The following is a 461,373-nucleotide window of genomic DNA, read 5'->3' as shown; positions in this document are numbered from 1 at the left end:
GCCGTGGGTGGCCGCGTGGACGCCGGGATCGGCCACGGTGGACGACGTACGGCGGCGTATCCCGCGAGCCTGACCGCGGGTCGCGGGTCCATCAGTCAAGATCTTCTCCATGTCTCTGGCCGAGGATCTCGACACGTCCACGCTCATCCCCCGGCAGCGGGCCATCCTGACCGTGATCCGGGACTGGGCGGTCCGGTACGGCTACCCGCCGTCCACCCGGGAGATCGGCGACGCGGTCGGTCTGTCGCCGTCGACGGTCAGCCGGCATCTGCGGGTGCTCGAGGAGCGGGACTTCCTGCGCCGCGGCCGGGCGGTGACCCGGCCGATGGACATCCGGATGTTCCTGGAACCGCAGGAGCGCCGCAGCGACCCGGCCACGGTCGGGGTGCCGTTGGTCGGCGCGATCGCCGCGGGCACCCCGATCCTCGCGGAGGAGAACCCGGAGGAGACGCTGACCCTGCCCCGCGACCTGGTCGGCCGGGGCGAGCTGTTCTGCCTGCGCGTGCAGGGCGACTCGATGGTCGACGCGGCAATCTGCGACGGCGACATCGTGGTGGTACGCCAGCAGCCCGAGGTCTACAACGGGGACATCGTCGCCGCCATGATCGACGACGAGGCCACCGTCAAGGTCTACCGGCGCCGCAGCGGCCACGTGCTGCTGGAGCCGCGCAATCCGGCGTACGAGCCGATCGACGGCGACCGGGCCGTGGTGCTGGGTCGTGTGGTGTCCATCCTGCGCCGGATGTGAGCGGCCTGGACCACTAAGTTACTTCGCAGTAACCTACCTCTGTCACCCGAACCCGAGGAGCTTGCTGTGCCCAGTCTCGACCGCCACAACGACGTGTTTGTCCTCAACCTCGGGGACGGCGAGAACCGCTTTCACCCCGACTGGATCGCCGACGTGCACACGGCGCTCGACAAGGTCGAGGCAGCCGGCGACCCACGCGCCCTGGTCACCACCGCGACCGGCAAGTTCTTCTCCAACGGCCTCGACCTGGAATGGCTCGGCACCAACGCCGACAAGTTCGGAGAGTACGCAGTCAGCGTGCACGAGCTCTTCGCCCGGTTCCTCGCCCTGCCGGTGATCACCGTGGCGGCGCTGCAGGGGCACACGTACGCAGCGGGGGCAATGCTGTCGCTGGCCCACGACTTCCGGGTGATGCGGGCCGACCGCGGCTACTGGTGCCTGCCCGAGGCCGACATCGACATCCCGTTCACCCGCGGCATGACCGCACTGATCCAGGCCAAGCTCACGCCGCAGGCTGCGACCCTGGCGATGGCGACCGCACACCGTTACGGCGGCGCGGATGCTGCCGCCGCGGGCATCGTGGACCGGGCGGTCGCCGAGGACGAGGTGCAGCCGACCGCGCTCGGGCTGGCCGAGTCACTCGCCGGCAAGTCAGGTCCCACCCTCAGCGTCATCAAGACCCGAATGTACGCGGCCGCCCTCGCCACGCTGCGCGACACGGAGAACCCGCTGACCTGACCGCGACACCCCCGACCACGTCACATTGCAGTCGTATTGAAACGCCGTTAGGCTGTTAGCAATACGACTGCAACGTAACGGGGTGGCGCGATGGCCGGCAAGAGTTCGCTGCTGAAGCGCGCGGCCAGCATGGAAGCCGCGATGTGGCGCAGCCTCTTCCACTGGGCGCGCCGCAAGCCGGTGACCCTCGCCCCGGACGAGGAGGCCTTCGGCTACCTGGGCGTCGTCAAGCCGATCCTCGGGGTCTTCCTCGTCCTGTCGGTGGTCGAGATCCCCGTCCTCGACCTGATCATCAAGCACGTGGTGCCCTGGACGCCGGCCCGGTGGATCATGCTCGCGATCAGCATCTGGGGCCTGCTGTGGATGCTCGGCCTGCTAGCGAGCCTCAAGCTCAACCCGCACGTGGTCGGCAACGCCGGCATCCGGGTTCGCAACGGCGCCGGCCCCGACTTTGTCCTGCCGTGGCACGACGTCGCATCGGTCAGCAAGGGCTACCGCACGATGCCGTCCAGCAAAGGCGTGCAGTTCGAGGACGACCAGGGCCGCCGGGTCCTGCACATCGTGGTCGGGGCGCAGACCAGCGTCGACGTCCGGCTCCGCCAACCGCTGACCCTCACGCTGCCGACGGGCGAGTCCGAGCCGGTCGAGGAAGTGCGGCTCTACGCCGACGATCCCGACGCGTTCGTCCGCAAAGCCCGCGGCCTGGTGCCGGCCGTGACCGACGCCAGCGAAGGCTAGGCCCCGGCCCTAGACATGGTGAAGCCCGGGGAATGGCCATCCCCGGGCCTCGCGATACCACCGAATTGCACACACCAGCACGTTTAAGAGCGTGGATCATTCTGATGACATCGGGTTTTGCCTTTAAACTACCGCCGCTCGAAGCGCGGCGGGCCGGACTTGAACCGGCATCCGCTGTCCTGGTCCCGCTCGGTCGATCTGGTGATCGGTGGTGAATGCTGACATTGGAGCGAGAATCTGAGATTCATACCGGCTGCCTCTGCCCGTTGGGCTACCCCCGCGCGGTGGTACGGGGGGCGGGACTCGAACCCGCACTGTCACCGGTGGTTCAGTTTCAGCCTCAGCTGTCAGCTTTGCGCCGGTCGCCCGGCGCACCCCCGCGCTCCCACGGGGGAATCAGTGACGACTACCCGAAGAGGTAGTCGAAGACGGCCGCGCCGACCCGCTGGTCGGTGGCCTCGGTGTTGTTGGCCTCCTCGCGGGCGAACTTTACCGCGGTCTGCAGCGCCGACACGCGATCGAGGATCTCGTTGACCCGCTTGGCAGGCAGGGCACCGGAGAACTTCACGGTCGTCCAGTAGCCGACGGTGATGTCCTCGTAATACACCTCGACCTGGGCGGGGTGCTTCTCGGTGGCCTCGGCCTTCACGTGATTGCGCGGCACTTTCTTGGTGCGGTTCGTCCGCACCGGCTCGGTGCGCCAGCTGTCGGTCGAGTCGTCGCGCAGCCACGACTCGGCGGCGTCGAGCACCGGCAGCTTCTTCACGAAGGTGTGCAGGTCGACGAGCTGCTTCTCCAGGAACAGCAGATACGTCACCGGCACCTGAGCGGCGATGGTCCGACCATCGACCACCACGTCGGCGCGAGCCACGCAGTTCGTCCAGTCCTTGGTCGCCGTCACGTCGAACAGTCGGGTCAGCGTGCCGGAGATGTCGCGCAGGATGTCCTCGGCCTTGATCTGCACCCGGGTCGACTCGGCGGGCAGCTGCTCGCCTTCCTCGTCCTTCGGCTGGTAGGTCCGGGAGATGCCGGCGAGGGGGCCGGTCTTCTGCACGGCGTGGTGGGCGTCGCTCAACTCAGCGAACGCCTTGCTCTTGACGCCCTTCTCCACGGCGATGATCTGGTTCAGCTTCGGCACGGTGTCCCCTTTCAGCCGAGGAAAGGTAACACCTGCCGATCATGAAGCCGAGCGCTTTTCACCCGACCCGCGGCAGGTCAGGTGTTGTTCTTGACCGCGATGTCGATGGCCCGGTGCAGGTCGGCGCGGCGAATGGTGATCAGTTCGTCCGCGTCGTTGTCGAGGTAGTCCTCGACCAGTTCCCGGATCACCTCGTTGGGGCTGATCCCGCGACTCTGTGCCAGCGTGACCAGGCGTTCCGTCGTTTCGTATGACATGGAGACCGCATGCACGACCCCACCGGGCCGGGGCCGGTTGTCCCGGTGCGCGGTGGACCAGTCCCGGTCGTTCAGGGACGCCGCTGCGTCCTCGAATCTACTCATCAGTCCCCCTTGATCCGGGCTATCGCCTCGACCTCCTCGACGTCGAGGTACCGGGCCGAGACGACGATGTAGACGTCGTCGCTGTCCTCGATGAGCGCCACGACGAGCCAGTCTCCCTTGCGGTCCTGACCCGCGATCTGCAGGGCTGGCTCGGTGTGCCGACGTACCACCCCGTGAGCGTGCAACACCTCCATCACCGACAACGGGCTCATCCGTGCGGTGAGCAGGTTGTCGTAGGTTTCGTCCGTGAATATGTAGGCCTCGTACGGAGCCGGCTCAGCAGCATCATCGAACAGCTGCGACACCTCCGATCCGCTAGTGACGAGGTTCGGACACCTGGACGCCCACCCTAGGGAATTTGTGTTACGGAAGGTAAGCCAAAAATGACATTACGTCGCACGTTCGGGGGTAACCCCACCACTATGACGGCTCCGAACGATGACGATCTCCGCACCATCGCCGAACCCGGCGGCCCCGACCCGGACAGCGCGGGCGACCTCTCCTACGACGAAATTCATGAGGAGGACGAGCGCCGCGACGTGCCGGCCGAGAAAAATTCCCCGGAACCGCCCGCGGAGCGATGAGTACGGTGCAGCTCGCCGGTCTGACCCGGTAGACATCCGGATCACCTCGAGCAAAGGACCGCACCATGGCTCTCATCGACACCGCACCCGCACCCCTGTCCCGCGGACTGCACCGCACGCTCTGGGTGCTCCAGGCGTTCCTGGGCGTCTTCATGATCGTGGCCTCGGCCGGTCCCAAACTGGTGGGCGAGGCGACCGCGGTGCAGATCTTCGAGGACATGGGCGCAGCCCCGTGGTTCCGCTACTTCATCGGCCTGGTCGAACTGGCCGGCGGCATCGGCCTGCTCGTGCCCCGTCTCGCCGGCCCGGCCGCGGTGGGACTCGCGCTGCTCATGATCGGCGCGGCGATCACCCAGGCATTCATCCTGCACGGCGGCGCACTCGTGCTCACCCCCGTGATCCTCTTCGCCCTCTTCGTCTTCATCGCCTGGGGTCGCCGCGCTTCGCTCACCCCGCTCATCCGCCGCTGAAGTAGCCAGCCCCTTGCCATCGTTCGCTGGCTCAGCGAGCAGGAAAGCCAGGCCGTGGTCCGCGAGCACTTCTTCCGACCACGCTCCGCCGCCTCGGTGTCAGATCCAGCCGTGGCGGCGAGCGGTCCGGGCTGCTTCGTGACGGTTGGCAGCGCCGGTCTTGGTCACCGCCGAGGAGAGGTAGTTGCGGACCGTACCCGGCGACAGGGCGGCGCGCCGGGCGATCTCGTCGACCGGGGCGCCCTCGGCGGCCAGCGCCAGGACGTCGGACTCGCGCGGGGTCAGCGGGCTGTCCCCGGCGGCGATCGCCTCGGCAGCGAGCTGCGGGTCGACGTACCGGCCGCCGCCGTGCACGGTCCGGATGACCTGGGCCAGCACCTCCGCGGAGACGGTTTTGGGCAGAAAGCCGCGGGCCGAAGCCGCCAGGGCGCGTTTGAGCTGGCCGGGACGTCCGTGACTGGTCAGGATCACCGAGCGACAGTCCGGCAGGTCGGCCTGCAGGGTCCGGGCCACGTCGACCCCGTCCGGCTCGGGCATCTGCAGGTCGAGGACCGCCACCTCCGGGCGCAGCGCCCGCGCCGCAGCGAGGGCCTCCGCGCCGGTCGAAGCCTGGGCGATCACGTCGAGATCGTCCTCCAACGACAGCAAGGCCGCAAGGGCCGCACGGATCAAGTGCTCGTCGTCGGCGAGCAGCACCCGGATCACGGCTCACCCTCCCCCACCGGCACCTCGACGGTCAGGCGAAACAGTCCCGGGTCGCCACGCTCAGCGGCCGTGGTGCCACCGACGCCCGCGATGCGTTCGGCCAGCCCGATCAGGCCGCTGCCGAACCGTACCCGATCGGTCGGGGCCGGAGGAGGAACGCCGTCATTCTCCATGATCAAGGCGATGCGGTCGCCGGTGCGGCGCAGGGTGACCGTGCACGTTCGCGCCTCGCTGTGCCGCAACACGTTGGTCGTTGCTTCGCGGACCACCCAGCCCAATGCACCCTGGGTGTCGTCGGGCAGGCCGCCGCTGGCGCCGTCGACCCGGCAATCGATACCGGCAGCGGCGAGCAGCGAGCGGGCTCCGGCCAACTCGGTGCCGAGGTCCGCCTGGCGGTAGCCCCGAACCACCGCCCGGACGTCAGCCAGGGATTCCTCGGCTATCCGGCGTACTTCCAGCATCTCGGCGGCGGCTTCGGCCCGGCCGCGCTGGGCGAGCCGCGCGGCCAACTCCGACTTCAAGGCCACGACGGACAGTGCGCGACCGACGATGTCGTGCATGTCGCGGGCGAAGCGCAGCCGCTCCTCGGCTACCGCGAGTCGTGCCTCCACCTGCCGGGCGCGTTCGAGTTCCGCAACGAGGCGGGTGATCCACGCAGACATCCGGAAGGCCGCGGCCACCGCGCCGTACAGCGCCGCCGACGCCAGCGCGACGGTGGTCGCCGTGGTCGGCTCGGCACCCTCAATTTTCTGTACGGCGAAGCGCAATCCCCCAGCCCCCACCACCGCCCCGAAGGTCACGCCAAGCGGCACCGCCGGCGCCAGCGCGGCAAGAAACGCGGTGGACAGGACCAAGGTGAGCAGCGAGGCGGGACCGTCGAGGGCGCCGGGCGGCGGCTCGGGATACGTGATGACTACGGCGGCGACCCCGGCCGCGGTCAAGGCAGCGCCCACTGCGATCCCGCGAACCGGCCGCGGACCGCTGCCACCGTAATAATCGAGGGCTGCCCGCAGCAGCAGGACGCACCCGGCAGCGTGGGTGGTCGTGAGGGCGACCAGCGCGGCGACGCCCAGCCGGTCCACCTGCGGTTCCGGGGCAACGAGGAGGCCCACGAACACCGGCAACAGCGCAAAGATCGCATACAGGTTGACCCGAATGAACAGGTCGACCCGCTGGGCCTTACCGCGTCGGCGCCACCAACCGGTCATCACCGAGGACACCTCACCGGACTCAAGGGATCTTCACGCACAGCGCCGTCTCACCGAACGAGTGGGTCCGCCACCGCGCGGTATCGGCAAGATACCGGGTCGCCCGCGGATCGGGGCCGAGGATGAGGTTGCCGGCGACGACCACGCCGCCGGGGCGCAGCAGCCGGTGGAACTCCCGCAGGACCGCGACCGTGGGCGTGAATCCGTCGAAGAACGCCAGGTCGTATCCCGCCGTGTCCAGTGCGGGCAGGATGGTCTCGGCCGCGCCGTGCCGGACGATGACCCGCCCGGCCAGGCCGCGGGCAGCGATCTGGGCGCGGGCGATGCGGACGTGCTCGTCGGCCAGCTCGATGGTCTCGACGGTTGCCGCGGGGACCGCCCGGGCCATCGACATGGCGGTGTAGCCCAGCGCCGTGCCAACTTCGATGATGCGGCGGGCGTCGACCGCGGCGGCAAGGGTGGCGGGGAGCGAGCCTTCGCCGTAGGCGACCGCGCCGCAGCGATGGGTCCGCCGGTGCCGCCGGGTCAGCACCTGCACGTCGCGCAGATCGTCCGGGACCTCGAGCGGATTGGTGACGGCGGCGATCGCGGCCACCGCCACACCGCGCAGCCTGTTCATGCGTGTCATGGCCGTAAAGTGCCACTTGAATCGTGCTTCAAGTCAAGGAGCAGCGCGTGGACTACCTGCTCGACATCGGTGAGCTGGCCGGGATCACCGGGGTGGCCCCGTCGGCGCTGCGTTACTACGAGCGGGTCGGCCTGCTGGAGCCGGCGGGGCGGCACGGCATCCGCCGCACTTACCGGCCGGACGCCGTCGACCGGGTCGCCCTGATCCGCAGTGCTCAGGTCACCGGCTTCTCGCTGGCCGAGGTGCGGGAGCTGGTGCAGGGCGAGCCCCAGCTGATCCGGTCGCGCCTCACCCACAAAATCATGGAGATCGACCGCCACATCGCCGAGCTGATGAGCGCCCGCGACCGGCTCGGCCATGCCCTGAACTGCGAGCACCCGGCGCTGCTCGACTGCCCCACCTTCCGCGCCGGGCTGCGCGAGGTGCTCCCCGGCTCTCACGGGAACACCATTTCCGGATAACGCGGCGACGGCCCGGACACCAGCTTGCGGGGGCCGTCGCGCAGGTGGGCGTCCAGAAAGGCGCTCAGGTACGCCCGTTGCACCGCAACCGAGCGCGGGCCGTCAATCGTGCCGATGCCGGGAGTCAGCTGCTCGCGGGGAATGCCGAGGATCTTCGCGGCCTGCGGGTCGAGCACCTGGGCGTCGGTGAAGGATGCATGTCCGGAGCCGGCCAGCTCCAGGTTGAGCCGCCCGCCGCGCAGCTTCGGCCATACCGCCGCCCAGCTCGGGTCGGTGTGCCGGTCGTGACCGGTGGAGCCGAGCAGCAGCACCGGCCGGTTCAGCCCACTGGCGAGCACGGGACCGAAGAGGGCGCCGTCGAGGTTCACGCCAGCCCGGATCCGCCGGTCGGCCCGCATCGCCGCCAGCGTCGCGGCACCGCCGAGGGAATGGCCGACCATCGCGACCCTGGACAGCGACAGCGCGCCGCGCAGACCGACCGGCACCTCGCGCCCGGCGGCGTCAGGATTGCGGCCGGCGTTCAGCGCGGTGAGCCGGTCGAGCACGAACCGGGCGTCGGCGGCGCGGACGGCGACGGCTCGGGTCGCCACCGGGTCCGCCGGGTCGTCGAAGTTCGGCGGCTCCATCGTGTGCGGCACGACCCGGCCGCCCGGGAACTCCACGCCCACCGCGTCGTACGGGTGATCGATGGTGGCGACGACGTACCCGCGGCTGACCAGCTCCTCGACGAGAGCGGTGGCTTCGCCGCGGTGGCCGCCGAAGCCGTGCGAGTACAGGACGACCGGGCGGGTGCCGCCACGCCGGTCGACCGGGGCACCGGAATGGCCGTGCGTGACGGGTGGGCGGATCCGCGGATCGGCGAAGGCTTCCGCGGCGAGTTGCGGTGACAGCCAAGGCGCCCGCGGGTAGCCGCCGGTGTGCGCCGCCGGATACCAGAGCTGGACCATGAGCTCGCGGGGCCGGCGGGCCGGGTCGTACGGATCGCGGCGGGCCGAGTCCACGAGGTGCAGCGCCACGGTGCCGATCTGGTGCGCGCCGCCCGGCGGTGGGAGAACGAGTCGGGGCGCGCCCGCCGAGGCGGACGCGCCCCGACTGGGAACGCTGTGCGAAACGGTGGCGGCACCGGCCTGGGCGGCGACGGCGACCGCCGCAGCGGTGGTCACGAAGGCTAGGCACGCGCCGCGGAGTGCGCGTCTGCGAGTGAGAGTCATGCCCTCCAGACTTCGGCACTGCCGGGCGGCCCGGCAGTGCCGTCGCTCACCGGTCCAGGTGCGAAACGCACCGATGAGCGCTGACAAATGTCATACCTGCGCGCGGGAACCCACCGCCGGTGACAGGTCAGCGGGCGGCCGCGGCGGCCATCGGTGCCGGGAAGAAGCCCGCGACCGGCGGCAGCTGCTTCCCGCTCGCGGTAACAGCCTCGGCGGATACCAGCGGGTTCGTGCGCAGGAACGGCTGCATCTTGGAGCGGCACACCGTGCCGGCGGCGGGCAGGGTGCCCTTCAGCAGGTAGGCGTCCATCGCCTTGGTGACGCAGGTCGAGGTGCCGTACGCGGTGTGGCCCCAGTTGTCGCTGGTCAGCAGCCGGCTCTTCGGGAGCAGGCGGGAGGACGACACGGCCTCGCGGTAGTTGGTGGCCGGGTCCCAGTAGTTGCCGACGAACAGCACCGGCGCGCTGGTGGTCTTGGTGAACGGACCCATGTACGCGTCCTCGTCCCGCACAGTCCAGGTGTCCTCGGCACAGGTGGAGCTGCTCCAGCCCCAGGCCCGACCGAAGTACGGCGCCCGGCGATCCGCGGCGGCGGTCAAAGCCGGCCACGAGGCGGCGTCGGCCGGGTGCCGCGCGTCGGTGCACATGACGCCGGAGAACGCCTCCATCGAGTTGTTGTACGGGAAGTCCCGAGCCGGGGTCCGGAGCCGCTCGAACCGCTCGAGCAGGGCCGCGGCGGCCACCGTCCGTTCCTTTGTGGAAGCCTTGCCGGACTGGATCAACGCCACGTCGGCAGCGATGTAGGTGACCATGTCCCCGGCGTATGGCGTGTAGAGGCTGCCCAGGATGTAGCCGATGAAGTCGGCGTAGGTGAGCCGCATGACCTTGCCGTCGTCGTCCCTGCCGAGCACCAGCGGCGCCGCGCGCAGCTTGCGGGCGATCGCGTCGAAGCGCTTGACCGGGTCGCCGGCGGAGAAGACGCAACCGCTGGCTCCGGCCCGGTCGCAGCGCTGCAGCAGCTTCTGCAGCGCGTTGTAGGCGCCGTCCGCGGAGCGGAGCCGGTCGTCGAGCAGCTGGTTCTGCGTCTGCGGGGTGCCGGTCCAGGACACCGGGTTGATCACGCCGTCGAGGGCGAGGGCACGCACCCGGTCCGGGAACATGTTGGCGTAGTACTGGCCGAGCGCTGTGCCGTAGCTGAAGCCGAGGAAGGTGAGCTTGCTGTCGCCGACCGCGCGGCGCAGGACGTCCATGTCGCGGGCGACCTCGGCGGTGGACATCGCCCCGGCCAGAGCCGCGCCGGTGGTGGAGCAGCCCTTGGCAATCGTCTGCACGCCCTTGATGTAGGTGCTCTCCTGGGCGGCCCCGAGCGGGAACTGCATCTGCATCTTCGCCATGACCAGCGTCTGCGCCCGGGTGGACGGGAAACAGGTCAGGTTCTCGCTGAAGCCGATGCCGCGCGGGTCCATGCCCACGACATCGAACCGGTCGAGCACGCTGTCGCTGAGGTAGCTCGACGCCGCCGCGGCCATCTCGGTGCCGGAACCGCCGGGACCACCCGGGTTGACGAAGAGCGTGCCGATCCGGCTGGCGGGCTTACGCGCCTTCACCTTGGCCAGGGCGATCTGGACCGTCGGGCCCGTCGGGTCGTCGTAGTCCAGGGGCAGGTCGACGGTGGCGCACTGCACGGCCGAGCCGACGCAGTTGTACCAGGCGAGGTTCGGCGCCGGAACGCTGTCGACCCGGGCCGCTTCCTGCACGGACGTCACATCGCTGGCCGCTGCGGCCGCGGGAGCCGACGCGGCGGGTGCGGCGAGAACGCCGGGGGCCGGCGCGACAAGCGTCCCGGTGATCATCAGGGCAGCCAGCCCCGGCACCGTCAGACGACTGGTGAACGACATCTCTTGCGCCTCCTGGCGGCTCGGCCCCACGGTGGTTCCTCGGCTGTCCATCGGCACCGGGCCGTGGCACTTGACGATCCGCAGACCCGGCGGGGCCGGAACTTTCCGGGCCCGCCGGACGACTGCTGGACCGGACCCGAGGAGGACCCGATGACCGAAAGCCGGGGTACGGCCGGCACAGCAGTGGCAACAGCGGCGATGGCCGCTTCCATGCTCGTTCTGTACGCGGCAAGCGCCCTCGCCCCCCTGCTCGCCGCCGACCTGCACCTGGACCGGGCGGCCGTCGGCCTGCTGATCACCACAACGTTCGCGGTGGCGGCCGCGGTCTCGCTGGTCGCCGGGCACCTCGTGGACCGGACCGGACCGCGCCGGGCGCTGCTGGTGCTCGGCGCGACGGTCGCTGCGGCCCTGATCGCGGCCTCCTTCGCGGACGCGTACGCCGGGCTGGTGGTTGCTCTTGCGGTCGCGGGCGTGGCGCAGGCGCTGGCGAATCCGGCGACCAACGTCTTGATCGCGGGGGTGGTGCCGGCGCCGCGACGCGGCACGGCGATCGGGGTGAAGCAGTCCGGGGTGCAGCTTGCCGCGTTCGCCGCCGGCGCCGGCCTGCCGATGCTCGGCGCCGCGGTGGGCTGGCAGGCGGCGCTGCGCTGGGCGGCGTTGGTGCCGTTGGTGCTGCTGGTGGCGGTGGTGTGGCTGGTGCCGCGAGACACGCCCGCGCCGAGCGGCGGCTCCTGGTGGCGGTGGTCCCGGCCGTCGCCGTGGTTGGCCCGGCTGATGGGCTACTCGCTGCTGCTGGGTACGGGCCTGTCCGCCGTGAACACCTACCTGCCGCTCTACGCCGTGCAGGGGTTGGGCCTGGGTGCCGGAGCAGCCGGGGCGGTGCTGGCGGTCTTCGGCGTGTCGGGTCTGCTCGCACGGGTCGGCTGGACCCGGTACGCCGACCGCATGCCCGACGTGACCGTGGCGCTGCGCTGGCTGTCTCTCGCCGCGGCCGGTTTCGCGGTGCTGGTGTGCCTGGCCGCGCCGGTCTGGCCGCACCTGATCTGGCTCGGCGCACTGGGCATCGGCGGCTCCGCCACGGCGGCCAACGCGGTGTCCATGCTCGCGGTGGTCCGCCGGGGCGGCGCGACCGGGCACGCCTCCGGGCTGGTCTCCCTGGGCTTCTTCGGTGGTTTCGTGATCGGCCCGGCGCTGTTCGGACTGCTCGCCGATGCCGGCGGCTACGGCCCGGCGTGGCTCACGGTCGCGGTGATCTTCGCCGCCGCGGCGGGCGTGGGTCTGCTGGTGACCGAGCGTCGGTCGGTCACCACATGAGGCCGGCAGCCTGGGACGCCTTGCTCGCGCGCACATCAGCGATCGAAGCCGCGGTGGGTGACCGGTTCCCGCTGTATGCCGATCCGGAGACCGGCGAGTGGACAACGACCCGGCGGGGTTCCTGGGCCGGCGGATTCTGGACCGGCCTGCTCCGGCTGCGCGCCGCGGCCACCGGGCAGTCCCGGCACGTCGCCGCCGCCCGACAATGGACCGCGCGGTTGAGCGACCGGCTCCTGGACGACACCGACACCCGGGCCATGACGTTCTGGTACGGCACCCGGTGGGGCGCGGACGAGATCGCCGAGGCAGGTGCGCAGGCGCTGGCCGCGTCGGCGTCGGCGTCGGGGGTCATTGCGGTCGGGTCGACGTACCACCCGGCCGACCCGGGGCGGGTCTCGATCGACACGCTCGCTGCCGTTGTCGCCCTGCTCGATCACACCGGCCGGGCCGGCCTTGCCGCCCGGCACGCCGCAGCGCTGGCCGGGTTGCTGGTGAACGAGCGGGGTGCCGTGGTGCCGCACACCGGGGCCGGAGCGGATCCAGGCTGGTCCCGGGGGCACGCTTGGGGCCTGCTCGGATTCGCAGTCGCCGCCGACCGGCTCGACAGGCAGGTCGCCGCAGGACACTCCGGTGTGCCGTTTCGGGAGGTGGCCGAGCGGGTCGCCGGGCGGTGGCTGAGCCGGCACGGGCACGGGGTGCCGCTCGCCACCTCGGACGGCAGCGGACCAGTGGACACCTCGGCCGCGATGATCGCCGCCGCGGGGTTGTGGACGCTGGGCGAGCGGGACGTTGCCGAGTCCATGCTCGACACCGTGACGGCACGGTATCTGCGGCCGGACGGGGTCCTGGCCGGCGGATGCTACGACCGGGCGTGCGCGCACGAGCTGATCTGGGGCACCTACTTCCTCGCCGCGCTGACCGGCGTCAGGAGAGGGCTGCTGCCGGCGGGCTGGTGAGCAGGCGGCGGGCCACCGCGGAAATGTGGGTTTCGTCGGGTCCGTCGAGGATCCGGGCGGCCCGGGCCGTGCGGTGCAGCATGGCGAGTGGGGTGTCGTCGGTGAGGCCTTCGGCGCCGTACACCTGGATCGCCCGGTCGACGATCGCATCGAAGGCACGGGCGGTCACCACCTTCGCCGTGGCTACGGCGTTCTTGACGTCGGCACCCGTGCCGAGCGCGGTGACCGCGGCGCGGGTGAGGGCGCCGGCTGCAGCCAGCTCAGCGTGGCTGTCGAAGACGTAGCCGTGCAACAGTTCGCGGCTGGCCAGCGGCTGACCGCGGACGATCCTGGTGCGCAGCCGGTCCCGCATCAGGTCGAAAGCCCGCTGGGCCTGGCCCAGCCAGCGCAGGCAGCGCAGCGTCCGACCCAGGGCGAGCCGCTCCCCCGCGATGGCGAGCCCCGCGCCGGCTGCGCCGAGGAGGTGGTCGGCGGGCACCCGGACACCGTCGAGCTGGAGTTCGTACTGTCCGCCCGCGCCGAGCACCGGAATCTCCCGGACGATCCGGAGCGACTCGGCGGGCACCACGATCAGCGAGACTCCGCCGTCGTCGGTGCGGCAGGCCACGGTGGTGAAGGCGGCGAGGGCGGCCCGGCTGGTGAACCATTTGCGACCAGTCAGGACGTACGCGTCCCCGGCGCGGACGGCGGTCGTGGCGAGTGTGGCCGGGTCGGATCCCGCCTGGCCGGGTTCGGTCATGGCGAAACTGGGCGGGGCAGCCCCGGCGACCATCGGGCGCAGGAAACGGTCGCGGACGGTGGAGCTGCCGTACGCGTCCAGCATCGTCGCGTCCAGCAGGAGATCCGAGCCGGTCACGGCAGGTCCGGCGTCGCTGTGTCCTTCGACGACGGCCAGTTCGGCGTACTCGGCCAGCGGGAGGCCCTGACCGCCGAGCGCGACCGGCAGGGGCAGCGCCCACAAGCCGGCGGCCCGGGCCGCGTCCTGGGCCTGGCGCAGTGCTGCCGCGTCCCCGGCGATCAGGGCTTTCTCCACGGGCAACACCCGCTCGCGAAGGAATACCCGCATCCGATCGGCGACGGCGTCCATGGTGGATCTCCTTTCGTCGGCAATCCGTGGGAACCGTAGCGGGTGGTTGCCCGACCTCTTGAACGTGGACACGAACCAGGGCATGGGGGCCACGGCCGAGGTCGGTGCGTTCGACGAGGTGAGCGGGCAGGCGACATACGGACTGATGGCAGTGCACGGGCGCGCTTCCGGGCGCCCGCAGCGCATTGGTGTCGACTATCTGACCGCAGCGGTGCGGATCGTCGCGGCTCAGGGCGAGCGGGCGGCAGAGCTGTCCCGGCTGCGCGGCCAACCGGTCGATCGGGTCACTGTGGATCCGGCGGCCGTCGCGCTGCTGACCGTCTCGCAGTATCTGGCCGCCGCGACCGCGGAGGACGCTGAGCACGTCGAGCCGGGTGGACGCCGCGACGGGACGCCGCCGCCGTTCTGCACGATCGACGGCGTCCGGGTTGAGCTGGAGACCCTGGATCCGCAGCCCTGGTGGTCGTTGTGGACCGCGCTGCGGGTGCCGGGCCGACCGGTCGACATCGGGTGGCGGGCGTTCGTCTCCCGATATGCGACCGCGGCAGCGCCCCTGCCCGCCGAGCTCCACGAGGCCGTCGCGGCGGTGACGTTCGCCGAGCTGAGCGAGGCGGCCGCCGCTGCGGGAGTCGCGGTGCAGCCCGTACGCACACACGCCGAGCGGCTGTCCGATCCGGATCTCGCTGCCGAACCGTGGAGCCTCAGCCTCACCAACGACATGGTCAGCCCACTCGAACCCGCACATCCCGGCGGTCTGCCACTGGCGGGCATGATCGTGGTGGAGGCCGGTCGGCGGGTGCAGGGGCCCCTCGCCGCGCACCTGCTGGGTCACCTCGGTGCCCGGGTGGTGCGGATCGAGCCGGTCGGCGGTGATCCGCTACGGGGCATGCCGCCGATGGTCGGCGACTGCTCGGCCCGGTTCCGCGCGCTCAACCGAGGCAAACATGTCGTCGAGGTCGACCTGCGCAGCGCCGCCGGTCAGGACACCGTTCGCGAACTGGCCGCGGTAGCGGATGTTTTCCTGCATAACTGGGCGCCCGGCAAGGCAGCCGCATTCGGCCTCGACAGCACCGACCTTGCCAAGATCAACCCCCGTCTGGTGTACGCGTACGCGTCCGGCTGGGGTGACTTCCGCGGCCCCGACGCGCCGCCCGGCACCGACTTCACCGTCCAGGCGTACGCCGGGCTGGGCGAGCACCTGCGCCCGGCCGGTTCGCCCGCGGCCGGGTCGTTGATGACGCTGCTCGACGTGCTCGGCGGGCTGGTCGCCGCCGACGGAGTCCTGGCCGCACTGGTCGCCCGGCACACCGACGGGCGCGGACGGCGCATGGACAGCAGCCTGTTGACGGCAGCCGGCGTCCTGCAGGGTCCGCGCTGGCGAGGCGAGCAACAGGCCCGACCGCTGTGGGGTCCGCTCGAGACGCCGCTGGCTACCCGCGACGGGTACGTGGTGGCGGCGCGCACGTCGGCAGCCTGCCTCGATCCCGCACTGCCGGTTGCCCTCGCCGACGCGACCACCGAGGAGGCGCTCCGCGTGCTGCGCGCCGACGGGGTGCCCGCTGTCCGCGTCTGCACCGACCTGGCCGAGCTGTCCACCAGTCCCGCCGTCCGTCCGCTCCTCGACCGGGACGGCTGTGCCCTCGTCCGCGCTCCCTGGAGGTTCCTGCCATGACGGTCCTCGCCACCCACGACCTCGTCCCCGCCACGCTGCGCCGCTGGTGGGCACAGGCCGGCCACTACCCGGGTGAGGGGCTGTACGCGTTGTTCGCGCGGCACGCCCACACCCACCCGGACCGGACGGCGGTCATCGACGACGACGGCGAGATCAGCTACGCCGACCTGGACGACCTGGCCCGGCGACTCGCCACCGGTCTGCGGGACCGCGGGCTGCGAGCCGGTGAGGTCATCGCCACCCAGCTTCCCAACGGGCGGCAGGCCGTGGCGGTGGACCTGGCGGCGGCCGCGCTCGGGGCGGTCGTGCTGCCGTACCCGGTGGGACGGGGTCGCCGCGACACCCTCGCGCTGCTCAGCCGTTCCCGGGCGGCCTTCGCGGTGGTGCCGATCAAGGCGGGCGATGTCGCGTACGCCGATCAGCTCGACGGTCTGCGCGATCAGCTGCCGCACCTGCGTACGGTCATCGTGGCGGGCGGAAACGGCCCGGCCGCGCTCGAAACGCTGGCCGCCGCCCAGCCCGCGGTGGAGCTGCCCGAGGTGGACCCGGCCGGGCCGGCGCGGATCCTGGTCTCGTCCGGCTCCGAGGCCGCGCCGAAGATGATCGTCTACTCGCACGACGCGCTGGCCGGCGGGCGCGGCACCTTCATCGGGCAGCTGCACCCCGGCGACCGGCCGATGCGCAACCTGTTCCTCGTGCCGCTCGCGTCCTCCTTCGGGTCCTCGGGGACCGCGGTCACCCTGGCCCGGCACGGCGGGACGCTGATCGTGACCGCCAAGTTCGACCCTGGCCGGGCACTCGACCTGATCGACCGACACGGCCCCCACCTCGTCTTCGGCGTCCCGACCATGTACGCGATGATGCTCGACCACCCCCGACTGCCCGGCACGGACACCACGGCCCTGCACGCCGTGGTCGCCGGCGGCTCCCGCATCGACCCGGCAACCGTCGCCGCGGTCCGCGACCGATTCGGCTGTGCGGTCATCAACTGCTACGGCTCCGCCGACGGTGTCAACTGCACCACCGATCCCGCCGAACCGCCCCGGGACATCCACGACGCGGTCGGCCGCCCCAACAGCGCAGTGGCCGCCATCCGCATCGTCGGCGACGACGGCCACGACGTCCCCGCCGGCGACGTCGGCGAGATCTGGGGGCTCGGCCCCATGAGTCCACTGTGCTACGTCGACCCGGAATTCGACGGCCGCTACCGTACGGACGGCGGCTGGGCGCGGACCGGCGACCTCGGCCGGATCGACGAGCACGGCTACCTGCACGTGGTGGGCCGGCGCAACGAGATCGTCATCCGCGGCGGACGCAACCTGTCCCCCGTCGAAGTGGAGCTGCTCCTCGCCCAGCATCCTGCGGTCCGCCAGGTCGCCTGCGTGGGCGTCCCCGACCGGCTCATGGGCGAGCGCATGGGCGCCTGCATAGCCGTACGCGACGGCGTCGAGCCACCCACCCTGACCGCACTGACCGGCTACCTGCGCGAGGAACACGGCCTCGAATCGGCGAAGCTGCCCGAACGGCTCGCGGTGCTCGGCGAACTGCCCCTCACCGCCGCCGGGAAGCTCGACAAGCGGTGGCTCCGCGAGCACCTCGAGCAGGCCGCCACGTGACCGGCGCTGCCGTCCATTTCCGCGGTGTCACCTGCCGCTACGGCCGGCGTACCGCGGTGGCGGACGTGGATCTCGCGGTGGCACCCGGCGAGCGGGTCGCGCTGACGGGCGCCAACGGCTCGGGCAAGACCACGCTGCTGCGTACCGCGTTGGGCCTGCAACCCGTGGCCTGCGGTGCCGTCACCGTCGACGGCACCGCGGCCAGCACCGCGACGCAGTGGGCGGAACGTCGCCGCCAGATCGCCTGGATGCCGCAGCGGCTCACGCCGGGCCGGTTCCCGCTGCTGGCGGGCGAACTGCTGCACAGCGGCGGACACCCGGAAGCAGCCGACGACGCGGCCGACCGGCTCGGCGTCAGCGGACTGCGCCAACGGCCGCTGCACACGCTCTCCGGCGGCCAACTGCAACGGGTGTTCCTGGCCCGCGCGCTCGGTGCCGTGGCGGCCGGAGCGACCGCTCTGTTCGCGGACGAGCCGACCGCGGCCCTGGACTTCGCCGGCCAGGAACAGGTAGCGACCATGCTCGCCGCCCTGCCCGTCACCGTCGTCGTGGTGTCCCACGACCGCGCCATGACCAGTGCGTGTGACCGGGTCGCCGAGATGGCCGCCGGCCGACTGCGGGTGATCTGAACACCGTGGACCTCTTCCTCGACCTGCTCCACCTGCCCGCCGTGCAGCGTTCCGCGATCGGGCTCGGCATCGCCGCCGTCGGGCTGCCCATCGTCGGCGTCTTCATCATCGGACTCGACATCATCGCCGTCCGATTCGCGATCATGCATGTCGCGCTGCTCGGCATCGCCGTCGGTCTGCTCACCGGACTCGACCCGACACTGTGCGGACTGGTGGCCTGCGCGCTCGCCGGAGCCGGCGTCACGCCGCTGGCCCGCCGCCCCACCGGGCTCTCCGGCGCCATGGGACTCCTCATGACCTTCGCGATCGCGGGCGCGCTGCTCGTGCTCTCCGCCTCCGGCGTCAACGCCACCGGCGCATTCGAGTTGCTGTGGGGCTCGATCCTCGCCACCCGTACGGTCGACCTCGTCGTGCTGGGTGTGCTGACGGTGGCCGTACACCTGCTGTTCTGGCGCTATCGGCGACAGCTCGTCCTGCTGCTGTTCGACCGCGAGCTGGCGCTGTGCTCCGGCGTCGCGGCCGGGCCGCTCATGCTGGCGCTGCTCGTCGTGGTGGCGGTGGCGATCGGCGCCTCCATCAGCCTCACCGGCGCGTTACTGGTCGACGCGCTCACCATCCTGCCCGCGCTCGCCGCCCGCAACCTGGGTCGCTCGCTGACCTCGATGGTGGCCTGGGCGGTCGGCTTCGGCGTCGTCGGCAACCTCGCCGGCTTCGCCACCGCACTGGTCCTCGACCAGCCACCCGGACCCGTCCTCGTGCTCACGGCCGGGGTCCTCACCCTGCTCACCTATCTCATTCCCGAAGGAGCTCTTGATGCGATCAATCCGAACAGCCGCGCTGAGCGCGCTAGCCATGACGCTGTTGGCCGCGACCGGGTGCAGCAGCACTGACACACCAAGCCCGACCGCGGCCGCCGCGGGCGGGCCGAAAATCGTCGCCTCGACCAGCTGGGTGGGCGCGCTCGCCAAAGCAGCGGGCACCACCGACATCACCGTCATCGCCCCCGCGAACGTGCAGCACCCGCCGGACTACGACCCCAAGCCCAGCGACCTCGCCGCGGTGGCCGGAGCAGGCTACGTCCTGTACGCCGAGTTCGACGGCTTCGCCCCCAAGCTCAAGGAGGCCGCGGGCGGCAAAGGCAAACTGACCCCGGTCGAGCTGGAGAACACACCGGGCAAGATCCGCGCCGAAGTGACCCGGCTGGCCGCCCTGTTCGGCACCCAGGCGGCCGCCACCACGTGGCTGACCGCCTTCGACACCGAATACGCCAAACTGGCCAGCGACGTCAAAGCCGCCCTGCCCCAGCCGGCACCGACCGCGGTGTCGCACGCCTTCCTCGGCTACTGGGCCGACTTCGCGGGCGTCAAGGTCACCGGCGTGTACGGCCCCCAGCCGGTCAGCGCCGGACAACTCGCCGAGCTCACCGGCAAGAAGCCCGGCCTCGTCCTCGCTAACGCCCACCTGCCCGGCGTCAACCCGGACATCTCCGGCGCCACCCGCGTCGACCTCATCAACTACCCGAAGCAGGATCTCGACCTGCTCAGCGTCTTCCGCGCCAACGCCACCACGTTCACCACAGCGCTGCGGCACTAAAAACACCAACTCGCGGGAACCAACCGGCGGTGCCGGGCGACCAACGCTGCAGTCCTCATCATCGACTCGCACCGGAGCGCGCCCATGACCACCACCGCCGCACCCTCGTCCGCACCGCCGGTCGAGCAACGCAGGCCCCGCACCACCGGTGGCTTCAGCGCACTGCTGCTGCGCCTGCACTTCTACGCCGGGATCCTGGTCGCGCCGTTCCTCCTGGTGGCGGCGCTGACCGGGCTCGCGTACGTATTCGCGCCGCAGGTCGAACGCATCATCTACGCCGACGAACTGGTCGTGGCGAACCCCGGCGACCAGACCGTTCCCGTCGCCCAGCAAATCGCAGCCGCCCGCGCCACCCACCCCCAGGGCGCCCTGCTGTCGCTGCGTCCCGGCGAGGGGGAAGCCACCACGCAAATCGACTTCTCCTCCCCCGAACTGGACGAGGAGCACCAGCACACCGTGTACGTGGACCCGTACACCGGCACGGCCACCGGCCAGCTGACCACCTGGTTCGCCACCACCCCGTTCACCACCTGGCTCGACGACCTGCACCGCAACCTGCACCTCGGCGACACCGGCCGGCACTACTCGGAGCTCGCCGCAAGCTGGCTCTGGGTCATCACCCTCGGCGGCCTGATCCTGTGGTGGCAGCGGCAGCGCGGCAAGCGCACCGCCCGCCGGATGCTGACCCCCGACCTGTCCGCCAAGAAGGGCGTCCGCCGGACCCGAGGCTGGCACGCCGCCACCGGCGTCTGGCTCACCATCGGCCTGCTCGTCCTGTCGGCAACCGGCCTCACCTGGTCCCGGTACGCCGGCGAAAACTTCGGCCTGGCCGTCGACGCCCTGAAGGGCAGCCGCCCCTCCGTGTCCACAACCATCGGCGGCCCCGCCGAACCGGCCACCGGCGGCCACCACGGCGGCGCCACCACCCCAGCCGAAGGCGACGGCGTAGACCCGGCCGTCGTCGACTCGGTGCTGAAAGTGGCCCGCGACAACGGCATCAGCGGCCCGGTGGCTATCACCGTGCCCGAGGACGCCGCGACCGCCTGGACCGTGCAGCAAAATCGCGCCCAATGGCCCGTCGCCCGGGACAACATCGCGGTCGACGCCGCCACCGGCACAGTCGTCGACCAGGTGAAGTTCGCCGACTGGCCGGTCATGGCCAAGCTCACCCAGTGGGGCATCTACGCCCACATGGGCAGCCTATTCGGCCTCACCAACCAGATCCTGCTCGCCGCGCTCGCCATCGGACTCATCTGCGTCATCGTCTGGGGCTACCGCATGTGGTGGCAGCGTCGCCCCACCCGCGCCGACCGGCGCGCCCTGGTCGGTGCCCCGCCCGCTCGCGGCGCCTGGCAGGGTCTGCCCGCCTGGGGCATCGCGGTCGGGGTTCCGGTGGTGTTCGCCGTCGGGTGGGCGTTGCCGCTGTTCGGGATTCCGCTCGCAGCCTTCCTGCTCTTCGACGCGGTGATCGGTGCGATCCGCAGTCGGCGCAAGGATGAGGCGGTGCCGGTTTCTCCCGCTCCTGCGGGAGGTTAGCGAGGAGCGCTGGGCTCATAACCCAGAGGTCGCAGGTTCAAATCCTGTCCCCGCTACTAGCAAAACCGCAGGTCAGAGGCCCGGCGCCCGCAAGGGTGACGGGCCTTTGTGGACTTCGTGGTCGCCTGGTGGTAGCAGACGGAAAATCGGCCATGGTGTGACCCAGTGCATTCCAGCGAACTCCATCGAATTGCGCGCTTTGGCGGCAGATCAAGTCCGGTATAATCCGCCCCTCGCAGGGCTCGCCCGCCACCCCGGGCTCCGAGAGCCAAGCAGGTAGGCCCTCGCCGAACCACCGCAACCAGGAGCGAGTGCGGGCGACCCATCCTCACATTCGATGGTTGTGATCGAACTGCACGACATGACGACGCAGCGTTTGCCGGATGTGTGACCGGACGTGGTTCTGAAACCGTGCGTTGGGCATGACCTGGAATTCGTACGGATGGTCAAGGTCGCTGAGGCACTGGTTGGCCCTTCGCGGAGAAGGAATTGGTGATGAACAGGCTTGCCATTTTCGGGAACTGGTCCCGTACACCGAGGTAGTTCACGGCCTCGTCCTTCGGCAGCGGACTCACGTAGTATTTGCATTCGATGCTGAAGACGCATCCGCTTGCTGTCGGCAACTTGTTCTTGTCGCGGCCGTCCTGCGCCATATGGGTATCGATGACGAGCACATCAAATTCACATTCGAAGGTTCTGCCCTTGACGGTGACCCGTATGTGGACCTCCAGCGGGCGTGCTTGGCCGAAGCGCAGCACGGCATGGGTGAACGGGCTTCGTGAATGCAGAACGCGCCCGGGGCGTCGCGAAAAACGAGATTTTTGACTTCCTGACACCAGCGATTCTCGTAGGTGACGTCCGCACCAGACTCGGCGGCGGCAGCGATCACCTGCGCGAATCCATATCCCTCGTACACACGATCGGCTCGATCCGCGTGGGTAAACGGGGTTCTGACCTGAGGCAGAAGTACGGCAAGCTCAGCAAGGAGTTCATCCAGCCGGTTGGTCATCGAGCACCTCCGCGCGAAGAGCGACCAGGATTTCCACCACCCGCTGTCTCGCGATCCGATCATCATCCGGGTCTGCTCTAACGCCAGGGTCGCGGGGTCGGTCTCGTCTCCGGCGCTGACGCCCAGCACCACAGAATTCGGCGGTGGTACACGGCCTTGCCACCCGCGGCCGAGAACATCGAGCGTCTCAGCGGCAAGATCCGGAAGATCACGGTAGACCGCCAGCATCGCATCGAGCAGCAGGAGCGTGCGTTCCTCCGGCTTGTAAGGCCGCTGATGAATATCCAGTTCAGGACGGCCGCGCTTGGGCTGCTCATAGCTGAAGCCGAAGCGCGTGCCACCGCGCTCGCGGTAAGCGCTGCTACCGGGATTGACGGACGCAGTGAACCCCTCCGCGATTGCTGCGTCTACTTGCGGGAGTAGTCACGCTATGTCCTGCTCCCCGCACATTCGGCGTAGCACCTCGTCAAGGCTGTCCAGTTCCCTCCGCTCGCACCTGTAAGCCTTTCGCCCCGTCCGCCTCGCCGAGCTCCTCCAACTGCCATTGCGAGACTTGCCGGCGCGTTCACGATAGTCGATGGGACAGTGAAGCCGGGCCGCCCTATGAGACCATCGACCGACCATGTCCTCAACCTCTACACCTACGGACGGCAGATCCGTAGCTACCGCCTTGTGCTGGCTCATTACGGTAGCGCCCACGGTGATCGCTGTCGTGATCATTGTCTGGTCCGGACGTACCCGGCGGCGTCGCCGCCAGGCACTAGCGGCGATGGCATGGCAGAACTTGATGGCGGCCACCGCGGCGCATCCCGGCGCCTATCTGTGTTTCGTCGAACGCGTCTACCAGCGTGCGCGTCGCGGCACCAAGGCAGTCATCGTGTGGGCAGGCACGGACCTGCGCCAAGACACCTGGTTCTGGCACTTCAACCCTGCTGCAGGCGCCACGCTGCTGGTGTACGGCAGCGCCGGGTACGGTCCCCACAACCACAACCCCGCCGTCTTCTACGTCGACGTCGGAGGCGTGCTCGCCGGCGCCCCGCCCGGCGCCCAGCAGGCATGGCTTCGCACCCAGCAGGCTGCAACTCGGCGGTAGATCAAGCAGGCTGCCTGTCGAGCCTGTGGCGGCCTTAAAGGCGTTTACGGGGCCTGCAAGATCCGGAAGGAGCTGCGTCGCCAGGGCATCGAGGTGACCCGGAGCACAGTCGAGCGGCTGATGCGCGCCGCCGGGCTGCAGGGACTGCTGCGTGACAAGTCACCGCGCACAGCCCGCTCGGCTGCCGAGACCGACCGGGGTCGCAACCGGGTCAACGTGACTTCGCCGCGGCGGGCCACGGTGTCCATGCACGCTGCAGGCGCGCGTCATCTGATCAACGCGAAAGCCCGCCTATCCCCAGGATAGTGAGGGCGGTGTCCAACTTGCTGGGTCCCTTGCCGAGGGCGTCGGGCGCTGGGTCGTTCTTGCCCGCGATGAGGGCTATCGTCTCGTCCATCTTGGCGACGACATCCGGTCGGTGTGCGTCTTTTGCCACCTCTCTCAGGTGCAGCGCAAGCTTCAGCAGTGCCGCGGTTCGCTCTTGGTCCATGCCTTCGAAGGTACCATTTACTCAGTAAGTAGTCTCTGGGTAAGGTGTGGGCATGCAGAGGAACGCTGTGCGATGGGGCCTTCTGGCCTTGTTCAGCGATGGTCCAAAGTACGGCTATCAGCTGAGGACCGAGTTCGACGTCCGCACGGGGGGAACCTGGGCACTCAACGTGGGCCAGATTTACGCCACCCTCGATCGGTTACACCGTGACGGGTTGGTCGAGGCTGTCGGTGAGAACAGCAGCGGGCGTACGGTATACGCGATCACCGCTCAGGGAAAGGCCGAACTTGCCCAGTGGTTCGAGGCGCCGGTGCCCCCTGCGGAACGGCAGCGCAGCGAACTCGCCATCAAGCTGATCATCGCGGTGAGCACGCCGCAGGTCGACGTTGCAGCCATCATCCAGCGTCAGCGTGCAGCCTCGATGGAGTTGATTCGCGACTACACCAGACTGCGCCGCAATGCTGACAAGACCACAGACATGGCCTGGTTGCTGATGCTCGACCACATGGTCTTCTCGGTGGAGAGCGACATGCGATGGCTGGACCATGTAGAAGCCAGCGTGCTGCGCGACGGGCGCAAGCAACGGCTCGTCACCACAACGAGCCAGCCGGCCAACGAGGAAGTCTCCGTCGATCAGCGAGAAGCTGCTACGACAGGTACGGAGGTCGCATGAGCGCGCCGATCCTGAAGTTTGTCGGCGTCAGCCGCGTGTACCACTCCGGCGACGAGGACGTACGCGCATTGGACGAGGTCAGCTTCCATGTGGACGCTGGTGAACTTGTGGCCGTCATGGGCCCTTCGGGTTCTGGAAAGTCGACCCTTCTCGCCCTCGCAGGCGGCCTTGACGTGCCGACTTCCGGGTCGATCACCGTAGGCGGTACCGAAGTGACGACGCTGGCCCCCACCAGTCTCGCTCAACTGCGACGCGACCGGATCGGCTACGTCTTCCAAGACTTCAACTTGATCAGCGAGTTGACCGCCGCGGAGAACGTGGCGCTGCCGCGGGAACTGGCCGGAGTACGCCCTCGCGCAGCCCGGCGGGAGGCGATAGCGGCGCTGGCCGAAGTCGGAGTTGATCATCTGGCCCACCGCTTCCCCGAGCAAATGTCCGGCGGTCAGCAGCAGCGGATCGCGATCGCTCGCGCCCTCGTCGGCGAGCGGCACCTAGTGCTTGCCGACGAGCCGACCGGCGCCCTGGACTCCCAAACCGGCGAGGCCGTCATGGAGGTGCTGCGTGCTCGCGTTGACGCTGGAGCTGCAGGCGTCCTGGTCACGCACGAACCACGCTACGCTGGATGGGCAGACCGCACGATTTTCCTTCGGGACGGTCGGGTTGTCGAAGGGACGACCAGCCCGGTACCCCTCGAGCAGTTGCTCCGAGGTCACTCGTGAGCAGTGTGAAGGTGGGTTTCGTCGGCTCCTGGCGGGTCGCCATGCGTATTGCCCGCAGAGCGGCCTGGCGTCATAAGGCCAGCAGCGCCTTCGTCCTGCTCATGCTGTTTCTGCCGGCGTATGCGGGCACCATCCTGGTCGCCTCCTGGGCGAATCTTAGTGGCACCGCAACTCAGCAGGCCCAGTTCTCCCTGGGCTCCGCAGACTTCTCTGTCTCGACCGAGAATCCGGAGGCAGTCACTAGCACGCTGCCTTCGGGTGCTCGTGTTGCGGTCATCGCGAGTGGTGAGACGGTCCTGAAAACCGGGCAGGGCCTGGCCGTCTACCCCTACGAGTCCACCGATGCCGGGGACCCGGTGAACGACGGTCGATACGTCCTGCGCGCCGGCCGGATTCCTGCGGCTGCTGGCGAGGTGGCGTTCACCAGCGCCATGGCCGACGCTTCGGGCATCCGCCTGCACGACGTCGTCGAGGTCGGAATCCCGCTGCGGCGGGTCACCGTAGTGGGCCTTCTCGACGTGAGCAGGTCGCTGCGCGCCAAGGAGATCGTCGCCTCGGTGCCGACGCCGCTGTCAGGGGCCGCCGGCCGCCGCTTACTCATCGATCTTCCGGCGGACGGTGCCGGCTGGTCTCCGCCGCGATCTCCCGGCATCTCCTCCATCGACCGCAGAGATCTCGCCCCCACTACGGGAGAGATGGCTGTCCAAGCGGCTGCGTTGTCCATCATTGCCAGCTTCGCCGGTGCACAGATCATCGCGCTGACAGGCGCGGCGTTCATGGCCACAGCTCGCCGCCAGCAACGCCAGCTCCGGATGGTCTCTGCCGTCGGCGCCACAGCGCGACAGGTACAGCGCATGGTATTGGCCAGCGGCATATTACTGAGCACCCTCGCCGCCGCCAGCGGGGTCTTGCTGGGATTGGCCACCTTCCTTGCCGCCGGACCTGCCATCGAGATGGCCGCCGATCACCCTTTGATCGATGTATCGGTCCCACCGTGGCCTATTGCGGCAGTGGCCGCAGTCGTAATCTCGATTGGACTCGCCGCCGCGTACTTGCCAGCCCGTAGCGTTGGCCGGCAGCGAGCACCCCGCTCGCATCTGGGGAACTCCCGGACACGGTGGGGTAGCGAGACGTTGCTGTTGGTATGCGGCTTGGCCGCCCTGACGGTAGGAACGGCTGCGGTTCTCTACTCAGCCAACCCGGATGGACGTTTTGAACTTATCTCCGGAGGAGCCATAGCGCTGCTGGTGGGGCTGATAGGTATCACGCCTGCGCTGATGAAGCATGGGGGCTCGCTATTGGCCCGTCATCTCACCCTCTCCAGCCGTCTTGCGGTACGCCACGCGGCGCGTCACTACCTTCGCAGCGCGTCGGCGGTTGCGGCGGTGACAGCCGCGGTCGCCGGCAGCGTCGCACTCACGCTGGTCGCTGGCGCCGAAGAAGAGGGTGCACCCGCCCCGCTTGCGGGACGTCCGGGTTTGGTCTTTGTGCCGCCGGCCGCCGCGCAAGTGCTTCAGGCGGATGGCATAGGCCGACTTGCTGCCATGCTGCCGACACGCCACGTCGTCGAGCTGAACGAGGTCGAACGGTCTCGGGCCGGCTCCATGGTGGCTGTGGAGGCTTCACCCGCCTTCCCTTCAGCAGCCGACGCGAACCTCGTCGCGGCAGCTATGCAACGGCGGATAGCCGTGGGAGGTGCTGAGATGATTAGCGCGGTGGCGGGCCGGGACCCGCGCCCCCGGGAACTTGAGACATTACGCAACGGGGGTGTCATCGCCTTCAACGACACCTTAGTGACGGGTGAGCACTTGGAACTCGCCGGTGACGCCGGAAAGCGTGTGGTTCTACCCGCCATCGTAGCGAGGAGAGGCAGTTACTACACCGACTTGCCAGGCCTGCTGATGGCAGCGGAGACGGCACAGCGGCTCGGCTTCACCACTTCCCGGCAGGGAATACTGGTCGACACGACTAGGCCACCGACTGAAGCGGAACTGTTCCAGGCACAGAGCCTCTTGTTGCAGCACCAGTTGCGAAAGGCAGATACCTCCGGCACGCCGATCGTGTTGACGACCTATACCGGCGCGCCTGCCTCGTTGGCACGTACCAGCGCAATGTTCTACGTTCTGGTCGCGGTCAGTGCGGTAGTCACCATGACCGCCAGCCTTGTCGCGGTGGGGTTGTCCTCCGCCGAGATGCGAGGAGACCTGTGGACCATGCGGGCTGTCGGGGCGACATCGCGGGTTAGTAGGCGTATCGGGGCCGCGCAAGCTGCGCTGATCGTTGGTGTAGGGGCACCGTTGGGCTTGCTGGCCGGAATTGGGCCCGCCGCCGGATACGTCGCCTACAACGTGACGCTGTCCTGGCGGACACCATGGCTCATGCTTGCTCTGGTGCTTCTCGTGCCGGTCGTCTCGGCAAGCATCGTTGCCACGATGGTCAACCGTACTGTTCAACCGCTTGCCCGTCAGGCACATTCCTGAGCTTTTGGCAGGAACAGGGTGTTGGCAGGCCGCTGGTGGTGAGGAATCCGAAGGCGACGTGGGGTGGGGTGGTACTGCATCTGTTTGAGGCGGTTCTTGGCGATGCGGAGTAGGTCGTCATTGCAAGGGGCGAGGCTGACCATGGCGCGTTGGAGGCTGGACCGCATGTTCTCGACAGAGTTGAGTTCAGGGGCGTAGCCGGAGATCCGGTAGACGCACAGACACGGCCGTGCGGCGATCGGAGCGCGCATCTTGGCGGACCTGTGCGCGGGCAGACAGCCCCAGGCAGCACGATTGGCGCGCCGAGGTGCTGACGGGGGCCGTGTCGAGCAGAGCGGCGAAGTGCTCTTCGCCCGAAGCTTTCCGGCTCGCCTTTACGGCCTCGGTGGACCATGGTGCGGCAAATGCTGCGCGGCAGGTGTCCGGCGTGGTGAGCGACGATCCCGGCGAGGGAAGGTCCGCGGCCGGCGACTTTCACGATCCGGGTGGCACCTCGCCGAACCCAGGTGGGGGCTGGGGCTGGTCTCGACCGTGATGCCGGGCTCGTCGGTGAAGCAGATCCACGCGCCCGACTGCGCGCGCCTTCTACCGCCGGCCACTGATACCGCTTGAAGTGTTCGATGGCCTGTTCGGTGCGTTCGGCGGCGCGGGAGAACGGTTGCTGCGGGGCCGCCCCGGTCACGCCGCAACCGGTCCGGCCGGCGGTTCCGAACCGCGGCACGTCACCCACTGGATCACGACCGGCGCGCAGCACCTGGTCCCGACCGGAGCACCCACCTCACCGACCTCCTCGCCAGATGTTCCGAACTGCAGGCCGTCGCCGACCAAGTCCGCGACTTCGCCGAGCTCGTGAACAAGCGCCGCGGCGACCACCTGCCCGACTGGATGTAGTGCGTCCAGGCAGACAGCTTGCCCGCCCGGCACTCGCTGGTCACCGGTCTACGCCGCGACCTGGACGCGGCCACCGCCCGCCTGACCCTTCTCTGGACTTCCGGCTCTCTCGAAGGCGCTGTCAACGGCGTCAAAATTGTGAAACGGTCTATGCGAGGTCGCGAAAGCTTCGATCTGCTACTCCATCGCATCCTGCTGAACGCCTGACGCCCCAGGTCACAAGATCGCCGCGAGAACCAAATTCCGTGAGCGCCGACAACCGATCATAGGCACCGTCGCACCCATCTCGAGCCTGAGGCCAATATGGAAAGACTGTGCGAACGCGCACAACGACGCAGGGTTGCCCTCGACCTGGCCCGGCCGGAGGCAACCCTGCGTCCCTAGAATCGCCGACTATCCAGCCGTGTATAGGTATGCATCGATCTTCGTAGTCGGTCGTGCGGTTGTCCAGTCGAAGGCAACCCTGGTGCCATTCGGGCACGCAACGGCGAGGTCGACTCTGGATTCGCCGTTGCCAGCGAAGGCCTTGACGCGGGCGCACTGCCCGTCGGAGTCCGTGTCTTCCACCCAGCCCTTGATGCGCATCCGGCCGTCGGCCGTGCAGCTCAACGACCAGGCGGCCTTCGCGTCCCGAATCTCCGGCGCGAAGCTCTGGCCACAGACACCGCGGACCCCAGAACCCGGTACGGAGAAGCCGGAGTCGCTGCTCGGAGCAGCGGCTGCCGGGCTAGCTGCGACAAATAGTGCGGCGGCACTGAATGCCAGTGTCGCGCTTGAGATAAGCGCGCTTGTTCTCGACATGTTTCTCCCCGTTCTTTCAGCGTTTGGCCTCAGGCCGAGAACGTCTCTAGTTGACAGCCAGATAGGCATTGATGTACGTGGCGGGGCCATTGGTTCGCCAGTCGAAGTTGGTCACGGTGCCCTGCGGACACGCTTTCCGCAAAGCCATGTTCTCGCCGTTGCTGGCGTACGCCCAGACCCCGGCGCACTTGCCATCCGCGGTGTCGTCCCGCACCCAGCCGATGATGCGCATCCGGCCGTCTGGGGTGCAGTGAATGCTCCAAGCTGCCTTGCCACCCCCGACCACCGGGTTCTTCACGTCGCCGCATACCCCGCGAACCTGAACCCTTTCCGTGGCGGCGACGGAATTCCCAGTTGTAGCGGCGGCCACAGGGCCGGCGGTTGTAAACAATGCAGCGGTGCCGAGAGTTCCCAACGCCGCCGAGATGAGTACCGCGGTTTTACGCATAGCTTCCCCGTTCCTTCCAACGCCTCGATAGGCGTAATGGTTGGCATTCACCCGAATGTTGTAGCTTCAGGGTGTCTTACTGGACTGGAGCAGCAGCATTTTCCGAGAAACGTTGCCCGAACCACTTGCCCGGCCCGCAGCGAATAGGAATTGGAGTCTGTTTCTCCATGCCTTGTCGGCACCGGGTACCGCGTCACGCGGTGTAGAGGTAGGCGTTGATAATCCCGGTAGCGCCGGTGGTCTTCCAATCGAAGTTCGTGGTGACGCCCTTCGGACACGCCTTGGCGGTAGGCATCGTTTCGTTGTTACCGGCGACCGCCTTGACGAAGGCGCACTTTCCGTCAGCCTTGTAGTCGTGAACCCAGCCGGTGATGCGAATCCGGCCCTGCGGGTCGCAACTCAGGTTCCACGCCGCCGAACCGCCGCTGGCGCTCGGATTGAAGACATCGCCACACGTGCCACGGACATGGACCCCTTGGCTGGAGGCCACCACAGAGGACGCCAAGGTGCCGCGCTGCGAGGCGGCAGCTGGGCCAGCCGAAATCGACAGTGCAGTGGCGCTGATCGTCAGTGCCGCACCTGACATGAGCGCTGCAGTTCTACGCATCTCTTACTCCCCGTTATTCTCCCGCCCGACCGAGCGGATGGTCACATGCCGCTCCTACCAACCATCTGGAGAGCGCCTCATCGAGGATAATCTATGTTGCGCGATAGTCAATGCTCGTCGTTTTTCTACTTCGCAAGCGGGTCACCGGCGCGCGGCCCGGACCCACGGCATCATCGACGCGCTGAGCAGCGCGGACGTGATGACCTTCGCCGACAAGGCATATCAAGGCGCCGGTGGCACCGTCCGCACGCCGTTCAAACGACATCGGTACCGGCCGAGGTTGTCACGTCGGCAGAAGGCCGTGAACAGATCTCATGCCCGCGTCCGCGCCCGCGGTGAACGCGCCGTCGCCACCCTCAAGACCTGGAAGGTCCTGACCAAGCTGCGCTGCAGCCCGTCCCGGACGACCGCGATCGTGCAGGCCATCCTCGTGCTACACCAGGTCGAGAGCCCGATCCACTGAGGATGAAAAAGGCTCAGTATCGACAAGTCACGAATTGAGTGCCCCCTCCGCGGCGCCACCGAGATTCAAGAACTAGCGCCCGAGGCCTCCCTGGAACTCCTTCTCGTTCCGGCATTCGGCGCCCCCAAGCCCAACGAACTGTGGGTCCGATGGCGCGGGCACCCCGAGGGAAAGCCCGTCCGGATGCCCTGACCGCCCAGCCTCCAGGCCCGTCCAAAGCCGTCTCCGGAAGACCCCTAGGTAACTATGACGCAGGTCTCTCCATCGACGCCGATGAGAAAACTGTGGTCGCCGTGTGGTCTCAGACCCCCACCACGAGGCGGTCCGGTACGGCATGAAGCATCACGAGAGAACAGCTCTGAGCTGCCAAAACTCCATCGGACAGCGAGCAATGTGAACCCTGCTCTGGACTCATAACCCAGAGGTCGCAGGTTCACATCCCGCCTCCGCGACAAAGTTGGTTCAGGTCAGAAGCCCGGCCCCGCTTGGGTCCGGGCTTCTTGATCTCCCGGTGCGCTCAGGAAGTTGACCATGATCGCTACCGTGGCGCGCCCGCCCTTCGTTCTGCTGTGCAAGGAGTCGCGCCGTCATGCCCGCAACACCTGAAAGACAGCCGAGCCGACTGGCAGTATTGGACGGCCTACGGCTGGTAGCCGCATTGATGGTGGTGGCGTGCCACTACGTGTGGGAGTCGTTCGACGGCGTGCATCCGCCGCAGTACACCTTGCCGACTGCGACCCGCATCGGGTTCTACGGCCTCCTGGGCGTCGAGCTGTTCTTCCTGATCAGCGGCTTTGTGATCTGCATGAGCAGCTGGGGCCGCGGACTCGGGGACTTCGTCATCTCCCGGATCAGCCGGTTGTTCCCGGCGTTCTGGTTCGCGGTCGTCGCCACCACCGCCGTGATCACGCTGACCGGCGTGCCGTCGGGCACCTCCGAGACGCACAAGCCCGGTTTCGTCGACGTACTGGTCAACCTGACGATGCTGAACCAGCCGAGCAAGGTCCCCTCGGTCGACGCGGTGTATTGGACGCTCTTCAGCGAACTCCGGTTCTACCTGCTCTTCGCGGTCGCCGTCGTCTGGGCGGGTGTCACCTACCGTCGGGCGATCTACTTCTGCCTCGGCTGGCTCGTGGTCACCGTGCTCTCCCCAGTGCTCGGTAGCCAGCTGATCGATCTCATCGCGAATCCCCGGTTCGCGCCGTACTTCATCGCCGGCATCGCAATGTTCCTGATGCATCGCTTCGGCCCCAACCTCGTGTTGTGGGGCATCGTTGCCCTGTCGTGGGTGTTGAGCATGAACGGCCTGAGTGCCCGCCTCGAGAGCCACCACGTCGACTTCCCCGTGTCGGTATGGCCGGCCCGGGTGATCGTGACCGGCGCATTCGCCGTCATCCTGGTGGTGGCGCTCGGCTACACAGACCGGATCCGGTGGAAGTGGCTGACCGTCGCCGGCGCCCTGACCTACCCGCTGTACCTGTTGCACCAGCGAATCGGCACGAGCATCCTGCGCAACGGCTACGACGCAGGTTTCGCGTTGTGGTGGCTGATCCCCGCGACGGCTGTTGCCATGATGGTGGCGGCGTACCTCGTCCACCGCTTCGTCGAGCGTCCGCTCAGCCGACGGTTGCGAGACGGCCTGCGAAGCGCGCTCGCCGACATCCGTCGGGCCTCGGCACGCGATACGGCCCGGACCGACACGCACGCACCCGGTTCGCCAGGGCTTCCCCATCCGCGTACGCCCGCGGAGGACAGTGTCGCCGATGAGGTCCATCATTCTGCACAGACCACGTCAAGGGTGCGCTTGCCCAACTAAGAGCAATTGCGCCTTTGCTAGTGCTGCTGGCGTTGGCCGGATTCAAGGTCTGAGCGGCACCTACGTTAGGCTCGCGGCGTGTTTGCCCGTTGCTCCATTAAGCCAGCTCGTTGACTTTGCGTTCGTACTGGCAGGGCACCCTGCCGCCGATCCGCGAGTCACGGCTTGACTGGATCACGGTTGACTACGCGGTGCTGATGTGGGTGCGGCAGGGCCACCTCAACGTGCAGACCGAGGACGAGGTGCTGGTCGCCGAGGCCGGTCAGGCGGTGTGGGTCGCGCCGGAGGTGCGCCACTGCGTGGTCCTCGCAGCGGGGTCGGTGGCGCTTCCCATCAGTTTCGAGGCGGACGTGCTGCCGCTGACCGAGTCGTGCGTCGTGACGGTGCCACCCGGCTGGGAAGACTGGCTGGCCTACCGCACAGCGATCGAGTTCGGCTTCACCACCGGGGTGCGGCCCGACAGCCGCCGCATGCTCGACCTGCTGGCCGATGTTCAAACGGGCCGGGCCGGGAAGGCGCCGAGACTGCCGCCGCTGCCCCGGTCGCCGGGTGCCCGGCTGGTCGTGCAGAGCTTGCTGCGGAATCCCGCTTCGCGGTCGACGTCGGCGGAGTTGGCGACCGTGGCGATGACGAGTGCGCGCACCTTGCAACGACAGCTGAAGAATGAGACGGGGCACAGTCTCGCACAATGGCGCATCGCGGTGCGGATCGATGCGGCCGCGGCGTTGCTGGCTCTGGGGCGCGACATCGGTTGGACGGCTCATCATGTGGGCTATGCGAGCGTGAGCAGCTTCGCGCACGCTTTCGCCGAGCGGATGGGAACGAGCCCAGGACGGTACGCGGCCATGCGCGGCGCGGCGGCGAAGGAGGAGAGGCTGCCGACCGCGCGGGTGCGGTACCCCGAGGCGGAGCCACCCCGCACGCCGGAGCTGGCGCCTTTGACGTGGACCTCGACGTTCCAGGGGGCCCTGTATGAGAACCTCCTGTGGGTGTACCGCGGGTCGGTGATCGTTGAGGTCTCCGGAACCTCGTGGCATCTCGAGGCTGGCGACGTGCTGTGGCCTCGCCCCGGAATCACGCATCGGATGGCGATTGCGCAGGGAGCGATCGTGCTGCCCTTGGGCTGGCGACTGGCCGACCGGCCGGCGCCGGTGGGGCCGCCGACGGTGGTGCGGATGCCGGCCGACGCCGAGGCGTTCCTGTTGCACCAGGTGGTCGCCAACCACGACCTGTTGCACCCGCAGGGCCACGACAAGCAGGAGATCCTCGAGCTGCTGCATTCACCGCCAGCAGTGCCCGAAAGGCTGCCCGAGGCGGTGGAGACCGTGATGTCGGCCGTGATTCGGAATCCCGCGGACCGGCGCACGCTGGCGGATTGGGGGGTGACGCTCGGGATCGAGGACGCACGACTGCGGCGCTCTTTCGCACGCGCCGTCGGTGAGTCGTTCCTGAGCTGGCGGGCGAATGTGCGGATGTGCGAGGCCCGACTGCTGATCTGGGAGGAGCATCCACCGTCGGTGGTGGCCCGCCGGCTCGGGTACCGGCATTTGTCAACCTTCACCAAAGCCTTCGTGGCCGTGCATGGCATGTCCCCCCGGGAGTGGCTGCGCCGGGCAACGGGTTAAGGGTCAGGCGCCGCGGAGGATGGCCTCGACGGCGGGGAAGTCGCCGAGGCCGGCCTGCACCTCGTACGCCGATTCCAGCGCAGCCCGCACCGGGTCGGCGTCCAGGGCGAAGAAGAGCGCATGGGCGGCCCGCGCCCGGGCGAAGGTGACGTCGTATTCCGCTTCGTCGCCGTCGCCTTCCTCCGCCGCTTCTTGGGCGTCCCAGGCGATCTCGTCCAGTTCGTCCACCAGGCCTTGGAGGTCGGCGCGGATGGCTGTGTCTCCCCACGGGCCGGCGTCGAGCTGGGTCAGGCCGGCGGTCAGCCGGGGGTCGGCTACCGGTGCCTGGTCGAGGCCGTGTCGGACGATGGCAGCGGTGAGTCGGCGGAGGCGTGCTGGGTCGTAGCGGGCTACGTCGCGGGCGAGCTGTTCGTCGACCGTGGTCATCCGTCCCAGGTCCATCAGCGTTTCCGTTCGGCTCGTGGTGGGGGTGCCCGTTTGGGTTTGGGTGGCGCTTTGACCGGTGAGGCGGGTCGTGCTCCGGCTGCCTCGATCGCCGGGGCGCACCGGCCTCGGCAGATGGGCCGGCCGGCCGCCACCCACTCCGGCGTGATGCCATTCTCGCGCATGTGGGTCAGCACGTTCTCCTCGGCATGGCCGGTGCCCTTGGCCATCTCCTCGCCTCGTTTGAGCTTCACGCCGGGCCGCAGGTAGCCGTTCTTCTCGCTGGTGCCGACGACCTTGCGGGTCTTGCCGGCGGCGTCTTTGCCGACGCCGTACGCCATCGTGATGCGGCCTCGGGAGTTTTCTGGCACCGACTTCTGCAGGTCGGCCGCTCGCTTGGCGACTGCTTTTTGGGTACGCAGGGTGGGCGGTCCGGTCATCCGCATCGCTGGTGCCGGGGCAGCGGCGGGTGCGGCGGATGCTGGCGGGGTCACCTGGGGTGCGCCGTGGGTGCTTTCGCCGCCGCCGGAGAAGTCGTCGGATTCCCTCAGCAGCGCGCGGCCCATGGTCCAGACGGCGGCGCCGATGTCGGTGACTGCTTCGGCGGCAACCGCGGCGGAGGCGAGAGTCACCGGAGCCGCGACGGCAGCGCCGGGGCCGGTCGTGGCGGTGGCACCGGCGCCGGCGATCGTGCCGGCGCCGCCGCCGATGAGTTGGCAGACGGCTTGGCAGAACTCGCCGGCTCCGCGGAAGAACTCGAAGGTGCGGCTGGGGGCGTAGGCCGAGAGGACCGGGGTGGCGAACGCACCGCCGGGAGCGGCGCCCTGGGTGACCCCGACCATGAAGCCGGCGACCGCGTGCCCGACTTCCGAGTCGCGTACCGCCGCTCGGGCTGACTGGAGTTTGCCGTAGGTGATCCAGTCCCGGCCGTCGGGATCCACGTAGGACAGTGGGTTGTTCGCGGCGTAGGCGTAGGGCTGGTTGGCGTCGGCTGCGCCCATGACCGGCCCTTCGCCAGTGCCGGAGGCGCTCGCGGTCATGATGCGGCCGAGGAGGCTTTCCTGCGGGGCGGTGCTGCCGTCGCTGACGTCGGTGAGCACCGGGTCCGGGGACAGGAAACGGCCGAGCACGGGGTCGTACAGTCGGCCGCCCGTGTCGATCAGGCCGAGGTCGGTGTCCTGCTGGTGGCCGGTGAAGCCACGTTCGCCGGTCTTGGCCCGGTCCGGCTCGGCGTTTTCCCCGTACGCGGAAAAGGTCTGGGTGTGTTTCTTGGCGCCTGCGGTCGTGGTGTAGTCGAGGGCTGAGCCGAGCCGGTCCGGGTGTTCATACGTGGTGGTGCTGGTGGCGATCCGGTTGTCGAATTCGTCGCGGACCACCTGTGCGACGGTGTGACCGCCGGCTTGGACGTAGTAGCGGTGTTCAGCCCGGTTCGAGTTCGGGGCGGCGCGGCGTTCGTAGCGGTCGGCGACGTACGTGGTGACCTCGGTCGGGGTGCGGCGCACGACCCGCTGCTCGCCGGCGTTGTAGTCGAAGCTGGTCTTGACCTTGGTGCCGTTGACCGTGCTGGTGGCGGTGGCGGGGAGGTTCGCCGGAGTCCAGGACAGCTCGGTGGCGCCGCCGGGCACGTCCGGGCCTTGGCGGGTGGTCTGGTTGCCGGCGGCGTCGTAGCCGTACGTGTTGGCGCCCGCTTTGACCACCGCGTGTGGTGTGCCGTAGCCGTAGTCGCCGACGCCGGACTGGTTGACGGTGTTGCCGGCCCGGTCGTAGGTGAACGCCTCGACGGTGTCGCCCGGGGTGGCCGGGTTGTTGCCGAGCAGTTTCTGCGCCCGGTCGACCCGGTTCATGGCGTCGTAGTGGTACGCCCGGGACCGGTCCGGCCGCACGGTGTCCCGCACATGCTGGACGTTGCCGGCCGCGTCGTAGCCGTACGTCAGGCTCTGCACCGGGCTGTTCGTCCCGGCCGCCGCCGTCAGTGCGTTGATGCGCCCGCTGCGCGGCTGGTATCCGGTGCTCGCGACAACGCCGTTGCCGAGTGTGGCCGAGCCGATCCGATAGCCCTGGCTGTGTGTGGTGAACGTCCAGTACGGCGCTTTCGTCTCGCTGTCGCGCACGGCGGTCAGGTGGCCGGAGCTGTCGTACGCGTGCTCCACGCCGAAGCCCTTGCCGGCGGCCGTCGGATAGTCGATGCGGCTGGTGCGGCCGTACTGGTCGTAGCCGAAGGCGATGCGGTAGCCGACGCCGTCGATGGTTTCCTCGGTGCTGGCGAGCAGTCCGCGGTTCGGGCCGCTGGTCGGCACCGGCTCGTAGGCCAGCGTCGTTTTGTGGCCCTGAGCGCTGACGGCGGCGACGAGCCGGCCGACAGCGTTGGGGCCGGGGCCGTCGTAGGTCCAGCTCGCCGTGCCGCGCGGGTCCTGCCGGACGATGTTCCGGCCGAGCCGGTCGTAGGTGTACTGCGACGCGAAGCCGCGCGGGTCGGTGTGCGTCCGCAGCTGCCCGAACGCGGTCCAGGCGTAGCCGTGCCGGCCGGTGCCGGCGGATTCGACGACGCTGTTCCGGCCGAGTTTGTCGGTGTCGAAGGTGGTGGCCGCGCCGTCCGGGCCGGTGACCCGGCGGACCAGGTTGAAGGCGGCGTATTCGACCTGGGTGGCCGCGCCGTCCGGGGACACCGAGGCGGCGACGGCCTCGGTGTGGTCATCGAGCTGGGTGGTGGTCCGGCCGAGCGGGTCGGTGACGGCGGTCGCGGTGGTGGCGGCGGCGCGGACCGGGTCGGCCAGGGCGGCCCAGCCCGGCGCCTGGTCGGGCCAGCCGTAGCGGAGAGTGGTGACCGCCTTGCCGCCGGGTGCGTCGTCGTCCGGGCGTTCCTCGGTGATCAGCCGACCGAGGGCGTCGTAGTCGTAGCGGCTGCTGCCCTGACTGCCGTCCCCGACCAGGTGCGGCCGGGCGACGGTCAACGGGCGGTCCGCCCAGTCGAAAGTGGACTCGGTGACGACGGTCGTGCCGGCGTACCCGTCTTCGCGGGTTTCGATCGCGCGGCCCAACGCGTCCTGCAGTTCGACGCTGCGCGCGCCGCCGGCGATCTGGGTGTCGGTGCGCAGCCGGGCGCGTTCGTTTCCGGTGGTGTCGGTGTCCGCTCGGGCATACGTGGTGACCGTGTCGCCGATCGGGCCGCTTTCTCGCCGCACCCGGCCGAAGCCGTCGTAGGCGGACCGGTGGACGATGCCGTTCGGGTCGACCTCCACGAGGGAGCGGCCCAGCGCGGTGTCGGTGAGCAGCCCGATGGCGTGCCCTTCCGGGTTGACCAACCGGATCGGGAACAGACCGCGGGTGTCGTATGTGGTCCGGGAGGAGCGCGGCGCCTCACCCGGCGCCGACAGGGTCTGCGCGGTGACGTTGCCGTACTCATCGTGCTCGTTGGTCTCCACCAGCGTGTACGCGGCCTCGTCCGGCTCGCGGGTGGTAGTCCAGCCCAGCCCGCGGTCAGCCGTGTGCGTGTAGGCGGTGGTCCGCGTCGCCGTATGCCCCTGCCTCGTGTGGGTGTCGGTCTGGCGCAGCGGCAACGAGTTCAGCCACTGGCCGCGGCGGGCGGCGCTGGTGTCGTAGGTGGTCTGGGTGACCGTGCGCTCGACCACGGTGCCAGCGGCATTGCGCACCAGGGTGTCGGTGCCGGTGACGTTGCCGACGTTGTCGAAGGTGCTGGACGTTTCGGTGCTGGTGACGGTCCGCTCGGTGTTGGTTTGCTGGGTCCGCATCAGTTCGCGGTCGGTGCCGCTGTCCTGGACGACGAACGGCACTCCCGCAGCCGACAGCCGGACCGCGTGGCTGATCGGACCGGCCGCCAGCACCCGGTGCACGGTTTCCGCGGTGCCGAGGCCGTGGGCGATGGGTGCCGACCGGGTCTCGGAGCTGATCAGCCGGCCCGCGTACGGATACCAGTTCCGGATGCTCGACCCGGCCACCTGGTCCAGGTACGTGGAGTTGTCGTAGTTCTGGGTGACCGTTTCGATGAGGTCGCTGTTGAGATCGCCGTACGAGGTGGTGATGCGGCGGGCGAAGCCGAGGTTGCCACGGCCGTACCAGCCGGCGCGGTTGTCCTCGTAGCGGAAGGTCTGCCAACTGATCCGGCGCTGCCGCTCGGTGGGCACGATGTCGCCGTCGTCGCGTTCGGCGGCCCGGACCATGACGCTGGAGACGAGCGGTCCCATCCGGTTCGAGCACGAGCTCTGCGCGGCGCGACAGGTGAAGGTGCGGCGGTAGACCGGCTGCTGGTCGCCGTCGCGGGCCGCATAGTCGAACAGCACGCTTTCGCCGAGCCCGTCACGCGCGGTGACGAGCAGGTTGGTGGTGGCGTGGGCACCCCAGCGGAAGGTGAGCCGGCCGGCCGGGTTGCCGTAGCGGTCTTTCAACCCGGCGACGTACGTAGCCAGGACCAGGTCGCTGCTGCCGTCACCGTCGACGTCGGCGCGGATCGGCTGGGCGTGCTCGTTGAGGTTCCAGGTGCCGAGCAGTTCGGGCCGGAGGCTGGAGCGGTCCTGCACCCGGTGCAGCACCCACTTGAGGGCGGCGGCCTGCCGGGGGTCACCGACCGGCACCAGCACGTCGGTGCGACCGTCGTTGTCGTAGTCGACGAACTGGGCGCGGGCGAACCCGTACGCGCTGACCCGGTACCAGTTCCACGCCGCATCACCGAGCAGGATCGGCGAGTCGGCGCCGAAGCCCTTGCCGGTGTTGGTGTGCAGCCGGACCGGGTTCTGCTGGTCGCCGTCGTAGCGGACGATGTCGTCCAACCCGTCGCCGTTGACGTCGGCGACCCTCAGCTGCCACTTGCGGGCGTAGGTGGTGACGTTGACGGCACCGCCGTCGTCGCTCGGATCGTCGTTCATGACGTTGCCGGTCCAGTACGGCGCCGAGTCGTACACGTCCTCGCCGGTGGGGGCGATGGTGGAGAGGCGCTCGGCGAAGCGCAGGCCGGTGTCGACCCAGCGCGCCCCGGCGGGGTCCAGCGACAGTGCCTTCCAGGTCTGGGTCCACACCCAGGTGGTGTTGTCGGGCCGGTCGGTGTACTCCCAGCTGCGCTTGAGAACGTTCGCTACGCCGTCGCCGTCGGAGTCGAGGAACAGCGGCGCTTCACACGGCTCTGCGCCGCGACCGCCCTGGATGCTGCGCAGGGGGGAGTCGCCGAGATGCCCGTAGTTCGGCAGGGTGCGCCCAGCCGCGAAACCCTGCCGCGGCCCGAGGTTGAGGTGCAGCAACAGCTGCGCGTTGCGGCAGACCAGCAGGTCGGCGAGGGAGTCGCCGTTGAGGTCGGACAGCCAGAACGGGTACGCCGGTTCGGTCGCGGACAGCACCGGGATGCGTTCGGTCGTGAAGCCCTGCCCGGTCGACACCAGTACCGTGCCGTGGGTGTTCACCCCACACGTGCTGACCAGGTCGTCGCGGCCGTCGCCGTTGTAGTCGAGCACCGCGTCCTGGCTGATGCACCAGAACGGGTCGCCGAGATACTGCTGCGAACCCAGATCAAGATCGATGATCGAGTACGGGGCAGAGCGGTTTCCGCTGGCGATAGCGAGCTGATATTCCCAATCGCCGTCGCAGTGGGTCATCGCCGCCCAGCAGGTGTATTTCTTGCGCGGCACCGGATAGATCAGGTCGTCGCGGCCATCGCCGTTGGCGTCCAACACGATCGTGCGCCCGGCCGTGTCGCTGCCCAGCCCGTTGCCGAAGAGGTACGGCACGTCGGGGCCATTCGTCGGCCCGGTCGGGAAACCCTCGGCGGTGTGGTAGGTGAACGTGGTGGGCGGCTTGCACACCTCGCCGCCCGCGTCGTCGACGCACTCGTCCAGCCGTGCGAGCCGGCTGACGTCCGTACGGTTCGCGTAGCTGACCTTCCAGCGGCGAACCACGGCGCCGTTCACGACGGTCTCGACCCGGCTCAGCCGCCGCCATTCGAGGTCCCGCATGCCGCGCGAGAAGGCGGACCAGCCGTCCTGTCGGTTCTCGTAGGTGAACTTGACCGCCCGGTCGTGGGCCTGCACGGCGCCGGACGGTGAGCGGTGGCCGCCGTAGCGCACCTCGGTCGGGGCGTAGCGGGTGCAGGTCGGCGGCTGCGGCGTGGTGGGTGGCGTGCAGGCGCGGCCGTAGACGGTCTCCAGGTAGTTGCCGCTGCGGTCCTGCTCTTCCTTGACCGCCCACCGGCGGCGCAGCCCGTCCACGCTGGTCACCGCGTCGGTGGCGAAGCCGTAGCGCAGGATCCGGCCGTCGCGCGTCCGTACCTCGAAGCCCTGCGGTCCGGCCGCCTCGTTGCCAGGTCGGCTGGCGACGATCCGGGTGAACGTGTCGACCTCGGTGCGGTACTCCGAGCCGTCCGCGCCGTAGCTGCCGCTGGTGCTCACGAGCAGTTTGCCGTCCAGGCAGAACCCGTCCGGCCGGCCCGCGGGGTCGTCGATCGGGCGGGCGTAACCGCCGGACTGCGCGGCGCTCAGCGGGCAGCGTTCGATCACCGAGAAGCCGGAAAGGCTCCAGCCCTCGCCCAGCAATCCGTCCTTGGTGCCCGACGACGCCGACAGCGTGAGTTCGGGAGCGAGCCCGTTGAGTCCGGGCGGCACCTCGATGCCGACCGCGTACACGGACTGGCCGGCGTCCGTGACGGCGTGGGTGGCTTCGATCGCCCCCGCCGGGGCCGTCGACTCGCGCGGCAGCGGGTCGCTGACGACGGCGGGCTCGGCTACCGGCCGGGCGGTCGCCCGTTCGGCCTGTGCACGTGCGACCGCCGCCGGCACGGCCGACGCGGCCGGGGGCGCGGCGGCCACGGCCGGTCCGGTCGTGACCGCCGCCGACGCGGCCACCAGGATCGCCTGCAGCCCGAGCGCGCACCAACGCCGCGCTCCGCCCCCGTTGCCTGCTCGGCCATTTCGACCCCTGCCCATGACACCGCCCCTGTCGCACCCGTGCCGGTCGCCGACGACGATGACGTGCGAAAGCCCGGCGCCCTATGGCGAGAAGTAGGTATTGCGGGGCGGCTTCAGAACGGCTTCAGGCGGACCTCAGCCGCGCCAAGGGACTCGTCGGCAAGGTGTGACGCTCCTGATCCACCTGAGGAGTCCCATGAAGAAACTATTGGCCCGCCTACCGGTCGCCCTGTGCGTCACGGTGGCCGTCGTGGCGCCGATCGCCACGACGGCGGCGGCGGTCGTCGTGACCCCGTCGGCGCCCCGCGCCGGCAAGCTCGTGCAGGTCGGCCCGATCGCCGAGCACGGCTTCCCGGCCTGGTACCGCGACAGCAACAATGTGCGGCTCGAGGCGTGTACGACGCTCGAGGACCCGCTGTGCTCCACGCTGCCGGACGAGGTGCCGAACCCCGACCTGCCCGTGTCGTACCCGGACAACTTCCCGGGTGAGTTCTTCTACCAGCTCGCCGGCGCGGACATGACGCTGACGAACGGTGTTCGAGCGACGATCGGCATGGACCTGGAAGGTGCCTGGGCCGCCGAAGAGGTGCGCGAGGGCGACCAGATGGTGTTCGGCCGGGTCCGGATCCGGTTCGACGCCCCTGAGGGTGAGCGCTACCGGATCACCCACCCGTACGGCATCGACGACATCGTCGCCGGCGACAAGGGCGTCAACATGACCGAGGACATCGGCACGGGTGCCGGTGCGTTCGGGCAGGCACTCACCTCGCGGATCGGCCCGTTCCTGAAGTGGGACCCGGCGGTTGCCCCGGCCGCGCCGGCCGGTTACATCGGTGACCCGGGTACGGACCACCGGGTGGTGGGCAGCCCGTACAACACGAACTTCGTGCGGATCGAGCGGCTGAACCCGACCACCGGCGCGGTGCAGGCGCAGGTCGGCTTCACCGACTTGTTCAGCGTCCAGGGCAAGTACGCCACCAACTCGGGCGTCGACCTGGACCAGGCCACCTACACCGTGGGACCGGACGGCCGGGGCGTCATCGAGGTCTTCGCGACCAGCGAGCCGGGCCAGATCATCGAGGTCGTCGGCAACGACACCCTCGGCTACCGCGGAGCCCGCCTGCGCGGCGCGAACGGCCGCTACTACGGCCGGTTCCCGGTGACCCGCGCGCCGGCCGCCGGCACGCAGGTCGAGGTGGTCAACTCCAGCGACCAGCCGGCGATGCACAAGAAGCGCACCGTGGTCGACGTCGTCCGGATCGACAGCGTCGCCTACAACGCCGATGCGCAGACGCTGAGTGTCACCGCGTCGTCCAGCGACAAGGCGGGTAACCCGGCGCTGACCGTGACCGGCTTCGGTGCGCTCGGTGCCCCGTTCACCGGTGTGGTGGCGCCACCCGCGACGATCACCGTCACCTCGGCCGCCGGCGGCACGAGCACGGCGCCGCTGATCGGTTCCGGTCAGGTCTTCGCGCCGGCCGCACCGGTCGCCGCGGCGGTCGCCGACACCCCGGCGATCATCGGGCAGACGGTGAAGCTGGACGGCCGGACCACCACCGGCGAGGTCGACACGTACGCGTGGACCCAGGTTTCCGGCCCCGCCGTGACCTTGACCAACCCGAGCAGCGCGCTGGCGACGTTCGTGCCTACCGCTCAGGGCGTGTACCGGTTCACGCTGGCCGTCCGGGGTCCGGGTGGCACCGCCGTCCCGGTGACCGTGACGGTGAACGTGACCGCCTCGACCGGGCCGCGGGCCGACGCCGGCCCCGACCAGACGGCGGTGCGTGGCCGTACGGTGGTGCTCGATGGCAGCCGCTCGACGGTGTCCGAGTCGTACTCGTGGCGGCAGGTGTCCGGCCCGGCGGTGACGCTGACCGGCGCGACCACGGCCCGGCCGACGTTCCTCTACACCGCGCAGGCGATGCCCGCCACGCCGGGCCCGAACGCGGCGTTCGTCTTCGACAACAGCCCGGTGGTGCTGGAGCTGACCGTCCGCAACCCGGCCGGCATCTCCATCGACCAGGTCGTTGTCCGGCCGATGGCGGAGACGCTGGGCGGCAGCGCGGTGCGCTACCGCACCGGCAACAACGAGTGGCGGATCTCCGGCACGACCAGCCTGACCGTGGGCCAGCGGGTGACGGTGGTGCTCGGCAGCACCCTCACCGGGCGGGTCATCGGCACGCCGGCGACGGTGGACGCGGCCGGCGCGTGGAGCCTGCGGGTGACCGGGCCGGTGCCCGGCACGATCCGCACCGTCAGCATCGTCACCTCGACCGGCGCGCAGCAGCTCGCCGTGCCGGTGAACGTGACGAACTGACTCCCACGATCGGTCACGGCTGAGCCGTGAGCACAGCGGCGGCGGTCTCCTGCACCTAGGAGGCCGCCGCCAACTGGTTGCGCAGGTGGGCGCTGGAGGCGTACGAGACCTGCTCGGCGATGGCGTCGCGGATCATCGTGCTGCGGTGCTGCACAGCGCCGTCCAAACCTTCGCTGAGCAGGTGGGCGTGCACCAGGCTGTCGATGCAGCTCAGCAGTTCCGGCACGGTCCGGCCGGTGAGCGGGACCAGGTCGATGGTGCCCAGCGGGCCGAGGACCGCGCAGGACCGCAGCACTTCCCAGGCCAGGTCGGGCATCCAGCGGGTGCGCTCGCGGGCGATCTGCATGGCGACGGCGTACGCGATCTCCTGCGGCCGCGACGCCACCGCGACCAGGGCCGGGATGCCCGCGCTGCGCTCGGCCACGGTGTCGTCGCCCAGCGGTTCCAGCTCGACGGCGGTCAGCGGGGACAGCCGCAGCACCACCGGCGTGCTCAGGTTGGCGAGCGGGCGCCCGACGAGCTGCGACGGATAGCAGTAGGTCAGCACGATGCGCAGGCCGGGGCAGTGCCGGCTGAGCCAGGCCAACTCGGCGACGCTGGTGGCGTCGAGGTCGGCGGCGTCGTCCACGCCCAGGAAGGCCGGCTCCGGACCGGCGAACAGCACGGAGATCAGTTCCAGCTCGTCGCTGCGCAGGGGCCGGTCGGCGGCGGCGTCCAGGATGGACAGCACGTCAGGGCCGGCGCCGAGTTCGATCAGCGCCGCGCGCAGCCAGGACAGCCGCAGCACTCCGGCGGACGAGCCGCCGTGACCCACCCCGGTGCGACCCGGCGCGTGTCGGCCGAGCTCGGCCAGGAAGGCCGACTTGCCGGCGCCCACCGGCCCCACAACGTGCACGACCCGCGGTGCGTCCGGCCCGAACATGATGCTGAGCTGGGTGGCCCGGCCGAGGAACCGCTCCTGGGGTACGACGACCGGCGTTCCCGGAAGCACGACGACCCGCTCGATGCGCTCGGGCTCCGCCGCGGCGACGGCCGCGTGCCGGCTGGCCAGCACCTCCCGTTGCAGCCGGACGATCCCGGCGGACGGCGCCACACCCAGCTCCTCGTCGAGGACGCGGCGGCAGCGGTCGAAGATCCGGAGCGCCTCGTCCGGCCGGTCCATGGCGGCAGCCGCCGACATCGCCGCCTCGTACCCGCATTCCAGGTACGGGCTCAGCTCGATCGCGTCCAGGGCCAGGCGCAGCGACCGTGCGGGATCCTCCGGCTGGGCCGCCTTCGCGAGGGCCAGCAGCGAATTGACAGCGGCGAACTGCACCTCGGCGCGGGCGGCCTCGGCCCAGTCGGCGTACGGGTCTTCGGGGAACGGCAGCTGGCGGGCCAGGTCGAGGATGCCGGCGTGTGCGGCGAGCCGCTCCGGGCCGTCGGTGGGCAGGGCGTCCAGGCCGCGGATCCCGGCGCGCAGGTCGGCCAGGTCCAGGGCGGCGCGGCCGGTGTCGAACAGGTAGCCACCGCTGCGGGTCACGATGAACCACGACGCGGCGTTGCCGGCGGGCTGCAGGCGGCGGCGGATCACCGACACGTAGTGCTCGAGGGCGGCCACGTGGTTGCCGGGCAGCTTGACGCCCCAGACCGCGTCGGCGAGGGCGTCCTTCGACTGGATCCGGTCGTGGCGGGCGGCGAGCACGCCGAGCACCTGCCGGGCCCGGCGCGGCAGCTCTCCGGCGGGCAGGGCGACACCGTCGCCGTCGGCCACCGCCAGTTGTCCGAGCACGCTGACGCGCATCGCCACCTCCTTCGGGTGGCACAGATCGGCAACGGACGCCGGACCTGAACGTTTCCTGGTGTCCCGGGTCACTCCCTGAGCGAAACCTGAGGCGACCGGAGTCGATGCGCCCGCGACTCCAGGTTTTCCAACGGCGCACCTCAGCCGCCGTTCCTAGGGTCTGCGGTCACCTGCAAGTCTCCCCCCTGGAGTTCGGATGTCTCACGGAAACCTGAGCCGGCGCGGTCTGCTCAAGGGCGCGCTGGCCGCTGGCGGTGGCGGCCTGATCGTCGCGACCGCGGGCGGCTCGGTGGTCGCCAAGTCGAGCAAGCTCGCGGCTAAGAACACCCCCGTCCCGTTCACGACCATGTTCCGGCGTCCCCCGGTGCTGATGCCGTTCGAGCAGGGTGTCGACGCGCAGGGTCCGTTCCACCGCTACCGGCTGACCCAGTGCTTCGGCCAGGCGAGCATCGTGCCGGGGCTGATGACGTCGATCGCCGGCTACAACGGCATCTTCCCCGGCCCGACCATCAAGGTGCCGCAGGGCACCCGCAGCGAGGTCCGGATCGCGAACAAGCTGACCGTGAACCCGTTGCACCGGCAGAAGTTCAGCACCGTGACGCACCTGCACGGCTCGGCGTCGCTGCCGCAGTACGACGGCTACGCGAACGACCACACCGACCCGGGTTGCTGCAAGGCGTACAAGTACCCGAACTGGCAGCAGGCGCGGACGCTCTGGTACCACGACCACAACCACCGCACCACGGCGCAGAACGTGTTCATGGGCCTCGCGGGCATGTACCACCTGAGCGACAAGTACGAGCGCGCGCAGCTCCCGCAGGGCGAGTACGACGTACCCCTGGTGGTCAGCGACCTCGCGTTCAAGGCGGACGGCTCGGTGGCCTTCGACGGCGAGGACCACGAGGGCTTCATGGGCGACGTGATCCTGGTGAACGGCGTGCCGTGGCCGAAGATGCGGGTGAAGCCGCGCGTCTACCGGTTCCGCGTGCTGGTGGCGAGCATCTCCCGCTCGTACCGGTTCACGCTGAGCACCGGCGACCCGATGTACGTGGTGGCGACCGACGGCGGCATGACCCCGAAGGTGAACGGCGTCCCGTCGTTCCGGCAGGCGCCCGCCGAGCGGTACGAGATCCTCATCGACTTCCGGAAGTACAAGGCCGGCCAGAAGATCGAGCTGCGCAACCTCAGCAACAAGAACAACTCGGATTTCAAGAACACCGACAAGGTCATGCAGTTCGAGGTCGTCGCCGACTCCGGTGCGCCGGACCCGTACGTGATCCCGAAGACCCTGGATCTGGGCCCGCAGCCGTTCGCGAACCGCGGGGCGATCGACGTCAACAAGCTGAAGCCGTCGATGGCGACCGCGCGGCGGTCGATGCGGCTGGAACGCAAGCACGGCCTGTGGACCATCAACGGGGAGACCTGGGACGACGTCGAGAAGACCAAGTTCCAGCGGGTCTTCGCCAACCCCAAGCCGTACGGCATCGAGATCTGGGACCTGGTCAACGAGTCGGGCGGCTGGTTCCACCCGCTGCACATCCACCTGATCGACGGCCAGATCATCGGCCGCAACACCACGCCGGACCGCAAGGCCCACGCGTGGGAGGGCGGCGGCAAGGACGTCTTCTACCTCGGCGAGAACGAGACGGTCAGTGTGCTCATGCAGTTCACCACCGGTGACGGCAACGTCGGTGGCCGCTACATGGTGCACTGCCACAACCTCATCCACGAGGACAACGACATGATGATCCAGTTCGCGGTCGGTGGGATCAACGACAACGACCCGGTGACCTCGGACGCCGCGGTCACCGACACCGAAACCGAGCAGCCCGTCGTGTACGGCCCGAGCTACCCGCTGGGCACCTGATGGCGGCCGCGGGCTTCGTGCGTACCAAATTGCGGCGCAGTGTCGCCGTAGCGTTGGTGCTGATCTGCGCGGCACTCGCGCTGCGGGCAGGCGGCTGGTTCGGCACGTCGGCGGAGGCGTTCGAGCCGACCAGCGTGGTGCACGGCGACGCCGGTGACGAGGTCGCCACGACCACCTTCGACGGGGCGATGGTGCGCAAGCGCGCGGCCATCGCGATCCACCCGGCGAAGGGCGCGGATCGGGCGCAGATCGCCAAGGAGCTGAAGGAGTCGGCGCGGGCCAACGGCTTCGGCACCCTCTCCGAGGCCACATTTGCCGTGTTCAGCGCGCAGATGATGGAGTATCTGGTGCCGGAGATGACCTTCGTGCTGCCCGAGGGCGCCCTGGCCCGGGACGCCGAGGTGTTCATGCGTGACCACCAGCCCAGCTCGGTGGCGTTCTACCTGGTCGAGTCGGTGCTCGTGCACGACATCACGTTCGGGGTGTTGCCGGCCGCCGGTGTGCTGCCCGCCGAGGTGCGGGCCGCCGCCGACAGTGAGGGCATCCTGGCTGACGCGCTGAACCGCTACGACGTCGACGTGCAGCGCACCGGGCTGACCGTGCGCTACTTCGGGGCGATCCTCAGCGACAGCCGGATCCAGGCGGTCCGCGAGGCGCTGGGCCGGGCCGCGCAGGTGGACGCCGAGCGGGTGGCGGTGTCGGCGAACCTGCCGGGGCCGGGCGTGGACCTGTCGAACGGCGTACCGAATCTGGCGGACGCACCGCCGAGCCACCACGGCGGCTGAGGCCGTTTTGCACCTACCTGAAGGCCGTCCCCGGAACCGGGGGCGGCCTTCAGCTCGTCCTCAGGCCGACCACACCGCCTCAGCCCAAGATGTGGCAATCGCTCGGAATTCTCCCCTGACTCCCCCGGAGAACGCCTCATGAAGCTCCCCCTCGGGCTCGCCATCGGCGGCCTGCTCGCCACCACCCTGATCGCCACGCCGGCCACAGCCGCGCCGGCCGGTCAGGGCTTCACGGTCACCCCGGCCGACCTGGCCTACATCCTCAAGCAGATCAAGATCGCCGAGGCGCACGCCGCCTCGACCACCAGCGAGACCGGCCCCTGCGGCACGCTGCTGGGCACCGGCCCGAACCAGATCGCCAGCCCGCTCGTCTCGATGGGCCTGCGCACGGTCGACGGCTCCTGCAACAACCTCGTCGCCGGGCAGGAGAAGCACGGCGCCGCCGACCAGCTCTTCCCCCGGATCGGCGGGAAGGACTTCAAGGCGGCCGAGAACGCCCCCGCCGGCCTCTTCGGCCCCGGCAGCCCCGCGTTCCCCACCACCTACGCGGACAAGAGCAACGGCAACACGGTCGTCGACTCGCAGCCGCGCGTGATCAGCAACCTGATCGTCGACCAGACCGAGGCCAACCCGGCCGCCGTCGCCGCGGCGGGTAACCCGGTCCGTAGCCAGTCCGGCGGCGGCAGGACGCCGGCCAAGGACGGCGACACCACGCTGTTCATCCCCAACGTCACCACCGACATCGGCCTGAGCGCGCCGTACAACTCGTGGTTCACGCTCTTCGGTCAGTTCTTCGACCACGGCATCGACCAGACGGTCAAGGGCGGCGGCACCGTCGTGGTCCCGCTGCGCGCCGACGACCCGCTGATCGCCGGCAACGACCGCATTCCGGGTACGGCCGACGACCCCAAGCCGGGCGACGCGCGCTACGTGCCCCCGTCGATGCGGTTCATGGCGCTGACTCGGGCCGCCAACCAGCCCGGCCCGGACGGCAAGCTCGGCACCGCCGACGACGTCCAGGATGCCAAGAACACCGACACGCCGTTCGTCGACCTGTCCCAGACCTACACCTCGCACGCCGCGCACCAGGTCTTCCTGCGCGAGTACGCGGACGACTCGATCGGCCGCCCGGTCGCCACCGGCCGGCTGCTCTCCAACGCGGCCGGCGGCCTTCCCACCTGGGCGGACACCAAGAAGCAGGCCCGCGAGCAGCTCGGCCTCGCGCTCACCGACGCCGACGTGCTCAACGTGCCGTCGATCCTCACCGACGCGTACGGCAAGTTCGTCCCGGGTCCGGCCCGCGGCCTGCCGCAGTACGTGACGGCGACCGGCCTGGTCGAGGGCGACCGCGCCAACCCGGTGGCCGTGCCCGCGAACACGCTGCACTTCGACACCCCGTTCGTCACGGACATCGCGCACCACGCCGACCCGACCCCGGTGGACGCCGACCACAACCCGGCCACCCCGAAGGTCGCGCCCCGCGCCGACGACGACACCACCGCCTCCGCGGACTTCAGCAAGCAGCCCGCCGGCACGTACGACGACGAGATGCTGGCCGCGCACTACGTGGCCGGTGACGGCCGGGCCAACGAGAACATCGGCCTCACCGCCGTGCACCAGATCTTCCACTCGGAGCACGAGCGGCTGGTCGGCGACATCGAGCGGGTCCTCACCGAGGACGGCGGCCCGGCCCTGGCCGAGTGGAAGTTCGGCGACGACTTCAACGGCGAGCGCATCTTCCAGGCGGCCCGCTTCATCAACGAGATGGAGTACCAGCACCTGGTGTTCGAGGAGTTCGCCCGCAAGATCCAGCCGGCGATCAACCCGTTCCAGCCGTTCGCCTTCACCCAGGGCGAGATCAACCCCGCCGTGTACGCCGAGTTCGCGCACTCGGTCTACCGCTTCGGCCACTCGATGCTGACCGAGAGCATCTCCCGCAAAAACGACGACGGCTCCGACACCTCGATGTCGCTGCTGGACGGCTTCCTGAACCCGCCCGCGTACACCGCCAACGGGACGATGTCCCCGGAGCAGGCCGCCGGCTCGATCGTCATGGGCATGTCGGACCAGGTCGGCAACGAGCTCGACGAGTTCATGACCGACACGCTGCGCGACAACCTGCTCGGCCTGCCGATGGACCTCGCCGCGGTGAACATCGCCCGGGGTCGGTCCGAGGGTGTGCCGGCGCTGAACAAGCTGCGCCGGGTCCTGCACGACAAGACGAACGACGGGCGGCTGGCGCCGTACACGAGCTGGGTGGACTTCGGCGAGAACCTGAAGCACCCGGAGTCGCTGATCAACTTCGTGGCCGCGTACGGAAAGCACTCCTCGATCAAGGCCGCGACCACCGTGGCGGCGAAGCGGGCCGCGGCTCGTGCGATCGTCGACCCGCAGCCCGGCGACGTGGTCCCGGCCGACGCCGCCGCGTTCATGAACGCGATCGGCAGCTGGACCGCGGCAACGTCCGGCCTGGACGACGTCGACCTGTGGGTCGGCGGCCTGGCCGAGACCACCCAGCCGTTCGGCGGCCTGCTCGGCAGCACCTTCGACTTCGTGTTCGAGAGCCAGCTGACCAGCCTGCAGAACGGTGACCGGCTCTACTACCTGGCCCGCACGGTCGGCATGAACCTGCGCGCCCAGCTCGAAGGCAACTCGTTCGCCGAGCTGATCATGCGCAACACCACCGCGCACACCCTCAAGGCGGACGTGTTCGCCACCGCCGACTGCAAGTTCCAGCTCGACAACCTGGCCGGCACCCCGGCCGGCTTCGAGGCCGCGGGCAACCGGGTCACCGACGACCCGGGCACCGACTGCGACGAGCAGGCGCTGCTGATCCGCATGCCGGACGGCACGATCAAGTACAAGGCCCGCAACACCGTGGACGCGCCCGGCATCAACGGCCAGTCCGTCTACAACGGCACCGAGAACCGCGACCGCGTCGTCGCCGGCAACGACAACGACACCCTGTGGGGCAACGAGGGCGACGACGTCCTCGAAGGCGGCGCCGGCAACGACCACATCCTCGGCGGTGAGGGCGACGACATCATCACCGACCTCAGCGGCGACGACATGCCCAAGGGCGGCGACGGCAACGACGCCATCGACGGCGGCCCCGGCCTGGACATCGTCAACGGCGGCACCGGTAAGGACTTCCTGAACGGCGGCGCCAACGCCAACGACACCTTCGGCAACGAGGGCGACGACTTCATCATCGCCGGCGACGGCGAGGACGCGGCGTGGGGCGACTCCGGCAACGACTGGATGGAGGGCGGCAACTCCCCCGACCTGCTGCAGGGCGACAGCGGCAACCTGTTCTTCCTCGACGACTCCAACAAGCCCGGCCACGACGTCTTCCTCGGCCAGGGCGGCGACGACGACTACGACATGGAGGGCGGCGACGACATCGGCGTCCAGGGCCCCGGCATCGAGAAGAACGCGGGCGGCTCCGGTTACGACTGGTCCATCGCGTCCAGCCCCGACCAGGGCGGCGACGACCAGCCGATGGACGCCGACCTGGACCTGCCGCTCAACCCGCTCGACGTGCTCACCGTCGGCGTCCGCGACCGCTACAACGAGGTCGAGGCGCTGTCCGGCGGCAAGCACAACGACACCCTGCGCGGCGACGACGTCACCCCGTCCACGGTGGGCGGCGACGGCGGCGGCTTCCTCGGCTGCGACGCCCTGGACGCTGCGGGCATCGCCCGGATCAAGGGCCTCGAGCAGATCGTCACGCACCTGCCGACCCCGGCCTCCGCGGTCAGCAACCAGAGCGGCCGCCCCTGTGACCTCTCCGGCAACGTGTGGGGCGAGGGCAACATCCTGCTCGGTGGTGAAGGCGACGACACCATCGAGGGCCGCCTCGGCGACGACATCATCGACGGCGACCGCTACCTCAACGTCCGGCTCAGCGTCCGCGACGCCGACGGCATCCAGATCCGCTCGGCCCGCAGCATGACCGAGCTCCAGGCCGACGTCTTCGCCGGCAAGATCAACCCCAAGGACATCGTCACCGTACGGGAGGTCCTCACGTCGCCCACCAAGGGCAACGACACCGCGGTCTTCGCCGGCACCCGCAGCCAGTACGCCGTCGACCCGTTCGGCGACGCCCTGATCGTTTCCGGCCCGGACGGCACCGACATCCTGCGCAACATCGAGAAGCTGGCCTTCGCCGACGAGACGGTCGAGGTCACCGCCCCGGTCGCCTTCGCGGGCATCACGGCCTTCGGCGGCGACGCCCAGGCCACCGTCCTGTGGACCCTGCCCGAAGAGACCGCCGGCGACCGGATCACCAGCTTCACGTTGGAGCGCAACGACGGCCCGAACACCGTCACCACCGAGCTCACCGACACCGCGGCCCGCAGCCTGGTCGTCACCGGCCTCACCAACGGCACGGCGATCACCTTCCGGATCCGCGCCAACACGGTGGACGGCCCGGGCAGCTGGACCGCCTGGTCCAACCCGGTCACCCCCGCCCCGGCGACTCCCGGCGACGACGACGAGCCCGAAGAGCCCGGCGACGACGACGAGACCGAAACGCCGACCGACCCGACCGACCCCACGAACCCCACGAACCCGACCGACCCGACCACGCCGACCAACCCCACGAACCCGACCACACCCACCAACCCGACGAACCCCACCAACCCGACCACGCCGGTCACCCCGACCGCTCCGGGCGCCCCGGTCATCGGCACCGCGACCGCGGGCAACGGCACCGCTCTGGTCCGCTGGACGGCGCCGACCTTCACCGGCGGCAGCGAGGTCTACGGTTACGAGGTCCAGGCCCTGGACGACGAAACCGGCACCGTGCTCGGCGTGGACGTCGCGGCACCGGACGCCACCGAGCTGACCTTCACAGACCTGGTCACCACCGGCGTCTACTCCTTCCGGGTCCGCGCGGTGAACGCGGCGGGAGCGAGCGCCTTCTCGGCCATCTCGAACGCCATCGTCCCGAACGTGACCGGCCCGGCGAACCCTGGCACGCCCGGCAACCCCGGCACGCCCGGCAACCCTGGAACGCCCGGCAACCCTGGCACGCCCGGCAACCCGAGCAACCCTGGCACGCCCGGCAACCCGAGCAACCCGGGAACGCCGAACAACCCGACCGACCCCGGCACGCCGGGAACGCCCGGTAACCCCGGAACGCCGAGTAACCCCGGCACCCCTGGCACGCCCGGAACGCCCGGAACCGGCACGCCTGGCACTCCGGACGCGGGTAGCCCCGGAGCGTCACGCACCGCGCCCGGCAAGCCGGTGCTCGGGCGGGCCACCGCCGGCAAGGGCCTGGTCGTTGTCCGCTGGACCGCGCCGGCATCTAACGGCGGCATGCCGATCACCCGCTACGAGGTGCAGGTCCTCGACGCGAACGGCAAGCCGGTGGGCAGCGTCCGCAAGGCGTCCGCTACCGCCTCGGTGCTTGCGGTGTCTGGCCTCGCCAACGGCAAGGCGTACCGCTTCCGGGTCCGCGCAGTGAACGAGATCGGCACCGGTGCACTGTCCTCCGCCTCGGCGAAGGTCACGCCCCGGACCGTGCCCAGCGCCCTGAAGAGCCTCACCGGCACTTCCGGCCCGGCCCGCGGCACGCTGACCGCCACCCTGAAGTGGACGGCCCCGGCCTCGACAGGCGGCGCGACGGTTACCGCGTACCGGATCACCCGCCAGCGGCTCAACGCCAACGGCACCCGGCGCGGCGCCCCGATCGTGATGACGGTGTCTGGCACGGCCCGCTCGTTCACCTTCACCGCCGCCGGCGTTCCGGCGGGCACCCGGTACCGCAGCACGGTCCAGGCCGTGAACGTGGCCGGGGCGGGCAAGGGCCGCGAGGTCACGGTCCAGGTCCGCTAACCCCGCACCCGCAATACCTCGGGCGGCGCTGCCACGGCAGCGCCGCCCGATCCGTTTTTCCGGCGAGACCATCCGCGCCGTTGGATCATCGGCTGCGACGGCATCAACAGCCAGGTACGCGCCGACGCCGGCATCATCCACCGCGGCGCCACCTACCGGCAGCGTTACGTCCTCGGCGACCTCCGCGCCGACCGACCCCATCCGCCCCTACGCCCTGTCCACGCCGCGAGGGCTACAACAACGGTCAGCACCGGTCCCAGGCCATGCTCGACGCCGGCGTACGCCGCGTCCTCGTCGAGCGATAGGCGCGGGCATCAGGTGCCAGGCCGATTGCCGCCAGGCGCGGAGTCGGAGTCGCTGTGGGGGCGGCGCCAGGTGGAGGCCATGGCTCGCGCTTGTCCTCGGCCCGCGACACGCAGCCAGGCATTCGCGCGCACCCGCACCGCGGGTCTAGTCGTGGAGCAGGTGGTCGAACTCGCGGTTGCGGGCGCCGTCGAGGAAGGCGTCCCACTCTTCGGTGGTGAATCGCAGGATGGGGCCGGCGCCGGCGTCCTTGGTGTCGCGGACCTCGATCATGCCGTTGTGGCGGCGGGATTCGACGCAGCTCCCGCCGTTACCGCCGCTCTTCCTGGCCTTGATCCACGGGGTGGTCGTGCTCATGGTGCGTACTCTCCGATCGGCGTGGACTGCTGATGGATCAGCTGGAAGATCCGGCGGTACTCGTCGAGCTCGGCCGGCTTCTCGAGGTAGCGCGCTCCGACCTGGGTTTCCAGGTAGGCGACGGCGGGGTCTTCGTCGTCGGGGAAGTCGAGGATCCGGAATGCGCCGGTCATGGCGGCGTGGGCGCCCGCGGCGAACGGCAGTACCCGGATCTCGACCTGGGGGCGCTGGGAAAGCTCGCGCAGGTGGGCGATCTGGGCGTCGAGGACTTCTCGGCCGCCGACGAGGCGGGTCAGGACGTTCTCGCCGAGCACGATGGTGAGCTGCGGTGCCGGGCTGCGGTCGAAGAGGCGGCCCTGTCGCTCGAGGCGGAGCTTGACGTGCCGGGCGATGGTGTCGTCGTCGTCCTGGGGCTGGGCGGCGCGGTAGACCGCGTGGGCGTACTCGGCGGTCTGGAGTTCGCCGGGGATGATGCCGTCCTCGAAGGTGCGGATCGCCGAGGCGGCTTCCTCGAGGTCGAAGTAGAGCTGGAACCAGTCGGGGACGACGTCGGCGTAGTCCTCCCACCAGCCCTGTTTGTTGGTGTTCTCGGCCATCTTCGACAGCTGCGCAGTCTCTTCCGGCGTAGCGCCGTAGAGGGCACAGAGCGCCCACACGTCGGGGATCTTGACCGGGACCTGGCCGCTCTCGATCCGCCACACCTTCGAGCGAGACGCGATCTTCCGCTTCTCGACGTCGATCCCGGCCATGCCGGCCGCTTCGCGCAGCCGCCCGAGCTTGCGTCCCAGCTGCCGCCGGACCATCGATGTCGGTGTCACCTCGACCATCGCACCTCCCTGGTCAGTGTTTCACGACGCAACATCGCCGCGCATGGAGCGTATCGGCGCCTTGTCGCACGGCGCCGCTAGCGCGCAGAGAAATTTCTACGTGAAATGTTGCACGGTGCGATGCGCGCTGCAATGCTGGCTGTCAGTGGCGGCGAGACTGCACAAGGTGATCATCAAGTTCTTGCGCTCCCAGCCTCTCTTCTTGTCGCGTGTAGACCAGATCAGGCGGTGTTGGTTATGCCGATCGATGTCCTCGTTCTCTCCGAATCCCGAGATCGGTCCCCCGCGCAGCGCGGGCTACCGCCCGGCGCCGCGGTGTGGGTCGAGCGCGGTGAAGGCCGCCGGCCCGCAATCGTGCTGCTGGCGAACGCGCGAGCGGCGACGGTCCGGTACCGGCCCACGGCGGGGCGGGGCACCGTAGTCGACACGGTGCTCACCGAGCGGATCAGCGTGCGGCGCGAGGCCGACATGGTGGACGACGCGACGGGGAGCATCCGTGATGTCCGCCGGGCTAGCTGACATCGACGCCGTGCAGCACCGGCCGGTCCGCCGGTGGCTGCGGCGGCGCTGTGTCTGCGGGCTGCGCTGGCCTTGTCTGGACCGGCGGCCTCCTGCACCGGCACTTACCTCTCCCTCGCCCGAGGTTCCGCAGTGGGCGAGGGGGCGTACCGAGGTGCTCCCGCAACGCGGCTGGATCAACGAGCAGACCCCGGCGCAGGCCTGGCGCGGCAACGGTGGCCGCGGGCGCGACGACCGGCAGCGTCCGCCCGGCCGCTGAGGGCAGGGCGGTTCAACAACGAAACCAGCGGGGGCGGCGCGGGCCGCACTCGCAAGAGACGCGGGCCGGAAAGGTCCGCGTGTGGGAGGTGAATCTTGTCGGTCGACGGTGAGGTCGTCTTGGCCCGGGTGGGCGAGGTGACGGTGGCGGTCCGCTCGGCGGTGCCGCTGGTGCGCGACACGATGGCCCAGTTCTACCCGCGCGCTGCCGCGGGTGACCCGCAGTGGACGGTGAGCGCGCAGGCCGGCGTCGCCCCGAAGGGGGTGCCGCTGACCCGCTTCGGCGTCGGCATCCAGGTCGACGCGCCGGGCCGGGAGGTGCGGCTGTGGTCGTGCTCGGCGCTGAACCTTGCGGTGACCACCCGCAAAGTGGTCCGGGAGGTGTTCCTGGACGCATGCGAGCGGGCCGGGTACACGATGGTGCACGCCTCGGCGATCTACACCGATGAGCAGGTGGTGATGTTCGCCGCGGACAAGCGGGGCGGCAAGACCACCCTCGCGTTGCGAGCGGTGTTGGAGCACGACTGGCGGTGGCTGTCCAACGACCACTTGATCCTGCTGCCCGGCGCTGACGGCGGGCTGGTCGCAACGTCGCTGCCGACGCCGATCCCGGTCAAGGCGGGCACCCTGGTCGACCTGTGGGAGAAGCTGCCAACCCCGTGGGACGCCAACGGCTTCGACATCGAGGCGTGGCGGCGGATCCCTAGGCAGCGCCGGTACGCGGCCGACGACGCGGGGTACTTCACGTTCGCGCAGCTCGAGCAGCCCAATCCGGTCATGGTGCCGCTGGCCGGCAAGCGGGTCTCGGTGGTCTTCCCGCGCTACGCCGCCCCGAACGTCCGGCACGGCCTGACCGCGATGGGCCCGGTGGACACCGCCGCGGAGCTGGCCGGTCACCTTCGGACGGACTGGCTCACCGACGACTTGTCCCGTGAGCGGCATCTGCCGTTCGAGCACCGCGACCCGGCCGCCTTCGCCCTCGAAGGGGTCCGGCTCACCGACCTACTCACGCGCCTAGCCGGGGGCGGCTGGCACTACGAGCACCGCGGTGATCCCGGCCCGCTGCTCAACGTCCTGGCCGGGGCGGCCCGGTGACCGCCCGGCCGGCGGTGAGCAGCGTGATCACCACATTCCACCGGCCAGACGGGCTCCGACGCGCGTTGACCAGCGTCTGCGCGCAGCCGGTCGACGGCCACGAGGTGATTGTGGTCAACGACGCCGGCCCGGACGTCAGCGCGATCGTCGCCGCCGCGGCCCGGCCGGTGCGGCTGATCACCCTGCCCGAGAACCGGGGTCTCGCGGTCGCCCGCAAGGTCGGTGTCGCGGCGGCGCGCGGCGAGTTCGTGGCGTTCCTCGACGACGATGATGTGTGGTTGCCGACGCATCTGCCGACCGCCCTGGACGCGTTGGGCACCAGCAGCGTGGACGCGGTCTACACGACGTGTCTGGTGGCGCACGAACTGGCCGAGCCGGGCCGTGAGGTGCGCTCGCGGTACCGGTTCGCGGTGCCGTTCGACGCGCAGCTGCTGGCGGTTACCAACCTGACCCCGGTCATCTCGGTGGTGGCCCGCCGGTTCGACGCTGGCGATCCGATGCTGCACCCGCATGGGGCGATCCAGGAGGACTGGGCGATGTGGCTCGGCCTGGTCCGCGGCCGCGGCTGGCGCCTGCAGCACGTCGACGTGCCGACGGCGGTGTACCACCGGGTCCCGTCCGCGACGTCGATGACCGGCGCCGCCGCGGCCACGACGGCGGGGATTCGCCGGTTCGCCGCCGGGCACCGACGGTTGCATCAGCGGTGGCCGGTCCACCCGTCCAGCCCCGCCGGGCGCGGCCGGTGGATGCCGCACCGCATGTACGACCTGGTCCACGCCCGACACGCGGCCGGGTTGCCGGTGGATCCGTGTTACTACGAGCGGTGCCTGCCGGTCATCGCCGCCGCCCTCGCCGGCCAGTTGAACCGGGAAGACGCGGAAACGGCGCTGGCCGCCGCGGTGGCACCCGATATCCCCGGCCCGCGCACGCCCGACAGTGTTTCCGCTACTTCAGAGGAGGTCTCTTCATGACGGTGGTCCAGACCTGGCACGCCCGCGCCGGTGCATGCCTGCCCGGGGTGCGGCTCGACGACGCGCCGCTGCACCGCACCGACAAGGCGGTGCTGCTCAGCGGCGTCCTCGACGACCTGCAGGTCGTGGTGAAACTGCTCGTCGACGACGACCCGTTCTGGCGGGCGAAGTTCACCGCAGAGATCGCCACCTACCGGGCGTTCGACACCGCGCCGCCGCCGGTGGCCGTGCCGCGGCTGATCGCCGCCGAACCCGCCGCCGGGGTCCTGGCCGTGACCCGCCTCCCGGGCCGGCCGGTGGCCGCCGACCGGTACCCGACAGAGCTCGACCCGGCCGCCGTGCAGGTCATGCTCGACGCAGCCGGGGCGCTGCAATCATGGACCGCCCCCGACCGGCTGTACCCGGCCGTGTGGGACTACCCGTACCGGTTCGCCCGCTACCGCACCGAGTACGGGCTGCTCGACGACCGCGACGAGGCCGCGCTGACCGCGCTCGCCGCAGCGGCCGGGCCGATGCGGCTGGCCCACGGCGACCTGCTGCCCACCAACGTCCTCCGCGGCCCCGACGGGGTGCTGTACGGGGTTTTGGACTGGGAGTTCACCGGCCGGTACCTGCCCGGCCTGGACGCGGCCCTGCTCTGGCTCATCCTCGGCCGCCTGCCCGGCGTACGCCCCGCTATCGAGCAGCTCGCCGGCAGCGACCCGGCGCAACTGGCGGGGTTCTGGACCAACGTTGCCACCCTCGCCGTGCGGGAACTGCGCACGCACGGCGAGCTGGAAGACGGGCCGCTGCGCACCGACCGGCTGCCCTACCTCGAGCAGACGTGGGACAGCGTGCGGGCCCGGGTGCACGAGCTGGCCGGGGTGCGGTGATGCGGATAGCCCTGGTCCACCGGGACCTGCACCAGATCACCCGCGGCGGTATCTGCACCCTCTACCGCGACCTTGCCGAGCACCTCGTGCAGGCCGGTAACGAGGTCGTGCTGCTCACCCAGGACACCCCGCATCCCGTCTCAGGGCCGGGACTCACGGTGGTGACATTGCCGCGCACCGAGGACATGAGCGTCCACCGAGCCGCGGTCGCCCGCGCCATCGACCTGTTCGCCCCGGACGTGGCCGAGTGCTCCACCTGGCAAGCCGAACTGCTCACTTACGCACAGCAGCAGCCGTCGCGGCGAGTGCCGGTGCTGGTCCGCGGGGACCTGTCCGCGCACACCATGGGCGCGGACCAGTTGGCCGCCGACGAGCGCCGGATCTGCGGCCGCGCTGACGCGGTCGTGGCGGTCAGCGAGTTCGCCGCCGACGACCTGGCCGCCGCCTACCGCATCGCCCGCCCGACGGTGATCGCCAACGGCGTCGACCGGACCCGGTTCACCCCGCACGGGCACACCCGGCCCGGCTCCGGCTGGCAGGTCCAGCTCGGCCGGTCCGGCACGGTCACCGCCCGCCGCCCGCTCACCGAAGCGCTCGACGATCCGCAGTGGGCGCGCTTCTTCGCGGCCGGCGCCGAGCGGCTGCCGCTGCTGGTGTGGGTCGGCAAGTTCACCGAGATGAAGGGCTTCGACCGGCTGTCCCGGATCGCGGCGCGGCTAGCCGGGCAGGCCCGGCTGATGATCGTTCTCGGCCACGGCCAGGTCCACTACCCGGTCGACCTGCCCGACGACGTCCTTGTCTGTCAGGACCTCGACCCCAGTGACGTGCCGGCGGTGTACCGGGCCGCGGACTACCTGCTGTCGACCTCGCGGTGGGAGGGCTACGGCCTGGCCATCGCCGAAGCCCTGGCCTGCGGCACCCCGGCCCTGCTGCCCGCCGACCTTGGTGTCGCCGCCGAGCTGCTCACCCCCGGCGTCACCGGCCAGGTCTGGGCCGACGAGGCCGCGCTGCTGGACCTCCTCGACACGCGGCCCCCACTGACCGGCGGGCTGCCCGCGCGATACACCTGGCAGGCCAACGCGCGCGCCACCCTCGCCATCTACCAGGCGCTGCTCGACAAGGTGTCGACATCGAGGGTGGACCGGTGAGGGTGCTACTGGCCGGGCCGGACCACCCGCAGGGCAGCCTGCCGCCCTACCTCGACCTGTTCGCCGCCGAACTGCGCCGCCTCGGCACCACCGTCGACCGCCTCGGTGCCCCCGGCGTTCCCTACGACCCCGTCCGTGGTGACTTCCTCACCGCCGCGGAGCTCGTCGCCGTGGCCGACGCCCTCGCCACCCGCATCGACCCGGCCAGCTATGACCTGATCAGTCTGCATTTCGGCAACCTTGAGATCGAGCAGCTGCTCGTCGCGCGGTGGCACCATCACGGCGCTGCGCTGCCCCCGGTGGTGGTGCACGTGCACGCCCTGGACCCCACCCTGGTCGCCGTGCACCGACCCGACGCCGCCCTGCGCGTCGCGGTCGACGCCACGCTCGTCACCGCGGGCGGGCTGGTCTACTTCGGCCGGTACGCCCAGCAGGCGCTCGCCGTCCGGCTGCCCGCCGTCGCCGCCCGGCCCGCCCGGGTGGCGCCTCTGCCGACCACGATTACGGCCGGCACCCGCCCTGCCGCCGGGCCGGCGCTGGCCGCCGCGCTCACCGACCCGCGGCCTGGCACCACCGTGCTCAGCCTCTGTGGATATGCCGCCCCGTGGAAGAGCGCCGCGGATCTGATCGCTGCCCTCGCGCGAACCGAGGCCCGGCTGCGGGTCGTGCTGGCCGGCCCGTTCTGGGACGACCCCTGCCAGGCCGGCATCGATCTGCGCCCCGCCGTCGGCCAGCCAATGCCGTTGGGCGTCGACGCGCAGCTGGTCGTCGTCGCCGACTACCTGGACGCGCCGGAGCGGGCCGCGCTCGTCGCGGGCAGCGCCGCCGGAGTGTTCCCGTACCGGCCGCAGCACACCTTTCAGGGCTCCGGCGCGATCGCCGACTACCTCGCCTACGGGCGGCCGGTCATCGCCGCCGATGTCGCGAACATGGCCGAACTCACCGCCGACGCCGGCGTCATCGTGGCGCCCGGCGACCCGGCCGCGCTCGCGGCAGCTCTTGATCGGTACGCCACCGACCCCGGCCACCGGGCCACGCTGCGGACCGCCGCTGGGAACCGAGCGCACCAGTTCACCCCCGCCGGGCACGCCGCCGCGTGCTTGGCCTTCTACCAGCACGTCAGGAGTGCACAGTGCCGCCGACTGAGTTGACCATCGCCCGGCACGGGCAAGCCTGGTGCAACCAGGACCAGCGGATCGCCGGCCCGGCGACCTGCCGCGGCCTCACCCCCACAGGCCGGCACCAAGCCGCACGGCTCGCCGCCCGCATCAGCGCCGAGCACCAGCGCCAGCCGTACGCCGCCCTCTACGCCAGCCCGCTGCCGCGCACCCGGCAGACCGCTGACACCGTCGCCGTCGCAGCCGGCCTGCCAGTCACCGTCGTCGACGACCTGCGCGAACCTGACTACGGCACCGCCGACGGTGCCCGGTGGGCCGACGTCGTCGCCGCGTTCGGCGCCGCCCCCGCCCTGAACCCGGACCGGCCGATTGCCGACGGCGGCGAAACGTGGCTGCAGCACCAGCAACGCGTCCACACCGCCCTGCTCCGCCTCGTCGCCCAGCACACCGGGCAGCGCATCCTTGTCGTCGCGCACGGCGAAACCGTCACCGCCGCCCACCACTGGTTCTGCCATGTCGACGCCCTGCCGGTCGGCTTCGCCGCCGACCAGACCGCCCTCACCACCTGGCGCCAGCAGCCCATCTCCTGGCTACGCCCCCACGACGGCCAGCAATGGGCACTGATCCGGCACAACGACACCACCCACCTCGCCGCCGGCCATGACGGCTGAACCCCGCCCCGGCGACCCGCTGGCCGGGCGCCGCATCGTCGTCACCGGCGCGCACGGCGCCATCGGCAGCCACCTCGTCCGCCGCCTGATCGCCTCGTCCGCCGACGTGCTCTGCCTCGACACCGCTCCGCCCACGACCTCCCGGTTGGCGAGCCCACACCTGAGCACTGTGCGCTGCGACATCCGCTCCCGGGCGCTGCCGGCGACCATCGCCGCCCACCAACCGGACGTCGTCGTCCACCTCGCCGCCCAGGTCGGCATCCCCGTATCGGTGACCCAGCCGGGCTACGACGCCGACGTCAACATCCGCGGCACCATCGCCGTCGCCGAAGCCACCGCCGCCGCCGGCGCCCGACTGGTCTTCGCCGCCACCTGCGCCATCTACGGCCACCCCGACCGGCTACCCGTCACCGAAACGGCACCGCTGGCACCGATCAGCCCGTACGGCCTGAGCAAAGCCGCCGCGGTGCAGTACCTCGACTGGTTCGCCGCCCACCACCGGCTGCCCGTCACCAGCCTGATCCTCGGCAACGTCTACGGCGCCGGAACGCCGAACGCCGTCGTCGACCGGCTTGTCGCCGCGGCGGCGGCGGGTACCCCGAGCGTGCTGCACGGCGACGGCAACGCAACCCGCGACTTCGTCCACATCGACGACGTCACCGAGGCATTCGCCGCCGCCTGCCTTGCCCCGGCTGCCGGGCGGGTCAACATCGGTAGCGGCACCGAAACCCGCATCCGCGACGTACATCGCCTCATCGCTTGTCGGATCCCGCACATGGTGCCCGCTCTGCGCAGCCCGGCCAGGCCTGGCGACATCCCCCGGATGCACCTAGACGTTGTCCGGGCCGCCGACGCCCTCGGCTGGCGTGCGCGCACCGGACTCGCCTCCGCAGTGGCGGCACTTGCCTATGACGCGGCGCGCATGCGGGCGGGTGGCGCAGACACGGCTCCATCTCGCCGGAGCCCTGCGGCCTGAACGCCTTGTTAGGAGGCTGGGGCGAGGCACTGAGGCAGGGAGATCTTGTCGGTTGCAGTGAAGGGGCGGTGACGGCGGGCAGGGTGTTCGGCCGGTCCATGTAGCCATGCCGCCGGATCGGTCCGGGGGCGAGGCAGCAGCCCGACCAGTGCTGCGGCACAGACCGGCTTCGGCAGCTCTGACCCGAGGTCGCGGGCGACGAATCCGCTGCCGCGGTCCAGGACCACGCTCCGGCCGACCGGCTCGCCGAGATCCTCAGTAGAGATTTGCTGCCAGTCGGGGCCGCTCAGGGTGCGCTCGGCCACGTCGACGGTGAAGCTGACCGCCATCAGCTCGGAGTCGTCGTCCACGCTCTGGTCTGCAGCCACAGCGGGGGCGCGGCCTCGCGCGGGAAGTACTGCGTACCGAAGGTTGAGGTTTGTTGATGTCTTCTCAAGGATGAAGGAATGACTGTTCCCCGCCCTCCCGCGCCCTGGTTGATCCGACCCGCGAAACTGCCGGCCACCACGCCTCCGCCGCTGACCGGTGACTGGGCGGCGACCGACACCCGGCTCGACGACGTCGAGCTGCTGCCCGTTGGCGGCATCGGGCCCGAAGACGTCGCGGTCGCTGCGGACGGCAGCATCTACACGGGTACGGAAGACGGCGGCATTTGGCGCTTCGCGCCCGGCAAGACAACCCCGGGCCTGCTCTGCACGACGGGTGGGCGGCCGCTCGGCATCGAAATCGATCCGCGGGACGGCGCACTCGTGGTCTGCGACGCCTACCGCGGGCTGCTGCGGGTCACCGCCGACGGCACGATCTCGGATCTCACCCGGCGAGCCGGCGGCAGCCGCATCCTGGTCTGCAACAACGCGGCGGTGGCACGCGACGGAGTCGTCTACTTCACCGACAGCTCCAACCGGTTCCCGATCTCGCACTGGCGGCGGGACCTGCTGGAGCACCAGCCCAACGGGAGGATCTGCGCCTACGACCCGGGCACCGGGAAAACCGAGGTGGTCGCCACCGGGTTCCACTTCCCCAACGGGGTGGCACTCACCCCCGACGAGGACGCGTTGCTGTTCTGCGAAACGGTCACCCACCGACTGATGCGGCTGTCGCTCCCGGACGGCAAAGTACGAGAGCTCCGCGACCTGCCCGCGTACCCGGACAACATGTCCCCAGTGGGCGACGGGACCTACTGGGTGGCGCTCGCCAGCCCACGGGTCGCCCTCGCCGAGCGGTTACTGCCACACCCTGCGGTGCGGCGGATTGCGGCCGTTCTGCCGGCGCGGCTGCAGCCCCAGCCAGTGCCGTACACGCTTGCCGCGCTGGTCGATGGAGAAGGCGCCATTGTGCGTACGCTGCACGGCCCGGCCGGGCGTTACGTGATGGCGACCGGGGTGCGGCAACACGGCGACACGCTGTGGCTGGGCAGTCTGACCGAGCGCGCGATCGCCCGTACGTCATTGTCGTGACGGTCATTGTTATGTCATTTTTCACCGTTCACAGGTCGCCCCAAGAAATGCAACAAATCGTTTCTTGGAATGACTCAATGGGCGCCTAGGCTCGTCGACGGCCCGAGCCACACGAAGGCCGGGCGATCAGGTCCGCACAACGGACCACCCTAGGAGGAAAAAAGCAATGAACGCATTCACGCGCGGCGCCCTCACCCTGCTCGCCACCTGTGCCACCGGCGCCGGCATCCTCGCCGCGACCGCCGGCCCCGCCGCCGCGGCCCGCGTCCCGTCCCAGCTGGCCCTCACGGTGGCCGCCCAGGACGGCACCGACGTCAGCATGGCGCTGCTCACCTGCCAGCCGGCCGGCGGAGCCCACCCCCGAGCCGCCGCTGCCTGCGCCACCGTCGCCAGCGTCAACGGCCGCATCGCCTCGCTCGATGTGGACCCCAACGGCGCCTGCACCCGCGAATACCAGCCGGTCACCGCAAGCGCTGTCGGCATCTGGGAGGGCCGCCCGGTCCGCTACACGGAAACCTTCTCCAACCGCTGCGAAATGCTGCGCGAGACGGGCCCGCTCTTCGACTTCTGATGCGCCGCACCAGCCCAGCTCACCCCTTCCCGACGGGTGAGCTGGGCTGGCGGCTCATCCGCTCCCGCAACACGCAAACCAGGTCACGGCCCACGCAGTCGAGCTGGACTTCCCACCGCGCAGCGACGCTGGGCCCATGCGGGCGGGCCCGCGAGTGTCCGCATCGCCCGTAGCGGCTACGCCCGGTTACGCCGGGGCAGCCGCAACCCGGATGCCGGCGCCGGTGGCGAACGGCCGGAGCCGGTCCGGGGCGGGCCGGGCGCCCAGGCGGGCGAGCGTACGGGGGCCCCGCAACGCCCGCGGCGGCTCCTGCCCGACCCGGCGACCAAGCCCAGGTCCGGACCGTCGCCCCACAGATCCTTGCTTTCGGCTGGCGGCACCGCAGGACTGTCCGGCGGTGACATCGGCGACCCACCGCCATCAACGCAGCACCCTCTGTGGAAGTGAGGCACCGCCGCGGCCGATTCGCGTGAGCGATTGATCACCGACGGTGTAATGGCTGCCGGATCGGTCGGGGCGGGGTCGGGTAGACAGCCGGTGCCGACCTCTGGCGCGCCGTGCGACATTGGCGCGCGGATCGGCGCGGAGGGATGGGAATTGTGGCAACCGGGGAGAATTCTGTGGATGACTCGCTGCAGGCGTACTCGGCCGGGCGGGACGATGCGCTGGCCGGGTGCCGGGACGCGGAACGGTCACAGGATCCGGTGACCGGACCGGATTATCGGATGGGTTTCCTCGATGGGCGGGTGGAGATCTTCCGGATGTTCTCTCAGGTGCGTGAAATTCTCGAGGAAAACATTTAACCGCCACCAGTGATCGCATTCCTGAGCCGCCCACAATGAACTGCTGAACTTACGGTCGACGTAACTCCGAGTTCCACCGCTGTTGATCCGGTTTGATCCCGCCACGGGCCTACGCCGATCCCGCCACGGGCCTACGACGTGCGGCGCTGAAGCCCGCCACAGCCCAGCCTCCGGCTCGGAAACGCGCTCCGGTGAAGTTTGGCGCAGCTGGAGGTGCCAGTTGTGGTGGACACCTCCAGCCACGTCTGGGGTCACTCCCAGCGGTGGGCGACGTCGACGGTGATCCGGCCGTGCCCGTCCGAGCCGGTGGCCGCCGTCACGCGGAACGGCAGCCGAGCGCGTACGCCCAGGTCGAACGTGGTGTAACCCTCGAAGCTGCCGGCGTACAGCAGGTCGCGAAGCGTGGTGTATCTCAGCGCGGTGACCGCGTGATCGCCCAGCCGGCGGTCGTAAGTGATCGTGCCGCCGGTCGTGTAGACGGGCGCCAGCAACGTGACGCCGAGGTGCGCGTCGCCGGCGGTGTACGGCGTGACGTCGAGCCCCTCGCCGCCGGTCAGCACCGCGTCCAGGTACTCGACCCGATAGCCGTTCGCGGGGCCGGTGAACTCGAACACCGTGCGGTCGTAGCATTCTTGGCGGCTCGTGGTGACTCGCAGAAGCGAGTTCACACTGAGACTCCCGCCCGCTTTGGGCAGGCTCCCCCAGGTGATCCCGCAGTAGGGCGCGGCCGCGCGAGGCACCGCGGCGCCTGCCGAGCCGGCGCCGGTCAGCGCAACCAGCATGATGAGTACGGTGCAGATCCGAAGTCGCCGCATGACTGCCTCCGAGGACGATTGCGGCTGGTGGGTGGGTAGCAGTATGAGCGCGTTCGGGCACGTCGGGAGCCGACGAGTCGGGTATCCGCGCGAGGCCGTCCGGCTGCTACGGTGTTGCCCGTGACTGCCGGGTCGGCCTTGCGCCATTACCGAGTAGGGCACCCGGCCGAAGCGTGACCGCCGGGCGGCCCCGGGCGCTGCCCGCCGCCCGCGCCCCGCCGCACTCGCCCTGCCCCGCCGCCACTGCCCGCCGCACTCGCGTGCGCCCACTGCACTTGCTGGGCCCACTGCACTTGCTGGGCCCACTGCACTTGCTGGGCCCACTGCACTTGCTGGGCCCACTGCACTTGCTGGGCCCACTGCACTTGCTGGGCCCTCGCGCTGGGGCACGCCCTGAAGGGGCCGCGGCACGCCCTGAATGACCGGCTCACTGCCGGCGACACTCGGCGGCGAACCGCCCACAGCAACCCACGTCGGTGGCGAATCGCCACAGCGACGCTCTGTCGACCGGCTCGACCAGTTCGGGGGCACCCAGTGGCGACAGTCGCGGCACCGGCGTGGAGGAACAACCACGGCAACGCAGCGGGCGAAGCCTACGCCCCAGCGGGCCGCCGTGCTGCTCGCCGGGCCCACCGCCCAGCGAACGGGCCACGACGCGAAGGTCGGACAGCACTGCCACATCGATCTACCGAGAGTTGAGAATGCCGAACGATTTCAATACCCCCATCATCGAGGAGTTCCGGGCTAACGAGGGCCGCGTCGGCGGCTGGTTCGAAGGCGCCCGGCTGTTGCTGCTGACCACGACGGGGCGAAAGTCTGGCCGCCCGCACACTGTTCCGCTCGGCTACTTGCCGGACGGTGGCGAGCGGGTGCTCGTGATCGCCTCCGCTGCCGGGGCGCACCACCATCCAGCCTGGTATCACAATCTGCTGGCCGAGCCGGAGGTGACCGTCGAGGACGGCGCCTTCACCTATGCGGCTACGGCGACTGTCCTCAGCGGATCGGAGCGGGACCGACTGTTTGCCCGGGCTGCGGAGAGCGACCCTGGCTGGGCGGACTATCAGGCTAAGACGACACGGGTGCTGCCGGTGGTCGCGCTGACTGCCGTACCCGGGCCGCCGCGGCCGAATGCGAGCTCGATGGGCGGCGCGCTGAAGCTGATCCACGACGCGTTTCGGCGGGAGTTGCAGGTGATCCGGGATGAGGTTGCCCGGTCGGGTTCGGTGCTCGGTGCTCAGCTGCGGGTCAATTGCCTGACCGTGTGTCAGGGCCTGCAGCATCACCACACGATGGAGGACCGGGCGATGTTTCCGGGTGTGCAGCGGCCGGGTCTGGAGCCGGTGTTGGACCGGCTGCGGGCCGAGCATGACCAGATCGCCGTGTTGCTCGCTCAGCTGCAAGAGGTGCTCGGCGATCCGGGTCTTGGCAAGGATGCGTTGGCGGCCCGGGTCGGTGAGCTCACCGCAGCGCTGGACCGGCATCTTGACTACGAGGAGCAGGAGATTATTCCCCTGATCGGGTGATGAGCCGTAACTTGCCTGCGGCTGCAACCGTTGGTGTGACGTGAGCCCTCTCATGGGTACGGCCACTTCGACGTCCGTGACTTGCGCATGCTGACCGTCAGCGCAGATATCGAGACCGAGACGGTCGTCATGGCCGTACACGGAAATTGGGATCGGTCGCTGGGCGCGGAGGCGCATCGCACGCTGAAGAAGTGCATGAGCGAGCATCCCGCCACACTGATTATCGACCTGCAGGGCATGTACGACCCGCACGCCGCGAGCCTGCCCGCCTGGCTCGCGGCGCGGCGGGTCGGCCAGGCGATGAATCCGCCCGTCCGGGTGCTGGTGTGTGCGTCCACCGACACGGTGCTGGTGGATCGGCTGCGCCGGATCGGCGCGCCCCGCTACCTGCCGGTGTGTCTCACCGTCGATCAGGCTCGCGCGGACTCGTACGGCTCGCGGCGTTCCTCGTCGCGGCGGCGGCTGCACTTGCCGGGCGAGGTGGAGGCCGCGAGTGAGGCACGGGCGCTGGTCACCGAGCTCTGTGCACAGTGGCAAATGCCGACGTTGCTGCATCGTAGTCGGTTGGTGGTCTCCGAGCTGGTGGCGAACGCGGCGCTGCACGCCCGTACGCCGATGACCGTGCTGGTTTCTCGCCGCAGCGCCGGCATTCACCTGGTGGTGGCGGATGGTGATCCGCGGCTGCCGCAGCCGCCGGCGCCGCGGGCCACGCCGGCGCCGCTGCGGTTGCCGGAGGTTTTGCCGCCTTCGTCGGCGGACGGTCATGGCTTGCAGTTGGTCGACGCTGCGGCCACGGTGTGGGGCGCGCTGCCCACCCCTGAAGGGAAGATGGTGTGGGCCACCCTGCATCCGTGGGCGCGCCGCAGATGAGCGGGATCAGTTCTTGCTTCTTCACGACTGTCCCGCCGAGCCCACGCATGACGGCGACGTCGGATCCGGCGAGTGGCTGCCTGACCATCACGCTCGAAGGTGATCTCGACTGCGCCACCGCTCCGGCGCTGTCGGCCCGCCTGCAGACGGTCCTGGGCCGGCGCCCGGTCCAGCGGGTGGTCATCGACGTGGCCGGCCTGGAGTTTTGCGACATCGCGGGCGCCCGCTTGTTTCTGCGGGTGGCCCATGAGGTCACGAGCAGCGGGGCCGCGTGCTGCCTCCGTCATCCCCGGGCGCACATCCGCTGGCTCCTGCAGCACCTCGACGCGGGCCATCTACTGGAGTCGGTGTGACAGGCAGCCGGCTCGACCGGTCAACGCCTCGCTGGTAATCCGGTTGCCGGTCGCGGACGCCTGCGCCAAGGTGGTCGCCATGACGTACTGACGGATACCCCGCGACCCGCATTCCCGCCACTCACCGGCCCCGCCGGTTGCCGTACCCGTCTGTAGGAGCACGTCCTTGTCCGAGTCCCCGCGCGCCACGGTCACCGTGTTCGCGTCTCCCGCCAGCTGGATCGAGTCCGACGCGGTGGCGCAGTGCCACCAGGTGGCCGCGCTCGACGGCATGATCCACGTCGCCGGCATGCCCGATCTGCATCCCGGCAAAGGCGCCCCGATCGGTGCCGCGATGACCTCGCGCGTGCTGTACCCGTTCCTGGTCGGCTCCGACATCGGCTGCGGGATCGCCGTGTTCCCGATGCGGCTCAAGCGGCCCGTACCCGGAAAACTCGCCGCCCGCTTCCCCGACCTGGACCACCCGCCGGAGCCGGACGACCCGGCCTGGTCCGCGGTCTCCGGCGACATTCCCGCCGGGCACACCGAAGGCCTGGGAACGGTCGGCCGCGGCAACCACTTCGCCGAACTGGCCCGCGTCGACGCTGTCCTCGCCGCGGACCACGCAGAGCGGCTCGGGTTGGCCGCTGGCGACCTCGTGCTCATCGTGCACAGCGGGTCCCGCGGCCTGGGCGAACGCATCCTGCGAGACCACACCGAAGTGCACGGCGCGGGGCCGGCCCCCGACCCGGCGGCCTACCTGGCCCGCCACGATGAGGCGGTGCGCTGGGGTTCGCTCAATCGGCGGTTGATGGCGGCCCGGATCGCCTATGCACTGGGCACCGAACCCACCGCGCCGATCGTCGACGAATGCCACAACTCGGTGGAAGTCCGCGACGGCGGCTACCTGCACCGCAAAGGCGCGGCCCGCGGCGACGGACGCGACGTGCTGATTGCCGGCACACGCGGCACGCATTCCTTCCTCGTCGCGACGCACGCCGGGCCGGAGGCGGGGCATTCCGTCGCGCACGGTGCCGGGCGCAAGATGTCCCGGGCCGATGCGCTGCGCCGGGGCAAGGCCAAGCACACCGTCGAGGAGCTACGCCGGACGCCGGTGGGCTCGTTGGTGGTGTGCGGCGACCGGCAGTTGCTGTTCGAGGAGGCGCCGACGGCGTACAAGCGCATCGAACAGGTCGTCGGTGATCTCACTGAGCACGGGCTGGCGACGCCGATCGCCACGACGGTGCCGCTGGTCACGTACAAGACGGCTGCGGCCGCACCTCGGGACCGGGGTCGGCAGCGGCGGGGCCGGTGAGGGCCGCCCGGAGCGCCTCCAGCATGGCGGCGCGGAACGCGGTCATGCTGGGCTCCCGGCCGTCGAGCAGCGCATCAGCACCGTGATACATGCCCGGCACCACCCGCAGGTCGCAGTCCACGCCGGCGGCGCGCAGCCGTGCGGCGTAGGCGACGTTCTCGCGGTGCAGGATGTCCAGATCCCCCACCCCGATCCAGGCGGGGCTCAGGCCGGCCAGCTCCGGACGGCGCGCGGCCGCGGCGTACGGGCGGTCGTCATCGGCCTGCGGTGAACGACCCAGGTACGAGGTCCAGCCGAAGCGGTTCGACGGCGCCGTCCAGACGAAACCCGGGTGGTCCGGCTTGCCACGCAGCACCGTACGGTCGTCGAGCATCGGGTAGACCAGCAGCTGAAGCCGCACGGGCACGCCGGTGTCGTACGCACGCTGGGCCAGCGCCGCCGCCAAGCCGCCACCCGCGCTGTCGCCGCCGACCGCCACCCGGGCCGGGTCCACGCCCCACTCCGCGGCATGCTCGTGCAGCCAGCGCAGCACCCGACAGCAGTCGTCCAGCCCGGCCGGGTACGGATGCTCGGGCGCGAGGCGATAGTCGGCGCTCACGACGAGCACGTCCAGTTCGGCGGCGACTCGGCTGCACCAGGCATGCCCCATGGCGGGGGTGCCGAGCACCGTGCCGCCGCCGTGGATCCACAGCAACGCCCCACCCGTCCCGGCACTCCCGGCCCGCCGGTAGGTGACCACGCCGACCGGCGGCGAGTCGGGACTGCCGGGCACCAACCGCTGCTCGATGTGCACTCCGGCACGGATCCTGGCACCCGGAAAGGGCAGGCGCCGAGCCAGTGCCAGCGTGGCCGATCCCAGGTGCAGTGGCAGATAGAGGACCGGATGTCGCAGCTCGCGGGGCACGGCGGCGACGGCGGTGCGGTGCCGGACGGCGAGGGCGGCGAGGGCCGCCACCGCGAGCATGCTCACAACCCTGCGGGCGGTCATGGCCCAGTATCCCCCGCCGGTCTACCCTCGATCGAATGCGGTACGTGGCGATCGGCGACAGTTTCACCGAGGGGCTCGGCGACGAGCTGCCGGACGGGTCGGTGCGCGGCTGGGCGGACCGGGTCGCCGCCGGGCTGGCGGCCGCCGAGGACGAGGCGGTCGAGTACGCCAACCTGGCGATCCGTGGGCGCCTGCTCGAGCCGATCGTCACCGGGCAGTTGGATGCGGCGCTGGCCCTCACTCCGGCCCCGACGCTGATCACCCTCAACGGTGGCGGCAACGACATGATGCGGCCCGGCGGCGACATGAGCCGGCTCATCGGGCTCACCGAGCGAGCCGTGGTCCGCTGCGCCGAGGCGGGTGTCCGCCTGGTGTTGATCAGCGGCGCCGACCCGTCCGAGCGGCTGCCGTTCGGCCGGGTGATGCGCCGACGCGGTGACATGCTCACCGCCGCACTGCGTGAGGTGGCCGCCCGGCACGGCGTCGACTTCGCCGACGTCTTCAACGACCGGGAGATCCGCGGCGCGGGCTACTGGTCACCGGACCGGCTGCACCTGAACGCGGCCGGACACCAGCGCGCGGCCGGGCTGATCCTCACCGCGATGGGTCATCCCACCGCCGCGCACGTGGCCGACCCGGCGCGGGCCGACAACCGCCGGCTGCTGGGCGAGGCCCGCTATTACCGGCAGCATGTGCTGCCCTGGATCAACCGCCGGCTCCGCGGGGAATCCTCCGGCGACCACCGCACGGCGAAGTTCCCGGTCTGGACCCCGATCAGCTAGCCGTCAGCTCGGCGACCGGCGGCAGGCGCCGGTGCCGACCGGCGTCGACCGCTCCGCGCCGCGCCGGGCCACGCCTGCGATCTCGGTCGCGGTCAGGGCGAACCCGGTGCCGGCGTCCTCATCGGCTACGGCGAAAACGACACCGAGGACCGTTCCGCCGGGTGACAGCAGCGGTCCGCCGGAGTTGCCGCCGCGCACCAGGGTGCGGATGGCGTACATCTCGCGGTCCACCGCCCCGGTGCCGTAAATGTCCGGCCCCGCCACGTCGCCGACGCTGCGGATGCGGGCCGGCTGGGCGTCGTACGGGCCGTCCAGCGGGAAGCCCAGCACGATGGCGTCGGCGCCGGAGCGCACCGGTTCCGCCGCGAACGGCAGGACGGGCACGTCGAGGCCGGGCACCGCCAGCACGGCGACGTCCCGGGCCGGGTCGAAGGCGACCACCGTCGCCACCAGGTCGCGGCGCCCGGACCGGACGTGCACCTCGCCGGCGCCGGCCACCACGTGGGCGTTGGTCAGGACGCGTTCGGGGGCGTACACGAATCCGGAGCCGACCGATCCGCGCCCGCAGCCTGCCGCCGTGCCCGCGGTGGCCCGGATTTTGACCACCGAGCGGCGGGCGGAGGCGACGATCGGCAGGTCCGCGAGGGTCGGGTTCGGGGCGGCGACCTCGGCCGCCGAGATGCGGTCGAGGCCGTGGAACACGGTGGGCAGCCCGTCAGCGTCCAGGGCGCGCGCCAGGTCCGCGGACAGCTCGCGGGCCGGCGTGGGCAACAGGGCGTTCGTGCCGGCCAAGATGGCACTGGATCGCAGCTCACGGTCCAGCCACGGCGGCACAGACGACCGCACCGGCACCACCATCAGGGCGGCGACGACGAGCACAGCAAGAATCGAGACCACCGCCCCGCCGATGGCGTCCATCCGGCGTTCCCGGTCGCCGCGGACGCGAGCGCGCAGACGGAGGCCGTATCGCGAGGCAAGGAACTGGCCGATCGCGGCCGGCACGAGGATGGTCACCAGGGACACGACGACGCGCAGGATGCCGGAGCCGACCCGGTCGGCGAGCAGCGGACCGGCCTGCACGCCCACCAGGGCACCCGCGGCGAAGCCGCCCATCGACAGGGTGCCGAGCAGAAAGCCCTGGTGGTAGCCGCCGATGGCAGCCACCACGAGGAGAAGAATCAGGACTGCATCGACCGCGCGCATCGCGCGCAGCGTACAAAAGGAGCTCTAGTGTCCTGGCTCACGGTCACACCTGGCGGTCAGGCACCACCGTTGATGGCGCCGGTTCGCAGTGCGCCCTCGGTGACCTTCCACTTCGTGAGCAGTGCGTCGTAGGAGCCGTCGTTGATCAGCGAGTAGAGGGCGGCCTGCAGCGCGGCGGTCAGCGGCTTGCGGTCCTTGGCGACGCCGATGCCGTACGGAATGGCCTCGATCTGCGGACCGGAAAGCTCGAGGGTGGCGTCCTTCTGGACGTCCAGCGCGGCGATCGGGAAGTCGTTGAGGGCCGCGTCGGCGGACTTCTTGGCCACCGTCGCGGACGGGGTGTTGCTGCTGACCAGGGTGGCCTTCTTACCGCCGGCGCACTTGTCGGACGCGGCCTGCGCCATCTCGACATACACGGTGTCGGGCTGCACGGCGACGCGCCGCCCGCAGAGGCCGGGCATCCCGCCGATGTCGCCGACGCCCTTCGGCACGACGATGGACGTGCCGGCGTTGAGGTAGTTGACGAAGTCGGCCTGCTTCTGGCGTTCGGCGCGGTCGAACATCGAGGAGATCGACACGTCGATCTTGTGGCCTTCCACGTTGCTGAGCAGGTCACCGAAGCCCAGGTTCTGCCACTTGACGGTCAATCCCAGCTTGGCGGCCAGCGCCTCCACGAGCTCAACGTCCAGGCCGGTGAATTTATCGCCGTCCATGAAGGTCATCGGCTCGAACGTCGGATCGGTGCCGCCGACCAGGACGCCCGACTGCTTGATCGAGTCGGGGAGCGCGGCCTTCGCCTCGGCGAGGCGGTCGACGGGCTTACCGGTTTCCGAATCTCCGCTGCCGCAGCCGCCGGCGCCCAGGACCAGCCCGGCGATCAGCAGGGAAACGATACGTCGCCTCATAGTTGCCTGTTCGGTAGGTCGCCGACCGAACTGAGTCGAAGCGGCCACCGGATGCGCGCGATGGTCATACCGTGTAACCGAGGGGGTTACCGTGACGTTCACCATCCGGCGGCAGATCGCCGCGCTCGCCGTGGTCGGTTTTCTGCTCGTCATCACGGCCGGCGTCATCGGGTTCACCGGGACTTCCGCGCTTGCCGATCAGCAGTTGACCGTGCGCAACGCCGCGTCCGCGTTGCAGGCCGTCCAGACGGCCGACCTGGCCCGCTCCCTGTTCCGTGGCAACGTGCTCGCCGCGCTGGTCACCAACAACGCGACCGAGCGCCAGGAAGTGCTGAACAAGCTCGGCCAGAACGTCAACCAGGCGCGCGCCGGGCTGGACGACGTCATCAAGTTCGTGCCCGAGCTCCGGCCGCAGGCCGACGCGGTGCTGCCGGTCCTGGACGAGCTGATCGCATCCGGGCAGCGGATCGTGACGCTCGCCAGCCGGGTTGCCTCCGACCCCACCCGGACAGCGGCACTGGCCGCGCGGCCCGCGATGGACGCGGTGGACACCAAGGTCGCCACGGCGATCGACGTGCTGCAGACTTCGCTCACCGAGCGGGTTTCCCAGTCCGGCAAGGATGCCGAATCGCTGGCGATGCGGGCTGAGTGGGCGACGCTGATCACCGGTCTCCTCGCCGCCCTCGTGCTGGGCGGAGCGGCGATGCTGCTGGCCCGGCGGATTGCCCAACGCGTCAAGTTCTGCCTGGCTACGGCCCAGTCCATCGCCGACTACGACCTGACAAACGACGCCACCCTGGGTGGCAGCGACGAGCTCGCCGACCTCAGCAAGAGCCTGCGGGCCATCACCAACTCGTTGCGGACGGCCCTCACCGAGATCGGCGGCAACGCGACGTCGGTGGCGGCCGCCTCGGAAGAGCTGACGGCGACTAGCCGACACCTCTCCGAAGGCGCGGGTACGGCCTCGTCGGAGGCGGCCGAGGCAAGTCGGGACATCGATCAGGTCACCACGAGCGTGGGGCAGACGACCGAGGCCGCGCGCGGGCTGGACACCTCCATCCAGGACATCACCTCGGCGGTCGGCGAGGCCGACGCGGTGGCCCGGGAGGCTGTCGACCTGGCCATGAACACCAACCGCATGATCGAGCGGCTGCGCAGCTCCAGCGACGAGGTATCGGCGGTCGTCAACATCATCACGGCCATCGCCGAGCAGACGAACCTGCTCGCCCTCAACGCCACCATCGAGGCGGCCCGCGCCGGCGAACAGGGCAAAGGCTTCGCGGTTGTCGCGGGTGAGGTCAAAGACCTGTCCCGGGAGACCGCGTCGGCGACCGGCGACATCTCGGCCAAGGTGACGGCCATGCAGGCGGACACCGCCCAGGCCTTCGAGGCGATCAGCCGGATCAGCCAGGTGATCGACCGGATCGACGAGCTGCAGCGGTCCATCTCCACCGCGGTCGACGCCCAGATCAGCGCCACCAGCCTGATCGTCGCCAATGTCGACGTGGCCGAGCGGTCCGCCGCGGCGGTCTCCGGCTCCATCGGCCGGGTTTCCGGCACGACGTCCCTGACGCACGAGGCGGCAAACCAGACCGAGTCGGCGGCGATCGAGCTCGCCCACCTGTCCCACCAACTACGCCTGGTGTCGGACCGCTTCAAGCGTTGACGACGGGCGGCCCCGGCCGGCTTTTCCCGCATACATGGCGGCGTCCGCGTGGCTGATCAATGCCTCGCGGGTCAGGCCCTGGCCGGGGCGGGCGCGGGCCACGCCCGTCGTGACGCCGACCGCAGCGGTGGCATCCGGCAGGGCGACCGGGGTGGCGACAGTTTCGGCGATCCGCGCGGCGAGGTCTGTGGGATCCAGCCCGGCACTACCTCGGCACAGGATCAGGAACTCGTCGCCGCCCAGCCGCCCGACCAGGTCGTCAGCGCGGACCACCGCAGTCAGCCGCGCCGCGACCGTACGCAACACGGCGTCGCCGGCCGGGTGGCCGTACCGGTCGTTGACGGGTTTGAAGCCGTCCAGGTCACAGAGCAGGATCGTCACCTCGTCGAGGGCGCCACGGTCCAGGTCGACGAGGGCGCGGTCGATTTCCGCGGTGATGTGCCGGCGGTTGTGCAGACCGGTCAGCTCGTCGTGGGTGGCGTGATAGGCCAACGTCCGCTCGGCCCGGTCCCGCTGGGTGGACAGCAGCCGGATCCGGGCCAGCACCAGGGGTACGACGAGCAGCGTGCCGAGCGGAAGCAGCAGGCTGGACGACTGCTCACCGCGGATCACCTGCACCGCGGCAATCACCGGGTTGGCGCAGAGCGAGGCTGCCAGCCACCAGAGTCGCAGCTTGCGGGCCTGGGCTGCGGCGGGCGGCGGCACGGTCAGCGCCGACGCCCCCGGATGCAGTGGTGCCGCGGCGATGCACAGGAATGCCGCGAGCAGCAACTCGGCGCTCCAGAGGGCCTCGCCGCCGGGGGGCGCCGCGGAAGTGATCATCGCGGCTAGGGTGAGCACACTGGTGGCGATCAGGTAGGCGAGCGTGCCCCGCCCGGCCTCGGCCATCATGCCGATCCGCAGCAGGCAGCCGGCCACCGCGCAGAGCACCAGCAGGTCGCCGAGCAGCAGGAGTTGGCCGCCGGCGGTGGCGCCGTCCGGCAGATGCGGGCGGACCAGCCACTCCCACAGCGGTCCACCGGCGCAGATGCCGAACAGAGCGGCGTCGATCATGCCGCCGGGGTCCGCGCTGGCCCGCCGGCGCAGGGCTACCGCGGTGCCCATCAGGAACAGCGTGTGCGCGGTGGACATGGTCAGGTCGGTCAGCGATCCCTCGGCCCGGCCCAGGTGCAGCCCACCGAGCCAGTCCGGCCAGCGCAACGGAATCACGAGCAGCAGCGCGAGCCCGAGCACGGCGAGCGTCCACGGGCGACGGTCGGGCAGGCTGCCGTTGCCGAGCGAGATCAGGAACGTGATCATCGGCAGCGCGGTGACCAGGAAGAAGACGAGTGGGCGCCCGGTGGGACCGGCCAGCGCGTAGGAGGTGCCGGCAACGGTCAGGACGGCGACAAACCCCGCGTGGACCGGCCAGGCCGGTGCCGTGGAGCGCGGCCGGGGCATCGGCCCTCCTTCCGTCGGGATTGCTCTGACCATCGGCCGCGGCCGTGCCGACTTGAGTTCCCACCGTACGGGCTGAGAAAGGTGCCAATCTGGCCCCACGGGTTTCGCCCGCCCCTCTGGTCACTGCATGCTGATCGAGGGGCACCATGAGTGACTACGACCTGCCACCGCACGTCCGGGCCGAGATCGCCAGCGCGAGCCGCGACACCCGGCTCCTCGGCGTCGGCGAGCTGGCCCAGCTCGCCACGAGCGCCGATCTCGCCGTAGCGTCCGCGGCGCGGCATGCCCTCGGCCGCCTCACCGAAGACGACAGTCGCAGTGTCGCCGCCGCGGCGGCCGCGAGTCTGGGCCGAACGGGGATCCGGATCAGCCCGGACCGGGTGGACTTCGGCGAGGTGCCGCCCGACTCGCCACCGCTCGACCTGCAGGTGCTCATCGACGGTCCTCCGCTCGCCCTCGCTGAGGCCACCGTCACCGCCGCGGGACCCGGCCTCCGAGCCAGGCTCGACGGCCGGCGCCTGCAGATCGAGTGGCGGCCGGCGTCTGACTGGCTCGACGGTGCGGTCACCGTCCGCGGCTCGGCCGGCTGGGCCGACGTGCGGGTGACCGGCCAAGTCCGCGCGCCCGAACCGGCGGACCAGATCGCCGCAGTGCTCAGCGTGGAGGCCTACCCCGCGGCCCGGATCACCGTCCTTCCACCGCCCCGCCGCAAGCGCCGGGGTGGCCTGATGGTGGTCGCGGGTCTCACCGCGCTCGTCCTGCTCGGCGGGGCGGCGGCCGCGGTGGCCCTGACCACCCGGGTTCCGGACCGCCAGTCACCCGTCGCCGCGCCGCCGCCCAGCACCGCCCAGGTATTACGAACAGAGGCGGCGCCTGCACCCGCGTTCATCGTGCCGACCGAGCGGCTGGCCCTGCGCGCGGTAAGCATCGGCAAGCCGGTTGTCGTGGGCACCATCCCGGTGGGCGCCGAACCCGAGGGAGTAGCCGTCTCCCCCGACGGCCGTACGGTCTATGTCGCCAACCAGAACTCTCGCATCCTTTCCGTGGTCGACGCCGCCACCCAGCGGGTCACCCCGGTCAAGCTGCGCAACACGCCCCGTTTCGTCGCCACCTCCACGGACGGCAGCCTCGTCTACGTCTCCCTGTACGAGAAGGACATGTCCGGCAGCGGGGTGGCTGTCGTCGACGCCGCGAGCCGCCGGGTCGTGCGCTACCTGACCACCGGCCGACAGCCGTTCACGCTGGCCGTGGGCCCCGATGACCGGCTGTGGGTGCCGATTCACAGCAGCGGCCGGGTGGAGATGTTCGCCACCGGCGGCACGCAGCGCGCCGATGGCAGCATGACCGTCCCGCCCAATCCGCACGCGATCGCCTTCTCGGCCACCGCCCGACGCGCCTTCACTGCCAGCCACGAGTCGAACGCGGTCGCGGTGATCGACCTGGGCAGCGGCAAGGTGCTGCGCGCCATCCCGGTGAGCCGCGCCCCGCACAGCGTCGCCGTGTCCCCGGACGGCGCGCGCGTGCTGGCCGCCGGTTACGAGGCGGGCACCGCCGACCTCATCGACGCCCGGACCCTGCGGCGCACCGGGCCTTTGCCGGTGGGCGACAAGCCGCAGGCGGTGGCGTTCGCCGGGGATGGCCGGCATGCGTACGTGGTCAACGAGGGCGACAACTCCGTGACCGTTCTGGACGGCGTCACCGGGGCGCAGACGGCGACGGTACGGGTCGGTGGTAGCCCGCGGGCCATCGCCGTCGCCCCGGACGGCCGCCTCGCGTACGTGTCGAACGGGGCCGACGACACGGTGACCGTGCTGCGGATCGGCGAATGACCACCGCGGCGTGGCTCGCGCTCGCCATCACCGTGGCGGGGGCGTTGAGTTACGGCGCCGCCTCGATCCTGCAGGCCGTCGCCGCCCGGCGCAGCGCCGGCACGATGCGTACCCTGGGTCACCCGCTGTATCTGCTGGGTATCGGCTGCGACGTCTTCGCCTGGCTCGGTTCGATGATCGCCCTGCGCGAGCTGGCCGTCTATGTGGTGGAGTCGATCCTGGCGGGCTCGTTGGCGGTGACCGTGCTGGCTGCCCGCTTCGTCCTGCGGTCCCGGCTGCGGCGGCGCGACGTCGCCGCCGTCGTGGCCTGCATGACCGCGCTGGCCGTGCTGACCCTGTCGGCCGGGCCGCAGCATGACGTCACCACCACCGGTGGGCTGCGGCTGGGTTTGTGCATAGCCGCGGCGCTGCTGGTGCTGATCGGCTGGGGCGCGGCCCGGACGGCTCCGGCCGGCGTGGTCGCCGCGCTGGGCGGGCTGTGCCTGGGCGGCGCCGCGCTGACCGGCCGGTCCCTGCCCGGGGACCCGGGCGCCCTGCTCACCGAGCCGCTGGTCCTGGCCGTCCTGACCTTCGCGGTCACCGGCATGACGCTGTACGCCTGCGCGCTGCAGAAGGGCCAGGTCGGTCCGGTGACGGCGGTGCACTGGACGGCCGAGGTGGTGGCACCGTCGGCGGTCGCGTTGGTGCTGCTCGGCGACACCGTCCGGTCCGGCTGGGAGCTGCCCGCGGCTATCGCCGGGCTGGTCACCGTGGGCGCAGCCATCCTCCTGGCTACCGCGCCTGCTACCACCGCGATGACACTGCCACCACCGGAGCAGGAGCCGACAGCCTCCGGTGGCGAACGGATCATCTGGTGGGGCCCACCGCCGATCTGGACTCCGCCCGCGCGGGCGGCTCAGCCCTCCGCGCGGCTCGGCACCGCGGAGGCCGCCGGCAAGGTGGCGGCCTGACGAAGCTGGTCCAGCCGCACCAGCACGATGCCCGCGATGATGCACACGCCCCCGGCCGCCTGCATCGCGCTCGGCAGCTCACCCAGCACCAGCCAGGCGATCACCACGGCGAACACCACCTCGGTGAGCCCGACGAACGACGACAGCGCCGCGCCGAGCAGCCGGGCCGCGGCGATGCCGGCCACGTAGGCCACCACGCCCGCCACCAGCACCAGGCCGACGACCGGCACGAGCCAACTCGTCGTGTGCCCGGCCAGGTCGACAGTGCCGAAGGTCGCCTCCAGGGGCAGGATGCCCACACCGCCCAGCAGCAGGAGGATGAGCGCACCGCTGAGCATGCCGCCACACGCCATGGCGATCGACGGCAACTGCGGGTCCATCCGCGCGGACAGGACGAAATAGCCGGCCAGACCGACGGCGGCCAGCAGCCCCCACAACACGCCGACCGGGTCGACGCGCGCGCCGTTACCCGCGGGGTCCAACACCAGGATCAGCCCGGCGCCGGCAGCCACCGCACCGGCGATGGTCAGGCCGCGGGGGCGCTCGCCGTGCCGGAGCCACATCCACAGCACGACCAGCACGATGCCGGAATATTCGAGCAGCAGGGCCACCCCGACCGGCAGATACCGTACGGCGTTGAAGAAGCCGACCTGCGCACCACCGACGGCCAGCAGCCCGAACAGGCTGATGTTGCCCAGAGACCGGCCCACCACGTGCCAGCGGTCGCGCAGCGCCCACAGCGCGGGCACGGCCAGGAGCACCGCCGCAGCGCCGACCCGCGCAGCCACGGCAGCGTCCGCCGACCAGCCGGCATCGATCAGCGACCGGGCGAAGGTGCCGGAGGTGCCGAACGTGGCAGCGGACAGCAGCGCCAGCCCAAGGCCGGCGCCAGCGGACCGGTCCGCTCTCATACAGGTTCCCTCCGGCGAGCCACGGTGTCGAGCAGCACCGTACCCGGCTCGCCGGAGGGAATGTGCGGAGGTTCAGACGAAGGGCACGTCCAGGTACGAGCCGCCGGTGATCGTGACCGACTTCTTCGGCGGGTTCTCGTCGTAGTAGAGCCCGTCCATCGTGTCGACGACCAGGGTCAACGAGTGCCCGGCGGGCAGGTCGTACGCGGCGGCCTGCAGGGCGACGTCCACCGTCCGGTTGCCGCCCTTGGTGTCGATCCACGACGACGGCGCGTGGGTGATCAGCCGGGCGTTGCCGAGGATGTCGAGGTCGTACAGGTACGCCACCACCGTGCCCTGCGCTTCGGTGCCGGTCAGTTCGAGGTGCAGTTTGGGGATGCCCCGCAGCCTCACGGACTTGTCCGGCCGCTCGGAGGCCCAGACGCCGGCCCGGGATCGGTCGACAGTGGGCAGCCACACCCACGGCTGCTTGCCGGTGAACGCCGCGAGGCCCGCGGTGAGGAGCACGATGCCGCCGTTGGCGGTGGTGTCCTTGTCGGTCGGCAGAGTCTTGCTCCAGCCGGTCGATGGGTCGCCGCCGAGCAGGCCGGTGCCGTCCCAACCCCGGATCGACCCGAGGCCGTAGCGGCGGGTGTCGGGCGAAAGCGCGGACCAGTTCGCGTACTGCTCGGCCTTGGCGTTGTACGGCTTGACCACCACCGGCGGCTCGGTGTCGACGCCGGTCGGCACGCCGCGCAGGTGGAAGTCGAACCACCGGTACAGGCTGGTCCACACCTCGTTGTCGATCCCGGCCAGACCGGTGATCTCGGCGATGGCGTGATCACCCGGCCGCAGTTCGAGGCGCTTCGGCCCGGCCAGGTTCGCATAGAAGTCGACCAGCTGGTTCGGCGGGAAGAACGTGTCACCCCACCCATTGGCGATGAGGACGGCCGGCTTGTTCGCGTTGATCGCGTCCAGGTAGGTGCCCGGCGACCGGGTCTTGCCCCACGCCGCGACCTCGGGGGCGTTGCGGTTGGCGAAGAAGTCGTCGAGGGCCTTGTCCAGCTCCGGGCTGGGGTCGCCGAGCAGGTCGGCGGTGAGGCTGAGGAACCCGGCGGACTGCCGGTGCCGGGTCTGTTCGGCGTAGAGCGAGCTGACCATGTCGGTCCAGCCACTCATCATGACGACGGCGCGGATGCGCTTGTCGTGGGCCGAGCCCATGAGGCTGAGCCCGCCGCCGTACGAGATGCCGGCGGCGCCGATGCGGGCCGGGTCGGCCGGGGTGTTGGCGAGCGTCCAGTCGATCACCCGCGAGATGTCGGCCATGTCCCTCGGCCCCGCAGTGTCGATCTCTCCGCCGGAGAACCACCAGCCCCGCGGCGTGTACGACACCACGACGTAGCCGCGTTCGGCGAGCTTCTGGGCTTGGACGGCGTACTCGAGGTCGTTGAGGCCCCAGCTCGACGGCATGATCAGCACGGGGTGGCGACCGGCCGCGGTGGGTGCGACGACGTTGGCCTTGAGCACGACGTCACCGCTGGTGATGTCGACGAACTTGATGCCGGTGGTGGCCTTCGCCGCCGCTGCCGGAGCGAGTGCGGCGGGGGTCGGTGCGGCCACGGCGGGTGTGGGAGCAGTGGCTAGTGCGGTGGCGGTGAGCAGCGAGAGCAGTAGGGCGGGCACGACAGGACGACGGGGCGCCATGGGCACTCCTGGGGGTTGTCGGACGTCGGTGGCGGCAGCGTAGGAGCCGGTACCGAGAAATTGAAGCCGGTGACATTCTCGTTACCTGCCGGTAACATGTACGCCGACTCGAGGAGACGAACAGTGGTGCTCTACGGTGCCCCGTCGGCGCTCCGGCGAGATGCCCGGCGCAACCGCGCCGCCATCGTCGAAGCGGCGGCCGACGTGCTGCGCGGCCGCGGCCCCGGCGCCCGAATGTCCGAGATCGCCCGCCGCGCCGGCGTCGCCCTGGCCACCATCTACCGCCACTTCCCCGACCGGCAGGCGCTGACCGCCGAGGTCATCGGCCACCAGCTCGGGCAGCTGGAGGAGGCGGCCGCCGCGCGGGCCGACCGCCCCGCCGCGTTCCGGCCGTTCCTCCGCGCGGTGCTGCACCGGCTGATCGAGATGAAGTCGCTGATCGCCCTCGCGGACGGCCTCGACGCCGGCGTCCGCCGCCGCTACCAGCAACGGCTGGTCGCCGCCTTCGCCCCGCCCCTGCGCAGCGCCCAGGACGGCGGCTACGTCCGTACCGACCTCGTGCCCAGCGATCTGCTGTTGCTCTTCGCGATGGTGCAGGGCGTGGCCGGCACGGGCGAGGACCCGGCGGCCGCCCGAGCGGCCGCCGACCGTTCGATCGACCTCATGCTCGACGGCGTCTGCCGCGACCGGCACGTTTCCTGATTCCGCGACAGGCATAGCACTGGTCGGGCGATCCGGGTACTACTGGGACATGAGTACGGACGAAGCGGAAACCCCCGAGGAACACCGTGCCAGGCTGGCCGCGCGGCAGCACGCGCAATTCGATCTGATGGCGGAAAACGCCGAAGCCATCGCCCGCGTCGCCGACGAAAGCGCGACGATTCATGACCAAATAGGCGACCATCTGCCCAGCGCCGCGGCCCACGCGGACCGCGACCGGCAACTGGCCGCGGCCGAACGGGCAGCTGCGGCCGCTTTCCGCGAGCGCGAGCTACCGTCCCCGGAGGTCCGGGCCGCCATTCGCAATGCCCGCCCGGGCCCCGAGGAGCTGGCCCAGCTCCGCAACACCACGGAGAAACCCGACCGGTAGGACCGGCCCGGATCAACCGAGGGCGCGCTCCACCGCGAGCTTTGGCTCGCTGTTCAGCTCCTGCATCTGGTGCACCAGGTGGTTCTGCAACGCGGCCTGGTAGCTCTGCGCGAGGTGACCCAGCCGGTCGATCTCGTCGAGCAGCTCAGCGCGTTTGATGCCCAGATTGTTCATGGCGTCGGAGTGGTCGCGGCGGGCGTCGCCCTCGATCGTGCCGGCCCGCAATTGCGCCTCGCCGGTGAGCTGCGCGGCCTTGTCCCGGGCGGCACCGAGCAGCGCGTCCGCCTCCTGCCGGGCGTCGAGCAGGTGATCGTCCGCGGTGCGCTGCGCCATCATCAGCACCCGGGCGTTGCGCTCGTCGTCGCCTGCGGCTGCCACGGCGGCGGCGACCGGCGGAACGGCGGAACGGGCCTGCTCCAGCTCGGCCTGCACGCTGCGGGCGTTCTGCTCAGCCCGCGCGCGGGCCTCCTGCATCCGCTCCAGCTTGGCGGCCAGGTCGGCGAACTCGGCGGGCAACACCACCGTGGAGGCGGCGCCAGGAGTGCCGGAACCGGGCCGCTGGACCTGGTCCTGCAGAGCCCCGTTCTCCTCCAGCAGCCGGATGAGCTCCTGCTCCACCTCGTCGAGGAAGGCGTCGACCTCTTCCTCGTCGTACCCCCGCTTTCCGATCGGTGGCTTCTTGAAGGCCATGTTGTGGACGTCGGCCGGAGTCAGCGGCATCGCGCTCCCTAGTGCAGATCGGCGACCGTACGGGGATCGATCCTATGCCGCCGTGCAAAACCGTTCGCGTCGGGCGGTCTTAGGAGCTGCGCCGCTCGATGGTCACCAGGGTGCCAGATCCGGTTGTGGTGACCCGCACGTCACCGTACGCGTTCATCAGCAGCGCTCCGCGGCCCCGATCCATCGGTGCGGGGCGGCCGCGCCACGTTCCGTAGTCCTGCACGCCGATGTGAATCACACCATCCGCCACCGCCAGCCGTACGTCCACCTGGTCGCGGGTGGGCTGCTGCGCGTGCTCGACCGCGTTGTTGACCGCCTCCGTGGCGGCGAGTTGCAGGTCTTCGAGCAGGTCCGGGCCGACCCGGTCAGCCAGCGCTGTCCGGAGGTCCCGGCGCATCGCCGCGGCTGCGGTCGGCCGCAGCGGATAACTCCACGCCAGCTCGAGCCCAGCCCCGGCCGCGGCCGCTTCGACGGGCCGGGCAGGCAGCCGCCGGTGCAACGCCACCGCGGCGACGTCCACCATCCTGGACCGTGGAGAGCCGTCCAACACCACGTCGAGCAGGTCGTTGACGCTCACGCCCCGCCGCATGCCCTCGGCGCCGGGTGGCTCGGCACGGTCGTCCGGTCCGCTCGCGGAGAGCAACAGCAGGGAGGAGCCCTCGGGAAGGTCGAGGCTGTGCCCGGAATACGAGGCGGGGCCGAACCCCAGCCGCGGACCCGCGGGGTGGACCGCCCAGCTGGCCGACTCACCCGGCAAACTCCGAATCGGACCGGGCCAACCGGCAGCCGCCCAGGTCAGAGCGCCGCTCTCCGGAGAGAGTCGGGCCAGCAGCACGGTCGCCGGCGGGACGTCACCCGTGGACAAGCGGCTGAGGATCCGTTCCGGTGCGGGGTCCTGCACCGCGTACGAACGGACGGCGACCCGCAACCGGCCGGCGGCAACGACAGCCTCCGGGCCACGTCCTGCCACCTCCCCGACCGCGAGGAGCAGATCGCCGCCGGCCAGCGGGACGACGTCGTGCCAGGCGCCACCCGCGTCGGTTCCCGGGCGGTGCCGAGCGCTCAGCTCCCAGCCCGGCACCGCTGGCAGGTGCTCGGGCAACACGGCCCGCCGCATCGTTGCGGCGATACGGCGGTCATGATCCGGCTCCCACCGGCCCGCCGCGAGCGCCGCCACCATGGCGGCGACCGGCTCCAGCAGCTCCGTCGCGGCGACGGGCGGGATGCCGGGAACCAGGACCGACAGGGCGCCGATCTCGGCCCCCTCCTCGTCCCGCACGACCCGCCGCACCGTGGCCGTAGTCGCCGGCACGCTGTCCGGCGGCGGCGCGGAGGTGACCGTGAAGGCGGGGCGGCCGGGCCCGGTCGTCAGTTCGGTGGTCGCCTGAATGCCGCCGAGCAGGGCACGGGCCTGTTCGGTCACGGCGTGCAGGGCGTCGGACAGCAGCCTTCCCGCGGCGATGACGGCAGCCGTCGCCGCCGAGGTCGGTTCCGATCGGGCCGGGCCGTCCCGCAGCCGGCCGAGGCGGAGTGTGGCCCGGACCCGCGCCAGCAGTTCACCCGCGGTGAACGGCTTCACCACGTAGTCGTCGGCGCCGGCGTCCAAGCCCTCCACGCCCGCTTCGGCGCCGGCACGGGCGGAGAGCATGACAATCGGCAAGCTTCGCGTCTCCTCGTCCTGCCGCAGCGTCCGAACCAGCGCGAACCCGTCCAGCCGCGGCATCATCACGTCGGTGAGCAGCAGGTGGGGCGGCCGCCGCCGGATCGCCGCCAGCGCCGCCTCGCCGTCCGCGACCGTGTCCACCTGCCATTTCTGCGCGGTGAGCAGGCGGACCAGGTAGGCGCGCATGTCGCTGTTGTCGTCCGCGACCAAGATGCGGACGTCGGCCGGATCGGCGGTCGGGTCGGCGGTCGCGGGCACGTCGAGCCAACCGGACGCCTCGTCGGCCAGGGCGTGCGCCGTGGCGCCGGTCGGCGGGCCGTCCGAGCTGGCTCCCACCGCGGCCACCGCGGCCCAGGGCAGGGCGACGGTGAAAGTCGTGCCGGTGCCGGGGGCGCTGGTCACGGCGACATCGCCGCCGAGCAGGCGAGTCAGTTCGCGCACCAGGGCGAGGCCGACACCGCTGCCCTCGTGGCTGCGGGCGCGGACGCCGTACACGCGGTGGAAGCGGTCGAACAGATGCGGCAGGTCGGCCTCGGCGATGCCGATGCCGGTATCCGCGACCCGCAGATAGATGCCCTGCTCATCGCTGTCCAGCGTCACCCGGATCTCGCCGACGAAGGTGAACTTTAAAGCGTTGGAGAGCAGATTGGTGACGATCGTTTCCCAGTTGCCCGCGTCGATGGCCGTCGGGCGCGGCACCGGCGGGCAGTCCACGACGAGGCGCAGCGCGGCCCGCTCGACCGCCGACCGAAACACGCCTGCCAGCTCGGCGGTGCGCGCGGCGAGGTCCAGGTCCCGTGGGACGTTGTGGGCCCGGCCCGCCTCCAGGCTGGAGAAGGTCATCAGGTTGTTCACGAGCGTGAGCAGGCGCTTCGCGTTGCGGTGCGCGGCGTCGACGCGCTCGGCCTGCCGAGCACCGAGCGGTTCCTCGCCGTCGGCCAGCGCGTCTGCCAGGGGTCCCAGCATCAAGGTCAGCGGGGTACGGAACTCGTGGCTGACGTTGGTGAAGAAGGCAGTTTTCACCCGGTCCAACTCGGCCAGGGCTTCGGCCCGGCGACGCTCCTCCTCGTAAGCCAGGGAGTTACGCACGGCGACCGACACCTGCTGCGCGAGCAAGTGGAAGAAGGACCGGTAGGAATCGTCCAGCGCTCGGCTGGGACTGACTCCGGCCAGCAGCACGCCGAGCGGCTGCGACCGGTCAGCCGACGGCAACGGTACGGCAACCGCCTCGCCCACCGGCAGCCCCCACGGCCCACCGGTCACCACGACCGAACCCGGCACCTCCAGCCGTACGGTGTCGTGCGGGGTGGCATCGAGCTCCCAACCGCCACTCGCGGCATCCGGGCCGAGCACGTCCGGCAGCGCGGCACCGGCGCCCGCCGCCCGCCGCAGAACGCCACCATCGGCCAGATAGATGGCCGCGAACGGCACGTCGAGGGGGTGCCCGCCGATGGTCTCGGCCAGCCGCGCGCAGGTTTCGGCAACCCCACCGGTGCGGTCACCGCCGCGCAGCGACAGCTCGTGCAACAGGCGCAGCCGCCGCTCCCCCACGATCTGCTCGGTGACCTCGCTGCAGACGGTGAGCACGCCGACCGTGGTGCCGTCGTCGTCGCGGGCCGGGGCGTGCGAGACGCTGAAGTAGGCCTCCTCGCGGTACCCGGCGCGCTCGAGCATCAGCCGCAGGGCCGGCACCCAGCTCGCCACCCCGGTCCGGACCGCCTCGCTGATCAGTGGTTCGAGGACGTCCCACCCGGCTTCCAGGGTCACGCGGACGTCGTCACCCAGCGCGGCGGGATGCTGGTCACCGATCAACGCCGAGTACGCATCGTTGTAAAGCTGCGTGAACTCGTCGCCCCACAGCAGCAACATCGGGTAGCGCGACGACAGCACGGTGCGTACTGCCGACCGGAGGCTCTGCGGCCAGCCTTCCACCGGCCCGAGCGGCGTCCGCGACCAGTCGAGCTGAGCCATGAGCCGGCCGGTGTCACCGCCACCGGCGAATACGTCAGCCGGAGCCATGCGCGCCCGTCACTTCGTCCTCATATCTCCCCGTAGCCACCCGGTGAGCGGCCCCGCCGCCCCCCATACCCCGCATCGGTCCGGGCATGCACGCATCCGAGCCGCAGAAATCCACTCCTTGGGACGGTGACCAGATTGGCGCCGACCGCCGCCTGGCCGGCCACATCCATCGTGACATGGGAATATTCGCTGGTCGGGTCCACAGTGACCGGCCCGCTGTGAGGTGTTACATCTGAGCGCGATCTGTACACCTGATCTTTCGTCCGGTACTTCTTCTTCCCGCAAGGCCGCATTGATGGCGGCCCGCCCTCCCGCCCACGCGATGCGGGCGTAGCGCACACCAGACACCTGGAGGACGAGGTTGAAGCGGACCCCACGGCGTTGGCCGTTGGCCCTGGCGGTAGCCACGGCCGTGACCGGCGCGGCCAGCATCACGGCGGGCCTGCTCACCGTGCCGGACGACCGGGCGGCGACGACCGTCGCGGCGGGCGCCGCCCCGGCGGACCGGCCGGTGGCGGTAGCGATCGACGATTCCTCCGGCACTGCGACGATTGCCCGGCCGGGCAAGAGCGGCGCGGTCGAGCGGGTCAGCGGTGAGCAGCTCAAGCTCGCGGCGTACGACAAGCGGGCCGGGAAGGCCCGTCTGGTCGAGGCGGCTGGCAAGCCCAAGAAGACCGAGGTGCGCAAGGGCGACGTGATCGCGGCCGGGCGGTCCAAGGCTCTGCCCGAGGGCGCGCTGGTCAAGGTTGTCGACGCCCGGGAGGACGCTGCCGGTCAGGTGTCGGTGGCACCCGCCACGTTGCCCGACCTGCTGGGTGACCAGAAGCTCACGACCACCACGCCGGTGCCCGTCGGCGACGTGACGGTCAAGCCGCTCACCGAGGGCGTGCAGGCCACGGTCGAGAAGGCGACGGGTACGGCCGCACCCGCGACCCAGCCCCCGACCGAGCCGACGGCGTCCGTGCCGGCGGTCACCGAGCCGCCCGTCTCGCAGCCGCCCGCGACGCCGCCGGTCAGCCCGTCGGCCGACGTGTCGATCCCGGCGCCGGCCACCTCGCTGCCCAGTTCCTCGCCGACACCGCCCGCGGCGTCGGCGTCCGTTGCCCCGCCGGCCTCGCCGCCGGTCTCGCCGTCGACCACGGCACCGGCACCCACCGCCACCGCGCAGACGGCGCCGGTCACCACGCCGGACGGCGCGACGCTGCTGCCGCCCGCCGTCGTCGCGCCTGCTCCGCTGGCCGGCGCCGGCACCAAGGAGCGGCACAACGTCGGCAGCGAGATCAAGCTCGACCTGAACGTGCCGATCGGCGACTACGGCTTCACCGGCACTGCGCAGGGCGGCCCGACGCTGGCCGGCTGGGTGCACCTACAGCCGCAGGTGATCTTCAACTATGAGCGGGCGCACTGGTACAGCGTGGCCCCGTCCGCGGCCGCGATCGGCATCGGTGGCGCGTACGACTACGGCTGGAAGGTGCACGCCGGGCTGGCCGGGTCGGTGGACACCGGACGCAAGCCGCTGCGGCTGCCGTTCGCCGAGGTCAATGTGCACACCACGTTGTTGGTGGCGGGCTTCCCGGTGGTGGTCGACGCCGATCTGACCTACTTCTACCAGATCTCGGCAACCGGCAAGATCACCGTCGATGCGGAGCAGAAGACCACGGGCGAGCTGTCCCTGGGTGTCCGCTACCGCAAGGGTGAGGGCTGGTCCCAGCTCCCGGTGGCCACGTCCACGGTCACCCCCGGCAAGCAGCTCGAGATCAACGGTGCGGCGGAGGCCAAGGCCACCATCGGCGCCACGTTCGACGTCGCCCTGTACGGCTCGGTCGGCGCTGGCCTGGAGTTCGCGCCCTACCTGCGGGCCGACGCCGCCGCCGGCACGGGCACCGCACCACGCTGGGGGGTGTACGCCGGCTTCGAAGCGAAGGGCCAGCTCTTCGCCCAGTTCAAGATCCTCGGCATCACCCTGCTGGACAAGCGGCTCGAACTGCCCCTGCTGCGCAAGGAATGGCAGCTCGCCGGCAGTAAGCCAGCCGCGCCCCCGGCCCCTTCGCAGGGTTCCGCGGGCTAGCAGGAACACGAAGGGCCGGACCTCGCCGACGGGGTCCGGCCCTTCGTTGCTGGGGAGGGGGACCCAGCGAGGGGAACGTCAGACCGAAGCGAGCGCCTGGGTGGGAGTGAGCCGAGACGCTCGCACCGAGGGGTAGACGCCGGCCACCACGCCCACCACCACCGCGCCGCCGACGCCCGCCAGCACCGCCTGCATCGGCACCACGACCGGCCACTCGTGGTACGCCGCGTACGCCACCGTCGCCAGCACACCCAGCACGGTGCCCGCCACTCCGCCGAGGGCCGCCAACGCGACGGCCTCGGTCAGGAACTGGACCCGGATCTGACCGCGGTTGGCCCCCAGCGCCCGGCGCAGGCCGATCTCGGCGCGCCGTTCCAGCACCGAGATGACCATCGTGTTCGCTACGCCGATCCCGCCGACCAGCAGCGCCACCGCCGCCAAGCCCAGCAGCAGCGTGGAGAAGGTGTTCTCGGTGGCCCGCTTCGCGGCGAGAGCATCCGACGGCCGGGTCACCAGCACCTGGCCGGGCCGTTCCGGGTGGATCGTCACGGGCAGCACCGCCCGGACCGCTTCGAGTTGAGCCTCGTCCGCGCGCAGGTAGATCACCGTGGGATGGCCGTCGAAGTCGAGCTTGGCCCGCGCCGACTCCCACCCGACCAGCACCGACCGGTCGATGTCCTCCGACAGCGGCGTGGTCGCCAGGATGCCCACCACCGTGAACCATTCGCGGCCGATCATCACCTGCGGGGCCGGCGTGACAGCAGGCAGGTCCGCAATGCCCAGCCGGGCTGCTGCCTCGGCGCCGAGCACGACGCCGGGGAACTTCGCGGTCACGGTGGTGAGCCAGTGGCCGTACCGCATCTCGGCGTTGATGGCCGGCAGGAGATCCAGGCGTGCCGCCAGCACGGTGAGGCCCAACCCGTCACGCGGGTCCGTACGGTCGGAGCGGCGCACGATGGTGTGGGTGTTAGCCACCGCGCTGACCACATTGACCGGGGCGATCCGCCGGACCATGCCGACGGATTCCTCGGGCAGCAGGGCAGGCGGATCCTGATCGGGCTGCGGCATCGCCTGCAACACGTCGGTGCCCAGGGCGGTGAGCTCCCGCGACAGGGCGGCCTGGCTGGACGCAGGGATGCCGGTGACCACGATCATCGTGGCGATGCCGATGGAGATGCCGAGGGCGGACAGCGCCGCCCGCAGCTTGCGGGTCCGCAAGCCCACGAGGCCGAGGCCGAGCAGGTCGAGCGGGGCCAGCCGGACCGGGCGGGTCGCCGCACGCAGCCGGCTCACCGGGCCACCACCGGCGCGGTGCCCCGGATCCGGGCACTGTCGGCGACGAGCCGGCCGTCGCGGATCTCCACCCGGCGCGGCAGCGACGCGGCGATGTCCCGGTCATGGGTGATCAGGGCGATCGTGGTTCCTTCCCGGTGCAGCCGGTGCAGCAGGTCCAGCACGGCATGACCTGTGGCGGTGTCCAACGCACCGGTGGGTTCGTCGGCCAGGACCAGTGCCGGCCGGTTGACCAACGCGCGGGCGATCGCGACGCGCTGACGTTCGCCGCCGGAAAGTTGGTGCGGCTGGTGCCCGATCCGGTGCGCGAGGCCGACCCGCTCCAACGCCTCAGCGGCTTTGGCCCGGCGCTGGCGGCGCGGCACCCCGGCGTACAGCAGGCCGGTGGTCACGTTCTCCGCGGCGCTCAATCCGTCGGTGAGGTGAAAGCTCTGGAACACGAACCCGAGCAGCCGACCGCGCAGCGCGGAAAGCCGGCGGTCGGGCAACGTGGCAGTGTCGTGACCGCCGATGTGCACCGACCCGGTGGTCGGTCGGTCGAGCGTGCCCATCATGTGCAGCAGCGTGGACTTGCCCGACCCGGACGGTCCGACGATGGCGAGCAGTTCCCCGGCCGCGATGTCGAGGGAGACTCCGGCGAGCGCGGTCACGCCACCCGGATACGTCCGGCCGACGTCGCGCAGCCGCAGGACGGGGTCCGCGCTCACGAGGTCGTCACGACCTCGGTGCCGGCGTCCAGGCCGGCGCCGCTGATCTCGACCAGACCCTTGGCGAACAGGCCGGTCTCGACCTTCACCAGACCGCCGGCCTTGGTCTGCACGGCATATCCGCCCTCGCTCAACGCGAGCAGCGCACCGAGCGGGGCGACCAGGACATTCTTGTGGGTCTCCGCAGCGAACAGCACCTCGACATCGGCGGAATCGAGCTGAGAGACCGCCTTCGGATCGTCCACGGTGACGGTGATTGTCACCTTGGAGGCCTGTTCTCCGGCTTGCCCGTCCTCCGTTTTGGCAGCAGTGCCGATCGCACTGACCTCGCCCGGCACCGTCTTCTCGCCCGGCAGCTTGACCGTCACCCGGTCACCGCGCCGGATCGATCCGGCCTGTGCCACCTCTGCGGCCACCGAAATCACCTTGTCGGTCAACGTGACCGCGAGCAGCGGCCCGTCCGCCGGCGCCCCCGGCTGCACGCTCAAGGAGTCCACCCGGACAGCGCCGCTCAACACCACAACGTCGCCCACCGCAAGGGAACCCGTCACCGCCAACCCGATGTCCGCCTGCCATTTCTTCACGGCGGTGATCAGGTCCGCGGTCAACACACCCTCCCCTTTGCGTACGGTGACCAGCTTGGTTGTCGCCTTCTCCTTGCCCGCAGCCGCGCCGGTCTGGGCCACGCTCTCCCCGGCACCGGGCTGGTAGCCGATCGGGTAGCCCAGCTTCTGCAGGTTGTTCGCGACGATCCGGACGTCGCGGCCCACCAGATTGCGCCCCGCGATCGTGCGGTACATCGGGATGGCGCCGTAGAACAGCGGAACCGGCTTGTCGTCAATGCACAACAGGTCCTTGCCCCGGGTGATGCGGGAACCCGCCGCGGGCAGCCAGGTCACCGTGCCGGGCCGGTTGCCGGTCAACGGGCGGGCGGCGCCGTACCCGAGCTTGCCGGGCATCGTCTCGCTGGTCCACAGGTCCTGCCGGACGAGAGCGACATGCTGCACGGAGATCGGCGCCTGCGTCGCCCGCTCCGGTCCGCTGCCGGACCGCCACCGCCACACCACCGCACCCGCGCCGACCAGCAGCACCACCACGGCGAACGCCACCACGATCCGGCCGGTCCGCGACGGCGCGGGCACCGGATCGGCACTGCGCGGCGCGGACACCACGGGGATCACCTGGGTCTGCGCGTCGGACTCCCATTTCATGACAGGGATCTTGCTGGCGGAATATGAGGTTCTTGTCAGCTACCGGTTCCGGCTTGCCGCCAGCCGGTGGCGGGGTGCCCCTATAGTCGCCGGCGTGTGTGCCCACGTACTCGTCGCCGAGGATGATCTGCGCCAGGCTGAGGTGCTGCGACGGTATCTGGAGGCGGAGGGGCACCGGGCCGACGTGGTGCACGACGGCCGCACCGCACTCGAACGCGCCCGGCAGTCGCCGCCCGATCTGCTGGTGCTGGATGTCAGCATGCCCGGCCTCGACGGCCTCAACGTGTGCCGGATGCTGCGCCAGGAATCCGACCTGCTCGTGCTCATGCTCACCGCCCGCTCCACCGAGGACGATCTGCTGCTCGGGCTGGAGCTGGGCGCGGACGACTACCTGACCAAGCCGTACAGTCCGCGGGAACTCATGGCCCGGGTCCGGACGCTGCTGCGCCGGGGCGGGCGGGCGACGGCCACAGCCGCCACCCCCGCGCTGCGGGTCGGCCCGCTCGCCATCGATCCGGGCCGGCACGAGGTGCACATGCAGGGCGAGCCGGTCGGCTGCACGCCGGGCGAATTCGCCATCCTGGCCGCCATGGCCGCCTACCCGGGCCGGGTCTTCACCCGGGCGCAGCTGCTCAGCCACACCCGCGGCATCGACCGCAGCTCCACCGAGCGCACCATCGACGTGCACGTGAAGAACCTGCGGCGCAAAATCGAAGCGAACCCGCGCCGGCCCGCACTGCTGCTCACCGTGTACGGAATCGGTTACAAGCTGTCCAGCGGCGAACAATGAGCGCCGGATGAGCGAGGCAGCGCGGCCCCGCCGGGTCCCGTTGCACCGCAGCCTGATCACCCGCCTGCTGGTCACCTCCGTGCTGGTGGCGATCGCTGCGATCGGGGCGACCGCCTGGCTCGCCGCGCAGAGCACCACCCGCGCCATCCAGCAGGAACAGGGCCGCTCCCTCGCCGACGACAAGAGCGTCTACGACGCGTTGGTGGGGTTCGCTGCCACGCACCGCGACTGGAGCGGGGTGCAGACCGTCGTCGACGAGCGCGCGCGCAAGCTGGACCGGCGAATCACCCTGATGACCGAGGACCGCAGGGTCATCGCCGACTCGACGCCCGGCCCGTCGTTACAGACGGCCCGCCCGTCAGCCACCGTCGACCCGCTGCGCCTGGACCTCGCTCTGACCGGCGGCGACGTGCGCATCGATCCCCGGGTCGTGGGGCCGTACCGGCTGGACGCCGAAGACCGGCAGCTCGAGCGCAAACGGGTCGACGACCAGCTTCGCTGCCTGGGCCGGGCCGGAGTGCCCGCTGATGCCGTCGAGTTGCCCACCGGGCGCATGACCGTCCGGGTGCTCATCGCGGCGCAGCGCGGCGTGGTGCCGGCCTGCGCGCAGATCCCGGCCCGGTTCCGATCCGAGGCGAAAGCCATGAAAGACCTGGAACGGCGGGTCGCGCCGTGCCTCGGGGTCCGCGACATCGGCAGCCTGGTCCTCAACTACGACTTCACGGTGGGCCGCGTCGACCTGCCCGGCGAACGCGGCACGACCGACGCCGAGACCGCTGACCTGATCCGCGGCTGCGTGGAGAAAGGCCGGCAGGACCAGCTTCATGCGTACGTGGCGCCACCGGCCCTGCTGTTCGTCACCGACCCCGACGACGGCTCGGCGCAGCCGGTGTTCAACCTGTCCGGCGCCAACACTGTCCGGATCGCCGTGGTGACCAGCGCCGTCCTCGTCGTCACCGTCCTGGTGACCGTCCTGGTCGGCCGGCGTCTCGTCCGGCCGCTGCGGGCGCTGGCCGCTGCCGCCGACAGTGCGGTGGGCCGGCAGTCCCGGGTACCCGTGACCACCGAGGACGAGATCGGCTACCTGGCCCAGGCGCTCAACGACATGGCCGACCGCCGGGAACGCTCGGAACGGTCCCGCCGGGCCATGGTCAGCGACGTCGCGCACGAACTGCGCACCCCGCTCACCAACATCCGCAGCTGGCTGGAGGCCGCCCAGGACGGTCTCACCCCCACCGGTCCCGACCTGCTGGACCTCCTGCACGAAGAGGCCGTGCTCCTCCAGCACATCATCGACGACCTGGCCGTCCTGGCCGCCGCCGACGCCGGCAGCCTGCGCGTGCACCCCGACGAGGTGTACCTCCGCGACATCCTGACCCAGGTCGCCGAGGCCCACCGCAGCGCCGCCGAGTCGGCAGGCGTCCGACTCGGCACCGAGGTGGCCGGCGACCCGCAGGTGACCGCCGACCCGGTGCGCCTGCGCCAACTCGTCGGCAACCTCGTGTCCAACGGCATCCGCCACACCCCAGCCGGCGGCTCGGTGACAGTCAGCGCCGCCGCAGACGCTGCCGGCTTCACCATCGAAGTCTGCGACACCGGCACCGGCATCGCCGCCGAAGACCTGCCGAGAATCTTCGACCGGTTCTGGCGGGCCGACCGCTCCCGCAACCGCGCCACCGGCGGCAGCGGGCTGGGCCTGTCCATCGTGCGCAAACTCGTCGAGGCCCACCACGGCGAAATCTCGGTCACCAGCGACCGCGCCACCGGCACCGTCTTCACCGTCCGGATCCCCGCCAAGCTCCCCGCCGCAGCGGAGAAGGCGATGGGCCGAGCGGCCATCCCCGGTCAGCGAGCGCGCGCAGGCAACAACGAGGTGGCTACGAACCGCAGCAGCGGCCAGTAGATCCGCGTCGCGTCGGTCAACGGCTCGAAATGCGAGGAAGCATTGTCTGCCAAGTACGTCGTGGCGATCGTGACCTCGTCGAACTCGTAGCCGCGGCGGGCGGCGTACAGAAGGATGTTCATCTCGTAGTCGAAGCGGTCGCCGGGCACCGAGATCAGCCAGTCCAGCAGGCTGCCCGGATAGGCCCGCAGCCCGGTCTGCGTGTCGCCGACCAGCCGCCCGGTCGCCGCGCGGAACAGCAACTGCGTGGCGGTATTGCCGACCCGGCTGCGCAGCGGCATCTGCGCGAAGCGCCGCACGCCCAGCACCGCCCGGCCGGTGTCCCGGCTCCGGCCGGCCACCCGCAGCACATCCTCGGCGCTGTGCTGACCATCCGCGTCGGCACAGACCACGTCGAAGCCCGGACAGGCGGCAGTGACGTGCCGGAAACCGGTCTTCAGCGCGGCCCCCTTGCCCCGGTTGACCGGATGGGCAAGGACCGTGCCGCCGAGCTCAGCCACGGCCGCCAGGGCGGCCGCCGAGTCCCGATCGCTGCCGTCATCCACCACCACCACGGGCAACCCCGCGCAGCGCAGGTCGGTGACCAGCGTGCGCAGGTGCTCACCCGGCTGGTACACCGGCACCACCACCACCGACTCCATCTACCACCCCTCCTCGCCGCGCCTCCTATGCCCGCGGTGCGGGGTTCTTATCCCCCCGGTCTCAGGCCTTGCCGTCGAGCGCGGCGCGGGTGCTGCTGACCTGGTCGAGCATCTCGGCGGCGATCGGAGCACGCCGCCGCCGGCGCAGCACCCGCTCAGCACGACGCAGCCCCGCGACCATCCGACGCTCGCGATGCAGCAGGGTGCCGGGCTCCCGCACTCCGAAGAGGAAAACCCTGGTCATTGCGTACGCGATCCGCTCGCCGTGTCCGCCCCCACCAGCCACGGGCACGTTCACCAGCGCTGCGCCGTGCAAGCCCAGCACCTTTCCCGCGAGGTAGCGCACCCGCGGCAGATGCCACCCGTGCGACACGAGACCGATCGGCGGGGGCAGGTCGGCCAGCAGACCTTCGCCAGCGACGTGGAGCAGGTTCTCCAGGGTGCTGCGGGAGCGGATCTCGGCCCGCAGCTGCACCCATGCGCCCACGCCGCCAGCGCGGGCCCGGGCGAGCATCAGATCACCCTCGCAGCAGCCTTCCGGCGGTTCGGGGGCGCCCTCGCAAGCCTCCGCCCAGCCGCCGCTGAAGATGATCCGAGCCGGGGCCCGCTCGAACGCCTTCTGGTGCCGAGTGGCATAGGCAAGGGCGGCATCCACCCGGGCGGCGCTGGCGGGGGTAAGCACGAACTCGCTGCCGGAGCGGATGACCCCGCGCCCGAACACAACAAGCACGGTGGCGGGCGGCGCCGTCATGATCCGACCGTACCCGGTGCCGGCGGCGCGCGTTCAGGCGAGCCGGTCCGCGCCATCGTCGCCGACGACGGAGGCGGGTCGGGCTCCGCCTCCGGGCGGGCGCGGGTCAGGGCAGGCGGTTCAGGAGCATTCGGGTCACTTCGGCAACCGTGGGAAGGTGCTCGGTGGTGGCTAGGTGGTCGGCTCGGGTGCTGAGGGCGTACCCCTCGCCGGGGCCGAGGACGATGGCGGTCAACTCCTCACCGACGGGGTGGTCGAGGAGGATGACCGATCGGGCCAGCCCGGCGAGATCTTGGAGCGACCTGCTGGTGGCGGCGTCGGTGCTGGCGGGCAGTGCAGCCACCACGATGGCAGTTTCCAGCCCGATCGCGGTGTCGTGCAGCCGGGCCAGGGCGAGCGCCACCGAATCGGGTGTGGCCGCGGTGGCGGGCGCGGAAGCCGCCACCGCCTCGTACGGTGTCCCCGCCGGCCGGTGGAAACCCGGCCGCGCCGCCCGCAGACTGTGTGGCGCTGAGGTGTCGTAGCTGGCCGGATCGATCTGGTCCAGCGCGATGGGCCGCCCGAACAGCCAGCCCTGCCCCCACACCGCGCCCAGCTCGCGTGCGACGGCCAGTTCGTCTTCGGTTTCGATGCCTTCCGCGACCACCATCGCGCCGGTGCGCCGGGCTTCCGCGCGGACGACGGCGCAGACGCCGCGGGTGCTTGCGGTGCACGGGTCTCGGATCAGGCTCATGTCGAGCTTGATGACTTCCGGCTCCAGGACCGGAAGGAGCGCCAGGGACATCGGGTCCACGCCCACATCGTCGAGCGCGAGACCGTTGCCCCAGGCCTGGGCCTGCGCGGCGATGCGCATCATGCTTCCGGGTACGGCCGGCAGCGCGCGCTCAGTGAACTCGAGGACTTCCCGAAACGGCAGCCCGGCCTGGATCAGGTCGACCAACCGGGGTGAGAGCGGCTGGTTCAGCGCGGCCGGCTCAGCGTTGACGAACAGCAGGGGCGGCGGGTGCGCGGTGGCTACCGCACACTCCAGGGCCCGCTCGGAACAGAGCATGTCCAGTTCACCCAGCCGGCCCGAGTCGCGAGCGGCGGCGAACAGCCGGTCCGGGAACTCCAGCGCGGAGCCCGCCGGGCCGCGCGCGAGGGCTTCGACTCCCACCACAGCCCTGGTCTCGAGGTCGACGATGGGCTGAAACAACGGTTGCACCGACCGGCCCTCGAGCACCCCGCCGATGGTGCTGGCGGTGTCCCGGCCGGCCGCATCCCGCGCGGCAGCGATGTGCATGTCGACGCTCCCCGGCTCGGCGGCTCCGACGACCCCATTTCGTGGCGCTCATCACGATCTTCCGGCGGCGATCCCGAACCGGTCGGCAGAACGCGATAAATGCGGTTATTTGTCGACGGAGAGTGAGCAAGAAGCCACGACTGAGCAGCGCCCCATACGGAACGAAAGCGGACGATCACAATTTCCGGATACTCCGCCCACCGGTATATTTTCCGAGCATGATCGCAGCAGGACGCAACGGCCGACCGTCGCGCATCCCCGCGTCCCTGCGCCGCCTTGCCTCACTCCTGCGCCGCCTCCCCCAGCCCGAGCGCGGCGTCCCCGCACCTATGCGCCGCCTGCCCAAGCCCGTGCGCCGCCTGCCCGCACCTATGCGCCGCCTACCCAAGCCCGTGCGCCGCCTCCCCGCATCCATGCGCCGCCTGCCCAAGCCTCTGCGCCGAGTCCTCGCCGTCTGGGCCCTCGGTGGCGCCGTAGGGCTTGCCGCCTGGGCGTTGCTCTCCCCCGCAGCGCCGTTCGACGCCACCCTCCGATTCACCGTCTGGGTCGCTGTCGTGATCGCCGCGGTGCCGGGCGCCACCAAACCCGCGGCGCTGTTCGGCACGGTCGCCGCCCTCGTCGAGATCACCGCCGACCTCACCGCCGCCGCTTACGGCCCGGGCTCTCCAGCCAGCGTCCCGGCCGTCCTGGTCGCCCTCTCCCTGATCGCCACCCGCAACGGCCCCAGCGCCCAACGAGCCGTCAAAGCCACCTTCCGCCCCCGACACAAAGCCGCCGCCGCCACAGCAGCCGCCGCTACCGCCAATGCCGCAACCATCGCCGGCACCGGCTGGACCGCTACCACCGCTTGCACTGCCGCTGCCGCCGCCGGCAGCGCCATCTCCGCAACCGCTGCACCTAGCACCCCCCACGCCGCAAGCTCCGCAGGCGCTGCCGGCACCGCGGGCATGGCCGGCACCGCAGCTGCCACTGCCGGCACTGCCTATGCCGCCACCACCGGCACCGGAATCGCGGCCGCTACTTCCGACGCAGCCCCCGCGGTCGAGTGGGCGTCAGCTCTGCCGAATAGTCCGCGGTAACCAGGCACCGCCCACCAGGGGGTCAGCGGGCGGCTGCGGCGAGGAGCCAGGCCACTTCCGGGTGCACGAAATCCGCGTGGGCTCCGGAGAAGGATGACAGGCCGGTGTCGGCGATCACCGCGGTCGAGTCGACGCTGTGGAACGTCTGGGCGGCCAGGCCGTACATCGTGGCCGGCGGGAGGAGGGTAAGGCGGCGGGCGGGGGTGACGCCTTGGAAGCCGTCGGCGCCGAGGGCTCCCCAGCGGAGCGCGGGGTCCACCTTGGTGAGTGCCGCGTCGTCGCGGGCCAGGAAGGACACCTTGGGGTACCAGCGGCGTAGCGCCCAGTCGTGTGGGGTCCAGGTGGCGATGAGCGGCCCGGTGACCCGGTCGGCGTAACGGTGCAGGGCACCCGCCGAGCCGAACGGCATCGCGGCGAGGGGGGTGAAGGCGTAGTGGGAGAACGCGGCTTGGATCAGGCACAGGGAGGCGGCCGGGGCGACGGTGAGGGCGTAGGACACCAGCCGGGCGCCGAAGCTGTGGCCGGAGAGGTGCACCCGCAGGCCTGGCAGCCGGGTGTGCAGGTCGGCGAGGAACGGACCGAGGCCGCGACTGCCGATGTCGCCGGCGCGGGCTTTCATCTCGTAGTAGGAGGCCATGCGGAGGACGTCGCGGGCGGCGTTCCAGACTTTGCCGAAGACGTCACCCCAGCCGACCTCGTGGGGGCGGGGCGCGCTGCCGAGGACGTCGGCGAGTCTTGCGTACGTGTCTCGGGGCTCGTCGGTCAGCAGAGCGGCTAGTTCGCCGGAGTCTTCCACGGACTGCTGCACGGGGGCGAAGACCGTACGCAGAAGGTGCTGGAATTCGTCGAGGCGTTTCTGCTGCGCCGGCGCCGGATCGGTGCCCACACCGGTGCGGCCTGCGTCGACGAGTTCGCCCATGCGGTGCAGGGCCGCGTGCGAGGTGGCGGGGAAGGACGGCGTCAGCGAGGCGGCTATCTCGGCGCCGGTGACCGTGGTGGCGGCGACGCCGGGGCGGTCTTCGGCCATGGCGGCCCGGACCTGCGCGTCGGCGGACGGGGGCGGGTCGGGGAACCACATCGAGGGCCAGAACAGTCCGACGAAGCCTGGGGTGCCGGGTGCCATGCCTTCGATGAGCGGGAAGAGCGTGCGGAAGGTGGTGCGGGCGCGCTGTTCGCTGATGTTCCAGCCGTGGGCCATGACGAACAGGTCGGTGATGCCGCGCGCGGCGAGATCGTCGACGAAGCGGGGGGTGGTGGGCGTACCGGACCGGTCGAACGTGAGTTCCCAGTAGTGCGACGCCATGGCGGCACCGTAGTTCCGCCCTGGCGTACCGGACAACGGCTTGTGCACAGAGCGGCAGTTATCCGGAGTATGCGGTCACATAGACCGGGGTGCCGACGTTGCTGGCGTCGGCGGGGCCGCCTTCGCCGTTGACGACGTGGTCGATGGTGCCGGCGCTGAGGTTGACCGTCATGATGTGGTGCAGTTGGACGCCGGGGCGGCGGGGCACCTCGAAGCCGTTCTCGGTGTGGATCGTCGGGTTGTTCTGATTGAACACGTAGACACCGGCGCCGTACAGGGTGTGGTGGCGGACCCGGTCGCCGACTTTGTAACCCGCGTAGCCCTCGACAGGGCCGTTCATCCAGTCGGCCTGGGTGGGCGGGTCGTACGGCAGTTCGTTCTGGTAGAGCACCGTCGTGCCGCGTTCACCGTTCCAGGTGGTGTTGTAGCGCTGGAAGTGCTCGACGAACAGGCCGGTCGCGGTGACGTCGTCGCCGTTGATGACCGCGCCCTGCCGGCCGGTGTTGGTGTGCCAGCGCTGGGTGTCGCCGTGGACACCGTCGGTGAAGCCTTCGACGCCGTGGTCGGCACGCCACACCCAGGTGTGGTCGATGAGCACGTTGTCGCTGTTCACCTCGAGGGCGGTGTCGGTCTTGCCGATGTGCGGGCCGCCGACGCGCAGGTACACGTCGGACAGTGTGGTGGGGTCGCCGGGCGTACTGATGCCGACGCCGTTGCTGCGGCCGACCCGCAGCAGGACGGACGATTCTTCGCTGCCCGCGTCGATAGTGACGCCCGCGACGATGACCCCGGGAACGTCGGCGACGGTGAGCGGGGTCGCGCCGTCCACCGCGGTGAGGGTGGCGTGGCCGAGGCCCAGCAGCACCGTGCCGGGTCGCCGGATGTCGATGCTGCGCGCGATGTCGTAGACACCGGGGGTGAGCAGCAAGTGCTTGCCGAGCGCGAGCTGCGCGTTGATGCGCCACACCGGGTCGGCGGGCGTGGCGACGAAGAAGTCGCGCAGGGGCACCGTACGGCCCGGGGTGAGTCCGGCGCCCCACGACGTTCCGGCGGTCCCGCGGTGCGCAGCCGGCACGCGGACCTGGTACTTGCCCGCCGCGTCGAGGTACAGGTACGGCTTCTCCCGGCTCAACGGTGTCTGCGCCAGCGTGGTGTACGGCGGCACCGGGAACGTCGCGTCGTCCGGCGCTCCGTGGACGCCGGCGAACACCTGGTTCCACACGCCGTTGGACCAGCTCTTGACCGAGCTGTTGCGGGTGAGCCACTGCTGCTGTGAGCCGCTGACGATGTTGGGGAGCGCCGAGTCGGCGATGAAGCCGCCGCTGGCGTACTGCGGGCCGGCCGTGCAGTAGTCCATGAGGGACAGGTTGCCGCCGCTGATGGCGAGCCGGCGCAGCGACACCGCCTGCGAGACGGCCCAGAAGTTGGCCGACGATCGGCAGCCGTCCTGCCCGGCCCCGTTGACGTTGATCGTCAGGTTGGACAGGGTCCGCCAGAAGTTGTTGAGCGCCAGGCAGTTGCTCGTGCCGCCGTCGCCGAGGCAGCGGTTGTAGACCTCCACCTTGCCGTTGATGACCACGTCAGCCGGCGAGGCGCCGAGCCCGGCAAGCTCGGTGTAGTAGCCCACTTTGATCTGCAACGGCTGTTCGGCGGTGCCGTAGGTGCCCGGCGCGAAGAGGAAGGCGTACCGCTGGGTGCCCATCTCGTTGTCGACCTGGCGGGCGTGTGTGGCGTCCAGCGTCGCCTGGATCTGCGCGACCGGCATGCTCGGGTCGAACACGGTGACGCCGGGGAGGTGGGTCGGCGCGGAGATGGGCGCGGCCAGTGCCGCGGTTGCGGGTGGGGCCGTCAGCGAGGCGGCGGCCAGCAGTGCCGCGGCGAACATGGCGAACATACGTCACAGCAAGCGATAGACCGCAACAGATGTCAAGACAACGGCGCGGTTCCGGAACCGTACGGGCCGAACGGCCGCGCTGTACCGTGCTCTCGCTACGATCGGCGCAGCCGCCCCGACCGGAAGTAGCCCGTTGACTGTCACCACAGTTCCACCCGACCTCGCCGCCCAGCAACGCCGCACCCTGACGGTGCTGGTGGCGTCCCAGATTCTCAGCGGCGCCGGGCTCGCCGCCGGTATCACCGTCGGGGCGCTGCTGGCTCAGGACATGCTCGGCGGCGCCGGCCTCGCGGGACTGCCCAGCACCCTGTTCACCGCGGGTTCCGCGCTCACCGCGGTCGTCGTGGGCCGGCTTTCCCAGGCCCGTGGGCGCCGGCCCGGCCTGGTGCTCGGCTACTCCACCGGCGCGGTCGGCAGCATCCTCGTCATTGCGGCCGCAGTCGCCGGCAGTCCGCTCCTGCTCTTCCCGGCCCTCTTCCTGTACGGCGCCGGTACCGCCTCGAACCTGCAGGCCCGGTACGCGGGCGCTGACCTGGCCGCCCGTACGCACCGGGGTCGGGCGCTGTCGACGGTGCTGGTCGCCACCACGGTCGGCGGGGTGGTGGGTCCGAATCTGGCGGCGCCGGCCGGGGAGTTCGCCCGTACCCTCGGCATTCCGGTGTTGGCGGGGCCGTTTGTCTTTTCCGGCCTCGCCTACGCGCTGGCCGCGATCGTGCTGGCCGGCTGGCTGCGCCCCGATCCGCTCGTGCTGGCCCGTTCGGTCGCCACCGACGCTCCGGCTGCCGCGGGCGGGGAGCAGCACGGCGGCCAAGGCAGTGTCGTGGTGGGCGCGCTGGTCATGGTGCTCAGTCAGCTCGTCATGGTCAGCATCATGACGATGACGCCGATCCACATGCACGATCACGGCCTCGGCACGGCCGCGTCGGGACTGGTCATCGGCGTCCACGTGGCCGCCATGTACCTGCCTTCCCTGCTCACCGGCTGGCTCGTCGACCGGTTTGGCGCGCTGCGGACCGCCGCCGCCGGTGCCGTCACCCTGTTGGCCGCGGGCCTGCTCGCGGGCGTCGCACCCGGCGGTTCGATCACCGCATTGTCCGTGGCGCTGGGCCTGCTCGGCGTCGGCTGGAATCTCGGCCTCGTTTCCGGAACCGCGCTGGTCACGGACGCGCTGCCGCTGGAGACCCGCGCCAAGACCCAGGGCCTGGTCGATGTCTCGATCGCGCTCGCGGGAGCGGCCGGCGGGATGTCCTCCGGCATCGTGGTCGCGACCGCGAGCTACCCGGTGCTCGCCAACACCGGCGGCCTCCTCGCTCTGGCGCTGCTCCCGGTGCTGGCGGCCGGGTCCGTCACCGTCCGAAGGCGATCGTCCGGCCCCGTTTGACCTGCCCGGCCCGGTAGCGGACCTCGTCGACGGGCACACCGCGGTCGTCGATGAGCGTGATGGTCCCGCCAGTGTTGCCGAGCGCGAACGTACCCGCGGCGACGATCTGCACGACCGCGCCGCCGCCGAGCGTTCCGGCCAGCCGGTGGGTGTGGCCGTTGCGGTCGCGCAGCGCCCAGCCGTCCAGGCCGATGTCGGCGGCGGTGGTGTTGAGCAGCGTCAGCCGCTCGTTGCCGCGATCGGTCCCGCCCGGGTCGGGGAGGGCCGCCACGATGACGACGTCGCCGAGCGCGGGACCGGTGGGCTGCTGGGGGGTGCCCGGGGCGGCCGGGTCCGGGTCGATGACGAAGTCTTCCGGCCACACCGTCAGCCGGATGCGATGGCCCGCGGCTTCCACGATGTCGTGCAGATTGCCGGTCTCCAGCCGGTCCAGCAGGAAGAGTGAGTCGTCCCGGTGCACCGGGTCGGACCGCAGCCAGGCGTCGAATCCGTCGAAGTCCGCCGCACCGGTCGCCAGGAACGGGACCAGCCGCCGGAACAGCTTCGGCCAGCAGATCAGCTGTTGCAACGCGGCCAGGTCGGTGACCGTGGCGGCGCCGTCCGGGTCGGCCGTCGCCGCGGGCCAGATGCCGGTCCGGTCGTGCCGGGCTCTGCGGGAAACCCCGGCCAGATGGGTACGCAGCGCCGCGGGCAACGTGGCATAGAAGGCCGGATAGGCCAGGCCGGCCGCGAGCAACCTGGCGTTGATCGAACGGTCCACGCCGGCCTCGTCGAGGAAGACCGAGCCGCCCGCGGCCGAGGCCGGATCGCCCGGGTAGACGAAGCCGATCATGCGCCCGTTGGCGTCGATGCCGTTGGAGAGCACGTGCCCGCGCAGGCTGTCCTGGTCCGCACGACGAATCTTGTTCGGCAGGTCGGCGAAGAACTCGACGCCGGTAAAACCCAGCAGGCGCAGCACGGCGTCGCGGGCCCCGTTGGCTCCGCCCAGCTCCTGGTGTGCTTCGCCGAAGTGGGTTTCCAGCGCGTCGATCGCTTCGAGGCGTACGGAGATGCCGCGCGAGTTGAGCTCCGGTGGCGTGCCGGACGGGCGGGGCAGCCGTTCGACGAGGACGGGCGTGTCCGGGCGGAATTTGACGGTGTCCCCGTCCGGTTCCGGCCCCTGGCGCGGCAGATCCGGGTACCGGATGACAAATTGTCCAGAAAGAACGGTATACGTCATGCGACTCACCACCCTTTCTCGCACGGTAGTCCTGTTGTCGCTCTTTGTAGAAGGCCTGCTGACCGTTCGGGTGTCACCGGGCCGGACGCTCAGGAACTGGCGGAGCGGGCCGGTTCCAGGCAGCATGGCTGGGTGTCGCAGCCGTCGCCCCTCCTCATTCCTCGGCAACGCGCCCAGGCGCTCGCCGAGTCCGGCGACGTCGCGCAGGCCCGGGCACTGCTGGAGCACGTCGTCAGGTTGGGCAAAGCCGACCTCGGCGAGGACGATCCCGAGGTGCTGGCAACCCAGCAACAGCTCGCTTCCCTGCACCGACAGGCAGGCGACCAGTCGTCGACGCGACGCGTCCTCGAAGAGGCCTACGCAGCGGGCCAGCGTCGACTGGGCGACGCCGACCCGATCATGCTGAGCATCTCGTTCGACCTGGGCACGATCGCGGCGGAAATGGAAAACCGGCACGAAGCCCGCCGCGCCTTCGGTCGCGTCGCCGCCCACGGCCCGGCCACCCTCGGCCCGGACCACTGGGCGGTCACCCAGGCCCGCTCCTACCTGGGCGACGACTTTCCTAACGGGCCGCCCGCACCCCAGCCGACTCCACGGCTTCCACACCCCCCGCTTTCCACTCGCCCACCTCACCTCGCTCCGCAGAATCCGACTTACTCGACTTTCCCGACACAGCCCGCCGCGGAAATCGCCCAGCCCCACTCGGCTTCCCCAGGCGAGCCCGCCGCCGAAGCCGCTCAGCACGCGGTCCGCGTGCCGCAGCAGCGAGCGGCTTTCGACGGACCAGCCGCCCCGGCTCCACCTGCACCGAAGGGCAGCGGCAAACCGGCGTACTCAGGAAGGTCGCCGGCATTGTTCGCGGCGATCGCCGCGGTGCTCGGCGTGATCATCGCGGTGGCCGCGCTGGTTCTGGTGTTGGCCCGGCCCGGCGACGACAAGAGTGACGAATCCGATGTGCCCACTTTGAGCGGTCCTGCACCCACCGACGTGCAGCTGCGCGATGACGGATCGTCGGTGCGACTCCGCTGGTCGGATCCGGCGAACGGTCGGACGAGTTTCCTGGTGACCGGCGGGCGGCGCGGCGAACAGCTCAAACCCATGGGCCAGGTCGGACCCACCACCTTGTCCTTCGACCTGAACGGCCTGAACACCAGGCTGGACTACTGCTTCGCGGTGGTCGCCGTCTACAGCTCGAGCCAGTTCGCCAGCTCACCGCAGGTGTGCACGGGCCGCACGGAGAGCAGCGGGCAGCCGACGCGCAGCGGCAGATGATCACGCTGGGCGATCATTAATATGCACTTAGGTAACTTGCTGAGCGTCGCACGGCACTGCACCGCGACCTATGATGTCCAGCGTCCGGAGGGTCCAAGACCGCGCAGGGAGAGGAATACGGCTCGTGGGCAGTGCGAGAGCGTCCAGTGAGGACGCCGTCACCATGCGACGCAGCCGATGGCGCGGGCGGGGTGGTCTCGTCACCGTCGGCACGGTGCTGGCCCTCGTCGCCGGGCTCGGACTGACCGTGCTGGGGCTGGGCGCCGCCGACCAGGCCGTCGCCAGCTTCGACGCCGCATCCTGGGTGTGGAGCCGGACCAAGGGCGAAGCCGCTCGGGTCAACGGCGTCACCGCCCGGGTCGACACCCGGGTCGACGTGCCGCGCGCCCGCGGGCATCAGGTCCAGGTCACCCAGAACGACCGTTTCGTCATCCTGCGGGATGTCCACACCGGACTGATCAGCACCATGGACCTGATTTCCCTCAAGGAAGCGGCGTCCGCGCAAACCACGTCCGGCCTCGGGGTGCGGGTCGCGCTCGACGACGACGCCGCGTTTGTCGTCGACACCGTCCAGGGCGAGGTGCGCCAGCTGGACCCGCGCTCGTTGACCCCGGTCGGTCAGTCGCTGCGATTCCCGCCCGGCATCACCGGTGGCTCCTTCGACGGTGCCGGCAACCTGTGGATCGCCGTGCCCAGCGAAGGCACCGTGTCCGCGATTACTCCCGCGTCCTTGCCCGACGAGGCCGGCACGAACGGCTCCGGCGCCGGCGCGGCGCTTACCGGACCGGAACGTCCGGCAACCGGACACGGCGGCCCGGCCGGGGCGACGCCGGATCAGGCCGGGGCGGGCGGCCAAGCCGCCGGCCCCGCTCTCGTCCGCACCGAGTCGGTCGCCCAGGCCAGCCACGACCTCGCCATCTCCACACTGAAAAACGGTGTGGCAGTGCTCAACCGCACGACCAACGAACTCACCACCATCCGCGGCAAGGTCAAAGAAACCGTCACTCTGCCGCTGGAAGGTCCCGGGACACTGCCGACGCACACTGACGGCGACGTCGTCCCGGTCACCGTTCCCGACTCCCGCCGGGTGTACGGGGTCAGCCAGGGCCGCACCACCGCCGACTTCCCGGTCCCCGGCAACGGCGCGGAGCTGCAAGCGGCAGTGGCGTGGGAAGGCTTCTTCTACGTCGCCGACGAGGCCACCGGCACCGTGCACGTCTTCGACCAGTCCGGCGCCGTCCGCGAGGACATCGGCATCGAAAAACCCGGCGGCCCGCTCGAACTCGAAGTGCGCGAGAACTACCTGTTCATCAACGCGCCCGGCACTTCCACTGCCCGCGTGGTCGACGGCGCCCACGCGGTGCGGGTGGTCGACAAATATGCCGACGACGTTCTCGGTGGCGACCCGCCGCCCACACCGCCAACTCCGCCGCCGCCGCCCCCGCCGCCACCGAAGCCGAAGAAGCCGCCGGTGACCGAGCCGGGGGCTCCGGGCAACGTGCGCGCCGCGGCCGGCAACGCCCAGGCACGGGTGACCTGGCAGGCGGCTGCCGCCAACGGCGCCCCGATCACCCGCTACGTGGTCGAGGGGGCGGGCAAGACCGCCACGGTGGGCGCCGACCAGCGCTCACTCGACGTCACCGGGCTGACCAACGGTGAGACCTACCGCTTCACCGTGCACGCGGTGAACAAGAAGGGCGATGGTCCGAGCCGCAGCAGCAACACGGTCAAGCCGACGTCGGAAGTGCCGGACGCGCCCACCGCCGTCTCCGCCGAAGCCAAGCCGGACGGCACTGTCGTGGTGAGCTGGCCCGCAGCCAACGGCCAGGGAATCGACATCGAGCGCTACACGGTGACCGCGATCAGCGAAGGCGGCAGCGCCCCCGCGGGCGAAACCAAGGACGGCACGTCGCTCACCATCGCCAACGGCGCCCTGGAGTACGGCAAGCAGTACGCCTTCACCGTCACCGCGATCAACGAGCGCGGCGCCGGGTCCGCGGCGTCCCCGGTGAGCACCAGCGTCGTGCCGTTCACCCGGCCCGGCCGGACCGAGGGCGTCAACGCGGCCACGGTCGGCGACAAGCCCGGCACGATCAGCGTGACCTGGACCGCCCCGGCCGACAATGGCCGCCCGATCGGGAAGTACCTCGTCGTCGCCCAGGGCCGCACCACCGAGGTCACCGCCGGCACCGGCGTCACGCTCGACGGTTTCGGCGAGGGCGAGACCGTTGCGGTCGAGGTCCGCGCGGTCAACGAGGCCGGCGAAGGCGAGCCGGGATCCGCCACCGCCCGCACCATCGCGAAGCCCACGGTGACGATCACCGGGTCGTCGGCGACCTTCGACACCGCCACCGTGACCTTCACCGTCGATGCGGGCGGCGGCACGGCAACCTGCTCGATCGCCGCATCCAACGGAGGTGGCACCGCCGCCGGCAGTTGCAGCAGCCTCAAGGTCGGCAAACTCAAGCCCAGCACGAACTACACCTTCACGGTCACCGCGACGAACGCCGCGGGAGCGGTGACGAACAAGAAGACCCAGACAACCAACGCCCTGTTCGGCACGGCGACCTGCAAGAACGGCGAGAACGGCGACACTGCCACGTATTGCGACGAGGACCGCGACGGCCGCAACGGCAACGAGATCTTCAGCGTCACCCGGCAGGACAACGACAAGCAGGTCGGCTGGGTCAAGAACGGCGTCCGGCTGAAAGCGTTCTGCAAGAAGCAAGGCGAGGAGATCGACTCCTACATCTACAACAACCGCAAGAAGTCCACCTGGTGGATCCAGGTCGACTACGACGGCAAGAACTACATCCCGTTCGCGTGGCTCAACCTCGACGGCGGCGACGATGTGAACGACCTGCCCACCTGCTGAGGACGTAAACCCGTGAGCTCCGAACACCTTCCGCCCGAGCATGTGCAGGCCTTCGCCGGCATCGCGACGCAGCTCGCCGACCGGATCGGCACCGTGGTGCTGGGCAAGCCCGACGTCGTACGCCTCGCCCTGGCCGCGTTCTTCGCCCAGGGACACGTGCTGCTCGAAGACGTGCCCGGGGTCGGCAAGACCACCCTCGCCCGCGCGCTCGCCGCCGCCGTCAAAGGCCAGTGGCGGCGGATCCAGTTCACGCCCGACCTGCTGCCCTCCGACGTCTCCGGCGTCACCATCTTCAACCAGGGCACCCGCGGGTTCGAGTTCCACCCCGGACCGGTCTTCGCCAACATCGTCATCGCCGATGAGATCAACCGGGCCTCGCCCAAAACCCAGTCGGCGCTGCTTGAGGTCATGGAGGAACGCCGGGTCACCGTGGACGGCGTACCGCACCCGGTGCCGCAGCCGTTCCTGGTGGTCGCCACCCAGAACCCGGTCGAGATGGACGGCACCTACCGGCTCCCCGAGGCTCAGCTCGACCGCTTCCTGGTCAAGCTCTCCGTGGGATACCCGGCCGAAGACGTCGAGGTCGAAGTGCTGCGCGGCGCCGCCCGCCGCTCCCCCGACGCCCTGGAACCGGTCACCGACACCGCCACCGTCGGCGAGATGGTCCGCATGGCGGCCCGGGTGCACATCGCCGACCCGCTCTACACGTACGCGGTCCGACTCGCCGCCGCGACCCGCGACCACCCGCAGGTTCGCGTCGGTGTCAGCCCCCGCGGCGTGATCGCCCTGACCCGGGCAGCGTCGGCCTGGGCCCTGATCAACGGCCGCGGCTTCGTCCTGCCGGAGGACCTCAAGACCCTCCTGCATCCGGTCTTCGCGCACCGGGTGCTGCTCTCCCCCGACGCCCAACTCCGCGGCGTCACCGCCACCGAAGTCCTCGACGACGCCGTCCGCGGCGTGCCCGTCCCCCTGCCCGACAATCAGCGCGCCGGAGCGTGAAAATCCGTTCCTCCGGCGGCGGGATCACCGGTCGGGGCGCAGGCGTCGTCCTCGCCGCGGTTGCGTTGCTCGCGGCCGGGTTCGCCTACGGATATCCCGACCTTGCTCTGCTCGGCGGGGCCGCCACCATTGCCATACTCTGCGCCGTCGGCTTTGGGCTGTGGCGGCCACGACTTGGCGTCGACCGTGTCGCCGAGCCAGACCGGGTGCCCCGCGGCGCACCCGCCGCGATGACGGTGACCGTGCGCAACACCAGCCGGCTGCGGGCCGCCAACCTGGTCGCCACCGACCGGTGCGGTGCCGCCACGGTGCCGGTGCCGCTGCTGCGGTTACGGCCCGGGCGCGACACCACCGTCGACTATCCCGTGCCGACCACCCGGCGCGGGGTGGTGCCGGTCGGGCCGCTGCGGGTGACGCGCACCGATCCGCTGGGACTGCTCACCCTGTCCCGGGCGTACGGGGACACGACGACCGTGTGGGTGCATCCGCGCATTCACCTGCTGCGTGCCGTACCGGCGGGGATGGCGCGCAGTCTGGACGGGCGGATCGACAAGGTGCCACACGGGACAATCACGTTCGACTCGCTGCGGGAGTACGTGGTCGGCGACGAGTTGCGCCGGGTGCACTGGCGCAGTTCCGCGAAGGTCGGCGAGCTGATGGTCCGCGAGCAGCTCGACACCAGCGAACCGACGATTGTCGTGCTGCTCGACGACCGGGCCGCTGCCCACCCCGACCGACGCGACGGCACCGCCGAGTCGTTCGAGGCCGCCTGTGAGGCCGCGGCGTCGATCATCGCTGCGGCCGTACGCGAGGACCTGCCTGTCGTCCTGCACCTGACATCGGGTCCCGCCGCCGGGCCGTATCTCGACGTCCTGACCGAGGCCGCGCTGCGCGACGGTGACCTCACCCGCACCGTCCGCAGCCTGCGCCAAAGCCGGCTGGGCGACACGCTCGTCTACCTCACCGGGCCGGGTGGCCGCACCGATCTGGGCACGGTGGGCGCCCTGCGTGGCCCGTACCCGGTGGTGATCGCCGGCCTGTTCGGCGACCGGGATGCCGCGCCTGTCGCCGCCGGCGGAGCGCTGATCGTCATCGAGGCTGCGGACGGCGAACAGTTCGCCGCGGCCTGGGACGGGGTGCGGGGATGGTGAGGTGGCTGCGGGCTGCGGTCGTACCCGTCGCTCTGCTGGTGTTGATCTCGCTCTCCGGGGTGGTGCTGGGACGGATCTATGCCGACGACCTGGTGGTGCAGTTGGTGGCCGGGGCGGCGCTAGGGTCCGTGGGGATCGGGGTTGCCGCGCGGCGGTTACCCTCGTGGACGGTCGCGCCGCTGTCAGTGCTCGGGTTGGCCGGGTATGCCGCGTGGGCACTCACGGTGACCGCCGAGCGGGCGGCGCTCACCGGCCCGCTGCCGGAGATCATTTCCGATGCGCTGACCAACGGCATTCCGCGGCTGCTGACCGCGATGATCCCGGTCGAGGCCACTCCGGACACGGTGATCGTGGCGGTGGTCGCCGCCTGGCTGGCCGGGCTCGCCGGCACCGAGGTGGCCGTCCGGGCCGGTCGGGTCCTGCTGGGCTGCCTGCCCGCGGCGGCGCTGTATGCCGGGGTGCTGTATGTCGTCGGACCCAACGCGGACAGCGCCGGTTGGCCCACGCTGACCTTCGCGGTCGCGGTCGTCGCGGCCCTGGCCGTCAGCGCACGCCCCGCGAACGCGCCGCCGCTCGACGACATGCCGGCGCAGACCCGCGCCGCGGTGCGGGGCCGCGCGCTGGCCGGAGCGGCCGCCGGCCTGGTGGTCCTCACCGGGCTGATCGCCGCCCTCGGCCCGTGGGTCGGCGGCCAGGTCACCGCGACACCGGTCGACCCGCGACGGTACGTCGAACCGCCCCGCGTGGACAGCCTCGACGAAAGCCCCCTGAACCGCATATCGGGTTGGGCGCTCGCCCGGGACCAGAAGCTGCTGGACGTGGGTCCGTCCGCGCCGGGCACTCAGCAGGTGCGGCTGCGCCTGGCCGTGCTGCCCGACTACGACGGCATCACCTGGCGGGTCGGCGCCACCTATCGCAACGCGGGGCGGGTCCTGCCGCCGGCAGCGCTGTTGCCGGACGTGCCGGTCCAGCGGGTCACCCAGGAGATCACCGTGCAGCAGCTGACCGGGCGGCTGCTGCCGGTCCTGCCGACCCCGGCGGGCGTGGCCGGCACCCGCATCGCGTACGACGCGACGACCGGCACAGTGATCCGGCCCGAGGAACTGCGACCCGGCTTGCGGTACACGGTCACGTCGGACGTGCAGGAGCCGGACGTCAACCTGCTGCCCACCGCCGATGCCCCGGCTGGTGCTGCGGTGGCAAGGTTCCTCACGGTAGGACCAGGCGTGCCCGACTCGATCCAGCGGCTCGCCGAAAAACTGGCCGACGGCAACGGCGGCGCGTACGACCGGGCGGCGGCAATCGAGCAGTTCCTCGCCGAGCATTACCGGGTGGTGGCCGACGCGCCGAGCGGGCATGCGTACCCGAATCTGTCGTTCTTCCTCGTCGGCCCGCGGGACCGCGGCGGTCAGCGCGGCACATCAGAACAGTTCGCGGCGTCCTTCGCCCTGCTGGCCCGGCTTACCGGCCTGCCGTCTCGGGTGGTTGTCGGCTTCGACGCGCCGAAGGCCGGCGGCCCGGTGACCGGCGGCGACGCCATCGCCTGGCCGGAGGTGTTGTTCGACGATCTGGGCTGGGTGGCGTTCGACCCGATGCCCAAGAGCGACCAGCCCCGTCCGGTCGAGGCCGACTTCACCCCCAAGCCGACCGTCGCGCCGCCCACCTCGGAACCGCCGCCCGCGCCGACGCCGTCGACCGCTTCCATCCCTCCGGCCGTGGCTGCTCCCCCGCCCGCGGCCCGGACCGGGCCGTCCCCCGTCGCCGTCGTTTCGGGTACGGGCAGCGCCACCCTTCTGCTGCTGGTCGCCGCAGCAGCCACCGTCGTGTCGATGCGCCGAGGTCTGCGCCGCCGCCGCCTGTCAGTGGGCAGCCCCGAGGCCCGCATCACCGGCGCGTGGCACGAGTTCACTGACGCCCTGCGCCTTGCTGGCCGCCCGGTCCCCACCCACCTGGCCGCTACCGAGGCCGCCGCCTTCGCCGCCACGGCCCTCACCCGGTCCGCGGCCACCCGCCGGCGCAAGAACCGGCCTGTCCAGGCGCACAGCTCCGATACGGACGGGCCCGTTGACCGGGGGCGGGAAGAACCATCCCCTGTGGACTCGTCGGATGGTGTGGGCGGGGTGCCGGCGCTGCGGCCCGCAGCGCCGGAGGTGGGCGCCGAGCTGCCGGCGCTGGGCGAGCTGGTAACGGCCGTCAACACGGCGGCGTTCGCACCGGGAGCGGCTACCGGCGAGCAGGCGCAGCAAGCCGGCAGTCAGGTGGTCGCCTACGCCGAGGCGCTGCGGCAAAGTCGGTCCTGGTGGCGCCGCGTCTGGTGGAGTCTGCACCCCGGCCCACTCCGGTGGCACCGCTCCCGAGGGGCTGGAACCGCGACCCGCCACGAAAGCGGGACCTGACGATCAGCCCAGCGGCACGACCACCGGTCGGGCCAGCCGGTAACCGAAGAGTCGGCGCTGGCGTACCGCGGCGCTGACCACGATCTCCGTCTCGACCTGGCGACCGTGCGGGGCGCGGACCACCATCGCGAACCGGTAGAGGCCACGGACCGGGACCTGACCGCCCCGGCGGATCAGCCAGGCCGGGTCGGCACGCAGCGGCCGCAGCGCCTCGACCAGCACCTCGGCCGACTCGCGGCTGCGCGAACCTTCGATTCCGCCGAGTGAGGCGTCGACACCGGCAATGCTGAGCTGCGGGCCGAGCTTGTAGGAGCGGGTGAGGTGGGCGGTGTCGACGATCCGCTCGGGGGCCATCGACCAGGCCACGACCGGGCCGCCGCCGGAGGAGAGGGTGACCGCCAACGTGATCGTCTCGAACGGGGCCTCCGCCGCGTCCGTCACGGTCAGCGAGAGGTGCATGAGCCGATAGTCGTAGGCGCCGGCCTCCGCCTTCAGGAACACCTTGCCGTCTGCGTCACCGATGCCGTCCTCGGTGAGCAGGACGGAGAGCGGGCCGCCGAGGCTGATCCGGCCGGCGAGGAGCTCCGGGTCCGCTTCCTGCTCCGACCCTCGGCTCGCCGGCTCCTCGGGAATCAAGGTCAGTGGCTGGCCGTCGAGCTCCGGCACGGTCAGTGCAGTCATCCATCTGATCCCTTCAGGACCGCCAGGCGGCGCCGTTCCCGTGCACCCTCGGAGGCGCCAGGATAGCCGCGCATGACGTCGGGGAAACTGTCCGAAAGTCGTCAGACCCATCCGGGTGCGATCGCGGCGGATCATCGAGCGTCTGACAGGGATAGCAGTGCGCTGACCGGGTAGGAGACAACAATGAAACCCGGCCGCCGACCGACCCGCGCCGTGGCGTGGGCGATCGGCGTGCTGCTGTCCTTCGGCGCGCTCGGCCTGCTGGTCGGCACCAGGTGGGCACCACTGCACGAGTCGGACACCACGATCACCACAGCGGTGCATCGGTGGGCGCTGACCCATCCGAGCTGGGTCGAGGTGACGGTGTGGTGGACGAACGTTTTCGCCCCGTTCCCGCTGCGGTTCGCCGTGCTGCTGCTGGTCGGCTGGCTGTTGCGGCGGCAGGATCGGCGGACCGCGCTCTGGGCGGCACTCACCATGGTGGCGGGCGGCCTGCTCGGGGCAGGGCTGAAACTGCTCTTCGGGCGGGACCGCCCCGAACTGCTGGACCCGGTCGCCCGCGCGACCGGCCTCTCCTTCCCGTCCGGTCACGCGCTGAATGCCACCCTCGCCGCCGGTATCTTCCTGCTGGTCCTCCTCCCGGTGGTCCGGCGCCGCTGGTTGCTCTGGACGGTGGCCGTCGTGGTCGCCGTCGGGACCGGTGTCAGCCGCGTCATCCTCGGCGTGCACTTCACCAGCGACGTCATCGCCGGCTGGCTGCTCGGCATCGCCATCCTGGCCGCGGTGACGCCCGCATTCCCCCGCCGCCAGCCGACGACCACACCCGACCACGAACCCATGATCCGGACACCGAAACCATGGCGTGAGCCGCGCGCCGGCAGAAGGTAGGCTGTCCTAACTTCGAGAGCGGGGTGGGACGTGGCGGAACCGGAGTCGCTGGCCGAGTTGCTGGGCGGGCGCCGGGCCGCGCTCGATGCGACCGTGCCACCCGCGGTGTTCGTGGCCGGCTGGCTGGCGTTCGGCCACTCGATCTGGGCGGGTGCGGCAGCCGCGCTGGTGGCGGCACTGATCGTCGCGGGCGTGCGCCTGCGCAACGGTGACCGGCCGCGGGCCGTGTTGGTCGGGCTGCTCGGGGTGTGCGTGGCCGCGCTGGTGGCGTTGCGCACCGGCCGTGCCGAAGACTTCTTTCTGCTGCAGATCGTCACCAACGCCGCGTCCGCGTTGCTGTGGGCGGTCAGCATCGTGATCCGGTGGCCGCTGCTCGGCCTCATCGTGGGAGCGGTGCTGGGGCAGAAGACGCGGTGGCGGCGCGATCCTGCGCTGCTGCGGGCGTACGGACGAGGCAGTTGGATCTGGGTTTTGCAGTATGTCGTGCGGTTGGCGGTTTTTGTGCCGCTGTGGGCCGCGCACGCCGTGGTCGCGCTCGGGGTGGCGCGAGTGGCGTTGACCTGGCCGCTGGTCGCCGCCTGCCTGGCCGTCAGCTGGTGGGTGATCCGGCGCAGCCTGCCCGACGACCATCCGGGACTGCGCCACCCGCAGACCGGCAGCCCGGAGCAAGAGAAGTCAACCCCGGCCGGCGCCGACCATCTCCGCTGATTCGGCGTCGGCGCCACTGAAGCCTTCGCGCTGCATGGTGCCCCATTGGGCCTTGCCGCCGCGCCACGCGCCGACCGCACCGCGGACCTGCCAGACGGCGAGCAGTTGGCGGTAGCCGAAGTTTTCCAGGATCGCGGCCATGACGCCCCGGGCGACGTCCGACCAGCGCGGATAGCGGTGGAAGGAAATCTCCTCGATGAACAGCGAGGTGAGGCTGACCAGCAGGCCGTAGCCGTAGGCGACCAACACGAACCGCCACGCGAAGGCGACGTCGACGGCGCCGACCCACAGGCCGAGCGGCAGCAACACCACGGCGGCCAGCTCGATGAACGGCGCCAGCAGCTCGAAGAAGACGTAGTACGGCAGGGCGACGAGTCCGATCCGCCCGTAACGCGGGTTGCCGATCATGCCCTTGTGCTTGGTGAGGATCTCGGCGATGCCGCGGTGCCAGCGCCGCCGCTGCCGACCCAGCACCTTGAGGCTGGACGGGGCTTCGCTCCAGGAAACCGGCTCGGCGACGAAGATGACCCGGTAGTCGGCTTTGGCTTTACGCAGGTGACGGTGCAGGCGGACGACCAGTTCGGCGTCCTCGCCGATGGTCTCCGCGTCCATGCCGCCGATCTGGACCACCAGGTCGCGGCGGAACAGGCCGAACGCGCCGGAGATGACCACCAGGCCACCGAGCCGGGACCAGCCGCTGCGGCCCATGAGGAAGGCCCGCAGGTATTCGACGACCTGGATCCGCAGCAGCCAGGAGCTGGGCATCCGGACGTCGACGACGCGGCCGCCGACTACCTTGCAGCCGTTGGCGATCCGGATGACGCCGCCACAGGCCGCCACGCGCAGTGGGTCGTCACCGAACGGCTTGGCTACGGACAGCAGGGCGTCCGGGTCGAGGACCGAGTCGGCGTCGACCATGCAGACCAACGGGTGCCGGGCCAGGTTGATGCCGACGTTGAGCGCGTCCGCCTTACCGCCGTTGGTTTTGCGGATCACGGTCAGTGTCTCCGGGTTGTCCCGGGCCACGTGCACGGACAACACCTGCGACTTGTATGGCACCTCGGCCGGCACCACCCGCGGCACAGCGACCAGGTCGAACCGTTTTCGGAGCAGCTCGAACGTCTCATCGGAGGAGCCGTCGTCCACGACCACCACTTCATAGCGGGGGTAGCGCAGCGCGGTCATCGCCTGGACCGCGGCGACGATGCCCGGGCCTTCGTTGTGTGCGGGAACGATCACCGACACGGGCAGGGTGAGCGGGCTGCGGAACATGTCGTCGGCACCGGAGAACGGCAGCCGCCGCAGGTGCTCGCCGAACTCCATGCCGGCCAGGACGATGAGGACGAGGTAGCTGCTGTTGAGCGCGATGAAGTACACGAAGATCGCGACATCGGTGTAGTGCAGCGCCGCGCGCACCACTTCCGTCACCGCGCGGCTCCGACCCGTTGGTCTTCGCCGCGCAGCACGCCGGCCAGCGCGAGCGCTTCCTCGGCGTGGCACGCTGCCGGGGAACGTTGGGCGTGTGCGCCCGCGCCCATCGCGATGGCTTTGGCCCGCTCGTCCTCAATGACCTCACGCAACGCGTCCAGTCCTTTACTGCCGAGGCGGCGCATCGCGTGGGCGGCCTCGTGCGCGACCTGGTAGGCGTCGTCACCGAGCAGGGTTGCCAATGTCGGCACCGCGGACGGCGAGCCGAGGTCCCCGAGCGCTTTGGCGGCGGCGGAGCGCAGGGCGGTGGGCCGAGAATCGCGCAGCGCGTGGGTCAGCGGTTCGAGGGCGGTGCGCGTGCCAAGTTTGCCCAGGTTGGTGGCGGCGGCGACCCGGACGTCGAGGTGCGAGTCCTCGTTGACGATGCGAGCGATGCGGTGCACCGAACCGGTGGCGCCGAGCAGACCGAGGGCGTCGAGGCACACCGCGCGGACCCGGGCCTGTGGGTGGTCCAGCGCGGCGGAGAGCGTCACCTCAGCCTCCGGGCCGAGTTGGGCGAGGGTGTGGCTGGCTAGCAGCGACGGGATCGGATCAGGCTGGTCCAGGCTGGAGATGATGCGCCAGGCCGCGGCCGGGTCGCCGATCCGACCGAGCGCGCGTACGGCGACCACGCGCACCTCGGGGTAGCGGTCGGTGAGCAGCCGGCACAGCTCGGGGACGGCCCGGCGCACCTCGAGGTCACCGAGCACCTGGGCGGCCCGGGACCGCTTGACCGGGCTCCGCGAGCGCAGTCCGTGCAGGGCGCTGCGGGCGGCGCCCCGGCGCAGGAACACGGACACCAGTCCGAGGTGTGCCTCGCCGCGGAGTTTGCCGAGCAGGGCGAGGGCGTGGGGCTCGGCGGCGCGCCAGGCATCGTCGGGGATGGCGACGAGGTCGTCGCTGCCTTCCTCGCCGTTGTCGGCGACGAAGGCGAGCAGGGCTTTGCGCGGCTGTTCGGCGAGCCGGGCGCGTTCGTTGTCCTTGATCCGGCGGGTCACCCGGACCGCGACGATGGCGAGCAACGACGCGGCCACGATGGCAGCGAGGACCGCGATGACGATGGTGAAGACCTGCAGCATCAGCCGGCCACCCGCGCCAGTGCGACCTCCACGCGCTCCAGCAGATCCCGCGGACTGAACGGCTTGACGATGTAGTCGGTGGCGCCGGCGGCGTACCCCTGTTCGAGGTCCTGCGGCCGGGACCGGGCGGTCAACATGATGATCGGCACGTCGGGGAGCGGCCCGGATCGCAGTTCGCGGCACACCTCGATGCCGGACATGCGCGGCATCCGGACGTCGAGCAGCACCAGATCGGGCGGGTTGGCCCGGACCTCGCGCAGCGCAGCGACCCCGTCCGGAACGGCAACCACGGTCAGACCGCTCTTGCCGAGCTTGTAGCTGACCAGGTGCCGGATGTCCGGATCGTCCTCCACGAGGAGAATCGTGCTCATCGTCCCCCCGGATGGTCGGCCCGGCCCGTCACTCGCCTAACATATCCGTTTTGTGAGCTTCGCTCGCGCGGAACGGTGAGCTTCGTCGCTGCGGTCCGGTCAGCTTCGTCGCTGCGGTCCGGTCAGCTTCGTCGCTGCAGTTCCACCCCGCTGAGGAGCAAAGCTGCAACCCGGGCCCAGCCGCTCAATCTGCCCGACGCGGCGTCGAACAAGGCTGCGTGGAGTTGACCAGGTGGATGCGTGCAGCAGGCCCGCGCGGGACGGCCCTTGCCGCCGCGGCGCTCGCCCTCGGGCTGGGCGGCGGCGTCGCCGCGACCGCCGGCATCGCCAGCGCCGAACGAGACACCACGACCGCGGCACTCACCCTGCGCAGCGCCGGCGTGCGCACCGCCCTCAACACGACCTTCCAACGGTACGCCGACACGATGCACGACATCGCCGCGGCAGCCGCCACCCGACCGGCCACCCTCTCCCCCACGGTCGCCAGCATCACCGGATCCCGGCTCGCCGGCGCCCACCAGGTGGTCGTGACCGACGCCGACGGCAAGGTCCTCGCCCAGCACACCGTCGACGGCAGCACGCCGCCGCCGCGGACCACCCTCGACCCCGAGCCCCAGCTCGCCGAAACCATGCGCCACGCCCGGGAGAACGGCCGCCTGGTCGCCGGCCCGGTGCACGTCCTGCCCGCCGACCGCGAGCTGCCCGCAGGCGGCCGACCGGCCGCGTTCGACCTGGTGGCCCCCGTCTACGGACCCGAGTTCCGCGGCTGGGTCATCGTCGCCGTACGCGCCGATGACCTGCTCCGCCAGTCCCTGCGGACGGCGGACGTCACCGACGTGACCGCTGTCGTGACCGAAACCGGCACCGGCCAGGAGATCGCCCGCTGGACCGAGGACGGCGACGCCGCCGGCTCCCAGCTGCAGTCGGTCGACGTCGTCGTTGCCGGGCACGGCTGGCACATCGCGGTCCGGCCGACCACCACCCTGACCGCTGCTGCGCACAGCGCCGCCGCACCGCTGACCATGCTCGGCGCGATCCTGCTCAGCCTGCTGACCGCCGCGGCCCTGCTCGCCGCAGAGGTGGGCCGCAACCGCGCCGCCGCCCGGGCCGCCCGCGCCGCCGCCGACGCCCGTACGGCGCAGGACCGGGCCCGGGCCGCCGACGACCGGGCGGCGGCCGCCTGCGATGAAGTCCGCGCCGTCCACGAGCAGGCCCTGGTCACCCACGAGCAGGTACGCACCGCCGAGGAAGCGCTGCGCAAACGCGAAGCGGAGCTGGCCGGATTCGCCACGACGGCCGGCGAGCACCTGCACGCCCCGCTCAACACCATTGCCAGCGTCACCGAGATGCTCGTCGAGGACGCCGCCCCGCACCTCGACCAGGCGTCGCGCGGCTTCCTCGAGCGCATCGGCACGAGCACTCGGCGCATGCTGGCGACCGTCGACAAGCTGGTCGCGTACACGTCGGCGACTGATGCCGCCCTCAAGCCGGAAGCGATCGACGCTACCGGGCTCACCCTCGGCGTTGTGGCCGCAAGCCTGGACCAGGCCATCGACCAGCGCCCCAGCATCGAGGTCGGCGACCTGCCCGTCGTCATGGCGGACGCCCACCTGCTCGGCGAGGTCGTCGGCCAGCTCGTCGACAACGCCGTCCGCTTCGTTCGGCACGGCACCCCAGCCCGGATCACCATCGGCGCCCGCGAGCACACCCCCGGCTGGTGGCGCATCGAGGTCGCGGACCGCGGCATCGGCATCCCCGAGGAGCAGCGCGACCAGATCTTCGCGCCGTTCCACCGCGCCCCGGCCGCCGAAGGCTTCCCGGGCACCGGCCTCGGCCTCGCGGTCTGCCGCCGCATCATCGCCCTACACGGCGGCGAGATCGGCGTCGACCCGCACCCGGGCGGCGGCAGCATCTTCTGGTTCACGGTCGCCGCCTCAGCGACCGCGCCCGCCCCCGAAGCCGAGATCTTCGCCGCCGACCTCGCCTGACTCACGCCAGCAGCGCGACCAGTTTCTCCACCGTGTTCCAGTTCCGGACGGTGGCGGAAGGCCCGCCTTTCAGCTTGCCGAGCGCACCCATCAGCGGGCTCTTCTGCAGACCGTCCGGGCACCAGGCATACAGCTCGGTGCCGACCATCTCGTAGCGGTCCGCCCCGAGGTCCACGTCTCCGAGCAGCTGTGCCAATGGCCGGCTCGGCGGCTCGGCCAGAAACGCCACGACGTACTTCGACCCGTCCGTCGCCACCGTCGCGAACGGGTTGCGCGCCACCACCGTCGCCAGATCGTCGCGGCTGCGCACGAGCGCGTCCACGCCAAAGCCGAACCGGTCGGCCAGCACCCGCTCCACGGATTGTCGCAACGTCCCGGCGTCCTCGTCGGCGTCTAGCACCACGTTGCCGCTCTGCAACAAGGTCCGGACGTCGCCGTACCCGCTCTCGGTCAGCACGGCTCGCAAGTCGGCCATCCCGACCCGCCGCGCCTTTCCGAGGTTGATGCCGCGCAGCAGCACCGCGTACCGAGTCATGATCAGACCCTACGGCGGCCGGCACGCCGACCTGCTCAGCAACGTCACGACGGCGGGTCGAGAGCCTTCAACACGCCCGCGCTGAGCGCCTCGACCGCCCGCACCTGGTCTGGGTCGAGCTGGTCGAAGAACAACTTCCGGACGGCGGCGACGTGGGCGGGTGCGGCGGCGGCGAGCGTGTCCCGACCCTCGTCGGTGATCGCGACGTAGGCGCCGCGCCCGTCGTCGGCGCAGGCCTGGCGCAGGACCAGGCCCCGGCGCTGCATCCGCGCCAGGTGGTGCGACAGCCGGCTCTGCTCCCAGTCCAGGGCCTGCTGCAACGCGTACGGGCGCAGTCGCCCCGAGGACGCCTCACTGAGCTGGACGAGCACCTCGTAGTCGGACAGCGACAGGCCGGAATCCGCCTGGAGCTGCCGGTGCAGTTCGGCGGTGAGCCGCGCTTGCATACGCAGGTACGCCCGCCAGGCGCGCTGCTGATCGTCCGTGAGCCAAACGGTGCCCATGGGTCCACCGTAGCAGTAGTTCATGACACATCATCTTGCGAGCGGGTAGATGATGCGTCATGCTTCTTCCATGACGACTTCGCTGCGTACCCCGACGGTCGACGTCCGCCCCGCGAACAAGCGCTTCGAGACCCGCATCGACTGGCTGGACTCGAAGCACTCGTTCTCCTTCGGGCACCACCGCGACCACCGCAACACCCACCACGGACTGCTCCTGGTCAACAACGACGACGTCGTGCGGCCCGGGGCCGGGTTCGACACCCACCCCCACCAGGACATGGAGATCGTCACCTGGGTGCTGCAGGGCTCGCTGGTGCACCAGGACTCCACCGGCCACCACGGCGTCATCTATCCGGGTCTCGCCCAGCGGATGAGTGCCGGCACCGGCATCCTGCACTCGGAGAAGAACGACTCCTGGCTGCTCGCCGGCGAGCAGCACACCGACCCGGTGCACTTCGTGCAGATGTGGGTCGTGCCCGACGAAGCCGGCAGCACCCCCGGTTACGAGCAGTTGGAGATCGACGGCGAGCTGCTCTCCGGTGGCCTGGTCACCGTCGCCTCCGGCATGGCGCAACACCGCGACGCCAGCGCCATCCGGATCGGCAACAAGCACGCCGCCCTGCACGCCGCACGCCTGCAACCCGGCCAGAGCGTGCAGCTCCCCCAAGCCCCGTTCCTGCACCTCTTCGTGCCCCGCGGCGCCGTCACGCTGGAGGGCACCGGACCGCTCGACACCGGCGACGCGGTGCGCTTCACCGCCACCGGCGGCCAGCGGGTCACCGCCACCGAACCGGCCGAGATCCTCGTCTGGGAAATGCACGCCACCCTCGGCTAGCCCATCCCCGGCCAGCCGCCCACCCGCCCCGCCCTGCCGCCGTCGTCCTTACCTCGCACCCTCATTCGCCTCGCACCCTCATTCGCCTCGCTGCCTCAGGAGCACACCATGAGTGCCAACACGATCACCCCGTTGCACCCGCTACTCGCCGAGCGGTGGAGTCCCCGGGGCTTCGACGTCGACCATGCGATCGACGACGCGACCGTCACCGGGCTTCTGGAGGCGGCCCGGTGGGCACCGTCGGCGAACAACAGCCAACCGTGGCGCTTTCTGCCCACTCGCCGCGGCGAAGCCGCCTTCGACCGGCTGGCGGACGCCCTCAGCGACAACAACCGGCTATGGGCACCGACCGCGAGCCTCCTGCTCCTGCTCGCCGCCGAGACGGAGGACGAGCGGGGCCGCACCCGACCCTGGGCGCTCTACGACACCGGCCAGGCCGCGGCCGCCCTGGTGCTGCAAGCCGGCCACCTCGGCCTGCACGTCCACCAAATGGGCGGCTTCGACGCGAGCGCGGTCAGCACCACATTCGCGCTGCCCGAGACCGTCCACCCGGTCACCGTCCTGGCCGTGGGCCGTCACGACCCGGCCGCCACCCTGCCCGACCACCTCGCCGCCCGCGAAACCGCACCCCGGACCCGCCTCGCCATGGACACGCTGATCCTGCGCTGACGGCCAGGCAAGCGAGACGACGCGTCCACGCCCACGACCAGGCAAGCGAGACGACACGTCCACGCCCACGACCAGGCAAGCGAGACGACGCGTCCACGCCCACGACCAGGCAAGCGAGACGACACGTCCACGCCCACGACCAGGCAAGCGAGACGACACGTCCACGCCCACGACCAGGCAAGCGAGACGACACGTCCACGTCCACGCCCACGACCAGGCAAGCGAACCGACAGGTCCGCGCGGTCACGTGATCGCGGCGATGAACTCCTCGGCGGGTGTGCTGGCGGGGCGGTCGCTGACCTGACCGTCACCCAGTTCGACGACCCGCCACCGGCCGTCGGCGTGCCGCACCAGGTCGGCGGTCACGAACGGCAGGCCGAGCTGGGCGATCGACGGCGCCACGCTGGCGACGTCAACGTCGGCGGCGGGCGCATCCGCGGCCGTGTCCGGATGCGCGGTCACGAGCCGGCAGTTGCCGTTCACCCACCACGTCCGCGCCTCGGCGCCGGTGAACGTTTCGAAGCGGCGCAGGACGAAGCCGCCGGTGAACTCGTCGTCGCGCAGTTCGCGGAAGCGACTCGCCACCCGCCATGCCGCGCCGCCGTCAGCAACATCGGGCACGTACGCGGCCTCGTTCCAGTAATGCTTCATCGACTTGGTGAAGTCGCGAAGCACGGCAGGCCCGCCTCCGAGTACCGCGCACGCCTGCTCGAACGCGCCTCGGGTGTCGTCGAGCGTCCACGCCGTTTCCGGTGTGTGCCCGACCAGGGCCGCGTACCAGCCGGGGAGTTCGTGCCCCCGCTGATACTGCTCGGGGCTCGTCCGCAGCTCGACCTCGCGGGCGGCCAGTGCGGTGGCCATGGCGGCGTACTGCTCCGTGCGTAGCATCCAGCCTCGGTAGCTGGCCGGCCCACTGCCGGCGGGAACTCGTGCGACGGCCGCGTCGGCCGGTCCGCCGCGGGTGAGCGCGTCGTGGTCGACGAGGGCAACATCGATCCCCCGCACACGAGCGGCGGCCGCCTCGGCAGCGAAGTGCTCGTCCGGGCGGCGGGGTCGCAGCGGGTCACCGGGCACCAGAAGCAGCATGCCGTTCATGATCCCCGATCAGCGCTCTCGGCCGGAAGCGAGCGATCAGCGCTCTCGGCCGGAAACGAGGGCGTCCAGGCGGTCGCTGGCGTGGTTGACCCGGGTGGTGAGGTCGGCGACAACGGCCTCCTGCTCGGTGGTCAACTCCTGAGCGGCTGATGTGGTGTGGTCGATGGCAGCGATCGTGTCGCTCATCGCCGTCATGATCTCGACGACCGCGGAGACGTGCTGGTTGAGCTCGCCCAGGGTGGTACTGATGGTCTGGGTGGATTCTGCGGTCGTACCCGCGAGGTTCTTGACCTCGTTGGCGACCACGACGAACCCTTGGCCCGCCTCGCCGGCCCGGACAGCCTCGATGGTGGCGTTGAGCGACAGCAGGTTGGTTTGCCGCGCAATGCCGCCGATGAACTTGGCGACCTCGTCCACCTTGCGCAGGCTTTCGTGCAGGGTGCCCACCGCCTGGCTGGCCTCGGTGTTGTTGTCCAACAGGCGGCTGGCCGCAGTCCGGGCGTCGCGGACCCGCTCGTCGATGCGACCGGCCGCCGCGCCGACCGTCGCGGCGCGTTCGGAAACGTCGGAGAGTTGCCGGGCCACGAAGGCCGAGGTTTCGTCCACGAGGGCGCGGGCATGCTCCTGGGCTTCCCGCTCGGCGGCGCTCTGCCGCTCGTGGGTTTGCTGCAGCTCGGCCCGGCGCTGCTGCTGTTCGGTGGCTAGCAGGCGGTCCCGGCTGGCGATGGTGTCGAGCATGTCGTCGATGGTGCGGCCCAGCGCGGCGATGTCGTCGTCACCGGTGGCGCCGACCCGCAGCGCGTAGTCGCCCGACGTGACGATCTGCTCGGTGGTGCGGCGCAGCGGCCGGACCCGGCGGCTCACCGCCCGCTTCCCGGACCAGGCCACCAGGACCACGATGAGCAGGGCCGCGAGCACGATGAAGCCGAACAGTTTGAGTGCGGTGCTGCTGGCGGCGGCATGGATGGGACGGCCCTGCACCGATTCGAGGATGAGCTTCTTGCCGTCGACGGTGGGAATACTCGCGACCAGCGCGATGCTGTCCGAGCCCAGCACGGTGGTGCCGACGTCGAGGTTGCCGACCTGGCTGGTGAGGGTCTGGGTGGTCGCCGTCCCGCGGTCCCGGTCGGTGACCACGGTGGGCAGGTTGATGTCGGCGCTGAACTGGGTCATGCGGTCGGTGCTGAGTCGTTGCAGCAGCACGAATCCGCCGGAGGATGTGCCCTCGCCGCTGCTGGCGTAGACGGGTAGGCCACAGAACAGGTACATGGTGTCGGCGGCGACCACGCCGCACGTGGCGCTGCCGGGCTCGCCTTCGGGGTCGAAGAGGCGGCTGAGGACCGCGGGGTCGGTGAACTGTGCGGCGGGCTTTTCGAACGCGGTCGGGCCGTTGTTGCCGCCGGCCACCAGCCGGCCGTCACGACTCACACCGAGCAGGGCGTCGTAGTTGCCCGCGCCCTCATCGGCGTCCGGCGGGAAGTCTTCGGCAAACGTTTCAGCGTCCTCGCGGGCGAGGTCCTGGTACGTGTTGTCCCACACCGCGTTCGTCGCGCCGAAAGCGGTGAGCAGGCGCGCCTGGGTGTCCAGACCGATCCGGATGCGGTCGGCGTCCTGCGCGACCTGGCGGGCCTCGAGGCCGTCGAACGGGCTGGTGGCGACGTACCGAAGCAGCAGGAAGCCGGCACCGCAGCCCAGCAGGGCGGCGACGACCGGGATGAGGCTTCTGAACTTTCCGCGCACGGATGGCCTGTCGGCGTCGAGTGGTGAGTGGGTGCCTAAGCTCGATCGTATGGTTTCCCAGGCGAGCAGGTTGAAGAACGTCCGGTACGACATCCGCGGCCCGGTGCTGCGCCGCGCGCAGGAGCTGGAAAATGCGGGCCACCGCATCCTCAAGCTGAATCTGGGCAACCCGGCGCCCTGGGGACTGAACACGCCGGAGGCGATCGTCGCCGACATGGTGCACAACCTGCCGTCCGCCGAGGGCTACAGCGATGCACGAGGCATTTACTCGGCCCGGGTCGCGGTGGCGCAGTATTACCAGACTCTCGGCGTCGAGAACGTGCAGCCCGACGACGTGTTCCTCGGCAACGGGGTGTCCGAGCTCATCGTCATGTCGTTGCAGGCGTTGCTGAACACTGGCGACGAAGTGCTCGTGCCGAGCCCCGACTACCCGTTGTGGACGGGCGCGGTGACGCTCTGCGGCGGCACACCGGTGCACTATCGCTGCGATGAAACCGAGGGCTGGCAACCGGATGTGGACGATGTGGCGGCCCGGGTCACGCCGAACACGCGCGCACTGGTGCTCATCAATCCAAATAACCCGACCGGTGCGGTCTACTCCCGCGAGACGCTGCTCGGGTTGTTGGAGATCGCCCGGCGACACCAGCTGCTGGTGTTGGCGGACGAGATCTACGACAAGATCATCTTCGATGAGGCGCAGCACGTGTGCGCGGCATCGCTCGCCCCGGATCTGCTCGTGCTCACCATGGGCGGACTGTCGAAGACGTACCGGGCGGCGGGCTTCCGGTCGGGGTGGCTGGCCGTCAGCGGACCGACGAGCCACGCGACCGAATACCTCGAAGGCCTGCAACTGCTCGCGAACATGCGGCTGTGCCCCAACGTCCCGGCCCAACACGCCGTGCAGACCGCACTGGGTGGGTTCCAAAGCATTACGACGCTGATCAAACCCGGTGGCCGACTGTACGAGCAGCGCGACCACGCCTGGCGCAAGATGACCGCGATCCCGGGCGTCGACTGCGTCAAGCCGGAGGGGGCGCTCTACCTGTTCGCCCGGCTCGACCCCGAGGTCCACAAGATCCGCGACGATCAGAAGCTGATCATCGACCTGTTGGAGCAGCAACTCATGCTGCTGTCGCACGGCACCGGGTTCAACCTGCCCACCCCGGACCACCTCCGGATGGTGTTTCTTGCACCGGTCGATGTGCTCGACGACGCCACCGACCGGCTCCGGCGCTTCCTGGAGACCTATGAACAGTGAGAACAGCGTCGGATGATCGGCTAATCGCATTGTCCGCCGTCCGACGCGACCTTGTGCGTACGGCTTCCCGAGCGTCTGCTGGAAGCAGGACGACACGAGGGAGTGGTGAGCATGGCTGTCCCGCTGCAGGAGTTTCACTACCACGTCGCCGAGGACACGGACACCGACTGGGACGCGGGTGCCCGCACCCCCGCCTCGTTCGGCATCGCGGCCGGCGACTCCGAAGCCGCCGCGCCGGCGGCCGAAATGTTCCAGAGCAATGAAGCGGCCGCCCGGTTCTATCTGGATGAGCTGCTGCGCCGCGACGAGCGGCCGGCCATGCAGTCCGTGGTCGAGCCCGCGCGCCCCGAGAAGGTTCCTGGCCTGATCGTGAAGCGGGACGAGGACCTGCCGGCGGTCGGCACCCGTCAGGTCCGGTTCACCCAGACGCACCGCGACATCCCGGTCTTCGGTGGGGGCGCGGTCGTCGAGCTGACCGGCGAGCGCGACCTGGTGAGCGTGACCGCCCAACTGGACGAGGTCACCGGGGTGGACCCGGTGGAGACGCTCAGCCGGGCGGACGCGTTGGCGCGGGTCGCCGAGTACACCGGGGCGAGGATCCCGGCCGAGGCGGGCGTCGGCGCCCGGCTCATGTACTACAAGGAGGACGAGACCGAAGCGTGGCACCTGGTGTGGTTCTTTGCCGCGCTGCCCGTCGCACCGCCCGCACCCGACGACCCCGACCCGGTCGCCTACCGCGGACACGGACTGGGTCCCCGCCCGGTACGCGAAAGCGTCAACTACCTCGTCGACGCGCACGACGGCCGCATCGTGTTCTGCTACAGCGCGGTAGCCACGGGTGCGCCGATCCCCCCGCCCACCAAGTGCACCGGTGTGGACGAGGACGACGTGAAGCAGACGTTCTTCGGCCGGCTGGAGGCGGACGGCGCCAGTTGCCAACTCGACGATCCGCTGCGCAGCGTCCGCACGTACGACATCGAGTTCGCCGACATCTTCGATGACCCGCCGATCCCGCAGCGGGCGGTGCTCGCCACGTCCAGCGACTACGGCAGCACCAACCGGGCCGCCGTGTCGGCTCACCTCAACGCCTCCCGGGTGCAGGATTTCTACAAGTCGGTCCTGCAACGCGAGGGCATCGACGGGCAGGGCATGGTGCTGATCTCGATGGTCAACACCACCGCCTCCGGGTTCGGCACCCCGCCCGAGCTGAAGAACGCCTTCTGGTCCCAGGGCCGGATGTGGTACGGCCAGGTCCGCGACGAGACCGGCCGGCTGGTGAGCCTGTCCAAGTATCTGGACGTGATCGGCCACGAGCTGACCCACGGCGTCATCGAGACGACCTCGAACCTGGTGTACGCCACCCAGTCGGGCGCGCTCAACGAGTCGTTCGCCGACATCGCGGGCATCATCATCAGCAACTGGTACACGGCCCCGGACCGCGAGGATGTCCGCACCTGGAAGTGGGAGATCGGGGCCGGGCTCGGCGGCGATGGCCTGCCGCTGCGCGACTTCGCCGATCCCACCCGGCTGGGCGACCCGGCGCACATGCGCGACTTCAAGAAGCTGCGCCCGGGCGAGCTGCCCAATCCGCAGCGCAACGACTCGGGCTGGGTGCACGTCAACAGCAACATCCACAACAAGGCGGTGCACCACCTGCTGACCATGGAGGAGGACGGCGCCCGGGTGTTCACCGTGCAGGACGTGGCGGTGCTGACCTATCTCGGCATGGCCCGGCTGGTGCCGTTGGCGACGTTCCCGCAAGCATTGCGGTCGCTCGTGGACGTGGCAGCCACGTACTTCGGTGGCAGCCCGCACCGCGACGCCAAGATGGCGGCGATCCGCAAAGCCTATGACCTGGTCGGCATCAGCTGACCCGCCGCGCCACCGTCACCGTCACCGTCACCGTCACCGTCACCGGCTAGCTGACCGGCAGCCGGACGGTGACGGTGGTGCCGGTGCCCTCGACGGATTCCACAGTGATGTCACCGCCGTGGTTCTGCACGATGGTGTGCGTAATGACGAGGCCCAGGCCGGTGCCGGGGATCGCCTGATGCACGGCGTTGCTGGCCCGGAAGAAGCGGGAGAAGAGCCCCTCCTGCTCGCTGGACGGGATGCCCATGCCGGTGTCCGACACGGTCACGCACACCTGGTCCTGTTCGCGCCGGGCCGCCAGGGTGACCGTGCCGTGCGCCGGCGTGAACTTGACGGCGTTGGAGAGCAGGTTGGTCAGGACGCGGTCCAGTTGCTCCGGGTCGGCGGTCAGTTCGAGCGGGCGGTCCACTTCCGTACGCAGCTCGACCTCGCCCTTCGCTGCGGCCGGCGCGATCTCGGCGACCGCCTGCTCGGCGTGCTCGACCAGGTCCAGCGGGCGCGGCGAAGGGCGGAAAGCACCCGACTCGATGCGGGACAGCAGCAGGATCTCCTCGATCAGCTCGCGCAGCCGGCGTGTGTTGCGTCCGATCACTTCGAGCATCTTGCGCTGCTGCGGGACCAGCTCTCCCACCTCGGCGTCGAGCAGCAGTTCCAGATAGCCGGCGATGCTGGTCAGCGGGGTCCGCAGCTCGTGCGAAATGGTCGACATGAAATCCGTCTTGGCGGTGTCCAGCTCCTGGAGCCGGGCCACGAGGTGCTGTTCCCGCTCGAACAGCCGGGCGTGGTGGACGCCGCGGCCCAGGTCCGCCGCCACCGTCTCCACCAACCGCACTTCGACCGGCGTCCAGCCGGGCCCGGCGTCACGGATCAGGGTGAGCGCGCCCAGTCGCTCGGCACCGACACTGACCGCCACGGTCAGAATCGGGCCGTCGCCCACCTTCGCGCAGGCCCGCCGTTCGGCCTCCGGCGGTTCAGCGTGCCCGGTGGCGACCTGAGCGCCCGGAGCCCACACGCCGACGCTGCCCAGCCATTCGGCGTCGCAGCCGGCCAGATCCGCCAGCGGGCCGCCGTCGTGCTCGTCGTGCAGGCTGACCAGCGCCGGCACACCGGTCTGTCCGGGCGCCATCCGAATCAGCACGTGATCGGCCCCGAACGTTTCGGCGAGGCCCCGAACGCTTTCGCCGAGGGCGTCCTCGACCTTGAGGTGCGTGCGGATGCGGTAGCCGAGCCGTCGGACGTCGGCGCGCAGCCGGGCGACGTCGGCCTCGGTGGCACGCATCCGGTCGCCCTGTTCCGCCATCTCGTTGATGGCTTGCGCGACCGCCCGGATCTCGGCCGGGCCGGCGGTGGCGTCGGCCCGGATGTCCAGTTCGCCGGAGCGCCGCCGGCCGATGATGGAGATCACCCGGGCCAGCGGGTGGGTGATGCGCCGGGCGGTCAGGGCTGCCAGGACGACGGCGGTGATTGCGGCGAGCACGGTGAGGACCACCACGACCACGGTCGTGACGATGCCGAGGAGGCGGCTGCGGTCGCGCAGCTCGGTCGCCTGCTCGGCGAGAACCGCATCGAAAGCCCGGTTCTCGTCGGTGAAGGCCTGGAAGAGGCTCTTGCCACGGGTTACGTACTCGGCGGCCGCGGGGCTGCGAGGCGCGGCGCGCTGCTGCTGCTCGGCGAGAGTCCACCAGTCGGCGGCCCGGCCGATCTGGCGGTTCACGGCGGCTCGGTCGTCGTCACGCGCCAGCTCCCGCAGCGACCGGGCCACCCGGTCGAAGTCGGTCTGTGCGGCGGTGAAGGAGTCGAGCAGCTGGCTGTCGCCGGTGAGCAGATAGCCGCGCAGGTTGCGTTGGCCGTCGGCGAGGGCGTTGCGCAGATCGTCGTTAGCCAGTTGCAACGGCTGCACGCGGGTGGACAGTTCGTCCACTACCTGGTGCTGGCTGACCAGGGCGGTGGTCTCGGCCACGCCGGAGCAGACGATCAGCGCGACCAGGACGCCGAACGCCCGCGTCAGCAGACTCCCGACGGTCCGCTCCCGGGGCATCGGGTGTGGCCCCCGTCAGGCCCGGGTCCGGCTCAGCAATGCCTGAATCCGCGACACCAGCTCGCGCGGGCTGAACGGCTTGGTGACGTAGTCGTCGGCGCCGGCGCTGAACCCGCCCTCGACGTCCTGTTCCTGGACCCGGGCGGTCAGCATGATGATCAGCATCCCGGCGGTGGCGGGATCGGCCCGCAGCATCCGGCACACGTCGATGCCGGACAGGCCCGGCATGGACACGTCCAGCACGGCGAGCGTGGGCAGGTGGGCTCGCGCCTGTTCGACGGCCGCCTGACCGTCCTCGACCGCGATCACCTCGAGTCCCGCCTGTTCGAGTTTGAACGCGACGAGGTCACGGATGTCGGCGTCGTCGTCGGCGACCAGAACGACCGTCACGGTGCCCCCTCTGCGCTTCGCTCGTTATCAGCACGATATCCGTTTGGTCCGCTCTGCGACGCTGCTCTCCGCAACCGCATGGCAACTCTGGTGCGCCGCAGCTGCAGCCCCACCCGGGTGTCCTAGACGCAGACGCTTGTTAGCGAACGCTTGGCAGGAGGACCCGATGACCGCTCTGGACACCGAAGAAGTCCGTTCCGAGGCGCTGTTCGTCTCGCACCTGCAGAGCTCGCAGCACCCGACGCCGGAGGTCATCCGGGCCGCCGTGGACGCCACGGTCGACCGCCTCGGCGAGCAGGGCTGCGCTGCGCTGGTGGCGCAGGAGTTCGGCGAGCACCCCGACTGCGCCCTGGACCGGATGCGCTGGGCGCGCCACGCGATCCAGAGCGCTTACGCCGCCTGAGTCAGACGACCGGCGGGGCCTGGTAGACGGGGGCGGGAGCAGCCGCCGGAACCCGCCGCACGGACGCCTCGTACTGCATGGTGTCCCGGACGTTCTTCTGCACCGCGACCGCGGCGAACAGCGTCATCGCGAACGCCAGGCCGTAGAAGCCCTTCTCGTTCAGCTGCATGCCGCTGTTCCACAGGCCCACCACCAGCATCACGATACCCAGCCCGACCACGCCCCAGGACAGCCCGAGGTAGAGCGCCGACACCGGCAGACCCTCCGCCTTGTCCCGGACCGACTTCTGCAGCGACACCGCCGCGAACACGCCCAACACGAGAACCGCGGCGTAGAAGCCCTTCTCGCTCTTGGTCATCGACGCGTTCCACAAGCCCACGGCGTAGGTCACGACACCGAGGAACAGGGCGGCCCAGGATGCGCCGATGAAGGCGGCGGTGGGCTTGGCCGAGGTGGAAGGCTGACTGGTCACGGCATTTCTCCGATTCGAGGGGTACGGGCTGACCTGATGCAAGAAGTCTCTACGGCCGCCGAGCTGTGACCGTGAGTAGCCATACTCAACCTTGCGTCCGTACCGTACGGATGGCGTCCCTGGGTACCTGAACGGCCGACCAAACCGGCCCCGCCGCGCACATACGGTGGGTCACGATCTTGGCGGAGGTGCGGGAAGGGACGGTGTGCCGTGACGCAGCGGCGCAAAAGCCGACACCGCGCCCCTTATCAGGCGCTCTGGCCGTGGTTTGTGGTCGCCGTGGCCCTGCTGACGCTGGGCGCGACGGTTCCCCTCCTCCTCCGCACCTCCGGTACGCCGCAGGCCGCCGTACCGTTGCCGGTGGTGTCGATCCCCCAACCCGCCACCGCGACCGCGAAGCCCACGACCTCCCGACGACCGGTGCCGGCCGTCGCCCAGGTTCGCAAAGCCAGCCCGGTGCCGCCGGTGCTCCTCGGCCCAGCCGACGCCGCCGCCGTGCCGCAACTGGTGACCGACTACTGCCGCAACACCGTCGACGAACTCACCCTCGCCGTCTACGCCGGCACCGGCTGGGGATGCGGCCGGGCCCCCATCGACCTGGACGCGACCTGCGCCTGGAAATACGGCGACGACGCGTACGCGGAAACCGAGGACGCCACAGACCCGACAGGCTGGCGCTGCTACCGCGACGGACCGTAAGCTCACTCACCATGCACGCGCGCTTGAGTATGTGGTGGCCCGCCAACCCGGCGGCCACACCTCCCCGCGCGTAACCCACCCACCGCGGCCGCCTCAGACGAGGCGGCCGTCGTCAGGTGACCCGGTCTCCTCGCCCGGCACGGCCCACCAGCCGAACGAGGAACCCATGGAACCCTTCGCCCTGCTACACCGCGACGGCGCCACCCACGTCGAGATCTTCCACGGCGATGTCGTCACTGTCGCGTCGCTCGCGGACATCCCACTGGCCCCCGGGCCCGGCCCGAGCACCCTCGCGCTGGTCCCCTTCCGCCAGATCGCCGAGCGCGGCTTCGCCTGCATCGACGACGGCACCCCGCTGGAATGTCTGCGCATCCGCACGGCGCGGACCGTACCCGTGCAGGAAATGATCGATGCACTGCCCGCGACGCCGCCGCGCCTCACCGGGCAGGGTTTCGACCGCACCGACGCCGAATACGGCGCGACCGTGACGGACATCCTGCGCGACGAGATCGGCCCCGGGGAGGGCGCCAACTTCGTCATCCACCGGGTCTTCGAAGCAACCGTCGACTCCGATCCGCTCGACGCCGCCCGAGCCGCCTTCCGGCGCCTGCTCACCGGCGAACAGGGCGCCTACTGGACGTTCCTGGTGCACACCGGCACCCGCACGCTCGTCGGCGCCACCCCCGAACGGCACGTCAGCGTCGACAGCGGCCTGACCATGATGAACCCGATCAGCGGCACCTACCGCCACGACGGCAAACGCGAGCTCCTGGACTTCCTCGCCGACCCCAAGGAGATCGACGAGCTGTCCATGGTCCTCGACGAGGAACTCAAGATGATGGCTGCCGCCTGCGAGCACGGCGGGCAGGTCGTCGGCCCGTACCTGAAGCAGATGGCCCACCTCACCCACACCGAATATCTGCTCGCCGGTCACGGCTCGCTCGACGTCCGCGAGGTGCTCCGCGCCACCATGTTCGCGCCCACGGTGACCGGCAGCCCGATCGCCAACGCCTGCCGGGTGATCGCCCGCCACGAACACCGCGGTCGCGGCTACTACGCCGGGGTGCTCGCCCTGCTCGGCCACGACACCGAAGGCCGCCAAACCCTGGACGCTCCGATCCTCATCCGCACCGCCGAGATCTCCCCCGCCGGCAAGGTCCGCGTCCCGGTCGGCGCCACCCTGGTCCGGCATTCCACCCCAGCCGGCGAAATCGCCGAAACCCACGCGAAGGCGGCTGGCGTCCTGGCCGCCCTGGGTGCCACACCCACCCTTCCTTCTTCCGTACGCCCCCAGCCCACCGATCCCCGCATCCAGGCAGCCCTCACCGCCCGCAACGACGGCCTGGCCCGCTTCTGGCTCGACCGCCGCCAGCCGGGCACACTGACCCACCCGGCCCTCACCGGCCGCACCGCGGTGATCGTCGACGCCGAAGACGCCTTCACCGCGATGCTCGCCCACCAGCTCCGGGCGCTCGGCCTGACCGTCACCGTCCTGCCCTGGACAGCGCTGGACCAAGCCGGCACCGCCTTGCCCCGGTCAGCGCTGGGCGCGGCCACCGAACTGCCCCGCTCGCTAGCGTTGCCGGCTGCCGATCTGCTGATCGCCGGGCCCGGACCGGGTGATCCGACCGGCGACGATGCGCGGATGCGCACGATGCGCGAACTGGTGGCGACCGCTTTGGCGCAACGACGGCCCCTGCTCGGCGTGTGCCTCGGCCATCAGATTCTGGCGGCGACGCTCGGCCTCACGGTGCACCGCCGGCAGTCGCCGTACCAGGGCATCGCCCGAGACATCGACCTGTTCGGCAGCCGCCGCCGGGTCGGCTTCTACTCCAGCTACACCGCCCGAGCCGCCCCACTGCCCGGCGTCGACCTCGCCGCCGACCCCGACGGCACGGTCCACGCCCTGCGCGGCAACGGCTTCGCCGGGGTGCAGTTCCACCCGGAATCCGTCCTCAGCCGGACGGCCTCACGATCCTCACCGAGCTCCTTCCACCACTTTTCGCACCGGTGATTAGCCCGGCCACGAGCGGGTAGCGCTAAGGATGTCGGTGGTTCAAGCGGGTCGAGAGCCCCCTCTTGGACCACCGACCCCGACCTCCCGCACCGCCGCTCGAAACTCTTCGGCGGCGGCCTCTCCGGGAAACCGCCGGTGCAACTCGACGTCCAGCTCGCCCGCCACCATCAGCAGCGACGGCAGCGACTTCCGGCCGGCGCCCAGCGCACCGATCCCCGTCGCCACGGCCTGTTCCAGGTCTCCCGCCCGGGCCGCCACGGCCGCCAATGTCAGGCGCGCCTCGGCCATTCGCATCGGCGCCTTCTCCACGTCCGGGCCGGCCCCGAGTCGCAGCACCGTCCGCGCATGCGTCGCAGCCCGACCGTCCTCCCCCGCCAGCCGGTAGGCATCCATCGCATAGAAGTCCCACTTGTCGGGGTCCACCACGAAGTGATGATCGGGTCGTTCCGGCACCGGCAGCCGATCCAGTAGCTTCCGACCCCGCAGCAACGCGTCCTGCACACCGGCCCGGTCCCCCAGCCGCGCACACGCCTTGGCCTCCTGCCCCGCCAACTGCACGGCCGCCGACCCACCGGGCGCTACGGCACTGCCTGTCCGCGCCGCAGCCGCCACGTCGCGGTAGCGGGACTGCGTCAACGCAAACCAGGCGCCCAACTCCCACGACCACGCGACGATCTCTGGATGGCCTGCCTCCTCGCCCAGCTGCCGGGCGGCGGTCCGGGTCGCCTCGGCGCCGGCCCGCATGCCCAGGTCGTATTCGACACACCCCACCACCAGCGCCAGCCACCCCGCCGCCACCAGCAACTCCCGATGCGCGGCCAGCCCGGTCGGCCGGTGCAGCAGCCGAGCGACCTCCCGCATCCAGCCGTGCGCCTCCGCCCGCAGCTCCACCGCCGGCCGGGTGGCGTACTGGCAGCACAACTCGAACACCGTCGCATGCAGAGCTTCCACTGTCGCGGGAGCGGCATCATTTGCCTGCACCCGCCGCAACAGTTCCGCCGACTCCCACGGCCGAGGATCAGCCGCGGCCGCCACTTCAAGGTGAGCCGCGGCCACGATGTCCCCACGTGCGCCCAGCACCGTGTCCAACCGCTGGGCCAACTCCACGGTGACTCGTCGCCCGCCGTTCTCGACCCGCGACAGGTGCCCCTTGTCGCACGGCACGGCCTCTGCAAGCGCGGCCAGCGACATGCCACGCTGGGTCCGCAGCTCCCGCACCCGTTGCCCGAACGCCGCCACAGTGACCTCCCCGACCACCTGTTGCGGAGGTTGCCGGCGCCGTCCCGGCAACGCGCAACTCATTCCACCGACCACGCTACCGGCGGATGGTGAATTCCTGACACACAGGACGACCACACACCAACTTCGTGGGAGGTCAACATGCGTTACTTGCGGTGGCTCTACCGGCGTGTGCGGCCCGATCGCAGCAGGGACACGCTCGCCGCGGAAGCCGCCGAGTGTGCGGCGGCCCGCGAGCGCCTCCTCGATTACGCCCGTCAGGAGAACGTGGACCGATGGAACGCCCCGACCGCCGCCTATCGGGCGTTGATGACGCGCGGCCAGGAGTATCGAGGTCGCGGGCGGACGTCGTGACCTCAATGCCGTTCGACGTGATCGTCAGCTTCCGCGACGCCGATGAGCCGCGCCCGCTGGCAGGCCGACTCCTTGCCGTCGCGCACCGACACCCGGATGGCTGGTCGCTGCACTGTCCGGACGCCGATCTCCGGAGCGGGCATGCGACGGTCGACGACGCGGTAGAGGAACTCTTTCGGTCCACCGGCATCCGGCGGGTTCTCATGGTCTGGTCCTACCCGGGGAGCTGCCGCCCTGAAGGCGGATAAAGCGGGAATTCGGTTCGTCGAAAGGAATGGGAAACGCGCGAGAAACGGTGTGGATATTCCCGGGGGAGATTTAGGCAACAGTGGCGGGTGGGACGGGAGGTTACGGGTGGGGCGCCCGAAAGGTGCGGATGGGCAGGATAAACGGCTGAAAGTCCGGGCGGCGGAAGGCCTGTTCATCCGTCCGATAAAAGGATTTGCGGTATGGGACCGGACGCTGCAGGGTGGCCGCGGGGGTGGCGGCTGTCACGCGTTCTCGTGACCCGCGCCACGGACGATCCGCGAACCCTGACAATGACAGGGACCCCGAACGGCCACATCAGGAGATTTCCGCTGTGAGTAGTCAACCAGGGGCAGCACCCGCGAAGCTCGATGCTGCCGTACTCAAGATCGCCGGGGTGGTCGTCCTCGGGGCGATCATGTCGATCCTCGACGTGACCGTGGTCAGCGTGGCGCTGCCCACCTTCCAGACCGAGTTCCAGGCCTCGTACGCCGACGTCGCCTGGACCATGACCGGCTACACCTTGGCTCTTGCCACGGTGATTCCGCTGACCGGCTGGGCTGCCGACCGGTTCGGCACGAAGCGGCTCTATATGGCCGCGTTGCTGCTGTTCACGCTCGGGTCCGGGCTGTGCGCGACGGCGACGTCGATTGAGCAGTTGATCGGCTACCGGGTGCTGCAGGGCCTTGGCGGCGGCATGCTGATGCCGCTGGGCATGACGATCATGACGCGGGCGGCGGGTCCGGACCGGATCGGCCGACTGATGGCGGTGCTGGGCATTCCGATGCTGCTGGGTCCGATCGGCGGCCCGATCCTGGGCGGCTACCTGATCGACACGCTGAGCTGGGAGTGGATCTTCCTGATCAACCTGCCGATCGGTGCGATCGCGCTGGCCTACTCGGCGTGGGCGCTGCCGAAGGACGCGCCGGAGCCGTCCGAGTCGTTCGACTTCATCGGCATGCTGATGCTCTCCCCGGGTCTCGCCAGCTTCCTGTACGGCGTCTCGTCGCTGCCCGAGACGGGCACGGCGTCCGACCCGAAGGTGTGGATCCCGATGCTGATCGGCGCTCTGCTGGTCATCGGCTTCATCTTCTACTCGTTCAAGCCGCAGCACCCGCTGCTGGACCTGCGCCTGCTGCGCAACCGGAACCTGAGCGTCGCCTCGATCACGATGGCCGTGTTCATGGTCGCGTTCATGGGCGCCGGCCTGCTGTTCCCCAGCTACTTCCTGCAGGTGCGCGGCGAGTCGACGCTGGACGCCGGCCTGCTGATGGCGCCGCAGGGGATCGGCGCGATGGTCACCATGCCGATTGCGGGCATGCTGGCGGACAAGATCCCGGTCGGGCGTACGGTGCCGTTCGCGTTGATCTTGATCGCGGTGGGCTTCTTCGGCTTCACCCAGGTGGGCACGGACACGTCGTACGTGCTGTTGTGCGGTTCGCTGTTCGTGATGGGCCTGGGCATGGGCGGCACGATGATGCCGATCATGACGTCGGCGTTGAAGACGCTGACCAACCACGAGGTGGCGCGTGGCTCCACGATCCTGAACATCCTGCAGCAGATTGCGGGTTCGGTCGGTTCGGCGCTGATGTCGGTGATCCTGACCAGCCACCTGAACGACTCGGCGAAGGTCCCGGGCATGGTCGACCCGCAGGGGAACCCGGTCACCGAGGCTGGGCTGGCGATCGGCTCGCATGCGAATCCCGCCATCGCGCAGAGCGCACCGCCCGGGCTGATCGAGCGGGGCTTCGAGTTCGTCGCCGACTCGTTCGCCGCCACCTTCTGGGTGGGCTTCGCTCTGGTGCTCGCGACGTTCATCCCGGCGTTCTTCCTGCCGCGCAAGCGCGAGGTGTCGCACCTGGACGACGCCGAGTCGGGCGAGCGCGCCGCACCGGTGATGCTGCACTGACGACTTGGGGCGGCGCGGACCTCCACGGGCCCGCGCCGCCCTAAGCTTTCTCCGTATGGAGGTCACCTACTTCTTCGACCCGGCCTGTCCCTTCACCTGGCGTACGTCGCGATGGCTGGTTGCCGTCGCCCCGGAGCGCGATCTCACGGTGCAGTGGCGGGCCTTCAGTCTGTCCATCCTCAACAGCGGCAGCGAGATCCCGGAGCAGTTCCGGGCGCCGATGGCCGCGTCCAACAAGGCCCTGCGGCTGGTGGAGGCGCTGCGCGCCGATCACCGGCACGACGACATCGCCGCCTTCTACACCGAGTTGGGTACGCGGACGCACGAAGGCGGCGCGGCACTGAGCGACGAGGTTGTGGTGCAGGCGGCCGAGGCGGCGGGCATCGTCGATCCGGCGTCGGTGCTGGAGGACGCGTCCTGGGACGAGGCCGTCCGGGAGTCCCACGAGTTCGCGTTCGGCTCGGCCGGCCCGGACATCGGCACGCCGGTGCTGCTGGTCGAGGGTGCCGCCCGCGCCCTGCACGGCCCGGTGATCGGCGACGTGCCCGGCCGCGACGAGGCGCTCGCGATCTGGGACGCGGTGGTGCCGCTGGCGCGTAGCGACACCTTTTTCACCCTGAAGCGTGGCCGGTCCTGACTGATCCGTTTGAGCGTCCCTTTCCGATGGGTATGGCCCCGGCCATGGTCGAGCCGCACGTCACCCTGGATCCCAGCACTTTGAACCCGGTCGAGGAGAAACTCCGCGCACCGCTGGAAGATCAGCTCACCTCGGCGCTGAAGGCGGCCGCGGACCGGGTCGGCGACGACTACGCCGGCGAGCCGGTCGAGGAGGTCGCCTCGGAGTTGCTGGACGAGACGAGGGCCGGGCTGCACCCGGACATCGCCGAGGGCTTCGTGCCGGATCAGCGCGAGCTGCGCCGCGTCGCGGAAGCGATCGTCCGCGAGAACTGAGCCAGAAGTCGTCGACAAAGGCGCCGCCAATTCCTGGCGGCGCCTCACGTTCGGTTTTCAGCCCATCCGGGTCAGGGCGGCCCGGAAGCGGGCCAGGTCCCGGCGGCGTCGCTCCAGGGTCATCGCCAGACCCACCAGCAGCAGCCCTGCGGCGGCCAGGGGAATCCAGCGCGGCACCAGGTCCCACACCCGCGCCGCCTCGTGCAGGGCCACCAGCACCAGGACCGCCCCGCCGGTGACGACGGGCGCCTGGAGCCGGAACTGAGCACCAGCCACCACCACCGCCAGCGCGGCCACGCCCAGCAGCAGGCGACGCAGCGGCTCCCCTTCCCCCGTCAGCACCGTCGCCAGCGTCGGCAGCAGCGCGGCGGCCAGCGCCGGGCCGTAGGCGAGCCAGCTCGACACCGGGGTCCTGCGGCGGGTCAGCCAGCCGGCCAGCAACGCCACCACGGCAAGCGGAATGGTGTACGCCTCCACGACCGCAACCTCCGCCGAGGCGAGCAGCAGCCACCAGGCGCCCAGCTCGGCCCCGGCAGCGGCGACCACGTGCGCCCGCCGCCCGCCCGCGCCCCGAACCAGCGCACGCAGCCCCAGCACCAGACCCCACAGGGTGCAGACCGCCGCCGCGTACCGGATGGCGTCGCTGGTGAGCAGCAGGGCCACCACGGCTCCGGCATGGGCCGCGGCCTGGACCAGGCGGCTCTCGTCCGGGCGCCGCACCAGGAACACACCCGCGGCCAGGACGGCGGCCGCGGTGGCGAGCACGATGAACCCGGTCCGCTCGACAGGCAGGCTTGCGGCGTTCCCGGCGGTGTACGCCAGGACCAACGCCGACCCGGCGGCACCCAGCCAGCCAGCGATCCGCGGCCCGGCCGCCCGGCCACCGCTGCCGACGACCGCACCGGCTACCAGGGTGGCGCCGAAGGCGGCCAGCGTCGCTGCATGGGTGGCTAGCGCGCCGGCAAGGGCCGCCGCTAGCAGGCCAGCGGCGACGGGGACGAGACCCGCAGATCGCCGGACGGTGCCGTGCAGTGCGGCGACAACGAGTCCGACGAGAGCGGTCAGCAGTGCGGCAGCGGGCACACCGGGCCACGGCACCCGCAGGGCCGCCACGGCCAGCACCACCGCCACCGAGGCAACCGGGGCCGCCAGCCACAGGGCTGCGCGCGGTCCGCGAAGCAGGAGCGCCGCGAGCGCCACCGCAGTCGCGACGAGAGCCGTGGCCGCCATGTCCGCCCAGGCCACCGGGCCGCTCCAGCGTGTGCCGATGTGCAGCACCGGCCCGAGGAAGAGTGTCACCAGGCTGTGTGTGACGCCCGCGAGGTAGGCGAAGCTGAGGATCGCGCCCGCGGCGGCGGTCATCCACTGTCGTGCGCCGTCGAGCACCCGGAGGGTGGCTGCGGCACCGATCAGGGCGAGCGCGGCGTAGGCAGCCGGCGAGTCGCCCGAGGCCAGCGCCCAGACCGGCGTCGTCGCCAGGACGATCAACAGCGCCGCTGCCGACCAGACGCGGTGCCGGGCGATCAGCAGGACGGCAGCCACCAGTGCCGCGGTGGCCGCGAGGGCAACCCGGCTCTGCACCGCCGGCGACCCACCGAGCTCCGTGACGGCCTGCCACAGCGCGGGCGGGACCGCCGGTACGGCCACGGCGAGGGCCACACCCCCGATGTCCTGCGGCCCTCGCCATACCGTCGCCATCGCGATCCCGGCCACGGCGGCGAGCGTCAGCGCTGCCACGCCCGGCCGGTCCCACGAGACGATCACCGCGTGCCCCGTCAGCAGGGCGGTAAACCCGACAGTCCAGCGGTCGCTGCGGGCCGCGATGATCAGCGCGGCCACCGCCACCAGCAGGTCCAGCGGTACGGCGGACCACCACGGCAGCCCGAACCCGGCGGGCGCCGCCAGGGCGAGGAGCGCCGCACCGGTCAGCGTGACCGGCAGCAGCGGCAGCAGGGCCGCGGCTCCCACGGTCAGCACCGCAATCACCACCGGCAGGCGCCAGTCGGCGTCGCGGGTGAACGCAGCGCTCACGGTCGCCAGCAGGACAGCGAGGGCGACCGGGGTGAGCAGCACGTAGACGCCGATACGCGGCCCCAGCCGTACGGTGGCGGGCAGCAGCCGGACGACGACGGCGGTGACCGTCATGATGAGCGCAGCCCACACCGGTGCTGTCCGGGCGCCGCCGGCGACCGCCGCGAACTGCGCGCCGGCAACGACGGTTGCCACGGCGACCAGGGCGCCGGCCACGACCCGGGGCGCCTGCCACGGCGACCCCCACGCTCCCGCCAGCACCACCAGCGCCGCGGTCACCAGTGCGGGGGCTGCCAGCGCGGCCTCGCCGGTGGTGTCCGCGACGACGAGCGCGGTCAGCGCAATGAGCCCGCCCAGGGCGGCGGCCACCGCACCCAGGGCGTACGCGGTGATGCCGACGACGGTGAGCCGACCCGGGCGCAAGTGCACCACGGCCAGGTCGACGAGGGCGACGGCGCTGAAGGTGAAGGCCCAGCCGGCGGGGTCCGGGTGGAACGGCGCGACCAGCAGCGGCAGCACCGGCTGGGCAACCAGCAGGGCGGCGAACCGGGGACCGGTGAGGCCGGTGACGTGCTCGTATCCGGCGGCGATCGCGGCGGTCACCGCGCAGACCGCGCCCGCATAGCCGAGCGCCGAGTAGTCCGCGACGCCGAACAGGTTGACGTACCAGGCGGCGTACCCGTCGAGGAGGACCAGCAGCAGGCCCACCGCCGCGAAGGTCTCCGCGGTGGCGGTCAGCTTGCGGCGCAGCGCGACCAGCGGCGCGGTCAGCGCCACGACGGTGACGACGGCGAGCAGACTCGCGCGGCCCTTCATGCCGAACTGCGACCAGGCGACCGCGGTGAACACGATCGCGGCGACGGCCAGCAGCAGGCCGCCGAGCGAGAACAGCGTGTTCTGCACCAGCTTGGTGGACGCCTCGGTGACCAGGCGGCTGGTGGCCTCCGCGGTGGCGGTGGTCACCGGCGCGGTCATCGCGGGCGCCGCGGCCGGGCGCGGCGCGGTCTTCGCGGCGGTCCGGACCGACTCCCGCACCCGCGCGGCGGCGGTCTCCCGGGAGTTCCAGGCCCGGCGCAGCGCGAGGTCGGCGACCGACACGGCCTCCCGTGCGGCGGTCAGCCGGCTGGCCAGCACCGGGATCTCGACGTCCAGGCGGACGACCTCGGCGGCGTCGGGGTCCGGGCCGCGGCCACAGCCGGGGCAGCCGGCGGCCAACGAGGCTTCGGTACGGCAGAACGGGCACGGATAAGCGGTCACAGATGCGATCTTCGCGGGCGCGCCCTGCTATCTCCTGAGCTGCCGTACTCAGAGGTACTAGGCGGTGGGCCTATGCAGGGTGAGGATCAGGTCGACGACCAGCGCGGTCCAGCCGGTCTGATGCCACGCGCCGAGCCCCGCGCCGTTGTCGCCGTGGAAGTACTCGGGGAAGACGATCAGGTCTTTCCAGTCCGGGTGGTTCTGGAAGAGGTCACTGGCGCCGTACATGGGGCGGCGGCCCCAGGAGTCGGGCACGAACAGCGACACCAGGCGGCGGGAGATGTCGTCGGCGACCTGGCTGAGCGGCATCTTGACCTGCGACCCGGTCGGGTATTCCACCTGCAGGTCGTCGCCGAAGAAGGCGGCGTACTCGCGCAGGGCCTCCACCAGCAGGTAGTTGACCGGCATCCAGATCGGGCCGCGCCAATTGGAGTTGCCGCCGAACAGGCCGCTGGTGCTCTCCGCCGGCTCGTAGCCGACGGTGAAGTCGGAGCCGCCCAGCGACACCGTGAACGGCTTCTCCAGGTGGGCGCGGGACAGGGTCCGCAGCCCGTACGGTGACAGGAATTCCTCCGGGTCGAGCATCCGCGCGAGAATCCGCAGCAGCTGGTCTTGCCCCACCATCGACAGCAGGCGCTGCTGGCGGCCGTCCGCCGACAGCCGCCGGGCACTGATCACGTCGGCGTAGTCCGGGGCGTTGGACAACAGCCAGCGGATCCGGGCGCTCAGGTCGGGCAGCCGGTTGAGGGTGCCCGCGCTGAGCCGGGTGGTGGCGGCGAGTGGCAGCAGGCCGACGATCGAGCGGGCCTTCAGCGGCATCTTGTGCCCGTCCGGCATGCGCAGCACGTCGTAGAAGAAGCAGTCCTCGTCGTCCCACAGCCCCTGCATGTACGCCGCCTCGGCGATGTACGCGAAGTGCTCGAAGAACTTCGTCGCCATGTCCTCGTACGTGCGGTCGTGCAGGGCGAGGCGGATGGAGATGTCGAGCAGGTTGAGGGCGTACATCGCCATCCAGCCGGTGCCGTCGGACTGCTCGAGCACACCGGCGACCGGCAGGGCGGCCGAGCGGTCGAACGGGCCGACGTTGTCCAGGCCGAGAAAACCGCCCTCGAAGACATTTTTCCCGCCGACGTCCTTGCGGTTGACCCACCAGGTGAAATTCAGCAGCAGCTTGTGCATGACCCGGGCGAGGAAGTCGTGGTCACGCCCGCCGTCGATCTCGAACACCCGCAGCGCCGCCCACGCGTGCACCGGCGGGTTCACGTCACCGAACGCCCACTCGTACGCGGGGATCTGGCCGTTGGGGTGCATGTACCACTCGCGGAGCAGCAGCAGGAGCTGGGCCTTCGCGAAGCCGGGGTCGACGCGGGCGATGGTGACGCAGTGGAAGGCCAGGTCCCAGGCGGCGTACCAGGGGTATTCCCAGGGGTCCGGCATCGAGATGATGTCGAAGCTGTTCATGTGCCACCAGGCGTTGTTGCGCCCGTAGCGCCGGCCCGGTGGCGGCGGCGACGAGCCCGGGTCGCCTTGCAGCCACTGTTTGACGTCGAAGTGGTAGAACTGCTTGCCCCACATCAGCCCGGCGATGCCCTGCCGGGCGACCGCAGCCTCCTCGGCGGACGCCGCCGCGGGCACGAGGTCGGCGAAGAAGTCGTCCGCCTCCGCGCGGCGGGCAGCGACCACCTCGGTGAAGGTGTCCCCGAGGTCGGGCTCGACCGGCTCGTCCGACTCGGTGAGCCGCAGCCGGATCTCCCGGCTCTCCCCCGGCCCGAGGGTGATCTCGTAATGCAGCGACCCCTTGGTGCCGGTGCCGGTCGGATTGACCGTGGGAGCACCGCTGATCAGGAAGTCGTTGATGCCGTCCTTGGGGAACATGCTGGTGCCGGGCAGCCCCCACAGCCGCTGCGAGTTGGTCTCGTTGTCGCAGACCAGTGCGGGTGGGGTGCCCTCGCCTCGCAATACCAGGTTGCCGAGGCTGCGGTGCCGCCCGGCCAGGCGACCGGGGCGGCCGGTCAGCACCGGGATGCGGCGGTTGGCCTGCCCCCAGGACCAGGTGTTGCGGAACCACAGCGTGGGCAGGACGTGCAGGCTGGCCTCGTCCGGGCCGCGGTTGGCGATCGTGATCACGATGCACATGTCGCGCGGCGACGCCTTGGCGTAGTCGACGGTGACCGCCCAGAACCGGTCATCGTCGAAGACCCCGGTGTCGACCAGCTCGTATTCCGGCTCGTCCCGGGACCGCCGGCCGTTGACGGTGACCAGCTCGTTGTAGGGGAATGCGGTCTGCGGATAGTGGTAGCGCCAGGTCATCCACGAGTGGGTGGGCGTGGAGTCCTGATACCACCAGTACTCCTTGACGTCCTCGCCGTGGTTGCCGCCGTCGCCGCCGAGCCCGAACATCCGCTCCTTGATGATCGGGTCTTTGCCGTTCCACAGGGCGAGGGCGAAGTTGAAGGTCTGCCGGTCGTCGCAGAACCCGGCCATGCCGTCGTCGTTCCACCGGTAGGCCCGGGAACGCGCATGGTCGTGCGGGAAGTAGTCCCAGGCGGTGCCGTGCTCGCTGTAGTCCTCGCGGACCGTGCCCCAGGCGCGTTCGGCCAGGTAGGGACCCCAGGCTCGCCACGGCTGCTCGCCGGAGTCCGCCTGCGCCAGGCGCTCGCGCTCCGCCACGCCGTCGCTCACCCCCACCTCGCCCACCCTAACGGACGACATCACCACATTGATCGACTCGGGGGATTAGCGGTCAGCCACCCGCCCATTTCTCCACATCCAGCCGAGACAGCACATGCGGGGCGAACATGCCCAGCACCGCGAGCACCGCCACCACGGTGAAGATCGAGCGCAGCACCACCGTCTCGACTTTGCCGCCCACCTTGACCGCCATGCCGTTCGGGATGCCCACCATCCGCCACATCCGGCGCCCGATGGGTATCGGCCACAGGATCGGGATGCCGTTCTTGGTGATCATGTCGCCGAAGAGGTGGACCACACAGCCCACTCCGACCGCCACCCCCAGCATCGGATAGCCGCGGTCGCCCGGCAGGTGCGCCGCGGTGAACCAGGCGATCACCCCGGCGCTCAATGTCACGATCAGCCAGCCCGCCCGCTCGGCCCACTCGTCGAACAGCCCACGCAGCGCCAGGCCGGCCATCAGGAAAACGATCGCGACAACCGCCCATTTTCCGTACGAGGCGCAGAGCGTGGTCGTGCCCCAGCCGACCAGCCCAGCGAACGGCAGCGTGTGGGTGAACGTGCGGTGCCCGTTGGACCGGCGCGGGTCCTTGCTGAGCTTCGTCGCCGTGTAGACGCCCAACGACACCTTCTCCACGACCTCGGCGACGAACAGCGAGAACACGCCGAACGTACGGGCCACGGTCGCGCCGCCCTGGTTGCGGGTGACCTTGCCGGACAGGTCAAGGTCGGGCAGCAGGGCGCCGCCGGCACACACCGTGGCGCCGACGGCCACGGCGAGTGGGCTTTGGCCGTACCCGGCGAAGTGGTCGAGAGCCCAGCTCCCGGCCAGCCAGACCGACGCGCCGGAGAGCGCGTGCGACGGACCCATCAATGTTCTGCCCCTCCCGATGTGGGCGCTCACTCTCGCATCGAGGGGTGGGGCAGGCAACGACCGCCACGTCTACTATGGAGTGGTCAAGATCACCGATGGCTGACCGCGTGCCACGGCGCATGGCGGCGACCCCGATAGCCCGGGCCGTGCTGAATGTGCCGGATCAGGCCCATGACCAGGAACGCGAGCGGGAACACCGGCCAAAAGAACTCCGCATCGGACAGTGCCCACAGGCCGGTCAGCAGCACCGCCAGCAACGCCACGAAACCGGCGTGCTGCCGCAGCGCCCGGCGTGTCGACTTGCGAGCCTGTGGGGTAGCGGCCAGCGCCTGCCGGCCGCCCTCGGGCAGGTCGGCGGTCAGCGGGGCAAGCTCGTCGCGGTAGGTGGCGGCGTAGCCGGCACCGAGTCGCTGCTCGCCCTCGTCCAGGCTGAGCCGGCCCTCGGCCATCGCGGCGCGCAGGATCTCGGCGACCTGCTCACGCTCGGCGTCCGAGGTCCGGAGCCGCTGCGGGCCGGGAATGTCACTGGGATGCACGTTGACCTCCTGGGACGCTTGAATGCTGCCTCCAGCGTGGCTCTTTCCGCGCCGGGCCGCGTCGTCTCCACGGCGCATCGCGTACGCAGCCCGCGGCGCACCCCACCGCACCGGCCTACTCCCCCGGGAGTACCAGCCCGGCACCGCATACTCCCGGCGGAGCAGCGACCCGCCCACCCGCACGCCGACGCCGGACCGGCCCGGGGTGCCGTAGCGTCGGCGACGTGCGATTCCACCGCCCGGACCGGCCACCCCCGGCCGCCTGGTCCCGGCCCCACCGCGCCCCCTGGGCCCGGTCGGCGCACGGCACCAGGTCACCCCGGGCGGGTTGGGACGGCGGCGGCCCAGGTGCGGTCATCGGGGCGCTGTGCTTCCACGTCTTCGGCAACCGGGCCGAGGTAGCCGCACTCGACCGCCCGGCCGACCTCATCGCGGGCGCACTGCTGCTGGTCGGCCCGCTGGCCCTGATCCACCGCCGGAAGGCCCCCGCCGCCGTCCTGGCCGTGGCGGGCGCCGCCAGCATCGGGCTCGCCACGCTCCTGCCACCAACCTGGACCTACGCCGTCGCCCCGGTCATCGCCCTGTTCGGCGCCGTCAAGGCGGGCCGGGACCGGGCGGCCGCGACGGTCGCCGCCGCTCTCTACGCCGCATACCTGGCAGTGACTGTCTTCTTCGCGGAACCGCTCGGAGTGAGCGAGTCCGTCCGGCCCGGCCCGCGCATCGCCATCCTGGTCGGCATCGCCCTCGGCCTCGTCATGTTCCTCGGCGGATCCGCCCGATCCCGGGCCGCCTACCGCGCCGAACAGGCCAAGGTCCACGCCGAACGCGAAGCCGCCCGCAAGGAGCAGGCCCGCCGTCAAGCCGCCGACGAGCGACTCCGGATCGCCCGCGAACTGCACGACGTGCTCGGCCACCACTTGTCACTCATCAACGTGCAGGCCGGGGTGGGGCTGCACCTCATGGACGAACGCCCCGAACAGGCCCGTGCGGCCCTCAGCGCGATCAAAACCGCCAGCTCCGAAGCCCTCCGCGAGGTCCGGGCCGTGCTCGGTGCGCTGCGACCCGAGGAAGAGGCCGCGCCCCGGCAGCCGGCGCTCGGCCTAGACCGGCTCGACGACCTCACCGCCGACGCCGGGCTCCCCGTCACCACCCGCACGACCGGCGTCCCCCGGCCGCTGCCGCCCGAGGTCGACCGGGCCGCCTACCGCATCGTCCAGGAAGCCCTCACCAACGTCCGCCGGCACGCCACCTCCGGATCCGCCGAGATCACCATCGAGTTCGCCCCCACCGCGCTGCACCTGCGGATCCGCAACGACGGCGCCGCCGCGAGCGAACCGGACGACACCGGCTCGGGGATCGCCGGGATGCGCGCCCGGGCAGCCAGCCTGGGCGGCACACTCGAAGCCGGCCCGGTCCCGCCCGGCGGCTACCTGGTGACGGCGGCCCTGCCCACCACCACCGAGGGAGACACGTGATCACGGTGCTGCTCGCCGACGACCAGGCCCTGGTCCGGGCCGGCTTCCGGGCCCTGCTCGACGCCGAACCCGGCATCGAAGTCGTCGGCGAAGCCAGCGACGGCCTCTCCGCGGTCCAGCTCGCTGCCGAGACCCACCCCGACGTGGTCCTCATGGACATCCGCATGCCCGGCGTCGACGGCCTCGAAGCCACCCGCCGGATCGCCGCCGACCCCACCCTGTCCAGCACCCGGGTGGTCATCCTCACCACCTTCGAACTCGACGAGTACGTCTTCGAGGCCCTGCGCACCGGCGCGTCCGGCTTCCTCGTCAAAGACACCGAACCGGTCGACCTCCTCCGCGGCATCCGAGCGGTCGCCGCCGGCGACGCCCTCCTCTCCCCCAGCGTCACCCGGCGCGTCATCGGCGAGTTCACCACCGGGCGCGGCGCGGCCGGCACGCCACCACCGGAAGCCGAACGGCAGCTCGACCAGCTCACCGAACGGGAACGCGAAGTGCTCGCGCTGGTCGGCGAGGGCCTGTCCAACGACGAGATCGGCGCCCGCCTGATGATCAGCCCGGCAACAGCGAAAACCCACGTGAGCCGGACGATGGTCAAGCTGGGTGCGCGCGACCGGGCTCAGCTGGTGGTGTTCGCGTACGAGGCCGGGCTGATCCGACCGGGGTGGCTCTGACCACTGCTGCCCCGGCCGACGCGTCAGCGGAAACGACTGTCGGTAGCCAGTGCGGCCAGGCCGGCCTTGCTCAACGGCAGCTCCGCGAGCGGCTTGAAACCGGCCAGGTTGTTGACGGGATTATCCTTGAACTGCATGACGACGACGACGGTGCCGTCAGTGTGCCGGTACACCGCCATCATGCCAGCGGTATCGGTGATCACACCGACCTCGGCACCGCCCACAGTCTGCTTGGTGCACGGGCGATCCGAGAAAAACAGCGGGTACAACCGCTCCGTCGCCTCGCACACGTCTTCCGGCGCGGAGTTGCCAGGCTCGTGCACATCCAGCCGTAGTTGGCCGGTGCCATTCCCCTTACGCAGCGGAATGTCCGTGATGTAAGCCCAGGCCCGGCGATCGGAGTGGCCCGACTGGCTGCGCAGTTTGACGTTGTTGCCCACGGTGCCGTCCAGCACTGTGTAGCCGGCCGGCGCCACCTTCACCAACTCATCGAGCAGCTTGTCGGCCTTGTCCTCGTCCCGGGGGCGGGTCGGCAATTCGAGACTCGGTCCCGGCGACGGCATGGAGAAGGGATCCGGTGCGACGGACGCCGCCGGATTGCCGGCCGCCTGGATCCCCGTACCCCCCTGGTCGAAGGAGCTTTGGCCCGAGATGACGGCGAGGGTGACAGCCAGGACAGCGGCGGCGGTGCCGCCGCCGGCCAGCAGGTTGCGACGCCGGGCGGCGCGGCGGCCGGCGTCGATCGCTGTCCGCGACTGCATCGGCGGGGGCTCCGGGTGCTGGGTGATGGTGGTCCGCAGCGCGGCACGCAGCTCATTCTCGTCCATGATCTTTGATTCCTCTCAGCCGGCAGCGACGGGGGGAGCAACGAGAGCGCGCAGGGTGTCGAGACCGCGCGCCGCCTGACTCTTGACGGTTCCTGGTGAGCAGCCGAGTGCCGCCGCGGTGTCCTCCACCGAAAGGTCCTGCCAGTAGCGCAGCACCAGCACAGCCCGTTGCCGCGGTGGCACCTGGGCGAGGGCCCGCAACAATGTCACCCGGTCCTCGGACGGCTCAGGTGCGGCCGGCAGCTCGATCCGCTGCTCTTGCGGCCGCTCCCGCCGCCACCAGCCCCCGCGGCTGTCGTCGATGAACGTCGTGACGAGGACTCTGCGGACGTACGGGTCGAGCGCCTCATGCTTCTGCACCCGGTTCCACCGCAGATAGAGCTTGGTGAAAGCCGTCTGCACCAGGTCCTCGGCGCGGTGCCAGTCGCCGCACATCAGAAACGCCGTCGTCCGCATAGCCGACGACCGTGTCGCGAAATACTCGGCAAACGCGATGTCGCGCTCGCTCATGCTGGGCCCCATCCTGTCGATCTCCCCCTCATCACGAGGCGACGACCCTGACAGGTTGCATCGGCACCGCAAGAAATCTGCCGACGGCCTCCTGCCCCGACTGCTCGAGCGGTGGCTTGCCGGGCCTCAGCCCTGGTCGTCAGTCGTGCGGTGACTCGCCGGGCTGGGCGAACCAGGCCGGGGCACCGTCGTCCAACGCGGTCCGAATGCGGCGGTGCGCGAACGGGCTCAGCTCCGGCAGCCCGGCCAGGGCAAACCAACCCACCGCCAGGGACTCCGCGTCGTTGACCCGGGCCTCCCCGTCGACCGCCCGGCACCGGAACCACGTGTTGACCATGTGGCAGTGGTCGCCGTTCGGATAGATGACCTCGTGCAACGCGACGCCGGCGAGGCGCTCCACCCGTACCTGAACGGCGGTTTCCTCCCGGACCTCGCGGACGATCGCCTCGGCGGGCTGCTCGCCCGGATCCATCATCCCGGCGATCAGCGACCACCGGCCGGTGTCGGCGCGCTGCCCGAGCAGCACCTCTCCCCGATCGTTGAGCACGACGGCGCTCACCGTGGGGAACATGAGCAGGTCGTGGCCGACGTGGGCACGCAGGTTCAGCACATAGTCCGAGGCAGGCACGCCGGCAACCCTACGGGCCGGGCAGCTGGCGGGCGCGCAGCGACTCCGCGACCGACCAGGCCTGGAAGGGGCAGCCGGTCGCGCCGTGGGGAGCATCGCCGTCCGCGGTTTCGGAGACTGAGCCGAGTCCGTACTCGCCGAGGTGGCCGTCGGCGTCGGACAGAGTCTGCTCCGCCGACACGCCGAGCCGGTGCCAGGCCGCCACGTACGGGCCGGTCAGCCACGGCCACACCGTACCCGTGTGGTAGGCCGAGTCCCGCTCGGCGGGTGTGCCCCGGTGATTGCCGAGGTAGCCGGGTGTCCCGGGGGCCTGGCTGCGCGGGCCGAGCGGGGTCATCAGGGCCGTGCCGATCAACTGCAGGGCCGCCGGTTCCGGGCGCAGCGGCGCGTACGGCAGCGACCACGCCAGCAGCTGGTTCGGCCGCAGCGTGGCGTCGTCACCGGCCGGCCCGTCGACCACGTCGTAGAGCAGGCCGTTGCCCATCGGGAACCGCCGCGCGAACGAGGCGAGCGCCGCCGGGTGGGCGCGGACCGCGGCGCCGGCGTCGGCCCGGGCCTGCCAGGCCAACTTGATCACCATGGCCAGCCCGTTCACCCAGAGGGCGTTGACTTCGACCGGCTTACCCACGCGCGGCGTCACCGGAACGCCGTCCACCCGGGCGTCCATCCAGGTCAGTGCCTCCCCGGCGGCGCCTTGCCGGAGCAGTCCGTCGGCCGGGTCGGCGCCGATGCCGTACCGCGTGCCGGCCAGGTGGGCATCCACCACCGACCGCAGCGCGGGCAGCAGCTCGACGGCCAGGTCGGTGTCGCCGGTCAGCGCCACGTGCCGGCCCACCGCGTGCAGGAACCACAGCGTGCCGTCCGCCGTGTTGTATTCGACGCTGCCCGTGTCGGCGGTGTTCGCGAGCATGCCCTCCGACAGCGTGGTGGCGTAGCTGCGCAGCAACGAACCACCCAGCGCCGCCCGCCCGGTCGCCAGGAACAACCCCTCGTAGCTGATCATGGTGTCCCGCGACCAGGCCCCGAACCACGGATAGCCGGCGACGACGTCCGGCCCGGCGGCGGTCTGCACGACGAAGGCATCAGCGGCCAGCGCCAGCGTCGCCTGGGCATCGTCGGCCGGTGCGGCCGCTGCCACGACAGCCCGATTTCGGGTACGCGCGGCAGCCACGACCTCCTCCGCCGGCGGCGGCACGGTGTCCAGGTCGTCCGCCCACGCCGAGATCGAGGCGGTGGCTCCGGCCGGGCGTAGTTCGGCGTGGAAGCTGCCCGCGTACCAGAGGTCCTCGGTGGGGGTGAGCCCGCGCGCCGCCTCCTCCCGGTGCCGCACCCCGCGATACCACTGCGCGGCCCCCAGGAAGTCCGGCCCCCGCAGCCGGTACGCGCCCTCGACGACGCACCCGCCGGACACCTCCTCGACCATGGGCGCCGGGCTCCCGGCGGTCCGCTCGCCGTGGATGTCCCGCCACGTGCACAGCGCCTCCAGGTGCAGGCTGATCGGGCCGCCGGTGAGCAGCCGGTGCACGACGGCGACGCTGCTGCGGCCGGGTTCCATGGCGATCTCCCGTTCGAGCACCAAGTCCCCGATCCGCCACCACCACCGGGGCACCCCGTCGATCAGCTCGAACCCGGACAGATACTCGTACCCCTTCGGCACGACGACCCCGCCGTCCCACTCGTGCGTGGCGAGCCGGACGACGGTGCCGGAGGCCAGCGTGACGACCGGATCGAGGGAGGCGAGCCCGAGGTGCCGCCGGGCGGGTGTCGGCCCCGCCACCACCAGCAACCCGTGGTAGCGCCGGGTCCGCAGCCCGCTGACGGTGCCCATGGCGTACCCGCCGCGGCCGTCGACGACCAGCCACTCCCGCAGGGCACCCTCGTCGAGGCGCCCGCACACGTGCGGTCCGAACGCGATGCGGCGCATGCTCCCCCGATCAGGTTGGCCTTCCTGCCGGGCACGTTAGCCCCTCCCCGCCGCGCCACCCGCCCGAAACGGCGCTCCCGCCCCACTTCTCAGCGGGACGGGTGAGAATCCGCGTTCACCACGAGGCGATGACGGCCGCCATCTGGTCCGAGCGGTGCATCTGGGACCAGCGGTCGTACTCGGCTCGGATCCCTTGCCAGGCGCCGGACGAAGTGCCATCGCGGTATCGGATCACCCGGGCAGAACGCCCGGGTGATCCGATCCACACCTCGACCCGTCAGGCCGTGAAGGAGGCCTTACGGCGGCGCCCCACGAAGAACGCCGCGAGACCGCCGGCGACCAGCACGCCGCCGATCATTGCGACGACAGCCGTCTTCGCACCGGTGATCGCGAGAGCGCCACCGGTCCCGGCGCCCGAACCGGCGCTACCGGCGACGGCACCGCCGGTGGGTGCCGCCGAGGCCGTACGGGCCGGTGCCGCCGAGGCCGAGGGTGCCGCCGGGGCCGATGCCGAGGGTGACGAGGACCCCGAGGCTGACGGTGACGGCGAAACCGCGCTCGCGCCGATCACGACGGTTCCGCGCGACGTGTTGTTCGCGTCGTTGGAGTCGAACACCTTGGCGTGCTCACCGGACACGACAGGCGCTGCCGGCTCGAGAGCGAGCACGCGACCGTTACGCGGCAGGTTGTACCTCGGCATCGACGTCTGCCTCGTCAGCCAGCCGAGCTCCTCCATCCGGTCGGCGGTGTACCAGTGATGCTCGTAGGCGTAAGTGGCGTTCGTCTCCGCTGGACCACGAAACACGCCCAGCGGCGGCTCGGCCAGCTTGTACGTGGTGCCGGGAGCCAGCTCCACATCGAACTCGCAGATCATTTCCGCGGGCAAATAGTCGATCGGCCGGTCGTACCAGCAGTTGCTGAACACGTTGTTGAGCAACGGCCGGTCCATGGTCAGGTGCATCACCACGCCGGGTACCGCCTTCGTGCCGGCGTTGCGGATCTCGATCGGCACCGCCGGATTCACACCGGGGCGAGCTTCGGTCTTCGCGTCGGCCGGGCCGGAAACGAGGTCGACGTCCTCCACGACGGGCGCGGAAGGCGCGGTCTCGGCCGCGTACGCGGGTGCGGACAGACCGACGACCGCCGCGACGACCACCGATGCCCGGGCAGCCACCCGGACGGCATGGCACATTGACATTTCCCAACCCCCATGATCAATACGAGGTCGGCAGGGTATCAGCGTGCGCCACTACCTCCGAGGCAGGGCTGGCAGCCTGCGGCCGGCGACACCGACCGCGTGACGCCACGGCGGCGGCGACCTGTTTAGGCAGCCCGGAGCAGGGTTGTCGGACACATCCAGTTCGGGGTCGCCTCGTCCAGAATGAGCAGCCGGCGGGCGTGGCCCTTGGCGATCTCGCCGGTCTCATCCGGCGCGCAAGTCTTGTCCCGGGACTCGGGGACGAACGGACCGCCCGCCCTGCAGAGCGGCGCTGGTCGGCGGTCGGAAAGCCGGATTCTGCGCAGAGCATCGGGGGTGCCGCTGGCAACATCCACGGAGCCCTCGACCAGCTTTTCGAAGACGACCTCGCTTTCGAAGAGTCGCTGCGCAGCGAGCGCGAGGCAGACGCCGCGAGCACGAGGAGGACGCCGCGCCGCCGGTGAGCCAGCGGCGATCGGCTCCATCGACTGCGAGGTGCCGCATCCGCAGACGACGGAAGGGCGCGACGGTCGCCGCGTCGCCGTAGCCGCCTAACCCCAGGTCAGCTCGGTGTTGCCTGCTTAGCCAGCGGGCTATGTCAGAAAGGGTGTGCGCGACCGCGTTAGAGGCAAATCCTCGTTTGGTGCCTGTCGACTCTTCCGGCCACATCAGCCTCTCTCCTTCGGGAGGTCCGCGAACGGAGTCCATTGAGCCTGCTGATCGTGGGTGCGGACGCTGTGCAGGCGGGTGCGAAACTCGCGGGCTACGCCGGGGGTGCTCGCAAGAAGAGGTACGGCTGCACAGACCATCTTGAGTTCTCGTGCTTCGCGCAGGGTGGGCCAGTCGGGATCTTGAGTCACGTCGTAGCCATAGGCGCGGGCTAGGCGGGAGTGGGCACCGTGGCGGCCGAAGCGGGTTTCACCGACGGGCACGGCGACGAGGTCGACCTGCCAGGGGCCTGCGCAAGTGGGGTCGAAGTCGCCAATGACAACGTCCCCGTCCGGGATGCGGAGCAGGTTGCCCACGTGCGCATCGCCGTGGACAAGGTTGCCTTTCGACCGCTCGTTGAGCGCCGCGATGCGTGGGGCAAGTTGGTCGCACCAGGTCAAGAGGTAGTCAGCCTCGTCGTCACGCAGTGCTTCAGCGTCGGCGAGCCGGCTCCGCGCGTCGGCTACGGGATCCCAACTCGGCAGGGGGAACGGCGGCGTGCCGAGGTTGTGGAAGCGGCTCAGGAGGTGGCCGAGATCCTCGACGGTCGGCGTTGGGTCAGTGGGCGGGACGTACTCCCAAATGGTGGCAAGAAGGTCATCGACGGGGACGGGCTGATCAACGTGCCTGGTGAGCCGGATGGTCGGGGCGTCGCGCTGGGCGAACCACGTTGCAAGGCGGGCGACCTTGTGGACGCGGTCGTGCAGAACGGTGGAGCGGGTGATGCGAACGACGATCGCAGCGGTGGGCAGCGCGAAGACCGCATTGTTGGTGAGACGGAGCAACCTCGCATCGTGACAGGGAACGTCGAGCTGGTCGGCGATGTGGCGCATGGCCTCGGTCATGGCCGCTTCGGTGTACCGGCCCTTGGCGTCGGTGGTGGTCATGCGGCCGAGCCGATCGTGGACAGGGCGCGGCTGAACTCGGCTACATCCGGGTTGCAGGCGTACGGATCCAGGTCGCGACGGAGGTTGCGGATGCGGTCGTGTACCCGCTGGGAGGTCAACTGGGCGGCGTGCTGGATGACCCGGTTGCCGACAGAGACGGCCTCATGTGGTTCCCCGGCGAGGAACAGGCCGCTGCACAGCCCGACCTCGTTGAGCACCGTGCTGCGTACGTTCTGGGGTCCGAAGGCGGAGATGGCCTCGGTGACCCACCGTACGGCGGCGTTGCCGTGTCGTCCGTCGACTCGGGCGAGGTCGCGGTAGACACGCCCGTACTGTGCTAGCAGCTCGCCGCGGTCGTAGAAGCGCATCCACTCCGGTTCGCGGTCCGGATCGATGCGGTCAAAGGCATCGGTGGCGTCACCAAGCGCGGCCAGCGCCTCCTGCCGATCGCCCCGGGCCGCCAGAGAGGCGGCCTCCGCGCCGTGCAGCATGGCGCTGATAGCCGGCGTGGCGAGGCCGGCAAGGTGTTCGCGAGCCAGCCGCAGCGTGTCCAGGGCGTCGCCGTTGTGGCGCAGGTGCTGGAACTGCCGTGCCTGGCAGTAGCGGACCCGGGCGGCCAGTCGCAGGTCCCCGGCGGTAACGGCGGCACGTTCGGCCGAGAGCCAGTGGCGTTGGGCGTCGGAGTGGTGACCGGTGTCGAACGCGGCCCATCCGGCGAGCTGGCGGGCGTTGGCAATGGCGGCCAGCAGGGCGGGCTTGACCGTGTCGCTGCAGGGCCGGTCGGACAGCGACGACGCCGCCTCGGCGAACCGACCCGCCTGCACGCGCAGCACGCCGCCGCCTGATTCGTAGTCCACCGAGCGGTACAGCGCCACCACGGCGTTCAGGCGGGCCACATCGGAGCCGCCGACGCGCTTGCTCTTGTCGCCATGTGGTCCGCGACTGAACAGCCCGAGGGCTGCGACCAAGCCGGCGATGCCGCCGAGCAGCGAACGCCTACTCCCATCAGCCGTCTCCAACGGCCCCACCTCAACCGGCGCGTGCGGTTCGACCTCGGCAGGGTCGCCACGGACGACGTAGAAGCCCAGGGCGGCGTCGCTGGCCGCACCCAGTACGGCACGGAAAGCCTCGCGTCGGGTATCGCGGGGCCAGCGGTGCTCGCCGCGTTCGAGCTTGCCGATGTAGTTGGCGTCAATGTCGGCCTCGTTGTACCCCTTGCGGGCGAGGTAGCGGTTGACCGCGTCGGCGACCTCTTGGCGGGACATCGGCCTTCCTGATCCGGACGGCGACGCGCGGCGGCGGCGAGCGCTACGGAGCAGCTCGTTGGGCGGAACGTTGTGGCGCCGCGTCATCCCCAACCGTCCTCACCTCGGTTCGCTGTGCCATCGATCCGCGAGCCGACATGTCCGGTCAGCCCCGACATGTCGGCCAGCGTCAGCATCCCACCGTGACCAACGGCGTTCAAGGCGTTGCGGTCATGACAGACGGCGACCGAGAAAGCGTTCGTCACCTCAATTAGAGATCGAATTCGCCGTCCCGGACGCCCCCGGCGAACGCCGCCCATTCCGCCGGGGTGAACTCGAGGACCGGCCCGGTCGGGTTCTTCGAGTCGCGTACGCCAACCACGCCGTCTTCAGCGACGGCGATCTCGACGCAGTTGTCTGCACTGCCACTGCGGGTGGACTTGCGCCAGTTGGTGAAGCGGTGGGGCATTAGTTGGCTCCTTGGTGTTCGGGTAGCTCCTCGGCCACGGCGGCGAGGAAGTCGAGGGTCTGCTCCGGCGTCAGGGCCGCCGCCCGGAGGCGGTCGTACAGAGTCAGGTAATGGCCTACCTCGACGGCCTCGGTCAGGACAAGGTCCGAGGTGATGGTGTCGACGGAAACCACGATCGGGTCTGCGGAGTCCGGGTAGCGGTAGATGGAGAACGCCGAGCGTGGCACGACATGACCGGCGATCGAAGCGGCGATCGGTAGCACCCGAATGGTGACTCGGTCGTGTGTGCGCCCAAGGTCGGCCAGATGCCGAAGCTGCCCTCTAATAACGCGCGCGGGCGCGGCAAACCTCCGGATCGCCAGCTCGTCAATAACGACCTCGTAGGTGGGGCCGCCGGGCCGTTCCAGGAGCCGTTGCCGCGTGAGGCGCGCCTCCAGGGCGCGGGCGGGGTCAACTCCTTGCGTGTGGGCGGAGGGGTCGGCGTGGACCCGAGACTGGCTGAACGCCGGGGTTTGCAGCAGCCCCGGCAGCAAGGTCATCTGGTACTCGCAGATCCGATGGGCGCCCGCCTCTAGGCTCGCCGAGAGCGCCTGCCGAGGACCCATCTGTTCGGCATGCCGTTCCCACCAGCCGCGCTCCTGGGCTTCGCGAGCGATCGTCATGATCTGCGCCCACCGCTTCTCGCCGACGTTGAACACCGCGAGGATCCGCATGATCAGGTCAGGGTCGGGCCGTACGTGGCCGTTCTCGATCCGACTGATGGTCTGCCGCTTCACCCCGACCGCACTGGCAAGGCGGTCAGCAGAGAAGCCGTACTCGTCGCGTAGCCGCAGGATCTCCATCGCGAGCCGACGCCGTCGCACATATGGGCTGACCATCATCAAGTCCTCCAGCCACACCGGCCATGTCAGCTCACGGACCGTCTCCGTGGACCGTCAGCGTGCGAAGAGCGTAACCCCGAAATCGTCCATATTGATCACTAGTTGATCAGGGATGATCCACAAAACCGCAGGTCAGCGGCTGGTCGCCCCGCAAATCTCCCCCTAAGTCTCCCCATAGAACGGGGTTCCGGCCCGGCGGACAGTCCGTGATCGTGGACTACCGACACGCAATACATCGATGACTATGGCAGTACCCCCGGGGGCTGCGTCCTCATCGATGAAGGCGTCCCGATCAGCGACGGCACGAGTGGCCAGGCAGGGGAGGCGACCGATGCAGGCACCGCACCCGTTGGTGGCGCAGGCGGCGCCCGGACCTGCGCAGCCCCACGTTCTGCGCGGTGATGCCGGCGTGCCGTATCAGGATTCCCGGCCCGCCGCTGCTGCCACATGGCCGGCGGCGGGCCGGGCGCCAGCACCACGAACGCCCCGGGCCACAGTCCCGGTTCTGGCCCGGCACGCGGCCCCTAGACCGGACGGACGCCCGGTAACGCAGGTCCCCGGGGGACCGGCCCGCCCGAACCCGCCGGTGCCGTCAGCGACGCTGCCTCGTACTCGATGGCCGCTCCTGGCTGATGACGTGTTTCGGCTGGCGCACCATGACACAACGGGCCGTCCGCTGTTGCACGCCTCGGTGGCGGGACTCGGGTTGGCCGCGGCGCTGCTGGCCGAGTTGGCCCTCACCGACGCCATTGTGATCGAGCGCGATCAGGTGTTCGTTGCCAGCCGGACGCCGCCGAGCGACGCGCTCGCGCACACCATGCTCGATCAGCTCGCCGGCGAGGCGACCGCGCACACCGTCCGTACCTGGCTGGCATTCCTGTCGCAGAACTCCTACGACCGGGTGGCCGCAAGGCTGCTGCGCTCGGGCCACGTCCGCGCCGAGGTAACCCGGCGGCTGCTGACCAAGGTCACGACATACGTCCCTACCGACGCCAACGTTGCGGCGTGGCCGTGGGCGCGGCTGTCCACCCGCCTGCGCAACGGCCAGCCGCTGGACGGCTACGACACCGTCCTGGTCGGGCTAGTGCTCGCCATTGACCTGCACCGACACGTCCTCGACGGCGCCCCGGGACACGTCATCGCCGGTGTTCGCCAACTCGTCGCCACCACCTCGCCGTCCATGCGCCTTCTGCTGCACCACACCGAGGCCGCCGTCGGCGACGCGGTCCTCACCAGCCACTGACCCCCTCTCGCGAACGAGGAGCCCCACCATGTCCATACCCGGCCCCCGGACGCCAGCGAGCAACGTCTCGCTCGCGCTGGCCCGCGCCCGTCTCGGCGTGTGGCCGGTGGTGTTCATTGTGATGGCCGCCGCCGCTCCGCTGACGGTGGTGGCCGGTGGCGCCACCACCGGCTACGCCGTCACCGGCGTGACCGGTATCCCGATCGCTTACCTCGCCGTGGCGGTGGCCCTTGGCCTGTTCTCCATCGGCTATGTCGCCATGTCGCGCCGGGTAGTCAACGCCGGGGCCTTCTACACCTATGTGTCGCGTGGGCTGGGCAAGGTGTCCGGCGTCGGCGCCTCGTTCGTCGCAGTCGCGGCCTACAACACCATGCAGATCGGGCTCTACGGCGGGTTCGGCGCCGTCCTCGCCGGCCTGCTGGAGGACTGGCTCGGCTGGTCGGTGCCGTGGGCGGTGTGTGCGTTCGCCGGATGGCTTGTGGTCGCGGTTCTCGGGGTGCGGCGCATCGATCTCAACGGCCGGGTCCTCGCGGTAATCCTGCTGGTCGAGATCGCCGTCGCGGTGGGGTTCGCCGTGGTGCAGCTCGCTCACCCGGCCGGTGGGAAAGTCACCTTCGACACCCTCGCGCCGGCGAACCTGCTCGGAGCCGGAATCGGTGCGGCGCTGGTGACGGCGGTGGCCGGGTTCGTCGGGTTCGAGGGCACCGCCGTGTTTTCCGAGGAGTCCAAGGACCCGCAGCGTACGGTCGCCAAGGCCACCTACCGTGCGTTGGCGATCATTGGGCTGCTCTATGCCTTCTGCGCCTGGTCGATGTCGGTCGCCACGGGACCGGAGCGCATCGTGGAGGCGGCAAAGACCGACGGCACCGAGCTGATCTTCAACCTAGTCGCCCCGTACGTCGGCTCGTTCGTGGTCGGCGTCGGGCACCTGCTGTTCGTCACGAGCCTGTTCGCCGCGCTGCTGTCGTTTCACAACACCGTGGCCCGGTATTTGTTCGCCCTCGGCCGCGAGCGGGTGCTGCCCCCGATCCTGGGTCGGACCAGCACCCGGACCCGCGCGCCGAAGGTCGGCTCGCTCGTGCAGTCAGGGCTGGCCGCGATCGTCCTCGGCGTCTACGCGGCGATGGGTTGGGATCCGATCGTCCACCTGTTCTTCTGGCTCACCGTCGTGGGTGGGCTCGGCGTGCTGATCCTTATGACCGGTACGTCGGTCGCGGTCATCGCGTTCTTCGCCCGGCCGCCGAACCGCGACGGTGTCAGCGGGTGGCGGTGGCTGATCGCCCCGACCTTCGCGGCGGCGGCGCTGCTGTGGATCCTGTGGGCCACGATCGATCAGTTCCACATCCTGCTCGGTGTGGACTCCACCAACCCGCTGCGGTGGATCTTCCCCGGGGCGTTCGCGGTCGCGGCCGTCCTCGGCGTGGCGTGGGCGCTGGTGCTGCGGGTCGCCAAGCCGGGCGTGTACGCGGGCATCGGGCGCGGTGCGAACAGCGTCACCATCGAGCCGGCCGCCCCGCTCGGGCAGCCGAAACCCGCGCCGACCGCGAGCGGGTGGTGACGACCGTGGGCGCGCTCGCTCCGACCATCCGCCGTGCCACTGCGGCGGAGACCGACACCGTGGCCGCCGTGCTCGCCGAGGCGTTCCTGTATGGCGACCTCGGCCCCTGGCTGGTCCTCAACGTCGACACCCGCTTCAAGGTCTATGGCCCGTATTTCCGGCTCCTCACCGAGGGGGCGCAGGCCGCCGGCTGGATCGACGTCACCGACGACCTCGCCGCCGTCGCCCTCTGGTACCCGGTCGGCGACCGTCTCGACCTCGACATCGCCAACTACGACACCCGCCTCGCCCAGGCGTGTGGCCAGCACCTACACCGGTTCGTCGCCCTCGACCGGGTCATGCACGCCTATCACCCGACGGGGAGCCCGCACCACTACCTCGCCCACCTCGGCGTCCACCCGGACCGGCAACGGCAGGGGCTCGGCAGCGCCCTGCTGGAGCACCACCACAGCCGCCTCGACGCCGAGGGCGTCCCCGCCTACCTGGAGGCGACCGGGAACCGCAACGGCGCGCTGTACCGCCGCCACGGCTACCTGCCCCGCGAGGCATACCGGGTGCCGAAGGGGCCAGCGCTGTACCCGATGTGGCGCCGACCGCACCCGGCGCCGACAGCGTGACGCCATGAGAGCCGACCGATCCGTCTTCCGAGGAGCCGCCTTGTGACCAGCACTGACACGGTTTCGCTGCCCACGCCGCAGTTCGTTGATGATCACGCTGCACCCGTCGAGCTGACTGTGGACCGGGCACACGAGCTGATGCGCGAGCACCTGAGGTGCACCGCTGAGACGTGCGGCGCGCGCCGGTCCGCCCTCGCCCTGCTCGTCCGGGTTGGCCGCTACGTCCTCGACGGCAACTCTCGCCGCTGAGGAGACCCGGTTGATCACCCACTTCGCAAGATCTGTGAGGGCGCGAGCGCCGCCGTCCGGCGCGGACCGTCCGTCGAGCTTCTCCCGTCCAGACCCCCACAACAGAAAGGTCCGTCATGGCCACCATCACCACCCTGGCGTCGAGCCCGGCGCCCACCGACACCGAGTCCGAGTTCGACCTGGACGTCCAGATCACCACCGACGCGGCCGTCGGCTACACCGTGCGGCGCTGCGACTCCAGCGACACCTGCGGCTCGACCTGCGGCTCGGCGTGCGCCAGTAGCTGACCCGGTGACGCGACGGGGCCGGACGACTCGTCCGGCCCCGTAACCCCATGCCAAGCCGGGACGACGACAGGAGGTGCCATGGATTCGATCAACACGCCGCTGTACCGGCACGCGGGCGGGGCGATGCTGCGAGCTGCGGCGCTGCCGCTGGGCTCACCGCCCGACGAGTGGCCGAGCTTGTCCGATGCCGGCTCGTGCCAGAGCTGGCTGCGCACAGCGTGGGAGCTTCCCGGCTTCGCTGCCGCCGTCCGCTTCACCAGCACGTCTTTCGCCGATGCCGTGGAGGAGGTCATCGCCGAAAGGATCACGGACGGCAAGCAGGTCCGCCGGGTGACGCTGGCGACGATGCGGTATCTCCTGCGGGCTGTCGGGCGCCCGACGCCGTTCGGGCTGTTCGCCGGGGTCGCCCCCGTCCAGGTAGGCGGGACACCGGCAGCCACCTGGGGTGCCGCCCACCGCGCGATGATCCGGGTGGACACACTCTGGCTCGACGGACTGGTCGAGCGGTTGGAGACGCTGCCTGAACTGGTGGCACAGCTCGATGTCGTGGTCTCAGACCTGGTGGTCGAGCGCGGTAATCGGATCGAGCTTCCACGCGGCGCTGGCCGGGTGTCGGTGCGCAACACCTCCGTCGTGCGCCTGATCCGCGACGCGGCGGCGAGCCCCGTGCCCTACCAGTCGCTCGCCGACAAGATCGCGGAGGCTTTCCCCGGCGTCCCGCCTGCCACCATCGGCGCCACGCTGCGGAACCTGGTCGGTCAAGGCGTACTGATCACGAACCTCCGAGCACCGATGACCGCGACGAATCCGCTCGACTATCTGATCGACGTCCTCACCCACGTCACAGCACCCCCCGAGGCGCGTTCTGTCGTCGCGGACCTATGCCGTATCGACGGCGTTATCGCGTATCACAACGTCCATCCCGATCCCGCGATTCAACGTCGCTTCCGGGCCATGCTCACCGAGCGGATGCGACAGGTGGCACCGGTCGGCCGTACCGCCGTGGCCGGCGACCTGCACCTGGACTGCCGGGTCACCGTGCCCGAGGGACTCGCCGGTGAGATGGCGTGCGCGGTGAGCGCCCTGCTGCGGCTGACCCGCCAGCCGCGCCCGGACCAGCGGTGGAACGACTGGTGCCGGGAGTTCTGGGACCGCTACGGCACCGGCGCCGTCGTCCCGGTCACCGAGGCCACGCACCCGGACGCCGGGATCGGGCTGCCCGCCGGCTACCCGGCCAGCACGTTGCCGATGCCCGACGACATACCCAGCCGCCGCGACGAGGAACTGCTGCGGCTGGCGTGGGAAGCGGTCGCCCACGGCCAACCCGAAATCGTGCTGGACGACGACCTCATCACGGCGATCACCACCGACATTCCGATCGAACCGCGGCGCATCCCGCCGCACGTCGAGCTGGGCGCCCGCGTGCACGCCAACAGCGTGGAGGCGCTGCACGCGGGTGACTACACCTTCACCGTTCACCCCGCGCAGGCGTTCGGCACGCTCACCAGCCGGTTCGGACCGACCGCGACGAGCGCCGGCCTGGACGCCGTCTACGCCACCGCCCCGCCGGCCGTCGAGGGCGCGTTGAGCGTGCAGATGTCGTTCCCGCCGCTGTTCCCGCACTCGGAGAACGTCGCCCGGATACCCGCCCACCTGCCGCACGTGGTGCCGCTCGGCGAGCACCGTACCGGCAACGAGGCGAACCTGATCCGTCTTGATGACCTCGGCATCGTCGCCGTCGCCGACGGGCTGCACTTGGTCAGCATCTCCCGTCGGCGGGTCATCGAGCCGCAGGTGTTCCACGCTCTCGCCCTGAACAAGCAGGCACCGCCGCTGGCCCGGTTCCTCGCCACGCTGACGCGCGGGTTCCTGGCCCGGTACACCGAGTTCGACTGGGGACCACAGGCCACCCGGTTGCCGTACCTGCCCCGAGTGCGGTACCGGCGGGCGATCCTGGCACCCGCCACGTGGCGACTCACCGCCGCCGAACCATCCTCCTGGGACGACGGCTTGACCCGGTGGCGGCAGCGATGGCACTGCCCGGACACGGTCGAACTACACGACGACCATCGATCGCTGCGGCTGACCCTCACCGCCGCCGCACATCGCACGATCCTGCGCGAACACCTGGACAAACACGGCCACGCGACCCTCACCGAGACCGACTCGCCCGCCGACACGGCGTGGATCGGCGGGCACGTCCACGAAGTCGTCATGCCCTTCGCGCGGTCCACGTCGCCCGCACCGAACCTGGTCACCGGCGCCCTGCCGCTGGTCACCAACTCCAGCGCCGCGCACCGCCCGGCCTCGCCCGACACCTCGTGGCTTTACGCCCAGGTCTATACGCATCCGGAACGCCTCGACGACCTCCTCCGTACCCACCTGCCCACGCTGTTCGCCGACCTCGATGGCGAGCGGCCGTGGTGGTTCGCCCGTTACCGCAGCGCCCGTGAGACCGACCACCTGCGCTTGCGCATCCGCACCACCGGCGCCGATGACTACGCGGCCGTGGCGGCGGCCGTCGGCCAGTGGGGACAGCAGCACTGCGACCTCGGCGCGGCGTCGCGGCTGACCCTGGCGACCTACTTCCCCGAGGTCGGCCGCTACGGCAGCGGCCCGGCCATGGAGGCCGCCGAGGCGGTCTTCGCCGCCGACTCGCACGCGGTCGCTCTCGCCGCGCGGCTGCTGCCTCCGCAGGTTATCCATGCGCAGGCGCTGACCGCGATCGGCATGGTGGACATCGTTGACGGGTTCCACCACGACCCCGAACCCGCTACGGCTTGGCTGCTGGAGCAACTCGCGGCCAAGGTCGCCGCCTCGGCCGACCGTATGGTGGCCGACCAGGTCGCCGCCTGGGCAGCCACCGGCACCCTGCCCAACGGCGCGCCGCTGCCGGAAGCGCTCGCCGAGGCGTGGCAGGCCCGGCAGGCTGCTCTCGGCCGGTACCGCAACGCACTGGAAAACGATGCGAGCCCGGACCGGGTGCTGTCGGCGTTGCTGCACATGCACCACAACCGGGCTCGGCTCATCGACCGCACCGACGAGGCCGAATGCCTGCGCCTGGCCCGGCAGATCGCCCTCGCCCGCCGGGCACGCGCCACCAGGAGGCGAACATGAGCACGACCACCGCCGCGAGCCCTGCCGGACCGGCCGCCATGTCGGCGGGTTGGGGGCAGTCGCTCGCCGACGGGGCACCCGGGATCGCGCTTCTGCACATCGCCCGCGCGCACGCCGGTCTCGCCGGTTGGGAGCCGGTCCACCGCCTCGCCCAGGCGATGACCCGCGAGCCCATCCAGGCCCACCCCGAGATCACCAACCTGTTCCAAGGCGCGCCCGCCGTCGCCTACGCCCTGCACACCGCCGGGCACCCCGGCTACCACGCCGCGCTCGCCAAACTCGATCACAGCATCACCGACCTCATCCATGCCCGTCTCGACGCCGCGCACCGCCGGATAGATCGCGGGCAACTCGCCCACGCCCGTGAGTACGACCTCATCAACGGACTGACCGGCCTCGGCACCTACCTCCTACACCGCGAGGATCGCGATTTGCTCCGCGATGTCCTGGCCTACCTGGTGCGACTCATCCAGCCGATCCGCGTCGAAACCGAGACACTGCCCGGCTGGTGGGCAGCGGGTAGCCCGGACCGGCGCCAGTCACCCCGATGGGATGACGGGCACGCCGGGTTCGGCATGGCACACGGCATTGCCGGGCCGCTGGCACTACTGTCGGCCGCGATGCGACGCGGGGTCACCGTCGCCGGACACGGCGAGGCCATCAGGATCATCTGCATCTGGCTCGACCAGTGGCGCACCGGCCAGAGCCGGCAGACCTGCTGGCCCGAGGTCATCAGCCGCGACGAACTCCACGCCGGCACCCGTACCGACCTCGGCTCACACCGGCCCTCCTGGTGCTACGGCACCCCCGGTATCGCGCGCGCCCTCCAACTCGCCGGCCTCGCCATCGGCGACCCGTACCGGGCGTGGATCGCCGAACAGGCCCTGCTCGGCTGCCTCACCGACGACCGGCAACTAGCCCACCTCACCGACGCCGGGCTGTGTCACGGCTGGGCCGGACTGATCCACACTGCCCGTCGGGCCGCCGCCGATGCCACCAGCGACCTCTCCGTCGCTGTTGCCGCCGCCGTCCGGCTGATGGACCTGCATGTGCGCGATCACGGCCTTCCCGCCGATGACGGCTTCCTCGAGGGCGCGACCGGGATTGAGCTGGTCACCATGGCCGACGACAGCGCCGACACGCCCGCAGGCCCAAACTGGAACACCTGCCTTCTCACCGGTTAACCCGCCGCCGGTCCACAGAGATCTCCAGCAGCAGCCTCCGCCCAGACCCGATCACCGACACGGAAGGGAACCCATGTCCACCACCACCGACACGCCTCCCGAGATCCTCCGCGCCCGCATGGTCGAGCGCATCCTCGCCGGCCAGCGCCTCGCCCCCGCGGTCGAGGCCGTCCTGCGGCACGTGGAACGCCACCGCTACGTGCCCGATGCCCCGATCGGCGACGCCTACAACGAGCAGGCCGTCATCACCCACACCGCGCCCGACGGCACCCACCTCAGCTGCGCCTCCGGGCCGATGATCGTCGCCGCGATGCTCGACGCCCTGCAGGTGCAGCCCGGCCAAAACGTCCTGGAGGTCGGCGCCGGCACCGGCTACAACGCCGCCCTGCTCGCCTCCCTGACCGGCGTCGCCGGGCAGGTCACCACCCTCGACATCAACGCCGACGTCACCGCCGCCGCCCGCCGCAACCTCGACGACACCGGCTACCACCACGTCCGGGTAATCACCCGCGACGGCGCCGAAGGCGCCGCCGAGCACGGCCCGTACGACCGGATCATCGTCACCGTCGGCGCCTGGGACATCCCCCGGACCTGGTGGGACCAGCTCGTCCCCGGCGGTCGGCTCGTCCTGCCGCTGCGCTGGCGCGGCACCACCCGCGCCGTTGCCTTCACCAAACGCGACGACTACTGGGAATCCGACTGGGTGTTCCTCTGCGGATTCGTGCCCATGATCGGCCAGCCCGGCGAGCACAGCAACACCATCGACCCCGAGCGGCTGGTCACCCTGCACTACGACACCGACCAGCCCACCGACGTCGACGCCCTCCAGGGCGTCCTCGACCGGGAGAGGATCGAGGTCTGGTCGGACGCCACCGTCGGCGGCGAGGAACCCTTCGACCGCATCTGGCTGCGCCTCACCGCCACCGACGACCGCACCATCCGCATCCAAGCCGAGCAGCAGGCCGTCACCTCCAGTCTGTGCACCCCGGCCATCCCCGTCCGCAGCCCCGCCCTGGTCGAGGGCGGCTCGCTGGCCTACCTCACCATCCGCCGCTCCGACGGCCAGCCGGGACGCTGGCAGCTCGGCGCCACCGGCCACGGCCCCGACGGCGAACAGCTCGCCACCCGCATCGCGGACGAGATCACCGCCTGGGATACCGACCGCACGGCCGACCCTCGCATGGTCGCCTACCCGACCGGCACCACCCCGCCCGCTGACCTGCTCGGCAAGGTCATCGTCAAGCCCGAGATCCGCCTCTACCTCACCTACAAGCAGCCCTGACTATCCCGCCATCGTGCCGACGTGACGACCCCGGGGCCAGCCGGGTCTCCCGGGGCGCCGTCGCACCCAAATCAGCCGAGGTCGGCGGGGCTCAGCGCCCATGGCGGCGCGGTTGCCGCCGAACCGGTCGCCAGTCGCCCGCACCCAGCAGCGGATCAGGTTGGCGTGGCAGCTCGCCACAGCCGGGACCGTACGGGGGCAGGACAACCGGCGGGCAGGCCCGTCCTAGGTGTTCCCAACGACGGTGTCCTCCACAGGTGCAGTCCTGCTCGTACACCTCTACCGGCACCCACCGGGTCCCGCAGGTTGGACACGACGACGGATCGTCCGCGTCGTCCCACTCCCGGATCGACCAGTACCGGTAGCTGTCGATCAAGACAATCTGCCGCGCAGCCATGACGGCCGCGCGCAGGGCAGCCACACTCGTCGCCCTGATGACGGTCTCCGAGGCGCCCGATGGCGAGCCGCCCGGAGCCCACCGAGCGGCGACGCGCCAGGTCAGCCGCCATCCCGCCACGATGAAGATCGTACGCACATCATCGAACGCGTGTTCGATCGTGTGCTTGGGCATTTCAACACACCGTAGGTGACGGGACCAGTCGGTCCCCGGAGCGCCGCAGATGCTGTAGACCAGAGCGATGGAGATCGACGCAACCGTCCTGCAGAACATCGATCTCGCCGGCGCCCTAGACCGGGAGATCGACAAGCCTCCTCGCATGCTGCCCCGGAACAGCGTCTTGCAGGCGCTGTCTCCACGTCGCCCCAAGGCGGCGGAGTGGATAGAAAAGGTCGTGGGCGGCCGGTTCCTACCCTCTGCAGAGGAGACGGTCGCCGTAAGCAAGGTCAACCATGGGGTCCGGCCGGTAGCCATGTGGGACCTACCGACCCGGGTTCTCTACGGCGCGCTCGCCATGCACCTCGAACCGTCGCTGCCATCGGTTGACCGCGGGCGGGCACAATGGGCGGCCTTCAAGCGGTCGCCGCTGGACTACGACGGCTCGTACATCGTCGCCACCGACATCGCCTCCTGCTACCAGTACGTCGACCACAACCTCCTCATGGACGAGTTGCAGATGCAGGTGGGCGAGCACGCCGTAGTGAGTGCGCTTGGAGACCTCCTGTCGACTACCCAGGGCCGGACGTATGGGATCCCGCAGCAATCGGCGGCAAGCGACCTGCTCGCCGAGGCCCTGCTGGACCGCCTAGAGCGAGTGCTGGTACGCCGGGGAATCCAGGCGGGCCGCTACAATGACGACTTTCGGTTCACCTGCGGATCCTGGTCGGACACGGTCCGCGCGATCGAGATCTTCGCCGAGGAGACGCGGCGGCTCGGCCTCACGATGAATGACCTCAAGACGATCACCTGGAAACGTTCCACATACGAGAAGTCCCTCGATGAGGCCGAAGACCTCCGCAAGCAGATTGCGGCCGACGCACAGTACGACCTGACGCTGGTCGAGGACGACCCGTACGGCGACGAGGCCGTCTTTCAGCCGAACCCGACCGATGTCGACCGAGAAGCCGCCGCACGGATCGTCGAGCGGTGGGCCAAGGTCGGTGGTCGCAGCCAGGTCCCGACGCAGCGGGTGAAGGAACACCGAGCCTTGCTCGACCTGCTGTCCTCGGCCTTGGCGACGCTGGAGACGGAGCCCGCGACGGATCCGGAGCTGCTGAAACACCTCATGAAGATGCTGCGTTTCGCCCGTCAGATGACGCCGGCCGTCTGCCGGTACCTTGCTACGCGCACGGATCCCGCTCCGGTTATCGCCGCCTTCGACAAACTGCTGACCTCCAGGGCCTACCTAAACCACTGGCAGTCTTGGTGGCTGCAATCGGCGATCGCCTCCCATTCGGCCTTCGGGACCGGTGATGGCGCCGCGCGGCGGATCAAGTGGGTTCGCGCCGCTCTCGACGCGCCCGGACAAGCCGCAACGCCGCGCGCGTACGCCGCACTTACGCTCGCCCGCCACGGCCAGATTGACGCTGAAGGACTGCTTCGTCTATACGACCGGACAGGTGCTACAGCCCGCCCGTTGTTGGTCGCTGCCATCGCGTTGACAAGCCCCACCTACCGCATCAGCAAGGCGGTCACCCACGACAACCGGCTGCACCGGTGGGTGTACGAATGGGCGCCCGCCGGTGCCTAGCACCGCCGGCATGACCGCCCTGGGGGAGGCGGCACTCGGCCAGCTCCTCGTCCGCGTCACCGACTACCGCACGCTGCTGCGATTGTCAGAGGAGCAGCCCCGCGGCGACCGGGGCCGACACCTTCGAGACGCGGCTGTCGTACGGCACGGCAACGCGCTCACCGACCTTGTCGCTGTCCTGGAGTCCTTCACGGTTGCTCGCCTGCTCAACCTGCGGCCGGCGGTTTCCCACTACCAGGTCATGAAGTGGACCGACCGCATCAAGATATGGAGAAACCAGGGCGGAGTGGACCTGACTACCTCCCCCGCATGCAGGCCGTTCACGGCTTCGTCGAGGTCCGGAACGCCCTGGAGCACGGCCTTGGTCGGCTCACCGAGCGTCAACTTGACCCAAAGTACCGGGACGAAGTGCTGGCGCAGATCGCTGCGGCCGGAGTGCGGCTCGACGGCGACCGGGTACTGATAACACCTGAGGACGTAGGCGGATGTAGCGAGGTGGGTGAAGACTTCGTACGATTCTTGGATCTCAGTGCGCCCAGGACGTAGCGCCGCCTCGGCGCCGGAAGGCCGCCGTCCGTAGAGGCGCGGATGCAGAGCTGCTCAGCGTGTGACGGCCCGGAGCCCGGGACGGGCATCACGCACTGATCCCACCACGACTGGCCGTCCTGGCGTGGACTGTCGGTGGCCTGCTGCGCACGACGCCCCGCCGCCCGAAGGCGCGGCCGGCGCCATTTGGAGTGACCTCGCCGACAGTGCACCACCTGTGCGCCCGGTCTCCCAAGTCTGCAAGACCCGGCGCACAGCCTGTGGATAACTTTCGCGAGCTTCGCCTCATATCTAGCATCGGATCAAGTCAAGCCCCAGCCAACGTGTGCCCGTGGACGTGATCGGCCTGGGAGTCAGCCCATCACTGAGCCGCGAAGACGCAGGCTCAGTCCCTCGCGGCCCCCCGGTAACCAGCCGGTACGGGGTGCCGCCCCACAGCGAGTCGGCCACGCCAACCCGTACCGCAGGCAGCACAGAGCGATGTTGACCCTGGGACACGCCCCAGGGTCAACATCGTGAAGGTCAGGCCGTCCGCATTACGGCTGAGAAGCACCCCAATTGCGTCGTCGGGGTTGCGGTAGGGGAAGGGTCGCGGCCACCACCAGCACGCGGCCGGACGTGTCGCAGTTGTTCATGGTGCCCCCGGGCTGGAGATACACCTGCGCTTCACGAGGAGATCAACGACCCTGCTGAGCTGGGGCTTTGCAACTCCGCCCAGTGTGTTCCGGCCGCCGACCTGGCGCAGGTCGGTGCCTCTGTCGGTCCTCGTGCGCACGTCGGCGACCTTCACATGACGGAAGCTGCGGGCCGGCGGCCAGCCGTCCACTCGGCACGTTGGCCTCCGACGGCATAGGAACCGCCTCCCTTGCACCGCCACACCGAATGCTCAGCGGTTAGTGGGTACCGTTACGAGGCATGGAAGACGACGATCAGCAGATCGGCGAGGAGCCCGGCGTTCGTCCAGCGCCGAAGAACATCTCGTTCGACAACCTCGACCCAACGGACTTCGAGGAGTTTTGTCACGACCTCCTGATCGAGCTGGGCTTCGTGAACGTCGACTGGCGGAAGGGCACTCCGAAGAGGGCCAGCCCGTCCGACCGAGGTAGAGACCTGGTCGCGCAGCGGAGGCTCACCGACGTCGACGGGCACACCCGGCTCGAAACCTGGTTCGTCGACTGCAAGCACTACAAGACCGGCATCTCGCTCGAGCCCTTGCAAAACCTGTTGGCATGGGCGGAAGCGGAACGTCCTGACGTCGCGCTGGTGATCGCCTCCGGCTACCTGTCCAACGGCGCCAAGGATGGGTTGGCCGATTATGAACGCAACCGACGTCCACCGTTTCGGATCCGATACTGGGAGCGGCCGACGCTTGCGCGAATGCTCGGTGACCACCCTGGACTGCTCGACAGTCACGAGATCTTCATCCAAGGCATGCGTACGTCAGCACAGATCCTTGCGGCAGAGCAGGAGTTCTTCGACAAGGTCTGGTACGTCCGAAGCTTGATCCGTGACGAGAAGGTTGAAGCTGGCGAACGCGACGACGTGTCACCGGAGCTACGCAAGACGATCATGACCGCGAGAGCGCGAATTGAGGAGAAGTACGGCAGGGAGAATGTGGGACCGTGGGACGACTGGCACTGGGGCTACGTCCACGGTCACCTCTCTGCCCTTCGCTGGGTCCTGGGCGACGAGTTCGACTTCCTTGATACATAGCGATGCCTAGGGTGAGAAGCTGCTCCTCACGCGGAGTAACCTTCACCCCTCGCCCGACCCTGTAGTCCCGCCTTGGGCCGTTACGGGTCCTCGGGGGTCACGACCCGCCTCAGCCCGCTTCCAGGCGGCGCGCCGGACGACCCGGATCCGTAGGTTGTTACGCGGTGGGGTGAGCCCACTGCGGATCGCGGCCACTGAGCGCCAGTGCCCGGTCGAGGGCCGGTGCGGCATCGGGAACGGCGACCGGGGTGGCATAGATGCCCATCTGGCGGCCCTGCTCGGCCATGTCGGTGATGAACCGACAGGTCGCCTCGGCGACGTCGTCGTCGCAGTGGTAGTCCTGCCCGGTGGCGCGTGCCAGGTCCCACCCGTGGATCGCGAGGTCGCTGGCGAACATGGTGGCGATCATTGGAGCCGGCATCTCGGCCCCGCCCATGCTGACCATGCCCTCCCACGCGCTCGGTTGCGCCCACGCAGCCGCGGCGGCGCGGCCCTCGTCATCGAAGCGGTCGGCCCATCCCTCGTCCATGAAGTCGCGACCCCACAACTCGTCGGGCACGGTCTGCCGGCGGCCGGCGAGGTGTAGCGCGGACGCGACCTGCAGGAGGTGGTTGGTCAGGGCGCGGACGTCCCAATCAGTGCACGGGGTCGGCGCGCTGAGCTGGTCGGGCTTGACGCCACGAACCACGGCCGCCGCCTCGGTGATCGACTTGTTCAAGAGTGCGTTGAGCTGCATGAACGCAGGCTAGGCCAGTGGGGGGAGCTGGTCTTGAACAAACGCGACGTGCCGGTGAGATCCGTTAGCCTTCACTCGTGCCGGCAATCCTGAACCCGAGCGCAGGCCAGGAAAAGTTCCGGTTCAGCGCACCCGGCGCTGCACCGGTGCTGCGACCGTTCGTGGCCCACTACTGGATCGTCACCTGGGACCTTCGCGGCCAGGACCCGTACGAGCAGCAGGTCCTGCCGTACCCGGCGGTCAACATGACCTTCAAGCCCGGCCGGTGCCGGATCGCCGGCGTGCCGCGCGGCCGTTTCACGGAGGTTCTGCACGACGCGGGACGAGTCTTCGGGGTGCGCTTCCACCCCGGCGGTTTCCATCCTTTCCTCGGCGCACCGGTCGCCTCGATCACCGATCGGTTCCTCGCGATCGACGACGTCTTCGGCCCAGCGGGACAAGCGCTCGCCGAGGCGGTACTCGCTGCCGACGACGAGGCCGCCGTGGCGGTGATGGACGAGTTCCTCACCACCCGAGCACCCGAACAGCCCGAACCGTCCGCGCAGTTGGCCGCTGCCATCGTCGCCCGCACCGTGGCCGAGCCCGGCATTACCCGCGTCGACGACCTGGCCCGCGAGTTCGACCTCACCATGCGCCAACTCCAACGGCTCTTCGCCGACTACGTCGGTGTCAGCCCGAAATGGGTCATCCGCCGCCACCGCCTGCACGAAGCCGCCGCCCGCGCCGCCGCCGGCACCCACCCCGACCTCGGCGCCCTCGCCGCCGAACTCGGCTATAGCGACCAGGCACACCTCACCCGCGACTTCGCCAGCATGGTCGGCGTACCTCCCTCCCAATACGCCCGAGCGCAGTAGCCCCCTTCCAGGCAGGAGCCTCTGGACGGCGAGTCTGCCCTGCAACCGCCCGGGATCAGTCGTGCCTGCTCTCACCAAGAGCCATGCCGCACAGACGCTGATGGCCCCGCCGCTCGGCGGGGCCATCAGCAGACGACTTCGGTCCTCGAGCTACCGGCCAGGGCACCCCAGTTATGCCGTCGGGGCTGCGGCAGGGGCAGGGTCGCGGCGACCACCAGCACCCGGCCGGACGTGTCGCAGTTGTTTGTGGTGCCCCCGGCAGGGCACGAACCTGCGCTATGCGACACGTCCGCCAGCCCAGCCATGCAGCCTGAAAGAACCACATCCCGAGGTCGACCATCGGAACAGCGATGATCACCTGGTCGGACGTTGACCACTAATGCCCAATCCTGAAGTTCGTGACCAGCTCAAGGGCACGGTATTTGAGGAGCCCAGAGCGACGATTCGATTGTGGTAACGACCCGCCTCGTGGTTCGACTGCGAGGTGCGGCATCCGCCGGCGACGCAACGGCGCGACGGTCAGGCCGCGTCGGCGTAGCACTCCACCACGGACACGTCGAGGGGAAAGCGGACCGCGGTGCTGCCGAAGAGGAGCTCGCCCGCCTGGGCGGCCGCGGCACGGACAGCCGTCACGACCTGGTCGGCTTCCTCCGCCGGGCAGTGGACGCCCACCTCGTCATGGACGAAGAGGACGATCTCGGCGCGCAACGGAGCCAAAGCCGTGCGCAAGGTGGCAAGCAGGACGAGAGCCCACTCGGCGGCGGTGGCCTGGACGACGAAGTTGCGGGTGAAACGACCCCGGGCGCGGCCGGTGGAGCCGCCCTGCGACGCTTCGGCGGAGCCGGCCTCCTCGGGTGGTTCGAGGCCCGTATCCCGCCAGGCGGTGGAGGCCGGCGGGCAGGTACGGCCCAGCCAGGAGCGGACCAGGCCACCCGCTTCTCCGGTCCGGGCCGCGGCTTCCACATATTCGAAGGCCGTCGGGTAGCTCTGGCGCAGGACTGCCAGGGCCGGGATGGCGGCGCCGCCGGTCTGGCCGTACATGGCGCCGAGGAGGGCGATCTTGGCTCTGGGGCGGTCGCCGGCGAAGGCGTCCGCGGCCAGGGCGGCGTAGAGGTCGTCGGCGATGCCGGCGGCGGCGAGGCGGGCGTCGCCGGAGACGGCGGCCAGGACGCGGGGTTCGAGTTGGCCGGCGTCGGCGACGACGAACCGCCAGCCGGGGTCGGCGACGACGGCCCGCCGCACCACCTTGGGCACCTGGAGCGCACCGCCGCCGCGGGTGGCCCAGCGGCCGGACACGACGCCGCCCGGGACGTACTCGGGGCGGAGCCGGCCGTCGTGCACCCAGGCGTCGCGCCAGGCCCAGCCGTGCGCCGTCCAGATCCGGTAGAGCTCCTTGTATTCGAGCAGTGGGCGTACCGCTGGATGGTCGACCTTGCGCAGGACCCAGGCCCGGGTGTTCGGGATGTCGATGCCGGCCCGGGCGAAGGCGCGGAGCACCTCGGCCGGGGAGTCGGGATGCAGCCCGCGCATGCCGAACGCGGCGTTGATGTCGGCGGCGAGCTCGGTCAGTCTGCGCGGTGGCCCGACCGGCTGCGGCGGGCCGAGCAGCTCCCGCAACAGCTCGTCGTGGATGTCACCCCGCCACGGAATGCCGGCATGCCCCATTTCGGCACCGACCAGCGCCCCGGCCGACTCCGCCGCCACCAGCAACCCGAACCGCCCGGCCGCCACGGACCGCCCAGCCGCCACGGACCGCCCAGCCGCCACGGACCGCCCGGCCGCCGCAGACCGCCCGGCGGGGACGGAAGCGGCGCCGACAGAGGAAGCGGCCCCGGCAGAAGAAGCGGCGCCGGCAGAAGAACCAGCCCCAACAGTAGAAACAGCGCCAGCCGAGGAACCGGCGCCAACGGAAGAAGCAGCGCCGATAGAAGAGGCGTTGCCAACCGGAGAGGCAGCACCACGAGAAGAGGGAGCGCCAGCAGCGGAAACGGCAGCAGCTCGGGAAGCGGCGGCAGCGGCGGAGCTGACCGCGAGGGACGAACTGGCAGTCGATGAGGGCTGGCCGACGGCGGCGATGCGGCGGAGCTGGTCGGCGTACACCTCGATCAGGATGGTGAGGAGCGCGGGGCCGGCGGCGGACGGCGGGGCGGGGGCGGCATCGAAGAGGGCGGCCTGGGCGAAGCCCGGGGGTTCGGCCGGGCGCGGCGGCGGGTCGGCGGGGACCGGGGCGCCGGTGAGGCGGGCGTAGGCAGCGGCGAGGGAGCGGGGTTCCCCCCAGCGACCGGCGTGGCCGAGCAGGAGGGCTTCGGTGAGCTCGATGTCGTGGCAGCGGGCGACCCGCACGCCGGCGCGCAGCAGGGTCGGGTAGCAGTCGGCGGTGGCCGCCCACACCCAGCGCGGCCGGTCGGCGGCCTCCCGGGCATCGATGGCCGCCGGCAGGTCGGGGACCGACTGCGGCGGGGATGCCGGCGTGCCATCGGGGTGCAGGATCTGCAGGCGCCCGGCAGCTCGCCAGGTCCCGTCGTCGGACACCACCGCCACCAGCACGTGGTCATTCTGCGGCAGGGGTACGACAGAAACGGGCTACTTCGTCGCGCCCGCGGTCAGGCCGGACTGGATCTGGCGCTGGAAGAAGGCGTACACCAGGATCATCGGGAGGATGGAGAGGGTGAGGGCAGCGAAGAGGGCGGCCCAGTTGGCCTGGTAGCCGGCCGAGACGGAGATGTTGGCGATGCCCTGCGTGAGCACCCACTTTTCGTCCGCGCCCTGTCCCTGCATGATCGCGACCGGCAGCAGGTACTGGTTCCACTGACCGACGATGTTGAAGATGGTGATGCTGACCAGGCCGGAGCGGGCCATCGGCAGCATGACCTGGAAGAACAGCCGGGTGTGTGAGGCGCCGTCGACGACCGCGGCTTCGGCGACCTGGTTGGGCAGCGTCTTGAAGAACGCCGTCATGAAGAACACCGTGAACGGCAGCGAATAGGCGATATAGACCAGGATCAGGCCGGTGTACGTGTTCAGCAGGTTGAGGTTCTGCAGGATCAGGAACAGCGGCACGATCGCCATGAACACCGGAAATGCCAGGCCGGAGACGAACAGGTAGTAGATGAACCGGTTACCGATGAACTTGTAGCGCGCGAGCACATAGGCGGCCATCGAGCCGAAGATCATGGTGCCGGTGGTGCTGAGCGCGACGACGAAGACGCTGTTGAGGAAGTAGCGGCCGATGTGCGCTTCGGTCCAGGCTGTCTTGTAGGTCTCGAAGGAAAGCTGGCTGGGCAGGCTGAACGGCGCGTGCGTGAAGATCTCGGTGTTGCTCTTGAACGAGGCGAGGACCACCCAGATCAGGGGGGCGATCACCAGCAGGCCCCAGATCGCCAGGGCGATGTGGGCGAAGCCGCTGAAGAGTTTGAGTTCGCGCTTGTCGCGGCCCGCGGCGGCGGCGTGGCGTTTCCCGGGGTACTTCACCGTGCCGGGCGGCGGGGCGGAAGCTTCGGTACGCAGGTTGGTCATCTCAGGCTCCCGGTCCGGCTCAGAGCTCGACAGCGTCGCGCCGGGTGACCCGTAGGGTCAGCGCCGCGAAGGTGAGGGTCAGGAAGAACAGCACGACGCCCATCGCGGAGGCGTAGCCGTACTGCGCGTAGTCCTGCATGTTGCGGAAAATCTCGAGGCCGAGCACCGTGGTCGCGCCGTCCGGGCCGCCACGGTCCACGGACATCAGGTTGACCAGGGCGAAGGCGTCGAAGGCCGCGATGCCGAGGTAGACCCAGGCGACCTGGAGGGTGTTCCACAGCAACGGCAGCGTCACCTTGAAGAAGAGGGTGCCGCGGGTGGCACCGTCCAGCGCCGCCGCCTCGTAGATCTCGGTGGGGATGGAGCCCATGCCGGCCGAGAAGAGCACCACGTAGAAGCCGACCGCCTGCCACACGAGCACCGCCAGGATGGACCACATGGCGAGGTTCTTGTCGGCGAGGAACAGGATCGGTCCTGAGCCGAGCTGACTGAGCAGGCCGTTGACGAGGCCGCTTTCGTCGGGGGCGTAGACCCGGGCGAAGATCACCGCGACCAGGGCCAGCGCGAGCAGCTGGGGGAAGAAGAACACCACCCGATAGAACTTCGACCCCCAGACCCCTCGGGTACGCCCGCCGCGCGAACCACCGCCCACGTTGAGCAGGAAGGCGAAGAACAGCGCCAGGATGATGGTGAACAACGGCAGGAAGACGAGCAACAGGGCGTGGTGCTGGATCGCTTTCCAGAACGTGGTGTCGTCGAACAGTTTGGTGAAGTTCTCAAAGCCGATGTAGTTCACCTCGGGTGAGAAGCCCCGCCAGTTGGTTAACGACAGCTGGAACGCCTGTACGTAGGCCGCGACCACGAACGTGCAGTAGATGGCTACCGGCACGACCAGGAAGCCGATGATGAACGGGTACCTGCCGTGCTTCATGGTCCTGCTCCGTCCGTGATCGCGGGTTACGTGGTGGGGCTGGCGAGGGTCAGCGCTTGAACTTCTCGATAGAGGAGTCCTTCTTGATCGCGTCGGCGACCTTCTGCACCCGCTCACAGAACTTGTCCGCGGTGCCGCCGTCGTACATCAGCTCGTTGGTGGCGGCGCGGACCTCGTCGTCCAGCTTCTTGTACCAGGTGTCGAAGCGGAAGCTGAAGGTGTCGGCGCCGGCCGCGCCCAGGGCCTTGTTGCCGGAGGTGAGGCCGGGGCTGATCTCCATGCCGTCGGTGGCGCCGGCGACGACGGTCAGCGTCTTGGTGAGCTGGGTGAAGCCCACGGCGCCGGCCTTGGAGAGCATGTGGCGCAGGAATTCCATGCCGCCGCGCGGGTTCTTGCCCTTGCTGGCGACGAAGTACTGCTCGCCCGCCGCGGCGTAGAGCGCGGTGACCGGGAGCTTGTCCGAGGTGGTCACGCTGGGCAGCGGCATGAGCTGGTAGTCGAAGCCGGCCGGGGTGTCCTTGGCCTGCTCGTTCTCCAGCCATGACCCGGACGGGTAGAGACCGACCTTGTACTGGTTCTGCTTGAGCTGGACCTCGGTGTGCTTCTGGCCGAGGAACGCCTTGTCCGCGTACTTGGCGCCGACCTCGGCCCAGGCGGCCGCGGCCTGCTTGACGGCGTCGTTGGTCCAGGCGCCGTCTTCGAGGTTGTCGATGTTCTTGAGGATGTCGGCGCCGCCGATCTTGGCGGCGCTGGTGAGGATCACCGTGTACTGGTAGTACGGCGCGTTCGCTCCCGCGTACCCGTAGGGGGTGATGCCCTTGGCCTTCATCTTGTCGAGCAGGGCGGTGAAGTCGGCCCAGGTGCTCGGCACGGTCCAGCCGTTGTCCTTGAAGAGCTTGCCGGAGTACCAGAGGCCGAAGACGGTGAAGGCGTAGTTGAGGACGTACGGCTTGCCGTTGAAGGTGCCCTGCTCGACGGTGCCGGGGATCAGCGTGTCGCGGACCGTCTTGCCGGGGATGTCGACGGACGGCGCGGCGTACAGGTCGGTGAGGTCCTGCACCTGGCCGGCCTGGACGAGGGCGCCCTGGTCCATCAGCTTCGAGCCGGAGTTGTTGATCATGTCCGGCGGGTTGTTCGAGGTGAACCGCGGCTGCACCACGGTGGCGATCTCTTCGGTCTCGTTGAAGGTGACCTTGGAGTTCGGGAAGAGCTTGTTGTAGGACGGGATGTCGATGTCGGTCGCGTACTTGGTGCCGAGGCCGCCCTTGAAGATGACGATCTCCAGCGGCTCGTCCTCCTTGATGCCCAGCGGGTTGGTCGCCGAGACGGTGCCCTTCGGCTTGTCCGCGTTGTCGTCGCTCTTGCCGCCGCCGACGCAGGCGCCCAGCATGCTCACGGCGGGGGTGGCCATCAGGCCCACGGCGGCCGCGCGGCGCAGCAGCGTCCGGCGGTCGACCTGGGGCTTAAGGATGTCGGTCATGCGCTCTCTCCTTGAGGGGTGCGGCAGGTGTGCGGTGCGGCGGGATTTCACGGGGCGGAGCTGCCGTCCTTGGCGGCCTTGTGGCCGTGCACGGCTTGGGCGGTGCGCTGGAAGGCGGCGTGCGAGCGTTCGTGGGTCCGCTGCGCGACCGCGACGTAGAGCAGATCGAGGACGACCAGCTGGGGGTGCCGCGCGGAGAGCGCGTCCGGCCGGAAGGTCGTCGCCTGGGTGGCGGTGAGCAGGACGATGTCGGCCAGCTCGGCGAGCGGCGAGCGCGGGAAGCTGGTCAGGGCGATGGTGGTGGCGCCTCGGCTGCTGGCCTCGGCGAGCAGCTCGATGGTTTCGCCGGTCTCGCCGGAATGCGAGATGCCCAGCGCAACGTCGCCGGACCGGGACAGGGCCGCACTGGCGAGGCCGTTGTGGACGTCGGTCCAGGCCCAGGCGGCGACGCCGATCCGGTGCAGGCTGAACTGCATTTCCTCGCCGACCAGCGCGCTGCCGCTGGCGCCGAAGATGTTGACCCGCGGTGCGGCGGCGATCGCCACGGCGGCCCGTTCCACCTCCGCGAGGTCGAGCAGGGCGGCGGTGTCGTGCATGGCCCGGGTGTCGGCGGCCATGATCTGGGCGAGGACCCGCTGCAACGGGTCGCTGGGCTGGATCTCCCGGCCGATGTCGACGGTCCAGCCGGCCGAGCGGGCCCGGCCGGTCTCGGCGGCGATGCCCAGCCGCAGATCGGCGTACCCGTCGAAGCCCATGGCCCGGCAGAACCGGGTGACCGTGGCAGGCGAGGTGCCACTGCGCTCGGCGAGCTCGACGATGGTGGCGCGGGAGGCGGCGGCCGGGTCGGTCAGGACCTGCTCGGCGACGCGCTGCAACGCGCCGGTGAATTCCGGGAGCATGGACCGGATGCGCACCAGCACGCCGTCGCTCGGCTGAGGCGGGTCGGCCACCGCGATCGGGGCGCTGCCGTCCACCTCTGGCTCTGCCATGGGCCCGCCCTCTCGGAAGAGTGTTTACTGTCGCGGTAAAAGTTCTTACTGCGACCCCCATCCTGTCAAGACCGTGGGCGAAGTTTTCACAGGAATACCAAGAGCGCAGGCAGCAGCGGCCGTCGTTACACGGCTATCGATGTCTATTGCGGAATTTAGGACGTGACCGCTATCACATGCGGGGTTTTGTCACCCTTTGCCGGCCCGCGCAACGGGCGATGAAAATAATGCTCAGGCGCTGTCGCGGACCGCCTGAGCGAACACTTCCGAACGGTGCTCGAAGTTGCGGAACCGGCCGTAGCTGGGCGCGGCCGGCGACAACAGCACGACCCCGCCGGCCGGCGTGACCTGGCGGGCAAGGCGAACCGCCGCGGGCAGATCCTCGGCCGGCTCGGTCCGCACTCCGGGCAGCCCGGCCAACTCCTCGAGGATCCGCGGGCCACTGTCCGGCAGCCCGATCACGGTGATCTCCCGACCTCGCAGATGCTCCCGCAACGGCGCATAGTCCAACCCACGATCGGTGCCACCGACGAGCACGGTCAACGGCCGCCCCTCGTACGCGTCGATCGCGTGCATCGCCGAATACGGACTCGTCGACAACGTGTCATCGACGAAGGTCAGCCCGGACGGATCCTCGATCTCGGCCAGCCGATGCGGCAGCCCCTCGAACGACGCGACCGCCGCCCGCAGCCGCTCCGCCTCGCCCACCACATCCACGCCCATGCCGTCCAGCACAGCCAGCGCGACACAGAGGTTGCGCCCGTTGTGCGCGCCGCGCAGCCGCAGCTCATCCCGGCGGAACAGGGACTCGTCGCTGCAGTACACGATGCCGTCGTCTTCGATCCGGAAGCGCGAGTCACCGGAGCCGGCCGGAATCGCCGGGAAACCGTTGGCGTCGCGCAGCTCGATCGTCTCGCGGACCAACCGCTGGTCGGCGCCGTTCACCACGATCATTTCCGGACCGTGCGCGAGCAGGTTGAGCTTGTCCCGGTAGTACTCCCGCTCCCCGCCGTGCGCGTCCAGGTGCTCCGGGAAGAGTGAGGTGACGACGGCGACCCGCGGCGAATCGGTGAGGTCGCTGCACTGATAGCTGGACAGCTCCAGCACGTACTGCTCGGCGGGTGGCAGGTCCAGCAGCGGCACGCCGATGTTGCCGCCGAACACGTTCGGGCACCCCACCGCAGCCAGCAGGTGGCTGATCAGGGCCGAGGTCGTGCTCTTGCCCTTGCTGCCGGTGACACCCACGGTGGCCCGAGCATGGTCAGCCAGCCACAGCGCGCTGCCACCGGTCACCGTCACGCCACGTTTGCGCAGCTCCGCCATCCACGGGTGGGTCTGCGGCACCCCCGGCGACCGCACCACCACATCAGCCGCGACGAGCGCAGGAAACGCATGGTCACCGCCGGCGAGGGGCGCAACGGCAGCCAACTCGCCCTCCCACGGCACCGACAGGAAGTTGGCGCTGTCGTCGACCGCCAGCAGGCGCGCCGGCCCATGGGCGGCGACGGCGGTAACGGCGGCCCGGCCCTCACGGCCGGTCCCCCAGACGGCTACGGAACGTCCGCGCAGGTCCGCAAGGCGCACAGCGATACTCCCTCGGTCAGAGGGAACTAGTATTGCCCGTCGGTCCAGTGACAGGAGTTCGCGGGTGCAGTTCGACGTCATGCGCTTCCCTTCGCACGCCTACGACCCCGCCACCGGGGTCGCGACGTTCGACTACCTGCTCGACGGCCCCGCGCCCGAAGCGTTCACCGAGACGATCACCTTCCCCATCGCCGCCGGCCGGGACGTGCCGGACGCCTTCTATCGGGTGCTGGAGCTGCTGCATGTCGTCGCCGGCGTGAGCTATTACAAGGTCGGGGCGCCCGAGCGGATCGAGGCGCCCACGGCCGTGCCGGCCGAGGCCGCAGCCCTGTTCAGCGCCGTCTACAGCCAAGGCCTCGGCGAGTACGCGTACGTGAACCAGCTCCCGTACGTGCTCGACCTGACCGTCCAGGTGCCCGCGACAGCCCCGACCGCTGCGCCGGTCGACAACTCAGCCGGTCGTCCCCTGTCAGCAGTCGGCGGCGGCAAGGACTCCATCGTCACGTTGGAAATCCTGCGTGCCGCCGGGCTCGACCCGGTGCCCTTCTCGGTGAACCCCAACCCGGTCATCGTCGCCGTCAACGCCGCGTCGGGGCTGCCCGCGTTGGCTGCCCGGCGCCAGCTCGACCCGCGCCTGTTCGAGCTGAACAAGGCGGGCGCCCGCAACGGCCACATCCCCGTCACGGCGATCAACTCACTGATTGCCATCGCCACCGCCACCCTGCACGGACTCGGCCCGGTGGTGATGTCCAACGAGCGGTCCGCGTCCGACCCAAACCTGATCTGGAACGGTCACCCGATCAACCACCAATGGTCCAAGGGGGTAGCCGCGGAAGGGTTGCTGCGCGCCGCCGTCACCGCGCACACCGGGCTGACCGAGCCGTACTTCTCGCTGCTGCGGTCGCTGTCCGAGCTGCACATCGCGCAGCTCTTCGCCCGGTTCACCGCGTACGACGACGTGGTGACGAGCTGCAACAAGGCGTTCAAGCTGCACGACCCGACAGCCCGTTGGTGCGGCGACTGCCCGAAGTGCCGGTTCGTGGCCCTGGCCATGGCGCCTTCGATGCCGCGCGAACGACTGACCCACATCTTCGGGCGCGACCTCTTCGCCGACCCCGCCCAGGTGCCCGGCTACCTGGAACTGCTCGGCATCGACGCGCACAAGCCGTTCGAGTGCGTCGGCGAGGTCGAAGAGTCGCTGGTGGCGTTGACCATGCTCGCCGACGACCCGCAGTGGGCCGACGCGCCCGTCATCACGGCGCTGCGGGCCGCGGTGCCGCCAGCCGCGTGGGCGGAGGCGTCCCGCGAGGCGGTGCTCACGCCAGGCGGGCCGTACTTCGTGCCATCGACGTACGCGAAAGCCCTCGACCAGGTGCTGTAAGCCGGACGCCGGGTGGCACGGCAGGTCAGGACGCCGGGTCAGCCGGGCTGGTCGTGGTGGATGCGCTCGGGGGCGACGCCGAGCTCGTGCAGGGCGAGGGCGGTCGCGGCCAGCATGAGCGGCGGCCCGGCCAGGTACACCTCGTGGCTGGACCACTCGCCGTAGGCAGCCACCGCGTCGGTGACCAGCCCCGCGGCGTACGGCCCGGACGGCCCCTCGGAGATCACCGGCACGATCGTGGCCCGCCGGGCGATCCGGGCGACGGCGGTCAGGTCCGCGATGTCGTACAGCTCGTCGAGGGTGCGGACGCCCCAGAACAGCACCGCCGACCGGGGATCGTTGGTCTCCGCCAGGTCGGTGAGCAACGCCTTCAGCGGCGCGACGCCGGTGTCCCCGGCGATCATCAGCAGGTCCGGGCCGGAGGCGGGCAGGATCATCCGGCCCTCAGCGCGGGCGATCTTCACCTTGGCGCCCGCCTCGATCCGGTGCACCAGAGCGCCGCTGACCCCGTCCAGCGACTTCGCGCGGACGTGCAGCTCGACGATGTTGTCCCGGCGGGGCACCCCGGCCAGCGAGTACGGCCGCCACAGTCCGGGCAGCTCCGGCACTTCGATGCGGGCGTACTGCCCCGGCAGGTACGGCATCGGCAGGTACGGGCGCAGCCGCAGCACGGCGAGGTCGTCCCGGCGCCGCTCGTGCGAGACGACCACCGCGGTCCAGGTCGTCGGCTGGTACTGCGCGGCCGCCATGCCGTGCGCGATCCACTCGTACGCGTGCTGCCAGGTCGTCCGCCACGCCTGGTCGAAGTCCTGCCGCCAGCCGTTGGCGGCCATCCCGGCCCGCATCGCTTCGGCGAGGGCCGCGCCGGCGAGCTGGAGCTGCTGGGGCACTACCCCGCATTCGGCGAGGGCCGCGCCCAGTCGCCCGAATCCGGCCACCAGCGCCGGCGGCTGGTCGGTGCGCTGCACCAGCCAGGTGAGGCCCTCGGCGAGCTGCTCGATCTGCACTGCCGGGCTGCCGGGAAGCCGGGCGAAGAGTGTCGGCTCCGCCTGGACCAGCGCGGCCCGCAGCCGGGCGGCGACTTCGGCCGTTCCGCCGGCCTGGGTCAGGCTGCTGAGGAGAAGCCGTTGCGCGGTGTGCAACTCGGCGTCGTCGGCAGGGTTCATCCCGTCGACCGGCGCGGAGGGGTGGGCGGCAACGGGCGGGCGCACCGGCGGCGCCTGGCCGACCGGGCCGACCTGGGGGAACTGATCGCCCTGCCACGTCGGACCGGTGACCCGGGGCCCACCGATGGCCGGGATGGCGCCGATCGGATCGGTCGAACCGCCGGGGAAAGGCGTGGCCCACGGACCGGCACCGGGCGGGTACGGAATCGTCGGGCGCCGCGGAGGCGCGGCGGGCGCAGTGCCCGGGGCTGCCACCGGCGTCCCCGAGGCGGGCGGCATTGCGGGTGGCTGCGCACCCGGTGCGGGCGCCGGAAGGCCAGGAATCGGCGGAAGCGCAGGCAGCGGCACACCTCGGCTGGCCTGGGGCGGAGTTGGCACGGGCAGGGGCAGCCCGCCCGGGATGGGCGACACCGCCGAACCAGGTGCCGGCGGCGGGGCACCGGGCGGATGCGGTGGTGCGCCAGGCACGGGCGGCAGCGCGGCACCAGGCGGGCGCGGCGATGCGCCGGGCACAGGCGGCAGCGCGGCACCAGGCGGGCGCGGTGCTGCGCCGGGCACAGGCACGTGCGGTGCTGCGCCGGGCACAGGCACGTGCGGTGATCCGCCGGGCGTGGCCGGCAGCGCGGCACCCGGCGGCGTCGGCGGGTACGACCGCGAGGTCAGCGGCGTGGCAAGGCCGAGGTTCTTGGGCAGCAAGTCCATCAGGTGACCGGGGTCGACGTCGGCCGTGGGTGGGCGCATGCCACCCTGCTGAACCGCGGGCGGCATGATGGTGGCCGGGTGGACGAGCGGCGGTGTCGCGCCCGGGGCCGGGCGGGCCGCACCGGGCATCATGCCGGACGGCACGGTGCCGGACGGGTTGGCTCCCGGTCGGGCAGTCTCCGGTGGTGTGACTCCCGGCCGCACCAGCCCCGGGCCTGCGGACCGGGGGGTGTTCGACACAGCGGAATCCAGGGTGTCCGGGTTGATGAGGTCCGACAGGAGGGGGTCGAGCGAGCCGACCTCCGGCAGGATCACTCCCGGTGTCGTGCCACCCGGTGTCGTGCCACCTGGCGTGGTGCCACTAGGTGTGGTGCCACCTGGCGTTGAGTCGCCTGGCGTGGTGCCATCGGACCCCGGGGTGTTCCCTGTGGCCGGGGTCGGAGTGGTCGGCGGGACGGATCCTCGCGGGGTGGAATTCCAGCGGGAACCGGAGGGGACGGGTCCGATGCTCGCCCGGAAGCCGCCGCGCTCCTGACCCGTCTGCTGGTGCTCGACCTCCTCGGGCTGGGGAACGCCCGGCACCGAGAAGTCCCGGAAGGGATGCGCTGCGGGCAGCTCACCGGACGGCTCGGCCGGAAGCTGCGCCGTCGGCCAGTCCGGGTGCAGCAACTCCTCCGGATGCAGGTCCTCGTGGTCCGGATTGTCCTGCTCGGCGCGGTATCGACCCTGCAGGGCGGCTTCGGCATCCGCGGCACCGGCCGCCGCCGCATCCGGTGCGGCAGCGCGCAGGCGCATGGCCCGCAGCAGCGCGAGCATGTGCGGGTCGGAACCGGAACCCGATGACACCTGCACACCTCCCACCGCAGAACGATCGACCGCAGAACGACGCGAACAGTACAACCGTACTGCCGCTGGGCGAGATCCGCCGCCCCACCCGGATCCGCTCGGGCAAAAGACCGAGTGGCATGCTCGCTGCAGGAAGCGCCGCGGCACAGGGGGTATCGCTGATGGGCAAGGTGGTCGCCGACATCACGGTGTCGATCGACGGGTACGTGACCGGGCCGGACCCCGATCTCGCGCACGGCCTCGGCACCGGCGGCGAGCCGCTGCACGTCTGGGCGCTAGACGGCGACGCGGTCGACCGGGAGGTGCTGACCGCGGCCACCGACGCCACCGGGGCAGTGATCATGGGTCGCCGCCTGTTCGACATCGTCGACGGGCCGCACGGCTGGACCGACGAGATGGCGTACGGCGCCGGACTCGCCGCGGTGCCACCCGTGCTGGTCGTGACCCGCAAGCCGCCGGCCCGCGCCCGGCTCGGCGACCGCTTCTCCTTCGTACCCGATGGCCTCGCCAGTGCCGTGACCAAGGGCCGCGCTCTGGCGCCGAGGACCGCGACGTGGTGCTCATGGGCGGCGGCGAACTGATCCGTGGCGCTGTCGAAGCGGGCCTGGTCGACGAGCTGCGCCTGCACCTCGCCCCCATCCTGCTCGGCGCCGGCACGCCCCTGTTCACCGGCGCGGCCGCACCGCGACACCTACGCCAGACCCACGTACGGGTGTCCGCAAACGCCACCCACCTGACCTACCGGCTGGACTGACCGTGCCCGACGTGCACCTGATCGACGACCCGGCCGACGAACGGCTCGGCGACTACCGCTCACTCACCGACCTCGAGCTGCGGACCAAATGGGAGCCGCCGCACGGCCTCTTCATCGCCGAGGGTGAGTTGGTGCTGCGCCGGGCCCGCCGCGCGGGATACCAGGCCCGGTCCTATCTGGTCGATGCCAAGCGGGTCGACCAACTCGAAGACCTCGACGACGCCCCGGTCTATGCGGCCGCCCCGGCGGTCCTGGAACAAGTGACCGGCTTCCACGTGCACCGCGGCGTCCTCGCGTCCTTCCACCGCCTGCCGCTGCTGGACGCGGGCGATGTCCTCGCCGCTGCCCGACGCGTCGCGATCCTGGAAGACGTCAACAACCACACCAACATCGGCGCGGTCTTCCGCGGGGCTGCGGCGCTCGGCATCGACGCCGTCCTGCTGTCACCCACCTGCGCGGACCCGCTCTACCGCCGGAGCGTACGGGTCAGCATGGGCGAAGTTTTCGCCGTGCCGTACGCGCGTTTGGAGCCTTGGCCGGACGGCCTGGACCGGGTGCGCGAGGCCGGTTTCTCGGTGCTGGCGCTGACCCCGGCGCCGGATGCCGTACCCATGCAGCGATTGGACGCTGCGCAGCGGGCCCGACCCGCCCTACTCCTCGGGGCCGAAGGCCCGGGCCTGTCCCGGCACGCCCTGGCCGCGTGCGACGTCCCGGTACGGTTGCCCATGCGCCGCGGGGTGGACTCGCTCAATGTGGCCGCGGCAGCGGCGGTGGCTTTCTGGGAGTTGGGACGCGATGACGATCTCTGAGCTGAAAACGGCACGGCTGCTGCTGCGCCAGTGGCGCGATGAGGACACCCTGCCGTGGGCAGCGATGAACGCCGATCCGGCCGTCCGCGAACACTTCCCGTCGATCCTGACCTACGGGCAGAGCGCCGCGTCGCTGGTGTCCTTCCGCGACGATCTGGACCGGCGCGGCTGGGGCTGGTGGGCGCTGGAGGTCGCGGCGACCGGCGAATTCGTCGGCATGGCGGGTCTCGACCCGGTGGATTCCGGCCTGCCGTTCGCCGGCGTCGAGGTGGGCTGGCGGCTGGCTCGCTCGGCGTGGGGCGAGGGCTATGCGACCGAGGCCGGGCACGCCTGCCTCGACTTCGGCTTCGACGTGCTGGGGTTGCCGGAGATTCTGGCGATCACCGCCGCCGGCAACGAACGGTCCCGGGCGGTCATGCACCGGCTGGGCATGAGCCACGACCAGACCGCCGACTTCGACGACCCGTCCGTGCCGCCGGGTCCCTTGCGTCGTTCGGTCGTCTACCGCATCAAGCGATAGGGAGGCCAAGCCCTCCTGGCCCTTGCTTCGCCGCGGTGCAGTCGGTCTTGGTTTCAGGACGGCGGGATCAGCCGCGAACCGGTCCACGCGAGGCCCATGCCCGCGGCCACCAGGATCAGTGCCCCGACCGTCGGCAGTGGCTTGACGGCGTAGGACCCGGCGCCGATCGACACCGCGGCCAGGATGAGCAGGACACCGTCGGCGGGATTGACCAGTTTGGAGCGCAGCACCGCCCAGCCCAGCAGGAGCCAGCCGGTGCCCATGACCCCGGCCGCCACCATGGACGCCGTCCGGATCTGGTCGGAGGTCAGTCCGGGCTCCGCCGTGCCGCCCGCCGGAAGCGCCAGCAGCGGCAGCCACAGCAGCGCCCCGGCCATGCCGATCACCAAGCCTGCGACCGCCGGCCGGCGCGTACGCGTCCCCGCGAGCAACCCGGCCAGCGCGATCATGGCGAGGGTGCACAGCCAGCCCGCGGCGACCTCGACCGCCAGTTGTCCGGCCGGGCTGGGCACGCCGAGGGTGGACCAGCCGTAGAGGGCCGCGCCGACCGGGAGAGCCCACAGGGTGACCCGCGCGTACCGGCGTACCGACCAGATCCAGACCGCTTCCCGGACCGGCAGCAGATGGTCGTCGGTGGCCGTCGCGGTGCTCGGGGCGCCGACCCAGGCCGGGGACACACGCAACGGGCGGCCGCTAGCGGTCTGGAACTGACTGGTGCTCATAGCTCCGCCTTGTGGGCTCAAGCCGAGCGGCCGGGGGCGCCGGTCGGGAATCCTGCGACCACCATGACAAAACCCCGCGCTGCGGCGCGGGGTTTTGCGATATTCGCTACGATCTCGCACCCGCCCGGGTCCGGCGGACCGGATCGGGCGGGTGGCAGCGGTGGATCAGGCGCGCTCGGGCTCGCCCGCGCCGTTGTAATCCGCGGCGCCCAGTGCGGCAGACGGCGGGATCGCCTCCGGCGCCGGCAGGCCCTGCGCGGAGTGCGGAATCGACTCGGCCGTGCTGGGTAGTCCCTTCGCGGGCTCCTGCATGGGCAGCCCCTTCGCGTTCGGGTCACCGGAGACCTGCGCCTCCGCCTCACGGACCTGAGCGCCGACCGCCGCCGCCTCGGCGGCTGCCGCCTGCGCGGCCTCCGCGGCTTCGCGCTCGACCGCGCCCGAGTCGACCGACTCGGACGGCTTGTCGCCGGCCATGTTGGCGAGGCCGCCGAGCGCGCCGCCGAGACCGTCCAGGGCCTTGGTCAGCTCGGTCGGCACGATCCAGACCTTGTTGGCGGTGCCGTTGGCGATCTGCGGCAGGGCCTGCAGGTACTGGTAGGCCAGCACCTTCTGGGACGGGTTGGCGGTGTGGATCGCGTCGAACACCGTACGGATGGCCTTCGCCTGGCCTTCCGCCTGCAGGATGCGGGCCTGCCGGTCACCGTCGGCGCGCAACACCTGGGACTGCTTCTCGCCCTCGGCGGTGAGGATCGCCGCCTGCTTGTGGCCCTCGGCGTTGAGGATCGTGGCGCGGCGTTCCCGCTCGGCACGCATCTGCTTCTCCATCGAGTCGCGGATGCTCGGCGGCGGCTCGATCGCCTTGATCTCCACCCGGGTGACCTTGATGCCCCAGCGGCCGGTGGTTTCGTCGAGCACGCTCGACAGGTGCCGGTTGATCTCCTCGCGGCTGGTCAGGGCGCGCTCCAGGTCGAGCGAGCCGATGACGTTGCGCAGGGTGGTCACCGTCAGCTGCTCGATGGCCTGCAGGAAGTTCGAGATTTCGTACGTGGCCCGAACCGGGTCGACCACCTTGAAGTAGAGCACCGTGTCGATGCTGACCACGAGGTTGTCCGAGGTGATCACCGGCTGCGGCGGGAAGCTGACCACCTGCTCGCGCATGTCGACCTTGGTGCGGACCGCGTCCACGAACGGCACCAGCAGGTTCAGGCCCGGGGCCAGCGTGCGCTTGTATTTGCCGAGCCGTTCCACGACATCCATCCGCTGCTGCGGCACGATGCGGACGGAACGGACCAGCGTGATCACCGCGAACAGGGCGATCACGAAGATGAGTACACCGATCACGACTTCCATGGGTGCCTCTCTATATATGGGGCGTGTCGTCGCGCCACACGATCGCCGTGGCGCCCTTCACCTTGATGACCCGGACATGCTCGCCCGGCAGGTAGCGCTCGGTGCCGTCGAAGGATCGCGCGGTCCAGAGCTCGCCGTCGATCTTGATCAAACCATGGTCGGCGTCGACTTCTTCGAGGACGGTCGCCTTCGAACCCTCGATCGCCTCGATGCCGAACGCCGTCTCGCCAGCCTCAGCCGCCGACCGCTGATGCCGCATGATGATCGGGCGGATGGCGCCCACGGAGAGACCGGAGACGATGGCGAAAACGATGGCCTGCACCAGCAGCGGGGCCCCGAGAGCCGCCGCGCCGGCCGCCGCGAGGGCCCCGACCGCGAAGAACATGATCAGGAAGGTCGCCGCGAAGGCCTCGCCGATCGCGAGCGCGATGGCGAGGACCACCCAGAGGACTGCTTCCATACCTCTGATCGTGACACGTACGTGCACGCGGAGCGACACCGCGTCAGCACTCTTGCCGGCGTAGCCGAATTCCGCTCCCCGCAGTTAGACCCTTGACTCCCAACCCGGAAGGCTCACCGTGTCCCTGTTGCCGGAAACCGGCCGACGTGTCACCGAGATCGCCGCCCGCGCGCAGTCCGCGGGCCGAGCGCCGTCACTGGCGCTGGCAGTGGTCCGCGACCGCTCGCTGCTGCATTTCACCGGCGCCGGCGAGACGCCACCACCGGACCCGAAGACGCAGTACCGGCTGGGCTCGATCACCAAGACGCTGACCGCCACGATGGTCATGCAGCTGCGCGACGAAGGCTTCTTCGCCCTGGACGACCTGCTCTACCGGCACCTGCCGGGCACCCCGGTCGGCGGGATCACCCTGCGCCAACTGCTGGCCCACGTCTCCGGGCTGCAGCGGGAACCGGACGGCCCCTGGTGGGAGCGACGCGACGTCGGCAACGTCGAAGAGCTGCTGCGCGAGCTGGCCTTCGACAAGATCGCCGGGCCGCCGTTTCGCACCTACCACTACTCCAACCTCGCGTACGGGCTGATCGGGGCCGTGCTGGAACGGGTCACCGGGGACAGCTGGACCGACCTCGTGGGCAAGCGCGTGCTGGACCCGCTCGGCATGAAGCGCACCACCTACTCCCCCGTCGAGCCGTACGCCCGCGGCTACGTCGTCCACGCCCTCGACGGCACTCTGCACGAGGAGCCGCGGCCGGACTCAGGAGCGATGGCCCCGGCCGGGCAGCTCTGGTCGACGGTCACCGACATGGCGAAGTGGGCCGCGTTCCTCGCCGACCCGGCGCCCACGGTGCTGAGCCGCGAAACCGTCGACGAGATGTGCACCCCGGTGGTGATGCAGGACGAGACGTGGACCGCCGGACATGGACTGGGGCCAGAACTCCACCGCGTCGGCGAGCGGATCTACGTGGGTCACGGCGGCTCGATGCCCGGCTACGTCTCCCAACTGCTGGTGCACCGGGCCAGCCGCACCGGCGTGATCGCCTTCGCCAACTCGTACGGCCTGCGTGGCACCTCGATCCGCGCGGTGGCCCTCGAAACCCTGACCGCCGTCCTGGACGCCGAGCCGGAGCCGCCGCTGCCGTGGCGTCCCGCGCCCGCCCCTGCCGGAGAGGCCGCCGAGCTGTGCGGACGCTGGTGGTGGATGGGCGGCGAATACGAGGTCACCGCCACCGGCGCGGAGCTGGTGATGGCCCCGGTCGGCTACTCGGCCCGCGGACCGTGGCGCTTCACCCGCGAAGCCCCGGACCGCTGGCGTGGCACGGCAGGTGTGAACGTCGGCGAGATCCTGGCCGTCCTGCGGTCCGCCGACGGCGAGGTCGACAAGCTGGACATCGCCACCTTCGTCTTCAGCCGCGACCCCCGCCACCTGGCCTAGTCGACCGGTTCCGTCACGAAGTCGATGAGCCGTTCCATGGCGTTGATCAGGGGCGTTTCGACGTCCTTGTAGCTGCTCACGCTGCCGAGGATCCGGCGCCACAGCTCGTACGGCTCGGCGACGCCCACCACCCGGCAGACACCTTCCTTCCACGGCTGCCCGGGCGGAATCACCGGCCACTCCCGCAGGCCGACCCGCTGCGGCTTGACCGCCTGCCACACGTCCACGTACGGGTGCCCGGTGACCAGAACGTCGGGGTGCTGCACCGCGGCGACTATCCGGCTCTCCTTGGAGCCGGGCACGAGGTGGTCGACCAGGACACCGACGCGGCGGTTCCGGGCCGGGCGGAAGTCGCGGACCGCCCCGGCGAGGTCGTCGATGCCGTCGAGGGGCTCCACCACGATGCCTTCGATGCGCAGGTCATCGCCCCAGATCCGTTCCACCAGGGCGGCGTCGTGGATGCCCTCGACCCAGATCCGGCTGGCCTTCGCGACCTGGGCGCGGACGTTGGCGACGGCCACCGAACCGGAGGCGGTCCGCTGCTTCGCCGGGGCGGCGGGCGCGGCCGCGGGCCTGCGCAGCGTGACGACCTTGCCGTCGAGGAGGAACGCGGCCGGTTCCAGTGGGAAGTTACGCCGGCGTCCGTGCCGGTCCTCCAACACCACCGCGCCGAGTTCGAAGCCGACCACGGCACCGCAGAAGCCGGCGTCCGCGTCTTCGACCACCAGGCCCGGCTCGGCGTCGACTTCAGGAATCACCGTACGGCGCCGCCAATTACCCGCTAATACGTCGTCGGCATACATTCACAGCACGGTAACTCCTCCGCCCGGACACGCCGGTTCCGACGCTCCGGCCGAGACAACGCCGTCACGGGGCACGTACCCTTGCTCGCATGTCCCCCGCAGCAGATGCGGCGACCCTGACGGCGCGCCGATCGACCCGGTTCGTCGCCTGGGTGCGCGCCTGGCGTGCCGGACTCGTCCCGTTCGACGAGCTGGCCGACGAGATCTCCAGCGACGAGGAGCACTCGGTCGCCGACGCCCCCGGCACGTGGAGCGACGTGCCGCTGGGCCAGGCGTTGCCCTGCTTCGCGAAGCTGCATCCCGATGAGATCCGCCTGGTGCTGCCGGTTCCCGGTGACCCGCGCGGGTTGCCCGGACCGGGCGAGCTCACCGGCGCCGCCCTGCTCGCCGGCGAGGCTGTCATGACGCCCTCGTTCGGCGTCGTCCCGGAGGTTCGCCGGCACACCTCCGGCTCGGGGGTCACCTTCGAGACGGTCCGCTGGCGCTTCTTCCCGGTCGCCGAGTACCGGCCGGTGTTCCAGCTGGGATCCGCCGAAGCCGAGGCGGAGCTGGCCCGCGCCCTGACCGAGGCGACCACCCAACTGACCCGCCTGGACGTCGCCCAGTGGCGTCCCGAGCTGGCCGGCGCCTTGCAGGCGCTGCGCCGCCCGGAGAGCACCGCGACCCTGCCGCCCGGGTTCGACCCCCGGTCCCGGCGGCTGTTCGCCCGAGCCAGCGTCCTCGACCAGGTGCTCGTGCTCGCCGAACACAACGCCCCCGGCGGCGCCGTCAACGGCTATGAAGCCCAGCAGCGCGACGCGGCGCTGCGCCCGTTGACCACGGCCTGCCGCCAAGCGTTGGTCGCGGCGTGCAATTCTCCTCTGCATGCCTGACCGTTACGCACACTGCACCTTCTGTGGTGCCCGCTTCGTCCCCGACCAGCCCTGGCCCCGGCGCTGCGCGGCCTGCGGCGAGACGAGCTACCTCAACCCCACGCCGGTCGCCGTCGCGGTACAGCCGGTAGGCAACGGCCTCCTGTCCATCCGCCGGGCCATCCCGCCCGCCCAGGACCGCATCGCCCTGCCGGGCGGCTTCATCGACATCGGCGAAACCTGGCAACAAGCCGCGGCGCGCGAGCTGCGCGAAGAAACCGGCCTGACCGCAAACCCCGATTCCGTACGCCTCTACGACGCCCTCAGCGCACCCGACGGCACCCTCTTGATCTTCGGCCTCTTCCCGGCGCTCGCATCCGCCGCAGACCTTCCCCCGGCCCCGCCCAACACCGAGACCCACGAACGCCTGATCGTGGACGGTCCGCAACCCCTCGGTTTCGAGCTGCACACCCGGGTGTCCGACCGCTGGTTTGCCGGCGCGGCCCCGGTTTCCTGATCCTGGTCCTCGGTCAAGAGCGACCGACGCTTCGGGTCACGAACGACAGCGGACGCTTCGGGTCAGGAACGACGGCGGACGCGTCAGGTCAGGAGTGGAAGACCGAGGCGAGACTCTGCAGGCGAGCGGCTGTGCCGGTGAGCTCGCCGACGGCGCGGTGGGTGTCTTCGGCGGCGCCGCGTACTTCGTTGGCGGCGGTGCTGACGGCGGAGATCGCCATGCTGATCTGCTCGGTGCCGGTGCTGACCGTGCCGGCGCCCTGGACCATGGTGCCGGTCGTGGCGGTCTGTTCCTCGATGGCGGCGGCGATGGTGACCTGGTGTTGGGCGATGGCGCCGATGATGGTGGCGAAGCCGCTGACCGCTTCGACCGCTTCGCCGGTGTCGTGTTGGATGCCCTCGATGCGGCGGGCGATCTCCTCGGTGGCCTGGGCGGTGGCCTGGGCCAGTTCTTTGACCTCGCCGGCCACGATGGCAAAGCCTCGGCCGGCCTCGCCGGCCCGGGCGGCTTCGATGGTGGCGTTGAGGGCGAGCAGGTTGGTCTGCGAGGCGATGGCGTTGATGGAGCGCAGGACCTCGTTGATCTCCTGGCTGGAGTCACGGAGTCGGGAGACGTTGCCGGTGGCGACCGAAACGCCGGTCACCGCCTCCTCGGTCATGCGGCTGACGTCGGTGGTGTTGGTGCTGATCTCCTCGATGGCGGACCGCATCTGATGGGTGCCGTCAGCGATGGCGCCGACCTCTTCGCTGGTGCGGCGCGCCGAGTGCGCCACCGTTTCCAGTTCGCCCGCGGCGGCGTCGGCGGCCTGGGTCATGGTGGTGCTGACTTGGCGCAGCGAGCCCGTGGAGCTGTTGAGCTCGGCGACCGCCTGGCGGATGCCGTCGACGGTGCCCTGGAAGTCGTCCATCATCGCGTTGTAGGCGGTAGCCATCTGGCCCAGCTCGTCCTTGCCGACGACCGGCATCCGCGGGCTGAGGTTGCCGCCCGCTGCGCCTTGGATCGTCGCGGCGCAGATCTTCAGCAGCCGGACCAGACTGAACACGACTGATCCTTGTAGCACGAAGCCGAGCGGCGCGAGGACGATCGGCACCCAGAGTGCCAGGGTGGCGAGCGACTCGAGGTCGGCCCGGCCGGTGGAGCCCGCGGGCAGCGTCTCCGCGACCGAGCCGGCCACCGAGTGGGTGAACACTCCGAGCCCGATGAAGCCGCCCATGAAGCAGATCAGGGCGATCAGGGTACGGATCTTGGGCGACACTCGGTCCAGCAGCGGGATCACACCCCGCCTATCGGCAGCAATCCCCCCAAAATGAGGCGAGCGTCACGCCCACCCGAGGACCGCGGGGCCGGCGGAAATGCATCGGGAGCGGTCAGAGGAACTCCTCCAGGATCGTCACGAGCCGGACCGGCGTCTCGTACATTGCGTAGTGGCCGGCTTCGGCGATGACCTCGAGGCGCGCGTTCGGGTAGGTGGTCATCCAGGTGGCTTCCATCGTGGGGGCGCCCAGGGCCGGGTCGTGGGCGCCCGCGATGGCGAGTGCCGGGACCGGGTTGCCTTTCACCAGATCGGTGATGTCGGTCTTCGCCCAGGCGGGCAGGTACGCGCCGAAGGCGGCCTCGGTCGATGACGCGTGGCTGTCCTGGACCATCCGGTCGAGCCAGTGCGCCGACAGCCGGTTGCCGGTGGTCAGGTCGATGATCGCCGTGCGGTTCGTCGAGCTCGCCGCCGCGCCGTCGAAGAGCGCCCAACCCTGCTCGTCGAACGGGACACCGCCCGCCGGGACCGGGCTGATGCCGACGAGGTGGGTGACCCGGTCCGGGGCGTCGGCGAGCACGTGTTGCGCCGCGATGCCGCCCATCGAGTGGCCGACCAGGGCGAAAGAGTCCCAGCCCAGCTCGTCAGCGGCCGCGAGGGCGTCCCGACTGATCTCGGCGATGCTGTAGTCGCCGGGCGTGTCCATGCGGTCGCCGTAGCCGCGGTAGTCCAGGAACGCCCAGGTGAAACGGTCGCCGTCGATCAGGTCCGGCAGATATCCCCAGCCCCGGGCCGAGCCGAACCAGCCGTGCAGGGCCAGTACATGGACGGGTCCACTACCCACAGTCGTCACCATGGGACGCATTATGGTCCGCGGTGGGGCACGGTGGACAGTCGCCGCTTCGGTGGATCAGGTGCGGCTTCCCGGCGCGCCGGTGGCATGATGTGGTCCGGTCCCACTGCCAAGCGAAGGGTGCTCGACCACGATGGCGCGCTTCGAGGCGAAGGTTTCTCCAGGTCCCGGTCGGATCGTGGTGACGCTGACCGGGGAATGCGATCTGGAAGGCCGCGACCGGTTCAGCGCGCTGCTGCTGGACGCGGTCAGCCGCGCCGAGGTGGTGGAGGTCGACCTGGCCGCGGTCGAGTTCATCGACTCCAGCGGCATCCATGCGCTCGTCACCGCACACCACGCCGCTCGGGAGACAGGTCGCCGGCTGCACGTCGTGCACGCCACTGGCGCCGTGGCGACCGTCCTGGACATCACCGGCGTGGGGCAGCTACTCGCGCCGTGCCCGCAGCCCGGCGCGGAGACTGATCATGACTGAACCGGCCGACGACACCCTTGCCTATCACAAGCCTGGCGACCTCAGCGCCGTCCGCGCCTTCGTGACGGACCGGGCGGCCGCCCTCGGTCTCGGCGAGCACCGCGCCGAACTGCTGGTGCTGGCGGTCAGCGAGCTAGCCACCAACACGCTGCAACACACCACCGGTGGCGGTCGGGTGCGGGTGTTTGCCCGGTCCGGCACCGTCGTCTGCGACGTCGTCGATCAGGGGCCACTCCCCGACCTGAACCGGCACATGCCGGCCGCCGACGCGGTGGGCGGTCGGGGGCTCGCCATCGTGGCTCAGGTCTGCGACGACGTGGAGACCACCGCGGTCGCGGACGGCACGCGGGTGCGGCTGACTTTCAAGCTTTGACGCGTACGGCGAGTAGGCACGTGTCGTCGTCCGGGTTCCCCTCGTGCAGCAGCCCCCGCAGCGTGACCAGCGGGTCCTGGCCTGGGTTCGCGGAGACCGCCGCCACGTGCTTGCGCACCTCCGCCAGGCGGGCACCGGAGTCGGCCGCCCGGCGTTCCACGAGGCCGTCGGTGTAGAACAGCACCAGATCGTCGGGGTTGAGCAGCGCGCCGGCCACCGGATAGGCGGTGTCGGCCTCGGCGCCCAGCAGCAGGCCCGGCGGTCGAGGCAGCTCGGCCACGGCACCCGCGCGCGCCGACAGCGGCGGTGGATGCCCGGCCCGGGCCCAGCCCAGCCGGCCGGCGGTCGGATCGTGCCGGGCCACCACCGCCGTGCCGGTGATGCCGAGCTGCACGCACAGCTGGTTCAGGTGTCCGAGCAGCGCGCCCGGGTCGTGGATGCCGATCGACAACCACGCCACCAGGGCGAACCGCAGGTGCGCCATCCCGTTGGCGGCCTCCAGCCCGTGACCCGCGACGTCGCCGACAGCGAGCAGGACGGTCCCGTCGGGCAGGGTCTGCGCATGCCACCAGTCGCCGCCGACCCGGACGGCTTTCTCGGCCGGAAAGTAGCCGACCACCGCCTGCAAACCGGGCAGCGCGATCGGCTCCACCGGCACGGGCTGGATCAGGTGTTGCAACTGGGCGGCCAGCCGATGCTCGGCCAGCGCGGTGGTCTCGCGGGTCCGCAACCTCTCGGCCAGGGTTTCCAGCGCCGACCGCGAGTCCACCCGCGCGGTCACGTCCTGCACCACGGCGTAGATCTTCACCGGCGCCCCGTCTGCGTCGCGGGCCGCGTCCGAGAGGATGCGCAGATGCTTGGTGGCCGTGCCGATGCGGAACCGGACCGTGACGTCGGAGGTCGCGCCGCTGTCCAAGGTTTGCCAGGCGGTCTCCGACAGGCCCCGGTCCTCGGGGTGCATCGCCGCCTGCTGCTGGGTCCGATTCAGCGGCCCGTCGGCGGGATCGCGGCCGAAGATCCGATACATGCCCGCAGACCAGTCGCTGCGGCCGGTGATCAGGTCGTATTCGGTCCAGCCCAGGCTGCCGAGCAGTTCGGTGCGTTCCATCCGGAGCTGGGCCTCGTCCGAGCGCTGCCACCACACCAGCAGCCCGCCCAGCACCCGGTGCACGGTGATGCGAAAGTGCGACTCCGCAACGACGCCGGACCCCTTGTCCGCATAGACGAAGTCACTCAACTCGCCCGGTACGCCATCGGCAAGCACCTGGAGGTAGAGCTTCCACAACGGACCGTCCACCATCGTCGGATACAGCTCGGCGAGGCGGCCCTGACGGCGGCTCGCACCCCGGCCGTAGATGTCCGCGACCCGGTCGCTGGTCGCCGCGACCGTGAAGTCCACGACCGCGCCGTCCGCGCCGGGCACCGGCAGCAGCCACGTGCACCCGGCCGGGATGGCCGAGAGCACTTCCTGCACGAGCGCGGCGACGTCGTCAGCCATGCGGGCAGCCTAGACTCCTCGACCGGCCAGTCAGGACTTCCGCCGCAGGATGTCCAGCAGGAACCAGTCGTCCTCGTGATGCACGACGGGTTCCAGGCCCGGCCGGGCGGCCAAGGCGGCGTGCACGTTGAAGCCGTCGTAGCCGCCCTGCTCCCGGTCGCGGAAATGCACCGCGGCGATGTCTCCGCCCGGCTCCAGCCGCTGCACGAGCCCGTCGAGCAGTGCTTCCAGGTCGTCGGCGGACAGGTAGTAGAGCAGGTCACCGACGACGATCAGGTCATAGGTCGCGTCCGGCAGCTCGGCGGGCAGCAGGGCGCGCTTGACGCGTACGTGCGGAAGGTGGTGGGTCAGTGCACGGGCCTGGTCCACCGCGGCGTCGACGCAGTCGACGGCCAGGATCTCGTCGCAGCGCGGCGCGAGCTGCCGAGTCAGCATGCCGACCGCACAGCCGGGCTCGTAAGCGCTGCGGTAGCGCTCGCGGGGCAGGCTGGCGAGGGTGACCGCGTATTTACGCTGGTCGCTCCACTTAGTGGCGTTGTCCCACGGGTCGTCCTTGGCGAGGTACATCCCCAGGAAATGCTCGGCGGAGACGCTGGCCGGTGGCGCCTCGGCGTCACCCGGTCGTCGGGTCACGGCTCAGATCTCCCCGATCAGGTCGACGACACTGTCCACAATCCGCGACGGCCGGTACGGGTAGCGCTCGCTCTCCGCCCGCGTACTGATGCCGGTGAGGACCAGGATCGTCTCCAGCCCCGCCTCCAGGCCGCACAACACGTCGGTGTCCATCCGGTCGCCGATCATCGCCGTAGTCTCGCTGTGTCCGCCGATGACGTTCAGCGCCGAGCGCATCATCATCGGGTTGGGCTTGCCCACGAAGTAGGGCTCCACTCCGGTCGCCTTCGAGATCATCGCCGCCACCGACCCGGCGGCCGGCAGCGCGCCCTCGGTGGACGGGCCGGTCGCGTCCGGGTTGGTGCAGATGAACCGGGCGCCACCGTTGATCAGCCGGACTGCCTTGGTGATCTGCTCGAAGCTGTAGGTGCGGGTCTCGCCCAGCACCACGTAGTCCGGGGAAAACTCGGTCAAAACGTAACCCGCCGCGTGCATCGCGGTGGTCAGACCGGCCTCACCGATGACGTACGCCGTGCCGCCCGGCCGCTGGTCAGCGAGGAACTGGGCGGTCGCCAGCGCCGCCGTCCAGATCGACCGCTCGTCCACGTCGAAACCCATCCGGACAAGCCGGGCCTGCAGGTCCCGCGGGGTGTAGATCGAGTTGTTGGTGAGGATGAGGAACGGCTTGCCGGACGCCTTCATCCGATTGACGAACTCGGGCGCCCCGGGCACCGGCTCGCCCTCGTGGACCAGCACGCCGTCCATGTCGGTGAGCCAGCTCTCGACGGGCTTGCGCTCGGTCATGGGGTTCCTCGTCTCTGCGGTGCCGGGCAGCAGTTCTCCGGGCACACGTCCCAGACCGGGAGCGTACCCAGCCGGCCAGGGTCGGCTGCGGCGGTCCGCTCCAGCACCAACTCGCGGATCATCGCCACGAACCGGGCATCAGTACCGGGCGTGCCCGCGCGGGCGTAGCCGAGGCCGAGCTCGGCGGCGGTGTCCTTCGCCTCGTTGTCCAGGTCCCAGATCACCTCGAGGTGGTCGGAAACGAATCCGATCGGGCTCACCACGACGTCGGTGACGCCCTTCTCGGCAAGCGCGGCGAGATGGTCGTTGATATCCGGCTCCAACCACGGCACCTGCGGCGGGCCGGACCGGCTCTGCCACACCAGATCCCAGGGCAGGTCCGGGGCGGCCGCGGCGTGCACCAGCGTGGCGGTCTCCTGCAGCTGGGCTTCGTACCGGCCGCCGTCTGGGCCCGCGTTGGCGGCCATCGTCACCGGGATGGAGTGCGCGGTGAACACCAGGCGGGTGGTGGCGCGGCGGGCCGGGTCCAGCGTCGCGAGGGCCGTGGTGACGGCGTCGGCGTGCGGGCGTACGAAACCGGGGTGGTCATGGAACTGCCGCAGTTTGGTGATCACGGGCGCGCCGGGACCCACCTTCGCCCGCGCCTGCGCAATGTCCTCCCAATATTGCCGGCAGGACGAATAGCCGCCGTACGCGCTGGTCGCGAACCCGAGCGCCGACGTGATGCCGTCGTCCCGCATCTGCGCCACGGTGTCGGCGAGCATCGGCTCCCAGTTCCGATTGCCCCAGTACGCCGGCAGCCCCACCCCGTTCGCGGCAAAGTCAGCCTGCACGGCAGCGAGCAGCTCCCGACACTGCTGATTGATCGGCGAAACGCCCCCGAAGTGGTAGTAGTGTTCGGCCACTTCAGCAAGCCGTTCCTCCGGGATGCCCCGCCCCCGCGTCACGTTCCGCAAGAACGGCATCACATGATCGGGATGCTCAGGCCCCCCGAAGGACATCAACAGAAAAGCGTCGTAAGCCACCGGACGCAATCTACTAGCCCCTCATCTCCTGTCTGACGCCACCGCAACCAAAGTCGCACTGCGCCCGCCGACGTCGAGGGCGCCGAAACGAACTAGGCGTTCTTTGCCGTGGTTCGTTTCGGTGTCCTCGACGTCGGCTCCCAGGGGCGCAGTGCCCGCCGAGCGAAGCGAGGCCATGTCACAGCTCAAGCACCTAGGGCGTGGTAGCCACCATCGACGTGGATGATTTCGCCGGTGGTGGCCGGGAACCAGTCGCTCAGGAGGGCGCAGACCGCGCGGGCGGTGGGCTCGGTGTCGGTGAGGTCCCAGCCCAGCGGGGCGCGGTCGGCCCAGGCGTCCTCGAACTGCTCGAAGCCGGGGATCGACTTGGCGGCCATGGTGCGCAGCGGGCCGGCCGAGACGAGGTTGCTGCGGATGCCCTGCTTGCCCAGGTGCAGGGCGAGGTAACGGGAGGCGGATTCGAGGCCGGCCTTGGCGACGCCCATCCAGTCGTACACCGGCCAGGCCTTGGTGGCGTCGAAGGTGAGGCCGACGACGCTGCCGCCGGAACCCATCAACGGCAGGCAGGCCGTGGCCAGGGACTTGTAGGAGAAGGTCGACACCTGTACCGCCGTAGCCACGTCCTCCCACGGCGCGTCGAGGAAGCCGCCGCCGAGGCAGCTCTGCGGCGCGAAGCCGATCGAGTGCACCACGCCGTCGAGGCCGTCGACGTGTTCGCGGACCTTGTCGGACAGCCCAGCCAACTGCTCCGGGTTCGTCACGTCCAGCTCGATGACCGGCGCAGGGGTGGGCAGCCGCTTGGCGATCCGCTCGACCAGGGACATGCGGCCGTACCCGGTCAGCACGACGCTGGCGCCCTGCTCCTGGGCGATCTTCGCCACCGAGAACGCGATCGACGCGTCGGTGATGATGCCGGTGATGAGCAGCCGCTTACCGGCCAGCAGTACAGACACGCTCTCTCCTGAATTCGTCATCAAGGGGTCAGTGGGCAGTGCTGTCAGTGGGCAGTGCTGTCAGTGACCCATGCCGAGGCCGCCGTCGACCGGCACGACCGCACCCGAGATGTATCCGGCGCCGTCACCGGCGAGGAACGTGACGGCCTGGGCCACCTCGTCCGGAGCCGCGAGCCGACCGGCCGGGATCGCCTTGAGGATCTCCTCGCGGCGGGCGTCGGTCAGCACGTCGGTCATCTCGGTGTCGATGAAACCGGGCGCGACGACGTTCGCCGTGATGTTACGGCTGCCCAGCTCACGGGTGATCGAGCGGGCCATGCCAACCAGGCCGGCCTTGCTCGCCGCGTAGTTCACCTGGCCGGGGCCGCCGTAGAGGCTGACGACCGAGGAGATGAAGATGATCCGGCCCCACTTGGCGCGCAGCATCTTGGTGCTGGCCCGCTTCGCACAGCGGAAGGCGCCGGTGAGGTTGGTGTCCAGCACCCGAGTGAACTGGTCCTCGGACATCCGCATGATCAGCGTGTCGTCCGTGATGCCGGCGTTGGCGACGAGCACCTCCACCGGGCCCAGCTCCTTCTCGACCGTGGTGAAGGCCGCATCGACAGCGGCACCGTCGGTGATGTCGCACTGGACACCGAACAGCCCGTCGGGAGCGCCGCTGCCGCGGTGCGTGACGGCCACCCGGTCGCCCTGCTTCTCGAACGCACGGGCGATTGACAGGCCGATGCCGCGATTACCTCCGGTCACCAACACGGTGCGGGCCAACGCGCTGCTCCTTCACTCGCTGATCTGCAAGACATGAACTGCCTGAGACTAGGTGTTACCACCGGGTAGGACGACACGGCCCGGGGTTGCGCGCTCCCCGTGCCCCCGGGCGGTACGCTCACCGACGGTTCTGATGCCCGCACGACCGACGGAGGTGATCGCTGTGCGAGATAGCGATCCTCCCAGTCGTGGCCGGGCCGTCCGTCAGCCTGCCTGAGCCCGCTGACGCGTAGACCCATCCCGCTCCCCCGCCAGCTCATCCGGAGTTTGGCGTCGTCGTGCCGCGCCGCGCGACCGGGGCAGGGTGCCGGCCGCGACGCTCCCTGTGCGCACCTTTCCCTGTCGCTTCCTGCCGGAAAGTTACTGCCATGCGCCGTTTTGTCGCTCCGCTCAGCTTCACCATCGCCGCCGCCTGGATCGTCGTGGTGTTCGTCTTGGTCCACAACGCACCTTGAGAGAGTGAACTGCCGGGATTCGGGGCAGTAAGGGTCGCCCGGTCAGGTGTGCTGCCGGGAACGACCCGGAGGTGCGCCCCACATGTCCTGGACCCAGTCACTCAGGGAACGGACCCGTCAGCAGTTCGCGACGGCGGCCTCCCGCAACGCACCGCCGCCGTTCACCGCGGATCCGGAGCTGCAGGAGGCCGCGCCGGTCGTCGTGGTGGAACGGCAGTCCCACAGCGATCAGGTCCTGCCCCGCGGGGTGCGGACGGCCGGCGCCTGGGCCTGGCGATTCATTCTGATCGTCGCGGCCGCGTACGTATTCCTCCAGGTTGTTGCCCTGCTCCGAGTCGTCGTCATCCCGGTGGTGGTGGCGATCCTGCTCGCCGCCCTGTTCCAGCCGGCCGCGGCGGCACTGGTGCGCTGGGGCATGAAGCGCTCCCTGGCCGCCGGGCTGGTGCTGATCGCCGCACTGCTGGTGGTGTTCGGCGGTCTGGGCCTGATCGTCCGCACCTTCATCGCCGAGATCGACACCCTGTCGGCGCAGGTCAGCGACGGCATCGAGGAGGTGCAGACGTGGCTCGCCCAGGGGCCGCTGCACGTCACCGACGACCAGCTCAGCAAGTATGTGGAACGGATTCAGCAGGCGATCACCGAGAACCAGGGCGCCCTGACCTCCGGCGCGCTGAGCACCGCCACCACGGTCGGCGAGGTCGTCACCGGCTTCTTCCTGGTGCTTTTCACCCTGTTCTTCTTCCTGCGCGACGGCGGCCAGATCTGGTCGTTCCTGTGTCGGCTGCTGCCCCGCGAGGCCCGGGTCCCCACCGCTCGCGCCGGCCACTACTCCTGGCACACGCTCGTGTCCTATGTGCACGCCACGGTGCTGGTGGCCTTCGTCGACGCGGTCGGCATCGGCATCGGCCTGTTCGTCCTCGACGTCCCGCTGGCTCTGCCGCTAGCCGCGCTGGTGTTCCTGGGCGCGTTCATCCCGGTGGTCGGCGCCGCGATCACCGGCGCAGTCGCCGTCCTGGTCGCGCTCGTCGCTGACGGGCCGGTCACCGCGCTCATCGTGCTGGCGGTCGTCATCGCCGTGCAGCAGCTCGAAGGCCATGTGCTGCAACCGCTCATCATGGGCCGGGCGGTGGCACTGCACCCGCTCGCCGTCATCCTTGCCATCGCGACCGGCATCGTGGTCGCCGGCATCGTCGGCGGTCTCATCGCGGTGCCGCTGCTGGCCGTGCTCAACACCGCCATCCGCTACCTGGTCGAGCACCCGTCCGGCGAGCCCACCCCGGACCGCGAACCGCCGGGCACCGAGCCGACCGACGACGAGGAGGCCGAGGCGGAGGACGCCCTGGAGACGGCCGAGCGCCGGGCGGACCCGTCGGAGCCGCCGGCCGCGGCGACTTCGGTCGGCGAGCCGGCGCCGGGTCCGGCCGGGCGCACGCCCTGACCGGACAGTGCGGGGCCGGGTCGGCCGGTCGGTGCCAGACCGGGCCGGCCGGCCCGGTCAGCGAACGACGGTCACCGGGCATTTCGCGTACGCCGCAACGTGTTGACTGACCGAACCGAGCACCAGCCCGGCAAAACCACCATGCCCCCGCTCGCCGACCACGAGCAGCTGGGCATTGGCCGACTCGTCGATCAGCACCTTCGCCGCACGACCCTGCTTGACCTGTGGCTTGACCAGCACCGCCGGCTGCCTGCCCAGCTCCTCGGTGATGACCTGGAGGAGGTCGTCGGCGGTGCGCTGGCTCGGGTCGGGCACGTACCGCTCGGACACGCTGACGTTGCCGGCCGGGGGCAGCAGGGTGTGTTCCCACACGTTGACGACGATCAGGTCGGTCCCGTGAACCGCGGCTTCGGCGGCGGCCCAGCGCAGTGCCTTGCGGCTGCCGGGCGAGCCGTCGACACCGACCACGATGGTCTTCGGTTCGCTCACGGTGGTTCCCCTCTCGATGAGTCGCCGCACGGTGGTCCTCATGGTGACCGCAACCCGGCACTCCCGCCATTCGAGCCGCCGCACTGTCCACGATGTGCGGCGTCGGCCCCGTACGCATAGACAGCTGTTGCGGCTCTGGCAGGGCGGGCTTAGCGTCGAATCGCAGGTGATGTGGATCACACCTAGGCGAGGGGGTCGCCATGACCGCTACGGCATCGGAGTCCATCCCGGCGGGTAGCACCCCAGCCGAACGTCGGCCGCTGATGAGCGGCACCGCCCTGCTGATGATGAACCTTGGCTTCTTCGGGGTGCAGTTCAGCTTCGGCCTCACCCAGTCGGCGGTGAACCCACTCTTCCTGCTGATCGGTGCCGATCCCGACCAACTGCCCATCCTCAACCTCGCCGGACCGGTCACCGGCCTGATCATCCAGCCGCTGATCGGCGCGATCAGCGACCGCACCTGGCATCCCCGCTGGGGCCGCCGACGCCCGTTCATCACGGCCGGAGCGCTGCTCTGCGCGGTGATCCTGTTCCTGTTCCCCTTCGTCGGCATCCTCTGGCTGGCCGTGATCTGCTTCTGGCTGCTCGACGCCGGCAACAACACGTCGATGGAGCCGTACCGGGCGTTCATCTCCGACCGGCTGCCGAAATCCCAGCTGGCCCGCGGCTTCCTCACCCAGAGCATGTTCACCGGCGCGGGCGCGGTGCTTGCCAACCTGTCGCTGTTCATCCTGCAGAAGGTCTCGGCCCTGCAGCAGGAAGCCGGCAACGGCGTGCCCTACTGGATGTACGTCTGCTTCATGATCGGCACGGTGTGCATCCTGCTCACCGTCCTCACCGCCATGGCCCGCACCAAAGAGCTGACTCCGTCCGACGAGGACCTGGCGGAGATGCGGAACGCGCCGAAGGGCCTGCATCACGCGGTCGCCGAGATCGCCGACGCGGTCCGGACGATGCCGGTCGCCATGCACAAGATCGGCGTCGTGTTCCTCTTCCAGTGGTACGCGATGTTCATCTACTGGCAGTTCCTCGCCGTCAGCCTCGGCGAGACGGTGTTCGGCGCCAACCCGGAGGACGGCGGGCCGGCCTGGGACGCCGCGATCGGGTGGAGCGGCCTGCAGAACGCCGCGTACAACTTCGTCACCATGGTCTCCGCACTGTTCCTGGTCGGCTTCGCCCGCCGGATCGGGGCCAAGCGGGTGCATGCGGTCGCGCTGGGTCTGGCCGCGTTGTCGCTGGTGTGGCTCGCCCGGATCGACAATCAGTACGCCGCTCTCGTACCGATGATCGGCGTGGGCATCTTCTGGGCCAGCGCGGTCGGCGTGCCGTACCTGATGGTCGCCAGCATGGTGCCGGCCAAGCGCACCGGTGTCTACATGGGCATCCTGAACATGATGATCGTGGTGCCCATGCTGATCCAGACGGTCACCTTCGGCTGGATCTACGAGCATTGGCTGGACGCCAAGGGCAGCAACGCGATCCTGCTGGCCGGCGTCCTGCTCGGCATCGGCGCCATCGCCATGCTGTGGGTGAACCCGCCCGACGAGGCCGACGAGTCGCCGATCGTGCCGCTCGGCGGCAAGCGCAGCATCACCGTCTACGACCGCGTCGTCGTCGGCTCGGACGGCACCCCGACCAGCCTGTACGCGGTGGACCGGGCCGCCGAGGTGGCCCAGGCCGCGCAAGCAAGGCTGGTCGTCGTCACCGCGTACCGCGACGGTGAACCCACCGACACTGCGGAAAGCGCGCACCGCGATGTGTACGGCGTCGACGCCGCACGCGCAGCCTTGGCCAGGTCGGTCACCGGCCTCACCCAGGAGCGGGTCCGCTACATCGAGCAACGGCTGGTCGCCGGCGACCCCGCCCAGGCCCTGCTCGACACGGTCGGCGCCAACCCGGCGAACCTGATCGTCGTCGGCAACCGTGGCCTGGGCGCCAGCGAGGGACAACTCCTCGGCTCAGTGCCGGCCGGCGTGGTCCGCCACGCGGTCTGCGACGTCCTGGTGGTGCAGACCTCGGCGCTGGACGAGGACCGGCTCTTCCACCAGCCCGCTAACGGATCGTCAGACGGAGAAGCGTTGCACGATCCGCCGCAGGTCCACTGACATTTCGGCGAGCTGCCCGGCAGCCCGGTTCGCCTCGCCGACGCCGACGGTGGTGAGCTGCACCGAGGACGCGACGTCGGTGATCGTCGAGGCGACCTCGCCGCCGGCGGTCGCCGCCTCGGCAACGCTGCGGCTCATCTCGCTGGTCGTCACGCTCTGCTCCTCCACCGCGGAAGCGATGGTTGTCTGGAACTCGCTGATCCGCGCGATGATCTCGCTGATCTCCTCGATCGCGGTGACCGCGCCTGTGGTGTCGGACTGGATCGCGGCGACCCGGCGGCCGATGTCCTCGGTGGCCTTGGCGGTCTCCTGGGCCAGATCCTTGACCTCGGAGGCCACCACGGCGAAGCCCTTGCCGGCTTCCCCGGCCCGGGCCGCCTCGATCGTCGCGTTCAGCGCCAGCAGGTTGGTCTGCTCGGCGATCGCAGTGATGACCTTGACGACGTTGCCGATCTCCATCGAGGACTCACCGAGCTTCGCCATCACGCCGGTGGTAGCCGCGGTGACATCCACCGCCCGGGATGCCACCCCAGCGGCCTGCGTGGCGCTCTCGCCGATCTCGCGGATCGAGGCACCCATCTCCTCGGCGCCGGCGGCCACTGTCTGAATATTCGTCGACATGAGGGCCGCGGAAGCCGCCACCGACCCGGCCTGACGCGCACCGGCTTCCGCTCCCGCCGAGCTCTCCCGGCTGGTCCGGGCCAGCGAGTCCGCGGCCGTACCCAGCTCGGTCGAATGCCGGGCCAGATCACCGACCGCCGAACGCAGGGTGGTCATCGCCCGGCGCAGGCTGTTCGCCATCTGCCCGAGCTCGTCACGCTGGTCGACCTTCGCGTCCCGGGTCAGGTCACCGTCGGCCATCGCGTCCAGCACACCGGACACCTCCCGCAGCGGCACGAGGATCATCCGGGCCACCACCAGCGCCAGGACGACCGCGAGTGCGACGGCGACCACCAACGAGCCCGCGACCACCGTACGGATGGTGTTCACCGTGGAATCGAAGTCGCGCCCGGCCACCAGGGCATCGCTAGACCGCTTGATCTCCTCGCCCAGCACCGTCTCGTACGTTTTCCGCAGGTCCCGGTTGGGGCCCATCGCCGCGGTGACAGCAGCCTTCGGATCGTTCTCGTAGGTGGCGAACTCGGCCTGCACCGCGGTGAACCAGGCATCCGTCGCCTTCTGGATCTTGTCCACGGTGGCCTGCTCGCTGCTGCTACCCAGTCCGCGCGCGGTTGCGAGACCCGCGTCGACCGCCTTCTTGCGGCCCAACGCCTCGTCGCGGAACTTCACGTCCCCGGCAATGAAGTAGCCCCGCTCGTCGTTGGCGGCAGCCTTGGCGGCCAGCGCGGCGGCGTTCAGACTCGTGATGTACGGCACGGCCCGCTGCAACTCGTGCTCGCGGGTGCTCTGCAAGCCGCCGATGCCGACCAGGCTGATCACTCCGGTGAGCACCGTTCCCGCGACGGCGACGCTCGCCACGGCCAGGATCTTCGCCGACACGCGGCGGTCTCGCATCCAGCTTCCAGCCCGCACGGCTGCCCCGCTCTCGTATTGAGGCCGGATCCGAGCGCCCGGCAAAGACTGAGATCGGCGGCACGGAGCGGGCTCGTTACCAAGTTCACCGAATGTTAAACCCGCCTCTTTCACCGCCGCGGGTGATTGGCGCAACTGCCGCCGGCCTCAGTTGACGGTCGGACAGGCCGATCTGAGAGACGCACACTGTTTGTCTTTTGAGGGGAAACACCGCACATGCGTCGGCGCCTGAGGAACCTGTCCGTCGGCTCTCGGCTGGGCGTCGCGTTCCTCGCCGTCTGTGTCCTCATGCTCGGCGTGGCCGGCGCCGGCCTCTGGGGCGCCCAGCGCCAGTCGTCGCTGCAGGCCGAGATGGTCCGCCTCAATGACCTGGTCAAGCAGGTTACGCAGCTGCGGTTGCTGGACAACGACATCAATGGCTGGCAGGCGTACGTCTACGCCGAGTACATCGAGTGGGGCGTCGACTACCTGGACGCCGACAACCCCGACACCAGCCGCGCGGGACTGCTGCGGAGCAAGCAGGAGGTGGTGGACCTGCTCGGGGCGATTCCCCCGGGAGACCTCACCGCTGCGGAGCGCGCCGAGGTGGCGAACCTGCGCAAGCTGTTCGACAACTATTTCGCCGAGGACACCAAGTTCGTCGCGGAGATGGCCAAGAACACCGAGGCGGGTCGGGCGAAAGCCTGGGACATGCTCTACGCGGAGCTCACCGATTCCTGGCAGCTGCTCCTCGACTCCACCGAGAAGGTCATCTCCTCGGTCACCGCCCGAGCTGAGGAGATCACCAAACAGGTCCAGGCGGTCACCAAGCTGGTCTACATCGTCATCGGAGTCGTGGCGGCCCTGGCCGTGCTCGCCGCGCTGCTGCTCAGCCGGTTGGTGACCCGCTCGGTGGTCCGGCCGCTGCGCCGATGCATCCGCGTGTTGGAGCAGATCGGACTGGGCAACCTCACCGCCCGGACCGGCCTGGACGCCCTCGACGAGACGGGACAGCTCGGCAAGTCCGTTGACGAGACCGGCGAGGCCCTGCACCGCACCGTACGGGCGCTCGGCGACAGTGCCACCGCGCTGGCCGACGCGTCCGCACGACTCACCGCCACCAGTGACCGGCTTTCCGCTGACGCCACCGACGCGGCCGCCCAGGCCGGGACCGCTTCCGCCGCCGCCGACGAGGTCTCCGGCAACGTGCAGGCAGTCGCCGCCGGCGCCGAGGAAATGGGCGCCGCCATCGCCGAAATCGCCCGCAGCGCCACCGCCGCGGCCGGCGCCGCGGCTTCGGCCGTGGACGTCGTCTCCGTCACCGACAGCACGATGCGCCGGCTCGGCGAGTCGTCCGCCCGGATCGGGGCGGTGGTGGAGCTGATCACCAGCATCGCCGAGCAGACGAACCTGCTGGCCCTCAACGCCACCATCGAGTCGGCCCGTGCCGGCGAGGCCGGCAAAGGCTTCGCCGTCGTCGCCGGCGAGGTCAAGGAGCTGGCCCAGGAGACCGCCCGAGCCACCGCCGACATCATCGCCCAGGTCAACGCCATCCAGACCGACACCGGCGCCGCGGTGGAAGGCATCGAGCGGATCGGCGCTGTCGTGGGTGAGATCAACACCCAGCAGGTGACCATCGCCGCCGCCGTCGAGGAACAGACCGTCACCAGCGCCGAAATGAGCCGCGGCATCACCGAGGCCGCCCGGGGCAGCAACGAGATCGCCGCCGCAGCCGACGCCGTCGCCGGCGTCACCGGCCGGACCAGGTCCGAGGTCGAAGAGGCCCGTGGCGCGGCCGACGAACTGGCCCGCATGTCCGCCGACCTGCACCAGCTGGTCAGCCACTTCCGCTACTGAACGATCAGCCGTGGGCCAGCAGTTCCAAGCCGACCACGGCGGCGGCCAGGGCGACTTCTGCCAGCAGCACGATGCCTTTCTGCCAGAGCGGCAGCCGGACCCGACGCACGGCCAGGTAGCCGATGACGCCCAGGGAGACTACGAGGGCCGTGGTGGAGGCGCGTAGCGCCCGGTCCGCGGGCCAGGTCTCCGCAAGCGCCAGGCCGAGGAACAGCAGCGGTAGCCCGAGGACGGTCGCGGCACCGAAACTGACCCGGACCATGCGCTGAACTTCCGGTCGGGCCGGCAATGCAGCATGCACCGCGATATGCGACACGACGTCCGCGACGAACACTGCAAGCAGCGTGCCAGTCACGGCGATCAGCAGCGTCTTCACCGCCTCCTCAGCGGTGGCTTCGTGCGACCGCAACGCGAGCACCACCGCGAGGGCGGTGAACGTGATGTAGACCCGTTCCTTCAGCCGTTCGGCCCGCTCCGCCGTCGCGCCATGCTCATTGGTCACCGTCCGAGACTAGAGGGATCGACGGCAGGGTGACGACCATGACGGCACCCGGGTCGCCCGACTCGTAATGCGCTTCACCCCCGTGCGCCTGGGCAAGCTGGCGGACGATCCACAGCCCCAGACCAACGCCTTCCTTGTCGCCCGCACCGAAACGGGTGAACAGCCGAGCCTGCAACTCCACCGACACGCCCGGACCATGGTCGCGGACCGCAATCCGATCGGTGCTGCCGTCGCTGGTGACAGTCACGATCACCGGCGGCTTGCCGTAACGCAGTGCGTTTCCCACCAGGTTGACAACGATCTGTTCGAACCGCTCCGGATCCACGCACATCATCAGCTCGTGCGGGACGTCGATCCGGACATCAGCCGAACTGAGGTACGTCATAGCCGCACAGACCGCCTCCCGCGCCGGCGTGGGCTGCCGCTCCAGCTGCAGATGACCGGTGGTGTCGATGCGATTCAGGTCGAGCAGCCCGGTGGCGAGCCGGTCGATCCGAGCGGTCTGCCGCAGAGCCGCATCGAGCATCCGCGCGGTCTGTCCGGTCGCCTCCTCCCGCACCTCCTCGAGCGTCATCTGTACGGTCGTCAGCGGCGACCGTACGTCGTGCGCCAGCGTGCCGATCATCGCGGCCCGCCAGCGTTCGATCCGAGCCAACCGCTCGCGGTCATCGCGCAGATGCCGCGCCTGCGACTCGATGAGCAGCGCGACGGCCAGCGCGACGGGAAGCAGGATCACGGCACTGCCGAGAATCTCCGGCGGCTGGTGGGTGACGACCAGCGGCACGACGTACGCCGCCGCCGCGGGAGCGAGCAGTGCCAGCAGGATCTTCCGCGAGAAGTGCAGCGCCGCCCAGGCGTAGAGCAGCACCAGGAACGGACCCGTGCCGGTGGCGACACCGCCGAACGCCCACGTGGAGAACCCGAGCACCACAAAGCCGGGCAGCGCGAGAAGCGCCACCCGCTGCCGAGGCCACCGGCGCCACGGCAGGAACCACGTCGAGATCGCCAGCACGAAGTCGGCGGCGGATACGAGCAGCAGATCCCTCGCACGCATCGGGTCGTTGAGGATGCCCAGCAGAGCGAGCCCACCGGCTAGTGCGAAGAGCGCAGCAGACTGCCGGGCGGCGGCGCGGGGCCGCACCCGGAACAGGCGTTGCATCGGTAAACGACTGATAGCTGCAGGATATATGCGGTATTTCCCCCGTAACCAGCCTCACTGGGTTAAACCACGAGTCTCCCGGTGATCCACTACCTCAACCGTTCAGCTCGAATGCGTCAGGCGCCCCCGCCGAATGCATCGAAGTCGTTATATGGTCACCGTCGCTTCCGCATCCGCCTCCGGTTAAGGACGGACCCGTGTCAAATCCCCGCCGCGGCTGGCTGGCCGCAGGCCTCATCACCGCCGTCGCTGTCTCCTCAGCTGCCGGCTGGAACGCGTCCGCGCACGCCGATGAAATTCCCAGGCTTCCGGCAGCCGCCGAGGCCGAACCGACACCGCCGGCTCTGCCGTCGGGCGAGCGGCCCACCACGTTGAAACTCGCTCCGGCCGGGTCGACCAGCGCCGAGATCGCGGCACTCGACGCGGACGCCGCGCCGGCCGATGCTGACACATCTCCCGAGCCCAAGCCGGTATACGCACCCAAGGGCCGTGCACCGCTGGCCGACCTCCAATCGTCGCCGTTTCCGTCCCCACCGCGGGCGTTGTCCGCCGCACCCTTGGACGGGCGTTACCACTATGCGGGCGGCCGGAGGATTCGCTTCAAGGACAACAATCCCGACACTCCCGACGAGCCGAACTTCATAAGTTCCTATGCATATCTACCCATCTCCAAGCCGGAGCTGGCTGCTGCGGACGAGCACACCTTGACCGAGATCTCGATGCAGACCGCCGACGGGAAACAAATCGTTGAGGTCGGCTGGACCGTCGACCGCAGGGTGAACGGCGACGACGACCCGCATCTGTTCGTTTTCCACTGGGTGGACGGCAAACCGACCTGTTACAACGGCTGCGGGTTCGTGCCCGAAAGCAACGCGTCGATCAAGCCTGGAGCCACCCTGCCAATCGGCACGAGCATGCGCTTCGGCATCATGTATTCCGCGGGAAACTGGTGGATTTTCTATGGCGGAGAATGGATCGGCCGCTTCCCAGACACGTTGTGGGGGGCGACACAATTCAACCAGGCGGAGGCCGTGCAGTGGTTCGGCGAGGTAGTCACTGCCACCGAGCAAAGCTGCACCGACATGGGCAACGGCAAGCTCGCGGAGGACAGCGCGGCGTCGGAGATCAACAGAATCCAAGCCACCTTTGTGGGGCCGGCGAATCCGCCGCAGCCCACAAGACCGAACCCGCAGATCTTCCCTCAGCCCGAGGAGGGCGAGCCGAAGCCCGCATACACCGCCGTGCGGCTGAACAGTTCGTCGTTCCGCTACGGCGGCGGGGGCACCGGCCCCTGCACGTCCTAGCTCACAGACGCGCGTCCCCGGCCGCCCGAGCCTCCCTGGCGGCCGCGGATCGTCGCGACTCGGCGCGACGATCTTTCCTGGCGCTGCGGTGCTCACCAGCCGCGCTGCCGGTCCGCAGAGCGGTTGCGGTGTGGTCGCCGGTGATGCCGCCGCGGATGCGGTTGTTGGTGGCGACCCGGGCCACCGGGTCGTTGGCGGTCAAAGTCAGGCGACCGTCGATGATGGTGTCGTCGACCCAGACGCCGCCGGCGGTGTTCGTGATGTCGATGTCGCGGCCCCAGTAGCCACCCGAGGCGCAACTGTCGAGCAGACCACCAGGGCCGATCTGCACGCCTTGGAGATTGCCGGCGAAGGTGGCGCGCCCGCGGACTGCGCTGCCGCACACGACACTGCCGGTGGCGCTGTTCAGCACCGACAGCGTGCCGTCCACGAAGGAGTCGTGTACGTCCGTGTAGTACGTCCCGGAGCTGCTCAGATTGCCGGTGACCTGGGTGGTCTTGTCGAGGCGCACCTCGCCGGCACTGGCGGTGACGTTGCCTTCGATGGTGGCACCTTCGGTGAACAGGAAGCTGTCGATCGTGGTGGATCCTTTGGCGCGTACGGTGACCGCCCCGCTTCGGGCGTCGCGGAGGAAGGCGCCGTACGCGCCGGAGGCTAGCTCGATCCCGCCGGCGACAGTGGTGTCGGAGGCATCAAGGTAACCATCAGCGGCGACGTGGATGTCACCGCTGAACCGGCCGCCGGTCACCACGAGGTTGGCGCCCGCGGCGACGCTGATGTTGCCCGTCACCGTCGTGCCGGTCAGGGCGCAGGACTCCCCCGCCGGAACCAGCAGATCGTTGGGTACGGTCACCGCCCCACCGGTCCCCACGCAATGGGTGACGAGCCCCGCCCGGGCCGGCTGCACGTTCACCAGCGCTGTAAGGACGACAACGGTCAGCGTGGCGGCGGTACGTCTCATCGCGCTACTCCTCGGTGGGTTGCCGGGTCCGGGCGGGGCGCCGCCCGAACGTTTCCGATGTCCGAGCGGGCCGCTGTTCGGACGATGACGCCCTGTTGCCGTGGGGTGAGCAGCCCGGCGGCGACGAGTGGTCCGGTGACTGCCTCGACGTGCCGGACAAAGGTGCCGTGGTCGGGGTAGCCGGCCTGTTCCGCGATCAGGTCGTTGATCGTGCACCCGTTGCCGGTGTCTTTGTTGGCGACGCCGGTGTCCTCGGTCCCGATGATGACCGTGGCTCGGGTGTCCGAGCCGGGGCAGGTGTCCGAGCCGGATGGCACGACCGTGAAGGAGACCGTGGCCGCTGCGGCGGTGTTGCCCGCCGTGTCGGTGGCCCGATAGCGGACGGTATGGGCACCCGCTATGGCGACGATCACCGGCGCGCTGTAGGTCGCCCAGGCGCCGTCGTCGACGGCGTACTGGATGGTCGCGACTCCTGATCCGGAATCGGTGGCGGTGACCGTGACGGTGGCCCGGCCGACGTAGGCACCGCTGGCATCTTGCTCCCCCGTCACCGCTGCGGAGGTTTGTGGGGGTGTGGTGTCTTCGATGGGTGGCGTGACGATGGTGAAGGAGACCATGCGCTCGGCCGACGTGTTGCCGGCGGCGTCGGTGGCGCGGAAGTGCACCATGTGCGTTCCCACAATGTCGACCACCACCGGGGTCGTGTAGATCCGGAACGGCCCGCCGTCGAGGTTGTACTCCACGCTGGAGACGCCGGAGTCTTCGTCCGATGCGGCGATGATGACGGTTGCTGTGCCCAGGAATTGCCCGGCTGGATTGCGGGTGCCGGAGACCTCGGCCGTGGCTAGCGGGGGCGTGGTGTCCTGGTGCGGGGGCGCGACGATGCGGAAGGTCGCCGAGCCGGTGTCGCTGATGTTGCCCGCCCGGTCCTTGGCGCGGTAGCGGAGCACGTGGTCGCCGGTGGCGCTGACCTCGACCGGGCCCGGATACGGCATGAAACCCCCGGAGTCGAGCTGGTAATCCACAGTGTCCACTCCGGACGCGGCATCCGTGGCCGTTACCGTCACGGTGGCCTTGCCGAGGTATTCGCCGGCGGGGTTGCGTTCCCCCGCTATCGAGGCTGAGACGGTTGGCGCGGTGGTGTCTGGCTCGGTGCTGCCGGTGACGATCAGTTCGCCGGTCATTTCCGCGTGGCCGGGTAGCGCGCAGAAGTAGCGGTAGCGGCCGGGGGTGAGGGTGATCGTCGCCTGGTGCCGACCGTTGTTGGCGTCGAACGGGCTGGCCAGGATGTTCAGCGTGACGTCGTGGTTGTAGCCGGGTGTGGTGGTGTCGAAGGTGAGGGTGTGTGGCATACCGGTGACGTTCCCGGTCGCCGCACTGTTCTCGAAGACGATGGTGGTGGTGCCGGCTGCGGTGGTGGTGGGCGCCGACTTGTAGCGGGTGATGTCGTCGTCTGCGGTCCAGGTGAGGGTCGCGGCTGCGAGCGCGGGCTCGGGCGCGACCAGGCTTCCCGCCAGCAGCAGGAGCAGGCTGAGGAATACCCGACGGAGCATCAGAGCTCCCGCACCCGGATGTCGCGGAACTCCATCAGGTCGGCGGCTCCGTGATTCTGCAAGCCTAGATAGCCCTCGGTGAACTGCCGAAGATCGGTCGGCGGATCGCCGGCCCGGGACGACGCTTTGCCGGGCAGATTGTCGAACTCGTTGAGCACCACGCCGTCGCGCAGGATGGTGTAGTGCTGGCCGACGACCCGGACTTCGTAGTCGCTCCACTGGTTCTTCGGCACCGTTCCGGCGGTCGGCACGAGATCGAAGTTGTAGATCGAGCCGGTCTTCTGCGGTTCACCGATCGCACCGTCGAAGAGCTGGATCTCGTGGCCGCAATAGATTGCCACCCAGGCGGCGGAGGTGCGGGCCGATCCCACGGTGCCGCAGCTTCCTGGTGGGCGCTGGTCGAGGGGGATGCGTGGATCGGGGAAGCGGACGAAAACGCCGCTGTTGGACCGGGTCGCTCCCGGTGCCACGTCACGGAAGCGCAGCTTCAGGGAGAAGTCGGCGAACGGGCGCCGGGCGTAGAAGAGCATGCCGAGGCCGCCGCCGGTGCGCAGCGAGCCGTCCGGCTGAATGGTGAAAGCGCCGGGACCTGCCTGTTGCCAGGCGAGCAACGATTCCGCGGTGCCGTCGAAGAGCGACTCGTAGCCGGTATGGCCGGGCCGCCCGATCGGCGAGCCTGCCGCCGAGCGGGTCAGCGAACCGGACTCGCGACCGCTGAGCAGACCGCCGGCGTGCAGCCGGTCGGCGGTGGCGGAGACGTGCCGGACGAAGCTGTCATGGTCCGGCCAGGCGCCCTCGTCGTCGATCAGGTCGTTCACCGTGCAACCGCCGCCGGCTGCTTTGTTGGGCACACCGGTGTCCGACTCCCCCATCCACACGGTCCCGCGACTGTCGGAGGTCGCGCACCCGACGGCTACCGCGAGTGCGGTCGTCGCCGTCTCGCCGTCCGCGTAGGTGGTCGTCAGCTTCGCCTGGAAGGTGCCCGTCGTCGCGTACACATGCCGTGGGTTGGTGTCGGTCGACGTGGTGCCGTCGCCGAATTCCCAGCGGTGAGTCACCCCACCGGACCGCGCGCCGCTGAAAGCGACGGTCAAAGGCTTGTTGTGTACGGCCACCGACGACGCCGCGGGCACAGGGGTGGCGGGTCCGCCGCGGTAGGTGATGCGGAGCAGTTTCTGGTTGGGGTGCAACGTGAAGAAGCCGCCGCCGTAGTCGAGCAGGTAGAGCGCGCCGTCCGGGCCGAACTTGGCGTCCATCCAGCTCTGCAGCTTCGTGTCGCCGTTGCCGCCCGGGATGATCGCCCGCAGTGATTCGCCGAACAGTGGCGGTTTCTGCTGCGGCACCCCGGCCGGGTCGACGGTGACCGCGACCCGGTTCTGCGGGTTCGACTGGTCGCCGATCAACCACTTGTCGTTCCAGTACGCCGGCCACGCCACGCCGCTCGCGGTGTTCACCAGCTCCCGGTGGTAGGTCGGCCCGGACATGATGGCCTGCCCACCGCCGCGCAGGTACGGCTGGGTGTATGTCGCCTCGGCGTTGACGTAGCTGGGCAGGCCGCTGCCGTCCGTCCGGGTGGGGAAGACCGGCCCGCCGCCGCCCGGCGAGTACCAGATCATGTTGTCGCGGGCGGGCGGGATGCCGACCCGGCCGGTGTTGCGGGGCGAGGTGTTGGTCAGGTCGTCGCAGTCGTACCAGCCGGTGAGCACGGACGCGTCGGTGTTGCTGCGGTCGCGGTACGGCTGCCGGTTACCCATGCAGTACGGCCAGCCCTGGTTGCCCGCCGAAGTGATGATCGTGGCGGTCTCGTATTTGGCCGGGCCGAGCGCGGGGCTGGGTAGTGCCGCATCCGGTCCGACCCACCCGGAGGTGAGCCACTTGTGCACCGGGTCGACGGCGAGCCGGGCGATGTTGCGTACGCCCATGACGTAAATTTCCGGCCGGGTTTTCGCGGTGCCCGGCGGGAACAGGTTGCCGGCCGGGATCGTGTACGTGCCGTCCGGCTCGGGGTGAATGCGGATGATCTTCCCGGCCAGATCGTTGGTGTTGCCCGAGGTGCGCCGAGCGTCCTGGAAGGACACACCCTTGTACTCGGCGGTCCAGTTGTTTCCCGAGTAGCCGCCCGAGCCCTCGGACGAGTTGTTGTCGCCCGAGCCGACGTAGAGGTTGCCCGCGTCGTCGAAGGCCATGCCGCCACCGGCGTGGCAGCAGCTGTGGATCTGCACTCCGAACGTCAGCAGGTCCTTACGGGTGGCCTGGTCGATGGTCGCGGTCTGCCGGTCGTAGGTGAACCGGGAGATGGTCCGCTGCCCGATCCGGTTCTCCCGGTCGATCGATTCGTGCGGCATCCAGTAGACGTAGAGCCAGCCGTTGGTGGCGAAGGCGGGGTCGGGGACGATGCCGAGCAGACCCTCCTCGTTCTTCACCAGTTCCGAGCCGCTGCCGCGGTTGCCCATCACCCGCAGGGTGGTGAGCAGCTTGACCCGCTTGCTCCCCGGGTCGTACGCGTGGATCGTGCCGCAGCCCAGGCCCACGTTCGGATCCGACCAGTCGACGACCGGCCCGGTGGGGCAGGCGCCCTTGCCGACGTAGAACACCGTGCCGTCCGGCGCGATGGTGAGCCCGTGCGGTTCGCCGATCTGGTCGAGCTGGCCGGGCTGGTTGGCGGCGGTGAGCCGCTCGACCTGGTAGTTGGCGGCGATGGTGGCCTGGCAGTCGCCGCGTTGCAGGCCGCTGGTCCAGCGCAGCGCTCCGGTGAGGTGGCTGCGGAAGGCGGGCTCGGCGTACCCGGCTTCGGTGTGGCCCATGCCGGTGTAGAAGGAGCGGCCGCCGTCGTAGTCGCGGCACCACGAGACCGGGTGGAACGGGCCGTTGGCGCCAGGACCCGGGTCGTAGAAGCGCTCCTCGACCTGGGCGAGGGTGTGCACCGTACCGATCGGGTTGGGGTCCCAGTTGACCCAGCGGTCGGCGCGGCGCAGCGTCGGTGGCAGTGCCCCGGTCGCGGGATGCTGCCGGTCGAGGACGTCCACGACGGCCTCGCGAACTGCCGGGGGCGGCGGCGTGGTCACGGATCCGGTGGACAACCGCAGGTCGGCGAGCTGAGTGAACGGTTCCCCGGCATTCGCGGTGATCGACAGCCGGTAGTGCGCGAAGGCGCGCGGCTCGGCGACTTCGAACCGGCGGGTCTGGAACCGGTCCGGGAACGTCTGCCCGGTACGCCGATCGACGTCTGTCCACGTTGCACCGTCTGCGGAGACCTGCAACGTCCAGTCCGCGGGGTCCCGGCCGGGAGCGTCGTTTGCCGAGGTGAGGGCGTAGCCGCTGATCGCCTTCGGGGTGCTGAGCTCGTACGTGATCCAGGCGGTCGGGGTGCGTGCGAGCCATTTGGTGTTCGCGTCGCCGTCGGTCAGCTTCTCTTTGGTCTCGTTCGGCGGGTTCTCGGCGTTGGCGCCGACCCGTGCGACCGGTTCCGCCGTGGGGATGCTGCCAGCGGGTCGGGTGCCGATCAGGCCGGTGAACCACGCGGAGTCGAGCTGGGCCTGGGCCGCGTCCCCGATGCCGAGGAACCCCCCGCCGGCGTTGATGTAGCCCGCCAGCACCGCCTCCTGCTCGCGGGTCAGGGCAGCGTTGGTGGCCGAGAGAAACACCACCGCCCGGTACGCCGCGAGGCCGGCCGCGGTGAATACCGCCGGGTCGCTCGACCGGGTTACTGCCACGTCGTCCGCTGCCGCCAGGTCCGCAATGGTCTGCGCGGCGCGTTCGACGGGGTCTTGCTGGTCCGCCGCCGGCCCGTGGAAGACGAGCACCCGCAGCGGTTCCGGCGCTGGGGCTGCTTGCGCGGCGACGACCGGGGCCGAACTCACCAGCAGCGCGGCGATGGCGGCCGCAACGAGGCCGATCCGATGTCTCATCCCAGCACCCTTCAGTGATGCGTTCTGTGGGCGTGTCCGTGGAAGCGATGGATGGCGTCCTGTGCGCCGGGCGGCATGCTGCCGTCCGCCTCGCGAACCAGGAACAGGCCCGCCATGCCGCCGTCGGAGTGGAACTGGACGTGGCAGTGGTACATCCAGACGCCTGGGCCGACACCCAGCCCGGCCACCACCTGGAAGCCGAACGAGCCGCCCGGGTTGAGGTCCTTCGTGTCGATGACTGCACTGGGGTCGGCGGGACCTTCGAGCAAACCGGTCCGGTTGTCGGCCCACCGGTGGGCGTGCAGGTGGAAGGTGTGGAACGTGCCGCCGTGGCCGATGGCGATCCACTCGACCCGTTGGCCGAGGTTCGCCTCGAACATCGGTGTCGCGGGCGCGGTCCGATTGTTGATCATCATGTCGTTGAACACGACGGTGAACTGCTTCTCGGGCAGGAGGTCGCCGCGCCGGCGGACGATCAGCGCGCCGTACAGGCCTTTGGCGAGGCCGCCGGTGCCGTGGTCCGTACCCATCGCATGGTCGTGGTAGTGCCAGTAGCCGGCGCTGCCGGGCAGGAAGCGACGGCCCTCGGCGGCGGTCATCTCGCGGGAGCGCCACACGTAGGTGCGAGTCTCGCCCGGGGCGTTGAACGACGCGTTGAGCGGGCTGCCGTCGGAGTCGGTGCTGTAGTCGACGCCGTGCGGGTGGATGGACAGGCGTTTGTCGGTGCGGTTCACCAGGGTCACCTCGAGGGTGTCGCCCTCCCACATCTCCAACACCGGCCCGGGTATGGTCGCCTGCCCTGGCGCCAGCCCGTAGCCGTACAGCCCGCCGGGCAGCGCCTCGGCGTAGACGGTGATCTGGCGGGTCACGCCCGCGGCGGCATCGGCGGGCTGCCCGGCGAGAGCGACGCCCGCGGCGACGGCGGGCACGGACAGGCTCACTGCCCCGGCGGTCAGGACGGACCGACGCGACAACCCGGTGACAACGTTGTCGGGCATACGGTCTCCCCGGATCGGCACCTACAGCTATAGATGGCAATCTATGCGTGCCGCTGGCCGAAGTAAAGCACTTCAGCGCTGGTACACGTCCGGCACTCCGTCACCGTCCGCGTCCACCTGCTCCTGCTCGTGCAGCCGCCGGTAGGTCCGGTTCCGGAAACGCAGCAGCGCGGTCGCCAGCACCGCCGCGGCGAGCGATCCCGCCAGCACCGCCACCTTCACGTGCCCATCCCGGTCCGAACCGGCTCCGAAGGCCAGCTCGCCGATCAGCAGGGACACCGTGAAACCGATCCCGCCCAGGACGGACAGGCCGAGGACATCCACCCAGGCGAGCCCAGCGTCGATCTTCGCCCGGGTGAACCGGGCCGTCAGCCACGTCGCCAACGTGATGCCGATCGGCTTACCCACGACCAGGCCCAGCACGACGCCGATCGCGACCGGGTCACTCAGTGCCGCGCCGAGACCATCGAGCCCGCCGATCGTCACCCCGGCCGACATCAGGGCGAAGACCGGCACCGCAAACCCGGCGGACAACGGCCGGAACCGGTGCTCGAAATGCTCGGCCAAGCCCGGCCCGGCGTCACCGTCCCGGCGCAGCACCGGCACCGCGAACCCCAGCAGCACACCGGCAACCGTGGCATGCACCCCGGACGCGTGCACCAGCGCCCACGCGGCGAAGGCCAGTGGCAACAGCAGCCACCACGACCGGACGCGTCGCTGCACCAGCAGCGTGAAGAGTCCCAGCGGCACCAACGCGCCGAGCAGCGGCAGCACCGACAGACCCGCGGTGTAGAAGACGGCGATGATCACGATCGCGAACAGGTCGTCGACCACCGCGAGCGTGAGCAGAAACGTGCGCAGTGCCGTGGGCAGGTAACGGCCGATGACCGCCAGCACGGCCAACGCGAAGGCGATGTCGGTCGCGGTCGGAATCGCCCAGCCGCGCAACGCCCCGCCGAGATTCACCACGGTGTAGCAGAGCGCAGGCACGATGACGCCGCCGGCCGCGGCCACCACCGGCACCGCCGCTCGACGCGGGTCACGCAGGTCGCCGGCGACGAACTCCCGCTTGAGCTCCAGACCGGCGACGAAGAAGAAGATCGCCAGCAGGCCGTCCGCCGCCCAGGTCGCCAACGGAAGGTCGAGATGCAGAGCGGCCGGGCCGATCCGGTAGCCGAGCAGCGCGTGATAGCCGTCCGACCACGGCGAATTCGCCCAAACGAGGGCAATCAGCGCCCCGGCGAGTAGCAGCGCCCCGCCGATCGTCTCCTTGCGCAGCACGTCCGCGATCCGGCGCGCCTCCGGCCAGGTACCACGGCCGAACAGGACAGAATTCATGCGGCGCTCCGTTTTCCGGGGTCGGTCGAGTCATTGCCGACCAGACTTCCCGGCGCACCGCCCGCCAGCCTACCTGGCGATCACGGCAGGCGAGACGTCCACAGCAAGCTCAGCAGGGCCGCCGCGAGACCGAGCAGCAGTGCGACACCGGCGTACCACTGGGTGACTTCCTCCGGCTGCACCCGGTGCCCGATCGAGCTGCCCATGTCCTCGTAGACCTGCTTCAGCTCACTGACCGACGCGGCCTCGTAGAAATAGCCCTTCGTCTTCTCCGCCAGCTGCTGCAACGACAACCGATCCACGGGTACGCGCTGGAGCACGCCCCGAATGTCGACGATGCCGGTGTCGGTGCCGAACGCAATCGTCGACACCGGTACGTTCGCCGCCGACGCCGCGGTCGCCGCATCCTCCACCGACCGACCCGACGTGCGGTACCCGTCGGAGAGCAGCACGATCCGCGCCGGCGGCACCCCGTCCGCCCCGTCCGCCGGCACCGACCGGATCGCCTCCAGCGAGGTGAACACCGCCTCACCCGTCGCCGTCGCCTCCGCCAACGTCAGCCCGTCGATGCCCGCGATCACCGCCGCCCGGTCTTTCGTCGGCGACACCAGCACATTCGCGGCCTTGGCAAACGACACCAGACCCAGGTTGTACGTCGGCGGCAGCTCCTGCACGAACGCCTTCGCCGCCTCCTGCGCCGCCTCGATCCGGTTCGGCGCGACGTCGTCAGCCTCCATCGACAGCGACACGTCGATCGCCAGCATGACCGTGGCCCGTTCCAGCGGCTCCTCCCGGTCCACCGAAGGCCGGGCCATCGCCAGGGCCAGCAGGAACAGGCTCAGCAACGACGCCCCGGCGGCCACATGCCGGCGCCAGCCCAGGCCCTTCGGCGCCAGCGTCCGCAACAGGTCCACGTTGGTGAACTTCATCGCGTAGTGGCGCTTGCGGAACTGCCGCCACACGTAGACACCGACCACCGCGAGGACGGGCAGCACGGCCAGCAGCCACCACGGCTGCAAGAAACGGATCATCGGGTGGTCCCCCGGGTACGAGCGTGTCGTTGGGCCGCCACGAAGCGAACCATGTCCAGCAACCAGTCGGAATCGGTACGCAGTCTCAAGTGGGCCGCCCCCGCCGCCCGCAACGCCCGGGCGATGTCGCCGCGCTGCTGCCCGGCCGCCTCGGCGTACCGGGCGCGCAATGCGGGGTCGCCGGTCTGCACCTCGTGCAGCGCGCCGGTCTCCGGGTCGGCGAGCGTCAGCACACCGACGTCCGGCAGCTCCAGCTCGCGCGGGTCGACCACCTCGATCGCCAGCACGTCGTGGCGGACGGCGAGCTTACGCACCGGCCGCGACCAGCCATCCACCGGCGCCAGGAAGTCGGACACCACCACGGCCACACCCCGCCGGCGCGGCGGCCGGTTCAGCAGGTCGATCAGCTCACCCAGATCGGTGCGTCCCGGCTTGATTTCCGTACGCGCGATCGCCCGCAACAGCCCCTGCGCCTCCTTGCGCCCCGGGCGAGCCGGCATCCGCACGATCGGAGCCGCCGCCGGCACCACCGGCTCGGATTTCTTGCGCCGCCACGGGAACCCACCCCGGCGTTCCTCGGCCACCTGCCCGGCGCCGGTGCCCACGACCGCTCCGATCCGGTTACCGCCCCGCACGGTCAGGTGCGCCATCGCGGTCGCCGCCGCCAGCACCAGGTCACGTTTGAGGCAGCGGGCGGTGCCGAAGTCCAGACTCGCCGACAGGTCCAGCGCCATCCACGTCTCCAGCTCGCGGTCGGCGACCGTACGCCGGACGTGCGGCAGCGTGGTCCGGGCAGTGACCGGCCAGTCCATCCGGCGCACATCGTCGCCGGGACGGTATTCGCGGCTCTCCCCGGCCTCGCTGCCGGGACCGGGCAGCAGGCCCGCGTAGTCGCCCTGCAGAAGTCCATCGAGCTTGCGGGTGACCAGCAGCTGCAGCCGAGACAGAACGGCCTCGGCCCGGGCCGTGCCGGAGCCGGCGACCGGCGGCGGAAGGTCGGCAGTCGTCACCAGCGGACCGTCACTGCTGGCCCGGCCACGACTGCGTCGGGTGGTGCGGATCCTTCGGATCCCTCGAGCCCTTCGGGTCCTGCACCTGCTCCTGCGACGCTGCTGGTGGGGCACTCTGCGGCGCGTTCTGCGACGCTGTTGGTGAAGCGCTCTGCGGCCCGTTCTGCGGCGCTGCTGACGGAGCGCTCTGCGGCTGCTGCGCGCCAAAGGCTGGCCCGCCGAACGCGGCGGTACCCGGCGCCGGCGCGCCGCCGAAGGCACCGCCCGGGGTGCCGCCGGCTGCACCGCCGAAGGCCGCGCCACCTGGCACCGCGCCGAGAGCTGGGTTGCCGCTGGGCACGCCGCCGTAGGCCGGGCCGCCCGGCACTGCGCCGAATGCGGGGTTGCCACCGGGCGCACCGCCGTAGGCCGGGCCGCCGCCATACGCCTGGCCGCCGCTGCCGTAAGCCGGGCCGCCGCCATAGGCTGGGCCGCCACTCGCCGGGACCGGGATGCCGGAGGCGGGATGGTGGCTGGTCCCGCCCGCATCCTGGCGGGATGCAACCGATGGCGCCGGCACGCACGACATGATCCGGGCGACGATGTGGTCCGCCGGGATGTCGTCAGCCAACGCGTCGTAGCTCAGCACCAGCCGGTGCCGCAGAATGTCCGGCGCGATGTCCTGCACGTCCTGCGGCAGGGCGTAGTCACGGCCGCGCAACAGTGCCAACGCCCGGGTGGCGCGCACGATGCCCAGCGAAGCGCGCGGGCTGGCACCGTACTGAATCAGCTGGGCGACGTCGGGCATCCCGTGCTGCGCCGGCGCCCGGGTGGCTAACACCAGCCGTACGGTGTAGTCGACCAGCGCGTTGTGCACGAAGACCTGGTCGGCGCGGCGCTGCAGTCCGAGCAGGTCGTCGGCGCTGAAGATCTGTTTGGGTTCGGGTGCGCTAACGCCCATCCGGTAGACGATCTCGCGTTCTTCGGCGTCCGTCGGGTAGCCCACGACGATCTTCATGAGGAAGCGGTCCCGCTGGGCTTCCGGCAGCGGGTAGACGCCCTCCTGCTCGATGGGGTTCTGCGTAGCCATCACCAGGAACGGGTCGGGCACCCGGTGGCTCTCGCCGCCGATCGACACCTGATGCTCGGCCATGACCTCGAGCAGCGCCGACTGCACCTTGGCCGGGGCCCGGTTGATCTCGTCGGCGAGCAGGAAGTTGACGAACACCGGGCCGAGCTCGACGTCGAACTTCTCGCTGGACTGCCGGTAGATCCGGGTGCCGACGATGTCGGCGGGCACCAGGTCGGGGGTGAACTGCACCCGGGAGAAGGAGCCGCCGACCACCCGGGCCAGCGTCTCCACCGCGAGGGTCTTGGCCACGCCGGGCACGCCTTCGAGCAGGCAATGTCCCCGGGCGAGCAGCGCGACGAACATCCGTTCGACCATCCGGTCCTGCCCGACGATGACCCGTTTGACCTCGAACATGGCGCGTTCGAGCTGGGTGGCGTCCTGCGCGGGTGGCACCGGGTTCGCCGCCTGGGCCGCGCTGGTCGTGCCCTCGGGCGTGGTCGGGTCGGCCACCGGTCCTCCAACAACGTTTCGCACTTCGCGGACGGCGTCGGCACGGACGCCGACGTTCAAGACTTACACGACCAGCGGCGAACCGGTCCGCCGGAGCCGCATTACGCGCCGACCGCAAGGGTACGGACCTGTCGATCTTTCTGCGCGATACGCACGGACGGGCACGCCCAGCGGGTAGACGGCAGCCGGGATGACCGGTGTAACATTCACCGCGTCGCCGGGCGACTTCCCCCGTGGTCGCCCGGCGCTCTAACTCCCCTCCCGAACTCCCCTCCCGAACTCCCCTCCCGCAGTCGCTAGGCTTCGGGTGTGGTTGAGGAGCTAGCCCCCCAATGTTCCGCTAAGGGTTGCCGCGCGGGCGCCGAGTGGGAGCTGCGCTGGAACAACCCCAAGTTGCATACCCCGGAATACCGCAAGACCTGGCTCGCCTGCGCCGAGCACCGGCAGACCCTCGGCGATTTTCTGGATGCCCGGCGCTTTCTGCGCGAGGTGACCGAGTTCCGCCCCACCGCCTAGGCTTTCAGACGTGACCGAGCCGAGCGCACCCCGTACGGACCCTGTTGGCACCGCGCCCGGCCAGGTTGACGCGCTGGAGCCCTGGCCGGACACGGTCGAGTGGCGTCCGGTCTCGCCGAAGCTGGTCACAGTGGAACTCATCGGCCTCTACTCCTGGATCGTCGTCCTGCTGGCCGGGTTCGGCATCGCCTGGGTGCTCACCGGACATTGGACGTGGCCCACGGCCATGGCAGCGGTCCTGGTGCTGGCGGTCTGGCGCTCGTTCGTCGCCGTCCGCGCCGTCCGCGCCTGGGGTTATGCCGAGCGCGACAACGACCTGCTGGTCCGGCACGGCCTGGTGGTCCGCCGGCTCTCCATCGTTCCGTACGCCCGCATGCAGTTCGTCGACGTCACGGCCGGGCCGCTCGAAGGGGCGTTCGGCCTGTCCACGGTCCAGTTGCACACCGCCTCGGCGGCGAGCGACGCCAAGGTTCCGGGACTGCCCCCGGAGGAGGCAGCCCGGCTGCGCGACCGGCTGACCGCGCTCGGCGAAGACCGGGCCGAGGGCTTGTGACCACCCCCGACGCCCCGCGCCCACACTCGGCCCCGCAACCAGCCCCCGCGGAAGTCACACCCCCAGGAGGCGGAGAGGTCGCGCAGGGAGGCGGGGATGAGCCGCGCAGGCGCCTGCACCCGCTCAGTCCGCTGCTGCACGGGGCGAAGTCCCTCGCGGTCATCGTGGCCGCGCTGAGCTGGCAGACCTTGTCGCAGGTGGGTCTGGAGACGTTTGCCCTGGTCGTGGCCGTGCTCGCCGTCGGGGCTGTGGTGTTCTCGGTGATCGGCTGGCTGAACACCGGCTACCACGTCGTTGCCCGCGAGTTGCGCATCCAGGATGGCCTGCTGTGGCGCCGCAACCGGGCCATCCCGCTGGACCGGTTGCAGGCCGTCGAGGTGCGCCGCCCGCTCCTGGCCCAGCTCACCGGCCTGGCCGAACTGCGCCTCGAAGTGGTCGGCGGCGGCAAGACGGAGGCTCCGCTGGCCTACCTGACGGTTCGGGAGGCGACCGCGCTCCGTGAACGCCTGCTCGCCCTTGCCGGCCCCGCGCCGGGAGCGGTGGCCGGGCCGGCAACCGAGGCACCCGCCGAACGGCCGCTCTTCCGCGTCGCCAATAAGGATCTCCTGCTCAGTCAGCTCCTGACGCCGCAGGCGTTCTTCCTGCCGGTCGGCGTCGCTTTCGTGATCATGCAGTTCGTGCTCGAGGGCACGTGGACCTTCATCGGCATCGCGAGCACGATGACCGCGATGGCCGGTGTGGTCCTCCAGCCGATCCGCCGGGTGCTCCAGGACTGGAATTTCCGGTTGTCACGCGATCCGGCCGACCGACTTTCGGTCCAGTTCGGCTTGGTGGAGACCCGCAACCAGATCGTGCCCTTGCACCGGGTCCAGACCATCGGCGTGACCTGGCCGCTGCTGTGGCGGGCGAAGCGCTGGTTGCATCTGCGGCTCGACATCGCCGGGTACGCCGGCCCGCAAGCCGGCGACGCGAAGAGCTCCGACCGCCTGCTGCCGGTCGGCGACTTCGAAACCGGCCGGTGGCTGGTCTTCCAGGCGCTGCCCGGCGTCGACCTCGCCACCCTGTCCACCCTGCCGCCCCCGCCGCGGGCGCGCTGGCTGCACCCGTTCGGGCTGCGCTACCTCGGCATTGGCCTGACGTCCGAGGTCTTCGTGGCCCGCTCAGGCCTGCTCACCCGCGAGATGACCCTGGTGCCGTACGCCCGCCTGCAGAGCGTCCGGGTCGTCCAGGGTCCGGTGCAGCGGCGGCTCGGGCTGGCGACCGTCTACGCGGATACCGCGGGCGGTCGGTCCGGCGTCGCCGAGGACCGCGACCTGGCCGAAGCCTGGTGGCTCGCCGAGCAACTGACCCTCCGGGCGCGGGCAGCCCGCGGTCCGGCACCGCTCGCCGCCGGCGACTCCATCGCCGCAGCCGCCGCCGTCACGGCCACGACGACGGACACGGGCCTGGAACGGTCGGCGACCGACAGCTGAGGATGCGTCGTCCGCCGCGGCGCTCGGCAGGTTCTAAGCTGAAGGGCATGGAGCTTCCGGAGTTCACCCCCGGTCTCAGCGCCCGGGTCGAGTTGACCGTCACCGACGCCGACACCGCCCAGTCCCTCGGCTCCGGCGACGTGCCGGTGCTCGCCACCCCCCGGGTCCTCGCGCTCGCCGAGGCTGCCACGGTGGCGGCGACCGCCCGACAGCTGCCGGGCGGGGTCACGACGGTGGGCACCCGGGCCGAGGTGGAGCACCGGGCGCCGACTCCGGTCGGACACCAGGTCACCGCCCTGGCCACCCTGTCGAAAGTGGACGGGCGCACGCTGTACTTCGACGTGGTGGTCCGCGACGGCGAAGATCTGGTCGCCGACGTACGGGTCGAACGTGTCCTGTTGGACCGGCAGCGATTCATCGCCAAGGCGTTGGGCGAGGCCTGACCGCGCTCAGATCAGCGCACCCCAGCGGGCGGTGAGCTCCTCCTGGGTGGGCATGGCTACCGCGCCGCCGCGTCGTTCGCAGACCAGGCCGGCGACGGCGAGCGCGAAGGTCACGTACTGCTGCCAGCCGGCCAGGTCGGCGGGGCGGCCGGCGGCGAGTAGGCGGCGGACGAGTGCGCCCATGACGGAGTCGCCGGCGCCGGTTGCGTCGACCGCGGCAACCTTCGGGGCGGGCAGCATGACCGCGCCGTCCGCCGTCGCCACGTGCGCGCCCTCCGCGCCGCAGGTGACGACGACCGCGCGGGCGCCGAGGCCGAGGATCCGGTCGGCGGCCGCGGCCGGGGTCGCGCCGTCCCAGAGGACGCCGGCGTCGGCGGAGCTGAGTTTGACCAGGTCAGCGGTCGAGAAGAAGTCCTCGACCAACGCGCGCAGGGTGGCGACCGCTGCGGCGTCGGGCAGCAGCTTCGGGCGTACGTTGGGATCGAAGACCTTCAGCGGCCCGGCCACCGACCAGGCCTTGCGCGCCGCGGTCTGGAAGGGTTCGCGCATCAGCGCGATCGACCCGGCGTAGAGCACGTCGGCGCCCGCCACCGTGGCCTCGTCGACGTCGTCGGGCCGCACGAGCGCGTAGGACGGGGGCTCGCCGTAGAACTGGAAGGTCGGTTCGGCGCCCTCGAACGTGGTGACGGCCAGCGTGGTGGGCACGGGCACGCGGGTGGTCGTCGCCGTGCCGACCCCGCTCTGTCGCAGGAAGGCCGCAATCCGGTCGCCGAGGGTGTCGTTGCCGAGCGAGCCGATGTAGCGCACGTCGCCGCCGAGCCGGGTGGCGCCGACAGCAACGTTGAGGGGTGCGCCGCCGATCGCCTGCCGGTAGATCAGCTCGCCGTCGCGCTCGGTCTCCAGGAGATCCACGAGTGCCTCCCCGAGCACCACCGCGTAACCCATTCCGGTCCCTCCCGTCGCTGCGCCGCTCGTTGCCGCACAGCCGTCTGCCTTGTCAGCCTTCCGCCCGCCTCGCCAGAAAGCTAGCACCTCCGGATACTCGCCCGATTTGCTGCGTTTTGGCATACTTCGCAGCATGCGTCGCACTCTGCCGTTCCTGACCGTCGCCCTGGCCGCGCTCGCCGGATGTTCGGCACCAGGCAGCAGCAGCTTCCCCACCACGCCCGTGTCCCCGCCGCCGGCCGGCACCCCCTGGATCGTCTCCAGCGGCATCCCCGACCCGGACGCCCCCCACTCCGGCCAGCCCATGCAGGCCCAATCGGAACAGGCGCCCCTCACCGTCGGCACGGCCTCGGGCATCTTCCAGCCCCAGGGCACCCAGGCGATCACCTACGACACCGCGGTGGTCCCGGCCGGCGCAACCGCCCAGGTCAGCGTCTCGACAACCGCCCAGGGGGTACGCGTACGGCTGGCAGTCACCGGGCTGGCGAGCCGCCGGGCGTACGGGGCACACCTGCACACCAAGACCTGCACCTCGGTGCCCGACGACGCCGGCCCGCACTACCAGCACCAGGTCGCCCCCTCGCAGCCGTCGACCGACCCCGCGTACGCCAACCCGCGCAACGAGGTGTGGCTCGACTTCACCACCGATCCCCGGGGGGCCGCTACGGTCGCGTCGCAGCAGCCGTGGTCGTTCGATCCGATCCGCCCGCCGCGGTCGTTGATCCTGCATGCGCAGCTCACCCGTACCGATGCCGGGCAGGCCGGCACCGCAGGTGCGCGAGTGGCCTGCCTGACCCTGCGCAGCTGACGCGTCCGGCGGTTGTCCACAGCGGGAGTCCGGCCGTAAATCCGGTCGCGGTGAGGCGGTAACGTCAGAGGCACCGCGCGGGAGAAGGGGAGCCAACCATGGCCGGACAAGGCGAGAACACGACGGCGAAGACCGAGTCACACGACCCTGACTTCCCCGAAGCATTCCTCGAGTTCATGCGCAGCGGCTGGCGCGAGGACTCGCTCGACGTCACGCCTCGGGCCGAAACGCCCCACTACGCCAAGCGGCGCGCCGCCCTCTCCGACGCCTTCCCCGGCGAGACTCTGATCATCCCGACCGGCAACGAGAAGGTGCGCGCCAACGACACCGACTACCCGTTCCGCCCCGGCAGCGACTTCGTCTACCTCACCGGCGACAGCGACCCGGACGGCGTGCTGGTCCTGCGCCCGTCCGGCTCCGGCCACGACGCGGTGCTCTACACCCACGACCGAAACTCGAAGGCCACCGACGCCTTCTTCCGCAGCCGCAACGGCGAGCTGTGGGTCGGCCGCCGGCACACCCTCAGCGAGAAGTCGACCGAGCTGGGCATCGAGACCAAGTCCTACACCGAGCTGGGCCGGGCGCTCGCCGACAGCGCCCCGGCCCGCACCCGCGTCCTGCGCGGGCTCGACGCAGCGGTCGACCGGGCCGTCCTGGCATACGACCCGGATCCGTCCGTGCGGCGTGACCGCGCGCTGGCGAGCGTCATCTCCGAGCTCAAGCTGGTCAAGGACGAGTGGGAGATCGCCCAGCTCCAGGAGGCGATCGACGCCACCGTCCGCGGCTTCGAGGACGTCGCCCGCATCCTGCCCGCCGACCGCGCCGTCAAGGAACGCCTGCTGGAGGGCGTCTTCGCGCTCCGGGCCCGCACCGAAGGCAACGACGTCGGCTACAGCAGCATCGTCGGCGCCGGCGCGCACGCAACGATCCTGCACTGGATCCGCAACACCGGCGTCACCACGCCCGGCGACCTGCTGCTCATGGACATGGGCGTCGAAGCCCGCTCGTTCTACACCGCCGACGTGACCCGCACGGTCCCGGTATCCGGCAGCTTCACCCCGCTGCAGCGGCAGGTCTACGACATCGTGCACGCCTCCCAGCAGGCCGGCATGGACGCCATCCGCCCCGGCGTGAAGTTCCACGACGTCCACCTGACCTGCATGCGCGTCCTCGCCGAAGGCCTCGCCGACCTGGGCCTCCTCCCGGTCAGCGTCGACGAGGCCATGTCCGAGCGCTCCACCGTCTACCGCCGCTGGACCCTGCACGGCTTCGGCCACATGCTCGGCATCGACGTCCACGACTGCCAGGCTGCCCGCAAAGAGACCTACCGCGACGGCCCGCTGCAGGAGGGCTACGTCCTCACCGTCGAGCCGGGCCTCTACTTCCAGCCCGAGGACGACCTGGTCCCCGAGGAGCTCCGCGGCGTCGGCGTCCGCATCGAGGACGACGTCCTCGTCACCGCCGATGGCTGCCGCAACATGTCCGCGGGCCTGCCCCGCTCGTCCGCCGACGTCGAGGCCTGGCTGGTCGCCCAGCGTGAAGCCGGACCCCGCCTACCCGAGTAAAGCGAGACCGCTTCTTCCGTCACCGGGTGCACTCCGCCAGGTGACGGAAGAAGCTCGCGCAGCGACCATCTACCTTGTGCCGGTATGCCTCGACTTGTCTGGCGGGGGTGCGGCCGGAGGCTGTTGCCCCTGACGGGAGTCGAGGTCGGAACGCCGGCCGGGGACCCCCTCGAGCGTTTCCGCATCGGTGGGATCGTGGCCGAGTAGGGACCGGGCGGCGGCTAGCGCGGCGACGGTGATACCGCCGACCGCGGTGACGCCGGCCGCCGCAGCGCCGGTGGTGCCGGTGACCGCGACCGCCACGGTGGCGGGCAGACCGGCGGCGGCGATCAGCGCGCACAGCCAGGTCAACCGCTCCCGGGTCCGGGTCATCGTGTCCACCGGCCGTCGTTGGCAGGCAGGATGAGCCCGCCGCGCCGCCGCTCTTCGTTGCGCAGATTCTTGAGGCGGCGGCGTACGGCCTCGCCGCTATGGGGCGGGTAGCCGGCGGCGACGGCAGCTTGTTCCCACGTGCCGGCGTTCTGGGCGTACGCGGTGGTGATGGCCACGCCCGCCGGGTCGAGTTTGCCGAACAGGCGGTTCAACCGGTCGTCATTCCAGCAGCCGAGGCGCAGCAACACCTCGTCCTCCACCGTGCCCGGGTCCGCGACGACCTGCTCGTAGGTCGTGTCGGCCGTGCCGGTAGGCGTGGACAGCGACACGACTTTCTGCTTGTTGAGTTGCCGGTCGGTAAGAGGTCGCAGCACCTCGTGGTGGTTGCGCGCCCGCTGGCGCAGGTGCCGGCGCAGCTCGTCGTCGGACAGTGCGATCTCGTGCCAGTCGTCCTCGAGTAGTGCCTCGACGACCGCCTCCAGGACGTGCCTCGTCGCTGCGCGGACACCGAGCCACACCCGGGTGAAGTGCGCTACCTGCGGACGGCTGTCCGGTTCACTGAGGATGGTCTGCCGGGTCTGCAGCGCCACGGCATACAGCTCGCGCTCGAAAGTGTCGGCGTTCGCGGCCGCCACCCGATCGCGGACGTGGCGCAGGATGTCGGCGACTCTGCGAGAGAAGCCGGCTGGCAGGACGTCGGTGGCGAACAGCGGCCGCCACGACGCATTCATGAGGTTGATACCGGAACCGAGCCGCTGCGCACGGCCGGCGCCGGAAGCGTACTGCAACAGCTGCGACGCCACCGGGGCGCTCTGCTGAAGGGCGAACCGCCGCAACGTGACAGGAGGCCCGGCGAGGTTCCTGATGACGCGGTCCGGCTGGGCAATCGGCACCGGATACTCGCTTCTCGGCGCAGGCGGCCGGGACGCGGCGGCCAGCAGCATCTGCTGAACGGTCGGAGCCGGCGCGAGCGACTCGACGATGATCTTCTGAATCCGGTGCATACCGGAGAACTCCACGGCCCATCGGGCCGTCAGCGCGCGGACCGGGTCGGGCACCTGAAGCTCACCACCGACCCGCTGCGCGGTGACGATTTCCAACGACGAGAGCGCCGGCGACGACACCTGCACGACAAGCGCTGCGCTCTCGGAACTGACGACGGTGGGACCAGTGGTGTCACACGAGACCGCCTCAGTGCGTGGCGGCAAAGCGGCGCCGACCACGTCGTGGCAGTCCGGCGCCGTCATCGCGTCGTCCTTGTCCATCGTGTGCTGCCCTCCTCGGGAATGGCGAGGCGGTGATGCCTCTACTCCCTAGGTGCGAGATCCGGGCCCAGCGACAAAAAATCTTGAAGAGATTTCCCTGGACCAACCGTATGCCCAGAGTCGGACATCAGTAATGGAGGCGTCGCCGGGCAGGAGTACTACCTGCACGCCGCCTGCACCTCGGCGACCTCAGGAAAAAAGTCGTCCGTCAAGGTGAGCAGCGGCAGCTCAGCGGAAGACGCGATCGCCACTGCCGTGATCTCCTGCGACGGCGCCAAGACGATCGACGGCCTCGGCCACCTGCCCGCCCGGCCCCATCGCCGTCCACCTGGAAGGGGGTCATTCTGACCTGCTCTCCGCCTTCGCCTTCGTCGCGCCGGACTCGTCGCTGTCGGACAACAAATAATCCTGGCCCGCACTGTCGAATCTGGGATGGGTCGTTCGTGTAGCTGCTGAGGGGCTGGCGCTGGGCCGGCCCACACGCAAGGAGAAACGCGATGGGCCAGCTCGTGGTGGTGGAAAACGTCACGCTCGACGGGGTCATGCAGGCACCCGGCGGCGCCGACGAGGACGTGCGGGACGGTTTCCGGCACGGCGGTTGGGCTCGCCCGTACTCGGATCGGGTCATGGCCGAGACGATGGGCAAGGGCATGAGTAAGGACGGTGCGATGCTCTTCGGCCGCCGCACGTACGAGCAGTTCTACGGCTTCTGGTCGCACCAGACGGACGGCAACCCGTACACCGAGGTCCTCAACCGCAGCCACAAGTATGTCGCCTCGCGAACGCTGACCGCACCCCTGCCCTGGGCGAACTCGTCCCTGCTCGACGGCGACGTGACCACCGCGGTAGCCGAGCTCAAGCGCGACACCGACCTGGTTGTGCTGGGCAGCGGCGAGCTGGTGCGGACGTTGGCCGGTGCCGGCCTGGTCGACTTCTACACACTGTCGATCCATCCGCTCACGCTCGGCACGGGAATCAAGCTGTTCGACGACACGTACGCCCGCCTGGAACTGGTCGAATGCATCCCGACGACCACCGGCGTGCTCATCGCGACCTACCGCCCGGCCGCCTGACAGAATCCCGTGACATGAGGCAGTACCTGCTAAGCATCTATCAGCCCGAAGGTAAGGCGCCGCCCGAGGTTCTCGCCCCGATCATCGCCGACCTCAACGCCCTGAACGAGGAGATGCGGGCCGCCGGCGCCTGGGTTTTCTCCGTCGGTCTGCATCCGGCCAGCACTGCGACGGTCGTCCGCGACCGTGACGGCGAGGCGCTGTTCACCGATGGTCCGTTCACCGAGGGCAAGGAGCACCTCGGCGGTTTCACGATCATCAACGCGCCCGACCTTGACGCCGCCTTGGCCTGGGGCGCAAAGCTGGCTCGGGCCGTCACCCTTCCGGTCGAGGTGCGCCCGGTCGCATGAGCGGCGACCTCGAGCGGATCTTCCGTACGGAGTACGGCCGCGCAGTCGCAGTCCTGGTCCGCGTCTTCGGCGACATCGACATCGCCGAAGAGGCGGTCCAGGACGCGTTCGCCACGGCCGCGCAGCGCTGGCCCGTCGACGCCCTGCCGCCCAGCCCGGCCGGCTGGATCATCACGACCGCCCGTAACCGAGCCATCGACCGGTTGCGCCGCGAGTCGACGCGGGCCGACCGACATGCAGAAGCGCTGGTGTTGCAGGCGTCCCCGGACGCGCCCGACCCTGGTCAGGAGGGACCCGTGCGTGACGACCGGCTCCGCCTGATCTTCACGTGCTGCCACCCCGCGCTTGCGCCCGCGGCCCGTGTCGCATTGACACTGCGCTTACTCGGCGGGTTGACCACCGCCGAGATCGCCCGCGCGTTCCTCGTACCCGAGCCGACCATGGCCCAGCGCCTCGTCCGCGCGAAGGGGAAGATCCGCGACGCCGGCATCCCGTACCGGGTGCCCCGCGACTCCGACCTTCCCGGGCGCCTACGCGGAGTCCTCGCCGTCGTCTACCTGATCTTCAACGAGGGGTACACGGCGAGTTCCGGCGGCGACCTCGCCCGCGACGACCTCAGCGCGGAGGCTCTGCGGCTCGGCCGCCTGCTCGCGGAATTGCTGCCCGACGAGCCGGAAGTGCTCGGGCTGCTCGCGCTGATGCTGCTGATCGAGTCCCGGCGACCGGCGCGCACGGACCCCGCCGGCGACCTGGTCCGCCTCGCCGACCAGGACCGTACGCTCTGGAACCGCACGCTCATCGACGAGGGCCAAGAATTGCTCCGGCAGTGTCTGCGCCGCAACCAGCCCGGCCCCTACCAGCTGCAGGCCGCCATCAACGCCGTGCACAGCGACGCCGGGACAGCAGCCAGCACCGACTGGCCGCAAATCCTCTCGCTGTACCACCATCTTGCGGCGCTGCTGCCCAGCCCGATCGTCGCGCTGCATCGCGCGGTCGCGCTCGCCGAGGTCGACGGCCCGGCCGCCGCCCTACCGATGGTCAACGCCATCGAGGGCCTCGACCGCCACCACATGTTCCACGCGGTGCGCGCCGACCTGCTTCGCCGCCTCGGCCGCACCGAGGAGGCCACGGCGGCCTACGAACGCGCCGCCACCCTCACCGACAACGCCGCCGAACACCGCTTCCTCCGAGCCCGCGCCACCGAGCGTCACTGAGAGTTACTGAGCGGTTCCACCCACGATCACGGGACGTCAGTCGGTGTCAGTCGCCGCCACCACGGCCAGGCGTCGACGGCTCGGTGTGACGCGCCGTACGAGCTTCAGACCCGGCAGCTCCGTCACGATCTTCGGTATCCGATCAACCACGGGCTTGAGCCTACGCATCCGATGTGCCCCGCCCAGCGTTACTGTGCCGCACCTTCGATCACCCGTTTGAGGGCGTTGACCTGCCCGCCGTCCGCCCGGCGAATCGCGGCCCGCAGCAGCCCACCGAAGGGACGCCAGATGCCGCCCGCGCGGCAGTCAGCGGTGAGCGTGACGGTGGTCCGTGCACCATCGGGCGTACAGGTGTAGGTGTAGGCAGCCGTCACACCGCCCTGACTCGAATGCACGATGACCGTACGGCCGGGTTCGACGGTCTCGACCCGGCCAGCGCGGTCCCGGCCCCGGCTGCGGAAGATGAGGCGCTGGCCGTCCACCCGGATGCTCTGCACGCCGGGCATCCAGGCGGTCGCGGCCGGCCAGTCGGTCAGCCGCGCCCACACGTCGGTGGCCGGGCGGTCGATGCTGGCGGAGGCGATGAAAGCGGTGGTCACGCGGCTCAGGGTTCCCGGGTGGACCGCCCCGCGTCTTGGACAGATTTCACATCGACCGCCACCTCCGGCACGAAGCCGGGCGCCGCTTGCTCACGCTTGAATGCGGCCCGCTGCGCCTGCACATACGCGGAGGGCGACACCCCCGTGTGCCGCCGGAAGTCCCGAATGAAATGGCTCTGGTCGAACCAGCCGTAGGCAGCCGCCAGCCCCGTCCAGTCCACCGGCGCGTACACGTCGATCTCCGCGAGCAGCGCCCGCAGCCGCACAATCCGCGACACCAGCCGCGGGCTGAGGCCGACGGTCGCGGTGAACTCCCGATCCAGGTGCCCGTGCGAGACACCCAGCTCAGCCGCAAGCCCGGCGATCGGCCGCAGCGGGTCAGCTTCGAGCGCCCGCACGGCCGCCTCGCACCGGGCCAGCGTCGGGCCGGCCGCATCGGGCGCCAGCGCCCGCTCGACGACCTCGAGCGAACCATTCGCCAGCAGGCAGCGCCGCAATGCCGCCGCTGCCGGCCAGGCCTGCAGCAGATCAACGACCTTTCCGCGTACGGAAGCAGGCCGAAGGCCCAAAACGGCCCGGCAGCCGACCGTCGTGGTGACAATCCCGTAGCAATGGGTTTCGCCGAGCGGCTCGTTGAGCACGGGGCGGTCATGCGGTCCGAGCAGAAAACCCTCGCGGGCCACGAACGCCGGGCCATCGCCGGCCACCAACCGAATCGGGTCCCCTAAGACGACGACCGCGACGGTGGAGCCGGTGGGCGCGATCCGCTCCCGGCGATAGCTGATCTGGCCGCGGGCGTACCAGATCGACTCGACGAACCGAGCGAGCGCCGGTGGCTGCCGGGCCTCGTAGACGAACTCCACACCCCATCCCAGCACGGGAGACCAGCGAGTTCAGCGAGCCGCACCGGCTTCGGCATCCCGAGCCTGACAAACCCGAGCCGATCATGAAAGCTAGCCGGGTGATCAAGCGTTCGCTCGCCGTGCTGCTGCTCTCCACCTCACTACTGACCCCACAACCCGCGTCGGCGGTCCGCCCCGCCGGTGACCTCGTCACCATCGAGAAGATCAAAGTCAAGGGCAGCGGCTGCCGCGACAACACCGTGGCGGTCGCCCTGTCGCCGGACAAGACGGCATTCACCGTGCTCTACAGCGCCTACCTCGCCCAAGCCGGCGCCGGCGCCCGCAACAAAGAGCAGCGCCGCGCCTGCAACCTCACCATCCGCCTCAACGTCCCCGCCACCATGCAGTACGCCGTCACCGCCGTCGACTACCGCGGCTTCGCCCACCTCGAACCAGGCGCCACGGCGGCGCTCTCCGCCCGCTACCAGTTCCAGGATTCAGGTGCCCCGACCAGCACCGTGCACTCCTTCGCCAGCGGACTCGACGATTCGTGGCAGGTCACCGACCTCGCCGGAAGCGGCGCAGCATTCAGCGGCTGCGGCAGGGGCCGCAAGGTCGACATCGACACCGAGCTCCGCGTCACCACCGACCGAGCCGACGCCCCCACCAGCTTCATCACCATGGACTCCACCGACAGCGCCTTCGCCAGCACCTACCGCCTGACCTACCGCACCTGTTGACGAACCGGCCCGACCCTCAGCCGGTACCGCGCCTGCCGCCCTCTGTCGACGAACCCGATCCGACGATAGAGGGCCGCCGCGCCGGGATTGTCGACGGCGACCGAGAGCTCAACGTGAGGCGTGCCCGCCGCCGCCATCCGGGTGAGCGTTTCCCGCACCAACAGCTCGGCAATACCGCGTCGGCGGGCCGTTGGCACGACTCCGACCTCCCCGATCCAGTCCGCGGTGACCGCGATGAACCCGGCGTCCCCAAACCCCGCCAACGACAGGAGAAGCGACCACTGCGGCCGGAAGTCCGAGCGGCCGCCATAGTCCTCGATCCATTCCTGCGCCGATTCGTCGGCGAAGTCGGGCCGCTCCCGAAAGGCCGCGCGGTAGACCGCATAGAACCGCTCAGCGGTCTCGTTACTCCACTCGACCAGTTCCATACCGTCTGCCAGTTCCGGCCGTTCGGCGACGGTGGTGTCACAGCGCAAGGTGTCCTCGGCAAAGGTCCGCCGAAGCCCACGTGACACGAAAAGCCCATCCGCGGCGTCCGACAGCGCCTCGGACTCGACCACCAGTGCGAGCCCGACACCAGATGCTGCGTCCGCAGCGAGGCTCGCATCAGCGGCGTCGAATTGATCGGCGGCTGCGTCCCGCGCCGCGGCCAGGGCAAGATCGAGCAGTGCGCCGCCGATCCCCCGGCCGCGGGCAGCAGGGTCGACCATGCCGATGAAGCGCAGCTCGTCGTCGCTCTTCCTGCGCAGAACCCCCGCCGCCAGCAGCTCGCCGTCTGACCCGCGCTGGGCGAACGCGGCCACCACAGCCGCATTGACCCATCGGTCCCGCAGCTGAGAAAGGATGGTCGACGGCGGGTGTGCGCCGTCAGCTCGCAGGCACCGCTCCACCAGAACAGCCAGCCCCGATGGCGCCTCGCCCGGTGCAGTCGGTTGCAGCTCCGGCAGCGGCTCCTGGAGGGGAGGCAGCATCGCCGCAGCGAGCTGCTGACCTGGAGAAGACGACTGCAGGGCGGGAGACGGCTGAGAAGACGCGGATGGCGACACCCGTTGAGGCTATGGCGGTCACCGACACGGCGGCCACCTATTTGGGGTGGCAGCCAGCGCGGCAGCAGTATTTAGCCGCTAAGCCACTGAGAATCGCCCCTGTCAGAACCCGAGGTCCGCGTGGCGATCATCGCCGGGCGTCCCGTCATCGATCGCGCCAGGCCAGGGGTGAGACGCTGGTCGCCACCTCGGCGATGCGCTGACCGGTCCGAGTTTTCAGGTCCCGTCGTGCCGAATCGATCCATGCCTCGACACGATGAACACCAAGGTCGCGGTACTCCACAGCCTGGAGCAGCATCTCCAGCTTGTCCGCATCCTTGGCACAGAGCGCTTCCAGCGTCTGCCGCGCCTCGTATTCATCGACGGCGCCGCGAATGCTCTCCCGGCTCCGGTCCGGCAGTTTCCCCGTCTGATCCATGGTGATCTGTCGCGGATCGGGTTTCACCAAGTACGCGCCAGCAGTGTGCGGCAAATCGCCGGTCCGCGTCTCTTGGCTGTCATGCCACAGCGCGAGGAACGCCGCCCGCGCGGGATCGGCACCCTCCTCGGCCGCGATGATGGCTGCCAACTGGGCAGCTCGCATGGTGTGCTCAGCCACCGATTCCGGGTCGCGCACGCCCACATGCCACCAGCCGGAACGCCTGATCCGCTTCAACAACCCAAGCTCGTATCCGAACGCGGCGACAGCTTCAGCGTCTTGAGTCATGGTTTAACCCTTCTAACGTTCTGCCATACGCACGGCGTAGCGAATTCCGGCGATTTGATCGAGGCTAGTACGACTCATCTCCGCGACAGATGTGAGCTCGTCCAGGATTTTCGTCAACGTTGTACGCACCTCCGGTGGTCCGCTCAGTAGAGCCGGTCGAGAGGCGATCAAAGAGTGAAGTGTGGATATGTTCAACGGCAACTGAAGCGATTCGGGTTGCAGGCGCTTGACGAGGTGGCGCAGAAGCCGAACGCCGACCCATGAGCGAGTGTCGGCGTCCAGCATGAAATCGTCGTTGATCTGGGGCTCGCCCAGCTCACCGATCCAATAGGCCCAGTAGTTCAAATTTGCCACGTCGGCGCGGTCGCCAGTTGCACGGTCCACGAAATCTTGGAGGTGCGCGCAGTCCCCCGCGATCGCCAGCGCCACAGACGCCGACCTCGCCTCAAGCAATCCAGTGAGATTGCCTGGATCGACGGGTCGACGAATGGCGCGACTCCATTCCGATCGAAGCCAGTCAGCGATCTCGGGTCGCCGGTCGAAGCCCAAAAGATAAACTGCCTGCCGGCGCAATAGTGCTTCTCGGCGGTTGTCCGCGCGCGCAACCACGACTTGCAGATGATCAAAAAAGCGGGTCCGTTCCTCCGCTCCCAGACACGGCTGCGCCGGCACGGGTCCGCGCCGAGCGGTCCTTCGCACGAAAACAGCGAGATGCTGAGGCATGACCCCAGCGACCGGCCAGGTAATGAGATTAGTGATCGCCCAGCGATGAACACTGTTCGCCAACGGATGGCTCACTGAGTCCACCCAGCGAGCGCCTGCAGCGACACCGGTGGACAGAACTTGGTCGGCTTCGATCGCTTCGAGGAGATGCCGACCGGTCGATGCGGGAGCACCGAGTCTGGCAAGCCGTGCGCAAAGAGTCAGGAACTGACCGGCATTGATCGCCGAAAGTGGGCGGCGGCCGGATTCCCATCCCTGTAGCGCGTCAACGCCGACGCCCAACTCCTCAGCAAGGTTCTCCTGGGTCAAGGCTGCGGACTCCCGCGCGAGCTTGAGGACAAATCCAGACACAAAACCCGTCGACCGAGAACCCTGACCTCCGGTCAGGGTTGCCAGTCCAGGTGCCACCAGTCCTCCTTGAGTCGCGGCGCGCGGGCCAACTGCAACCCGTATCGGCAGTCAGTTCATGGATCCGCCCTCAGATCGTAGCGTCATGTCATTCATTTGCAACACGCCAAAGGGGGACGGGAGGTGGACGACCATCCATCACGTAATTTCGCGCGGACGGCGGCAGCGCTCTTTACAGGGGCGACTAATACCGTCCTAGATAGTGGCGAGACGAAGCTGAAACCGCCTATCGTCGCCAGAACTCCTGAAATTCCTCGATGAAATCGAGTGTCGCCTTTAGAAATCAAGGAGATCAATATGCACTATCCATTTCGGCGCCAATGGTGGCATTGGCGGGCGAGTAGGTGCACGTGTGGCCTATCCTGGCCCTGCCCAGACGAAGCACTTCTCAGGGTCCGGAACCGCTACGCAGGAACGGATACCACTGCGGCATGGGCCGCGCAGACGATGGCCTATCCGCAGGTCGGTCGCGCGGGATTGCTGACGCCCGGTCAGGCGAGCCGAGCAAACGGCGGCCAGTCATGATCGAGGCCAGTCCGCACGCCGACCATCTACCCTCACGACCAAGCTGGGACTGCACCACCTGCGGCGAGCCCTGGCCGTGCGCACCCGCAAAAATCGCCCTGACCGAAGAGTTTCGCGAGGATCCGCTCAGCCTGGCGCTCTACCTGTGGGCGCAACTCGAAGCCGCCATCGACGACTTCATGGGAAACCGGCTGCCGATCCCGCAGGATCTCTACCACCGCCTCGTCGGCTGGCGCAGGGGCGGCATGCCAAGCTGACGCGATGACTATGGGTTTCAGCCTGGTGGTGCGCTTCGAGCTCCGCGACGACGAAGCAGCCGCAGCCTTCGATCAGCTGGTCGCCCAGACGACCCCGGAGATCGAGCGCCGAGAGCCGGACACCCTTGCGTACCTGGTCCACTCGGTGCCGGGCGAGCCGTTGGTCCGCGTCTTTTACGAGCTCTACCGAAACCGCGCCGCCTTCGACTTCCACGAGAATCAGCCGCACACCAAGAATTTCCTGACCGAGCGCGAACAGCATCTCAGCGGCGTCCATGTTACGTTTCTGCAGGCCAGGACCGGCAAGCTGGCCTAGTCGAGCGCGGCGACGAAGACGGCGACCGAGCGCGCCGGGACTGTCAGCCGGCCTTTGTCGGCGGATGCCGTTCGGAGCACCGGATCCGCCGAGCCCACCAGCTCTGGGTGCAACGTCAGCGATACGTCCGCCAAGGAAGGAACCACAGACTCGACCGAGGACTCGGTGGCGTTGAAGACCGTGACGATTGTCGACCAGCGCGGGTCGAGCCCGGTCCCGTCCAGGCACATCACGATCACACCGGGTGTCTCGTCGGGTCCGCCCAACGGGAAGGTCAGCCGGCGCTGCACCTCCTCGGCGGTGGGCAGCCCGAACGCCGGCGACGAGCGGTGAATCCGCAGCAGCTCGGCGAAGCGCGCCGCGCAGCGGTCCATCTCGGCCGGGGACGGCACCAGCGATGACTCACCCAACAACGGCCGCGACCAGTCCCACTTGTCCTCGTTGTCTGCGGCTGGCGGGAGGCCCAGGCCGAATCCGTTGCCTGCAGCCCCGTCCCAGCGGATCTGGTTGAACCAGTCCCCCGAGTTGTACGAGTTGCGGTCCAGCGACTTCGACCGCAACCGTTCCGTCCCCAGCGCCACGAAGCTGACGCCTTGGCCGAGGATCACGAGGGACAGCGCCAGAACCTGCATGCGGACGCGGTCGGCCATCGGCAGATCGACCGGCAGTTTGAAGGCCATGGCGTCATAAAAAATTTCGTTGTCGTGCGCGTCGACGTAGGTCACGCACTCGCCCGGGGCGGCCGTGTAACCGCTGGGTGAGCCGTTGTAGTCGATCTGTGCTCCGCTCAGCTCGACGCCAGTGTGCGTTGTGAAGCGATAGGTAGCCAACGCTCCGGACAGGCCGACCTTGAGCCGATCGTGCAGCCACAGCGGGGTGGCTGCCCCGAGGCCGGTCGCGAAGCCGCGCACCGAGGGGTCGTCGCCGAAGGAGCCGCCGCCGCGGACGGCGTCGCGCAGCCGGTCGTCGAAGGTACCGATGCCGGTGCCGGCCATGTTGACCTGGGTGGCCTGGGCGAACCGGGAGTCGTACGCGATCTCGCCGAAGTTCCAGCCCTCGCCGTACAGATAAATGTCCGGGCCGAGGGCGTCGCGGGCCGCGAGGATGTTGGCCCGCGGGTGGTGTCCCATCAGGTCGAACCGGAAGCCGTCGATCCGGTAGTGCTGCGCCCAGGTACGCAGCGAGTCGATCACCAGCTTGCCCATCATCAGGTGTTCGGGCGCGGTGTTGGAGCAGCAGGTGGATTCGGCGACCGTGCCGTCGTCGAGTTGGCGGTGGTAGTAGCCGGGAACGACGCGGTCGAGGACGCTGAACGGGGCGAGGCCGTCGGCCATCGTGTGGTTGTAGACGACGTCCATGACGACGCGCAGGCCGGTGGCGTGCAGGGCGGCGACCATGCGGCGGAATTCGATGATCCGGTCGGTGCCGCACGGGTCGGTGGCGTAACTGCCTTCCGGTGTCGTGTAGTGCAGCGGGTCGTAGCCCCAGTTGAAGCCGTCGCGGTCGGCCACCGCCATGACGGCATGCTGCTGCTCGGGCGAGTCCGGCGGGAACGAGGCGAGGTCGCAGGCGGGCACGGCCTGATCGCTGCGCCGGTCGGGGACGGTGGCGAAGTCGAAGGCGGGCAGCAGGTGCACGTGGGTGAGCCCGGCGTCGGCGAGCATGCGGAGGTGCCGCATGCCGGCGGTCTGCTCGTCGGTGAAGGCCAGGTAGGTGCCGCGGTGCGCGGCGGGCACGGTCGCGTCGGCTATGGAGAAGTCGCGGACGTGCAGTTCGGTGATGTGCATTCGGGCGGGCGCGACCACCGGCGGCCGTTCCTGCGTGTCCCAGCCGGGTGGGTGCAGCGCCGGGTCGGCGAGGTCGACGATCTGGCTGTGGGTGGAGTCGGCGGACAGCGACACCGCGTAGGGGTCGGTGACGCTGGTCGTGACGATCCGCTGGGCGGCCGGGTGCCACACCTCGACGCGGTAGCGGTAGTAGCGTCCGGTCCACTTGGGTTTACCAGTGACGCTCCACACGCCGGTCGCCGGATCACGGTCCATCGGGTGCAGGTGCGGCTCTTCGTCGGTCGTGCGGGAGAGCTCGAGGGCGACGCTGCGCGCGGTGGGCGCCCAGACGGCCAGGGTGGGGTGACCGTCCTGGTAGGTCACTCCCAGCTCAGCGGCTTGCGCGTCCGCATAGAGGTCGTCCAACACGCCGGGCGCCTGCACGGCGGTGGTCACGGCGATGTGCCCGGCGCGATCGCGACCGACGACCAGGAGTTGCCCGCGCAGCAGGTGACCGAGCGCCGCATCGCCCAGCTCCGGCACGGCGTAGGCACGATAGGCCCGCAGGTGCGGGAACTGTCGGCTCTGCGCCTGAAAAAGCCCCCCGGGCCGCGGCGTCAGCGGCAGCACGATCCGCTCGCCACCCGCGTGCAACTCGCCGTCAGATCCCGCGACCAGGGCGAATTGTTCGGCCCGTTCGGCGAGCCGCGCCGGCAGCGCGACGGTGGTCCGGTCCACAAAGACCGCTAGCGCCCGTGCCGGGTCCAGCTCCGGACCCAAAGACCGCAGATCCGGATGTACGGGCGCAGCCTCCCCCGACAGCAACCACACCTCCCGCCCCACGGAAAAGTCGAGGCGCTGGTCGTCGGGCAGGTCCTTGTGGTCGTCGCGGTGGATCACGAACCGCAGCCCCACCGCGTCCGGCCGGGTCGCCACCCGGAACACGGCTCCGAAGACGTCGAACCGCACGGGCGCGAGTGGGCGGTGCCATACCGGTTTTTCCGGCGTGCCTTCCCACGCGTGGATGCCCCAGCCGCGGTAGTCGCCGTCGGCCCGGCGATAGTGGACGATCGCGTGGTCCTCGGGCGGGAACGGTGGGGTGAAGCCGGCCGCTTCGGCGCTCGCGTACACCCGGGGGTCGCCGGCGATCAGCCAGATTTCCGGGGTGACGGCGGGGTCGACGTGCCGGTCTTCGGCGACGTCCTTCGTGCCGGTGGCGTCGATGACCAGGAAGCCGACGTCGCGGGCGCCCTCGGCGAGCCGCACCCAGGCGAAGCGCCCGTAGGCGTCCTCGCCCGCGAAGAGCTGCCCGCCCGGGAAGCCGGTCTGCGCGCCCTCTTCGAGGTCACCCCAGGCGTAGAGCGCGCGGTCGTCGTAGGCCGCGTCGGGGCGCCGGTAGTGCACGACCAGCCACTGCGGCCGGTGCGGCGCGGTGCGGGCGTCGTCCGGTGCGATCTCGATCGTGGTCACCTGGTCATGATGGCATCGGGCACCGACGTTTTTCAGCGCGTGGCGATCACCGTGGTGATCCGCGGCCCGTCGACGTCGGCGCGGATCAGGTAGCGGTAGCTCTCACCAGGCACGGCGTTGCCGAGGCTGTCCAGGTATTCCCATTCGACGGCGACCATCGCCAGCACGTCGGTCAGCCATTGCACGTCGTGGAGTTGCGCGTGGGCGGCGACGATTTGCTGCTCCTGGTACGCCGGGGAGGCGCCGAGGAAGGACAGGGCGACCGCCGCGGGCGAGGCGAACGTGAAGCTGTAGGAATCGGAGACGACCATGCCGGGTAGCGCGTAGCAGCCGGCCACCGCGGCGACATCGCCCCTGGTCAAAGCCGAGCCGTACCGGTCGAAAAAATCGGTGAGACCGTCGAGGTCGGTGGAAGACTGCACGGAACGCCGTGTTCCCCATGATCACTGCCGGTAAACCTCCGGGCCGGGTTGCACGGAATAACAAGACGGACGTACGGTTTACCGAAGACGTGAACCCTGTGTTAGGTAGCCCTAACTGAAGGGCGGCCGTCACCGGTGGGACAGACTGGCGAGGACTACTCACAGTCGCTGGGTGTGAAGGAGATGACGTGGCCAGCCTCGACACCTTTGGTGCGAAGAGCGAGCTGCGCGTCGATGACGCGAGCTACGAGATTTTCACGATCGACAAGGTGGAGGGCCACGAGCGGCTGCCCTACTCCCTGAAGATCCTGCTGGAGAACCTGCTCCGCACGGAGGACGGCGCCAACATCACCGCCGACCACATCCGGGCGCTCGGCGGGTGGGACCCCACCGCCGACCCGAGCGTGGAGATCCAGTTCACCCCCGCCCGGGTGCTGATGCAGGACTTCACCGGTGTCCCCTGCGTCGTCGACCTCGCCACCATGCGCGAGGCCGTCAAGGAGCTGGGCGGCGACCCGACCAAGGTCAACCCCCTCGCCCCCGCCGAGCTGGTCATCGACCACTCGGTCATCGCCGACCTGTTCGGCCGCGAGGACGCCTTCGCCAAGAACGTCGAGCTGGAGTACCAGCGCAACCGCGAGCGCTACCAGTTCCTGCGCTGGGGTCAGACCGCGTTCAACGAGTTCAAGGTCGTCCCGCCGGGCACCGGCATCGTGCACCAGGTCAACATCGAGTACCTGGCCCGCACGATCATGGAGCGCAACGGTCAGGCGTACCCGGACACGGTCGTCGGCACCGACTCGCACACCACCATGGTCAACGGCCTGGGCGTGCTGGGCTGGGGCGTCGGCGGCATCGAGGCCGAGGCCGCCATGCTGGGCCAGCCGGTCAGCATGCTGATCCCGCGGGTCGTCGGCTTCAAGCTCGTCGGCGAGATGCCGGCCGGCACCACCGCCACCGACCTGGTGCTGACGATCACCGAGATGCTCCGTGAGCACGGCGTGGTCAGCAAGTTCGTCGAGTTCTACGGCTCCGGCGTCAGCGCCGTGCCGCTGGCAAACCGCGCGACCATCGGCAACATGTCGCCCGAGTACGGCTCGACCGCCGCGATCTTCCCGATCGACGACGAGACCATCAAGTACCTCAAGCTCACCGGCCGCACCGACGCGCAGGTCAAGCTCGTCGAGGCGTACGCGAAGCGCCAGGGCATGTGGCTCGACCCGAACGCCGAGCCGGACTACTCCGAGCGCCTGGAGCTGGACCTCTCGACGATCGTCCCGTCGCTAGCCGGCCCGAAGCGCCCGCAGGACCGCGTCCCGCTGCACTCGGCCAAGCCGATGTTCCGCGACGCGCTCACCAACTACGTCTCCAACGGCGTCGAGGGCCACGCCGACGAGGCCAGCGCCGAGTCGTTCCCGGCCAGCGACGCCCCGGCCAACGGCGTGACCGACGAGGCCGACAAGCCGCACGTGTTCAGCGCGGCCGCCGGCAGCACGGGCCGGCCGTCGAAGCCCACCCGCGTGGTCGGCGAGGACGGCACCGAGTTCGAGCTGGACCACGGATTCGTCGGCATCGCCGCGATCACGTCCTGCACCAACACCTCGAACCCGCAGGTCATGATCGGCGCGGCGCTGCTCGCCAAGAACGCCGTCGAGCGTGGGCTGACCCGCAAGCCGTGGGTCAAGACCACCCTCGCACCGGGTTCCAAGGTCGTCATGGACTACTACGACCGCGCCGGCCTCACGCCGTACCTGGACAAGATCGGCTTCAACCTCGTCGGGTACGGCTGCACCACCTGCATCGGCAACTCCGGCCCGCTGCCCGAGGCGATCTCCGCCGCGGTCAACGAGGCCGACCTCACCGCCGTCTCGGTGCTGTCCGGCAACCGTAACTTCGAGGGCCGGATCAACCCCGACATCAAGATGAACTACCTGGCGTCCCCGCCGCTGGTCGTCGCGTACGCGCTGGCCGGCTCGATGGACATCGACATCACCACCGAGCCGCTGGGCATCGGCTCGGACGGCAAGCCGGTCCTGCTGGCCGACATCTGGCCGAGCGCCAAGGAGATCGACGACGTCATCGCGCAGGCGATCGGCGCCGAGGGCTTCTCCGCGGCGTACCAGGACGTGTTCGCCGGTGACGAGCAGTGGCAGTCGCTGCCCACGCCGGAGGGCAAGACCTTCGAGTGGGCCAACGAGTCGACCTACGTGCGCAAGCCCCCGTACTTCGAGGGCATGGCCGCCGACCCGAGCCCGGTGAACGACATCGCCGGCGGCCGCGTGCTGGCGAAGCTCGGCGACTCGGTCACCACCGACCACATCTCGCCGGCCAGCTCGATCAAGGCCGACTCCCCCGCCGGCAAGTACCTGGCGGACAACGGGGTGCCGAAGCACGAGTTCAACTCGTACGGCTCGCGCCGCGGTAACCACGAGGTCATGATCCGCGGCACGTTCGCCAACATCCGGCTGCGCAACCAGCTGGTGCCGGGCGTCGAGGGCGGCTTCACGGTCAACCACCTGACCGGCGACCAGACCACCATTTACGACGCCTCGGTGGCCTACAAGGAAGCCGGCGTCCCGCTGGTCATCCTGGCCGGCAAGGAGTACGGCTCCGGCTCGTCGCGTGACTGGGCAGCCAAGGGCACGATGCTGCTCGGCGTCCGCGCGGTCATCGCCGAAAGCTACGAGCGCATCCACCGCTCCAACCTGATCGGTATGGGCGTGCTGCCGCTGCAGTTCCCCCCACGCCAGAACGCCGAGTCGCTCGGCCTCACCGGCACGGAGACCTTCTCCTTCACCGGCGTCACCGAGCTCAACGAGGGCCGTACCCCGCGCACGGTAAAGGTCACCACCGACACCGGCGTGGAGTTCGACGCGGTCGTCCGCATCGACACGCCGGGCGAGGCGGACTACTACCGCCACGGCGGCATCCTCCAGTACGTCCTGCGCAAGATGCTCGCCAGCTGAGCGTACGAACGCAGCAAGCGCCCCGCCGTCCGAGCCGGACGGCGGGGCGCTTCGCTTTCAGAGCAGGCCCGCCTCGTAGGAGAGACGCTCGATCACCTCGGCGGTGTCGATCGTCAGGCCGCGCGAGGTGAACCAGGCAGCCACGTTGCGCACGTCGCGGGCCAGGAACTCGCCGCCCTGCGGGTTGGCGATCACGTCGACCACCTGCGGCAGGTCGATGAGCACCAACCGGCCCTCGTGCACCAGCGTGTTGTAGGGCGACAGGTCACCGTGGGCGAGTTGCGACCGGGCCAGCACGCTGAGCGCGTCGACCATCTGCGCCCACAGATCCTCCAGCACATCGCGGTCCGCCCGCACCTGGGCCAGGCGCGGCGCCGCTTCGCCGGTCTCCCAGTTGCCGATGAACTCCAGCATCAGCTCGGTGCCCATGAGCTGGACCGGGTACGGCACGGAGATCGTGCCGCCCTCCTGGCCCACCTGCCAGAGCCGGGACAGCGCGCCGAACTCGGCAGCCGCCCACTGCCCGGCGATCAGTTCTTTGCCGAACGCCGTCCGGTTGGTCATCGCGCGCATTTCGCGGGATCGGCGGACCCGGCGGCCTTCGAGATAGCCGGCGTCGCGGTGGAACAGCCGGTGGTCGCCGTCGCGATAGCGTTTGGCCGCGATCATGCTGACCTGGCCGGTGGCGGGGACCGCTCGGCGGACCAGGAAGACGTCGGCTTCCTTACCGGTCTTGAGCATGCCCAGTTCGGTGTCCACCGCGCCGGACTCGGTGCGGACCCAGTCGGGGCGGGGCAGCGGGCCGTGCAAGGCGCCATCCCAGGTCGACCAGGCGTCGCCCACGTCGGGCAGATCGGGGTCTTCGGCGAGCCGCGGCTCGAGCCGGCCGCGCTTCAGGAAATCGGGTTCGTCGTCGTCAAACTTGCGGCGGCCTCGGCGCATGGTCGCCGGGCCGAAAGAGTCGTGCTCGCGCACTGGAGGATCTCCTCAGAGAAGGAAGAAAGAATCTGAACCTGGGCATGGCGAAGGACAACGACAGCCATGAGGTCCACCCCCTTCTCTCTCGAAGAAACCTGCGAAGCACGTACGGGAGCACTCTCCCGGGGGACGCCCGGGGCGCGCAACCTATTTAGCGGTAGCCATGATCGCCGATAGGCCCTGGATCACGTTGCCCACCACGCGGGTCGGCGCGAACCGGCTGTCGATCCACTCCCGGCCCCGGTGCAGCCACACGCTGGGTAGTCCCATCGCGGCCGCGCCCCCGATGTCGGCCTCGGGGCTGTCGCCGCAGATCCACGCGCCACTGAGCCGCATCCGGACCCGTTGGGCGGCCAACGCGAAGATGCGCGGGTTGGGCTTGCTCACCCCGGCCTGCTCGGAAATCACCCAATCGGCGATGTAGCGGTCCAGCCCGGTCCGCCTGATCCGCGACTCTTGTTGCTCGTGCGGGCCGTTGGTGACCACGACCGGCACCCAACCCGCATCCCCGGCGATCTGCAGGGCGCACGCGACGAGTGGATCAAGCCGCTCGTACGCCAGCGGACCCTCGTGCAATTCGTCACGCAGATCGAGGGACGGGACATTGAGCTGGTAGCGGTCGCGGATCAGGTCGGCGAGGTCCCACCGTGAGGTGAGCCCATCGGCATCGACGGAGAGTAACCATTCCAGATCCGCCTGTGGCGCCGAGATCTCGTCGAGAAACCCCTTGGCCCACAGTTTGAACGCACCGCTGCGGTCGAGCAGGGTGTCGTCCAGGGCGAGGAAGACGAGAGGCACCCGGGCACTGTACGTGAGTGAATACGGGACCGAACAGCCCACGCGGGCCATCTTGGGTCCGTCTGTCGGTTCTTTTCGCACCATCAGGAGGAGGACCCCCAGCACTGCCAAGCCGTACGTACGGATTGCAAGGCGTCCAGTGCCGTGACACGATCGCTCTCGTGCCCAGGGTAAGCCAGGACCAGCTAGCAGCCCGCCGCCACGAAATCCTCGCGGCGGCCCGCGGCTGCTTCGCGCGGTACGGCTACGAAGGCGCCACCGTGCGCCGGCTCGAAGAGGCCACCGGCCTGTCCCGGGGCGCCATCTTCCACCACTTTCGGGACAAGGATTCCCTCTTCCTCGCGGTGGCCGAGGACGACGCCGCCGCGATGGTCGAGACGGTCGCCCGCAACGGCCTCGTCCAGGTGATGCGCGACCTGTTGGACCGCGCGGGCGGCAGCAACGACACCGCGGGGTGGCTCGGCACTCAGCTGGAGGTGTCGCGACGGCTGCGTACCGACCCGGAGTTCGCGCAGCGCTGGACCGAACGAGCCGCCGCCGTCGCCGCCGCAACCCGGGACCGGCTCCAGCGCCAGCGCGACGCCCAGGTGCTGCGCGACGACGTGCCCGTGGATGTGCTGACCCAGTTCCTCGAGCTGGCGTACGACGGCCTGGTCCTGCACCTCGCGACCGGCCGCCCGGCCGGCGAATTAGGTCGAGTTCTCGACGTCGTGGAGGAAGCTGTCAGGCGGCCGTGACCGCTATGTTGCGCAGGCCTGCACAATGAGCCTCAGCAACCCTGCGAACACGGGAGGTCACACATGGCCCTCGCAGCACAAGGCGACACCTGGGGCATCCCCGGTCCGACCTTCCTCATCTGGTACGTCGTGGCCCTCGTCGCGGTGACGATCATCAGCATCATCCACCGCCGCATGCTGTTCTCCGGTCCCCGCGACGCCAACCTGCACGCCCTCGGGCCGCAGCAGGTCGCCTACCTGAACGGCGGCGACAAGCTTGCCGTCTACGCCTCCCTGGCCGGACTGCGCGGCGCCGGCGCCATCGCGAGCACGCCGGACAAGACCCTCCAGCAGAGCGGCCCGATGCCCAGCGGCGTCACCCCGCTCGACACCGCCGTCTACAACGCGGCAGGTCGACGCATCCGCGCCCGCCAGGTGCTGACCGATTCCTGGGTACGCTCCGCGCTCGACCAGCTCCGCACCGGCCTCGAGACGAACGGGCTGGCGGTCAGCGCGACCAGTCGTCGTGCGGCCCGGTCGTGGGCGTTCGCCGGCCTGTTCCTGCTCGTCCTGGGCCTGGCTCGGCTGGTCGCCGGCATCGCCAACGGCAAGTCGGTCGGGTTCCTCATCCTCGCCCTGATCGCCGCCGTCATCGTCACGGTCGTCCTCGGCCGCAAAGCGCCCCAGGCCACCGCCACCGCCCGCCGAGACATGTCCGGTCTGCGCCGCAACCACGAATACCTGTCCCCCATCCAATCCCCTTCCTACGCGACCTACGGCGCCACCGGTGCAGCGATGGGCGTGGCCCTGTACGGCGGCGCCGCCCTCTACACGATGGACCCGGCGTTCGCCGCGGAGGCGGAGGTGCAGCGGATCGCCGCCTCCGGAGGTTCGACCGCGGGCAGCACCAGCTCGTGCAGCAGCGGCTCGTCGTGCGGCAGCAGCTCCTCCTCGTCCTGCGGCGGCGGCAGCAGCTGCGGTGGTGGCGGAGGCGGGTGCGGCGGGTGAGCATCCCGGCCGGCATCGGCATCGGCTGGCGGCCCGAGATCGCCGGTTACGTCGCGGGGCTGCCCAGGCTGCGGTTCGTCGAGGTCGTCGCCGAATCGGTGCACACCCACGCGGACCTACCGAACGGCCTCGCCGACCTGCGCGAACGAGGAGTCTCCGTCATCCCGCACGGGGTGAAGCTGTCCCTCGGCGGTGCGGAGCCGGTCGAGCCCGCCCGGGTCGCCCACCTCGCCACGGTGGCCCGCAAGCTCGGTGCACCGCTGGTCAGTGAGCACATCGCGTTCGTCCGGGCGGGCGGGGTGGAGGCGGGGCATCTGCTGCCCGTGCCGCGCAGTCGGGAGGCCGTGGCTGCGGTTGTCGCCAACGTGCGGCGTACGCAAGCAGAGCTCGACGTCCCGATCGCCCTCGAACCGATCGCTGCGGTGTTCGACTGGCCGGACGACGACCTCGACGAGGGCGCTTTCCTGACCGAGATCCTCGACCAGACCGACGCCCTGCTCCTGCTCGACGTCGCCAACGTGTACGCGAACGCCCGCAACCGCGGCACCGACCCGGCGGCGCTGTTCGACCGCCTGCCCCTGGACCGCATCGCCTACTGCCACGTGGCCGGTGGCTCAGCCCACGACGGCGTCTACCACGACACGCACACCGACGCGGTGCCCCCGGAGGTCCTCGACCTGGTCGCCGAGCTGTGCCGCAGGCACCGGCCCCCCGCGCTGATGCTGGAACGCGACGGCGACTATCCGCCGGCCGCCGCCCTCACTGCCGAACTCGACGCGATCGCGGCTGCGTCCGGCTACCCGGCGATCACATGACCTCGCTCGCCGACCGCCAGGCGGCCCTCGTGGCGGCCTTGACCTCGGGTGCACCCGTACCCGTGGGATTCGACGTCCGGCTGGTCGAGGTCGCGCGAGTCGCCCTGCTGCGCAAGCGAGCCGGTGAGGTCGCGCGGCAGTGGCCCGACCTGGCCGCCGCATGCGGGCCACGCTGGTATGCCGAATGGGCGACCTGGGCCGCTGCCCGGCCGACCCGGGGCTCCCTGCGCGACGGCTGGGACCTAGCCCGCGATCTCGTCCGCCGCGGCGAGTTCCCCGCAGCCGCGGGCGCCGAACTGGCTACCCGCGAAGCGGCCCTGCACTACGACGGCCACGCTGCCCCACGCCCGCGCCGGCTGCCCACCGTGCGCCGTGCGGCCGGAACGATCGCCATCCAAGCTGCCGGCCACATCCGAGTCCTCGGCCGCCGCTAGGGCCGCCGCCGCACGCCGCCGCCTCGTGCTGCCGGCCTGGAATCGCTGCTGGGGACTGGTTCCTCCCGCGTCGCGATGGCGAGGAGCCGGTCGCGCTGGAGTTCGTCGGTGCTGACGAGGTCGTCGTCAGCGCTGCCGGTGCTCAGGCGAGCATCGCTGTCGGCCAGCCGGGCCGCCTCCGCCGCCGCGCCCAGCTCGTCCAGCAGGGTGATCGCCGCGGCTGTCCGACGGCCGTCTTCGATCGCCCGCACCGCGACCGGCACGAGGTCGTCGGCCGGTTCGCCGAGCCGGCGCAGCAGCCCGGCCGCCCCCACCCCGGCGAGCGGATCGCTCAGCAAGGACCGCAGCTCGGGCTTCCATCCGGCGATCTCGCCGCGCCATCCGCCTCCCGCCGGCCCGCGGGCCACGGTCCGCTCGGGCGCGCCGTACCCGTATGCGGCAAGGTCCGCCAGGACGGCGACGGCCATCGACGCGCGATGCCCACCAGCCGTCAGCACGGCACGGACGGTCGGCAGCGCCGCGGTCGTGTCGCCGGTCGCCGCGATCACCACCTGCGCTGCGAGCAGCTGGGCCGCGCACTGCGGCGCGGTCGCGGCGGCTTCCGAGGTCAGGAGCAGCTCGAACTCCGGCACCAACGAGCGAGCCAGCGGACCGAGCAGCGCGACCACGCCGGGCGGTGCCGGCGGGCGGGCGGTCAGCAAGGCCCGCAGGGCGGGCGCAGGATCCCCCGTCAGGCGGAAGAGCGCGGTGGCGGCGAGCAGGCCGCCGGGCCGGCCTGCGGCCAGCCGCAGCTCGGGCACCATCGGCGCGGCGAGGTGACCCACCGCGAGCAGCGCCCGCGTCGCCACCTCGGGCGTGTAAGGCAGGACGCCGAGCACCTGCGGGGCGGCCTCCGCAGCTGCCGCGCCCCAACGCGCCACGACCTCGCACAGCACACCGTTGCGCGGAAGAGCGCGGCGGACCGCGTCGAACACGTCCGGCGTGCACGGCACCGGCATGAGCGGATGGGGCAGCAACTCCGCGCCCTCGCGGACGACCGGATCAACCCAGCGCGGATCGCCGACCAGCATCAGCGTCTCGACCGCCTGGCGTCGCATGCCCGGATCCGGCGCAGCCGCGGCAGCCCCGGCCAAAAACGCGGCAAACCGGGCCGAGGCCCGCCCACACCGGCGCAGCGTCGCCACCGCTTCGGCGCCGGCGCGCGGATCCCGCACCAAGGGCTCCAGCATGGGTACGAGCGCAGCAGGCGCCGCCCGCGACAGCCGACACCGGGCGACCACCACCTCGACCGCCGCCCGCCGTACCTCGGGCACCGGCGAACGCAGCGGCTCGATCAGCAGCCCCGGATCGCCGTCACCACGGGCCAGCGCCGCCCAGTCCACCCCGTCGTCCAGCACCGAGGCACCCTACCCCGGCGCAAACCGCCATGATTCGCCAGACGTGTCCTAGTGCATCGGCCCGTACGGGGCGCAGGACGCCCCCGTCGTCAGCGCCCAGTAACGGTCACCGTAGGACCAGTGCCACCATTCGGTCGGGTAGTTCACCAGGCCCACCGCCGACAGCGCATCGATGAGGATCCGGCGATTCTCCGCCGCCGCCGCGGAAACGTTGCGCGCCGCCGTGAAGCAGGCGTCTTCGCATTCGACCGGCGTGGCGTCGATCGGCGTACCCAAATCCAGCTCGTCGCCGTCAGCCGTGCACAGGGTGAGGTCGACCGCACCACCGGTGCTGTGCGGTGCCACCTCGACCGGGGACACGAATTTGCTCGCCTCCACCAGCAACCGCTCGGCGGGCCAGGCCGGATGGCGTCGGCGCAGCTCCTCGGAATATCCGGTCCAGATGGCGTGCTGCGCGGCGTACGGACGGTAACCCTCGACGACCAACAGGCGCAGCCCGTCCGGCAGTTTGCGCTGCGCGTCCACCAGCCGCGACACCACGTCCGCACGCAACCGGGCATAGGCGCCTGCAGCATCGGCGGCCCGGCCGTCGACCCGCAGTTCCGGCACCTCCCGCACATCCGCCACCGGCTCGCCCTCGTCTCGGACCGGTACGGCAGCCACCCGCGAATCGGACAGCAAAATCATCGTCCCGCCGCCGCTGCCAGCGCTGCGCTGTCCCACCGCTATCCCGCCTCCTCCGTCGCGTCGCCGCGGATCTGCACACCGCTCGGTCCCCGCCCGCACGCTTCCCGTTTGCGCTCGTCGGCGGCGCTCACCACGCTGCCATCGCCCCGTGCCCCCAGCGGTCCATCCGCGACAATGCCCCGCCATCGGGCTGCCGGAACGCACTCCGGCGTCGCCGTCATCCGGGGTCCGCTGCTCATTGCGCCGCCCCGGCCGGTGTCGTCGCCACAATGCCGGGTCGGGGGCCGGTGGTGAGCAGCTCGGCAACCAGCGCGGATTCGACGTTGCCGCCGGTGAGCAGGACGCCGATCGTGTGGTGGCCGCCCGAGGCTGTCACCTGCAGAGCTCCGGCGAGCGCCGCGGCACCGGACGGCTCGGCGAGGAGACGCAGCTGGGACAGGACCAGCCGGAATGCGTCCGCGATCTCGGCATCGTCCACGCGGACACCCTTGATGCCGGAGTCACGCAGCAGGTCGAACGGGAGCGTCAAGATCGGCCTCAGCCCGCCGTCGGAACCTGCGTCACACCCGCCTGCGACTTTCGGCTGAGCGCTCCGCGCCGCCGATGGCCTGACCGGAGCGCCTTGCGGTGGGAGACCTGGCACCGCGCTGGATAGGGTCGACGCATGGATACTCCGGCAGCGCCACCCGCGCTTCCGCCGGCACGACCGCCCGCAGCTGTGCCGATGCGTCCGTCCGCGTCAGTGCCGATGCGTCAGCCTGCGACTGTGCCGATGCGTCCGTCCGCGGCGGAGGTCGCGGCCGCGGTTGGGCGAACCATTCCGGATCTCGTCGGACCGGGGCTGCGAGTGCTGTTCTCCGGTATCAACCCGAGCCTGTACTCGGCGGCGACCGGGCAACACTTCGCCCGCCCCGGCAACCGCTTCTGGCCGGCGCTGCACCGCTCAGGCTTCACGCCGAGACAGTTGCACCCCTCCGAGCAGTGGTCGCTGCTGGATGCGGGACTCGGTGTCACCAACGTCGTGTCCCGGGCGACCGCGCGCGCCGACGAGCTGTCCGCGGCCGAGCTGGTGGCGGGTGGTGAAATCTTGGCGGCGCTGGTCGGCCGGTGGCAGCCGCGGTTCGTGGCGGTGCTCGGGGTGACGGCCTACCGCACCGCGTTCGCCCGGCCGAAGGCGGTCATGGGCTTGCAGGCCGAGCAGCTCGCCGGTGTTCCGGTCTGGGTCCTGCCCAATCCGAGCGGCTTGAACGCCCACTACACCGCCGAAACCCTCGGCGTTGCCTTCGCCGAGCTGCGGGAGGCGGCAGAACGCTAAGCATTTCGCCGCCGGTCTAGTCGCTCTCCGGAGGTGGCGGGGTGAGGTAGGTCAGCGCGTGGTCGCCGAGCACGATGACGGCGTACAAAATGAGGCAGGCCACGACGGTTGCACCGGCAGCGATCGCCGTTCTGCCCCGCAGCCAGCCCATCGCCGCGACGCCCGCACCCCACGGCAGCGCGTACATCGCGATCATTCCGGCCGATACCGTGATGCGGTTGTCGTGCGCGGCGCTCCACACCACTGGCAGCAGCAATCCCACGGCCACGCCCATCGCGGCCAGGCCCGGCCGGGATGGGACGGCGCTGCTCCAGCCGCCGGGTGCGCGCCACACCACGGCCAGCGCGGCGACGGTCGCGGCTGTCGCCAGGACGGCGACCAGCGCAGCGTAGGTGACCACCGCTGCGAGCTGGTCGGGTGCGACGCCGGTCGTGCCGTGCACGTGGAACCAGCTTCGAGCCATCACCAACGCGCGCACGCTCACCTGGAAGCCGAGGATCGCCGCCACGACGGCAGCGGGTCGGGACCAGGGACCTCCGCTGGTCATGACAGTCCCGGCACCCACAAGAGCCAGGAGTAGTCCCCAGGTCATCGGCGAATAACGCCATCCGAGCTGAGTCCCGTCGACGTGGACCGTGTGGCCCGCCACCATCGCCGACCACGCTGCCGCCCCTGCGCACAGCACCACTACCGCGCCGCCCACGATCGCGGTGACCTGACGACGCACCGGCACAACCTGCGGATCTTCGGTTCTGACATCTCTCACACCTGATCAACGTCACCGCCGCGCCGAAAGACGCGACGGTCGGCACGAGTCCGCGGACCTGCGCCCGGGCCCTGGAGCAGGCACGCGCGGCTGGAGAGCGGCGACGGGCGTCAGGGCTCGATCGGGGTGGGCACCGGCACCACGATCGGCTCGATGTCCGGGGTGAGCGGGGCACTGTCGGCGAACTGGGTGCGGTAGAGCTCGGCATAGAGTCCGCCGGTTGCCACGAGGTCTGCGTGCTTGCCGCGCTCGACGATGCGACCGTCGTCGAGGACCAGGATCAGGTCGGCCTCGCGAACGGTGGAGAGCCGGTGGGCGATGACCAGGGCGGTCCGGCCGGTGAGGGCGGTGGCTAGGGCGCGCTGCACGGCGGCTTCGGATTCGCTGTCGAGGTGGGCGGTCGCCTCGTCGAGGATCACGATGGACGGTTGCTTGAGCAGCAGGCGGGCGATCGCGAGCCGCTGCTTCTCGCCGCCGGAGAAGCGATAGCCGCGTTCACCGACGACCGTGTCGAGACCGTCCGGCAAACCGCGGACGAGGTCGGCGACCTGGGCGCCGCGCAGTGCCGCCCACATCTGGTCCTCGGTCGCGCCGGGGCTTGCATAGCGCAGGTTCTCGGCGATGGTCTCGTGGAAGAGGTGCGAGTCCTGGGTGACCACGCCGATGGTGTCACGCAGCGAGTCGAGGGTGGCGTCGCGAACGTCGACGCCACCGACTCGGACCGCACCCTCGGTGGTGTCATAGACCCGGGACACGAGCATCGAAGTGGTCGACTTACCGGCGCCGGACGGGCCGACGAGGGCCACCATCTGGCCGGGCTCGACAGTGAAGTCGACGCCGCGCAGCACGGGGGCGTTCTCCGTACGGTCCAGGGCAACAACGTCTTCCAGCGTCGCCAGCGAAACCTCGTTGGCGCTGGGATAGCGGAAGTGCACGTCGCGAAACTCGAGTCGGCCCGCGCCTGGAGGGATGGTGACCGCGTCGGGCTTCTCCTCGATGCCGGGCTTGAGGTCCAGCACCTCGAACACCCGGTCGAAGGAGACCAGGGCACTCATCACGTCGACCCGGACGTTGCTGAGCGCGGTGAGCGGGCCGTACAAACGGGTGAGCAGCAGCGCCAGCGTGACGACAGTGCCGGCGGTGACGCTGCCGGTGACCGCCAGCCAGCCGCCGAGGCCATAGGTGAGGGCTTGGGCGAGGGAAGCGACGAGCAGCATCGCCACGAAGAAGGTCCGCGAGTACATAGCCTGTTGCACGCCGATGTCGCGGACGCGCTGGGCCCGTTCGCCGAAGCGAGTGGCCTCTGCGTCGGGCCGGCCGAAGAGCTTCACCAGGAGTGCGCCGGAAACGTTGAAGCGCTCGGTCATGGTGGCGTTCATCTTGGCGTCGAGGTTGTAGGACTCGCGGGTGATCTCGGCGAGCTTCTTGCCCACCCGGCGGGCCGGGATGATGAACAGCGGCAGCATCACGAGCGAGAGCAGGGTGATCTGCCAGGACAGGCTGAACATCACGGCGGCGGTCAGCACGAGCTGGATGACGTTGCTGACCACACCGGACAGCGTGGAGGTGAACGCGCGCTGCGCCCCGGTGACGTCGTTGTTCAGCCGGCTCACCAATGCCCCGGTTTGGGTACGGGTGAAGAACTGCAACGGCATCCGCTGCACGTGGTCATACACCCGGGTGCGCAGGTCGAGGATGATGCCCTCGCCGATCCGGGCGGAATACCAGCGCTGGGCCAGCGACAGGAACGCGTCGACCACCGCGAGGGCGGCAATGGTCAACGCGAGCCGGATGACAATCGACGCGGCGTCGGCGCCGCCGGTGGTGATCGCGTTGACGACGTGTCCCGCCAGCACCGGGGTGGCGACGCCGATGCCGGCGGCGAGCACGACGGTCAGGAGGAACACGGCGATGTCGCGCCGGTAGGGCTGGGCGAAGCGCAGGATGCGCCGGGTTGTGCCCCGGCTGAGCCGATGCTCGGTGACCCGGTCGGAATTCTGGATCGAGCGCAGCATGGCCCAGCTCGATCCACCTGGGGTGGGACCCATGCGTCACCTCCTGAAGGTGGTCGTTCCGCCGTGGCAGGGATCAGTCTGCCCGCTGGGTACGACAACCTTCGGAGGTAACCCCCTTATTCCCGATCGGTCCTTACTCGGCGCCGATCAGGTCACGCAGGCGGCGGGTCTGTGCCTCCCGCTCGGCGCGATCCTGCTGCTCGTACGTGCGCAGCGGTGCGCCAGCCAGCAGGGCCTTGATTTCGGCAACAGCACCAACGTCTGCGGTCAGGACAGCGGCGGCCAGGTCAGAAACCGCGCCGTCCAGCTCGCCGGCGGGCACGACGGCAGTGGCGAGCCCGATCCGGTCCGACTCGTCCGCCGTGATCCGGCGGCCGGTGATGCAGATCTCCAAGGCGCGGGACGGCCCGACCAGTTCGGCGAGCCGCTTGGTGCCGCCGAGGTCCGGGACGAGCCCGAGGGTGACCTCGGCCATCGAGAAACGGGCGTCGTCGGCCAGAATCCGCATGTCACAGTTGAGCGCGAGCTGGAATCCGGCGCCGATGGCATGTCCCTGGACCGCCGCGATGGTGACCAGGGACGGGCGCCGTAACCAGGTGAAAGCTTCCTGGAAGCCGGCAATGCGTTCCGCACACTCTTCCGGCGACAAGCGAGCCAGGACAGGCAGCGAAGAATCGCTCTCGCCTCTGGCTACCGACAAGTCGAGTCCGGCGGAAAAGGAACGTCCCGCACCGCGGACAATGACGACTCGGACCTCGCCCGGCATTTTCCGGGAAATGTCGACGAGCTCGGCCCACATGGCCGGCGTCTGCGCATTGAGCACATCGGGCCGGTTCAACGTCACTGTTGCGACCGGCCCGTCCTGCTCGTACCGAACACCGGCCTCGGATCCGGAGGGTTCGCTGGTCGTCACGCCTTCTTGCGACGCCGGGCGCCGCCCCGCTGACGCAACTGCACACCCGACTCGGTGAGCACGCGGTGCACGAACCCGTACGACCGTCCGGTGGATGCGGCCAGTGCACGAATGCTCTCGCCGGAGGTGTAACGCTTCACCAGGTCCTTGGCGAGGGTCTGTCGCTCACTACCGACGATTCGGCGACCCTTCTCAGTGCTGGTGGCTGTGCCCGTGGCTGCCATGTTGAATCCTCACGTCCCAGACTGTGCGGTTCGATACGGTCTCATCCATTAGACCGCCTCCAACGATCATGCGCTAGGTATCTGGGCTTAGCGAGCGTGCCCTTTTGGCGGTGTCAGGAACCCGACGATGACCACGGCCATCAATGTCAGACAGTTGCCAGCCAAGTCCGATCACGTGTGATTCAAGGGCCCGAAGAGCCTTTCACCGGAGGTACGGCAGAACACCATCCGACCCCGCGACGAACCCGATCAAGGCTTGTTGACCTGCACAAACATCATCCACTCGAGGGAACGACAACGATGTCACGCAGCGTCTAACGAGCGTTCACCCTGAGCCATCCTGGCGGGCCGAGAACGCGCCCTGCGGGCGGCCCCAGTGGATCGTCAGGCGGGCACCGGAGGACCGATGCCCGATCGACGTCGCACTGTCTGTGTGGGCACCAGTTGACAACTGACGATGCCCATGATCCCCGATCAACGGCGGGGATCAGGCGAGCTCGACCAGCTCCAGCAGGTCATCGCTCCAGGCATCCTCATCGCCGTCAGGCAGCAGAATCGCCCGGTCCGGCTTCAGTGCCTGCACTGCCCCGGCATCGTGCGTCACCAGCACGATCGCGCCCGGGTAGTTGGCGATCGCATCCAGCACCTGCTCCCGGCTGACCGGGTCCAGGTTGTTGGTGGGCTCGTCGAGCAGCAGCACATTGGCGCCCGAGCAGACCAGAGTTGCCAGTGCGAGGCGGGTCTTCTCGCCACCGGAGAGCACACCGGCCGGCTTGTCGACGTCGTCACCGGAGAAGAGGAACGCCCCGAGGATCCGCCGAAGCTCGGTGTCGGTCTGCTCCGAGGCCGCACTGCGCATGTGGTCCAGGATGCTGCGGTCCACATCCAACGTCTCGTGCTCCTGGGCGTAGTAGCCCATCCGCAGGCCGTGGCCGGGGCGCACCTCGCCGGTGTCGGAGTTCAGCAGACCGCCGAGGATCCGCAGCAGGGTGGTCTTCCCCGCGCCGTTCAGCCCGAGGATGACGACCCGGGAACCCCGGTCGACGTTGACGTCCACGTCGGCGAAGATCTCCAGCGAACCGTACGACTTGGAGAGGCCGACCGCGGTCAACGGCGTCTTGCCGCATGGGGCCGGGTTCGGGAAGCGCACCTTGGCGACCTTGTCCGAGGTGCGTACCTCCTCGAGGCCGCCGAGCAGCTTCTCCGCGCGACGGGCCATGTTCTGCGCGGCAACCGTCTTGGTCGCCTTCGCTCGCATCTTGTCAGCCTGAGCCATCAGGGCCCCGGCCTTCTTCTCCGCGTTGGCCCGCTCCCGGCGGCGGCGACGCTCGTCCGTCTCCCGCGACTCCAGGTACTTCTTCCAGCCGACGTTGTAGATGTCGACCACCGAGCGGTTGGCGTCGAGATACCAGACCTTGTTCACCGCGGCGTCGAGCAGCTCGACATCGTGACTGATCACGATGAGACCACCCTTGTGCTGCGCCATGTAGCCCCGCAGCCAGGCGATCGAGTCCTGGTCGAGGTGGTTGGTCGGCTCGTCGAGCAGCAGGATGCCCTTGCCGTTCTGGCCCGAGTTGGCGAAGAGGATCCGGGCCAGCTCGATCCGGCGCCGCTGACCACCGGACAGGGTGCCGATGGTCTGCGCCAGCGCCCGATCGGGCAGGCCCAGGTTGGAACAGATACGGGCGGCTTCGGCCTCAGCGGCATAGCCACCCAGTGCCGCGAACTGGTCCTCAAGGGTGCCGTAGCGCCGGACCAACTTGTCGTCGGCGCTCTCTTCCAGCTCCACCTCGAGCTTCTGCATCTCGGCAAGCAGCACGTCCAGCCCGCGGGCGGAGAGCACCCGGTCGCGGCCAGTGACATTCAGGTCACCCGTACGCGGGTCCTGCGGCAGGTAACCGACCTCACTGGTCCGGCTGATCTCACCGGTATAGGGCTGGCCCTCGCCGGCCAGCACCTTGAGCGTGGTGGTCTTGCCCGCGCCGTTGCGGCCGACCAGGCCGATCCGGTCGCCCGGTTGCACCCGCAGGTTGACCGGGGACAGCAGGATCCGAGCGCCGGCGCGCAGTTCGAGTCCGGTGGCGGTAATCATGAGGAGACGTCTCGCTCTCGCAGGAAGAAGGCTGGCTCAGGGCACACGGAAGCGCCGGCCGGTAAGAACGCGGTCGGCGCGGGGCAGTCAGCCTTCGCAGAGCAGCACGCGACGATTGTACCGGGCCGCCTCCACCGTCACCCACCCGATTAGCCGGCAAGATCATCGGGTACACGCCCCGGCACACGCGCCGAGCGCGCGAGCGGTACCCGGGAGGGCGAGATGGAACTCAACGAGAACGCCAGGATCGACACGAGCCAGATCGACGACCAGCGTTCCTCCTCCGGCGGTGGCGGCGGTCTCGGCGGCCTGCCCATCGGCGGCGGCAGCCTCACCGGGATCATCATCACCGTGGTGATCGCCCTGGTCGGCGGCTACTTCGGGATCAACACCCTCGGCGGCGACAGCGGCGGCACCCCGCAGCGCGGAGACAACACGTCGTTGCAGCAGAAGTGCTCGCAGGCCGACGCCCTCAAGCAGCTCGAGTGCCGCAACACCCTGTTCGTCAACTCGATCCAGGACTACTGGGTCGAGGCCTACCCGACGGAATTCGGCAAGGCCTACCAGCCGGCCACCACGGTGTTCTTCAACAACGCCGTCCGGACCAAGTGCGGTGCGGCCGACTCCGGCGTCGGCCCGTTCTACTGCCCCGCCGACGACCGCGTCTACATCGACCTGAAGTTCTACAACGTCCTCGCGGAGCAACTCGGCGCCCCGGGCGAGTTCGCCCAGCCGTACGTGCTGGCCCACGAGTACGGCCACCACATCCAAGACATCTCGGGAACCGAAGCGGCCATGCGTCGGGCCCAACAGCGTGACCCCGACCAGGCCAACCAGCTGTCCGTGAAGTTGGAGCTGCAGGCCGACTGCTACGCCGGCGTCTGGGCCAAGAACGCCACCACCACGGACGACGCGGGCGGTCAGCCACTCATCAAGAAGCTCACCGACGCCGACATCCAGCAGGGGCTGGACACCGCCGCCAAGATCGGCGACGACACCCTGCAACAGCGCGGCGGTGGCACGATCAACCCGGCCGAGTTCACCCACGGCACCAGCGCGCAACGGCAGCAATGGTTCCGCACCGGCTTCGACAGCGGCTCCGCCAAGAGCTGCGACACCTTCGCCGCCGGCGCAGTGAGCTAAGCCAGACCCGCTCGCCGCCGGCGCAGTGAGCAAAGCCAGACCCGCTCGCCGCCGGCGCAGTGAGCAAAAGCCAGACCCGCTCGCCGCCGGCGCACCAAGGCAGCCAGACCCGCTCGCCGCCGGGGCAGTGAGCTAGGACCAGGACGATGAGCTGACCGGCGGAAAACGCGTTGTCTGTTCGAGGACGGGACGCCACGCTGGTCCGGTGACCGTGACGAGCCTGCCGAAGCCCACTGCCGTTGCCGCGCCCCTCCGGGTCGCGCGACAGCAGCGAGGCTCCGGCGGCCCGGCGGTTTCCGTTCCGCCGTCATGACGGGGGCGTTCTGGGCCGGCGTCATCGCCGGCTACGGCGTCGCCGTGCCCGTGGGAGCCATCGCCGTCCTGATCGCGGGCCTCAGCGCCCGCACGTCGTGGCGGGTCGGGGCCGCCGCCGGCCTGGGCGCCGCCGTCGCCGACGGCGGGTACGCCCTGCTGGCGGTGCTCGGCGGAGCGGCCCTCGCCGCAGCGATCACGCCGATCGCGGGGCCCCTGCGCTGGGCGGCTGCCGCGGTCCTGCTGCTGCTTGCCGCGCACACCGCCCGGTCGGCTCTCGCCGCGCCGGCGGCTACCCGCGATCCGCACCAGACCACTCCAGCGTCCGCGTTCCTCGGCGTTCTCGGTCTCACCCTGCTCAACCCGGCCACGGTCGTTTACTTCGCGGCCCTGGTGCTGGGTCGCGGCGGCGAGGGCGGCGGCGCCTGGTTCGTGCTCGGCGCGTTCCTGGCTTCGGCAAGCTGGCAACTGCTGGTCGCCGCCAGCGGCGCGCTGGCGGGCCGGCTGCTCACCGGTCCCCGGGCCCGGCTGCTCACCGCGCTCGGCTCCAGCATCGTGATCGCCATCCTCGCCGTCGGCCTCGTGTGGTGAGCCGTCAGCCCCGGGCGGTGATCAGGTGTCGAGGTGGTCCACGGAGTTGTATCCCTGCAACATCAACCGCCCCGAGGACCCGTCGAATCGGGTGATCGAGGCGTTGCGCACCGGACCGACCTGCGCCACGGCTGCCACGCCGTCCCAGTCCAGGCCCTCGATGACGTACCGCATCATCAGCACCACGGAGTCGTGCGCCACCACCACCACCCGGCGGCCGGCGTGCCGACGGTGCAGGTCGTCGAGGAACGACCGGAGCCGAACTCCCACGTCCTCGAATGCCTCCCCGTTTGGCGGCCGGTAGCCGAACTCTCCCGCGGCCGCCAACCGGCCCGGTTCCGCCGGGAACCGCTGTGCGATGGCCGCCCGGGTCAGCATCTCCAGATCCCCGAGCAGCCGGTCCACCAGCCGCTCGTCGACCGCCGGCACGTCGAAGGCCAGGCCGGAGGCCTCCGCGGCGATCCGCCAGGTCTCCCGGGCCCGCACGTACGGCGACGTGATGACGACTTCCGGCACGTCGTCGGCGGGCAGCCCGGCCAGCCACCGCCCGACCGCCCGAGCCTGCGTGACGCCGAACTCGGTGAGCGGCACGTCGGCATCCCGCCCGGACAGCCCTGACTCCAGCAAACCGGCCGCGTCGGCCACCGGAAAGGCCACATTGGACGCACTCTGGCCGTGCCGGATCAGCATCAGGTCGGCGACAACTTCCACCCCCGAAACCTATCTTGCGTACGCGACCAGCACTCAGCGGCCGCAGTCGTCCACGCAGGGCGGCTCGCCGGCAGCGCACGTACCCCATCAGCGCTCAGGGGTCGCGGACCAGGATGCGGATGGCGCGGGCGGCGGCGACGGCTTCCTCGAGGACGGTTCGGCGGGGTTCGGGAACGTCGAGGAAGCGGTCGTGGCGCAGCGGCAGCAGAGCGGCCAGGGGTGCGGCGGCGAGGATCGTGTCCACGGCGGTGCGGTCGCCGCCGGTGACCAGGGTGGTCAGGGTGCCGACTGCGGGGAGCAGGATGCGGGCGGCGATCGCGGCACCGTCAGCGGCGGCGGCTTTGGCCTGGTTGTCGCGGCGACGGGCGAACCGCTGCTGGGACCAGCCGCCGGCAGCGGTCCGGCCTTGCACGTAGTGTGTGTCGACTTTCGAGGTCAGCAGTTCCACCCCGTCGGCGACGCCGGCAGCCACTGCACCTTTGCGTGCGAGGAGGAGCCCGATGCGGCGCGGTGCTGTGGCTCGAGATTGGAGGGTGGCAACGTCGGGAACGGCGGGTACGCCTGGCGGCGGAAACAACTCGGCCGTGGCGCCGTCCGTACCCGTGAGAATGAGGCCGTGTGCCGTGTGACCGCCGTGCCGGGTCGCGAAGTTCGCCAGCCACCGGTCGAGCCGTTCGGGTGGGACGTCGACCCATCGGCCCCCGCCGGCCGCCGGACGTGCACTCATGGCCTTCACCCTACGGTGGTTCCCGGGTCGGGGTTCTGCCGATCCTGGCATGATCCGGCTCATGACGCGTGCGGTGGCCGACGAGGTGTTGGACAGGCTGGTGCGGTCGTACCGCGGCGCCCGAGACCCGGAGCGGGCAGGGCAGGCCGCGGCGTACATGCGGGATCAGTTCGCGTTCCTGGGCATTGCGAGTCCGGCCCGGCGCGCGCTCGACCGCAGCGTGCGGGCTGGACTCCCCCGCCCCACCGAGGACGACTTGCGGGCGGTGGCGGTGACCTGCTGGGCGTTGGACGAGCGGGAGTTTCAGTACTTCGCGTGTGACTGGCTGCGGGCGCAGGTCAAGGTGCCGGGGCCGGAGTTTCTCGCGACGGTACGCACGCTGATCACCACCAAGTCGTGGTGGGACACCGTGGATGCGCTGGCGACCCGCGTCGTCGGCGGCCTCGTCGCCCGGCATCCTCAGCTCCGCGGCGAGATGGACGCCTGGATCGTCGACGATGACATGTGGGTAGTCCGGACCGCGATTCTGCACCAGCTGCACTACGGGACCGCGACGGACACCGCTCGACTCTTCGGGTACTGCTCGCGCCAGGCCAGCCATCCGGACTTCTTCATCCGCAAGGCCATCGGTTGGGCATTGCGCCAGTACGCCCGCACCGATCCTGACGCCATCCGCGCCTACCTCGCCACTCACGGAAGCGAGCTGTCTCCCCTGTCGGTCCGCGAGGCCGCGAAACACCTCTGAGTCAGTCGTTCTTGGTCCAGGCCAACAGCTCGTGCACGACAGCGCTGTCGCCCTTCACCGTCACCGCCGCCGGGCTGATCCGGCCGTAGAGGACCAGCAGCAGGTCACTTGCGGACGCCTGAACCGTGGCTAGCGGCTCGCCGCTCGCCGCGGGGTCGGCCTTGGCGCCGGCCGGGGTGAGGTCCAGCAGCCAGGTCGGACCTTCGACGGCGGACAGGGCGATGCGGGCCGGGCGATGCGGCCAGGCACCGAGGCTGCCGAGGCTCACCACCAGAAACTCCGAAACCGCGTCCACCGCGATCGCGGCGGGAATCGGCTCCGGAACACCTGCGGCCTCCTGGGCGTCATAGGTGTGGACAGCCACCTCCTGCACCTGATGGCGAGCGATCGCGCCCACGGTGGTGGGCGCCTCGGTGTCCGGCCACCAGGTCCAGTACTCGCGATCCGCCGGGGCGGCTTGTAGGGCTGCCAGCAGCAGGCGGGCGGATTCCGCCGACCACTCGAGCAGTTCGCCCTGCACAGTGGTGTCTCCGCGGGCCTCCGCGGACGGCGGTCCCTCCGCGGGACCGGCCGCGACCGTCGCCGCCCAGAAGCGGTGCACCTCACCGAGGTGGGCGACAAGGTCGTGCACCGTCCAGTCCGGGCAGCCCGGAACTCAAGCTTCTGGACCGGCCGCGGCGGCTGCCGCGCGGAAAGCGGCCGCCCGTTCGTCGATCTGGTCCAGCAGGTCCGGGTACGGCGGCATCGAGGTCATGCTCGTTGTCTACCACCGCCGCCCGCCGATCTCGGGGAACCGTGCGCCCACCAGCCCGGACAGTTTCGCCCAAGCGGAAGACGGGCGCACACGGCAACGGGCCGCCACATCATCGACATGGCGGCCCGGGAGCGTGTGCTGTCAGACGTTGAAGCCCAGCGCGCGCAGCTGCTCGCGGCCCTCGTCCGTGATCTTGTCCGGGCCCCACGGCGGCAGCCACACCCAGTTGATCCGGAAGTCCTTGACCAGGCCGCCACCGGGGCCGGTGGTCAGCGCCTGCCGGGTCTGGTCCTCGATGACGTCGGTCAACGGGCAGGCCGCCGACGTCAGCGTCATGTCGAGGGTCGCCACGTTGTCATCGTCGACGTGCACGTCGTAGACGAGCCCAAGGTCGACCACGTTGATGCCGAGCTCCGGGTCGACGACGTCCTTCATCGCCTCTTCGACGTCGGCGTGCGAAGCCTTCGCCCCAGCCGGGGCGGCGGCAGCCTGCGCAGCAGTGGCCTCTGGTGCACCAGCAGCCGGCGCAGCAGGGGCCTCCGGTGCACCAGCAGCGTCGTCGGCCGCAGCAGCCACGACCGGCGAGGTCGCGTCGTCCGGGCCCGCCGTCTCCGCGGCGTCCGAGGCGATCTCTTCGATGGTCTTGTCGGTCATGCTGTTACCTCCGGGTCAATGCTGACGCCCGCGCGCGCCGCCGCGTCCTTGAACGCCATCCAGGGCAGGAGGGCGCACTTCACCCGGGCCGGGAACTTCGCGACGCCGGCGAAAGCGATACCGTCGCCGAGGACTTCCTCGTCGGGTTCGACCTGGCCCCGACCTTGCATCAGGTCGAGGAACGCATCGTGGATCGCGGCGGCCTCGGCGACCGTACGGCCCTTGAGGAGCTCGTACAGGACCGAAGCGGAGGCCTGGCTGATCGAGCAGCCCACCCCGTCGTAGGAGATGTCGGACAGGTCGGTGGTGACCCGGACGGTGATCTCGTCGCCGCAGGTGGGGTTCACGTGGTGCGCTTCGCCCTGGTAATCGTCGCGGAGGCCGCGCCCGTGCGGGTTCTTGTAGTGGTCCAGGATGATGTCCTGGTAGAGCTGGTCGATCATCAGGCGAACACCTTCCGCACCTGCTCCAGACCGCGAGCGAGAGCATCGATCTCGTCGGTCGTCGTGTAGAGGTAGAACGAGGCCCGGGTCATCGCCGGCACCCCGTAGCGCGTGCACACCGGCCGCGCGCAGTGGTGGCCGACCCGCACCTCGACGCCGAGGCTGTCGAGGATCTGGCCTACGTCATGCGGGTGTACCCCGTCGACCTCGAACGACACCGTGCCGCCGCGACCTTCCGGCGTGGCGGGGCCGAAGATGCGCACGCCGGGCACGTCGGTGAGGGCCTTCAGCGCGTACGCGGTGATCTCCTGCTCGTGGTGGTGCACGTTCTCCATGCCCAGCGCCGTCAGGTAGTCGACGGCGGCGCCGAGGCCGATGGCTTCGGTGATCGGCGGGGTGCCGCCCTCGAACCGGGCAGGCGGCGCGGCGAACGTGGTGCCGCCGAGGCTGACCGTCTCGATCGTGGAGCCGCCTGCGAGGAACGGCGGCATCGTCTCGAGCAGCGCCATCCGGCCCCAGAGCACGCCGATGCCGGTCGGGCCGAGCATCTTGTGGCCGGTGAACGCGATGAAGTCGGCGCCGAGTTCACGGACGTCGACCGGGAAGTGCGGCACCGACTGGGAGCAGTCGAGCATGACCAGCGCGCCGACCTCGTGGGCCCGGGCGACGATCCGCGCCGGGTCGTTGATCGTGCCGAGAATGTTCGACATGTGGACGACCGAGACGAGCTTCGTCCGCTCGTTCACCAGCGAAGTGAGCTGGGACTCGTCGAGCCGGCCCTCGTCGGTGACGCCGAACCAACGCAGGGTGGCGCCGGTGCGCTTGCAGAGCAGCTGCCACGGCACGAGGTTGGAGTGGTGCTCCATCTCGGAGACCACGATCTCGTCGCCGGGGCCGAGCGACAGGAACTCCGCCGCCGTCCAGGCGACCAGGTTGATCGCCTCGGTGGAGTTCTTGGTGAACACCACCTCGTCCGGCGACGGCGCCCCGATGAAAGCGGCGACCTTCGCGCGTGCGTCCTCGTAGGCGGTGGTCGACTCGGTGCCCAGGGTGTGCACCGAGCGGGACACGTTGCCGTTGTGCCGTTCCTGGTGGTCGCGCATGGCGTCGATCACCTGGCGCGGTTTCTGCGAGGTGTTGGCGCTGTCCAGGTAGACCAGCGGATGTCCGTTGATCTCCCGGCCCAGGATCGGGAAGTCGGCGCGAACCCGGGCCACGTCGAAGGTCATGTGCGCTCTCCTAGCTGGGTGGATCAGGCGCGGGCGCCGGCCACGTACCGCTCGTAGCCCTCGGCTTCGAGCTGCTCGGCGAGCTCGGGGCCGCCCTCCTGGACGATCTTGCCGGCGACGAAGACGTGCACGAAGTCCGGCTTGATGTAGCGCAGGATCCGGGTGTAGTGGGTGATCAGCAGCATGCCGGTCTCGCCGGTCTCGCGGACCCGGTTGACGCCCTCGCTGACGATGCGCAGCGCGTCGATGTCGAGGCCGGAGTCGGTCTCGTCGAGGATCGCCATCTTCGGCTTGAGCAGTTCGAGCTGCATGATCTCGTGGCGCTTCTTCTCGCCGCCGGAGAAGCCCTCGTTGACGTTGCGCTGGGCGAACGCCGGGTCCATCTGCAGCTTCTCCATGGCGCCACGCAGCTCGCCGGCCCAGGTGCGCAGTTTCGGCGCCTCGCCGTCGATCGCGGTCTTGGCGGTGCGCAGGAAGTTCGCCACCGAGACGCCGGGAACCTCGACCGGGTACTGCATGGCGAGGAAAAGGCCGGCGCGGGCCCGCTCGTCGACGGTCATGTCGAGAACGTTGTCGCCGTCGAGGGTCACCGTGCCGCCGGTGATCTCGTACTTCGGGTGGCCGGCGATGGAGTAGGCCAGGGTCGACTTGCCGGAGCCGTTCGGGCCCATGATGGCGTGGGTCTCGCCCGACTTCACGGTGAGGTCGACGCCGGCCAGGATCGGCTTCAGGTCGCCCTCGGGCAGCTTGACCGAAACCTGCAGGTCGCGGATCTCCAGGGTGCTCACGGCTCTACTCCATTACTCGGTGTCGTCGAAACGTAGATGTCGCCGTCGCGGATCTCGACGGGGAAGATCGCCACCGGCTCGGTGGCGGGCGGGCCGGAGGGTTCACCGGTACGCAGGTCGAAGCGGGACCCGTGCAGCCAGCACTCGAGCGTGCAGCCCTCGACCTCGCCCTCGGAGAGCGCGACGGCGGCGTGGCTGCACTCGTCGCGGACGGCGTAGAAGCTGTCGTCGTCGGCGTGCACCACCGCGACGTCGACGCCGTCCACCTCGACGGAGATCACCGAGCCCTTCGCCACGTCAGCGGCGGGCCCGACAAGCTCGAACGCCATCGGTCAGGCCCCGGCCTTCGCGAGTCGGGCCTCGATCGCATTGCCAAGGCGCTCGCGCAGCTCCTCGACCGGGATCTTGTTGATCAGCTCGGCGAAGAAGCCGCGGACGACAAGCTTGCGGGCCTCGAACTCGGGGATGCCGCGGGCCATCAGGTAGAACAGCTGCTCGTCGTCGAAGCGGCCGGTGGCGCTGGCGTGGCCCGCCCCGGCAACCTCGCCGGTCTCGATCTCCAAGTTCGGCACCGAGTCGGCCCGTGCGCCGTCGGTCAGCACCAGGTTCCGGTTGATCTCGTAGGTCTCCGTGCCGGTCGCCGCCGCGCGGATCAGCACGTCGCCGACCCACACGGTGTGCGCACCGGCGCCCTGCAGGGCGCCGCGGTAGCCGACGTAGCTGCGGCAGTCCGGCACACTGTGGTCGACGAGCTGCCGGTGCTCCTGGTGCTGATCGGCGTCGGCGAAGTACAGGCCCCACAGCTCGGCGTCGCCGCCGCGACCGACGTAGTCGACGCTGGTGAACTGGCGGACCAGGTCGCCGCCGAGGGTCACCTGCACGTGCTCGACGCGGGCGTCCTTGCCGACCTTGAACTTGACGTGCTGGGCCTGCACCGAGCCGTTGTCCCACTCGGCGAGCGTGACGAAGGTGAGCTGGGCGCTGTCGCCGAGCACGACCTCGATGTTGTCGGCCAGGGTCGCGGTACCGGTCTGCTCCAGCACGATGGTGACCTTGGCGAAGTTGCCGACCCGGACGTAGGTCCGCGCGGCCGCGGCCTCGGCGCCCTGGCCGACCACGCGGATCACGGCGGCCGTGTCCGACACGGTCTCCGCGGCGACGTCGATCAGCGTGACCTCGGCGGCCGAGCCGTACGCGAGCGCACTGATCCGGTCGAACGGCGTCAGCACCGCGTCGACCTTGCCCGCGTCGACCTGCGTGACCGAGATGCCCGCCGGCAGGTCGCCCGGGGCGAACCCGGGCGCCGCGCCGGTGAGGGCGTCCGCCTTGATGAGAGCGCCCAGCCGCTTGACCGGGGTGAAGCGCCACTCCTCCTCCCGGCCGTTGACGGCCGGGAAGTCGGTGACGTCGAAGGAACGCAGCACCTGCGACTTGGTGCTCGGCGGGGCCATGGCCTCGGTAGTCATCTCGTCCTAGTTCTTCGCAGCGGGAAACGGCGGGGAAGGGCCGCGGTCAGCCGACCGCGCCCTCCATCTGGAGCTCGATGAGGCGGTTCAGCTCGAGGGCGTACTCCATGGGGAGCTCCTTGGCGATGGGCTCGATGAAGCCGCGCACGATCATCGCCATGGCCTCGTCCTCGGTCAGGCCCCGGCTCATCAGGTAGAAGAGCTGGTCGTCGCTGACCTTGGAGACGGTCGCCTCGTGGCCCATGTTGACGTCGTCCTCGCGGATGTCGACGTACGGGTAGGTGTCCGAGCGCGAGATCGTGTCGACCAGCAGCGCGTCGCACTTGACCGTGCTGGCGCTGTGGTGCGAGCCGTCCATGACCTGCACCAGGCCGCGGTACGAGGTGCGGCCGCCGCCCCGGGCGATCGACTTACTGATGATCGTCGAGGAGGTGTGCGGCGCGGCGTGCACCATCTTGGCGCCGGAGTCCTGGTGCTGGCCCTCGCCGGCCATGGCGATCGAGAGCACCTCGCCCTTGGCGTGCGGGCCGGTCATGTAGACCGCGGGGTACTTCATGGTCACCTTGGAGCCGATGTTGCCGTCGATCCACTCCATGGTCGCGCCCTCTTCGCAGGTGGCGCGCTTGGTGACCAGGTTGTAGACGTTGTTCGACCAGTTCTGGATGGTCGTGTACCGCACCCGGGCGTTCTTCTTGACGACGATCTCGACGACCGCGGAGTGCAGCGAGTCGGACGAGTAGATCGGCGCGGTGCAGCCCTCGACGTAGTGCACGTAGCTGCCCTCGTCGGCGATGATCAGCGTCCGCTCGAACTGGCCCATGTTCTCGGTGTTGATCCGGAAGTAGGCCTGCAACGGGATGTCGACGTGCACGCCCTTCGGCACGTAGATGAACGAGCCGCCGGACCAGGTCGCGGTGTTCAGCGCGGCGAACTTGTTGTCGCCGACCGGGATCACCGTGCCGAAGTACTCCTGGAAGATCTCCGGGTGCTCCTTGAGGGCGGTGTCGGTGTCCAGGAAGAGGACACCCTGCTCCTCGAGGTCCTCGCGGATCGCGTGGTAGACGACCTCGGACTCGTACTGCGCGGCGACACCGGCGACGAGGCGCTGCTTCTCCGCCTCGGGGATGCCCAGCTTGTCGTACGTCGCCTTGATGTCCTCCGGCAGGTCCTCCCAGCTCTGGGCCTGCTTCTCGGTGGAGCGCACGAAGTACTTGATGTTCTGGAAGTCGATGCCGGTGAGGTCGGCGCCCCAGTTCGGCATGGGCTTGCGGTCGAACAGGCGCAGGCCCTTGAGCCGCAGCTCGAGCATCCACTCCGGCTCGCTCTTCAGCGCGGAGATGTTGCGCACCACCGCTTCGGACAAGCCACGCTGCGCGGCGGCACCCGCGACGTCGGCGTCGGCCCAGCCGTACTCGTACTTGCCAAGAGCGGCCAGGTGCTCTTCCTGAGTGACGATCTGGTCAGTCATCTATCTGTCCTAACCGTGTTCGCGGTGGTTGAACCTTGTGGGGCCGGGATGTGCGTCGTGCAGACGCCATCGCCGTGGGCGATGGTGGCGAGGCGCTGCACGTGGGTGCCGATGAGCCGCGAGATGACCGCGGTCTCGGCGTCGCACAGCTGGGGAAACTCGGCGGCCACGTGGGCCACCGGGCAGTGGTGCTGGCACAGCTGCCCGCCGGTCGCGATCGTGGTCGCGTTGGCAGCGTAGCCCTCCGCGGTCAGCGCCTCGGCGAGCGCCTCCGCCCGGGCGATCGGATCGTCTCCGGCCGACAGCATCGCCGTCCGGCAGCGCTCCTCCAACGCGGAGACCTGGGTGGCGGCGAAGGCGTCGACGGCCTCGGGACCGCCGTGCTCGGCGATCCAGCGCAGCGCCGCGGTCGCGATGCCGTCATAGAAGTGCGGGAAGCTCTCCCGAGCGGCAGCGGTGAGCATGAAGGCTTTGGCCGGCCGGCCGCGCCCACGGGGACCGCGCCGAGGCACCTCGCGCACCGCGACGAGCTCGTCGGCCAGCATGGCGTCGAGGTGTTTGCGGATGGCGGCGGAACTGAGCCCGAGCACTTCACCGAGCTCGGCCGCGGTCGCGGTGCCGCGCTCCAGCAGGAGCTGCGCGACCCGGTCCCGGGTGCGCACATCGACGCCCTTACCCTCTGCGGAGGATGCGCGGGACCCGGTGGCCGCTGTGGCCACCTGGCTGCTCCGCGCCAGCACTCCGTTTTTCACTACGGCAACGTTACGTAATTCACTCCGTGCCTGCAAACCGGCACTCCGGTGATGCGGAACACCGAAGGACAGCCTTACTTAAGCTGGCCGGCTCGCCGCCGGAGGCGCCCGCAATCAAGATCGAATTCGCGCGTACGATGCCGCACGTGAGCACCAGCCTGCTGCGCCGACTGTCCCTCGCGTCCATGATCGCCAACATCGGCCTCGTCGTCACCGGCGCGGCGGTTCGGCTGACCGGTTCGGGACTCGGCTGCCCCACCTGGCCCAAGTGCACCGACGCGTCGTACACGACCACCCGCGAAATGGGTGTGCACGGCGTCATCGAGTTCGGCAACCGACTGCTCGGCATCGTCCTGGGCCTCATCGCCCTCGCCACCTTCATCGCCGCACTGATGCACAAGCCCCGGCGCCGCTCGCTGATCCTGCTGTCGCTCGCCGCCGGGCTCGGCATCCCCGGCCAGGGCGTCATCGGCGGCATCACCGTCCTGACCGACCTGAACCCGTGGGTGGTCGGGCTGCACTTCCTGCTCTCGATGGTGCTGATCACGGCCACCTGGGCCCTCTGGCAGCGGACGAAGGAAGGCGACGCACCCACCCGCCCGCTGGTGGCCCGCCCGCTGCGCCATCTGACCATCCTGACCGCCCTGGTGAGCGCCGCGGTGATCGTGGTCGGCGTGATCGTCACCGGCAGCGGCCCGCACGCGGGCGACGAGAACGCCAAGCGCAACGGCCTCGACCCCACGAACATCTCCCAGATCCACGCGGACCTGGTCTTCCTGCTCATCGGCCTGTCCGCGGCACTGTGGTTCGCCCTGCGCGCCGCCAACGCTCCGGCAGCCGCGATCCGCGCCGCGGGCGTGTTCGTCGTGGTGGAGCTGTCCCAGGGCCTGATCGGCTTCGTCCAGTACTTCACCCACCTGCCGGTGGTCTTGGTCGCCGCCCACATGCTCGGCGCCTGCCTCGTCTGGGTAGCCACCCTCAACACCCTCTGGCGCCTCCGCGACCGCCCGGCCCTCACCCAGCCCGAGCCCGCGCCAGCCACCACCGCCGAGCAAGCCGCTCCCACTCCAGTGGCTTGACCCGGCCGCACCGATGCCTGCCCCCTGCGGCGCGCCCGATCCGACCGCGCGCCCGACGCGACCGCGCGCCTGACGCGACCGCGCGCCTGACGCTGCCGCCGGGGTCGCGCCGCGCGGCGCCGTCGCCGCTCCTGATCAGGAAAGAGGCGGCCAGGGCTCCAGGGCCACCAGTTCTCGCATCCGCTCCTTGATCTCCGCGGCCAACCGCTCCAGCTCTCCCGAGCCACCCTCGGCGTCGCTCCGCCCGGAGTCATCCCCTGCCGACACCGCAGCGGCCTCGATCTGCGCCGGCTCGGCGTCGTCGTCCACCGCGGCGTCGTCGTTGGCCGCGAGCTGGTCGGCCAGGTCCTCGTAAGCCCCCACGGCCGCGACGACCGGGGCCAGCACGGCCGGCTGGTCCAGCTCGGAGTAGGCCTTCCAGAAGATGAGGTCGGCGGCCACCGCCGGGTCCAGGGTGCCGTCCAGCGCGAGACTGGCCCACCAGCGCACCAGGGCCCACCGGCGCGGGGCACCGTCGGCGGGGAGGTCTACCGCGAGGCCCAGTTCTTTGACGACCCGGTCGAACAGTGCACCGGCCTCGGACTCCTCCCCGCGAGTCAACCCGGCCAGCAGGGCGACTGACGGCGAATCGTTACCGGCCAGCAGGGCGTCGTGGCCGAGCTGGATGAGCTGCTCCGATCCGGTGTCGATGTCGGCACTCCGGTAGACCAGGACGCGCAGCATCCTGGTCTTGATCTCGTCAGCTTCCATCCGCGCATTATTCGTCAGCGAGGTGGGCGGGGGTGGGGTTTGCGGGTGAAGCTCAGCCACTCACGCACCGTGAAGGGTGCGGAGGGCCGTTCAGGAGCCCCCGGGCGACTGGCCCTTCGCGCCCGGCTCGGCGGGAGCTGCGGCCTGCACCACCCACCCAGCTACGCCCAAAGCTCGTGATCTTGATTCTGGGGCGACACCGGGCACAGGAAAGCGGCCCGGACACTGCCCGGGCCGCACCGAAAGACTGAGGAAGAGCTACCGCGCCATGCTGCGGCGGGACATGGACCGCCAGAGGTCGTTGCTGGGTCGCATCTGCTCCATGAGCTCGCGCTCCCACTCGTTCTCCACCGCGACGCCCGCGGTCTCGCAGGCCTTGCGGGCGACGTCCGTGCCGGCGGCGGCGAACTGGTCCGTCCACTCGCCGTCCTCGCCCACGAGAACGATGCGGGCACCGCGCTTGCCGACGTACTCGATGACCGCCTTCGCGCCGCCGTGACCGGTGGCAAACGATTTGATGTCCGCGGTCAGTGTCGTATCGGAACCTTCTGCCATGAGACGAAGCCTAGGCAGACTTTCGCCGGGAGCAAGTACGGACGGGCGCATTTTGTGACGCCAATTACCTGCGGGTTTGCCGGCTCTGCGCATTGGTATGCCCCAATAGCGTCCGTTTTATACCCCTGGCCAGGTTCCACCCATTGAGTGACCGAGAGTCACTGCAGGGGTCGGCGAAACGGGCATTGTGTGCGCCCTAACGCAATGGCGTCACTCAATGCGAACGCACGTGGTGTGCGTCAGACGAGGGCGTCGACCGCAACCGCAATGAAGAGGATGGTGAGATAAGTGATCGACCAGTGGAACAACCGCATGGCGTTCAGCGGCTCCCCGCGACGCGAGCGGCCGACCAGCCGGACGGCCTCGAGCAGGAACAGCGCGCCGGCCACGACCGCCGTCCCGCCGTAGATCGGGCCCATGCCCAACGGCCAGGCCGCCAGCGAGGCCACCACGGTCAGCACCGTGAAGATCAGGATCTCGTTGTTGACCCGCCGCGCCGACCGGACCACGGGCAGCATCGGGATGCCGGCGCGGGCGTAGTCGTCCTTGTACTTGATGGCGAGCGGGTAGAAGTGCGGCATCTGCCAAAAGAACACAACGGCAAAAAGCGCCCAGCCGATGGGCGCGACCGTGCCGGTCACGGCCGCCCAGGCGATGAGCACCGGGGCGGCTCCGCAGATGCCACCCCAGAAGGTGTTCTGCGGAGTGCGCCGCTTCAGCCAGAGCGTGTAGACGACGTCGTAGTAGACGATCGCCGCGGCGGTCAGCGCCGTCGCCAGCCAGTTGGTGAGCGCAGCCATCAGCACCAGCGAGACCGCAGCCAGCGTCAGCCCGAAGACCAACACGGCGCGCGGGGTCAGACTGTGCGTCGCCAGCGGGCGGCGCTTCGTACGCCGCATGAGCTGGTCGATGTCGCGGTCGATGTAGCAGTTGAGCGCGCTCGCCGCACCCGCGGCCAGCGAGCCGCCGACCAGCACCACCGCCATCAGGCCCAGGTCAGGCTTGCCGTCTGCCGCGAACATCATCGCCGGAATGGTGGTCACCAGCAGAAGCTCGACGATCTGCGGCTTGGTCAGCGAGACGTACGCACTCAGCACGGCGCGGATGTCACGGCGGCGGGTGGTGGCGCGGGCCTGCCGCGGCGCCGCCTCCGCCTGACCCGGCGACCGCCCCTGTACGGGACGCTCGGTGATCATGCTCACGGACAGCCACCTTCCGGCCTCGGCGCGGGTGCAATTCCACGGGTGCAACTTTTCAGCCGTCACCGGAGTGGATGGGCTGACACGTTCGGACAGCCTACGCGCAGCCCGAGGCGTTCCCCGGCCGACCCGTCGACGGTGCAAGGCGTCACAGCCAGCCGGGTGTGTGTCCGCTCTCAGCGTATGGGCCTCAGGCGTTCCGAGGGCGGGGGTTTACGACGACTGGATAGGGTCAACCTCAAAGGGTTCCCACACCATGCCCGAGGAGAACGACCGACGTGGCTGCCACAGATCTGAACTGGTCCGACCTAGACCGCAGGGCGGTCGACACCGTCCGCGTGCTGGCGATGGACGCCGTCGAGAAATCCGGCAACGGCCACCCCGGCACCGCGATGAGCCTCGCCCCGGCCGCCTACCTGCTCTTCAACAAGGTGATGCGGCACGACCCCACCGACCCGCAGTGGACCGGCCGGGACCGTTTCGTGCTCTCCTGTGGTCACTCCAGCCTCACCCTCTACATTCAGCTCTATCTCTCCGGCTACGGTCTGTCGCTCGACGATCTGGCCTCGCTGCGCCAGTGGGGCTCGCTGACCCCCGGCCACCCCGAGCTGGGTCACACGCCCGGCGTCGAGGTCACCACCGGCCCGCTCGGCCAGGGCATCGGCAACGCGGTCGGCATGGCGATGGCGGCCCGCCGCGAGCGCGGCCTGTTCGACCCGGACGCCGCCCCCGGCACCTCGGTCTTCGACCACCAGGTCTACGTGCTCTGCTCCGACGGTGACATCGAGGAGGGCGTCACCCACGAATCGAGCGCCATCGCCGGCGTGCAGAAGCTCGGCAACCTCACGGTGATCTACGACGACAACGAGATCTCCATCGAGGACGACACCCGGATCGCCAAGAACGAGGACGTCGGCGCCCGTTACGCGGCGTACGGCTGGCACGTGCAGACGGTCGACTGGCGCCAGGGCAAGGACGGCAACGGCGAGTACCACGAGGACGTCGAGGCGCTGCACGCGGCGATCGAGGCCGCCAAGGCGGTCACTGACAGGCCGTCGTTCATCGTGCTGCGCACCATCATCGGCTGGCCCGCGCCGAACAAGCAGGACACCGGCAAGATCCACGGCTCCGCCCTGGGCGCCGAGGAGGTTGCGGCCACCAAGCAGGTCATGGGCCTCGACCCGAACGAGACGTTCGCCGTCGCCGACGAGGTGCTGGAGCACGCCCGCCAGGTATCGGCCCGCGGCCGCGAGGCGCACGCCGAGTGGGACAAGGCCTTCGCCGCCTGGGCCGCCGGTAACGCCGAGGGCAAGAAGCTGCACGAGCGGCTCGCCGCCAAAGCGCTGCCCGAGGGCTGGACCAAGAAGCTGCCCGAGTTCCCCGCCGACGAGAAGGGTCTCGCCACCCGGGCCGCGTCCGGCAAGGTGCTGGACGCGCTCGCGCCGGTGCTGCCCGAGCTGTGGGGCGGCTCGGCCGACCTGGCCGAGAGCAACAACACCACGATGAAGGGCGAGCCGTCGTTCATCCCCGCCGAGTACGCCACCAAGGCGTTCCCCGGCCACGAGTACGGCCGCACCCTGCACTTCGGCATCCGCGAGCACGGCATGGGCTCGATCCTCAACGGCATCGCCGCGCACGGCGCCACCCGCCCGTACGGCGGCACGTTCCTGGTCTTCAGCGACTACATGCGCGGTGCGGTCCGGCTGTCGGCGCTGATGAAGCTGCCCGTCGTCTACGTGTGGACGCACGACTCCATCGGCCTCGGCGAGGACGGTCCGACGCACCAGCCGATCGAGACGCTGTCCGCGCTGCGCGCCATCATCGGCCTCGACGTGGTCCGCCCGGCGGACGCCAACGAGACCGCTTGGGCCTGGCGGGGTGCGCTGGAGCACACCGACCGCCCGACCGCCCTAGCGCTGTCCCGGCAGAACCTGCCGACCATCGACCGCAGCAAGTACGCCTCGGCGGAGGGTGTCCTCAAGGGCGGTTACATCCTGTCCGAGGCGTCCGGCGGTGACCCGCACGTGATCCTCATCGGCACCGGCTCCGAGGTGGCGATCTGCCTCACCGCTCAGGAGCGGCTGGAGGCCGAGGGCACCCCGACGCGCGTCGTGTCGATGCCGTGCCAGGAGTGGTTCTACGAGCAGGACACCGCGTACCAGCAGCGGGTTCTGCCGCGTGGCGTGAAGGCCCGGGTCGCGGTCGAGGCCGGCATCCGGATGAGCTGGGACCGCCTGATCGGCGACGCCGGCGAGGCGGTCAGCATCGAGCACTACGGTGCCAGCGCCCCGGCGAAGATCCTCTTCGAGCAGTTCGGCTTCACCGCGGACAACGTGGTAGCCAAGGCCAACGCCGCCCTCGCCAAGGTCGGCGAAATCACCGGTCACAAGACCGGCAACTGAGGGAGCAAGCAATGACCGACAGGCTGAAAGCCCTCTCCTCCGCAGGCGTGGCGGTATGGCTCGACGACCTTTCCCGGGTGCGCCTGCAGAGCGGCTCGCTGGACAAGATGCGCCGCGAACAGCACGTGGCCGGCGTGACCACGAATCCCACCATCTTCGCCAAGGCGCTCGCCGACGCCGACGCGTACGACGAGCAGCTGAAGGACCTGGCCGCGCAGCAGGTCACCGTCGAGGAAGCCGTGCGGCTGCTCACCTCGTACGACGTGCGCTGGGCGTGTGACGTGATGAAGCCGTCGTACGACGGCTCGAACGGCGTCGACGGCCGGGTGTCCATCGAGGTGGACCCACGCAGTGCGCACGACACCGCGAAGACCGCGTCCGAGGCGAAGACGCTGTGGTGGCTGGTCGACCGGCCCAACCTCTACATCAAGATTCCGGCCACCCTGGCGGGCCTGCCGGCGATCACCGCGACGCTGGCGGCGGGCATCAGCGTCAACGTCACGCTGATCTTCTCGCTGGAGCGCTACCGGGCCGTCATGGACGCCTTCCTGGACGGCATGGAGCAGGCGAAGGCGAACGGTCACGACCTCAGCAAGATGGGCTCGGTCGCCTCCTTCTTCGTGTCCCGGGTGGACACCGAGATCGACAAGCGGCTCGACAAGATCGGCAGCGACGCCGCCAAGGCTCTCAAGGGCAAGGCCGCGGTCGCGAACGCCCAGCTCGCCTACCAGGCGTACGCCGAGGTGTTCGGCTCCGACCGTTGGAAGGCGCTGGCCGACGCGGGCGCCCTGCCGCAGCGGCCGCTGTGGGCTTCGACCGGCACGAAGAACCCCGACTACAAGGACACGATCTACGTCGAGGAGCTGATCGCCCCCGGGACGGTCAACACCATGCCGGAGTCGGTCATCCAGGCGTACGGGGACCACGGCGACACGCGCGGCGACACCGTCACCGGCTCGTACGCGACCGCCCAGCAGGTCATGGATGACGTGGCTGCGATCGGCGTCGACATGCAAGACGTCTTCCGGGTGCTCGAGGAGGAGGGCGTCGAGAAGTTCGAGGCCAGCTGGGCCGAGCTGCTCGTCGACGTGAAGAAGTCGCTCGACGCCGCCGCGAAGGGCTCGGACAGCCCCAGCGACGCCGCGAAGTAAGCACCGCCGCCCATGCTCCCGGCGCACGGTCGTCGGGAGCGTGGGCGCAGTCGTTTCGGGTAACCCAGCGGGATGACGAAAAGCTGGCAGGATGGGACACGTGGGTAATCCGCTGCGCACCGCACAGGACCGACGGCTGCCCAGGATCCCGGAGCCGTGCGCTCTGGTGATCTTCGGCGTCACCGGTGACCTGTCGCGAAAGAAACTGATCCCGGCCGTCTACGACCTCGCCAACCGCGGTTTGCTGCCGCCCGGCTTCGTCGTCCTCGGCTTCGCCCGGCGCGACTGGGGCGACGGCGACTTCGAGTCGCTGGCCTACGAGGCCGCCAAGAAGGGCGCCCGCACCCCGTGGCGCGAGGACGTCTGGCAGCGGCTAGCCAGCCAGTTCCAGTTCGTGCCCGGCTCGTTCGACGACGACGCCGCGTTCGACAGCCTGGCGACCACCCTGGACGAGCTGCGCGAACGCAACGGCATCGCCGGCAACGCCGCCTTCTACTTCTCCATCCCGCCCGCCGCGTTCCCGCTGGTGCTCAACCAGCTCAACCGTACCGGGATGGCCGACAACGCCAAGTCCGGCGGCTGGCGCCGGGTGGTCGTCGAGAAGCCGTTCGGCAACGACCTGAAGACCGCCATGGCGCTCAACCAGCTTGTGGATGAGGTCTTCACGCCGGAGGACGTCTTCCGCATCGACCACTACCTCGGCAAGGAGACAGTCCAGAACATCCTGGCGCTGCGCTTCGCGAACAGCCTGTTCGAGCCGGTGTGGAACTCCAAATACGTCGACTCCGTGCAGATCACCATGGCGGAGGACGTGGGCATCGGCACCCGCGCGGCGTTCTACGACTCCGCCGGCGCTGCCCGCGACGTGCTGCAGAACCACCTGTTGCAGCTGCTCGCCCTGGTGGGCATGGAGGAGCCGACGAGCTTCGACCCCAACGAGATCCGCGCCGAGAAACTCAAGGTGCTGCGGGCGATCAGCCTACCGAAGGACATCGAGGCCGGATCCGTACGCGGCCAGTACCTGCAGGGCTGGGTGGCCGGCGAGCGAGCCGTGGGCTACCTGGAAGAAAAGGGCGTGCCGGCGGACTCCACCACGGAGACCTATGTGGCCGTCCGACTCGGCATCCAGAACCGCCGCTGGGCCGGCGTGCCGTTCTTCGTCCGGGTGGGCAAGCGGATGCCACGCCGGGTCACCGAGATCGCGATCCTCTTCAAACGCGCGCCGCACCTGCCGTTCGACCCGGCCGACGTCGAGATGCTGGGCAACAACCAGCTGGTGATCCGCGTGCAGCCGGACGAGGGCGTGGTCCTGAAGTTCGGCTCGAAGGTGCCGGGCACCACGATGGAGGTCCGCGACATCGCGATGGACTTCCAGTACGGCGAGGCATTCACCGAGTCCAGCCCGGAGGCGTACGAACGCCTGGTGCTCGACGTGCTGGTCGGCGACCGGACACTGTTCCCGGACGCCGCCGAGGTGGAGCAGAGCTGGCGCGTCATCGACCCGCTCGAGGACGCGTGGGCCGGCACCAAGCCGCAGCCGTACCGCGCCGGCGAGTGGGGGCCGCGCGCTTCGGACGAGATGCTGGCCCTCGAGGGTCGGGCCTGGAGGCGGGCATGATCGGCTTGTGGGACACCACCGGCACCGAGGTCGTCAAGGCGCTCGCAGCCGAGCGGCGCAGCGCGGGCGGGGTGGCTTCCGGGCTGGCCCTCACCCTGGTCGCCGTGGTGGAGGAGAAGCAGGTCCGCGAAGCGGAGGCCGCCGCCACCATCGCCGCGTCGGCGCACCCGTGCCGCGTCCTCATCGTGGTCCGCTCGGACCTGGAGGGCCGCAGCCGGCTGGACGCGGAGATCGTCGTGGGCGGCCGGCTCGGCCCGGCCGAGGCCGTCGTGATGCGCATGTACGGCCGTCTCGCCCTGCACGCCGAGTCGGTCGTCATGCCGCTGCTCGCCCCGGACGTGCCGGTGGTGACCTGGTGGCACAGCGAGCCGCCGGAGAACATCGCCAACGACTTCCTGGGCATCGTGGCGGACCGCCGCATCACCGACTGCAAGTTGTCCCCGGACCCTGTTGCTGCCCTGCGGCAGCGCGCGGCCGACTACGCGCCCGGTGACACCGACCTCACCTGGACCCGCATCACGCTGTGGCGCACGCTGGTGGCCGGCGCGTTCGACACCACCGAGGAGCGGGTCACCGGCGCCAAGGTCATCGCGCCGGCAAACGACCCCACCGCCGCGCTGATGTGCGGCTGGCTCAAGGCCCGGCTGAACATCGAGCCGGAGTGGGAATTCACCGACAAAGCGCCACGTATGCAGTCCGTGCAGCTCTCCTGCGCCAACGGCGACTGCGTGACGGTCACCCGCGACGAGGGCACCGCGTTGTTCAGCCGGACCGGGCAGGAGCCGCGCTACATGCCACTGCCGAAGCGGCCGGTCGGCGACGAACTGGCGGAGGAACTGCGCCGGCTCGACCCCGACCAAATCTACGGTGAAGCACTGGGTGCGATGGCCGGGCTGTCCGGTTTGGACCGTCGGCCGCCGTCGCGCGTGCACGTCTGGAAGGATCCAGCGTTGGCCGCTCGCGCGGGCGAGGAAGCCGGCGCTATGGCGGGTCCCGGCGGCTCAGCCGCCTGAGCTAGGGAGCTTGATGAGCGAGACCGTGGTGGTGGTTCCGGACGCCGACATCCTGGCGGCTTCCGTGGCCGCCCGGTTGGTGACCGCGATCGTCGACGCGCAGGCGGTGCGGGGCCGCGCCGACGTGGTGCTGACCGGCGGCCGGGTCGCGGCGAAGGTGCTGCGGGCGGTCAAGGAGCTGCCGGCGGCGCAGGCCATCGACTGGTCCCGGATCGACCTGTGGTGGGGCGACGAGCGGTTCCTGCCGGCCGGGCACCCCGACCGGAACGAGACGCAGGCGCGCGAGGCCCTGCTGGACAGCCTCCCGCTGGTCCCGAAGCGGGTGCACGCCATGCCCGCGTCGGACGGCGACGACGGCGACGATGCAGCGGCTGCGGCGGACCGCTACGCCGCCGAGCTGGCTGCCGAGGGGGCCGGGTTCGACGTCCTGATGCTCGGGGTCGGCGAGGACGGCCACGTGGCGTCCCTGTTCCCCGGCCACCCGCAGGCCACGGCTGAGGGCAGCGCCATCGCGGTGCAGGACAGCCCGAAGCCGCCGCCTACCCGGATCTCGCTGACCATGTCGATGATTCGCTCGGCGGCGGAGGTCTGGCTGGTTGCCGCCGGCTCGGACAAGGCGGCCGCGGTCGGCGCGGCCCTGGGTGGCGACGACGCGCTCCCTGCGGCCCGCGCGAAGGGCACGACGCGCACTCTCTGGCTCCTGGATACGGCTGCCGCTGCCAAACGCTGACCGAACGACGAAGGCCGCCCCACGGGGCGGCCTTTTCGTTCAGGACATCAGCAGCGTCGGCAGCTTCTCGAACAACTGCGTCGTGTACGCCATCATCTCGTGCAGCATCCAGTTGCCGCTGACCAGCATCGCCGCGCCCACCGCGATGGCCTTCGGCACGAACGACAGCGTCGCCTCCTGGATCTGGGTCACCGACTGGAACAGCGAGATCGCGAACCCGATCAGCAGGGCGGTCAGCAGCACCGGCGCGCTCATCTTCGCGGCGATGGTCATGGCCTGCAGCCCCAGCTCAACGATCTGCGCGTCCGTCATGCCTTTCTCTTCGGGCCCCGCTGGCCCCGACCGAGTGCACGACGGGCGCACGAAGGTTGCGGTCAGGTTCGCGCGCCCGGAATCCTCAAGTCAGGCGCGCGACGAGATCTGCTGCACGGCCCAGCCGTTACCGTCCGGGTCGCTGAAGAAGAGGAATCCGACGTTGTCCAGCGGATCCGGCGTCGGGGTCGGGTTCTCACCCAGCTTCTGCACATCGCTGACGGCCACCCCGCGGGCGGTCAGCTCGGCATGGGCCTGGTTGATGTCCGGCACCACCAGTTGCAGGCCCTTGAGGGAGCCCGGCGGCATGTCGGGCACCGCGCCCCGACCGATCACGATCGAACAACCCGAGCCCGGCGGGGTGAGCTGCACGATCCGGACCTCATCGCTGATCACCGTGTCGTGATCGACGACGAACCCGAGCTTCTCCGCGTAGAACGCCTTCGCCCGGTCGATGTCCGAGACCGGCACGATTACCACTTCCAGGGTCCAGTTCACCGGCCCATCCTGTCAGGTACGGCGGCCACCGGGCAGCCCTCAACCGACGGGTTCCGCCGTACCGGTGAGCGGCGAGGCGGATGCCGGCGCGGTAGCAGTCGCCACCGGACCGCGGGGTGCCGCGGGCGTGCCTGCCGAGAAGGTGTGGGACGAGCCGGTGCTGGGCGAGGGGGTGCTGGAGGGATCCGCGCTGGACGGATCCGCGCTCGGCGAGGGGGCAGGTTCCGTGACCGGCGCTGACGGTGTCGGTGGACTCGACGGCACGGTCACCCCGGGCGGATTCGGCACCGGCTCGGTCCGCTCGCCGCCCGACCGCGCGACGACAAACCCCAGCACGCCGAGCACCACCGCGGCCGCCACGGCCACCGCGCCCGTACGCCAGCCGACGAACGACCGTCGCCGGACAGGCATCGCCGTGGGCGGGACGGCGGGTGACAGGTCGGCAGCCGTGACGCCGGCAGCACGTGCGTGCAGGGCGGCGCGCAGGCGTACCTCGGTGCCGGTCATCGCCGCTCCCCCAGCAGGTTGCGCAGAATCTCCACCGCTCGATGTGCCGTGGACTTCACCGTTCCGCGGGACACGTGCAGCACGTCCGCGATCTCCTGTTCCGATAGTTCCGACCAGTAGCGCAACACCAACACCTGACGCTGCCGGACGGTCAGCTTCCCCAGCGCCGAGAGCACCTCTGGGTCGCTCTGCCCGCTCAGCACCTGCTCTTCGGCCGCCGGAGCGGTTCCGGGCGGCGGCGGCACGTACGCCCGAGCGGTCCGCCGCCGTCGCAACGCCGAACGCGCCGCGTTCATGACGCCGGAGGTGAGGTAGGCATCCGGGTCTGCGACGGACCGCAGTTCCGCCCCGTGCCGCCGATACAGGGCGGCGAACACGTCCTGCACGATGTCCTCAGCCGTCCCCAGGTCGTCCACCATCAGCACGGCCAGCCGGACGAGCCGCAGCCGCCGCGCCTGATACAGCTCGTTGATCGGCGGCGGTCCGGATGACGGCGTACGCCGGGCGGCGCCCACGCTGCCGGACAGCGCGGAACGCCACCAGCGCACCAGCGGGCGTACCAGGGGAAAGGCGAGGGTCATCGGCGCGGCCTGGGGGGTCAGCGGGTCCGGGTGGGTGACGGTACCGCGCCGACGCTCGTCGCCGAGGGTGCTGGCATGGCAGAGGCAACAGGCGTCGTCGTGGCTTCCAGGGCCGCAGGGCTCGCTGACGGCCCCGAAGACAGCCCGGGCGATGAAGGCGCCGGGCCGGCCGAGACGGCAGACGTCGGCGCGGGCATGGCCGGGACAGCGGATGACGTCGGCGCGGGCGTGGCCGGGGCGGGCGACTGCGAGGCTGGGACAGCGGACGGGGCCGGCGACGGCGTGGCCGGGACGGCGGACGGGGCCGGCGACGGCGTGGCCGGGACGGCGGACGGCGCCGGCGCGGGGGTGGGGCGCGGGCCGGGCGACGAGTCGGCGAACGCCGAGGCCGCGGCGAATCCGCCGCCGATCACAACGACGGCGGTTGCCGTAACGGCGTAGGCGGCGGCACGGGTGGTGAGGCGCATCGATGCACTCCAGCAAGCTCGGAAACGGTTCTCGCTGGGAAGGACGCGCGGCAGCCAGAAAGGTTGGCCCAAGATCGGTGATGACGATCACAGATCTTGGCGCTTACAATCCGCCCGTGCAGCCATCGATCCGTGCATACCGTCCGAGCGACCTCGCCGCCGTGTACGACATCTGCGTCCGAACCGCCGACGCGGGTGGCGACGCCCGCGGCAAGTACACGTCCGACACGTTGATGGGTGACATCTTCGCCGCGCCCTACGCGGTCCTGGAGCCCGAGCACGCGCACGTCCTGGATGACGGCACCGGCGCAGCCGTCGGTTACGTCGTGGGCACGGCCGACACCGTCAGATTTGCCCAGCACTTCCGCACGGAGTGGCTACCCGTGGTGACCGAGCGCTACCCCGAGGCCAACGACCCACGGGTGACACTCGAGGACGGCATGCTGGCCCTGCTGCGCCATCCGGAACGGATGGTCTCCCCTGAGCTGGCCGGCTATCCCGCGCACCTGCACATCGACCTGCTGCCGGAGTGGCAGGGCCGGGGCCAGGGTCGGGGTCTGATCGCCGCGTTCCTCGACGGCCTGCGCGCCGCCGGCGTTCCCCGGGTGCACTTGGGCATGGCGCGGACGAACACTGCCGCGCGGGCCTTCTACGACCGGCTGGGCTTTGTGGAGCTGTCGGTGCCCGGCGCGCCTGATGTCACCTTCATGGGCCGGGAGACGAAGGAGAGCTGAGCCGGATCAGTCCCGGCCTCGGCGCTGACGGACCTTGGCGAGCGCTTCGGCGAGGATCGCTTCGCCGTCAGCGTCGGAGCGGCGCTCTTTCACGTACGCAAGGTGGGATTTGTAGGGCTCGGCGCGCAGGCGGCCCGGCGGGTTGGCGCGGTCCAGCCCGGCGGGCTGACCGCAGCGGGCGCAGTCCCAGGTCTCGGGCGCGGCGACGTCGGCAGCGAAGCGGACGTTGAGCTCGTGACCGGCCGCGCACCAGTACCGCACGACCCGGCGGGGCGCGGCCTCGCTGTGCTCATCGGGTCGCATCGGGCTGGAGCCGACGCGGCTGCCGCGGATCGCACTGCCACTGGACACGGAAAACAACTCCTGTGGTGAGCGGGAAAACAATCGCGCGGCCCGGACTAACCGGACCGCGCGGCAGAGTCTACGACTCTCGGGGTCATTCAGGAAGGGTTGTTGACAAACGGCGAGAACCGGCCACAACCCGTTGATGCCCTAGGTGGTCTGGACCAGCTTCAGCCACAGACCGAGGCCCACGATGCAGGCGAACCAGACGATGCCCACCAGCACGGTGTAGCGGTCGAGGTTCTTCTCCGCGACCGAGGAACCGGACAGGCTGGAGGTCACACCGCCGCCGAACATGCTGGACATGCCGCCGCCCTTGCCGCGGTGCAGCAGGATCAGCAGTGTCAGCAGAATGCTGGTGATGATAAGCAACACGATCAGCGTGTATGCGAACCCGATCGGCATGGTCCGGTCATTCCTCTCGAAGGGCACTGCAGCGCCCCCACAATAGCGGGCGCGGGAGTGACCGGCAGCCCTGGGGCCGCCGGTTCTCCCACCAATGTCTTAGCGCTGGACGTGCTCGCGGAACCGGACGATCGAGGCAAACTCCTCGGCGTCCAGGCTCGCGCCGCCGATCAGGGCGCCGTCCACGTCCGGCTGCGCCATGATGGCGGCGATGTTGGCCGCCTTCACCGAGCCACCGTACTGAATTCGGACGGCATCGGCCGTGTCCGCGCCGTACTTCTCGGTGAGCCGCGCCCGGATGGCGCCGCACACCTCCTGCGCGTCCTCGGGCGTCGCGGTCTTGCCGGTGCCAATCGCCCACACCGGCTCGTACGCGATGACGATCTTCTTGACGTCGGCGTCCTTGAGCCCGTCGAGCGCGCCGTCGAGCTGGGCGTTGCAGTGCGCGACCTGCCCGGCGGCCTCGCGGACGCCCAGCCCCTCGCCGACGCACAGAATCGGCGTCAGCTCGTTGACCAGTGCCGCCTTGACTTTGGCGTTGACCAACGCGTCGTCCTCGCCGTGGTACTCGCGCCGCTCGGAGTGCCCGACCACCACGTACGAGCAGCCGAGCTTGGCGAGCATCGCGCCGGAGATCTCGCCGGTGTAGGCGCCGCCCTTGTGCTGGGACAGGTCCTGGGCGCCGTACCCGATCTTCACCTTGTCGCCGTCGATCGCCGTCTGCACGCTGCGCAGGTCGGTGAACGGCGGCAGGACGACCGCCTCGACGTCGGTGAGCTGCTGCTCGCTCAGGCTGGCGGCAAGCTTCTGCACCAGGAGGATGGCCTCGAAGTGGTTGAGGTTCATCTTCCAGTTGCCGGCCATGATCGGCCGGCGGGCCACGTCCGCCATGCTCAGCTCTCCAACGCGGCGAGACCCGGCAGGGTCTTGCCCTCGAGGTATTCCAGCGACGCACCGCCGCCGGTTGAGATGTGCCCGAAGGCGGACTCGTCGATGCCCAGCGTGCGCACGGCCGCGGCCGAGTCGCCGCCGCCGACCACGGAGAAACCGTCGATCTTGGTGATCGCTTCGGCCACGCCCCGGGTGCCGGCCGCGTACGGCGCCAGCTCGAACACGCCCATCGGCCCGTTCCAGAACACGGTCTTCGCGGACCCGATCGCCTCGGCGAACAGCGCCACCGACTTCGGCCCGATGTCCAACCCGAGCCGGTCCGACGGAATGTCGGAAATGTCCACGACGCCGTGCTCGGCGTCCGCGGCGAAGGCCGCTGCCGCCACCACGTCCACCGGCAACACGATCCGGCCAGCGGCCTCCGCGAGCAGGTCAGCGCAGGTCTGGATCATCTCGGCCTCGAGCAGCGACTTCCCGACCTCGTGCCCCTGGGCCTTGAGGAACGTGAAGCACATGCCGCCGCCGACCAGCAGCTTGTCCACCTTGGGCAGCAACGCTTTGATCACCGCGAGCTTGTCGGACACCTTCGACCCACCGAGCACCACCACATAGGGCTGCTCCGGGCTCTCGGTGACGCGCCGCAGCACCTCGACCTCGCGCCGCACCAGGCCACCCGCGAAGTGCGGCAGCCGCGCCGGCACGTCGTACACCGAGGCGTGCTTGCGGTGCACCGCGCCGAACGCGTCGTCGACATAGGCGTCGGCGAACGCGGCCAGCTGGTCGGCGAACGCACCCCGCTCGGCGTCGTCCTTCGAGGTCTCCCCCACGTTGAAACGCAGGTTCTCCAGCAGCAGCACCTGGCCGTCGAGCAGGGCCGCGACCGCCGCGGTAGCGGAATCGCCGACGGTGTCCTCGGCCATGACGACCGGGTTACCGAGCAGCTCACCGAGACGCTCGGCCACCGGCGCAAGCGTGAACTTCGGGTCCGGCGCACCCTTCGGGCGGCCCAGGTGCGAGCACACGATGACGCGGGCACCCGCGTCGCGCAGCGCGATGATGGTGGGCAGCACGGCCCGGATCCGGCCGTCGTCCGAGATGACGGTCGGGTCGCTCTTGTCGAAGGGCACGTTCAGGTCGGCGCGCACGAGCACGCGCCGACCCGAGACACCCTCGCCGAGCAGGTCGTCGAGAGCCTTCACGATGCTCAGCCGACCAGCTTGACCAGGTCGACGAGGCGGTTCGAGTAGCCCCACTCGTTGTCGTACCAGCCGACGACCTTGACCTGGTCGCCGATCACCTTGGTGAGGCCCGCGTCGAAGATGCAGGACGCCGGGTCGGTGACGATGTCCGCCGACACGATCGGGTCCTCGGTGTAGACCAGGTAGCCCTTGAGCGCACCGTGCGCGGCGGCCTTCACGGCGGCGTTGACCTCGTCGACCGTGGTCTCGCGGGACGCGGTGAAGGTCAGGTCGGTGGCCGAGCCGGTCGGGATCGGCACGCGCATCGCGAAACCGTCCAGCTTGCCCTTCAGCTCCGGCATGACCAGGGCGATCGCCTTGGCGGCACCGGTCGAGGTCGGCACCACGTTGAGGGCGGCGGCGCGGGCGCGGCGCAGGTCCGAGTGCGGGCCGTCCTGCAGGTTCTGGTCCTGCGTGTACGCGTGGATCGTCGTCATCAGACCACGCTCGATGCCGATCGCGTCGTGCAGCGCCTTCGCCATCGGGGCCAGGCAGTTCGTGGTGCAGGAAGCATTGGAGATGACCGTGTGCTTCGCGGCGTCGTACAGGTGGTCGTTGACGCCCATCACGATCGTGATGTCCTCGTTCTTGGCGGGCGCCGAGATGATGACCTTCTTCGCGCCGTTGTCGGCGTGCACCTTGGCCTTGTGGGCGTCGGTGAAGAAGCCGGTCGACTCGATGACCACGTCCGCGCCGATGTCGCCCCACTTGAGGTTGGCCGGGTCGCGGTCGGCGAACGCCTTGAAGGACTTGCCGCCCACACTGATCTCGTCGGCGGTCGCCTTCACCTCGTGCGGCAGACGGCCCAGAATGCTGTCGTACTTCAGCAGGTGAGCCAGCGTGGCATTGTCGGTGAGGTCGTTGACGCCCACGATCTCGATGTCCGCGCCGGAGGCGAGCACGGCCCGGAAGAAGTTACGGCCGATACGGCCGAAGCCGTTGATGCCAACCCGGATGGTCACAGGTCGATCTCCTCGATTCGGTCCGCCGGGCTCTGCGACCGGCGGAGATGTGCGTGCCGCGCTTGCCGTTAAGACCCTAGCCGAGAACGCCCGTCACCCTCACGTCGGGGCGCAACCCGATCGTTACCTCAAAATCTTCCTCGGGTACGCGCACACGGCCGCACAAAAGCAACACCACCTGCACCGAATCAGGCAGGAAACGCCGTCGTGCCCCAGGCCGTCCGCCCCTTCCGGGCTGAAGCGTCCGGCCGGACCCCCACCTCAGTCAGCAGGCCATCATTTCCGGGGTGACGGCGGCTTCGGTGTCGGGGATGCCCAGGTCGCGGGCGCGCTTGTCGGCGAGGGCGAGCAGACGCCTTATACGGCCGGCGATCGCGTCCTTGGTCAGCGGCGGGTCGGCGAGCGCGCCCAGCTCTTCCAGGCTGGCCTGCCGGTGTTCGAGGCGCAGCCGCCCCGCGGAGGTCAGGTGGTTCGGGGCCTCATCGGCGAGGATCTCCAGCGCCCGGGTCACGCGGGCCGCCGCTGCCACGGCCGCACGAGCGGAGCGGCGCAGGTTGGCGTCGTCGAAGTTCGCGAGTCGGTTGGCCGTCGCGCGGACCTCCCGGCGTACCCGTCGCTCCTCCCAGGCGAGCACGCTCGCGTGCGCGCCGATCCGGGTGAGCAGCGCGGCGATCGCGTCCCCGTCTTTGATCACCACCCGGTCGACACCGCGCACCTCCCGTTCCTTGGCGGTGATGCCGATGCGGCGAGCAGCGCCGCGCAGGGCCAGGGCGGCCTCCGGACCCGGGCAGGTGATCTCCAGAGCGCTGGACCGGCCCGGCTCGGTCAGCGAGCCGTGCGCCATGAACGCGCCCCGCCACGCGGCGACCGCGCAGCACACGTTGGCCGAGACCACGTGCGGCGGAAGGCCGCGCACCGGACGGCCGCGGACATCAAGCAGGCCGGTCTGCCGGGCCAGCGCCTCGCCGTCCTTGACGATCCGGACGATGTAGTGGCTGCCCTTGCGCAGGCCACCAGAGGCCAGGACGTGCACCTCGCTCGGGTAGCCGTACACATCGGCGATCTCCCGACGCAGCCGGCGCGCGACGGCGCCGGTGTCCAGCTCGGCCTCGACCACCACCCGGCCGGACACGATGTGCAGGCCACCGGCGAAGCGGAGCAGCGAGGCCATCTCCGCGCGGCGGCAGCACGGCTTGGGTACGTCGACCCGGCTCAGCTCGTCCTTGACCGCTGCCGTCATCGCCATCTCGAAGTCACCTCATGCTGTTTCTTGCGGTCGTCTTACGCGGTCTGTGTCGTACCTGTCCCGGTCTGCCCGGATCGCCGTGCCAGCTGCTTAACGATCGGGGCCGAGGAGCGGCACCAACGCTGTACCCAACGACTCAGGATCATGCTTGGGACTGCCGTCCGCAACGGCGAGCTGCGCCAGCACCAGCCGGGCGCCCAGCGCCTCAGCCGCCTGGTGCACCGGATCCGGCTCCCCCACGAACTTCTCGTCGGCCAGCACCACATCGAGCCGCAGCTCCGGCAGATACCAGCTCAGCGTCGCCAGATGGTCGGCGACGGACAGCCCCAGCGTCTCGTTGTCGGCGGCCAGGTTCATCGTGACCAGCCGCCGCGCGCCACTGCCCACAATCGCGGCGGCCAGCTCGGGAACCAGCAGGTGCGGCAGCACGCTGGTGTACCAGCTCCCCGGCCCGAAAATCAGCCAGTCAGCCTCCCGGATCGCCTCCACCGCCGCCGGACACGCCGGCGGCGACGACGGCACGATCCGCAGCGCCTCCACATGCCCGGACGCGACGGCGACGGCGTGCTGCCCGCGCAGGGTCACGACATCCCCCGGTCGGGCCGGATCGCCGTCGCGCACATCGGCCTCGATCCCGACCGCGTGGCAGGCCATCGGCAGCACCCGCCCCTGCGCCCCGACCATGCGGCCCGCATGCGCCAACGCGTCCACCGGGTCGTCCATCAGCTCCAGCAGCCCGAGCAGCAGCAGATTCCCCACGGCATGCCCGGCGAGCGGATCGTGCTTCCCCCCGACCGACGCGATCCGCCGGTCAACATTGCCCCAGCCGGCCTTCCCGCCGTCAGCGCCCGCCGGCCCGGCCTCGCCTTGCTGCTCGGTGTCTTCCGACCGTCCGGCAGCTCCGGACCGCACGGTCCTGCCTGGCTGCCAGGCTTCGCCGGGTGCTGGGCGTTCCCCTGGCTCCTGCCGCCGGTCGGGGTTGCCGACAGGCGCGAACCGGTGCTGCATGAGCCGCACCGTCGTCTGGTGAGCCGGGTCGCTGTCGGCCAGCGCCGCGAGCGCCATCCGCAGGTCCCCCGGCGGCAGCTGGGCGTCCCGCTCAGCCCGCAGGCGCCCGCTCGACCCTCCGTTGTCCCCCACAGTGACCACCGCGGTGATCTCCAACTCGAGCCGCGGCGAGCAGTGCCGCAACGCCCGCAGCGAGGCGGCCAATCCGTGCCCGCCGCCGAACGCCACCACTTTGACCGGCCGCGCAGCACCTTCGACCGGCCGCGCAGCCCCGGGCACGGCGTCGGCTGCGGGTTGTGCCGGGTCGCCGTGGGGTGGCCGGTCCGCGGCGGAAGACGAACCGGCCTGGTCCGTACTCACTCACGCCCCAGGTCGCGGTGGGACGGGTGAGCGGACAGCCGCATGTCCCGCAGCCGGGTCGTGAGCTCCTCGGTGATAGCCACACTGCGGTGCTTGCCGCCGGTGCAGCCCACCGCCACCGTCAGGTAGCGCTTGCCTTCCCGCTCGAACCCGGGCGCGGTCGCCGCGATCAGCCCCGCATAGGTGCCCACGAAGTCGTTCGCCCCCTCCTGGCCGAGGACGTACGAGCTGACGCCCTCCTCGAGGCCGGTGTGGTCCCGCAGCTCCGGCACCCAGAACGGGTTGGGCAGGAACCGGGCGTCCAGCACGTAGTCGGCGTCCGGCGGCAGCCCGTACTTGAAGCCGAACGACAGCACCGTGATCCGCAGCCGGCGAGCGTCCTCACCGCCGAACAGCTCCTCGACCCGCCGCCGCAGCTGGTTCACGTTGAGGTGGCTGGTGTCAATGATCACGTCCGAGTGCTCGCGCGCCTCCTCGAGCAGCTTGCGCTCGGCGGCGATCCCGTCGGCGAGCCGGCCGTCACCCTGCAGGGGGTGCGAGCGGCGTACCGACTCGAAGCGACGAATCAGCACCTCGTCGTCGGCGTCGACGAACACCACACGCGGCGAGAAGCCCCGCTCCTTGAGGGCACGGACGGCGCCCGCGAGATCCGTGGAGAAGGCCCGGCTGCGTACGTCCAGCACCATCGCCGTACGCCGCGCCGCACCACCCGCCTCAAACGCAAGCTGAGCCATGTCCAGCATCAGCGCCTGCGGCAGGTTGTCCACCACGTAGAAGCCGACGTTCTCCAGCGCGCGGGCCACCGTGCTGCGGCCGCCACCGGAAACCCCGGTCACGACGACCAGATCGGTGCCGGCCTCGTCGGGGGATGGTTCCGAAGCGAACTCCGGCATCGACTCGGTCACGCACTCCTCCTGCACCCCGCTGCGGCCCCACCGTCCGGGTGGACACTGCATCCTAGGCCGACAGACCCAGGTCGGGCCGCCGGACATCATGTCCGCTACCCGATCCGGGCGTCTCCACGAACCACCGGCCGCCCGATTTCATCCCCCAGCGGCCCAGCTGACCGACCCTGAACCACCTGCGCTGCCGCTATTCCTCAACCACCTGCGCTGCCGCTATTCCTCAACCACCTGCGCTGCCGCTATTACCGCCCTCCGCGCCGTCGCTGGCGCCGGCTGCGCTGTCCTCCGCGGGACGCGGCAGTGGGCGGGCCACCCGGGACCTGTTCGCCCCCGCTTTGGTCCGGGCCACGCCGCCTGCGACCCACGACCCGTCCTCGGCGGCCGCATGGGCCGCCCCAGACCCGTCGGGTCCAGCCGTCGGAGCGTCGAGCGCTGCCAGGATTGCTTCGGCGGTGCGCCGGCCGATCCCAGGAACCTCGGCGATCTCCTCCGGACTGGCCTGGGACAACCGCTTCAGCGAGCCAAAATGGCGCAGCAAGGCTTTCCGGCGGGTCTCCCCCAGGCCCGGAACACTGTCCAACGCCGACGCTGTCATCCGCTTCGAGCGCCGCTGGCGATGGAACGTGATCGCGAACCGGTGCGCCTCGTCGCGGATGCGTTGCAGGAGGTAGAGGGCCTCGGACGTGCGGGGCAGGATGACCGGAAAGTCGTCGCCGGGCAGCCACACCTCCTCGAGACGTTTCGCCAGCCCGCACAGGGCCACGTCGGTGATGCCAAGGTCGGACAGCACCGCCGCGACGGCATTGACCTGCGGCTGGCCGCCATCGACCACCACAAGCTGCGGCGGGTACGCGAACCGGCGTGGCTTACCGGTGAGTGGATCCACACCCGGCAACTCACCACTGACCGCCAATCCAGCGTCGACCACCACAGAGCCAGCCGCCCCAGAACCGCCCGCCCCCGGAGCACTCGCCTCAGAATCGCCCGCCCCCGAGCCACTCGCTCCAGAACCGGTCGCCCCGGAGCCACTCGCTCCAGAGCCGGCCTCCCACGTGCTACTCGCTCCAGAACCGGTCGCCCCGGAGCCACTCGCTCCAGAGCCGGCCTCCCACGTGCTACTCGCCCTAGCGCCGGCCTCCGACGTGCTACTCGCCCTAGCGCCGGCCTCCCACGTGCTACTCGCCCTAGAGCCGGCTTCCTCGGGACCGGTCACCCCGGAGCCACTCGCCCTCGGCCCGGTCGCGCCGACGTCCGGACCGCTTTCAAGAGCGGGTGCGGCGCCGGCTTCGTCTGCTGTGGACCGGGCGCGGTAGCGGGCGAACCTGCGACGCATGACCTCGCTCATCGCGGCCAGGTCGTCGGTGCCGCTTCCGTCCGGGTTGCCGCGCACGGCGAAGCGCCGGTATTCGCTCTTGCGGGCGAGACCGTCCTCGAAGACGACCATGCTCGCCACGACGTCGGTGCCCTGGATCTGGGAGACGTCGAAACATTCGATGCGCAGCGGCGCCGTGTCCATGCCCAGAGCTTCGGCGATCTCGTCGAGTGCCTTGCTGCGCGTGGTCAGGTCGCCCGCGCGGCGCAGTTTGTGGCGGGCCAGGGATTCGCCGGCGTTGCGGGCGACAGTTTCGAGCAAAGTACGTTTGTCGCCGCGCTGCGGGACACGCAGGGTCACGCGACTGCCACGATGCTCCGACAGCCAGTTTTCCAATGCGGGAGCGTCGGGTGGCAGCTCCGGCACCAGCAGCTCTCGGGGAACGTCACTTTCGCCGTGCTCGTCGCCGTACACCTGGCTGCAGAAGTGGTGCACGAGGTCGCCGGTGGTGAGGTCCTCGACCTTTTCCACCACCCAGCCGCGCTGGCCGCGGACGCGGCCGTCGCGGACGTGGAAGACCTGGACCGCGGCTTCGAGGGGGTCTTCGGCGAAGGCGACGACGTCGGCGTCGGTGCCGTCACCGAGCACGACGGTCTGCTTCTCCATCGCCTTGCGCAGGGCGGCGATGTCGTCGCGCAGCCGGGCGGCTTTCTCGAATTCGAGCTGCTCGGAGGCGTCGAGCATGTCGCGTTCGAGGCGTTTCACGAAGGCGTCGGTGCGCCCGGCCATGAAGTCGCAGAAGTCGTCGACGATGGCCCGATGCTCCTCGGCCGAGACGGAGCCGACGCACGGTGCGGAGCATTTGCCGATGTAGCCGAGCAGGCACGGGCGGCCGATCTGCCCGGCCCGTTTGAAGACGCCGGCCGAACAGGTCCGGGCCGGGAAAACCCGCAGCAACAGATCCAGGGTTTCCCGGATCGCCCAGGCATGACTGTACGGTCCGAAGTACCGCACGCCTTTACGTTTGGCCCCCCGCATGACCTGCAGCCGCGGAAACTCCTCGTTGAGTGTGACGGCAAGGAACGGGTACGACTTGTCGTCGCGGTACTTGACGTTGAACCGCGGGTCGAACTCCTTGATCCAGGAGAATTCGAGCTGCAGCGCCTCGACCTCACTGCTGACGGTGACCCAGTCCACGGAGTTCGCGGTGGTGACCATCTGCTGGGTGCGCGCGTGCAGGGTCCAGGTGTCGGCAAAGTAGGAATTCAGCCGGCTGCGCAGGCTCTTGGCCTTGCCGACGTAGATGACGCGGCCGGTCGGGTCGCGGAAGCGGTAGACACCAGGAGCGTCCGGAATGGTCCCGGGCGCCGGCCGGTAGCTGGACGGGTCAGGCACGCCTCAACACTAGTGCGGACCCCTGACATGATTACTCGACCGAAGGCCCGCTGCCGCCGCCACGGCGCCGGGCCTTCGGCCGAAATCCGCTGCTCGCGCAGCCCCCCGGCTGCCCGATTTCACCAGCTTCGAACCCGGCACGGCACTACCGACCGACCCGGCGCTACTAGCCCTCGGCACTGCTAACCGGCACCGCACTGCTAACCGGCTGGGATCGAGCCGTAGAACGTCCGACCCGAAACTGGTGCGCCCAGGAAAGGGTGGACCCGGGGAACGGTCGGGGCCGAGGTAGGCCAAGCACGGCTAACGGGCAGACCCAACGAACGGGCGCGCCGTGGAGCGGACAAAACCCGCAAACGGGCGCGCCCTGGAGCGGGCAAAACCCGCAAACGGGCGCGCCGTGGAGCGGGCGAGCCCGTCATTCGGACTTGCTGGGGGGCCGGCCGTGTCGGCAGGATACGGCCGCCGCGTCCCGTGGCCGCGGCGGTCGCTAACGGACCGGCCCCCACGACTTTAAGCAGCGACGATGTTGTCGCCGTCCACCTCGACCTTCGTCTCGGCGAGAGCCTTGCGGGCCGGACCGCCGGTAGGCTGACCGTCCGTCATGGAGAACGTGCTGTTGTGGCACTTGCAAGTGATCTGACCGCCGCCCACTTCGGTCACCGGGCAGCCCTGGTGCGTGCAGATCTTGCTGAACGCCTTGAAGGTGCCCTTCTCCGGCTGGGTGATCACGTAGTCGCCCTTGATGACGCCGCCGCCCTCGGGCACGTCGGCGACCGCGACCAGCGTCTTGCCGCCGGAGCCGCCGTTGGTGCTGCCGCCGCCCGCGTCCGCGCTCTTGCTGCCTGCGGGGAGGGGGTTGTTGCTGAAGTCGCCGCCATCGGCGCCGACGTTGCCGCTGCCGGTGTCCGTGCCGCAGGCGGCGAGGAAGCAACCGGCACCGAGCGCGCCAGCACCCGTGAGGACGACCCGGCGCGTGGTCGACTTGCTCTGGCCGGCGCCCGTGTTCGTGGTCTCGGTGTCGGCCCTCTGCACGTCAGTCATCTTCGCTGAACCCTTCCCCAGAACCCCTGGAACCGCGCGCTTGCGTCACGCGGTGTTGCCTGTATGTACGCGCGGCCCGTCGCTGTGGTTCATGGGCCGCCGGAGAAATTATCCGCGCGGAAGCCCCAAATTCGGGAGTCTTCGCCCAGTACAACGCGCCGGTCGGTCCGCATTCCCGGCGTCGGAGGGGGCGTGTGCAGGAACGGCCGTCATTGCTGTGAGTTATCTGTGACTTTCAAGTATCCAGATCGTGATCCGAGCCCGAGGTGGTTCCGCGTCTTCCGCCCACACCTACGTCCGGCAGCTGCCGGTAAGACCCGAATCACCGCTGGTGCGGCCAGCGCCAAGCCCCAGCCAATCGAGGTAGGCCACGCGCGAGGGCGTAGGAGCGCTACTCCTTGAAGCCTGGATCCGACCGCGCGGCAGCCGAGCTCGGACGGATCGTCAGCCCGCCCGCCACCACGAATGCCAAGGAACCACCCACCTCGGCCCCGAACTCGCCGCCGAGCAGTTCTTCGACGGCCCGGTCCTGCTCGGCCGCGCCGGACTCATCCTCGGTCCACACCTCTGCCCAGGAGCCGGACGAGGCGGACAGAACCTGCGGACTAGCGGACCGCCCGCCGCCATGAGGCGAACTCCCAGGGCCTCGTGCCGCTGGGATAGCCGCCCAGAACCGCGCGCAGCCAGCAAGCAAACCACCCGAGCCGCGCGCCGCCACGAAGCGGTCTGCCCCATGTCGCGCGCGGCTAGGAAGCGATTTACCCCGGGGTCCTTGCGCGGCTACGTAGCCGACTTGGCCGGCGTGGCACGCGGCTTGGCGGCGGCCTTAGTCGCGGCAGCCTTAGTCGCGCCCGTCCTGGTGGCGGCTGCCTTACTCGCGGTTGCCTTGGTTGCGGTCGCCTTGGCTGGGGTGGCCTTGGTCGCGGCGCCCGTTTTGACGCCGTTGGCCTTGGCAGCCCGTGCGACGGCGGCAGCGGCACCGGCCGGGTCGCCTTCGAGGCCGAGCATAGGGCGCAGGAAGTGGCCGGTGTGGCTGCCGGGCACGTCGGCGATCTCTTCGGGGGTGCCGGTGGCGAGCACCAGGCCGCCCTTGTTGCCGCCCTCCGGTCCCATGTCGATGAGCCAGTCGGCGGTCTTGATGACGTCGAGGTTGTGCTCGATGGTGATCACCGTGTTGCCCTTGTCGACCAGGCCGTTGAGGACAAGGAGCAGCTTGCGGATGTCCTCGAAGTGCAGGCCGGTGGTCGGCTCGTCGAGCACGTACACGGTGCGGCCGGTGGAACGCTTTTGCAGCTCGGAGGCGAGCTTGACGCGCTGCGCCTCGCCGCCGGACAGGGTGGGGGCGGGCTGGCCCAGGCGGACGTAGCCGAGGCCGACGTCGACCAGGGTGCGCAGGTGGCGGTGGATCGCCGGGATGGCCTGGAAGAACTCCGCGGCTTCCTCGATCGGCATCTCCAGCACTTCGGAGATCGTCTTGCCCTTGTAGTGGACTTCCAGCGTCTCGCGGTTGTAGCGCGCGCCCTTGCAAACTTCGCAGGGGACGTACACATCGGGGAGGAAGTTCATCTCGATCTTGATCGTGCCGTCGCCGGAGCAGTTTTCGCAGCGGCCGCCCTTGACGTTGAACGAGAACCGGCCGGGACCGTAGCCGCGGACCTTGGCCTCGGTGGTCTCGGCGAACAATTTGCGGACGTTGTCGAAGACGCCGGTGTAGGTCGCCGGGTTGGAGCGCGGGGTACGCCCGATGGGTGACTGGTCGACGCCGACGACCTTGTCGACGTGTTCGAGGCCGGTGATCCGGGTGTGCCGGCCGGGAACCATCCGCGCACCGTTGATCTGGTTGGCCAGCACGGTGTAGAGGATGTCGTTGACCAGCGTGGACTTGCCGGAGCCGCTGACTCCGGTCACAGCGATGAACTGCCCGAGCGGGAAGCCCACGGTCAGGTTGCGCAGGTTGTGCTCGCGGGCGCCCTGCACGACCAGCTCGCGGCCCGCGTCCTGCGGGCGGCGGGTCGCCGGGAGCGGGATCGACTTGCGTCCCGACAGGTACGCCCCGGTGGGTGACTTCTTGTTCGCCAGCAGGCCCTTCACCGAACCGCTGTGCACGATCTGCCCGCCGTGCTCGCCGGCGCCGGGGCCGATGTCGACGATCCAGTCGGCGGTGCGGATGGTGTCTTCGTCGTGTTCGACCACGATCAGGGTGTTGCCGAGGTTGCGCAGCCGGACCAGCGTCTCGATCAGCCGGTGGTTGTCGCGTTGGTGCAGGCCGATGGACGGCTCGTCGAGGACGTAGAGCACGCCGACCAGGCCGGAACCGATCTGGGTGGCGAGCCGGATGCGCTGCGCCTCACCACCGGACAGCGTGCCGGCGCCGCGGTCCAACGACAAGTAGTCCAGGCCGACGTCGAGGAGGAAGCGGAGCCGGGCGTTGATCTCCTTGAGCACCCGCTCGGCGATCAGCTTCTGCCGGTCGTCGAGCTCGATGGCGGCCAGCAGGTCGGCGCACTCGCCCACGGACAGGTTGCAGACCTCGGCGATGCTCTTGCCGGCGATCGTCACCGCCAGCACCTCGGGCTTGAGCCGCGCGCCGCCGCAGGCCGGGCACGGAATGTCGCGCATGTAGCCTTCGTACTTGTCGCGCGACCAGTCGCTTTCGGTGTCGTTGTGCCGGCGCTCGATCCACTGCACCACGCCTTCGAAGCCGGTGAAGTAGGAGCGCTCGCGGCCGTACTTGTTGCGGTAACGAACGTGGACCTGGTCTTCGGAGCCGTAGAGGATGGTCTTCTGTGCGCGGCTGGGCAGGGCACGCCACGGCGTGTCGAGGTTGAAGCCCTCGGCCTTGGCCAGCGCCTCGAGCAGGCGTAGGAAGTATTCGAGGGTGGTGCCGCCGGACCAGGGTTGGATGGCGCCTTCCCGCAGGCTGCGCTCCTCGTCCGGGACGATCAGCTCCGGGTCGACCTCTTTCTTGGTGCCCAGGCCGGTGCATTCCGGACACGCGCCATAGGGCGCGTTGAAGGAGAAGACCCGCGGCTCCAGGTCCTCGATGGCGAGCGGGTGCTCGTTGGGGCAGGCCAGGTGCTCGGAGAAGCGGCGTTCCCGGGCCGGGTCGTCCTCCGGCAGGTCGACGAAGTCGAGCAGCACGATGCCGCCGGACAGCGCGAGGGTGGCCTCCACCGAGTCGGTCAGCCGCTGCTTGCTGCTGGCCTTCACGCTGAGCCGGTCGACCACCACTTCGATGGTGTGCTTTTCCTGCTTTTTCAGCTTGGGCGGCTCGGCGAGCGGGTGCACCACGCCGTCGACCCGGGCCCGCGCGTAGCCCTTGGACTGCAGCTCGGCAAACAGGTCGACGTATTCGCCCTTGCGGCCGCGCACGACCGGCGCGAGCACCATGAACCGGGTGCCTTCTTCCATCGCCAGCACTCGGTCGACGATCTGCTGCGGGCTCTGCCGACTGATCCGCTCGCCGCAGACCGGGCAGTGCGGGACACCGGTGCGCGCGAAGAGCAACCGCAGGTAGTCGTAGACCTCGGTGATCGTGCCGACCGTCGAACGCGGGTTGCGCGAGGTCGACTTCTGGTCGATCGAGACGGCCGGGGACAGGCCTTCGATGAAGTCGACGTCGGGCTTGTCCATCTGGCCGAGGAACTGCCGCGCGTACGACGACAGCGACTCCACGTAACGCCGCTGCCCCTCGGCGAAGATCGTGTCGAAGGCGAGGCTGGACTTGCCCGAGCCGCTGAGGCCGGTGAACACGATCATCGCGTCGCGGGGCAGGTCGAGGTTGACGTCGCGCAGGTTGTGCTCCCGCGCGCCGCGGATGATCAGTCGGTCGGCCACAGCCAGCCACTCCGTTTGCGTCAGATCGAGGTTTACGTCAGTTCGATAGGCGCCGCCACCCTAACCGCGGGGTACGACATTTTCGGGGACCGCAGAGGTACAGCACCTCGTCACGACCCCGAATTCCCATCACCCGCCCGGGTGAACCCCTCTCGAACATCCCACATCGGCGCGCAGGTGGTGGCCGGTCCGTCAGCGCCGCGGCCGCCGTCGCCCCGGTCCGGCCGTCCCGGCGAGCCGTTCCGCCCGGCGGCCGCTCTCCACGGCAACCTCGCGGTGCAGCTTGCGCCAGCTCTCCAACCGGCGCGGCGCCAGGGTGCCGTCCGCGAGCGCGGCCTCGACCGCGCACCCCGGCTCGCCCTGGTGACGACAATCACCGAAGCGACATCGGCCGGCCAATTCTGCGACGTCCGCGAACGCCCGGTCCAGACCCGCCGCCGTTTCGAGCAAACCCACCCCGCGGATGCCTGGCGTGTCGATCACCGCGCCGCCGCCGGGAAGCACGACCAGATTTCGGTACGCGGTCGTGTGCCGGCCCTTGCCGTCCGCCCGTCGAATCTCCTGCACGCCCATGACGTCGGCGCCCGCAAGCGCGTTGACCAGCGTTGATTTGCCCGCCCCGGATTTCCCCAGCAGCGCCAAGGTCAGACCCGGCGTGACCAGCTCCCGCAGTTCAGCCAGGCCCGCGCCGGTACGGACGCTCAGCGCGATCACCCGTACCCCCGGGGCCAGCTCACTGAGCTGGCGCGCGACCGCCTCCGGTTGCCCTGAGGTGTCGCTCTTGGAGAGGACGATCACCGGCGTCGCGCCGGACTCCCAGGCGAGGGCCAGCAGCCGCTCGATCCGGGCGTCGTCGGGTGCGGGGTGCATCGGCTCCACCACCGCGACGGCGTTCATGTTGGCGGCCAGGACTTGCCCGGTGGAGTCCTTGTCCGCGGTACGCCGAATCAGCGCGGTACGCCGTGGCAGTACCAGCTCGAGGGTGAGCCGGCGGTCGGGCCAGCGCCGCAGCACCACCCAGTCGCCGGCGCAGGGCAGGCCGGCCGGGTCGGCGGCGGCACCGAGCAGCAGGCTGCCGGAGAGACTCGCGCGGTGTACGCCGTCCGCGGCGAGCACCGTGCAGACGCCGCGGTCGGCGCGCAGCACCCGGGCGGGCGCGGCGTCGGCGCGGTCGAACGGACGATAGGCGGACGCGAGCGTCGCGTCCCAGCCCAGAGCGGGCAGGTCAGACATGGAAGAACCCTTTGTGATGGGGGGAGCGGGCGCCGACGGGTGTCAGGCGCGAACTCCCGGGTGAAGCAGGGACACACGACCGAAGAACACGAATCCCACCTCCTCCGCGGGTCTGCGACGCGTCGGATTCGAACCTACGGTCGGCGCCGCCACCCGCGAAAGCGATTTCTCCGGCCGGTGCACGGCTTCCCCACGGACTAGGTTGTGAGGGGTGACCATCGATCCACTAGTGCTGATGACCGATGTCGACCAGGCCACGGAACGCCTGATCCGGACCGCCGAGGAGCTGGAGCCGGGTGCCGAGCGCGCAGCCTCGCCGCTTCCAGGTTGGACGATCGGCCATGTGCTCACCCACGTGGCCCGCAACGCTGACTCCCTGACCAACTTGCTGACCTGGGCGCGGACCGGCGTGGAAACTCCGCAGTACCCGACCGCCACCGCCCGCGCCGAGGGCATCGAGGCCGGCCACGGCCGATCGATCCCGGAGCAGGTCGCCGACCTGCGCGAGGCCCATGATCGGTTCGCGGATGCGGCGGCAGCGATGCCCGCCGCGGCGTGGACCTTCCACCTGCCGCACTGGGGACGCTCCGCGGCGTTCGTGCCGTGGGCCCGACTGCGCGAGGTCGAAGTGCACCACGTCGACCTGGGCCGCGCCTACTCGCCGGAGGACTGGCCGGATGCGTTCGCGTTGCGGCTGCTCCGCGAGATCGTCTCCGGTGCCGACGACAGCGCACCCGCGTTGGTGCTGCGCCCGCACGGCCTGGAGCATCCGCTGACCATCGGCGCGGTGACCGACGGCACGCCGACGATCGAGGGGCCGACCCGGTCCTTGGCCGCGTGGCTCGCCGGTCGCGCCGCCGGCTCCGACCTGACCGTCTCCCCCGCCGGCGCGCTGCCGGCCGTACCGGAATGGAAGTGACGATGGGATACACCGGCGATGTCAGCCCCGGCTCAGCTCCGGCCGTTCGCGAGTTGCGTGGCCTGACGGTGACCAAGGTGTCGGTCGGGCCGTACGACAACAATGCCTACCTGCTGCGCTGCGCCGCTGACGGCACCCAGGTGTTGATCGACGCCGCCAATGATGCGGCGACCTTGGTGAAGCTCGTCGGCGACGGCGGCCTGTCGGCAGTGGTGACGACCCACCAGCACCCCGACCATCACTTCGCTCTCGCCGAGGTAGTGGCGGCAACCGGCGCCCGCTCGTTCGCCGGCGCCGATGACGCCGAGGGCATCCCGGTGGTGACCGACCCGGTCCGGGACGGCGACACTATCCCGGTCGGCGACTGCACCCTGGAAGTCATCCACGTCGTCGGCCACACACCCGGCTCGATCGTGTTGCTCTACCGCGAGCCGGACGGCATCGCCCACCTCTTCACCGGCGACTGCCTCTTTCCCGGCGGCGTGGGAAAGACCGTCGGCGAGGAGAACTTCCAGTCCCTGATCGGCGACGTGGAGGCCAAGTTGTTCGGACGGCTGCCCGACGACACCTGGTTCTATCCGGGCCACGGCAAGGACTCGACGCTCGGCGCCGAGCGTCCCCACCTGCCCGAATGGCACGCGCGCGGCTGGTGATCGCGCGCCTGGGTCAGCCCTGGGCGGAAACGTCTGGGGCTGCCGGGGTTCGGACGTAGGGTCGGGAGCACGAGGGAGGCCGCGATGGAGCTGCGTCACGATCCGCTGCGCTGGCAGCCGTACCCGCCGTCACCTGAGCCGTGGCCCGGTGCCACACCCGGCGGCGCGGGTCCCGGCATTCCCGGCTGGCTGGAGGAGCGCCTGTTCGACCAGCGCATCGTCATGATCCGTGGGCCGCTGACCAGTGCGGCGGCCAGCGGCATTGCGGCAGCGCTGCTCACCCTGGAGGCCGCCGGCCCGGAGCCGGTGCACCTGCATGTGGCGAGCGGCGGCGGCGAGCTGAACGCGGCCCATGCGGTCATCGACGTGATCGACGCGATGCACGCCCCGGTGCATGCGGTGGTCACCTCCGAGGCCGGTGGGGCCATCCTCGCGGTGCTTGCGGCCGCCGAGAGACGCTCGGCCTACCGGCACGCCCGCTTCAAGCTGGCAGAACCCAGAGCGGCAGGCGTCACGGGTACGGCGGACGAGGTCGCAGCGGCGGCCGGGCAGCACCTCCGCGAGTTGGAAGAGGTGATCCTGCGCCTCGTGGACGCGACCGGCCAGACTCGCAGCCGGGTGGAGGACGACCTCTCCGCAGGCCGCAGCCTGACGGCGGATGAGGCGAAGGACTACGGCCTCATCGACGAAGTGATCGCGGGCAAAGCCCGGTAGCTGACCGCGGGCAGCCCGGTAGCTGACAGCTGGCGTCGCCCCGGTCATTGACTGCAGGCGGCTTCGGGGAAACGCCGCGGCGCGGCTCCCCCGGAGGGGAACCGCGCCGCAGAAGAAGCTGGTGACCGAAACTTACTCGGCGACCTTGACGCCCATCGACCGGGCGGTGCCGGCGACGACCTTGATGGCCGCGTCGATGTCGTTGGCGTTCAGGTCGGGGAGCTTGCGCTCGGCGATCGACTTGATCTGGTCGCCGCTCAGCGTACCCACCGTCTGCGTCAGCGGGTTGGACGCGCCCGACTGGATGCCCAGAGCCTTGCGGATCAGGAAGCTCGTCGGCGGCGTCTTGTATGCGAGCGTGTGGGACCGGTCCTCGTAGACGGACACGATGACCGGGATGATCTCGCCCCGGTTCTTCGCGGTCGCCTCGTCGTACTCGACCTTGACGGCACGCATGTTGGCGCCGGTGGGGCCGAGCATCTTGCCGAGGTCCACCATCGCGGCGTTACCCGCCTCAAGCGCGAGGGTCACCTCATGGGTCTTTTTCTTGGGCGGCATTGCGCAAAAGCTCCTTAGTGTGTGCTGCACGGGCCAAGTACAGGAGCTCGCCAGCATTCAACGCACGACAACCCCGAGACTTTACTTCCGGGCTCGGCCACGGGTCAAAACGCCATGGGGGTGAGCGCGCGGGTGCACAGTCTCGGGTTCCACCGGACAGTGTATCTCGGCCCTCCGCGAGGCCACGGACCGGCTCGGCCCCCGCCGCAGCCCATCAACAAAGCGGATATAACGGACGGGGGTTGACACCGGTCACGGGAATCAACCCCGGGGCATCAGCGGTAACCCAGACCGGCGACAATGGGCCCCATGCAGACCCGCACCGACCTCCGCAACGTCGCCATCATCGCTCACGTCGACCATGGCAAAACCACCCTGGTGGACGCCATGCTGCGCCAGGGCAGCCAGTCCCACGCGCGCGGCGAGATGGCTGACCGCGTCATGGACTCCATGGACCTGGAGCGGGAAAAGGGCATCACCATCCTCGCCAAGAACACGGCGATCAGCTACCAGCCCGCCGACGGCGAGCCCGTCACCATCAACATCATCGACACCCCCGGCCACGCCGACTTCGGCGGTGAGGTCGAGCGCGGCCTCACCATGGTCGACGGCGTCGCCCTGCTGGTGGACGCCTCCGAGGGCCCGCTGCCGCAGACCCGCTTCGTGCTCCGCAAGGCCCTGCAGGCCAAGCTGCCGATCATCCTGATCATCAACAAGGTCGACCGGCCCGACGCGCGGATCAAGGAGGTCGTCGACGAGACGTACGAGCTGTTCCTCGACCTCGACGCCGACGAGCACCAGATCGAATTCCCGATCGTGTACGCCTGCGCCCGCGACGGCATCGCCTCGCTGACCCAGCCCAAAGACGGCACCGTCCCCGAGGACAGCACCGACCTCGAGGTGCTGTTCAGCACGATCCTCGACACCATCCCGGCGCCGACGTACAACGAGGACGCGCCGCTGCAGGCGCACGTCGTCAACCTCGACGCCTCGCCGTTCCTCGGTCGCCTCGCGCTCTGCCGCGTCCACCAGGGCACGATCCGCAAGGGTCAGACCGTCGCCTGGTGCAAGACCGACGGCACCATCGCCAACGTCCGCATCTCCGAGCTGCTGATGACCGAGGGCCTCGAGCGCAAGCCCGCCGAGAGCGCCGGCCCCGGCGACATCATGGCCGTCGCCGGCATCGCCGACATCATGATCGGTGAGACCCTGGCCGACGCGGAGAACCCGATCCCGCTGCCGCTCATCCATGTCGACGACCCGGCCATCTCCATGGTCATCGGCACCAACACCTCGCCGCTGGTCGGCAAGGTCAAGGGCGCCAAGGTCACCGCCCGGATGGTCAAGGACCGGCTCGACAAGGAGCTCATCGGCAACGTCTCGCTCCGCGTCCTCAACACCGAGCGCCCGGACGCCTGGGAGGTCCAGGGCCGTGGTGAGCTCGCCCTCGCCATCCTGGTCGAGCAGATGCGCCGCGAGTCCTACGAGCTCACCGTCGGCAAGCCGCAGGTGGTCACCAAGGAGATCAACGGCAAGGTGCACGAGCCGGTCGAGCGGCTCACCATCGACGCCCCCGACGAGTACATGGGCGCCATCACCCAGCTGCTCTCCACCCGCAAGGGCCGGATGCAGGAACTGATCAACCACGGCACCGGCTGGCTGCGGATGGAGTGGCTGGTCCCGGCCCGCGGTCTCATCGGATTCCGGACGGAGTTCCTCACCGAGACCCGCGGCACCGGCATCATGCACCACCTGTTCGAGGACTACGAGCCGTGGTTCGGCGAGCTGCGCACCCGCCAGAACGGTTCGCTCGTCGCCGACCGGGCCGGCGCGGTCACCGGCTTCGCGATGATCAACCTGCAGGAGCGCGGCCAGCTGTTCGTCGAGCCGTCCACCGAGGTGTACGAGGGCATGATCGTCGGCGAGAACTCCCGCGAGGACGACATGGACGTCAACATCACCAAGGAGAAGAAGCTCACCAACATGCGCGCCGCCAGCGCTGACAACACCGAGCGTCTGATCCCGCCGCGCAAGCTGTCCCTGGAGCAGGCCCTCGAGTTCTGCCGCGAGGACGAATGCGTCGAGGTCACCCCCGCCGCCGTCCGCATCCGCAAGGTCGAGCTCGACCAGCAGGTCCGCGGCCGCACCGCCGCACGGCGCAAGCACCAGCAGTAAAGCGATGCGGGTACGGTGCTCGGCACCGTACCCGCTCAAACAGCAGAAACCCGCGACCACCGCAAGGTGACCGCGGGTTTCTTCGTTTTCAGAAGCTCTGCAGTTCCTTCTTCTGATCGCGCGACGACTTGACCAGGCTCGCGACCGTGGCGATGCCGAGCGTGCCGATGATGACCAGCAGCGACAGCCAGATCGGGATCTCCGGCGCCCACGAGACACCGTCACCGCCGTTGATGAAGCCCAGTGAGTTGGTGTGGAGCGCCTCGAGGAACAGCTTCACGCCGATGAACGCGAGCACGAACGACAGGCCGATGTTCAGGTAGACCAGGCGCTCCAGCAGCCCGCCGAGCAGGAAGTAGAGCTGCCGCAGGCCCATCAGCGCGAACACGTTCGCGGTGAAGACCAGGTACGGCTCTTTGGTGATGCCGAAGATCGCCGGGATCGAGTCGAGCGCGAAGATCAGGTCGGTGGTACCGATCGCGATCATGACGATGAGCAGCGGCGTGAACAGCCGCTTGCCGGTCTCGGTGACGACGGTCAGCTTGCCGCTGTCGAAGGAGTTGGTCAGCGGCAGGACCCGACGGGCCCACCGGATGAGCATGTTCTCCTTGAAGTCGTCCTCGTCGTTCTCACCGTTCTTCAGCAGCGTGATCGCCGTGTAGACCAGGAACACGCCGAAGATATAGAACACCCACGAGAACTGCTGGATCAGCGCGGCACCGGCGGCGATGAACGCACCCCGCATCAGCAGCGCCAGCACGATCCCGATCAACAGCACCTTCTGCTGGTACTGCCGCGGCACGTTGAACCGCGCCATGATGATCATGAAAACGAATAGGTTGTCGACGCTCAGCGAGTACTCGGTGAGCCACCCGGTGAAGAACTCCCCCGCCGGTGTCCCGCCGGCCGTGATCCACAGCCCGACCCCGAAAGCCATGGCGAGACCGACGTAGAAGGCGACCCAGCCACCGGCCTCCCGCATCGACGGCTCATGCGGGCGCCGTCCCACGATCAGCAGATCGACGGCCAGCATGATGATGAGGGCGGCGAGGGAAACCAGCCACACCCAGGTAGAAACGATCAACGAGGACCTCCGGCAGACACGGTTCAACGCCGCACCGGAATGGGGATCCGAAGCGGCGAGGTGACTGTCGGAGGTCTCTTCCGCCTCCGCCCGGCGAGCGAAGACCACCGGCCCCGGGCACGCCCCAAGGGCGTTGACCGTGTTGACGAGACCGGCGCAGAGGAATACTCCCCTCCTACGGGAGCCATTGTGTCCCATGACGAGCCGTAGCGACACGTCACCCCACTTAATCGTGGCGGGCCTCTCGCCGCGCGGTGGCGTTTCCGGCACACACCCGACACAGCCTCTCTCGCATCCTAGGAGGCTAGTTCGTCACCGGTGCTATTTCTCCGCTTTCCGTCGCAGCAGCCGGATACGCAGTTTCCTTCTGCGGGCGCAGAAGATGTATCGATGGCGGCAGGTCTGATGGCCGGCAGGCAGACTGGCCTCTCGGCCGGTTGGGGGCTAGCGACCGACGGGAATTGGCAGGCGGCTCGAGCAGTTGGCGCGGCGGCCGGGGCGGGCCGCGGGCGAATCGCGCAGCTGCCGCGGCAGCCGGGGCGGGCCGCGGGCGAATCGCGCAGCTGCCGCGGCAGCTACGGATGGCCCGCGCAACTGGCGGGCGGCCGGGCAACTGACGGCTACAGGTTGGAGCCTGCGGGCAGGCGGTGGGGTGGTTAGCGGACCTGCTGGAGTCAGCAGGCCGGCGGTGGGGCGGCAGCCGCAGGCGTCAGCAAACCGGCCGATCCGGGCTGGCCGACCGACAAATAGCCGGCCAGCCGACAGGCAGGCACCAACCACCCACCATCGAACGAGGCATCGACTCAGCTAGCCCAGGCGCTACTTCACCCCCGCGACGTCCATGCCTCGGAGTTCCTTTTTCAGCTCGGAAACCTCATCGCGAATGCGGGCGGCCAGTTCGAACTGGAGCTCTCGGGCAGCGCCGAGCATCTGGTCGTTGAGGTCTTGGATGAGCTGGGCCAGCTCGGCGCGGGCCATGCCTTCGCGGGCCGGGGCGGAGGAACCTCGGGCCTTGGAGCGGGTTTCTGGCACCGGGCCCTTGCCGCGGGACATTTGGCGACCGGCACCGCCGACGACATGACCGCCGGGGCCGTGGCCGCCAATGGCGGTGTCGGTGTCCTCGGCTTCGCGGTAAATGTCGTCGAGAATGTCGTGGATCTTCTTGCGCAGAGGCTCGGGGCTGATGCCGTGCGCCTCGTTGTGCGCAATCTGCTTGGCGCGACGGCGGTCAGTCTCTTCTATCGCGTCGCGCATGGATGGGGTCATCTTGTCCGCATACATATGGACTTCGCCGGAGACGTTGCGGGCTGCGCGGCCGATCGTCTGAATGAGGGAGCGGCCGCTGCGGAGGAAGCCTTCCTTGTCCGCGTCGAGGATCGCGACGAGGGAGACTTCCGGGAGGTCGAGGCCCTCGCGGAGCAGGTTGATGCCGACGAGGACGTCGTAGTCGCCCTTGCGGAGCTCCTTGAGCAGTTCCACGCGGCGCAGGGTGTCGACCTCGGAGTGCAGGTAGCGGACTCGGATGCCGTTCTCGAGCAGGTAATCGGTGAGGTCTTCGGCCATCTTCTTGGTGAGCGTGGTGACCAGGACACGCTCGTCCTTGTCGGTGCGTTCCTTGATCTCGTGCATGAGGTCGTCGATCTGCCCCTTGGTGGGCTTCACGATGACCTGCGGGTCGACCAGGCCGGTGGGGCGGATGACCTGCTCGACGAACTCGCCGGCGGCCTGCTGCATCTCCCACGGGCCGGGGGTGGCCGACAGGAAGACCATCTGGCCGACGCGCTCCAGGAACTCGTCGAAGCGCAACGGCCGGTTGTCGGCGGCGCTGGGTAGGCGGAAGCCGTGCTCGATGAGGATGCGCTTGCGGGAAGCGTCGCCCTCATACATACCGCCGATCTGCGGGATGGTTACGTGCGACTCGTCGATGACGGTGACGAAGTCGTCCGGGAAGTAGTCGAGCAGCGTGTAGGCGGGGTCGCCGTACGACCGGCCGTCCATGTGCATCGAGTAGTTCTCGATGCCGTTGCAGAAGCCGACCTGGCGCATCATTTCGATGTCGTAGGTGGTGCGCATCCGCAGCCGCTGGGCTTCGAGGAGTTTGCCCTGCCGCTCCAGCTCGGCAAGCCGCTCGGCCAGCTCGGCCTCGATGTCGCGAATGGCACGCTCCATCCGCTCCGGGCCGGCGGCGTAGTGCGTCGCCGGGAAGATCACCAGCTGGTCGACCTCGCGAACGATCTCGCCGGTGAGCGGGTGCAGGTAATACAGCTTCTCGATCTCGTCGCCGAAGAGCTCGACCCGGATGGCAAGTTCCTCATATGCCGGGATGATCTCGAGCGTGTCCCCCCGGACCCGGAACGTGCCCCGCTGGAAGGCCATGTCATTGCGGGAGTACTGGATCTCGACGAGACGCCGCAGCAGCTTGTCGCGGTCGACCTCCTCCCCCACCTTGACCTTGACCGCTCGATCCAGATATTCCTGCGGCGTGCCCAGGCCGTAAATCGCGGAAACGGTGGCGACGACGACGACATCGCGCCTGGTCAGCAGCGACATCGTGGCGGAGTGGCGCAGCCGCTCGACCTCTTCGTTGACCGACGAGTCCTTCTCGATGTAGGTGTCGGTCTGCGCGATATACGCCTCAGGCTGGTAGTAGTCGTAGTAGCTCACGAAGTATTCGACGGCGTTGTGCGGCATGAGCTCGCGAAACTCCTTGGCGAGCTGGGCACACAGCGTCTTGTTGGGCGCGAGGATGAGTGCCGGCCGCTGCAGCTTTTCAATCAGCCACGCGGTCGTCGCGCTCTTACCCGTGCCGGTGGCGCCCAACAGCACGGTGTGCCGGTCACCGCGGCGCACCCGCCGCTCCAACTCGGCGATGGCCGTGGGCTGGTCGCCGGCCGGCTGAAATTCGCTGATGACCTGGAACGTGCCGTCGAGACGTGGGATGTCGAGCGCCATGCTGACCACCGTACGTCGGGGGTGTGACAAGTTTTGGCGGGCCGGGAACGACGCTGTTCGTAGGGTGCACATTCGGTTCCCGCGGCGGGCATTGTCCGACCTTGCCGTGCCTGTCTACCCTGGTCCGGTAGGCCGCTCGCGGCGGCCTCCGGTTCGATCCGGCGCCACCACTCGGCGCCACGGCCCGGACGAGACTGCTGCCCCGGCTCCGGTCGGTGAGCGCATCTCGAAGGTCACGCGACAGCGTCGACCGGCCGCCGCGAGCGCCCCCTAACCCCAGAGCCGGCCCGACAGCAGCTGCCAGCCGACGGTTCAATGCCCCCGCGAGACCGCAGTCAGTAGGACGGAGGCTGCCAGCCGGTGGCCGCAGCCCACGCGTTTGCTGCTTCGGCCTCGGCGTCGAACCAGGGCTCCTTCGCCTCGGCGTACGTCGCGGTGTCGCGGTGGCGGCTGGCCCAGCGGGCTTTGGCGGACGCGTACTCGTCGCGCACCGCAGGGTCGGCCCGCAGGTGATCACGCATGAGGAGGGCGAAACGCCAGCCCGGGGAGCCGGCCACGCGGACATGAAGGTGAACGGGGCGACCCGGGTCCGCGCTGCCGTGCAGCCGTTTCGGCCAGGTCTTGCCTGGTATGCCGCGCGCGTTATCGAACCATTCTCCGTCTCGGCGGGGAAGGCCTGCGCCGGCTAGTGCGTCGGCGAGCTTGTCGGCCTGCTCCAGTGTCGGAAGCGCCAACATCAGGTCGAGCACATCCTTGGCGGGCAGGCCCGGCACGGCTGTCGAGCCGATGTGTGAAACGTCCGCTGCGTGGCCGAGCTGCGGGCGTAGAGCGTGGTCGATCCGGGCGATCCAGCGTGCTGCCTGCCCAGGCCAGGTGGGATCCGGGGCCACCACCTGCAGGCTCTGGTCGGTCGGCGCGCGCCGGCGAAGCAACAGATTCTTCGCGTACGGCTGGAGGCGGCTGTGCCACAGTTCGTCGACGTGAGCCATGAGCTCGTCGAGTCCGCCGTTGTTATCGAGCACCACGTCGGCAGCGGCGCGCCGGTCGGCGTCGCTGGCCTGGGCGGCGATGCGGGCGGCGGCCTGGTCTTCGCTCATCCCCCGCTTGCCGACGAGCCGGGCGATCCGCACCTGCGGGCTCGCGTCAACCACGATCACCAGGTGGAACGTGGCGGCGAGGCCGGTCTCCACCAGCAGCGGAACGTCGTTGACGACGATCGCATCAGCTGGCGACGTGGTGACCAGCTCGGCGGTGCGGGCGCGTACGCGGGGGTGGATGATGCCCTCAAGCTGACGCCGGGCCACCTCGTCGCCGAAGACGCGGGCGCCGACGGCGATCCGGTCGAGCTCGCCGTCAGCCCCCAGCACCTCCGGCCCGAAGACGGCGACAACCTCGGCCAAGCCTTCGGTCCCCGCGGCGACGACTTCGCGCGCCAGCTTGTCAGCATCGAGGATCACCGCGCCTAGCTCATGCAGCCGCTGCGCGACCGCGCTCTTGCCTGCACCGATCCCGCCGGTTAGTCCCACCTTCAACACGCGCCCAGTATCCCGGTTGGCCCGGCTGCTGTCAGTGCCGAGGCAGCAGCCTGTGGACAACGGCCAGGCTGAGGGCTCAGCGCGAGCCGGATGGCACGGCGTTCGGCAACAAGAAACCCCGCTCACCGGCCACGAAGGCAGGTGAACGGGGTTCCTTCTCGTTACGTCAGCCCGAAGGCCGGCAGGCAGGTCACCGGCCCGGAGGCCGGTGACTCACCGTGGTGCTTGGTGCTGAGCGGTGGTCAGCTCTTGCCGCCGGCGAGCTTCTCGCGCAGAGCGGCGAGGGCCTCGTCGGTGGCCAGGGTGCCGGCCGGCTCCTCCGCGGCGCGCGCCGGGGCCGACGTGCTCGTGGAGGAGGAGGTGGAGGTGGAGGACGAGGTGGTCACGCCGCCGGCCGGAGCCGGGTTGAGCGCGGCCTCGGCGTCGGCCTCGCGGGACGCCTGGACCTGCTTGGTGTGGGCCTCCCAGCGCTCGCGGGCGTCGGCGTACTGCTTCTCCCACGCTTCGCGCTGCTTGTCGAAGCCCTCGAGCCACTCGCCCGTCTCCGGGTCGAAGCCCTCCGGGTAGATGTAGTTGCCCTCGTTGTCGTACGTGGCGGCCATGCCGTAGAGGGTCGGGTCGAAGTGCTCCTCGCCCTCGACGAAGTTCTCGTTGGCCTGCTTGAGGGACAGCGAGATCCGGCGACGCTCGAGGTCGATGTCGATGACCTTGACCATGACGTCGGAGCCCACCTGGACGACCTGCTCGGGCAGCTCGACGTGCCGCTCGGCCAGCTCGGAGATGTGCACCAGGCCCTCGATGCCGTCGTCGACGCGGACGAACGCACCGAACGGAACCAGCTTGGTGACCTTGCCCGGCACGATCTGGTTGATCGCGTGGGTCCGGGCGAACTGGCGCCACGGGTCTTCCTGGGTCGCCTTCAGCGACAGCGAGACGCGCTCGCGGTCCAGGTCGACGTCGAGCACCTCGACCTCGACCTCCTGGCCGACCTCGACAACCTCGGACGGGTGGTCGATGTGCTTCCAGGAGAGCTCCGAGACGTGCACGAGGCCGTCCACGCCACCCAGGTCCACGAAGGCACCGAAGTTGACGATCGAGGACACGACGCCCTTGCGGACCTGGCCCTTCTGGAGCTTGTTGAGGAACTCGGTGCGGACCTCGGACTGGGTCTGCTCGAGCCAGGCGCGGCGGGACAGGACCACGTTGTTGCGGTTCTTGTCCAGCTCGATGATCTTCGCCTCGAGCTCACGGCCGACGTACGGCTGGAGGTCGCGGACGCGACGCATCTCGACCAGGGAGGCCGGGAGGAAGCCGCGGAGGCCGATGTCGAGGATGAGGCCACCCTTGACGACCTCGATGACGGAGCCGCGAACGACGCCGTCGTCCTCCTTGATCTTCTCGATGGTGCCCCACGCGCGCTCGTACTGCGCGCGCTTCTTCGAGAGGATCAGGCGACCTTCCTTGTCCTCCTTGGTGAGGACGAGGGCTTCGATGTGGTCACCGACCGACACCACTTCCGCGGGGTCCACGTCGTGCTTGATCGACAACTCGCGCGAGGGGATGACGCCCTCGGTCTTGTAGCCGATGTCGAGCAGGACCTCGTCCCGATCGACCTTGACGACGGTGCCTTCGACAATGTCGCCGTCGTTGAAGTACTTGATGGTCTCGTCGATGGCTGCGAGGAATGCTTCCTCCGAGCCGAGATCGTCGACGGTGACCTTGTTGGCGCTCGAGGTGGCCTCGATGCTGCTCGTCATGTGGACTGTTGCTCCGAACGGAATGGTGTCGTGGTGTCTCTCGCGCCCCGCGGAACTGCCGAGCGGACACAGCACGAACATCCGGTGATCACCACGCTGGAGCTTGCGGTCAAGCGAAGACGATCAAGCGAGCAGGACATGCTGGGACCGACGACTTGCGGAACCTGCTCCCTGCCGAGGCACACGATCCGCGAGTGCATCGACTAGCTTACCGTGCGCATTACCACAGGTTGCAAGCCCTCCTCGGGACCGAGCCATATTCTTCCCGGTCCGGCCAAGATCACGACCGTTTTGCGCTGTTTGTGCCTGACCGGAGGGAGGTCAAGCTGCGTGACTCAGCGATATGGGTCGATATGCAGCAAATCCCCCGATCGGGTGTGCGCGGGATCTCCCCCACCAAACTCCCGGCGCCGGTCCGGCCGGTCGCGCTGAAAGTGCCCGTGAGCTGCCGTGTGCAAAAGTGTCGTAGTGTGCCCGTACGGTGGCTCAGTGATCGAAGCACAGCCCCCCACCCAGGCCGGATCGCTGCGCCGCGCGGTGACCGACGACGAGAGCCGCGTGGCGAGCCGACATTGGTGGGACCTGGACGCCGACGACTACCAGGAAGAACACGGCTCTTTCCTGGGTGATGTCGATTTTGTCTGGTGTCCCGAGGGTCTCCGCGAGGCCGACGCACGCCTGCTCGGCGAGGTGCGCGGCAAGCGGGTGCTCGAGCTCGGCTGCGGCGCGGCCGCAGCCGCACACTGGCTCGACGGCCAGGGCGCCGATGTGATTGCCATGGATCTGAGCGCGGGGATGCTGCGCCATGCGCAGCAAGCCCAAAACCGTTCGGGTGTACGCGTGCCGCTCGTGCAAGCCGACGCCCTCGCCCTGCCCTTCGCCTCGTCCGCATTCGATATCGTCTGCACCGCTTTCGGGGCGCTGCCCTTCGTCGCAGACTCCGAGGCAGTCATGCGAGAGGTCGCCCGCGTGGTGCGCCCCGGCGGCCGATGGGTGTTCTCGATCACCCACCCGATGCGGTGGATCTTCCTCGACGAGCCGGGCCGGGAAGGGCTGGTGGCGGTCCACCCCTACTTCGATCGCCGCCCATATGTGGAGCAGGACGAGGCAGGCCAGCCGACGTACGTGGAGCAGCACCGCACCCTCGGCGACCGCATCCGCGAGCTGGTGGCGGCCGGATTCGTGCTGACCGACCTGATCGAACCCGAATGGCCGGACGGCCACGACCAGATCTGGGGCCAGTGGAGTCCACTGCGCGGCCGGCTCTTCCCCGGCACCGCGATATTCGTCAGTTACTTGCCTGACGCCTCGGGTATCCCCAGGTCATGAGCGTGAAAAAGGGCGACAAGGTGACCTGGAAGAGCCACGGCCAGAACGTACAGGGCACGGTGCAGAAGAAGATCACGTCCCGCACCTCCGAATCTGGACGCGTGGTCAACGCCTCGCCCGACGAACCGCAATACAAGGTCAAGAGCGCCAAGACCGGCCGAACGGCGGTGCACAAGCCGGAGGCACTGCACCATGACAGCTGACACTTACGAAGAATTCCGCGACGCGGTGAACATGACCCCGGCGGAGCTGGAGAAGTGGCTGAAGACGGACGAGTCGCATGATGTCGGCCAGAAGTCTTCCAGCAGTGGGGAATCGGTCGGGCACGACAGCGGCCGGAAGATCATCAAGTTGTTGCATACCAAGAGGGGCGACCTGAAGGACGCGGACGAGGCGCACATGAAGAAGGTCGTCAGCTATGTGCACCGCCATCTGGCGCAGCGGCCGACCGGCGACGTGACAGATACGAAGTGGCGGTACTCGCTGATGAATTGGGGCCATGATCCGCTGAAGAAGTGACTCTGCGCGAACCTGTCTCTAGCTAGCCGTCGCTCTTGGGTAACCGTCGCTGCCGGGACGGAGGGCGGCTTCACCGTCGCTGCCGGGACGGAGGGCGGCTTCACCGTCGCTGCCGGGACGGAGGGCGGCTTCGAGGAGTGCGATGTCGGTGGCGTCCTTCGGTCGGCGTGGTAGGGCAGGGTTCCACAAGGGGAGCGACCGCTTGATTTCCACCTGCGCTTCCGGCGTGATGATGGGGCAAGTGAAATCGGCCAACACCAGCTGGCGAGCGGCTCGTTCGTCGACAATCCTGGACACGCTTCGGGCTCCTCACCTCAAGCTGCTGGCCGGCCGGACCGATAACCGGAACTTTGGCGGACACTAGCCCGCCGCGATCATCGCAGCGACCACGTTCCTGGCGACAGCGGCCCACCACCGGACCTGCTCCCACCTGCCGTCGACGTGGGGCCGCTGCCCGAGCCCATCGACGGTTTCCCCTGGACCGACACCGTCGCCTCGGATTTACCATGCCGACACAGTCACAGCGACTCTTGCAGCGGCGTCCACGTTGGGCAGTCGAATCGGGCAGCCGGAATCGGATAGCCAAGTGAGCGTGCCGGAGGCAGACGGCGCACCGCAGGTCGGACGACAGGTCGATCGCCACCACAGGGCTCAGATAGCCGCCTCAAGGCCGAGACCCGAGACCAAGCCAGAGGCCGATATCCGGCGACAGAGCCGAGAGCAAGCGACAAGAGGCGCCAACGGCAAGGCCGAGAGCCTGCAACGGAGCCAGTGCCAGCAACGGAGCGAGCGCCGGCGCGCGGAGCCAACAACGGAGCCAGCGCCGGCAGTAGGAACCAGCGCCGGCGGCAGGAACCAGCGCCGGCGGCAGAACCAGCGGCGGCGGCAGGAACCAGCGGCGGCGGTAGGAACCAGCGCCGGCGGTAGGAACCAGCGGCGACTAGCCCTCCCGCACCTGGGGAGGGCAGGCGACTGGCGTCAGGCGGCGGGGGTGGCTTCGGTGGTGACGTCGAGGAGTTCAGCGAGGATGGCGAGGGCGCTGGGGACCATGCGGTAGTAGACCCAGGTTCCTCGGCGGTCGCTGTCGACCAGGCCGGCCTCGCGGAGGACCTTGAGGTGGTGGGAGATCGTGGGGCCGGTCAGGTCGAACGAGCCGGCGAGGTCGCAGACGCACACCTCGCCGCCGCCGGCGGAGGCGATCATGGAGAGGAGGCGGAGTCGGACCGGATCGCCCAGGGCCTTGAACATCGGCGCGAAGGTGCGGGCCTGATCGACGGCGAGGGGCCGGCGCACTACGGGGGCCCACGCCCCCGATAGCGATGTCATCTCAATGGAAGCGCTGGGCATGAGCCCACCCTTGCAGAGTCGGGCAAGCCCGCGGCGCCGGAATTCTGACAGCTTGGCGAGTGCGCGGAGATCTCCGTTGCTCAGCGCAAGAATGCATTTCACGGAGAGGAGTTTCTGGGCTGTCAAGAAAATGATCCCTTGGACCTATGCTCCGATGAACTTCCTGGTCACGGCCGGTTCACGGAGGCCTAATTCGCATAGGAGAGGTCGGCGAATGGCCGCGACGATCCGTAATCGAATGAGCCTCGATCGGCGGCTGAATGGGTCGCGAATCACATTTCCTGTCGGCTACCCGATCGGGTGGAGGCCCTCGCAAGGTGTCACGTTGAGAGTGGTTCGGGCAGCGTTTCCAGGACTTAGGGGCAGGCATTCCCCGCTACGTCAACCCCTTTCAGTGTCCGATGTGGGCGGTGACCTGCGCGTCCTCGTTTGCGGCCTTCGGCCCCGGGGGTTGAAGGCCGCCGTCAACCCGGGGCCGCCGTCAACCCGGGGCCGCCGTCAACCCGGGGCCGCCGTCAACCCGGGGCCGCCGTCAACCCGGGGCCGCCGTCAACCCCGGCGGGTCGTCAACCCGGGGATGCCTCTAACCCCGGGGCAGCCATCGACCCACGGGGGGCTTCGACCCGAGGAGTGCGGCCGGTCGCCCACAACGACGTTCGCAGGCCGGTATGACCGGGTCGAAGGCCGGATCCAGCCAACGTCAGCAGCAGGGAAGAGTGTCAGCAGCCACCACCAACAAGGCGGGCGGCCGCAGCCAGCAGACGTCAGCAGCCACCACCAATCAGGTCAGCGACCGCTCCAGCAACGTTGGTTGCCGCAACCAGCGAGGTGGGCTGGCTGCGGCCGGGACGGGCTAGTGGTCGGCGCTGTTCCAGTCTTGGCCTAGGCCTACGGAGACTTCGAGGGGGACGGAGAGGGGGTAGGCGCTGCCCATGTGTTGACGGACGAGGGCTTCGAGGGGTTCGCGTTCGCCCGGGGCCACGTCGAAGACGAGTTCGTCGTGGACTTGAAGGAGCATGCGGGACGCCAGGCCGGCTGCACGGATGGCTTTGTCGACCTGGAGCATGGCCACCTTGATGATGTCGGCCGCCGAGCCCTGAATGGGGGCGTTGAGAGCCATGCGTTCGGCCATCTCGCGGCGCTGGCGGTTGTCGCTGCTCAGGTCCGGCAGGTAGCGGCGGCGGCCGAGGATGGTGGCCGTGTAGCCGTCCTGGACTGCGCGGCGGACGACTGCTTGGAGGTAGTCGCGGACGCCGCCGAAGCGCTCGAAGTATTCGGCCATGAGGGCGCGGGCTTCGTCGGTGGAGATGGTGAGCTGGTTGCTCAGGCCGAAGGCGCTCAGACCGTACGCGAGGCCGTAGTTCATGGCTTTGATCTTGCGGCGTTGATCGGCGACGACCTCGTCAATGGGGACGTGGAAGACCGATGAGGCGGTGGCTGCGTGGAAGTCGGCGCCGGAGTTGAAGGCGGCGATGAGGGCTTCGTCGCCGGAGAGGTGCGCCATGATGCGCATCTCGATCTGGCTGTAGTCGGCCGTCATCAGGGACTCGAAACCCTCGCCGACGACGAAGGCTCGGCGGATGCGGCGGCCTTCCTCGGTGCGGATGGGGATGTTCTGCAGGTTGGGGTCGGTGGATGAGAGCCGGCCGGTGGCGGCCACGGTCTGGTTGAACGTGGTGTGGATGCGGCCGTCCTCGGAGACCGACTTGAGCAGTCCGTCCACGGTGGACTTGAGCTTCGCCACGTCGCGGTGCCGCAGAAGGTGTTCGAGCAGGGGGTCGCCGGTCTGGGCGAAGAGACTCTGCAGCGCGTCGGCGTCGGTGGTGTAGCCCGACTTGATTTTCTTGGTCTTGGGGAGGTCCCGCTCGACGAACAGGATTTCCTGGAGCTGCTTGGGCGAGCCGAGGTTGAACTCGCGCCCCACCACCGCGTGTGCCGCCTGTTGGGCCGCCTTGACCTCGGCGGCGAAGTGGGCCTCGAGCTCGGAAAGGTAGCCCGTGTCGGCGGCGATACCGAGGTGTTCCATTTCACCGAGGACGATTTCGAGCGGCTGTTCCACTTCGGCGAGGAGGCGTTGCGAGGCGCCGTCGTCGCGGGACAGCTCTTCGATGAGGGTGTCGGCGAGGTCGAGGGTTGCGCGGGCCCGCAGCATGACGTTCTGCTCGGCAGCGCCCTGGTCGTCGCCGAGGCCGTCGAGGGAGAGGGTGAGTTGACCGTCGTCCGGCGCGTCGACGCGGAGCTCGCGCTTGAGGTAGCGCAGGGCCAGGTCGGTGAGATCGTAGGCCCGCTGGTCGGGTTTGGCTAGGTAGGCGGCGAGTGCGGTGTCGACGCGGACGCCGGCAAGGGCCCAACCGTGCGCACGGAACGCCAGCATGGCCGGCTTGGCGTCATGAATGATCTTGGGCCGCTCCGGGTCGGCGAGCCAGGCGGCGACCGCATGCTCGTCGGCCTCGTCGAGGGCCGCAGGGTCGAACCAGGCGGCCGGGCCGGCGCTGGTGGCAACCGCGATGCCGGTCAGGGTGCCGGTGCCGCGGCCGAAACTGCCGGTGACGGCAACGCCGACCGGGGCGTCCTGGGCGTGCTCGGCCAGCCAGGCGGCCACCTGGCCGGTGGTCAACACCGTGCCGTCGAGGTCGAAGCCGGACTCGGCCTCGGGCTCGACGGCTTCGAGGTAGGAGTAGAGGCGTTCGCGCAGCACCCGGAACTCGAGCGCGTCGAAGACCTGGTGCACCGCCTCGCGGTCCCAACCCTGCCATTTGACGTCTTCGGGGCGCAGCGGCAGCTCGAGGTCGCACACCAGGGCGTTGATCTCGTAGTTGCGCATCACGTCGGCCAGATGGGCGCGCAGGTTTTCGCCGGCCTTGCCCTTGATCTCGTCGACGTGGGCGATGATGCCGTCGAGGCCGCCGTACTGATTGATCCACTTGGCGGCGGTCTTGTCGCCGACGCCGGGGACGCCGGGAAGGTTGTCGCTCGTCTCGCCGACCAGGGCGGCCTTGTCGCGGTAGCGCTCGGGGCCGACGCCGTACTTCTTCTCGATGGCCTCGGGGGTCATCCGCCAGACCTCGGACACACCGCGGACCGGGTAGAGGATCGTGACGTGCTCGCCGGCGAGCTGGAAGGCGTCGCGGTCACCGGTGGAGATGACCACCTCGAAGCCGGCGTCGCGGGCCTGGCAGGAGAGCGTGCCGATGACGTCGTCCGCCTCGTAGCCGGGCTTCTCCACCACGGGGATGCGCAGCGCTTCGAGGACCTCCTTGACCAGGCTGACCTGGCCCTGGAACGGCTGCGGAGTCTCTGAGCGGCCGGCCTTGTAGTCGGCGTACTTCTCGGTGCGGAACGACTGCCGCGAGACGTCGAACGCCACCACGATGTGGGTCGGCTTCTCGTCGCGCAGCATGTTGATCAGCATCGAGGTGAAGCCGAACACGGCGTTGGTGGGCTGCCCCGTCTGCGTGGAGAAATTCTCCACCGGCAGCGCGAAGAAGGCTCGGTAGGCCAGCGAGTGGCCGTCGAGCAGCAGCAAGCGGGGGGTCTGGGCGTCGTCGCTCACGTCGGAGAACTCTAGTCCCGAGGTACGACAACTCCGCCGACCGCCCCGCCTGCTGGCTGTCCGAACTACAGCACTTTGCTGAGGAATGCCTTCGTACGTTCCTGCTGCGGGTTGCCGATGACTTCCCGCGGCGGACCCTGCTCGACCACGACGCCGCCGTCCATGAAGATCAGCGAGTCGCCGACCTCGCGGGCGAAACCGATCTCGTGGGTCACCACGATCATCGTCATCCCGTCGCGAGCGAGGTCCTTCATGACGTCCAGCACCTCACCGACGAGCTCCGGGTCGAGCGCGCTGGTCGGCTCGTCGAAGAGCATCAGCTTGGGCCGCATCGCCAGCGCCCGGGCGATCGCCACCCGCTGCTGCTGGCCGCCGGAGAGCTGGCCGGGGTAGTTGTCCTTCTTCGTGCCGAGCCCGACCCGTTCGAGCAGGGTCGCCGCGCGGTCGCGTACCTCGGACTTGTTCTCCTTCTTGACCCGCAGGGGTGCCTCCATGACGTTGTCGAGCACCGTCATGTGCGGGAAGAGGTTGAACCGCTGGAACACCATGCCGATGGACCGGCGCTGGGCAGCGACGGCCTTCTCGCTCAGCTCGTGCAGCTTGCCGCCGCGCTCCCGGTAGCCGATCAGGTCGCCATCGACCATGATGCGGCCGGCGTTGATCTTCTCCAGGTGGTTGATGCAGCGCAGGAAGGTCGACTTGCCCGAGCCCGACGGGCCGAGGACACAGGAGACCTCACCTTTCTTGACCACAAGGTCGACGCCCTTGAGCACCTCGAGGTGACCGAAGGACTTGTGTACGTTGTCGGCGCGCACCATCTCGTCCGTCATATACCCGTCCCTCCCCCCGACCGGGGGCCCGCGTACGGCGGCACCCCGCCGGTCTCGGCCGCAATGCCCTGCAGCTTCTGCTGAGCCTTAGCCGCTGAGCCGTAGCCCTTGCCGAAGTGCCGCTCGACGAAGTACTGCGCGATCATCAGGACGCTGCAGATGATCAGGTACCACAGCACGGCGGCGATGAGCACCGGCAGCACCACGAAGGTACGGGACTTGACCACCGTGAGCTGGAAGTACAGCTCGGCGGACACAGGCACGAAGGCCACTAGTGAGGTGTCCTTGACCATCGCGATGATCTCGTTGCCGGTGGGCGGCACGATCACCCGCATGGCCTGGGGCAGGACGACTCGGCGCAGCACCTGTCCGCGGGACAGGCCCAGCGCGACCGCGGCCTCGCTCTGGCCGGGGTCGACGGACTGGATGCCGGCCCGGACGATCTCGGCCATGTACGCGGCCTCGGACAGCCCGAGCGCCAGCATGCCGGCGACGAAGCCGGCCAGCAGGTCGCTCGCCTTGATGCTGTAGAACTGCCCGTTGAAGTTGTCGATGCCGAACAGGTCACCGATCTGCTTGTCGAACGGCAGGCCGAAGCCGATCCGCGACCACAGAATGTTCAGGTTGCCGAAGAGCACGGCCAGCACCAGCCGGGGGACCGCCCGGAAGAACCAGGTGTAACCGAAGGCCACGCCGCGCAGGATCGGGTTGTCCGACAGCCGCATGACGGCGATGATCACGCCCAGCCCTACGCCGATCGCCATCGACGTGACGGTGAGCAGCAGAGTGCCGCGCAGGCCCTCCATGACGGGCCCGGTGAACATGACGCCGTTCTTGCCGGGCTCGTACTCGAGGAAGATGAACGACCAGCGGAACTGATCGTTCGTGACCAGCATGTGGATGAACATCGCGGCGAGGACCGCGATGACTCCGATCGCCAGCCAGCGTCCGGGGTGCCGTACGGGCACGGCCTTGATGGCTTCCGGCCGTGCCCGTTCGGTGGTTGTCTGGTCGCTCATCCGCGGCTCAGAAAACCTGAGGGTTGACGGCCGGGTCGGTGATGGCGCCGGCCTCGACGCCCCACTTGGTGAGGATCGTCTTGTAGCTGCCGTCTGCGATCAGCGCTTCGAGCGCCTTCTCGATGACCCCGCCGAACTCGGCCTGGTCCTTCGGCAGGACGTAGCCGTACGGCGCCGAGTCGTAGATATCGCCGACCAGGACCAGCTGGCCGTTGGTCTGCTTCACCGCGTACGCGCCCACCGGGGAGTCGGCCAGCATCGCGTCGTCCTTGCCGCTGGTGACGGCCACGGTGGCGTCACTCTGGGCCTGGTACTGGTCGATGGTGATCTTGGCCTTGCCGGCGTCCGTGCACTTCTTGGAGCGGGCCTCGACGTCCTTGACCTGCACCGTGCCGGTCTGCACGGCGACCTTCTTGCCGCACATGTCGTCCGGGTTCACCGCGGCGCCGGCCTTGGCCGCCCACTGTGTGCCGGCGGAGAAGTAGGAGACCATGGTGGCCTCTTTCATCCGCTCGGCGTTCACGGTGAACGACGATACGCCGATGTTGTACTTGGCACTGGTGACACCGGGAATGATGGCGTCGAACGTCGACGACTGCCACTCCGTGGTGAGACCGAGCTTCGCCGCCACCGCGTTGAACAGGTCGACGTCGACGCCCTTGACCGTCTTACCGTCCTGGTCGAGGAACTCGTTCGGCGCGTACGTGGAGTCCGTACCGATGATGATCTTTCCGGCGGTCTTGATCGCGGCCGGGACCTTGGCGGCCAGCGCCGCGTCCGCAGCCGTCGAGGGGACGGCGGCACCCGGGCCGGTCGTGTCGCCGGACTCCTCGCCGCAGGCGGTGAGGGACGCGGTCATCGCCGTCGCCACCGCCAGGCCGAGGAGTGCCCGGCGGCCAGATGAGATGCGGAACATCGTCAAATACTCCTTTTGCGGGGGGTGTGGTCAAGCAACGCCGAGATAGGCGTCCTTGACCGAGGGGTCGTGCAGCAATTCGGCGCCGGTGCCCGACTTGACGATCCGGCCGGTCTCCAGCACGTACGCGCGGTGGGCGCGCGACAGGGCCTGCTGGGCGTTCTGCTCCACCAGGAGCACCGTGGTGCCCTGCTGGTTGATCTCGACGATGATGTCGAAGATCTGCTGGATGAGCATGGGCGCGAGGCCCATGGAGGGTTCATCCAGCAGGAGCAGCTTCGGCCGGCTCATCAGCGCGCGACCGACTGCGAGCATCTGCTGCTCGCCGCCGGACATCGTGCCGCCGACCTGCTTTTCCCGCTCCTTGAGTCGCGGGAACAGGCTGAACGCGCGATCCAGGTCCTCGTTGATCTCGGCCCGGTTCTTGCGGGTGTAGGCACCCATCTCCAAGTTCTCGCGCACCGTCATGCCCGGGAAGATGCCCCGGCCCTCGGGCGACTGCGACACGCCCCGGACGACCCGCAGGTCGGCGCGCAGCTTGGTGATGTCCTCGCCGTCGAAGACGATGCTCCCTTCGGCGACCGGGCGCAATCCCGAAATCGCCCGCATTGTCGTCGACTTTCCGGCGCCGTTTGCACCGATCAGGGCGACAATCTCCCCCTGAGCGACGGTCAGGCTGATGCCGTGCAGGGCCTGGATGCGGCCGTACAGCAGGGTCAGGTCCTTCAACTCAAGCAGCATCGGTCGGGACCCCCAGGTACGCCGCGATCACCTTCGGGTTGTCCCGCACCTCGGCGGGGGTTCCCTCGGCGATCTTCTTGCCGAACTCCAGCACCACGATCCGGTCCGTGACCCCCATGACCAGGCGCATGTCGTGCTCGATGAGCAGCACGGTCACCCCGGAGTCGCGGATCTTGCGGATCAGGTTGAGCAGCTCCACCTTCTCCGCCGGGTTGAAGCCTGCCGCCGGCTCGTCGAGGCAGAGCAGCGTCGGGTTCGTCGCCAGTGCGCGGGCGATCTCCAGCCGGCGCTGCTCGCCGTACGAAAGGTTGCGGGAGACGTCGCCGGCCCGGTGGGCGATGCCGACGAAACGCAGCAGCTCGAGGGATTTCTCCCGGCCCGACTTCTCTTCCTTCCAGTGCCGCGGCAGCCGGAAGAGGGCGCTGAGGACGCTGGACTTGTGGTGGGCGTCCGCACCCACCATCACGTTCTCCAACGCCGTCATCTCGGGGAAGAGCCGGACGTTCTGGAACGTACGGGCGATGCCACCCCGGGTGATCTGGTGCTTCTTCTTGCCGACGATCGACTGTCCATGGAAGCGGATGTCGCCGCTCGTGGGCCGGTAGACGCCGGTCATGGCGTTGAAGCAGGTGGTCTTGCCGGCACCATTCGGGCCGATCAGACCGAAGATCTCGCCCTTACGCAGGCTGAAGCTCACGTCGTTGAGCGCCACGACGCCGCCGAAGCGCAGCGTGACGTTCTGGACCTCGAGCAGCGTGTCGCCTGAAGCGGCCCGCGGCGCGGGGGCAGCCTGGTCCGCCGGACCACCGGTCGGGATCGGCCGGTCCACCGGGCGCGCGTTCTTTTCGTCGAGCTCCTGCGGAGACTCGATGTGTGGCTCGCTCACTGGGGAGCCACCTCCTTCTCACGGTCCTTGAGCTCCATCGCCCGCCGGCGGCTCGGGATGAGACCTTGCGGCCGGAAGACCATGATCGCGATGATCACGAGGCCGAAGATCGCGAACCGGTAACCGAACAGGTCGGTGCCCGTGATCGGGTCCTCGATGCCGCGCAGGCGGTCCGGGATGTACGAGATCAGCGCGCCACCGAGGATCGCACCGAAGATGTTTCCGGAGCCACCCATGACGACGCCCGCGAGCACCAGGATCGAGAACTGCAGGATGAAGGTCTGCGAGTTCATGAAGCCCTGCTGGCCGGCGAACATGACGCCGCCCAGGCCACCGATGAAGGCGCCGATGGCGAAGGCCCACAGCTTGTACTTGATCGTGCGTACGCCCATGATCTCGGCGGCTTCCTCGTCCTCGCGGATGGCGAGCCACGAGCGGCCGACCCGGCTGCGGTCGAGGTTTCGCACTCCGAAGATCACGAGGATGATCACCGAAAGGCCGAGCCAGTAGTACGGGGTGGCGTCCGCGACGCCGAACCACGGCTTGCCGTCGGCGTAGCTGCCCGGCGGGTGCGGGATGCCGGAGAAGCCCCGGTCACCGCGCAGCGTCTCCGAGCTGGTCGCGAAGATGCGGATGATCTCCGCGAAGCCGAGCGTCACGATCGCGAGGTAGTCGCCGCGCAGGCGCAGCGTCGGCCAGCCGAGCAGCAGACCGGACACCATCGTGACCGCCAGCGCGATCGGGATGGACGCCAGCCAGCTCCACTCGGTGTGCAGGATGCTGTCCGGCGAGGTCAGCATCGCGACGGTGTACGCACCGACCGCGAAGAAGCCGACGTAGCCGAGGTCCAGCAGGCCGGCGAAGCCGACCACCACGTTGAGGCCGAGGGCCAGCAGCACGTAGTAGGACATGTTGAACAGCGCGCTGGGCCAGTCGATGCCCTGGGTGATGATCTGCGGGCCGATGCCCGGGACCTCGCCCACGTACGGCAGCAGGAAGGCCAGCACGGCGAACGCGATGCTGAGCACCATCCGGACTGCCCAGTGCTGCCGGGTGAACCAGCCGCGGGTGCCACCGCCGGACCGCCAGCCGTTTGTCTTCTTCTCCGCCGGGGTGGCCGGAGTCTTGGTCGCTTCGCTCATGCTCGGGCCCTCCCGAGAGACTCGCCCAGCAGGCCCGTCGGGCGGACCAGCAGGATCAACACCAGCAGCACGAACGACGCGGCGTGCAGCCACTCCGTGCCGAACAGACCGGCCGCGTAGTTCTGCAGCACGCCCAGCAGCAGGCCGCCCAGCAGGGCGCCCCGCAGGTTGCCGATGCCGCCGAGGACCGCTGCGGTGAACGCCTCGATGCCGAGCAGGAAGCCGGCGTCGAACCGGGTGACACCGATCTTGAGGTCGTACATCACGGCTGCCACGCCGGCCATCAGGCCGCCGAGGAGGAAGACCAGCGCGATGACCCGGCTCTTGTTGACGCCCATGAGCGCCGCGCTGTCCGGGTTCTGCGCCACCGCGCGGATGCCCCGGCCGAGCCGGGAGCGGTTGATGAAGCGGTCGAGCACGAACATCGCCACGAGCGCCAGCACGATGATCAGAATCTGGAGATTCGTCACGTGCATGTTGCCGATCACGACGACGTCGGTCGGGCGGATCAGCGGCGGGACGCCCGTGATGTTGCGCTGGGTCAGCACGCCGACCGTCTCGGAGATGAACAGCGACGCGCCGATGGCGGTGATGAGGAACGCCAGCGGAGGCGCGTTGCGCTTACGCAGCGGCCGGTAGGCGACGAACTCGACGCCCAGCGCGGTGAGGCCGGATATGACGATCGCGGCGACCAGGCCCAGCAGCAGCAGGCCGATCACCGATATCAGATTGGGTGTGGCCGAGTTCTGGTCCAGCCCGAGGAAGCCCCACACCACGAGACAGGCGTAGGAACCGAGCAGGAAGACCTCGGAGTGCGCGAAGTTGATAAGGCGAAGCACGCCGTAGACGAGGGTGTAGCCGAGCGCGAACAAGGCGATGATCGCGCCCTGGGCCAGACCCGTAATCGTGAGCGGCCCGAAGTTCTCAATCAGACCGGAGAAGTGCACAAGGGGCTCCTGAAACGAGAAGGTCGGTGTGGCCGGAGATCATCCGGCCACACCGGCCCTACAGAGAGTAACGGCGTGATCAGGCGGTCTTGATCTCCTGATCGGCGACCGTGTTGCCAGCCTCGTCGAACTTGAAGGCCCACACCTTGATGGACGCCGGGTCCAGCTCACCGGTGGCGGTGAACTTGTAGGTGTTCGCGATACCCGTGTAGTTGATCGTCGACAGGTAGGTGTTCATCTTCTCGGGGGTGGTGTTCCCCGCGTCGATGCCCGCCAGGTAGATGTTCGCGGCGTCGTAGGCGACGTCGCTGTAGGTACCCGCGTCGACGTTCCACTTGGCCTTGTAGTCGGCGACGAAGGTGCCGCCCGCCTTCTCCGGCGGGGAGCAGGGGCAGGTCGTGACCGTGCCCACGGCCTCCTTGTTACCCGCGGCCTTGGCGAGACCGGGGTCCTTCATGCCGTCGCCACCCACCAGGGTGCCCTTCCATCCGTTAGCCGTGAGCTGCTTGCGGATGAGACCACCGTTGGTGTAGTAGCCACCGTAGAACATCACCGTGGCCTTGGAGGCGATGACCTTCTGCACGACCGCCGAGAAGTCGGTCTGCTTGCCGTCGCCCTCGGTCTTGTCCTCGCCGGCGACCTTGGCACCCAGCTTCGCCTTGACCACGTCGGCCAGGCCCGCACCGTACGCGGACTGGTCGTGGGCGACGAAGACCTTCTCGGCCTTCATCGTGTCGGCGATGTAGCTGGCGGCGGCCGGTCCCTGCGCGTCGTCGTTCGCGACGGCGCGGTGGAACGTCTTCCAGCCCTTCGACGACAGCGACGTCCGCGTGGCGGACGGCGTGATCGTCGGGATGCCGGCCTCTTCGAAGATCGGGTCCGCAGCCTCGGACTCACCCGAGAACGGCGGGCCGACGATGCCGAGGATCTTCTTGTTGGCGACCAGGTTACGAGCGACACCGGGTGCGACGGCCGGCTCGCCCTGCGAGTCGAACTTCGCTACCTTGATGCACTCGGATCCCTTCTTGGTGTTGTACTGCTGAATCGCGAGCTCGAAGCCCTGCTCGATGTTGACACCGAGGTTCGCGGCAGATCCCGTCAGGGCGCCGAAGAACGCGAGCTCGTAGCCACAGTTACCGCCGCCGGCCTTGCTGTCAGTGGTGCCGCTGCTGTTGCAAGCTGCGGCGCCGGCGACGAGGCCGATCACGGCCAGTCCGCCGATGGCACGTGCGAGAACCTGCCTCAAGGTTGGAACCCTCCTCCATACCGAACCCACCGAGCCACCGCCGGTCGATTGGCACTTGCAGTGCTCCACGACACAACCGCGCCCGTCATGGGGCCGGACGCTATCCCACCTTCAGGCTCACCCGTAAGTGTTCCCGCGGGCATTTGCCGAACCGTTACGTCCGGTGATGCAGCGCCGGGAAAGGTGTAACAAACAGCCAGTGCCACATGATCCTGGTCACGAAGCGGGGGTGCCCGTGGGCTCCTCGCCTTCGGCCACGATGCGCTCCGCGACCTCACGCATCGTCATCCGGTGATCCATGGCCGTGCGCTGGATCCACTTGAACGCCTGCGGCTCGGTCATCGAGTACTTGGTCATGAGTTCACCCTTGGCCCTTTCGACCGATTTGCGGGTTTCCAACCGGTCTGTCAGGCCGGCAACTTCGGACTCCAGGGCGGTGATCTCGGCGTACCGGGAGAGCGCGATCTCGATGGCCGGCACGAGGTCCGACTTCTGGAACGGCTTCACCAGGTAGGCCATGGCGCCGGCCGCCCGGGCCCGCTCGACGAGGTCGCGCTGGCTGAAGGCGGTCAGGATGACGACCGGGGCAATCCGCCCACCGGCGATCCGCTCGGCGGCGGCCAGGCCGTCCATGATCGGCATCTTGATGTCGAGGATGACGAGATCCGGGACGAGATCCTCGGCCAGCCGTACGGCGGTTTCGCCGTCACCGGCCTCACCGACGACGTCGTAGCCCTCCTCGACGAGCATCTCGGCCAGATCGAGCCGGATGAGAGCCTCGTCCTCGGCGATCAGAACCCGCCTGCGCTCGGCACCCGCCTGCGTGTCGGCCACGGAACCCCCACTGATCTTTGAACTGCATGTCCTTCGACAGCGTAGTGGGTAGTGCCCGGCCCGGTACTCGCGCCGTGACCGGCCCGTGCGAGCGCCGGTCCAGAAGGGACGCCAGAATTCATTGCTATTTGTACGTTCATCGAGTGACAAAGCCCGCGGGAGGGTATCCGGGTGTCCCCCACGACACCGGGGTCGGTAGGCTGTAGCCGGCTCGGTCAGCTCGATCTGCGCCGCAGCACGCGACTCGTCCCCGTAGACCAATCGGCAGAGTCGATGGACTCAAAATCCATTCAGTGTGGGTTCGAATCCCACCGGGGACACCACCACCCCTTCGCCGCGACGGCCTTCTGTTCCCTCCCAGGCCGCGAAACGCGTGTGCACCGTGTTGCCCCTGCGCCTACCCGCCGCAAGCAGATCCGGGCAGCCGTAGTCCCGGGTTTCCGGGAAAGGCCGGTTTGCCGGGGTCGGCGGTGTTGTCATGGCAGTACCAGCACTGCCAGGAGGCTTCATGTTGTGGTCCGGCTCGTCGCCCCTGACCGTCCTGCGTGACGGCATGTGGGGCTTCCTCTTACTCGCCGGGGTGGCGTGGCTGGCGATCGCCTGGAGCGTCCTGCGCCTCGATCCCGCGGACATCGCCGGCGTAGCCGGACCTGTCGTGCTTTTCGCCGCCGTCACCGAGGTCCTGCGGGCCTGCGCCGGGACGCGTACCTGGTGGCTGAACGCCGGCATGGCCGTGCTGTTCGCCGCCACCGCAGCCCTGCTGATCAGCGAGCGCGGCGCCTCGTGGACCACACCCGCCGCGCTCGTCGGGTGGTACCTGATGGTGCGCGGCGCCGCCGACATCGCCATTTCGATGATGACGCGGGAGAGCGACCGGATCTGGGGTCTCCTCACCGTTGTCGGCCTCGCCGAACTCGGCCTGGGTTTCTTCGCCGCCGGCGCCTTTTCGCGTACGGCGGAAACCGCCGTTGCCGTACTCGGCGGGGCTGCAGCGATCAGGGGCGTCGCCGACCTGGTGGCGTCGCTGCGGCTGCACGAGGCGTCGGCTTCGGCGCGGGCTGGGCGGATCCTGGAGCTTCCCGCCGAACGGGCAATCGGGGTGGCCGGATACTCGGCGGGCATGACCGACTTCGAGGAGGCGCCCGAGCAGCAGGCGGCCCGGGCGCGACACCGGGCGGAGCCGCGCCCGTCCGTCGCTGGCATGAGCGACCTGTCCGGTTCTCGGCCGGGTCCCGCGAACGTCACCCACCGGGCGGACTTCACCGCGCCAAGCTCGAACCCTGGCCGGCCTGCCAGCTTCCACGACGAGGTGCTGCGGACCACCGCCGACCTCGACGCGATGCTGGCGCTGGCCGGCGTGACCGGCGCGGCCATCCCCGGCGCGGCGGCGCAAGCCGCGGAGGCGGAGCATATCGAGGTGCCGGACACGGCCGAAGGGGCCGAACTGGCCGGACACCCGGCAGGTCACGCGCCCGGCAACGCCGAACTGGCCGGGCACGCCGCGGGTCACGCGCCCGGCAACACCGGCTCCACCGCCGGCTGGACCCCCGGCGGCAGCGGCCCGACCTCGGGCTGGGCACCCGGCAGCACCGGCACCACCGCAAGCTGGGCACCCGGCGTCAGCAGCCCAAGCTCGGGATGGGCGCCCGACAGCACCGGCCCGACCGCGGGTTGGGCGCCGGAGAACTCGGGGTGGCAGAACCCGGCCGCCACCGCTGCGACGGCTCCCCTGCCGGGCAACGCCGCGAGCAATTTCGGGACGCCCGCCAACAGTGGCAACTACGGAGCCGGCAACACCGGAAACTTCGGACCGGCGTCGCACGACACCGCGGGGGACCCGCCAGTGCCCGGCAACGCCGCGAGCGGCTTCGCGGCCCCGGCGCCGCAGCCGGAACATGACCCGTCGCTGCCGCTGCTCGATCCGGCTGCCCGTGCCGCCCGCCCTGCCACACCCGGGATCGACGAGACCTCGATCATCACCCGTCGACTGATGGACTGATCAGTCACCGATCCGGCGCAACAGGCCTTCCTGGACCGCGCTGGCGATGTGGACGCCGTCGCGGGTCAGCATTCGCCCGCTCGCCAGTCCCCGGCTGCCGCTCGCCGAGGGGCTGCGGCAGTCGTAGAGGAACCACTCGTCAGCCCGGAAGGGCCGATGGAACCACAGCGCGTGGTCCAGGCTCGCTCCGATGACGCCGCCCGGTCCCCACACCTCGCCGTGTACGGAAAGCACCGAGTCCAACAGCGACAGGTCCGACGCGTACGTCAGCGCGCACGCGTGGATCAGCGGGTCGTCGGGCAGCTTGCCGTTGATGCGCATCCAAACGCGCTGCTTTGCCTCGGCGTCGCGGTCGCCCGGTGGCACCCAGCCGGGGGTGTTCACGTAGCGCACGTCGATCCCGCGGGGGCCCCAGCTCAGCGCCGCCCGGCGTTCCGGGTACTTGGCGAGCCAGTCCCGGGTGGTCGGGACTTCCTCCGGGTCGGGCACGTCCTCGGGCGCCGGTGAGTGATGGTCGAGGCCCTCCTCGGCGATCTGGAAGGACGCCGACATCAGGAAGATGGCCTTGCCGTGCTGTTCGGCTGTGCACCGGCGCACCGAGAAGGAGCGGCCGTCTCGGATCGTCTCGACGGCGTACTCGATGGGGACGGCGGGGTCGCCCGGGCGCACGAAATAGCTGTGCAGCGAGTGCACCGGACGCTCGGAGTCGACCGTCCGGCCGGCGGCGACGAGTGCCTGGCCGGCGACCTGACCGCCGAAGACGCGCTGGGCGCCGGTCTGCGGGCTTTCGCCCTGGAACCGGCCTTCGTCGAGCTGCTTGAGGTCGAGGAGTTCGAGGAGCTGGTCGACCGCGGCCTGTCCGGGCTCGGCGGTCATACGGTCCTCGGGTCGACGAGCGAGCCGAGCTGGTGCACGCGCAGGGTGTTGGTGGAGCCGGGCGCGTTCGGCGGGCTGCCCGCGACGACCACGACGTAGTCGCCCGGCTTGGCCAGGCCGAGACCGAGCATGCTCTGGTCGACCTGGCGGAACATGTCGTCGGTGTGCTCGACGAAGTCGGTCAGGAACGTCTCGACGCCCCAGGACAGGGCGAGCTGGTCGCGGACCGCGGGGACCGGCGTGAAGGCGAGGAGCGGCAGCTCGCAGTGCAGCCGGGAGAGGCGACGCACGGTGTCACCCGTCTGCGAGAAGGCGACCAGTGCCTTGGCGCCGATGTTGCGGGCGATGCGCGAGGCGGCGACGGTCAGGGCACCGCCGTGCGTACGCGGGTCGTGCTGCAGGACCGGCACGCCGATGGAGCCGTTCTCGGTGGTGGTGACGATCTTCGCCATCGTGCTGACGGTGAGCACGGGGTATTTGCCGACCGAGGTTTCGCCGGACAGCATCACCGCGTCGGCGCCGTCGAGGATCGCGTTGGCGACGTCGGAGGCCTCAGCGCGGGTCGGGCGGGAATTCTCGATCATCGAGTCGAGCATCTGGGTCGCGACGATGACCGGTTTGGCGTTCTCCCGGCAGAGCTGCACGGCGCGCTTCTGCACCAGCGGCACCTCGTCCAGCGGGACTTCGACGCCGAGGTCGCCGCGGGCCACCATCACGCCGTCGAAGGCGAGCACGATCTCTTCGAGGTGGACGACCGCTTCGGGCTTCTCGACCTTGGCGATGACCGGGACGGTCCGGCCGACCTCGGTCATGATCTCGTGCACGAGCTTGATGTCGTCGGGCGAGCGGACGAAGGACAGGGCCACCAGGTCGACGCCCAGCCGCAGCGCGAACCGCAGGTCCTCGGCGTCCTTCTCGCTGAGCGCGGGCACGCTGACCGCGACGTTCGGCAGCGACACACCCTTGTTGTTGGAGACCGGTCCACCCTCGGTGACCAGGCACCGGATGTCCTCGCCCTGCACGGCGGTGACCTGGATGGCGACCTTGCCGTCGTCGATCAGCAGCCGGTCGCCGACCTTCACTTCCTGGGGCAGCTTCGTGTAGGTGCAGGAGACCCGCTCCCGGGTGCCGACGATGTCCTCGCCGGTGATGGTCACGGTGTCGCCGTTGTCCCACACGTGCGGACCGTCGGCGAACTTGCCCAGCCGGATCTTCGGCCCCTGCAGGTCGGCGAGGACAGCGACGGCGCGACCGGTCTGCCGGGCCGCCGAGCGCACCAGCTCGTAGATCTTCTGGTGGTCCTCGTGGGTGCCGTGGCTGAAGTTCATCCGGGCCACGTCCATGCCGGCCTCGACCAGTCCGAGCATCCGCTCGGTCGTGGCGGTCGCGGGGCCCATCGTGCAAACGATCTTCGCGCGGCGTGTCACAGCCATCAGGCTAGTCTCTCTTTCGGATCGGCCCGTTGGCCGACACCCGGTCAGGATGATTAACAGCGGGTGACGGCGAGGTCTGACCCCGCATCGGCGAAGGATCGCTCGGAAGCAGGGCACGCTGCGCTGTCACGGCGGGCGTCATCGACCGCAAGCCCCAGCTTATCGGGCGTTCTCCGGCACGATTGCGCGCATCCCACTTCCCACCCGTCCGAAGCGTCCCCTCACCCACTCGAGACACCGTCCGTGTTCCCTGGTGCGACTGTCCACAACCGCACCAGGAGTCGCACCGGCGAGCGTCAGCGGATGGCGGCCAACGGCTGGGAAGAGGGTCGGACCGGGGCCGGCAGGTCGCCGGGTGCACCGAGATGCGCGTGGATGGCGGCGGCGGCCGCGCGGCCTTCGGCGATCGCCCAGACGATCAGCGACGCGCCGCGGTGCATGTCGCCCGCCACGAAGACGCCGGGTACGCCGGTCTGCCAGTCCTCCCCCGCGTCGACCGCGCCTCGCGTGTTGCGGGTCACGCCGAACTGGTCGAGGAGCGGCTGGTGCTCCGTACCCTCGAAGCCGATCGCGAGCAGGACCAGGTCGGCGCGCAGGTCGCGGACGGAACCGGGGGTGACGGTGACCGTGCGGCGGCCGTCGATGCGCTCGACGACGACGTCGGCGATGCGGATCGCGGCGACGTTGCCCTGACCGTCGTCGACGAATTCCTGGACGGCGACGCCGAAGACGCGGTCGCCGCCCTCCTCGTGCGCCGGGTAGCTGCGCAGGATGACCGGCCAGGTCGGCCACGGGTGCAGGTCGGCCGCGCGGACGTCGGGCGGCAGCGGGTACTGGTCGAGCTGGGTGACGGTGGCCGCGCCCTGCCGGTGGGCGACGCCGAGGCAGTCGGCGCCGGTGTCGCCGCCGCCGATGATCACGACGTGCTTGCCGCGGGCGTCGATCGGTGTCGACTCCTGCAGGCCGGCGACCACCCGGTTGGCGGGGACGAGATGATCCATGGCTAGGTGTACGCCGGCGAGCTGTCGTCCCGGCGTCTCGGGGGTGTCCCGGCCGGCCAGCGCACCGCAGGTCAGCAGCACGGCGTCGAACCGCTCACGGAGGTCTTCGGCGGTGACGTCCACGCCCACGTTCACGCCGGTCTGGAACACCACGCCCTCGGCTTCCAGCTGGGCGAGACGGGCGTCGATCCGGTCCTTTTCCAGCTTGAAGTCGGGGATGCCGTAGCGGAGCAGGCCACCGATCCGGTCGTCGCGTTCGAAGACCGTCACCGCGTGCCCGGCGCGGGCCAGTTGCTGTGCGGCGGCCAGCCCGGCGGGTCCGGAGCCGACGACCGCGACCGAGCGGCCGGACAGGGTGGCGGGCGGCTGCGGGCGTACGTATCCGAGGGCGAAAGCGTGGTTGGCGATCTCCACCTCGACCTGCTTGATGGTGACCGGGTCGTCGGCGATGCCGAGCACACAGGCCGCCTCGCAGGGGGCCGGGCAGAGCCGACCGGTGAACTCGGGGAAGTTGTTGGTGGCGTGCAGGCTCTCCGCGGCGGACGCCCACGCCCCGGTGCGGACCAGGTCGTTCCAGTCCGGGATGCGGTTGCCGAGCGGGCAGCCCTCGTGGCAGAACGGGATGCCGCAGTCCATGCACCGGGTGGCCTGGTCGCGGATCAGCTCCTCGCCGGCGGGCGGGTAAACCTCGCGGAAGTCACGGATGCGCACCGGCACCGGGCGGCGGGCGGGCAGCTGGCGTTCGTAGCGCAGGAAACCGTTCGGATCAGGCACGGGTGACCCCCATAACAGCCTCGTCGACATTGCGACCGGCAGCCTCGGCGGTCTTGATCAGTTCCATCACTCGCTTGTAGTCGCGCGGCACGACCGCGGTGAACTCGGCGACCGCGGACGACCAGTCGGCGAGCAGCCGTTCGGCGACCGCGGAGCCGGTCTCGGCGTGGTGCCGGACCACCAGGCCGTGCAGCAGCTCGCGCTCGTCGTCGGTGAGCGGGGCCAGGTCGACCAGCTCCGGGTTGACCCGGTCCTGGTCGAGGTGGCGCACGAACGCCTTGCCGCCGCTCATGCCGGCGGCGAAGTTGCGGCCGATTGCGCCGAGCACCACGACGGTGCCGCCGGTCATGTATTCGCAGGCGTGGTCACCGACGCCTTCGACGACCGCGGACGCGCCGGAGTTGCGAACGGCGAACCGCTCCCCCGCCCGGCCACGCAGGAACACCTCGCCGGCGGTGGCGCCGTACAGGATGGTGTTGCCGGCGATGATGTTGTCCTCGGCGGCGAACGGGGCAACGGCTGCAGGACGCACGATGACGCGGCCGCCGGAGAGGCCCTTCGCGACGTAGTCGTTGGTGTCGCCGATCAGCCGCAGGGTCACGCCGCGGGGCAGGAAGGCGCCGAACGACTGGCCGCCGGTGCCGTGCAGGGTGAAGGCGATGGTGTCGTCGGGCAGGCCGTTGCCGCCGTACCGGCGGGCGACCTCGCCGCCGAGCATGGCGCCGACGCTGCGGTTCTCGTTGCGGACGGTGACCTCGGCGCGGACCTCGGCGCCGCCGGTGAGGGCGGGCTGGGCGAGCCGGATCAGCTCGTTGTCCAACGCCTTGTCGAGGCCGTGGTCCTGGGCGACGATGCCGCGGCGGGACGCGCCCTCGGGCAGGTCGGGGACGTACAGGATGGGGGTGAGGTCGAGGTTCTGCGCCTTCCAGTGCTGCACGGCCGGCGCGACATCGAGCACCTCGGCGTGCCCGATCGCCTCGTCGATGCTGCGGAAGCCCAGCTCGGCGAGGTAGCCGCGGACCTCCTCGGCGAGGAACAGGAAGAAGTTCTCGACGAACTCCGGCTTGCCCGTGAAGCGTTCACGCAGGACCGGGTTTTGGGTGGCGATGCCGACCGGGCAGGTGTCCAGGTGGCAGACCCGCATCATGATGCAGCCCGACACGATCAGCGGTGCCGTCGCGAAGCCGAACTCCTCGGCGCCGAGCAGCGCCGCGATGATCACGTCCCGGCCGGTCTTGAGCTGCCCGTCGACCTGCACGGTGACCCGGTCGCGCAGCTTGTTGAGCAGCAGCGTCTGCTGGGCCTCGGCCAGCCCTAGCTCCCACGGCGAACCGGCGTGCTTCAGCGAGTTCAGCGGCGACGCGCCCGTCCCGCCGTCATGGCCGGAGATCAGAATGACGTCGGCCTTGAGTTTGGCCACGCCCGCCGCGACGGTGCCGACCCCGATCTCGGAAACCAACTTCACATGTACGCGCGCAGCCGGGTTCACGTTCTTCAGGTCGTGGACCAGCTGGGCCAGGTCCTCGATGGAGTAGATGTCGTGGTGCGGCGGCGGCGAGATCAGCCCGACGCCGGGAGTGGCGTGCCGGGTCTTGGCGATCCACGGCCACACCTTGTTGCCGGGGAGTTGACCGCCTTCGCCCGGCTTCGCGCCCTGCGCCATCTTGATCTGCAGGTCGTCCGCGTTGACCAGGTATTCCGTGGTGACGCCGAAGCGGCCGGAGGCGATCTGCTTGACGCTGGAGCGCCGGACCGGGTCGTAGAGCCGCTCGACGTCCTCGCCGCCCTCGCCAGTGTTGGATTTGCCGCCGAGGCGGTTCATGGCGACGGCCAGGGTCTCGTGCGACTCGGCGGAGATGGAGCCGTACGACATAGCGCCGGTGGCGAACCGCTTGACGATCTCGCTCGCCGGCTCGACCTCGCCCAGGGGCACCGGCTGGCGGTCGGAGGAGAAGCGGAACAGTCCCCGCAACGAGCCCGCGTCGGCGGCCAGCGCGTCCACCTTCTCGGTGTACTGCCGGAAGACGTCGTATTGCTTCGACCGGGTGGCGTGCTGGAGCAGGAAGACGGTCTCCGGGTTGAACAGGTGGATCTCGCCCTCGCGGCGCCACTGGTATTCGCCGCCGACTTCGAGGCGGCGGTGGCTGCGCTCGGCCGGGTTGTGCGGGTACGCCTTCTCGTGCCGTACCGCCACTTCGGCGTGGATCTCGGCCAGTCCGGCGCCGCCGATCCGCCCGGACGTGCCGGTGAAGTAGCGCTGCAACAGCTCGTCGGAGAGCCCGACCGCCTCGAACACCTGCGCGCCGCAGTACGACGACACGGTCGAGATGCCCATCTTGGACATGATCTTGAGGACGCCCTTGCCGAGCGCCTTGGTGTAGTTGCCGATCGCCTTGCCCGCCTCCATGCCCGCGAGCGGTCCGGTGGCGATCAGGTCCTCGACGCTCTCGAAGGCGAGGTACGGGTTCACTGCCGCGGCGCCGTACCCGATCAGCACGGCCGCGTGGTGCACCTCCCGGCAGTCGCCGCTCTCCACGACGAGCGCGACCTGCGTGCGGGTCTGTTCCCGCACGAGGTGCTGGTGCACAGCGGCGGTGAGCAGCAGCGACGGGATCGGCGCGAGGTCGGCGTTGCAGTCGCGGTCGGACAGCACGAGGATGCGCACGCCGTCCTCGATCGCCTCCGACACGTGCCGGCAGATCTCGGTGAGCCGGGCCTTCATGCCCTCCTCGCCGTCGCGCAGCCGGTAGAGCCCGGAGACCCGGACCGCTTTGAAGCCGGGCAGGTCGCCGTCCTCGTCGATGGAGAGCAGTTTCGCCAACTCGTCGTTGTCGAGGATCGGCCACGGCACCACGACCTGACGGCAGCTCGCCGGGCCGGGGTCGAGGAGGTTGCCCTCCGGGCCGAGCGTCGACGACAGGCTGGTCACCAGTTCCTCGCGGATCGCGTCCAGCGGCGGGTTGGTCACCTGGGCGAAGAGCTGGTGGAAGTAGTCGAACAGCAGCCGCGGCCGGGTGGACAGCGGGGAGATCGGGGTGTCCGTACCCATCGAACCGAGGGGCTCGACGCCGGCGCGGGCCATCGGCGCCACCAGGATCTTCAGCTCCTCCTCGGTGTAGCCGAAGACCTGCTGGCGGCGCATGACCGAGTCGTGCGTGTAGATCACGTGCTCGCGCGGGGGCAGGTCACGCAGGTCGATCAGCCCGGCGTGCAGCCACTCGTCATAGGGCTGGGCGGCGGCCAGCTCGGCCTTGATCTCGTCGTCGTGCACGATGCGCCCGGCGGCAGTGTCCACAAGGAACATCCGGCCCGGCTGCAGACGCCCCTTCGCGACGACGGTGGCCGGGTCGAGGTCGAGCACGCCCGCCTCGGAGCCGAGCACGACCAGACCGTCGCTGGTGTGCCACCACCGGCCCGGACGCAGGCCGTTGCGGTCGAGCACCGCGCCGATGACCGTGCCGTCGGTGAACGCCACGCTGGCCGGGCCGTCCCACGGCTCCATGAGGCTCGCGTGGAAGCGGTAGAACGCCTTGCGCGCCGGGTCCATCCCCGGATCGTTTTCCCACGCTTCGGGAATCATCATCAGCACGGCGTGCGGCAGGCTGCGCCCGGCGAGGTGCAGCAACTCCAGGACGGCGTCGAAGTTCGCCGAGTCGGAAGCCTCGGGCGTGCAGACCGGGAACAGCCGCTTGATGCTGCCCGGCAACTCGGGCGAGGCCAGCAGCGCCTCCCGCGCGGCCATCCAGTTGCGGTTGCCGCGGATCGTGTTGATCTCACCGTTGTGCGCGATGAACCGGTACGGGTGGGCCAGCGGCCACGACGGGAACGTGTTCGTCGAGAATCGACTGTGGACCAGCGCGATCGCGCTGTCGACCCGTTCGTCGGTCAGATCCGGGAAGAACTCCGGCAACTGGTCCGGCGTCAGCATGCCCTTGTAGGTGATCGTGCGCGCCGACAGCGACGGAAAGTATGCGCCGATCCCGCGCTGCTGGGTCTCCCGCTCCGCCTGCTTGCGGATGCAGTACGCGACGATGTCCAGCTCGATGCCGCTGAGCTGCTCTCCGGCCTTGCCGCGGTCCGAGCCGGTGAGCCGACGCGCGGCAAGGAACACCTGCTTCATCGCGGGACGCGCCGACTCGGCGCTCTCCCCCAGCCCGGACGGATCCACCGGCACGTCCCGCCAGCCGAGAATGTCGCCGCCCTCCACCAGGGCGTACTTCTCGAACACGGCCATCGCGCGGGCGGCGTCGGACTCCTCGGCGGGCAGGAAGACCAGGCCGGTCGCGTACGCACCCGGCGCGGGTAGCGCGAAATCCACGACGGCACGCAGGAAGGTGTCCGGGACCTGGATCATGATGCCGGCGCCGTCGCCGGTGTTGTATTCGGCGCCGCGGGCACCTCGGTGATCGAGGCGAATGAGCGCGGACAAACCCTTGGCTACCACATCGTGGGATCGGCGGCCGTGCAGATCGGCCACGAAGGCGACACCGCACGCATCGCGCTCGTGCTGCGGGTCGTACAAACCCTGGGAATGCGGAAGAGCCATGGGGCCTCCGATCGTCACGGGTGTTTCCGTTCAAGGTCGGGACGACGTCGGCCCTGCAGAGTTCCTGAATACTACGTTAGTAGTCACCGATCTCCGCCAGGTACGGATGGATCACACTTTGCGGTGGCGGTTCGGTAGTCTCGCGCGGTGGCGCTAGAGGATACCGAGGTCTTCACCCGGCTGGAACGTTTCTACGATTCCGTGCCGCGCGATGCCACGGTCACCGAGGACATCGGCGAGTTCGTGCTGTTCATCCGCGAGGGGGCGGGCTGGCCGTATTACGCGCGGCCCCGACTGGGCGGTGAGACACCGTCTGCCGCCGACGTGACGGCGGTCCGGTCCCGGCAACGCAAGCTCGGCCTGCCCGAAGACTTCGAGTGGGTGCACGAGACCACCCCCGACCTGCTCGCGGTGGCCCGCTCGGCCGGGCTCGACGTGCTGCTGGCCCCGCTGATGGTGCTGGACCGGGCTGCGCTGGTGCCCGACCTGCCCGTGCCCGGCGCGGCGATCCGCTTCCTCGACCCGGCCGCCCCCACCTTCCCCGCGGACATCGCCGCCGGCCGGGCCGTCGCGCAACTCGGCTTCGCCGCGACCGGCGCGGCCCCGACTACCGACCGCGCCGGAGCTCTGGCCGCGGAACCGGCCGACGCCGCCCAGCGCGACGCGGTCCCCGCCCCGGACGCCGCGGTCATAGCCGACCAGGTTCGCCGGCACACCTCGGGCCGGTTCTTCAGCGCCGTCGTCGAATCGCCGCAGGAAGGCATCCTCGCGAGCGGTTCGGTGCAACGCGTCGGCGGCGTGGCCGAGGTAGCCGGGGTGGCGACGCTGCCCGTGGCCCGGCGCCGCGGGTATGCCTCCCAACTCACCGCCAGCCTGGCTCGGCGCGCCCTCGAAGCCGGCGACGACCTGGTGTTCCTGTCAGCGGGCGATGACGACGTGGCTCGCCTCTACTCCAAGGTCGGCTTCCGCCGGATCGGCACGGCCTGCATCGCCTCCCCCGCCGCCGCCGGAATCTGAGAGTTACCCCCTAGCGCGAGCACGGCTCATCCCGCGATGCTGTGGCCCATGATCGATTGGCTGAACTCGCCCGCGTTCACCGCGTTCGGCGTGGGCACGACCTGGGCCGAACTGCTGGGCTTCGGCACCGGCCTGCTCACCGTCGGGCTGCTCGTCATCCGGCACATCCTGAACTGGCCGATCGGCATCCTCAACGTGCTGCTGCTGATGGTGGTCTTCTGGACCGCCGGGCTCTACGCCGACGCCGCCCTGCAGATCGTGTACGTCATCCTCGGCCTCTACGGCTGGTGGGCGTGGCACCACGACCGGACCGAGCTGAAAGTCCGCGCCACCACCCGTGCCGAATGGATCTGGCTGATCGTCGCCGGTGCGCTGGCAACGTTGGGCCTGTGGCTCTTCCTCGACCGGCTCACCGGATCGACCGTGCCGCTCGCCGACGCGCTGACCACCGCGCTGTCGCTGCTCGCCACCTATGGGCAGACCCGCAAGCTGGTCGAGAGCTGGTGGATCTGGATCACCGCCGACCTCATCTACATCCCGCTGTACGCGTACAAGGACCTGTGGCTCACCTCGATCCTCTACATCGCGTTCCTGACCCTGTGCATCCTCGGACTGCGCGCCTGGCGAGCCAACCTGCGCAGCGCCGAGCCGGTAGCCGTCGCATGAGGTACGAGCACGGGCTCATCGTCGGCAAGTTTTATCCACCGCACGCCGGACACCACACGCTGATCGACGCGGCGGCCGCCGCATGCGACCGGGTCACCGTCATCGTTGCCCCGTCCCGCGAGGAAAGCGTGCCGCTGGACCTGCGCCTGACCTGGCTCCGCGAGACACACCCCGCGCACGTCACCTTCATCGGCGTCTACGACGACCACCCCGTCGACTACGACGATCCGTACATCTGGGACCTGCACATGGCCGTCTTCCGCAACGCGGCGGGCACCAACCGGGTGGACGCGGTGTTCTCCTCCGAGGCGTACGGTGCCGAACTCGCGCGGCGCTTCTACGCCGTACCCGTGGTCGTGGACCTGGATCGCGCGGCCGTGCCCGTCTCCGGAACCGCGATCCGCACGGACCCGGTCGCGCACTGGGACCGGCTGGGTCCCGGACCCCGCGGCTGGCTGACCAAGCGGGTCATCGTGGTCGGCGCCGAATCCACCGGCACCACCACCATGGCGCAGGCCCTGGCCCGGCACTACCGGTTGCGCGGCGGCGTCTGGTCACGCACCCGCTGGGTCCCCGAGTACGGCCGGGAGCTCACCGAACGCAAACTCACGGCCCTGCAGCAGGACAAGCCGGAGGCGACGGTCTTCGACGTGACCTGGGACCGCGCCGACTTCGCGGCCGTGGCCGCCGCCCAGAACGCCGCCGAGGATGCCGCCGCCCGCGCCGGGTCCCCGGTCGTCTTCGGCGACACCGACGCGTTCGCCACGACGATCTGGGAGGAGCGTTACCTGGGCAGCACGTCCCGCCAGGTGCGCGCCCTGGTCCGCTCGCCCGATCTCTACCTGCTCACCGACCACGAGGGAGTGCCGTTCACCGACGACGGGCTGCGCGACGGCGAGTCGATCCGGCCGTGGATGACCGAACGGTTTCGCCGCGAACTCGCGCGGGTGGACGTACCCCACAAGGTCCTTACCGGGACGTATGCCCAACGCCTGCGTGCGGCAATCGTCGCGACGGACGAGTTGCTGGCGCAGGGTTGGCAGTTCGCTAGTCCCCGTATTTCAGCCTCAGCAGCTCCCCGGCCGTAACCACGAACAGGTTGTCGAAGTCGGTCTCCCCGATGACCGGTGGTGTCGGCACACCGAGCGCCGCGATCACCTGGGGAACCGTGTTGCTGTGCCCGACGATCAGCACGACCTGGCCGAACTCCCCGGCGGCGATCCGCGGGACGATGACGGTGGGCGGCGGCATCTCCCACACGTCGATGCCGAGCAGGTCGAGGAGCGGTCCGGCGGTCTGCTTGGTGCGCTTGAGCGCCGAGGTGAAGACCGTGGCGACCCCGGCCGAGCCCGCGACGTGCGCCAGCGCTTCGGCCCGGGCCCGGCCGGCGGCGTTCAGATCCGGGTCCGACGAGGTCGGTGGCAGGTCGATCTCCCCGTGCCGGACCAGCAGCGTCGTGATCACATGACCCCCTTAGTAAGGGATTAGATACTGTCAGCGATCAATCCGAGGGTCGAGTCACCAGTCCCGATTCAGACAGTCAGTCCGGGGGCTGCCAGTCGGCGGCGAGGCCGTCGGCATAGCCGAGGATGCGGGGGCGCAGAGAACTGAGGGCCGCGTCCCGGGCACGCAGGGCCAGCCGGCCGCGGGCCTGGACCACCGCGGACATCCGGCGGCTCTGCCGCACCACCGAAGCCGTGCGGGGACGCCGGGCCCGGTCGTAGGCCTCGATGGCAGCACCCAGAGCGTCGCCCGGCTCGGCAGTCGCGACCAGGGCTTGCAGCGTCGCCGCGTCCTCGAAGGCGAGACACGCGCCCTGGCCGAGGTGGTGGGGCATGGCATGGGCGGCGTCACCGAGCAGGACCAGACCGCCCGGACCGCAGCGGAAACCGTACGTTCTCGGCAACGGCCGCAACTCGCGGACTTCCTGCGGAATCAGCTCCTCGGGGCGGGTGGCCGCGAGCAGGTCACCGACCGGGGCGTGCCAGTCGGCGAACCAGCGACGCAGCAGCGCAAGCTGGGTGGCGGGCGGTTCGGGTCGGGGCGCGCCCGCCGCGGTCGCCACCCAGTAGACGCCGCCGCGGCCGGCGGCACGTTCGCCCAACGGCATCGACACGAAGCGGTAGCCCGCACCGAGGGTCTCGCCGCCGGCCTGCTGGTCGGCCAACGCCGGAACCCGGAAGCCGGGGACGACCGCCTGCCAGGCGGCAAAGCCGGAACCCACGGCAACCGCGTCGGGGGCGAGGGCGCGGCGCACCGGACTGTCGATGCCGTCCGCCGCGACGATCAGGTCGGCTTCGAACAGGGTGCGGCCGTCGCCCACCGCCGGGCGAGCGGCGCGCCGGGCCCGGACCTTTGTCACGGGTACGCCGGTCCGCAGCTCGACCCGATCACCGAGCCCCGCCACCAGAGCGTCATACAGGTCTTCCAGGTGCACCACCGCCGGTGCCGGACCCACGCCGGGGCGCGTACGCGGCGCGACCAGCCACTGGCCGTCGGGGCGGCGTACGCCACCGTCGGGCAGCGGGGCGGCGATGCCCGACCAGCCGCCGTCCGGGTCGAGGGCTTCGAGGGCGCGGCGTCCGTTGGGCCACAGCACGAGCGCGGTCGGCGGCGCAGCGATCCGTTCGCCGCGTTCGAGCAGCGTGACCTGCCAGCCGTCCCGGGCCAGGGCGCCCGCGGCGGCCAGACCGGCGATCCCTGCGCCCACCACCACGGCCGTGCGCATGTCGCGGACGGTCCCTAACGTTCGTCGGCGGAAGCAGCTGCCGGCGCGTCCGAGCCGGCGTCCTCGGCCTCAGCAGGCTCTTCCTCAGCCGCCGGGCTGTCGGAAACCGGAGGCAGGATGCCGGTCCGCTCGTACGCGCGGAACCGTTCCTCGCTGACCACCTGGTAGGCCTTCGGCGCCACCGTGGCCCGCTCCTTCGCGCCGACGTCGACCTGGTTGACGTCGCTGGCCGGCTCGTCGGCGGTCTCCGAGTCCGGGGCGTCGATCGGGACGACGTATTCGCGGGGGCCCTTGACCAGCAGGAAGTAGGCCAGGGCGGCGAGGAACACCACGATGGAGGTGAAGACGTTCAGGCGGATACCGAAGAACGTGTTGGCCTCGTCGATCCGCAGCATCTCGATCCAGCAGCGGCCCACCGTGTACGCCATGACGTACAGCGCGAACGCCCGGCCGCGGCCGAACTTGAACTTGCGGTCCAGCAGCAGGACGAGGCCCGCGACGCCGACGTTCCAGATCATCTCGTACAGGAAGGTCGGGTGATAGAGGTCGGGCTGGGTGACCGGCTCACCGTTGACCGTGTCGGCGTGGCCGGGGTTGGCCGGGTTCATGTTGTGCACGCGCAGGCCCCAGGGCAGCGTGGTGACGCTGCCGTAGAGCTCGTTGTTGAACCAGTTGCCCAACCGGCCGACCGCCTGGGCCAGGGGCAGGCCGGGCGCCAGCGCGTCGGCGAACACCACGAACGGGATGCCGAGCTGGCGGGCGGCCAGCCAGGCGCCCAGCGCCCCACCGGCGATAGCGCCCCAGATCCCGAGGCCGCCCTCCCAGATCTGGAAGATCTTGACCGGGTCGCCGTCGGCGCCGAAATAGTCGCTCGGCGAGGTGAGGACGTGGTAGATCCGGGCACCGATGATGCCGAACGGCACCGCCCACACGGCCATGTCGAGCGAGGCCCACGGGGCCACGCCGCGGCGACGCAGGCGATGCTCCATCACCAGGACGGCGACGACGATGCCCGCGACGATGCACAGTGCGTAGGCCCGGATGGGGATCCCGGCGAGGTGCCACACCGAGGTCGCGGGGCTGGGAATTGCGGCGAGGGTCACGGGCGCACCCTACCGCCGATTCCTGCGGATCATGTCAGGAGGGTTTCCTCTGCCGCACACCCGCGGCCAGCTCGGCGCTGAGCGCGCGGAGCCGCTGATGCCCGAGATCCAGGTCGGGAGTGTCGAGCACGCAGCGAATCAGCGCGCTGCCGACGATCACGCCGTCCGCGAAGGCGGCCACCTCGGCTGCCTGCGCGCCGGTGCCCACGCCCAGGCCGACGCCGACCGGCATCGCCGGATCGGCCGCGCGGACCCGCGCGACCAGCTCCGGAGCCTGCGACGACACGGATGTCCGAGCGCCTGTCACACCCATCAGCGCGGTGGCGTAAACGAAACCGCGGCAATTCGCGACGGTCATGGCCAGGCGCTCATCGGTCGAGGACGGCGACACCAGAAACGTACGGTCGATGTCGTGCCGGTCGGACGCCGCGATCCACTCGGCGGCCTCGTCCGGAATCAGATCTGGGGTGATCATGCCGGTGGCGCCTGCCGCCGCCAGATCCCGCGCGAACGCGTCCACCCCGTACTTCTCGACCGGGTTCCAGTAGGTCATCAGCACGACGGCCGCGCCGGTGTTCGCCACGGCCTCGATGATCCGCAGCGTGTCCCGGGTGCGGACGCCGTTCGCCAGCGCGATGTCGGACGCCTTCTGGATCACCGGCCCGTCCATCACCGGGTCGCTGTACGGCAGCTCGACCTCGATGACGTCACAGCCCGCCTCGGCCATCGCGACCATCGACGCGATGCTGTCGTCGACGGTCGGGAACCCGGCGGGCATGCACCCGACCAGCACCGCCCGCTCCTCGGCCTTCGCCTTCGCGAAAACGTCGGCAATGCTCATTCCTGCTCCCCCGGTACCAGCACTTCGCGCTCGTCGAGGATGCCGAAGTAGGCGCCCGCGGTGTGCACGTCCTTGTCGCCGCGGCCGGACAGGTTGATGACGATGGTGGGTGTCCGGCCCAACTCCTCGGTCAGCCGCGGCACGATGCGAGCGGCGCCGGCGAGGGCGTGGGCGCTCTCGATCGCCGGGATGATGCCCTCGGTGCGGCAGAGCAGTTGGAAAGCAGCCATCGCTTCCTCGTCGGTCACCGGCTCGTAGACCGCTCGACCGGAGTCGTGCAGCCACGCGTGCTCGGGTCCGACACCCGGATAGTCCAGGCCCGCCGAGATCGAGTGCGACTCGATGGTCTGCCCGTCCTCGTCCTGCAGCACGTACGTTCGCGCGCCGTGCAGGACCCCCGCCGACCCGCCGGTGATCGACGCGGCGTGCCGACCGGTGTCGACGCCGTCGCCACCGGCCTCGAAGCCAAAGAGCCGGACCTGCTCATCGGGCACGAACGCGTGGAAGATGCCGATCGCGTTGGAGCCGCCGCCGATGCAGGCGGCCACCGCGTCGGGCAACCGGCCCAGCTGGGCGAGGCTCTGCTCGCGCGCCTCGACGCCGATGCCGCCCACAAAGTCGCGGACGATCTCCGGGAACGGGTGCGGCCCGGCGGCCGTGCCGAGCAGGTAGTGCGTGGTGTCGACCGTCGAGACCCAGTCGCGCAGTGCCTCGTTGAGCGCGTCTTTCAAGGTCCGCGAGCCGTTGGTCACCGGCACCACGGTCGCGCCGAGCATCCGCATCCGGGCGACGTTCAGCGCCTGCCGCTCGGTGTCCACCTGACCCATGTAGACCACGCACTCGAGGTCGAGCAGTGCCGCCGCGGTGGCGCTGGCGACGCCGTGCTGGCCCGCGCCGGTCTCGGCGATCACCCGAGGCTTGCCCATCCGCTTCGCGAGCAGTGCCTGGCCCAACACGTTGCGGACCTTGTGTGCGCCGGTGTGGTTCAGGTCCTCACGCTTCAGCAGGATCTCGGCGCCCAGCTCGGCGGACAGCCGCTCCGCGGAGTAGAGCAGCGACGGCGTGCCCGCGTAGTCACGCAGCAGGCCGGCGAACCGCTCCTGGAACTCCGGGTCCGCCTTCGCCGACCGGTACGCCGCGTCGAGCTCGTCGAGCGCCCGGACCAGCGCCTCGGGGACGAAACGTCCGCCGTACCGGCCGAAGTGCCCGGCCAGATCCGGTAGTGCTGCGGCGGTCATCGGACCGGGCGGGGCGTCGCGGGGTGGTTACCGGCGTTGACCAGCTCGGCCACCGCGTCCCGGGGGCTCTTCTTGGTCACCAGGCCCTCGCCCACCAGCACGGCGTCAGCGCCCGCGGAGGCGTACCGGATCAGGTCGTGCGGGCCGCGCACCCCCGACTCGGCGATCTTGACGACGTTGTTGGGCAGGCCCGGCGCGATCCGCTCGAAGACGGACCGGTCCACCTCCAGCGTGCGGAGGTCGCGGGCGTTCACCCCGATGACCTGAGCCCCGGCGTCCAGTGCCCGGTCGGCCTCTTCCTCGTTGTGCACCTCGACGAGCGCGGTCATGCCCAGCGACTCGATCCGCTCCAGCAGGCCGACGAGAACGTTCTGCTCAAGCGCCGCCACGATCAGCAGGACGAGGTCGGCCCCGTGGGCGCGGGCCTCGTGCACCTGGTAACTGGAGACGACGAAGTCCTTGCGCAGCACCGGTACGTTGACCGCGGCCCGGACGGCGGCCAGGTCGTCGAGCGAGCCGCCGAACCAGCGGCCCTCGGTGAGCACGCTGATGCACCGGGCGCCGCCCGCTGCGTACTCGCCGGCGAGCTCGGCCGGGTCGGGAATGTCGGCCAATGCGCCCTTCGACGGCGACGACCTCTTGACCTCGGCGATCACCGCCACACCGGGCTTGCGCAGGGCCGCGTACGCGTCGATCGCCGGCGGAGCCGCCGCGGCGAGCTCGCGCACCTGCTCGAGCGACAGTTGTTCCTGGCGGGCCGCGACGTCCTCGCGCACCCCCGCGAGGATCTCTTCGAGCACGTTCTGCGATCCTGCGCCACGCTGATCGGATGTCACCTAATGACTCCCCTCTCCGGGTGTCCTCGGCCCGATGCTAGGTGGCCGCCGACGTGTCCAGCCGCCCGGGGTATGGCACGCCTCACGAAAAAGGCCGGTGCATAATGCGTCGCCGGGCGGAGCTTGTCTCCTGCATCACATCCTCCCCCGTGGCCGCACGCGTCTAGCTGGGACCCCCTGGATGATCGGCTGATCGCACTGTGCGTTGACGTGAGTGTCACCACGTGGAAACACGACTCCGACAGCATGGAACTCGGGCAGACTGGTCCGCGGCGCACCGCTCGCGGGCCCGCCAAGAGCACTGTGGAGGTGACCATGACCAGCGACGAGAGCAGCTTCGCCGCCGTCTCCCGGACCGTTGTCGGTTACGCCGTCGAGCTGATCGCCGGCGTGGAACGCACGTTCGTCGGAGCGGAGAACGTGCGTACCGCGCAGGGCAACGCCTGGGCCGCTATGTGCGCCGACCGGGCCAGGGCGCAGGCCCGGGCCGACATGGACGCGCTCGTTGCCGCCCTCGCCGCTCAGCCGCGCCGCCGCAATGCGGGTCAGGGCGCTGTCGGCTCGTCACCGCGGACGGTCGGATCATCCCCGCGGTCCAAGGCGTCCCACGCCACCCTGGTATCCACCCGCTGACCCTCGTTGAGCACCGCACCTGCGGTCGGCGCCGCACGGCGCTCGTAACGGGCACCCATGGTCGGCCACTCGTGACCGTGCCGCAGCGCAAGCCAGCCACCCGCCACGACCAGCAGACCCCCTAGAGCACAGCCGATCGGCCACACCGTGCCCCCGGCTCCCGCCGCGCCGGTGTCGAGACCCGCCCGGCCCACCACGGCCGCCGCGGTTGTCCCGGCACCGGCCAGCGCCACCAGGACGCCCAGGCCACGACGCGCCACGCCCCGAGTGGCTAGCAGGGCACCGCCCCCGGCCAGCGCGACCAGCGCCAGACCCAGCACCCACGGCGCGATCTCACCGCCGGTGCGTACGGCGCGCAGGTCGGACAGGCCGGGGCGAGAAGTGATCTCGATCGCCCACGTGCGGGTGACCCCGAACAGGGCCAGGCCGGCGCCCGCGACACAGCAGGCGAGCGCCACCCCGAGCTTGCGGCCGGCACCGGTCACCGGGCAGCGCGCAGGGTCTCGGCGGCGGCGATCGCGGCGAGGACGGCGGCCGCCTTGTTGCGGGTTTCCTGCTCCTCGGCGGCCGGATCGGAGTCGGCCACGATGCCGGCGCCCGCACCCACGTACGCCGTACCGCCCCGGATCAGCGCCGTACGGATCGCGATGGCCATGTCCATGTCGCCGGCGAAGCCGAAGTAGCCGACCGTGCCGCCGTACAGGCCGCGGCGGGTGGGCTCCAGACTCTCGATGATCTCCATGGCTCGTACCTTCGGCGCGCCGGACAGGGTGCCGGCCGGGAAGGTGGCGGCCAGCGCGTCGAAGGCTGTCCGGTCGTCGCGCAGCTCGCCGACCACGGTGGAGACGATGTGCATGACGTGGCTGTACCGCTCGATGCGCGCGAAGTCCGGCACCTCGACCGAGCCCGCCCGGCATACCCGGCCCAGGTCGTTGCGGCCCAGGTCGACGAGCATGACGTGTTCGGCGCGTTCCTTCGGATCGGCGAGCAGCTCGGCGGCCAGGGCGTTGTCCCGCTCCGGGGTGGCGCCGCGCCACCGGGTGCCCGCGATCGGGTGCAGCAACGCCCGGCGTACGCCGCCCTCGGCCGCACTGACCTTCAGGTGGGCTTCCGGCGACGACCCGACGATGTCGAAGTCGTCGAACCGGAGCAGATACATGTACGGGCTGGGGTTCGTCGCCCGCAACACCCGGTAGACGTCCAGCGGGTCGGCGCTGGTGGCCCGTTCGAACCGCTGCGCCACCACGATCTGGAAGCATTCGCCGGCCCGGATCGCCTCCTTCGCCGTCTCGACCGCCTTCTGGTAGTCGCCCGGCGCGGTCCGGCTGACCACGTCGCCCGGCGGCACCTTCTCGACGGTCGAGATCATCGGCGGGGTGGGCCGCGACAGCGCGGTGGTCATCGCGTCCAGCCGCCCCACCGCCTGGTGCCAGGCGGCCCGCGCGGTCGTTGCGTCGGCGTTCTCCGGCAGGACGGCGTTGGCGACCAGGATGGCCGATCCGTCGAAGTGGTCCAGCACCACCAGGTCGGTGGCAAGCATCATCCCCAGCTCGGGCAGGGGCAGGTCGTCGGTCGCGGTGCCGGGCAGCCGCTCGAAGCGGCGCACCAGGTCGTAACTGAGATAGCCGACCATGCCCCCGGTCAGCGGGGGCAGATCGTCGCGGCCCAGCTCGTCCCCCGGCGCCGCCAGCGCGGCGACGGTTTCGCGCAGGGCAGCCACCGGATCACCACCCTCGGGTACGCCCGCAGGCGGGTTGCCCAACCACACCGCCTCGCCGTCCTGCTCGACCAGCGTGGCAGCACTGCGTACGCCGACGAAGGAGTAGCGCGACCAGGCGGCGGACCCGGCGCCCTGCTCGGCGGACTCCAGCAGGAAGGTCCCCGGGCCGCCAGCCAGTTTGCGGTAGACGCCGATGGGCGTTTCGCCGTCGGCGAGCAGCCGCCGGGTGACCGGCACCACTCGGCGGCGGGCCGCCCGGGCGACGAACGCTTCCTCGTCCGGTGTCACGGCACCGCTGGTCATGAGTCCTCCGCGGGATCGGAGACGGGCAGTTCGGTGCTGAAGCATGTGGGTGTTCCGGTGTGACATGCCGCGCCGGCCTGCTCCACCGTGACCAGCAGAGCGTCGCCGTCACAGTCAACCGCCACGGAGCGGACGTACTGGTGGTGCCCCGAGGTCGCGCCCTTCACCCAATATTCCTGCCGGCTGCGGGACCAGTAGGTGGCGCGCCGGGTGGTGAGGGTGCGGTGCAGCGCCTCGTCGTCCATCCACGCCAGCATCAGGACGTCACCGGTGGTGTGTTCGCGGACCACAGCGGCGACCAGCCCGTTCGGGTCACGGCGCAACCGGGCGGCGATCGCCGGGTCGAGGGCGGACGGCTCAGGTTCGTGGTCGGGGGCAGGCAGGTCGGTGGCAGACACAGTCCCAGATTGTCGCGCACCGGCCCGGCCCGGTGCGCGCACGGGCTCCGGCGGCATGCGTCCTGGGGGGTGTTGCCATGATCCACGGGGCACGCACCTAACCCACGATCCGGTCACCAACGCGCACAGGGGGTGTGACGGCGTGACCCGGGACGGTACCGTCGTCCTGCGCCGCGCCCGCCCCGGTCCGGCGCGTCTGCGCCCGACCGGCCTGCCGGACGGACCGCGCCGCCACCGCGACGGGAGTCTCGAAGATGGAGCCGACGGCCACCCCCGAAGACGGCAGGCCACAACCCAGGCGGGTCCGGCCACTGCCGAGCGGCATCAGCAACGGACCCCGCTGGAACGATCAGGGAGGCTTTCCCCTCGTGGAGACGAACGGGCACCGCAACGGACAGACCGGGCCCCGCCACGGCGGCCAGCCTCCGGTCAACGGCAAACCGCCGGCCAACGGCCAGTCGCCGGTGATCAACGGCACCCTGCCGATGTCGCGCTCGCCGTTCGCGCCCCCGCCCGAGACCCCGCCGCTGTACGCCCCGTCGCCCTTCGCGGCAGCGGGCAACCCGCTGCTCCCCGACTCGCCGGCGGATTCCTATGGCGTGGCGGATCTTGCGGCCTCGACGCCAGCCGGCGACGGCCAAGAGGACTTCCCCGTCCAGCACCAGGACGACTTCCCCAGCCAGCACCAGGACGACGACTTCGCGGCCCTGCGGCCGGGCGATGCCGACGACTTCGCTGGTCGGGAGGCGAGCGACGGCGGCGACCTCGGCGCCCAGCGTCCGGTGAGTGGGCCCCCGACTGTCTCCGGTTCCGCGCAGGTCATGAGCGAGCCGGACAGCGGCTGGGGGACCCCCGCGGGAACGGCCGCTTCCGGGCCGAGGATTGCGGACGGGATCCCGGGGCCGTTGGGGTCGTTCCCGGGCGCCTTTGCGCCGCAGCGACCCAAGGACGTCCCGGCCCCGGCCCCGGCCACCGCGCCGGTAGCGGACCAGCCGGATCCGTGGGTGCTGCCGGAGGCGACCTCCGGCAGGTGGGCGCCTTTCCGCACCGACCCTGACCCGCGCAGCACGGCCGAGGCTCGGGTGACGGCCCGGGAGGCACGGAACGATCAGATGGAGATGGCGATGGAAGCGACCCGTACCGCACGCCGAGCGGCCGCGGATGAGGAAGCCGGACGCCGGGCCGTTCCGGGTGAAGGCCGGGCCACCGAGGACCAGGCGCTGCGCCCAGGTGATCTTGACCACAGCCCGATCACCTTCTGGGACGATGCGGCCAGCGAGCAGTTCCGGACCGAGTGGCACGAGGTGAAAGCGCAGTTCGTCGACGACCCGGCGGCCGCGCTGACCCGGGCGCACGACCTGCTGAGCGACGCGGTGCAGCAGCTGTCCGAGTCGATGCTGACCGCCCGGGACCAGCTGGACCCGCTGCGCGGCACGGCCACGCCGGACACGGAGAGCATGCGGATGGCGATGCGCGGCTACCGGGAGTTCCTGGACCGCATTCTGGCGCTCTAAGCAGCGCACTGACCCAAGGCCGCGATCCCGCTGGGATCGCGGCCTTTGTCATGCCCGTGTGCCACTTTCCGGCCGGCTCATTGCCCGCCGCAGGTAATTCACCTACCGTTGAAATCAACACTTGATGAGTTCTTCGGAGGCAACCATGACCAGCGCCATCGAGGTCCAGGACCTCGTGGTCGAGCGCGGCAAACGGCGAGTCCTGCACGGGATCTCCTGCACCGTGCCGGCCGGGAGCGTCACCGGACTGCTGGGGCCCAGCGGCAGCGGAAAAACGACGCTCATCCGGGCGGTCGTCGGCGTGCAGGTGGTCCGCTCGGGCACCGTCACCGTGCTCGGCCATCCGGCCGGAGCGGCACCGCTGCGGCACACCGTCGGGTACGTCACGCAGGCGCCAAGCGTCTACGCCGACCTCTCCGTACGGGAAAATGCCCGGTATTTCGCCGCCCTGCACGGGCTGTCGGCGGCCGACGCGGCGCAAGCCGTCGCGGACGTCGGCCTCAGCGACGCGGACGGGCAACTCGTCGGGAATCTTTCCGGCGGGCAGCGCAGCCGTGCCTCGCTCGCCTGTGCCCTGATCGGCAAGCCGCGCCTGCTGGTGCTGGACGAGCCGACCGTCGGACAGGACCCGGTGCTGCGCGCCGACTTGTGGGCGAAGTTCCACGCGCTCGCCGCTGCGGGCACCACGCTTCTGGTGTCGAGCCACGTCATGGACGAGGCCGGGCGCTGCGATCGCCTGCTGCTGATCCGCGAGGGCCGGCTGATCGGCGACGACTCGCCCGCGGCCATCCGCGCGAGCGCCGGCACCGAGGACCTGGAAGAGGCGTTCCTCCGCCTGATCCGCGACCGCGAGGAGGCGACGGCATGACCAGCCCGGCGGTGGATCCGGACCGTGCCGGTGGACGCCGGCACGGCCTGCCCAGGAAAGGACGAACCCGATGAACCCGCGGATCACCCTGGCCACCACGGCCCGGATCCTGCGCCAGCTGCGCCACGACCGGCGGACCGTCGCCCTGCTGATCGTCGTGCCGGCGGCGCTGCTGACCTTGCTCTTCTACATGTACGACTCCGGGCCCGCATTCGACCGGATCGCCCTGGTCATGCTGGGCATCTTCCCGTTCGTGATCATGTTCCTGGTGACCAGCATCGCGATGCTCCGCGAGCGCACGACCGGCACGCTCGAACGGCTGCTGACCACGCCGCTGGGCAAGCTCGACCTGCTGTTCGGCTACGGCCTGGCGTTCGGGCTGGCGGCAGCGGTGCAGGCGGCGGTCGCGGTCGGCGCGGCGTACTGGCTGCTGGGCCTCGACACGCTGGGCAGCCCCGGCCTGGTGGTGCTGATCGCCGTGCTCAACGCGGTGCTCGGGGTGGCGTTGGGGTTGTTCTGCAGCGCCTTCGCGCGGACGGAATTCCAGGCCGTACAGTTCCTACCGGTGGTGGTCGTGCCGCAGCTGCTGCTGTGCGGGCTGTTCGTGCCGCGCGGGCAGATGGCGGGCTGGCTCCAGGCGGCCAGTGACATGTTCCCGCTGTCCTACGCGGTGGACGCGCTGGCCCAGGTCGGCAGGTATGCCGACCCCACCACCACCATGTGGCGGGACCTGGCGATCGTGGCGGCAGCGACGATCGTGGCCCTGGTGCTCGCCGCCGCGACCCTGCGGCGGCGCACCGGCTGAGACGGGAGAGCATTCTTGGTACGGCGCACCGGGCGGCGTCCCGGCAACCAGGACACCCGACAGTCCATCCTGGAGGCCGCCCGATCAATCTTCGCCGAGCGGGGCTTCGACAAAGCCTCGATCCGGGCCATCGCCGGCGAAGCCGGGGTCGATCCGGCGCTGGTGCACCACTATTTCGGCACCAAGGAGAAGCTGTTCCTGGCCAGCATGAACTCGCCGGTCGATCCGGCTGAGCTGCTGCCCAAAGCCTTGGCCGGGCCACGCGAGGAGGCCGGCGTCCGGCTGGTCCGCATGCTGCTGACCGTGTGGGACTCCCCCGCGGGCGCGGCGGCGGTGGCCCTGATGCGCTCGGCGATGAGCAACGAGTGGACCGCGCGCCTGATGCGGGAGTTCGTGGTGACCCAGGTGCTGCGCCGGGCGGTGGCCGAGCTCGGCATCGACCCGGCGGAGGCACCGACCCGGGCCGCCCTGGTGGCAACGCAGATCTCCGGGCTCGCCGTGGTCCGCTACGTGCTCAAGGTCGAGCCGGTCGCCTCAGCCGACACCGAGGCACTGGTCGCCGCGATCGGCCCGACCGTGCAGCGCTACCTCACCGACGACCTGCCCGGCCTGCTTTAAGGCCGGACAGGCGCTAGGCGGCGGCTTCGTCGTGGTGGGTGCAGCGGCCGCACAGGACCGGGTGCAGCAGGTGGGCGAGTTCGTGGCGGTCGGCCACCGGGCGGGGGAAGGACAGCCGGGCCAGGCGGGCGCCCAGGCGGACCACGAAGCCGTAGCGGTCGAGGCGGACGACGCGGGGCTCATCACCGGGGCGGGCGGCCTTGCCGAGCTGGCGGCGGACGTAGCCGGCCATTTCCTCGACGTGGTGGTCGGCGAGGTCGGCGATCAGGTCGAACTCGATGGCGCGCAGCGGGTCCGGGCCAGCCTCGGCGAACTCGTCGGGGTCGAGCTCGACCAGCTTGGAGTTGCGCTCGAAGCGCACCTCGGCGACGTCCATCCGGTGGATGACCTGGGTGGTGCCGACGTCGAGCAGGTCGGAGGCCGAGTCGATCTCGGCGTAGTCGAGGGCGGCCTGGCGGGCTTCCTCACCGGTGAGCTGGACGGCCCAGCCGGAGACCCACACCCGGCCCAGGGATGGCGCGCCGGCCATCGGCGGGACGTCGGCGATGTCCAGGACCATGGCGGTGTCGTCGGTGCCGGGGGCCGGGGCGAGGGCGGCGGCGACCGCGCCGTCGGCGGGCGAAAGCAGCAGGACCCGGCCGTGTGCGTCGGTCACGTGGCGCACCGGAAGCGGCCCGGGTCGGCAGGCGATGTGCGCGGTGGCGGGGAGGTGGCCGGCCGCGAGCGTCCGCGCGACCTCGGCATGGGTGGGCTGCATTTCGTGATCCTCCGGGCCTCGGTTAGGCTGTCCTTAGTAAGGCGAGGCTAACCGTAGCACCCCGTCGGAGAAGGAAAAGATCGCCCGTGAACAACTCCCGACCCAAGGCCCGGCTGTCGCGGGCCCTCGGCATCCCGCTCACTCGTAAGTGCGTGAAGTACTTCGAGCGGCGCCCGTTCCCGCCCGGCGTGCACGGCCGGGGCCGGCGCAAGGCGTCCGACTACCAGGTGCGACTCCTGGAGAAGCAGCGGCTGCGGCACCAATACAACATCAGCGAGGCGCAGATGCGCCGGGCGTACGACGACGCGCACCGCAAGGAGGGCAAGACCGGCGAGAACATGGTCGCCCTGCTGGAGAGCCGCCTCGACGCCACCGTGCAGCGCGCCGGCCTGGCCCGCACGATCTACCAGGCCCGCCAGCTCGTCGCGCACGGCCACTTCCTGGTGGACGGCAAGAAGGTCGACCGCCCGTCGTACCGGCTCAAGCCCGGCCAGGTTGTCGAGGTCCGCGAGAGCAGCCGGCAGAAGCCGCCGTTCCAGGTCGCGGCCGCCGGTGCGCACCTGGACGGCCCGACCGCGCCGTACCTGTCGACGGTGATCGAGGAGCTGCGCACCACGGTGATCCGCAAGCCGGAGCGCTCCGAGGTGCCGGTCGTCTGCGACGAGCAGCTCGTCGTCGAGTTCTACGCGCGCTGATTCACCCGGTCGGCTGACCAAGCCCGAAAGCCCCGGCGCCTGTCACGGTGCCGGGGCTTCAGCGTGTCTGCTCCAGCCAGCTCGCGTAGAGCTTGGCGTAGATCGACTCCGGGTCGCGCAGCAGCTCAGCGTGCGGGCCGCGCTGCACCACCCGACCCGCGTCCACCACGATCACCTCATCGGCGGACTCCGCGGTGGAGAGCCGGTGCGCGATCGCCACCGTCGTCCGGCCCCGGGTCACCGCGTCCAGCGCGTGCTGCAACCGCACCTCGGTGGCCGGGTCGACCGCGCTGGTGGCCTCGTCGAGCACCAGCAGGTCGGGGTCGGCAACGTACGCCCGAACCAGTGCCACGAGCTGCCGCTCCCCCACGCTCAATGCTTCACCCCGCTCACCCACCGGCGTGTCGAGCCCGCGCGACAGCCCGCCCAGCCAGTCCGCGAGTCCCAGCTCCGTGAACGCGCCGACCAACTCGGCGTCGGTGAGCGCGGGCCGGGCAAACCGGATGTTCTCCGCCACCGTCGCGTCGAACAGGAACCCGTCCTGCGGCACCATGACCACCCGGGAGCGCAACGAATCGAACCGTACGGTGGTCAGCGCCGTCCCGCCGAGCAGCACCTCACCGCCCGCCGGGTCCATCAGCCGGGTCAGCAGCTTCGCAAAGGTCGTTTTGCCGCTGCCGGTCTCGCCGACCACCGCCACCTTCGTCCGCGCCGGGATCTCCAGATTCACTCCGGAGAGCACGACCGGGCCGCCCGGATAGCGGTACGAAACGTCCGCGAAGCGCACCGACAGCGGGCCCGAGGGCAGTGCGACTCCGGCGGCACCGGGGTCGGCCACGTCCGGGTCGACGTCGAGCACGTCCAGCACCCGCCGCCAGCCGGCCACCGCGTTCTGCGCCTCGTTGAGCACCTCGGTGGCGATCTGCACCGGCTGGATGAACAGCGTGACCAGGAACAGGAACGCGGTGAGCTTGCCGACGCTGAGCCCGCCGTCCACCCCGAGCAGCACGCCGACCACGACCGTGGCGGCCAGCGCGGCACCGGCGGCGATCTCTCCGGTGGAAAAGCTGATCACGCTGGTCCGCAAAGCGCGCTGCTGCACGACACGCAGGTCTTCGACGGCCGTGTCGAGCCGCTTGCCGGTACGCCCGGAGATCCCGTACGCCCGGATCACCGTGGCCCCGACGACGCTCTCGGCAACCACGCCGAGCATGACCCCGGCCCGCTCGCGAACCAACCGGTAGGCGTTGGCGAGCCGCTGTTGGAACAGCCGGATCACCACCACGGCGGGCACGAACGCGGCGAACACGACCAGGGTGAGCTGCCACGAGTAGCAGAACATGACGATCGTGGTGACCACGACCTGGCCGCTGGCGAGCAGCAGCATCACGCCGCCGGACTGCAAGAACTGGGTGATCTGGTCGACGTCGCCGGTCACCCGGGAGACCAGCGAGCCACGCCGCTCGGACTGCTGGTGCAGCATCGACAGGTCATGGATGTGGCGGAACGTTCGGGTGCGCAGCCCGGCCAGCGCGGTCTCGCTCACCGTGAACAATCGGCGGGTCATGGCGTACCCGCTGGCGGTCGAGACCGCGAGGGCGCCCAGGGTGAGCAGGACGATCAGGCCGACGACACCGAGGTCGGGACCGCCCGGGGCGCGGATGCCGCGGTCGATGCCCTGTTGGACGGCGATCGGCACCGCGACCCGGCCGGCCATCGACACCAGCGCCAGGCCCAGCGTGCCGGCGAGCCCCGGCCGCAGCTCCGGCGAGAGGGCGATGCCCCGCCGCAGCGTCGCGAACGTACGTTCCTCGGCGATCGCCGCGGTCATGGCTGCACCGCTTCCGTGGGATGGGTCTTCTCGTAGGCGGTGACTAGCGCCCGGTAGCCCGGTTCGGCCGCCATCAGGGCTGCGTGGGTGCCGGTGGCGACCACCTTGCCGTCCTCCAGAAAGACCACCTCGTCGGCGAGGGCGATGGTGGCCCGCCGGTAGGCGACGACCAGGATCGAGGCGCCCGCGTCCGCGCCGCGCAGGGACGCCAGGATCGCCGCCTCGACGCGCGGGTCGACGGCGCTGGTGGCATCGTCCAGCACGAGCAGGCGAGGCCGGCCAGCCAGGGCGCGGGCGAGGGTGAGGCGCTGCCGCTGGCCGCCGGAGAGTGAGGTGCCGCGCTCGCCGACCGCGGTGTCCAGCCCCTCCGGCAGGTTGGCGACGAAGCCGTCAGCCTCGGCGAGCCGCAGCGCCGACCAGGCCGCGTCGTCGTCGACTCCCGCCCGGTCCAGGGTCACGTTGCCGCGCACGCTGTCGTCGAAGATGAACGGGATCTGCGGCACGAGGGCGGTCGCGCCGGCCAGGCCGGACTCGCTGAGCTCGGGCAGTGGTGTGCCGTCCAGCCGAACCGTGCCGCTGTCCGGGTCGACCAGACGGACGGCCAGGGACGCGATCGTGGACTTGCCGGAGCCGGTCGCGCCGACCAGGGCCACGGTCCGGCCGGCGGGGACGGTGAAGGAGACGTCGTGCAGGACTTCGCCTTCGCCGTACGAAAAATGGACCTGCTCGAAGCTGAGCGCCGCCGGATGCGAACCGGCGGGCACGACCGGGCCGTAGGCGAGATCGCCGTCCGCCGCGAGGACGGCCTGGACCCGCTCCCAGCCGGCGACGCTGCGCGGCAGCTCAGCGACCACCCAGCCGATCGCGCGCACCGGGAAGGCCAGCACGGTGAACAGGAAGGCGACGCTGACCAGCTCGGTGACGCCGAGCGCGCCAGTCTGCAACCGCCAGGCGCCGAGCAGCAGCACGGCCAGGGTGCCGACGCTGGGCAGGCTGTCCATCAGCGGGTCGAACAGGCCGCGCAGTCTGCCGACCGAGACGAGCGCGTCGCGCAGCTCGGTGACGTGCGCCCGGAACCGATCGGACTCGGCGGCTTCGCGACCCATGGTCTTGACGACCAGCGCGCCGTCGAAACTCTCGTGGGCGACCGCGCTGACCTTGGCGCGCAGCTGCTGGGCGCGGATCTGCCGAGGTGACATCCGACGGGAGTAGACCAGATTGAGCAGGAACAGGCTGGGGAACAGCGCGACGCCGATGAGGGCGAGGACCCAGTCGGTGAGAAACAGGGAGACCATCGCAGCACCGATCATGACGATCGTGCCGACCGCGAACGGCAGGGGCGCGATGGGTACGAACGCGGCCTCGACGTCGGAATTCGCGTTGGATAGCAGCGTCCCGGTGGCGTGCCGCTGATGCCAGGCCGGCGGCAGCGAGAGATAACGCCGGGTGACTGCGCGCCGGTACCGCGCTTGCAGGCGGAACTGCATGAAGCCGGCGCCGAGCCTGCGGCCGAAGATGGCGGCCACCCGGAGCACGGAAATGCCCAGGAACACCGCGGCGATCAGCCACAACCCGGCCGCGCCGACCCGCCGCTCGGTGAAGGCGGGCACGACGACTTCACCGATGACCGCGCCGACCACGTAGGCGTTGGCGATGACGAGCAGGCCGAACAGGCTGCTGCCGATGGTGCCGATGGTGAAGAGCCGGGGTTCGGTGCGGATGGCGCGGCCGAGGACGCGGAGGCCGCGGCCGAGCACGTCGCGGCTGGCCCTGGTGGTCAAAGATCCCGTCCCCTGGTAAGTACCTGCTGGCCTGATCGGCCTTACCGGTCCATCCTGCCGAACCGCACGCCCGTTGCCACACCATTTCCATTGTGTCTGCGCTTACACCCGAGCGCAGCCCCGGTCGTCGCTACCGAGCGAACCCACCCGATCCTGCCTACGATCGCGGCATGAGTGACTACGCGCGTACGGAACGGGCACAGCTCGCCGATCTGCTCCTTCAGCTGGGGCCGGACGCGCCGACGATGTGCGAAGGCTGGACCACCCGGGACCTCGCGGCCCACCTCGTCGTCCGCGAACGCCGCCCGGACGCGATGGTCGGTGCCCTGGTCCCCCCGCTGGCCGGCCACACCGAGCACGTCCGGCAGAGCGCCGCAGCCCGGCAGTACGCCGACGTCCTGCACGACGTGCGCAACCCGCCCTGGTGGAGCCCGCTCAGCAACCCGTTGACCGACGAGCTGGCAAACACGGTCGAATTCTTCATCCACCACGAGGACGTCCGCCGCGCCCAGCCGGACTGGGCGCCCCGGGAGCTCGTCCCCGGCCACCAGGCCGCGATCTGGAAAGCGGCCAAGCTCACCGGGCGGCTCACCCTGCGCGGTTTCGGCAAGCCCGTCCGGGTACGCGCGCCCGGCTACGGAGAGTTCCAGGTCGCCAACGGCGAGCCGGCCGCCGTCCTGACCGGCGACCCCGGCGAGCTGGCCCTGTTCCTGTCCGGCCGCCAGCAGGTCGCCCGGGTCGACGTCACCGGCGACGAGAGCATCCGGACAGCCACACTGAGCATGTGAATTGGCCCGTGCAAAGTCCCCGGAATTGGTCCTCCTGACGGGCCGATTCCCGCCTAACGTGGCCGCATGATCTCCACCGGAACCCTGTCCCGGGCCCAGGGCACCGCCCTGTGCGTGGGAGCCGTCCTCGGCACCGGCGTCATCTCCATGCCCGCGCTGGCCGCCGAGGTGGCCGGCCCCGCCTCCCTCATCGCCTGGCTGGCGCTGATCCTGCTGTCGGCGCCGCTCGCCGGGACGTTTGCCGCGCTGGGGGCACGGCACCCGGACGGCGGCGGGGTGTCCACGTACGTCCGGCTGGCCTTCGGCCCGCGCGCCGCCGCAGCGGTGGGCTGGTGTTTCTACTTCGCCGTGCCGCTGGGCGCCCCGGCGGCCGCCGCCTTCGCCGGCGGGTACGTCGCGGACGTTGTCGGTGGCGGGCGCACCACGGTAGTGCTGACATTCCTGGGGCTGCTGGCCGTCGTCGCCACGATGAACTGGTTCGGGCTGCAGATCTCCGGCCGGGTGCAGCTCTACCTCACCGCCGCCCTCGCCACGCTGCTGGTCGTCGCCGTCGTGGCCGCACTGCCGCACGCCCGGCTGGCCCACCTCACGCCCTTCGCCCCGCACGGCTGGGGCGGCGTAGGGGCAGCCGCGGCAATCCTGGTGTGGGGATTTGCCGGCTGGGAAGCAGTGTCGTCATTGTCCGGCGAGTACCGCGATCCGCGCCGCGACGTGCCCCGGGCGACCGGGGCGGCCGTGATCATCGTGGGCGTGCTCTACCTCGCGGTGGCCGCCGCCAGCGTGCTCGTCCTCGGCCCGGCGGTCGGAGACAGCCCAGCGCCGCTGGCAGACCTGCTGGCCGTGGGGCTGGGCGGACCGGTACGCGCGATCACCGCAGTGGTCGCCGTCCTGCTGACGCTGGGGGCGATGAACGCGTACCTGGCGGGGGCGTCACGGCTGGGCGTCGCCCTGGCTCGCGACGGTGCGCTGCCCGCGAAACCGGTGGCGACGCCACGCCGGTCGCTGGCGGTGGTGACCGCCGGCAGCCTTGTCGCGGTAGCACTGCCGATCGGACTGCACACCGCGATGCTGCTGGTCACCGGCTGCTTCACCCTCGTGTATGTGCTCGGCACCGCGGCCGCCCTCCGGCTACTGCCCCGCGGCTGGGCCCGACGCGGGGCAGCTCTGTCCTTCGTAGCGACCCTCGGCCTGCTGGTCCTGACCGGGCCGCCCGCTCTCCTCAGCCTCATCGTCGCGGCGGGAGCCGTGCTCTACGTGTCGCGGCGCCCGGCCAGCACCTCGCTGAACACGGCCATCCCCTCGTCCAGCAGCGCCGGATCGACGGCGCCGAACCCGAACACGAAGCCGGTCGAGTCACTGCCGTAAAGGCCAAGGTCCTCGACGGCTACCCCGCGCGCGGCGGCCGCGGCCACCACCCGGGCCGGGCTGACTGCCTCGCTCTCGGCCGGGTGAGCCGCCGAACGGCCCGCCGGGTCCGCGGCCGCACCGCTCGCGGGACTCCCCGTCAGTGCCGTGACGTGCAAGCCGGCCGCTGACGGGATGACGTCCAAGCCGGTCAGCGTGCCGAGCGCTGCGACGATCCGGGCGCGACGGTCGGCGTAGGCTCGCCCGGCGCGCCGGACATGCCGGGCAAGCTGCCCCTCCTCGATGAAACGGGCCAGAGCAGCCTGCACGGCGATCTGCCCATGACCATCCCCGAGCTGCCGGGCGGCCGCCAGCGCCGACCTCAGGGCGGCCGGGGCGAGCACGAACCCCGTCCGTACGCTCGGCAGCATGGTCTTGGAGAACGTGCCGACGTAGAGGACCCGCCCGATGTCGTCCAGGCCGTACAGCGGTTCCAGCGGGCGGGCCGAGAACCGAAACTCGGTGTCGTAGTCGTCCTCGATCACCGCGACCTGCCGCCGGGCCGCCCACTCCAGCAGTGCGTGTCGCCTCGCCACGCTCAGGGTCCGACCCAGCGGAAACTGGTGCGACGGGGTCGTGTAGACCACCCGCGCGGCGTCGGGCAGCGCGTCCACCACCAGGCCGTCGGCATCCACGGGTACGCCCACCACGGCCGCGCCGAGCGACTCGAACAGCCGCCGCGCCGGTGGGTAGCCGGGGTCCTCCACCGCCACTACGTCGCCGGGGCGCAGCAACACCCGGCCGATCAGGTCCAGCGCATGCTGGGTGCCGTTGGTGACGAGCACATCGTCCGCCTCGGCTCGCAACGACCGCGCGTAGCCCAGATAGCGGGCGATCGCCGCCCGCAGCGCCGGCTGCCCGTACGGGTCGGCGTACCCGCCCGGATCGTGGGCCCGCAGCCGGAGCTCGGCAGCCACCAGCCGCCGCCACGACTCGAACGGGAAGAGCTTCGCGTCGGGGATCCCGGACCGGAAGTCGTACCGGGGAGCCGGAGCGCCGCCGCTGGTGGGCAGCGGGGCGTACGTCCAGCCGGAACGCGCCCGCAACGGGTCCGCGGGGGCGCGCCGGGAGACAGCGGCGGCACGGGTGGGAGCCACATACGTGCCTGAACCGGTCCGTGCCACCAGATATCCCTCGGCAGCCAGTCGTTCGTACGCCGTCGCCACGCTGTTGCGTGCCACGCCCAGATCGGCGGCGAGCACCCGGCTCGCGGGCAACCGGTGCCCGGCGGGAAGCCGGCCGTCCGCGATCGCCTGCCGGATCGCGGAATAGACCCGGACCGTCGTCCCGCCGGTGCCGTCGAGGCTGATGATCAGGTCCACCGCCTCATTCTCGGCTGCCGCACTCAGTCGTCCGAGCCGCGGCCCCGACCCCGGTCGTCCCCGCCCTTGTCGTCACTGCCCCGACCCCGGTCGTCGCCGCCCTTGTCATCGCTGCTCCGGCCACGGCCCCGATCGTCAGCCTGAGTGTCATCGCTACCGCGGCCGCGACCCCGGTCGTCAGCCTGAGTGTCATCGCTACCGCGGCCACGGCCGCGCTCGCCGCCCTTGTCGTCGCTGGTGCGGGTGGCGGTGCTGTCGTCGCTGCCGCGACCGCGGCCCCGGTCGTCGGTGCCGTCGGTGCGGTGGCGGGTGACCGCGCCCGTCGCCCGGTTCACGTGGATGTCGTGCTCCACGCCGCCGGTGACGACCTCGACGTTCCAGACGGCGACGCCGTGCTCGGTCTCCCGCTCGATCTTGGTGACCCGGCCGCCGCCGGCCGCGCGCACCGCGATGGCCTTGGCCGAGTCGACGCTGACCGCGCTGCCGGAGCCGGGGATCGCGGAGGCCGACGGCGAGGCGGTGGGGGTCGCGGTCGGCGAGGCCGAGGTGGCGGTCGGCGACGGGGTGACGACGTCACCGTTCGGCAGCATCCGCACGGCACCGTCGTCGGCGCCGTCCGAGGCGAACGCCACCCCGCCGATGGTGAGCGCGGCGACTGCGCCAACGGCCAGGGCGGATGCGGAGCGAAGCTTGATCATGGGTACTCCCGAGGTCGGTGCTGATCTGACCTCGACAAGATCTCTCGTTGCGGGCTATGGCGGCGCTGTGTGATCGCTAAGGCCGGGTTAAATCGAGGACGACCCGCGCCCCGCCGCCCGGCGCTGACCCGGCCCGCAGCGCGCCACCGCTCGCCTCGGCCGCCCGCCGGGCAATGTCCAGCCCCAGCCCGGTCGATCCGCTGCCCGACGCACCCCGGCGCAACGCGTCCGCGGGGAAGCCCGGTCCCTCGTCGGCCACGGTGAGCACCGCTCCGCCGTCTGGTCGCGGCTGGAGAGTCACCTCGAACGCCGTGCCGTCGGGCGTGTGCGCGAACACGTTGGCGAGCAGAGCGTCCAACGCCGCCGCCAGTTCGTCGGCCGGAATCGCCGCCGGCAGCGGGCCGGGTGGCAGGTCGCTGCGCAGCGGCCGGCTCGTGTCCTCGGCGAGCACCGACCAGAACGCCACCCGGTCGGCGACGACGGCGGTCGCGTCGCAGGTCCGCTGCTCGCTGCCGCGGCGGCGGGCCTGCTGGATGACGGTGGTGACTGCCCGGGCCACGTCGTCTGCGGCCGCCGCCAGCCGAGCCGATTCCGCCGGGTCCCGCAGCGACTCTGCCTCCAGCCGCAGGGCGGTCAGCGGAGTCCGTAGCCGGTGGGACAGGTCCGCCACGTGTTCGCGTTCCTCCCTCAGCAGGTCCTGGATGCGGCCGGCCAGGTGGTTCAGCGCCAGCGCCACCTCGCGGACCTCGGGTGGTCCCGCGGGTTCGGCCCGGGCGGTCAGTTCGGCCCGGGCCAGCCGGTGGGAGACGGCGGACAGGTCGGCGATGGGGGCGACGAGCGTACGAGCCAACCGGTCCGCGACGACCAGCCCGAGCAGGACCAGCGCCGCACCCAACCCGGCCAGTGCCAGCCAGGACTGGGTGACCCCGCGGGTCAGTTCGGCGTGCGGCACTACGGTGCGGATCACGTACGTGCCGGTGCCGCTGACGACCGGAACGACCAGTTCGCGGCCCGCCGCGGTGGTGACGGTGAACGCTTCGCGGCGCAGGGCGGCCAGCTCGACGGCCGGGGTCCGGGGGGCTTCCTGGCCGATCACCTCGCCGGCTGGGGCGAACACGCTGACCGGCAGCGTCTGCCCGTCGACGGCCAGGGCGAGCTCGTCGGTGCCGATCAGCGGCACGATGGTCTGCAGGACACCCTGGGCGCGGCCGATCGCCCGGTCCTCGGCCACCTGGCGGACCAGCAGCGCGAGCGGCACGAGGAAGGCCATCAGCACCAGGCAGGTGGTGGCGGCGACGAGCAATGTCAGCCGCCGTCTCATGCCGGCTCGCTCAGCCGTACGCCCACGCCGCGCACGGTGTGCAGGTAGCGCGGCTCCTGCGCGGTCTCGCCGAGCTTGCGGCGCAGCCAGGACAGGTGCACGTCGACGGTCTTGTCCGCGCCGCCGTACGGGACCTGCCACACCTCGCTGAGCAGTTCCCGCTTGGTGACCACCTGCCCGGCTTTCGTGGCGAGATGGTGCAGCAGGTCGAACTCGCAGGGGGTGAGGTCGAGGCTCACCCCGTCCAGCGTGGCGGTACGCGCACCCGCGTCGATCCGCAGCCCGCCGACGACGACCGCCGTGGCCGGAGCGCCGGTTCCGGGGCCGCGGCGCAACACGGCCCGTACGCGAGCGTCGAGTTGCGCGGCCGTGAACGGTTTGACCAGGTAGTCGTCGGCACCGGCGTCGAGCACCTGGACGATCTCGGTGTCGTCGTCGCGGGCGGTCGCCACGATCACCGGCACGGCGCTGACCGCGCGCAGCATCCGCAGCAGTTCCCGTCCGTCGAGGTCGGGGAGGCCGAGGTCGAGCACCACCAGGTCGGGTCGTTCCTCCAGAGCGGTGCGCAGCCCGTCCATCGCGGTGTGCGAGGCGGCGACGGCGTGGCCGCGCTCCCGCAGGGCACGCAGGAGGCTGGTCCGGATCGCCGGGTCGTCCTCGATCAGCAGCAGGTGGGCCACGCTGGCGAACCTAACCCCCGACGCACCACCGGGCGGGGACCTTTACCGTCCTTTATCCCTCGCACAGGCTCTGCTTAGCGTCCGGCCGGGCATAGTCGACCTGGTGAACCGTCGCACGTTGCTCGTTGTCGCAGGCTGGGTGGGGGCGGCCGCCCTAGCGGTGCTGGCCGGCCTCGCCGGGATCAGCATTCTGGGTTCGGGCCTGACCTCGGCCGGGACCAGCCCACGCAGTGAGGCCCAGGTGGCCCGCGAGCTGGCCGCTGCGCCCGAAATGTCCGTTCAGGCCGGGCCGTCGTCCGCGAGTGCTGCGGCGCCTTCCGCGCAACCATCTTCATCTGCGCGAAACTCCCCCGTCAGCCGCACGCTGAAGACCACCGGCGGCACAGTGGTCGCGCGCTGCGTTGCGGGTGCTGCGGAGATTGTCGCCATGTCGCCGGCGCAGGGATATGCGCTGCATGAACGGGCGGGCGCCGAAGGGGAATTCCGCGCTATTTCCGACAATCATGACCGGGTCCGGTTCATCGTGGGCTGCACGTCCGGGCGTCCCGCTCTCACCAGCCGGGACGACGACTGACGCCGCCCGCCCCGGCGCGGAAGGCGGCGCGCCTGGCGCCGTACGAAAATCGATGGGGTTGCATCCGATTTGTTGAGCCGTTTCGGCGTCCGGATGCGTACTGACCGGCGGATAGGATTGGCCCCGGGGCCTGGGGCACTCTGGTGCTCACAAGTGTGAGGCAATACTCTCCGGTAACACGGCTGTAACCCCCTTAGACGCAAAGAGGCGGCGCCTTATGGTTCTCGAGGTTCCCTACCGCTCGATCCCGGACATGTTTTTGCAGCGTGTGCGAGCGACCCCGAACGGGAAGGCGTTCGCCGCCCCCAACGCCGACGACACCGGGATGGTGTGGCTGACCTGGTCGCAGGTGGGCGAGCGGGCCAAGGCCATCGCCGCCGGCCTGATCGGCCTGGGGATCGGGCTCGAGGACCGCGTCGCGATCCTGTCGAACACCCGCCTGGAGTGGGCGCTGGTCGACCTCGGCATCAACTGCTCGGGCGGCGCGACCACCACGGTCTACCCGACGACCGAGCCCGAGGACGCCTCCTACATCATCGCGGACTCCGGTTCGAAGGTGCTCGTCGCCGAGAACCCGCAGCAGGCCATGAAGATCAACGGTGCCGGCACCGCCGTCACCCACGTGGTCCTCATCGACGGCCTCGCCGACGCCAACGCCCAGCCGCCCCAGCTCACCCTCGCCGAGCTGGAGGAGCGCGGGCGCGCGGCCCTCGCCGAGACCCCCGACCTGGTCGACCAGCGCGCCGAGTCGGTCGGGCCGGACAATCTCGCCACCCTGATCTACACCTCGGGCACCACCGGCCGCCCCAAGGGCGTGCAGCTGCTGCACGGCGGCTGGACCTGGGAGGGCGTCGCGCAGGCGGGCCTCGGCCTGTTCGAGTCGACCGACCTGCAATACCTGTGGCTGCCGCTGTCGCACTCGTTCGGCAAGACGCTGCTGTGCGGCATCCTGCACGTGGGCGTGCCGACCTACATCGACGGCCGGGTCGAGAAGCTGGTCGAGATGCTCGCCGTGGTCAAGCCGACGCTGATGTGCGCGGCGCCGCGCATCTTCGAGAAGGTCTACAACAAGACCGTCACGACGGCGATGAGCGCGGGCGGCGCCAAGGCCAAGATCTTCACGTGGGCGGTCGCCACCGGCAAGCGCAAGGTCGCCCTCGACCTGGCCGGCAAGCCGCTGCCGCTGGGCCTCAAGCTGCAGTTCGCCGTCGCCGAGAAGCTGGTCTTCAGCAAGCTGCAGGAGAAGCTCGGCGGCCGGCTGCGCGTGCTCGTCTCCGGCTCGGCCCCGCTGAGCCGCGACATCGCCGAGTTCTTCGCCGCCGCCAACCTGCCCATCTCGGAGGGCTACGGCCTCACCGAGAGCAGCGCCGCCAACTTCGTCAACCGCCGCGACGAGCTGCGCATCGGCTCGGTCGGCCGCCCGCTCGGCGACCTCGAGGTCCGAATCGACACCGACGGCGAGATCTTGCTCCGCGGCAAGCCGGTCATGCGCGGCTACCACAACCTGCCCAAGGAGACCGCCGAGTCGTTCACCGAGGATGGCTTCTTCCGCACCGGCGACATCGGCGAGCTCGACGCCGACGGCTTCCTGCGGATCACCGACCGCAAAAAGGACCTGGTCAAGACGTCCGGCGGCAAGTACATCGCCCCGTCGGCGATCGAGGGCACGTTCAAGGCCGTGTGCCCGTACACCTCGCAGGCGGTCGTGGTCGGCCAGGCCCGCAACTTCGTCACCATGCTGATCAGCCTGGACGAGGACGCCATCGCGGCCTGGGCGTCCGGCGGCCCCCTCGCCGGCAAGTCCTACTCCGAGATCGTCGCGGCGCCGGAGACCGAGAAGCTGATCGCCGGCTTCATCGACGAGCTGAACGGCAAGCTCAACCGCTGGGAAACGGTGAAGAAGTTCGCCATCCTCCCCCGCGACCTCTCCATCGAGGAGGGCGAGATCACCCCGTCGATGAAGATCAAGCGGCGCAGCGTCGAGGCCAACTTCGCCGAGCAGATCGACAAGATGTACGCAGGTTCGCTCGCCCAGATCTGACCTCGTTCTTCCTCTGCGGTGCCCCGGGCCTTCGCGGTCCGGGCACCCTTTTTTTCAAGGTACGGCCGTGGGCGTCGACACCTTCCGCACCGGCGCCGGCGAGATCGACGGCTGGCGGAACGGCCTGATGTGGCATCGGTCGAAATGCATGGGTTTCCTACGGTGGTGGCGATGTTGATCAGGCATCCTCGCGCCGACCGGCGGCAGCGTCACGAGCGCGCCGCCGGGCAGCGCGGGACCACGGAACCGAAGGGAACACCATGCCGCACACGTACCGCTATCCGGTACGGACCGTCGGAGTGGTCGGCGGCGGGGTGATGGGCAGCGGCATCGCCCTGACCTACGCCCTCGCCGGACACGACGTCGTCGTGGTGCAACGAAGCGCCGAAAGCTGCACCGCCACCGAGGACCGGCTGGACGGACTCACCCGCCAGCTGGTCCGGGCCGGCTCGCCGGACGCCGGTCGGATGTCGACAGTGCGCCGCCGGATCACCACGACCACGGACCTGTCGCAGCTCGCCGTCGCCGACTACGTGGTTGAGGCCGTCGCCGAGGATGCCGCCGTCAAGCAGCAGGTGCACGCCGCCATCGACGAGATCGCCGCGCCGGACGTGGTGGTGGCGAGCGCGTCGACCGCCATCCCGGTCGACGTCATCGCCCAGGACTGCAAGCACGCCGAGCGGGTCATCGGCACCCGGTTCTACCTGCCGGCACCGCTCGTCCCACTGGTCGACGTGGTGCGCGGCACGCAGACCGTGGACGGTGCCGTGGACATCGCCGTCCGGCTGCTCGGCGGCGCGGGCAAGCGTACGGTGACCTTCGATCGGCACGCGGCGGGCGCCACCGGTCCCCGGCTGCAGACCGCGCTGATCAACGAGGGCCTGCGCATCGTCGACGAAGGCCTCGTCGACCCGGAGACCCTCGACCGGATCCTCACCCAGGGTGTCGGCCGCCGGTTCGGCGTCACCGGCGTCTTCGACCGGCTCGACTTCGCCGGGCTGGACACCGTCGCCGCGACGCTGCGCAACCTCGGCCGGCCGGTGCCGGCGCCCATCGAGGAGCGGCTGCAGCAGGGCCGGCTGGGCGTGAAAAGCGGCGCCGGCTTCTACGAGTGGAGCGACGAGCGGATTGCCGCCGTCGAGGATGCCCTCGCCCGTCAGCTCACCGGGCAGGCGGCACACGAGCGCGCCTCGCTGCCCACCGCCGCCGGACCGCAGCAGGTCGTGGTCAACCCTGCGGTGCTGCGCCCGTTCCTCGACGCGGCGCTGGAGGCCTACCGGACCTGCACGCCCGAAGAGCCGCCGGGCTGCTTCGCCCTGCTGGTCGGCCGGATGGACGCGGACCGCATGGTGGTGGAACGCGCGGTCCTCGCCCGCAACGTCCGCGGCACCGACCAGGCCGCCGCCGGCGAGTACGAGGCGACCATTGTGCCGTGTTTCGGGGCGGCATATGACAACGCGAACCGCGGCTTCTGGTGCCACGCGGTGGACCAGCTCAAGGTGCACCGCGAGGCGGAGGCCGATGGGCTCGAGGTGCTCGGCTCGATTCACCTGCACCCGGACTGGCACCGGATCGGCCCGGACCACGAGCGCGGCATGCAGATCAGCCAGCACCCGACGGCGATGGACGCGTACATGATTCAGCAGACCCAGTGGCCGCTGAACCTGATCTGCTACGTCGAGGGGGCCGGCGACGTCCCCACCTACACCATCGGGGCCTGGGCGCCGCCCACGGACGGCGGCAACAGGTGCCACGAGCTGACGCTGCACTGGACTGTGTAGCCGCTTCGCGCCGCGCACCTCAACGGGTGCGCGGCGCGCGCACTGACGGTTAGTCGAGCGTCGATCAACTAGGCTGCCCGATCGTGCCAGCAGTGCGGAAGTATGCAGTCCAGACCCTTCGGTCCCCCTGCACCTGGATCGTGGCCGTCGCGATCTACCTGTTCGCCAGCTGGGCCCACGCCCAATACGTGAACATGGCCGGACCGGTCGGCGCCTGCGACCTCGGCATCTTCTACCAAGCCGTGCAGGGCTGGTCGACGAACGGCTGGCCGTACGTCGCCATCAAAGGCTTCCCGCAGCTCGGCGACCACTTCTCGCCAGCATTCGCGCTGCTCGCCCCGCTGCTCTGGATCAACGACTCACCCCTGATGCTGGTGTACGCGCAGATCCTCCTGCTCTGCCTCTCCGGCGTCCCGATCTACCACCTCTTCCGCCGCCGCCACGGCCTCTGGGTAGCCAGCGGCATCCTCATCGCGTACCTGTGCAGCCACGCCGTCCTCCGCACCATCGCCTTCCCGGTCCACGAAGTGATGTTCGGCGCCGTCCTGCTGGCCTGGGGCCTCGAACGCATGCTCACCGGCAAGTGGACGCAGGCCACCGTGCTGTTCGCCCTCCTCGTCACGGTCAAGGAAGACGGCGGCCTCCTGTGCGCACTCCTCGGCCTCTACGCCCTGGTCAACCGCCGCTGGCGGCACGGCACCTTCCTCATCCTCTGGGGCGGCCTCTGGTTCGTCCTCACCCTCAAAGTGATCATTCCGGCCCTCAACCCGGGCGGCTTCACCTACGTCGTGGACTATCAGCAGAGCCTGCACGCCGACGGCATCTTCGCGGGTATCCCGTACATGCTCTCCCACCCGCTGGAGATCCTGGCGCTGATGGTCGACGACCCGGAGAAGGTGACCACCTGGGTCCGACTGCTGCTGCCGCTCGGCTTCGTCGCCCTCGCCTCGCCGATCGTGCTGCTCGCCGTACCGATGATGCTGGCCCGCATGCTGTCGTCCCGGGAGACGCAGTGGTCGTCCGCGTTCTACTACGACATGCCCCTGATGCCGATCCTCTTCGCCGCCGCTGCGGACGGCATCCGCCGCATCGGCAACGTCGTCGACCGCTTCCGTGGCCTGCCCCCGGTGCCCGACCCGGCCCGTCACCCCCAGCCAGCCAATGCCGCTCTTCCGTCGTCCACAGCCGACCCGACAGTCGCATCCCCCGGTTCCGACCCGGCAGTCGCATCCCCCGGTTCCAGCCCGACTGAGGCGATGGCGGAGGGCGGCAGCCCGGCGGACAACGGCGCGAAGCCTGGCGTGCCGCGCAAACGGCGGACGTCGACAGTTCTGGCCGCGGTGGCAGCGGTCGTGTTCGCCGCGTTCGCGCTTTTGGACTTCCAGGACGGTCAGGTCGTCCGCTGGCACCTCGGCAGCGGCGGCTTCAACACCTCAGCCAGCGTCGCCGAAGCCCACCAGGCGCTCGACCGCGTCCCGGAAGGCGTCACCGTCCGCGCCACCAACAACCTGGCCCCGCCGCTGCTGGCAACCAACGAGGTGACCCTGATCGGCTCGAACGTCGACCGCGGCGACTGGGCCATCGTCGACACACTCAAACCCGGCTGCCCCATCACCGACGCCGTCGTCCCCGCCGTCATGCAGCAACTCGACGGCATGGGCTTCCGCACGGTCTTCACCACCGGCCGCTTCGTCGTCCTCCAACGCACCGCCCCCGCCACCGCCCCCATCCGAGGCACCGGCGCCCGCAGCTGAGCGGAAGCTTCTTCGCAAGGAGACCCGGCAACCTTCAGGAGGCGGGACGCAGGTAGGCCGTGGAGAACGGCTCGTGCCGGGCACGCATGTCGGCATATGCGGTCAGCAGCAGCGGAGACACCACGACGTTCGAGATGATCGAGAACGCGGTCGAGACGATCGCAGCGGCGACGGCCGCTCCTGGGGTCACGTCGCCGCCGAGGTCATCCGCGCCCAGGATGACGAGGGACAGAGCGCCATTCGCCAGCGTGAATGCCAGCATGATGCCGCCGGCCGTAGCCACCCGCCCGATCGCCGCACCGAAGTCAGCGTGGAACAGCTCGAAGGTGCGGCCGATGCCTTTGCCTCGTTCCAGCAGAACCACCACCGGGAGTACCGACAGGACCAACGCCACGTAGATGCCGGGTAGGAAGCAGAACGCCAAGCCCACCATGATGAGCAGGGCCGCCAGGAAGCCCCAACTGATCATCGCGGGGAGCCGGCGCAGGCCGGTCACGAGCGCCCCGCGTACCGAGACCGGCTGGGCGGTGGCGTGCTGCACCAGGATCTGGACGGAGGCGAGCTGGGTGACGAAGTTCAGCAGCATCGCGATCACGGCAGTACCGAGAGGAATCAGCAGCGCCACGAGGTCATCGCCGGTGAACTCGCTGCTGGTGCTCGCCCCGGTCGCCCAGGGCTCGAGGTTGAGGAAGACGCCGTGGAGAACCAGCGGAAGAGCCCAGAGCAACTGGACCACGGCCATCGGACGCCAAGCGGCCGAGAGGAGGGCGACCGCCCGGTTCCACCAGCCGCTGAAGGTGGGACTTACCAAAGGGTCATCGGGGCTGGCGTACCAGCCGGGCTGAGGTCCGTAACCCGGCGTCGGCGCGCTGTGCGGGTAAAAGGACTGGGGAGCCGGGCCGTGGCCGGGCGCCACTGGATTATTGGACCAACCGGGCGTTCCGTACCCTGAAGGCGGCGCTGTTTGATCGGCGGGACCGACGTCGCCGGCAGGGTTGCCGGACGATATCCCGGTGTTGTGGTGGGGCTGCTCGTCGTCAGGCCGGCGGGCCGGGTTCTCGCTCAACGTCGTCCTATCCTCAAATCAAGATCAGCTGCGACACGATAGCGCCTGGAATGCATGTTCCGGGGACCGCTTTTACCTCGGCTCGCACTCCGCCGAGCCACGGCTACGGTGCTCCCATGGCAATCTCCTCGCACCTGGCCCGGCTACGGTCGATGATCGGCCACGAATTGATCCTGCTGCCGGCTGTGTCGGTCCTCGTGCTCGACGAGCAAGCACGGCTCCTGCTCGTTCGTCACGCCGGCCAGCGCGACGGATGGGCGGTGCCCGGCGGCGCGGTCGAGGTTGGCGAATCCCCGGCCCAGGCGGCCGTACGGGAGATCCGCGAGGAAACCGGCCTCCAGATCAACCGATTGCGGCTGCGGGACACTCTCGGCGGCCCGGACTACGAGGTGACCTACCCCAACGGCGACCGGGTCGCCTACGTCACCACCGTCTACGAAGCCGGCATCTCTGCTGGGACACCGGTTCCCGACCAGGAGGAGATCACCGAGCTGGACTGGTTCGCCCCGGTGCACCTGCCGGAACTCGACCTCAACCCGTTCACCCGGGCGCTCCTGCGGGCTACCGGCTACCTCCCGGCTCCGGAGACATCGCGGGCTTAGCACCAGTGCGAGTCCAGGACCTGCCCGCACCGCGGTTTCCGGCGGCCTCGAGGAACGGGCGAAGCGCCCGGTGCATCGCTGGCAGTTGATCGTCAGAAATGAAGCGATGACCGTTATCCGCCAACAGATCGGCGATCGCGGCGATGACGTCTTCCTCGGCAACTACACCCATCGCTCCGGCCCTGTCGACCGCCACTCCTGGCCCCGGGTCATGAGCGGCCGGTCGTTGCGGAACCGGACCTGCGGAACCGCCACCGTCCGCTCGTTCCAGGACACCGGGGGCCGGGCGGCGGTGATCGAGTCGGGACACGGATACCACCGGCAGCCGCAGGCGCACCGCTTCTTCCAGGACTTGCACCACAGCCGCACCGGTCGATGTCTCATCGATTGCTCCTCTCTGGATTTCGAAGCGAGATTGATGGTGGCGCGCCCGAGCCGAACGGTGCAACATTGCTACGAGCTCGGCTGCGGCCTGATTCTCTACACCGCCCCGAGTCATTTCACGACGCACATTGCACCGCATTCGTTTTGTAATGCTCGTGAAGGAGCTTCACTGTGGAGAGTGATCCCGGATCCACGGTCCCGCGCCGCCAACTCGGCCGCTACCTGCGCCAACTCCGCGAAGACGCGCGCATCACGGTCAAGCGCGCGTCCGAGGAGCTGGAATGGTCGGGCCCCAAGATCTGGCGCATCGAGGGCGGCATGAGCGCCATGCGCGCCCTGGACGTCGAAGCCATGTGCCGCCTCTACGGCGCCACCCCCGACACCACCGAAGCCCTGATGTCCCTGGCCCACGAAACCAAGGCCAAGGGCTGGTGGAACGCTCACGGCGATGCCGTGCCCGGACATCTCGAGCTGTACATGGGCTTGGAGAGCGCTGCAAGCAAATTGCGCACGTATGAGCCAGAGTTGATCCCCGGAATGCTCCAGACGATGGCCTACGCGACAGCAGTCTTCCGGACGCGCCAGAAGCACTCCGAGGAGGGCATACGACGGCGCATCGCCATCCGTCAAGAGCGACAGAAGATCCTCACCCGCACCTGGCCGACCCCGCCCAGGCTGGAAGTAGTCCTCAACGAGGCCGCGCTACGCCGGCCGCTGCATTCGCCCAGCGAATGGGTAGAACAGCTCCGGCACATCCTCGCGGTCGGAACACTGCCGAATGTTGTAGTCCGCGTCATGCCGTTCCAGCCAGGCATCAATCCAGCGGCGAACAGCGGAGGCGGCTTCGTCATCCTGGACTTTCCCGACACCGGAGCCGCCCGAGGAGCTGAACCCACCACCGTGCAAAGCGATGGACTGACGGGCTCGGTCTACCTGGACAAGCCCTCCGAGGTGGAGGATTACGATCAGGTCTGGGGCCAACTGATCGCCTCAGCCCTCAACGAGCAACGGTCCAGGAAGTGGATCGCTGCCCTCGCAAAGGAGCATTCTCGATGATCGACTCAGCGCGCGCCGTGTGGCGGAAAAGCGTCCGCAGCAACGCGGAGGGCCAGTGCGTCGAGGTGGCCGACAACCTGCCGGGCGTGGTCGGGGTCAGGGACTCGAAGGATCAAGCCGGTCCAGCGCTTACCTTCTTCCCCGCCAGCTGGACTGCTTTCATCGGCGCAGTGAAGGAAGGCAAGTTCGACCGCTGATCCTTCTCGGACAGTGTCGCGTTCCTAGGCGATGACGGCCGGGGTGCGCCAAGCCGGCCGGGATGCCCGGTCCAGGTCGTGCCGCACTGAGGCGATCCGCCTGATCGCCTCGGTCAGATCGTCCGCGGCCAGGGTGAACGGCAGCCGGATGAAGCGTTCGAGCGTACCGTCCAAACCGAACCGTGGCCCGGGAGCAAGCCGCACGCCCACATCTTCGGCCGCCCGGGCGAGCGCGCTCGAGATCGGACCGTCCAGTTCGGCCCACAGCGTGACGCCGCCGCCGGGCACATAGCAGCGCCACTCTGGCAGGTGCTCGCGCAGCGCTTCGATCAAGGCGTCCCGGCGGAAGGCCAACTGCCGACGCCGGGCCGCGACGATCTCGGGCGCCTGAGCGAGCAGGTGTACGGCGACGAGCTGTTCGAGCACCGGGCTTGCCATGTCGACGCCGACCCGCAGCGCGGCGAGCCGTTGCACGAGTGGGGCCGAGGCGCGCACCCAGCCGATCCGTAGGCCTCCCCAGTACGCCTTGCTCATGCCGCCGATCGACACCACTCGGGAGTGCCGATCGAAAACGGCCACTGGGGGCGGCATTTCGGCGCCGTCGAGGGGTAGGTCCACGAAGGATTCGTCGATGACCAGTTCGGTGCCGGTGGCGTGGGCGGTGGCGACCAGCCGCTCGCGGAGGTCGGTCGGCATCAGGTGACCGGTGGGGTTCTGGAACTCGGGGATGATGTAGGCGAGCCGGGGCCGGGTCTGCCTTAGCGCCCCGAGCAGCAGTTCTCCGTCCCACCCGCTGGTCGCGTCGAGTCCGTGGGTGCTGATCCGGGCGCGCCGGGCGGCGAGGGCGGCCAGCGCGTTGGGGTAGGTCGGCGACTCCACCAGCACCGGCGCCCCGGCCGGGACGGACAGCCGCAGCACGAGGTCGAGGGCCTGTTGGGTGCCGCTGGTGATCAGAATCTGCTCGGCGCTGGTCGTCACGCCCCGCGCGGTGTAGCCGGCAGCGACGGCTTCGCGGAGCTCCTGCAGCCCGGTCGGGTGGTAGCCGGCGCTGCCGAGGAACCGCGGCAGGTCGTCGGCGGCGGCCCGGGCGGCGGGCACGAGCTCGACCGGCGCGGCCGAGGCCGCCACGCCGAGGTCGATCATGTCGATGTCGTCGTCCGGGGTCCAGAGGCCGGAGGTGGCGACCTTGTGGCCGTTCGGGAGGGTGGTCCAGCTTCCGGCGCCGCGCCGGCTGGTGAGGTGGCCGGTCTCGCGGAGGCTTCGGTACGCCGCAGTCACCGTGGTCCGGCTCACCCCGAGCGACTCGGCGAGCTCACGTTCGGCGGGCAACCGTACGCCCAACGGCAGCCGCCCGTCGGCGAGCAGACCGCGGACCGCCTCGGCGAGGGCCGCGTAGTCGGGGCGGCGGTGTCGACCGGGCAGGGAGTGCCACTGGCCGAGGAGCCGCGCCAATTGGCCTCCGCGAACCGACGTCGTCACGGCCACCTCCGGGAAATTGGCTCTATCAGCCCGAGCAATTGGCCCTCAGAGTGGCATCTATGCGCACCACAAGCAACTCCGTCACACGCCGCCGCCTGCCTCGCCGGCTCGGCCAGCTCTTCGCCGGCCTGCTCCTGTACGGCGCGAGCATGGCGCTCATGGTCGACTCAGGGCTCGGCCTGACCTCGTGGGATGTGTTCCACCAGGGCGTCTCGAAGGCCACCGGGCTGAGCTTCGGCCTGGTCGTGGCCCTGGTCGGCATCCCGGTCCTGTTGCTGTGGATCCCGCTGCGCCAGCGGCCGGGCTTCGGCACGGTCGCCAACCTGATCGTGATCGGTTTTGTGGCCGACGCCACCCTGGCGATTCTGCCGCCCGGCGAATCGATGGCGATGCGCTTCACCTATCTCGTGGCCGGCATCCTGCTGAACGGCGTGGCGACCGGCATGTACATCGGCGCCCACTTCGGCCCCGGCCCGCGCGACGGCCTGATGACCGGCATCGTGCGCCGCTTCCCCCGGCTGTCACTGCGACTGGTCCGCACCGCCATCGAGGTGTCCGTGCTGGTCAGCGGCTTCCTGCTGGGCGGGACGGCGGGCATCGGCACGGTCGCCTACGCCCTCGCCATCGGCCCGCTGGTGCAGATCTTCCTCCCGATGTTCGAGGTGGGCGGCCGCGCCACCCGGCAGGCCGCGGCAAGTCAGCCCGACCTTGCCGCGGACCGGACCGACCCCGCCGCGGACCGGACCGACCCCGCCGCGGACGGGGCCGACCCCGATACGGGCCGAATCGATGCTGCTTCGCGCCGGACCGACCCCCAAGAGGGCGAATTGTCGGGCTGCCCCGGGCACAACTCGGTGAACATGTGTCACACCCGCGCTTTCCGGTTCGCCGGGCAGACGGCATCATTGCGGAATGGGGGCTGGCGGCTGGCACTGGAACGACGCATGGATCTTCGTGTCCGCGGTGATCGCCGAGCGCCTCGAGCGTGATCGGGCGATGCACGCCGCCCTCCCGGTCAGCGGCGCCACCCTCGCCGACCTCCTCGCCGCGGCCGACTTTCTGCACCACAGCGTCCCCAGCCGCACCGACCTGGAGGAGTCCGTCCGGCGCCTGGTCGGCGCCGGTCTTCTGGTCATCGACGAGGATCTGGTGGTCGTCGCCCCGGCCGGCGAGCAGCTGTGGCGCACCCGGCCGTTCAGCGGCCTCTCCTCCGCGGTCGTCACCCTGCAAACCCAGCTCAACCGAGCTTCCGCCCCGGGCGACGCCGACTGGCACCTCGACGAAACGACCTACGCCGCCGCCGTCCGCGAATACTCCCTCCGCCTCGCCGACGGCCGCTGAGCACCCCGCCTCCCACCACGGCTCAGCCGCTGAGCACCCCGCCTCCCACCACGGCTCAGCCGCTGAGCACCCCGCCTCCCACCACGGCCCGGCCGCTGAGCACCCCGCCTCCCACCACGGCCCGGCCGCTGAGCACCCCGCCTCCCACCGCGGCCCGGCCGCCGAGAACCCCGCCTCCCACCACCGCCCGGCCGACGCGGCTCCTGGTGTCGTGACTGGGCCGGTGCTGTGACCTCCGACTTAGCGATCATCTGCCTGACGCCACTGGCCCTGCTGACAGCCGGAGTCTGGATTGCGAGACGCGCCGGCAAGGCGCGATCCGCTGTCGAGCCCAGGCAGGTTTGCTCGGATTGGCTGCGGCTGCCTTGGTCGCCACAGGCTTCGTGGCATCGCACTGGACCCTCACGCATCACACCGGACCTGACAACGCATCGCACGGGAACTGACAACCGGCCGGGCGCTGGACCTCCGTTGCGGGGCGTTCGGCCCACGCAAGGTCAGCAGCATTGCCAGGTGAATCGGGCCTGGTCGAAGCGGCCGGCAGCGAGGTCGTCCCGGCGGATCAGCCAGTACAACGCGCCGGCATCACCCCACATCATGTCGGCGCGGTTGTCGGATTCGATCTGGGCGAGAAGGAGCCACTGGGTGGCGTCGGAGTCGTCGGCGACTTCGTCTTCGACGGGGCCTTGCACAGCGTTGGGGTAGCCGCCGATCTGGTGGCCTTGACCGCTGTCGTCCCGCCATCGGTAGAACGCTTTCGTGAAGTCGTCGCCGCGCAGCGGATGACCGTCGCGGCGGCCGGCAAGGTCGAATGCCGGGACCAGGCGCGGGTGGTCGGTGTCGCCGATCGTGGCATGCAGGTGGACGGTCAGGTTGACGCGCGGGTAGGGACGGATGCCGTCCGGAGTGGTGTGCTCGCGGGTGACCACGTCGGCCGGGACGTAGAGGACACGGGCACCTGCTGCGCTGTCCGGCTCACTCGGCAGAACCAGGGCATCGCCGTCGTCGAGCTGGCCGTCGAAGTAGAAGAACAACAGCGTGCCGTCGGCGGGGAACGGCAGGCCCAGCTCGGTGGCGGGCAGCGCGGCGCAGTCGATGCCGGCGATGTAGGTCAAGGGACCGTGGTCGGGCCAGTGCGGCCATTCGACGCCGTCCGGCAGCCGCGGATTGCCACCGAGGTGCCCGACGACCGGAGTGGTCGCGTCATCGCCGATCGGCTCCAGCCGCCCGGCGGGCAGAACCAGGCCCAACCATTGATCGGCGATCGCTGGAGGGAGGTGTTGGTGGGCGAGAGTAACGAGCGCGGCGTGCTGATCCATAACCGGATTCTGCCGCAGGGGTCTGACACTTTCGGTGTCAGCGGACCGGGTGACCCGCCTCCCGCAGGCTGTCCTTGACCTCACCGATCGCCAACTCTCCGAAGTGGAAAACGCTCGCTGCGAGCACCGCATCCGCTCCCACCGCCACCGCGGGTGGGAAGTGTGCCGCCGCACCCGCTCCCCCACTGGCGATGACAGGAATGTCGGTCACCGCCCGCACCGCCGCGATCAGCTCGAGGTCGAAACCCGCCTTGGTCCCGTCGGCGTCCATCGAGTTGAGCAGAATCTCGCCCGCCCCCAGCTCGGCCACCCGGCACGCCCACTCGACGGCGTCCAACCCGGCACTGCGCCGCCCGCCGTGGGTGGTGACTTCCCATCCGGAGGCAGTCCCCGCCGTCGTCCGGCGGACGTCGAGGGAGAGGACGAGGACCTGGTTGCCGTACCGGTCGGCGATCTCGGAGATCAGCTCGGGGCGGTGGATGGCTGCGGTGTTCACGCCGACCTTGTCCGCGCCCGCGCGCAGCAGCGTGTCGACGTCGGCCACCGAACGGACACCGCCGCCCACGGTCAGGGGGATGAACACCGACTCGGCCGTACGCCGCACCACGTCGAGCATCGTGCCGCGGTCGTCCACGGAGGCGGTCACGTCGAGGAAGGTCAGCTCGTCGGCGCCTGCCGCGTCGTAGGCGGCGGCCAGGGCTACCGGGTCACCCGCGTCGCGCAGGTCGACGAAGTTGACGCCTTTGACGACCCGGCCGGCGTCCACGTCCAGACAGGGGATGACCCGGACCGCGACGGTCATGACCGCAGCGCCGCGAGCGCCTCGGCGACCGTGAACGCGCCGGCATAGAGGGCTTTGCCCGCGATCACGCCTTCGACACCGATCGGCTCGAGGGTGGCGAGCGCGCGCAGATCCTCCAGGGTGGACACTCCGCCGCTGGCGATCACGGGCGCGGAGGTCTGCGCGCACACATCGCGCAACAGGGCGAGGTTGGGGCCCTGCATGGTGCCGTCCTTGGTGATGTCGGTGACCACGTAGCGCGCTGCGCCCGCTTTGTCGAGCCGGGCCAGCACGTCGAACAGGTCGCCGCCGTCGCGGGTCCAGCCTCGGGCCGAGAGGGTACGCCCGCGCACGTCGAGCCCGATCGCCACCCGGTCGCCGTACTCGCCGCAGACCCGGTCGCACCATTCGGGGTCCTCCAGGGCGGCGGTGCCGATGTTGATCCGGGCCGCGCCGGTAGCCAGGGCGGCGCGCAGCGATGCGTCGTCGCGGATGCCGCCGGACAGCTCCACCTTGACGTCGAGCCGGCCGACGACTTCGGCGAGCAGGGCGGCGTTCGAGCCCCGGCCGAACGCGGCGTCGAGGTCGACCAGGTGCACCCACTCCGCACCGTCGTGCTGCCAGGCGAGGGCCGCCTCCAGCGGGTCGCCGTAGCTGGTCTCGGAACCGGCGGCGCCCTGGACGAGACGAACGGCCTGACCGTCAGCGACATCAACGGCGGGCAGCAGGGAGAGAGTCACGATGGTGCTCCGTTCAGAAGATCAACGACGCCGGAACAAGACGACGCAGGTCAGCGGCGGCCCAGGACCACAACGACCAGGGCCGGGAGGATCAGGATGATGAGGGCGATCAGGACGACGCGCAGGGCTATGTCTCCGATGAGCACCCAGACCAGCGCGGAGGCGGCCAGCGGCACGACGACGATGCCAGCCCGTTCGGCCCGGCTGCGCCGGTAGATCCGTCCGGTGCCGCGCCGCCGCGGAGTGAGCTTGCGGGTGAGGGTTCGGCGCCGTTCACGGCGGGCGACCCGGCGCGCCCGGGCCGCCTTCTCCCGCTCGTGCACGGCAAGCAGCTCGGCGCGCCGCCGGGCCCGTTCTTTGCTCATGAAGACAACCCGGCCACCCAGGTACGCAGCAGCGCATACCCAGCGTCGGCGGACTTCTCCGGGTGGAACTGGGCGGCCGACAGCGATCCATGCTCGACCACGGCAGCGAAGGGCTCGTCGTGGGTGGCCGTCGTCACCGTGGCGCCGACAGCGTGCAGGGCGGCGACGTCGCTGGCCGCGTACGAATGGACGAAGTAGAACCTGGTTTCCGTGGGCAAGCCGCTGAGCAGGACCGACGCGGGGTTCACCGTCACCGTGTTCCAGCCCATGTGCGGAATGCGGCGGGCGGTCAGCCGGGTGATCGTGCCGGGCAGCAGGCCGAGACCGCGGGTTTCGACGCCGTGCTCCACACCGGATTCGAACAGGATCTGCATGCCGACGCAGATGCCCAGCACCGGGCGCCCGGCGGCGACCCGGTCGGCGATCATCGGACCGGCGCCCAGCTTCTCGATGCCGGCCATGCACGCGGCGTAGGCTCCCACGCCGGGCACGACCAGGCCGTCCGCGTCGGCGGCGAGCGCCAGGTCGTCGGTCACGGTCACGTCGGCTCCGGTACGCGCGACAGCCCGCTCGGCCGACCGCAGGTTTCCCGAGCCGTAGTCGAGGACGACGACCCCGGTCACGTGGCGTCGCCCGGGATCATCCAGAGCACGCCACCCGCGAGCGCGAGCAGGCACAGCGCGCCGACGAGTCCGATGGAGAACTTGGTGGCGCCCTGCTTGACCAGGGAGATCACGCCACCGGCCAGGATTCCGGCGATCATGAGCAGCAGGACGGGGACGAAGCTGCTCACAGCACACCCTTCGTGGACGGCAGCGACCCGGCGTTGCGCGGGTCGATCTCGACGGCTTCGCGCAGCGCCCGGGCGAACGCCTTGAACTGGGTCTCGACCACGTGGTGGGCGTCGGGGCGGCCGCCGTCCCGGGCCGCGCGCAGCACACTGACGTGCAGGGTCACCTTGGCGGCGTGGCCGAACGACTCGAAGATGTGCCGGGTCATGCTGGTCGGGTAGACCGGCCCGATGTACGGGGCCAGCTCCGGCTCGTCATGCACGACGTACGGCCGGCCGGACAGGTCGACGGCGGCCCGGCACAGCACCTCGTCCATCGGGATCGTCGCGGAGCCGTACCGTCGGATTCCGGCCTTGTCGCCGAGCGCCTGCGCGAAGGCCTCGCCGAGCGCGATGGCGGTGTCTTCCATGGTGTGGTGCGCGTCGATCTCGAGGTCGCCTTCGGTGCGGGCGGTGAGGTCGAAGCCGCCGTGCTTGGCGAGTTGGTGCAGCATGTGGTCGTAGAAGCCGACGCCGGTGGACAGGTCGGCCTGCCCGGTGCCGTCCAGGTCGAGGGCGACGAGGACCTTGGTTTCCTTGGTGACGCGCTCGACGCGCGCGGTGCGGCTCACGGCAGTATCTCCTCGGCGGCGGTCAGGAAGGCGGACGTTTCGGCGGGGTCGCCGGCGGTGACCCGCAACCAGCCGGGCACGCCCACGTCGCGGATCAGCACCCCCCGGTCGAGGAACGCCTGCCACACGGCGGACTGGTCGGCGGCGGTGGCGAACAGCACGAAGTTGGCGTCGCTGTCGGCCACCTCGGTGCCACGGGCACGCAGCGAGCCGACGATCCGGTCCCGCTGCTCCTTGATCGCGTCGACGGTGGCGAGCAGCGCGTCCCGCTCGGCCAGGGCCGCGCGGGCGGCGGCCTGGGTCAGCGCCGACAGGTGGTAGGGCAACCGGACCAGCTGCACCGCGTCGACCACCGCCGGGTGGGCGGCGAGGTAACCCAGCCGGCCGCCCGCGAAGCCGAACGCTTTGCTCATCGTGCGGGTCACCACCAGCCGCGGATGCCCGGCCAGCAGCCCGAGGGCACTGGGCGTGCCCGGGCGGGCGAACTCCGCGTAGGCCTCGTCGACGACCACCATGCCGGCCGTTGCAGCCAGGACGGCGTCAAGCACCGACGGGTCGAGCGCGGTGCCGGTCGGGTTGTTGGGCGAGCAGAGAAACACCAGATCAGGCTGGTGCTCCTCGATCTGCGCCACGGCGTCGGCAGCGGTCAGGCCGAAGTCCGGGCCGCGGCGGGCGCCGATCCACCGGGTGCCGGTGCCCGCCGCCAGCAGCGGGTGCATCGAATACGCCGGGCCGAAGCCGAGCGCGGTCCGCCCCGGCCCGGCGAACGCCTGCAGCAGCTGCTGCTGCACTTCGTTGGAGCCGTTGGCCGCCCACACGTGCGCGGCCGTCAACCCGTGCCCGAGATAGCCGGCCAGGTCGGTACGCAGCGCGACGGCGTCCCGGTCGGGATAGCGGTTCAGGTCGCGCAGTTCCGCCTGCACCGCCTTGCCGATCGCCTCGACCACCGCGTCGGGCACCGGGTACGAGTTCTCGTTGGTGTTCAGCCGCACCGCCACGTCGAGCTGCGGCGCGCCGTACGGGGACTTGCCGCGCAGGTCGTCCCGCAGTGGCAGATCGTCGAGGGTGGTCATGACGCGAACCTCGCCGTCACGGCCTGACCGTGCGCGGGCAGGTCCTCGGCGTTGGCGAGCGCCACCACGTGCGGGGCGACGTCGCGCAGGGCAGCCTCGTCGTACTCGACGACGTGGATGCCGCGCAGGAACGACTGCACGGACAGGCCGGACGAGTGCCGTGCACAACCGGCGGTCGGCAGCACGTGGTTGGAACCGGCCGCGTAGTCGCCCAGCGACACCGGCGAGTACGCCCCGACGAAGATCGCCCCGGCGTTGCGGACCCGCATGGCCCAGTCCCGCGCGTTGCGGGTCTGGATCTCCAGGTGCTCGGCCGCGTAGGCGTCGACCACGGCCAGGCCCTGCTCCAGGTCGTCGACCAGGACCACGCCGGACTGCGTGCCGCCCAACGCCTCCCGGACCCGGGCCTCGTGCTTGGTGGCGGCCACCTGCACGGCGAGCTGCGCGTCGACCGCGTCGGCCAGCGCGAGCGAGTCGGTGACCAGCACGCTGGCGGCCAGGGGATCGTGTTCAGCCTGACTGATCAGGTCGGCGGCGACGTGCACCGGGGAGGCGCTGTCGTCGGCCAGGATGGCGATCTCGGTGGGCCCGGCCTCGGCGTCGATGCCGACCGTGCCCTGGAGCAGCCGTTTGGCCGCGGTGACCCAGATGTTGCCCGGCCCGGTGATGACGTCGACCGGCGCGCAGCCGTCCGACTCGTCCGCGCCGGTGGAGCCGTAGCCCAGCATCGCGATGGCCTGCGCACCGCCGGCGGCGTAGACCTCGTCGACGCCGAGCAGCGCGCAGGCGGCGAGCACCCGGGCGTCGGGCAGACCGTCGTTCTCCGGCTGCGGGGGGCTCGCCACGACCAGCGAGCCGACCCCCGCTTCCTGGGCGGGCACCACGTTCATGACCACGGTGGACGGGTAGACGGCGAGGCCGCCGGGGACGTAGAGGCCGACCCGGGACACCGGCACCCACCGCTCGGTCACGGTGCCGCCGGGCACGACCTGGGTGGTGACATCGGTACGCCGTTGGTCGGCGTGCACCTTGCGGGCGCGCTCGATCGCCACGAGCAGGGCGGCGCGCACGTCGGCGTCGAGCGCGTCCAGGGCGGCGGTGATCCGCTCCGGTGGCACGCGCAGGCGCTCCAGGCGGACACCGTCGAAGCGCTCGGTGGCCTCCTGGATCGCGCGGAAGCCATGATGCCGGACGGACTCCACGACGGGCCTGATCTTCTCGACGGCCTGGGCGACGTCGAGCTGGGCACGAGGTAGCAGACCGCGCGGGTCCCGGCGGGCGCCGCGCAGGTCGATCCGGTTCAGCACGGAGTCGAGTCTAGGCGGGCACACCGACAGGCTTTCGGTGCCGTACCAGGCAGTGGGAACGGCCACTATGCGGCATTTCTCCGTACGCCGAGCAAAGATCACCGGGGCGGGAGGCGCGCGGACGGCGACCGTGCCGATACGCTCGCACCGTGGGCGCGATTCTCCCGGTCTTTCCGCTGGGCACGGTGCTCTTTCCCGGCCTGGTTCTGCCCCTGCACATCTTCGAGGAGCGCTACCGCACGCTCGTGCGTGATCTCGTCGCCAGCACCGGCGACGAGCCGCACGAGTTCGGCGTGGTGACCCTGCGGCACGGGTCGGAGGTGCTCTCCCCCGACGCCGAGGGCGAGCCGCCCGCCGACGAGCCGCCGGTCGTCGCCGGGCAGCTCTACGAGGTCGGGTGCACCGCCGAGCTGCGCCAGGTCACCGAGCTGCCGGACGGGCGCTTCGACGTGGTCACCGTGGGGCGCCGCCGCTTCCGGATGCTGAGCCTCGCGGCCGGCCCGCAGCCGTACCTGACCGCCGAGGTCGAGTGGCTGCACGACGAGGAAGCGGCCGACGAGACGGCCCGGCTGCTGGCGCCGCGGGTGCTGACCGCCTTCCGCACCTACCTGGACCTGCTGCGGCCCGACTCCGAGGTGCTGGACCAGGTGCCGGACGACCCGACCGTGCTGTCCCATCTGGTCGCCGCCACCGCCCAGCTCACCACCGACGAGCGGCAGGAGCTGCTGGCCGCGCCGGACACCGCCAGCCGGCTGCGCGCCGAGCTGCGCATCCTCAACCGCGAGGCGGGTCTGCTCGCCAAGGTGCGGGCGGTGCCGGTGCCGCTGTCGGATCTGGCGCGTCCGGTGAGCCCGAACTGAGCGGCTCGGGCGCGGCGCCCAGATTCGGGCCGTAACCGGGCTTCGCGCCCGGCAGGTCCAGGTCGGGGTCGTTCGACCAGCCGGCCAGCAGCGTCGTGACGATCACCGCGGCGAACCCGGCGACCAGCAGCACACCGTAGGAATGCAGGTCCGGCGGCTGACCGTACGTGTCACCGGGGTTCGAGGTCTGCTGCCACTCGTTCCACGCCGAGCGGCCGATCAGGTGCCCGGTGCCCCACATGGTCAGCGACGAGCACAGGCCGCCCAGGGTGACGCCGAGCAGCACCGCCGGCCCTCGGTCTCGGCGCAGCAGCAGCCACGCGACAATCGCGGCAAGCAGGCCGAACGCGAAGCCGATGAGGGTGAACCAGCCGTCGGCGGCGATGTACTCCTCCGGCGACGGATCGTTGATCAGGATGCCGTTCGCTCCGCCATTGAGCACCGGCACGTCGGGCGAAACCCAGGACCAGAGCAGTCCCAACGGCACACCGAGCACGGCCAGCACCGCGGTGAGCAAGGCCGTGACCGCAACGGTACGCCGCCACGGTCGCCGCGCCGGCCGGGGCGGTTCCCAGCTGGACAGCTCCGAGGGCGGCCCGTACGGATAGACGGGCTGCGGATCGTGGGGCGCCGGCTCGCCGGGCTGCGGATCGTAGGGTGACTGCTCGCCGGGCTGCGGTCCGGTCATCAGGCGACCGCCGACGGACCGAGGATCATCTTCAGGTCGGCGCGCAGCGCGGGCGTCGGCGCGACCTTGAAGCCGCCCAGCCGCATGACCGTCTTGCGGCTGCCGTTCAGCAGGTGGACGTGCACTTCGCTGTCGCCGGGATGACTGACGAGGATCTCCTTCAGCTCGGAAACCAGCGGCGGCGTGCACCGGGTGATCGGCATCGTCAGGGTGATCGGCTTCGAGTCCGGGTTGTGGGTCACGTCCGGCATCGACATGTCCATCGCCATGATCCGCGGGGTGTCGTCACGACGGTCGACCCGCCCCTTCACCACCACGATCGCGTCCTCGGCGATGTACTGGCCGATCACCTCGTACGTGTTGGGGAAGAACAGGGCTTCCACGCCGCCGGCCAGGTCTTCCAGGGTGGCCGACGCCCAGGCCCGGCCCTGTTTGGTGATCCGGCGCTGCACGCCGGTGAGAATGCCGGCGAGGGTGACGACCTGCCCGTCGGGCACCGAGCCCTCTTCGTTGAGCGCGGCGATCGTGGTGTCGGCCGCGTTGGCGAGGACCTGTTCCAGGCCGGCGAGCGGATGGTCGGACACGTAGAGGCCGAGCATCTCGCGCTCGAAGGCCAGCTTGTCGCGCTTGTCCCACTCGCTGTCGGTGATGGTCGGCATCGCCACCGTCGCCGAGCTGCCGCCCGCGTCGTCGCCGAACGCACCGAACAGGTCGAACTGGCCCGCGGCCTCGTTGCGCTTGACGTCCGCGTACGCGTCGATGGCCTCGGCGTGCACGGCCAGCAGCCCCTTGCGGGAGTGCCCCATCGAGTCGAAGGCACCGGCCTTGATCAGGGATTCCATCGTCTTCTTGTTGCAGGCGACCGCGTCCACCTTGGACAGGAAGTCGTAGAAGGCCTGATACTTGCCCTTCTCCTCGCGGCAGCGGGCGATCGCCTCCACCACGTTGTGCCCGACGTTGCGGATCGCGGCGAGACCGAACCGGATGTCCTTGCCGACCGGCGTGAACGGACCGGCCGACTCGTTGACGTCCGGCGGCAGGACCTGGATGCCCATGCGCCGGCACTCGGCCAGGTACATCGCCATCTTGTCCTTGTCGTCGCCGACACTCGTCAGCAGACCACCCATGTACTCGGCCGGGTAGTGCGCCTTCAGGTACGCCGTCCAGTAGGACACCAGGCCGTACGCGGCGGAGTGCGCCTTGTTGAACGCGTACCCGGCGAACGGCACCAGGACGTCCCACACCGCCTGGGTGGCCTCGTCGCTGTAACCGTGCGCGCGGCAGCCGTCCCGGAACGGGCCGAACTCCTTGTCGAGGATCTCCTTCTTCTTCTTACCCATCGCGCGGCGCAGCAGGTCGGCCTGGCCGAGGCTGTAGCCGGCGAGGATCTGCGCGGCGCGCTGCACCTGCTCCTGGTAGACGATCAGGCCGTACGTCGGCTCGAGGATTTCCCGCAGCGGCTCTTCCAGCTCCGGGTGGATCGGCGTGATCTCCTGCAGCTTGTTCTTGCGCAGCGCGTAGTTGGTGTGCGAGTCGACGCCCATCGGGCCCGGCCGGTACAGCGCCAGGACCGCGGAGATGTCCTCGAAGTTGTCGGGCTTCATCAGCCGCAGCAGCGAGCGCATCGGGCCGCCGTCGAGCTGGAACACGCCCAGGGTGTCGCCGCGGGCCAGCAGCTCGTACGCCGCCTTGTCGTCCAGCGGCAGCCCCAGCAGGTCCAGCTCCATGCCGTGGTTGAGCTGGATGTTCTTCACCGCGTCGTCGATGATCGTCAGGTTGCGCAGGCCGAGGAAGTCCATCTTCAGCAGGCCGAGCGTCTCGCACGTCGGGTAGTCGAACTGCGTGATGATCACGCCGTCGGTGGCCCGGCGCATCAGCGGGATGTGGTCGATGATCGGCTCGGCGCTCATGATGACGCCCGCGGCGTGCACACCGGTCTGCCGGATCAGGCCCTCGATGCCCCGCGCGGTGTCGATCACCTTCTTGACGTCCGGGTCCTGTTCGTACAGCGTGCGGACCTCGCCGGCCTCGCTGTAGCGCTTGTGGTCCTTGTCGAAGATGCCGGACAGCGGGATGCCCTTGCCCATCACGTCCGGCGGCAACGCCTTGGTGATGCGGTCACCGACCGCGAACGGGTAGCCGAGCACCCGCGCCGAGTCCTTGATCGCAGCCTTCGCCTTGATCGTGCCGAACGTGGCGATCTGCGCGACCTTGTCCTCGCCCCACTTCTCGGTCACATAGCGGATGACCTCGCCGCGCCGACGCTCGTCGAAGTCGATGTCGACATCCGGCATGGACACGCGCTCGGGATTGAGGAACCGCTCGAAGATCAGCCCGTGCGGCAGCGGGTCGAGGTCGGTGATGCCCATGGCGTACGCCACCAGCGAACCGGCCGCCGAACCACGCCCCGGGCCCACCGCGATGCCGTTGTTCTTCGACCACTGGATGAAGTCGGCGACCACGAGGAAGTACGACGGGAAGCCCATCTGGATGATGATCCCGAGCTCGTACTCCGCCTGCTTGATGTGCGTCTGCGGGATGCCGCCCGGGAACCGCCGCTTGAGCCCCTCGAACGCCTCGTGCCGGAACCACGACTCCTCGGTGTGGCCCTCGGGCACCGGATAGCGGGGCATCAGGTTCTTGAAGGTGAACATGCCCTCGGTGTCGACCTTCTCCGCCACCAACAGCGTGTTCCTACAGCCCTCCAGCCAGGCCTCCGACGAGTCGACCGCACGCATCTGGTCGGCCGACTTGATGAAGTAGCCGCCGCCGTCGAACCGGAACCGGTTGGGGTCGGCGATGTTGCTGCCGGTCTGCACACACAACAGCACGTCGTGCGCCTCGGCCTGCGACTCGTGCGTGTAGTGCGAGTCGTTGGTGACCAGCGGCGGAATGTTCAGCCGGCGGCTGATATCGAGCAGGCCCGAGCGGACCCGGTTCTCGATCTCCAGGCCGTGGTCCATGATCTCGAGGAAGTAGTTGTCCTTGCCGAAGATCTCCTGGTACTGCGCGGCGACCCGGAAGGCCTCCTCGTCCTGCCCCAGCCGCAGCCGGGTCTGCACCGCGCCGGACGGGCAACCCGTCGTCGCCATGATGCCCTCGGCGTGCTCCGCGATGATGTCCATGTCCATCCGCGGCCACTTGACGTAATGGCCCTCCATGGACGCCCGGCTGCTCAGCCGGAACAGGTTCTTCAGGCCGCGCGCGTCCCGCGCCCACATCGTCTTGTGGGTGATCGCGCCGTTACCGGAGATGTCGTCCGACTTCTGCTCCGGGCGGCCCCACTTCACCCGCGCCTTGTGCAGCCGCGACTCGGGCGCGACATACGCCTCGATGCCGATGACCGGGGTGATCCCCGCCGACGTCGCCTGCTGGTAGAAGTCGTACGCCCCGTGCATGTTGCCGTGGTCGGTGATCGCCACCGCCGGCATACCGAGACGATTCGCCTCGGTGAACAGGTCCTTCAACCTTGCGGCGCCGTCGAGCATCGAATACTCGGTGTGCACGTGGAGGTGCACGAACGAGTCAGACACCCAGGGCCCCCTAACTCCGCTAACTCCCGCGGCGAATCCAGCCCTGCGAGCCTAGTCCTTCGCCCACCGCGCAACGCACGGGTGACACCCGCCTATTCGCCGAATGCCTCGATCATCACAGCGGCGGCCCGCAACCACGCCTGCTTCGTCTCCGGCTGCAGCACGCCGTACTCGATCGACGACCCCACCTCGAGCGCCGGGTCGTACGGCACGACGGCCACCGCCCGGGTCCGCGTGGCGAAATGCTTGGTCAGATCGTCGAGTAGCGGCAGATCGCCGGGCGACGGGCACGAGATCAACGTCACCGCGTTGGCGACCAGATCCTCCATGCCGGTCTCGTTCAGCACGTCCAACATCCAGTCGGCGGTGAAGGCAGCATCCTCGCGCGGCACGGTGGTCACGACCAGCTGGTCGGCACTGCGCATCACGGTCTGCCAGTTCACGCTCTCCACGTTGTTGCCGGTGTCGACACAGATCACGTCATGCGTACGCCGCAACAGGTCCATCACCCGGCGGACAGTGCTCTGGTCCAGCCGCTGCGCGAACCGCGGATTCTCCTCACCGGCCAGCACGTCGTACGAGCCGTCAGAGGCGTGCCGCAGGTAGCCGTCGAAGAACTGCATCAGGTCGTTGCCGTGCATGTTCTCGATCTCGATCAGATCGCCGACCAGGTGCCGGATCGTCCGCGCATGCCGGGCGCTGCCCGCGCGCAGGCCCAACGTGCCCCGCAGCTCGTTGTCGTCCCAGGCCAGCACGCCCCGGCCCCGCACACTGCCGATCGTCGCGGCGGCCAGCACGGTCGCCGTGGTCTTGTGGACGCCGCCCTTGGGGTTGGCGAAGGCCAGCACCCGAGGCTTACCGAGCTTGCGCCGCAAAATCCCGGCTGCCCGGTCCTCCGGCTCAGCCCGGGTCTGCCGCCACTCGATCCGAGCCGGCGCGGGCGACGTCGGCGCCACGGGTGGCGGCGCAGCGACCGGCGACGCAGCGACCGGCGGCGGCCCGAACTCGCGGGTCGGCTGCGGCGGGGCAAAGTCTCGCGGCGGAGCAAAGTCCGCTCTCGGCGCAAGTTCTCGCGGCGGGGCAAAGTCCGCTCTCGGCGCAAGATCCTGCGGCAACGCAGCCGGCGGCGAAACGGCCTGCGGCATCGCAGCCGGCGGCGAAACGGCCTGCGGCGGGAAAGCCTGCCGCTGTTCGGTCTGCGGGCGCTGCAGGGGTGCCGGGCCGACCTCGGCGGCACGATGGTTCTTCGGTAATCCGTGCTCCGAAGCGACCGGGGGCAGGCCATGGTCTGGGGCGACTCGGCTGATCGGTGGTTGGACCGCGCGGGTGGCGGGGTTGAAGAAGCTGTGCGGTTCGGCGCCGGCCCGCGAAGGGAAACTCTCCCCGATGCGCGACTGCCGTCGTCCCCCGAGCCCTTGCGTCGGGCGGGAATCGTTACCGGTGTCGTTGGCCCGGGCGTCATTGGCCCGGATGTCGTTAGCCCGGATGTCGTTAGCCCGGATGTCGTTAGCCCGGATGTCATTGCCCCGCGCCTCGCCCTGCCACGCAGCCGCCTGCCACGAATCGGCCCGCCGCGATTCCATCGCACCGCGCGGGTCAGCACCGCGCGGGTCGAGGGCACCACGGGGAGCCGCGCCCCACGAGTCGACGGCACTCCGAGGATCCGCAGCACGCGGGTCGACGGCAGCCCGGGGATCCGTGGCCCGAGGATCCGTGGCGGCTCGGGGGTCGGACTGCCACGGGCTGGGTTGGCGGTCGACGGCCGGCGACAACGGCTCCGAAGCGCCGAGGCGTTCGCCCAGGCTGGCGCGGCCCGGACGCCGGTCCAGGGGATTCACCGGGGGCAACCGCGGCGGTTCTGGCGGGTGGTTGTGTGATCCGACGCGACCGTTCATGCCGGCTTCCCGTGCCGCGGCCTGGTCGCGCATCCGCGGGTCCAGCGGGTTGATCGGGCGGCCCGGCGGTCGGCTCGTCGGCGGCTCGCCAGCCTGCTGGCCGCCCTCGGTCTCGTCGGCCTCGTCGGTGCGGGACGCGTGCCGGGCACGGTCGAGCAGCGCCCGCCAACGCGGGGCTGGTTCCGCAGGCCGGCCCCAACCGGTCTCGGTCCCGTCCACGGCTCGACCTCCCTGCGCCAACTCGACTCGGACTCAATCACGCGCGGAGCGTCGCCCGCCCTGCAACAGGCTACGGACGCCCACCCTATTCGGGCCACACCTCACGGCCGTAAAAGCGTGGTCCACCGGACACCGTCGTCCACCGGTTCATACGGCTGGCAGGGGCGATCTGGCCGACGCCAACGGAAAAATTAACGCCCGGGGGCGCTTTGGGATGCTCCCGCAGCCGGAGTCGGCACGTCGGGAGCGGGGCCCGCGGGCGCGCTTGACGGGGCGGCAGCGTTCTCCTCCGGTGCCGTGACGGCGGGTCCGGTTTCCCGGGCCGGGCCGGTGCTTGAGGCCGATGGCATACCCGCCCCGGTCGATGAGGGTAGTGGCGCCGGGGTCGTGGGGGCAACCGTCGCGGACGACGACGGCACGGCCTTCTCCTCGTCGTGGACGATGGTTTTCTGCTCGGGCAGGACCGGGCGGAACTCGGTGCGGTCGAGCTGGCGTACTTCCGGAGCCGGGTCCACGATGCGGACCTCGGGGCGGCTGGCGATCCGCTCGAGCACCGCAGGATCCGCCCGGACGACAGCGGCGAAAACACAGGCACACTGAGCGCGGAACGCAGCACCTTCGGCCGCGGCCGTCTGCGCTGCGCTGTCGTACGCCTGACGCAGCCGCTCGTCGGCACCGTCGCCCTTCAGCTCGCCGCCGAGCTTGCGATAGTCGGCCTGTTCCTGGTCTCTGGCCAGCGCGGCGTTGAGCATCCCGGCGACGACGTCCTGCGGCATCCGGTAAACCGGGATCCGCACCACTTCGGTGCGGACCTCGGGCAGCGGCACCCGTGCGTACACCTGGGCCACCGCCGCGCCGTCGAGCACCGCCGGCAGCTGGTCGGGGGCAAGGTACGCGGTGAGGCTCACCAGCGCCCAGGTCTGCCCGGCGGTCGGCGCACCGGGGGCTGGCAGCAGGGCGGCGAGCTCGCTGTCGCTGGAGCGCTGGTAGCCGGCGATGGCCTGTCCTTCGACCACGCCGACTCGCACCACGTCCCCGGCCGGGTCGGTCAGCCGCTCGGGGCCGCGGTCGGTGGACAGCACGACCGCCACCAGCAGCGCGACGACGGAAGCCAGGGTGACTGCGGTGAGCACCCGCAGCCGCACCGGTCCGGCGACGGCGGGAACGAGCCCGCGCGCCGTCGCCGGCATCGTCCGGTCCCCGGGCCTCATGGGCGTGTGTTCCCTCCTCGCCGGAGGTCGTCAGCTGGCGTCGCGGAGCACGTCCAGCGCGTGCCCCAGATCCTCAGGGTAGTCGCTGACGAACCGGACCTCATCGTGCGTACGGGGGTGGACAAAGCCGAGTTCGCGGGCGTGCAGCCACTGCCGGCCCAGGTGCAGCCGTGCCGCCAGGGTGGGATCGGCGCCGTAGGTCAGGTCACCCACGCACGGATGCCGCATGGCGGAGAAATGCACCCGAATCTGATGGGTACGCCCGGTCTCCAGCTTCACGTCGATCAGGCTGGCCGAGCGGAACGCCTCCAGCGTGTCGTAGTGCGTGACGCTGGGTTTACCGTCGTTCATCACCGCGTACTTGTAGTCGGCGGTGGGGTGCCGGTCGATCGGCGCGTCGATCGTGCCGCGCAGCGGGTCGAGATGCCCCTGCACGATGGCGTGGTAGCGCTTGTCGACCTCGCGCTCCTTGAACGCCCGCTTCAACACGCTGTACGCGACTTCGCTCTTTGCCACCACCATGAGCCCGGTGGTGCCGACGTCGAGCCGGTGCACCACGCCCTGCCGTTCCGCGGCACCGCTGGTGGCGACGTTCTGGCCCATCGCGGCGAGGCCGCCGATCACGGTCGGGCCGGTCCAGCCGGGGCTCGGGTGCGCCGCCACGCCGACCGGCTTGTCGACCACCACGATGTCGTCGTCGCTGTAGACGATGCCCATGCCGTGCACCGGCTCGGCGACGACGGTGGGGGCGGTGACCGGCGGCGGCAGGGTGACCTCGAGCCAGGTGCCCGCGCTGACCTTGTCGGACTTGGGCCGGGGCACGCCGTCGACCAGGGCGTCGCCGTTCTCGACCAGGGCAGCGGCGGCGGTCCGGGACAACCCGAACAGCCGGGAGACGGCCTGGTCCAGCCGCATCCCATCGAGTCCGTCCGGTACGGGCAGGGAACGCGCGGTCATGCTGTGGTCTTCTCCCCGGGTTCGGCATCGGTGGTGCGGTTCGCGGCCTTGGTCAGGCGGGTTCCGTCGCGCTGGCGCCCGGTCAGCTCGAGCAGCACGGCCAGCACCACGCCGACGCTGAGGCAGCTGTCGGCGATGTTGAAGACCGCAAAATACTCGCCGTACGGCCCGAAGAGGCTGATCATGTCGACGACGTGCCCGTGCATGACCCCGGGTGCGCGGAACAGCCGGTCGCCCAGGTTGCCCAGCGCTCCGCCGAGCACCAGCCCGAGCGCGACCGCCCACGGCACCGAGCGCAGCCGGACGGCCATCCAGCTGATCCAGCCGATCACGACCAGGGTGACCAGCGGGAACACCCAGGTATAGCCGCTGCCCAGGCTGAACGCGGCGCCGCTGTTGCGCAGCAGCGACAGGTGCACCAGCCCGCCGAGGATCCGCACCGGCTCGCCGGTGGTCAGCTCGTTGGTGGAGAGCTCCTTGGTGACCTGGTCGACCACCAGCCCGAGCAGGGCGGTGGCACCAAGCACCGCCACAGCCTTGCCGCGCGCCCGCGGGGCGGCCGGTGCGGAGCCCGCCTCCGGCGCTCCGGCGGTTTCTTCGGCGTTCAGCGTCGTTCCTCCAGCTGCTTGCAGGCCACGCACCGGGTCGCCACCGGGAATGCCGCCAGCCGCTCGACCGGGATGGCGTTGCCGCACCGCTCGCACCAGCCGTAGTTGCCCTCGTCGAGGCGCTCGAGGGCCCGCTCCACCTGGGTGATCCGCTCGAGCAGGTTGTTGGCGAGGGTGATTTCCTGCTCGCGCTCGAACGTTTTCGTCCCGGTGTCCGCCTGGTCGTCCCCGGCGGAGTCGGCGAGCCGTTCGCGCTGCAGCTCGGTGATCTCGGTGAGCGACTGGTCGTACTCCGCCTGCAGTTCGTCGCGGCGTTCGGTCAGCGCCCCGCGAATCTTCTCGGTCTCTTCCGTGCTGCGGGACCGCTCGGGCGCAGCCTTCTCGGTTGCCTTAGCCATCGTCGCTCCCCTGAGCCGCGCGGGGCGCGGCGAATCGGCGGTGTCGGTGTGCAGAGCCGCGGTCGCCCACCGCTGCCTGCGGGTTAGCGGATCCCGCCCCCGCGAGACCCGGTGCACGGCCCCCATGTGCACGAAAGGCGCGGCTCTTGCTGCCGCGCACCCCGGAGGCTCGCAAGGATACGGAACGTGAAGAGCGTCGACAACACGGCGCACCGGCTCGCGCGTTCGCCAAACCGCCATGAACCGCCCACTCGCATCGTCGGATTCCCGACGTCCCGCGCCCCGGTCAGGCGTGGTCGGCGCCGTCTTCGCCGAACCAGCGCGCGAGACGGCCGCGGCGGCTGACCGCGCGCAGCCGTCGTTCGGCGATGTCCCGGACCTCGGCGGTGGCGACAATGAGCAGGCTGTCTCCCGTACGCAAGCGGGTGTCGGGGCCGGGCACGAAGCCGCCGCCGTCCCGCACGACCAGGGTGACGCTGGCACCCACCGGGAGCCGCAGCTCGTCGATGTGCACCCCGGCGAGCCGGGAGCCGGGCGCCACGTCGAGCTGCAGCAGGTCGGCGCGCATCCGTTCCAGCGGCGCCGTCTCGACGTGGATCTCCATGGCTTCGGTGGGTGCCGTGATGCCCAACCGGCGGGCCGCCGGGGCAAGCGTCCCCGCCTGCACCAGGGTGAAGATGATCACTAGCAGGAAGACCGCGTTGAACAGCCCGTTCGCACCCGGAGTGGCACTGGACAGCGGAATCGTTGCGAGCACGATCGGCACAGCCCCGCGCAGCCCCGCCCACGAGAGGAACGCCTGACCGCGCCAGCCGAGCCGCCGGGCGCTGCGGGCGGCAAGCGCGGACACCCAGACTGACAGCGGACGGGCGAGCAGGACGAGGGCGCCACCGACGACCAGTGCCGGCACCAGAGCACTCGGCAATTCCTGCGGGGAGACCAGGAGGCCGAGCAGGACGAACAGGCCGATTTGCGCAATCCAGGCGAGCCCGTCGGCGAAGCCGAGAATCGACCGGCGATGCGGCAACCGCGCGTTACCCAGCACCACCCCGGCCACATACACCGCGAGGAACCCTGAGGCGTGCGCCACCGCTCCGGCTGCGTAGGCGAGCACGGTCAGGCCGACCGCCGCGATCGGATAGAGCCCCGCGGACGGGAGCGCGGCATGCCGCAGCAGCCAGCGCCCCACCAGACCGACGGTGATCCCGATGGCAGCCCCGACAGCAAGTTCGAAGGTGAGCACCAGCAGCTCGTACCACCACGGGTGCACGAAGCCGGCGGTCGAGAGCAGCACGACGAGCAGCACCACCGGGGCGTCGTTCATCCCGGACTCGGCCTCCAGCGTCGCGACCAGCCGCGGCGGCAGCCGCAGCCGCCGCAGCGTCGCAAACACCGCCGCCGCGTCCGTCGACGACAACACCGCCCCGTAGAGCAGGGCAAGCTGCCAGTCGAGGCCGAGCACGACATGCACGACCACGCCGACAACGGCGATGCTGACGGCCACCCCGACGGTAGCCAACACCGCCGACAACCCCAACACCGGCCGCAGCGTGGTCCAGCGGGCGGTCAACCCACCCTCGGCAATGATCATGATGAGAGCGCAGAACCCGAGGGTACGGGTCAACTCGGCGTCATCGAACCGAATCCCGATCCCGGCCTCGCCCAGCGCCATGCCGATCAGCAGGTAGACGAGCAGACTGGGCACCCCCAGCCGGGTGGACAACCGCACCGCCCCCACGGCGACCAGCAGCACACCGGCCCCGATCAGCAGCGCAACGTCGAGCCCCCCGCTCACAGGATCCCGTCACGCAACGCCACGAGCCGCGAACCCACGTCGCCCGCCACCACGAACACCTTGTCCCGGCTGGTCGCCCCCACCTTCAGCGCCACCGCCGCAGGCCGTACGCCCAGGGCCCCGGCCAGCGCCCGGCGTACGGCCTCGGTGGCTTTGCCGTCCACGGCGGGAGCCGACACCGCCACGATCAACGCCGGACCGTGCGGCCCTTCGTACCGGCCGCCGACCTGGTCCCGGCCCGCGCCCGGCCGTACCCGCACCGCCACGGACCAGTCCGACCCTGCGTCCGCCTTGGCCCCGGCGTCGGGAACAGCACGCTTACCGGTCTCAGGGGAAGCTGTGCGCCGCTTGGCCATGCCCCATTGTGCCGATCTTCCCCCCGCCACCGAACCGGGGTTGCCCCACAACGTTCGGTGACGGGATGCGCTAGGCCGCTCAGCGCCCGGATGACCCGCCAGCGGGTCAGCGCCGTGCGGCCGCCGCGACCAGGCGATCGACCGGGCGGCATCGACCGCATGGGCTGAATCCGAGCTCGACGGCCTCCGCGACGGGCAGGCCCTCGGTCTGTCGGCCGCTCAGATGCGAACAGTCCGACACGTGGTAACGCGGCCGTCCGTCCACAACCACCACATCGGCATCGAGCCGCGCGACCCGGACCGCATCGGCAGGTCGCACCTTCTGCGGCAGCGGCTCGTCGTCGGGATCATCGGGATCCGGATCGCCGAAGTCCCCGACCTCCGCCTCGCCCAACCCGGACCGCTCGCCATCAACAGCGAAGACCGATCGCTCGTCAGAATCGTCGACCATCGACCGCTCGTCGCCATCGGCAAACGACGACCGCTCGTGTGCGGCAAAAGCCGAGCCGGCAGCGCCGCGGACCGGCGAGTCATGGAGCTGCGAATCATGGAGCTGCGAATCATGGAGCGGAGAGTCAGCGTCGACAGTGGCGAAGTCCGCGGCGGAATCGAGCTGAGAGGAGCGCCGCCAGGAGGCATCGTCCTCAGCTCGGGCTCCGCCAATCATCGACGATGCCTGGTCATAGTCCGCGGACGAGTCCTCTTCCGTGGCTCGCCGGCCGGAAGGAGACTGGTCCGGTCCGCGTCGGCCGCCGGCAAGGTCCAGGTCCGGGTACGGCCCGCGGTGCAGGTCGTCGTCGAAACTGTGCGGTGCTGGTTCGCCGTCCTCCTCGATCCGCTGGGTGACGTCAGGTCCGGGCCGGTCCGCCGCCCGGGATGAGTCCCCGAGGACCGCGTCAGCATCATGCTGACCCGCGGCGTACGCGGCTGCACGGTCCGGTTCCTCATCGGCGAAGATGGCGGCACGATCAGGGTCGTCGGCCACTGCGGACTCGGTCTGATCCGGCTCGTCGTGGCTCGCGTCATCCCGCTGTGCCTCGGCGCGCAGCGGATCCACTCCAGGCGGGTTGTCCGCGAAAGCGGCGCTGGAATACGAGTCGGCATCGGTGAAGTCCCGGCTCGACACCCCGGCGTAGGCCGGCGTTCCCGCGTGGGACTCGATGGAGAGATCTTGGTCAGCGTAGGCGTCCGGCTCCGCGGAGGTGTAGCGGTCCGAATCTGCGGTGGTGACATACGGGGGGTCGGGCTGGTCGGCGGGGAGGGGTTCGCCGACGGCGCGGCGGCCGGTTGAGGCCTGCCGGGCGCCGATGACCAGGGCTACCGCGGCCAGGAGGCTGGCGACGATGGAGCTGGTCAGCAGGCTGCTCGAGCCACCGGCAAGGCCGAGGACGAGCAGGGTCACCGCGACGAGGATGAGCAACAGACTCGCAAAAATCATGGCTCATCCCCGCCGCAGTGGATCCGTCGTTCAGGGGTGGTGCAGGGGGTCAGCGGCCCGTCTCGATCGACGTGGCGCGGCTGCCGCCGTAGGAGCCGGCGAGACCTGCCGCGGCGAGACCGCCGGAGCCGCCGACCGCGCGGTTGGCGTCGGCGCGGGTCATCTCCGCCTCCAGGCCCTGGCCGCGACCGTCGAGGTCACGCAGCTGGCTCTCGAGGTACGCCTTGAGTCGCGTGCGGTACTCCCGCTCGAACTGCTTGAGCTCCTCGATGTGCTTCTGCAGCGCGGACCGCTTGGCGTCCAGGCCGCCCATGGCCTCCTGGTGCCGCTGGCGCGCGTCCCGCTCGAGGGCGTCCGCCTTGGCGCGGGCCTCGCGGGTGACCTCTTCGGCCTTGGAGCGGGCGTCGGAGAGAAGCTTGTCGGCCTCACGGCGCGCGTCCGACACGTGGTCGTCGGCGGTGCGCTGGGCCATCATGAGCACGCGCAGCGCCTGCTGCTCGCCGTCACCGCTGTTGGACGCGGACGGGGCGCCGACCGGGCCTTGCGCCCGAACCTGCTCGAGCTCGGCCTGCATCTGCCGGGCCGCCTGCTCCGCTGCCGTCTTGTCGCGCTGGACGCGGTCGAGCTGCGCCTTCATGTCGTTCAGCTCGGCGGCGAGGCGGGGGTCGGCGCTCGGGCCGGCTGGTGCGCCACCCCGTCCGCCGCGCTCCACCTGGGCGCGCAGCTCGTTGTTCTCCTCGATCAGACGGGCGAGTTCACGCTCGACCTCGTCCAGGAAGGCGTCGACCTCCTCCTCGTCGTACCCCCGCTTGCCGATCGGGGGCTTCTTGAAGGCGACGTTGTGCACGTCCGCCGGGGTCAGCGGCATCGAAACTCCTCGGGTCAGTTGCGGCCGCGTGGGGCGCAGCAGATCAGGGAGCTCGCGGTCACGCGAACTCGAAGATCAGCCTCGCTAACACGAATCTCAAAAGCACGAACAGGATAACCAGCAGGACCAGGGACGCCAGGTCCACGCTCACGGTACCAATTCGAAGCGGTGGGATCACACGCCTCAACGCCTTGAGAGGCGGATCAGTGACGCTCCACACCGATTCCAATGCCGCCGAGGCGCCCCGTCCGGGCTGCCATCTCCGCCCATATTGCAGCACTGCACCCAGTACGAACCGGGCCAGCAGGGTCAGCAAGAACACATAGACCAACAGATAGATGATCTGAAACACGATCGACAGCAGCACGGCAGGCGGGTCCCTCGTTAGGGGTCAACTCTGGGTGAAGAAGCCGCCCTCAGCGATCTTCGCCTTGTCCTCCGCGGTGACCTGGACGTTGGCCGGAGAGAGCAGGAAAACCCGGTTGGTCACGCGCTCGATCGTACCGCGAAGACCGAACGCAAGCCCGGCGGCGAAGTCGACCAGGCGCCGGGCATCTCCCTCGTCCATCTCGGTGAGGTTGATGATCACCGGGACACCGTCGCGGAAGTGCTCGCCGATGGTGCGGGCCTCGCGGTACGTGGTGGGGTGCAGCGTGGTGATCTGGTAGCGCTGCTCCTCCTCGACCGGACGCGGCTGCACCTGGGTCTGCGTGGCGAGCGCCAGGTTCTCCCGCGTGGCGTAGGCGGGCTCGCTGACCGGCACGGCGGGACGGGTGATCGAGCGCACGCTGCCGCGCTCGTTGCGGTCGTGCTCCTCGCGGTCGAGGGCGGCGGCGGCCCGCTCGAGCCGGCCGCTGTTGCGCTCGGACGCGCGGGCCCGGGGCAGCGCCGGCGCCTCATCGACGTCGTCCTCGTCCTCGGCGTACTCGTCTGAGTAGCGGTAACCGGAGTCGCGCTCGCGCTCCCGGTCCCGGTCGCGGTCCCGCTCGCGGTAGCCGCTGTCGCGGTACCCACGGTCGTCGTACTGATCATCTTCCTCGACCAGGCCCAGCCACACGCCCGCCTTGCGCAGCGCGCTCATGCCATCACCAGACCCTGCTCGGCGCCGAACCGCTCGTCCATGCCCCCACCTCCATCCGTGTGCGGCCCGCGCCCCCGGGCGTGCCGCTTCCCCCCTTGCACGGATTCCGTGATCTTCAAACCTTCGGACCCCGGCGCCCGCTCACGACGCTGCGTCGTCGGACGCGGCGGCCGTGAGCACGTCGCGCGTAAACAACACGTATGTAGTTTGCTGCCCGCCGCAAGGCTACCGCAGCAGGTTTCGCATCCCGAGTAAAGAAGTACCGATCCGTACATGTGTCGCTCCGTGCGCGACGGCCTCCTCGAGGTCCCCGCTCATGCCCGCGGACAGGACTGTCGCCTCCGGATGTTCCGCGCGCAGTCGAGCGACGGTCGCTGCCAGCGCCTCGAATGCCCGCGCCGGCTCCCAGCCCAGCGGCGCGACCGCCATCAGCCCCCGCAGCCGCAGCATCTCGGCGGACGCCACCTGGTCGGCGATCCGCAGCAGATCCCGCTCGGGGTCGACCGGAGCGGCTGCACCAGGAGCGGCCGCTCCGGCGACCCCGGTAAGAACAGCCCCGCCGCGCGCCTCGTCGCCGTCGATGCTGACCTGGATCAGCACGTCGAGCGGCCGGTCCCGGTGTCGGGCGGCCGCGGCGTCCAGAGCGGACGCCAGCCGCAGCGAGCCGACCGACTCCACCACGTCGGCGTACCGGGCCACGGAGTTGGCCTTGTTGCGCTGCAGCTGTCCGACAAAGTGCCAGCGCACCGAGGCCCCCGCCTCGGCGACTGCGGCCGCCTTCGCTGCAGCTTCCTGGTCCTTGTTCTCCCCGACGTCGGTGACGCCGAGCTCCGCGAGGAGCACGACGTCAGTGGCCGGATACGTTTTGGTCACGGCGACCAGGGCGACGCTGCCCGGGTCGCGTCCCGCCGCCGAGCAGGCACGCGTGATCCGCTCGCGTACCTCGACCAGCGAGGCGGCCAGCTCGTCCTTGCGTGCCCGGTCCGGCAAGCTGTCAGGAACCGTTCTTCAGAAAGTCCGGCACGTCGACGTCGTCGAAGAGCACCCGGCGCGGCGGCGGAGTGGTCGCGGCCGCCGCCGGAGCCACCGCCGCCGGAGTGACCGGCGCGGGCACGTTGGGCGTGACCGCGGGCGGCGCTGTCGGCTGCGACACCACCTTGCGGGCCGGCTCGGACGGCTTGTAGGACGGGGTGCCCCCGTCGAAGCCGGCCGCGATGACCGTGACCCGCACCTCGTCGCCCAGCGCGTCGTCGATGACCGCACCGAAGATGATGTTGGCGTCCGGGTGGGCCGCGTCGGTGACGAGCTGCGCCGCGTCGTTGATCTCGAACAGGCCCAGGTCCGAGCCACCCGCGATGGAGAGCAGGACGCCGCGGGCGCCGTCCATGCTCTGCTCCAGCAGCGGGCTGGAGATCGCCTTCTCGGCCGCCTCGACCGCGCGGTTGTCGCCGCGGGCGCTGCCGATGCCCATGAGTGCGCTGCCCGCGCCGCTCATGACGCTCTTGACGTCGGCGAAGTCCAGGTTGATCAGACCCGGGGTGGTGATCAGGTCGGTGATGCCCTGCACGCCGGAGAGCAGGACCTGGTCGGCCTGGCGGAACGCGTCCATCATGCTGATGCCGCGGTCGCCGAGCGCGAGCAGCCGGTCGTTCGGGATCACGATGAGCGTGTCGCACTGGTTGCGCAGCTCGTCGATGCCGGACTCGGCCTGCACCTGCCGGCGCTTGCCCTCGAACGAGAACGGGCGGGTGACCACACCGATGGTCAGCGCGCCGAGCTTGCGGGCGATGTTCGCGACCACGGGGGCACCGCCGGTGCCCGTACCGCCGCCCTCGCCGCAGGTCACGAAGACCATGTCGGCGCCCTTGAGGACTTCCTCGATCTCGTCGCGGTGGTCCTCGGCGGCGTTCTTGCCGACCTCGGGCTGCGCGCCGGCGCCGAGGCCCCGGGTCAGTTCCCGGCCGACGTCGAGCTTGACGTCGGCGTCGGACATCAGCAACGCCTGGGCATCGGTGTTGATCGCGATGAACTCGACTCCCTTGAGCCCTACCTCGATCATGCGGTTCACGGCGTTGACGCCACCGCCACCGATGCCGACGACCTTGATGACCGCAAGATAGTTGTGCGGAGGTGTCATCGGGCTCAGCCTTCCCTTCCAGGGTTGGCGGACGTCGAGGCCCCAGCGGTCCGGCCAAGAACCGCCATCGACGTCCGCTCCGTACAAGGGAGGGCGAGGAGAACCCTCACCCTCTACTAGAGGCTCAGAGCTATGTCAACTACTGAACCTCTCGGGGCAACGTAAGCGGACGTGTCGCCCGATCCAAGGACCAACACGGCGTGTCGGCGTCCGCTGATGAGGCGAGTATCCGACTCAGCCGTAACCTGGGACGTAATAAGCCGTTTGGCGCGTCTTGTCCGATTAACGGATGGTGACGACCGTCGGTGCGCTGACATCGATCGTGTCGCCCTTGCGCTCCAGCAGCGCCGTAGCGACCTGAGCCTTCTTCTGGCTCTCGGTGTCGTCGCCCCAGATGATTGTCCGGTCCTTGCGCAACCCCAACGTGACCTGCGCCGGCGCCGGCACCGAGATCGACACGAGCTGGTCGCGCAGTTCGCCGGTGAGCGCCGCGAGCACCACCAGCGCCGAGCGGGTGTTCACATCCTCCGGCCCCGGCGCGGCCAACTCGGCCAGCGGCAGCCCCGCCGGCCGCTTCGCGACCGTGCGGAAAGCCACCCCGGCACCGTCGATGAGCGCAAACTCCTTGCCCACGGGTACGGCAGCAACGGGCTTGCGCTCCACCACCTGCACCTGGACCGCGGACGGCCAGCTGCGCGTGACGATCGCCCGCTCCACGGCCGGCAGCGCCTCCACCCGCTCCTGAATCGCGTCGAGGTCGACCCGGGCGAGGGGTTCACTCAGCCGCACCGACGCCGCCGTGTCGACCTGCTCGCTGGTCAGCGTGTCAGTGCCGACGATCCGTACCTCGCGCACGCCCAGCACCGGCGTCGCGTACACAGTCCACAGCAGTGCACCCACCGTGACCAGCACACCCAGCGCGACCGCCCACGGCATCGCGGCCTGCAACCGGCGCTGCCGGGCGCGGGCCATGAACCGCCGCACGGACGGCGGCACGGCATCCGTGTCCGCCCGCACCAGCCGCCAGTTGCGCCCGCCGCCCTCGCTCACCGCATCCCCCGTGTCTGTTAGCTTTCCGCCAGCGCGGCCAGCAGCTCGTCGCCCATCAGCGAAATCGGCGGGGCGCCCATGGTCACCACCACGTCGCCGGGCTGGCTCCGCCGCACCACCTCGGCCGGCACGTCCTCCCAGGACGGCACGAAGACCTTGCGCTCCGCGGGCAGGTCGATCGCGGCGGTCAACGCCACGCCACCCTCGCCCGGACCGCGGGTCTCGCCCGGCCCGAAGACCTCCATGACGATCACCTCGTCGGCGATGGCCAGGCCCTCGGCCAGTTCGGCCTGCAGGTCCCGGGTGCGATACACCCGGTACGGCTGGAACACCACCACGAGCCGCCCGGACCCGGCGACCTCGCGCAGGGTACGCAGCGCCGCCTTCACCGAGGTCGGGTGGTACGCGTACTCGTCGTACACCCGGACGCCGGCGACCATGCCCTTGCGCTCGAACCGGCGCCGCACGCCGGGGAAGGAGCTCAGCGCCTCGGTGATCTTCTGCAAGCCGATGCCCAGCCGCAACGCGGTCAGCACCGCGGCGGCGCTGTTCAGGCCCATGTGCCGCCCCGGCAACGCAAGCGCGATCTCGCCCAGCAGCTCGCCGTCCAGCGTCGCCCGGTAGCGCACGCCCTGCACGGAGGAGACCACTTCGGTCAGGCGCAGGTCGGCGCTTTCGCTCTCCCCGTACGTATAAACGGTCCGGCCCTTGGCGCGCAGCGCCGCGATCAGCTCTTGGACGCCCTCGTCGTCGGCGCAGGTGACCACGAAGCCATCCGGGTCGACCAGCTCGGCGAACTCCTGGAAGCCGGCCTTGAGGCCGTCGAGGTCGCCCCAGTTGTTGAGGTGGTCGCCCTCGATGTTGGTGACGATCGACACGTGCGGGCGGTAGATCAGGAACGACTTGTCGCTCTCGTCGGCCTCGGCCACGAAGTACGGGCCGGTGCCGTGATGCCCGTTGGAGCCAGCCGCGGAGATCTCGCCGCCGATGACGAACGACGGGTCCTCGCCGGCGTGCTGCAGGATCACGGTCATGATCGACGTGGTGGTGGTCTTGCCGTGCGTGCCGGCGACCGCGATGGTGCGCCGCCCGGTCATCGCCGCTGCCAACGCCTCGGAGCGGTGCAGCAGCCGAAGGCCGCGCTTGCGCGCCTCGACGATCTCGACGTGGTCGTCCGGGATCGCCGTGGAGTAGACGACCGTGTCGACGCCGTCCAGGTTGCCCGGCTCGTGCGCCATGTGCACGGTGCCACCGAGCGCCCGCAAGGCAGCCAGGGCAGGCCATTCGCGCAGTTCGCTGCCCGAGACCGGCACGCCGCGGGTCAGCAGCAGGCGGGCGAGCCCGCCCATGCCCACGCCGCCGATGCCGATGAGGTGGACGGTGCCCAGATCCTCGGCGGTGGTCCCGCCGGCCGGCTTCAGCTCCGCCGTGTTCACGCGGTCACTCCCCTGTTCACGTAGTGGCGCATCGACTTGGAGGTGCGATTCATCGGCGGGCGACCGCCGTGCACACGAAGTCGAGCAGCGCTTCGTCGCCGTCGCGGCGGCCGTAGGAAGCCGCCGCCCGGCCCATCGCGGCGAGCCGCTGCGGGTCCCGGGCCAGCGGGAGCACCGTGCGCTCGATCCACTCCGGGGTGCATTCGGCGTTGTCCACGAGCAACCCGCCACCGGACTCAACGACCGGCAGCGCGTTGCGCTTCTGTTCCTGGTTGCTGTGCGGGTACGGCACATAGATGGCGGGCATGCCGAGCGCCGTCGTCTCGGCGACCGTGATCGCCCCGCCGCGGCAGAGCATCAGGTCGGCGGCGGCGTAGCCGAGCTGCATGTCCGACAGGTACGGCACCACGACGTACGGCACCGGCAGATCGGCGGGCACCTCGAATGGGTCGTTGCGTCCGCCCTGCACATGCAGCACCTGGATGCCGGCGTGGGCGAGCTTCTTGGCCGCCCCGGCCACGGCCAGGTTGATCGTGCGGGCGCCGGACGAACCGCCGGAGACGAAGAGGACCGGCAGGTCGGGGCGCAGCCCGAAGTAGTGCAGGGCCTGGGGGCGCAGCGCGGCACGGTCCATCCGGGTGATGGCGGTCCGCAGCGGTACGCCCACCACGGTCGCGTCGCGCAGCGACTCGGCAGCCTTCGGCTGGCTCGGGAAGCCCACGGCGACGTTCTTGGTGAACCGCATGCCCATCCGGTTGGCGACGCCCGGCGGCACGTTGACCTCGTGGATGACGATCGGCACCTCGCGACGCCACGCCGCCAGGTACGCCGGAACCGACACGTACCCGCCGAAGCCAACCACGACGTCGGCCTGCACCTCTTCGATGATCTTCCCGGCGGCCGCGGCGGACTTGTACATCCGGTCCGGCGTGCGCAGCAGGTTCATGTTGAGCGAGCGGGGCAGCTGGAACGCCGGGATCACCCGCAGGTCGTAGCCGGCGGGCGGGATCAGGTCGTTCTCCATGCCCTTGGGGCTGCCCAGGGTGGTGATGCGCACCTCGGGGAAGTGCCGGCGCAGGGCATCGGCGAAGGCGAGCAGCGGATAGATGTGACCGCCGGTGCCACCTCCGGCGAGCACGACCGACCGCAACTGACCCATCACCGTCTCCTCACGCCCCCCTTGTCCTCGGGCGCCCGGCTCTTTTGACGAACGGGTGGGCGTGATGATCCCGACCGCCGCGGCGGGGGAAGCGGCGGCAGCGGGGCCCACACTAGTCGTACCCATCGGGCGGGCGGACGGGCGTGCAGCGCTCGGGCCGCATCCGGCTCGGCGCGGGCGAAGGAGGCGAGGATGCCGATCCCGGCCATCGTGACGACGAGGGCGCTACCGCCGGCGGAAATGAACGGAAGCGGCAGGCCGGTGATGGGCAGCAGGCCGACGACACCGCCGATGTTGATGACGGCCTGGGCGACCAGCCAGGTGGTGATGCCGGTGGCCGCGAGCCGGCGGAACGGGTCGTCGACCCGGCGGGCGATCCGGAACCCGGTGTACGCCAGCACGGCGAACAGGGCCACGATCACCATGCAGCCGACGACGCCCAGCTCCTCGGCGACCACGGCGAAGATGAAGTCGTTGTCGGCGGCCGGCAGCCAGTTCCACTTCAGGGCGCCTTTGCCGAGTCCTACCCCGAACCAGCCGCCTTCGTAGATGGCCGAGCGGCCCTGCAGGATTTGATAGCAGAGGTCGAAGTCGCACTTCTCCGGCGAGGTGAGGAACGTGGTGAGGCGCAGCAGCCGGTAGTTGGGCTCACCCTCGGTGCCCGAACCGGCGCCGCGGGAGGCGGCGGCGATCAGCAGGCCGATGCCCGCCAGTCCGAGCACGCCCAGCGCGGTGAAGACCCGCAGCCGGACCCCGGCGGCCCAGAGCAGACCGATGATCAGGGCCAGCAGCACCAGCATCGTGCCCAGGTCGTTGTAGCCGACCAGGACGAACAGCAGGCCGACGGCCGGGAACAGCGGCATGGACAGCTCACGCCAGTAGCCGAGCGACGCGCCCTTGCGCGAGATGATGTCGGCGCCCCACAGCACCACACCCAGCTTGGCGAGCTCGGAGGGCTGCACCCCGATCGGCCCGATGTAGAGCCACAGCAGATCCGCGCTCAGCGGCCCGAGCTTCGGATCCTTGAGCGCGCCGACCGCCTCGAGAGCCATCAGCAGGTCCAGCGTTGCCAGCAGCACGACCGCGGCACCGAGGATGTAGACCCCGAGGAAGCGCAGGGTGCTCGCGGGCAGCCGCTGGCAGACCCAGAAGCCGACCAGGCCGAGCACCGCGAAGATGAGCTGGTTGCGGATGGCGCCGAAAGCGCTGCCCTTTTCCGCGTACGCGACGACGCTGGTCGCGGAGAACACCATGGTGAGGCCGATCACCAGGAGCAGGACCGAGCTGGCGATCAGCAGGTAGTACGAGGACAGCGGTCGGGCCAGCAACCCGTGCACCGCGGGCAGCAGTTGTTGGCTCCACGTCTGCGGGCGCACCGGCGGCGGAGCGGGCTGCACGGTGGCGGCCGGCGACACCGTCGTACGCGCCTCGGTCTTGTCCTCCCCCATGCTCCCCATCATGGTGGCGCGACACGCCCCGCCTCGGGTACCGGCGTGGCGTGTCGCGAGAGATCTATCCCATGACGCGCAGGAAGTCGCTGTAGAACAGGCCCAGCCCGATCGCGACGCAGATGCCGGCGACGATCCAGAACCGGACGACGATGTTGACCTCGCTCCAGCCCGCCAGCTCGAAGTGGTGCTGCAACGGCGACATCCGGAAGACCCGTTTGCCGGTGGTTTTGAACGAGATGATCTGGATCACGACCGACATCGTGACGATGACGAACAGGCCGCCGATGATGATCGACAGCAGCGTCGTCCGGGTCGCGATGGCGAGGCCGCCGATCAGTCCGCCCAGCCCCAGCGCGCCGGTGTCACCCATGAAGATCCGCGCCGGCGAGGTGTTCCACCAGAGGAACCCGACGCAGGCGCCGGCTGCCGCGGCCGCGATCATCGCGACCTCCAACGGGTCCCGCACCTCGTAGCAGTACCTGCCGGTGTAACCGCTGTCACCACACCAGTGCCGATACTGCCAAAAACCGATCAGCGTGTACGCCCCCAGCACCAGGATCGACGCGCCGGTCGCCAAGCCGTCCAATCCGTCCGTCAGGTTCACGCCGTTCGACATCGACATGATGACGAAGACGAACACCAGCACCGAGCCGACCTTGCCGACGTCGAGGAAGCTGATGTCGCGGATGAACGAGATGTGCTCGCTAGCCACGGTCTGGCCGTTGGTGCTCTTCCAGAACAGTGCCGCAACGCCGAGGCCCCCGCCGACCAGCAACTGGCCGAGCAGCTTGCCCTTGGCGCTGAGCCCACCCGAATGCCGCTTGCGCACCTTCAGGAAGTCGTCCAGGAAGCCGACCGCGCCGCAGAACACGAACAGACCCAGCAACACCAGGCCCGTCATCGTCGGCGAGACCTGAGCGATCTGCGCTTCCGGCAGGGTCGCCAACGCGGCATGCCCGGCCACGTACGCGAGCACGGTCGCGACGATGAACGCGACACCGCCCATCGTGGGCGTGCCCTTCTTGCCCTGGTGGCTGGCCGGGCCGACCGCGCGAATCGGCTGGCCGGCCTTCAGCGCGGTGAACACACGGATGGCTACCGGCGTGCCGAACAGCGAGATGATGAACGCGACCGCGGCCGCGACGATGACTGCCCTCACGGGCTTACCTCCTCGGTGGCCGCACCCGCACGCAGCGGATCGGCCCCCTTCCACGTGCGGTGATGCGAACTCTCGCCGGTCGTCGTGCGGATCAAGCGGCACCACCCGTACGGGCCGCCAACGCGGCGGCCAGCTCGATGCGGTCGTCGAACGGCAGCACCTTGCCGTTCACCTCCTGGCCCCGTTCGTGTCCTTTGCCGAGGACGGCCACGACGTCGCCGGGACCGGCCAGCCGTACCGCCTCGTCGATGGCGGCCCGGCGGCCCGCCACCTCGATGATCTTCGCCGGCGCGCCGGCGTCTTCCGCCCCCAGCCGGACGGCGGCACGCACCGTGGCCGGATCTTCCGTACGGGGATTGTCGTCGGTGATCACCACCAGGTCCGCGCCCCGGGCAGCCGCGGCGCCCATCAGGGGCCGCTTGCCGGTGTCCCGGTCGCCCCCGGCGCCAATGACGCAGATCAGCGAGCCGTGCCGAGCCGCGGCCACATCGCGCAGCGCGGCGAGCGCAGCGACAATCGCGTCCGGCTTGTGCGCATAGTCCACGATGCCCGACACCTCGCCGCGGGAATCCACGCGTTCGAGCCGCCCCGGGACACCCGGACACGCGGCAATGCCGTTGGCCGCCACCCGCGGATCGATACCAGCCGCCACCAGCGCAGCTAGGGCGAGCAGGGCGTTCGCGACGTTGTGCCGGCCGGGCAACGCCACCGCTGCGGGAACGGCACCGTCCGGACCACACGCGGTGAATCGCTGACCGCCACCGACCGTGCTGATCTCGGTGGCGTGCCAGGTAGCCGTGGTGTCTCCATCCGCCGAGTAGGTAACCGTGTCCGGCTTGACCAGCGAGGTGAGCGCCCGGTCGTCGGCGTTCAGCACCTCGTGCCGGCAGCGGCCATCGAACAGTCGCGCCTTGGCCGCGAAGTATTCCTCGGTGGTCGCGTGAAAGTCGAGATGGTCATGGCCGAAATTTGTGTAGCCGCCGACGGTGAACCGCACGCCGCCCACCCGACCCATGACGAGCGCGTGGCTGGACACCTCCATCACCACGGCGGTAACCCCGCGCTCGACGGCGACGGCGAGCATCGCATGCAGGTCGGTCGCCTCCGGCGTCGTCCGGGCGCTGCGCACCGACAGATCACCGAGCCGGGTCTCGACCGTGCCGATCAGCGCGGTGGTCAACCCTGCCGCCCGCAACCCCGCCTCGGCCAGGTACGCCGTACTGGTCTTTCCCGCCGTACCGGTCAGGCCGATCACGGTGAGCGCCGCGGACGGATTGCCGTAGATCGCGGAGGCCACCTCGCCGAGCACCGCACGCGGATCCGGCACGATCACCACCGGCAGCCCGGCGGCTTCAGCGGCGCGCCGCCCGGCCGGGTCGGTCAACACCGCGACGGCGCCCGCCTCGGCCGCTGCCTGGGCAAACTCGGCACCGTGGCGGCGGGAGCCGGGCAGGGCCGCGTACAGATCGCCCGGCCGCACCTCGCCGCTCGCATGGGTGACACCGGTGACCGCGGCGTCGCCACCACCGTGCTCGGCGTCCACCAGCGTCGGGAGATCGGCCAGCCGGAAAGGCCGCGCGAACTGGGGACGGGGAATGCCGGACACGGCGTCAGACCCTACCCGGTACGTCGGATCCGGCGGCGAACCCCATCCGCGTGGCTACTCCTTCCAATGGAACGTGGGCGGCTTCGACCCGGACGGGGGTACCCGGTAGTGCAACAGCGCCGAGCCCATCATCTTGCTGAAGGCGGGCGCAGCGATCACACCACCGGTGCCGTTCGGCACGTCGGCGAAGACACCCACGACGAACTGCGGCTTCTCCGCCGGCGCCATGCCGATGAAGGAACCCGCGTTGTGGTTGGTGTACTGCCCGTCGACCAGCAGGCTGCCCGTGCCGGTCTTGCCGGAGACCCGGTAGCCCTCCACCTTCGCCTGGGTGCCGGTGGCGCCCTTGGAGTCGACGACCGCCTCCATCATCTCCCGCAGATCCCGCGCCACCTGCGTGTCGAGCACCCGATGCGTCTCCGGCGGCGCGGCGGGCGTGAGCTTGTCGCCCCGCGCGGAAATGGTGCCCTTGATCAGGTGCGGCTGGATGTAGACGCCGTCGTTGGCGATCGCGGCGTACCCGGCCGCCATCTGCAGCAGGGTGGCGTCGACACTGTGGCCGATCGGCACCGAGCCCCAGGCCGAACCGCTCCACTCATCCGGCGTGAGCAGCCGGCCCGGCGCCTCGCCCGGCATACCCTCGTTGGTCGGCCGGCCCAGCCCGAACTTCTGCTGGTACTCGTACAGCTTCTCCTTGCCGAGCATCTGACCGATCCGGATCGAGCCCACGTTCGACGAGTACGCCAGCACCTGCGGGATGCTCAGCTTCGTACCGTTGGGGAAGGGATGCGTGTCGGTGAACAGCTTGCCGCCCAACCGCATCGCCCGACCGACGGTGATGTCGGAATTCTTGTTGACCAGGCCCTCCTGCATGGCCGCGCCGATGGTGAACGCCTTGTGTGTCGACCCCGGGTCGGAGATCACGCTGGAGACGGCATCCTCCCGCTCCTTCGGCGTGAACTCCGACGCCTTCTGCGCGTTGTAGGTGGGGTAGCTGGCCTGCGCCAGCACCTCCCCGGTCTGCGCGTTCAGCACGATCGCCCCGGCCACCGTGGCGTTGATCTTCTCCATCTGCTGGCTGAGATAGCGCTGCACCTCGAACTGCAGGTCCCGGTCGATGGTGAGCTGCACCGAGGAGCCCGGTGCGGCCGGCGTCTCCCGGCGGTATCCACCCGGGATCTCCTTCGCCAGGTCACCGCGGCCGGTCTCGTACACCTTCAAGCCGTTGGTGCCGCGCAGCAGCTCGTCGTAGCGGGCCTCGATGCCTTCCAGGCCGGTGTGGTCATCACCGGTGAAACCGATCAGATTCGCGGCCAGATCGGCACCGGGCACGTCACGCCGCTCGTCGCGGCGGGAGCCGATGCCGGCCAGGTTCAGCTTTTCGATCCGCTCCGCAACCGCGATGTCCACACCACGAGCCAGGAACTCGAACCGGGACTCGCCGCCACCGGGCCGCTTCTTCTTCGCCATCAGCGCGGCCAGCTCCGACTTGGGCACACCGAGCAGCGGCGAAAGCTGCGCCGCCACCTCAGCCGGCTTCTCGACCAGCACCGGGTCGGCGTAGACGTACCGGGCCTCGACGCTGTGCGCGAGCACCGCCCCGGAACGGTCCAGAATGCTGCCCCGCGGTGCCGGCAGCACGATCTCGGTCAGCCGGTTCTTACGCTGCTCGAGCAGGCTCTGCGCGGCCGCCGGCGAGTCCATCACCTGCAGCACCACGAGCCGTACGCCGATCATCATAAACAGGGACAGCGCTAGCACCGTGCCCAACCGCAGCCGCTTGGTGCTGTTGGCCAGCCGCGGCGGTTCGGCCGGGATGACCGGCTTGAGCCGCCGATCCTCCGGCCGTGTCCCCGCCCCGCCACCGGATCGCCGCGGACCCGGGGCGAACCTGCCACTTCCGGACCTACGGTCGGTGCGTCCGGCTGTCGTTCGGTTCTCGCCGCGGCCAGCGATGGTTCGGTTCTCGGCGCGCCCAGCAGCAGATCGGCTGTCGGTGCGGGCCGAGGTCCGGCGGGGATCAGCAGCCGTCCGGCCGCGCCCGGCACCCGCGGTAGGCCGCGCCATCTCGCCACGACCGGATCGCCCGCGATCCGTCGTGCGACTCTCGCGGGCTGTCCGTCCCCGGCCAATCGGGCCGACATCCTCGTCATCCAGGTCCGGCTCAGTGTCGCGGCCGGCACCCCGGCCCCGGCGAGTGGCGTCTCGGCCGCGTTCGTCTGCGTCCCGGCGAGTGGCGTCTCGGCCGCGTTCGTCTGTGCCCCGGCGGTTGCGCCCGCGCGGCTCCGCGCTGCGGCTCCCCCGGTCGTGATCGGCGCTCCTGCTCCGAGCGACGTCGCCGCGGCCTCTGTCGTCGGCCAGGTCATCGTCGGCGCGGCTGCTGTAACCGTCGCCCCTCCGCTTGCCCCGGGCGTCATCGATCCGACCGCGGCGGACATCGTCGGCGCGGCCTTCACGGGCGTCGTCGCTCCCGCCACGGCGTGCGTCGTCAACGCGGGCTTCGCGGGCGTCGTCACTCCGGCCGCGGCGAGCGTCGTCAACGCGGCCTTCACGGGCGTCGTCGCTCCGGCGGCGTTGGGGGGGTAGGTCTTCGTCAGAGTCGCGGCGGCGTTCCGGTGCGGGCCGGCCGCCGTCGAGCACCTGCAGTGGCGGTCGCACCGGATCGCTGTTGCGGCCGGCTCGTGGCGACCGGGTGCGCTGGTCGCCCTCGCGCACGGTTCGGCCGCGCGGGGTGTAGGCCCGCGCCTCGCCGATACCACCGAAGCCACGGCCCGACTCACCGTCGGCGGGCGACTTGTCCTCAGAAGACGCACCGCGCCGGGGCTCCTGGCCCCGGCGCGGCGTCTCGTTCGAGCGCGGCGGCACCGCGCTACCGCCCGGAAACGGGCTGCGTACCCGAACCGGGCACGGTCTGTCCCGGTGCGGTGGCCCCACCACCCGGCGTCACGTCGCGGGTGGTGGCGTCCTGACTGGACGCACCGTTACCCGCGGTCGTGCCATTGGCCGGCAGCTGGCCCGTCGTGCCGGACGGCTGCTGACCCGTGGAACCGGCCGGCAGCTGACCTGTCGTGCCAGCCGGCTGCTGGCCCGTGGAACCGGCCGGCTGCTGACCTGTCGTGCCGGACGGCTGCTGGCCCGTGGAACCGGCCGGCTGCTGACCTGTCGTGCCGGCCGGCTGCTGGCCCGTGGTGCTGCCGGCAGGCTGCCGGTTCGCGGTTGCGGCGGCCGGGTCCTGGGCGGTGACGGCCCGCGGGCCGCTGCCCGGGGTCATCACGCCCATCACCTTGCCGTCCGGCAACCGGATGTAGGCCGGCGAATCGGCCTTCACCAGGCCGAGGCGCCGCGCGGCAACGTCCAGGCTGCCCGGCATGTTGTACGCGGCGATCTCGTTCTCCAACGCCTGCTGCCGCGCATCCAACTCGGAACGCTGCTTGTCCAGAGTGTCGAGCTCGAAGGAATTCTCCGCCGTCTTGGTGTTGATCAGCAGGATGCCCACCACCCCGGCCACCACAATGGCGACCACCAGGGCGATGAACGGCGCCCGGGGTGCGTTGATCGGCAGCGGCGGTGCAACCCGCAGCCGAGGCGCCGAAGCTGTCTCTCGCTGCGGCTCGGCGTCAAGCTTCAGTGCGGTGTTTCCGTGGACCGGGAACTGGCGCGCCCCCCGCGCGGTTCCCTTCGTGCCGGTCGGCGTACGCCGACCGCTGTCCGCTCGCTCCGTGGTCCGGCCCCCCGACCGCGGCGCGGTGCTGCGCTCGCTCAATGTCCCTCCCCCTCATGGTGTTCCCCCGGGCGTCGCCGCCCTCGTCCCCCGTACGCGGACAGCCGGGGCCGTTCGCGGGCGGCCCCCTGTCCCTGATCGTGCTCAGCAATCCGTTCCGCGGCCCGCAGCTTTACTGACGCCGCGCGCGGGTTCTCGGCCACTTCCGCCTCCGTGGGCGGCTCCGAACCCCGGGTCAGCAGTCGCAGGCTCGGTCCCGTCCCGGGCAGCTCGACCGGCAGATCGATCGGCCCGGTGCTGCGCGCTCTCCCGGCGAGAGCACGCTTGACGATCCGGTCTTCCAACGACTGGTAACTCATGACAACAAGGCGCCCTCGCGGGGCCAGTAGATCCAGTGCGGACGGAACAGCCGCCTCGAGCGCGGCGAGCTCCGCATTTACCTCAATACGTAGCGCTTGAAACGTTCTTTTCGCGGGATTTCCACCCGTTCGCCGCGCGGCGGCCGGAATAGCGTCCCGCACCAGGTCAGCGAGCCGCGCCGAGGAGACGATCCGACTCTTCGCCCGCTCCTTCACGATCGCCGAAACGACGCGCTGGGCGAATTTCTCCTCGCCGTACACCCGCAGGATCCGGACGAGCTCGCCCGGCTCGTATCCGTTGACGACCTCCTCCGCGGTGATCCCCCGCGACTGGTCCATGCGCATGTCCAGCGGTGCGTCCCTGGCGTACGCAAAGCCGCGATCCGCCTCGTCCAGCTGCAACGAGGACACACCCAGGTCAAACAGTCCACTGTGGTACTCCGGGTAGCCGAGATCCGCGAGGACCGCCGGCAACTCGTCGTACACGGCGTGGACCAGATGCGTCCGACCCGCAAAGCGTTCGAGCCGGTGCCGGGAGTGCGCTAGCGCCTCCTGGTCCCGGTCGAGTCCCACCAGAACCACGTCCGGGTGCCGTTCGAGCACGGCCTCAGCGTGCCCGCCCAGTCCCAAGGTGAAGTCGACGTGCACCACAGCGGATCCCGAAGAACCCGAACCACCGTGCGCGCTCGACTCACCTGGAGAGCTGGAGCCAGGACCACCGACGGAACTCGGACCGTTGAGCGCGGGAGCGAGCAGCTCGAGGCAGCGTTCGAGCAGCACCGGCACATGCGTGCCGCGATGCTCCCCCATGTCGACTCCCATTGCCCCGCTCTTTCCTCGCGCGCCCCGCGACCGTTTGTTCCCGATCGGTGCCCGACCGTCTTCCGTACCGCCAGATCCCCATCCGCTCGTGCCCGTTGCCATCGGGCGCGCCCCACCGGACACACGCCTGGCACCGGGGAAGAGGCGCCAGGAGCGGGAGCGGCTGGAGATCTCGCAGTACGGCGGCAGCGACGTCCGGACCACCTCGGCGGCCGACAGGTGCCACGCCTACAGTCCGCCGGGCAGCACCCCCTCCTCGATATCGGCGAAGTCGTCCTCGCTCGCCGTGAGGTACTGCTCCCAGGACTGTTTGTCCCAGATCTCCACGCGTGTGCTTGCGCCGATCACCACCAGCTCGCGGTCGAGAGCCGCATATTCCCGCAGGTGCGCCGGGATGGTGACCCGGCCCTGCTTGTCGGGAATCTCGTCGTGCGCGCTGGCGAAGAACACCCGGCTGTAGGCCCGGGCGGCCTTGTTGGTGACCGGTTGGTCGCGCAGCTGCCCCGCGATCCGCTGGAATTCCGGCATCGGGAACACGTACAGACAGCGCTCCTGCCCCTTGGTGATCACGACACCTCCCGCCAGCTCGTCCCGAAACTTCGCCGGAAGGATGAGCCGACCCTTGTCGTCCAGGCGCGGGGTGTGTGTGCCGAGGAACATCGGCCCAACCCCCCTGCCCTGTGGCGCCGCTCCGTTGGTGCGGTGCGGTCTGCCGGTTCACTCGGGCCGGCAGGTCCTGCTTCCGGCCTGCCACTGCGCTCCACCTTACTCCACTTCCCTCCACTCGCAACCAGAATCGACGCGTCTGCGAACCGGATTCGCGGATGAATGCGCACGTCAGAAGCGGTGGAGCGGCAGTGGAGGGGAAAGCCCTTCCGATCATGGTCCACTTTCCGACAAGCCGCCCAGTCGGGCAGAAAACTCCGGAGAAAACGGGACCTTTTGCTCGCCTGCGACCCGCTCGGGGAGAGAAGTGGAGGGATCTTGTGGCGCGAAGTGGAGGGCTCCCCGACTCCCCGAGCAGTCGGACGCCAGGCAGGCGGCGGAGACGACGGTGGGGCCGTGACCCGAACCGGGTCACGGCCCCACCGAAAGTTGCCTTACTGCACTGCTTAACTGCGCGAACGTCAGGCCGCGAGGCGGCGTACGACGTAGCTGTTGCTCCAGATCTTGTGCTTGCCGACCGATGCACCCGGCTTGGGCGAGTCGTACATGTAGCCGCCGCCCGCGTAGATGCCGGCGTGGTAGCCGTGCGAGCCGTTGCGGAAGATGAGCAGGTCGCCCACCTTCTTGTTCGACTTGCTGACGGCCTTGCCGTAGTGCTGCTGCGAGTTGGCGCTGTGCGGCAGCTTCTTGCCGATCGCCTTCTTGTAGACGTACTTGGTGTAGCCCGAGCAGTCGAAGCGGTTGGGGCCCGAGGCGCCGAAGCTGTAACCAGCCCCGCGGTGCTTCTTCGCCTCGGCGAGGATGCGCTCACCGCTGCTGCTCTTGACCGTGATCTTGACCGGCGTGGACGCCACCGCGGCGTACGGCGTGGCGCCGACAGCACCCTCGAAGGAGGTGCGGAAGTAGGCCGTGGCGCCGGGCTTGTCGGTGAACTTCACGGTGCCGGCGTTGGCGCGCTTGCGGTCCCAGGTCTTCCACTTGCCGTTGACCTTGGTCTGGAGCCGGACCCAACCGCTGACCGACTTCTTACCGGTCTTGGGGTCGATCAGCGTCATGGTGATCGCGATCTTCCCGCCCCGCTTGACCGAGCGGGCGCTGTAGGACGCGGACACCTTGGGCTTGGCTTTGGCCGCGGCAGCCACGGCGGTGATCGGGGTGACGGCGGCCGCGGAGGCCGCCGGCGTGGCGATCAGCTGGCCGGCGCAGAGACACAGGCCCAGGGACAGTGCGACGGTTCCGGTGCCGGCAGACATGCGGCGGCCCCGGCTCGAACTGCGTTCGTGCACGGTAGAAGATTCCCTCCGGCACGCCTGCGAGGTTAGCTGTCGGGTTCGGGCGGGAAGGTGTGCCCGGTCGCCAGGTGGCGACTTCACCCCGAGGTCCGCCGGGTCTTGCGACCCGGAGCGGACCGGAAATGGGTCCCCCGTCCCTGCCCCCGTATGCCTTTATGGTTGTTCGCTTTCCTCGTGGTCGAACCGTCCGGACCGGGGCAGGGCTCGGCGTGATCCGGGCGGTGCGAGCGGTGGGCGGATGCTCACCGGCCCGTCCTTGCTACCGGATTTCTCGATCCACTGCGAGCCCTCTCAATGTCACTCCCCGTAATTGGCACAATGGACGGTGTCCGGTTTGAGATCTCCTCGTGACAAATGCCGCCACGTCATGTGTTCATGCGACTACTCACTGTCCAAAGTTACGGGTGAAACAGAACACAAATTTTTTGATGGCGCGTCTGATCATGGATGGGGGCAATGTCGGGCGAAAGCCATCTCACACCCCTCGACCGGGGGAAACACCACTCCGGACGCACATCCCGGCTCGGCCATTCGGCCAAACGCACGGCGACAGAGCGGCACCGCACTCGCCGCCACTCGACGTAGTGTCCGTTTCCGGTACCCTCGCAGCCGTGACGGACGGGAAAATGCCCTTGCGGGCCAAGGTCGCGACTTCGGTATCGCGCACGGCGGCGGCCCTCTCGCGGGCCGCGGGACGCGGCGACGGCTCGGTGATCGGCGGGTGGATCGGTCTCAAGATCGACCCTGACCTGCTGCGCAACCTGGCTGCCGGGCGGGCCATCGCGCTCGTGTCCGGCACCAACGGCAAGACCACGACGACCCGATTCGCCGCTGCGGCACTCGGCGTCCTCGGCCCGGTCGCCACCAACTCCTTCGGCGCCAACATGCCCACGGGGCACACTTCGGCGCTCGCGAAGGCCGGGGCCACCCCGTTCGCCGTCCTCGAAGTGGACGAGCACTACCTCGCCAAGGTGATCGACGACACCAATCCGCGGGTCGTCGCTCTGCTCAACCTCTCCCGCGACCAACTCGACCGGGCCAAGGAGGTGGCGATGATGGCGCAGCTGTGGCGCACCGCCCTCGCCGGCCACCCGGACGTGCACGTGGTCGCCAACGCCGACGATCCGATGGTCGTCTGGGCAGCCGTCGGCGCCCAGCACGTCGTCTGGTTCAGCGCCGGGCAGCGGTGGACCGACGACTCCTGGGTCTGTCCCGAGTGCGGCGCGCCGATCAAACGCGCGCACGGCGACTGGTGGTGCACCGGATGCGCGCTGCGTCGCCCGCAGGCGCAGTGGACGGTCGAGGACGAGGGCGTCCTCGACCCCAAGGGCGACTGGCACCTGGTCAAGCTCCAGCTCCCCGGTCAGGTCAACCTCGGCAACGCGGCCACCGCGCTGGCCCTGGCCGCCGAGTTCGGCGTACGCCCGATCGAAGCAGTCCCCCGCCTCGCGACCGTGGCCTCGGTGGCCGGCCGCTACGCCCAGGTCGACCGGGACGGGCGCAACATCCGTCTGCTGCTGGCGAAGAACCCGGCCAGTTGGCTCGAGGCGTTCGACATGGCCGAGGTCGCACCGACGCTGCTCTCCATCAACGCGCGCGACCCCGACGGCTTCGACACCTCCTGGCTCTACGACGTCGACTTCGCGCCGCTGCGGGGACGGCCCGTCCTGATCACCGGGGACCGGGCGTACGACCTCGCGGTGCGGCTGGAAGTGAACGAAGTGCCGTTCCGGCACGTTAGAACCTTCGACGAGGCACTCCGCGCCACACCGCCGGGCCGCCTCGAAGTAATCGCCAACTACACGGCCTTCCAGGACATCCGAGCGGAGCTAGACCGTGTCAACTGAGCACCTGCGCATCGTGTGGATCTACCCCGACCTGCTGTCCACGTACGGCGACCGGGGCAACATGCTGATCCTGGCGCGCCGGGCCCAGCTGCGCGGGATCCCGGTGGAGACCTATCAGGTGCGCTCCGACCAGCCGATGCCCGACTCCGCGGACATCTATCTCATCGGTGGCGGCGAGGACGGCCCGCAGGCGTTGGCTGCCCAGCGGTTGATCGCTGACGGCGGCATGCACCGCGCGGTCGCCCGGGGCGCTGCCGTGTTGACGATCTGCGCCGGTTACCAGATCTTCGGCCACTCGTTCTCGGCCAAGGGCGCCACCTGCGCCGGGCTCGGCCTGCTGGACATCACCTCCGACCGGGGCGAGACCCGGGCGGTCGGCGAGGTCCGCGGCGACATCGACCCGCGGCTCGGCCTGCCCCCGCTGACCGGCTTCGAGAACCACGGCGGCCGCACCCGCCTCGGCCCCGGCGCCACGCCACTGGCCCGGGTCACCGCCGGCATCGGCAACGACGGGCAGACCGAGGGTGCCTGGGCCGGGAAGATCCTCGGCACGTACGCCCACGGCCCGGCGCTCGCTCGCAACCCAGCGATAGCCGATCTGCTACTGCGTTGGGCGACCGGCGCGGATAGTCTTCAACCGCTCGACGACACCTGGGCCGACCGGCTCCGGAACGAGCGGCTCGCCGCAGCGGGCGCCGCATGACCCGAAAAAACGCCTGACCAGCAGTTACTCCTGGACCGACGAGAAGTAGGGGCGGTACGCCTGCATGACTGACCTCCTGATCGCGCCGCCGAGCGTGCAGTCCTCCGCCACGGACCCTCAGGCCAGCCAGCAGACCCCGATCGGATGGCGGCACCGCCTCGTCCGGTTCGGCGTTCTCGGTGCCGCCGTCGCCGCGCTCGGCGTGGCCGCCGCGGTCCTGCCGATGAAGGAGATCGCCGACTCGGTGCTCGCGCTCGGCCCGGCCGCCGCGGTCGCCATCGCGGTGGTCGGCGGGCTGTTGCTGTCGGTGCTGGTGCCGCGTACGGCCATCACGCTGGCGTGTGGGGCGCTGCTGGGCCCGGCGACGGGAGCGGCCACCGCACTGGCCGCGGCGGTCATCGCGGCGATTGCCACCTACTACGCCGGCCGCTGGGCGGGCCGGGGTGCGCTCGGCGCGAAGGCCGGCGGCCGGATGGCCCGCCTCGACGGCTGGCTCAACCGCCGCGGCCTGGCGGCGGTCCTGCTGGTGCGTTTCCTCCCGCTCGCGCCCTATGGCCTGATCGGTTACGCGTACGGCACCACGTCCGTTTGCCGCAAGCGCTACCTGCTCGGCACCACGCTGGCCGCCATCCCGTCCGCGGTCTCCTACGCCGTGATCGGCGCCGCCGTGACCTCACCGCACTCGATGAGCCCGATGACCCTGGCCCCGGCCGTCATCGGCTTCGCCCTGACCACCGGCATCGTGCTCCGCTGGCGCTACACCGCCCGCCGCGACGCGGTCGACACGGCCGCCGCCTGACGCCACAGCGTCGGCGGGACCAGGCAGGACGGTCCGTCGCACCACCGCTCAGGGCCGCCGGGATCCGAGGCCCGACAGGCCACAAAGAAGGCCCCGTCAGGCGACGGGGCCTTCTTCCTACGCGCGGGTCAGACGACGACGCTGACCAGGCGGCCGGGGACCACGATGACCTTGCGGGGCTCGCGACCTGCCAGCGCCTCGGCTACGGCTTCCAGCGCCTGCTGCCGTACGGAATCCTCGGTTGTGTCCGGCGCGACCTCGACCCGACCGCGGACCTTGCCGTTCACCTGGACCGGGTAGGTGATCGACTCGGCGACCAGCTGGGCCGGGTCGGCGACCGGGAAGTCCGCGTAGGCGACCGTGTCGTCGTGGCCCAGCTTGCGCCACAGCTCCTCGGCCAGGTGCGGGGCGAACGGTGACATCATCAGCACCAGCGGCTCCACGGCCTCCCGTGACGCGGACGCCAGCGGGGTCAGCGTGTTGGTCAGCCCGATCAGCTTCGCAATGGCGGTGTTGAAGCGCAGCTCGTCCATGTCCTCGCGGACCCCGGCGATCGTCTGGTGCAGCACCCGGCGGGTCTTCGGGTCCAGCGGCTCGTCGGTGGCCCGCACCGCGCCGGACTCCTCGTCGATGATCAGGCGCCACACGCGCTGCAGGAAGCGCTGTGACCCCACGACCGCGCGGGTCTCCCACGGGCGGGAGACGTCCAGCGGACCCATCGCCATCTCGTAGACGCGGAACGTGTCGGCGCCGTACTCGTCGCACATCTCGTCGGGGGTGACCACGTTCTTCAGGGACTTTCCCATCTTGCCGTAGGTGCGGGTCACCACCTGGTCGCGGTAAGAGAAGGAACCGTCGCGCTCGACGACTTCCTCGGCGGGCACGTAGACGCCGCGGGCGTCCTGGTACGCGTACGCCTGGATGTAGCCCTGGTTGAACAGCTTGCGGAACGGCTCGAAGGACGAGACGTGGCCCAGGTCGAACAGGACCTTGTGCCAGAAGCGGGCGTACAGCAGGTGCAGGACGGCGTGCTCGACGCCGCCGACGTACAGGTCGACGCCGCCCGGGTCGCCCTCGCCGCGCGGGCCCATCCAGTAGGCCTCGTTCACCTTGTCGACCAGCGCCTCGGTGTTGCGCGGGTCCAGGTAACGCAGCTCGTACCAGCAGGAGCCAGCCCACTGCGGCATCGTGTTGGTCTCGCGGGTGTAGGTCTTCGGGCCGTCGCCCAGGTCCAGCTCGACGTGCACCCAGTCCTTCTTGCGCGACAGCGGCGTCTCCGGCTCGCTGTCCGCGTCGTCCGGGTCGAAGGTACGCGGCGAGAAGTCGTCGACGTCCGGCAGCTCGACCGGCAGCATCGACTCGGGCAGCGCAATCGGCAGGCCGGTCTCGTCGTAGACGATCGGGAACGGCTCGCCCCAGTAGCGCTGGCGGCTGAACAGCCAGTCGCGCAGGCGGAAGTTCGTGGCGCCGCGGCCGTAGCCCTCCTCCTCCAGCCAGGCGATCATCGCGGCCTTGGCCTCGGTCTTGTCGCGGCCGTCCAGGAAGCCGGAGTTGATGACCACGCCGTCGCCGGTCCAGGCGCCTTCGAAGCCTTCCGGCGTCTCGATCGTGCGGACCACGGGCAGCTCGAAGGCCGTGGCGAAGTCGTAGTCGCGCTCGTCGTGGCCGGGCACCGCCATGATCGCGCCGGTGCCGTAGCCGGCCAGCACGTAGTCGGCGATGAAGACCGGGATCGCCTTGCCGTTGACCGGGTTCTTGGCGAAGCCGCCGGTGAAGACTCCGGTCTTGACCTTGCCGTCGGCAGTGCGCTCCTCCTCGGTCTTGGCCGCGGCGGCCGCACGATACGCGGCAACGGCGTCGGCGGGCGTCGCGGCGCCACCGGTCCAGGCCGGGTTCGTGCCCTCCGGCCAGGTGGCCGGCATCAGCGTCTCGACCAGCTCGTGCTCCGGGGCCAGCACCATGTAGGTGGCGCCGTACAGGGTGTCGGGGCGGGTCGTGAAGACGGTGATCTTGGCGTCGCCCGCGGTGAAGTCGACGTGCGCACCCCGGGACCGGCCGATCCAGTTGCGCTGCATCAGCTTGACCGGCTCCGGCCAGTTCAGCGCGTCCAGGTCCTCGACCAGACGGTCACCGTACGCGGTGATCCGCATCATCCACTGCTTCAGTGAGCGCTGGAACACCGGGAAGTTGCCGCGCTCGCTGCGGCCGTCCGGCGTGACCTCCTCGTTCGCCAGCACGGTGCCCAGCCCCGGGCACCAGTTCACCGGCGCCTCGGACACGTACGCCAGGCGGTGGTCGTCGATCAGCTTGCGCCGCGCCTCGGGTGACAGGGCGTCCCAGCTGCCGCCGTCCGGAACCGGCCGCGCGCCGGAGGCGAAGGACTCGATCAGCTCGGCGATCGGGCGGGCCTGGCGCAGGTCGGGGTCGAACCACGAGTTGAAGACCTGCAGGAAGATCCACTGGGTCCAGCGGTAGTAGTCCGGGTCCGTGGTCGAGAACGTCCGCCGCTCGTCGTAGGCCAGGCCCAGGCGCCGCAGCTGACCCCGGTAGCGCTCGACGTTCGCCTCGGTCGTGGTCCGCGGATGCGTGCCGGTCTGCACGGCGTACTGCTCGGCGGGCAGGCCGAACGCGTCGAAGCCCATCGGGTGCAGCACGTTGAACCCGGCCATCCGCTTGTAGCGGGTGTACGAGTCGGTGCCGATGTAGCCCAGCGGGTGCCCGACGTGCAGGCCGGCCCCCGACGGGTACGGGAACATGTCCTGGACGTGCAGCTTCGGCGCCCCGGCGCGGGGGTGGTCGGGATCGGCCAGCTCACCGGCGGGGTTCGGCGCGAAGAAGGTGCCGTGCTCGGCCCAGTACTCCTGCCAGCGCGGTTCGATCTGGGCGGCCATCGCCGCCGTGTAGCGGTACGGCGGGACGTCCGCGCCGATCTCGGACTCGCTCATCGTCACCATCTCGTTCTCGTCAGCCTGCCTTGGACACAAAAAAGCCCCCTGCACATGGAGGGGGCGCCGCGCGGAAACTGCGCGGCTAGCGAAGGAGCAGGGCGGCACGGACCATTTGGCGATAATACCCGTCCCGCTTTGCTCCCGGCGACCGGTATCGCCCGGCGCGACGATCAGCCGAACGGATAGCCAGATCTGGCCGGCCACGTGCCGAAATGGGGTTCTACGCCCCACTCGGCGCTGTGGTGTGACCGGGATAACCTGTCAGGGACGGGCGCCGGCGCCGGAGGCCCTCGGACACCCCGGCTGCCCGCGAACCTTCGGTTCCCGTGCGGTGTCTGCACGACGTGTGGAACTTGAACGACATGGAGGAGGCCCGTGACAACCCCCATCTGGGACGAGCCCGGCGGTCCGCTGTCGGCTGACGACTTTCGGGTTGCCAGCGAAGCGATCATCGCCAACATCGAGCAGGTCATCGAGGGCAAGAGCGCGACCGTACGCCTCGCGCTCGCCGTGATGCTGGCCGAGGGCCACCTGCTGATCGAGGACGTGCCCGGCGTCGGCAAGACGAAACTCGCCAAGGCGCTGGCCCGCTCGATCGACTGCTCGGTGCGCCGTATCCAGTTCACGCCCGACCTGCTGCCCAGCGATGTGACCGGGGTCAGCGTCTACAACCAGGAGACGCGCGACTTCGAGTTCAAGCCGGGCGCGGTCTTCGCCAACCTGGTGGTCGGCGACGAGATCAACCGGGCCTCCCCCAAGACCCAGTCCGCCCTCCTGGAGTGCATGGAGGAACGGCAGGTCACCGTCGACGGCACGACCTACGAGCTGCAGTCGCCGTTCATGGTCATCGCGACGCAGAACCCGATCGAGATGGAGGGCACCTACCCGCTGCCCGAAGCTCAGCGCGACCGGTTCACCGCCCGCATCGCGATGGGCTACCCGGACCCGCGCGCCGAGATGGCGATGCTCAACGGTCACGGTGCCCACGACCCGCTCAACGACCTGCGGGCCGTCGCGGATGCGGCGCTCGTCCGACGGCTGATCGCGACCGCGCGGGACGTGCACGCCGCCGAGGCCGTCCAGCAGTACGCCATCGCACTGGTCACGGCCACCCGCGAGGCGCCGGAGATCCGGCTCGGCGCGTCGCCGCGATGCACGCTGCAGTTGATCCGCACGGCGAAGGCGGTCGCCGCCCTCGAGGGTCGCGACTACGTGCTGCCCGACGACCTGCAGGCGCTGGCCGTGCCGGTCCTCGCACACCGGATCATCCCGACCGCCGACGCGCAGCTCAACCGGCGCACCACCGACGCCATCGTGTCGGAGATCGTGCACCGGCTGCCCTTGCCGCACGACCGGGCCCGGTCGCCGTACGACACCCGGGCCGCGGGCGGCGGAGGCACCCAGTACGAGTCGCGGGGAATCTGACATGCGGGAGGCCCTGCGGGGCATGACCACCCGCGGCCGCTCGTTCCTGGCTGCCGCGGGTGCCGCCGCGCTCTCCGCCTTCATCCTCGGCGAGAAGGACCTGCTGCGCGTCGCGATCCTGCTGGCCGCGCTGCCGTTGCTTGCCGCGGCGTACGTAGGACGCAGCCGGTACAAGCTGGCGTGCACCCGATCGCTGGAACCGGGCCGGGCGCCGGTCGGCTCCAGCGCGCGGGTCGTGCTGCGCCTGGAGAACCTGTCCCGGCTGCCCACCGGCACGCTGCTCATGGAGGACCGGCTGCCGTACGCCCTGGGCAGCCGTCCCCGGGTCGTGCTGGAACGGCTCGCCGCGAACATGGCGAGCTCCGTCGCGTACACGGTGCGCGCCGACATCCGCGGCCGTTACCCGATCGGCCCGCTGGTCATCCGGCTGACCGACCCGTTCGGCCTGTGCGAGCTCAGCCGGTCCTTCCCCAGCGTCGACAAGCTCACCGTCATCCCCGAGGTCGTGGCGCTGCCCGCGGTTCGCCTCGCCGGCGAGTACGCCGGCAGCGGTGAAAGTCGCGCCCGTTCGGTCGCGGTGCACGGCGAGGACGACGCGGCCACCCGGGAGTACCGTCGCGGCGACGATCTGCGCCGCGTGCACTGGCGGTCCACCGCCCGTACCGGCGAGTTGATGGTGCGCCGGGAGGAGCAGCCGTGGGAGGCCCGCGCGACGGTCGTCCTCGACACTCGGCTCTACGCCCACCAGGGCGACGGGCCGGCTGCCAGCTTCGAGTGGGCGGTCTCGGCGGCGGCCAGCATCGCGGTCCACCTCCGGCACGCCGGTTACAAGCTGCGCCTGGTGACGGGTACGGGCGTCGACCTCGACGCCATCGAACACGGCGGTGAAGGGGCCATCCTCGACACCCTCGCCGACGTCAAACTGACCCAGCACGGCGACCTGGGCGGACTCGTCGAACTGGTCCGGCGGCGCACCGACGGCGGCCTCATCATCGGCCTGTTCGGCTCGCTCACCGTGACCGAGGCGGAGGTGCTGACCGGGATGCGCAGCCACGGCGCCACCTGCATCGGCTTCGCCATCGACAGCTCCACGTGGATCAACATGACACCCGGCGACCGGCAGGAGGCGGAGCGGCAGCACGCGGCGACGTCGCTCGCCCTGGTCCGCAGCGGCTGGCGGTCGCTGCCGGTCAAGCACAGCGACTCGCTGGCCGCGCTGTGGCCGGCGACCGGGCGGGGCTCACAGGGCTTCGCCTACCGTGCGCCGATGGCCGAGACCGTATCCGGCCTGTGACGACAGGAGTTCTGCTGTGACCGGGCAACGACGACTAGGACTGGTTGCCGCGGGAGCCACACTGCTCTCCGCGGCACCCCTGTCGGCGATCTTCGACACCTGGACCTGGCTGCTGCAGTGCATTCTCGCGGTCGGCCTGGTCGCCGGTGCGGCCGTGCTGACCCGCAGTCTGCGGCTGCCCACCTGGTCGCAGGTCACCAGCATGGTGCTGGTCCTGTTGCTCACCCTGACCTGGATGTTCCCCAGCGGCAGCGAGCTGCTGTCGCTGATCCCGACGCCGGCGACCTTCCAACACTTCGGCGAGCTGTTCACCGCGGCCGGCAACGACACCCGGGCGTACGGCGTACCGGTGCCGGACCGGGACGGCCTGCTCTTCATCGCCACCCTCGGCATCGGCGCGGTCGCCATCGCCGTGGACCTGCTCACCGTGGTGGCCCGCCGCCCGGCGCTGGCCGGCCTGCCGATGCTGGCCATCTATTCGGTGCCGGTCGCGGTCTACATCGACAGTGTGCCGGTCTTCCCCTTCATCGTGGGCGCCATCGGCTACCTCTGGCTGCTGGTCGCCGACAACGTCGACCGGGTGCGCCGCTTCGGCCGCCGGTTCACCGGCGACGGCCGGGACGTCGACGTGTGGGAGCCGTCGCCACTGGCTGCGGCCGGGCGCCGGCTCGCCGTCATCGGTGTCGCCGCCGCCGTCCTCCTTCCGCTGATCGTGCCCGGTCTCGACACCGGTCTGCTGAACCGACTCACCCAGGTCGGCCCCGGAGTGGGCGGCGGTGCCGGCGGCAACAACGGGAAGATCAACCTGTTCGCTTCGCTCTCCGGCAACCTCAACCAGGGGCAGACCGTCGACTTCGTCAAGGTCCGCACTGACGAGCCGGACCCGTTCTACCTGCGTTTCGGTACGGCGGACGAGCTCAGCGACAAAGGTTTCGCCAACCGGGCGCCGGCCGGAGAGTCCGTGGGCCGCGGCTTCAGCGACCCACGGCTGAACAGCACCACCGGCGGTGGCAACTTCAACCAGTACCGCGCCGAGGTCGAGATCCTCAACAACTTCGCGCAGAACCTGGCTCCGGTCTACTCCACCACCATCGATCTTGACGGTCTCAAGGGCAACTGGCTGTACGACCCGAACGCCCAGGTCGTCTTCTCGAACCGCAGCACCACCAAGGGACAGAAGTACTCCTTCGAATACGTCCGTGCGAAGTACACCGCGGACCAGCTGCGCACGGCCGGCCCGCTGCCCGCGGACAGCGCCCTGCGCGGACAGTTCACCGCCACCCCCGGTGATCCCAAGGTGAAAGCCCTGGTCACCCGCCTTATCAGGGGCAAAGACACCGAGTACGACAAGATCATGGCGCTATACGAGCATTTCTCCCGCGAGAACGGGTTCGGCTACAGCCTGCGCCTCGCGGATCCCGACGTCGGCGCCTCCGCCATCTCCTCGTTCCTGGACAACAAGTCGGGCTACTGCCAGCAGTACGCGGCCGCGCTCGCCTGGATGGCCCGCGAAGCCGGCATCCCGGCCCGGGTCGCGTTCGGCTTCACCCGCGGCAGCGGCCGTGACGGCGACGCGTACGTGATCACCAACCGCAACGCCCACGCCTGGACCGAGGTCTTCCTCAACGGCTTCGGCTGGATCCCCTTCGACGCCACCCCGGCGTCAGCGATCGTCGGCTCCACCCGCTCCGAGTACGCGCCCGACGTCGACCAGACCGAAGCGCCCTCGGCCACGGCGACCGCCTCCGCGGCACCCGGCGCGACCGGATCCGCCGCTCCGGGCGGCGCCAACCGGCCCGACCGCGACGTCGACGCGGGTGGCCTGGACCCGGCCGCCGACGCGGGCGCCTCGGGCGGCTCCACCACTGGCCTGCTGATCGCCGGCCTGGCCGCTCTTGTGCTGGCGCTGCTGCTGGTCCCGGCCCTGCGTCGGGTCCTCGTCCGCAACCGCCGCCACGCGGCAACGGCCCCCACTCCGGCGCCGACCACGACGGCAGCAGCCACTCCCGGCAGCTTCGACGTTACGGTGACAACCGAGTCGGCTCGGGCCCGCGAAGACGCCCACGCCGCCTGGGACGAGCTCGTCGACACCATGGTCGACTACCGGGTCATGGTCGACCCGACCGAGACGCCCCGGCACACGGCCGAACGCCTGGTCCGCGAAGCCGACCTGACCGGCAGCCCGGCAGCCGACGGTGCCACCCTCTTGGGCCACGCTGAGGAACGCGCCCGGTATGCCCGCCGCCCCCTGCAGGGCGAGGGTTTGACGGCCGCCCTCACCCAGGTCCGCAAGGGCGTGGCCCGGACCTCCACCCGCCGCACCCGGGTGACGGCGGTCCTCCTGCCGCCCTCGGTGATGCTCCGGTGGCGCATGGGCCTGGCCGACCTGTCCGGCCGTTGGATGACATCTTTCAGCCGCGGTCGGGACATCCTGGTCCGCTTCAGTCCCCGCCGCCTCCTAGCCAACCGCACCCGCTAACACCATGAAAGGCAGTTGATAACCCTCTGGTTGGCGTCGAGGTGCTGGCGGCACGCAAGTGACTTGCGCCGGAGGTGCCAGCGGCCGCCGAGGACATCGCCCGACGACCGGCCACAGGCTCGGCGCGAGCGGCAGGAAAGGTCGTTTCCTGCGGATCTGGACGATGACGACTGGGCGATGTCCGAAGCCGTTGCTCACAGGACGTCCACGGCTTGAGACCCGATCGCTTGCCGGGTCGTGGCCGGCACGGAGCGAAGGACGGGTCAGGGCAGCGTTCAGTGGCGGCCGGCTCATCGTCGGTGACGAGAGGGCAGATATGGCGATGGCGGCCAGCTGGCCGCCATCGTGTCGCCGTAGGTCGCCCTGAGTTAGCGGTGACCCTCGGGGCGCTGCCGCCAGCGGTCCTCGAGGCGGTCGAGGATGCCCGACTTGCGGGTCTGCCGGGTCCGGCGAGTGGCGGTGCCGCCCACGGCGTGCAGGTCGGGGGCTTGGCCCTTGCGACGGGTCTGCATGGCGAACGCGGCCGCGGAGAGCATGACCACGAAGCCGGCCACGCCGAGCGGCGTATTGCTGCTCACCGTGCCGTAGACCACCAGTGCGAGACCCAGGGCGATCACGAAAGCGCCGGCGACGAGCCGGCGACGGGCGTGGAAGCGCGGGTCACTGTTGCGCACAGCCGAGGCGAACTTGGGGTCCTCGGCAAGCGACCGCTCGATCTGATCGAACAGCCGCTGCTCGTGCTCCGAGAGCGGCACGGCATTCCTCCCCGGGCGCATGTCCGGCCCTCCGGCGGTGTGCGGGCGGGCCGATGGTGCTGAAGGCAGCCGTCCGGCTGCCTTACCGCAAGTCTACGAGGGGGTTGCCGGGTCGGAAAGCGGGACGACCGTCGAGTGCGGGTGATTTTCGGTCGGCCGGTGGTCGGTTTGTCGGCAAAAGACTGGCCGGTCCGACGATGGAGCGCCCGAACCGCGCCGCGGCGGCGTCGGCTGCGGCCTCCGCCTCTCGCCAGCCGCGCTCCGGCTCACCCAGTGTGAGCTGCCGTGATGCGCCGGCCGCGGCGCTCAGGCCGTCGACTCGGACGCCGACGAGGCGGATCGGATCCTCGGGATGCAGCGCCTGAAACAGGGCCCAAGAAATCTCGAAAATCTCGCGGGCCACATCGGTGGTCGTCCGCATCGTGCGGGAACGGCTGACTGTGCGGAAATCGGCGAGCCGGATCTTAATAGACACCGTCCGCCCGACGTGGCCGCTTGCGCGCAGCCGTCCGCCCACCTTCTCGGAGAGGGCGAGCATGCTGCGCCGCACCGCGGTGTGGTCGGTGACGTCGGTGTCATAGGTCAGCTCGGCGCCGATCGACTTCTCTTCGTGCTCGGCGACCACCCGGCGCGGGTCGCGGCCCCAGGACAGCTCGTGCAGGTGCGCGGCGGAGGCTTCGCCAACGGCACTGCGCAGCATGCGCAGCGGGGCTCGGGCGAGGTCGGCGACGGTCATCAGGCCGAGCCGCTGCAGCTGGGCTGCCGCTTTGTCGCCGACGCCCCAGAGCGCGCCGACGGGCAGGGGGTGCAAGAAGTCGAGGACGTCGGCGGCCGGGATGACCATCATGCCGTCGGGTTTGGCCCGGGTCGAGCCGAGCTTAGCTACGAATTTGCTGGCGGCGACGCCGACCGAGCAGGTCAGCCGCTGTTCGGCGAAGATCCGCTGGCGGATCGACCGGGCGATCCGGGCAGGGTTGCCGAGCAGCCGCTGGGCGCCCGCCACGTCCAGGAACGCCTCGTCGAGCGAGAGCGGCTCGACCAGCGGGGTGACGTCGCGGAAGATCTGCATGACTGCCGCGGAGGCGGCGTTGTAGGCGGCGAAGTCGACCGGCAGGAACACGGCCTGCGGACACAGCGCCTTGGCCCGCATTCCGGGCATCGCGCTGCGCACGCCGTAACGCCGCGCTTCGTAACTGGCCGAGCTGACCACGCCGCGCGGGCCTCCCCCGCCCACGATGACGGGCTTGCCCTGCAGCTCGGGGCGGCGGCGCACCTCGACGGAAGCGAAGAACGCGTCCATGTCGACGTGCAGGATGGTGCATCCCGCGTCGTCAGCGTCCGGCCCGAACCGCGGATCCCGCCCCTGCCCGATTGCTTGGCTGCGTCCCACGCCGAGCAGACTAGCCAGGGGGTCTGACAGAACGGATCAGGCGACCGTGAGCAGCGGAACCGTCATCTCCGTGGCGGTCACCGAGCCGTGGTAGGCCACCAGGCGCCCCACCGCCGGTGGCTCCCAGCCCCCGGCCAACGCGACGGTGTGGTCGAGGCAGACGACCACCACGTCCCCGATGCGCCCGAGATGGGCCGTGGACACCGGCCCGAACAGGCCGCTGGCGACCGCTTCGTCCCGAGTGAGCACCCAGGCCGAGGACCCGAACACCGACCGGTACGCCGCCACCACGTCCGGCACCGCGCCGGCCCGGGTGTAGAGGTAGCGGACGCGCGGCTCCCCGGCCACGCCCACGACCCCCGCGGACAGGGCCGGGTCGGCGGCGATGTCGACGCGGCCGTCGAGGGGAATGTCGAGCTGTCCGTGGTCGGCGGTAACCAGCAGGGCAGCGCCGGGCGGCAGTCCGTCGGCGAGCCGGGCCACCAGCTCCCCGACGGTCGCTGCGGCTGAGCGCCACGGGTCGGAGTCGATGCCGCTGACGTGTCCCTGGTGGTCGAGGTCGGGGTGGTAGCCGTACACGAGGCCGGGTTCGGCGAGCGCTTTCAGCATGGCGGCGGCCAGCGCGTACGGGTCGCCGGCTCCGGTGAAGGTCGCGCCTCGGTAGGCCGCGACGGTCAGACCCGTACCCTCGAACTCGGTTTTGGTGACCAGCGTGGCGCGAGTCCCGGCAGCAGCGGCGGTCTCGAAGCGGGTCGGGATCGGCTGCCAGTGCGCCGGGTCCGGATCGGTGCCCCAGGCGATGTGGTTGAGGACGCCGCCGTCGGGTTTACGGACGGTGAAACCGAGGATGCCGTGCGCTCCGGGCGGCACTCCGGTGCCGAGCGTGACCAGGCTGACCGGGGTCGTGGAGGGAAAACCCGAGGTGAGCGTCCGGCCGGGCAGCTGCCCCAGGATCGGCGCGTGCCGGGCCGCGTCCGGGATTTGGTACGCCCCCAGCCCGTCCACCAGCAGCACCGCAATCCGATCCACCCCGCCGAGCACGTCGCCCAGCCCCAGCACGTCCACGGCGCCGGGCACCCCGAGGACGGCACTGACACTGGGCAGCAGCTCGGCGAGACTCCCGGTCCCGTAGGCCGGCCGCACGACGTCCAGCGCCGCGGCACTCAGCGGTGGCAACCCACCACCTGCCGCTCCCGACGCGCCGGGCGTCCCGGATCCGCCCGAGGTGGTCACGGGCGGCGGGCGAAGACGTGGAGTTGGGCGGCGATGTCGCGGAACGGGGGCCGGGTGGACAGGGCAAGCTCCAGGTCGAGCATGGTCTGCGGGTCGGCTTCGACCACCGCGGCCGGCAGGAGGTCGGCGAGGACGCGTACGCCCTGGGTTTCCTCGACGGTGAGTCCCGCGGCCGTGAGCAGCGCCTCGGCGGTCTCCGCGTCGTAGCGCCGGCGCACGGTGTCCCGTCCGGCGGCCCGACCGTCGGGGTCGTCGAGCAGCGTGGCCGCCGCGCTGAGGTGGCCGTTGAAGGCTCGGCCCAACACCGCCGCGGCCCGCCCGGCGACCAGCAGGCTCAGCGCTCCGCCGGGACGCAGCGCCGCGACGACGGCGGCGACGACGGCGGCCGGCTCGTCGACGACTTCCAGGACGGCGTGGCACAGGATCAGGTCGACGCTGCCGGGCGCGACCAGCCCGGCGAGGGCGTCGCCGTCACCCTGGACGGCGCGGACCCGGTCGGCGACACCCGCGTCCGCGGCGCGTCGGGTGAGAGCGGCGAGGGCGTCCGGGCTGGCGTCGACGACCGTGACCTGGTGTCCGGCTTCGGCCAGTGGCACGGCGAAGCCACCCGTCCCACCGCCGACGTCCACGACGGTCAGTTCCCGCCCGGCGTGCCGCTCGAGCTCACGGCGCAGCACGGTCCAGACGGCGGCCGTGCGCGGGGTGACGGGTGGTCGGGGGGTACGCGTCGCAGCGGTGTCCACAAGCGCAGCGTATCGGCCCCTCGAAGGTGTGCGGCAGGCGAAACTCCGCGCCGCCCGGATCGCGTCAGAAGGCGAGGACGACTCCGGTGGCGCGGGTCATCTCGCAGGGGTTGCCGTACTGCTGGGTCCACTTGACCTTCTTGCCTTGCCACTTGCCGGTGATCTCGGCGGTGATCGGCGCGTACTCCATCGTGCACATGGTGTTGGCGGGCTTCAGCTTGGCCGGGTTGCCGTTGACCTTGGCCAGCGCCGCGCAGGCTTTGCCCTTCTTGGGGTGCGGCCCCCCGGCCGGGTCGCAGCGCAGCACCACCGCCGCCGCATAGCCCGCCTCGGCCGTGTAGCTCAAGGTCAGCTCGGTTTTCTTCTTGGCGGCGGGCGCCGCCGTAGCCGGGGCGGCCGCGGCCACGCCGGCGAGGACCAGGACCGCGGACAGGCCGATGGTACGGATCATGATGTCGTCCCCCGTCGTACGATGTCGGATCCGGTGTACGCCACAAAAGGTGCCACACACGCAGAACGGAAATATAGTGTCCGTTCAGCGGAAGTCCCGGGAAGCGGGCGTCACCGGCGGGGTGAGCGCGTCGAGCCGATCCGCGACCAGGTTCAGCACTCCCTCCACGGTTTTCTCCAGCCGCCCCCGCACCACCAGCGCTGAACTGGTCCGCGCCACCCGCCGATAGCGCTGCCAGAGCCCCGGCGAGCAGGTGACGTTGAGCATGCCCGTCTCGTCCTCGAGGTTGACGAAGGTCACACCACCTGCGGTAGCCGGTCGCTGCCGGTGCGTGACAATGCCGCCGACGCGGATCCGGGTGCCCCCCTCGACCCGACCCAGCTTGGCGATCGGCAGCGCGCCGATCCGGGTCAACTCCGGGCGGAGGAACTGGGCAGGATGCGAATCCGGGGACAACCCCGTCGCCCACACGTCCGCGACCAGCTTGTCCACCTCGTCCATGCCGGGCAAGGTGGGCGCCTGCAGGCCGGTGACCGTGCCCGGCAGGCGGTCCGGCCGGTCCTGCGCCGCGGCCCCCGCCGCCCACAGCGCCTCCCGCCGGGTCAGCCCGAAACCCGCAAAAGCATCGCCGGTCGCCAGCGCCTCCAGGTGGGCAGCCGAACATCCGGTCCGGCGGGCGAGATCCGCCATATCCCGGTACGGCCCGTGCGCGCGGCGCTCATCCTCGATCGTCTTCGCCAGGTCCTCGCCAACCGTACGGACGCTCGACAGCCCCATCCGCACAGCGGGACCGCCCAGGCCCCACGCGTGCGGCGGTTCGCCCGGCGCCGAACCCCACCGGGTGGTCGCCGTGGACTCCAACGTCGCGGCGGCAGCACTGGCGTTGATGTCCGGCCGGCGCACCTCCACCCCGTGCCGACGGGCATCATCCACCAACGACTGCGGCGAGTAGAAGCCCATCGGTTGGGCGTTGAGCAGAGCCGCGCAGAAAGCGGCCGGGTGATAGCGCTTCAGCCACGCGCTCGCGTACACGAGGTAGGCGAAACTCATCGCATGGCTCTCCGGAAAGCCATAGCTGGCGAACGCGGACAGCTTCAGGAAGAGGTCGTCGGCGAGGTCGCCGGTGATGCCGCGCGCCGCCATTCCCTCGTACAGTCGCTGCTTGATCTTCTCCATTTTCTCGACGGACCGCTTGGATCCCATGGCCCGGCGCAGCTGGTCGGCCTCGGCCGGATCGAAACCGGCGACGTCGATGGCAAGCTGCATGAGCTGCTCCTGGAAAAGCGGCACGCCGAGGGTCTTCTCCAAGGCGTTGCGCATGAGCGGGTGCGGATAGGTCACCTCCTCCACGCCGTTCTTGCGGCGGATGAAGGGATGCACCGAGCCGCCCTGAATGGGCCCCGGCCGGATCAGCGCCACCTCGACGACCAAGTCGTAGAACACGGTCGGCTTGAGCCGCGGCAGGGTCGCCATCTGCGCCCGGCTCTCCACCTGGAACACCCCGACGGTGTCGGCCCGGCACAACATCGCGTAGATCTCGTCGTCGTCGAGCCGCATATCGCCCAGGTCCAGATCCAACTCGATCATGTCGTAGGCATAGTGCAGCGCCGACAGCATGCCCAGGCCCAGCAGGTCGAACTTGACCAGGTCCACCGCCGCGCAGTCATCCTTGTCCCACTGCAACACCGTGCGCCCCGGCATCCGCCCCCACTCCACCGGGCACACCTCGATGATCGGCCGGTCGCAGATCACCATGCCGCCGGAATGAATACCCAGATGCCGCGGAAAGCCCTGCACCTGATTCGCAAACGCGACCACCTGCTCCGGAATGTCGTCCACATCGACGGCCGCCACACTGCCCCACCGGTCGATCTGCTTGCTCCACGCATCCTGCTGCCCCGGCGAAAACCCGAAAGCCTTCGCCATATCGCGTACGGCCGACCGCGGACGATACGAGATCACATTGGCGACCTGCGCGGTATGTTCCCGACCGTGCAAGCGGTACACGTGTTGAATCACCTCCTCGCGCCGATCCGACTCGATGTCCACATCGATGTCCGGCGGACCGTCCCGCTCCGGTGCCAAAAACCGTTCGAACAACAGGTCGTACTCGACCGCGTCCACATTGGTGATCCGCAACGCGTAACAGACCGCGGAATTCGCCGCCGAGCCCCGGCCCTGGCAGTAGATCCGCTGATCCCGGCAGAACTTCACGATGTCGTAGACCACCAGGAAATAGCCGGGAAAATTCAGCTCCTCGATCATCCGCAGTTCATGCTCGAGCTGCGCGTACGCCTTCGGATGCGCCTGCGGCGGCCCATACCGTTCCCGGGCGCCGCGCATCGTCAGCTCCCGCAGCCAGCTCATCTCGGTATGCCCCGGCTCCGGAATCGGGAAATCCGGCAGCCGCGGCGCCACCAGTTGCAGGTCGAAAGCGAGATCGTCGCCGAACATCGCGGCGTTCTCCACCGCACCCGGATACGCCCCGAACCGCCGCTTCATCTCCGCGCCACTCCGCAGGTGCGCGGCCCCCGCCGCAGGCAGCCAACCGTCCATCTCGTCCAAACTGCGCCGGGCCCGCACCGCGGCCAGCGCGGTCGCCAACCGCCGCCGCTTCGGGCTCGCATAGTGCACGTTGTTCGTCGCGACCACCGCCAGCTTGCGCTCGCGGGCCAAGTCGAACAGCACATCGTTGCGGTCCCCGTCGTACGGGTCACCATGATCGGTCAACTCCACGGCGACGTTGCCCCGCCCGAACAGGCTCACCAACCGATCCAGCTCCCGCGCCGCACCCCGCGGCCCCTCGGCGGCGAGCGCCCGCGGCACACTGCCCTTACGGCAGCCGGTCAACACCAGCACGTGATCGCGCAACACCCCGGCAACCTGTTCCAGATCCCCGTACGCCGGTTTGCCCTTCTCCGCACCGTCGAGCTGACCGCGGGAAATCGTCCGAGCCAGCCGGGCGTACCCCTCCGGCCCGTGCGCGAGGGCGAGCAGGTGCCGCCCGTGCGGATCGGCCTCACCGTTCTGCGGCTTCGCCAGGTCCAGAGAAAGCTCGGCGCCGAAGATCGTCGGCAGTCCCAGCTCCCGGGCGGCCTGCGAAAACCGCACCACCCCGTAAAAGCCGTCGTGATCGGTGACGGCGAGCGCGCTGAGCCCCAACCGCACCGCCTCCTCCGCCAACTCCTCGGGATGACTGGCGCCGTCCAGAAAACTGAAATTGGTGTGGCAGTGCAGCTCCGCATACCGCTCCTCGGCCACGGTACGCACCAGGGCAGGCGCCTCGTACGGCTGCCGCTTGCGGCTCCACGCCGGCGAGTCCCCACCGTCCCCGTCGACAGCGAGCGGATCGACGACCTGCAGATGCCGCTTGGTCTTCCGACCGGTCAGGGCATTCTCCAACTCGCCCCACGGCTGCCGCGGATTGTGGAAGAAGCCCATCTCACACCCTGCCGTCAGTCATAGATCGCCTCAATCGCCCACTGTCCGGCGGCGAGCGAAAGCAGAAACGCCCGCCCATCGGTGACGGCCACCTGAAAACGGGCGCGACGCCGCGATTCGGCCGGCGCCCACCAACGCTCGTCCACCGGCCACGGCCCCGCCCAGCCGGCAATCTCGGCGCACTCGTCGCCGAACGCCAGGACAGCCGGGTCACCACTCAGTTCGAGGCGGGCGCTGACAGCTACCGGCGTACCCGTCTCGTCCAGCACCACCGCGGCCGCAGGCAGCGGCAGCACCAAAGCCGGAGCGGGCGTCGGAAGACGACCCGGCCAGGGCGGCCGTTTGTCCGACACTGTCGGCTTCTTCGGCACCGGGACCTCCTGCCCGGGCAACGCCACCGCCACAAAGTCATGAGCCGGCGCGGGCGCGGCAGGCCGGGCCGGCTCCCGCTCGTCGCCCCACGGCACCAACCGCACCTGGTCGTCGGCGGACCGGCCGCCCCCGGCCACCGCGGTGAACACCGACTCCGGGCCGAGCAGGCCCTGCACCCGGCTCAGCGCCCGATGCGCCCGCTCCTGCTCCGCCCCCGCATCCCCCCACAGCCCAGGCTGAAGTCCGAGATGGACAAGCACGCCGTCAGGCACCAGCCGCAACCGGACCAGGCCCGCGGTCGGCCGGGTCGGCGCGCCCCGACGGGCCCCGGTCAGCCAGCCGTCGAGCTGCCAACGCACCCGCTCAGCGATGGCCGCGGCGGTGAGCAGCCCGTCGTGCCGCCACACCCGGTGCAGCTCCTGACCGTCGGCGGTAACCGCCTCGATGCCCAGCCGGGTGCAGGCCAACCCGTGCGCGGCAAGCCGCTCATGCAGCCGCTCGGCCAACGCCCGCCCCGCAAACGCGGCAACGTCCACCCGCTCCAGCGGCTCCTCGTAGATCCCGGTCACATCGAGATCGGGCGGCGGCTCCCGCACCGCCAACGGCCGATGATCGAGCCCCGCAGCCCACCGGTGCGCCAGCGCCCCATCGAACCCGAACCGGCTCAACACATCCGCCGCGGGCAGCGCCGCGAAATCCCCCAACGTCGCCACCCCCAACCGCCGCAACAAATCGGCCAGCTCGGGTCGCTCCAGCGCATCGATGGTCACCCCGGCCAAAAATTCCCGCGTACGCCCCGCCGCCACGATCCGCCCCGCCCGCGCCGCCAACCCAGCCGCAAACACCCCGTCGGCGACACCCACTTGGCTCTCGACGGCACACGCCTGCGCCACCTGCTCGACAATCCGCTCGGCGGCCTGCTCCTCACCCCCGAAATAGCGGGCGGGTCCCCGCGCGGCCAGCGCACACGCCCCCGGCCGTACCACCTCGACGCCGACGGCCACCTCCTCCACCGCCGCCACCACCGGCTCGAACGCCCGCGCATCCCGCCCCGGATCGTGTTCCACCACCACCAGCTGCGGGCAACGCCCCTGCGCCTCCCGCCGCCGCAACCCCCGCCGCACCCCCTCGGCCCGCGCAGCCTCAGAACAGGCCACAACCCGATTGCCCCGCACCACGACAACCGGCCCCGCCGCGGATATCCCGTCCACAATCTCCGCCGCGACAACCGGCCAATCCGGACACCACACCAGCAACGTCCGCGGGCCGCTCACGGGGAATCCACCAGCGAAAGACCGGCTGGCCTGCTGCTCTTCTCCGGCTCGCCTTTCTCCAGACCGTCGCTTTCCTCCCGGCCGTCGCTTTTCTCCCGGGCGCTGTCTTTCCCCAGACCATCGCTTTTCTCCCGACCGCCGTCTTTCCCAGAGTCGGGTAGAACTCCTACTCCGGGCAGCCACATGGTCAGTTCCTTGGGCCGAGCCGCCGCCCCCCGCCCCCGAGCCACCACCGTGACTTCCCGCCGCCGCAGCCGTCCCCGACCCTCCCCGAGCCCGTCCCACCGCCCCCGGGTGACCTGCAACGTGACATCAGCACCGTCCCACCTGCCGTACGGCACGAGCACACACCCCCGCTGCCGAGCCCGGGCAACGAGCCGGCTAGCGACGGTGGCGGAAACGGCGCCAGGAACGGCGACCACCACGACATCAACCCCGTCGATGAGTGCAGCAACCACCGTGGGCCACTCCGGACCCGGATTCGGCACGAGCGCCAGCCGTTCCAGCGCAATCCCACTCTCCGCGGCAGCGAGCGCCCCGAGCGCCGGCACACCCACCACGGCGCACCACGATCCGGCATGAGAAGCAGCGGAAAGCAGGGCCAGCAGCAGCGATGTACCCCCATTCCCCATCCGCCCCGCCGACTCGAGCGATGTGGCCCCGTTCCCCCTTCGCCCCGCCGACTCGGCCGCAACGCGCTCCCCGGCAGCCGCTGCCACCAAGTCGGCGGGGACCTCCGATCCGGGTCGCGAGCTCGGCAATACCGGCGCCGGGGCTGGGTGAGTTGGCCCAGGTGACGGCGGACCCGTAGGTGGTCCGGAGGCCGAGGCTGCCTCCGCCAGCCCGGAAGCCGTCGAAGGGTCGAACCTCGCCGCGGGTGGCGAGGCCGCACGCCGCTCGGAAGCTGTCAGGCCACCTTCCGCGCCGCGGCTCCGGTCGAGTCCCCCTCGGCGATAGGAACCAGCACCGGGCGAAAGGTCTGCACCACGCGGGGAACCCGCACCGGGCGAAGCGTCTGCACCACGCGAAAGGTCGGCGCCGGGCGAAAGGCCTGCACTACGCGAGAAGTCAGCGTGACGCGGAAAGCTGGCACCGCGCGAGAAACCGGCGCCGCGTGAAAGGTCGGCGTGACGTGAAAGGTCGGACTCGGCGGCAAAACCAACGGCGACGGTGCTGCCTCGGCGTAGCCCCCGGCCGGGCAGCAAACCACCCAGTTCGGGAAGCACCGGCAGCACCCGATGCATCCCGCCTTCGCCGATGTCACCGGCAGACCGCACCAGCTCAGCAAGAGCCGCAGCCCCACCGATCATGCGCCCGGCCATCGCTCCGCCCCACTGTCCACATTCTTCTCAGATCTCCACCCTGCAGCCCGCACGTTGCCCGCGCGCTTGCCTGCGCAGTGCGGTTGCTGCGGCGCGCAGCAACGCCACGGGAGGCAGGCGCCGTCCGCAGCAGCACCTTCCGGCCGACATGCCAGCCTCACCGACCGTCAGGGCCCAGCCGCCCAGATAAGCCCAGCCGCCCAGGCAAACCCGGCCACTCAGGCAAGCCGGCCACCCAAGCAAGCCCAGCCGCCCAAGCAAGCCCGACCACCCGGACAACCGGGGCCACCAGGCAGGCCTAGCCGCCCGCCCAGGCACGCCCCACCGCCCGGCCACCCGGGATAAGCCCAGCCGCCCAGGCAAACTGGGACAGCCCCTTCACCGCAGCCGACCGTGCCACCGGCAACGACCGCTGCCTCGGGAAATGTCGTCAAGCGGCTGAGCGCCTGCCGGGCCGGACGATGGGACGAACGGGCGGCGGAGTGGCGGAGCAACTGGCCTGTGGAGCGACCGCTGAGCGACTCGCGGGCTGGGCAACCGCTGAGCGACTCGCGGGCTGGGCGACCGGGCGAACCGGCTGCTGCTCGACTCGCTCGCGATGCGGGCCGCCGATCGACGGAGGAGAGGTCCGTTGTTCCGAAAGGCTGGGTGGCGGGGTTCTGGGCTGGATGGGTGGGGCGGCCTCGAGGGTGGGCTGGTACGGCAGGCCGAGGGCCGACTGGACCAGGGACACGAAGGTTTCCGCAGCCCTCAGCAGGTCGTCTGCCTCGCGGGCGGTGACCACGCGGGGGATGCCGGCTTCGGCTGCTGCTCGCTTGGCGGCGCCCAGGGCGAAGTAGGTGGCCCAGTCACCGAATTCGGGGGCGACCAGCACGAGGAGGGACCAGACGCTGGTCACGCGGTTGCGGCGGGTGGGGGCGGCGGGTCTGGCCCGGGCGGCGAGAACCGCGGCGGCGGCGCGGAGGGCGGCTAGGTGGGAGGCTGCGTAGCGCAGGCCGTCGGGGCGGGTGCGGGCTGCTTCGGCGAGGCCCTGATATGCCGCGGTGAGGAGTTGGGCCGGGGTGCGGTGGGGCAGGAGGTTGGCGGGCACAGTCGGGGCGGCCTGCGTTCCCGCTGTGGGCGCATGCGCCAGGCCATGATACCGCGGGCGGGGTGCGACGACCTCCGGGACGGCGACTGCCGGGTTGCTCACCATGGTTGCTCCTCGCGTGTATCGCATCCGACGTGCTGGTCGAATCGGGGTGCTGCGGAGGAAGGCACAGCGGATGGTGCTGCCGGCCGGGTGTGAAGCTTCCCCACACCACACCCGACCGGACTTCGCCGGCGGGTCCGTCGCCCGCCTCCCGGGGGTCGGGGGTGGCGGACGACGGTCCTGCCTGGTGCAGGTCCGGACCCGCGAATGCCCGGACCTTGCGTGCGACGCTTCGCGGGCGCCGCACCGGGGAGCCTCGCCGCGAACGCGGCTCCCGATCAGTCAGTCGAGCGCCCGGCCGGTCCGCTGACGACTGCTCCCGGACTGGGCCCTGTCGTGGCGCGCTGCCAGGAGAAGCAGGCGCCCGACCGGCCAGGCCGAGGAGAACAACCGTTCGAACCAATCGAACACTCGTTCTAACTACCGGAGAGAGTAACACCCCCCACCGACAAAAAAGCAACGCAACAAAGAGGGCCCGTCGAGAGACGTAGACCAGCGGAAAGAGCGACAAGCCGGACAGCCAGCGCAGCAGGTCAGGTCGAGCAAGCCACATGCAGTCAGGCCGAGCAAGTCGCATGCAGCCAGGCCGAGCAAGCCGCATGCAGCCAGCCCGGCCGCGCGGCAGAATGTCGACGCGGGCGACTGGCGGGCTCCGATCACGACAGTGGAGACCATTGATTCTGTCGTCCGCCGGTTGCCAGGATGCACGGGTACGGCAGCCGCGGCGAAGGAGGCGGGCATGCGCACGATCGTGATCACCGGAGCGAGCTCCGGGGTGGGCCTGGCCGCGGCGCAGGAGTTGGCCGCGCACGGCGATCAGGTGGTCGTCGTCGGCCGGGATGCGGGCCGGCTGAGTGCGGCTATGGCAGCGATCCGGGCGGCAGCAACCGGCCCCGAGCCGGGTGAGTTCCGGGCCGATTTCGATTCGCTGGATCAGGTACGGCGACTCGCGGACCGGCTACTGGCGGCGTACCCGACCATCGACGTCCTGGCGAACAATGCCGGCGGCATGCTGGGGGCGTACCGGAAGACGGTGGACGGCTTCGAAGCGACCCTGGCGAGCAACCACCTCGCGCCTTTTCTCCTCACCCACCTGCTGCGGGAGCGGTTGCGCGGCAAGCGGGTGGTGAACACCGCCTCCCGGCGGCACCAGCCGACCCGGCTCGACCCGGACGACTTCACCGGCGACCCGGCGGGGTGGAACGCGTGGCGGGCCTACAGCGCGGGCAAGGGCGCCAACATCCTGTTCACCGCCGAGGCGGCCCGGCGCTGGCCGGATGTTCTGTCGGTGGCGTTCCATCCCGGGGTGGTGCGGACGAACTTCGGCGCGGACCCGGTGACCCGGATGTTCTACAAGCTCGCGCCGTTTCTCACCACGCCGGAGAAGGCAGGGGCGCTGCTGGCGTGGCTGGCGACCGCCCCGGCGGAAGAGTTGCGCAGCGGCGCTTATTACGTGGGGCATGAGGTCACTACCCCGGACCGACGGCTGACCGATCCGGCGCTGGCGACTCGGCTATGGGAGACCAGCACCAAGGCCGTCGGTCTCTAACAAACGACCAGCACCAAGGCCGTCGGCCTCTAACAACACGACCAGCACCAAGGCCGTCGGCCCCTGACAAAACGACCAGCACCAAGGCCGTCGGCCGCCAGCGGGACCCGGCACAGTAGCGTGGCGGAATGTCTTCCGTCCCGCCGCTGGTCACGCTGCATGTGTGGCGGGTGCCGCGGCGGGCGATCGGGCGGGCTTTCGTCAGGATGGCCCAGGATCGGCGGGTTTTGCGACGGTTGCCCGGAGTGCGCTTCGGCAAGCTGCTCGGCACCGGTACGGGCACCAGCTTCGGCCCGGGCGACGCCGACCTGACCCGTTATGCCGCCGTGGTGGCCTGGGACGGTGCGGACGGCGGCGACCTGGGCCGGGTGGGCGTGGCGTGGGAGTCGATCGCCACCTCGGCCGCCCGGGTGGACCTGCGACCGCTGACCAGCAGGGGGACCTGGTCCGGACAAGTGCCGTTCGGTGCGCCTCAGCAACGCTGCGACGGACCGGTGCTGGCGCTTACTCGGGCTCGGCTGCGCCCTGTGAAAGCGTTGACGTTCTGGAGGGCCGTACCGCCGGTGGCCCGGGAGTTGGCCGCGGCGCCCGGCCTGTTGGCGCGGTTCGGGGTCGGGGAGGCGCCGGTCGGCTGGCAGGGCACGGTCAGCGTGTGGCGCGGCGCGACGGACCTGACCAGGTTCGCGTACCGTCAGCCGGAGCACCGCGCGGTGATCGCGCGGACGACGGCCGTGCGCTGGTACGCCGAGGACCTGTTCGCCCGGTTCGCGGTGCTGGGCATCAGCGGCGACAGGGCCGTGCTGGGCTGGCGGGAAGGAGAGCGATGAGGCTCGTCCCCTGGCAGCCGGACGACATGCTCCGGCGGCTGGACGACGTGGTGAGCGTGTACGGCGAGGCGATGGGTTACCGCGCCGAGCTGCTGCAGACCCGCCGCGGCTACATCGGCGCGCACGTACGCCGGGCTGGTTTCCGGGCGGTGGCGACGTTGACCACCGACGGTCATCTCGCCGGTTTCGGGTACGGCTACGCGTCCGGCCCCGGCCAGTGGTGGCATGACCAGGTCCGTTCGGCGTTGGATGAGGATGCCCGGGAACGCTGGCTGGTCGACTGTTTCGAGGTCGTCGAGTTGCATGTTCGCCCGAGCGCGCAGGGCCACGGCATCGGCGCCCGCCAGTTGCGGGCCCTGTTGGCGATGGCGGGCGGTGAGACGGTGTTGCTGTCGACGCCGGAGGCTGACGAGCTGCAGTCGCGGGCTTGGCGCCTGTACCGCCGGTTCGGGTTCACCGACGTTCTTCGGGACCTGTATTTCCCGGGCGATGAGCGGGCGTTCGCGATTCTCGGCCGGGATCTGCCGTTGACCGAACGCGCCCCGGCCGAGGACGGCGTTGCCAGCACGTAGGAACAGCCCGCTGTGGGTCCTGCTCGGGGCTCTGGTCCTGGTGCAGATCTGTTATCCGCTGACCCGTGGTGACACCCGGGCCGGGTTCACGGTGGTCACCGTGCTGCTGGGGTACGCCTTGTCGGTCGCGCATGCATGGCTCACCCGCGGCGCCAGGGCTGCCTTGGCACTGGTCGCTACCGCGACGCTCGGCGGGTTCGCGGTGGAGGCGGTCGGGGTGGCTACCGGCTTCCCGTTCGGCACGTACGACTACGGCGGACAGCTCGGGCCGAAGGTGCTCGGTGTGCCGCTGATCATTCCGCTGGCCTGGACGTGGATGGCCTGGCCGGCGTGGCTGGCCGCGGTGCGCCTGACTCGGTCCCGCCCGGCCCGGATCGCGCTGGCCGCGGTGGGCCTGGCCGCCTGGGACCTTTTCCTCGATCCGCAGATGGTGGCCGAGGGCTACTGGGTCTGGGACTCCCCCACTCCGGCCCTGCCGGGCGTGCCCGGGGTGCCGATCGGCAACTACCTGGGCTGGCTGGGTTTCGCACTGCTGCTGATGACCGTGCTGGCGGTGGCGGTGGGGCACGGCGGGCGATCGCCCGGCCGCGGGGATGCCCCGATGCTGACGCTGTGGTGGTGGACGTACGCTTCGTCGGTGCTCGCCCACGCGGTTTTCCTGGGTCTGCCCTGGTCCGCGCTCTGGGGCGGCGTCCTCATGGGTGCGGTGGTGCTCCCCTTGATCCCCGCCGCGCGGCGGGACGCGTGATGTGGTGGGCGCTGCTGCCGGTCGGTGCACTGACCGTGCACACGCTGATCAATGCCGTGTTGCTGCGTCGGCCACCGCGGAACGCGACGGTCACCGAACGCGTTGCCGTGCTGCTGCCGCTGCGTGACGAGGCTGACCGGGTCACGCCCTGTTTGGCGGCGTTGCTGAGCCAGCGCGGGGTGCCGAACCTGGAGATCTTCGTGCTGGACGACGGTTCTTCCGACGGCACCGCGGACGTCGTGCGCCGGGTCGCCGGGGACCGCGTGCGGCTCCTGACGGGGGCACCGCTGCCGGACGGCTGGCTCGGCAAACCGTACGCGTGCACGCAACTGGCCGCGGCGGCGGGCGACTGCGACATCTTGATGTTCGTCGACGCCGACGTGGTGCTGGCGTCGGACGCGGTGGCCGGCGGTGCGGCGCTGCTGCGATCGACGCAGGTCACGCTGCTGTCGCCGTACCCGCGGATCGTGGGAGCGGGCCGGCTCGTGCAGCCGCTGCTGCAGTGGTCGTGGCTCACGTTCCTGCCGTTGCGACTGATGGAACGCTCCCCGCGCGAGTCGTTGGCGGCCGCCGGCGGGCAGTGGCTGGTCGTCGACCGGGCTGGCTATGAGCGGGCGGGCGGGCACGCGGCGGTGCGCACCGATGTGCTCGAGGACATCGCGCTGGCCCGGACGGTCAAACGCTCCGGCGGGCGGGTCGCGCTCGCCGACGGGTCACGCTGGGCGACCTGCCACATGTACGCGTCGTGGCGTGAGCTGGCCGACGGCTACGGCAAGTCGCTGTGGGCGTCGTTCGGGTCGCCGGTCGGTGCGGCGTGCGTCGTGCTCCTGCTCCTTCTTCTGTACGCGACTCCGCCCGTGACCGCCCTCGTCGCCCTGATCCTGACCAATGTGGATCTTGCGTGGTGGAGTGTGTGCGCGTACGGAATCGGGGTCCTGGGCCGGGTGATCGCCGCGGCCGCGACGGGCGGCCGGACCTGGCCCGACCCGCTGGCCCAGCCGCTGTCGATCGTGCTTTTCGCCGGTCTCGTGGCGCGGTCGTTCGCGCGGCGCCGCCGTGGTCGACTGACCTGGCGCGGCCGGCCGGTATGAGCAGGTGCACACGACGGCGGCAGGCCGCGGAAAGGTGGTGGCGGTGAGCCGGATTGTGGTGATCGGCGCGGGTGTCGGCGGGTTGGCCGCGGCCGTCCGGCTGGCGGAGGCCGGCCACGACGTGACCGTGCACGAACGCGCGGCGACCGTCGGCGGCAAGCTCGGCCGCTACGAGCGGGACGGTTTCCGGTTCGACACCGGCCCGAGCCTGCTGACGCTGCCGCAGGTCTTCGCCGACCTCGGCCTGTCCCTGGACGCGGTGCCGCTGGATCCGGTGGTGCGGCACGTGTTCCCGGACGGCAGCGTCCTGGACTCGTCGTCCGACCCGGACGTGTTCCTGGGCCGGATCGCCGCCGCGTTCGGGCCGGCGGGGGCCGCGGACTGGGCACGGTTCTGGCGCCGGGCGGGCCGCATCTGGGCTGCTTCCTGGGGTTCCGTGCTGCAACGCGAGGTCTCCCCCGCGGCCTTGGCCCGCCTGTCTTGGCGGGTCGGCGACCTCGCCGCGATCGCCCCCGGCCGTTCCTTACGGGCACTGGGCCGCCGCTATCTGCGCGACCCGCGACTGCGCATGCTGCTCGACCGCTACGCGACGTACACCGGCACCGATCCCCGCCGCGCCCCCGCCGCCCTGGCCGCGATCCCCTATGCGGAACTGGCGTTCGGTGGCTGGTACCTGCCCGGCGGCCTCGGCGTCCTAGCCACTGCCCTGCTCGACCGCTGCGCCGCGCTGGGCGTCACGGTCCACACCTCGTCACCGGTGACCGCGGTCCGCACCCGCTCGGGCCGAGTCGCCGGCGTCGGCCTGTCTTCCGGCAGTGAGCTGCCCGCCGACATGGTGGTGTCCGATGTGGATGCTGCGACGCTGTACCGCGATCTGCTGCCGAGCCCGGACCGCCTGGCCCGGCTGGCGGACCGCAGCCTCGCGGGCTTCGTCATGCTGCTGGGAGTGCGCGGATCCACACCGGAGCTCGCCCACCACACCGTCTTCTTCCCGCGCGACTACGACGCGGAGTTCGACGCGGTCTTCGGCTCCCCCGGGCACGGCCGCCGAGCCCGGCCACCGTCGGACCCCGCCGTCTTCGTCACCCGCGCGACCGACCCGGCGGTGCACCCGCCGGGCACGGAAGCCTGGTTCGTCCTGGTCAACGCCCCCCGGCACGGCACTGCCGCCGGGGCCGTCGACTGGCGGCGGCCGGGACTCGCGGAGTCTTACGGTACGCACATTCTGAACGTGCTGGCCGCCCGTGGCGTGGACGTGCGGGACCGGCTGGTGTTCCGGGAAACCCGGACGCCGGCCGACCTGGCGGAGGCCACGGCCGCACCCGGCGGAGCGATCTACGGAACGGCGGGCGGGCTGCTGCGGCCGGCGAACCGCGGGCCGGTGGACGGATTGTTCCTGGTGGGTGGGTCGGCACACCCGGGTGGCGGGCTGCCGATGGTCACGCTGTCCGCCAAGATCGTGGCCGACCGGATCGGGCCTGCGGTCGGATGAACCAGCTCCGGCTGGCGGATCAGCTGCCCGGCGGCTTCTCGACCAGTGCCGGGCTCGGGGGCGAGGTGACCGCCGGCGGCCGGTTTCGGATCGCGTCCCAGGCGGCCTTGGTGCAGGCGAGGTAGTCGCGGACGGCCTTTCCGGCGAGCAGGAAGGTCGAACAGTCGGCACAGCGGGCGGCAACTCCGTCAGCATCCATGCCGAGGCGCCGGCACAGGGCCACCGCCCGGGAGAGGTGGTCGGACTGAGTGACGACGAGTGCCCTGGTGAGGCCGTACACGTCTCGGGCTCGCGCGCAGCTGTCGTAGGTGTCCAGGCCGAAGGGATCGGCGACGACGTGCTGCGGGTCGATGCCCAGCTGGCCGGTCAGGTAAGAGGTCATCGCCGCAGTTTCGTCGCCGGAGTCGCCGCCGCCGTCGCCTGAGACCAGGATCTTCCGGGCTCGGCCGCTGCGGACGAGTTCGGCGGCGGTTTCCAGGCGGCCGGTGAGCCGGTCGCCGGGCTGCTGCCGGTCGTCCGCGACGGCGGTGCCCAGGACGAGTACTACCTCTGCGGTCGGTGCGGTCGTCTCGTCGTACTCGTGGCCTCGTGCCGAGATCTCGGTCCAGGCCCACGGCACCGAGACCACGACCAGGCCGGCGATGCCCAACAAGGCCAGACGCTTCCACCACCGCCGCCAAAGATCACTCATGAGGTCCGCCAGCGTAGCGACCCCGGGCCAGGCGGAAAGCGGCTCAGAGCGGCTGGACGCCGATGGGGAGCTCGCCGGTGGCGATGTGGTCGAGCAGGGTTGCGCGCAGCGCTTGGGCCGCGTGGGGCAGCACCGCCCGCCGCCGGTGTGCCAGTGCCACGGTCCGACGCATGCCCGGCGGGGCCAGGGGCGTGGCGCGCAGCAGCGGGCGGTTGGCGAGCACCATGCTCGGCACCAGCGCGACCCCGAGCCCCGCTTCGACGAAGGCCAGGACCGCGTCCATCTCGCCGCCCTCGACCGCGAACTTCGGGGTGAATCCGGCTCGCCGGCAGGCCTCCAGCGTCACGTCGCGCAGGTCGTAGCCGGGCCGGAACATCACCAGCGGGGTGTCCCGCAGGTCGGTCAGGGCCAGTTCGCGAAAGATCGTCGGCGGCGGGCCGGCGGCTACCGAGGCGACGACCAGGCTTTCCTGCAGCACCGGGGCGGCCTGCAGGGACGGGTCGGCGCCCTGTTCCGGCTGGACGATGAGGGCCAGGTCGAGGTCGCGGGCGAGAAGGGCGGCGATCAGGTCCTGCGAGCTGCCCTCGTTGACGTGCAGGGCGATGCCCGGGTGTTCCTTGCGGAAACGGCGCAGCACGGCGGGGACGAGCGAGGAGCAGAGACTGGGAGTCGCGCCCACGCGGACCTGGCCGCGGCGCAGACCGACGATCTCCTGGATCGCGTCGCGGGCCGAGTCAGCGTCCGCGATCATGCGTTGGGCCAGGGGTAACAGGGTCTCGCCGGCGGCCGTCAGGGCCACCGCACCCCTGACCCGCTCGAACAAAGGCGCCCCGAGAGTATTTTCCAGGGTGTGAATCTGCTTACTTAAAGTTGGCTGTGAGACTCCGAGCACATCCGCCGCCTGGGTGAAATGTCTAGTTTCCACCACTGCTAGGAAGTATCTGAGCTGTTGGAGCTGCACTTCGATAGCTTACGGCTATGGGTACCTACCCGATCATGCATTAGACGAATGGCGTGCGGGTTCTTACCGTCCAGGTGTGGCGGTAGATACCAGTACTCCTCCCCCGAAGGCGACGGCCGAGCCTGCGCGCAAGGTCCTCGACTCCAAGGCGCCCGCCAAGCGGCGCCGCCGGGGCATGCGATCCTCGATCGCGCTCAAGCTGCTCATGGCGGTCACGGGCCTGCTCCTCGTGGGCTTCCTGTTCGCGCACATGATCGGCAACCTCAAGATCTTCGTGGGCGAGGAGTCGTTCGACCACTACGCCCACTGGCTGCGCACCATCGGTGTGCCGCTGCTGCCCGAGACCTGGTACCTGTGGATCCAGCGCGCGGTGCTGACTCTCGCCCTGGTCGCACACATCGCCGCCGCCGTGATCCTCACCCGGCGCGCCCGCAAGGCCCGGCCGGTGCGATACGCGCACCGCACCAAGGTGCAGGGCAGCTACGCGGCGCGGACCATGCGCTGGGGCGGCGTCCTCATCGCGCTGTTCGTGATCTACCACATCCTGGACCTCACGACCGGGACGCTGAACCCCAACGCCGACCCGCAGCATCCGTACGCCAACGTGGTCGCCGACTTCGCGCCCGCCCGCTGGTACGTCACGCTGTTCTACACGCTCTCGATCGTCAGCGTCGGTTTCCACCTGCGGCACGGCCTGTTCAGCGCGGTCCGCACGATGGGCCAGCAGACACTGCGCGGCGAGCGCGTCGCCCGGGCCGTCGCCCTGGTGCTGTCCGTCGTCCTGGTCGCCGGCTACCTCTCGGTGCCGTTCGCCGTGCTCACCGGATTGGTGAAGTGACATGACCGAGTTCTGGACCGAAGGCGACCCGATCGCCGACACGGCCGCCCCCGACGGCCCGATCGAGACCCGCTGGGACCGGCACAAGTTCTCCGCCAAGCTGGTCAACCCGGCCAACCGGCGCAAGCTCAACGTCATCGTCGTCGGCACCGGCCTGGCCGGCGGCTCCGCTGCGGCGACCCTGGCCGAGGCCGGCTACAAGGTGCGCTCGTACTGCTACCAGGACAGCCCGCGCCGCGCCCACTCGATCGCCGCGCAGGGCGGCATCAACGCCGCCAAGAACTACCGCAACGACGGCGACTCGATCTACCGGCTGTTCTACGACACGGTCAAGGGCGGCGACTTCCGCGCCCGCGAATCGAACGTCTACCGGCTCGCCCAGGTCTCGGTGAACATCATCGACCAGTGCGTCGCCCAGGGCGTGCCGTTCGCCCGCGAGTACGGCGGCCTGCTCGACAACCGCTCCTTCGGCGGCACCCAGGTGTCCCGCACGTTCTACGCCCGGGGCCAAACGGGTCAGCAGCTGCTGATCGGCGCCTACCAGGCGATGGAGCGGCAGATCGGCCTCGGCAACATCGAGATGTTCGCCCGGCACGAGATGCTCGATCTGGTCATCGTCGACGGCAAGGCCCGCGGCATCGTCGTCCGCGACATGGTCACCGGTGAGATCACCACCGACCTGGCCGACGCGGTCGTGCTGGCCTCCGGCGGCTACGGCAACGTCTTCTTCCTGTCGACAAACGCCAAGGGCTGCAACGTCACGGCGAGCTGGCGGGCACACCGCAAGGGCGCGCTGTTCGCGAACCCCTGCTACACGCAGATCCACCCGACGTGCATCCCCGAGTCCGGCACGCACCAGAGCAAGCTCACGCTGATGAGCGAGTCGCTGCGTAACGACGGCCGGGTGTGGGTGCCGAAGCGCAAGGAGGACTGCGGCAAGCGGGCCTCCGAGATCGCCGAGGCGGACCGCGACTACTACCTCGAACGCATCTACCCGTCGTTCGGCAACCTGGTCCCGCGGGACATCGCGTCCCGCGCGGCCAAGAACGTCTGCGACGAGGGCCGCGGCGTCGGCCCCGGCGGCCTGGGCGTCTACCTCGACTTCGCGGACGCCATCTCCCGGCTCGGCCGTGACGCCGTCGAAGCCAAGTACGGCAACCTCTTCGAGATGTACCAGCGCATCACCGGCGAGGACCCGTACGAGACGCCGATGCGCATCTACCCCGCCGTGCACTACACGATGGGCGGGCTCTGGGTCGACTACAACCTGCAGTCGACGATCCCCGGCCTGTTCGTGGTGGGCGAGGCGAACTTCTCCGACCACGGCGCCAACCGGCTCGGTGCCTCGGCGCTGATGCAGGGGCTCGCGGACGGCTACTTCGTGCTGCCGCACACGCTCGCGAACTACCTTGCTTCCGGCCCGTACGAAAAGATCTCGCCGGACAACGAGCAGGTCGTGGCCGCGCGTACGCAGGTCGAGGAACGCATTCAGAAGTTGCTCTCGATCAACGGCGACCGGACGGTGGACTCGTTCCACCGCCAGCTCGGCCAGATCATGTGGGAGTACTGCGGGATGGAGCGCACCGAGGAGGGCCTGACCAAGGCCATCGGCCTCATCCGCAGCCTGAAAGAGGAGTTCTGGACCCGGGTCAAGGTGCCCGGCACCGGCGAAGAGCTGAACCAGAACCTGGAGAAGGCCGGCCGCGTCGCCGACTTCCTCGAACTCGGCGAGCTGATGTGCATCGACGCGCTGCACCGCGGCGAGTCCGCCGGCGGCCACTTCCGCGCCGAGTCGCAGACCCCGGACGGCGAGGCGCTGCGGCACGACGACGAGTTCGGCTACGTCGCGGCCTGGGAGTACGGCGACACCCCCACCCTCCACAAGGAACAGCTGGACTTCGAGTACGTCCACCCGAGCACCCGGAGCTACAAGTAATGGACATCCAGGTACGCGTGTGGCGGCAGACCGGGCCGTCCGACAAGGGCAAGATGGTCACGTACGACGTCAAGGACATCTCGCCGGACGCCAGCTTCCTCGAGATGCTGGACGTCCTCAACGAGAAGCTGATCCTCGACGGGGCCGACCCGATCGCCTTCGACCACGACTGCCGCGAGGGCATCTGCGGCATGTGCGGCATGATGATCAACGGCGTGGCGCACGGCCCGGAGCGGGCCACCACCACCTGCCAGCTGCACATGCGCCACTTCAACGACGGCGACGTGATCGACGTCGAGCCGTGGCGCGCGTCGGCCTTCCCGGTCATCAAGGACCTGGTCGTCAACCGCGGCGCCTTCGACAAGATCATCCAGTCCGGCGGCTTCATCACCGCCCCCACCGGCACGGCCCCGGACGCCCACGCGACCCCGGTCCCCAAGCCGGACGCGGACGCCGCCTTCGAGGCAGCCACCTGCATCGGCTGCGGCGCCTGCGTCGCCGCCTGCCCCAACGGCTCCTCGATGCTCTTCACCGCCGCGAAGGTCGCCCACCTCGGTCTGCTGCCCCAGGGCCAGCCCGAGCGGGACACCCGGGTCGTCGACATGCTGGAAGCCCAGGACGAGGCGGGCTTCGGCGGCTGCACCAACATGGGCGAGTGCACCACGGTCTGCCCGAAGGGCATCCCGCTCACCCTCATCGGCCGCCTCAACAGCGACTACCGCAAGGCCATGAAAAAGAAGCACTGACCATGCACACCACTGTGGACGGCGACCCGACTTCGGACGGGTCGCCGTTCGCCGTCGCGGGCCTCATCCCGCCCGGCGCGCACCGCATCGCCATCGACGGGGTCGACGGCATCGGCAAGACCACCTACGCCCGAGCCCTGGCCGCCGCCCTGCAGGCTCACGGCCGGCCGGTGATCCACCTCAGCGCGGACGGTTTCCACCACCCTCGGGCCGTCCGCTACCGCCGCGGCCGCGACTCTGCCGACGGCTTCTGGCTTGATTCGTACGACCACGCAGCGCTGGTCGCCAACGTCCTGGCCCCGTTCAGCCCCGCCGGAAACCGCCGCTACCGTACGGCCGTCCACGACGTCGACACCGACGAAGCACTCGACCTGCCCTGGCACACCGCCCCGCCAGACGCATCAGTGGTGGTCGACGGGCTCTTCCTGCACCGGGACGAGCTGGTGGACCACTGGAACTTCTCGGTGTTCCTGTCCGCCCCCTTCGAGGTGACCGTTCCCCGCATGGCAGCGCGCGACGGCTCCCACCCCGACCCCGACCACCCCTCCCAGGCGCGCTACGTCGGCGGTCAACGGCGCTACTTCGCCACCTGCGAACCCTGGACCCGAGCCACCGTCGTCATCGACCACACCGACCTGCCCCGGCCCCGCCGACTCTCGCGGCAGGTATACCAATAGCTATACTTCATGAATGACCTCCGCAGCGTGGGAAATCTTCGTCGTCCACGAGGTGCGCGACTGGATAGCCCGCCTGGACCCAGAGATCAAAGCTCGGGTCGTCCAAGCTATCGACCTGCTCGCCGAGGTCGGGCCAGGACTCGGCCGGCCCTTGGTCGACACGATCCGTGACTCCGCAGTAGCCAATCTCAAGGAGCTTCGGCCCGGCACCGTTCGGATCTTGTTCGCTTTCGACCCATGGCGATCTAGCATCCTGCTCGTTGCAGGCGACAAGAGCGGACGATGGAACGACTGGTACACCGAAGCCATCCCGCTGGCCGAGAAACGATACGAGGCATACCTGAAGGAACGCACCGACGAGGAGGGGCGGCAACCATGAGCGAATATGTGCGCTGGGACGACATACGCGCCGACCTGGTCGAACAAGCCGGCGGCGAGGAAGCCGTCGAGGCAGGCAAGCAGGAACTGCTGTCCACGGTCATCGGGCATCGGCTCGCTGAGGTGCGCCGGACTCGCGGGCTGACTCAGCAGCAGGTCGCCGACCGGATGGGTGTGACCAAGGGACGAGTGTCGCAGATCGAGCAGGGCAAGATCTCCGGCCAGGAGGTACTGGCTCGATATGCCCTGGCTCTCGGTGGCCGCCTCCATCAGGCCATCTATTTCGACGACGGCGATATCGCCGCCATCGCCTGACACGACAACCGAAGTAGGCGTGACGGGGGACGACCGGCGGGCCCCCGTCGTTGCCCGCCGGCCGTCGTCCTCAGTGCGCGGCCAGTTCCGTCCAGCCCGGCGCGTGGGGCGCTCGGCGCAACGGCATGCGCGCTTCTGCCGGCGTACGGTCCCCCTTGCGCTGGTTGCAGCGCCCGCACGCGGCGACGGTGTTTTCCCAGGTGTTGCCGCCGCCGCGGGAGCGCGGCAGGACGTGATCGATGGTGGAGGCCGAGGCGCCGCAGTAGCCGCAGCGTCGGCCGTCGCGGCTCAGGACGCCGCCGCGGGTCCAGGCTGGACCGCGGCTGCGCCGCCAGCGGGTCACGACGTAGCTGACCAGGCGGACGACGGTGGGGATCGGGA

Annotated in this window: 405 protein-coding genes, 2 tRNA genes, 11 pseudogenes and 1 riboswitch (2 of these 419 running past the window's edge); of the genes and pseudogenes, 181 read left to right on the top strand and 237 right to left on the bottom strand. The window is 70.2% G+C overall.

Annotation, left to right across the window (positions count from 1 at the left end; translation table 11 throughout):
* The 4 genes from ACIA1L_RS07805 to ACIA1L_RS07790 form a co-directional block, all read left to right on the top strand.
* Positions 1–73: the 3' portion of an acyl-CoA dehydrogenase family protein gene (locus ACIA1L_RS07805; protein WP_396071735.1), read on the top strand. It extends 1,829 nt beyond the left edge of the window; the window shows 73 of its 1,902 coding nt (coding positions 1,830–1,902); its start codon lies beyond the left edge, outside the window; its stop codon occupies positions 71–73.
* A gap of 36 nt (positions 74–109) precedes the next feature.
* Positions 110–748, top strand: coding sequence for a transcriptional repressor LexA (gene lexA / locus ACIA1L_RS07800; RefSeq protein WP_396071734.1), 639 nt, complete (start codon positions 110–112; stop codon positions 746–748).
* A 66-nt stretch (positions 749–814) separates the two neighbouring features.
* A complete protein-coding gene (locus ACIA1L_RS07795) occupies positions 815–1,486 on the top strand; it encodes an enoyl-CoA hydratase-related protein (RefSeq protein WP_396071733.1) in 672 nt (223 codons plus the stop codon).
* A 90-nt stretch (positions 1,487–1,576) separates the two neighbouring features.
* The gene (locus ACIA1L_RS07790) at positions 1,577–2,224 is read left to right on the top strand and encodes a hypothetical protein (protein ID WP_396071732.1); all 648 of its coding nucleotides are present in this window, start codon (positions 1,577–1,579) and stop codon (positions 2,222–2,224) included.
* A 285-nt stretch (positions 2,225–2,509) separates the two neighbouring features.
* Here the strand turns inward: ACIA1L_RS07790 and ACIA1L_RS07785 are convergent.
* The 4 genes and pseudogenes from ACIA1L_RS07785 to ACIA1L_RS07770 all read right to left on the bottom strand — a co-directional run bounded on the left by ACIA1L_RS07785 (position 2,510) and on the right by ACIA1L_RS07770 (position 4,029).
* Positions 2,510–2,605: pseudogene (locus tag ACIA1L_RS07785) on the bottom strand.
* Positions 2,606–2,630: 25 nt separating this feature from the next.
* A complete protein-coding gene (locus tag ACIA1L_RS07780) occupies positions 2,631–3,362 on the bottom strand; it encodes a hypothetical protein (protein WP_396071731.1) in 732 nt (243 codons plus the stop codon).
* A 77-nt stretch (positions 3,363–3,439) separates the two neighbouring features.
* Positions 3,440–3,724, bottom strand: coding sequence for a CopG family transcriptional regulator (locus ACIA1L_RS07775; protein ID WP_396071730.1), 285 nt, complete (start codon positions 3,722–3,724; stop codon positions 3,440–3,442).
* On the bottom strand, positions 3,724–4,029 hold the full coding sequence (locus ACIA1L_RS07770) for a hypothetical protein (protein ID WP_396071729.1): 306 nt from the start codon (positions 4,027–4,029) through the stop codon (positions 3,724–3,726). Before ACIA1L_RS07770 ends, ACIA1L_RS07775 begins: the two co-directional genes overlap by 1 nt.
* Before the next feature lie 117 nt (positions 4,030–4,146).
* Here ACIA1L_RS07770 and ACIA1L_RS07765 point away from each other — a divergent pair, with 117 nt between their 5' ends.
* Together ACIA1L_RS07765 and ACIA1L_RS07760 are read left to right on the top strand one after the other, a co-directional pair.
* Positions 4,147–4,308 carry a hypothetical protein gene (locus tag ACIA1L_RS07765; RefSeq protein ID WP_396071728.1) on the top strand — a complete coding sequence of 54 codons (162 nt, stop codon included), beginning with the start codon at positions 4,147–4,149 and terminating at the stop codon, positions 4,306–4,308.
* Between the two features lie 65 nt (positions 4,309–4,373).
* Positions 4,374–4,778, top strand: a complete 405-nt coding sequence (locus ACIA1L_RS07760; RefSeq protein ID WP_396071727.1) for a DoxX family protein — start codon at positions 4,374–4,376, stop codon at positions 4,776–4,778.
* 99 nt (positions 4,779–4,877) lie between these two features.
* Here the strand turns inward: ACIA1L_RS07760 and ACIA1L_RS07755 are convergent, their stop codons facing one another.
* The 3 genes from ACIA1L_RS07755 to ACIA1L_RS07745 are packed head-to-tail and all read right to left on the bottom strand — an operon-like array spanning position 4,878 to position 7,319.
* A complete protein-coding gene (locus ACIA1L_RS07755; RefSeq protein ID WP_396071726.1) occupies positions 4,878–5,483 on the bottom strand; it encodes a response regulator in 606 nt (201 codons plus the stop codon).
* Positions 5,480–6,691 (bottom strand): sensor histidine kinase, encoded by a 1,212-nt coding sequence (locus ACIA1L_RS07750; protein ID WP_396071790.1) that lies wholly within the window; start codon positions 6,689–6,691, stop codon positions 5,480–5,482. The genes ACIA1L_RS07755 and ACIA1L_RS07750 overlap by 4 nt, the downstream gene beginning before the upstream one ends.
* Positions 6,692–6,713: 22 nt before the next feature.
* On the bottom strand, positions 6,714–7,319 hold the full coding sequence (locus tag ACIA1L_RS07745) for an O-methyltransferase (protein WP_396071725.1): 606 nt from the start codon (positions 7,317–7,319) through the stop codon (positions 6,714–6,716).
* 47 nt (positions 7,320–7,366) lie between these two features.
* On the opposite strand from ACIA1L_RS07745, the gene ACIA1L_RS07740 reads away from it, so the two are divergent.
* Positions 7,367–7,780 carry a MerR family transcriptional regulator gene (locus tag ACIA1L_RS07740; RefSeq protein ID WP_396071724.1) on the top strand — a complete coding sequence of 138 codons (414 nt, stop codon included), beginning with the start codon at positions 7,367–7,369 and terminating at the stop codon, positions 7,778–7,780.
* On the opposite strand, the gene ACIA1L_RS07735 is transcribed toward ACIA1L_RS07740, so the two are convergent.
* Positions 7,756–8,943, bottom strand: coding sequence for an alpha/beta hydrolase family protein (locus ACIA1L_RS07735; protein WP_396071723.1), 1,188 nt, complete (start codon positions 8,941–8,943; stop codon positions 7,756–7,758). The genes ACIA1L_RS07740 and ACIA1L_RS07735 overlap by 25 nt on opposite strands.
* 175 nt (positions 8,944–9,118) lie before the next feature.
* Entirely contained in the window at positions 9,119–10,888 is a 1,770-nt protein-coding gene (locus ACIA1L_RS07730; protein WP_396071722.1) for an alpha/beta hydrolase, read from the bottom strand.
* Between the two features lie 150 nt (positions 10,889–11,038).
* Between ACIA1L_RS07730 and ACIA1L_RS07725 the strand changes: the two genes are divergently transcribed.
* Both ACIA1L_RS07725 and ACIA1L_RS07720 read left to right on the top strand, forming a co-directional pair.
* On the top strand, positions 11,039–12,202 hold the full coding sequence (locus ACIA1L_RS07725; protein WP_396071721.1) for an MFS transporter: 1,164 nt from the start codon (positions 11,039–11,041) through the stop codon (positions 12,200–12,202).
* On the top strand, positions 12,199–13,158 hold the full coding sequence (locus ACIA1L_RS07720; protein WP_396071720.1) for a hypothetical protein: 960 nt from the start codon (positions 12,199–12,201) through the stop codon (positions 13,156–13,158). The genes ACIA1L_RS07725 and ACIA1L_RS07720 overlap by 4 nt, the downstream gene beginning before the upstream one ends.
* Here ACIA1L_RS07720 and ACIA1L_RS07715 read toward each other — a convergent pair.
* A complete protein-coding gene (locus ACIA1L_RS07715) occupies positions 13,127–14,245 on the bottom strand; it encodes an acyl-CoA dehydrogenase family protein (RefSeq protein WP_396071718.1) in 1,119 nt (372 codons plus the stop codon). The genes ACIA1L_RS07720 and ACIA1L_RS07715 overlap by 32 nt on opposite strands.
* Before the next feature lie 64 nt (positions 14,246–14,309).
* Here ACIA1L_RS07715 and ACIA1L_RS07710 point away from each other — a divergent pair, with 64 nt between their 5' ends.
* The 7 genes from ACIA1L_RS07710 (at position 14,310) to ACIA1L_RS07680 (ending at position 21,346) form a co-directional block, all read left to right on the top strand.
* Positions 14,310–15,917, top strand: a complete 1,608-nt coding sequence (locus ACIA1L_RS07710; protein WP_396071716.1) for a CoA transferase — start codon at positions 14,310–14,312, stop codon at positions 15,915–15,917.
* Positions 15,914–17,533 carry a class I adenylate-forming enzyme family protein gene (locus ACIA1L_RS07705; protein WP_396071714.1) on the top strand — a complete coding sequence of 540 codons (1,620 nt, stop codon included), beginning with the start codon at positions 15,914–15,916 and terminating at the stop codon, positions 17,531–17,533. The genes ACIA1L_RS07710 and ACIA1L_RS07705 overlap by 4 nt, the downstream gene beginning before the upstream one ends.
* Positions 17,530–18,162: a metal ABC transporter ATP-binding protein gene (locus tag ACIA1L_RS07700; protein WP_396071713.1), complete on the top strand. Its 633-nt coding sequence runs from the start codon at positions 17,530–17,532 to the stop codon at positions 18,160–18,162. Before ACIA1L_RS07705 ends, ACIA1L_RS07700 begins: the two co-directional genes overlap by 4 nt.
* Before the next feature lie 5 nt (positions 18,163–18,167).
* Positions 18,168–19,052 carry a metal ABC transporter permease gene (locus ACIA1L_RS07695; RefSeq protein WP_396071712.1) on the top strand — a complete coding sequence of 295 codons (885 nt, stop codon included), beginning with the start codon at positions 18,168–18,170 and terminating at the stop codon, positions 19,050–19,052.
* A complete protein-coding gene (locus tag ACIA1L_RS07690; RefSeq protein WP_396071711.1) occupies positions 19,015–19,755 on the top strand; it encodes an ABC transporter substrate-binding protein in 741 nt (246 codons plus the stop codon). The genes ACIA1L_RS07695 and ACIA1L_RS07690 overlap by 38 nt, the downstream gene beginning before the upstream one ends.
* An 84-nt stretch (positions 19,756–19,839) precedes the next feature.
* Positions 19,840–21,291 (top strand): PepSY-associated TM helix domain-containing protein, encoded by a 1,452-nt coding sequence (locus ACIA1L_RS07685; RefSeq protein ID WP_396071710.1) that lies wholly within the window; start codon positions 19,840–19,842, stop codon positions 21,289–21,291.
* A tRNA-Met gene (locus ACIA1L_RS07680) sits at positions 21,280–21,346 on the top strand. The genes ACIA1L_RS07685 and ACIA1L_RS07680 overlap by 12 nt, the downstream gene beginning before the upstream one ends.
* 391 nt (positions 21,347–21,737) lie before the next feature.
* On the opposite strand, the gene ACIA1L_RS07675 is transcribed toward ACIA1L_RS07680, so the two are convergent.
* Entirely contained in the window at positions 21,738–22,049 is a 312-nt protein-coding gene (locus tag ACIA1L_RS07675; RefSeq protein ID WP_396071709.1) for a hypothetical protein, read from the bottom strand.
* A 20-nt stretch (positions 22,050–22,069) separates the two neighbouring features.
* On the opposite strand from ACIA1L_RS07675, the gene ACIA1L_RS07670 reads away from it, so the two are divergent.
* The 3 genes and pseudogenes from ACIA1L_RS07670 to ACIA1L_RS07660 all read left to right on the top strand — a co-directional run.
* Positions 22,070–22,381, top strand: coding sequence for a hypothetical protein (locus tag ACIA1L_RS07670; protein ID WP_396071708.1), 312 nt, complete (start codon positions 22,070–22,072; stop codon positions 22,379–22,381).
* Positions 22,382–23,000: 619 nt separating this feature from the next.
* Positions 23,001–23,393, top strand: coding sequence for a hypothetical protein (locus tag ACIA1L_RS07665; protein ID WP_396071707.1), 393 nt, complete (start codon positions 23,001–23,003; stop codon positions 23,391–23,393).
* 45 nt (positions 23,394–23,438) lie between these two features.
* Positions 23,439–23,547 (top strand): annotated as a pseudogene (locus ACIA1L_RS07660) (IS3 family transposase); the annotation flags it as partial.
* 120 nt (positions 23,548–23,667) lie between these two features.
* Here the strand turns inward: ACIA1L_RS07660 and ACIA1L_RS07655 are convergent.
* Entirely contained in the window at positions 23,668–23,883 is a 216-nt protein-coding gene (locus ACIA1L_RS07655) for a hypothetical protein (RefSeq protein ID WP_396071706.1), read from the bottom strand.
* 52 nt (positions 23,884–23,935) lie between these two features.
* Between ACIA1L_RS07655 and ACIA1L_RS07650 the strand changes: the two genes are divergently transcribed.
* From ACIA1L_RS07650 to ACIA1L_RS07640, 3 genes are read left to right on the top strand one after another with little or no spacing between them, the layout of a single operon-like run.
* The gene (locus ACIA1L_RS07650; protein ID WP_396071705.1) at positions 23,936–24,556 is read left to right on the top strand and encodes a PadR family transcriptional regulator; all 621 of its coding nucleotides are present in this window, start codon (positions 23,936–23,938) and stop codon (positions 24,554–24,556) included.
* Positions 24,553–25,275 (top strand): ABC transporter ATP-binding protein, encoded by a 723-nt coding sequence (locus ACIA1L_RS07645; RefSeq protein WP_396071704.1) that lies wholly within the window; start codon positions 24,553–24,555, stop codon positions 25,273–25,275. The genes ACIA1L_RS07650 and ACIA1L_RS07645 overlap by 4 nt, the downstream gene beginning before the upstream one ends.
* Complete coding sequence (locus ACIA1L_RS07640; RefSeq protein WP_396071703.1) at positions 25,272–27,755, top strand: FtsX-like permease family protein; 2,484 nt, start codon at positions 25,272–25,274, stop codon at positions 27,753–27,755. Before ACIA1L_RS07645 ends, ACIA1L_RS07640 begins: the two co-directional genes overlap by 4 nt.
* Positions 27,756–29,493: 1,738 nt before the next feature.
* On the opposite strand, the gene ACIA1L_RS07635 is transcribed toward ACIA1L_RS07640, so the two are convergent.
* Positions 29,494–29,895: a hypothetical protein gene (locus ACIA1L_RS07635; protein ID WP_396071702.1), complete on the bottom strand. Its 402-nt coding sequence runs from the start codon at positions 29,893–29,895 to the stop codon at positions 29,494–29,496.
* 193 nt (positions 29,896–30,088) lie between these two features.
* Positions 30,089–30,481, bottom strand: coding sequence for a hypothetical protein (locus ACIA1L_RS07630; protein ID WP_396071792.1), 393 nt, complete (start codon positions 30,479–30,481; stop codon positions 30,089–30,091).
* A 169-nt stretch (positions 30,482–30,650) separates the two neighbouring features.
* Here ACIA1L_RS07630 and ACIA1L_RS07625 point away from each other — a divergent pair.
* From ACIA1L_RS07625 to ACIA1L_RS07615, 3 genes and pseudogenes are all read left to right on the top strand, one after another.
* Positions 30,651–30,965, top strand: a pseudogene (locus tag ACIA1L_RS07625) (transposase family protein); the annotation flags it as partial.
* A gap of 589 nt (positions 30,966–31,554) precedes the next feature.
* Positions 31,555–32,781, top strand: coding sequence for an acyltransferase family protein (locus ACIA1L_RS07620; protein WP_396071700.1), 1,227 nt, complete (start codon positions 31,555–31,557; stop codon positions 32,779–32,781).
* Positions 32,782–33,023: 242 nt separating this feature from the next.
* Positions 33,024–34,406, top strand: a complete 1,383-nt coding sequence (locus ACIA1L_RS07615) for a helix-turn-helix domain-containing protein (protein WP_396071698.1) — start codon at positions 33,024–33,026, stop codon at positions 34,404–34,406.
* 3 nt (positions 34,407–34,409) lie between these two features.
* Here ACIA1L_RS07615 and ACIA1L_RS07610 read toward each other — a convergent pair whose 3' ends face one another.
* Positions 34,410–34,847, bottom strand: a complete 438-nt coding sequence (locus tag ACIA1L_RS07610) for a hypothetical protein (RefSeq protein ID WP_396071697.1) — start codon at positions 34,845–34,847, stop codon at positions 34,410–34,412.
* On the bottom strand, positions 34,847–41,752 hold the full coding sequence (locus ACIA1L_RS07605; protein ID WP_396071696.1) for an FG-GAP-like repeat-containing protein: 6,906 nt from the start codon (positions 41,750–41,752) through the stop codon (positions 34,847–34,849). The genes ACIA1L_RS07610 and ACIA1L_RS07605 overlap by 1 nt, the downstream gene beginning before the upstream one ends.
* A 178-nt stretch (positions 41,753–41,930) precedes the next feature.
* Here ACIA1L_RS07605 and ACIA1L_RS07600 point away from each other — a divergent pair, with 178 nt between their 5' ends.
* Positions 41,931–44,051: a PKD domain-containing protein gene (locus tag ACIA1L_RS07600; RefSeq protein WP_396071695.1), complete on the top strand. Its 2,121-nt coding sequence runs from the start codon at positions 41,931–41,933 to the stop codon at positions 44,049–44,051.
* A gap of 55 nt (positions 44,052–44,106) precedes the next feature.
* Here ACIA1L_RS07600 and ACIA1L_RS07595 read toward each other — a convergent pair whose 3' ends face one another.
* Positions 44,107–45,834, bottom strand: coding sequence for a BTAD domain-containing putative transcriptional regulator (locus ACIA1L_RS07595; protein WP_396071694.1), 1,728 nt, complete (start codon positions 45,832–45,834; stop codon positions 44,107–44,109).
* Positions 45,835–46,030: 196 nt separating this feature from the next.
* On the opposite strand from ACIA1L_RS07595, the gene ACIA1L_RS07590 reads away from it, so the two are divergent.
* From ACIA1L_RS07590 to ACIA1L_RS07580, 3 genes are all read left to right on the top strand, one after another.
* Positions 46,031–47,701, top strand: coding sequence for a multicopper oxidase family protein (locus ACIA1L_RS07590; RefSeq protein WP_396071693.1), 1,671 nt, complete (start codon positions 46,031–46,033; stop codon positions 47,699–47,701).
* Positions 47,701–48,486, top strand: coding sequence for a hypothetical protein (locus ACIA1L_RS07585; RefSeq protein WP_396071692.1), 786 nt, complete (start codon positions 47,701–47,703; stop codon positions 48,484–48,486). Before ACIA1L_RS07590 ends, ACIA1L_RS07585 begins: the two co-directional genes overlap by 1 nt.
* A gap of 138 nt (positions 48,487–48,624) precedes the next feature.
* Entirely contained in the window at positions 48,625–54,330 is a 5,706-nt protein-coding gene (locus ACIA1L_RS07580; RefSeq protein WP_396071691.1) for a peroxidase family protein, read from the top strand.
* Between the two features lie 450 nt (positions 54,331–54,780).
* Here the strand turns inward: ACIA1L_RS07580 and ACIA1L_RS07575 are convergent, their stop codons facing one another.
* Both ACIA1L_RS07575 and ACIA1L_RS07570 read right to left on the bottom strand, forming a co-directional pair.
* Complete coding sequence (locus ACIA1L_RS07575) at positions 54,781–54,990, bottom strand: DUF397 domain-containing protein (protein ID WP_396071689.1); 210 nt, start codon at positions 54,988–54,990, stop codon at positions 54,781–54,783.
* On the bottom strand, positions 54,987–55,817 hold the full coding sequence (locus tag ACIA1L_RS07570) for a helix-turn-helix domain-containing protein (RefSeq protein ID WP_396071688.1): 831 nt from the start codon (positions 55,815–55,817) through the stop codon (positions 54,987–54,989). The genes ACIA1L_RS07575 and ACIA1L_RS07570 overlap by 4 nt, the downstream gene beginning before the upstream one ends.
* A gap of 237 nt (positions 55,818–56,054) precedes the next feature.
* On the opposite strand from ACIA1L_RS07570, the gene ACIA1L_RS07565 reads away from it, so the two are divergent.
* The 9 genes from ACIA1L_RS07565 (at position 56,055) to ACIA1L_RS07525 (ending at position 63,445) form a co-directional block, all read left to right on the top strand.
* Positions 56,055–56,336 (top strand): hypothetical protein, encoded by a 282-nt coding sequence (locus tag ACIA1L_RS07565; RefSeq protein ID WP_396071686.1) that lies wholly within the window; start codon positions 56,055–56,057, stop codon positions 56,334–56,336.
* The gene (locus ACIA1L_RS07560) at positions 56,317–56,595 is read left to right on the top strand and encodes a hypothetical protein (RefSeq protein ID WP_396071685.1); all 279 of its coding nucleotides are present in this window, start codon (positions 56,317–56,319) and stop codon (positions 56,593–56,595) included. Before ACIA1L_RS07565 ends, ACIA1L_RS07560 begins: the two co-directional genes overlap by 20 nt.
* 95 nt (positions 56,596–56,690) lie before the next feature.
* Positions 56,691–57,689, top strand: a complete 999-nt coding sequence (locus ACIA1L_RS07555) for a hypothetical protein (protein ID WP_396071684.1) — start codon at positions 56,691–56,693, stop codon at positions 57,687–57,689.
* On the top strand, positions 57,686–58,660 hold the full coding sequence (locus ACIA1L_RS07550) for a glycosyltransferase family 2 protein (RefSeq protein WP_396071683.1): 975 nt from the start codon (positions 57,686–57,688) through the stop codon (positions 58,658–58,660). Before ACIA1L_RS07555 ends, ACIA1L_RS07550 begins: the two co-directional genes overlap by 4 nt.
* On the top strand, positions 58,657–59,532 hold the full coding sequence (locus ACIA1L_RS07545; RefSeq protein WP_396071682.1) for a phosphotransferase: 876 nt from the start codon (positions 58,657–58,659) through the stop codon (positions 59,530–59,532). The genes ACIA1L_RS07550 and ACIA1L_RS07545 overlap by 4 nt, the downstream gene beginning before the upstream one ends.
* Positions 59,532–60,680 (top strand): glycosyltransferase family 4 protein, encoded by a 1,149-nt coding sequence (locus ACIA1L_RS07540; RefSeq protein ID WP_396071681.1) that lies wholly within the window; start codon positions 59,532–59,534, stop codon positions 60,678–60,680. The genes ACIA1L_RS07545 and ACIA1L_RS07540 overlap by 1 nt, the downstream gene beginning before the upstream one ends.
* Positions 60,677–61,831, top strand: a complete 1,155-nt coding sequence (locus tag ACIA1L_RS07535; protein WP_396071679.1) for a glycosyltransferase — start codon at positions 60,677–60,679, stop codon at positions 61,829–61,831. The genes ACIA1L_RS07540 and ACIA1L_RS07535 overlap by 4 nt, the downstream gene beginning before the upstream one ends.
* On the top strand, positions 61,813–62,469 hold the full coding sequence (locus ACIA1L_RS07530; RefSeq protein ID WP_396071678.1) for a histidine phosphatase family protein: 657 nt from the start codon (positions 61,813–61,815) through the stop codon (positions 62,467–62,469). Before ACIA1L_RS07535 ends, ACIA1L_RS07530 begins: the two co-directional genes overlap by 19 nt.
* A complete protein-coding gene (locus ACIA1L_RS07525) occupies positions 62,459–63,445 on the top strand; it encodes an NAD-dependent epimerase/dehydratase family protein (RefSeq protein ID WP_396071677.1) in 987 nt (328 codons plus the stop codon). Before ACIA1L_RS07530 ends, ACIA1L_RS07525 begins: the two co-directional genes overlap by 11 nt.
* 8 nt (positions 63,446–63,453) lie before the next feature.
* Here ACIA1L_RS07525 and ACIA1L_RS07520 read toward each other — a convergent pair whose 3' ends face one another.
* Positions 63,454–63,795 carry a hypothetical protein gene (locus tag ACIA1L_RS07520; RefSeq protein ID WP_396071676.1) on the bottom strand — a complete coding sequence of 114 codons (342 nt, stop codon included), beginning with the start codon at positions 63,793–63,795 and terminating at the stop codon, positions 63,454–63,456.
* A 96-nt stretch (positions 63,796–63,891) separates the two neighbouring features.
* Here ACIA1L_RS07520 and ACIA1L_RS07515 point away from each other — a divergent pair, with 96 nt between their 5' ends.
* Together ACIA1L_RS07515 and ACIA1L_RS07510 are read left to right on the top strand one after the other, a co-directional pair.
* Positions 63,892–64,902 carry an SMP-30/gluconolactonase/LRE family protein gene (locus ACIA1L_RS07515; protein WP_396071675.1) on the top strand — a complete coding sequence of 337 codons (1,011 nt, stop codon included), beginning with the start codon at positions 63,892–63,894 and terminating at the stop codon, positions 64,900–64,902.
* Positions 64,903–65,068: 166 nt separating this feature from the next.
* Complete coding sequence (locus ACIA1L_RS07510) at positions 65,069–65,473, top strand: SSI family serine proteinase inhibitor (protein ID WP_396071674.1); 405 nt, start codon at positions 65,069–65,071, stop codon at positions 65,471–65,473.
* Positions 65,474–65,659: 186 nt separating this feature from the next.
* Here the strand turns inward: ACIA1L_RS07510 and ACIA1L_RS07505 are convergent, their stop codons facing one another.
* Complete coding sequence (locus tag ACIA1L_RS07505) at positions 65,660–65,827, bottom strand: hypothetical protein (protein ID WP_396071673.1); 168 nt, start codon at positions 65,825–65,827, stop codon at positions 65,660–65,662.
* Between the two features lie 266 nt (positions 65,828–66,093).
* Between ACIA1L_RS07505 and ACIA1L_RS07500 the strand changes: the two genes are divergently transcribed.
* The gene (locus ACIA1L_RS07500) at positions 66,094–66,276 is read left to right on the top strand and encodes a hypothetical protein (protein ID WP_396071672.1); all 183 of its coding nucleotides are present in this window, start codon (positions 66,094–66,096) and stop codon (positions 66,274–66,276) included.
* A gap of 251 nt (positions 66,277–66,527) precedes the next feature.
* Here ACIA1L_RS07500 and ACIA1L_RS07495 read toward each other — a convergent pair whose 3' ends face one another.
* Positions 66,528–67,058: a hypothetical protein gene (locus tag ACIA1L_RS07495; RefSeq protein WP_396071671.1), complete on the bottom strand. Its 531-nt coding sequence runs from the start codon at positions 67,056–67,058 to the stop codon at positions 66,528–66,530.
* 734 nt (positions 67,059–67,792) lie between these two features.
* Here ACIA1L_RS07495 and ACIA1L_RS07490 point away from each other — a divergent pair.
* The 4 genes from ACIA1L_RS07490 (at position 67,793) to ACIA1L_RS07475 (ending at position 71,131) form a co-directional block, all read left to right on the top strand.
* Positions 67,793–68,614, top strand: coding sequence for a nitroreductase/quinone reductase family protein (locus ACIA1L_RS07490; RefSeq protein WP_396071669.1), 822 nt, complete (start codon positions 67,793–67,795; stop codon positions 68,612–68,614).
* Between the two features lie 87 nt (positions 68,615–68,701).
* Positions 68,702–69,484 (top strand): ATP-binding protein, encoded by a 783-nt coding sequence (locus tag ACIA1L_RS07485; RefSeq protein WP_396071668.1) that lies wholly within the window; start codon positions 68,702–68,704, stop codon positions 69,482–69,484.
* A 47-nt stretch (positions 69,485–69,531) separates the two neighbouring features.
* Positions 69,532–69,837, top strand: a complete 306-nt coding sequence (locus ACIA1L_RS07480) for an STAS domain-containing protein (RefSeq protein ID WP_396071667.1) — start codon at positions 69,532–69,534, stop codon at positions 69,835–69,837.
* Between the two features lie 166 nt (positions 69,838–70,003).
* Positions 70,004–71,131, top strand: a complete 1,128-nt coding sequence (locus ACIA1L_RS07475; RefSeq protein ID WP_396071666.1) for an RNA ligase RtcB family protein — start codon at positions 70,004–70,006, stop codon at positions 71,129–71,131.
* Here ACIA1L_RS07475 and ACIA1L_RS07470 read toward each other — a convergent pair.
* The gene (locus ACIA1L_RS07470; protein WP_396071665.1) at positions 71,070–72,095 is read right to left on the bottom strand and encodes an alpha/beta hydrolase; all 1,026 of its coding nucleotides are present in this window, start codon (positions 72,093–72,095) and stop codon (positions 71,070–71,072) included. The genes ACIA1L_RS07475 and ACIA1L_RS07470 overlap by 62 nt on opposite strands.
* 59 nt (positions 72,096–72,154) lie before the next feature.
* On the opposite strand from ACIA1L_RS07470, the gene ACIA1L_RS07465 reads away from it, so the two are divergent.
* Positions 72,155–72,901: an SGNH/GDSL hydrolase family protein gene (locus tag ACIA1L_RS07465; RefSeq protein ID WP_396071664.1), complete on the top strand. Its 747-nt coding sequence runs from the start codon at positions 72,155–72,157 to the stop codon at positions 72,899–72,901.
* Between the two features lie 3 nt (positions 72,902–72,904).
* Here ACIA1L_RS07465 and ACIA1L_RS07460 read toward each other — a convergent pair whose 3' ends face one another.
* Positions 72,905–74,104 carry a MarP family serine protease gene (locus ACIA1L_RS07460; protein ID WP_396071662.1) on the bottom strand — a complete coding sequence of 400 codons (1,200 nt, stop codon included), beginning with the start codon at positions 74,102–74,104 and terminating at the stop codon, positions 72,905–72,907.
* A 56-nt stretch (positions 74,105–74,160) separates the two neighbouring features.
* A complete protein-coding gene (locus ACIA1L_RS07455; RefSeq protein WP_396071661.1) occupies positions 74,161–75,009 on the bottom strand; it encodes a transporter substrate-binding domain-containing protein in 849 nt (282 codons plus the stop codon).
* A gap of 91 nt (positions 75,010–75,100) precedes the next feature.
* On the opposite strand from ACIA1L_RS07455, the gene ACIA1L_RS07450 reads away from it, so the two are divergent.
* Positions 75,101–76,675, top strand: a complete 1,575-nt coding sequence (locus ACIA1L_RS07450) for a methyl-accepting chemotaxis protein (protein WP_396071660.1) — start codon at positions 75,101–75,103, stop codon at positions 76,673–76,675.
* Here the strand turns inward: ACIA1L_RS07450 and ACIA1L_RS07445 are convergent.
* On the bottom strand, positions 76,643–78,115 hold the full coding sequence (locus ACIA1L_RS07445) for a diguanylate cyclase domain-containing protein (protein WP_396071659.1): 1,473 nt from the start codon (positions 78,113–78,115) through the stop codon (positions 76,643–76,645). The two genes, ACIA1L_RS07450 and ACIA1L_RS07445, sit on opposite strands and share 33 nt — an antisense overlap.
* Positions 78,116–78,261: 146 nt before the next feature.
* Here ACIA1L_RS07445 and ACIA1L_RS07440 point away from each other — a divergent pair, with 146 nt between their 5' ends.
* Positions 78,262–79,944: a YncE family protein gene (locus tag ACIA1L_RS07440; protein WP_396071657.1), complete on the top strand. Its 1,683-nt coding sequence runs from the start codon at positions 78,262–78,264 to the stop codon at positions 79,942–79,944.
* A complete protein-coding gene (locus tag ACIA1L_RS07435; RefSeq protein ID WP_396071656.1) occupies positions 79,941–80,894 on the top strand; it encodes a hypothetical protein in 954 nt (317 codons plus the stop codon). Before ACIA1L_RS07440 ends, ACIA1L_RS07435 begins: the two co-directional genes overlap by 4 nt.
* Here ACIA1L_RS07435 and ACIA1L_RS07430 read toward each other — a convergent pair.
* Positions 80,840–81,805 (bottom strand): EamA family transporter, encoded by a 966-nt coding sequence (locus tag ACIA1L_RS07430; RefSeq protein ID WP_396071655.1) that lies wholly within the window; start codon positions 81,803–81,805, stop codon positions 80,840–80,842. The two genes, ACIA1L_RS07435 and ACIA1L_RS07430, sit on opposite strands and share 55 nt — an antisense overlap.
* Before the next feature lie 72 nt (positions 81,806–81,877).
* A complete protein-coding gene (locus ACIA1L_RS07425) occupies positions 81,878–83,488 on the bottom strand; it encodes a CocE/NonD family hydrolase (protein ID WP_396071654.1) in 1,611 nt (536 codons plus the stop codon).
* A 123-nt stretch (positions 83,489–83,611) separates the two neighbouring features.
* Here ACIA1L_RS07425 and ACIA1L_RS07420 point away from each other — a divergent pair, with 123 nt between their 5' ends.
* Positions 83,612–84,190, top strand: coding sequence for a TetR/AcrR family transcriptional regulator (locus ACIA1L_RS07420; RefSeq protein WP_396071653.1), 579 nt, complete (start codon positions 83,612–83,614; stop codon positions 84,188–84,190).
* A gap of 49 nt (positions 84,191–84,239) precedes the next feature.
* Entirely contained in the window at positions 84,240–84,578 is a 339-nt protein-coding gene (locus ACIA1L_RS07415) for a hypothetical protein (RefSeq protein WP_396071652.1), read from the top strand.
* Between the two features lie 12 nt (positions 84,579–84,590).
* Here ACIA1L_RS07415 and ACIA1L_RS07410 read toward each other — a convergent pair whose 3' ends face one another.
* The gene (locus ACIA1L_RS07410; protein WP_396071651.1) at positions 84,591–85,298 is read right to left on the bottom strand and encodes a DivIVA domain-containing protein; all 708 of its coding nucleotides are present in this window, start codon (positions 85,296–85,298) and stop codon (positions 84,591–84,593) included.
* A 79-nt stretch (positions 85,299–85,377) separates the two neighbouring features.
* Positions 85,378–88,980: an ATP-binding protein gene (locus ACIA1L_RS07405; RefSeq protein WP_396071650.1), complete on the bottom strand. Its 3,603-nt coding sequence runs from the start codon at positions 88,978–88,980 to the stop codon at positions 85,378–85,380.
* 361 nt (positions 88,981–89,341) lie between these two features.
* On the opposite strand from ACIA1L_RS07405, the gene ACIA1L_RS07400 reads away from it, so the two are divergent.
* Complete coding sequence (locus ACIA1L_RS07400) at positions 89,342–91,048, top strand: hypothetical protein (RefSeq protein ID WP_396071649.1); 1,707 nt, start codon at positions 89,342–89,344, stop codon at positions 91,046–91,048.
* A 78-nt stretch (positions 91,049–91,126) separates the two neighbouring features.
* On the opposite strand, the gene ACIA1L_RS07395 is transcribed toward ACIA1L_RS07400, so the two are convergent.
* The 3 genes from ACIA1L_RS07395 to ACIA1L_RS07385 are packed head-to-tail and all read right to left on the bottom strand — an operon-like array spanning position 91,127 to position 94,259.
* The gene (locus ACIA1L_RS07395; RefSeq protein WP_396071648.1) at positions 91,127–92,341 is read right to left on the bottom strand and encodes an ABC transporter permease; all 1,215 of its coding nucleotides are present in this window, start codon (positions 92,339–92,341) and stop codon (positions 91,127–91,129) included.
* The gene (locus tag ACIA1L_RS07390) at positions 92,338–93,048 is read right to left on the bottom strand and encodes an ABC transporter ATP-binding protein (protein ID WP_396071647.1); all 711 of its coding nucleotides are present in this window, start codon (positions 93,046–93,048) and stop codon (positions 92,338–92,340) included. The genes ACIA1L_RS07395 and ACIA1L_RS07390 overlap by 4 nt, the downstream gene beginning before the upstream one ends.
* Positions 93,045–94,259, bottom strand: a complete 1,215-nt coding sequence (locus tag ACIA1L_RS07385) for an efflux RND transporter periplasmic adaptor subunit (RefSeq protein ID WP_396071646.1) — start codon at positions 94,257–94,259, stop codon at positions 93,045–93,047. Before ACIA1L_RS07385 ends, ACIA1L_RS07390 begins: the two co-directional genes overlap by 4 nt.
* A gap of 94 nt (positions 94,260–94,353) precedes the next feature.
* Here ACIA1L_RS07385 and ACIA1L_RS07380 point away from each other — a divergent pair, with 94 nt between their 5' ends.
* Both ACIA1L_RS07380 and ACIA1L_RS07375 read left to right on the top strand, forming a co-directional pair.
* Complete coding sequence (locus ACIA1L_RS07380) at positions 94,354–95,049, top strand: response regulator transcription factor (RefSeq protein WP_396071645.1); 696 nt, start codon at positions 94,354–94,356, stop codon at positions 95,047–95,049.
* A 7-nt stretch (positions 95,050–95,056) separates the two neighbouring features.
* On the top strand, positions 95,057–96,952 hold the full coding sequence (locus tag ACIA1L_RS07375; protein ID WP_396071644.1) for an ATP-binding protein: 1,896 nt from the start codon (positions 95,057–95,059) through the stop codon (positions 96,950–96,952).
* On the opposite strand, the gene ACIA1L_RS07370 is transcribed toward ACIA1L_RS07375, so the two are convergent.
* The 3 genes from ACIA1L_RS07370 to ACIA1L_RS07360 form a co-directional block, all read right to left on the bottom strand.
* The gene (locus ACIA1L_RS07370; protein ID WP_396071643.1) at positions 96,895–97,593 is read right to left on the bottom strand and encodes a glycosyltransferase family 2 protein; all 699 of its coding nucleotides are present in this window, start codon (positions 97,591–97,593) and stop codon (positions 96,895–96,897) included. The two genes, ACIA1L_RS07375 and ACIA1L_RS07370, sit on opposite strands and share 58 nt — an antisense overlap.
* A 61-nt stretch (positions 97,594–97,654) precedes the next feature.
* Complete coding sequence (locus tag ACIA1L_RS07365) at positions 97,655–98,344, bottom strand: YdcF family protein (protein WP_396071641.1); 690 nt, start codon at positions 98,342–98,344, stop codon at positions 97,655–97,657.
* A gap of 106 nt (positions 98,345–98,450) precedes the next feature.
* The gene (locus ACIA1L_RS07360; RefSeq protein ID WP_396071639.1) at positions 98,451–99,626 is read right to left on the bottom strand and encodes an EAL domain-containing protein; all 1,176 of its coding nucleotides are present in this window, start codon (positions 99,624–99,626) and stop codon (positions 98,451–98,453) included.
* Between the two features lie 218 nt (positions 99,627–99,844).
* Between ACIA1L_RS07360 and ACIA1L_RS07355 the strand changes: the two genes are divergently transcribed.
* Positions 99,845–100,705: a hypothetical protein gene (locus tag ACIA1L_RS07355; RefSeq protein ID WP_396071638.1), complete on the top strand. Its 861-nt coding sequence runs from the start codon at positions 99,845–99,847 to the stop codon at positions 100,703–100,705.
* Positions 100,706–100,727: 22 nt separating this feature from the next.
* Here the strand turns inward: ACIA1L_RS07355 and ACIA1L_RS07350 are convergent, their stop codons facing one another.
* Both ACIA1L_RS07350 and ACIA1L_RS07345 read right to left on the bottom strand, forming a co-directional pair.
* A complete protein-coding gene (locus tag ACIA1L_RS07350; RefSeq protein WP_396071637.1) occupies positions 100,728–102,008 on the bottom strand; it encodes a hypothetical protein in 1,281 nt (426 codons plus the stop codon).
* Positions 102,009–102,066: 58 nt separating this feature from the next.
* Positions 102,067–103,902, bottom strand: a complete 1,836-nt coding sequence (locus tag ACIA1L_RS07345; protein ID WP_396071635.1) for an adenylyl cyclase — start codon at positions 103,900–103,902, stop codon at positions 102,067–102,069.
* Between the two features lie 133 nt (positions 103,903–104,035).
* Between ACIA1L_RS07345 and ACIA1L_RS07340 the strand changes: the two genes are divergently transcribed.
* Positions 104,036–105,283 (top strand): MFS transporter, encoded by a 1,248-nt coding sequence (locus tag ACIA1L_RS07340; RefSeq protein ID WP_396071634.1) that lies wholly within the window; start codon positions 104,036–104,038, stop codon positions 105,281–105,283.
* Here ACIA1L_RS07340 and ACIA1L_RS07335 read toward each other — a convergent pair.
* On the bottom strand, positions 105,249–106,502 hold the full coding sequence (locus ACIA1L_RS07335) for a lamin tail domain-containing protein (protein ID WP_396071633.1): 1,254 nt from the start codon (positions 106,500–106,502) through the stop codon (positions 105,249–105,251). The two genes, ACIA1L_RS07340 and ACIA1L_RS07335, sit on opposite strands and share 35 nt — an antisense overlap.
* Before the next feature lie 132 nt (positions 106,503–106,634).
* On the opposite strand from ACIA1L_RS07335, the gene ACIA1L_RS07330 reads away from it, so the two are divergent.
* The 5 genes from ACIA1L_RS07330 to ACIA1L_RS07310 all read left to right on the top strand — a co-directional run bounded on the left by ACIA1L_RS07330 (position 106,635) and on the right by ACIA1L_RS07310 (position 115,195).
* Positions 106,635–107,774 (top strand): tetratricopeptide repeat protein, encoded by a 1,140-nt coding sequence (locus ACIA1L_RS07330; RefSeq protein WP_396071632.1) that lies wholly within the window; start codon positions 106,635–106,637, stop codon positions 107,772–107,774.
* A 163-nt stretch (positions 107,775–107,937) separates the two neighbouring features.
* On the top strand, positions 107,938–110,649 hold the full coding sequence (locus tag ACIA1L_RS07325; RefSeq protein WP_396071631.1) for a fibronectin type III domain-containing protein: 2,712 nt from the start codon (positions 107,938–107,940) through the stop codon (positions 110,647–110,649).
* A 12-nt stretch (positions 110,650–110,661) separates the two neighbouring features.
* The gene (locus tag ACIA1L_RS07320; protein ID WP_396071630.1) at positions 110,662–111,648 is read left to right on the top strand and encodes an AAA family ATPase; all 987 of its coding nucleotides are present in this window, start codon (positions 110,662–110,664) and stop codon (positions 111,646–111,648) included.
* Entirely contained in the window at positions 111,645–112,799 is a 1,155-nt protein-coding gene (locus tag ACIA1L_RS07315; protein ID WP_396071629.1) for a DUF58 domain-containing protein, read from the top strand. The genes ACIA1L_RS07320 and ACIA1L_RS07315 overlap by 4 nt, the downstream gene beginning before the upstream one ends.
* The gene (locus ACIA1L_RS07310; protein ID WP_396071628.1) at positions 112,793–115,195 is read left to right on the top strand and encodes a DUF3488 and transglutaminase-like domain-containing protein; all 2,403 of its coding nucleotides are present in this window, start codon (positions 112,793–112,795) and stop codon (positions 115,193–115,195) included. Before ACIA1L_RS07315 ends, ACIA1L_RS07310 begins: the two co-directional genes overlap by 7 nt.
* 3 nt (positions 115,196–115,198) lie before the next feature.
* On the opposite strand, the gene ACIA1L_RS07305 is transcribed toward ACIA1L_RS07310, so the two are convergent.
* Entirely contained in the window at positions 115,199–115,876 is a 678-nt protein-coding gene (locus ACIA1L_RS07305) for a hypothetical protein (protein ID WP_396071626.1), read from the bottom strand.
* 183 nt (positions 115,877–116,059) lie between these two features.
* On the opposite strand from ACIA1L_RS07305, the gene ACIA1L_RS07300 reads away from it, so the two are divergent.
* Together ACIA1L_RS07300 and ACIA1L_RS07295 are read left to right on the top strand one after the other, a co-directional pair.
* Entirely contained in the window at positions 116,060–116,764 is a 705-nt protein-coding gene (locus ACIA1L_RS07300) for a phosphatase PAP2 family protein (RefSeq protein WP_396071625.1), read from the top strand.
* Between the two features lie 30 nt (positions 116,765–116,794).
* Entirely contained in the window at positions 116,795–117,472 is a 678-nt protein-coding gene (locus ACIA1L_RS07295) for a DUF3159 domain-containing protein (RefSeq protein ID WP_396071624.1), read from the top strand.
* Here ACIA1L_RS07295 and ACIA1L_RS07290 read toward each other — a convergent pair.
* From ACIA1L_RS07290 to ACIA1L_RS07280, 3 genes are read right to left on the bottom strand one after another with little or no spacing between them, the layout of a single operon-like run.
* The gene (locus tag ACIA1L_RS07290) at positions 117,440–118,900 is read right to left on the bottom strand and encodes a glycosyltransferase (protein ID WP_396071623.1); all 1,461 of its coding nucleotides are present in this window, start codon (positions 118,898–118,900) and stop codon (positions 117,440–117,442) included. The genes ACIA1L_RS07295 and ACIA1L_RS07290 overlap by 33 nt on opposite strands.
* Positions 118,897–120,018 carry a HEAT repeat domain-containing protein gene (locus ACIA1L_RS07285; RefSeq protein WP_396071621.1) on the bottom strand — a complete coding sequence of 374 codons (1,122 nt, stop codon included), beginning with the start codon at positions 120,016–120,018 and terminating at the stop codon, positions 118,897–118,899. Before ACIA1L_RS07285 ends, ACIA1L_RS07290 begins: the two co-directional genes overlap by 4 nt.
* Positions 120,018–120,389 (bottom strand): response regulator transcription factor, encoded by a 372-nt coding sequence (locus ACIA1L_RS07280; RefSeq protein ID WP_396071620.1) that lies wholly within the window; start codon positions 120,387–120,389, stop codon positions 120,018–120,020. The genes ACIA1L_RS07285 and ACIA1L_RS07280 overlap by 1 nt, the downstream gene beginning before the upstream one ends.
* A 218-nt stretch (positions 120,390–120,607) precedes the next feature.
* On the opposite strand from ACIA1L_RS07280, the gene ACIA1L_RS07275 reads away from it, so the two are divergent.
* Entirely contained in the window at positions 120,608–122,377 is a 1,770-nt protein-coding gene (locus tag ACIA1L_RS07275) for an ATP-binding protein (RefSeq protein ID WP_396071619.1), read from the top strand.
* A gap of 1 nt (position 122,378) precedes the next feature.
* Here ACIA1L_RS07275 and ACIA1L_RS07270 read toward each other — a convergent pair whose 3' ends face one another.
* Together ACIA1L_RS07270 and ACIA1L_RS07265 are read right to left on the bottom strand one after the other, a co-directional pair.
* Entirely contained in the window at positions 122,379–122,912 is a 534-nt protein-coding gene (locus tag ACIA1L_RS07270; RefSeq protein WP_396071618.1) for a DUF1697 domain-containing protein, read from the bottom strand.
* A gap of 44 nt (positions 122,913–122,956) precedes the next feature.
* On the bottom strand, positions 122,957–123,415 hold the full coding sequence (locus ACIA1L_RS07265; RefSeq protein WP_396071617.1) for a MarR family winged helix-turn-helix transcriptional regulator: 459 nt from the start codon (positions 123,413–123,415) through the stop codon (positions 122,957–122,959).
* A gap of 70 nt (positions 123,416–123,485) precedes the next feature.
* Here ACIA1L_RS07265 and ACIA1L_RS07260 point away from each other — a divergent pair, with 70 nt between their 5' ends.
* The gene (locus ACIA1L_RS07260; protein WP_396071616.1) at positions 123,486–124,250 is read left to right on the top strand and encodes a pirin family protein; all 765 of its coding nucleotides are present in this window, start codon (positions 123,486–123,488) and stop codon (positions 124,248–124,250) included.
* A gap of 108 nt (positions 124,251–124,358) precedes the next feature.
* Entirely contained in the window at positions 124,359–124,919 is a 561-nt protein-coding gene (locus tag ACIA1L_RS07255) for a nitroreductase family protein (RefSeq protein WP_396071615.1), read from the top strand.
* A gap of 243 nt (positions 124,920–125,162) precedes the next feature.
* On the opposite strand, the gene ACIA1L_RS07250 is transcribed toward ACIA1L_RS07255, so the two are convergent.
* On the bottom strand, positions 125,163–126,005 hold the full coding sequence (locus ACIA1L_RS07250; protein WP_396071613.1) for an ATP-grasp domain-containing protein: 843 nt from the start codon (positions 126,003–126,005) through the stop codon (positions 125,163–125,165).
* A gap of 45 nt (positions 126,006–126,050) precedes the next feature.
* Complete coding sequence (locus ACIA1L_RS07245) at positions 126,051–127,754, bottom strand: methyl-accepting chemotaxis protein (protein WP_396071612.1); 1,704 nt, start codon at positions 127,752–127,754, stop codon at positions 126,051–126,053.
* 49 nt (positions 127,755–127,803) lie between these two features.
* On the opposite strand from ACIA1L_RS07245, the gene ACIA1L_RS07240 reads away from it, so the two are divergent.
* Both ACIA1L_RS07240 and ACIA1L_RS07235 read left to right on the top strand, forming a co-directional pair.
* Positions 127,804–129,012 carry a pyridoxal phosphate-dependent aminotransferase gene (locus tag ACIA1L_RS07240; protein ID WP_396071611.1) on the top strand — a complete coding sequence of 403 codons (1,209 nt, stop codon included), beginning with the start codon at positions 127,804–127,806 and terminating at the stop codon, positions 129,010–129,012.
* A 111-nt stretch (positions 129,013–129,123) separates the two neighbouring features.
* A complete protein-coding gene (locus ACIA1L_RS07235) occupies positions 129,124–130,884 on the top strand; it encodes a M4 family metallopeptidase (RefSeq protein WP_396071610.1) in 1,761 nt (586 codons plus the stop codon).
* 46 nt (positions 130,885–130,930) lie between these two features.
* Here ACIA1L_RS07235 and ACIA1L_RS07230 read toward each other — a convergent pair whose 3' ends face one another.
* On the bottom strand, positions 130,931–132,922 hold the full coding sequence (locus ACIA1L_RS07230; protein ID WP_396071609.1) for an ATP-binding protein: 1,992 nt from the start codon (positions 132,920–132,922) through the stop codon (positions 130,931–130,933).
* A 15-nt stretch (positions 132,923–132,937) separates the two neighbouring features.
* Positions 132,938–133,312 carry a response regulator transcription factor gene (locus tag ACIA1L_RS07225; protein WP_396071608.1) on the bottom strand — a complete coding sequence of 125 codons (375 nt, stop codon included), beginning with the start codon at positions 133,310–133,312 and terminating at the stop codon, positions 132,938–132,940.
* A gap of 166 nt (positions 133,313–133,478) precedes the next feature.
* Between ACIA1L_RS07225 and ACIA1L_RS07220 the strand changes: the two genes are divergently transcribed.
* The gene (locus ACIA1L_RS07220; RefSeq protein WP_396071607.1) at positions 133,479–133,715 is read left to right on the top strand and encodes a hypothetical protein; all 237 of its coding nucleotides are present in this window, start codon (positions 133,479–133,481) and stop codon (positions 133,713–133,715) included.
* A gap of 1 nt (position 133,716) precedes the next feature.
* On the opposite strand, the gene yiaA is transcribed toward ACIA1L_RS07220, so the two are convergent.
* Positions 133,717–134,187: an inner membrane protein YiaA gene (yiaA, locus tag ACIA1L_RS07215; RefSeq protein ID WP_396071606.1), complete on the bottom strand. Its 471-nt coding sequence runs from the start codon at positions 134,185–134,187 to the stop codon at positions 133,717–133,719.
* Between the two features lie 210 nt (positions 134,188–134,397).
* Here yiaA and ACIA1L_RS07210 point away from each other — a divergent pair, with 210 nt between their 5' ends.
* Both ACIA1L_RS07210 and ACIA1L_RS07205 read left to right on the top strand, forming a co-directional pair.
* Entirely contained in the window at positions 134,398–134,886 is a 489-nt protein-coding gene (locus tag ACIA1L_RS07210) for a hypothetical protein (RefSeq protein ID WP_396071605.1), read from the top strand.
* 166 nt (positions 134,887–135,052) lie between these two features.
* A pseudogene (locus ACIA1L_RS07205) lies at positions 135,053–136,923 on the top strand (anthranilate synthase family protein).
* A gap of 19 nt (positions 136,924–136,942) precedes the next feature.
* Here the strand turns inward: ACIA1L_RS07205 and ACIA1L_RS07200 are convergent.
* A complete protein-coding gene (locus ACIA1L_RS07200) occupies positions 136,943–138,142 on the bottom strand; it encodes a helix-turn-helix domain-containing protein (RefSeq protein ID WP_396071604.1) in 1,200 nt (399 codons plus the stop codon).
* Between the two features lie 141 nt (positions 138,143–138,283).
* Here ACIA1L_RS07200 and ACIA1L_RS07195 point away from each other — a divergent pair, with 141 nt between their 5' ends.
* The gene (locus ACIA1L_RS07195) at positions 138,284–138,496 is read left to right on the top strand and encodes a hypothetical protein (RefSeq protein WP_396071603.1); all 213 of its coding nucleotides are present in this window, start codon (positions 138,284–138,286) and stop codon (positions 138,494–138,496) included.
* A gap of 2 nt (positions 138,497–138,498) precedes the next feature.
* Here ACIA1L_RS07195 and ACIA1L_RS07190 read toward each other — a convergent pair whose 3' ends face one another.
* On the bottom strand, positions 138,499–138,639 hold the full coding sequence (locus tag ACIA1L_RS07190; RefSeq protein WP_396071602.1) for a hypothetical protein: 141 nt from the start codon (positions 138,637–138,639) through the stop codon (positions 138,499–138,501).
* A 428-nt stretch (positions 138,640–139,067) separates the two neighbouring features.
* Between ACIA1L_RS07190 and ACIA1L_RS07185 the strand changes: the two genes are divergently transcribed.
* Genes ACIA1L_RS07185 through ACIA1L_RS07175 form a run of 3 tightly spaced genes read left to right on the top strand, consistent with a single transcriptional unit; the run spans position 139,068 to position 141,602 of the window.
* Positions 139,068–140,651: a DHA2 family efflux MFS transporter permease subunit gene (locus ACIA1L_RS07185; protein ID WP_396071789.1), complete on the top strand. Its 1,584-nt coding sequence runs from the start codon at positions 139,068–139,070 to the stop codon at positions 140,649–140,651.
* 55 nt (positions 140,652–140,706) lie between these two features.
* The gene (locus tag ACIA1L_RS07180) at positions 140,707–141,288 is read left to right on the top strand and encodes a DsbA family protein (RefSeq protein WP_396071601.1); all 582 of its coding nucleotides are present in this window, start codon (positions 140,707–140,709) and stop codon (positions 141,286–141,288) included.
* Positions 141,289–141,332: 44 nt separating this feature from the next.
* Positions 141,333–141,602 carry a hypothetical protein gene (locus tag ACIA1L_RS07175; RefSeq protein ID WP_396071600.1) on the top strand — a complete coding sequence of 90 codons (270 nt, stop codon included), beginning with the start codon at positions 141,333–141,335 and terminating at the stop codon, positions 141,600–141,602.
* Between the two features lie 57 nt (positions 141,603–141,659).
* Here ACIA1L_RS07175 and ACIA1L_RS07170 read toward each other — a convergent pair whose 3' ends face one another.
* The 4 genes from ACIA1L_RS07170 to ACIA1L_RS07155 form a co-directional block, all read right to left on the bottom strand.
* The gene (locus tag ACIA1L_RS07170) at positions 141,660–144,890 is read right to left on the bottom strand and encodes an SCO7613 C-terminal domain-containing membrane protein (protein WP_396071599.1); all 3,231 of its coding nucleotides are present in this window, start codon (positions 144,888–144,890) and stop codon (positions 141,660–141,662) included.
* Positions 144,891–144,947: 57 nt separating this feature from the next.
* The gene (locus ACIA1L_RS07165; protein WP_396071598.1) at positions 144,948–147,602 is read right to left on the bottom strand and encodes an MGH1-like glycoside hydrolase domain-containing protein; all 2,655 of its coding nucleotides are present in this window, start codon (positions 147,600–147,602) and stop codon (positions 144,948–144,950) included.
* Between the two features lie 31 nt (positions 147,603–147,633).
* Positions 147,634–148,455 carry a metal-dependent hydrolase gene (locus ACIA1L_RS07160; protein ID WP_396071597.1) on the bottom strand — a complete coding sequence of 274 codons (822 nt, stop codon included), beginning with the start codon at positions 148,453–148,455 and terminating at the stop codon, positions 147,634–147,636.
* An 89-nt stretch (positions 148,456–148,544) separates the two neighbouring features.
* Positions 148,545–148,991, bottom strand: a complete 447-nt coding sequence (locus ACIA1L_RS07155) for a DUF1707 domain-containing protein (protein WP_396071596.1) — start codon at positions 148,989–148,991, stop codon at positions 148,545–148,547.
* Positions 148,992–149,215: 224 nt separating this feature from the next.
* Here ACIA1L_RS07155 and ACIA1L_RS07150 point away from each other — a divergent pair, with 224 nt between their 5' ends.
* Both ACIA1L_RS07150 and ACIA1L_RS07145 read left to right on the top strand, forming a co-directional pair.
* Complete coding sequence (locus ACIA1L_RS07150) at positions 149,216–150,466, top strand: sensor histidine kinase (RefSeq protein ID WP_396071595.1); 1,251 nt, start codon at positions 149,216–149,218, stop codon at positions 150,464–150,466.
* The gene (locus ACIA1L_RS07145; RefSeq protein WP_396071594.1) at positions 150,463–151,140 is read left to right on the top strand and encodes a response regulator; all 678 of its coding nucleotides are present in this window, start codon (positions 150,463–150,465) and stop codon (positions 151,138–151,140) included. The genes ACIA1L_RS07150 and ACIA1L_RS07145 overlap by 4 nt, the downstream gene beginning before the upstream one ends.
* A 23-nt stretch (positions 151,141–151,163) precedes the next feature.
* Here ACIA1L_RS07145 and ACIA1L_RS07140 read toward each other — a convergent pair whose 3' ends face one another.
* The 10 genes from ACIA1L_RS07140 to ACIA1L_RS07095 all read right to left on the bottom strand — a co-directional run bounded on the left by ACIA1L_RS07140 (position 151,164) and on the right by ACIA1L_RS07095 (position 160,416).
* Complete coding sequence (locus tag ACIA1L_RS07140; RefSeq protein WP_396071593.1) at positions 151,164–151,967, bottom strand: hypothetical protein; 804 nt, start codon at positions 151,965–151,967, stop codon at positions 151,164–151,166.
* 15 nt (positions 151,968–151,982) lie between these two features.
* Positions 151,983–152,477 (bottom strand): SigE family RNA polymerase sigma factor, encoded by a 495-nt coding sequence (locus tag ACIA1L_RS07135; protein WP_396071592.1) that lies wholly within the window; start codon positions 152,475–152,477, stop codon positions 151,983–151,985.
* Between the two features lie 139 nt (positions 152,478–152,616).
* The gene (locus ACIA1L_RS07130; protein ID WP_396071591.1) at positions 152,617–153,105 is read right to left on the bottom strand and encodes an NUDIX hydrolase; all 489 of its coding nucleotides are present in this window, start codon (positions 153,103–153,105) and stop codon (positions 152,617–152,619) included.
* Positions 153,106–153,115: 10 nt separating this feature from the next.
* Positions 153,116–155,029, bottom strand: a complete 1,914-nt coding sequence (locus tag ACIA1L_RS07125) for an amylo-alpha-1,6-glucosidase (protein WP_396071590.1) — start codon at positions 155,027–155,029, stop codon at positions 153,116–153,118.
* 277 nt (positions 155,030–155,306) lie between these two features.
* Positions 155,307–156,227 carry an LPXTG cell wall anchor domain-containing protein gene (locus ACIA1L_RS07120; protein WP_396071589.1) on the bottom strand — a complete coding sequence of 307 codons (921 nt, stop codon included), beginning with the start codon at positions 156,225–156,227 and terminating at the stop codon, positions 155,307–155,309.
* A gap of 125 nt (positions 156,228–156,352) precedes the next feature.
* Complete coding sequence (locus ACIA1L_RS07115) at positions 156,353–156,712, bottom strand: hypothetical protein (protein ID WP_396071588.1); 360 nt, start codon at positions 156,710–156,712, stop codon at positions 156,353–156,355.
* A gap of 183 nt (positions 156,713–156,895) precedes the next feature.
* The gene (locus tag ACIA1L_RS07110; RefSeq protein WP_396071587.1) at positions 156,896–157,822 is read right to left on the bottom strand and encodes an aminoglycoside phosphotransferase family protein; all 927 of its coding nucleotides are present in this window, start codon (positions 157,820–157,822) and stop codon (positions 156,896–156,898) included.
* Entirely contained in the window at positions 157,819–159,087 is a 1,269-nt protein-coding gene (locus ACIA1L_RS07105) for a hypothetical protein (protein ID WP_396071586.1), read from the bottom strand. The genes ACIA1L_RS07110 and ACIA1L_RS07105 overlap by 4 nt, the downstream gene beginning before the upstream one ends.
* A 250-nt stretch (positions 159,088–159,337) precedes the next feature.
* Positions 159,338–159,535, bottom strand: coding sequence for a DUF397 domain-containing protein (locus ACIA1L_RS07100; RefSeq protein WP_396071585.1), 198 nt, complete (start codon positions 159,533–159,535; stop codon positions 159,338–159,340).
* A complete protein-coding gene (locus ACIA1L_RS07095) occupies positions 159,535–160,416 on the bottom strand; it encodes a Scr1 family TA system antitoxin-like transcriptional regulator (RefSeq protein ID WP_396071584.1) in 882 nt (293 codons plus the stop codon). The genes ACIA1L_RS07100 and ACIA1L_RS07095 overlap by 1 nt, the downstream gene beginning before the upstream one ends.
* Before the next feature lie 637 nt (positions 160,417–161,053).
* Here ACIA1L_RS07095 and ACIA1L_RS07090 point away from each other — a divergent pair.
* The 8 genes from ACIA1L_RS07090 to fxlM all read left to right on the top strand — a co-directional run bounded on the left by ACIA1L_RS07090 (position 161,054) and on the right by fxlM (position 169,953).
* Positions 161,054–161,659, top strand: coding sequence for a GPP34 family phosphoprotein (locus tag ACIA1L_RS07090; RefSeq protein ID WP_396071583.1), 606 nt, complete (start codon positions 161,054–161,056; stop codon positions 161,657–161,659).
* A gap of 28 nt (positions 161,660–161,687) precedes the next feature.
* Entirely contained in the window at positions 161,688–163,217 is a 1,530-nt protein-coding gene (locus tag ACIA1L_RS07085) for an APC family permease (protein ID WP_396071582.1), read from the top strand.
* Positions 163,211–163,834 (top strand): GNAT family N-acetyltransferase, encoded by a 624-nt coding sequence (locus ACIA1L_RS07080; RefSeq protein ID WP_396071581.1) that lies wholly within the window; start codon positions 163,211–163,213, stop codon positions 163,832–163,834. Before ACIA1L_RS07085 ends, ACIA1L_RS07080 begins: the two co-directional genes overlap by 7 nt.
* A 42-nt stretch (positions 163,835–163,876) precedes the next feature.
* Positions 163,877–164,083 (top strand): hypothetical protein, encoded by a 207-nt coding sequence (locus ACIA1L_RS07075; RefSeq protein WP_396071580.1) that lies wholly within the window; start codon positions 163,877–163,879, stop codon positions 164,081–164,083.
* 116 nt (positions 164,084–164,199) lie between these two features.
* Positions 164,200–164,370: an FxLD family lanthipeptide gene (gene fxlA / locus ACIA1L_RS07070; RefSeq protein ID WP_396071579.1), complete on the top strand. Its 171-nt coding sequence runs from the start codon at positions 164,200–164,202 to the stop codon at positions 164,368–164,370.
* A 78-nt stretch (positions 164,371–164,448) separates the two neighbouring features.
* Positions 164,449–167,487, top strand: a complete 3,039-nt coding sequence (locus tag ACIA1L_RS07065) for a lantibiotic dehydratase (RefSeq protein ID WP_396071578.1) — start codon at positions 164,449–164,451, stop codon at positions 167,485–167,487.
* Positions 167,484–168,671 (top strand): lanthionine synthetase C family protein, encoded by a 1,188-nt coding sequence (locus ACIA1L_RS07060; protein ID WP_396071577.1) that lies wholly within the window; start codon positions 167,484–167,486, stop codon positions 168,669–168,671. Before ACIA1L_RS07065 ends, ACIA1L_RS07060 begins: the two co-directional genes overlap by 4 nt.
* 73 nt (positions 168,672–168,744) lie before the next feature.
* The gene (gene fxlM, locus ACIA1L_RS07055; protein ID WP_396071576.1) at positions 168,745–169,953 is read left to right on the top strand and encodes a methyltransferase, FxLD system; all 1,209 of its coding nucleotides are present in this window, start codon (positions 168,745–168,747) and stop codon (positions 169,951–169,953) included.
* 91 nt (positions 169,954–170,044) lie between these two features.
* Here fxlM and ACIA1L_RS07050 read toward each other — a convergent pair whose 3' ends face one another.
* The gene (locus ACIA1L_RS07050) at positions 170,045–170,524 is read right to left on the bottom strand and encodes a hypothetical protein (RefSeq protein ID WP_396071575.1); all 480 of its coding nucleotides are present in this window, start codon (positions 170,522–170,524) and stop codon (positions 170,045–170,047) included.
* Positions 170,525–170,591: 67 nt separating this feature from the next.
* On the opposite strand from ACIA1L_RS07050, the gene ACIA1L_RS07045 reads away from it, so the two are divergent.
* The 3 genes from ACIA1L_RS07045 (at position 170,592) to ACIA1L_RS07035 (ending at position 174,359) form a co-directional block, all read left to right on the top strand.
* The gene (locus ACIA1L_RS07045; RefSeq protein WP_396071574.1) at positions 170,592–172,100 is read left to right on the top strand and encodes a reverse transcriptase domain-containing protein; all 1,509 of its coding nucleotides are present in this window, start codon (positions 170,592–170,594) and stop codon (positions 172,098–172,100) included.
* Positions 172,101–172,110: 10 nt separating this feature from the next.
* Positions 172,111–172,563 carry a hypothetical protein gene (locus ACIA1L_RS07040; protein ID WP_396071573.1) on the top strand — a complete coding sequence of 151 codons (453 nt, stop codon included), beginning with the start codon at positions 172,111–172,113 and terminating at the stop codon, positions 172,561–172,563.
* Between the two features lie 998 nt (positions 172,564–173,561).
* On the top strand, positions 173,562–174,359 hold the full coding sequence (locus tag ACIA1L_RS07035; protein WP_396071572.1) for a restriction endonuclease: 798 nt from the start codon (positions 173,562–173,564) through the stop codon (positions 174,357–174,359).
* Positions 174,360–174,516: 157 nt separating this feature from the next.
* Here ACIA1L_RS07035 and ACIA1L_RS07030 read toward each other — a convergent pair whose 3' ends face one another.
* Complete coding sequence (locus ACIA1L_RS07030) at positions 174,517–175,095, bottom strand: TIGR03086 family metal-binding protein (RefSeq protein WP_396071571.1); 579 nt, start codon at positions 175,093–175,095, stop codon at positions 174,517–174,519.
* A 77-nt stretch (positions 175,096–175,172) separates the two neighbouring features.
* Here ACIA1L_RS07030 and ACIA1L_RS07025 point away from each other — a divergent pair, with 77 nt between their 5' ends.
* Positions 175,173–175,949: a DUF6597 domain-containing transcriptional factor gene (locus ACIA1L_RS07025; protein WP_396071570.1), complete on the top strand. Its 777-nt coding sequence runs from the start codon at positions 175,173–175,175 to the stop codon at positions 175,947–175,949.
* Positions 175,950–176,468: 519 nt separating this feature from the next.
* On the opposite strand, the gene ACIA1L_RS07020 is transcribed toward ACIA1L_RS07025, so the two are convergent.
* From ACIA1L_RS07020 to murD, 6 genes are all read right to left on the bottom strand, one after another.
* Positions 176,469–178,055, bottom strand: coding sequence for a bifunctional 3'-5' exonuclease/DNA polymerase (locus tag ACIA1L_RS07020; protein ID WP_396071788.1), 1,587 nt, complete (start codon positions 178,053–178,055; stop codon positions 176,469–176,471).
* Positions 178,056–178,532: 477 nt separating this feature from the next.
* Entirely contained in the window at positions 178,533–179,465 is a 933-nt protein-coding gene (locus ACIA1L_RS07015) for a carbohydrate ABC transporter permease (protein WP_396071569.1), read from the bottom strand.
* 19 nt (positions 179,466–179,484) lie between these two features.
* The gene (locus ACIA1L_RS07010; protein WP_396071568.1) at positions 179,485–180,396 is read right to left on the bottom strand and encodes a carbohydrate ABC transporter permease; all 912 of its coding nucleotides are present in this window, start codon (positions 180,394–180,396) and stop codon (positions 179,485–179,487) included.
* A gap of 49 nt (positions 180,397–180,445) precedes the next feature.
* Positions 180,446–181,876 carry an N-acetylglucosamine/diacetylchitobiose ABC transporter substrate-binding protein gene (gene ngcE, locus ACIA1L_RS07005; protein ID WP_396071567.1) on the bottom strand — a complete coding sequence of 477 codons (1,431 nt, stop codon included), beginning with the start codon at positions 181,874–181,876 and terminating at the stop codon, positions 180,446–180,448.
* A 47-nt stretch (positions 181,877–181,923) separates the two neighbouring features.
* Entirely contained in the window at positions 181,924–182,865 is a 942-nt protein-coding gene (locus tag ACIA1L_RS07000; protein ID WP_396071566.1) for a MurR/RpiR family transcriptional regulator, read from the bottom strand.
* Positions 182,866–183,096: 231 nt separating this feature from the next.
* Positions 183,097–184,449, bottom strand: a complete 1,353-nt coding sequence (gene murD, locus ACIA1L_RS06995; protein WP_396071565.1) for a UDP-N-acetylmuramoyl-L-alanine--D-glutamate ligase — start codon at positions 184,447–184,449, stop codon at positions 183,097–183,099.
* Positions 184,450–184,528: 79 nt separating this feature from the next.
* Here murD and ACIA1L_RS06990 point away from each other — a divergent pair, with 79 nt between their 5' ends.
* Positions 184,529–185,830: a hypothetical protein gene (locus ACIA1L_RS06990; RefSeq protein ID WP_396071787.1), complete on the top strand. Its 1,302-nt coding sequence runs from the start codon at positions 184,529–184,531 to the stop codon at positions 185,828–185,830.
* A 38-nt stretch (positions 185,831–185,868) separates the two neighbouring features.
* On the opposite strand, the gene ACIA1L_RS06985 is transcribed toward ACIA1L_RS06990, so the two are convergent.
* Complete coding sequence (locus ACIA1L_RS06985; protein ID WP_396071564.1) at positions 185,869–188,544, bottom strand: hypothetical protein; 2,676 nt, start codon at positions 188,542–188,544, stop codon at positions 185,869–185,871.
* Positions 188,545–188,663: 119 nt separating this feature from the next.
* On the opposite strand from ACIA1L_RS06985, the gene ACIA1L_RS06980 reads away from it, so the two are divergent.
* From ACIA1L_RS06980 to ACIA1L_RS06965, 4 genes are read left to right on the top strand one after another with little or no spacing between them, the layout of a single operon-like run.
* Positions 188,664–189,125, top strand: a complete 462-nt coding sequence (locus tag ACIA1L_RS06980; RefSeq protein ID WP_396071563.1) for a hypothetical protein — start codon at positions 188,664–188,666, stop codon at positions 189,123–189,125.
* On the top strand, positions 189,107–189,298 hold the full coding sequence (locus tag ACIA1L_RS06975; protein ID WP_396071786.1) for a dihydrofolate reductase family protein: 192 nt from the start codon (positions 189,107–189,109) through the stop codon (positions 189,296–189,298). The genes ACIA1L_RS06980 and ACIA1L_RS06975 overlap by 19 nt, the downstream gene beginning before the upstream one ends.
* Before the next feature lie 2 nt (positions 189,299–189,300).
* Positions 189,301–190,107 carry a TrmH family RNA methyltransferase gene (locus ACIA1L_RS06970; protein WP_396071562.1) on the top strand — a complete coding sequence of 269 codons (807 nt, stop codon included), beginning with the start codon at positions 189,301–189,303 and terminating at the stop codon, positions 190,105–190,107.
* Positions 190,094–190,627 carry a GNAT family N-acetyltransferase gene (locus tag ACIA1L_RS06965; RefSeq protein WP_396071561.1) on the top strand — a complete coding sequence of 178 codons (534 nt, stop codon included), beginning with the start codon at positions 190,094–190,096 and terminating at the stop codon, positions 190,625–190,627. The genes ACIA1L_RS06970 and ACIA1L_RS06965 overlap by 14 nt, the downstream gene beginning before the upstream one ends.
* A 53-nt stretch (positions 190,628–190,680) precedes the next feature.
* Here ACIA1L_RS06965 and ACIA1L_RS06960 read toward each other — a convergent pair whose 3' ends face one another.
* The 3 genes from ACIA1L_RS06960 to ACIA1L_RS06950 form a co-directional block, all read right to left on the bottom strand.
* Positions 190,681–191,349, bottom strand: coding sequence for a hypothetical protein (locus tag ACIA1L_RS06960; protein ID WP_396071560.1), 669 nt, complete (start codon positions 191,347–191,349; stop codon positions 190,681–190,683).
* Between the two features lie 165 nt (positions 191,350–191,514).
* A complete protein-coding gene (locus ACIA1L_RS06955; RefSeq protein WP_396071559.1) occupies positions 191,515–192,699 on the bottom strand; it encodes an SPFH domain-containing protein in 1,185 nt (394 codons plus the stop codon).
* A gap of 10 nt (positions 192,700–192,709) precedes the next feature.
* The gene (locus ACIA1L_RS06950; protein WP_396071558.1) at positions 192,710–193,159 is read right to left on the bottom strand and encodes an NfeD family protein; all 450 of its coding nucleotides are present in this window, start codon (positions 193,157–193,159) and stop codon (positions 192,710–192,712) included.
* 118 nt (positions 193,160–193,277) lie between these two features.
* On the opposite strand from ACIA1L_RS06950, the gene ACIA1L_RS06945 reads away from it, so the two are divergent.
* On the top strand, positions 193,278–194,591 hold the full coding sequence (locus tag ACIA1L_RS06945) for a serine hydrolase domain-containing protein (RefSeq protein WP_396071557.1): 1,314 nt from the start codon (positions 193,278–193,280) through the stop codon (positions 194,589–194,591).
* On the opposite strand, the gene ACIA1L_RS06940 is transcribed toward ACIA1L_RS06945, so the two are convergent.
* Positions 194,588–195,394 (bottom strand): DUF3097 domain-containing protein, encoded by an 807-nt coding sequence (locus ACIA1L_RS06940; RefSeq protein ID WP_396071556.1) that lies wholly within the window; start codon positions 195,392–195,394, stop codon positions 194,588–194,590. The two genes, ACIA1L_RS06945 and ACIA1L_RS06940, sit on opposite strands and share 4 nt — an antisense overlap.
* 89 nt (positions 195,395–195,483) lie before the next feature.
* On the opposite strand from ACIA1L_RS06940, the gene ACIA1L_RS06935 reads away from it, so the two are divergent.
* Together ACIA1L_RS06935 and ACIA1L_RS06930 are read left to right on the top strand one after the other, a co-directional pair.
* Positions 195,484–196,266, top strand: a complete 783-nt coding sequence (locus ACIA1L_RS06935) for a hypothetical protein (protein ID WP_396071555.1) — start codon at positions 195,484–195,486, stop codon at positions 196,264–196,266.
* On the top strand, positions 196,259–196,762 hold the full coding sequence (locus ACIA1L_RS06930) for an NUDIX domain-containing protein (RefSeq protein WP_396071554.1): 504 nt from the start codon (positions 196,259–196,261) through the stop codon (positions 196,760–196,762). Before ACIA1L_RS06935 ends, ACIA1L_RS06930 begins: the two co-directional genes overlap by 8 nt.
* Positions 196,763–196,850: 88 nt before the next feature.
* Here ACIA1L_RS06930 and ACIA1L_RS06925 read toward each other — a convergent pair whose 3' ends face one another.
* Together ACIA1L_RS06925 and ACIA1L_RS06920 are read right to left on the bottom strand one after the other, a co-directional pair.
* Entirely contained in the window at positions 196,851–198,038 is a 1,188-nt protein-coding gene (locus ACIA1L_RS06925) for a methyl-accepting chemotaxis protein (RefSeq protein ID WP_396071553.1), read from the bottom strand.
* A gap of 91 nt (positions 198,039–198,129) precedes the next feature.
* Entirely contained in the window at positions 198,130–198,870 is a 741-nt protein-coding gene (locus ACIA1L_RS06920) for an alpha/beta fold hydrolase (protein WP_396071552.1), read from the bottom strand.
* Between the two features lie 130 nt (positions 198,871–199,000).
* Here ACIA1L_RS06920 and ACIA1L_RS06915 point away from each other — a divergent pair, with 130 nt between their 5' ends.
* Together ACIA1L_RS06915 and ACIA1L_RS06910 are read left to right on the top strand one after the other, a co-directional pair.
* Positions 199,001–199,339 (top strand): STAS domain-containing protein, encoded by a 339-nt coding sequence (locus ACIA1L_RS06915; protein WP_396071551.1) that lies wholly within the window; start codon positions 199,001–199,003, stop codon positions 199,337–199,339.
* On the top strand, positions 199,332–199,712 hold the full coding sequence (locus ACIA1L_RS06910; protein ID WP_396071550.1) for an ATP-binding protein: 381 nt from the start codon (positions 199,332–199,334) through the stop codon (positions 199,710–199,712). The genes ACIA1L_RS06915 and ACIA1L_RS06910 overlap by 8 nt, the downstream gene beginning before the upstream one ends.
* Here ACIA1L_RS06910 and ACIA1L_RS06905 read toward each other — a convergent pair.
* The 6 genes from ACIA1L_RS06905 to fabG all read right to left on the bottom strand — a co-directional run bounded on the left by ACIA1L_RS06905 (position 199,702) and on the right by fabG (position 205,369).
* Positions 199,702–201,210 carry a PP2C family protein-serine/threonine phosphatase gene (locus ACIA1L_RS06905; RefSeq protein ID WP_396071549.1) on the bottom strand — a complete coding sequence of 503 codons (1,509 nt, stop codon included), beginning with the start codon at positions 201,208–201,210 and terminating at the stop codon, positions 199,702–199,704. The genes ACIA1L_RS06910 and ACIA1L_RS06905 overlap by 11 nt on opposite strands.
* Before the next feature lie 30 nt (positions 201,211–201,240).
* Positions 201,241–201,843 (bottom strand): SAM-dependent methyltransferase, encoded by a 603-nt coding sequence (locus tag ACIA1L_RS06900; protein WP_396071548.1) that lies wholly within the window; start codon positions 201,841–201,843, stop codon positions 201,241–201,243.
* Between the two features lie 3 nt (positions 201,844–201,846).
* Positions 201,847–202,626, bottom strand: a complete 780-nt coding sequence (locus ACIA1L_RS06895) for an HAD-IIA family hydrolase (RefSeq protein WP_396071547.1) — start codon at positions 202,624–202,626, stop codon at positions 201,847–201,849.
* Positions 202,623–203,651, bottom strand: a complete 1,029-nt coding sequence (locus tag ACIA1L_RS06890) for a ferrochelatase (RefSeq protein WP_396071546.1) — start codon at positions 203,649–203,651, stop codon at positions 202,623–202,625. Before ACIA1L_RS06890 ends, ACIA1L_RS06895 begins: the two co-directional genes overlap by 4 nt.
* Positions 203,652–203,836: 185 nt before the next feature.
* On the bottom strand, positions 203,837–204,604 hold the full coding sequence (fabI, locus tag ACIA1L_RS06885; RefSeq protein WP_396071545.1) for an enoyl-ACP reductase FabI: 768 nt from the start codon (positions 204,602–204,604) through the stop codon (positions 203,837–203,839).
* Between the two features lie 60 nt (positions 204,605–204,664).
* Positions 204,665–205,369 (bottom strand): 3-oxoacyl-ACP reductase FabG, encoded by a 705-nt coding sequence (gene fabG, locus ACIA1L_RS06880; protein WP_396071544.1) that lies wholly within the window; start codon positions 205,367–205,369, stop codon positions 204,665–204,667.
* A 537-nt stretch (positions 205,370–205,906) separates the two neighbouring features.
* On the opposite strand from fabG, the gene ACIA1L_RS06875 reads away from it, so the two are divergent.
* Positions 205,907–207,262 (top strand): AI-2E family transporter, encoded by a 1,356-nt coding sequence (locus ACIA1L_RS06875; RefSeq protein ID WP_396071543.1) that lies wholly within the window; start codon positions 205,907–205,909, stop codon positions 207,260–207,262.
* Between the two features lie 57 nt (positions 207,263–207,319).
* Here the strand turns inward: ACIA1L_RS06875 and ACIA1L_RS06870 are convergent, their stop codons facing one another.
* A complete protein-coding gene (locus ACIA1L_RS06870) occupies positions 207,320–207,751 on the bottom strand; it encodes a universal stress protein (RefSeq protein WP_396071542.1) in 432 nt (143 codons plus the stop codon).
* A 200-nt stretch (positions 207,752–207,951) separates the two neighbouring features.
* On the opposite strand from ACIA1L_RS06870, the gene ACIA1L_RS06865 reads away from it, so the two are divergent.
* Complete coding sequence (locus ACIA1L_RS06865) at positions 207,952–209,856, top strand: MFS transporter (RefSeq protein ID WP_396071541.1); 1,905 nt, start codon at positions 207,952–207,954, stop codon at positions 209,854–209,856.
* Here ACIA1L_RS06865 and ACIA1L_RS06860 read toward each other — a convergent pair.
* Positions 209,815–211,371 (bottom strand): methyl-accepting chemotaxis protein, encoded by a 1,557-nt coding sequence (locus ACIA1L_RS06860; protein WP_396071540.1) that lies wholly within the window; start codon positions 211,369–211,371, stop codon positions 209,815–209,817. The two genes, ACIA1L_RS06865 and ACIA1L_RS06860, sit on opposite strands and share 42 nt — an antisense overlap.
* Positions 211,372–211,605: 234 nt before the next feature.
* Between ACIA1L_RS06860 and ACIA1L_RS06855 the strand changes: the two genes are divergently transcribed.
* Positions 211,606–213,225, top strand: a complete 1,620-nt coding sequence (locus ACIA1L_RS06855) for a methyl-accepting chemotaxis protein (RefSeq protein WP_396071539.1) — start codon at positions 211,606–211,608, stop codon at positions 213,223–213,225.
* Positions 213,226–213,229: 4 nt separating this feature from the next.
* On the opposite strand, the gene ACIA1L_RS06850 is transcribed toward ACIA1L_RS06855, so the two are convergent.
* Together ACIA1L_RS06850 and ACIA1L_RS06845 are read right to left on the bottom strand one after the other, a co-directional pair.
* A complete protein-coding gene (locus ACIA1L_RS06850) occupies positions 213,230–213,727 on the bottom strand; it encodes a hypothetical protein (protein ID WP_396071538.1) in 498 nt (165 codons plus the stop codon).
* On the bottom strand, positions 213,717–214,886 hold the full coding sequence (locus ACIA1L_RS06845; protein ID WP_396071537.1) for a sensor histidine kinase: 1,170 nt from the start codon (positions 214,884–214,886) through the stop codon (positions 213,717–213,719). Before ACIA1L_RS06845 ends, ACIA1L_RS06850 begins: the two co-directional genes overlap by 11 nt.
* 197 nt (positions 214,887–215,083) lie before the next feature.
* Here ACIA1L_RS06845 and ACIA1L_RS06840 point away from each other — a divergent pair, with 197 nt between their 5' ends.
* On the top strand, positions 215,084–216,190 hold the full coding sequence (locus ACIA1L_RS06840; RefSeq protein ID WP_396071536.1) for a neprosin family prolyl endopeptidase: 1,107 nt from the start codon (positions 215,084–215,086) through the stop codon (positions 216,188–216,190).
* Between the two features lies 1 nt (position 216,191).
* Here the strand turns inward: ACIA1L_RS06840 and ACIA1L_RS06835 are convergent, their stop codons facing one another.
* The 8 genes and pseudogenes from ACIA1L_RS06835 to ACIA1L_RS06800 form a co-directional block, all read right to left on the bottom strand.
* Entirely contained in the window at positions 216,192–217,151 is a 960-nt protein-coding gene (locus ACIA1L_RS06835; protein WP_396071535.1) for a hypothetical protein, read from the bottom strand.
* Entirely contained in the window at positions 217,148–218,704 is a 1,557-nt protein-coding gene (locus tag ACIA1L_RS06830; RefSeq protein WP_396071534.1) for an OmpL47-type beta-barrel domain-containing protein, read from the bottom strand. The genes ACIA1L_RS06835 and ACIA1L_RS06830 overlap by 4 nt, the downstream gene beginning before the upstream one ends.
* Positions 218,704–222,612, bottom strand: coding sequence for a ThuA domain-containing protein (locus tag ACIA1L_RS06825; RefSeq protein WP_396071533.1), 3,909 nt, complete (start codon positions 222,610–222,612; stop codon positions 218,704–218,706). Before ACIA1L_RS06825 ends, ACIA1L_RS06830 begins: the two co-directional genes overlap by 1 nt.
* An 11-nt stretch (positions 222,613–222,623) precedes the next feature.
* Entirely contained in the window at positions 222,624–223,610 is a 987-nt protein-coding gene (locus ACIA1L_RS06820; RefSeq protein WP_396071532.1) for a multicopper oxidase domain-containing protein, read from the bottom strand.
* 72 nt (positions 223,611–223,682) lie between these two features.
* A complete protein-coding gene (gene nhaA / locus ACIA1L_RS06815; RefSeq protein WP_396071531.1) occupies positions 223,683–224,948 on the bottom strand; it encodes a Na+/H+ antiporter NhaA in 1,266 nt (421 codons plus the stop codon).
* Between the two features lie 80 nt (positions 224,949–225,028).
* Positions 225,029–225,979 (bottom strand): 26S proteasome regulatory subunit RPN10, encoded by a 951-nt coding sequence (locus ACIA1L_RS06810; RefSeq protein ID WP_396071530.1) that lies wholly within the window; start codon positions 225,977–225,979, stop codon positions 225,029–225,031.
* Positions 225,976–226,989 (bottom strand): DUF58 domain-containing protein, encoded by a 1,014-nt coding sequence (locus ACIA1L_RS06805; protein WP_396071529.1) that lies wholly within the window; start codon positions 226,987–226,989, stop codon positions 225,976–225,978. The genes ACIA1L_RS06810 and ACIA1L_RS06805 overlap by 4 nt, the downstream gene beginning before the upstream one ends.
* Before the next feature lie 466 nt (positions 226,990–227,455).
* Positions 227,456–228,550, bottom strand: a pseudogene (locus ACIA1L_RS06800) (AAA family ATPase); the annotation flags it as partial.
* 309 nt (positions 228,551–228,859) lie between these two features.
* On the opposite strand from ACIA1L_RS06800, the gene ACIA1L_RS06795 reads away from it, so the two are divergent.
* Genes ACIA1L_RS06795 through ACIA1L_RS06780 form a run of 4 tightly spaced genes read left to right on the top strand, consistent with a single transcriptional unit; the run spans position 228,860 to position 231,534 of the window.
* Positions 228,860–229,066 (top strand): hypothetical protein, encoded by a 207-nt coding sequence (locus ACIA1L_RS06795; RefSeq protein ID WP_396071528.1) that lies wholly within the window; start codon positions 228,860–228,862, stop codon positions 229,064–229,066.
* A 10-nt stretch (positions 229,067–229,076) separates the two neighbouring features.
* Positions 229,077–229,619: a PH domain-containing protein gene (locus ACIA1L_RS06790; protein WP_396071527.1), complete on the top strand. Its 543-nt coding sequence runs from the start codon at positions 229,077–229,079 to the stop codon at positions 229,617–229,619.
* Entirely contained in the window at positions 229,616–231,091 is a 1,476-nt protein-coding gene (locus ACIA1L_RS06785; protein ID WP_396071526.1) for a PH domain-containing protein, read from the top strand. The genes ACIA1L_RS06790 and ACIA1L_RS06785 overlap by 4 nt, the downstream gene beginning before the upstream one ends.
* 47 nt (positions 231,092–231,138) lie before the next feature.
* Complete coding sequence (locus tag ACIA1L_RS06780) at positions 231,139–231,534, top strand: thioesterase family protein (RefSeq protein WP_396071525.1); 396 nt, start codon at positions 231,139–231,141, stop codon at positions 231,532–231,534.
* A gap of 6 nt (positions 231,535–231,540) precedes the next feature.
* Here ACIA1L_RS06780 and ACIA1L_RS06775 read toward each other — a convergent pair whose 3' ends face one another.
* A complete protein-coding gene (locus tag ACIA1L_RS06775) occupies positions 231,541–232,479 on the bottom strand; it encodes a carbohydrate kinase (protein WP_396071524.1) in 939 nt (312 codons plus the stop codon).
* Positions 232,480–232,612: 133 nt separating this feature from the next.
* Between ACIA1L_RS06775 and ACIA1L_RS06770 the strand changes: the two genes are divergently transcribed.
* Together ACIA1L_RS06770 and ACIA1L_RS06765 are read left to right on the top strand one after the other, a co-directional pair.
* The gene (locus ACIA1L_RS06770) at positions 232,613–233,287 is read left to right on the top strand and encodes a superoxide dismutase (RefSeq protein WP_396071523.1); all 675 of its coding nucleotides are present in this window, start codon (positions 232,613–232,615) and stop codon (positions 233,285–233,287) included.
* A gap of 98 nt (positions 233,288–233,385) precedes the next feature.
* A complete protein-coding gene (locus ACIA1L_RS06765; protein WP_396071522.1) occupies positions 233,386–234,852 on the top strand; it encodes an aminopeptidase P family protein in 1,467 nt (488 codons plus the stop codon).
* Positions 234,853–234,921: 69 nt separating this feature from the next.
* Here ACIA1L_RS06765 and ACIA1L_RS06760 read toward each other — a convergent pair whose 3' ends face one another.
* Both ACIA1L_RS06760 and ACIA1L_RS06755 read right to left on the bottom strand, forming a co-directional pair.
* Positions 234,922–235,224 carry a hypothetical protein gene (locus tag ACIA1L_RS06760; RefSeq protein ID WP_396071521.1) on the bottom strand — a complete coding sequence of 101 codons (303 nt, stop codon included), beginning with the start codon at positions 235,222–235,224 and terminating at the stop codon, positions 234,922–234,924.
* Positions 235,221–236,489 carry a hypothetical protein gene (locus ACIA1L_RS06755; RefSeq protein ID WP_396071520.1) on the bottom strand — a complete coding sequence of 423 codons (1,269 nt, stop codon included), beginning with the start codon at positions 236,487–236,489 and terminating at the stop codon, positions 235,221–235,223. Before ACIA1L_RS06755 ends, ACIA1L_RS06760 begins: the two co-directional genes overlap by 4 nt.
* A 497-nt stretch (positions 236,490–236,986) precedes the next feature.
* Between ACIA1L_RS06755 and ACIA1L_RS06750 the strand changes: the two genes are divergently transcribed.
* Genes ACIA1L_RS06750 through ACIA1L_RS06740 form a run of 3 tightly spaced genes read left to right on the top strand, consistent with a single transcriptional unit; the run spans position 236,987 to position 239,126 of the window.
* A complete protein-coding gene (locus ACIA1L_RS06750; RefSeq protein WP_396071519.1) occupies positions 236,987–237,562 on the top strand; it encodes a dihydrofolate reductase family protein in 576 nt (191 codons plus the stop codon).
* Positions 237,563–237,576: 14 nt separating this feature from the next.
* Entirely contained in the window at positions 237,577–237,912 is a 336-nt protein-coding gene (locus tag ACIA1L_RS06745) for a YciI family protein (protein ID WP_396071518.1), read from the top strand.
* Positions 237,909–239,126: an RNA polymerase sigma factor gene (locus tag ACIA1L_RS06740; RefSeq protein ID WP_396071517.1), complete on the top strand. Its 1,218-nt coding sequence runs from the start codon at positions 237,909–237,911 to the stop codon at positions 239,124–239,126. The genes ACIA1L_RS06745 and ACIA1L_RS06740 overlap by 4 nt, the downstream gene beginning before the upstream one ends.
* 188 nt (positions 239,127–239,314) lie before the next feature.
* On the opposite strand, the gene ACIA1L_RS06735 is transcribed toward ACIA1L_RS06740, so the two are convergent.
* Positions 239,315–239,725 carry an SRPBCC family protein gene (locus tag ACIA1L_RS06735; RefSeq protein WP_396071516.1) on the bottom strand — a complete coding sequence of 137 codons (411 nt, stop codon included), beginning with the start codon at positions 239,723–239,725 and terminating at the stop codon, positions 239,315–239,317.
* A gap of 5 nt (positions 239,726–239,730) precedes the next feature.
* Complete coding sequence (locus ACIA1L_RS06730; RefSeq protein ID WP_396071515.1) at positions 239,731–240,588, bottom strand: helix-turn-helix domain-containing protein; 858 nt, start codon at positions 240,586–240,588, stop codon at positions 239,731–239,733.
* Positions 240,589–240,686: 98 nt separating this feature from the next.
* Between ACIA1L_RS06730 and ACIA1L_RS06725 the strand changes: the two genes are divergently transcribed.
* Positions 240,687–241,307, top strand: coding sequence for a DUF4360 domain-containing protein (locus ACIA1L_RS06725; RefSeq protein WP_396071514.1), 621 nt, complete (start codon positions 240,687–240,689; stop codon positions 241,305–241,307).
* Here ACIA1L_RS06725 and ACIA1L_RS06720 read toward each other — a convergent pair.
* From ACIA1L_RS06720 to ACIA1L_RS06710, 3 genes are all read right to left on the bottom strand, one after another.
* Positions 241,292–242,110 carry a GNAT family N-acetyltransferase gene (locus ACIA1L_RS06720; RefSeq protein WP_396071513.1) on the bottom strand — a complete coding sequence of 273 codons (819 nt, stop codon included), beginning with the start codon at positions 242,108–242,110 and terminating at the stop codon, positions 241,292–241,294. The two genes, ACIA1L_RS06725 and ACIA1L_RS06720, sit on opposite strands and share 16 nt — an antisense overlap.
* A gap of 388 nt (positions 242,111–242,498) precedes the next feature.
* Complete coding sequence (locus ACIA1L_RS06715) at positions 242,499–243,059, bottom strand: HD family hydrolase (protein WP_396071512.1); 561 nt, start codon at positions 243,057–243,059, stop codon at positions 242,499–242,501.
* Positions 243,060–243,071: 12 nt separating this feature from the next.
* The gene (locus tag ACIA1L_RS06710; RefSeq protein ID WP_396071511.1) at positions 243,072–244,190 is read right to left on the bottom strand and encodes a helix-turn-helix domain-containing protein; all 1,119 of its coding nucleotides are present in this window, start codon (positions 244,188–244,190) and stop codon (positions 243,072–243,074) included.
* Positions 244,191–244,711: 521 nt separating this feature from the next.
* Here ACIA1L_RS06710 and ACIA1L_RS06705 point away from each other — a divergent pair.
* The gene (locus tag ACIA1L_RS06705) at positions 244,712–244,972 is read left to right on the top strand and encodes a hypothetical protein (protein ID WP_396071510.1); all 261 of its coding nucleotides are present in this window, start codon (positions 244,712–244,714) and stop codon (positions 244,970–244,972) included.
* Positions 244,973–244,976: 4 nt separating this feature from the next.
* Positions 244,977–245,288 carry a putative quinol monooxygenase gene (locus ACIA1L_RS06700; protein WP_396071509.1) on the top strand — a complete coding sequence of 104 codons (312 nt, stop codon included), beginning with the start codon at positions 244,977–244,979 and terminating at the stop codon, positions 245,286–245,288.
* Here ACIA1L_RS06700 and pulA read toward each other — a convergent pair.
* Positions 245,285–248,524 carry a pullulanase-type alpha-1,6-glucosidase gene (gene pulA / locus ACIA1L_RS06695; protein ID WP_396071508.1) on the bottom strand — a complete coding sequence of 1,080 codons (3,240 nt, stop codon included), beginning with the start codon at positions 248,522–248,524 and terminating at the stop codon, positions 245,285–245,287. The genes ACIA1L_RS06700 and pulA overlap by 4 nt on opposite strands.
* Before the next feature lie 32 nt (positions 248,525–248,556).
* Positions 248,557–248,946, bottom strand: coding sequence for a hypothetical protein (locus ACIA1L_RS06690; protein WP_396071507.1), 390 nt, complete (start codon positions 248,944–248,946; stop codon positions 248,557–248,559).
* A gap of 188 nt (positions 248,947–249,134) precedes the next feature.
* On the opposite strand from ACIA1L_RS06690, the gene acnA reads away from it, so the two are divergent.
* Entirely contained in the window at positions 249,135–251,912 is a 2,778-nt protein-coding gene (gene acnA, locus ACIA1L_RS06685) for an aconitate hydratase AcnA (protein WP_396071506.1), read from the top strand.
* A 57-nt stretch (positions 251,913–251,969) separates the two neighbouring features.
* On the opposite strand, the gene ACIA1L_RS06680 is transcribed toward acnA, so the two are convergent.
* Entirely contained in the window at positions 251,970–252,887 is a 918-nt protein-coding gene (locus ACIA1L_RS06680; protein ID WP_396071505.1) for a serine protein kinase RIO, read from the bottom strand.
* 150 nt (positions 252,888–253,037) lie between these two features.
* Entirely contained in the window at positions 253,038–253,688 is a 651-nt protein-coding gene (locus tag ACIA1L_RS06675) for an HAD family hydrolase (protein WP_396071504.1), read from the bottom strand.
* A gap of 161 nt (positions 253,689–253,849) precedes the next feature.
* Here ACIA1L_RS06675 and ACIA1L_RS06670 point away from each other — a divergent pair, with 161 nt between their 5' ends.
* The 4 genes from ACIA1L_RS06670 (at position 253,850) to ACIA1L_RS06655 (ending at position 256,661) form a co-directional block, all read left to right on the top strand.
* Complete coding sequence (locus ACIA1L_RS06670; protein WP_396071503.1) at positions 253,850–254,425, top strand: TetR/AcrR family transcriptional regulator; 576 nt, start codon at positions 253,850–253,852, stop codon at positions 254,423–254,425.
* Positions 254,426–254,488: 63 nt separating this feature from the next.
* Complete coding sequence (locus ACIA1L_RS06665; RefSeq protein WP_396071502.1) at positions 254,489–255,412, top strand: TIGR04222 domain-containing membrane protein; 924 nt, start codon at positions 254,489–254,491, stop codon at positions 255,410–255,412.
* The gene (locus ACIA1L_RS06660) at positions 255,409–256,227 is read left to right on the top strand and encodes a DUF692 domain-containing protein (protein WP_396071501.1); all 819 of its coding nucleotides are present in this window, start codon (positions 255,409–255,411) and stop codon (positions 256,225–256,227) included. The genes ACIA1L_RS06665 and ACIA1L_RS06660 overlap by 4 nt, the downstream gene beginning before the upstream one ends.
* Positions 256,224–256,661: a hypothetical protein gene (locus ACIA1L_RS06655; protein WP_396071500.1), complete on the top strand. Its 438-nt coding sequence runs from the start codon at positions 256,224–256,226 to the stop codon at positions 256,659–256,661. Before ACIA1L_RS06660 ends, ACIA1L_RS06655 begins: the two co-directional genes overlap by 4 nt.
* On the opposite strand, the gene ACIA1L_RS06650 is transcribed toward ACIA1L_RS06655, so the two are convergent.
* The 3 genes from ACIA1L_RS06650 to ACIA1L_RS06640 form a co-directional block, all read right to left on the bottom strand.
* On the bottom strand, positions 256,658–258,058 hold the full coding sequence (locus ACIA1L_RS06650; RefSeq protein ID WP_396071499.1) for a hypothetical protein: 1,401 nt from the start codon (positions 258,056–258,058) through the stop codon (positions 256,658–256,660). The two genes, ACIA1L_RS06655 and ACIA1L_RS06650, sit on opposite strands and share 4 nt — an antisense overlap.
* A 48-nt stretch (positions 258,059–258,106) precedes the next feature.
* Positions 258,107–258,781, bottom strand: a complete 675-nt coding sequence (locus ACIA1L_RS06645; protein WP_396071498.1) for a M15 family metallopeptidase — start codon at positions 258,779–258,781, stop codon at positions 258,107–258,109.
* Positions 258,782–258,980: 199 nt separating this feature from the next.
* Complete coding sequence (locus ACIA1L_RS06640; protein WP_396071497.1) at positions 258,981–259,388, bottom strand: pyridoxal-phosphate dependent enzyme; 408 nt, start codon at positions 259,386–259,388, stop codon at positions 258,981–258,983.
* Positions 259,389–259,517: 129 nt separating this feature from the next.
* On the opposite strand from ACIA1L_RS06640, the gene mug reads away from it, so the two are divergent.
* Positions 259,518–260,060, top strand: coding sequence for a G/U mismatch-specific DNA glycosylase (gene mug, locus ACIA1L_RS06635; protein WP_396071785.1), 543 nt, complete (start codon positions 259,518–259,520; stop codon positions 260,058–260,060).
* A 16-nt stretch (positions 260,061–260,076) separates the two neighbouring features.
* Here mug and ACIA1L_RS06630 read toward each other — a convergent pair whose 3' ends face one another.
* From ACIA1L_RS06630 to ACIA1L_RS06610, 5 genes are all read right to left on the bottom strand, one after another.
* Positions 260,077–260,787, bottom strand: a complete 711-nt coding sequence (locus ACIA1L_RS06630; RefSeq protein ID WP_396071496.1) for a hypothetical protein — start codon at positions 260,785–260,787, stop codon at positions 260,077–260,079.
* Between the two features lie 149 nt (positions 260,788–260,936).
* The gene (locus tag ACIA1L_RS06625; protein WP_396071495.1) at positions 260,937–262,874 is read right to left on the bottom strand and encodes an ABC transporter ATP-binding protein; all 1,938 of its coding nucleotides are present in this window, start codon (positions 262,872–262,874) and stop codon (positions 260,937–260,939) included.
* A gap of 100 nt (positions 262,875–262,974) precedes the next feature.
* The gene (locus tag ACIA1L_RS06620) at positions 262,975–263,754 is read right to left on the bottom strand and encodes an enoyl-CoA hydratase/isomerase family protein (protein ID WP_396071494.1); all 780 of its coding nucleotides are present in this window, start codon (positions 263,752–263,754) and stop codon (positions 262,975–262,977) included.
* The gene (locus ACIA1L_RS06615) at positions 263,751–263,978 is read right to left on the bottom strand and encodes a helix-turn-helix domain-containing protein (protein ID WP_015620263.1); all 228 of its coding nucleotides are present in this window, start codon (positions 263,976–263,978) and stop codon (positions 263,751–263,753) included. Before ACIA1L_RS06615 ends, ACIA1L_RS06620 begins: the two co-directional genes overlap by 4 nt.
* Positions 263,979–264,465: 487 nt before the next feature.
* Positions 264,466–266,070 carry an ABC-F family ATP-binding cassette domain-containing protein gene (locus ACIA1L_RS06610; protein WP_396071493.1) on the bottom strand — a complete coding sequence of 535 codons (1,605 nt, stop codon included), beginning with the start codon at positions 266,068–266,070 and terminating at the stop codon, positions 264,466–264,468.
* 222 nt (positions 266,071–266,292) lie between these two features.
* Here ACIA1L_RS06610 and ACIA1L_RS06605 point away from each other — a divergent pair, with 222 nt between their 5' ends.
* Positions 266,293–267,213: a neutral zinc metallopeptidase gene (locus ACIA1L_RS06605; protein ID WP_396071492.1), complete on the top strand. Its 921-nt coding sequence runs from the start codon at positions 266,293–266,295 to the stop codon at positions 267,211–267,213.
* A gap of 309 nt (positions 267,214–267,522) precedes the next feature.
* Positions 267,523–268,116 (top strand): LysE family transporter, encoded by a 594-nt coding sequence (locus ACIA1L_RS06600; protein ID WP_396071491.1) that lies wholly within the window; start codon positions 267,523–267,525, stop codon positions 268,114–268,116.
* A gap of 21 nt (positions 268,117–268,137) precedes the next feature.
* Here ACIA1L_RS06600 and ACIA1L_RS06595 read toward each other — a convergent pair whose 3' ends face one another.
* Together ACIA1L_RS06595 and ACIA1L_RS06590 are read right to left on the bottom strand one after the other, a co-directional pair.
* Positions 268,138–268,827 (bottom strand): histidine phosphatase family protein, encoded by a 690-nt coding sequence (locus ACIA1L_RS06595; protein WP_396071490.1) that lies wholly within the window; start codon positions 268,825–268,827, stop codon positions 268,138–268,140.
* 94 nt (positions 268,828–268,921) lie between these two features.
* Positions 268,922–269,554: an acVLRF1 family peptidyl-tRNA hydrolase gene (locus tag ACIA1L_RS06590; RefSeq protein WP_396071489.1), complete on the bottom strand. Its 633-nt coding sequence runs from the start codon at positions 269,552–269,554 to the stop codon at positions 268,922–268,924.
* A 61-nt stretch (positions 269,555–269,615) separates the two neighbouring features.
* Here ACIA1L_RS06590 and ACIA1L_RS06585 point away from each other — a divergent pair, with 61 nt between their 5' ends.
* Positions 269,616–270,299 (top strand): DNA alkylation repair protein, encoded by a 684-nt coding sequence (locus ACIA1L_RS06585; RefSeq protein WP_396071488.1) that lies wholly within the window; start codon positions 269,616–269,618, stop codon positions 270,297–270,299.
* A gap of 1 nt (position 270,300) precedes the next feature.
* Here the strand turns inward: ACIA1L_RS06585 and ACIA1L_RS06580 are convergent.
* The 9 genes and pseudogenes from ACIA1L_RS06580 to ACIA1L_RS06540 form a co-directional block, all read right to left on the bottom strand.
* Positions 270,301–270,942, bottom strand: a pseudogene (locus tag ACIA1L_RS06580) (maleylpyruvate isomerase family mycothiol-dependent enzyme); the annotation flags it as partial.
* A gap of 252 nt (positions 270,943–271,194) precedes the next feature.
* Positions 271,195–271,707, bottom strand: a complete 513-nt coding sequence (locus ACIA1L_RS06575) for a metal-sulfur cluster assembly factor (protein WP_396071487.1) — start codon at positions 271,705–271,707, stop codon at positions 271,195–271,197.
* Positions 271,704–272,153 (bottom strand): Fe-S cluster assembly sulfur transfer protein SufU, encoded by a 450-nt coding sequence (gene sufU / locus ACIA1L_RS06570; protein ID WP_396071784.1) that lies wholly within the window; start codon positions 272,151–272,153, stop codon positions 271,704–271,706. Before sufU ends, ACIA1L_RS06575 begins: the two co-directional genes overlap by 4 nt.
* Positions 272,150–273,379: a cysteine desulfurase gene (locus ACIA1L_RS06565; protein WP_396071486.1), complete on the bottom strand. Its 1,230-nt coding sequence runs from the start codon at positions 273,377–273,379 to the stop codon at positions 272,150–272,152. The genes sufU and ACIA1L_RS06565 overlap by 4 nt, the downstream gene beginning before the upstream one ends.
* Positions 273,380–273,402: 23 nt before the next feature.
* Positions 273,403–274,167, bottom strand: a complete 765-nt coding sequence (gene sufC / locus ACIA1L_RS06560) for a Fe-S cluster assembly ATPase SufC (protein ID WP_396071485.1) — start codon at positions 274,165–274,167, stop codon at positions 273,403–273,405.
* The gene (locus ACIA1L_RS06555) at positions 274,164–274,496 is read right to left on the bottom strand and encodes a non-heme iron oxygenase ferredoxin subunit (protein ID WP_396071484.1); all 333 of its coding nucleotides are present in this window, start codon (positions 274,494–274,496) and stop codon (positions 274,164–274,166) included. Before ACIA1L_RS06555 ends, sufC begins: the two co-directional genes overlap by 4 nt.
* Positions 274,497–274,499: 3 nt before the next feature.
* Positions 274,500–275,633: a Fe-S cluster assembly protein SufD gene (sufD, locus tag ACIA1L_RS06550; protein ID WP_396071483.1), complete on the bottom strand. Its 1,134-nt coding sequence runs from the start codon at positions 275,631–275,633 to the stop codon at positions 274,500–274,502.
* Positions 275,634–275,679: 46 nt separating this feature from the next.
* Positions 275,680–277,101 carry a Fe-S cluster assembly protein SufB gene (gene sufB / locus ACIA1L_RS06545; RefSeq protein ID WP_396071482.1) on the bottom strand — a complete coding sequence of 474 codons (1,422 nt, stop codon included), beginning with the start codon at positions 277,099–277,101 and terminating at the stop codon, positions 275,680–275,682.
* Complete coding sequence (locus ACIA1L_RS06540) at positions 277,098–277,820, bottom strand: helix-turn-helix transcriptional regulator (RefSeq protein ID WP_396071783.1); 723 nt, start codon at positions 277,818–277,820, stop codon at positions 277,098–277,100. The genes sufB and ACIA1L_RS06540 overlap by 4 nt, the downstream gene beginning before the upstream one ends.
* Before the next feature lie 170 nt (positions 277,821–277,990).
* Here ACIA1L_RS06540 and ACIA1L_RS06535 point away from each other — a divergent pair, with 170 nt between their 5' ends.
* Positions 277,991–278,932, top strand: a complete 942-nt coding sequence (locus ACIA1L_RS06535; RefSeq protein ID WP_396071481.1) for a heme A synthase — start codon at positions 277,991–277,993, stop codon at positions 278,930–278,932.
* Between the two features lie 135 nt (positions 278,933–279,067).
* On the opposite strand, the gene ACIA1L_RS06530 is transcribed toward ACIA1L_RS06535, so the two are convergent.
* The 3 genes from ACIA1L_RS06530 to ACIA1L_RS06520 all read right to left on the bottom strand — a co-directional run bounded on the left by ACIA1L_RS06530 (position 279,068) and on the right by ACIA1L_RS06520 (position 281,433).
* The gene (locus tag ACIA1L_RS06530; protein WP_396071480.1) at positions 279,068–279,682 is read right to left on the bottom strand and encodes a hypothetical protein; all 615 of its coding nucleotides are present in this window, start codon (positions 279,680–279,682) and stop codon (positions 279,068–279,070) included.
* A 258-nt stretch (positions 279,683–279,940) separates the two neighbouring features.
* Positions 279,941–280,237 carry a hypothetical protein gene (locus ACIA1L_RS06525; protein ID WP_396071479.1) on the bottom strand — a complete coding sequence of 99 codons (297 nt, stop codon included), beginning with the start codon at positions 280,235–280,237 and terminating at the stop codon, positions 279,941–279,943.
* A gap of 239 nt (positions 280,238–280,476) precedes the next feature.
* Entirely contained in the window at positions 280,477–281,433 is a 957-nt protein-coding gene (locus tag ACIA1L_RS06520) for a heme o synthase (RefSeq protein WP_396071782.1), read from the bottom strand.
* A 350-nt stretch (positions 281,434–281,783) separates the two neighbouring features.
* Here ACIA1L_RS06520 and tkt point away from each other — a divergent pair, with 350 nt between their 5' ends.
* From tkt to pgl, 5 genes are all read left to right on the top strand, one after another.
* Positions 281,784–283,838: a transketolase gene (gene tkt / locus ACIA1L_RS06515; protein WP_396071781.1), complete on the top strand. Its 2,055-nt coding sequence runs from the start codon at positions 281,784–281,786 to the stop codon at positions 283,836–283,838.
* Between the two features lie 11 nt (positions 283,839–283,849).
* A complete protein-coding gene (gene tal / locus ACIA1L_RS06510) occupies positions 283,850–284,989 on the top strand; it encodes a transaldolase (RefSeq protein ID WP_396071478.1) in 1,140 nt (379 codons plus the stop codon).
* Positions 284,990–285,089: 100 nt separating this feature from the next.
* Entirely contained in the window at positions 285,090–286,607 is a 1,518-nt protein-coding gene (gene zwf / locus ACIA1L_RS06505; RefSeq protein ID WP_396071477.1) for a glucose-6-phosphate dehydrogenase, read from the top strand.
* On the top strand, positions 286,604–287,620 hold the full coding sequence (locus ACIA1L_RS06500) for a glucose-6-phosphate dehydrogenase assembly protein OpcA (RefSeq protein WP_396071476.1): 1,017 nt from the start codon (positions 286,604–286,606) through the stop codon (positions 287,618–287,620). The genes zwf and ACIA1L_RS06500 overlap by 4 nt, the downstream gene beginning before the upstream one ends.
* A gap of 13 nt (positions 287,621–287,633) precedes the next feature.
* Complete coding sequence (gene pgl / locus ACIA1L_RS06495; RefSeq protein WP_396071475.1) at positions 287,634–288,350, top strand: 6-phosphogluconolactonase; 717 nt, start codon at positions 287,634–287,636, stop codon at positions 288,348–288,350.
* 39 nt (positions 288,351–288,389) lie between these two features.
* Here the strand turns inward: pgl and fliQ are convergent, their stop codons facing one another.
* The 4 genes from fliQ to ACIA1L_RS06475 form a co-directional block, all read right to left on the bottom strand.
* The gene (fliQ, locus tag ACIA1L_RS06490; protein WP_396071474.1) at positions 288,390–288,662 is read right to left on the bottom strand and encodes a flagellar biosynthesis protein FliQ; all 273 of its coding nucleotides are present in this window, start codon (positions 288,660–288,662) and stop codon (positions 288,390–288,392) included.
* A 90-nt stretch (positions 288,663–288,752) separates the two neighbouring features.
* Complete coding sequence (locus ACIA1L_RS06485; RefSeq protein WP_396071473.1) at positions 288,753–289,160, bottom strand: VOC family protein; 408 nt, start codon at positions 289,158–289,160, stop codon at positions 288,753–288,755.
* A gap of 39 nt (positions 289,161–289,199) precedes the next feature.
* Positions 289,200–289,667, bottom strand: a complete 468-nt coding sequence (locus tag ACIA1L_RS06480) for a hypothetical protein (RefSeq protein ID WP_396071472.1) — start codon at positions 289,665–289,667, stop codon at positions 289,200–289,202.
* Positions 289,664–290,248: an RNA polymerase sigma factor gene (locus ACIA1L_RS06475; protein WP_396071471.1), complete on the bottom strand. Its 585-nt coding sequence runs from the start codon at positions 290,246–290,248 to the stop codon at positions 289,664–289,666. Before ACIA1L_RS06475 ends, ACIA1L_RS06480 begins: the two co-directional genes overlap by 4 nt.
* A 75-nt stretch (positions 290,249–290,323) precedes the next feature.
* On the opposite strand from ACIA1L_RS06475, the gene ACIA1L_RS06470 reads away from it, so the two are divergent.
* The gene (locus tag ACIA1L_RS06470; RefSeq protein WP_396071470.1) at positions 290,324–290,689 is read left to right on the top strand and encodes a hypothetical protein; all 366 of its coding nucleotides are present in this window, start codon (positions 290,324–290,326) and stop codon (positions 290,687–290,689) included.
* Positions 290,690–290,831: 142 nt separating this feature from the next.
* Positions 290,832–291,449, top strand: coding sequence for a GNAT family N-acetyltransferase (locus tag ACIA1L_RS06465; protein WP_396071469.1), 618 nt, complete (start codon positions 290,832–290,834; stop codon positions 291,447–291,449).
* 6 nt (positions 291,450–291,455) lie between these two features.
* On the opposite strand, the gene ACIA1L_RS06460 is transcribed toward ACIA1L_RS06465, so the two are convergent.
* From ACIA1L_RS06460 to rsgA, 13 genes and pseudogenes are all read right to left on the bottom strand, one after another.
* A complete protein-coding gene (locus tag ACIA1L_RS06460) occupies positions 291,456–291,800 on the bottom strand; it encodes an RNA polymerase-binding protein RbpA (RefSeq protein WP_396071468.1) in 345 nt (114 codons plus the stop codon).
* 141 nt (positions 291,801–291,941) lie between these two features.
* Positions 291,942–292,196: a preprotein translocase subunit SecG gene (secG, locus tag ACIA1L_RS06455; RefSeq protein ID WP_396071467.1), complete on the bottom strand. Its 255-nt coding sequence runs from the start codon at positions 292,194–292,196 to the stop codon at positions 291,942–291,944.
* 99 nt (positions 292,197–292,295) lie between these two features.
* Complete coding sequence (gene tpiA / locus ACIA1L_RS06450; protein ID WP_396071466.1) at positions 292,296–293,087, bottom strand: triose-phosphate isomerase; 792 nt, start codon at positions 293,085–293,087, stop codon at positions 292,296–292,298.
* Positions 293,088–293,089: 2 nt separating this feature from the next.
* Complete coding sequence (locus ACIA1L_RS06445; protein WP_396071465.1) at positions 293,090–294,286, bottom strand: phosphoglycerate kinase; 1,197 nt, start codon at positions 294,284–294,286, stop codon at positions 293,090–293,092.
* A gap of 5 nt (positions 294,287–294,291) precedes the next feature.
* Positions 294,292–295,287, bottom strand: coding sequence for a type I glyceraldehyde-3-phosphate dehydrogenase (gene gap / locus ACIA1L_RS06440; protein ID WP_396071464.1), 996 nt, complete (start codon positions 295,285–295,287; stop codon positions 294,292–294,294).
* 265 nt (positions 295,288–295,552) lie between these two features.
* Entirely contained in the window at positions 295,553–296,533 is a 981-nt protein-coding gene (gene whiA, locus ACIA1L_RS06435) for a DNA-binding protein WhiA (RefSeq protein WP_378964685.1), read from the bottom strand.
* A 90-nt stretch (positions 296,534–296,623) separates the two neighbouring features.
* Positions 296,624–297,820, bottom strand: a complete 1,197-nt coding sequence (locus tag ACIA1L_RS06430; protein WP_396071780.1) for a 2-phospho-L-lactate transferase CofD family protein — start codon at positions 297,818–297,820, stop codon at positions 296,624–296,626.
* 77 nt (positions 297,821–297,897) lie between these two features.
* Positions 297,898–298,794 (bottom strand): RNase adapter RapZ, encoded by an 897-nt coding sequence (gene rapZ, locus ACIA1L_RS06425; protein ID WP_396071779.1) that lies wholly within the window; start codon positions 298,792–298,794, stop codon positions 297,898–297,900.
* A 438-nt stretch (positions 298,795–299,232) separates the two neighbouring features.
* Positions 299,233–301,513, bottom strand: a pseudogene (uvrC, locus tag ACIA1L_RS06420) (excinuclease ABC subunit UvrC); the annotation flags it as partial.
* Positions 301,514–302,026: 513 nt separating this feature from the next.
* A complete protein-coding gene (locus ACIA1L_RS06415) occupies positions 302,027–302,557 on the bottom strand; it encodes a Rieske (2Fe-2S) protein (RefSeq protein ID WP_396071463.1) in 531 nt (176 codons plus the stop codon).
* Positions 302,558–302,948: 391 nt separating this feature from the next.
* Complete coding sequence (locus ACIA1L_RS06410) at positions 302,949–303,122, bottom strand: hypothetical protein (protein ID WP_396071462.1); 174 nt, start codon at positions 303,120–303,122, stop codon at positions 302,949–302,951.
* A 329-nt stretch (positions 303,123–303,451) separates the two neighbouring features.
* Positions 303,452–306,394: pseudogene (uvrA, locus tag ACIA1L_RS06405) on the bottom strand (excinuclease ABC subunit UvrA); the annotation flags it as partial.
* A 192-nt stretch (positions 306,395–306,586) separates the two neighbouring features.
* The gene (gene rsgA, locus ACIA1L_RS06400; RefSeq protein WP_396071461.1) at positions 306,587–307,627 is read right to left on the bottom strand and encodes a ribosome small subunit-dependent GTPase A; all 1,041 of its coding nucleotides are present in this window, start codon (positions 307,625–307,627) and stop codon (positions 306,587–306,589) included.
* A 211-nt stretch (positions 307,628–307,838) separates the two neighbouring features.
* Here rsgA and ACIA1L_RS06395 point away from each other — a divergent pair, with 211 nt between their 5' ends.
* The 3 genes from ACIA1L_RS06395 to ACIA1L_RS06385 all read left to right on the top strand — a co-directional run bounded on the left by ACIA1L_RS06395 (position 307,839) and on the right by ACIA1L_RS06385 (position 309,913).
* Positions 307,839–308,546 (top strand): maleylpyruvate isomerase family mycothiol-dependent enzyme, encoded by a 708-nt coding sequence (locus ACIA1L_RS06395; protein WP_396071460.1) that lies wholly within the window; start codon positions 307,839–307,841, stop codon positions 308,544–308,546.
* 2 nt (positions 308,547–308,548) lie between these two features.
* The gene (locus tag ACIA1L_RS06390; protein ID WP_396071459.1) at positions 308,549–309,199 is read left to right on the top strand and encodes an MBL fold metallo-hydrolase; all 651 of its coding nucleotides are present in this window, start codon (positions 308,549–308,551) and stop codon (positions 309,197–309,199) included.
* 84 nt (positions 309,200–309,283) lie between these two features.
* A complete protein-coding gene (locus ACIA1L_RS06385; RefSeq protein WP_396071458.1) occupies positions 309,284–309,913 on the top strand; it encodes an ATP-dependent Clp protease proteolytic subunit in 630 nt (209 codons plus the stop codon).
* A gap of 132 nt (positions 309,914–310,045) precedes the next feature.
* Here the strand turns inward: ACIA1L_RS06385 and ACIA1L_RS06380 are convergent, their stop codons facing one another.
* Positions 310,046–310,471 (bottom strand): uL11 family ribosomal protein, encoded by a 426-nt coding sequence (locus tag ACIA1L_RS06380; RefSeq protein ID WP_396071457.1) that lies wholly within the window; start codon positions 310,469–310,471, stop codon positions 310,046–310,048.
* Positions 310,472–310,780: 309 nt separating this feature from the next.
* Here ACIA1L_RS06380 and typA point away from each other — a divergent pair, with 309 nt between their 5' ends.
* The gene (gene typA / locus ACIA1L_RS06375; RefSeq protein ID WP_396071456.1) at positions 310,781–312,646 is read left to right on the top strand and encodes a translational GTPase TypA; all 1,866 of its coding nucleotides are present in this window, start codon (positions 310,781–310,783) and stop codon (positions 312,644–312,646) included.
* An 88-nt stretch (positions 312,647–312,734) separates the two neighbouring features.
* Here the strand turns inward: typA and ACIA1L_RS06370 are convergent, their stop codons facing one another.
* The 4 genes from ACIA1L_RS06370 to rpsA form a co-directional block, all read right to left on the bottom strand.
* On the bottom strand, positions 312,735–313,730 hold the full coding sequence (locus ACIA1L_RS06370) for a TerC family protein (protein ID WP_396071455.1): 996 nt from the start codon (positions 313,728–313,730) through the stop codon (positions 312,735–312,737).
* 819 nt (positions 313,731–314,549) lie between these two features.
* Complete coding sequence (gene uvrB / locus ACIA1L_RS06365; RefSeq protein WP_396071454.1) at positions 314,550–316,682, bottom strand: excinuclease ABC subunit UvrB; 2,133 nt, start codon at positions 316,680–316,682, stop codon at positions 314,550–314,552.
* Between the two features lie 335 nt (positions 316,683–317,017).
* Complete coding sequence (coaE, locus tag ACIA1L_RS06360; RefSeq protein WP_396071453.1) at positions 317,018–318,217, bottom strand: dephospho-CoA kinase; 1,200 nt, start codon at positions 318,215–318,217, stop codon at positions 317,018–317,020.
* A gap of 242 nt (positions 318,218–318,459) precedes the next feature.
* Positions 318,460–319,974, bottom strand: a complete 1,515-nt coding sequence (gene rpsA, locus ACIA1L_RS06355) for a 30S ribosomal protein S1 (RefSeq protein WP_396071452.1) — start codon at positions 319,972–319,974, stop codon at positions 318,460–318,462.
* 489 nt (positions 319,975–320,463) lie between these two features.
* On the opposite strand from rpsA, the gene ACIA1L_RS06350 reads away from it, so the two are divergent.
* From ACIA1L_RS06350 to ACIA1L_RS06340, 3 genes are read left to right on the top strand one after another with little or no spacing between them, the layout of a single operon-like run.
* Positions 320,464–321,303, top strand: coding sequence for a class I SAM-dependent methyltransferase (locus ACIA1L_RS06350; protein WP_396071451.1), 840 nt, complete (start codon positions 320,464–320,466; stop codon positions 321,301–321,303).
* A complete protein-coding gene (locus ACIA1L_RS06345) occupies positions 321,300–321,506 on the top strand; it encodes a DUF2945 domain-containing protein (protein WP_396071450.1) in 207 nt (68 codons plus the stop codon). The genes ACIA1L_RS06350 and ACIA1L_RS06345 overlap by 4 nt, the downstream gene beginning before the upstream one ends.
* Positions 321,496–321,822, top strand: coding sequence for a DUF3140 domain-containing protein (locus tag ACIA1L_RS06340; protein WP_396071449.1), 327 nt, complete (start codon positions 321,496–321,498; stop codon positions 321,820–321,822). Before ACIA1L_RS06345 ends, ACIA1L_RS06340 begins: the two co-directional genes overlap by 11 nt.
* A gap of 978 nt (positions 321,823–322,800) precedes the next feature.
* Here ACIA1L_RS06340 and ACIA1L_RS06335 read toward each other — a convergent pair.
* The 11 genes from ACIA1L_RS06335 to ACIA1L_RS06285 all read right to left on the bottom strand — a co-directional run bounded on the left by ACIA1L_RS06335 (position 322,801) and on the right by ACIA1L_RS06285 (position 335,283).
* The gene (locus tag ACIA1L_RS06335; RefSeq protein WP_396071778.1) at positions 322,801–323,148 is read right to left on the bottom strand and encodes an ArsR/SmtB family transcription factor; all 348 of its coding nucleotides are present in this window, start codon (positions 323,146–323,148) and stop codon (positions 322,801–322,803) included.
* Positions 323,149–324,022: 874 nt separating this feature from the next.
* Positions 324,023–326,722 (bottom strand): DNA polymerase I, encoded by a 2,700-nt coding sequence (polA, locus tag ACIA1L_RS06330; protein WP_396071448.1) that lies wholly within the window; start codon positions 326,720–326,722, stop codon positions 324,023–324,025.
* Positions 326,723–326,787: 65 nt separating this feature from the next.
* Positions 326,788–327,552: an amino acid ABC transporter ATP-binding protein gene (locus ACIA1L_RS06325; RefSeq protein WP_396071447.1), complete on the bottom strand. Its 765-nt coding sequence runs from the start codon at positions 327,550–327,552 to the stop codon at positions 326,788–326,790.
* Positions 327,549–328,571: an amino acid ABC transporter permease gene (locus ACIA1L_RS06320; RefSeq protein WP_396071446.1), complete on the bottom strand. Its 1,023-nt coding sequence runs from the start codon at positions 328,569–328,571 to the stop codon at positions 327,549–327,551. Before ACIA1L_RS06320 ends, ACIA1L_RS06325 begins: the two co-directional genes overlap by 4 nt.
* Positions 328,572–328,578: 7 nt before the next feature.
* The gene (locus tag ACIA1L_RS06315) at positions 328,579–329,487 is read right to left on the bottom strand and encodes an ABC transporter substrate-binding protein (RefSeq protein ID WP_396071445.1); all 909 of its coding nucleotides are present in this window, start codon (positions 329,485–329,487) and stop codon (positions 328,579–328,581) included.
* A 30-nt stretch (positions 329,488–329,517) separates the two neighbouring features.
* Positions 329,518–330,228: an ABC transporter ATP-binding protein gene (locus ACIA1L_RS06310; protein WP_396071444.1), complete on the bottom strand. Its 711-nt coding sequence runs from the start codon at positions 330,226–330,228 to the stop codon at positions 329,518–329,520.
* Entirely contained in the window at positions 330,218–331,057 is an 840-nt protein-coding gene (locus ACIA1L_RS06305) for an ABC transporter ATP-binding protein (protein WP_396071777.1), read from the bottom strand. Before ACIA1L_RS06305 ends, ACIA1L_RS06310 begins: the two co-directional genes overlap by 11 nt.
* A 53-nt stretch (positions 331,058–331,110) precedes the next feature.
* Positions 331,111–332,145: a branched-chain amino acid ABC transporter permease gene (locus tag ACIA1L_RS06300; RefSeq protein WP_396071776.1), complete on the bottom strand. Its 1,035-nt coding sequence runs from the start codon at positions 332,143–332,145 to the stop codon at positions 331,111–331,113.
* A 107-nt stretch (positions 332,146–332,252) separates the two neighbouring features.
* Positions 332,253–333,203: a branched-chain amino acid ABC transporter permease gene (locus tag ACIA1L_RS06295; protein WP_396071443.1), complete on the bottom strand. Its 951-nt coding sequence runs from the start codon at positions 333,201–333,203 to the stop codon at positions 332,253–332,255.
* Between the two features lie 79 nt (positions 333,204–333,282).
* Positions 333,283–334,449, bottom strand: coding sequence for a branched-chain amino acid ABC transporter substrate-binding protein (locus tag ACIA1L_RS06290; protein WP_396071442.1), 1,167 nt, complete (start codon positions 334,447–334,449; stop codon positions 333,283–333,285).
* Between the two features lie 216 nt (positions 334,450–334,665).
* Positions 334,666–335,283 (bottom strand): ANTAR domain-containing response regulator, encoded by a 618-nt coding sequence (locus ACIA1L_RS06285; protein ID WP_396071441.1) that lies wholly within the window; start codon positions 335,281–335,283, stop codon positions 334,666–334,668.
* A gap of 246 nt (positions 335,284–335,529) precedes the next feature.
* On the opposite strand from ACIA1L_RS06285, the gene ACIA1L_RS06280 reads away from it, so the two are divergent.
* Positions 335,530–335,606: transfer RNA gene (locus tag ACIA1L_RS06280), tRNA-Leu, on the top strand.
* A gap of 185 nt (positions 335,607–335,791) precedes the next feature.
* Positions 335,792–337,282, top strand: a complete 1,491-nt coding sequence (locus ACIA1L_RS06275; protein ID WP_396071440.1) for a hypothetical protein — start codon at positions 335,792–335,794, stop codon at positions 337,280–337,282.
* Here ACIA1L_RS06275 and ACIA1L_RS06270 read toward each other — a convergent pair whose 3' ends face one another.
* The 4 genes from ACIA1L_RS06270 to gltB form a co-directional block, all read right to left on the bottom strand.
* Positions 337,283–338,158 carry an acyl-CoA thioesterase gene (locus ACIA1L_RS06270; RefSeq protein ID WP_396071439.1) on the bottom strand — a complete coding sequence of 292 codons (876 nt, stop codon included), beginning with the start codon at positions 338,156–338,158 and terminating at the stop codon, positions 337,283–337,285.
* The gene (pyk, locus tag ACIA1L_RS06265; protein WP_396071438.1) at positions 338,155–339,591 is read right to left on the bottom strand and encodes a pyruvate kinase; all 1,437 of its coding nucleotides are present in this window, start codon (positions 339,589–339,591) and stop codon (positions 338,155–338,157) included. Before pyk ends, ACIA1L_RS06270 begins: the two co-directional genes overlap by 4 nt.
* Positions 339,592–339,887: 296 nt before the next feature.
* On the bottom strand, positions 339,888–341,366 hold the full coding sequence (locus ACIA1L_RS06260; protein ID WP_396071437.1) for a glutamate synthase subunit beta: 1,479 nt from the start codon (positions 341,364–341,366) through the stop codon (positions 339,888–339,890).
* A complete protein-coding gene (gene gltB / locus ACIA1L_RS06255; protein WP_396071436.1) occupies positions 341,359–345,912 on the bottom strand; it encodes a glutamate synthase large subunit in 4,554 nt (1,517 codons plus the stop codon). The genes ACIA1L_RS06260 and gltB overlap by 8 nt, the downstream gene beginning before the upstream one ends.
* 147 nt (positions 345,913–346,059) lie before the next feature.
* On the opposite strand from gltB, the gene ACIA1L_RS06250 reads away from it, so the two are divergent.
* Genes ACIA1L_RS06250 through ACIA1L_RS06240 form a run of 3 tightly spaced genes read left to right on the top strand, consistent with a single transcriptional unit; the run spans position 346,060 to position 348,683 of the window.
* Positions 346,060–346,929, top strand: coding sequence for a GNAT family N-acetyltransferase (locus tag ACIA1L_RS06250; RefSeq protein WP_396071435.1), 870 nt, complete (start codon positions 346,060–346,062; stop codon positions 346,927–346,929).
* A 48-nt stretch (positions 346,930–346,977) separates the two neighbouring features.
* A complete protein-coding gene (pnuC, locus tag ACIA1L_RS06245) occupies positions 346,978–347,595 on the top strand; it encodes a nicotinamide riboside transporter PnuC (RefSeq protein ID WP_396071434.1) in 618 nt (205 codons plus the stop codon).
* Positions 347,592–348,683 (top strand): AAA family ATPase, encoded by a 1,092-nt coding sequence (locus ACIA1L_RS06240; RefSeq protein ID WP_396071433.1) that lies wholly within the window; start codon positions 347,592–347,594, stop codon positions 348,681–348,683. The genes pnuC and ACIA1L_RS06240 overlap by 4 nt, the downstream gene beginning before the upstream one ends.
* Here the strand turns inward: ACIA1L_RS06240 and ACIA1L_RS06235 are convergent.
* From ACIA1L_RS06235 to trpC, 6 genes are all read right to left on the bottom strand, one after another.
* A complete protein-coding gene (locus ACIA1L_RS06235) occupies positions 348,643–349,059 on the bottom strand; it encodes a phosphoglycerate mutase family protein (RefSeq protein ID WP_396071432.1) in 417 nt (138 codons plus the stop codon). The genes ACIA1L_RS06240 and ACIA1L_RS06235 overlap by 41 nt on opposite strands.
* A 76-nt stretch (positions 349,060–349,135) precedes the next feature.
* Complete coding sequence (locus ACIA1L_RS06230) at positions 349,136–350,323, bottom strand: FAD-dependent oxidoreductase (RefSeq protein ID WP_396071431.1); 1,188 nt, start codon at positions 350,321–350,323, stop codon at positions 349,136–349,138.
* A 14-nt stretch (positions 350,324–350,337) separates the two neighbouring features.
* Positions 350,338–351,426 carry a prolipoprotein diacylglyceryl transferase gene (lgt, locus tag ACIA1L_RS06225; RefSeq protein WP_396071430.1) on the bottom strand — a complete coding sequence of 363 codons (1,089 nt, stop codon included), beginning with the start codon at positions 351,424–351,426 and terminating at the stop codon, positions 350,338–350,340.
* A gap of 34 nt (positions 351,427–351,460) precedes the next feature.
* Positions 351,461–352,267 carry a tryptophan synthase subunit alpha gene (trpA, locus tag ACIA1L_RS06220; protein ID WP_396071429.1) on the bottom strand — a complete coding sequence of 269 codons (807 nt, stop codon included), beginning with the start codon at positions 352,265–352,267 and terminating at the stop codon, positions 351,461–351,463.
* A complete protein-coding gene (gene trpB, locus ACIA1L_RS06215) occupies positions 352,264–353,505 on the bottom strand; it encodes a tryptophan synthase subunit beta (RefSeq protein WP_396071428.1) in 1,242 nt (413 codons plus the stop codon). Before trpB ends, trpA begins: the two co-directional genes overlap by 4 nt.
* Positions 353,502–354,305, bottom strand: a complete 804-nt coding sequence (gene trpC, locus ACIA1L_RS06210) for an indole-3-glycerol phosphate synthase TrpC (protein WP_396071775.1) — start codon at positions 354,303–354,305, stop codon at positions 353,502–353,504. The genes trpB and trpC overlap by 4 nt, the downstream gene beginning before the upstream one ends.
* A gap of 246 nt (positions 354,306–354,551) precedes the next feature.
* Here trpC and ACIA1L_RS06205 point away from each other — a divergent pair, with 246 nt between their 5' ends.
* Entirely contained in the window at positions 354,552–354,974 is a 423-nt protein-coding gene (locus tag ACIA1L_RS06205) for a hypothetical protein (RefSeq protein ID WP_396071427.1), read from the top strand.
* Here the strand turns inward: ACIA1L_RS06205 and ACIA1L_RS06200 are convergent.
* The 3 genes from ACIA1L_RS06200 to hisI are packed head-to-tail and all read right to left on the bottom strand — an operon-like array spanning position 354,887 to position 357,395.
* Entirely contained in the window at positions 354,887–355,459 is a 573-nt protein-coding gene (locus ACIA1L_RS06200) for a Trp biosynthesis-associated membrane protein (RefSeq protein ID WP_396071426.1), read from the bottom strand. The genes ACIA1L_RS06205 and ACIA1L_RS06200 overlap by 88 nt on opposite strands.
* On the bottom strand, positions 355,456–356,997 hold the full coding sequence (locus ACIA1L_RS06195; RefSeq protein ID WP_396071425.1) for an anthranilate synthase component I: 1,542 nt from the start codon (positions 356,995–356,997) through the stop codon (positions 355,456–355,458). The genes ACIA1L_RS06200 and ACIA1L_RS06195 overlap by 4 nt, the downstream gene beginning before the upstream one ends.
* Positions 356,994–357,395 (bottom strand): phosphoribosyl-AMP cyclohydrolase, encoded by a 402-nt coding sequence (gene hisI / locus ACIA1L_RS06190; RefSeq protein WP_396071424.1) that lies wholly within the window; start codon positions 357,393–357,395, stop codon positions 356,994–356,996. Before hisI ends, ACIA1L_RS06195 begins: the two co-directional genes overlap by 4 nt.
* Before the next feature lie 368 nt (positions 357,396–357,763).
* On the opposite strand from hisI, the gene ACIA1L_RS06185 reads away from it, so the two are divergent.
* The 4 genes from ACIA1L_RS06185 to ACIA1L_RS06170 all read left to right on the top strand — a co-directional run bounded on the left by ACIA1L_RS06185 (position 357,764) and on the right by ACIA1L_RS06170 (position 361,200).
* A complete protein-coding gene (locus tag ACIA1L_RS06185; RefSeq protein WP_396071423.1) occupies positions 357,764–358,909 on the top strand; it encodes a hypothetical protein in 1,146 nt (381 codons plus the stop codon).
* Between the two features lie 145 nt (positions 358,910–359,054).
* Positions 359,055–359,777, top strand: coding sequence for an ABC transporter ATP-binding protein (locus ACIA1L_RS06180; protein WP_396071422.1), 723 nt, complete (start codon positions 359,055–359,057; stop codon positions 359,775–359,777).
* A 70-nt stretch (positions 359,778–359,847) separates the two neighbouring features.
* Positions 359,848–360,582 (top strand): ABC transporter permease, encoded by a 735-nt coding sequence (locus ACIA1L_RS06175; protein ID WP_396071421.1) that lies wholly within the window; start codon positions 359,848–359,850, stop codon positions 360,580–360,582.
* A 15-nt stretch (positions 360,583–360,597) separates the two neighbouring features.
* The gene (locus ACIA1L_RS06170) at positions 360,598–361,200 is read left to right on the top strand and encodes a TetR family transcriptional regulator (protein WP_396071420.1); all 603 of its coding nucleotides are present in this window, start codon (positions 360,598–360,600) and stop codon (positions 361,198–361,200) included.
* 13 nt (positions 361,201–361,213) lie between these two features.
* Here ACIA1L_RS06170 and ACIA1L_RS06165 read toward each other — a convergent pair whose 3' ends face one another.
* Positions 361,214–361,957 carry a DUF2470 domain-containing protein gene (locus ACIA1L_RS06165; RefSeq protein WP_396071419.1) on the bottom strand — a complete coding sequence of 248 codons (744 nt, stop codon included), beginning with the start codon at positions 361,955–361,957 and terminating at the stop codon, positions 361,214–361,216.
* A gap of 86 nt (positions 361,958–362,043) precedes the next feature.
* Between ACIA1L_RS06165 and rpsD the strand changes: the two genes are divergently transcribed.
* Positions 362,044–362,652 carry a 30S ribosomal protein S4 gene (gene rpsD, locus ACIA1L_RS06160; protein WP_396071418.1) on the top strand — a complete coding sequence of 203 codons (609 nt, stop codon included), beginning with the start codon at positions 362,044–362,046 and terminating at the stop codon, positions 362,650–362,652.
* Between the two features lie 58 nt (positions 362,653–362,710).
* Here the strand turns inward: rpsD and ACIA1L_RS06155 are convergent, their stop codons facing one another.
* On the bottom strand, positions 362,711–364,483 hold the full coding sequence (locus tag ACIA1L_RS06155) for an ABC transporter ATP-binding protein (RefSeq protein ID WP_396071417.1): 1,773 nt from the start codon (positions 364,481–364,483) through the stop codon (positions 362,711–362,713).
* Positions 364,480–366,264, bottom strand: coding sequence for an ABC transporter ATP-binding protein (locus ACIA1L_RS06150; protein ID WP_396071416.1), 1,785 nt, complete (start codon positions 366,262–366,264; stop codon positions 364,480–364,482). The genes ACIA1L_RS06155 and ACIA1L_RS06150 overlap by 4 nt, the downstream gene beginning before the upstream one ends.
* A gap of 170 nt (positions 366,265–366,434) precedes the next feature.
* On the opposite strand from ACIA1L_RS06150, the gene ACIA1L_RS06145 reads away from it, so the two are divergent.
* Together ACIA1L_RS06145 and ACIA1L_RS06140 are read left to right on the top strand one after the other, a co-directional pair.
* A complete protein-coding gene (locus ACIA1L_RS06145) occupies positions 366,435–367,052 on the top strand; it encodes a TIGR03085 family metal-binding protein (RefSeq protein WP_396071415.1) in 618 nt (205 codons plus the stop codon).
* A 66-nt stretch (positions 367,053–367,118) separates the two neighbouring features.
* The gene (locus ACIA1L_RS06140) at positions 367,119–368,417 is read left to right on the top strand and encodes an APC family permease (RefSeq protein WP_396071414.1); all 1,299 of its coding nucleotides are present in this window, start codon (positions 367,119–367,121) and stop codon (positions 368,415–368,417) included.
* On the opposite strand, the gene ACIA1L_RS06135 is transcribed toward ACIA1L_RS06140, so the two are convergent.
* The 4 genes from ACIA1L_RS06135 to ACIA1L_RS06120 form a co-directional block, all read right to left on the bottom strand.
* Positions 368,303–369,778, bottom strand: coding sequence for a PLP-dependent aminotransferase family protein (locus tag ACIA1L_RS06135; RefSeq protein ID WP_396071413.1), 1,476 nt, complete (start codon positions 369,776–369,778; stop codon positions 368,303–368,305). The two genes, ACIA1L_RS06140 and ACIA1L_RS06135, sit on opposite strands and share 115 nt — an antisense overlap.
* 23 nt (positions 369,779–369,801) lie before the next feature.
* Entirely contained in the window at positions 369,802–370,476 is a 675-nt protein-coding gene (locus tag ACIA1L_RS06130; RefSeq protein ID WP_396071412.1) for a PepSY domain-containing protein, read from the bottom strand.
* 76 nt (positions 370,477–370,552) lie between these two features.
* The gene (locus ACIA1L_RS06125) at positions 370,553–371,797 is read right to left on the bottom strand and encodes a sensor histidine kinase (RefSeq protein ID WP_396071411.1); all 1,245 of its coding nucleotides are present in this window, start codon (positions 371,795–371,797) and stop codon (positions 370,553–370,555) included.
* On the bottom strand, positions 371,794–372,477 hold the full coding sequence (locus tag ACIA1L_RS06120; protein ID WP_396071410.1) for a response regulator transcription factor: 684 nt from the start codon (positions 372,475–372,477) through the stop codon (positions 371,794–371,796). The genes ACIA1L_RS06125 and ACIA1L_RS06120 overlap by 4 nt, the downstream gene beginning before the upstream one ends.
* Before the next feature lie 103 nt (positions 372,478–372,580).
* Between ACIA1L_RS06120 and ACIA1L_RS06115 the strand changes: the two genes are divergently transcribed.
* The 4 genes from ACIA1L_RS06115 to ACIA1L_RS06100 all read left to right on the top strand — a co-directional run bounded on the left by ACIA1L_RS06115 (position 372,581) and on the right by ACIA1L_RS06100 (position 378,627).
* Positions 372,581–373,051 carry a hypothetical protein gene (locus ACIA1L_RS06115; protein WP_396071409.1) on the top strand — a complete coding sequence of 157 codons (471 nt, stop codon included), beginning with the start codon at positions 372,581–372,583 and terminating at the stop codon, positions 373,049–373,051.
* A gap of 217 nt (positions 373,052–373,268) precedes the next feature.
* Positions 373,269–375,092 (top strand): AMP-dependent synthetase/ligase, encoded by a 1,824-nt coding sequence (locus ACIA1L_RS06110; protein WP_396071408.1) that lies wholly within the window; start codon positions 373,269–373,271, stop codon positions 375,090–375,092.
* A gap of 260 nt (positions 375,093–375,352) precedes the next feature.
* Complete coding sequence (locus tag ACIA1L_RS06105) at positions 375,353–376,873, top strand: 3-hydroxyacyl-CoA dehydrogenase NAD-binding domain-containing protein (RefSeq protein ID WP_396071407.1); 1,521 nt, start codon at positions 375,353–375,355, stop codon at positions 376,871–376,873.
* A 92-nt stretch (positions 376,874–376,965) separates the two neighbouring features.
* On the top strand, positions 376,966–378,627 hold the full coding sequence (locus ACIA1L_RS06100) for a DUF2079 domain-containing protein (RefSeq protein ID WP_396071406.1): 1,662 nt from the start codon (positions 376,966–376,968) through the stop codon (positions 378,625–378,627).
* Positions 378,628–378,661: 34 nt separating this feature from the next.
* Here the strand turns inward: ACIA1L_RS06100 and ACIA1L_RS06095 are convergent, their stop codons facing one another.
* Positions 378,662–379,438, bottom strand: coding sequence for a hypothetical protein (locus ACIA1L_RS06095; RefSeq protein WP_396071405.1), 777 nt, complete (start codon positions 379,436–379,438; stop codon positions 378,662–378,664).
* A 371-nt stretch (positions 379,439–379,809) separates the two neighbouring features.
* Here ACIA1L_RS06095 and ACIA1L_RS06090 point away from each other — a divergent pair, with 371 nt between their 5' ends.
* On the top strand, positions 379,810–380,295 hold the full coding sequence (locus ACIA1L_RS06090) for an NUDIX domain-containing protein (RefSeq protein ID WP_396071404.1): 486 nt from the start codon (positions 379,810–379,812) through the stop codon (positions 380,293–380,295).
* Between the two features lie 162 nt (positions 380,296–380,457).
* Here ACIA1L_RS06090 and ACIA1L_RS06085 read toward each other — a convergent pair whose 3' ends face one another.
* Positions 380,458–380,679, bottom strand: a complete 222-nt coding sequence (locus ACIA1L_RS06085; RefSeq protein ID WP_396071403.1) for a hypothetical protein — start codon at positions 380,677–380,679, stop codon at positions 380,458–380,460.
* Positions 380,680–380,850: 171 nt separating this feature from the next.
* Between ACIA1L_RS06085 and ACIA1L_RS06080 the strand changes: the two genes are divergently transcribed.
* Together ACIA1L_RS06080 and ACIA1L_RS06075 are read left to right on the top strand one after the other, a co-directional pair.
* Positions 380,851–381,735: a helix-turn-helix domain-containing protein gene (locus ACIA1L_RS06080; protein ID WP_396071402.1), complete on the top strand. Its 885-nt coding sequence runs from the start codon at positions 380,851–380,853 to the stop codon at positions 381,733–381,735.
* Entirely contained in the window at positions 381,732–381,932 is a 201-nt protein-coding gene (locus ACIA1L_RS06075) for a DUF397 domain-containing protein (RefSeq protein WP_396071401.1), read from the top strand. Before ACIA1L_RS06080 ends, ACIA1L_RS06075 begins: the two co-directional genes overlap by 4 nt.
* 24 nt (positions 381,933–381,956) lie before the next feature.
* On the opposite strand, the gene ACIA1L_RS06070 is transcribed toward ACIA1L_RS06075, so the two are convergent.
* Entirely contained in the window at positions 381,957–383,411 is a 1,455-nt protein-coding gene (locus tag ACIA1L_RS06070) for a PLP-dependent aminotransferase family protein (RefSeq protein ID WP_396071400.1), read from the bottom strand.
* 59 nt (positions 383,412–383,470) lie between these two features.
* Between ACIA1L_RS06070 and ACIA1L_RS06065 the strand changes: the two are divergent.
* Both ACIA1L_RS06065 and ACIA1L_RS06060 read left to right on the top strand, forming a co-directional pair.
* Positions 383,471–384,076: pseudogene (locus tag ACIA1L_RS06065) on the top strand (YitT family protein); the annotation flags it as partial.
* Positions 384,077–384,365: 289 nt separating this feature from the next.
* Positions 384,366–384,752, top strand: a complete 387-nt coding sequence (locus ACIA1L_RS06060; protein ID WP_396071399.1) for a hypothetical protein — start codon at positions 384,366–384,368, stop codon at positions 384,750–384,752.
* 497 nt (positions 384,753–385,249) lie between these two features.
* Here the strand turns inward: ACIA1L_RS06060 and ACIA1L_RS06055 are convergent, their stop codons facing one another.
* Genes ACIA1L_RS06055 through hisD form a run of 9 tightly spaced genes read right to left on the bottom strand, consistent with a single transcriptional unit; the run spans position 385,250 to position 391,738 of the window.
* Positions 385,250–386,071: a YwqG family protein gene (locus tag ACIA1L_RS06055; RefSeq protein WP_396071398.1), complete on the bottom strand. Its 822-nt coding sequence runs from the start codon at positions 386,069–386,071 to the stop codon at positions 385,250–385,252.
* Positions 386,072–386,108: 37 nt separating this feature from the next.
* Positions 386,109–386,873, bottom strand: a complete 765-nt coding sequence (gene hisF, locus ACIA1L_RS06050) for an imidazole glycerol phosphate synthase subunit HisF (protein WP_396071397.1) — start codon at positions 386,871–386,873, stop codon at positions 386,109–386,111.
* On the bottom strand, positions 386,870–387,592 hold the full coding sequence (gene priA, locus ACIA1L_RS06045) for a bifunctional 1-(5-phosphoribosyl)-5-((5-phosphoribosylamino)methylideneamino)imidazole-4-carboxamide isomerase/phosphoribosylanthranilate isomerase PriA (protein WP_396071396.1): 723 nt from the start codon (positions 387,590–387,592) through the stop codon (positions 386,870–386,872). Before priA ends, hisF begins: the two co-directional genes overlap by 4 nt.
* 50 nt (positions 387,593–387,642) lie before the next feature.
* The gene (locus ACIA1L_RS06040; RefSeq protein WP_396071395.1) at positions 387,643–387,957 is read right to left on the bottom strand and encodes a hypothetical protein; all 315 of its coding nucleotides are present in this window, start codon (positions 387,955–387,957) and stop codon (positions 387,643–387,645) included.
* Entirely contained in the window at positions 387,954–388,580 is a 627-nt protein-coding gene (hisH, locus tag ACIA1L_RS06035) for an imidazole glycerol phosphate synthase subunit HisH (protein ID WP_396071394.1), read from the bottom strand. The genes ACIA1L_RS06040 and hisH overlap by 4 nt, the downstream gene beginning before the upstream one ends.
* On the bottom strand, positions 388,577–388,750 hold the full coding sequence (locus ACIA1L_RS06030; protein ID WP_396071393.1) for a hypothetical protein: 174 nt from the start codon (positions 388,748–388,750) through the stop codon (positions 388,577–388,579). The genes hisH and ACIA1L_RS06030 overlap by 4 nt, the downstream gene beginning before the upstream one ends.
* On the bottom strand, positions 388,747–389,358 hold the full coding sequence (gene hisB / locus ACIA1L_RS06025) for an imidazoleglycerol-phosphate dehydratase HisB (RefSeq protein WP_396071392.1): 612 nt from the start codon (positions 389,356–389,358) through the stop codon (positions 388,747–388,749). The genes ACIA1L_RS06030 and hisB overlap by 4 nt, the downstream gene beginning before the upstream one ends.
* On the bottom strand, positions 389,355–390,431 hold the full coding sequence (locus tag ACIA1L_RS06020) for a histidinol-phosphate transaminase (protein WP_396071391.1): 1,077 nt from the start codon (positions 390,429–390,431) through the stop codon (positions 389,355–389,357). The genes hisB and ACIA1L_RS06020 overlap by 4 nt, the downstream gene beginning before the upstream one ends.
* Positions 390,428–391,738 carry a histidinol dehydrogenase gene (gene hisD / locus ACIA1L_RS06015; RefSeq protein ID WP_396071390.1) on the bottom strand — a complete coding sequence of 437 codons (1,311 nt, stop codon included), beginning with the start codon at positions 391,736–391,738 and terminating at the stop codon, positions 390,428–390,430. Before hisD ends, ACIA1L_RS06020 begins: the two co-directional genes overlap by 4 nt.
* A gap of 149 nt (positions 391,739–391,887) precedes the next feature.
* Here hisD and ACIA1L_RS06010 point away from each other — a divergent pair, with 149 nt between their 5' ends.
* Entirely contained in the window at positions 391,888–392,598 is a 711-nt protein-coding gene (locus tag ACIA1L_RS06010; RefSeq protein ID WP_396071389.1) for an LON peptidase substrate-binding domain-containing protein, read from the top strand.
* On the opposite strand, the gene ACIA1L_RS06005 is transcribed toward ACIA1L_RS06010, so the two are convergent.
* The 22 genes from ACIA1L_RS06005 to ACIA1L_RS05900 form a co-directional block, all read right to left on the bottom strand.
* Positions 392,513–393,286, bottom strand: a complete 774-nt coding sequence (locus ACIA1L_RS06005) for a hypothetical protein (protein WP_396071388.1) — start codon at positions 393,284–393,286, stop codon at positions 392,513–392,515. The two genes, ACIA1L_RS06010 and ACIA1L_RS06005, sit on opposite strands and share 86 nt — an antisense overlap.
* Positions 393,286–396,819, bottom strand: coding sequence for a DNA polymerase III subunit alpha (gene dnaE / locus ACIA1L_RS06000; protein WP_396071387.1), 3,534 nt, complete (start codon positions 396,817–396,819; stop codon positions 393,286–393,288). The genes ACIA1L_RS06005 and dnaE overlap by 1 nt, the downstream gene beginning before the upstream one ends.
* Positions 396,820–396,911: 92 nt before the next feature.
* Positions 396,912–398,933, bottom strand: a complete 2,022-nt coding sequence (locus ACIA1L_RS05995; protein WP_396071386.1) for an AAA family ATPase — start codon at positions 398,931–398,933, stop codon at positions 396,912–396,914.
* Positions 398,934–399,124: 191 nt separating this feature from the next.
* The gene (locus ACIA1L_RS05990; RefSeq protein WP_396071385.1) at positions 399,125–400,123 is read right to left on the bottom strand and encodes a hypothetical protein; all 999 of its coding nucleotides are present in this window, start codon (positions 400,121–400,123) and stop codon (positions 399,125–399,127) included.
* 51 nt (positions 400,124–400,174) lie between these two features.
* The gene (locus tag ACIA1L_RS05985) at positions 400,175–401,101 is read right to left on the bottom strand and encodes an RluA family pseudouridine synthase (protein ID WP_396071384.1); all 927 of its coding nucleotides are present in this window, start codon (positions 401,099–401,101) and stop codon (positions 400,175–400,177) included.
* A complete protein-coding gene (gene lspA, locus ACIA1L_RS05980; RefSeq protein ID WP_396071773.1) occupies positions 401,098–401,733 on the bottom strand; it encodes a signal peptidase II in 636 nt (211 codons plus the stop codon). The genes ACIA1L_RS05985 and lspA overlap by 4 nt, the downstream gene beginning before the upstream one ends.
* Entirely contained in the window at positions 401,706–402,107 is a 402-nt protein-coding gene (locus ACIA1L_RS05975) for a TraR/DksA family transcriptional regulator (protein WP_396071383.1), read from the bottom strand. The genes lspA and ACIA1L_RS05975 overlap by 28 nt, the downstream gene beginning before the upstream one ends.
* A gap of 286 nt (positions 402,108–402,393) precedes the next feature.
* A complete protein-coding gene (locus ACIA1L_RS05970; protein WP_396071382.1) occupies positions 402,394–403,902 on the bottom strand; it encodes a potassium/proton antiporter in 1,509 nt (502 codons plus the stop codon).
* Positions 403,899–404,258, bottom strand: a complete 360-nt coding sequence (locus ACIA1L_RS05965; RefSeq protein WP_396071381.1) for a DUF167 domain-containing protein — start codon at positions 404,256–404,258, stop codon at positions 403,899–403,901. Before ACIA1L_RS05965 ends, ACIA1L_RS05970 begins: the two co-directional genes overlap by 4 nt.
* A gap of 106 nt (positions 404,259–404,364) precedes the next feature.
* On the bottom strand, positions 404,365–405,696 hold the full coding sequence (locus tag ACIA1L_RS05960) for a hypothetical protein (RefSeq protein WP_396071791.1): 1,332 nt from the start codon (positions 405,694–405,696) through the stop codon (positions 404,365–404,367).
* A 49-nt stretch (positions 405,697–405,745) separates the two neighbouring features.
* A complete protein-coding gene (locus ACIA1L_RS05955; RefSeq protein WP_396071380.1) occupies positions 405,746–406,564 on the bottom strand; it encodes a DivIVA domain-containing protein in 819 nt (272 codons plus the stop codon).
* Positions 406,565–406,622: 58 nt separating this feature from the next.
* A complete protein-coding gene (locus tag ACIA1L_RS05950) occupies positions 406,623–406,928 on the bottom strand; it encodes a YggT family protein (protein WP_396071772.1) in 306 nt (101 codons plus the stop codon).
* Positions 406,929–406,955: 27 nt separating this feature from the next.
* Positions 406,956–407,645 (bottom strand): cell division protein SepF, encoded by a 690-nt coding sequence (locus tag ACIA1L_RS05945; protein ID WP_396071379.1) that lies wholly within the window; start codon positions 407,643–407,645, stop codon positions 406,956–406,958.
* A 225-nt stretch (positions 407,646–407,870) separates the two neighbouring features.
* The gene (locus tag ACIA1L_RS05940) at positions 407,871–408,635 is read right to left on the bottom strand and encodes a YggS family pyridoxal phosphate enzyme (RefSeq protein WP_396071378.1); all 765 of its coding nucleotides are present in this window, start codon (positions 408,633–408,635) and stop codon (positions 407,871–407,873) included.
* 4 nt (positions 408,636–408,639) lie between these two features.
* Positions 408,640–409,782 (bottom strand): cell division protein FtsZ, encoded by a 1,143-nt coding sequence (ftsZ, locus tag ACIA1L_RS05935; RefSeq protein ID WP_396071377.1) that lies wholly within the window; start codon positions 409,780–409,782, stop codon positions 408,640–408,642.
* 282 nt (positions 409,783–410,064) lie between these two features.
* Positions 410,065–410,832, bottom strand: coding sequence for a cell division protein FtsQ/DivIB (locus ACIA1L_RS05930; protein WP_396071376.1), 768 nt, complete (start codon positions 410,830–410,832; stop codon positions 410,065–410,067).
* 17 nt (positions 410,833–410,849) lie between these two features.
* Positions 410,850–412,268 (bottom strand): UDP-N-acetylmuramate--L-alanine ligase, encoded by a 1,419-nt coding sequence (gene murC, locus ACIA1L_RS05925; RefSeq protein WP_396071375.1) that lies wholly within the window; start codon positions 412,266–412,268, stop codon positions 410,850–410,852.
* Positions 412,269–412,317: 49 nt separating this feature from the next.
* On the bottom strand, positions 412,318–413,427 hold the full coding sequence (murG, locus tag ACIA1L_RS05920; protein WP_396071374.1) for an undecaprenyldiphospho-muramoylpentapeptide beta-N-acetylglucosaminyltransferase: 1,110 nt from the start codon (positions 413,425–413,427) through the stop codon (positions 412,318–412,320).
* Positions 413,427–414,875, bottom strand: a complete 1,449-nt coding sequence (locus tag ACIA1L_RS05915) for an FtsW/RodA/SpoVE family cell cycle protein (protein WP_396071373.1) — start codon at positions 414,873–414,875, stop codon at positions 413,427–413,429. Before ACIA1L_RS05915 ends, murG begins: the two co-directional genes overlap by 1 nt.
* Positions 414,876–414,939: 64 nt before the next feature.
* Entirely contained in the window at positions 414,940–416,037 is a 1,098-nt protein-coding gene (mraY, locus tag ACIA1L_RS05910) for a phospho-N-acetylmuramoyl-pentapeptide-transferase (RefSeq protein ID WP_396071372.1), read from the bottom strand.
* 91 nt (positions 416,038–416,128) lie between these two features.
* Complete coding sequence (locus tag ACIA1L_RS05905; protein WP_396071371.1) at positions 416,129–417,643, bottom strand: UDP-N-acetylmuramoyl-L-alanyl-D-glutamate--2,6-diaminopimelate ligase; 1,515 nt, start codon at positions 417,641–417,643, stop codon at positions 416,129–416,131.
* Positions 417,644–417,697: 54 nt separating this feature from the next.
* Positions 417,698–419,710 (bottom strand): peptidoglycan D,D-transpeptidase FtsI family protein, encoded by a 2,013-nt coding sequence (locus tag ACIA1L_RS05900; RefSeq protein WP_396071370.1) that lies wholly within the window; start codon positions 419,708–419,710, stop codon positions 417,698–417,700.
* Positions 419,711–419,950: 240 nt separating this feature from the next.
* Between ACIA1L_RS05900 and ACIA1L_RS05895 the strand changes: the two genes are divergently transcribed.
* Positions 419,951–420,229, top strand: coding sequence for a hypothetical protein (locus ACIA1L_RS05895; protein WP_396071369.1), 279 nt, complete (start codon positions 419,951–419,953; stop codon positions 420,227–420,229).
* A 700-nt stretch (positions 420,230–420,929) separates the two neighbouring features.
* Here the strand turns inward: ACIA1L_RS05895 and ACIA1L_RS05890 are convergent.
* From ACIA1L_RS05890 to ACIA1L_RS05875, 4 genes and pseudogenes are all read right to left on the bottom strand, one after another.
* Positions 420,930–421,406: pseudogene (locus ACIA1L_RS05890) on the bottom strand (hypothetical protein); the annotation flags it as partial.
* On the bottom strand, positions 421,403–422,545 hold the full coding sequence (gene rsmH / locus ACIA1L_RS05885; RefSeq protein ID WP_396071368.1) for a 16S rRNA (cytosine(1402)-N(4))-methyltransferase RsmH: 1,143 nt from the start codon (positions 422,543–422,545) through the stop codon (positions 421,403–421,405). The gene rsmH and the pseudogene ACIA1L_RS05890, both read right to left, overlap by 4 nt.
* 228 nt (positions 422,546–422,773) lie before the next feature.
* Complete coding sequence (gene mraZ, locus ACIA1L_RS05880; RefSeq protein WP_396071367.1) at positions 422,774–423,205, bottom strand: division/cell wall cluster transcriptional repressor MraZ; 432 nt, start codon at positions 423,203–423,205, stop codon at positions 422,774–422,776.
* A 467-nt stretch (positions 423,206–423,672) separates the two neighbouring features.
* The gene (locus tag ACIA1L_RS05875) at positions 423,673–424,464 is read right to left on the bottom strand and encodes a C40 family peptidase (protein WP_396071366.1); all 792 of its coding nucleotides are present in this window, start codon (positions 424,462–424,464) and stop codon (positions 423,673–423,675) included.
* A gap of 39 nt (positions 424,465–424,503) precedes the next feature.
* A riboswitch (cyclic di-AMP (ydaO/yuaA leader) is annotated at positions 424,504–424,666 on the bottom strand.
* Positions 424,667–425,129: 463 nt separating this feature from the next.
* Between ACIA1L_RS05875 and ACIA1L_RS05870 the strand changes: the two genes are divergently transcribed.
* The 3 genes from ACIA1L_RS05870 to ACIA1L_RS05860 all read left to right on the top strand — a co-directional run bounded on the left by ACIA1L_RS05870 (position 425,130) and on the right by ACIA1L_RS05860 (position 427,852).
* Entirely contained in the window at positions 425,130–426,350 is a 1,221-nt protein-coding gene (locus ACIA1L_RS05870) for a MurT ligase domain-containing protein (protein ID WP_396071771.1), read from the top strand.
* The gene (locus tag ACIA1L_RS05865) at positions 426,340–427,053 is read left to right on the top strand and encodes a type 1 glutamine amidotransferase (protein ID WP_396071365.1); all 714 of its coding nucleotides are present in this window, start codon (positions 426,340–426,342) and stop codon (positions 427,051–427,053) included. Before ACIA1L_RS05870 ends, ACIA1L_RS05865 begins: the two co-directional genes overlap by 11 nt.
* Positions 427,054–427,117: 64 nt before the next feature.
* The gene (locus ACIA1L_RS05860) at positions 427,118–427,852 is read left to right on the top strand and encodes a TVP38/TMEM64 family protein (RefSeq protein ID WP_396071364.1); all 735 of its coding nucleotides are present in this window, start codon (positions 427,118–427,120) and stop codon (positions 427,850–427,852) included.
* Between the two features lie 128 nt (positions 427,853–427,980).
* On the opposite strand, the gene leuS is transcribed toward ACIA1L_RS05860, so the two are convergent.
* Entirely contained in the window at positions 427,981–430,797 is a 2,817-nt protein-coding gene (gene leuS, locus ACIA1L_RS05855; RefSeq protein WP_396071363.1) for a leucine--tRNA ligase, read from the bottom strand.
* A gap of 378 nt (positions 430,798–431,175) precedes the next feature.
* On the opposite strand from leuS, the gene ACIA1L_RS05850 reads away from it, so the two are divergent.
* From ACIA1L_RS05850 to ACIA1L_RS05840, 3 genes are read left to right on the top strand one after another with little or no spacing between them, the layout of a single operon-like run.
* Entirely contained in the window at positions 431,176–432,225 is a 1,050-nt protein-coding gene (locus ACIA1L_RS05850; RefSeq protein WP_396071362.1) for an AAA family ATPase, read from the top strand.
* Between the two features lies 1 nt (position 432,226).
* Positions 432,227–433,519, top strand: coding sequence for a DUF58 domain-containing protein (locus ACIA1L_RS05845; RefSeq protein WP_396071361.1), 1,293 nt, complete (start codon positions 432,227–432,229; stop codon positions 433,517–433,519).
* A 16-nt stretch (positions 433,520–433,535) separates the two neighbouring features.
* Positions 433,536–435,998, top strand: a complete 2,463-nt coding sequence (locus ACIA1L_RS05840; protein WP_396071360.1) for a DUF3488 and DUF4129 domain-containing transglutaminase family protein — start codon at positions 433,536–433,538, stop codon at positions 435,996–435,998.
* 368 nt (positions 435,999–436,366) lie between these two features.
* Here ACIA1L_RS05840 and ACIA1L_RS05835 read toward each other — a convergent pair whose 3' ends face one another.
* The 9 genes and pseudogenes from ACIA1L_RS05835 to ACIA1L_RS05795 all read right to left on the bottom strand — a co-directional run.
* Positions 436,367–436,753 (bottom strand): DUF3040 domain-containing protein, encoded by a 387-nt coding sequence (locus ACIA1L_RS05835; RefSeq protein ID WP_396071359.1) that lies wholly within the window; start codon positions 436,751–436,753, stop codon positions 436,367–436,369.
* 82 nt (positions 436,754–436,835) lie between these two features.
* Complete coding sequence (locus tag ACIA1L_RS05830; RefSeq protein WP_396071358.1) at positions 436,836–438,143, bottom strand: DNA polymerase IV; 1,308 nt, start codon at positions 438,141–438,143, stop codon at positions 436,836–436,838.
* 36 nt (positions 438,144–438,179) lie between these two features.
* The gene (locus tag ACIA1L_RS05825; protein ID WP_396071357.1) at positions 438,180–439,376 is read right to left on the bottom strand and encodes an alkaline phosphatase family protein; all 1,197 of its coding nucleotides are present in this window, start codon (positions 439,374–439,376) and stop codon (positions 438,180–438,182) included.
* The gene (locus ACIA1L_RS05820; RefSeq protein WP_396071356.1) at positions 439,373–440,119 is read right to left on the bottom strand and encodes a methyltransferase domain-containing protein; all 747 of its coding nucleotides are present in this window, start codon (positions 440,117–440,119) and stop codon (positions 439,373–439,375) included. The genes ACIA1L_RS05825 and ACIA1L_RS05820 overlap by 4 nt, the downstream gene beginning before the upstream one ends.
* A gap of 64 nt (positions 440,120–440,183) precedes the next feature.
* A complete protein-coding gene (locus ACIA1L_RS05815) occupies positions 440,184–440,570 on the bottom strand; it encodes an SSI family serine proteinase inhibitor (protein ID WP_396071355.1) in 387 nt (128 codons plus the stop codon).
* 84 nt (positions 440,571–440,654) lie between these two features.
* The gene (locus ACIA1L_RS05810) at positions 440,655–444,011 is read right to left on the bottom strand and encodes an error-prone DNA polymerase (protein ID WP_396071354.1); all 3,357 of its coding nucleotides are present in this window, start codon (positions 444,009–444,011) and stop codon (positions 440,655–440,657) included.
* Positions 444,012–444,025: 14 nt separating this feature from the next.
* A complete protein-coding gene (locus ACIA1L_RS05805; protein ID WP_396071353.1) occupies positions 444,026–445,657 on the bottom strand; it encodes a DNA polymerase Y family protein in 1,632 nt (543 codons plus the stop codon).
* Complete coding sequence (locus ACIA1L_RS05800; protein WP_396071770.1) at positions 445,654–446,418, bottom strand: hypothetical protein; 765 nt, start codon at positions 446,416–446,418, stop codon at positions 445,654–445,656. The genes ACIA1L_RS05805 and ACIA1L_RS05800 overlap by 4 nt, the downstream gene beginning before the upstream one ends.
* A gap of 1,240 nt (positions 446,419–447,658) precedes the next feature.
* Positions 447,659–448,174: pseudogene (locus ACIA1L_RS05795) on the bottom strand (SAV_6107 family HEPN domain-containing protein); the annotation flags it as partial.
* Between the two features lie 736 nt (positions 448,175–448,910).
* On the opposite strand from ACIA1L_RS05795, the gene ACIA1L_RS05790 reads away from it, so the two are divergent.
* From ACIA1L_RS05790 to ACIA1L_RS05765, 6 genes are all read left to right on the top strand, one after another.
* Entirely contained in the window at positions 448,911–449,720 is an 810-nt protein-coding gene (locus ACIA1L_RS05790) for an SDR family NAD(P)-dependent oxidoreductase (RefSeq protein ID WP_396071352.1), read from the top strand.
* 128 nt (positions 449,721–449,848) lie between these two features.
* Positions 449,849–450,547 (top strand): monooxygenase, encoded by a 699-nt coding sequence (locus ACIA1L_RS05785; protein ID WP_396071351.1) that lies wholly within the window; start codon positions 449,849–449,851, stop codon positions 450,545–450,547.
* Complete coding sequence (locus tag ACIA1L_RS05780) at positions 450,544–451,119, top strand: GNAT family N-acetyltransferase (RefSeq protein WP_396071350.1); 576 nt, start codon at positions 450,544–450,546, stop codon at positions 451,117–451,119. Before ACIA1L_RS05785 ends, ACIA1L_RS05780 begins: the two co-directional genes overlap by 4 nt.
* Complete coding sequence (locus tag ACIA1L_RS05775) at positions 451,106–451,867, top strand: carotenoid biosynthesis protein (RefSeq protein WP_396071349.1); 762 nt, start codon at positions 451,106–451,108, stop codon at positions 451,865–451,867. Before ACIA1L_RS05780 ends, ACIA1L_RS05775 begins: the two co-directional genes overlap by 14 nt.
* Positions 451,867–452,958: a glycosyltransferase gene (locus tag ACIA1L_RS05770; RefSeq protein WP_396071348.1), complete on the top strand. Its 1,092-nt coding sequence runs from the start codon at positions 451,867–451,869 to the stop codon at positions 452,956–452,958. Before ACIA1L_RS05775 ends, ACIA1L_RS05770 begins: the two co-directional genes overlap by 1 nt.
* A 43-nt stretch (positions 452,959–453,001) precedes the next feature.
* Positions 453,002–454,450: a phytoene desaturase family protein gene (locus ACIA1L_RS05765; protein ID WP_396071347.1), complete on the top strand. Its 1,449-nt coding sequence runs from the start codon at positions 453,002–453,004 to the stop codon at positions 454,448–454,450.
* A gap of 19 nt (positions 454,451–454,469) precedes the next feature.
* Here ACIA1L_RS05765 and ACIA1L_RS05760 read toward each other — a convergent pair whose 3' ends face one another.
* Together ACIA1L_RS05760 and ACIA1L_RS05755 are read right to left on the bottom strand one after the other, a co-directional pair.
* Positions 454,470–455,141 (bottom strand): vancomycin high temperature exclusion protein, encoded by a 672-nt coding sequence (locus ACIA1L_RS05760; protein ID WP_396071346.1) that lies wholly within the window; start codon positions 455,139–455,141, stop codon positions 454,470–454,472.
* Positions 455,142–455,184: 43 nt separating this feature from the next.
* A complete protein-coding gene (locus ACIA1L_RS05755) occupies positions 455,185–456,108 on the bottom strand; it encodes a LysR family transcriptional regulator (RefSeq protein WP_396071769.1) in 924 nt (307 codons plus the stop codon).
* 169 nt (positions 456,109–456,277) lie between these two features.
* On the opposite strand from ACIA1L_RS05755, the gene ACIA1L_RS05750 reads away from it, so the two are divergent.
* Genes ACIA1L_RS05750 through ACIA1L_RS05725 form a run of 6 tightly spaced genes read left to right on the top strand, consistent with a single transcriptional unit; the run spans position 456,278 to position 460,992 of the window.
* Positions 456,278–456,940: a succinate dehydrogenase cytochrome b subunit gene (locus ACIA1L_RS05750; RefSeq protein ID WP_396071768.1), complete on the top strand. Its 663-nt coding sequence runs from the start codon at positions 456,278–456,280 to the stop codon at positions 456,938–456,940.
* Between the two features lies 1 nt (position 456,941).
* A complete protein-coding gene (locus tag ACIA1L_RS05745) occupies positions 456,942–458,876 on the top strand; it encodes a fumarate reductase/succinate dehydrogenase flavoprotein subunit (protein ID WP_396071345.1) in 1,935 nt (644 codons plus the stop codon).
* Positions 458,876–459,622 carry a succinate dehydrogenase/fumarate reductase iron-sulfur subunit gene (locus tag ACIA1L_RS05740; RefSeq protein ID WP_396071344.1) on the top strand — a complete coding sequence of 249 codons (747 nt, stop codon included), beginning with the start codon at positions 458,876–458,878 and terminating at the stop codon, positions 459,620–459,622. The genes ACIA1L_RS05745 and ACIA1L_RS05740 overlap by 1 nt, the downstream gene beginning before the upstream one ends.
* 2 nt (positions 459,623–459,624) lie before the next feature.
* Positions 459,625–460,299 carry a uridine kinase gene (locus ACIA1L_RS05735; RefSeq protein ID WP_396071343.1) on the top strand — a complete coding sequence of 225 codons (675 nt, stop codon included), beginning with the start codon at positions 459,625–459,627 and terminating at the stop codon, positions 460,297–460,299.
* Between the two features lie 13 nt (positions 460,300–460,312).
* A complete protein-coding gene (locus ACIA1L_RS05730; RefSeq protein ID WP_396071342.1) occupies positions 460,313–460,678 on the top strand; it encodes a type II toxin-antitoxin system RelE/ParE family toxin in 366 nt (121 codons plus the stop codon).
* Complete coding sequence (locus tag ACIA1L_RS05725) at positions 460,675–460,992, top strand: helix-turn-helix domain-containing protein (RefSeq protein WP_396071341.1); 318 nt, start codon at positions 460,675–460,677, stop codon at positions 460,990–460,992. Before ACIA1L_RS05730 ends, ACIA1L_RS05725 begins: the two co-directional genes overlap by 4 nt.
* Before the next feature lie 70 nt (positions 460,993–461,062).
* On the opposite strand, the gene ACIA1L_RS05720 is transcribed toward ACIA1L_RS05725, so the two are convergent.
* Positions 461,063–461,373, bottom strand: the 3' portion of a protein-coding gene (locus ACIA1L_RS05720) for an HNH endonuclease (RefSeq protein WP_396071340.1). Its footprint extends 133 nt past the window's final position; only the last 311 of its 444 coding nucleotides appear in the window; the start codon falls outside the window, past its right edge — the gene reads right to left on this strand; the stop codon is at positions 461,063–461,065.

Source organism: Actinoplanes sp. NPDC051859, from assembly GCF_044452725.1.
In the GTDB taxonomy this organism is placed as follows: Bacteria; Actinomycetota; Actinomycetes; order Mycobacteriales; family Micromonosporaceae; genus Actinoplanes.
Note: the sequence above shows the minus strand (reverse complement) of the source record. Positions and strands in the feature narration are given on the sequence as shown.

Bases quoted from the DNA above. Each gene is read 5' to 3' on its own strand.
- lexA (WP_396071734.1), top strand. From the start codon at position 110: ATGTCTCTGGCCGAGGATCTCGACACGTCCACGCTCATCCCCCGGCAG.
- ACIA1L_RS07790 (WP_396071732.1), top strand. From the start codon at position 1,577: ATGGCCGGCAAGAGTTCGCTGCTGAAGCGCGCGGCCAGCATGGAAGCC.
- ACIA1L_RS07775 (WP_396071730.1), bottom strand. From the start codon at position 3,724: ATGAGTAGATTCGAGGACGCAGCGGCGTCCCTGAACGACCGGGACTGG.
- ACIA1L_RS07765 (WP_396071728.1), top strand. From the start codon at position 4,147: ATGACGGCTCCGAACGATGACGATCTCCGCACCATCGCCGAACCCGGC.
- ACIA1L_RS07760 (WP_396071727.1), top strand. From the start codon at position 4,374: ATGGCTCTCATCGACACCGCACCCGCACCCCTGTCCCGCGGACTGCAC.
- ACIA1L_RS07750 (WP_396071790.1), bottom strand. From the start codon at position 6,691: ATGACCGGTTGGTGGCGCCGACGCGGTAAGGCCCAGCGGGTCGACCTG.
- ACIA1L_RS07745 (WP_396071725.1), bottom strand. From the start codon at position 7,319: ATGACACGCATGAACAGGCTGCGCGGTGTGGCGGTGGCCGCGATCGCC.
- ACIA1L_RS07730 (WP_396071722.1), bottom strand. From the start codon at position 10,888: ATGTCGTTCACCAGTCGTCTGACGGTGCCGGGGCTGGCTGCCCTGATG.
- ACIA1L_RS07725 (WP_396071721.1), top strand. From the start codon at position 11,039: ATGACCGAAAGCCGGGGTACGGCCGGCACAGCAGTGGCAACAGCGGCG.
- ACIA1L_RS07720 (WP_396071720.1), top strand. From the start codon at position 12,199: ATGAGGCCGGCAGCCTGGGACGCCTTGCTCGCGCGCACATCAGCGATC.
- ACIA1L_RS07715 (WP_396071718.1), bottom strand. From the start codon at position 14,245: ATGGACGCCGTCGCCGATCGGATGCGGGTATTCCTTCGCGAGCGGGTG.
- ACIA1L_RS07705 (WP_396071714.1), top strand. From the start codon at position 15,914: ATGACGGTCCTCGCCACCCACGACCTCGTCCCCGCCACGCTGCGCCGC.
- ACIA1L_RS07690 (WP_396071711.1), top strand. From the start codon at position 19,015: ATGACGCTGTTGGCCGCGACCGGGTGCAGCAGCACTGACACACCAAGC.
- ACIA1L_RS07685 (WP_396071710.1), top strand. From the start codon at position 19,840: ATGACCACCACCGCCGCACCCTCGTCCGCACCGCCGGTCGAGCAACGC.
- ACIA1L_RS07655 (WP_396071706.1), bottom strand. From the start codon at position 23,883: ATGGACCAAGAGCGAACCGCGGCACTGCTGAAGCTTGCGCTGCACCTG.
- ACIA1L_RS07650 (WP_396071705.1), top strand. From the start codon at position 23,936: ATGCAGAGGAACGCTGTGCGATGGGGCCTTCTGGCCTTGTTCAGCGAT.
- ACIA1L_RS07645 (WP_396071704.1), top strand. From the start codon at position 24,553: ATGAGCGCGCCGATCCTGAAGTTTGTCGGCGTCAGCCGCGTGTACCAC.
- ACIA1L_RS07635 (WP_396071702.1), bottom strand. From the start codon at position 29,895: ATGCGTAAAACCGCGGTACTCATCTCGGCGGCGTTGGGAACTCTCGGC.
- ACIA1L_RS07630 (WP_396071792.1), bottom strand. From the start codon at position 30,481: ATGTCAGGTGCGGCACTGACGATCAGCGCCACTGCACTGTCGATTTCG.
- ACIA1L_RS07620 (WP_396071700.1), top strand. From the start codon at position 31,555: ATGCCCGCAACACCTGAAAGACAGCCGAGCCGACTGGCAGTATTGGAC.
- ACIA1L_RS07610 (WP_396071697.1), bottom strand. From the start codon at position 34,847: ATGGACCTGGGACGGATGACCACGGTCGACGAACAGCTCGCCCGCGAC.
- ACIA1L_RS07605 (WP_396071696.1), bottom strand. From the start codon at position 41,752: ATGGGCAGGGGTCGAAATGGCCGAGCAGGCAACGGGGGCGGAGCGCGG.
- ACIA1L_RS07600 (WP_396071695.1), top strand. From the start codon at position 41,931: ATGAAGAAACTATTGGCCCGCCTACCGGTCGCCCTGTGCGTCACGGTG.
- ACIA1L_RS07595 (WP_396071694.1), bottom strand. From the start codon at position 45,834: ATGCGCGTCAGCGTGCTCGGACAACTGGCGGTGGCCGACGGCGACGGT.
- ACIA1L_RS07590 (WP_396071693.1), top strand. From the start codon at position 46,031: ATGTCTCACGGAAACCTGAGCCGGCGCGGTCTGCTCAAGGGCGCGCTG.
- ACIA1L_RS07585 (WP_396071692.1), top strand. From the start codon at position 47,701: ATGGCGGCCGCGGGCTTCGTGCGTACCAAATTGCGGCGCAGTGTCGCC.
- ACIA1L_RS07580 (WP_396071691.1), top strand. From the start codon at position 48,625: ATGAAGCTCCCCCTCGGGCTCGCCATCGGCGGCCTGCTCGCCACCACC.
- ACIA1L_RS07575 (WP_396071689.1), bottom strand. From the start codon at position 54,990: ATGAGCACGACCACCCCGTGGATCAAGGCCAGGAAGAGCGGCGGTAAC.
- ACIA1L_RS07570 (WP_396071688.1), bottom strand. From the start codon at position 55,817: ATGGTCGAGGTGACACCGACATCGATGGTCCGGCGGCAGCTGGGACGC.
- ACIA1L_RS07565 (WP_396071686.1), top strand. From the start codon at position 56,055: ATGCCGATCGATGTCCTCGTTCTCTCCGAATCCCGAGATCGGTCCCCC.
- ACIA1L_RS07560 (WP_396071685.1), top strand. From the start codon at position 56,317: ATGTCCGCCGGGCTAGCTGACATCGACGCCGTGCAGCACCGGCCGGTC.
- ACIA1L_RS07545 (WP_396071682.1), top strand. From the start codon at position 58,657: ATGACGGTGGTCCAGACCTGGCACGCCCGCGCCGGTGCATGCCTGCCC.
- ACIA1L_RS07540 (WP_396071681.1), top strand. From the start codon at position 59,532: ATGCGGATAGCCCTGGTCCACCGGGACCTGCACCAGATCACCCGCGGC.
- ACIA1L_RS07525 (WP_396071677.1), top strand. From the start codon at position 62,459: ATGACGGCTGAACCCCGCCCCGGCGACCCGCTGGCCGGGCGCCGCATC.
- ACIA1L_RS07515 (WP_396071675.1), top strand. From the start codon at position 63,892: ATGACTGTTCCCCGCCCTCCCGCGCCCTGGTTGATCCGACCCGCGAAA.
- ACIA1L_RS07510 (WP_396071674.1), top strand. From the start codon at position 65,069: ATGAACGCATTCACGCGCGGCGCCCTCACCCTGCTCGCCACCTGTGCC.
- ACIA1L_RS07495 (WP_396071671.1), bottom strand. From the start codon at position 67,058: ATGCTGGTTGCGCTGACCGGCGCCGGCTCGGCAGGCGCCGCGGTGCCT.
- ACIA1L_RS07490 (WP_396071669.1), top strand. From the start codon at position 67,793: ATGCCGAACGATTTCAATACCCCCATCATCGAGGAGTTCCGGGCTAAC.
- ACIA1L_RS07485 (WP_396071668.1), top strand. From the start codon at position 68,702: ATGCTGACCGTCAGCGCAGATATCGAGACCGAGACGGTCGTCATGGCC.
- ACIA1L_RS07480 (WP_396071667.1), top strand. From the start codon at position 69,532: ATGACGGCGACGTCGGATCCGGCGAGTGGCTGCCTGACCATCACGCTC.
- ACIA1L_RS07470 (WP_396071665.1), bottom strand. From the start codon at position 72,095: ATGCTCGCGGTGGCGGCCCTCGCCGCCCTCGCCGTCCGGCACCGCACC.
- ACIA1L_RS07465 (WP_396071664.1), top strand. From the start codon at position 72,155: ATGCGGTACGTGGCGATCGGCGACAGTTTCACCGAGGGGCTCGGCGAC.
- ACIA1L_RS07460 (WP_396071662.1), bottom strand. From the start codon at position 74,104: ATGCGCGCGGTCGATGCAGTCCTGATTCTTCTCCTCGTGGTGGCTGCC.
- ACIA1L_RS07455 (WP_396071661.1), bottom strand. From the start codon at position 75,009: ATGAGGCGACGTATCGTTTCCCTGCTGATCGCCGGGCTGGTCCTGGGC.
- ACIA1L_RS07445 (WP_396071659.1), bottom strand. From the start codon at position 78,115: ATGCCCCGGCCGCGCTCCACGGCACCGGCCTGGCCGGTCCACGCGGGG.
- ACIA1L_RS07440 (WP_396071657.1), top strand. From the start codon at position 78,262: ATGAGTGACTACGACCTGCCACCGCACGTCCGGGCCGAGATCGCCAGC.
- ACIA1L_RS07435 (WP_396071656.1), top strand. From the start codon at position 79,941: ATGACCACCGCGGCGTGGCTCGCGCTCGCCATCACCGTGGCGGGGGCG.
- ACIA1L_RS07430 (WP_396071655.1), bottom strand. From the start codon at position 81,805: ATGAGAGCGGACCGGTCCGCTGGCGCCGGCCTTGGGCTGGCGCTGCTG.
- ACIA1L_RS07425 (WP_396071654.1), bottom strand. From the start codon at position 83,488: ATGGCGCCCCGTCGTCCTGTCGTGCCCGCCCTACTGCTCTCGCTGCTC.
- ACIA1L_RS07415 (WP_396071652.1), top strand. From the start codon at position 84,240: ATGAGTACGGACGAAGCGGAAACCCCCGAGGAACACCGTGCCAGGCTG.
- ACIA1L_RS07410 (WP_396071651.1), bottom strand. From the start codon at position 85,298: ATGCCGCTGACTCCGGCCGACGTCCACAACATGGCCTTCAAGAAGCCA.
- ACIA1L_RS07405 (WP_396071650.1), bottom strand. From the start codon at position 88,980: ATGGCTCCGGCTGACGTATTCGCCGGTGGCGGTGACACCGGCCGGCTC.
- ACIA1L_RS07385 (WP_396071646.1), bottom strand. From the start codon at position 94,259: ATGAAATGGGAGTCCGACGCGCAGACCCAGGTGATCCCCGTGGTGTCC.
- ACIA1L_RS07375 (WP_396071644.1), top strand. From the start codon at position 95,057: ATGAGCGAGGCAGCGCGGCCCCGCCGGGTCCCGTTGCACCGCAGCCTG.
- ACIA1L_RS07370 (WP_396071643.1), bottom strand. From the start codon at position 97,593: ATGGAGTCGGTGGTGGTGGTGCCGGTGTACCAGCCGGGTGAGCACCTG.
- ACIA1L_RS07365 (WP_396071641.1), bottom strand. From the start codon at position 98,344: ATGACGGCGCCGCCCGCCACCGTGCTTGTTGTGTTCGGGCGCGGGGTC.
- ACIA1L_RS07360 (WP_396071639.1), bottom strand. From the start codon at position 99,626: ATGCACATCGCTGCCGCGCGGGATGCGGCCGGCCGGGACACCGCCAGC.
- ACIA1L_RS07355 (WP_396071638.1), top strand. From the start codon at position 99,845: ATGATCGCAGCAGGACGCAACGGCCGACCGTCGCGCATCCCCGCGTCC.
- ACIA1L_RS07350 (WP_396071637.1), bottom strand. From the start codon at position 102,008: ATGGCGTCGCACTACTGGGAACTCACGTTCGACCGGTCCGGTACGCCC.
- ACIA1L_RS07345 (WP_396071635.1), bottom strand. From the start codon at position 103,902: ATGTTCGCCATGTTCGCCGCGGCACTGCTGGCCGCCGCCTCGCTGACG.
- ACIA1L_RS07335 (WP_396071633.1), bottom strand. From the start codon at position 106,502: ATGACGTATACCGTTCTTTCTGGACAATTTGTCATCCGGTACCCGGAT.
- ACIA1L_RS07325 (WP_396071631.1), top strand. From the start codon at position 107,938: ATGCGACGCAGCCGATGGCGCGGGCGGGGTGGTCTCGTCACCGTCGGC.
- ACIA1L_RS07310 (WP_396071628.1), top strand. From the start codon at position 112,793: ATGGTGAGGTGGCTGCGGGCTGCGGTCGTACCCGTCGCTCTGCTGGTG.
- ACIA1L_RS07305 (WP_396071626.1), bottom strand. From the start codon at position 115,876: ATGACTGCACTGACCGTGCCGGAGCTCGACGGCCAGCCACTGACCTTG.
- ACIA1L_RS07300 (WP_396071625.1), top strand. From the start codon at position 116,060: ATGAAACCCGGCCGCCGACCGACCCGCGCCGTGGCGTGGGCGATCGGC.
- ACIA1L_RS07285 (WP_396071621.1), bottom strand. From the start codon at position 120,018: ATGCTGCAGGTCTTCACCATCGTCATCGCGGTCCTCGCTGCCATCGTG.
- ACIA1L_RS07280 (WP_396071620.1), bottom strand. From the start codon at position 120,389: ATGAGCACGATTCTCCTCGTGGAGGACGATCCGGACATCCGGCACCTG.
- ACIA1L_RS07270 (WP_396071618.1), bottom strand. From the start codon at position 122,912: ATGACTCGGTACGCGGTGCTGCTGCGCGGCATCAACCTCGGAAAGGCG.
- ACIA1L_RS07265 (WP_396071617.1), bottom strand. From the start codon at position 123,415: ATGGGCACCGTTTGGCTCACGGACGATCAGCAGCGCGCCTGGCGGGCG.
- ACIA1L_RS07260 (WP_396071616.1), top strand. From the start codon at position 123,486: ATGACGACTTCGCTGCGTACCCCGACGGTCGACGTCCGCCCCGCGAAC.
- ACIA1L_RS07255 (WP_396071615.1), top strand. From the start codon at position 124,359: ATGAGTGCCAACACGATCACCCCGTTGCACCCGCTACTCGCCGAGCGG.
- ACIA1L_RS07250 (WP_396071613.1), bottom strand. From the start codon at position 126,005: ATGCTGCTTCTGGTGCCCGGTGACCCGCTGCGACCCCGCCGCCCGGAC.
- ACIA1L_RS07240 (WP_396071611.1), top strand. From the start codon at position 127,804: ATGGTTTCCCAGGCGAGCAGGTTGAAGAACGTCCGGTACGACATCCGC.
- ACIA1L_RS07235 (WP_396071610.1), top strand. From the start codon at position 129,124: ATGGCTGTCCCGCTGCAGGAGTTTCACTACCACGTCGCCGAGGACACG.
- ACIA1L_RS07230 (WP_396071609.1), bottom strand. From the start codon at position 132,922: ATGCCCCGGGAGCGGACCGTCGGGAGTCTGCTGACGCGGGCGTTCGGC.
- ACIA1L_RS07220 (WP_396071607.1), top strand. From the start codon at position 133,479: ATGACCGCTCTGGACACCGAAGAAGTCCGTTCCGAGGCGCTGTTCGTC.
- ACIA1L_RS07195 (WP_396071603.1), top strand. From the start codon at position 138,284: ATGCGTTACTTGCGGTGGCTCTACCGGCGTGTGCGGCCCGATCGCAGC.
- ACIA1L_RS07190 (WP_396071602.1), bottom strand. From the start codon at position 138,639: ATGCCCGCTCCGGAGATCGGCGTCCGGACAGTGCAGCGACCAGCCATC.
- ACIA1L_RS07180 (WP_396071601.1), top strand. From the start codon at position 140,707: ATGGAGGTCACCTACTTCTTCGACCCGGCCTGTCCCTTCACCTGGCGT.
- ACIA1L_RS07175 (WP_396071600.1), top strand. From the start codon at position 141,333: ATGGTCGAGCCGCACGTCACCCTGGATCCCAGCACTTTGAACCCGGTC.
- ACIA1L_RS07165 (WP_396071598.1), bottom strand. From the start codon at position 147,602: ATGTCGTCCGTTAGGGTGGGCGAGGTGGGGGTGAGCGACGGCGTGGCG.
- ACIA1L_RS07140 (WP_396071593.1), bottom strand. From the start codon at position 151,967: ATGGACGAGAATGAGCTGCGTGCCGCGCTGCGGACCACCATCACCCAG.
- ACIA1L_RS07135 (WP_396071592.1), bottom strand. From the start codon at position 152,477: ATGAGCGAGCGCGACATCGCGTTTGCCGAGTATTTCGCGACACGGTCG.
- ACIA1L_RS07125 (WP_396071590.1), bottom strand. From the start codon at position 155,029: ATGCGCCGCATCGCGTTCGGACCGCACGTGTGCGGGCGCCTCGACGAG.
- ACIA1L_RS07120 (WP_396071589.1), bottom strand. From the start codon at position 156,227: ATGTCAATGTGCCATGCCGTCCGGGTGGCTGCCCGGGCATCGGTGGTC.
- ACIA1L_RS07115 (WP_396071588.1), bottom strand. From the start codon at position 156,712: ATGGAGCCGATCGCCGCTGGCTCACCGGCGGCGCGGCGTCCTCCTCGT.
- ACIA1L_RS07110 (WP_396071587.1), bottom strand. From the start codon at position 157,822: ATGACCACCACCGACGCCAAGGGCCGGTACACCGAAGCGGCCATGACC.
- ACIA1L_RS07105 (WP_396071586.1), bottom strand. From the start codon at position 159,087: ATGTCCCGCCAAGAGGTCGCCGACGCGGTCAACCGCTACCTCGCCCGC.
- ACIA1L_RS07100 (WP_396071585.1), bottom strand. From the start codon at position 159,535: ATGCCCCACCGCTTCACCAACTGGCGCAAGTCCACCCGCAGTGGCAGT.
- ACIA1L_RS07095 (WP_396071584.1), bottom strand. From the start codon at position 160,416: ATGATGGTCAGCCCATATGTGCGACGGCGTCGGCTCGCGATGGAGATC.
- ACIA1L_RS07085 (WP_396071582.1), top strand. From the start codon at position 161,688: ATGTCCATACCCGGCCCCCGGACGCCAGCGAGCAACGTCTCGCTCGCG.
- fxlA (WP_396071579.1), top strand. From the start codon at position 164,200: ATGGCCACCATCACCACCCTGGCGTCGAGCCCGGCGCCCACCGACACC.
- ACIA1L_RS07065 (WP_396071578.1), top strand. From the start codon at position 164,449: ATGGATTCGATCAACACGCCGCTGTACCGGCACGCGGGCGGGGCGATG.
- ACIA1L_RS07060 (WP_396071577.1), top strand. From the start codon at position 167,484: ATGAGCACGACCACCGCCGCGAGCCCTGCCGGACCGGCCGCCATGTCG.
- fxlM (WP_396071576.1), top strand. From the start codon at position 168,745: ATGTCCACCACCACCGACACGCCTCCCGAGATCCTCCGCGCCCGCATG.
- ACIA1L_RS07050 (WP_396071575.1), bottom strand. From the start codon at position 170,524: ATGCCCAAGCACACGATCGAACACGCGTTCGATGATGTGCGTACGATC.
- ACIA1L_RS07045 (WP_396071574.1), top strand. From the start codon at position 170,592: ATGGAGATCGACGCAACCGTCCTGCAGAACATCGATCTCGCCGGCGCC.
- ACIA1L_RS07040 (WP_396071573.1), top strand. From the start codon at position 172,111: ATGACCGCCCTGGGGGAGGCGGCACTCGGCCAGCTCCTCGTCCGCGTC.
- ACIA1L_RS07035 (WP_396071572.1), top strand. From the start codon at position 173,562: ATGGAAGACGACGATCAGCAGATCGGCGAGGAGCCCGGCGTTCGTCCA.
- ACIA1L_RS07030 (WP_396071571.1), bottom strand. From the start codon at position 175,095: ATGCAGCTCAACGCACTCTTGAACAAGTCGATCACCGAGGCGGCGGCC.
- ACIA1L_RS07015 (WP_396071569.1), bottom strand. From the start codon at position 179,465: ATGACCAACCTGCGTACCGAAGCTTCCGCCCCGCCGCCCGGCACGGTG.
- ACIA1L_RS07010 (WP_396071568.1), bottom strand. From the start codon at position 180,396: ATGAAGCACGGCAGGTACCCGTTCATCATCGGCTTCCTGGTCGTGCCG.
- ngcE (WP_396071567.1), bottom strand. From the start codon at position 181,876: ATGACCGACATCCTTAAGCCCCAGGTCGACCGCCGGACGCTGCTGCGC.
- ACIA1L_RS07000 (WP_396071566.1), bottom strand. From the start codon at position 182,865: ATGGCAGAGCCAGAGGTGGACGGCAGCGCCCCGATCGCGGTGGCCGAC.
- ACIA1L_RS06990 (WP_396071787.1), top strand. From the start codon at position 184,529: ATGCGCTTCCCTTCGCACGCCTACGACCCCGCCACCGGGGTCGCGACG.
- ACIA1L_RS06980 (WP_396071563.1), top strand. From the start codon at position 188,664: ATGCTCGCTGCAGGAAGCGCCGCGGCACAGGGGGTATCGCTGATGGGC.
- ACIA1L_RS06975 (WP_396071786.1), top strand. From the start codon at position 189,107: ATGGGCGGCGGCGAACTGATCCGTGGCGCTGTCGAAGCGGGCCTGGTC.
- ACIA1L_RS06965 (WP_396071561.1), top strand. From the start codon at position 190,094: ATGACGATCTCTGAGCTGAAAACGGCACGGCTGCTGCTGCGCCAGTGG.
- ACIA1L_RS06960 (WP_396071560.1), bottom strand. From the start codon at position 191,349: ATGAGCACCAGTCAGTTCCAGACCGCTAGCGGCCGCCCGTTGCGTGTG.
- ACIA1L_RS06955 (WP_396071559.1), bottom strand. From the start codon at position 192,699: ATGGAAGTCGTGATCGGTGTACTCATCTTCGTGATCGCCCTGTTCGCG.
- ACIA1L_RS06950 (WP_396071558.1), bottom strand. From the start codon at position 193,159: ATGGAAGCAGTCCTCTGGGTGGTCCTCGCCATCGCGCTCGCGATCGGC.
- ACIA1L_RS06940 (WP_396071556.1), bottom strand. From the start codon at position 195,394: ATGTATGCCGACGACGTATTAGCGGGTAATTGGCGGCGCCGTACGGTG.
- ACIA1L_RS06935 (WP_396071555.1), top strand. From the start codon at position 195,484: ATGTCCCCCGCAGCAGATGCGGCGACCCTGACGGCGCGCCGATCGACC.
- ACIA1L_RS06930 (WP_396071554.1), top strand. From the start codon at position 196,259: ATGCCTGACCGTTACGCACACTGCACCTTCTGTGGTGCCCGCTTCGTC.
- ACIA1L_RS06920 (WP_396071552.1), bottom strand. From the start codon at position 198,870: ATGGTGACGACTGTGGGTAGTGGACCCGTCCATGTACTGGCCCTGCAC.
- ACIA1L_RS06915 (WP_396071551.1), top strand. From the start codon at position 199,001: ATGGCGCGCTTCGAGGCGAAGGTTTCTCCAGGTCCCGGTCGGATCGTG.
- ACIA1L_RS06910 (WP_396071550.1), top strand. From the start codon at position 199,332: ATGACTGAACCGGCCGACGACACCCTTGCCTATCACAAGCCTGGCGAC.
- ACIA1L_RS06905 (WP_396071549.1), bottom strand. From the start codon at position 201,210: ATGGCTGACGACGTCGCCGCGCTCGTGCAGGAAGTGCTCTCGGCCATC.
- ACIA1L_RS06895 (WP_396071547.1), bottom strand. From the start codon at position 202,626: ATGACCGAGCGCAAGCCCGTCGAGAGCTGGCTCACCGACATGGACGGC.
- ACIA1L_RS06875 (WP_396071543.1), top strand. From the start codon at position 205,907: ATGTCCTGGACCCAGTCACTCAGGGAACGGACCCGTCAGCAGTTCGCG.
- ACIA1L_RS06865 (WP_396071541.1), top strand. From the start codon at position 207,952: ATGACCGCTACGGCATCGGAGTCCATCCCGGCGGGTAGCACCCCAGCC.
- ACIA1L_RS06860 (WP_396071540.1), bottom strand. From the start codon at position 211,371: ATGCGAGACCGCCGCGTGTCGGCGAAGATCCTGGCCGTGGCGAGCGTC.
- ACIA1L_RS06855 (WP_396071539.1), top strand. From the start codon at position 211,606: ATGCGTCGGCGCCTGAGGAACCTGTCCGTCGGCTCTCGGCTGGGCGTC.
- ACIA1L_RS06845 (WP_396071537.1), bottom strand. From the start codon at position 214,886: ATGCAACGCCTGTTCCGGGTGCGGCCCCGCGCCGCCGCCCGGCAGTCT.
- ACIA1L_RS06835 (WP_396071535.1), bottom strand. From the start codon at position 217,151: ATGAGACGTACCGCCGCCACGCTGACCGTTGTCGTCCTTACAGCGCTG.
- ACIA1L_RS06830 (WP_396071534.1), bottom strand. From the start codon at position 218,704: ATGCTCCGTCGGGTATTCCTCAGCCTGCTCCTGCTGCTGGCGGGAAGC.
- ACIA1L_RS06825 (WP_396071533.1), bottom strand. From the start codon at position 222,612: ATGAGACATCGGATCGGCCTCGTTGCGGCCGCCATCGCCGCGCTGCTG.
- ACIA1L_RS06820 (WP_396071532.1), bottom strand. From the start codon at position 223,610: ATGCCCGACAACGTTGTCACCGGGTTGTCGCGTCGGTCCGTCCTGACC.
- nhaA (WP_396071531.1), bottom strand. From the start codon at position 224,948: ATGAATTCTGTCCTGTTCGGCCGTGGTACCTGGCCGGAGGCGCGCCGG.
- ACIA1L_RS06810 (WP_396071530.1), bottom strand. From the start codon at position 225,979: ATGATCCGTTTCTTGCAGCCGTGGTGGCTGCTGGCCGTGCTGCCCGTC.
- ACIA1L_RS06780 (WP_396071525.1), top strand. From the start codon at position 231,139: ATGGAGCTTCCGGAGTTCACCCCCGGTCTCAGCGCCCGGGTCGAGTTG.
- ACIA1L_RS06775 (WP_396071524.1), bottom strand. From the start codon at position 232,479: ATGGGTTACGCGGTGGTGCTCGGGGAGGCACTCGTGGATCTCCTGGAG.
- ACIA1L_RS06770 (WP_396071523.1), top strand. From the start codon at position 232,613: ATGCGTCGCACTCTGCCGTTCCTGACCGTCGCCCTGGCCGCGCTCGCC.
- ACIA1L_RS06765 (WP_396071522.1), top strand. From the start codon at position 233,386: ATGGCCGGACAAGGCGAGAACACGACGGCGAAGACCGAGTCACACGAC.
- ACIA1L_RS06760 (WP_396071521.1), bottom strand. From the start codon at position 235,224: ATGACCCGGACCCGGGAGCGGTTGACCTGGCTGTGCGCGCTGATCGCC.
- ACIA1L_RS06755 (WP_396071520.1), bottom strand. From the start codon at position 236,489: ATGGACAAGGACGACGCGATGACGGCGCCGGACTGCCACGACGTGGTC.
- ACIA1L_RS06750 (WP_396071519.1), top strand. From the start codon at position 236,987: ATGGGCCAGCTCGTGGTGGTGGAAAACGTCACGCTCGACGGGGTCATG.
- ACIA1L_RS06745 (WP_396071518.1), top strand. From the start codon at position 237,577: ATGAGGCAGTACCTGCTAAGCATCTATCAGCCCGAAGGTAAGGCGCCG.
- ACIA1L_RS06740 (WP_396071517.1), top strand. From the start codon at position 237,909: ATGAGCGGCGACCTCGAGCGGATCTTCCGTACGGAGTACGGCCGCGCA.
- ACIA1L_RS06715 (WP_396071512.1), bottom strand. From the start codon at position 243,059: ATGACTCAAGACGCTGAAGCTGTCGCCGCGTTCGGATACGAGCTTGGG.
- ACIA1L_RS06705 (WP_396071510.1), top strand. From the start codon at position 244,712: ATGATCGAGGCCAGTCCGCACGCCGACCATCTACCCTCACGACCAAGC.
- ACIA1L_RS06700 (WP_396071509.1), top strand. From the start codon at position 244,977: ATGACTATGGGTTTCAGCCTGGTGGTGCGCTTCGAGCTCCGCGACGAC.
- ACIA1L_RS06665 (WP_396071502.1), top strand. From the start codon at position 254,489: ATGGCCCTCGCAGCACAAGGCGACACCTGGGGCATCCCCGGTCCGACC.
- ACIA1L_RS06655 (WP_396071500.1), top strand. From the start codon at position 256,224: ATGACCTCGCTCGCCGACCGCCAGGCGGCCCTCGTGGCGGCCTTGACC.
- mug (WP_396071785.1), top strand. From the start codon at position 259,518: ATGCGTCCGTCCGCGGCGGAGGTCGCGGCCGCGGTTGGGCGAACCATT.
- ACIA1L_RS06625 (WP_396071495.1), bottom strand. From the start codon at position 262,874: ATGGGTCCCACCCCAGGTGGATCGAGCTGGGCCATGCTGCGCTCGATC.
- ACIA1L_RS06615 (WP_015620263.1), bottom strand. From the start codon at position 263,978: ATGGCAGCCACGGGCACAGCCACCAGCACTGAGAAGGGTCGCCGAATC.
- ACIA1L_RS06610 (WP_396071493.1), bottom strand. From the start codon at position 266,070: ATGATTACCGCCACCGGACTCGAACTGCGCGCCGGCGCTCGGATCCTG.
- ACIA1L_RS06605 (WP_396071492.1), top strand. From the start codon at position 266,293: ATGGAACTCAACGAGAACGCCAGGATCGACACGAGCCAGATCGACGAC.
- ACIA1L_RS06600 (WP_396071491.1), top strand. From the start codon at position 267,523: ATGACGGGGGCGTTCTGGGCCGGCGTCATCGCCGGCTACGGCGTCGCC.
- ACIA1L_RS06590 (WP_396071489.1), bottom strand. From the start codon at position 269,554: ATGAGTGCACGTCCGGCGGCCGGCGGGGGCCGATGGGTCGACGTCCCA.
- ACIA1L_RS06585 (WP_396071488.1), top strand. From the start codon at position 269,616: ATGACGCGTGCGGTGGCCGACGAGGTGTTGGACAGGCTGGTGCGGTCG.
- ACIA1L_RS06575 (WP_396071487.1), bottom strand. From the start codon at position 271,707: ATGACCGACAAGACCATCGAAGAGATCGCCTCGGACGCCGCGGAGACG.
- ACIA1L_RS06565 (WP_396071486.1), bottom strand. From the start codon at position 273,379: ATGACCTTCGACGTGGCCCGGGTTCGCGCCGACTTCCCGATCCTGGGC.
- ACIA1L_RS06555 (WP_396071484.1), bottom strand. From the start codon at position 274,496: ATGGCGTTCGAGCTTGTCGGGCCCGCCGCTGACGTGGCGAAGGGCTCG.
- sufD (WP_396071483.1), bottom strand. From the start codon at position 275,633: ATGACTACCGAGGCCATGGCCCCGCCGAGCACCAAGTCGCAGGTGCTG.
- sufB (WP_396071482.1), bottom strand. From the start codon at position 277,101: ATGACTGACCAGATCGTCACTCAGGAAGAGCACCTGGCCGCTCTTGGC.
- ACIA1L_RS06535 (WP_396071481.1), top strand. From the start codon at position 277,991: ATGCCGCACGTGAGCACCAGCCTGCTGCGCCGACTGTCCCTCGCGTCC.
- ACIA1L_RS06530 (WP_396071480.1), bottom strand. From the start codon at position 279,682: ATGGAAGCTGACGAGATCAAGACCAGGATGCTGCGCGTCCTGGTCTAC.
- ACIA1L_RS06525 (WP_396071479.1), bottom strand. From the start codon at position 280,237: ATGGCAGAAGGTTCCGATACGACACTGACCGCGGACATCAAATCGTTT.
- ACIA1L_RS06520 (WP_396071782.1), bottom strand. From the start codon at position 281,433: ATGATCACCGAGCGTCCCGTACAGGGGCGGTCGCCGGGTCAGGCGGAG.
- tkt (WP_396071781.1), top strand. From the start codon at position 281,784: ATGGACGCCGTCGAGAAATCCGGCAACGGCCACCCCGGCACCGCGATG.
- tal (WP_396071478.1), top strand. From the start codon at position 283,850: ATGACCGACAGGCTGAAAGCCCTCTCCTCCGCAGGCGTGGCGGTATGG.
- ACIA1L_RS06500 (WP_396071476.1), top strand. From the start codon at position 286,604: ATGATCGGCTTGTGGGACACCACCGGCACCGAGGTCGTCAAGGCGCTC.
- pgl (WP_396071475.1), top strand. From the start codon at position 287,634: ATGAGCGAGACCGTGGTGGTGGTTCCGGACGCCGACATCCTGGCGGCT.
- fliQ (WP_396071474.1), bottom strand. From the start codon at position 288,662: ATGACGGACGCGCAGATCGTTGAGCTGGGGCTGCAGGCCATGACCATC.
- ACIA1L_RS06480 (WP_396071472.1), bottom strand. From the start codon at position 289,667: ATGACCGGCACCGAGGTACGCCTGCGCGCCGCCCTGCACGCACGTGCT.
- ACIA1L_RS06475 (WP_396071471.1), bottom strand. From the start codon at position 290,248: ATGACCCTCGCCTTTCCCCTGGTACGCCCGCTGGTGCGCTGGTGGCGT.
- ACIA1L_RS06470 (WP_396071470.1), top strand. From the start codon at position 290,324: ATGGCAGAGGCAACAGGCGTCGTCGTGGCTTCCAGGGCCGCAGGGCTC.
- secG (WP_396071467.1), bottom strand. From the start codon at position 292,196: ATGCCGATCGGGTTCGCATACACGCTGATCGTGTTGCTTATCATCACC.
- tpiA (WP_396071466.1), bottom strand. From the start codon at position 293,087: ATGGCGGACGTGGCCCGCCGGCCGATCATGGCCGGCAACTGGAAGATG.
- whiA (WP_378964685.1), bottom strand. From the start codon at position 296,533: ATGGCGATGACGGCAGCGGTCAAGGACGAGCTGAGCCGGGTCGACGTA.
- rapZ (WP_396071779.1), bottom strand. From the start codon at position 298,794: ATGCCGGAGTTCGCTTCGGAACCATCCCCCGACGAGGCCGGCACCGAT.
- ACIA1L_RS06415 (WP_396071463.1), bottom strand. From the start codon at position 302,557: ATGACTGACGTGCAGAGGGCCGACACCGAGACCACGAACACGGGCGCC.
- rsgA (WP_396071461.1), bottom strand. From the start codon at position 307,627: ATGTCTGACCTGCCCGCTCTGGGCTGGGACGCGACGCTCGCGTCCGCC.
- ACIA1L_RS06390 (WP_396071459.1), top strand. From the start codon at position 308,549: ATGGGATACACCGGCGATGTCAGCCCCGGCTCAGCTCCGGCCGTTCGC.
- ACIA1L_RS06385 (WP_396071458.1), top strand. From the start codon at position 309,284: ATGGAGCTGCGTCACGATCCGCTGCGCTGGCAGCCGTACCCGCCGTCA.
- ACIA1L_RS06380 (WP_396071457.1), bottom strand. From the start codon at position 310,471: ATGCCGCCCAAGAAAAAGACCCATGAGGTGACCCTCGCGCTTGAGGCG.
- typA (WP_396071456.1), top strand. From the start codon at position 310,781: ATGCAGACCCGCACCGACCTCCGCAACGTCGCCATCATCGCTCACGTC.
- uvrB (WP_396071454.1), bottom strand. From the start codon at position 316,682: ATGGCGCTCGACATCCCACGTCTCGACGGCACGTTCCAGGTCATCAGC.
- rpsA (WP_396071452.1), bottom strand. From the start codon at position 319,974: ATGACGAGCAGCATCGAGGCCACCTCGAGCGCCAACAAGGTCACCGTC.
- ACIA1L_RS06345 (WP_396071450.1), top strand. From the start codon at position 321,300: ATGAGCGTGAAAAAGGGCGACAAGGTGACCTGGAAGAGCCACGGCCAG.
- ACIA1L_RS06340 (WP_396071449.1), top strand. From the start codon at position 321,496: ATGACAGCTGACACTTACGAAGAATTCCGCGACGCGGTGAACATGACC.
- ACIA1L_RS06335 (WP_396071778.1), bottom strand. From the start codon at position 323,148: ATGACATCGCTATCGGGGGCGTGGGCCCCCGTAGTGCGCCGGCCCCTC.
- ACIA1L_RS06325 (WP_396071447.1), bottom strand. From the start codon at position 327,552: ATGACGGACGAGATGGTGCGCGCCGACAACGTACACAAGTCCTTCGGT.
- ACIA1L_RS06320 (WP_396071446.1), bottom strand. From the start codon at position 328,571: ATGAGCGACCAGACAACCACCGAACGGGCACGGCCGGAAGCCATCAAG.
- ACIA1L_RS06315 (WP_396071445.1), bottom strand. From the start codon at position 329,487: ATGTTCCGCATCTCATCTGGCCGCCGGGCACTCCTCGGCCTGGCGGTG.
- ACIA1L_RS06310 (WP_396071444.1), bottom strand. From the start codon at position 330,228: ATGCTGCTTGAGTTGAAGGACCTGACCCTGCTGTACGGCCGCATCCAG.
- ACIA1L_RS06300 (WP_396071776.1), bottom strand. From the start codon at position 332,145: ATGGTGCTCAGCATCGCGTTCGCCGTGCTGGCCTTCCTGCTGCCGTAC.
- ACIA1L_RS06275 (WP_396071440.1), top strand. From the start codon at position 335,792: ATGTTGTGGTCCGGCTCGTCGCCCCTGACCGTCCTGCGTGACGGCATG.
- ACIA1L_RS06270 (WP_396071439.1), bottom strand. From the start codon at position 338,158: ATGACCGCCGAGCCCGGACAGGCCGCGGTCGACCAGCTCCTCGAACTC.
- pyk (WP_396071438.1), bottom strand. From the start codon at position 339,591: ATGGCTGTGACACGCCGCGCGAAGATCGTTTGCACGATGGGCCCCGCG.
- gltB (WP_396071436.1), bottom strand. From the start codon at position 345,912: ATGGCTCTTCCGCATTCCCAGGGTTTGTACGACCCGCAGCACGAGCGC.
- pnuC (WP_396071434.1), top strand. From the start codon at position 346,978: ATGATCGATTGGCTGAACTCGCCCGCGTTCACCGCGTTCGGCGTGGGC.
- ACIA1L_RS06240 (WP_396071433.1), top strand. From the start codon at position 347,592: ATGAGGTACGAGCACGGGCTCATCGTCGGCAAGTTTTATCCACCGCAC.
- ACIA1L_RS06230 (WP_396071431.1), bottom strand. From the start codon at position 350,323: ATGCGCACGGCCGTGGTGGTGGGCGCAGGGATCGCCGGTCTGGCCGCC.
- trpA (WP_396071429.1), bottom strand. From the start codon at position 352,267: ATGAGCATTGCCGACGTTTTCGCGAAGGCGAAGGCCGAGGAGCGGGCG.
- trpB (WP_396071428.1), bottom strand. From the start codon at position 353,505: ATGACCGCCGCAGCACTACCGGATCTGGCCGGGCACTTCGGCCGGTAC.
- ACIA1L_RS06195 (WP_396071425.1), bottom strand. From the start codon at position 356,997: ATGACCAGCGGTGCCGTGACACCGGACGAGGAAGCGTTCGTCGCCCGG.
- ACIA1L_RS06180 (WP_396071422.1), top strand. From the start codon at position 359,055: ATGACCAGCGCCATCGAGGTCCAGGACCTCGTGGTCGAGCGCGGCAAA.
- ACIA1L_RS06175 (WP_396071421.1), top strand. From the start codon at position 359,848: ATGAACCCGCGGATCACCCTGGCCACCACGGCCCGGATCCTGCGCCAG.
- ACIA1L_RS06165 (WP_396071419.1), bottom strand. From the start codon at position 361,957: ATGCAGCCCACCCATGCCGAGGTCGCGCGGACGCTCGCGGCCGGCCAC.
- ACIA1L_RS06155 (WP_396071417.1), bottom strand. From the start codon at position 364,483: ATGACCGCGGCGATCGCCGAGGAACGTACGTTCGCGACGCTGCGGCGG.
- ACIA1L_RS06145 (WP_396071415.1), top strand. From the start codon at position 366,435: ATGAGTGACTACGCGCGTACGGAACGGGCACAGCTCGCCGATCTGCTC.
- ACIA1L_RS06140 (WP_396071414.1), top strand. From the start codon at position 367,119: ATGATCTCCACCGGAACCCTGTCCCGGGCCCAGGGCACCGCCCTGTGC.
- ACIA1L_RS06130 (WP_396071412.1), bottom strand. From the start codon at position 370,476: ATGATCAAGCTTCGCTCCGCATCCGCCCTGGCCGTTGGCGCAGTCGCC.
- ACIA1L_RS06125 (WP_396071411.1), bottom strand. From the start codon at position 371,797: ATGAGACGGCGGCTGACATTGCTCGTCGCCGCCACCACCTGCCTGGTG.
- ACIA1L_RS06110 (WP_396071408.1), top strand. From the start codon at position 373,269: ATGGTTCTCGAGGTTCCCTACCGCTCGATCCCGGACATGTTTTTGCAG.
- ACIA1L_RS06105 (WP_396071407.1), top strand. From the start codon at position 375,353: ATGCCGCACACGTACCGCTATCCGGTACGGACCGTCGGAGTGGTCGGC.
- ACIA1L_RS06090 (WP_396071404.1), top strand. From the start codon at position 379,810: ATGGCAATCTCCTCGCACCTGGCCCGGCTACGGTCGATGATCGGCCAC.
- ACIA1L_RS06085 (WP_396071403.1), bottom strand. From the start codon at position 380,679: ATGAGACATCGACCGGTGCGGCTGTGGTGCAAGTCCTGGAAGAAGCGG.
- ACIA1L_RS06075 (WP_396071401.1), top strand. From the start codon at position 381,732: ATGATCGACTCAGCGCGCGCCGTGTGGCGGAAAAGCGTCCGCAGCAAC.
- ACIA1L_RS06055 (WP_396071398.1), bottom strand. From the start codon at position 386,071: ATGGATCAGCACGCCGCGCTCGTTACTCTCGCCCACCAACACCTCCCT.
- hisF (WP_396071397.1), bottom strand. From the start codon at position 386,873: ATGACCGTCGCGGTCCGGGTCATCCCCTGTCTGGACGTGGACGCCGGC.
- ACIA1L_RS06040 (WP_396071395.1), bottom strand. From the start codon at position 387,957: ATGAGCAAAGAACGGGCCCGGCGGCGCGCCGAGCTGCTTGCCGTGCAC.
- ACIA1L_RS06020 (WP_396071391.1), bottom strand. From the start codon at position 390,431: ATGACCACCCTCGACGATCTGCCACTGCGGGACGACCTGCGCGGCAAG.
- ACIA1L_RS06005 (WP_396071388.1), bottom strand. From the start codon at position 393,286: ATGACCGGACCGCAGCCCGGCGAGCAGTCACCCTACGATCCGCAGCCC.
- ACIA1L_RS05990 (WP_396071385.1), bottom strand. From the start codon at position 400,123: ATGCCGGCGACGGCGCGCGGGCTCGTTCCCGCCGTCGCCGGACCGGTG.
- ACIA1L_RS05985 (WP_396071384.1), bottom strand. From the start codon at position 401,101: ATGACCGCGCGTTCCCTGCCCGTACCGGACGGACTCGATGGGATGCGG.
- ACIA1L_RS05975 (WP_396071383.1), bottom strand. From the start codon at position 402,107: ATGGCTAAGGCAACCGAGAAGGCTGCGCCCGAGCGGTCCCGCAGCACG.
- ACIA1L_RS05965 (WP_396071381.1), bottom strand. From the start codon at position 404,258: ATGGCCAAGCGGCGCACAGCTTCCCCTGAGACCGGTAAGCGTGCTGTT.
- ACIA1L_RS05960 (WP_396071791.1), bottom strand. From the start codon at position 405,696: ATGATTTTTGCGAGTCTGTTGCTCATCCTCGTCGCGGTGACCCTGCTC.
- ACIA1L_RS05955 (WP_396071380.1), bottom strand. From the start codon at position 406,564: ATGCCGCTGACCCCGGCGGACGTGCACAACGTCGCCTTCAAGAAGCCC.
- ACIA1L_RS05945 (WP_396071379.1), bottom strand. From the start codon at position 407,645: ATGAGCGCGCTGCGCAAGGCGGGCGTGTGGCTGGGCCTGGTCGAGGAA.
- ftsZ (WP_396071377.1), bottom strand. From the start codon at position 409,782: ATGACACCTCCGCACAACTATCTTGCGGTCATCAAGGTCGTCGGCATC.
- murG (WP_396071374.1), bottom strand. From the start codon at position 413,427: ATGGGTCAGTTGCGGTCGGTCGTGCTCGCCGGAGGTGGCACCGGCGGT.
- ACIA1L_RS05915 (WP_396071373.1), bottom strand. From the start codon at position 414,875: ATGGGGGAGGACAAGACCGAGGCGCGTACGACGGTGTCGCCGGCCGCC.
- ACIA1L_RS05900 (WP_396071370.1), bottom strand. From the start codon at position 419,710: ATGGCGCGGCCTACCGCGGGTGCCGGGCGCGGCCGGACGGCTGCTGAT.
- rsmH (WP_396071368.1), bottom strand. From the start codon at position 422,545: ATGGGAGTCGACATGGGGGAGCATCGCGGCACGCATGTGCCGGTGCTG.
- mraZ (WP_396071367.1), bottom strand. From the start codon at position 423,205: ATGTTCCTCGGCACACACACCCCGCGCCTGGACGACAAGGGTCGGCTC.
- ACIA1L_RS05875 (WP_396071366.1), bottom strand. From the start codon at position 424,464: ATGTCTGCCGGCACCGGAACCGTCGCACTGTCCCTGGGCCTGTGTCTC.
- ACIA1L_RS05870 (WP_396071771.1), top strand. From the start codon at position 425,130: ATGCCCTTGCGGGCCAAGGTCGCGACTTCGGTATCGCGCACGGCGGCG.
- ACIA1L_RS05860 (WP_396071364.1), top strand. From the start codon at position 427,118: ATGACTGACCTCCTGATCGCGCCGCCGAGCGTGCAGTCCTCCGCCACG.
- leuS (WP_396071363.1), bottom strand. From the start codon at position 430,797: ATGAGCGAGTCCGAGATCGGCGCGGACGTCCCGCCGTACCGCTACACG.
- ACIA1L_RS05845 (WP_396071361.1), top strand. From the start codon at position 432,227: ATGCGGGAGGCCCTGCGGGGCATGACCACCCGCGGCCGCTCGTTCCTG.
- ACIA1L_RS05815 (WP_396071355.1), bottom strand. From the start codon at position 440,570: ATGATCCGTACCATCGGCCTGTCCGCGGTCCTGGTCCTCGCCGGCGTG.
- ACIA1L_RS05810 (WP_396071354.1), bottom strand. From the start codon at position 444,011: ATGGGCTTCTTCCACAATCCGCGGCAGCCGTGGGGCGAGTTGGAGAAT.
- ACIA1L_RS05790 (WP_396071352.1), top strand. From the start codon at position 448,911: ATGCGCACGATCGTGATCACCGGAGCGAGCTCCGGGGTGGGCCTGGCC.
- ACIA1L_RS05785 (WP_396071351.1), top strand. From the start codon at position 449,849: ATGTCTTCCGTCCCGCCGCTGGTCACGCTGCATGTGTGGCGGGTGCCG.
- ACIA1L_RS05780 (WP_396071350.1), top strand. From the start codon at position 450,544: ATGAGGCTCGTCCCCTGGCAGCCGGACGACATGCTCCGGCGGCTGGAC.
- ACIA1L_RS05770 (WP_396071348.1), top strand. From the start codon at position 451,867: ATGTGGTGGGCGCTGCTGCCGGTCGGTGCACTGACCGTGCACACGCTG.
- ACIA1L_RS05760 (WP_396071346.1), bottom strand. From the start codon at position 455,141: ATGAGTGATCTTTGGCGGCGGTGGTGGAAGCGTCTGGCCTTGTTGGGC.
- ACIA1L_RS05750 (WP_396071768.1), top strand. From the start codon at position 456,278: ATGCGATCCTCGATCGCGCTCAAGCTGCTCATGGCGGTCACGGGCCTG.
- ACIA1L_RS05745 (WP_396071345.1), top strand. From the start codon at position 456,942: ATGACCGAGTTCTGGACCGAAGGCGACCCGATCGCCGACACGGCCGCC.
- ACIA1L_RS05740 (WP_396071344.1), top strand. From the start codon at position 458,876: ATGGACATCCAGGTACGCGTGTGGCGGCAGACCGGGCCGTCCGACAAG.
- ACIA1L_RS05735 (WP_396071343.1), top strand. From the start codon at position 459,625: ATGCACACCACTGTGGACGGCGACCCGACTTCGGACGGGTCGCCGTTC.
- ACIA1L_RS05730 (WP_396071342.1), top strand. From the start codon at position 460,313: ATGACCTCCGCAGCGTGGGAAATCTTCGTCGTCCACGAGGTGCGCGAC.
- ACIA1L_RS05725 (WP_396071341.1), top strand. From the start codon at position 460,675: ATGAGCGAATATGTGCGCTGGGACGACATACGCGCCGACCTGGTCGAA.